At 39.8% G+C, this 461,373-nt stretch carries 418 protein-coding genes, 5 tRNA genes, 1 pseudogene and 1 riboswitch (1 of these 425 running past the window's edge); of the genes and pseudogenes, 172 read left to right on the top strand and 252 right to left on the bottom strand.

The features are described 5' to 3' along the window. The 11 genes from lysA to B9A58_RS15875 all read right to left on the bottom strand — a co-directional run. Nucleotides 1-894, bottom strand: the 5' portion of a protein-coding gene (gene lysA, locus B9A58_RS15925) for a diaminopimelate decarboxylase (RefSeq protein WP_084373861.1). 339 nt of this gene lie to the left of the window's left edge; the window shows 894 of its 1,233 coding nt (coding positions 1-894); it begins with the start codon at nucleotides 892-894; the stop codon falls past the left edge of the window. 16 nt (nucleotides 895-910) lie between these two features. Beyond that, on the bottom strand, nucleotides 911-1,831 hold the full coding sequence (locus tag B9A58_RS15920; RefSeq protein WP_084373860.1) for a homoserine kinase: 921 nt from the start codon (nucleotides 1,829-1,831) through the stop codon (nucleotides 911-913). A 167-nt stretch (nucleotides 1,832-1,998) separates the two neighbouring features. After that, the gene (locus B9A58_RS15915; protein ID WP_176214813.1) at nucleotides 1,999-5,079 is read right to left on the bottom strand and encodes a beta-galactosidase, LacZ type; all 3,081 of its coding nucleotides are present in this window, start codon (nucleotides 5,077-5,079) and stop codon (nucleotides 1,999-2,001) included. A gap of 17 nt (nucleotides 5,080-5,096) precedes the next feature. After that, complete coding sequence (locus B9A58_RS15910) at nucleotides 5,097-7,103, bottom strand: MGH1-like glycoside hydrolase domain-containing protein (RefSeq protein ID WP_176214812.1); 2,007 nt, start codon at nucleotides 7,101-7,103, stop codon at nucleotides 5,097-5,099. Between the two features lie 19 nt (nucleotides 7,104-7,122). After that, nucleotides 7,123-8,820, bottom strand: coding sequence for a CRTAC1 family protein (locus B9A58_RS15905; RefSeq protein WP_176214811.1), 1,698 nt, complete (start codon nucleotides 8,818-8,820; stop codon nucleotides 7,123-7,125). Nucleotides 8,821-8,963: 143 nt separating this feature from the next. Beyond that, entirely contained in the window at nucleotides 8,964-12,305 is a 3,342-nt protein-coding gene (locus tag B9A58_RS15900) for a VCBS repeat-containing protein (RefSeq protein WP_084373856.1), read from the bottom strand. An 85-nt stretch (nucleotides 12,306-12,390) separates the two neighbouring features. Continuing rightward, a complete protein-coding gene (locus B9A58_RS15895; protein ID WP_084373855.1) occupies nucleotides 12,391-13,908 on the bottom strand; it encodes a RagB/SusD family nutrient uptake outer membrane protein in 1,518 nt (505 codons plus the stop codon). Nucleotides 13,909-13,919: 11 nt separating this feature from the next. Beyond that, on the bottom strand, nucleotides 13,920-17,042 hold the full coding sequence (locus tag B9A58_RS15890) for a SusC/RagA family TonB-linked outer membrane protein (protein ID WP_084373854.1): 3,123 nt from the start codon (nucleotides 17,040-17,042) through the stop codon (nucleotides 13,920-13,922). Between the two features lie 299 nt (nucleotides 17,043-17,341). After that, nucleotides 17,342-18,997 (bottom strand): tetratricopeptide repeat protein, encoded by a 1,656-nt coding sequence (locus B9A58_RS15885; protein WP_084373853.1) that lies wholly within the window; start codon nucleotides 18,995-18,997, stop codon nucleotides 17,342-17,344. 135 nt (nucleotides 18,998-19,132) lie between these two features. Next, on the bottom strand, nucleotides 19,133-20,008 hold the full coding sequence (locus B9A58_RS15880) for a DMT family transporter (protein ID WP_221407870.1): 876 nt from the start codon (nucleotides 20,006-20,008) through the stop codon (nucleotides 19,133-19,135). Between the two features lie 117 nt (nucleotides 20,009-20,125). Then, nucleotides 20,126-21,370, bottom strand: coding sequence for a tetratricopeptide repeat protein (locus tag B9A58_RS15875; RefSeq protein WP_221407869.1), 1,245 nt, complete (start codon nucleotides 21,368-21,370; stop codon nucleotides 20,126-20,128). Between the two features lie 234 nt (nucleotides 21,371-21,604). On the opposite strand from B9A58_RS15875, the gene tyrS reads away from it, so the two are divergent. The 4 genes from tyrS (at nucleotide 21,605) to B9A58_RS15855 (ending at nucleotide 26,320) form a co-directional block, all read left to right on the top strand. Then, entirely contained in the window at nucleotides 21,605-22,894 is a 1,290-nt protein-coding gene (tyrS, locus tag B9A58_RS15870; RefSeq protein WP_084373851.1) for a tyrosine--tRNA ligase, read from the top strand. Between the two features lies 1 nt (nucleotide 22,895). Further along, the gene (locus B9A58_RS15865; RefSeq protein ID WP_084373850.1) at nucleotides 22,896-24,992 is read left to right on the top strand and encodes a thioredoxin domain-containing protein; all 2,097 of its coding nucleotides are present in this window, start codon (nucleotides 22,896-22,898) and stop codon (nucleotides 24,990-24,992) included. Between the two features lie 39 nt (nucleotides 24,993-25,031). Then, on the top strand, nucleotides 25,032-25,598 hold the full coding sequence (locus tag B9A58_RS15860; protein WP_084373849.1) for a porin family protein: 567 nt from the start codon (nucleotides 25,032-25,034) through the stop codon (nucleotides 25,596-25,598). 134 nt (nucleotides 25,599-25,732) lie between these two features. Then, the gene (locus B9A58_RS15855; RefSeq protein ID WP_139793931.1) at nucleotides 25,733-26,320 is read left to right on the top strand and encodes a hypothetical protein; all 588 of its coding nucleotides are present in this window, start codon (nucleotides 25,733-25,735) and stop codon (nucleotides 26,318-26,320) included. A 101-nt stretch (nucleotides 26,321-26,421) separates the two neighbouring features. Here B9A58_RS15855 and B9A58_RS15850 read toward each other — a convergent pair whose 3' ends face one another. Both B9A58_RS15850 and B9A58_RS15845 read right to left on the bottom strand, forming a co-directional pair. Further along, the gene (locus B9A58_RS15850) at nucleotides 26,422-26,949 is read right to left on the bottom strand and encodes a ferritin (RefSeq protein ID WP_084373847.1); all 528 of its coding nucleotides are present in this window, start codon (nucleotides 26,947-26,949) and stop codon (nucleotides 26,422-26,424) included. Nucleotides 26,950-27,107: 158 nt separating this feature from the next. Further along, on the bottom strand, nucleotides 27,108-27,443 hold the full coding sequence (locus B9A58_RS15845) for a hypothetical protein (RefSeq protein ID WP_139793930.1): 336 nt from the start codon (nucleotides 27,441-27,443) through the stop codon (nucleotides 27,108-27,110). Nucleotides 27,444-27,533: 90 nt separating this feature from the next. Between B9A58_RS15845 and B9A58_RS15840 the strand changes: the two genes are divergently transcribed. Both B9A58_RS15840 and B9A58_RS15835 read left to right on the top strand, forming a co-directional pair. Then, nucleotides 27,534-28,325 (top strand): MBL fold metallo-hydrolase, encoded by a 792-nt coding sequence (locus B9A58_RS15840; RefSeq protein WP_084373845.1) that lies wholly within the window; start codon nucleotides 27,534-27,536, stop codon nucleotides 28,323-28,325. A gap of 90 nt (nucleotides 28,326-28,415) precedes the next feature. Next, nucleotides 28,416-29,210, top strand: coding sequence for an MBL fold metallo-hydrolase (locus tag B9A58_RS15835; protein ID WP_084373844.1), 795 nt, complete (start codon nucleotides 28,416-28,418; stop codon nucleotides 29,208-29,210). Here B9A58_RS15835 and B9A58_RS15830 read toward each other — a convergent pair. Beyond that, nucleotides 29,207-29,575 carry a hypothetical protein gene (locus tag B9A58_RS15830; protein ID WP_084373843.1) on the bottom strand — a complete coding sequence of 123 codons (369 nt, stop codon included), beginning with the start codon at nucleotides 29,573-29,575 and terminating at the stop codon, nucleotides 29,207-29,209. The genes B9A58_RS15835 and B9A58_RS15830 overlap by 4 nt on opposite strands. A 169-nt stretch (nucleotides 29,576-29,744) precedes the next feature. Between B9A58_RS15830 and B9A58_RS15825 the strand changes: the two genes are divergently transcribed. Then, complete coding sequence (locus B9A58_RS15825) at nucleotides 29,745-30,086, top strand: single-stranded DNA-binding protein (RefSeq protein WP_084373842.1); 342 nt, start codon at nucleotides 29,745-29,747, stop codon at nucleotides 30,084-30,086. Nucleotides 30,087-30,142: 56 nt separating this feature from the next. Here the strand turns inward: B9A58_RS15825 and B9A58_RS15820 are convergent, their stop codons facing one another. Together B9A58_RS15820 and B9A58_RS15815 are read right to left on the bottom strand one after the other, a co-directional pair. Next, on the bottom strand, nucleotides 30,143-32,230 hold the full coding sequence (locus B9A58_RS15820; protein WP_084373841.1) for an ATP-binding protein: 2,088 nt from the start codon (nucleotides 32,228-32,230) through the stop codon (nucleotides 30,143-30,145). Nucleotides 32,231-32,313: 83 nt separating this feature from the next. After that, a complete protein-coding gene (locus tag B9A58_RS15815) occupies nucleotides 32,314-33,621 on the bottom strand; it encodes a glycosyltransferase family 4 protein (RefSeq protein WP_084373840.1) in 1,308 nt (435 codons plus the stop codon). A gap of 277 nt (nucleotides 33,622-33,898) precedes the next feature. On the opposite strand from B9A58_RS15815, the gene pfkA reads away from it, so the two are divergent. After that, entirely contained in the window at nucleotides 33,899-34,870 is a 972-nt protein-coding gene (gene pfkA / locus B9A58_RS15810; protein WP_084373839.1) for a 6-phosphofructokinase, read from the top strand. A gap of 61 nt (nucleotides 34,871-34,931) precedes the next feature. Here the strand turns inward: pfkA and B9A58_RS15805 are convergent, their stop codons facing one another. Then, a complete protein-coding gene (locus tag B9A58_RS15805) occupies nucleotides 34,932-35,594 on the bottom strand; it encodes a porin family protein (RefSeq protein ID WP_084373838.1) in 663 nt (220 codons plus the stop codon). Nucleotides 35,595-35,804: 210 nt separating this feature from the next. Here B9A58_RS15805 and B9A58_RS15800 point away from each other — a divergent pair, with 210 nt between their 5' ends. After that, nucleotides 35,805-37,781 (top strand): SpoIIE family protein phosphatase, encoded by a 1,977-nt coding sequence (locus B9A58_RS15800; protein WP_084373837.1) that lies wholly within the window; start codon nucleotides 35,805-35,807, stop codon nucleotides 37,779-37,781. A 3-nt stretch (nucleotides 37,782-37,784) separates the two neighbouring features. Continuing rightward, complete coding sequence (locus B9A58_RS15795; RefSeq protein ID WP_084373836.1) at nucleotides 37,785-38,159, top strand: DUF1987 domain-containing protein; 375 nt, start codon at nucleotides 37,785-37,787, stop codon at nucleotides 38,157-38,159. Nucleotides 38,160-38,163: 4 nt separating this feature from the next. On the opposite strand, the gene B9A58_RS15790 is transcribed toward B9A58_RS15795, so the two are convergent. After that, complete coding sequence (locus B9A58_RS15790; RefSeq protein ID WP_139793929.1) at nucleotides 38,164-38,781, bottom strand: hypothetical protein; 618 nt, start codon at nucleotides 38,779-38,781, stop codon at nucleotides 38,164-38,166. 152 nt (nucleotides 38,782-38,933) lie between these two features. On the opposite strand from B9A58_RS15790, the gene B9A58_RS15785 reads away from it, so the two are divergent. Then, a complete protein-coding gene (locus B9A58_RS15785) occupies nucleotides 38,934-39,851 on the top strand; it encodes a YitT family protein (RefSeq protein WP_245827094.1) in 918 nt (305 codons plus the stop codon). A 37-nt stretch (nucleotides 39,852-39,888) separates the two neighbouring features. Here B9A58_RS15785 and B9A58_RS15780 read toward each other — a convergent pair whose 3' ends face one another. Continuing rightward, complete coding sequence (locus B9A58_RS15780; protein WP_084373834.1) at nucleotides 39,889-40,446, bottom strand: porin family protein; 558 nt, start codon at nucleotides 40,444-40,446, stop codon at nucleotides 39,889-39,891. Between the two features lie 186 nt (nucleotides 40,447-40,632). Between B9A58_RS15780 and B9A58_RS15775 the strand changes: the two genes are divergently transcribed. Genes B9A58_RS15775 through bioA form a run of 3 tightly spaced genes read left to right on the top strand, consistent with a single transcriptional unit; the run spans nucleotide 40,633 to nucleotide 43,663 of the window. After that, nucleotides 40,633-41,787, top strand: coding sequence for an aminotransferase class I/II-fold pyridoxal phosphate-dependent enzyme (locus tag B9A58_RS15775; protein ID WP_245827093.1), 1,155 nt, complete (start codon nucleotides 40,633-40,635; stop codon nucleotides 41,785-41,787). Continuing rightward, nucleotides 41,784-42,383 carry a dethiobiotin synthase gene (bioD, locus tag B9A58_RS15770; RefSeq protein ID WP_084373833.1) on the top strand — a complete coding sequence of 200 codons (600 nt, stop codon included), beginning with the start codon at nucleotides 41,784-41,786 and terminating at the stop codon, nucleotides 42,381-42,383. Before B9A58_RS15775 ends, bioD begins: the two co-directional genes overlap by 4 nt. Next, nucleotides 42,380-43,663 carry an adenosylmethionine--8-amino-7-oxononanoate transaminase gene (gene bioA, locus B9A58_RS15765; RefSeq protein WP_084373832.1) on the top strand — a complete coding sequence of 428 codons (1,284 nt, stop codon included), beginning with the start codon at nucleotides 42,380-42,382 and terminating at the stop codon, nucleotides 43,661-43,663. Before bioD ends, bioA begins: the two co-directional genes overlap by 4 nt. Before the next feature lies 1 nt (nucleotide 43,664). Here bioA and B9A58_RS15760 read toward each other — a convergent pair whose 3' ends face one another. The 22 genes from B9A58_RS15760 to B9A58_RS15640 all read right to left on the bottom strand — a co-directional run bounded on the left by B9A58_RS15760 (nucleotide 43,665) and on the right by B9A58_RS15640 (nucleotide 69,867). Continuing rightward, on the bottom strand, nucleotides 43,665-44,501 hold the full coding sequence (locus B9A58_RS15760) for a peptidylprolyl isomerase (protein WP_221407868.1): 837 nt from the start codon (nucleotides 44,499-44,501) through the stop codon (nucleotides 43,665-43,667). Nucleotides 44,502-44,739: 238 nt separating this feature from the next. After that, nucleotides 44,740-45,042, bottom strand: coding sequence for a type II toxin-antitoxin system RelE/ParE family toxin (locus B9A58_RS20815; protein WP_176214809.1), 303 nt, complete (start codon nucleotides 45,040-45,042; stop codon nucleotides 44,740-44,742). A gap of 438 nt (nucleotides 45,043-45,480) precedes the next feature. After that, the gene (locus B9A58_RS20230; RefSeq protein WP_139793927.1) at nucleotides 45,481-46,137 is read right to left on the bottom strand and encodes a hypothetical protein; all 657 of its coding nucleotides are present in this window, start codon (nucleotides 46,135-46,137) and stop codon (nucleotides 45,481-45,483) included. A 569-nt stretch (nucleotides 46,138-46,706) separates the two neighbouring features. Beyond that, nucleotides 46,707-47,300, bottom strand: a complete 594-nt coding sequence (locus B9A58_RS15735) for a hypothetical protein (protein ID WP_139793926.1) — start codon at nucleotides 47,298-47,300, stop codon at nucleotides 46,707-46,709. A gap of 510 nt (nucleotides 47,301-47,810) precedes the next feature. Continuing rightward, entirely contained in the window at nucleotides 47,811-48,896 is a 1,086-nt protein-coding gene (locus B9A58_RS15725) for a YARHG domain-containing protein (protein WP_084373824.1), read from the bottom strand. Between the two features lie 150 nt (nucleotides 48,897-49,046). After that, on the bottom strand, nucleotides 49,047-49,502 hold the full coding sequence (locus B9A58_RS20540) for a hypothetical protein (RefSeq protein ID WP_221407867.1): 456 nt from the start codon (nucleotides 49,500-49,502) through the stop codon (nucleotides 49,047-49,049). A 4-nt stretch (nucleotides 49,503-49,506) separates the two neighbouring features. Next, a complete protein-coding gene (locus B9A58_RS15715) occupies nucleotides 49,507-49,941 on the bottom strand; it encodes an InlB B-repeat-containing protein (RefSeq protein ID WP_084373823.1) in 435 nt (144 codons plus the stop codon). A gap of 268 nt (nucleotides 49,942-50,209) precedes the next feature. Further along, the gene (locus B9A58_RS15710) at nucleotides 50,210-50,968 is read right to left on the bottom strand and encodes a hypothetical protein (protein WP_139793925.1); all 759 of its coding nucleotides are present in this window, start codon (nucleotides 50,966-50,968) and stop codon (nucleotides 50,210-50,212) included. Between the two features lie 130 nt (nucleotides 50,969-51,098). Beyond that, nucleotides 51,099-52,181 carry a TMF family protein gene (locus B9A58_RS15705; protein WP_139793924.1) on the bottom strand — a complete coding sequence of 361 codons (1,083 nt, stop codon included), beginning with the start codon at nucleotides 52,179-52,181 and terminating at the stop codon, nucleotides 51,099-51,101. A 191-nt stretch (nucleotides 52,182-52,372) separates the two neighbouring features. Then, nucleotides 52,373-53,419: a DUF6414 family protein gene (locus B9A58_RS15700; RefSeq protein WP_084373820.1), complete on the bottom strand. Its 1,047-nt coding sequence runs from the start codon at nucleotides 53,417-53,419 to the stop codon at nucleotides 52,373-52,375. Nucleotides 53,420-53,674: 255 nt separating this feature from the next. Then, complete coding sequence (locus tag B9A58_RS15695) at nucleotides 53,675-54,229, bottom strand: HEAT repeat domain-containing protein (protein WP_084373819.1); 555 nt, start codon at nucleotides 54,227-54,229, stop codon at nucleotides 53,675-53,677. Between the two features lie 138 nt (nucleotides 54,230-54,367). Further along, nucleotides 54,368-55,210, bottom strand: a complete 843-nt coding sequence (locus B9A58_RS15690; RefSeq protein ID WP_084373818.1) for a hypothetical protein — start codon at nucleotides 55,208-55,210, stop codon at nucleotides 54,368-54,370. A gap of 279 nt (nucleotides 55,211-55,489) precedes the next feature. Then, nucleotides 55,490-55,987: a hypothetical protein gene (locus tag B9A58_RS15685; protein ID WP_139793923.1), complete on the bottom strand. Its 498-nt coding sequence runs from the start codon at nucleotides 55,985-55,987 to the stop codon at nucleotides 55,490-55,492. A gap of 64 nt (nucleotides 55,988-56,051) precedes the next feature. After that, nucleotides 56,052-57,203, bottom strand: a complete 1,152-nt coding sequence (locus B9A58_RS15680) for a tyrosine-type recombinase/integrase (RefSeq protein WP_084373816.1) — start codon at nucleotides 57,201-57,203, stop codon at nucleotides 56,052-56,054. A 157-nt stretch (nucleotides 57,204-57,360) separates the two neighbouring features. After that, a complete protein-coding gene (locus B9A58_RS15675) occupies nucleotides 57,361-58,782 on the bottom strand; it encodes a rubredoxin domain-containing protein (RefSeq protein ID WP_084373815.1) in 1,422 nt (473 codons plus the stop codon). A gap of 30 nt (nucleotides 58,783-58,812) precedes the next feature. Then, the gene (locus B9A58_RS15670) at nucleotides 58,813-62,346 is read right to left on the bottom strand and encodes a nitrate reductase (RefSeq protein WP_084374012.1); all 3,534 of its coding nucleotides are present in this window, start codon (nucleotides 62,344-62,346) and stop codon (nucleotides 58,813-58,815) included. A 404-nt stretch (nucleotides 62,347-62,750) separates the two neighbouring features. Beyond that, nucleotides 62,751-63,428 carry a response regulator transcription factor gene (locus tag B9A58_RS15665; RefSeq protein ID WP_084373814.1) on the bottom strand — a complete coding sequence of 226 codons (678 nt, stop codon included), beginning with the start codon at nucleotides 63,426-63,428 and terminating at the stop codon, nucleotides 62,751-62,753. A 4-nt stretch (nucleotides 63,429-63,432) separates the two neighbouring features. Next, nucleotides 63,433-64,806: a PAS domain-containing sensor histidine kinase gene (locus tag B9A58_RS15660; protein WP_084373813.1), complete on the bottom strand. Its 1,374-nt coding sequence runs from the start codon at nucleotides 64,804-64,806 to the stop codon at nucleotides 63,433-63,435. Nucleotides 64,807-64,846: 40 nt separating this feature from the next. Then, nucleotides 64,847-65,221 carry a nitrite reductase small subunit NirD gene (gene nirD, locus B9A58_RS15655; RefSeq protein WP_084373812.1) on the bottom strand — a complete coding sequence of 125 codons (375 nt, stop codon included), beginning with the start codon at nucleotides 65,219-65,221 and terminating at the stop codon, nucleotides 64,847-64,849. Nucleotides 65,222-65,228: 7 nt separating this feature from the next. Beyond that, complete coding sequence (gene nirB, locus B9A58_RS15650) at nucleotides 65,229-67,733, bottom strand: nitrite reductase large subunit NirB (RefSeq protein ID WP_084373811.1); 2,505 nt, start codon at nucleotides 67,731-67,733, stop codon at nucleotides 65,229-65,231. Between the two features lie 113 nt (nucleotides 67,734-67,846). After that, nucleotides 67,847-69,142, bottom strand: coding sequence for a kynureninase (gene kynU, locus B9A58_RS15645; RefSeq protein WP_084373810.1), 1,296 nt, complete (start codon nucleotides 69,140-69,142; stop codon nucleotides 67,847-67,849). A 197-nt stretch (nucleotides 69,143-69,339) separates the two neighbouring features. Further along, nucleotides 69,340-69,867, bottom strand: a complete 528-nt coding sequence (locus B9A58_RS15640) for a 3-hydroxyanthranilate 3,4-dioxygenase (RefSeq protein ID WP_084373809.1) — start codon at nucleotides 69,865-69,867, stop codon at nucleotides 69,340-69,342. 113 nt (nucleotides 69,868-69,980) lie between these two features. Between B9A58_RS15640 and B9A58_RS15635 the strand changes: the two genes are divergently transcribed. Then, on the top strand, nucleotides 69,981-70,487 hold the full coding sequence (locus B9A58_RS15635; RefSeq protein ID WP_084373808.1) for a metallophosphoesterase family protein: 507 nt from the start codon (nucleotides 69,981-69,983) through the stop codon (nucleotides 70,485-70,487). A 3-nt stretch (nucleotides 70,488-70,490) separates the two neighbouring features. Here B9A58_RS15635 and B9A58_RS15630 read toward each other — a convergent pair whose 3' ends face one another. From B9A58_RS15630 to B9A58_RS15605, 6 genes are all read right to left on the bottom strand, one after another. Beyond that, the gene (locus B9A58_RS15630; protein WP_084373807.1) at nucleotides 70,491-70,736 is read right to left on the bottom strand and encodes a hypothetical protein; all 246 of its coding nucleotides are present in this window, start codon (nucleotides 70,734-70,736) and stop codon (nucleotides 70,491-70,493) included. A gap of 6 nt (nucleotides 70,737-70,742) precedes the next feature. Then, a complete protein-coding gene (locus tag B9A58_RS15625) occupies nucleotides 70,743-70,991 on the bottom strand; it encodes a FeoB-associated Cys-rich membrane protein (RefSeq protein ID WP_084373806.1) in 249 nt (82 codons plus the stop codon). 63 nt (nucleotides 70,992-71,054) lie between these two features. Further along, on the bottom strand, nucleotides 71,055-71,375 hold the full coding sequence (locus B9A58_RS15620; RefSeq protein ID WP_084373805.1) for a cupin domain-containing protein: 321 nt from the start codon (nucleotides 71,373-71,375) through the stop codon (nucleotides 71,055-71,057). Next, nucleotides 71,372-72,184 (bottom strand): DUF1684 domain-containing protein, encoded by an 813-nt coding sequence (locus B9A58_RS15615; protein ID WP_176214808.1) that lies wholly within the window; start codon nucleotides 72,182-72,184, stop codon nucleotides 71,372-71,374. Before B9A58_RS15615 ends, B9A58_RS15620 begins: the two co-directional genes overlap by 4 nt. Nucleotides 72,185-72,239: 55 nt before the next feature. Next, on the bottom strand, nucleotides 72,240-73,121 hold the full coding sequence (locus B9A58_RS15610; protein ID WP_084373803.1) for an aldose 1-epimerase family protein: 882 nt from the start codon (nucleotides 73,119-73,121) through the stop codon (nucleotides 72,240-72,242). A 618-nt stretch (nucleotides 73,122-73,739) separates the two neighbouring features. Then, on the bottom strand, nucleotides 73,740-82,583 hold the full coding sequence (locus B9A58_RS15605; protein WP_084373802.1) for a T9SS type A sorting domain-containing protein: 8,844 nt from the start codon (nucleotides 82,581-82,583) through the stop codon (nucleotides 73,740-73,742). 146 nt (nucleotides 82,584-82,729) lie between these two features. Here B9A58_RS15605 and B9A58_RS15600 point away from each other — a divergent pair, with 146 nt between their 5' ends. Genes B9A58_RS15600 through B9A58_RS20420 form a run of 3 tightly spaced genes read left to right on the top strand, consistent with a single transcriptional unit; the run spans nucleotide 82,730 to nucleotide 84,225 of the window. Then, nucleotides 82,730-83,284, top strand: coding sequence for an RNA polymerase sigma factor (locus B9A58_RS15600; protein ID WP_084373801.1), 555 nt, complete (start codon nucleotides 82,730-82,732; stop codon nucleotides 83,282-83,284). Between the two features lie 5 nt (nucleotides 83,285-83,289). Beyond that, the gene (locus B9A58_RS15595; protein WP_139793922.1) at nucleotides 83,290-84,018 is read left to right on the top strand and encodes a tetratricopeptide repeat protein; all 729 of its coding nucleotides are present in this window, start codon (nucleotides 83,290-83,292) and stop codon (nucleotides 84,016-84,018) included. Between the two features lie 36 nt (nucleotides 84,019-84,054). Continuing rightward, nucleotides 84,055-84,225, top strand: coding sequence for a hypothetical protein (locus tag B9A58_RS20420; protein WP_176214807.1), 171 nt, complete (start codon nucleotides 84,055-84,057; stop codon nucleotides 84,223-84,225). Between the two features lie 63 nt (nucleotides 84,226-84,288). Here B9A58_RS20420 and B9A58_RS15590 read toward each other — a convergent pair whose 3' ends face one another. Next, on the bottom strand, nucleotides 84,289-87,342 hold the full coding sequence (locus B9A58_RS15590; RefSeq protein WP_084373799.1) for a CHAT domain-containing protein: 3,054 nt from the start codon (nucleotides 87,340-87,342) through the stop codon (nucleotides 84,289-84,291). Between the two features lie 168 nt (nucleotides 87,343-87,510). After that, the gene (locus tag B9A58_RS15585) at nucleotides 87,511-90,003 is read right to left on the bottom strand and encodes a hybrid sensor histidine kinase/response regulator (protein WP_084373798.1); all 2,493 of its coding nucleotides are present in this window, start codon (nucleotides 90,001-90,003) and stop codon (nucleotides 87,511-87,513) included. A gap of 108 nt (nucleotides 90,004-90,111) precedes the next feature. Here B9A58_RS15585 and B9A58_RS15580 point away from each other — a divergent pair, with 108 nt between their 5' ends. From B9A58_RS15580 to rmuC, 3 genes are read left to right on the top strand one after another with little or no spacing between them, the layout of a single operon-like run. Then, complete coding sequence (locus B9A58_RS15580; protein WP_139793921.1) at nucleotides 90,112-90,606, top strand: hypothetical protein; 495 nt, start codon at nucleotides 90,112-90,114, stop codon at nucleotides 90,604-90,606. Beyond that, entirely contained in the window at nucleotides 90,607-91,563 is a 957-nt protein-coding gene (locus B9A58_RS15575; RefSeq protein ID WP_084373796.1) for a CPBP family intramembrane glutamic endopeptidase, read from the top strand. 54 nt (nucleotides 91,564-91,617) lie between these two features. Further along, nucleotides 91,618-92,955 (top strand): DNA recombination protein RmuC, encoded by a 1,338-nt coding sequence (gene rmuC / locus B9A58_RS15570; RefSeq protein ID WP_084373795.1) that lies wholly within the window; start codon nucleotides 91,618-91,620, stop codon nucleotides 92,953-92,955. A 240-nt stretch (nucleotides 92,956-93,195) separates the two neighbouring features. Here rmuC and B9A58_RS15565 read toward each other — a convergent pair whose 3' ends face one another. The 19 genes from B9A58_RS15565 to B9A58_RS15475 form a co-directional block, all read right to left on the bottom strand. Further along, a complete protein-coding gene (locus tag B9A58_RS15565; RefSeq protein ID WP_084373794.1) occupies nucleotides 93,196-94,071 on the bottom strand; it encodes a hypothetical protein in 876 nt (291 codons plus the stop codon). Between the two features lie 3 nt (nucleotides 94,072-94,074). Then, the gene (locus B9A58_RS15560; protein ID WP_084373793.1) at nucleotides 94,075-94,842 is read right to left on the bottom strand and encodes a hypothetical protein; all 768 of its coding nucleotides are present in this window, start codon (nucleotides 94,840-94,842) and stop codon (nucleotides 94,075-94,077) included. Between the two features lie 216 nt (nucleotides 94,843-95,058). Beyond that, a complete protein-coding gene (locus B9A58_RS15555) occupies nucleotides 95,059-95,862 on the bottom strand; it encodes a hypothetical protein (protein ID WP_084373792.1) in 804 nt (267 codons plus the stop codon). A gap of 128 nt (nucleotides 95,863-95,990) precedes the next feature. Beyond that, nucleotides 95,991-96,893 carry a PorP/SprF family type IX secretion system membrane protein gene (locus B9A58_RS15550; protein ID WP_084373791.1) on the bottom strand — a complete coding sequence of 301 codons (903 nt, stop codon included), beginning with the start codon at nucleotides 96,891-96,893 and terminating at the stop codon, nucleotides 95,991-95,993. A gap of 5 nt (nucleotides 96,894-96,898) precedes the next feature. Continuing rightward, entirely contained in the window at nucleotides 96,899-98,041 is a 1,143-nt protein-coding gene (locus tag B9A58_RS15545; protein WP_176214806.1) for a T9SS type B sorting domain-containing protein, read from the bottom strand. 20 nt (nucleotides 98,042-98,061) lie between these two features. After that, complete coding sequence (locus B9A58_RS15540) at nucleotides 98,062-100,794, bottom strand: beta strand repeat-containing protein (protein WP_084373789.1); 2,733 nt, start codon at nucleotides 100,792-100,794, stop codon at nucleotides 98,062-98,064. 101 nt (nucleotides 100,795-100,895) lie between these two features. Beyond that, nucleotides 100,896-101,588: a LytR/AlgR family response regulator transcription factor gene (locus B9A58_RS15535; protein ID WP_084373788.1), complete on the bottom strand. Its 693-nt coding sequence runs from the start codon at nucleotides 101,586-101,588 to the stop codon at nucleotides 100,896-100,898. Then, the gene (locus tag B9A58_RS15530; protein ID WP_084373787.1) at nucleotides 101,589-103,493 is read right to left on the bottom strand and encodes a tetratricopeptide repeat-containing sensor histidine kinase; all 1,905 of its coding nucleotides are present in this window, start codon (nucleotides 103,491-103,493) and stop codon (nucleotides 101,589-101,591) included. Between the two features lie 352 nt (nucleotides 103,494-103,845). Beyond that, nucleotides 103,846-104,514: a hypothetical protein gene (locus B9A58_RS15525; protein ID WP_139793920.1), complete on the bottom strand. Its 669-nt coding sequence runs from the start codon at nucleotides 104,512-104,514 to the stop codon at nucleotides 103,846-103,848. Nucleotides 104,515-104,804: 290 nt separating this feature from the next. After that, complete coding sequence (locus tag B9A58_RS15520; RefSeq protein WP_084373785.1) at nucleotides 104,805-107,210, bottom strand: TonB-dependent receptor plug domain-containing protein; 2,406 nt, start codon at nucleotides 107,208-107,210, stop codon at nucleotides 104,805-104,807. Between the two features lie 93 nt (nucleotides 107,211-107,303). Continuing rightward, a complete protein-coding gene (locus tag B9A58_RS15515) occupies nucleotides 107,304-107,837 on the bottom strand; it encodes a hypothetical protein (RefSeq protein WP_139793919.1) in 534 nt (177 codons plus the stop codon). 98 nt (nucleotides 107,838-107,935) lie between these two features. Next, complete coding sequence (locus B9A58_RS15510) at nucleotides 107,936-108,331, bottom strand: hypothetical protein (protein WP_139793918.1); 396 nt, start codon at nucleotides 108,329-108,331, stop codon at nucleotides 107,936-107,938. A 79-nt stretch (nucleotides 108,332-108,410) separates the two neighbouring features. Further along, nucleotides 108,411-109,904 carry a ribonuclease Y gene (gene rny, locus B9A58_RS15505; protein ID WP_394334434.1) on the bottom strand — a complete coding sequence of 498 codons (1,494 nt, stop codon included), beginning with the start codon at nucleotides 109,902-109,904 and terminating at the stop codon, nucleotides 108,411-108,413. A 126-nt stretch (nucleotides 109,905-110,030) separates the two neighbouring features. Next, the gene (locus tag B9A58_RS15500) at nucleotides 110,031-110,315 is read right to left on the bottom strand and encodes a cell division protein ZapA (RefSeq protein ID WP_084373781.1); all 285 of its coding nucleotides are present in this window, start codon (nucleotides 110,313-110,315) and stop codon (nucleotides 110,031-110,033) included. A 10-nt stretch (nucleotides 110,316-110,325) separates the two neighbouring features. Next, nucleotides 110,326-110,625, bottom strand: a complete 300-nt coding sequence (locus tag B9A58_RS15495; RefSeq protein WP_084373780.1) for a hypothetical protein — start codon at nucleotides 110,623-110,625, stop codon at nucleotides 110,326-110,328. Between the two features lie 2 nt (nucleotides 110,626-110,627). Next, the gene (gene pheT / locus B9A58_RS15490; protein WP_084373779.1) at nucleotides 110,628-113,042 is read right to left on the bottom strand and encodes a phenylalanine--tRNA ligase subunit beta; all 2,415 of its coding nucleotides are present in this window, start codon (nucleotides 113,040-113,042) and stop codon (nucleotides 110,628-110,630) included. Nucleotides 113,043-113,330: 288 nt separating this feature from the next. Beyond that, nucleotides 113,331-113,519 carry a hypothetical protein gene (locus tag B9A58_RS20535; RefSeq protein WP_084373778.1) on the bottom strand — a complete coding sequence of 63 codons (189 nt, stop codon included), beginning with the start codon at nucleotides 113,517-113,519 and terminating at the stop codon, nucleotides 113,331-113,333. Continuing rightward, entirely contained in the window at nucleotides 113,516-113,914 is a 399-nt protein-coding gene (locus tag B9A58_RS15480; protein WP_176214805.1) for a YkvA family protein, read from the bottom strand. The genes B9A58_RS20535 and B9A58_RS15480 overlap by 4 nt, the downstream gene beginning before the upstream one ends. Before the next feature lie 9 nt (nucleotides 113,915-113,923). Then, nucleotides 113,924-114,445, bottom strand: a complete 522-nt coding sequence (locus B9A58_RS15475; RefSeq protein WP_084373776.1) for a DUF7935 family protein — start codon at nucleotides 114,443-114,445, stop codon at nucleotides 113,924-113,926. Between the two features lie 68 nt (nucleotides 114,446-114,513). Here B9A58_RS15475 and B9A58_RS15470 point away from each other — a divergent pair, with 68 nt between their 5' ends. The 5 genes from B9A58_RS15470 (at nucleotide 114,514) to B9A58_RS15450 (ending at nucleotide 121,172) form a co-directional block, all read left to right on the top strand. Next, entirely contained in the window at nucleotides 114,514-114,810 is a 297-nt protein-coding gene (locus B9A58_RS15470) for a HesB/IscA family protein (protein WP_084373775.1), read from the top strand. A 303-nt stretch (nucleotides 114,811-115,113) separates the two neighbouring features. Continuing rightward, nucleotides 115,114-117,444, top strand: a complete 2,331-nt coding sequence (locus B9A58_RS15465; RefSeq protein ID WP_176214804.1) for a TonB-dependent receptor — start codon at nucleotides 115,114-115,116, stop codon at nucleotides 117,442-117,444. A 10-nt stretch (nucleotides 117,445-117,454) separates the two neighbouring features. After that, entirely contained in the window at nucleotides 117,455-118,570 is a 1,116-nt protein-coding gene (locus B9A58_RS15460) for a DUF4249 domain-containing protein (RefSeq protein WP_084373773.1), read from the top strand. Then, nucleotides 118,571-119,662, top strand: a complete 1,092-nt coding sequence (locus tag B9A58_RS15455; RefSeq protein ID WP_084373772.1) for a DUF4249 domain-containing protein — start codon at nucleotides 118,571-118,573, stop codon at nucleotides 119,660-119,662. Nucleotides 119,663-119,879: 217 nt separating this feature from the next. Continuing rightward, complete coding sequence (locus B9A58_RS15450; RefSeq protein ID WP_176214803.1) at nucleotides 119,880-121,172, top strand: dienelactone hydrolase family protein; 1,293 nt, start codon at nucleotides 119,880-119,882, stop codon at nucleotides 121,170-121,172. Between the two features lie 280 nt (nucleotides 121,173-121,452). On the opposite strand, the gene B9A58_RS15445 is transcribed toward B9A58_RS15450, so the two are convergent. From B9A58_RS15445 to lepA, 8 genes are all read right to left on the bottom strand, one after another. Further along, on the bottom strand, nucleotides 121,453-122,298 hold the full coding sequence (locus B9A58_RS15445; RefSeq protein ID WP_084373770.1) for a DUF4397 domain-containing protein: 846 nt from the start codon (nucleotides 122,296-122,298) through the stop codon (nucleotides 121,453-121,455). Between the two features lie 18 nt (nucleotides 122,299-122,316). Beyond that, nucleotides 122,317-123,039 (bottom strand): immunoglobulin-like domain-containing protein, encoded by a 723-nt coding sequence (locus B9A58_RS15440; RefSeq protein ID WP_084373769.1) that lies wholly within the window; start codon nucleotides 123,037-123,039, stop codon nucleotides 122,317-122,319. Between the two features lie 29 nt (nucleotides 123,040-123,068). Then, nucleotides 123,069-124,562, bottom strand: coding sequence for a SusD/RagB family nutrient-binding outer membrane lipoprotein (locus B9A58_RS15435; protein ID WP_084373768.1), 1,494 nt, complete (start codon nucleotides 124,560-124,562; stop codon nucleotides 123,069-123,071). Nucleotides 124,563-124,574: 12 nt separating this feature from the next. Next, complete coding sequence (locus tag B9A58_RS15430; protein ID WP_084373767.1) at nucleotides 124,575-127,772, bottom strand: SusC/RagA family TonB-linked outer membrane protein; 3,198 nt, start codon at nucleotides 127,770-127,772, stop codon at nucleotides 124,575-124,577. Between the two features lie 170 nt (nucleotides 127,773-127,942). Beyond that, the gene (locus tag B9A58_RS15425) at nucleotides 127,943-129,871 is read right to left on the bottom strand and encodes an OmpA family protein (protein ID WP_084373766.1); all 1,929 of its coding nucleotides are present in this window, start codon (nucleotides 129,869-129,871) and stop codon (nucleotides 127,943-127,945) included. A gap of 107 nt (nucleotides 129,872-129,978) precedes the next feature. After that, nucleotides 129,979-130,560 carry a 7-carboxy-7-deazaguanine synthase QueE gene (locus B9A58_RS15420; protein ID WP_084373765.1) on the bottom strand — a complete coding sequence of 194 codons (582 nt, stop codon included), beginning with the start codon at nucleotides 130,558-130,560 and terminating at the stop codon, nucleotides 129,979-129,981. 41 nt (nucleotides 130,561-130,601) lie between these two features. Beyond that, nucleotides 130,602-131,474 (bottom strand): bifunctional 5,10-methylenetetrahydrofolate dehydrogenase/5,10-methenyltetrahydrofolate cyclohydrolase, encoded by an 873-nt coding sequence (locus tag B9A58_RS15415; protein WP_084373764.1) that lies wholly within the window; start codon nucleotides 131,472-131,474, stop codon nucleotides 130,602-130,604. Nucleotides 131,475-131,590: 116 nt separating this feature from the next. After that, nucleotides 131,591-133,378: a translation elongation factor 4 gene (lepA, locus tag B9A58_RS15410; protein WP_084373763.1), complete on the bottom strand. Its 1,788-nt coding sequence runs from the start codon at nucleotides 133,376-133,378 to the stop codon at nucleotides 131,591-131,593. Nucleotides 133,379-133,605: 227 nt separating this feature from the next. Between lepA and B9A58_RS15405 the strand changes: the two genes are divergently transcribed. From B9A58_RS15405 to hutI, 9 genes and pseudogenes are all read left to right on the top strand, one after another. Then, on the top strand, nucleotides 133,606-134,121 hold the full coding sequence (locus B9A58_RS15405; protein ID WP_084373762.1) for a DUF4924 family protein: 516 nt from the start codon (nucleotides 133,606-133,608) through the stop codon (nucleotides 134,119-134,121). A gap of 352 nt (nucleotides 134,122-134,473) precedes the next feature. After that, on the top strand, nucleotides 134,474-134,809 hold the full coding sequence (locus B9A58_RS15400; protein ID WP_084373761.1) for an arsenosugar biosynthesis-associated peroxidase-like protein: 336 nt from the start codon (nucleotides 134,474-134,476) through the stop codon (nucleotides 134,807-134,809). A 196-nt stretch (nucleotides 134,810-135,005) separates the two neighbouring features. After that, nucleotides 135,006-136,055, top strand: a complete 1,050-nt coding sequence (gene arsS, locus B9A58_RS15395) for an arsenosugar biosynthesis radical SAM (seleno)protein ArsS (RefSeq protein ID WP_084373760.1) — start codon at nucleotides 135,006-135,008, stop codon at nucleotides 136,053-136,055. A gap of 215 nt (nucleotides 136,056-136,270) precedes the next feature. Next, complete coding sequence (gene arsM, locus B9A58_RS15390) at nucleotides 136,271-137,239, top strand: arsenosugar biosynthesis arsenite methyltransferase ArsM (RefSeq protein ID WP_084373759.1); 969 nt, start codon at nucleotides 136,271-136,273, stop codon at nucleotides 137,237-137,239. A 48-nt stretch (nucleotides 137,240-137,287) separates the two neighbouring features. Beyond that, a complete protein-coding gene (locus tag B9A58_RS20745; protein WP_317042070.1) occupies nucleotides 137,288-137,410 on the top strand; it encodes a DUF433 domain-containing protein in 123 nt (40 codons plus the stop codon). A gap of 96 nt (nucleotides 137,411-137,506) precedes the next feature. Next, nucleotides 137,507-137,842, top strand: a pseudogene (locus B9A58_RS20660) (DUF5615 family PIN-like protein). Between the two features lie 105 nt (nucleotides 137,843-137,947). After that, nucleotides 137,948-138,235, top strand: coding sequence for an Asp-tRNA(Asn)/Glu-tRNA(Gln) amidotransferase subunit GatC (gatC, locus tag B9A58_RS15375; protein ID WP_084373758.1), 288 nt, complete (start codon nucleotides 137,948-137,950; stop codon nucleotides 138,233-138,235). 3 nt (nucleotides 138,236-138,238) lie between these two features. Next, nucleotides 138,239-140,929: a tetratricopeptide repeat protein gene (locus tag B9A58_RS15370; protein ID WP_084373757.1), complete on the top strand. Its 2,691-nt coding sequence runs from the start codon at nucleotides 138,239-138,241 to the stop codon at nucleotides 140,927-140,929. Between the two features lie 19 nt (nucleotides 140,930-140,948). Continuing rightward, a complete protein-coding gene (hutI, locus tag B9A58_RS15365; protein WP_084373756.1) occupies nucleotides 140,949-142,172 on the top strand; it encodes an imidazolonepropionase in 1,224 nt (407 codons plus the stop codon). Nucleotides 142,173-142,174: 2 nt separating this feature from the next. On the opposite strand, the gene B9A58_RS15360 is transcribed toward hutI, so the two are convergent. The 3 genes from B9A58_RS15360 to rpsT form a co-directional block, all read right to left on the bottom strand. After that, nucleotides 142,175-142,762 carry a DUF1684 domain-containing protein gene (locus B9A58_RS15360; RefSeq protein WP_084373755.1) on the bottom strand — a complete coding sequence of 196 codons (588 nt, stop codon included), beginning with the start codon at nucleotides 142,760-142,762 and terminating at the stop codon, nucleotides 142,175-142,177. After that, nucleotides 142,762-143,457, bottom strand: a complete 696-nt coding sequence (gene radC, locus B9A58_RS15355) for a RadC family protein (protein ID WP_084373754.1) — start codon at nucleotides 143,455-143,457, stop codon at nucleotides 142,762-142,764. Before radC ends, B9A58_RS15360 begins: the two co-directional genes overlap by 1 nt. Nucleotides 143,458-143,575: 118 nt before the next feature. Beyond that, on the bottom strand, nucleotides 143,576-143,827 hold the full coding sequence (rpsT, locus tag B9A58_RS15350; RefSeq protein ID WP_084373753.1) for a 30S ribosomal protein S20: 252 nt from the start codon (nucleotides 143,825-143,827) through the stop codon (nucleotides 143,576-143,578). Nucleotides 143,828-143,996: 169 nt separating this feature from the next. On the opposite strand from rpsT, the gene B9A58_RS15345 reads away from it, so the two are divergent. Both B9A58_RS15345 and B9A58_RS15340 read left to right on the top strand, forming a co-directional pair. Continuing rightward, on the top strand, nucleotides 143,997-145,313 hold the full coding sequence (locus B9A58_RS15345) for a serine hydrolase domain-containing protein (RefSeq protein ID WP_176214802.1): 1,317 nt from the start codon (nucleotides 143,997-143,999) through the stop codon (nucleotides 145,311-145,313). A 193-nt stretch (nucleotides 145,314-145,506) separates the two neighbouring features. Beyond that, on the top strand, nucleotides 145,507-147,090 hold the full coding sequence (locus B9A58_RS15340; RefSeq protein WP_084373751.1) for an OmpA family protein: 1,584 nt from the start codon (nucleotides 145,507-145,509) through the stop codon (nucleotides 147,088-147,090). A gap of 45 nt (nucleotides 147,091-147,135) precedes the next feature. Here the strand turns inward: B9A58_RS15340 and B9A58_RS15335 are convergent, their stop codons facing one another. Next, complete coding sequence (locus tag B9A58_RS15335; RefSeq protein WP_084373750.1) at nucleotides 147,136-149,043, bottom strand: M61 family metallopeptidase; 1,908 nt, start codon at nucleotides 149,041-149,043, stop codon at nucleotides 147,136-147,138. A gap of 266 nt (nucleotides 149,044-149,309) precedes the next feature. On the opposite strand from B9A58_RS15335, the gene B9A58_RS15330 reads away from it, so the two are divergent. Together B9A58_RS15330 and B9A58_RS15325 are read left to right on the top strand one after the other, a co-directional pair. Further along, the gene (locus B9A58_RS15330) at nucleotides 149,310-149,846 is read left to right on the top strand and encodes a YceI family protein (protein WP_084373749.1); all 537 of its coding nucleotides are present in this window, start codon (nucleotides 149,310-149,312) and stop codon (nucleotides 149,844-149,846) included. 12 nt (nucleotides 149,847-149,858) lie between these two features. Next, a complete protein-coding gene (locus tag B9A58_RS15325; protein WP_084373748.1) occupies nucleotides 149,859-151,145 on the top strand; it encodes a hypothetical protein in 1,287 nt (428 codons plus the stop codon). Nucleotides 151,146-151,196: 51 nt separating this feature from the next. Here B9A58_RS15325 and B9A58_RS15320 read toward each other — a convergent pair whose 3' ends face one another. Next, nucleotides 151,197-151,730: a hypothetical protein gene (locus B9A58_RS15320; RefSeq protein WP_084373747.1), complete on the bottom strand. Its 534-nt coding sequence runs from the start codon at nucleotides 151,728-151,730 to the stop codon at nucleotides 151,197-151,199. Nucleotides 151,731-151,792: 62 nt separating this feature from the next. After that, complete coding sequence (locus B9A58_RS15315) at nucleotides 151,793-152,155, bottom strand: hypothetical protein (protein WP_084373746.1); 363 nt, start codon at nucleotides 152,153-152,155, stop codon at nucleotides 151,793-151,795. Nucleotides 152,156-152,427: 272 nt separating this feature from the next. On the opposite strand from B9A58_RS15315, the gene B9A58_RS15310 reads away from it, so the two are divergent. Together B9A58_RS15310 and B9A58_RS15305 are read left to right on the top strand one after the other, a co-directional pair. Next, nucleotides 152,428-153,495 carry a VOC family protein gene (locus B9A58_RS15310; RefSeq protein WP_084374011.1) on the top strand — a complete coding sequence of 356 codons (1,068 nt, stop codon included), beginning with the start codon at nucleotides 152,428-152,430 and terminating at the stop codon, nucleotides 153,493-153,495. Between the two features lie 10 nt (nucleotides 153,496-153,505). After that, complete coding sequence (locus tag B9A58_RS15305) at nucleotides 153,506-154,081, top strand: PhnA domain-containing protein (protein ID WP_084373745.1); 576 nt, start codon at nucleotides 153,506-153,508, stop codon at nucleotides 154,079-154,081. Here B9A58_RS15305 and B9A58_RS15300 read toward each other — a convergent pair whose 3' ends face one another. Continuing rightward, nucleotides 154,082-154,474 (bottom strand): acyl-CoA thioesterase, encoded by a 393-nt coding sequence (locus B9A58_RS15300; protein ID WP_084373744.1) that lies wholly within the window; start codon nucleotides 154,472-154,474, stop codon nucleotides 154,082-154,084. It lies immediately after the preceding gene. A gap of 209 nt (nucleotides 154,475-154,683) precedes the next feature. On the opposite strand from B9A58_RS15300, the gene B9A58_RS15295 reads away from it, so the two are divergent. From B9A58_RS15295 to B9A58_RS15255, 9 genes are all read left to right on the top strand, one after another. Next, the gene (locus tag B9A58_RS15295) at nucleotides 154,684-155,109 is read left to right on the top strand and encodes a CsgE family curli-type amyloid fiber assembly protein (protein ID WP_084373743.1); all 426 of its coding nucleotides are present in this window, start codon (nucleotides 154,684-154,686) and stop codon (nucleotides 155,107-155,109) included. Nucleotides 155,110-155,122: 13 nt separating this feature from the next. Continuing rightward, a complete protein-coding gene (locus tag B9A58_RS15290) occupies nucleotides 155,123-155,533 on the top strand; it encodes a curli production assembly/transport component CsgF (RefSeq protein WP_084373742.1) in 411 nt (136 codons plus the stop codon). Between the two features lie 123 nt (nucleotides 155,534-155,656). Further along, nucleotides 155,657-157,012, top strand: a complete 1,356-nt coding sequence (locus tag B9A58_RS15285; RefSeq protein WP_176214801.1) for a CsgG/HfaB family protein — start codon at nucleotides 155,657-155,659, stop codon at nucleotides 157,010-157,012. Between the two features lie 66 nt (nucleotides 157,013-157,078). Next, the gene (locus tag B9A58_RS15280; RefSeq protein WP_176214800.1) at nucleotides 157,079-158,158 is read left to right on the top strand and encodes a hypothetical protein; all 1,080 of its coding nucleotides are present in this window, start codon (nucleotides 157,079-157,081) and stop codon (nucleotides 158,156-158,158) included. Nucleotides 158,159-158,187: 29 nt separating this feature from the next. Further along, entirely contained in the window at nucleotides 158,188-159,522 is a 1,335-nt protein-coding gene (locus B9A58_RS15275; RefSeq protein WP_084373739.1) for a hypothetical protein, read from the top strand. A 33-nt stretch (nucleotides 159,523-159,555) separates the two neighbouring features. Continuing rightward, nucleotides 159,556-160,749, top strand: a complete 1,194-nt coding sequence (locus B9A58_RS15270) for a hypothetical protein (protein ID WP_084373738.1) — start codon at nucleotides 159,556-159,558, stop codon at nucleotides 160,747-160,749. A 63-nt stretch (nucleotides 160,750-160,812) separates the two neighbouring features. Then, nucleotides 160,813-161,331, top strand: a complete 519-nt coding sequence (locus tag B9A58_RS15265; protein ID WP_084373737.1) for a hypothetical protein — start codon at nucleotides 160,813-160,815, stop codon at nucleotides 161,329-161,331. A gap of 54 nt (nucleotides 161,332-161,385) precedes the next feature. After that, nucleotides 161,386-162,876, top strand: a complete 1,491-nt coding sequence (locus B9A58_RS15260; protein WP_084373736.1) for a carboxypeptidase-like regulatory domain-containing protein — start codon at nucleotides 161,386-161,388, stop codon at nucleotides 162,874-162,876. Nucleotides 162,877-163,187: 311 nt separating this feature from the next. Continuing rightward, nucleotides 163,188-163,658, top strand: coding sequence for a hypothetical protein (locus B9A58_RS15255; protein WP_084373735.1), 471 nt, complete (start codon nucleotides 163,188-163,190; stop codon nucleotides 163,656-163,658). A gap of 67 nt (nucleotides 163,659-163,725) precedes the next feature. On the opposite strand, the gene B9A58_RS15250 is transcribed toward B9A58_RS15255, so the two are convergent. The 5 genes from B9A58_RS15250 to aspS all read right to left on the bottom strand — a co-directional run bounded on the left by B9A58_RS15250 (nucleotide 163,726) and on the right by aspS (nucleotide 168,405). Then, complete coding sequence (locus tag B9A58_RS15250) at nucleotides 163,726-164,502, bottom strand: SGNH/GDSL hydrolase family protein (protein WP_084373734.1); 777 nt, start codon at nucleotides 164,500-164,502, stop codon at nucleotides 163,726-163,728. 206 nt (nucleotides 164,503-164,708) lie between these two features. Then, nucleotides 164,709-165,104 (bottom strand): DUF2721 domain-containing protein, encoded by a 396-nt coding sequence (locus B9A58_RS15245; protein WP_084373733.1) that lies wholly within the window; start codon nucleotides 165,102-165,104, stop codon nucleotides 164,709-164,711. A gap of 9 nt (nucleotides 165,105-165,113) precedes the next feature. Next, complete coding sequence (locus B9A58_RS15240; RefSeq protein ID WP_084373732.1) at nucleotides 165,114-165,473, bottom strand: response regulator; 360 nt, start codon at nucleotides 165,471-165,473, stop codon at nucleotides 165,114-165,116. Nucleotides 165,474-165,548: 75 nt separating this feature from the next. Then, nucleotides 165,549-166,613, bottom strand: a complete 1,065-nt coding sequence (locus B9A58_RS15235; RefSeq protein ID WP_176214799.1) for a BamA/TamA family outer membrane protein — start codon at nucleotides 166,611-166,613, stop codon at nucleotides 165,549-165,551. 37 nt (nucleotides 166,614-166,650) lie between these two features. Then, nucleotides 166,651-168,405, bottom strand: coding sequence for an aspartate--tRNA ligase (aspS, locus tag B9A58_RS15230; RefSeq protein ID WP_084373730.1), 1,755 nt, complete (start codon nucleotides 168,403-168,405; stop codon nucleotides 166,651-166,653). Between the two features lie 111 nt (nucleotides 168,406-168,516). Here aspS and B9A58_RS15225 point away from each other — a divergent pair, with 111 nt between their 5' ends. The 4 genes from B9A58_RS15225 to B9A58_RS15210 all read left to right on the top strand — a co-directional run bounded on the left by B9A58_RS15225 (nucleotide 168,517) and on the right by B9A58_RS15210 (nucleotide 174,842). Then, nucleotides 168,517-169,074: a hypothetical protein gene (locus tag B9A58_RS15225; RefSeq protein WP_084373729.1), complete on the top strand. Its 558-nt coding sequence runs from the start codon at nucleotides 168,517-168,519 to the stop codon at nucleotides 169,072-169,074. After that, entirely contained in the window at nucleotides 169,071-169,520 is a 450-nt protein-coding gene (locus B9A58_RS15220; protein ID WP_084373728.1) for a nucleoside deaminase, read from the top strand. The genes B9A58_RS15225 and B9A58_RS15220 overlap by 4 nt, the downstream gene beginning before the upstream one ends. 213 nt (nucleotides 169,521-169,733) lie before the next feature. Further along, nucleotides 169,734-170,336: a superoxide dismutase gene (locus tag B9A58_RS15215; protein ID WP_084373727.1), complete on the top strand. Its 603-nt coding sequence runs from the start codon at nucleotides 169,734-169,736 to the stop codon at nucleotides 170,334-170,336. Nucleotides 170,337-170,495: 159 nt separating this feature from the next. Then, entirely contained in the window at nucleotides 170,496-174,842 is a 4,347-nt protein-coding gene (locus B9A58_RS15210) for a T9SS type A sorting domain-containing protein (protein WP_084373726.1), read from the top strand. Nucleotides 174,843-174,997: 155 nt separating this feature from the next. Here the strand turns inward: B9A58_RS15210 and B9A58_RS15205 are convergent, their stop codons facing one another. From B9A58_RS15205 to B9A58_RS15190, 4 genes are all read right to left on the bottom strand, one after another. Further along, nucleotides 174,998-175,420, bottom strand: a complete 423-nt coding sequence (locus tag B9A58_RS15205; protein ID WP_084373725.1) for a hypothetical protein — start codon at nucleotides 175,418-175,420, stop codon at nucleotides 174,998-175,000. A gap of 80 nt (nucleotides 175,421-175,500) precedes the next feature. Continuing rightward, nucleotides 175,501-177,027, bottom strand: coding sequence for a carbon-nitrogen hydrolase family protein (locus B9A58_RS15200; protein WP_084373724.1), 1,527 nt, complete (start codon nucleotides 177,025-177,027; stop codon nucleotides 175,501-175,503). A 71-nt stretch (nucleotides 177,028-177,098) separates the two neighbouring features. Next, nucleotides 177,099-177,839 (bottom strand): MbnP family protein, encoded by a 741-nt coding sequence (locus B9A58_RS15195; RefSeq protein ID WP_084373723.1) that lies wholly within the window; start codon nucleotides 177,837-177,839, stop codon nucleotides 177,099-177,101. After that, nucleotides 177,805-178,911 carry a cytochrome-c peroxidase gene (locus B9A58_RS15190; RefSeq protein ID WP_084373722.1) on the bottom strand — a complete coding sequence of 369 codons (1,107 nt, stop codon included), beginning with the start codon at nucleotides 178,909-178,911 and terminating at the stop codon, nucleotides 177,805-177,807. The genes B9A58_RS15195 and B9A58_RS15190 overlap by 35 nt, the downstream gene beginning before the upstream one ends. A 62-nt stretch (nucleotides 178,912-178,973) precedes the next feature. Here B9A58_RS15190 and B9A58_RS15185 point away from each other — a divergent pair, with 62 nt between their 5' ends. The 12 genes from B9A58_RS15185 to B9A58_RS15130 all read left to right on the top strand — a co-directional run bounded on the left by B9A58_RS15185 (nucleotide 178,974) and on the right by B9A58_RS15130 (nucleotide 191,290). Further along, on the top strand, nucleotides 178,974-179,978 hold the full coding sequence (locus B9A58_RS15185) for a cytochrome-c peroxidase (RefSeq protein WP_084373721.1): 1,005 nt from the start codon (nucleotides 178,974-178,976) through the stop codon (nucleotides 179,976-179,978). A 79-nt stretch (nucleotides 179,979-180,057) separates the two neighbouring features. Continuing rightward, nucleotides 180,058-181,344 (top strand): ergothioneine biosynthesis protein EgtB, encoded by a 1,287-nt coding sequence (egtB, locus tag B9A58_RS15180; protein WP_317042074.1) that lies wholly within the window; start codon nucleotides 180,058-180,060, stop codon nucleotides 181,342-181,344. Next, nucleotides 181,337-182,314: an L-histidine N(alpha)-methyltransferase gene (gene egtD / locus B9A58_RS15175; RefSeq protein ID WP_084373719.1), complete on the top strand. Its 978-nt coding sequence runs from the start codon at nucleotides 181,337-181,339 to the stop codon at nucleotides 182,312-182,314. The genes egtB and egtD overlap by 8 nt, the downstream gene beginning before the upstream one ends. A gap of 90 nt (nucleotides 182,315-182,404) precedes the next feature. Beyond that, nucleotides 182,405-182,488 (top strand) — tRNA-Leu (locus B9A58_RS15170). 467 nt (nucleotides 182,489-182,955) lie between these two features. Next, nucleotides 182,956-184,008 (top strand): M42 family metallopeptidase, encoded by a 1,053-nt coding sequence (locus tag B9A58_RS15165; RefSeq protein WP_084373718.1) that lies wholly within the window; start codon nucleotides 182,956-182,958, stop codon nucleotides 184,006-184,008. Between the two features lie 62 nt (nucleotides 184,009-184,070). Beyond that, complete coding sequence (locus tag B9A58_RS15160) at nucleotides 184,071-184,589, top strand: DUF6624 domain-containing protein (RefSeq protein ID WP_139793916.1); 519 nt, start codon at nucleotides 184,071-184,073, stop codon at nucleotides 184,587-184,589. 2 nt (nucleotides 184,590-184,591) lie between these two features. Continuing rightward, nucleotides 184,592-186,088 carry a GH3 auxin-responsive promoter family protein gene (locus B9A58_RS15155; protein ID WP_084373716.1) on the top strand — a complete coding sequence of 499 codons (1,497 nt, stop codon included), beginning with the start codon at nucleotides 184,592-184,594 and terminating at the stop codon, nucleotides 186,086-186,088. 190 nt (nucleotides 186,089-186,278) lie between these two features. Next, entirely contained in the window at nucleotides 186,279-187,553 is a 1,275-nt protein-coding gene (locus B9A58_RS15150) for a 1-deoxy-D-xylulose-5-phosphate reductoisomerase (protein ID WP_084373715.1), read from the top strand. Beyond that, nucleotides 187,553-188,872: an RIP metalloprotease RseP gene (gene rseP, locus B9A58_RS15145; RefSeq protein ID WP_084373714.1), complete on the top strand. Its 1,320-nt coding sequence runs from the start codon at nucleotides 187,553-187,555 to the stop codon at nucleotides 188,870-188,872. Before B9A58_RS15150 ends, rseP begins: the two co-directional genes overlap by 1 nt. Before the next feature lie 118 nt (nucleotides 188,873-188,990). Further along, nucleotides 188,991-189,236 carry a hypothetical protein gene (locus B9A58_RS15140; RefSeq protein ID WP_084373713.1) on the top strand — a complete coding sequence of 82 codons (246 nt, stop codon included), beginning with the start codon at nucleotides 188,991-188,993 and terminating at the stop codon, nucleotides 189,234-189,236. A 3-nt stretch (nucleotides 189,237-189,239) separates the two neighbouring features. Beyond that, nucleotides 189,240-189,551 (top strand): type II toxin-antitoxin system RelE/ParE family toxin, encoded by a 312-nt coding sequence (locus tag B9A58_RS15135; protein ID WP_084373712.1) that lies wholly within the window; start codon nucleotides 189,240-189,242, stop codon nucleotides 189,549-189,551. Nucleotides 189,552-189,595: 44 nt separating this feature from the next. Continuing rightward, a complete protein-coding gene (locus B9A58_RS15130; RefSeq protein ID WP_084373711.1) occupies nucleotides 189,596-191,290 on the top strand; it encodes a transglutaminase-like domain-containing protein in 1,695 nt (564 codons plus the stop codon). On the opposite strand, the gene B9A58_RS15125 is transcribed toward B9A58_RS15130, so the two are convergent. Further along, a complete protein-coding gene (locus B9A58_RS15125) occupies nucleotides 191,287-191,841 on the bottom strand; it encodes a hypothetical protein (RefSeq protein WP_084373710.1) in 555 nt (184 codons plus the stop codon). The genes B9A58_RS15130 and B9A58_RS15125 overlap by 4 nt on opposite strands. Nucleotides 191,842-191,945: 104 nt before the next feature. On the opposite strand from B9A58_RS15125, the gene metG reads away from it, so the two are divergent. The 5 genes from metG to B9A58_RS15100 all read left to right on the top strand — a co-directional run bounded on the left by metG (nucleotide 191,946) and on the right by B9A58_RS15100 (nucleotide 197,689). After that, nucleotides 191,946-194,036, top strand: a complete 2,091-nt coding sequence (gene metG, locus B9A58_RS15120) for a methionine--tRNA ligase (protein ID WP_139793915.1) — start codon at nucleotides 191,946-191,948, stop codon at nucleotides 194,034-194,036. A 77-nt stretch (nucleotides 194,037-194,113) separates the two neighbouring features. Next, nucleotides 194,114-194,353 (top strand): hypothetical protein, encoded by a 240-nt coding sequence (locus B9A58_RS15115; RefSeq protein ID WP_084373708.1) that lies wholly within the window; start codon nucleotides 194,114-194,116, stop codon nucleotides 194,351-194,353. Beyond that, nucleotides 194,338-194,634 (top strand): type II toxin-antitoxin system RelE/ParE family toxin, encoded by a 297-nt coding sequence (locus tag B9A58_RS20810; RefSeq protein WP_084373707.1) that lies wholly within the window; start codon nucleotides 194,338-194,340, stop codon nucleotides 194,632-194,634. The genes B9A58_RS15115 and B9A58_RS20810 overlap by 16 nt, the downstream gene beginning before the upstream one ends. Nucleotides 194,635-194,712: 78 nt before the next feature. Then, on the top strand, nucleotides 194,713-195,516 hold the full coding sequence (locus tag B9A58_RS15105) for a hypothetical protein (RefSeq protein ID WP_139793914.1): 804 nt from the start codon (nucleotides 194,713-194,715) through the stop codon (nucleotides 195,514-195,516). Nucleotides 195,517-195,583: 67 nt separating this feature from the next. After that, nucleotides 195,584-197,689 (top strand): molybdopterin-dependent oxidoreductase, encoded by a 2,106-nt coding sequence (locus B9A58_RS15100; protein ID WP_084373705.1) that lies wholly within the window; start codon nucleotides 195,584-195,586, stop codon nucleotides 197,687-197,689. Between the two features lie 7 nt (nucleotides 197,690-197,696). Here the strand turns inward: B9A58_RS15100 and B9A58_RS15095 are convergent, their stop codons facing one another. Beyond that, complete coding sequence (locus B9A58_RS15095; RefSeq protein WP_084373704.1) at nucleotides 197,697-200,477, bottom strand: S8 family peptidase; 2,781 nt, start codon at nucleotides 200,475-200,477, stop codon at nucleotides 197,697-197,699. 195 nt (nucleotides 200,478-200,672) lie between these two features. Here B9A58_RS15095 and B9A58_RS15090 point away from each other — a divergent pair, with 195 nt between their 5' ends. Further along, nucleotides 200,673-201,515 carry a M57 family metalloprotease gene (locus B9A58_RS15090; RefSeq protein ID WP_084373703.1) on the top strand — a complete coding sequence of 281 codons (843 nt, stop codon included), beginning with the start codon at nucleotides 200,673-200,675 and terminating at the stop codon, nucleotides 201,513-201,515. Between the two features lie 49 nt (nucleotides 201,516-201,564). Here B9A58_RS15090 and B9A58_RS15085 read toward each other — a convergent pair whose 3' ends face one another. Continuing rightward, entirely contained in the window at nucleotides 201,565-203,502 is a 1,938-nt protein-coding gene (locus B9A58_RS15085; RefSeq protein WP_084373702.1) for a YgiQ family radical SAM protein, read from the bottom strand. 437 nt (nucleotides 203,503-203,939) lie between these two features. Between B9A58_RS15085 and aroB the strand changes: the two genes are divergently transcribed. Beyond that, on the top strand, nucleotides 203,940-204,986 hold the full coding sequence (aroB, locus tag B9A58_RS15080; protein ID WP_084373701.1) for a 3-dehydroquinate synthase: 1,047 nt from the start codon (nucleotides 203,940-203,942) through the stop codon (nucleotides 204,984-204,986). Nucleotides 204,987-205,025: 39 nt separating this feature from the next. Here the strand turns inward: aroB and B9A58_RS15075 are convergent, their stop codons facing one another. Then, nucleotides 205,026-205,205 (bottom strand): hypothetical protein, encoded by a 180-nt coding sequence (locus B9A58_RS15075; protein ID WP_084373700.1) that lies wholly within the window; start codon nucleotides 205,203-205,205, stop codon nucleotides 205,026-205,028. 276 nt (nucleotides 205,206-205,481) lie between these two features. Between B9A58_RS15075 and B9A58_RS15070 the strand changes: the two genes are divergently transcribed. Beyond that, on the top strand, nucleotides 205,482-206,708 hold the full coding sequence (locus B9A58_RS15070; RefSeq protein ID WP_084373699.1) for a 3-phosphoshikimate 1-carboxyvinyltransferase: 1,227 nt from the start codon (nucleotides 205,482-205,484) through the stop codon (nucleotides 206,706-206,708). Between the two features lie 28 nt (nucleotides 206,709-206,736). Here the strand turns inward: B9A58_RS15070 and B9A58_RS15065 are convergent, their stop codons facing one another. From B9A58_RS15065 to B9A58_RS15055, 3 genes are read right to left on the bottom strand one after another with little or no spacing between them, the layout of a single operon-like run. Then, nucleotides 206,737-208,494 (bottom strand): peptidase associated/transthyretin-like domain-containing protein, encoded by a 1,758-nt coding sequence (locus B9A58_RS15065; protein ID WP_084373698.1) that lies wholly within the window; start codon nucleotides 208,492-208,494, stop codon nucleotides 206,737-206,739. Then, complete coding sequence (locus B9A58_RS15060) at nucleotides 208,478-209,473, bottom strand: FecR family protein (protein ID WP_084373697.1); 996 nt, start codon at nucleotides 209,471-209,473, stop codon at nucleotides 208,478-208,480. The genes B9A58_RS15065 and B9A58_RS15060 overlap by 17 nt, the downstream gene beginning before the upstream one ends. 33 nt (nucleotides 209,474-209,506) lie before the next feature. Further along, nucleotides 209,507-210,079 carry an RNA polymerase sigma-70 factor gene (locus B9A58_RS15055; RefSeq protein WP_245827092.1) on the bottom strand — a complete coding sequence of 191 codons (573 nt, stop codon included), beginning with the start codon at nucleotides 210,077-210,079 and terminating at the stop codon, nucleotides 209,507-209,509. A 217-nt stretch (nucleotides 210,080-210,296) separates the two neighbouring features. Between B9A58_RS15055 and B9A58_RS15050 the strand changes: the two genes are divergently transcribed. The 3 genes from B9A58_RS15050 to B9A58_RS15040 all read left to right on the top strand — a co-directional run bounded on the left by B9A58_RS15050 (nucleotide 210,297) and on the right by B9A58_RS15040 (nucleotide 214,299). Then, nucleotides 210,297-212,672: an ATP-binding protein gene (locus tag B9A58_RS15050; RefSeq protein ID WP_084373695.1), complete on the top strand. Its 2,376-nt coding sequence runs from the start codon at nucleotides 210,297-210,299 to the stop codon at nucleotides 212,670-212,672. A 161-nt stretch (nucleotides 212,673-212,833) separates the two neighbouring features. Then, the gene (locus B9A58_RS15045) at nucleotides 212,834-213,952 is read left to right on the top strand and encodes a fatty acid desaturase family protein (RefSeq protein ID WP_084373694.1); all 1,119 of its coding nucleotides are present in this window, start codon (nucleotides 212,834-212,836) and stop codon (nucleotides 213,950-213,952) included. Nucleotides 213,953-214,092: 140 nt separating this feature from the next. Further along, the gene (locus tag B9A58_RS15040) at nucleotides 214,093-214,299 is read left to right on the top strand and encodes a Kazal-type serine protease inhibitor domain-containing protein (protein ID WP_084373693.1); all 207 of its coding nucleotides are present in this window, start codon (nucleotides 214,093-214,095) and stop codon (nucleotides 214,297-214,299) included. A gap of 84 nt (nucleotides 214,300-214,383) precedes the next feature. Here the strand turns inward: B9A58_RS15040 and thrC are convergent, their stop codons facing one another. The 16 genes from thrC to B9A58_RS14965 all read right to left on the bottom strand — a co-directional run bounded on the left by thrC (nucleotide 214,384) and on the right by B9A58_RS14965 (nucleotide 233,886). Further along, entirely contained in the window at nucleotides 214,384-215,676 is a 1,293-nt protein-coding gene (thrC, locus tag B9A58_RS15035) for a threonine synthase (protein WP_084373692.1), read from the bottom strand. 60 nt (nucleotides 215,677-215,736) lie between these two features. Next, nucleotides 215,737-216,039 carry a putative antibiotic biosynthesis monooxygenase gene (locus tag B9A58_RS15030; RefSeq protein ID WP_084373691.1) on the bottom strand — a complete coding sequence of 101 codons (303 nt, stop codon included), beginning with the start codon at nucleotides 216,037-216,039 and terminating at the stop codon, nucleotides 215,737-215,739. Nucleotides 216,040-216,043: 4 nt separating this feature from the next. Continuing rightward, nucleotides 216,044-216,967 (bottom strand): homoserine kinase, encoded by a 924-nt coding sequence (locus B9A58_RS15025; protein ID WP_084373690.1) that lies wholly within the window; start codon nucleotides 216,965-216,967, stop codon nucleotides 216,044-216,046. 3 nt (nucleotides 216,968-216,970) lie between these two features. After that, nucleotides 216,971-219,415: a bifunctional aspartate kinase/homoserine dehydrogenase I gene (gene thrA, locus B9A58_RS15020; protein ID WP_084373689.1), complete on the bottom strand. Its 2,445-nt coding sequence runs from the start codon at nucleotides 219,413-219,415 to the stop codon at nucleotides 216,971-216,973. A 200-nt stretch (nucleotides 219,416-219,615) separates the two neighbouring features. After that, a complete protein-coding gene (gene ilvA, locus B9A58_RS15015) occupies nucleotides 219,616-220,884 on the bottom strand; it encodes a threonine ammonia-lyase IlvA (RefSeq protein WP_084373688.1) in 1,269 nt (422 codons plus the stop codon). 9 nt (nucleotides 220,885-220,893) lie between these two features. After that, complete coding sequence (locus B9A58_RS15010) at nucleotides 220,894-222,219, bottom strand: pyridoxal phosphate-dependent aminotransferase (protein WP_084373687.1); 1,326 nt, start codon at nucleotides 222,217-222,219, stop codon at nucleotides 220,894-220,896. 97 nt (nucleotides 222,220-222,316) lie between these two features. Further along, on the bottom strand, nucleotides 222,317-222,877 hold the full coding sequence (gene ilvN / locus B9A58_RS15005) for an acetolactate synthase small subunit (protein ID WP_245827091.1): 561 nt from the start codon (nucleotides 222,875-222,877) through the stop codon (nucleotides 222,317-222,319). Between the two features lie 5 nt (nucleotides 222,878-222,882). After that, the gene (gene ilvB, locus B9A58_RS15000; protein WP_084373686.1) at nucleotides 222,883-224,622 is read right to left on the bottom strand and encodes a biosynthetic-type acetolactate synthase large subunit; all 1,740 of its coding nucleotides are present in this window, start codon (nucleotides 224,620-224,622) and stop codon (nucleotides 222,883-222,885) included. Nucleotides 224,623-224,742: 120 nt separating this feature from the next. Then, nucleotides 224,743-226,413, bottom strand: a complete 1,671-nt coding sequence (gene ilvD / locus B9A58_RS14995) for a dihydroxy-acid dehydratase (protein WP_084373685.1) — start codon at nucleotides 226,411-226,413, stop codon at nucleotides 224,743-224,745. Between the two features lie 112 nt (nucleotides 226,414-226,525). Beyond that, entirely contained in the window at nucleotides 226,526-227,416 is an 891-nt protein-coding gene (locus B9A58_RS14990) for a branched-chain amino acid transaminase (RefSeq protein ID WP_084373684.1), read from the bottom strand. Nucleotides 227,417-227,861: 445 nt separating this feature from the next. Continuing rightward, a complete protein-coding gene (gene leuB / locus B9A58_RS14985) occupies nucleotides 227,862-228,944 on the bottom strand; it encodes a 3-isopropylmalate dehydrogenase (RefSeq protein WP_084373683.1) in 1,083 nt (360 codons plus the stop codon). Continuing rightward, nucleotides 228,934-230,469 carry an alpha-isopropylmalate synthase regulatory domain-containing protein gene (locus B9A58_RS14980; RefSeq protein ID WP_084373682.1) on the bottom strand — a complete coding sequence of 512 codons (1,536 nt, stop codon included), beginning with the start codon at nucleotides 230,467-230,469 and terminating at the stop codon, nucleotides 228,934-228,936. The genes leuB and B9A58_RS14980 overlap by 11 nt, the downstream gene beginning before the upstream one ends. Further along, entirely contained in the window at nucleotides 230,469-231,062 is a 594-nt protein-coding gene (gene leuD, locus B9A58_RS14975; protein ID WP_084373681.1) for a 3-isopropylmalate dehydratase small subunit, read from the bottom strand. The genes B9A58_RS14980 and leuD overlap by 1 nt, the downstream gene beginning before the upstream one ends. A 4-nt stretch (nucleotides 231,063-231,066) precedes the next feature. Continuing rightward, a complete protein-coding gene (gene leuC, locus B9A58_RS14970) occupies nucleotides 231,067-232,473 on the bottom strand; it encodes a 3-isopropylmalate dehydratase large subunit (RefSeq protein WP_084373680.1) in 1,407 nt (468 codons plus the stop codon). A gap of 72 nt (nucleotides 232,474-232,545) precedes the next feature. Continuing rightward, entirely contained in the window at nucleotides 232,546-232,716 is a 171-nt protein-coding gene (locus tag B9A58_RS20415) for a hypothetical protein (protein WP_176214798.1), read from the bottom strand. Nucleotides 232,717-232,719: 3 nt separating this feature from the next. Further along, on the bottom strand, nucleotides 232,720-233,886 hold the full coding sequence (locus B9A58_RS14965) for a 2-isopropylmalate synthase (protein ID WP_084373679.1): 1,167 nt from the start codon (nucleotides 233,884-233,886) through the stop codon (nucleotides 232,720-232,722). 143 nt (nucleotides 233,887-234,029) lie between these two features. On the opposite strand from B9A58_RS14965, the gene B9A58_RS14960 reads away from it, so the two are divergent. From B9A58_RS14960 to B9A58_RS14895, 13 genes are all read left to right on the top strand, one after another. Then, nucleotides 234,030-235,577, top strand: a complete 1,548-nt coding sequence (locus tag B9A58_RS14960) for a hypothetical protein (protein WP_084373678.1) — start codon at nucleotides 234,030-234,032, stop codon at nucleotides 235,575-235,577. Between the two features lie 49 nt (nucleotides 235,578-235,626). Beyond that, nucleotides 235,627-236,430: a helix-turn-helix transcriptional regulator gene (locus B9A58_RS14955; protein WP_084373677.1), complete on the top strand. Its 804-nt coding sequence runs from the start codon at nucleotides 235,627-235,629 to the stop codon at nucleotides 236,428-236,430. A 78-nt stretch (nucleotides 236,431-236,508) separates the two neighbouring features. Continuing rightward, nucleotides 236,509-237,642: a DJ-1/PfpI family protein gene (locus tag B9A58_RS14950; protein ID WP_084373676.1), complete on the top strand. Its 1,134-nt coding sequence runs from the start codon at nucleotides 236,509-236,511 to the stop codon at nucleotides 237,640-237,642. Nucleotides 237,643-237,651: 9 nt separating this feature from the next. Next, a complete protein-coding gene (locus tag B9A58_RS14945; protein WP_139793913.1) occupies nucleotides 237,652-238,941 on the top strand; it encodes a sialidase family protein in 1,290 nt (429 codons plus the stop codon). Nucleotides 238,942-239,485: 544 nt separating this feature from the next. Continuing rightward, nucleotides 239,486-239,719: a hypothetical protein gene (locus tag B9A58_RS20225; protein WP_139793912.1), complete on the top strand. Its 234-nt coding sequence runs from the start codon at nucleotides 239,486-239,488 to the stop codon at nucleotides 239,717-239,719. Nucleotides 239,720-239,790: 71 nt separating this feature from the next. Further along, nucleotides 239,791-240,675, top strand: coding sequence for a sulfotransferase domain-containing protein (locus tag B9A58_RS14935; protein WP_084373673.1), 885 nt, complete (start codon nucleotides 239,791-239,793; stop codon nucleotides 240,673-240,675). Then, nucleotides 240,672-241,304, top strand: coding sequence for a hypothetical protein (locus B9A58_RS14930; RefSeq protein WP_084373672.1), 633 nt, complete (start codon nucleotides 240,672-240,674; stop codon nucleotides 241,302-241,304). The genes B9A58_RS14935 and B9A58_RS14930 overlap by 4 nt, the downstream gene beginning before the upstream one ends. After that, nucleotides 241,294-241,968 carry a thioredoxin domain-containing protein gene (locus B9A58_RS14925; protein ID WP_084373671.1) on the top strand — a complete coding sequence of 225 codons (675 nt, stop codon included), beginning with the start codon at nucleotides 241,294-241,296 and terminating at the stop codon, nucleotides 241,966-241,968. Before B9A58_RS14930 ends, B9A58_RS14925 begins: the two co-directional genes overlap by 11 nt. Before the next feature lie 406 nt (nucleotides 241,969-242,374). Then, a complete protein-coding gene (locus B9A58_RS14920; RefSeq protein ID WP_084373670.1) occupies nucleotides 242,375-243,553 on the top strand; it encodes an acetyl-CoA C-acyltransferase in 1,179 nt (392 codons plus the stop codon). Between the two features lie 106 nt (nucleotides 243,554-243,659). Further along, entirely contained in the window at nucleotides 243,660-244,970 is a 1,311-nt protein-coding gene (locus B9A58_RS14915) for a toxin-antitoxin system YwqK family antitoxin (protein ID WP_084373669.1), read from the top strand. 150 nt (nucleotides 244,971-245,120) lie between these two features. Continuing rightward, the gene (locus B9A58_RS14905; protein WP_084373667.1) at nucleotides 245,121-246,065 is read left to right on the top strand and encodes a phosphoribosylaminoimidazolesuccinocarboxamide synthase; all 945 of its coding nucleotides are present in this window, start codon (nucleotides 245,121-245,123) and stop codon (nucleotides 246,063-246,065) included. Between the two features lie 16 nt (nucleotides 246,066-246,081). Further along, a complete protein-coding gene (locus tag B9A58_RS14900; RefSeq protein WP_084373666.1) occupies nucleotides 246,082-246,459 on the top strand; it encodes an STAS domain-containing protein in 378 nt (125 codons plus the stop codon). Nucleotides 246,460-246,501: 42 nt separating this feature from the next. Next, nucleotides 246,502-247,416 carry a ribonuclease Z gene (locus tag B9A58_RS14895; protein WP_084373665.1) on the top strand — a complete coding sequence of 305 codons (915 nt, stop codon included), beginning with the start codon at nucleotides 246,502-246,504 and terminating at the stop codon, nucleotides 247,414-247,416. A 137-nt stretch (nucleotides 247,417-247,553) separates the two neighbouring features. Here B9A58_RS14895 and B9A58_RS14890 read toward each other — a convergent pair whose 3' ends face one another. After that, nucleotides 247,554-247,856 carry a GIY-YIG nuclease family protein gene (locus B9A58_RS14890; protein WP_139793911.1) on the bottom strand — a complete coding sequence of 101 codons (303 nt, stop codon included), beginning with the start codon at nucleotides 247,854-247,856 and terminating at the stop codon, nucleotides 247,554-247,556. Between the two features lie 254 nt (nucleotides 247,857-248,110). On the opposite strand from B9A58_RS14890, the gene B9A58_RS14885 reads away from it, so the two are divergent. Continuing rightward, complete coding sequence (locus B9A58_RS14885) at nucleotides 248,111-248,926, top strand: queuosine precursor transporter (protein WP_084373664.1); 816 nt, start codon at nucleotides 248,111-248,113, stop codon at nucleotides 248,924-248,926. Nucleotides 248,927-249,052: 126 nt separating this feature from the next. Here B9A58_RS14885 and B9A58_RS14880 read toward each other — a convergent pair whose 3' ends face one another. Further along, entirely contained in the window at nucleotides 249,053-250,144 is a 1,092-nt protein-coding gene (locus tag B9A58_RS14880; RefSeq protein ID WP_084373663.1) for an o-succinylbenzoate synthase, read from the bottom strand. Between the two features lie 141 nt (nucleotides 250,145-250,285). Between B9A58_RS14880 and B9A58_RS14875 the strand changes: the two genes are divergently transcribed. Then, on the top strand, nucleotides 250,286-251,488 hold the full coding sequence (locus B9A58_RS14875) for an S-adenosylmethionine:tRNA ribosyltransferase-isomerase (protein ID WP_084373662.1): 1,203 nt from the start codon (nucleotides 250,286-250,288) through the stop codon (nucleotides 251,486-251,488). 84 nt (nucleotides 251,489-251,572) lie between these two features. Here the strand turns inward: B9A58_RS14875 and B9A58_RS14870 are convergent, their stop codons facing one another. Then, on the bottom strand, nucleotides 251,573-252,385 hold the full coding sequence (locus B9A58_RS14870) for an ion transporter (RefSeq protein ID WP_084373661.1): 813 nt from the start codon (nucleotides 252,383-252,385) through the stop codon (nucleotides 251,573-251,575). A gap of 222 nt (nucleotides 252,386-252,607) precedes the next feature. Here B9A58_RS14870 and B9A58_RS14865 point away from each other — a divergent pair, with 222 nt between their 5' ends. Next, nucleotides 252,608-255,346 (top strand): triple tyrosine motif-containing protein, encoded by a 2,739-nt coding sequence (locus B9A58_RS14865; protein ID WP_084373660.1) that lies wholly within the window; start codon nucleotides 252,608-252,610, stop codon nucleotides 255,344-255,346. A gap of 374 nt (nucleotides 255,347-255,720) precedes the next feature. On the opposite strand, the gene B9A58_RS14855 is transcribed toward B9A58_RS14865, so the two are convergent. From B9A58_RS14855 to B9A58_RS14835, 5 genes are all read right to left on the bottom strand, one after another. Beyond that, nucleotides 255,721-257,070, bottom strand: coding sequence for a PhoH family protein (locus tag B9A58_RS14855; protein ID WP_394334433.1), 1,350 nt, complete (start codon nucleotides 257,068-257,070; stop codon nucleotides 255,721-255,723). 144 nt (nucleotides 257,071-257,214) lie between these two features. Beyond that, entirely contained in the window at nucleotides 257,215-259,053 is a 1,839-nt protein-coding gene (locus B9A58_RS14850; RefSeq protein ID WP_084373657.1) for a M61 family metallopeptidase, read from the bottom strand. A gap of 148 nt (nucleotides 259,054-259,201) precedes the next feature. After that, on the bottom strand, nucleotides 259,202-259,654 hold the full coding sequence (locus tag B9A58_RS14845; RefSeq protein WP_084373656.1) for a GNAT family N-acetyltransferase: 453 nt from the start codon (nucleotides 259,652-259,654) through the stop codon (nucleotides 259,202-259,204). Continuing rightward, entirely contained in the window at nucleotides 259,651-261,189 is a 1,539-nt protein-coding gene (locus B9A58_RS14840) for a M1 family metallopeptidase (protein ID WP_176214797.1), read from the bottom strand. Before B9A58_RS14840 ends, B9A58_RS14845 begins: the two co-directional genes overlap by 4 nt. 129 nt (nucleotides 261,190-261,318) lie before the next feature. Continuing rightward, nucleotides 261,319-262,467: a J domain-containing protein gene (locus B9A58_RS14835; protein ID WP_084373654.1), complete on the bottom strand. Its 1,149-nt coding sequence runs from the start codon at nucleotides 262,465-262,467 to the stop codon at nucleotides 261,319-261,321. Nucleotides 262,468-262,519: 52 nt separating this feature from the next. Between B9A58_RS14835 and B9A58_RS14830 the strand changes: the two genes are divergently transcribed. Next, nucleotides 262,520-264,193, top strand: coding sequence for a VRR-NUC domain-containing protein (locus B9A58_RS14830; RefSeq protein WP_139793910.1), 1,674 nt, complete (start codon nucleotides 262,520-262,522; stop codon nucleotides 264,191-264,193). On the opposite strand, the gene B9A58_RS14825 is transcribed toward B9A58_RS14830, so the two are convergent. Continuing rightward, the gene (locus B9A58_RS14825; RefSeq protein ID WP_084373652.1) at nucleotides 264,190-264,732 is read right to left on the bottom strand and encodes a DUF1697 domain-containing protein; all 543 of its coding nucleotides are present in this window, start codon (nucleotides 264,730-264,732) and stop codon (nucleotides 264,190-264,192) included. The two genes, B9A58_RS14830 and B9A58_RS14825, sit on opposite strands and share 4 nt — an antisense overlap. 82 nt (nucleotides 264,733-264,814) lie before the next feature. On the opposite strand from B9A58_RS14825, the gene B9A58_RS14820 reads away from it, so the two are divergent. Then, the gene (locus B9A58_RS14820) at nucleotides 264,815-265,345 is read left to right on the top strand and encodes a DinB family protein (protein ID WP_176214796.1); all 531 of its coding nucleotides are present in this window, start codon (nucleotides 264,815-264,817) and stop codon (nucleotides 265,343-265,345) included. Nucleotides 265,346-265,384: 39 nt separating this feature from the next. On the opposite strand, the gene B9A58_RS14815 is transcribed toward B9A58_RS14820, so the two are convergent. From B9A58_RS14815 to B9A58_RS14805, 3 genes are all read right to left on the bottom strand, one after another. Then, nucleotides 265,385-265,867, bottom strand: a complete 483-nt coding sequence (locus B9A58_RS14815; RefSeq protein WP_084373650.1) for an Mpo1 family 2-hydroxy fatty acid dioxygenase — start codon at nucleotides 265,865-265,867, stop codon at nucleotides 265,385-265,387. A gap of 128 nt (nucleotides 265,868-265,995) precedes the next feature. Beyond that, nucleotides 265,996-266,985, bottom strand: a complete 990-nt coding sequence (locus tag B9A58_RS14810) for a vacuolar protein sorting family 37 protein (RefSeq protein ID WP_084373649.1) — start codon at nucleotides 266,983-266,985, stop codon at nucleotides 265,996-265,998. A 6-nt stretch (nucleotides 266,986-266,991) separates the two neighbouring features. Then, complete coding sequence (locus tag B9A58_RS14805; protein ID WP_084373648.1) at nucleotides 266,992-269,052, bottom strand: Vps62-related protein; 2,061 nt, start codon at nucleotides 269,050-269,052, stop codon at nucleotides 266,992-266,994. Nucleotides 269,053-269,375: 323 nt separating this feature from the next. Here B9A58_RS14805 and lysS point away from each other — a divergent pair, with 323 nt between their 5' ends. Both lysS and B9A58_RS14795 read left to right on the top strand, forming a co-directional pair. Further along, the gene (lysS, locus tag B9A58_RS14800; RefSeq protein ID WP_084373647.1) at nucleotides 269,376-271,115 is read left to right on the top strand and encodes a lysine--tRNA ligase; all 1,740 of its coding nucleotides are present in this window, start codon (nucleotides 269,376-269,378) and stop codon (nucleotides 271,113-271,115) included. 212 nt (nucleotides 271,116-271,327) lie between these two features. Continuing rightward, on the top strand, nucleotides 271,328-272,350 hold the full coding sequence (locus B9A58_RS14795) for a lipase/acyltransferase domain-containing protein (RefSeq protein WP_084373646.1): 1,023 nt from the start codon (nucleotides 271,328-271,330) through the stop codon (nucleotides 272,348-272,350). A 127-nt stretch (nucleotides 272,351-272,477) separates the two neighbouring features. Here the strand turns inward: B9A58_RS14795 and B9A58_RS14790 are convergent, their stop codons facing one another. From B9A58_RS14790 to B9A58_RS14540, 51 genes are all read right to left on the bottom strand, one after another. Continuing rightward, nucleotides 272,478-272,837, bottom strand: coding sequence for a hypothetical protein (locus B9A58_RS14790; RefSeq protein WP_084373645.1), 360 nt, complete (start codon nucleotides 272,835-272,837; stop codon nucleotides 272,478-272,480). Then, nucleotides 272,838-273,314, bottom strand: coding sequence for a hypothetical protein (locus B9A58_RS14785; protein WP_084373644.1), 477 nt, complete (start codon nucleotides 273,312-273,314; stop codon nucleotides 272,838-272,840). Continuing rightward, nucleotides 273,295-274,041: a TIGR04255 family protein gene (locus B9A58_RS14780; protein WP_084373643.1), complete on the bottom strand. Its 747-nt coding sequence runs from the start codon at nucleotides 274,039-274,041 to the stop codon at nucleotides 273,295-273,297. Before B9A58_RS14780 ends, B9A58_RS14785 begins: the two co-directional genes overlap by 20 nt. Nucleotides 274,042-274,294: 253 nt before the next feature. Continuing rightward, the gene (gene eno / locus B9A58_RS14775) at nucleotides 274,295-275,575 is read right to left on the bottom strand and encodes a phosphopyruvate hydratase (RefSeq protein ID WP_084373642.1); all 1,281 of its coding nucleotides are present in this window, start codon (nucleotides 275,573-275,575) and stop codon (nucleotides 274,295-274,297) included. Next, nucleotides 275,572-276,684: a glutamine-hydrolyzing carbamoyl-phosphate synthase small subunit gene (gene carA / locus B9A58_RS14770; protein WP_084373641.1), complete on the bottom strand. Its 1,113-nt coding sequence runs from the start codon at nucleotides 276,682-276,684 to the stop codon at nucleotides 275,572-275,574. Before carA ends, eno begins: the two co-directional genes overlap by 4 nt. A 119-nt stretch (nucleotides 276,685-276,803) precedes the next feature. Next, nucleotides 276,804-277,415 (bottom strand): 50S ribosomal protein L17, encoded by a 612-nt coding sequence (rplQ, locus tag B9A58_RS14765; protein ID WP_084373640.1) that lies wholly within the window; start codon nucleotides 277,413-277,415, stop codon nucleotides 276,804-276,806. 2 nt (nucleotides 277,416-277,417) lie between these two features. Then, nucleotides 277,418-278,407: a DNA-directed RNA polymerase subunit alpha gene (locus B9A58_RS14760; protein ID WP_084373639.1), complete on the bottom strand. Its 990-nt coding sequence runs from the start codon at nucleotides 278,405-278,407 to the stop codon at nucleotides 277,418-277,420. A 35-nt stretch (nucleotides 278,408-278,442) separates the two neighbouring features. After that, nucleotides 278,443-279,048: a 30S ribosomal protein S4 gene (gene rpsD, locus B9A58_RS14755; RefSeq protein ID WP_084373638.1), complete on the bottom strand. Its 606-nt coding sequence runs from the start codon at nucleotides 279,046-279,048 to the stop codon at nucleotides 278,443-278,445. A 23-nt stretch (nucleotides 279,049-279,071) separates the two neighbouring features. Continuing rightward, a complete protein-coding gene (rpsK, locus tag B9A58_RS14750; RefSeq protein WP_084373637.1) occupies nucleotides 279,072-279,464 on the bottom strand; it encodes a 30S ribosomal protein S11 in 393 nt (130 codons plus the stop codon). Nucleotides 279,465-279,473: 9 nt separating this feature from the next. After that, the gene (gene rpsM / locus B9A58_RS14745) at nucleotides 279,474-279,851 is read right to left on the bottom strand and encodes a 30S ribosomal protein S13 (RefSeq protein ID WP_084373636.1); all 378 of its coding nucleotides are present in this window, start codon (nucleotides 279,849-279,851) and stop codon (nucleotides 279,474-279,476) included. Nucleotides 279,852-279,853: 2 nt separating this feature from the next. Further along, a complete protein-coding gene (gene ykgO, locus B9A58_RS14740) occupies nucleotides 279,854-279,970 on the bottom strand; it encodes a type B 50S ribosomal protein L36 (protein WP_073122828.1) in 117 nt (38 codons plus the stop codon). A gap of 55 nt (nucleotides 279,971-280,025) precedes the next feature. Beyond that, on the bottom strand, nucleotides 280,026-280,244 hold the full coding sequence (gene infA / locus B9A58_RS14735; protein ID WP_073122829.1) for a translation initiation factor IF-1: 219 nt from the start codon (nucleotides 280,242-280,244) through the stop codon (nucleotides 280,026-280,028). A 13-nt stretch (nucleotides 280,245-280,257) separates the two neighbouring features. Beyond that, entirely contained in the window at nucleotides 280,258-281,577 is a 1,320-nt protein-coding gene (gene secY / locus B9A58_RS14730) for a preprotein translocase subunit SecY (protein ID WP_084373635.1), read from the bottom strand. 3 nt (nucleotides 281,578-281,580) lie between these two features. Next, nucleotides 281,581-282,027: a 50S ribosomal protein L15 gene (rplO, locus tag B9A58_RS14725; protein ID WP_084373634.1), complete on the bottom strand. Its 447-nt coding sequence runs from the start codon at nucleotides 282,025-282,027 to the stop codon at nucleotides 281,581-281,583. 28 nt (nucleotides 282,028-282,055) lie between these two features. Next, entirely contained in the window at nucleotides 282,056-282,235 is a 180-nt protein-coding gene (gene rpmD, locus B9A58_RS14720; protein WP_221407865.1) for a 50S ribosomal protein L30, read from the bottom strand. Nucleotides 282,236-282,239: 4 nt separating this feature from the next. Continuing rightward, nucleotides 282,240-282,758: a 30S ribosomal protein S5 gene (gene rpsE / locus B9A58_RS14715; RefSeq protein ID WP_084373632.1), complete on the bottom strand. Its 519-nt coding sequence runs from the start codon at nucleotides 282,756-282,758 to the stop codon at nucleotides 282,240-282,242. A 7-nt stretch (nucleotides 282,759-282,765) separates the two neighbouring features. Then, nucleotides 282,766-283,113, bottom strand: coding sequence for a 50S ribosomal protein L18 (gene rplR, locus B9A58_RS14710; protein WP_084373631.1), 348 nt, complete (start codon nucleotides 283,111-283,113; stop codon nucleotides 282,766-282,768). An 8-nt stretch (nucleotides 283,114-283,121) separates the two neighbouring features. Continuing rightward, a complete protein-coding gene (gene rplF, locus B9A58_RS14705; protein WP_084373630.1) occupies nucleotides 283,122-283,673 on the bottom strand; it encodes a 50S ribosomal protein L6 in 552 nt (183 codons plus the stop codon). Between the two features lie 10 nt (nucleotides 283,674-283,683). Further along, on the bottom strand, nucleotides 283,684-284,079 hold the full coding sequence (gene rpsH / locus B9A58_RS14700; protein ID WP_084373629.1) for a 30S ribosomal protein S8: 396 nt from the start codon (nucleotides 284,077-284,079) through the stop codon (nucleotides 283,684-283,686). 74 nt (nucleotides 284,080-284,153) lie between these two features. Then, a complete protein-coding gene (gene rpsN / locus B9A58_RS14695) occupies nucleotides 284,154-284,423 on the bottom strand; it encodes a 30S ribosomal protein S14 (RefSeq protein ID WP_084373628.1) in 270 nt (89 codons plus the stop codon). 1 nt (nucleotide 284,424) lies between these two features. Further along, the gene (gene rplE / locus B9A58_RS14690) at nucleotides 284,425-284,982 is read right to left on the bottom strand and encodes a 50S ribosomal protein L5 (RefSeq protein ID WP_084373627.1); all 558 of its coding nucleotides are present in this window, start codon (nucleotides 284,980-284,982) and stop codon (nucleotides 284,425-284,427) included. Continuing rightward, nucleotides 284,975-285,298 (bottom strand): 50S ribosomal protein L24, encoded by a 324-nt coding sequence (rplX, locus tag B9A58_RS14685; protein WP_084373626.1) that lies wholly within the window; start codon nucleotides 285,296-285,298, stop codon nucleotides 284,975-284,977. Before rplX ends, rplE begins: the two co-directional genes overlap by 8 nt. 29 nt (nucleotides 285,299-285,327) lie before the next feature. Beyond that, nucleotides 285,328-285,696, bottom strand: a complete 369-nt coding sequence (gene rplN / locus B9A58_RS14680) for a 50S ribosomal protein L14 (RefSeq protein ID WP_084373625.1) — start codon at nucleotides 285,694-285,696, stop codon at nucleotides 285,328-285,330. Between the two features lie 3 nt (nucleotides 285,697-285,699). Then, the gene (gene rpsQ / locus B9A58_RS14675) at nucleotides 285,700-285,957 is read right to left on the bottom strand and encodes a 30S ribosomal protein S17 (protein WP_084373624.1); all 258 of its coding nucleotides are present in this window, start codon (nucleotides 285,955-285,957) and stop codon (nucleotides 285,700-285,702) included. A gap of 11 nt (nucleotides 285,958-285,968) precedes the next feature. Next, nucleotides 285,969-286,166 carry a 50S ribosomal protein L29 gene (rpmC, locus tag B9A58_RS14670; RefSeq protein ID WP_084374008.1) on the bottom strand — a complete coding sequence of 66 codons (198 nt, stop codon included), beginning with the start codon at nucleotides 286,164-286,166 and terminating at the stop codon, nucleotides 285,969-285,971. Nucleotides 286,167-286,187: 21 nt separating this feature from the next. Further along, entirely contained in the window at nucleotides 286,188-286,613 is a 426-nt protein-coding gene (gene rplP / locus B9A58_RS14665; protein WP_084373623.1) for a 50S ribosomal protein L16, read from the bottom strand. Between the two features lie 33 nt (nucleotides 286,614-286,646). Next, a complete protein-coding gene (gene rpsC, locus B9A58_RS14660) occupies nucleotides 286,647-287,378 on the bottom strand; it encodes a 30S ribosomal protein S3 (RefSeq protein ID WP_084373622.1) in 732 nt (243 codons plus the stop codon). A gap of 1 nt (nucleotide 287,379) precedes the next feature. Next, a complete protein-coding gene (rplV, locus tag B9A58_RS14655; RefSeq protein ID WP_084373621.1) occupies nucleotides 287,380-287,766 on the bottom strand; it encodes a 50S ribosomal protein L22 in 387 nt (128 codons plus the stop codon). Nucleotides 287,767-287,777: 11 nt separating this feature from the next. Further along, nucleotides 287,778-288,053, bottom strand: coding sequence for a 30S ribosomal protein S19 (gene rpsS / locus B9A58_RS14650; protein ID WP_084373620.1), 276 nt, complete (start codon nucleotides 288,051-288,053; stop codon nucleotides 287,778-287,780). Between the two features lie 3 nt (nucleotides 288,054-288,056). Then, a complete protein-coding gene (gene rplB / locus B9A58_RS14645) occupies nucleotides 288,057-288,881 on the bottom strand; it encodes a 50S ribosomal protein L2 (protein WP_084373619.1) in 825 nt (274 codons plus the stop codon). Between the two features lie 11 nt (nucleotides 288,882-288,892). Further along, nucleotides 288,893-289,180 carry a 50S ribosomal protein L23 gene (gene rplW / locus B9A58_RS14640; protein WP_084373618.1) on the bottom strand — a complete coding sequence of 96 codons (288 nt, stop codon included), beginning with the start codon at nucleotides 289,178-289,180 and terminating at the stop codon, nucleotides 288,893-288,895. A gap of 4 nt (nucleotides 289,181-289,184) precedes the next feature. Further along, nucleotides 289,185-289,814, bottom strand: coding sequence for a 50S ribosomal protein L4 (gene rplD, locus B9A58_RS14635; RefSeq protein ID WP_084373617.1), 630 nt, complete (start codon nucleotides 289,812-289,814; stop codon nucleotides 289,185-289,187). A gap of 2 nt (nucleotides 289,815-289,816) precedes the next feature. Further along, on the bottom strand, nucleotides 289,817-290,449 hold the full coding sequence (rplC, locus tag B9A58_RS14630) for a 50S ribosomal protein L3 (RefSeq protein ID WP_084373616.1): 633 nt from the start codon (nucleotides 290,447-290,449) through the stop codon (nucleotides 289,817-289,819). A gap of 181 nt (nucleotides 290,450-290,630) precedes the next feature. Further along, nucleotides 290,631-290,936, bottom strand: a complete 306-nt coding sequence (gene rpsJ / locus B9A58_RS14625; protein WP_084373615.1) for a 30S ribosomal protein S10 — start codon at nucleotides 290,934-290,936, stop codon at nucleotides 290,631-290,633. 12 nt (nucleotides 290,937-290,948) lie between these two features. Next, the gene (gene fusA / locus B9A58_RS14620) at nucleotides 290,949-293,054 is read right to left on the bottom strand and encodes an elongation factor G (RefSeq protein WP_084373614.1); all 2,106 of its coding nucleotides are present in this window, start codon (nucleotides 293,052-293,054) and stop codon (nucleotides 290,949-290,951) included. Between the two features lie 12 nt (nucleotides 293,055-293,066). Continuing rightward, nucleotides 293,067-293,534 carry a 30S ribosomal protein S7 gene (rpsG, locus tag B9A58_RS14615; RefSeq protein ID WP_084373613.1) on the bottom strand — a complete coding sequence of 156 codons (468 nt, stop codon included), beginning with the start codon at nucleotides 293,532-293,534 and terminating at the stop codon, nucleotides 293,067-293,069. 15 nt (nucleotides 293,535-293,549) lie between these two features. Next, nucleotides 293,550-293,930, bottom strand: a complete 381-nt coding sequence (gene rpsL / locus B9A58_RS14610; protein WP_084373612.1) for a 30S ribosomal protein S12 — start codon at nucleotides 293,928-293,930, stop codon at nucleotides 293,550-293,552. Nucleotides 293,931-294,050: 120 nt separating this feature from the next. Continuing rightward, nucleotides 294,051-294,389 carry a DUF3467 domain-containing protein gene (locus B9A58_RS14605; RefSeq protein WP_084373611.1) on the bottom strand — a complete coding sequence of 113 codons (339 nt, stop codon included), beginning with the start codon at nucleotides 294,387-294,389 and terminating at the stop codon, nucleotides 294,051-294,053. Beyond that, nucleotides 294,379-298,692 carry a DNA-directed RNA polymerase subunit beta' gene (rpoC, locus tag B9A58_RS14600; RefSeq protein ID WP_084373610.1) on the bottom strand — a complete coding sequence of 1,438 codons (4,314 nt, stop codon included), beginning with the start codon at nucleotides 298,690-298,692 and terminating at the stop codon, nucleotides 294,379-294,381. Before rpoC ends, B9A58_RS14605 begins: the two co-directional genes overlap by 11 nt. Before the next feature lie 47 nt (nucleotides 298,693-298,739). Further along, nucleotides 298,740-302,612: a DNA-directed RNA polymerase subunit beta gene (rpoB, locus tag B9A58_RS14595; RefSeq protein ID WP_084373609.1), complete on the bottom strand. Its 3,873-nt coding sequence runs from the start codon at nucleotides 302,610-302,612 to the stop codon at nucleotides 298,740-298,742. A 145-nt stretch (nucleotides 302,613-302,757) separates the two neighbouring features. Beyond that, entirely contained in the window at nucleotides 302,758-303,135 is a 378-nt protein-coding gene (gene rplL, locus B9A58_RS14590; protein ID WP_084373608.1) for a 50S ribosomal protein L7/L12, read from the bottom strand. 40 nt (nucleotides 303,136-303,175) lie between these two features. Continuing rightward, nucleotides 303,176-303,706, bottom strand: a complete 531-nt coding sequence (rplJ, locus tag B9A58_RS14585) for a 50S ribosomal protein L10 (protein WP_084373607.1) — start codon at nucleotides 303,704-303,706, stop codon at nucleotides 303,176-303,178. A gap of 51 nt (nucleotides 303,707-303,757) precedes the next feature. Then, nucleotides 303,758-304,453 (bottom strand): 50S ribosomal protein L1, encoded by a 696-nt coding sequence (rplA, locus tag B9A58_RS14580; RefSeq protein WP_084373606.1) that lies wholly within the window; start codon nucleotides 304,451-304,453, stop codon nucleotides 303,758-303,760. 17 nt (nucleotides 304,454-304,470) lie between these two features. Beyond that, nucleotides 304,471-304,911 carry a 50S ribosomal protein L11 gene (gene rplK, locus B9A58_RS14575; protein ID WP_084373605.1) on the bottom strand — a complete coding sequence of 147 codons (441 nt, stop codon included), beginning with the start codon at nucleotides 304,909-304,911 and terminating at the stop codon, nucleotides 304,471-304,473. A 2-nt stretch (nucleotides 304,912-304,913) separates the two neighbouring features. Next, the gene (gene nusG, locus B9A58_RS14570) at nucleotides 304,914-305,471 is read right to left on the bottom strand and encodes a transcription termination/antitermination protein NusG (protein WP_084373604.1); all 558 of its coding nucleotides are present in this window, start codon (nucleotides 305,469-305,471) and stop codon (nucleotides 304,914-304,916) included. 22 nt (nucleotides 305,472-305,493) lie between these two features. Then, entirely contained in the window at nucleotides 305,494-305,682 is a 189-nt protein-coding gene (gene secE, locus B9A58_RS14565; RefSeq protein WP_084373603.1) for a preprotein translocase subunit SecE, read from the bottom strand. A 27-nt stretch (nucleotides 305,683-305,709) separates the two neighbouring features. Continuing rightward, nucleotides 305,710-305,782 (bottom strand) — tRNA-Trp (locus tag B9A58_RS14560). Between the two features lie 113 nt (nucleotides 305,783-305,895). After that, a complete protein-coding gene (tuf, locus tag B9A58_RS14555; RefSeq protein ID WP_084373602.1) occupies nucleotides 305,896-307,083 on the bottom strand; it encodes an elongation factor Tu in 1,188 nt (395 codons plus the stop codon). 128 nt (nucleotides 307,084-307,211) lie between these two features. Continuing rightward, nucleotides 307,212-307,283: transfer RNA gene (locus B9A58_RS14550), tRNA-Thr, on the bottom strand. A gap of 13 nt (nucleotides 307,284-307,296) precedes the next feature. Beyond that, nucleotides 307,297-307,369, bottom strand: a tRNA-Gly gene (locus B9A58_RS14545). Nucleotides 307,370-307,413: 44 nt separating this feature from the next. After that, a tRNA-Tyr gene (locus B9A58_RS14540) sits at nucleotides 307,414-307,496 on the bottom strand. A 258-nt stretch (nucleotides 307,497-307,754) separates the two neighbouring features. On the opposite strand from B9A58_RS14540, the gene B9A58_RS14535 reads away from it, so the two are divergent. Continuing rightward, complete coding sequence (locus B9A58_RS14535) at nucleotides 307,755-309,647, top strand: M1 family metallopeptidase (RefSeq protein WP_084373601.1); 1,893 nt, start codon at nucleotides 307,755-307,757, stop codon at nucleotides 309,645-309,647. A gap of 54 nt (nucleotides 309,648-309,701) precedes the next feature. Here the strand turns inward: B9A58_RS14535 and B9A58_RS14530 are convergent, their stop codons facing one another. Continuing rightward, on the bottom strand, nucleotides 309,702-312,191 hold the full coding sequence (locus B9A58_RS14530) for a M1 family metallopeptidase (protein WP_084373600.1): 2,490 nt from the start codon (nucleotides 312,189-312,191) through the stop codon (nucleotides 309,702-309,704). 105 nt (nucleotides 312,192-312,296) lie between these two features. On the opposite strand from B9A58_RS14530, the gene B9A58_RS14525 reads away from it, so the two are divergent. Further along, the gene (locus B9A58_RS14525) at nucleotides 312,297-315,242 is read left to right on the top strand and encodes a glycosyltransferase family 117 protein (RefSeq protein ID WP_084373599.1); all 2,946 of its coding nucleotides are present in this window, start codon (nucleotides 312,297-312,299) and stop codon (nucleotides 315,240-315,242) included. A 75-nt stretch (nucleotides 315,243-315,317) separates the two neighbouring features. Here the strand turns inward: B9A58_RS14525 and B9A58_RS14520 are convergent, their stop codons facing one another. From B9A58_RS14520 to sufB, 18 genes are all read right to left on the bottom strand, one after another. After that, the gene (locus tag B9A58_RS14520) at nucleotides 315,318-315,701 is read right to left on the bottom strand and encodes a T9SS type A sorting domain-containing protein (RefSeq protein ID WP_084373598.1); all 384 of its coding nucleotides are present in this window, start codon (nucleotides 315,699-315,701) and stop codon (nucleotides 315,318-315,320) included. A gap of 144 nt (nucleotides 315,702-315,845) precedes the next feature. Continuing rightward, nucleotides 315,846-317,405 carry an NAD(P)H-hydrate dehydratase gene (locus B9A58_RS14515; protein ID WP_084373597.1) on the bottom strand — a complete coding sequence of 520 codons (1,560 nt, stop codon included), beginning with the start codon at nucleotides 317,403-317,405 and terminating at the stop codon, nucleotides 315,846-315,848. A 54-nt stretch (nucleotides 317,406-317,459) separates the two neighbouring features. Then, nucleotides 317,460-318,677 carry an NADH-quinone oxidoreductase subunit D gene (locus B9A58_RS14510; protein ID WP_084373596.1) on the bottom strand — a complete coding sequence of 406 codons (1,218 nt, stop codon included), beginning with the start codon at nucleotides 318,675-318,677 and terminating at the stop codon, nucleotides 317,460-317,462. Beyond that, nucleotides 318,674-319,171: an NADH-quinone oxidoreductase subunit C gene (locus tag B9A58_RS14505; RefSeq protein ID WP_139793909.1), complete on the bottom strand. Its 498-nt coding sequence runs from the start codon at nucleotides 319,169-319,171 to the stop codon at nucleotides 318,674-318,676. Before B9A58_RS14505 ends, B9A58_RS14510 begins: the two co-directional genes overlap by 4 nt. Before the next feature lie 8 nt (nucleotides 319,172-319,179). Then, complete coding sequence (locus B9A58_RS14500) at nucleotides 319,180-319,701, bottom strand: NADH-quinone oxidoreductase subunit B (protein ID WP_084373594.1); 522 nt, start codon at nucleotides 319,699-319,701, stop codon at nucleotides 319,180-319,182. Between the two features lie 31 nt (nucleotides 319,702-319,732). Next, entirely contained in the window at nucleotides 319,733-320,206 is a 474-nt protein-coding gene (locus tag B9A58_RS14495) for an NADH-quinone oxidoreductase subunit A (protein ID WP_084373593.1), read from the bottom strand. 301 nt (nucleotides 320,207-320,507) lie between these two features. Further along, nucleotides 320,508-322,730, bottom strand: coding sequence for an NADP-dependent isocitrate dehydrogenase (locus tag B9A58_RS14490; RefSeq protein ID WP_084373592.1), 2,223 nt, complete (start codon nucleotides 322,728-322,730; stop codon nucleotides 320,508-320,510). A gap of 266 nt (nucleotides 322,731-322,996) precedes the next feature. Continuing rightward, complete coding sequence (locus B9A58_RS14485; protein ID WP_139793908.1) at nucleotides 322,997-323,689, bottom strand: hypothetical protein; 693 nt, start codon at nucleotides 323,687-323,689, stop codon at nucleotides 322,997-322,999. 235 nt (nucleotides 323,690-323,924) lie between these two features. Further along, nucleotides 323,925-324,743 (bottom strand): 3-methyl-2-oxobutanoate hydroxymethyltransferase, encoded by an 819-nt coding sequence (gene panB / locus B9A58_RS14480; protein ID WP_084373590.1) that lies wholly within the window; start codon nucleotides 324,741-324,743, stop codon nucleotides 323,925-323,927. Nucleotides 324,744-324,821: 78 nt separating this feature from the next. Then, nucleotides 324,822-325,379: a thioredoxin family protein gene (locus tag B9A58_RS14475; protein WP_084373589.1), complete on the bottom strand. Its 558-nt coding sequence runs from the start codon at nucleotides 325,377-325,379 to the stop codon at nucleotides 324,822-324,824. Between the two features lie 160 nt (nucleotides 325,380-325,539). Continuing rightward, a complete protein-coding gene (locus tag B9A58_RS14470; RefSeq protein ID WP_084373588.1) occupies nucleotides 325,540-325,956 on the bottom strand; it encodes a BrxA/BrxB family bacilliredoxin in 417 nt (138 codons plus the stop codon). A gap of 98 nt (nucleotides 325,957-326,054) precedes the next feature. After that, a complete protein-coding gene (locus B9A58_RS14465) occupies nucleotides 326,055-326,369 on the bottom strand; it encodes an iron-sulfur cluster assembly protein (protein WP_084373587.1) in 315 nt (104 codons plus the stop codon). 1 nt (nucleotide 326,370) lies between these two features. Further along, nucleotides 326,371-326,799, bottom strand: coding sequence for a SufE family protein (locus tag B9A58_RS14460; protein ID WP_084373586.1), 429 nt, complete (start codon nucleotides 326,797-326,799; stop codon nucleotides 326,371-326,373). Nucleotides 326,800-326,871: 72 nt separating this feature from the next. Then, nucleotides 326,872-328,101 carry a cysteine desulfurase gene (locus B9A58_RS14455; RefSeq protein ID WP_084373585.1) on the bottom strand — a complete coding sequence of 410 codons (1,230 nt, stop codon included), beginning with the start codon at nucleotides 328,099-328,101 and terminating at the stop codon, nucleotides 326,872-326,874. A 5-nt stretch (nucleotides 328,102-328,106) separates the two neighbouring features. After that, entirely contained in the window at nucleotides 328,107-329,408 is a 1,302-nt protein-coding gene (gene sufD / locus B9A58_RS14450; protein WP_221407864.1) for a Fe-S cluster assembly protein SufD, read from the bottom strand. Between the two features lie 11 nt (nucleotides 329,409-329,419). Further along, the gene (gene sufC, locus B9A58_RS14445; RefSeq protein ID WP_084373583.1) at nucleotides 329,420-330,175 is read right to left on the bottom strand and encodes a Fe-S cluster assembly ATPase SufC; all 756 of its coding nucleotides are present in this window, start codon (nucleotides 330,173-330,175) and stop codon (nucleotides 329,420-329,422) included. Between the two features lie 30 nt (nucleotides 330,176-330,205). Beyond that, nucleotides 330,206-330,604 (bottom strand): four helix bundle protein, encoded by a 399-nt coding sequence (locus B9A58_RS14440; RefSeq protein WP_221407863.1) that lies wholly within the window; start codon nucleotides 330,602-330,604, stop codon nucleotides 330,206-330,208. A 32-nt stretch (nucleotides 330,605-330,636) separates the two neighbouring features. Beyond that, the gene (gene sufB, locus B9A58_RS14435) at nucleotides 330,637-332,082 is read right to left on the bottom strand and encodes a Fe-S cluster assembly protein SufB (protein ID WP_084373581.1); all 1,446 of its coding nucleotides are present in this window, start codon (nucleotides 332,080-332,082) and stop codon (nucleotides 330,637-330,639) included. Between the two features lie 140 nt (nucleotides 332,083-332,222). Between sufB and B9A58_RS14430 the strand changes: the two genes are divergently transcribed. The 5 genes from B9A58_RS14430 (at nucleotide 332,223) to B9A58_RS14410 (ending at nucleotide 337,811) form a co-directional block, all read left to right on the top strand. Continuing rightward, on the top strand, nucleotides 332,223-333,050 hold the full coding sequence (locus B9A58_RS14430; protein WP_139793907.1) for a VOC family protein: 828 nt from the start codon (nucleotides 332,223-332,225) through the stop codon (nucleotides 333,048-333,050). 87 nt (nucleotides 333,051-333,137) lie between these two features. Continuing rightward, a riboswitch (SAM riboswitch) is annotated at nucleotides 333,138-333,249 on the top strand. Nucleotides 333,250-333,378: 129 nt separating this feature from the next. Further along, on the top strand, nucleotides 333,379-334,554 hold the full coding sequence (locus B9A58_RS14425) for a trans-sulfuration enzyme family protein (RefSeq protein ID WP_084373579.1): 1,176 nt from the start codon (nucleotides 333,379-333,381) through the stop codon (nucleotides 334,552-334,554). After that, nucleotides 334,554-335,729: a homoserine dehydrogenase gene (locus B9A58_RS14420; RefSeq protein WP_176214795.1), complete on the top strand. Its 1,176-nt coding sequence runs from the start codon at nucleotides 334,554-334,556 to the stop codon at nucleotides 335,727-335,729. Before B9A58_RS14425 ends, B9A58_RS14420 begins: the two co-directional genes overlap by 1 nt. 222 nt (nucleotides 335,730-335,951) lie before the next feature. After that, on the top strand, nucleotides 335,952-336,572 hold the full coding sequence (locus B9A58_RS14415) for a PAS domain-containing protein (protein WP_084373577.1): 621 nt from the start codon (nucleotides 335,952-335,954) through the stop codon (nucleotides 336,570-336,572). Nucleotides 336,573-336,650: 78 nt separating this feature from the next. Next, nucleotides 336,651-337,811 (top strand): tetratricopeptide repeat protein, encoded by a 1,161-nt coding sequence (locus tag B9A58_RS14410; RefSeq protein WP_084373576.1) that lies wholly within the window; start codon nucleotides 336,651-336,653, stop codon nucleotides 337,809-337,811. A 2-nt stretch (nucleotides 337,812-337,813) separates the two neighbouring features. Here B9A58_RS14410 and B9A58_RS14405 read toward each other — a convergent pair whose 3' ends face one another. Together B9A58_RS14405 and B9A58_RS14400 are read right to left on the bottom strand one after the other, a co-directional pair. Further along, nucleotides 337,814-338,887, bottom strand: a complete 1,074-nt coding sequence (locus tag B9A58_RS14405; RefSeq protein WP_084373575.1) for a glycosyltransferase family 4 protein — start codon at nucleotides 338,885-338,887, stop codon at nucleotides 337,814-337,816. A 19-nt stretch (nucleotides 338,888-338,906) separates the two neighbouring features. Further along, nucleotides 338,907-339,896 carry an NAD-dependent epimerase/dehydratase family protein gene (locus B9A58_RS14400; protein ID WP_084373574.1) on the bottom strand — a complete coding sequence of 330 codons (990 nt, stop codon included), beginning with the start codon at nucleotides 339,894-339,896 and terminating at the stop codon, nucleotides 338,907-338,909. Between the two features lie 110 nt (nucleotides 339,897-340,006). Here B9A58_RS14400 and B9A58_RS14395 point away from each other — a divergent pair, with 110 nt between their 5' ends. The 9 genes from B9A58_RS14395 to B9A58_RS14355 all read left to right on the top strand — a co-directional run bounded on the left by B9A58_RS14395 (nucleotide 340,007) and on the right by B9A58_RS14355 (nucleotide 348,500). Further along, entirely contained in the window at nucleotides 340,007-340,921 is a 915-nt protein-coding gene (locus tag B9A58_RS14395; protein WP_084373573.1) for a polysaccharide biosynthesis protein, read from the top strand. Between the two features lie 500 nt (nucleotides 340,922-341,421). Then, nucleotides 341,422-342,234, top strand: a complete 813-nt coding sequence (locus B9A58_RS20220; RefSeq protein ID WP_139793906.1) for a hypothetical protein — start codon at nucleotides 341,422-341,424, stop codon at nucleotides 342,232-342,234. Further along, a complete protein-coding gene (locus B9A58_RS14385) occupies nucleotides 342,231-343,943 on the top strand; it encodes an ABC transporter ATP-binding protein (RefSeq protein ID WP_084373571.1) in 1,713 nt (570 codons plus the stop codon). Before B9A58_RS20220 ends, B9A58_RS14385 begins: the two co-directional genes overlap by 4 nt. A 1-nt stretch (nucleotide 343,944) precedes the next feature. Then, nucleotides 343,945-344,697 carry a class I SAM-dependent methyltransferase gene (locus B9A58_RS14380; protein WP_084373570.1) on the top strand — a complete coding sequence of 251 codons (753 nt, stop codon included), beginning with the start codon at nucleotides 343,945-343,947 and terminating at the stop codon, nucleotides 344,695-344,697. Continuing rightward, nucleotides 344,684-345,388: an FkbM family methyltransferase gene (locus tag B9A58_RS14375; RefSeq protein ID WP_139793905.1), complete on the top strand. Its 705-nt coding sequence runs from the start codon at nucleotides 344,684-344,686 to the stop codon at nucleotides 345,386-345,388. The genes B9A58_RS14380 and B9A58_RS14375 overlap by 14 nt, the downstream gene beginning before the upstream one ends. Beyond that, entirely contained in the window at nucleotides 345,381-346,304 is a 924-nt protein-coding gene (locus B9A58_RS14370) for a glycosyltransferase family 2 protein (protein ID WP_084373568.1), read from the top strand. The genes B9A58_RS14375 and B9A58_RS14370 overlap by 8 nt, the downstream gene beginning before the upstream one ends. After that, on the top strand, nucleotides 346,286-347,257 hold the full coding sequence (locus B9A58_RS14365; protein ID WP_084373567.1) for a glycosyltransferase family 2 protein: 972 nt from the start codon (nucleotides 346,286-346,288) through the stop codon (nucleotides 347,255-347,257). The genes B9A58_RS14370 and B9A58_RS14365 overlap by 19 nt, the downstream gene beginning before the upstream one ends. After that, on the top strand, nucleotides 347,254-347,766 hold the full coding sequence (locus B9A58_RS20740; RefSeq protein WP_084373566.1) for an acyltransferase: 513 nt from the start codon (nucleotides 347,254-347,256) through the stop codon (nucleotides 347,764-347,766). The genes B9A58_RS14365 and B9A58_RS20740 overlap by 4 nt, the downstream gene beginning before the upstream one ends. Next, on the top strand, nucleotides 347,763-348,500 hold the full coding sequence (locus B9A58_RS14355; protein WP_084373565.1) for a methyltransferase domain-containing protein: 738 nt from the start codon (nucleotides 347,763-347,765) through the stop codon (nucleotides 348,498-348,500). The genes B9A58_RS20740 and B9A58_RS14355 overlap by 4 nt, the downstream gene beginning before the upstream one ends. Here B9A58_RS14355 and B9A58_RS14350 read toward each other — a convergent pair. Next, nucleotides 348,486-348,995: a methyltransferase domain-containing protein gene (locus B9A58_RS14350; RefSeq protein ID WP_139793904.1), complete on the bottom strand. Its 510-nt coding sequence runs from the start codon at nucleotides 348,993-348,995 to the stop codon at nucleotides 348,486-348,488. The genes B9A58_RS14355 and B9A58_RS14350 overlap by 15 nt on opposite strands. Before the next feature lie 131 nt (nucleotides 348,996-349,126). Here B9A58_RS14350 and B9A58_RS14345 point away from each other — a divergent pair, with 131 nt between their 5' ends. The 11 genes from B9A58_RS14345 (at nucleotide 349,127) to B9A58_RS14295 (ending at nucleotide 361,660) form a co-directional block, all read left to right on the top strand. After that, complete coding sequence (locus B9A58_RS14345) at nucleotides 349,127-350,260, top strand: glycosyltransferase family 4 protein (RefSeq protein ID WP_084373563.1); 1,134 nt, start codon at nucleotides 349,127-349,129, stop codon at nucleotides 350,258-350,260. Beyond that, the gene (locus B9A58_RS14340; protein WP_084373562.1) at nucleotides 350,253-351,197 is read left to right on the top strand and encodes a glycosyltransferase; all 945 of its coding nucleotides are present in this window, start codon (nucleotides 350,253-350,255) and stop codon (nucleotides 351,195-351,197) included. The genes B9A58_RS14345 and B9A58_RS14340 overlap by 8 nt, the downstream gene beginning before the upstream one ends. Further along, a complete protein-coding gene (locus B9A58_RS14335; protein WP_084373561.1) occupies nucleotides 351,187-351,951 on the top strand; it encodes a glycosyltransferase family 32 protein in 765 nt (254 codons plus the stop codon). The genes B9A58_RS14340 and B9A58_RS14335 overlap by 11 nt, the downstream gene beginning before the upstream one ends. Beyond that, on the top strand, nucleotides 351,935-353,011 hold the full coding sequence (locus B9A58_RS14330; protein WP_084373560.1) for a glycosyltransferase: 1,077 nt from the start codon (nucleotides 351,935-351,937) through the stop codon (nucleotides 353,009-353,011). The genes B9A58_RS14335 and B9A58_RS14330 overlap by 17 nt, the downstream gene beginning before the upstream one ends. A 5-nt stretch (nucleotides 353,012-353,016) precedes the next feature. Continuing rightward, nucleotides 353,017-354,075 carry a glycosyltransferase family protein gene (locus tag B9A58_RS14325; RefSeq protein WP_084373559.1) on the top strand — a complete coding sequence of 353 codons (1,059 nt, stop codon included), beginning with the start codon at nucleotides 353,017-353,019 and terminating at the stop codon, nucleotides 354,073-354,075. Beyond that, nucleotides 354,068-354,889, top strand: a complete 822-nt coding sequence (locus tag B9A58_RS14320) for a glycosyltransferase family A protein (protein WP_084373558.1) — start codon at nucleotides 354,068-354,070, stop codon at nucleotides 354,887-354,889. Before B9A58_RS14325 ends, B9A58_RS14320 begins: the two co-directional genes overlap by 8 nt. Before the next feature lie 4 nt (nucleotides 354,890-354,893). Continuing rightward, complete coding sequence (locus tag B9A58_RS14315) at nucleotides 354,894-355,529, top strand: sulfotransferase family 2 domain-containing protein (protein ID WP_084373557.1); 636 nt, start codon at nucleotides 354,894-354,896, stop codon at nucleotides 355,527-355,529. Nucleotide 355,530: 1 nt separating this feature from the next. Further along, entirely contained in the window at nucleotides 355,531-356,718 is a 1,188-nt protein-coding gene (locus B9A58_RS14310) for a glycosyltransferase family protein (RefSeq protein ID WP_084373556.1), read from the top strand. 283 nt (nucleotides 356,719-357,001) lie between these two features. Then, on the top strand, nucleotides 357,002-360,382 hold the full coding sequence (locus B9A58_RS14305; RefSeq protein WP_139793903.1) for a T9SS type A sorting domain-containing protein: 3,381 nt from the start codon (nucleotides 357,002-357,004) through the stop codon (nucleotides 360,380-360,382). Nucleotides 360,383-360,655: 273 nt separating this feature from the next. Continuing rightward, nucleotides 360,656-361,144, top strand: coding sequence for an Lrp/AsnC family transcriptional regulator (locus B9A58_RS14300; RefSeq protein WP_394334429.1), 489 nt, complete (start codon nucleotides 360,656-360,658; stop codon nucleotides 361,142-361,144). Nucleotides 361,145-361,150: 6 nt separating this feature from the next. After that, nucleotides 361,151-361,660 (top strand): phosphoribosyltransferase family protein, encoded by a 510-nt coding sequence (locus B9A58_RS14295; protein WP_084373554.1) that lies wholly within the window; start codon nucleotides 361,151-361,153, stop codon nucleotides 361,658-361,660. Nucleotides 361,661-361,666: 6 nt separating this feature from the next. Here B9A58_RS14295 and B9A58_RS14290 read toward each other — a convergent pair whose 3' ends face one another. Together B9A58_RS14290 and B9A58_RS14285 are read right to left on the bottom strand one after the other, a co-directional pair. Next, nucleotides 361,667-364,474 carry a M16 family metallopeptidase gene (locus B9A58_RS14290; protein WP_176214793.1) on the bottom strand — a complete coding sequence of 936 codons (2,808 nt, stop codon included), beginning with the start codon at nucleotides 364,472-364,474 and terminating at the stop codon, nucleotides 361,667-361,669. A 94-nt stretch (nucleotides 364,475-364,568) separates the two neighbouring features. Beyond that, a complete protein-coding gene (locus B9A58_RS14285) occupies nucleotides 364,569-365,177 on the bottom strand; it encodes a DUF6134 family protein (RefSeq protein ID WP_084373552.1) in 609 nt (202 codons plus the stop codon). Between the two features lie 116 nt (nucleotides 365,178-365,293). On the opposite strand from B9A58_RS14285, the gene B9A58_RS14280 reads away from it, so the two are divergent. Both B9A58_RS14280 and rlmN read left to right on the top strand, forming a co-directional pair. Beyond that, nucleotides 365,294-365,704, top strand: coding sequence for a (4Fe-4S)-binding protein (locus B9A58_RS14280; RefSeq protein ID WP_176214792.1), 411 nt, complete (start codon nucleotides 365,294-365,296; stop codon nucleotides 365,702-365,704). Between the two features lie 22 nt (nucleotides 365,705-365,726). Further along, entirely contained in the window at nucleotides 365,727-366,773 is a 1,047-nt protein-coding gene (gene rlmN, locus B9A58_RS14275) for a dual-specificity RNA methyltransferase RlmN (protein ID WP_084373550.1), read from the top strand. Here the strand turns inward: rlmN and B9A58_RS14270 are convergent. Continuing rightward, nucleotides 366,770-367,369 (bottom strand): IMPACT family protein, encoded by a 600-nt coding sequence (locus tag B9A58_RS14270; protein ID WP_084373549.1) that lies wholly within the window; start codon nucleotides 367,367-367,369, stop codon nucleotides 366,770-366,772. The two genes, rlmN and B9A58_RS14270, sit on opposite strands and share 4 nt — an antisense overlap. Before the next feature lie 3 nt (nucleotides 367,370-367,372). Further along, nucleotides 367,373-368,407 carry a tetratricopeptide repeat protein gene (locus B9A58_RS14265; RefSeq protein WP_084373548.1) on the bottom strand — a complete coding sequence of 345 codons (1,035 nt, stop codon included), beginning with the start codon at nucleotides 368,405-368,407 and terminating at the stop codon, nucleotides 367,373-367,375. Nucleotides 368,408-368,599: 192 nt separating this feature from the next. Here B9A58_RS14265 and B9A58_RS14260 point away from each other — a divergent pair, with 192 nt between their 5' ends. The 3 genes from B9A58_RS14260 to B9A58_RS14250 all read left to right on the top strand — a co-directional run bounded on the left by B9A58_RS14260 (nucleotide 368,600) and on the right by B9A58_RS14250 (nucleotide 370,352). Beyond that, complete coding sequence (locus B9A58_RS14260; RefSeq protein WP_084373547.1) at nucleotides 368,600-369,007, top strand: sugar 3,4-ketoisomerase; 408 nt, start codon at nucleotides 368,600-368,602, stop codon at nucleotides 369,005-369,007. After that, complete coding sequence (locus B9A58_RS14255; protein ID WP_084373546.1) at nucleotides 369,000-369,950, top strand: hypothetical protein; 951 nt, start codon at nucleotides 369,000-369,002, stop codon at nucleotides 369,948-369,950. Before B9A58_RS14260 ends, B9A58_RS14255 begins: the two co-directional genes overlap by 8 nt. A gap of 105 nt (nucleotides 369,951-370,055) precedes the next feature. Then, entirely contained in the window at nucleotides 370,056-370,352 is a 297-nt protein-coding gene (locus tag B9A58_RS14250; RefSeq protein WP_139793902.1) for a hypothetical protein, read from the top strand. On the opposite strand, the gene porT is transcribed toward B9A58_RS14250, so the two are convergent. Together porT and ubiE are read right to left on the bottom strand one after the other, a co-directional pair. After that, the gene (gene porT, locus B9A58_RS14245) at nucleotides 370,349-371,125 is read right to left on the bottom strand and encodes a type IX secretion/gliding motility protein PorT/SprT (RefSeq protein ID WP_084373544.1); all 777 of its coding nucleotides are present in this window, start codon (nucleotides 371,123-371,125) and stop codon (nucleotides 370,349-370,351) included. The two genes, B9A58_RS14250 and porT, sit on opposite strands and share 4 nt — an antisense overlap. Then, a complete protein-coding gene (gene ubiE / locus B9A58_RS14240) occupies nucleotides 371,074-371,796 on the bottom strand; it encodes a bifunctional demethylmenaquinone methyltransferase/2-methoxy-6-polyprenyl-1,4-benzoquinol methylase UbiE (RefSeq protein WP_084374006.1) in 723 nt (240 codons plus the stop codon). Before ubiE ends, porT begins: the two co-directional genes overlap by 52 nt. Nucleotides 371,797-372,106: 310 nt before the next feature. On the opposite strand from ubiE, the gene yihA reads away from it, so the two are divergent. Genes yihA through B9A58_RS14225 form a run of 3 tightly spaced genes read left to right on the top strand, consistent with a single transcriptional unit; the run spans nucleotide 372,107 to nucleotide 373,491 of the window. Next, nucleotides 372,107-372,703 carry a ribosome biogenesis GTP-binding protein YihA/YsxC gene (yihA, locus tag B9A58_RS14235; protein ID WP_084373543.1) on the top strand — a complete coding sequence of 199 codons (597 nt, stop codon included), beginning with the start codon at nucleotides 372,107-372,109 and terminating at the stop codon, nucleotides 372,701-372,703. 37 nt (nucleotides 372,704-372,740) lie between these two features. Beyond that, nucleotides 372,741-373,172 carry a DUF5606 family protein gene (locus tag B9A58_RS14230; RefSeq protein WP_084373542.1) on the top strand — a complete coding sequence of 144 codons (432 nt, stop codon included), beginning with the start codon at nucleotides 372,741-372,743 and terminating at the stop codon, nucleotides 373,170-373,172. A 7-nt stretch (nucleotides 373,173-373,179) separates the two neighbouring features. Then, on the top strand, nucleotides 373,180-373,491 hold the full coding sequence (locus tag B9A58_RS14225; protein ID WP_084373541.1) for a hypothetical protein: 312 nt from the start codon (nucleotides 373,180-373,182) through the stop codon (nucleotides 373,489-373,491). Here B9A58_RS14225 and fbp read toward each other — a convergent pair. Beyond that, nucleotides 373,488-374,501 (bottom strand): class 1 fructose-bisphosphatase, encoded by a 1,014-nt coding sequence (gene fbp / locus B9A58_RS14220; RefSeq protein ID WP_084373540.1) that lies wholly within the window; start codon nucleotides 374,499-374,501, stop codon nucleotides 373,488-373,490. The two genes, B9A58_RS14225 and fbp, sit on opposite strands and share 4 nt — an antisense overlap. A 142-nt stretch (nucleotides 374,502-374,643) precedes the next feature. On the opposite strand from fbp, the gene B9A58_RS14215 reads away from it, so the two are divergent. Then, complete coding sequence (locus B9A58_RS14215) at nucleotides 374,644-375,936, top strand: aspartate kinase (protein ID WP_084373539.1); 1,293 nt, start codon at nucleotides 374,644-374,646, stop codon at nucleotides 375,934-375,936. 70 nt (nucleotides 375,937-376,006) lie between these two features. Further along, nucleotides 376,007-377,302 (top strand): hypothetical protein, encoded by a 1,296-nt coding sequence (locus B9A58_RS14210; RefSeq protein ID WP_084373538.1) that lies wholly within the window; start codon nucleotides 376,007-376,009, stop codon nucleotides 377,300-377,302. Nucleotides 377,303-377,315: 13 nt separating this feature from the next. On the opposite strand, the gene B9A58_RS14205 is transcribed toward B9A58_RS14210, so the two are convergent. Both B9A58_RS14205 and B9A58_RS14200 read right to left on the bottom strand, forming a co-directional pair. Beyond that, nucleotides 377,316-378,170, bottom strand: a complete 855-nt coding sequence (locus B9A58_RS14205; protein ID WP_084373537.1) for a fructosamine kinase family protein — start codon at nucleotides 378,168-378,170, stop codon at nucleotides 377,316-377,318. Next, nucleotides 378,167-378,622, bottom strand: coding sequence for a low molecular weight protein-tyrosine-phosphatase (locus B9A58_RS14200; RefSeq protein WP_084373536.1), 456 nt, complete (start codon nucleotides 378,620-378,622; stop codon nucleotides 378,167-378,169). Before B9A58_RS14200 ends, B9A58_RS14205 begins: the two co-directional genes overlap by 4 nt. A 150-nt stretch (nucleotides 378,623-378,772) precedes the next feature. On the opposite strand from B9A58_RS14200, the gene B9A58_RS20410 reads away from it, so the two are divergent. Next, a complete protein-coding gene (locus tag B9A58_RS20410) occupies nucleotides 378,773-378,943 on the top strand; it encodes a hypothetical protein (RefSeq protein WP_176214791.1) in 171 nt (56 codons plus the stop codon). Nucleotides 378,944-379,133: 190 nt separating this feature from the next. Here B9A58_RS20410 and B9A58_RS14195 read toward each other — a convergent pair whose 3' ends face one another. After that, entirely contained in the window at nucleotides 379,134-380,240 is a 1,107-nt protein-coding gene (locus tag B9A58_RS14195) for a DUF6588 family protein (protein WP_139793901.1), read from the bottom strand. A gap of 213 nt (nucleotides 380,241-380,453) precedes the next feature. Here B9A58_RS14195 and B9A58_RS14190 point away from each other — a divergent pair, with 213 nt between their 5' ends. The 3 genes from B9A58_RS14190 to B9A58_RS14180 all read left to right on the top strand — a co-directional run bounded on the left by B9A58_RS14190 (nucleotide 380,454) and on the right by B9A58_RS14180 (nucleotide 382,889). After that, on the top strand, nucleotides 380,454-381,083 hold the full coding sequence (locus B9A58_RS14190) for a peroxiredoxin (RefSeq protein ID WP_084373534.1): 630 nt from the start codon (nucleotides 380,454-380,456) through the stop codon (nucleotides 381,081-381,083). Nucleotides 381,084-381,159: 76 nt separating this feature from the next. After that, nucleotides 381,160-382,083, top strand: a complete 924-nt coding sequence (gene rsgA / locus B9A58_RS14185) for a ribosome small subunit-dependent GTPase A (RefSeq protein ID WP_084373533.1) — start codon at nucleotides 381,160-381,162, stop codon at nucleotides 382,081-382,083. Next, the gene (locus B9A58_RS14180; protein WP_084373532.1) at nucleotides 382,083-382,889 is read left to right on the top strand and encodes a hypothetical protein; all 807 of its coding nucleotides are present in this window, start codon (nucleotides 382,083-382,085) and stop codon (nucleotides 382,887-382,889) included. Before rsgA ends, B9A58_RS14180 begins: the two co-directional genes overlap by 1 nt. Here the strand turns inward: B9A58_RS14180 and B9A58_RS14175 are convergent. After that, nucleotides 382,886-383,827: a glycosyltransferase family 2 protein gene (locus B9A58_RS14175; RefSeq protein ID WP_084373531.1), complete on the bottom strand. Its 942-nt coding sequence runs from the start codon at nucleotides 383,825-383,827 to the stop codon at nucleotides 382,886-382,888. The genes B9A58_RS14180 and B9A58_RS14175 overlap by 4 nt on opposite strands. 77 nt (nucleotides 383,828-383,904) lie before the next feature. On the opposite strand from B9A58_RS14175, the gene B9A58_RS14170 reads away from it, so the two are divergent. Both B9A58_RS14170 and secDF read left to right on the top strand, forming a co-directional pair. Next, nucleotides 383,905-384,279, top strand: coding sequence for a hypothetical protein (locus B9A58_RS14170; protein WP_084373530.1), 375 nt, complete (start codon nucleotides 383,905-383,907; stop codon nucleotides 384,277-384,279). Between the two features lie 100 nt (nucleotides 384,280-384,379). Continuing rightward, entirely contained in the window at nucleotides 384,380-387,364 is a 2,985-nt protein-coding gene (gene secDF / locus B9A58_RS14165) for a protein translocase subunit SecDF (RefSeq protein ID WP_084373529.1), read from the top strand. Nucleotides 387,365-387,422: 58 nt separating this feature from the next. Here secDF and B9A58_RS14160 read toward each other — a convergent pair whose 3' ends face one another. Next, complete coding sequence (locus B9A58_RS14160) at nucleotides 387,423-388,289, bottom strand: alpha/beta fold hydrolase (protein ID WP_084373528.1); 867 nt, start codon at nucleotides 388,287-388,289, stop codon at nucleotides 387,423-387,425. Nucleotides 388,290-388,328: 39 nt separating this feature from the next. Here B9A58_RS14160 and B9A58_RS14155 point away from each other — a divergent pair, with 39 nt between their 5' ends. From B9A58_RS14155 to B9A58_RS14140, 3 genes are all read left to right on the top strand, one after another. Beyond that, nucleotides 388,329-389,120, top strand: a complete 792-nt coding sequence (locus B9A58_RS14155; protein WP_084373527.1) for a Rossmann-like and DUF2520 domain-containing protein — start codon at nucleotides 388,329-388,331, stop codon at nucleotides 389,118-389,120. A gap of 369 nt (nucleotides 389,121-389,489) precedes the next feature. Next, nucleotides 389,490-392,099 carry an ABC transporter permease gene (locus B9A58_RS14145; protein ID WP_084373525.1) on the top strand — a complete coding sequence of 870 codons (2,610 nt, stop codon included), beginning with the start codon at nucleotides 389,490-389,492 and terminating at the stop codon, nucleotides 392,097-392,099. 73 nt (nucleotides 392,100-392,172) lie between these two features. After that, complete coding sequence (locus B9A58_RS14140; protein ID WP_084373524.1) at nucleotides 392,173-392,508, top strand: PadR family transcriptional regulator; 336 nt, start codon at nucleotides 392,173-392,175, stop codon at nucleotides 392,506-392,508. On the opposite strand, the gene B9A58_RS14135 is transcribed toward B9A58_RS14140, so the two are convergent. The 4 genes from B9A58_RS14135 to B9A58_RS14120 all read right to left on the bottom strand — a co-directional run bounded on the left by B9A58_RS14135 (nucleotide 392,505) and on the right by B9A58_RS14120 (nucleotide 394,943). Then, a complete protein-coding gene (locus B9A58_RS14135; protein ID WP_084373523.1) occupies nucleotides 392,505-392,954 on the bottom strand; it encodes a GNAT family N-acetyltransferase in 450 nt (149 codons plus the stop codon). The two genes, B9A58_RS14140 and B9A58_RS14135, sit on opposite strands and share 4 nt — an antisense overlap. Before the next feature lie 10 nt (nucleotides 392,955-392,964). Further along, the gene (locus B9A58_RS14130; RefSeq protein ID WP_084373522.1) at nucleotides 392,965-394,278 is read right to left on the bottom strand and encodes a Na+/H+ antiporter NhaC family protein; all 1,314 of its coding nucleotides are present in this window, start codon (nucleotides 394,276-394,278) and stop codon (nucleotides 392,965-392,967) included. A gap of 71 nt (nucleotides 394,279-394,349) precedes the next feature. Continuing rightward, nucleotides 394,350-394,694: a DUF5615 family PIN-like protein gene (locus tag B9A58_RS14125; protein WP_084373521.1), complete on the bottom strand. Its 345-nt coding sequence runs from the start codon at nucleotides 394,692-394,694 to the stop codon at nucleotides 394,350-394,352. 12 nt (nucleotides 394,695-394,706) lie between these two features. Beyond that, nucleotides 394,707-394,943, bottom strand: coding sequence for a DUF433 domain-containing protein (locus tag B9A58_RS14120; RefSeq protein ID WP_084373520.1), 237 nt, complete (start codon nucleotides 394,941-394,943; stop codon nucleotides 394,707-394,709). A gap of 109 nt (nucleotides 394,944-395,052) precedes the next feature. Between B9A58_RS14120 and B9A58_RS14115 the strand changes: the two genes are divergently transcribed. Beyond that, the gene (locus B9A58_RS14115) at nucleotides 395,053-397,317 is read left to right on the top strand and encodes an ATP-dependent helicase (protein WP_084373519.1); all 2,265 of its coding nucleotides are present in this window, start codon (nucleotides 395,053-395,055) and stop codon (nucleotides 397,315-397,317) included. On the opposite strand, the gene B9A58_RS14110 is transcribed toward B9A58_RS14115, so the two are convergent. From B9A58_RS14110 to B9A58_RS20650, 7 genes are all read right to left on the bottom strand, one after another. Then, the gene (locus B9A58_RS14110; protein ID WP_084373518.1) at nucleotides 397,314-397,883 is read right to left on the bottom strand and encodes a hypothetical protein; all 570 of its coding nucleotides are present in this window, start codon (nucleotides 397,881-397,883) and stop codon (nucleotides 397,314-397,316) included. The two genes, B9A58_RS14115 and B9A58_RS14110, sit on opposite strands and share 4 nt — an antisense overlap. 166 nt (nucleotides 397,884-398,049) lie before the next feature. Next, entirely contained in the window at nucleotides 398,050-399,513 is a 1,464-nt protein-coding gene (locus tag B9A58_RS14105) for an aminoacyl-histidine dipeptidase (RefSeq protein WP_084373517.1), read from the bottom strand. Nucleotides 399,514-399,688: 175 nt separating this feature from the next. Then, on the bottom strand, nucleotides 399,689-402,739 hold the full coding sequence (locus B9A58_RS14100) for a T9SS type A sorting domain-containing protein (protein WP_084373516.1): 3,051 nt from the start codon (nucleotides 402,737-402,739) through the stop codon (nucleotides 399,689-399,691). A gap of 92 nt (nucleotides 402,740-402,831) precedes the next feature. Beyond that, a complete protein-coding gene (locus tag B9A58_RS14095; RefSeq protein ID WP_084373515.1) occupies nucleotides 402,832-405,759 on the bottom strand; it encodes a G8 domain-containing protein in 2,928 nt (975 codons plus the stop codon). Continuing rightward, on the bottom strand, nucleotides 405,756-406,112 hold the full coding sequence (locus tag B9A58_RS14090; protein ID WP_084373514.1) for a T9SS type A sorting domain-containing protein: 357 nt from the start codon (nucleotides 406,110-406,112) through the stop codon (nucleotides 405,756-405,758). Before B9A58_RS14090 ends, B9A58_RS14095 begins: the two co-directional genes overlap by 4 nt. Nucleotides 406,113-406,277: 165 nt before the next feature. After that, nucleotides 406,278-408,068, bottom strand: coding sequence for a tetratricopeptide repeat protein (locus tag B9A58_RS14085; protein ID WP_084373513.1), 1,791 nt, complete (start codon nucleotides 408,066-408,068; stop codon nucleotides 406,278-406,280). A 107-nt stretch (nucleotides 408,069-408,175) separates the two neighbouring features. Next, nucleotides 408,176-408,316 (bottom strand): C1orf53 family protein, encoded by a 141-nt coding sequence (locus B9A58_RS20650; RefSeq protein WP_394334432.1) that lies wholly within the window; start codon nucleotides 408,314-408,316, stop codon nucleotides 408,176-408,178. Between the two features lie 136 nt (nucleotides 408,317-408,452). Between B9A58_RS20650 and rocD the strand changes: the two genes are divergently transcribed. Beyond that, a complete protein-coding gene (rocD, locus tag B9A58_RS14080; protein WP_084374005.1) occupies nucleotides 408,453-409,688 on the top strand; it encodes an ornithine--oxo-acid transaminase in 1,236 nt (411 codons plus the stop codon). Between the two features lie 97 nt (nucleotides 409,689-409,785). Here the strand turns inward: rocD and B9A58_RS14075 are convergent, their stop codons facing one another. After that, a complete protein-coding gene (locus B9A58_RS14075; RefSeq protein WP_084373512.1) occupies nucleotides 409,786-410,406 on the bottom strand; it encodes a uridine kinase family protein in 621 nt (206 codons plus the stop codon). A 127-nt stretch (nucleotides 410,407-410,533) separates the two neighbouring features. On the opposite strand from B9A58_RS14075, the gene B9A58_RS14070 reads away from it, so the two are divergent. Continuing rightward, a complete protein-coding gene (locus B9A58_RS14070; protein WP_084373511.1) occupies nucleotides 410,534-410,815 on the top strand; it encodes a sll1863 family stress response protein in 282 nt (93 codons plus the stop codon). A 68-nt stretch (nucleotides 410,816-410,883) separates the two neighbouring features. Here B9A58_RS14070 and B9A58_RS14065 read toward each other — a convergent pair whose 3' ends face one another. Continuing rightward, complete coding sequence (locus B9A58_RS14065; RefSeq protein ID WP_084373510.1) at nucleotides 410,884-411,426, bottom strand: outer membrane beta-barrel protein; 543 nt, start codon at nucleotides 411,424-411,426, stop codon at nucleotides 410,884-410,886. A 184-nt stretch (nucleotides 411,427-411,610) separates the two neighbouring features. On the opposite strand from B9A58_RS14065, the gene B9A58_RS14060 reads away from it, so the two are divergent. From B9A58_RS14060 to B9A58_RS14040, 5 genes are all read left to right on the top strand, one after another. Beyond that, the gene (locus tag B9A58_RS14060; protein WP_084373509.1) at nucleotides 411,611-413,488 is read left to right on the top strand and encodes an ABC-F family ATP-binding cassette domain-containing protein; all 1,878 of its coding nucleotides are present in this window, start codon (nucleotides 411,611-411,613) and stop codon (nucleotides 413,486-413,488) included. Nucleotides 413,489-413,581: 93 nt separating this feature from the next. After that, entirely contained in the window at nucleotides 413,582-414,820 is a 1,239-nt protein-coding gene (locus B9A58_RS14055) for a dipeptidase (RefSeq protein WP_084373508.1), read from the top strand. Nucleotides 414,821-414,898: 78 nt separating this feature from the next. After that, nucleotides 414,899-415,255, top strand: coding sequence for a hypothetical protein (locus tag B9A58_RS14050; protein ID WP_084373507.1), 357 nt, complete (start codon nucleotides 414,899-414,901; stop codon nucleotides 415,253-415,255). 181 nt (nucleotides 415,256-415,436) lie between these two features. Next, a complete protein-coding gene (locus B9A58_RS14045) occupies nucleotides 415,437-415,637 on the top strand; it encodes a hypothetical protein (RefSeq protein ID WP_084373506.1) in 201 nt (66 codons plus the stop codon). A 74-nt stretch (nucleotides 415,638-415,711) separates the two neighbouring features. Then, nucleotides 415,712-415,897, top strand: a complete 186-nt coding sequence (locus tag B9A58_RS14040; RefSeq protein WP_084373505.1) for a PspC domain-containing protein — start codon at nucleotides 415,712-415,714, stop codon at nucleotides 415,895-415,897. On the opposite strand, the gene B9A58_RS14035 is transcribed toward B9A58_RS14040, so the two are convergent. Next, entirely contained in the window at nucleotides 415,894-417,048 is a 1,155-nt protein-coding gene (locus tag B9A58_RS14035) for a formimidoylglutamase (RefSeq protein ID WP_084373504.1), read from the bottom strand. The two genes, B9A58_RS14040 and B9A58_RS14035, sit on opposite strands and share 4 nt — an antisense overlap. Before the next feature lie 179 nt (nucleotides 417,049-417,227). After that, entirely contained in the window at nucleotides 417,228-418,532 is a 1,305-nt protein-coding gene (gene nqrF / locus B9A58_RS14030; protein WP_084373503.1) for an NADH:ubiquinone reductase (Na(+)-transporting) subunit F, read from the bottom strand. Nucleotides 418,533-418,748: 216 nt separating this feature from the next. Between nqrF and B9A58_RS14025 the strand changes: the two genes are divergently transcribed. Genes B9A58_RS14025 through B9A58_RS14015 form a run of 3 tightly spaced genes read left to right on the top strand, consistent with a single transcriptional unit; the run spans nucleotide 418,749 to nucleotide 420,196 of the window. Next, nucleotides 418,749-419,165 carry a VOC family protein gene (locus tag B9A58_RS14025; RefSeq protein ID WP_084373502.1) on the top strand — a complete coding sequence of 139 codons (417 nt, stop codon included), beginning with the start codon at nucleotides 418,749-418,751 and terminating at the stop codon, nucleotides 419,163-419,165. Between the two features lie 36 nt (nucleotides 419,166-419,201). After that, nucleotides 419,202-419,609 (top strand): hypothetical protein, encoded by a 408-nt coding sequence (locus tag B9A58_RS14020; protein ID WP_084373501.1) that lies wholly within the window; start codon nucleotides 419,202-419,204, stop codon nucleotides 419,607-419,609. A 44-nt stretch (nucleotides 419,610-419,653) separates the two neighbouring features. Beyond that, nucleotides 419,654-420,196 (top strand): hypothetical protein, encoded by a 543-nt coding sequence (locus tag B9A58_RS14015; RefSeq protein WP_084373500.1) that lies wholly within the window; start codon nucleotides 419,654-419,656, stop codon nucleotides 420,194-420,196. 6 nt (nucleotides 420,197-420,202) lie between these two features. Here B9A58_RS14015 and B9A58_RS14010 read toward each other — a convergent pair whose 3' ends face one another. The 3 genes from B9A58_RS14010 to B9A58_RS14000 are packed head-to-tail and all read right to left on the bottom strand — an operon-like array spanning nucleotide 420,203 to nucleotide 421,746. Next, the gene (locus B9A58_RS14010; RefSeq protein WP_084373499.1) at nucleotides 420,203-421,174 is read right to left on the bottom strand and encodes a radical SAM protein; all 972 of its coding nucleotides are present in this window, start codon (nucleotides 421,172-421,174) and stop codon (nucleotides 420,203-420,205) included. 9 nt (nucleotides 421,175-421,183) lie between these two features. Next, nucleotides 421,184-421,462 (bottom strand): type II toxin-antitoxin system RelE/ParE family toxin, encoded by a 279-nt coding sequence (locus B9A58_RS14005; protein ID WP_084373498.1) that lies wholly within the window; start codon nucleotides 421,460-421,462, stop codon nucleotides 421,184-421,186. Next, nucleotides 421,447-421,746 carry a hypothetical protein gene (locus B9A58_RS14000; protein ID WP_084373497.1) on the bottom strand — a complete coding sequence of 100 codons (300 nt, stop codon included), beginning with the start codon at nucleotides 421,744-421,746 and terminating at the stop codon, nucleotides 421,447-421,449. Before B9A58_RS14000 ends, B9A58_RS14005 begins: the two co-directional genes overlap by 16 nt. A gap of 130 nt (nucleotides 421,747-421,876) precedes the next feature. Between B9A58_RS14000 and pyrF the strand changes: the two genes are divergently transcribed. The 5 genes from pyrF to B9A58_RS13975 all read left to right on the top strand — a co-directional run bounded on the left by pyrF (nucleotide 421,877) and on the right by B9A58_RS13975 (nucleotide 430,472). After that, nucleotides 421,877-422,677 (top strand): orotidine-5'-phosphate decarboxylase, encoded by an 801-nt coding sequence (gene pyrF, locus B9A58_RS13995; protein ID WP_084373496.1) that lies wholly within the window; start codon nucleotides 421,877-421,879, stop codon nucleotides 422,675-422,677. 27 nt (nucleotides 422,678-422,704) lie between these two features. After that, on the top strand, nucleotides 422,705-424,066 hold the full coding sequence (locus B9A58_RS13990) for a dipeptidase (protein ID WP_084373495.1): 1,362 nt from the start codon (nucleotides 422,705-422,707) through the stop codon (nucleotides 424,064-424,066). A gap of 108 nt (nucleotides 424,067-424,174) precedes the next feature. Further along, nucleotides 424,175-425,317 (top strand): THUMP domain-containing class I SAM-dependent RNA methyltransferase, encoded by a 1,143-nt coding sequence (locus B9A58_RS13985; protein WP_084373494.1) that lies wholly within the window; start codon nucleotides 424,175-424,177, stop codon nucleotides 425,315-425,317. A 202-nt stretch (nucleotides 425,318-425,519) separates the two neighbouring features. Then, a complete protein-coding gene (locus tag B9A58_RS13980; protein WP_139793900.1) occupies nucleotides 425,520-428,246 on the top strand; it encodes a hypothetical protein in 2,727 nt (908 codons plus the stop codon). A gap of 3 nt (nucleotides 428,247-428,249) precedes the next feature. Continuing rightward, nucleotides 428,250-430,472, top strand: a complete 2,223-nt coding sequence (locus tag B9A58_RS13975) for an APC family permease (protein ID WP_084373492.1) — start codon at nucleotides 428,250-428,252, stop codon at nucleotides 430,470-430,472. Between the two features lie 51 nt (nucleotides 430,473-430,523). On the opposite strand, the gene B9A58_RS20400 is transcribed toward B9A58_RS13975, so the two are convergent. From B9A58_RS20400 to B9A58_RS13945, 7 genes are all read right to left on the bottom strand, one after another. After that, the gene (locus tag B9A58_RS20400; protein ID WP_176214790.1) at nucleotides 430,524-430,685 is read right to left on the bottom strand and encodes a hypothetical protein; all 162 of its coding nucleotides are present in this window, start codon (nucleotides 430,683-430,685) and stop codon (nucleotides 430,524-430,526) included. Between the two features lie 88 nt (nucleotides 430,686-430,773). Beyond that, nucleotides 430,774-431,049, bottom strand: a complete 276-nt coding sequence (locus B9A58_RS13970) for a hypothetical protein (RefSeq protein ID WP_084373491.1) — start codon at nucleotides 431,047-431,049, stop codon at nucleotides 430,774-430,776. A 49-nt stretch (nucleotides 431,050-431,098) separates the two neighbouring features. After that, entirely contained in the window at nucleotides 431,099-431,818 is a 720-nt protein-coding gene (locus tag B9A58_RS13965; protein ID WP_084373490.1) for an ABC transporter permease, read from the bottom strand. Nucleotides 431,819-431,930: 112 nt separating this feature from the next. After that, nucleotides 431,931-432,536 carry an START domain-containing protein gene (locus B9A58_RS13960; protein WP_084373489.1) on the bottom strand — a complete coding sequence of 202 codons (606 nt, stop codon included), beginning with the start codon at nucleotides 432,534-432,536 and terminating at the stop codon, nucleotides 431,931-431,933. A 13-nt stretch (nucleotides 432,537-432,549) separates the two neighbouring features. Beyond that, nucleotides 432,550-432,960: a hypothetical protein gene (locus B9A58_RS13955; RefSeq protein ID WP_139793899.1), complete on the bottom strand. Its 411-nt coding sequence runs from the start codon at nucleotides 432,958-432,960 to the stop codon at nucleotides 432,550-432,552. A 97-nt stretch (nucleotides 432,961-433,057) separates the two neighbouring features. Then, nucleotides 433,058-433,633: a Crp/Fnr family transcriptional regulator gene (locus B9A58_RS13950; RefSeq protein ID WP_245827089.1), complete on the bottom strand. Its 576-nt coding sequence runs from the start codon at nucleotides 433,631-433,633 to the stop codon at nucleotides 433,058-433,060. Nucleotides 433,634-434,013: 380 nt separating this feature from the next. Beyond that, nucleotides 434,014-434,367: a hypothetical protein gene (locus tag B9A58_RS13945; RefSeq protein WP_139793898.1), complete on the bottom strand. Its 354-nt coding sequence runs from the start codon at nucleotides 434,365-434,367 to the stop codon at nucleotides 434,014-434,016. 175 nt (nucleotides 434,368-434,542) lie between these two features. On the opposite strand from B9A58_RS13945, the gene B9A58_RS13940 reads away from it, so the two are divergent. Beyond that, nucleotides 434,543-435,610: a PA0069 family radical SAM protein gene (locus tag B9A58_RS13940; protein WP_084373486.1), complete on the top strand. Its 1,068-nt coding sequence runs from the start codon at nucleotides 434,543-434,545 to the stop codon at nucleotides 435,608-435,610. Nucleotides 435,611-435,681: 71 nt separating this feature from the next. After that, nucleotides 435,682-436,434 carry an MBL fold metallo-hydrolase gene (locus B9A58_RS13935; RefSeq protein WP_084373485.1) on the top strand — a complete coding sequence of 251 codons (753 nt, stop codon included), beginning with the start codon at nucleotides 435,682-435,684 and terminating at the stop codon, nucleotides 436,432-436,434. A 9-nt stretch (nucleotides 436,435-436,443) separates the two neighbouring features. Here B9A58_RS13935 and B9A58_RS13930 read toward each other — a convergent pair whose 3' ends face one another. The 3 genes from B9A58_RS13930 to B9A58_RS13920 are packed head-to-tail and all read right to left on the bottom strand — an operon-like array spanning nucleotide 436,444 to nucleotide 440,522. Beyond that, entirely contained in the window at nucleotides 436,444-437,526 is a 1,083-nt protein-coding gene (locus B9A58_RS13930) for a metallophosphoesterase (protein WP_084373484.1), read from the bottom strand. Between the two features lie 60 nt (nucleotides 437,527-437,586). Continuing rightward, nucleotides 437,587-440,190: an ABC transporter permease gene (locus B9A58_RS13925; RefSeq protein ID WP_084373483.1), complete on the bottom strand. Its 2,604-nt coding sequence runs from the start codon at nucleotides 440,188-440,190 to the stop codon at nucleotides 437,587-437,589. Beyond that, nucleotides 440,190-440,522: a PadR family transcriptional regulator gene (locus B9A58_RS13920; protein ID WP_084373482.1), complete on the bottom strand. Its 333-nt coding sequence runs from the start codon at nucleotides 440,520-440,522 to the stop codon at nucleotides 440,190-440,192. Before B9A58_RS13920 ends, B9A58_RS13925 begins: the two co-directional genes overlap by 1 nt. Nucleotides 440,523-440,636: 114 nt before the next feature. On the opposite strand from B9A58_RS13920, the gene B9A58_RS13915 reads away from it, so the two are divergent. The 3 genes from B9A58_RS13915 to B9A58_RS13905 all read left to right on the top strand — a co-directional run bounded on the left by B9A58_RS13915 (nucleotide 440,637) and on the right by B9A58_RS13905 (nucleotide 442,614). Further along, the gene (locus B9A58_RS13915) at nucleotides 440,637-441,443 is read left to right on the top strand and encodes a LytTR family DNA-binding domain-containing protein (RefSeq protein ID WP_084373481.1); all 807 of its coding nucleotides are present in this window, start codon (nucleotides 440,637-440,639) and stop codon (nucleotides 441,441-441,443) included. Nucleotides 441,444-441,550: 107 nt separating this feature from the next. Next, nucleotides 441,551-442,162, top strand: a complete 612-nt coding sequence (locus tag B9A58_RS13910) for a DinB family protein (RefSeq protein WP_084373480.1) — start codon at nucleotides 441,551-441,553, stop codon at nucleotides 442,160-442,162. Further along, on the top strand, nucleotides 442,162-442,614 hold the full coding sequence (locus tag B9A58_RS13905; protein ID WP_084373479.1) for a hypothetical protein: 453 nt from the start codon (nucleotides 442,162-442,164) through the stop codon (nucleotides 442,612-442,614). The genes B9A58_RS13910 and B9A58_RS13905 overlap by 1 nt, the downstream gene beginning before the upstream one ends. A 95-nt stretch (nucleotides 442,615-442,709) precedes the next feature. Here the strand turns inward: B9A58_RS13905 and B9A58_RS13900 are convergent, their stop codons facing one another. From B9A58_RS13900 to B9A58_RS13880, 5 genes are all read right to left on the bottom strand, one after another. Then, a complete protein-coding gene (locus B9A58_RS13900; RefSeq protein ID WP_084373478.1) occupies nucleotides 442,710-443,039 on the bottom strand; it encodes an ArsR/SmtB family transcription factor in 330 nt (109 codons plus the stop codon). Between the two features lie 2 nt (nucleotides 443,040-443,041). Next, on the bottom strand, nucleotides 443,042-443,446 hold the full coding sequence (locus B9A58_RS13895) for an SRPBCC family protein (protein WP_084373477.1): 405 nt from the start codon (nucleotides 443,444-443,446) through the stop codon (nucleotides 443,042-443,044). 88 nt (nucleotides 443,447-443,534) lie between these two features. Continuing rightward, the gene (locus B9A58_RS13890; protein WP_084373476.1) at nucleotides 443,535-444,098 is read right to left on the bottom strand and encodes a DinB family protein; all 564 of its coding nucleotides are present in this window, start codon (nucleotides 444,096-444,098) and stop codon (nucleotides 443,535-443,537) included. 30 nt (nucleotides 444,099-444,128) lie between these two features. Then, nucleotides 444,129-444,617 (bottom strand): DinB family protein, encoded by a 489-nt coding sequence (locus B9A58_RS13885; RefSeq protein WP_176214789.1) that lies wholly within the window; start codon nucleotides 444,615-444,617, stop codon nucleotides 444,129-444,131. A gap of 241 nt (nucleotides 444,618-444,858) precedes the next feature. Further along, nucleotides 444,859-445,305 carry a hypothetical protein gene (locus B9A58_RS13880; RefSeq protein ID WP_084373474.1) on the bottom strand — a complete coding sequence of 149 codons (447 nt, stop codon included), beginning with the start codon at nucleotides 445,303-445,305 and terminating at the stop codon, nucleotides 444,859-444,861. A gap of 594 nt (nucleotides 445,306-445,899) precedes the next feature. Here B9A58_RS13880 and B9A58_RS20520 point away from each other — a divergent pair. From B9A58_RS20520 to B9A58_RS13860, 4 genes are all read left to right on the top strand, one after another. After that, nucleotides 445,900-446,301 (top strand): LytR/AlgR family response regulator transcription factor, encoded by a 402-nt coding sequence (locus B9A58_RS20520; RefSeq protein ID WP_221407861.1) that lies wholly within the window; start codon nucleotides 445,900-445,902, stop codon nucleotides 446,299-446,301. A 171-nt stretch (nucleotides 446,302-446,472) separates the two neighbouring features. Further along, nucleotides 446,473-447,357, top strand: a complete 885-nt coding sequence (locus tag B9A58_RS13870; protein ID WP_084373472.1) for an MBL fold metallo-hydrolase — start codon at nucleotides 446,473-446,475, stop codon at nucleotides 447,355-447,357. 43 nt (nucleotides 447,358-447,400) lie between these two features. Continuing rightward, nucleotides 447,401-447,943: a DinB family protein gene (locus B9A58_RS13865; protein WP_084373471.1), complete on the top strand. Its 543-nt coding sequence runs from the start codon at nucleotides 447,401-447,403 to the stop codon at nucleotides 447,941-447,943. Nucleotides 447,944-448,018: 75 nt separating this feature from the next. Further along, entirely contained in the window at nucleotides 448,019-448,447 is a 429-nt protein-coding gene (locus B9A58_RS13860; protein ID WP_084373470.1) for a YybH family protein, read from the top strand. Between the two features lie 139 nt (nucleotides 448,448-448,586). Here the strand turns inward: B9A58_RS13860 and B9A58_RS20735 are convergent, their stop codons facing one another. From B9A58_RS20735 to B9A58_RS13830, 6 genes are all read right to left on the bottom strand, one after another. Beyond that, nucleotides 448,587-449,384, bottom strand: coding sequence for a J domain-containing protein (locus B9A58_RS20735; protein ID WP_084373469.1), 798 nt, complete (start codon nucleotides 449,382-449,384; stop codon nucleotides 448,587-448,589). A 23-nt stretch (nucleotides 449,385-449,407) separates the two neighbouring features. Continuing rightward, nucleotides 449,408-450,151: a serine aminopeptidase domain-containing protein gene (locus B9A58_RS13850; RefSeq protein ID WP_176214788.1), complete on the bottom strand. Its 744-nt coding sequence runs from the start codon at nucleotides 450,149-450,151 to the stop codon at nucleotides 449,408-449,410. 153 nt (nucleotides 450,152-450,304) lie between these two features. Next, nucleotides 450,305-450,604 carry a ribosome hibernation-promoting factor, HPF/YfiA family gene (gene hpf / locus B9A58_RS13845; protein WP_084373467.1) on the bottom strand — a complete coding sequence of 100 codons (300 nt, stop codon included), beginning with the start codon at nucleotides 450,602-450,604 and terminating at the stop codon, nucleotides 450,305-450,307. Between the two features lie 31 nt (nucleotides 450,605-450,635). Further along, nucleotides 450,636-451,511 (bottom strand): tyrosine-type recombinase/integrase, encoded by an 876-nt coding sequence (locus B9A58_RS13840; protein ID WP_084373466.1) that lies wholly within the window; start codon nucleotides 451,509-451,511, stop codon nucleotides 450,636-450,638. Nucleotides 451,512-451,573: 62 nt separating this feature from the next. Next, nucleotides 451,574-451,768, bottom strand: a complete 195-nt coding sequence (gene rpsU / locus B9A58_RS13835) for a 30S ribosomal protein S21 (RefSeq protein WP_084373465.1) — start codon at nucleotides 451,766-451,768, stop codon at nucleotides 451,574-451,576. A gap of 89 nt (nucleotides 451,769-451,857) precedes the next feature. After that, nucleotides 451,858-453,021 (bottom strand): acyl-CoA dehydrogenase, encoded by a 1,164-nt coding sequence (locus B9A58_RS13830; RefSeq protein ID WP_084373464.1) that lies wholly within the window; start codon nucleotides 453,019-453,021, stop codon nucleotides 451,858-451,860. A gap of 225 nt (nucleotides 453,022-453,246) precedes the next feature. On the opposite strand from B9A58_RS13830, the gene B9A58_RS13825 reads away from it, so the two are divergent. The 4 genes from B9A58_RS13825 to B9A58_RS13810 all read left to right on the top strand — a co-directional run bounded on the left by B9A58_RS13825 (nucleotide 453,247) and on the right by B9A58_RS13810 (nucleotide 457,700). After that, nucleotides 453,247-454,560 carry a UDP-glucose dehydrogenase family protein gene (locus tag B9A58_RS13825; protein ID WP_084373463.1) on the top strand — a complete coding sequence of 438 codons (1,314 nt, stop codon included), beginning with the start codon at nucleotides 453,247-453,249 and terminating at the stop codon, nucleotides 454,558-454,560. Between the two features lie 2 nt (nucleotides 454,561-454,562). Then, nucleotides 454,563-455,579, top strand: a complete 1,017-nt coding sequence (gene galE / locus B9A58_RS13820; protein ID WP_084373462.1) for a UDP-glucose 4-epimerase GalE — start codon at nucleotides 454,563-454,565, stop codon at nucleotides 455,577-455,579. Beyond that, nucleotides 455,579-456,607, top strand: coding sequence for a dTDP-glucose 4,6-dehydratase (gene rfbB / locus B9A58_RS13815; RefSeq protein ID WP_084373461.1), 1,029 nt, complete (start codon nucleotides 455,579-455,581; stop codon nucleotides 456,605-456,607). The genes galE and rfbB overlap by 1 nt, the downstream gene beginning before the upstream one ends. Before the next feature lie 64 nt (nucleotides 456,608-456,671). Continuing rightward, nucleotides 456,672-457,700: a nucleoid-associated protein gene (locus B9A58_RS13810; protein WP_084373460.1), complete on the top strand. Its 1,029-nt coding sequence runs from the start codon at nucleotides 456,672-456,674 to the stop codon at nucleotides 457,698-457,700. Between the two features lie 31 nt (nucleotides 457,701-457,731). On the opposite strand, the gene B9A58_RS13805 is transcribed toward B9A58_RS13810, so the two are convergent. Continuing rightward, nucleotides 457,732-461,355, bottom strand: coding sequence for an ABC transporter permease/M1 family aminopeptidase (locus tag B9A58_RS13805; RefSeq protein ID WP_084373459.1), 3,624 nt, complete (start codon nucleotides 461,353-461,355; stop codon nucleotides 457,732-457,734). Between the last annotated feature and the right edge of the window lie 18 nt (nucleotides 461,356-461,373).

Below are 461,373 nucleotides of genomic sequence, written 5' to 3'. Positions count from 1 at the left end.
CCCTATGAACTCCGTTCCGCCATTGCGTTTGCGCAAAACACATGTTGTGATAAGTGAACCCGCGTTGCCTACTAAAAATCGCCCAGGTTCAAACCAGAGTTGGAGCCTTCGTCCATATTTTTTGCAGAACGATGAAAACTCTACATCGAGTTGTTTGCCCAGTTCTAGCACATCTATCACTTCATTGCCATCGCCCACATCTACTTTGATTCCACCACCAAAATCGATGAAATCGAGTTGCTCAAACTGCATGGCAATGTCGAAAACAGCTTTTGCTCCATTGATAAAAATCTCTGGACTCATAATGACCGAGCTAGAATGAATGTGTATGCCATCAATCGTCAAACCATATTTTGCTTCCAATGCTTTCACGTTTTCGATTTGATCCAGTGAAATACCAAACTTAGATTGTTTGTGCCACCAGTCTACCTTTTCGTTGTTGGACTGTGCTGCGATTTGTGGATTGAGTCTGATACAGACTGGCACACTTCCACCATATTTTTTTCCGAACTTCTCAAGATTGGAAAGATTCTCTATGTTGATTTTCACCCCCAGTTCTACCGCTTCTATGATTTCCGAAAAATCAACACAATTGGGTGTAAATACCATGTCATTAGGTTCAAAGCCCACGGTCATTCCCATCTGAATTTCGGCTAGTGAAACTGTATCAAGACCAGTCCCTTGTTTGAGTAGATATTTCATTATACTCATGTTCGTGAGGGCCTTACAGGCATATTTCACTTTGAGATCTACACTACTAAAACCAGCCCTAAAGCGATCCAAGTGCTCCTGAATCACACTCGCATCATACACGTACAATGGCGTACCAAATTCACGTGCTAGCTCATCTATCTTAATTCCCTGAATGTTGTATGTATTGTTTTCTAATTTCATAGCAGTCTTCTTGTGGTTAGCAAACCATGTCCATTATTTCCTTTTCGTTTGATCTCATCCACTGGGTACGTTGCATCAATTCCAAAACGCGTTCATATTGTGTCTGATTGGGTACATTGATCAGCTCATTTCGCAAGTGCCAGCTCAGCATACCATGGCTGCCCCATTGCATGTAAATGGGTAAGGCCAGCCATTCTGCTTCTGTCATTTTCCTTTGAGTATTGTAGCCGGCTAAGAACGCCTGTAGCAATTCAGGAATCAAAAAGTTTTTGCGAAAGCAAAAACCATTGATGGTCATGCCTACATCAAACATAAGCTGATCACTGCATGCCTCTTCAAAGTCTATAATGGCCGTCAGGTTTTCTCCTTCAAAAATGGTATTGTTTGGAAAGATATCGCCATGTACGATACCTTTTGGCAATGAAGAATCAAGTTTTTTTGTAAGGTATTCTGTTTGCTCACAGAAGTATCCAAAAACCTCCAGCATTTGGTTTTTACTTTGCACAAATGCTGCCACCAGCTGGTGACAATTGTCGATATGGACGGCATTCTTTTTTTCTAAGGATTCAGACCATTGGATTTGACTGAGCTTACCTACTTCCATCCCCATTTGATGCGCTACTCCTGCATTCAATTCAGGTTCTTTTCCCGTTTTAAACTCATAAAGCATCACAAAATCCTCATCACTTTTTTGAATATACACACCCTGCTTGTCTGCAATGGGAAAAGCCGTTTTGATATTCGCCTTTTTCATTACCTCCATCAAACCCACCTCGTATTCTAACAAATGAAGTGGCTGCTGTTTACAAATCCGATACAATACTGCCCCCTGACCAGTGATCACTTTTAGGTTTTCATTGGCGTAGCCTTGGGTGAGGGATTCTACACTTTTAGTTTCTCCTAAGTTGTATTTTTCTAATAGTTGTTCCTTTATCATACTACTGAAGTCAAACCATGAAAAATTTCATGATATTAGCTCATGTCCTCTAGCCGGACAGGCTTCTACTTTTTCAGCGGTACGCCGCCACGAGCCAAAAAGTAGACAAAAGGCTAAAAAAAATTCCCTAACTATAAATTCCAAAAAATGCATTTTCTTCATTCACTTTATAGCCCTACTGGCACTAAAGTAAAACCATAACTGTATTTTTTGGCCAGGATGGTGTACGCTTTGTGCACTCGTCTGCCCCAGCTCGTGTCGCCGCCTACTCCCATTTGCAGGTGGTCGATATTCCAGGTCACCAATTTCTTTTTCTTGACATCAATGGTATGCCTATTTGGGCTAGGACGTGGTGTATGATCAATGTCTTCTAATTCTAAATTCATGACACGAATATTGAGCAGGGAATCACCTATTACTTTCAGTCCTGAGCCGTTCTCATTGGTTATGCTGGCCCAGCGCACTTCTGTCTTGTTTCCAAACTCCTGTGGTCGGACATAAGGATGATACTGATCCCAAACCGTGCCATTATACGTGTCGATTTTCGCGCCTGTATTTTTGTCCCAATAGGTTTCCTGAGGCCCTTTGCCAAACCACTCCACCTGATCAAATTCTGGCTGAAGCACCATGAACATGCCAAATTTCGGCAAATTGGGCAGGTCGCCTACTGGCTCGAATTTGTTGGCTACATGTACGCTACCATCTGCATGAATGGTGTACGTGGTGCTGTACGTAGAATTATTGGCATCAGGAAGTCTATAGTCAACCTGATAAGTGATTACTCCACCCTCTTCTTCCATTTGATGGCCTAGCCAAATTCGATTTTGCCCAGCATAATGCCAAATTCCATTTCTTTTTGGCATGCCATTGCCCAAGTCATTGTCTACTGGTGCTCTCCAAAAATCAGGTGCTAATCCATTGATCAAAAGCTCTTTGTCTCCAAGTGTCCAACTCAGCATGTCACCAGTAATTCTCGAAAATTGAATCTCAAATTGATCGCCAGATACAATCATCAAACTATCCGTCGTATCTGATTTAATTGAATTTGGTTTTTCTGGATTTAATGCTGGTTGCGTTTTTACATTTCCAATTGAGAATTGATCCCAGGCTACTTCGTGGCCTGCTGGTACAAGTGCTGTGGCTGTCTTGGTTTTAGCAGAGATAGTCAGGATTTGTTCTTTCTCAGAAATTAGAGGTTTGAGATTTGAGATTTTAAATTCTTGATCTGTATGTGGCTCAATTGACAATACTGGCAATAATCCTTCAGCAATCAACCTCTCATCATCTTTCAATTGCCACACAAAATTGAATTGACTCAAATTGGTGAAATCATATTTATTCTGTACCAAAAACTCGCCTCTCTTCAAATCGACAGCTTTGATCTTAATGTTTTGGTACACCTTCTTTACCTCCCAAATATGCGGGTTGATTTCTCGGTTGGCTTGTACCAATCCATTGATGCAGAAGTTGGAATCACTCTTGACTGGAGCATGTGGATAGTCTCCACCATAAGCAAAATACTGCTCTCCCTCATCAGAGGTTTCTAACAATCCCTGATCTACCCAATCCCATATAAAGCCGCCTTGCAACTCTTTGTAGTTTTCAATTGCATCCCAATAGTCTTGCAAGTTCCCCACACTATTACCCATAGCATGCGCATATTCACATAAAATCAGTGGCTTATCTGTATGCCTTTCTGCATACTCCACGATTCTTTCAATGGAGTGATACATGGGTGCCTGTATATCAGAATAATTCGTATTTTGGGCCATTTCATATTGTACAGGTCTGCTGCTATCCTGCAATTTCAACCAGTCATAAGTGGCCTGGAAGTTCACACCAAAGCCTGCTTCATTGCCTAAAGACCAGGTCACTATGCTCGTGAAATTTTTGTCGCGCTCGTACATTCTTTGTACCCTATCCAGGTGCGCCTTTTGCCAGGACGGCTGGTTGGCCAGGGTCACTTCAGGGTTTTGTATTTCCATGCCATGGGATTCAATATTGGCTTCGTCTATGACATACAAGCCATACTCATCACACAGTTCGTACCAGCGTGTAGCATTGGGATAGTGACTAGCGCGCACAGCATTGATGTTGAATTGCTTCATGAGCTGGATGTCTTTGATCATGCTGGCTTCGTCTACCACATGGCCTGTCACGGGATCATGTTCATGACGATTAACCCCTTTGATCATGACGGTCTGACCATTGATTTTGAAGTTGCCGTCTTTGATTTCGGCTGTTCGGAAGCCGATTTTCTGAGCATACGCTTCTGTAGTGTTTCCTAAACTGTCTTTGAGTTCCAGGGTCAATGTGTACAGGTTTGGATATTCTGCAGACCATTTAGCTGGATTCAAGATTTGAGATTTGAAATTCAAGATTTGTCGACTAGCATTTGGAATTTGGGATTTGAGATTTGAGATTTCATTTTCTCCATCCATCAGCTTCACCTCCAAAGACCCTTTGTCTCCAACTACCTCTACAGTGATGGTCAATAGACCATTTTCGTGATTTTCATCCAGACTCGCCCGGACGGTGTGATCAGCCAAATGAAGCTTGGGTTGAGCATAGACGAATACAGATCTGTCTATTCCACTCAAACGCCACATGTCCTGATCTTCTAAATAGCTACCATCACTCCAGCGATAAACTTCGATCGCCACCAAATTCTCGCCTGATTGAACAAAAGGTGTGATGTCAAATTCTGCTGGGAGTTTTGATCCCTGACTATAACCTACCTTCTGACCATTGATCCACAAGTAAAAAGCAGATCGTACGGCTCCAAATTGGATAATCACATGGTCTCCATTCCACGAAAGTGGCAAATCGAAAGTCTTGCGATAAGAACCCACTGGATTGTAATCATTAGGAATGTAGGGCGGATTGGCCGGAAATGGATAATCAACGTCCAGATAATGAGGCACGCCATACCCCAGACGCTCCCAATTACCTGGCACGTCGATCATATTCCATTCCCTATCACTAAAACCCAATTCGTAAAAATTTTCTGGTCGATCTGCTGGCTTTCGCACCCAATTGAATTTCCACTTTCCATCGAGTGACAGGTATCGCTCCGAGGTTTCCTTGTTTTTGGCCCTGGCCAAATCCATAGATTCATAGGGAAAATAATCTGACCTTGCTGGCAATTTATTTATTTCAGTAACTGATTCATCTTCCCAGTCGTGATGCGGTTTTTGTGTTGTACAACCCAAGGCTAGCACGCAAACCAACCATCCTATTTTATTCATTCCTTTCTTCATTTCGATTATTCTCTGATCAACATCAATAGGTGAGCGGCCGACCAACTAAAGTGTTTGGCATTGAGTCCTTCGCCAGTGATGGGGTGATAATTTTCGCGAATAGGCCCATCTGCCAATAGGCCTTCTGCATGGTTAAATAATTTATGTTTTAGTTCATCTGCCTCTGTTTGATAGCCGTATGTTTCCAAACCGCAAATGGCGAAATACGCTTGATCCAGCCACACAGGGCCCCGCCAGTAGCCATTTTTAGGATTGAATTCGGGATGTGAGGCATCCAGTGTCGGGAATGGTACTTTCGTGTTGAATCTGGATTTGTCCATGATATGAGTCAATACTGCTGCTGCTTGATCTTCAGTGGCTATTCCCGCCCAAAGTGGAATCCATCCTTCTGGACCATAAACTGCTACCTCTTTGCCATCAAGCCTAACGTCAAAGAAAAACCCTTCACTCGCATTGAAATATTTTTCTTTGACCTGATCAGCCAATTGCTTGGCTTCTTGCTGGTACCGTTCAGTCTCTGATGGTTTTCCTAACACTCTGGACAACTCTGACAGGTAAAATTTCTCAGCATATAAATAAGCATTGAGATCTACAGATTCCTGATCAAGGGAATACCCTCCTCTCTCATTGGTGCGCATGGTGGCTTCATCGAATCTCACTGCATTGTCCATCCCACTTTCCCAGGCGGCAGCTACTCTGGTACCATCTGTAGAGCCATATTCGCAAAGTCCATTTTGGTCATGATCCCTGAAGTCATACCACCATTGATGATATTTTTTAAGTTTTGGATAGAGAGATTTTACAAATGCAGTATCTCCAGTCGCCTCAAACACTTTGGCAATTGCCCAGCCAGACAATGGTGGTTTGGTATCTCTCCAATTGTGCTTTTCGATCAATGTATCCCTAAAAATGCAGTCGGCAATCATGCCATCAATATCCTGATAGTCATACATGGTACTTATTTGATCTTTGGCTAATTCTGGTACGATATCCGCCAATCCCACGGCGTGCTTCCAAGAATCCCAAGCCCAAAAGCCATGAAATCCGCTGTAAGCATAAGATGGAAACAAACCATCGTGTTTGAGTTCGCCTGCTGCGCTTCGCCAGTTGTTGATCAGGGTATTGAGCGACTTGACAGCTACGATTTGATATGTGGAGTCAATCTTTCCGCCATTTGTTTTGGCCAACACCTTATTCAAATAGCCATTCCATCTTTTTTCATTGTTGGCAAACGCCCATTTGGCATTGGCTAATGCTTTGTCTACCACTATCTGATCTTCTACGCTCTCCTCTTCCGTGAAATAAGCTGACTGTACATAACTGATTTTGACAGGGAAACTTGGATTAAGGTCAAATTCTTGCGCCTGACCTTCAAATGAATTGGAAACTATGGTACCATTAGTAGGCTGATCAAAAGTGATGACAACCTTGGTTTGGCTACTGTCAGACTGTAAAAGCAATCGGCTGTTTTCAACACTGAAATTCCAGCCGGGAAGCCAAGTCGTGGTTTTCAAACCAGCCCTTACTTTAGGCTGTTTGGTGTTGCTTTCAATGTTGTACTGAATTAAGGTCGATCTATTGGATATGAAGATCAGTTCCTGTTGAACTTTCACTCCTTCCAGTTCATAGGTTTGTACTAATCGTCCAGGCAAGTATTGACTGCTTAGCATTTTGGCAAAAGTCCAATCAAGATCGCGTTCTCCAAGCGAAAGCTGAAGAGTCACTAGCTGCTCTGATGCCCATACGCCATTGTCATCTGTCATCAGATAAGGCCCTACAAAACCACCAGAAGGGTTTGGGCTTAGCGCATAGCTATGCCAGACTCCTAAGTCCGATAGACTATATACTGATCGATCCTTGAGATGAGCGGGTTGGCCAGTCAAATTCAGCGTATTTCGAAATCTGGATTGCAGATTTACGATTTGAGAATCTGGCTGCGGCTTGCAGGCTACCACGCCCAACATGATCCATAAGATCCAAAACTTATTCATCACTGTATCTCTATTTTTCATGCTCATTTGTTCAATTTACTTATCCCTTCTTTATTTCTTTTGATCGGTTAGAAGTGGCTTTCGCGTAATCAAAAGTAACTACCTGATTGGCTTTCCTACCTGTCTTCATCTCTTGTTTTCCACCTGGCCAATAGACCACAATCGAGTCAGCTTTCGTCGCCGACCCCAAGCCAAAATTCATCAAGTAGCCAACTGATGACTGATACCCTCTTGTCGGGAACTGCTCTTGCCATTGGAACCCATGAGCAGTGATTACCTTTACTTTAGTTCCTATCCCAAATGGATTGCCTTCAGGCCCATTCAGTCTGATTTGCAAATAATGAAATCCAGGCCTAGTCGCCGAATTATTCCTCAAAATCATCGCTTTCATATCTATATTGTTTAGTACCAAGTCCATGTCTCCATCCAAGTCCAGATCGGCATAAGCCGCTCCATTTGAAAAGGTGGGTTGGCTATTTTCAATGCCCATACTGTCCATAAACTGTAAGTTGCCCAGATTCAAATACAACTTATTCGTCACCAAACGCTGGGGGGTTTTCGCGATGAGTTCATTCATCAAATCTCTGTAAGACTCACCCTTGGCGTGTGCTTCTTCTACTCGTTTTTTCTTATAAATCCTGTAGTCATTGTTTCTGAAGTCGCGCTTCAGACCATTGGTAACAAACACGTCCTTCAACCCATCTCCATTCAAGTCTACAAGCAGTGGTGCCCAACTCCAATCTGTAGAAGCCAGTCCTGACAACTGGGCGATTTCGCTAAAAAAGGGTTCTCCATTTTGAATCCCTTGGTTGAGTTGCAGCGAATTGAACATATACTGATAGTGAAATCCATGGTCCACTGCGAAAATGAATTTGGCCGGATCCATGCCGCTCATGCTGGTTTTAATGGCATAGTTGTCCTGAGCAGACATATCCAACACCAGCATGTCCTGCAGTCCGTCATTGTTAATGTCAGCCATATCCGTACCCATAGAGAAGTTGGACGTGTGAGCTGTAGCGGACTTTGATACTTCTTCAAAGCCCTTGTGTTTGCCATTTTTTGCACCTTTATTCAAATACAAATAGTCGTGCTCCATGTAGTCATTGCCTACATGGATATCTGGCCAACCGTCATTGTTCAAATCCCCAATGGACACACCCAATCCATACCCAAACTGATTGGAAATGATACCTGCAGTCTGTGTAACATTTTGGTATTTACCGTTTATATTTTCGAATAGCTTATCACCTGCAAACTCATTAGGTATTCGTCTGGCCAGCTCGATATGGTTGAGCTTGGACTTATCTATGTTGTGATTGAGCAAGTACATATCCAGATCGCCATCTAAATCAAAATCGAAGAAAGAAGCCTGCGTACTATACCCAGCATGATTCAAACCATAATATGCAGCCTGCTCGGAAAAAGTCTGATCTCTATTGTTGATGTATAACAGGTTTTGCCTCTTCTCAGTACCAAATCGGCCAGACCTACAAACGTAAATATCCAGCCAGCCATCAGCATTGACATCGACCATGCAAGTGCCTGTGGTCCAGCCTTTCGTACCTGCCACTCCTGCTCGAGTCGTAATATCGTCGAACTCCAAATCACCTTTGTTTAAGTACAGCTTATTCTCATAAATATTGGAGGTGAAATATAAATCAGTAAGTCCATCGTTATTGATGTCGCCCACAGCTACACCCCCACCATTATAGAAATACTCGTATACGTGACTATTCATGTCTGGCCCTTCAGGAATTTTGTTTATGAAGTCAACCCTTGTCTTTTCGGCTGACAAGATTGTAAACAAAAAACTGCTCGGCTGCTCTTTAGTGCATGCCATTATGCCCAAGACAATCAAAGTTCGATATGTCCAATGCCATTTCACCATTGAATCAGCTGAAGGAAGTCTTGGTTTTTTCCAATCAAAAAAGCTTCACTATGGCCGATTTGTACTGCCTCAATGGTTTTCGTGTCACCTTTTATGAATAGCCCGCTTTCGCTGAATGGAGATGCTTTGAAATTGCCGTTCCCAATACCCAAAAGCAGTAACCCATAGCTGGCATCATTGCGAGGTGTTTCTACCTCAGACTGATAAAGGTTTCCTACTAACACCACATCCAAATGTCCATCTTCATTGAAGTCTTGAATAACAAAATCATTGACTGAAGAGAATTGTGCTTCTATGGGCAATACATTTATGACAAACTGGCCATTACCTAAGTTTTCTATATAAGAACTGGCAAAATTTGTAGCTGAATAACGGGTAGCCCCTTCCAGAGATTCGCTTCCATAGACCTCATCTATCGTAGCCGATCCAAAATCGTGATAGGTCGGAAATTTCTTTTTTATAAAGGGCATTTGGTTGGAAGAGCATTGTCTTCCACGAAGCGGGAATTCTTCCCCATTATTGTAATAACCCAAAACGATGTCGAGGTTCCCGCTTTCGTCGAAGTCCTTGGTGTACACACTAAATGGTGCCTCATCTGAGGCTTTGTATTTGTAATTGAGGCCCAAGTTGCCGACCACGTAATCCATGTCTCCGTCCTGGTCGAAATCTGCCTGCTCAATACTAAACCACCAACCCACTTGATCCTGAAGTCCTGAGTTTTCAATTTCAACCCATTGCCCATTTTCTCCAGCAAAAAATCTGGGTGCCATCCATTCGCCAACAATAACTAAATCTGGTTTGTTGTCACCATTAAAATCTGTCCAAATGGCATCAGTTACCATTCCGATTTCTAAAAGCTGTGGGCAAGCACTTGCCGTAATGTCTGTGAATTTGCCCTCCTCATTTTGGAGTAGCATACTCTTTGTTGGTAAAGGGTATTGGCCAGGAACCAGACGGCCTCCAACAAACAAATCCAAGTCACCATCTTTATCAAAATCAAAAGGTCGGACTTTGCTGCCAGAAATAAAATTTTCAGGAAGTGCACTTGATTTTGAGAAGTTTCCTTTTCCATCATTGATATACAATCTGTCTTGCAGCCATGGCGAACCTGCTGCAAACTCACTGCCTCCACTCACCACATAAAGATCTAAATCCTGATCGCCATCTACATCAAAAAATGAGGCATCCAGGTCTTCATAGTCTTTTTCATCCTTCCAGAATGGTGAGTGCTGCTTTTCGAAAGTCCCATCTGATTGTTGCGCGTATACACTCCCTTCAAAACCCTTTGCGCCTCCTACATAAAAGTCTTCCCTGCCGTCCCCATTGATATCTCCAGTGGCTAAAGCTGGACCAAACTGGCTCATTCTATGAGGAAGCAAGCTTTCCTTTTCAAAATCGTCATAGGAGTTTTCAGCATGAAGATGGACGATTTTGGATTGTGCAGTGATGTCTTTGAACTTCAAAGATTTTGGACGGGAAGTCTTGTTGGAAGCCAAGGTGACCAAATTTTCATCATAGGCTTCAGTGTAATTGATAATTAGGGTTTGATTGGCCTTTACATTTTCCATCTGGCTGGTTTTACCGTCCGACCAAATGACTCTAATTTGATCTACCCGACCCATATTGCTCAATCCAAATACCAATTCTTGAGACACAGACGATTGATAGCCACGTGTCAGGTATTGCTCTTGATATTGTAATAAATCACCTGCGGTCACCTCTACCTTTGTGCCAATACCCAAAGGATTGCTTTTACTTCCTTCTAGTCTGATTTTTAGATAGTTGTTTTGCTCAGACTGATTTTCATAAATCTGCGACGGTTCATCCACATTGTTGATCACCAAATCCAAATCGCCATCATTATCCAAGTCTGCGTAAGCCGCGCCAGTGGAGTAAGACGCTTTGGCCAGTCCCCATTTTTCTGTACTATTTTCAAATTGATGGTTTTGAGTATTCTGGAATCCATAATTAGGAATGTGTACAGCAGGAATTCTTTTGACCACCTCAGTCATAAATGCAACTGTATCTCCAGTAACTCTTGCTTCAAACTCCTTTAAGGCCTTTTTGTACCAGATTTTAAAATCATTATTTGAATTATCCGCTCTATAACCATTGCTGATAAAGAGGTCTTTGTATCCATCCAAATCGAAGTCTGCAAACAATGTGGCCCAGCTCCAGCCCGTATTGGCTATCTGTGCCAGTTGCCCAATTTCACTGAAGTGGCCATTACCAGCATTCACCTGAAGTGTATTGTACATGTATTGGTGATGCATGCCATTGCTGACGAGTCTGTAAAACTGCTCAGGATTCATCCCGCTCATGCTGGTTTTGATACTGTAATTATCTTCAGGAGACATCTCAGCAGTGACCATGTCCAAATAACCGTCATTGTTGAAATCGGCGATGTCGTTGCCCATGGAGAAGTTAGAGATTTGGTTGATTTTTTTCTTTATCTCCTCCTTGAAAGTTCCATCCAGCTGGTTGTAATACAGATAATCTGGCTCGGAGTAATCATTGGTCACAAAGATATCAGGCCAGCCATCAGCATTGAGGTCACCTATGGCTACACCCAGGCCAAAAGAAAGTGGGTTTCCTATAATTCCTGCCTTTTGACTGATATCCACATATTTTCCTTCGCGATTTTCAAAAAACTGATCACCTCCTAGTGCATGAGGTGTTTGTCTGATTTGAGCAAAGTCCTGAACGACAGTTTTTTCAATGGGATGATTGAGTAAATAGGCATCCAGATCTCCATCCAAATCAAAATCCAGGAAGGCCATTTGTGTGGAGTAACTGGATGAATTGAGACCATAAGATGCGGCCAGTTCTTTGAATGTCCCGTCTTGCTGATTGACAAATAATTGGTTGGCTCTTTTGTCTTCTGACAGGCGACCCGATTTACACACATAGATGTCGAGCCAGCCATCCGCATTGATATCAATCATGGTGACACCTGTGCTCCAGGATTTGGTATGAACGATCCCTGCCTGTTCAGTTATATCTTCAAATTGTAGACCTCCTTTATTGAGATAGAGTCGATCAGGCAAAAGATTGGCAGTAAAGAAAAGGTCAGGCAGGCCGTCATTGTTGATATCTCCAATGGCTACACCACCACCATTGTAATAATAGTCATACACCATATTGTTCATGATATGGTTGGATGGCAATTGATTGGTAAAATCAACACCAGATTGTTGGGATGTTATTTCTCGAAAGAGACTTTTGGTAGTTGCATCTTTGGTTTGGCATTGGCTCAAGCCAAATACCAGACAAACCAACAAAAGTGAATGACTGAAACGTATGACTTTCTGATATGGGGTATGTATCGGAATCATTGTTTTTGGGGGTTTAAAGGGTGGGGTGGGAATACCCACCCCTAACCCCTCCCTTGGGAGGGGAATAGCTTATTCAACTAATGATTTAATCAATCAGTGGGTTACTTAGCTTTTCTCCAGCCGGAACTGGGAGGTAGCTGTCGCTTTCAACATTAAAATTGCCCACTCCATCTTTTCCGCTATTGGTGATGGCATCTTCGAGCACGTCGTTGCCCCATCGTCGGAGGTCGTAGAACCTGCTGCCTTCCAAGGCAAATTCTACAGCACGTTCATGTCGGATCGCATCGCGTACCTCTGTTTGTGAACTCGCACCCGTATTCGGCATCAAGGCTCTTGCTCTGACCTGATTGATCAGTGGAATAGCAGCTGATGTACTTCCCGATTCGTTTAAAGCTTCAGCTCTCATCAAAAGCACATCTGCATAACGTAACAAGGGTGTATTGATATCTGAAGCCTCGAATCTTGTCGCATCCCAAGGCGCTACATCTCTAAATAGGAATTTTTTCCATCCCAATTTAGTGGCACCTGCTCCAAATACTTCAGCGTAGGTATAACCATAGATATCTACATCTGGGTCATCAAAGAAAATAGAACCATACAACCTGGCATCATACTTTCCAGCGTCCGTGGAAGTTCTGCCTTCTGCCTGCATCTCATCCAACAATGCTTGAGTAGGCAACATGGCTTCCCAACCGCCCATTTCGGCCGCGGCTACATTGTAAATACCCGCGTACTCTACTGACGTGCCTCCGACTTCATTGCTGGTAAAGGCCAACTCGAAGAGTGTTTCATTATTCAACTCATTTGAACCGTCGAATAATGATGCATAATCAGCTTCCAAGTTGTACACATTCAAGTCCATCACTTGCTTGAGTGTGGCAGCTGCTTCGTCATACTTGTGCTGTTCCAGCTGCGCTTTGCCTAAGAATCCTAGAGCTGCACCTTGTGTGGCTCTTCCTTTATTATTGTCATCATAGCTTTCTGGCAAACCTGCTGCAGCCTCTCTCAAGTCTGTTTCTATCACAGCCCAGGCCTCTTCTCGTGAAGAGAGTCCTTTGAACAATTCCTCTCCTGACTGCGCCAGAAAATCAAACACCACTATCTCCTCCCAATTCATGAGCAATCTCATGTGGAATAGTCCACGCAGGAACTTGGCTTCCGCCAATAGCTCTGCCCTGCGCGCAGCAGGTACTTGATCGTCTGTCATCAGAGGCACGTTGTGAATCACCTGATTGGCAGTGGAAATGGCTATGTATTGCTGTCCCCAGTAGGTAGACATTCTACCATTATCATCTGTCACTCGATAAGAAGAGAAAGCTTCCTGATCTGGATAATTGGCGACTACATCCGCCCCAGCCTGACAAAAATCAGATCTGAAGTTGTCGATCACATAGACTACTTCTGTATGGCTCCAATAGCCAGCATTCAACTGACGATATGCGGCAGTCAATGCGTCATTGGCATTTGTTTCATTTTCCCAAAAGGTCTCAGAGCTGGTCTGATCCAATGGCACTTTTTCAAGGTCAGATTCATCACATCCAAAAGCCAAAAATGCCAATGATGCCAATAGTAACCCGTACCAGTTTTTATTATACAATTTCATATTTGTCTTGTTTAGAAGTTTACTTGAAGTCCAACCAACATGGTCTTGATATTAGGATACGTCGCATAGTCCGTACCTATATTGAGCGCAGCATTTGCATTGTCAGAGTCCTCATAATTCGAATAAGAAGTGGAAATTTCAGGGTCAATACCCGAGTAATTCGTGAAGGTGAACAAGTTCTGACCACTCACATATACTCTCACTTTAGATATGCCAATTTTGTCAGTCAATAAACTTGGAATGGTATAGCCCAATTGGATATTTCTCACGCGTACGTAATTTCCATTTTCGATAAACCGTGTGGAGTTTCTACTGGCGTTCTGGTTTGGATCACCATAAACTGCTCTTGGTATATCAGTGTTTGTGTTACTTGGTGTCCAAGCATTCACCCCTGTTGCGAGGTGGTTTCGGTAGTTGTCAAAACCTTCATAGTTCTGTCTGACGGCATTGTATAGTTTGTGACCACTTGCTCCATAAAGAGAGACCGTGAAGTCGAAACCTTTATACTCGGCCGTAAGATTTAATCCAAAATTGAATTTTGGCATACCAGAACCCGCATAAACCAAATCTTCATTGTTGAGCACGCCATCACCATTTACGTCTGTAAATCGAACGTCACCTGGTGCAGCATCTGGCTGTACGACTACAGTGTTTCCTTCGGCATCAGTCCCTGTATGCGCATCTACCTCTGTTTGATCCTGAAAAATACCATCTGTTTGATACACGAAGAACGCACCAATTGGGTATCCCAGCTTACTGATGTTAGCTGATGTCCCATCTAAGGTCGTGGGGCCACCAAAATACTCGTCTCCTTCACTTACGACCTTTGTGATTTCGTTGGAGTTGTGAGAAATATTACCACTAATTGAATATTGGAAATCACCCGTATTTTTTCTGTAGGTCAATTCCAGTTCAATTCCTTTATTGACTGCATCTCCAGCATTGACGAACGGATCCCAGAAACCTGATGAGGCGGGTAAAACCTGAGGAATAATCATATCCTCTGTGTTTCTCTTGTAGTAATTCAATTCACCAATTAGACGATCAGCAAACAAACCAAAATTTACGCCCACGTTGATAGTAGTAGCTGCTTCCCATCTTAAGGAAGGGTTAGGAAATGCCCGAAATGTTCGGCCAAAACCTTGCGTCTCACTCACACCAAATGGGTATCTGTATGGGCCAGAAGTAAATACTGCAAAGTCATAAGCACCAAGCGCGGCTTCACTGCCGAGTTTACCCCAACTGACTTTCAATTTCAAAAAACTAATCGTCTCTATGTTGAAGAATGACTCATTAGACAATTTCCAACCAATAGCAGCTGATGGGAAAGTCCCATATCTGTTGCTTGCTCCAAATCGTGAAGAACCATCTCTACGTACAGAAGCCTGTACGAAATATCTGTCGGCAAATGCATAATTCACTCGGCCATATTGAGACATTCTGGTTACTTCATACCCTGAACCAGAAGCATTAAACACACCTCCAGCTCCAGCATCAAAAGTATTGAAATCATCCTCATTGAATCCGATAGGTTCTTCCGTACCGTCGTCCAAAATCTGCTTGCCTTCTACTGATGTAGACATCCAGTCTTCTTCTATATCCTGTCGAGAAGCTCCCACCATCAAACCAAAAGTATGATCCCCAAAGGTCTTGTCGTAGTTCATGAATCCTTCGACATTTCTATTGAGTTCATGATTGTTACTTTCTTCCAAATAGTGGAATCTTGTTTGTCTTTTGTTTGCCACTTGATGTGGTCTAAACCTGGTGTAGTTGTCTGTATCTCTATTGTCGATACCAATTCTACCAGTGGCCTTCAATCCGTCTATGATGTCTACTGTCGCGCTGAAGTTAGTGACCAGATTTTTTATTTTTCTCGTGGCGTCCTTGTAAGCATTTTCGCCAATTGGGTTTTCATGATCTGGCTGATCCGCATAATCATCGTCTGAAATATATCCGTATCCATACGCTTTGGAGGCATCCAAAACTGGAACGATTGGCATGATTTCATAGCCGTTATTGATATTTCCTGTAAAGAAGTTATCGTCCATTTGGCTATAGAAAATATTGGCATCTAGCGACAGTCTTCCAACAGTGGTTCCAAGTTTGGTTCTCACCTGCTTTTTGTCGCGCTGCTCGTCAAGCAAAATTCCTTCTCGCTTGTTGTAACTACCAGATAGCATGTATTTGGTTTTTTCACTTCCTCCCTTTACGGTAATGTTGTAATTGCTAAATGCGGCATCACTAAACATTTCGTCCATCCAGTTGGTATTGGCTGCCCAGCCTTGATTGATAAAGTCTGGCTCTGATCTCCCTCCATTGTCTGCTACCGCCTGAACGATCTGCGTGTATTGAGATGCATTGGCGAAATTCAAAGTATTCTGAATCTTGTCCACTCCAAAATAAGAACTGAATTCCAACTGAGGCACACCAGACTCTCCAGATTTGGTAGTCACTATGATTACCCCATTGGCAGCAAGAGAACCATAAATTGAAGCAGCAGCAGCATCTTTCAATACTTCTACACTGGCAATGTCATCTGGATTTATTGCATTGATATCACCTTGAAGTCCATCTACAATCACTAATGGGTTGGTACCATTTACAGAACGAAGTCCACGTATGGTAATTCTCGTGTTGGCCGTAGGTCCTCCACTGCCTTTGATGATATTGACACCAGCCATCTGACCTTGCAAAGCATCCACTGGTGAATTGGAACTGAACTTGCGGATTTCATCACCTTTCACAGAAGAAATAGCACCAGTCAAATCGCTTTTCTTCTGTGTACCATAGCCAATGACTACGACTTCTCCCAATTGCTGAATATCTTCAGCCAAAGAGACATCAATGGCACTTCTCGATCCCACTGGTATTTCCTGAGTTACAAATCCAATAGAACTAAAAACCAGAATCGCACCCGATTCCACTTCTACTCTATATGCACCATCTAAATCTGTGATGGTTCCTTCTGTGGTACCTTTTACTACCACATTCACTCCAGGCAATCCCTGTCCATCCGAAGAGGAAGTGATTGTTCCAGATACACTAGCTGTCTGCGCAAGCGTGCTAAAGCTCAAAAAGCTCAAGCCCAACAGAAGCATCAGTAGCCTTTGATTCTTTTGTAAACAATTCATCATACTTTTTTAATTATGTTTTTAAATGGGTACTTAAAAATGAAAGCCGACGGCCTCATTATTCTTAACTAACATGAACCAAAAGTATGATTATTAAACGTCCATTTGACATTTATTACCCCTACACAGCCCCTACACAGTTGGGAATACGCCCCTACAAATGGAGTTGCCGACCAATAAAATATGTCTTGGAGCTAATAAAGTATCAGGTAGATGAAATTCATTTCTTCTTTAGAACCAGCGCGAGATTATATAATCGCTTGGTGAATTGTACAAACTAACTTCTAGTCGTCATTTCCTGTCTAAATATTCTGAAGGAATTCAGAAAAGTTGACTGTGCTGTCAATGTCCATTTTCTTGCGCAACCTTGAGCGCCCAACTTCTACTGATTTGAGAGACACATTATTAAGCGCTGCGATTTCTTTGTTGGACAAATTCAATCTAATTTGAGAAGACAGCTTTTTGTCATGGTCTGTTAGATCTGGAAATTTCTCCGAGAGCTTAAAGAGAAAATCTTGATGTACGAGTTCGGTATGTGTATAAAATTCCTCTAAATCTTGATTGATGTCCAATCTATGCTTGAATGACTTGACAGCTGCATCTACATGTGACTTATCAAAGTCAGCCTTTTCGATTTGTGCCAAGGACTGAATAAACTCATTGAACAGTTCGTTTTTTTGTGCAATGTGCATACCAAATGTGGTGAGTTCTTTGTTTTTGAATTCTAGCTCATTTTTTAGCTGCTCTTGAGTCAATTTGCTTTTTTCCAATTCAGCATCTGTCAATGCTTGCTTGGTTTCCAATATCAACTTGTTTTTGCGATATGAACTCCTCAACCTGCCCACTATCAGTAATACTACTAGTAAAAGGCCCACAAGACCACCTATAAGCATATTCCTACGGATATTGGATAATTGTTTTTCTTGCTCAAGCAGTTGAATTTCGGCTTCTCTTCTTTGTTTTTCATACCCTACCCGAAGTTCCATAAGTGCATAACTTTTCTCTTCAGATAGAATGCTTTCTCTCAAATCAGTATACTCTTGTATGGCATCAAGGGATTTTTTGTAATTCTGCTGGGCTGCATATAGAATAGATTGAGCTTGCAAATTCTCCATCATAAGTACCTTTTTATCAGCCAATGTTGCACTATTTATAATTCGTGACGCGCTGTCAAGTAGAATCTGTGCCTCTTCGTAATTTTTCAAGTCCAGAAAGGCATTCGCCATTCGATTCAGGCTTTCAGAGAATAAATCCATATCATCAAATCTCTGATTCAACACTAAGGATCTTCTTAAGTAATCTATGGCTTGTTGATTGCTACCCAATTTCTGATAGCAGGCTCCCATGTTACTTAATACTACACTTACCCTATGGTCATTTTTAGATGATTCTTCAATTTCTAACGCGCGTTCTAGATAAGACAAAGCCGTCTGATAGTTTTCCTTTTGCATATAGACCAGCCCTAATCCATTAAGTGCATTGCCTATTCGATCGATCTCTTCTAATTGTTCGTACAACTTCAACGACTCTTTATGGTATTTGAGCGATAGGTCAGAATTTTCCATGTCATAATAGAGCCAACCAATGGTACGGAGAATAAAAGCCAAGGCTGGCAAATCGTCTGATTGTTGTCTCAACTCCAAACATTTCAGGCCAAAATCCAAAGCTTCTGCATAATCATCCTTGTATAGATAGCCCTGACATAGGTTGAGATAGGCATAGCTCAGCTGTTCGTTATTTTGCTGTTTCTGAGCCATTTCTAGAGCCTTTTCTCCAAACATCAAGGTTTGATTTGGGTCTTTCCCCCAGTACAATTGAGCCAGATAGTTACTAGCCATCAACTTCATCTCGGGGTTTGAAGTCGATTCAAGGATGTGCCTGGTGCTATCTATTTCATTTTGGCAAAAGCCATTAGTAATCTGAAATAAGAAGAGTATAGAAAATAAGTATTTTCTCATGTGAGTATAATGCTGCCAACAAAGCTGACGATAATTGGGAAGTAATACAAAAATTGTCACACACTCTCTTCGAATCCGAATCTAGACAATCAAATCAGTGAATATTGTATCAGTACGTGGATTGAATAAAGAAAATTAAGCCTGTCTTTTTGCCGATTTTACAGATTCTACCAAAACGGCCACTGAAATTAGAAACCCACCAATCCATACATTGCCCTGTGGCAATTCATCCAAAAACAGAAAGCCTAGTCCAATGCCAATGAGTGGTGTGAGGGTGCTTAATATGCTAATTACAGTAATTGAGAAATTCTTAAAAGACACAACGAATAATGTGTGACCAATCGCAGTTGTCAATAATCCAAGGGTCAGTAACTTCCACCAATCTATGGCGATCATATCCAATTGCACCCCCATATCTCCCAAAAAAAAAATAGGACTAAGCAATACGGATAGGCCAATCACCTGCATGAACATCAACGTGATTCCTGAGTGATGTTGAACGTGCAGTTTGAGCATGATATTGCGCAAAGAGTAGGTAAGCGCAGAGCACACACCTATGACCACCCCAAGCGTTACATCATTGGTCAGATCGAAATCAGGGACTAAGAAAAACACACCAAAAAATGCCACAAAAGAAAGCGCTATATCAATTAATTTAGGTTTGGATTTCACAATGATAGGCTCCAAAATGGCCGTAAAAACGGGATATGTAAAAAGAGACAACATTCCAATCGCCACACTAGAATAATACAAAGCGTAGAAATAACTAACCCAATGCAATCCAAAAAGTATCGTACTGAAAACAACTACAGTAAGGGCCTTTGCTTCCTTAATCCAGAGTGGTAATTTCATGAATTTCAGTACCAGCCCAAGTGCCATGGCGGCTATTACACTTCTCAGCCAAATGGCCAACTCAGGCGATATATCCATAGCTCGTGCGAGTACTCCTGAAGTACTCATCACAACAATGGCTACTATTAGTTTGGGGAAATGGCTGGTAGTGGAATTCACTATATGCAAAATTTATTTCAGACAGTGAACATAATCAACCCCAGCCTAATTCATGAGAAATTTTTAGACTTTTGGAAATTCTATCTCTTGAACTTGAGTTACTTTTAAAAAAAGGGCTTACTCCAACTTAAAACAAACCTGCTCTAACGCTGGCTCTGCTCGCTCCTCACCCAGATCATAGGCGGTACGAAGCGACTCACAAGCTTCATCATCCTTATGGGCTTTCATATAGGCCAGTCCCATATTGTAATAGACCACGCCATCTCCCTTTTCTGACCTTAGGTATCTCTGGTAGTAAGTCACGGCTTGAGGGTAATTATTTAACTCTTGATAGGAATTGCCAATGAGCACGAAGTTTCTGACGAGCGTGTTGTCCGTATACACTGAGTTTTCAAAATCTTTTATAGCCGCCTTATGTCTATCAAGCTTGGCTTTGACCATACCTCTATTCATCAAATCATTAGCGTTGTCTCCTTTGATCATCAAAGCAGAATCGTAGTCCAAAAGAGCCTCCTCAAATTTACCCTTCTGATAATTTTCAAAGGCTCGTCTGGAAAAAGCCATAGCAAAATCACCTACGCCATAAAGAATTTTATTGATTTCATCTTTTTCTTTATCATCCACCAAAAAGCTCAAATTGTAAAGAGCCAGGCGATGATATTGATCTATTTCCAAGGCACTCCTAAAATCCTTTTCTGCACCCTCTGCATCCTCTTTGCTCAGCTTGAAAAGCCCTCTTTGCACATAATAATTCGGCTCATGATTATTGAGTTCAATGGCCTTGTCGAAATCGAGTATCGTAGGCGTATTGAATCCCATTTGCTCATAAGTCATCGCTCGTGCCAAATACACGTCTGCTTTCATGTCTTCCAAAGTCGCTATACCTGAGAATATCATTTCTCCTTTCTCATCATAAGAAGCTCCTTTGAACACAATGGCTTTGGTTTCGAAAGTCTCCACATTGTTGATCAAAAAAGTGAAATCAGTAGCCGCCTGCTTGTAGTTCTTTTGTTTGTGATAGATAAGTGCTCGCTTAAACAAAGCCGTATAGTTTTCAGGATTTACACGGAGTGCGGCTTCGAAATCTGTCAATGCACCTATGTTGTTATCCGCCAGTTCTTTGGCTTGCCCACGAGCAAAGAAGTATTCCGAAGAACCTCCAAACAACCTAACAGCACTGTCATAATACAATACAGCTAAAGGAAACTGTCCACGTCTTCCAGCTACATTTCCTTTTTGATAGTAATCTTCCGCTATTCTTTTTCTTTCTGCCGGACTGGCATTCAAGTCAGCCCGCTGGGCAAAACCTTCTATAGTGAAAGCAACAATAAACATCCATAGCCATAGGTGTGTTTTTTGCATTCTCATCGTAATAGTGTCAATCTTTCAAACTTGCTTCAAAATTTATCTGAAGATCAATAACAAACAATCACTTCAGACGACAGAATGTATTGTGAAATTAACCACATTAATTCTTCTGGTCAATTTACTCATTTTGTGTCAAAAATTTATTTTTTGGGATTATTATAAGAAGCATATTCAAAAATCCTTGAACCCTCTATCTTTGTCAACTTATTGAAAAACAATCAGATTACAATGACTAAGGATTTTGTTGAAGAATTGAAATGGAGGGGCATGATACACGACATGATGCCCGGTGTACAAGACCAACTAAATAAAGAGATGACTGCTGCCTATATCGGTTTTGATCCGACTGCAGATTCCCTTCATATTGGTAGTTTAGTTCAGATCATGACTTTAGTCCATTTTCAAAAAGCAGGACATAAACCCTATGCCCTGGTAGGTGGTGCTACTGGCATGGTAGGAGACCCTTCCGGGAAATCAGCAGAAAGAAATTTATTATCTGAAGATATTCTGAATCACAATTTGGAATGCGTCAGAAAACAATTGGAGCAATTTCTTGATTTCGACTGTGGAGACAACTCAGCCGAAATGGTCAATAATTACGACTGGTTCAAAAATTTTAATTTCCTTGATTTCATTAGAGATGTGGGAAAGCACATTTCCGTCAACTATATGATGGCTAAAGATTCGGTCAAAAGCCGCTTGGAATCAGGTATGTCTTTCACAGAATTTAGTTACCAATTGGTACAAGGCTATGACTTCTGGTGGTTGTACAACAACAAAAACTGCAAGGTGCAGTTAGGTGGCTCCGACCAGTGGGGAAATATTGTAACTGGAACAGAACTGATTAGAAGAAAAGGACAAGGTGAAGCCTGGGCGATCACCACGCCATTGATCAAAAAAGCGGATGGAACCAAATTCGGAAAAACTGAAGGGGGCAATGTTTGGTTAGACAAGAAACTGACCTCACCCTACAAATTCTATCAATACTGGTTGAATTCATCTGATGAAGATGCTTCGAATTATATCAAAATCTTCACTTTGAAAAATAAGGAAGAAATAGATGCATTGATTGCTGAGCACAAAGAAGCACCTCACATGAGAAAGCTGCAGCAAGAACTTGGGAAGGATATTACTACTCGCGTACACTCTGAAGAAGATTACAACATGGCTATCAAAGCCTCTGGGATACTATTTGGTAAGTCCACTACTGAGGATTTGGAATCTTTGGATGAAGACACCTTCCTTTCTGTGTTTGAAGGCGTGCCACAGACATCAATTTCTAAAAGCACTTTTGCTCATTCACAAAATGTAACTGATTTGCTTTCAGAAGAAAGTAATGGTATTGTTTTCACTTCAAAAGGTGAAGCACGTAGAATGATAAAGGGTGGAGGTGTAAGCATCAATAAGACGAAGCTGGAAAGTGAAAACCAAGCCGCAGATTTCAAATTGCTTAATGACAAATACTTGCTTGCTCAGAAGGGCAAGAAAAACTACTTCCTGATCACGGTAGAAGACTGATATGCACAAAGGACTCGTTTTATTATTGATGGTGGTACTATCCACCTACGCTTGCACGCAAAACATGGGACAAGAACACAAACACACCAATCATTTAATATCAGAAACGAGTCCTTACCTTCTCCAGCATGCGCACAATCCAGTCGATTGGTTTCCTTGGGGTGAAGTGGCACTCGATCTGGCTAAGCGCGAGGACAAACTGATGATCATTAGTATTGGCTATGCAGCCTGTCATTGGTGTCATGTGATGGAGCATGAATCGTTTGAAGATTCAACTATTGCCGCCAAGATGAATGCCCATTATATCTCTATCAAAGTAGACCGTGAAGAGCGGCCAGACATTGATCAGATTTATATGGATGCCGCTCAGTTGATGACTGGTCGTGGCGGCTGGCCACTCAATGTGATCACGCTGCCCGACGGAAGGCCAGTTTTTGCAGGCACCTATTTCCCAAAAGAAAACTGGGGAAAGGTGGTGGACTACTTTGCAGAAATGTATCGCACACAGCCTGGAAAAATGCTGGAACAAGCAGAAAAGATTACTGAGGGTATCAGTCAGTTAGAAGTGCCCGAACTAAATGAGTCTGGAACACCATTTGACTCTACATTTTATGCGCTAGCAGGACAAAAAGTAATTTCATCAATTGACCAGAAATATGGCGGACGACAAGGAGCCCCTAAGTTCCCCATGCCAGTCATCTACGAGTTCTTGCTCGCACAAGACTACTATCAACCCAATGAAGATATTAAAGCAGCTCTCAAAACAACTTTAGACGGCATGGCTGATGGCGGTATCTATGATCATCTGGGAGGTGGATTTGCACGCTACTCCGTGGATGAAACATGGACGGTGCCTCATTTCGAAAAAATGCTCTATGACAATGCTCAATTGATCAGCTTATATAGCCATGCCTATCAGGTCTTTGGAGATGAAAAGTATGAGCAAGCCGTCAGAGAGACCATAGCGTTTTGTAATCGTGAATTATCTGATCAATCTGGTGGATTTTACTCTTCACTGGATGCTGATAGCGAGGGTGAAGAAGGGAAGTTCTACGTGTGGTCTGAGAAAGAGATTGATCAAATTTTAGGTAGTGATTCTGAATTATTTAAAACCTATTATGGGGTTTCCAAAAAAGGGAATTTTGAGGGGCAAAATATCCTAGAGCGAAAAAAATCAATAAAAGCACTGTCCGACGAATTCAGCCTTTCCGAGTCTGAGGTTAAAATTCAAATAGAGGCTACTAAGACTAAAATGATGAGCGCTCGGAATGGCCGTATTCGCCCGGGACTTGATGACAAAACACTAACCTCCTGGAATGGGTTGATGATCATTGGACTGGTGGACGCGTACTTTGCTTTACAAAATGAGGACTATTTAGAAAGAGCCTTGAAAGCTGGCAAATTTGTCGGAACTAGCCAAATTCAAGAAGATGGTCAGTTGCTTAGAAACTACAAAGGTGGACAATCAACCATCAGTGGATTCTTAGATGATTATGCATTTACTATACTAGCTTTTACCAAATTGTATGAGGCGACTTTTGATGAATTATGGCTGGCAGAAGCCAAAAAATTAAAGGAATACGTGAATCTACATTTCTCAGATGAAAAAACTCAAATGTACTTTTACACCTCAGATCAAGACGAGAAATTGATCGCAAGAAAAATGGAATTGTCGGATAATGTGATCCCGGCTTCCAACTCAGCCATGGCAGAAGCGCTTTATCTGTTGGGCCAGTTTTATTACAACCCAAACGACCTGAATAGAGCCATTCAGATGGTTGCCAATATGGAAAGGGAGTTTGCCGAACAGCCATCGTTCTATAGCAACTGGGCTCGTTTGTATGGACTCATGGGGCAGCAGCATTTCGAAATTGCTGTGGTAGGAAAAGAAGCCCAAACGAAAAAATTGGCACTAGCTAAACCGTTCGTTCCTAACAAAATTCTTCTTGGTGGTGCCACGGAAGGGACTCTTGAACTACTAGATGGAAAGTTATCTGAGGGGCAGACGCTCATTTACGTTTGTGAAAACAAATCGTGCCTACTTCCAGTTGGTGAGGCTCAAAAGGCCATGGAACAAATTTTAAAACCAATAAATTGATCAATCAAATTCCTAACACAAGAACAAAAATCAACCAATATGAAATTCAAAAGATACACCCTCATAAGCTTAGTGCTTATCACAATCTCACTAGAAACAGTTGAGGCACAAGAAAAAGGAACCTTTAGAGTCAACGGAGGCCTTACCTACGGTTCAAAATTTGGTGTCGAAGAAGACTTTAGCGATTCTAAAGGTGCATTGGGGTTCAATCTCGGCGCCGAATATTTAGTCGGTGAAGATATTGGACTGGCGTTGGGCTATTCTCAGTATGCTAAGCAAAATGCCACATTCTCTGAGGATGGATTTACTATTGACGCTGAAGTTTGGGTCAGTACCATTGATTTTGATTTAAGGTATTATTTTCTATCTGACGCCGTCCAAGTTTATGGACTTCTTGGTTATTCAAATGTAAAGGTTACTGCCGAAATTTCTTTATTTGGATTTACTGAAAAAGATTCTGAAACTGACAATGCTTTCAATCTAGGAATGGGAGCAATGTTTCCTTTAAGTGAAAAAGTTGCCATCAACACCCAAGCTAAATGGCACAAAATGTCTGAAGAAGGACATTTTGTGGCCAACTTAGGCATCATGTTTCAACTTAATTAAAAGAAACTTAGCCACTCTAAAGTTACTTCCTGGTTAAACCATTGTAACGCCAAGGTAAACGGGCTACGCCGCCCGTTTATTAAATCATTAAGTCTATTAGTTGATGTAGAACTGCAAGAATAAAATACGTTATTTTGAGCACAACACTATTCGACCAGCTCATGAAATCAGTTACTCTTATTCTTACCTTACTATCCTTTCAGATGGCTAAGGGTGATTCAAACAAAATGGTACGTGACAAAGATGAGTATATCATCAGTCATGGTAAAACAATTTTTGGTGATACAGACATCAACCTTGTCTATGAAGATGCCATCATCAGATCGGGGAATGACATTATGCATTACCCTTCTAGTCAAATCGACAAAGTTGCTGTAATAGACCATGCTACGGGTGATGTAGAATTGTACCACTCTGGATCATTCGGACTCAATCAAAAACAATATTTATTTAAAATATTGGCAGAAGGACAAGCTACATTGCTTTATCGCGAGGGTTTGAACTTCAGCGCTTATGAAGAGATGGAATATCCTCCATTCTTTATTCTTATCGACAATCAGGTCTATTCTCTTAGCGCGGAGAAGAATGAGATGCTTAGGCAGCTTGACAATGGCTTCCAAAGGGAAATATCTCGTTATATCAAAGAGCATAAACTGGTACTCACTAATGAAGAGGATATGATCAAGTTGTTCAATTACTATAATTTGATGACTTTGGAGTAGGAGAAAAAATCACCATCAGTTTTTACTATTTAAGGTTTAATAAAAATAAAACCCAGCCTGGATTTCCAAGCTGGGTTTACCTTTATTAAGGGGAATATCTTTTACTCCTCTGTGTATTTTATTTTCAAAATTCGCTCGTCGATGAGCAACAATGACGCAGGGTCTTCTCCTAACATGTCGAAGAACTCTAACGCTCTTCTAGCCACAAATTCCTCCTCTACTTGCTCCTTCACAAACCATTGCATGAAGTTTTCAGTGGCAAAATCATTCGCTTTTCTGCAAGCAGCTACGATTTGATTTATGGATTCTGTTACGTTGATTTCGCTTTCTAATGCCAACTCAAAAACTTCTCTCAATGAGCTGAATTCATTCTGTGGTGCATCTACTGTTGCCACCATGGGCTGTCCTCCCATATCACTGACATAGTGAAACAACTTGAGCATGTGGCCTCTCTCTTCATTGCTTTGTTCGTAAAAAAACTGAGCACTATGATCATACCCATGCTGGTCACACCATGCCGCCATGGCCAAATAGGCTGCAGATGATTGTGCTTCCAACTTCACTTGCTTATTGAGCATACTCATGACACTGTCTTGAATAGCTACTTTTTGTCTCATTAGATCTTTCATGTCCACGTATTTTATGTTTATAAGGGTTGAACTTGAAATGCCAATTTCTACCCTTATTCAATATAAATATATACTATAGGTAACTAAATGAAGTGAAAATAGTTCTGACAAATCGGAATTTAGAACTAGTCTAATTTAGACTTACAGAAGATATTTGGCTAAACCAACGCTCGAACGAGGCGTTGTTGTACGATACTGTTGAGTTCCAGCATCACTAAAGTGCCTGGGATAAGGTCTTTCATTTCAATGATTTCATCCAAGGTCAATACCAAAAGATGCTCCTTGTTGCAAAGTGGGATGATTTCAATGGCGCTGAAGGAGGCATCACTTAGGAGCATTTCTTCCACATTCAACTGATCCAACTTGGCCTTGAAAGCAATCAATGCACAAACTGCCATACGATATTCCTTCCCCTTGTACTCAAGGTAAAAACGATTGTCTCTATCGTTTTGAAGAATTTTACCGTTTGTTGTATGATATATCTCGTGGATCACGATGCAAAGCTAGTTCTTATTTAGACTTATTACAAATAATACTTTGCGCAGTTTAACTAAATTACTTTTTCAATTATCAAACCCAATACTATGAATCGTATCATTTTTCTGATCATTCTTCTTGGAAAGTTTATTCCTGCCTTCGCACAGCACACTATCAATTATATCGCCAACGAAGGAATTCTTATTCAGTCCACGAGTAAAAGTATTTTGATTGATGCCATTTTTGATGATTACTATAAAGACTACAGTTCGCCCAGCGAACAAACAATCAGGCAGTTGAATGCCAAAGAGTCTCCTTTTCAAGTAGTGGATCTTCTCTTGGTCACTCACGCACATTTGGATCATTTCAATCCTGAAATGGTCTATAGATTTTTAAAGTCTCACAGTGAGACTGAACTCATCTGCCCTAATCAAGCCATAGATTCAATAGCTAAAAGCAACAGAAATATTGAAACATTGAACCCAAGACTAAATGGTATAATATCAAAAATGGGATGGCAATCATTGTTCTTAAAAGGTGTCAGCATCCAGACTGCTTATGTACGCCATGGTGGCCAACAAAACTATAAAGTCGACAATCAAATCTATCTCATCCATGTAGATGGCAAAAAAATATTGCACTTAGGGGATTCGGAAATGGACCCATCTCACTTTTCACAATTACAGATGTCTAAGCCTCCAATTGATGTTGCCTTAATTCCCTATTGGTATTTGGCCTACTCCCCTGGGATCGACATTATCAAAAACCAAATCAAGCCAAATAAACTGATTGCTATTCACTATCCAAAAGTGGGAGATCCAAAATCTTTGCAAAAAATTAGGGAAAACTTCCCTAACGCCGTTGTATTCATGGAAGAAGGCGAAAGTGTAGAATTTTAACGTATCTGATACTCACTGGAGTTTTTAAGATTCTGAATTCTATTAAATTTGTCATACTAACAACTAATGTTAAATAAACTTAATTAGTGCATGCGGTATTTGAGAAGCACATTCCTAGCATTTCTTTTCATTTTTTCATTTTCAGTCTTCAGTCAAAAAGCTACATATATTGCCAACAGTGGCGTGCTGATTCAGTCCGGTAGTAGCAAGATATTGATTGATGCTTTTTTTACTGATGGCAAAGGAAGATTTCTAACTCCTGAAAGTGCCCAGTTGGATGCCATGGTTGCAGAAAGGCCTCCATACAACAATCTTTCACTAGCACTGGCCACACATGCTCATCCTGATCACTTTAGCCCACAACAAATTGGAAAACTGCTGTTTACCAATAAGAAATTGAATTGTCTGGCTACGCCTCAGGTCGTGGACTCCATTGAAGCCGTGATGGTCAATTTCGAAAGTATTCATGATCGTACATTAACCTTTCCACTGTCTAGATCGTGGAAAACTTATACTCAAGAAGGGCTCACTGTAAAGGCAGCTTATTCAAGGCATGCGGGCAAGAGCAATGCTAAAGTGCAGGACTTGATTTATCTGATTGAAATCAATGGTAAAAAAATATTGCACCTTGGAGATGCAGATATGGATACAGATAGATTTGAAGAATTGAAATTAGATTTTGAAGAGATAGATATTGCTTTTGTTCCGTTTTGGTATATGACCAATTTTTATGGTGCTGAATTTGTAAAACAACACATAGCCGCCAAAAAAGTAGTAGCCGTACATGTGCCAGACAACTATAATCCACAGTCGCTAGCTAAGATCAAAAACTTCCTGCCAAATGCAATTATTTTTGATCAACCTGGACAGTCTGTTACTTTTTAATCCTCTGGCTTAACAAGCAAAAGCACGTGGCCATCTTCTAGTACCTGATACCCCTGATCATAGCAGTAATAAAACATTTCGCCCGATTTTGTCTCACGTGTATTGGTATGATAATCAAAATCGAAACCAGCACGGAGGAGTTGGTCGCGATGCACGCTTGCATGGTCGCCTACATTCAACTCTAAAAGAATTCTACGATTCTTTCGCAATGCGTTATTTACATTTCTTACAAAATTGGTAGCGTCTGCATTGACTCTATTATTGTAAGCATTTCGACAGGCATCCGAACAAAATTTCTTATCTGTCCTGCCAAAAAGTGGGCGCTCACATTCTGCACAAAGGCGTTGGTCGGTATTTTCCTTCATTTTTTTAAAGTACTGAAATACTGAAAGATATCCAATAATAAACGACTACAAACGGTTACAAGCACTTATTAACCGACTTCTGTGGTTCGCCATTTTCATATTTGCCATGTCAATCGACAAATTCATCTGCCATCAGGTGAAACATTATTAAAACTTAACTTTTAAAATTATGACTACTTTAAAAAACAACGTGCAATTAATTGGCAGATTAGGCAACGATCCAGAACTGAGGACTTTCGACAGTGGTAAGAAAATGACTGCTTTCTCTATGGCCACCAATGAAACCTATTACAATAATAAAGGTGAGAAAGTGACTGATACGCAATGGCACAACATTGTGGCCTGGGGGAAGAAAGCTGAGGTGATCGAAGGCTATCTGAAAAAAGGAAGCGAAATCGCCATTCAAGGCAAGCTGGTAAACAGAAAGTATGAAAAAGATGGGGTAACCAAATACATCACAGAAATCAACTTAGGTGAAATGCTTATGCTGAACAAAAAAGAGGAAGTATAAGTGATATTGAACCTCGAAGAAAGGTCAGCTCAAAAATTGGGCTGACCTTTCTTCATTTATGCCTTGGGCAGGTCAATGAAAAAAGTACTCCCAACTCCTACCTCACTTTCACACCATACTTTTCCCTTCATGGCTTCTACATATTTTTTTACGATTGGCAATCCCAGTCCAGTGGATGTTTCATTTTCAGTTGGCCGAATTGAAATCTTAGCGTATCTGGCGAATAGCTCTTTAATCTCAGATTTAGGGATGCCTTGTCCCTGATCCTGAACAGAAAACCTTAAATGGTTTCCTTGTTCAATTACCTTCACAAAAATCTCTGAATGCTGCTTGGAGAACTTTATGGCGTTGGTGCAGAGGTTTTCAAGCACCTGAAGTAAGTAATTTTCGTCGGCCTTGCAGTACAAGTCTTTGCTGGAATTGGCAAAGAATGATATCTGCTTGTTCTCCGCTTCAGGCGTGATATGATGAACCAATTTGGTTAAAATCTCTGACACATTTACATTGGTTACTTTCAGATTGATTTTTCCAACGTTGATCGCCTCAACATCTAAAATTTGATTGATTCTTTCTCTCAGCACATCAGTGGACTGATTGGCTAGCTCAATCATGCGCTCTTGTTCGCTCACCTCTGCCCCTTTTATGATGGCCAGCAATCCTTTGATGTTATTCAAAGGGCTACGCAAGTCATGCGCCACCATCGCGATAAGATCGTCTTTTTCCTTATTAAGTCCCGTCAACTGAGTTTTTTGATCTGAGAGGATCATAGAGAAATCCTTCTGTCTTCTGTAGAGATAGAAGAACAAGGCAACGACAAGTAGTGAAAGAAATATCCCAACAGTCAGGAATTGACTAATCTTATGCTCCTTCTCAGCCAGAGAGCGTTGATAATTATTGATCGTCTCAAGATCTTTGATATCTTCTTCTTTTTGCTCCAAATCATATTCTGTGCGCAATCGATTGATTTGTTCTTGAGATTCGTTGCTCAATATACTGTCCTTGAGTAGTTTATGCTCCTTATAATATCGGAGTGCTAATTCGTGATTATTGAGGGTTTCATAGTTCTGAGCCAATAAGTCTGTTAGTTCTTCTAACTTTTCTAGGAAGCCATGATTTGAAGCTAGCTCATACGCTCTCAAAGCGGACTTGTTAGAAATATCGGCACGTCCCATACTTTTAAGTGCTTTGGCCAAAACAATCTGATTACTCACCACAACGCCCCAATACTGCAAATCAATTGCTATGACGTCTGATTGATCCACATGATACAAGACCGAATCCAAATTGTTTATATTCAAATGAATTTCAGATAAATTATGATGAGCAATAGCTATGGCATAACTCATTTTATTTTTTTCGAACGCTCGCAAACCTGCTCTCACCCCTTGCAATGCCTCATCATATCGCTTCAAATCCTTATACAACATCCCCCTGTTTAATAATGCAATGGCCATACCTACCTCATCATCAAGACTAGCATTCCAGTCTATACTACGGTCATAATACTCCAAAGCTCCTTCAATATCTCCAAGCTTTTTGTACACAATAGCCACATTGTTTATCACTCCCGCATAAAGGCTACTATCATTGGTGGACTCATAAATCTTGGACGCTTTCAAATACATTCTAAGCGCCTTGCCTAGATTTCCATTATTATCGTGTAATGCACCCTGAAGAGAACACATATCAGCGTATGAGCTTGAATCAGATTCTCCCAAGTACAATTGACCAGCTGAATCCAGATGGCTCAATGCTTTAAAGTACTCATTTTGATTCCCAATGTAGTTGCCATATTGATGGTGAAGTTTAGCGCGTATTTTATTGGATAAGTCGGGGGACTCTCCTGCTTTGATAGCCGCTTTAAAATAATATGCACTACTATCACCATGCTGTCTGCGTACAAACTCTAATCCCTTTTCGATCAAAGATTCAACAAGCGCATCCGTGTTTTGTTCTTGTTGTGCATGGAAGACAGCTAAATCGAGAAAAAACAGAATAGAGTCTGAATCATTAGTCAGAAAAGATTGATCTAAGTATTGATCCGCCTGACTCGAAGTCTGAGTTTTCACTTCTTCACTAGCAAGAATGGGCCATCCTGCTAGCATAAGGCAAATGAAACAATAAAATCTTACGACATTTCTCATAATCCTCAGTTCACCTTTCGGTAAAAGCTTACAATTTAAGTCAATCACTAAAAATTTTGGTTAGGTGGTGTAATTATATTAGTTCAACCAATCAATTCATTGAGCTTCTCAGACAATTGATTGGTTAAGTGTTTTCTCGAAAACTGATCGGTTTGTTTGGTTTTCACTTCTGAAATCCCTGATTGGAATCGAGTATAATTCTCGAATATCATACCTTTGATTTGTTGCCTCTCCTCCATTTCAAAAACTTCACCTGCTTCAGTGGACTGTAATATATCATTCACTTCGCTTTTCTTTTTACCAATAGCCAATATTGGTTTTTTAATAAGGAGATATTCAAAAAGTTTACCTGGAATAATCAACTGCTCTTCATCCTTGGGGTTGAGTAAAAGTAAGAGGATATTGGAATCCCTGTAATAATTAAACACTTCTCGATGTGAGATATAATCCAAATGAGTAAATCTGGCGCTAAGTACTGCTGACGATTGAAGCCGCACCAAAATTGATTCGCTTACCATACCAGCCAACAGAAGTTCTAAATCATCTTGAAAGTGTGGGATTTCCACGCACAATTCTTCAAGGCAGTCCCAAAGAACTGCAGGATTTCTCAGCTCATTAAGTAGGCCTAAATGGGTGATTCTAAATTTAGTCTGTGTGTTGTCTGACGTTGCGCTTACATAATCATCTGGATCAAATCCATTGGTAATTACGGAAATAGTACTTTTACTATTCTTTTCTAATAAAGATTTTTTGATTCCCTGACTTGCTGTAAGTACATGATCTGCATTTGCCAAAACCTTCCTTTCCAGTTTTTGATGCATTCGTCTGGCGATACCCTTCACACCCAGTTTATCCAATAAATCCCAGTCAGACCAAGGGTCTCTGAAATCGGCCACCCATTTCACTTTACATTTATTTTTCAAACCCAGCCCAATCAAATGCATGCTATGAGGTGGCCCTGTAGTGACTACCACGTCGATGTTTTGTTCTTCTATATAAGAAGATAGAAATTTGACAGACGGCTTCACCCAAAAACGGCGCGGATCAGGAATAAACAAATTTGCCCGTATCCAAACACTCAGTTTATCTACCAAAGACATTTTTGCCTTTTCAATCACAATACCCTGCTTGAGTTTCTCTTTCTTTTTAAAAAGTTTCTTGTATAAACCAAATGGCTCCCAAATGGGAAACTTGAGTACTTCCAAGTCTGGGCTAATATCCTTGTCCAAAGAATCATCTTTCAAATCAAACTCTGGGCTCTCAGGAGTAAATACGATAGGTTCCCATCCGAATTGTGGTAGGTACTTCACAAACTTGAGCCAACGCTGAACACCACCACCACCGCTAGGCGGCCAATAATAGGTGACAACAAGGATTTTCTTTCTGGTCATATTTCATCCACTAGGATTGGCTAAATAAATCAAAAATGAACGGTAAGTGATTAAAATATGAAATTTTAAAAGATTAGACACATTGAGTAGATGAAATCACAGAATTCAAGCATATTATTAATGAAATTTTAGTTTTTTATGACTTACTTTGAATCCCCAAAACATTACAACACCCAAAAACGGTATAAAGGTTAAGCCCGCCCTATGCACTAGAACAATGTCATAGTTTATTATAGTACACCTGGCGGATGAAGTATAAAATTTTAGTAAATACCTTATGAAAAAAATCGCATTATTTACCTCTGGGGGCGATGCACCAGGCATGAATGCCTGCATTCGATCTGTAGTGAGAAGTGCCATTTACCTAGACCTAGAAGTCTATGGTATTAAATATGGGTACGATGGGATGATCCGCGGCGAAATTTCAAAAATGGAGTCTTACTCTGTAAGTAATATCGTGCAGACTGGCGGCACCATTCTCAAATCAGCAAGAAGTGAAGATTTCCGAACCAAGGAGGGAAGAGAAAAAGCTTACAAAAATCTCAAGAAACATGGCATTGAAGGCTTAGTGGCCATTGGTGGTGACGGCACATTTACAGGAGCCAACTTGTTTTATGATGAATTTGGCATTCCGGTAGTTGGTGCGCCAGGAACAATCGACAATGATTTGTATGGATCAGATTATACGATCGGATTCGATACTGCTGTAAACACGGCTCTTGATGCTATTGACAAAATTAGAGACACAGCGGCCTCGCACGACAGAGTATTCTTTATTGAGGTAATGGGACGTCACAGCGGTTATATCGCCATCCAATCAGGTATTGGTGGTGGAGCCGAGATGGTGATGGTACCTGAGACTTCTACTACAATTGATGATGTCATCAAGAAACTCAGAGAAGGCAGAGACAATAAAAAGACGTCTTCCATCATCGTGGTAGCTGAAGGTGATGAACAGGGCAGTGCGCTGCAAATCGCGGAAAGAGTGAAATTAGAAACACCTAAGATGGATATACGGGTGACCAGTTTAGGTCATATCCAAAGAGGTGGTGGGCCTACAGCTTTTGATAGGATTCTTGCTTCGCGACTTGGGCTAGCCGCAGTAGAAGGCTTGATGAATGGCCAGAAAAATGTAATGGTAGGTGTAATCGACAACAAGATCACATACACTAATTTGAAACTCGCGATATCTAAGTCAAAGCCACTCAACGAAGAACTGATCAGATTGACTAAAATCTTGAGTATCTAAAAAGTAATATAAACACACACAAGATATTACGAAGAGAGGTTTCAAAATGAAACCTCTCTTTTTATTTATCCCCAAAAGCGTAGGAAGCTGAGATTTGAATCATTGAGTTTTTCATTGAAGTAACGCTTCCAGCACTTGTTCCTGCTTCTTCTATCATTTCAGAAAATCCTTTCGACCACCTGAGCGAACCACTCACATTATATTCTGGAATAGTAAGCCCAATGCCAATAACTGCCGCAACATCCAATCCTTTGATCTGATCTTTCACATCTACGCCTGAACCACCAGAAAAAGATACTTCTGCCTGGATAGGAATACCGAATTGGGGGCCAGCTAGGGCATGGAAATATTCAAGGAAATTGTATCGGCCAAGCACAGGAATTTGAATCATATTCAATTTGAATTCATGTTCTTGCGTATTATTGATCTTATACTTCCCACCTTGCATGGAGTAGTATATTTCTGGCTGAATGGCAAAAAGTTCAGCGTCTATGGTCGCATATATTCCTACATGAAAACCAATATTACCAGTCCCTACATCAGACAATTCACTCCCCCCAGTATTCAAAGCGTTGATTTTAGGTGAATTGAAGTTGACACCTCCCATCACCCCAAACTCTGTTTGAACTTGAGTTCTAGACCGAGACCGGGATCTAGACCGAGATTGCGCGTACATCAACTGACTGACTAACAACAAGGCGATTATGAATAGTGACTTCTTCATGGTTCTAGGTTTTGAATTTCGATACTAATGACCACTAAGATTCGTAAAACCCCAATCAAATGCAAAATTCTATTTGGCTCACTGCAGCTGGATATTAAGTTTTAATTACCAATTCTAATTCTTCCTTTTTCTAATTAACAATTCCTTTATACCACTTTTCCTGCTTCTCAAACCTTCCTATCTAGTTTTGTTCAACCTTAATAAAAAGCTATGAATCTTTATTTGAAGTTTGTCCTCCTCGGACTATCCCTCGTTATTTTCACTTCTGTTACTATCTTCCTCTTTGTCAACAACACAGTTGAGAAAAACCTCAGTGAAAGTATCCTTTCTGAGCATTCGCAGAAAGCAGAGATCAGTATCAACAACATAGATCGCTTCATCTATGAGCGGCTGAATGATGTGAAGAATTTCGCCAAGCTGCCTGCCTTCAGGGACGAAAATCCAAATTTAGACGAAGTCAACAGAATGCTTAGCGAAATCTCGCATGCGAATGAGTTGTACTACAGCTTTTCGTTTTTTGATATGAACAGATTTCGTCTGGCAGATAGCAAAGGACTTTCAGTCGGCAAGCAGCACGGACTGCGTCTATATTGGACACATATCAATGACAACACAGAGGCAATCATGGACATTTCTAAATCAGAATCTGTGGGACGCGTGGTGCTTCATTTTGCCTCTGTAGTAAGGAATAACGCGAATCAACCCATTGGTGTATTTGTAGGCCGAGTTTTGATTGAAAATCTATATGCAGTAATCAGCAACCAATCTCAAGGGGAGGAATCCAACAAACACGTACAAATGGACTTACTAGATGAGAACCTGAATATTCTTTATTCTAATCACGAGCCAGAAAAAGTATTGATAGCAAAGTACCCTGATGTGATCCCAGAACAAGTATTGGAACTTAAGAAAAAGGAAGGCAGGTTCTCTACTGATGATAATCTCTATTTCTATCATCGTCAAGAGGGATACTTAAGCTTCCCTGGCAAGGGTTGGCTATTTATCATTAATACTTCAAAAGAAAACGCATTCGCTTCTCTTTCAGAAATGCGTACTACGATTTTGATGGTGGGCATTGTGATTCTACTGCTGTCCTCAGGGCTTACCATCTATTTGGCCAGGGTGATTTCTAAACCCCTCAAAAAACTGCGCTCTGCGGCCGTAGAGATATCAAAAGGAAATTATGACGTACAGATTGAAGGGAGCAACAAGGACGAAATAGGTTATCTCATCCGTCAGTTCAACGTAACCTCTCAAAAATTAAAAACCAAAGAAAATAACGAAAAGAAAATCACCAAACAGCTGATGGAAAAGAATCAGGAGATTCAGCAGCATCAAAATAAAATCATTACACAAGCCAAGGCAATCAACCGCGCGTACAAGGAAATCAAAACACAGCACACGATGGTGCATTCCAGTCTGAGCTATGCAGAGAAAATACAAAACGCAATTTTGCCAGATGAGAAGCTGTTATCAGATTTCTTCCAGGATTATTTTGTGTATTACAAACCAAAGGACATTGTGAGTGGTGACTTCTACTGGTTCAAACATGTAAAAAACAATACAGGCAACCATTTGATCATTGCTTGTGCAGATTGCTCTGGGCACGGGGTTCCTGGTGCCTTTCTGTCCATGCTTGGTATCAATGCACTCAATAATGCCATCCAGTATACGACGGACTACAATCCTTCTGCATTATTGGCCAAAGTGAATAATGATATTATCAGTACACTGAGCCAGAATTTTTCGGAAAATGAAGCCGTTCAAGAAGGAATGGAAATGGCCATTTGCACCATTGATCTTACCTACAATATTATGAAGTATGCGGGAGCAGGCATTCCGCTTCTCCTATTCAAGGACGGAGAATGGAACCTGACCAAAGGCAACAAACTGCTTCTAGGCAGAAACTTCAGCAACGACAAACTGCAAGAGCAGGAAATAGAACAGCATTCTTTCAACCTTTCTAGCCATGATACTTTTTATCTTTATTCTGATGGGTTCAAAGACCAAATTGGAGGCAAAGAGCACAAAAAATACTTACCTAAAAGATTCAGAATGTATCTGGGCATGATCGTGCAGAAAGCCATGATGATTCAAAAGAATCTTCTGGACAAAGAACTACAGGACTGGAAACAGAGCACACCACAAACAGATGATATGCTAGTGATGGGTTTTAGAATAAAATAGGTCATGGAAAAATTTCTTTCTACCCCCTCCCACACCACGCCTTACATATATTTCAACCCTGAAGATGAACTTCTTGAAATGAAAGGTAATTCCACATTAGTTAATGCCAGAGAAGTTTTTGGTGAGTTGTATCAGGCCTTAGGCAATTTCAAAAAAAGCATCTACCCAAAGCTACAGGTAAACATCCAATTGGACTACTTCAATACCTCCACCTATAAGTGTTTGCTTGAGACCATGATCTACTTGAAAGAAATGAAATCAGCAGGTAAAAGCATAGTGGTAAACTGGTACTATAGTATGGAAGATGAAGATGCCCTAGAGCAGGGAGAAGACATTGCACAACTTTCTGGGATGCACTTGAATTTAGTTGGTGTTTGACTCTCTAATTCTGTGCTATAACTTCTTCTTTTAGTAATTCTTTGAATAGGCTCTTAGCAAAAGCAGGGGAAAAGTGCTCTAATTCGCCATAATCGAAAATTTCTGATCGGCCAGACCAAACCAGTGTACCCCCTTTTAGTTCATAAAAATTCGTTTCAATGAAATATTTTGAATAGGCTGAATAGTAGCCTGGCCTATAAACTAAATCATAGGTTCTATAGTAGTAATTTCTAAAGCGATCGTAATAAACCAACGGCTCATAAGACACCTGGGATGCTCTGTAGCGCTCTGCACGTATATCTATCAACGCTACAGTAATTATACCATCAAAGCCCTTCTCCCTCAATCTTGCCTTGACTCGTTCAATGTCTTCAAACGGCTTTCCTAGCTCTGGTGGAAACAATGACATACCATTGGCTGCCTTTAGATTGATTTTTCCTGCAGCAAAAACAAGTTCGGATTCAACGTCACTCCTTAGCGTCACGTCATTGACTAATCCCATGACCAGGACTTTCTCAAACTTCCGATCATAATCTTGTGACGAACTCCACGTACGCATACCTTCTGGCGTACAACTGAACAATACTATTATTGATATAAATGCAGGGAATAATCTTTTCATTGATGAAGAATATGTGAAGGTTCAAGGTACAAGCTAGGGGAAATAATATAAAAGCACTTACTATCTATATGCTGCAATTCAAGATGTCCAGATAATAAGATTTAATTTCCTATGAAACTTCATTCCCAACCCAAAAAGTGTATTTTAGACTCATGCAATTCATTGAAAACACTGAAATGTCTGAAGCAGCCCAAGTGGCACTTGCAAAACGAATCATACTTCGCAGTAAGATCAAAGACTTTTTCTTCATTGCCACAGGCGTTTGCATGGCCAGCATTGGCTTGAAAGGTTTTTTACTCCCCAATAACTTTCTGGATGGAGGAGCTATGGGTGTAGCCTTGCTTTTCGATTTGATCACTCCTTTGAATTTATCCCTTCTTATCCTGTTGGTCAATGCCCCATTTATTGCCATGGGATACAAACAGATTTCACCGCAATTTGCCGTGAAAAGCACGTTGGCTATTATCGCTTTGTCCTCACTCGTGCATTTTATAGAAGTATCATCTTTTACTGATGATAAGTTACTCATTGCTGTATTTGGTGGTTTCTTTTTGGGCAGTGGCATCGGACTCTCCATTCGAGGTGGTGCAGTAATAGATGGCACGGAAGTATTGGCTGTATCTGTGAGTCGAAAGTCAAGTCTGACTGTGGGAGATGCCATCGCTTTATTCAACATTTTACTTTTCATTGTTGCCATTCTTCTGGTGAGTCTGGAAACTGCCATGTACTCCATGCTCACCTATTTGTCCGCTTCTAAGACCGTAGACTTTATCATCAATGGTATTGAAGAATATATAGGCGTCATGATTATATCAGATGAAGCTGAGCAAGTAAAAGCGACAATCGCTAATGATCTGGGAAGAGGGGTTACTGCTTTTAGAGCAGATGGTGGATATGGAAAAAAGGGAAACAATTTACCCGATAGAAAAATACTTTTCTGTGCGATCACCAGAATGGAAATTTCCAAAATATTGTTGGAAGTAGAGAAAATCGATCCCAAAGCCTTTGTGATACAATACCCGATCAAGGATACCAAAGGGGGTATGATCAAAAAAAGGCCATTGCACTAGGTGCAATGGCCTTTCAAGAATTCATTTTTTTTAAAACTTAGTTCTTGCCAATCAGAGCATAAGTAACAGATAGCTGAACCATAGAGTTCTTCCAGTCCGTATCACCATCTTCAGCAATACTGCTCAACGACTTCGTCCACCTCAGTTGTGCACCTAACCCCAAAGGCAAATCTAATCCCGCGCCAAGAGCAATGGAAGTATCTAATCCTTTGATGTCATCTTTCAAATCTACATCACCATATTTTGCTTTGGTGTTGATTCCGAACTGAGGGCCAGCGTTTAAGTACAATACTTTCAATAGACCTAATCTCAACAAAATTGGCACTTGGATGTATGACAAATCATAATCATCCGCATCAGTACTAACACTTTGTACAGAGAAATAAGCTTCTGGCTGAATACCTATTGGCCCCGCTTTGATCACGGCATAGGCACCAAAGTGATAACCTGTTTTATTGTCTACATCAGTTGCAAGTCCATCAACGTCAGCTGAATTGAAATTCAAACCGCCTTTCAGTCCAACTGTAAGCTGTGCTTGAGACGCAGTAGTCATGAACAATGCTCCAATAACGAGTAGTAATGTAATTTTTTTCATGTTTTTTTAATTTTTGTTGATAATTGGTAACATGGAACCTTCATGGATATGCACAAACACAAGATTTATAGCAATAGTCAGCACAAAGGTTTCATAAGTCTTTCATTAGATGTTTTTGATAAGACCGCTAATATAATGTCTTCCCCCAAAAGAAACTTGATTTTCCTTTGGCTGACTTAGTAGAAAATGAAAGATTTGCACACCTGTATGACTAATCACATTTCACAAAAACTTCACGAAAGAGACCTGGCCGGAAGTACACGAAAACTACTTACCACAAAAGACCTGGTAGATTTTGTTTCCAATGACTATTTGGGACTTAGCCGTTCCAAAGGGCTTTTCGAACGTATCCAGTCTTATGACTACAGCAGAGAGGTGAATCTGAATGGATCCACAGGCTCCCGCCTGCTGGCTGGCAATTCGGCTACTGCCCAGCAATTAGAAATCAAATTGGCTGGCATTTTTAATAGTGAAGCTACCCTTCTTTTCAATTCTGGCTATGTAGCCAACCTGGCACTCATATCCTGCGTGCCACAGCGTGGCGATACTATTCTTTACGACAGTCTCTCCCATGTTTGTCTCAAGGAAGGTGCTTTCTTGAGCAAAGCTCAGCGATTTCCATTCCGACACAACGACTGTGAAGACCTGGAAGCCAAGCTCAAACTGGCCACTGGCCATATTTACATCATCATCGAATCTGTTTATTCTATGGACGGAGATTTGGCTCCGTTCGGCGATATGATTGCCTTGGCAGAAAAATATGGTGCCAAGATCATTGTAGACGAGGCGCACAGTACAGGGTTATATGGGAATTCAGGTTCTGGAAAATTATGCGCGCTGGGTCTGGAAGAACATATATTTGCCAGAGTACATACCTTTGGCAAAGCGATGGGTGTACATGGTGCAGTCATTTGTGGTTCACAAGAATTAATCGATTATTTGATCAACTTTGCCAGACCATTTATTTATACCACAGCTTTACCCTTGCACAGTCTGATCTCCATAGATGCAGCTTTCGATTATCTTTCAAAAAACATCCAACTCCAAAAAGACAGCCAGGACAAAATCTTTCATTTCAACTCGCTTTTCAATCAAAAAATTGGCAAAAATGACAACATGCTGAAATTGGAAAGCCACACCCCCATCCAGCCCATAGTAGTCCCTGGAAACAAAAGAGTGAGGCACATTGCGGAATCCTTGCAGAAAAATGGATTTGATGTTCGCCCAATTCTGGCACCCACAGTAAAAGAAGGGTCTGAACGGTTGAGAATTTCCATCCACACGCACAACACTGAAAGCGAAATTGCTGAATTAATCAATCAACTAGCCAAACACGTATGAAAAAATATTTTGTAACAGGTATAGATACTGATAGTGGAAAAACTGTAGCCAGTGCCATTTTGGTAGAAAAACTAAAAGCAGACTACTGGAAACCCATTCAGGCTGGAGAGCCTACGGATTCGGATGCCGTTCGACGTATGGTAGGCTCAGATAAAGTCATTCACCCAGAAGGTATTGTACTGGCAGCACCTATGTCGCCACATGCTGCGGCCAAGCTAGAAAATATTGATTTACGAGCAGATCAGCTCAAGGTGCCTGTTACCGAAAACACACTCATCATAGAAGGTGCAGGTGGGCTTTTGGTGCCAATCAATGATGATGAATTTGTCATCAACCTAGCCAGACAATTTGATGCAGAGGTGATATTGGTTTCTAGAAATTATCTGGGCAGTATCAACCACACCATGCTGTCTATTAGCTATCTGAAAGACAAAGGCTTTAATATAGCAGGTATCATTTTTAATGACACGCCTAATCCCGAAACCGAACGTTTCATTCTTCAGTATTCGCAACTACCCTGCTTGGGAAGGATCGAGCCATTGACGACAGTCGATCCATCTACTATTCAATCACAACTAAAAAACATCAACCTATGAACAGCGCCGAAATCAAGCAAGCTGACAAAGACCTGATCTGGCATCCTTTCACTCCTTTGGTCAACCCATTTGGACACATCCCTATCAAATCTGCCAAAAGAGCCAGACTATTCACACATGGGGGAAAAACCATCATAGATGCCGTATCCTCCTGGTGGGTAAACATCCATGGCCACGCCAACGAGCACATTGCCAATGCCATTCACAAGCAAGCTCTTGAATTGGAACATGTGATTTTTGCAGGCTTTACTCACGAACCAGCTGTGCGCCTGGCCAAAAACCTGATGACCATTCTACCCGCTAACTACTCCAAAGTTTTCTTTTCAGATAATGGAAGTACGTCCATAGAAGTGGCTTTGAAAATGGCTTTTCAGTATTGGTATAACCAAGGACAAGAACACAAAACCAAAATCATCTCACTAGATGGTGCTTATCATGGAGATACTTTTGGGTCTATGTCTGTCAGTGAACGAAGTGGATTCACACGCCCTTTTTTTCCCTTCCTGTTTGACATAGATACTCTTGAGTTTCCCACTGAAGAGAACTTCGAAAAGGTATTCGCTCATTTTGATGAATTAACAAAGGACAACGCTTGTGCCGCATTTATCTTCGAACCTTTGGTGCAGGGTGCAGGTGGCATGCGCATGTACACACCAGAAATGCTCCAAAAATTGATCGCACTGGCTCAATCGAGAGGGATCATCTGTATCGCGGATGAGGTGATGACTGGTTGGGGACGCACAGGCACTAACTTCGCCTGCGATCAAATAGCGGCTGATCCTGATATCACCTGTATTTCAAAAGGGATCACTGGAGGTGCTTTACCTCTGGGGATTACGGCGTGCAATAAGAAGATAGAATCTGCCTTTCAAAGTGAAGAAATTTCCAAGGCACTTTTGCATGGTCATTCTTATACAGGCAATCCCATGATTTGTGCTGCAGCAAATGCCAGTTTTGAACTGTTCGAGGCTCAAGAGTGCAAAGACAATATTATGCGCATTCACAACAAGCACAAAGCATTTGTAGAGCAGCTCAAGTCGTTCGACCACATAGAGAACATACGATTGACTGGAACAATCGTAGCTTTTGACTTGAAGGGATTCGGCGAGACTGGCTATGACAGCGAAGCTAGAAAAAAGATTTATCCCTATTTCCTCGAAAGAGGCGTACTCATCCGTCCATTGGGCAATGTGATTTACTTACTTCCTCCTTATGTGATTACGGACGAGGAACTGGAATTGGTCTATGAGACGCTGATAGAATTTTTGAATGAGAATTAAGCTATTTTTTTTCCTTGTCTATGACGCGTACGGTCAATATCCTTACATCCTTTACAGGTCTATCAAACGCCCCTGTCTGAACGGCTGCAATAGAATCTACCACGGCTAGGCCTTTGATCACTTCACCAAACACGGTGTAGTTTTGGTCAAGATGTGGCGTGCCGCCTACGGATTTGTATACCTCTCGCTGTGCTTCAGGAATTGAATAAGTTTCACTCCCTTGATAGTCCTCGGCGAGCGTTTTGATACTGTCATTGATTTGAGTATACAGCTCCCAGTTTTCTTCTTCCTCTGCCCTAACCAACTCATCAACTATGGGTTGATTGGCACTGTCCTTTTTAAATGCATTTTCTTTCAGCCAGCCATTGATTCTTCCTTCAGCAACTTCAAGCAGGCTATCATTAAAAACTTTCCCCTGGACAATATAGAATTGGGTACTACTGGATGCCCTTGCCAGATTACCATCTCTCGCCGCTCCCAGCGCACCTTTCTTATGAAAAAGTGTTGGATTGAATTCTGCATCTACACGATAGCCTAATCCTCCATTACCCAGTGTATCACCAGGCTCTGCATTTTTACTATCAGGATCTCCTCCCTGAATCATAAAGTTCTCAATCACCCGATGAAAAAGCACACTATCAAAAACACCATCCTTAGCTAGTTTAACGAAGTTATCTCTATGCTTTGGCGTCTCATTGTACAATTCCAAGACTATGACTCCATAGTCGGTCACCATTTCAATAGTAGCTCTGGATTCCGCTACAGATTCCATGGATTCTGGCTTTTTGGTGCAGCTGAAAAAAGTGGCTACTGCCAAAAGGATGATGATATTTTTCATTGGATTATTCATGTTTGTCACGTCCGTATATGGCGAGTGCCCTCACAGCTTGATTAAGGCAGAAAGATAGCCGATCCGCGCACAACCACAAAAAGTCCGTTTGGCCATTGCTCTAGAATTACACTGCTGCGGAACGTTCGAATGCTTTCTCGGTATTCTAGAGATTCCACGAGGAACGGTGGTGCTGATTCTGGCATTGATTCGAAAAGCTCGCAAGGGCATTCGCGATACGCCATGTTCACATCCGTTTTAATTCTTCCCGTAGTTCATCTGGGTCTTTCTTGTTAGCCCAAACGAGAGTTAGGCTGATATAGTCAGTTTTGAGTTCGTAGTAGAGCGTTACCAGAGGATGTATAAGAAGTTGCCGAAATTCTGTCTGGCCATACGTCGGCCCAATTCGAGGATTTCTCTTAAGTTGTTCAATGCGTTCGTCTAGTTGATCGAGAAAGTTGTCAACAACATCCTCGTTCCACTGTTCCTCAATGAAGTTGGTTGTCTTGTCAAGAGATTTAAGACCCAGAGGTGTCCAAACTGTTTTCAATTGCGCCCTAAAAGTTCGCGAGCACTTGTGTGTTCGATACAGTCCTCCAGTTTCGCTGAGCTTGATTCTCGTAGGAGTTCTAAGATAGCATCTGGAATTTCAGGCCGGGGGTTATGACGAAAATCCTCAATGCGTTCGAGCAAATCTTCATCCTGAATAGCAGTTATCCAGGTTATGAGTTCCAGTTTTCGTTGTTCAATCGTCATAGTGTAAAGGTAGGGAATTTCGTAACATTTTCGCACTGTAGTCCAATGGATGTGAACGCCTCTGTATCAAGCGTGGCGCTTGGTTTAGTTTAAGTTTCGAATACAAGATAGCCAAATCTCTGATTTGCGCTATCCCTTTTTGATTCCATAGTGCTAATCTGAGATATGGCGGGGCTTCCAAAAGCTCAACCGCTTCTTTTACCTCTGAACCGCCCTGCTGTCATATCGATTGTTACCTATCTTTTTTCTTCCTCTTTATAAGTTCGCCGAAAATGTTATAGCCTTTATTACCTGCGTTAACAGCTTTATTAACCTGTTCGAGTGCCATTTCATATTTACCTTGAAGGGTGAAAATATATGTTCTTATCAGGTACGTTTCAGATTCAGAATAGTCGTTAGAGATACTATCAGCAAGGTTTAATGCTTCTTCTAATTGTCTTGATTTAGTCAAAAGAGCAAGCTTTTTGTGCAATAAATTCAGTTTAATGGAATCAGCAAGTTGTATATCGTTAATTGAGTCTTGAAGAGCTTGAATATCTAAAATGACATCTGAATCTGGCGTTTCGGGATACATGTTTGTGAACATTCCGTCGAGTTCATCAAAATACTTGTCGCAGCTTTGAATCATAACAACGGTAACCTTCATCATGTGAGTTGTCAATGCATCTTGAAGTGTTAAGTTCGAATAGTACTTGTCAAGAATCTCTTCTTGGTTGTCGTTAATTGGTGTTGAAAGGCATGGAGTCGAACGTTCGTCAATAGATCCAGAATTAAGTTGCGAGAAACATTCACAGGCATTTTTCGCAAGTTTTTCAGGACTTATGTTGGATGTTGGAGAACAGCTAAATGAAATTATAGCAGTACAGAAAATAATTAGTAAGTTTCGCATGGCATGATAGGTAACGTCACTGTATAAATCGTGCGTTTTTGTGAAGTTAATGTTTCGTCTACTAAATAGCCAACTCTGCGAAATGGGCTATTACATTTGTTGTTTTTTATAGACTAATTCGCAGAATTGGTGGGGTTGCCAGAATGCAGGAAAATTTCGTCTAGCATTGTCCAAGCATGATTTTATCACAGCATGTTATCTGTATTTTCAGTAGACAGCTTCATTTCTGACACTTATTTTATGCTTCTTTAGTTTCTCTATAAATTTTATCCAGTTTTTAGTTCTTATGCTGCCACCAGGAAAGAGCTTAGAAGTAAAGTCTGTATTGACTATTCTAAATGAAGTTGACATTTTATGTGGCATTTCAAATACGCCTTGTTTAATTTGATTCAGAGGATATCTCTTAGTTCGCCAAATCCATACGTAATTCTTAACTACTAAATTCTTGTCGTCTATATAGAAATAGTGCAGTTGATACCCAAGCCAGTAGAAGAAAAGTAGCCCAGCAAAACCTAACCCAATACATTGATTTAGAAAGTTTTCTGATGGGTTGAATACTATCTGGTATATTACAAAACCCAAAACTGTATAAAAAAAATACCATTAAATGAAAAAACTGGATTACCACCAATTTTTTTCATTCCTGAGTAATCAATTTTTTGTAGGCTTCTAGAGTTTCGGTTTTTCAGTGTCTCAAAATCTATTGAGTTGGTAGTTAAAGACAAGTTAACTTTACTTAAACACCTCCTTAAATAGTCAGCATTGCTATAATAAAACGGCATGAAGTGATAAACTTTACCATTTTTGAATTTTATAGTGGTAGCTTCCATTGCAGAACCATATAAATAGTGCTTATCAAGTAACGATACAAATTTGACTTCTGACCATAGATAAAATGTAGATCCCATTACTGATTTGATATGCAATCCTTTATTTGATAAGATAACAGTTTTGCAATTATTCAAGTAAATCCAGATTACCCAAATCAAAAGCCCTACAAAAACAATAGCAGCATATATAGGAGTTTTAAACAGAGTGTCTGATTTTCCGTCTTCAACCATCTTTAAGGATACCAGTATCATCATGGTAGAAAGTCCACCCATAATTATGGTAAGTAAAGAAGCAGTTAAGATGCTTGTAAAGAAATTTAATTTACTTCGCATAGATTAGTTACTTAATATTCAAGTACACTAAGGCAATCAAGGTAAGTAAACCAATCGCTATTACATAGTTTAGGTAAAGCCTTTCGGTATAAACCAACCAGAAACTACGTTTTTCTTTTATGAAAATAAATCTTATCAATGCTCCAATAAAACCAAAAACAAGGATTACAATAATGAGTGATAAAATTTTAACAAGATATTCCATTCGTTAAATATGTTAATAAATATTGCCTATATCAGTGCATAGTAAAAATAGTGGCTGAAAATATCTTATGCCAACTCCAACTACCTGTGTTTGAAAATTGAGTTAATTCGGGAATAATGGAGTGTTGAATATTTCCTTGCTCATCGATCAGCTATGATGAGTGGGGATTAGATAGCACTAACCTCTCGTCTCGCACATAGCCACGCCTTGATTTAAATTTAAAACTTGTGGCGGACTTTCCAATCCCCACGAAAATATCCTGACCGATGAAACCCCATTCATTCATAGCATATGTTAGCATCTTTTCATTCTAAATTCACAGTGATTTTTGTGTTCAGTTCGTTCGCTCCGTAAAATCTACCATTGGTTATTGGAATGTTAAATTGAGCCTTTTCACCTGTTCCCTCACTCCAAAATTCAATAAAGACTGAGAAATCATTAATATTACTTAAGGACTTTGCAAAATTGCTCCCCCATAATCTAATTTCCTGACCATCTCTGATAATCTTGTTCTCTTCATTCTCAGTTCGGAGTTCAATTTTTGGTGTCCAATACCAAGGAAGGTCTTCTTTGCTTTGTTGAGTAGTTGCAACAAACGTAATTGAACTAACTACTCCATCTAAAGTCGACAGATAGAGAGTTGATATTGTAGTCCCGTCACGTCCTGAATGTTCATGGCAATAACCTAAGAACATATGGATTTTGCTGTTTGGAATGTCAACGGTATAGTAGTTTTTATTGAATTTCAAGAAAGGCTCATCTGAATCGTAGCTAAAGAGTTCTCCGTAGTTTTCAGCCCCGCAACAACCATATTCAATTGCTTGAAAGTAGTTTGACTCAAACTCCAAGTCATCATAATATTTAGTTGTTTCCCAAAAAGGTTTTGACGAATCAGTAGTCTCGGCATATATAACTGTTGGAAGTTTTTCTGCCCCGGTGAAAGTTCGTTCAACGACCTTTCTTATCATACCGTATTTATAATGTCGATGGAAGGTTACGTTTCTAGAGGTTTCTAATCTGTCACCAGATATTGGATCCTCGTAGACTCTGAAATATGCCTCGGTTTCAGTTGCAACTGAAGGATTAAATGAGTCTTTTGCGAGATTTTCAAATTTCAAAATTCGATCGATATTGGACTTATCAATATCAGTAAGTTTATCATCGACATTTGAGCTCGTTGGGTTATACCATAGTTTGGTTTCAAAGTATTCGGATAAGTCTTGAGAGTTAAAGATGTAACCATATCTAGCGAAGATTTCATTTCTCATTATTCTGAGTTCGTTCATTGACTTACCTTTTAGGACAAATTCAGGAATTGGCTGTTGGTCTGGTACTTGCGCAAATGCTGCGAATTGAGAGATGACAAAGATTAAAAGTAGTAATTTCTTCATGCAGTAAATTGATGCTAACGGTCTCGGCTATGAGTAGTTGCGTGGTTTAGCACTTAACTTAGCAAGTACACACCAAACTGAAAATCCGCGAGGATTTTCAGAAGTAGGCGAGAAAAAGCAATTACTTATAGCCATTGTTGTAAACTGGCTTTATTTAATTCTTTTGACGCCAACACTATTTCCTTCTACAAGAATTTTGTAATCGTAGCCATTCGAATATATTATTGCATCAGGTCTGTACGAATAATTATAGTCATAATCATACTCGCTTTGTTTCCATATTTGTCCATTATCAAGTTCAAAAATTGTGTCTCCTGACCATCCATTAAAATCGTTAACTATCGTTGCTTTAATGACATCATCTATTAATTCAACTTCTACGAATTGTTTTTGTCCGTCAACAGTCAAAAAGTAACTGTTCCGGTATTCATAAATAGTTACATTAGCCATATAAGAATAATGATACCAATATTTATAATTTTTTTGAATCCAAAATTGACCATTGTAAAGAGGAAAGAGGATCTCGTCATCAAAACCTTCAAAATCGCCATCAATTCTTGATTTTATTTTCGGCTTTCCATTTGATATTAATTCATTATAATCCATTTTCTTAAAGCTTTTTAGCAACTATTCGTCCACTCTTATTTTCCTTGTATGTGTATCCTGATGATGGAAATGCAACCACTCTGCCATCTTTTCCTTCACGATATGTATATCCACTTGAAGGAAATGCGACAACTCTACCATCTTTTCCCTCTCTATATGTATGTCCGCTAGATGGAAATGCTATAACTCTACCGTCTTTTCCCTCTCGATAAGTATAACCACTTGAAGGAAAGGCAACAACCTTTCCATCTTTCCCTTCACGATATGTGTAACCGCTAGAAGGGAATGCTACAACTCTTCCATTTTTTCCTTCTCGATAAGTATATCCACTTGATGGAAAAGCAACTACTCGTCCGTCCTTTCCTTCGCGATATGTATATCCACTTGATGGAAAAGTCACTTTTACTCCATCTTTTCCAATTCTATATGTGTCTGCCATAATCTTTTAAGTTACGATGTTTGTTCAGCTTGTTTACAACGCCTGTGTAGGACGATGTGCCCTCACAGCTTGATTAAAGCAGAAAGATAGCCGATCCGCGCACAACCACAAAAGTCTGTTTAGCCATTAGCCTAGATTTGGACTGCTGCGGAAACCACGAATGCGTTATCGGTATTCTAGAGATTCCGCGAGGATCGGTGGTGCTGATTCTGGCATTGATTCGAAAAGCTCGCAAGGGCATTCGTGCCTACACCTTGTTACCCACATTTCATTTCCACCATTCTTCAGCTTCCTTCTTCTTGGCTTCTTCAATTTGTCGTCGATGTTCGTCCGAGTTGGCTATCGGGAATGTTGCAAGTTCGAAGTTCTCCCAACCGTTCTTCTCATAATCTGGATGAACTCCCATCTGTCCGGCACCAATATCAAAGCCCTGTCTGTTCGGAATACGATTATCACCCCAGTTACAGATATATGATTTTCCACTTGAGAAACTTGTCCAAGTCCCTTCGAATTGGTTGTTCATAAAGCCGTCAGCGTACCAATAAAGAGTGCTGTATTGTATGTTGTTGTCACTGATCATTACATATGTCTCGAATGTTCCAGTGAATTTTCCTGTTCCAGACTTTTTTCGGTCTTCGTTGAGTTGATAGGTTCCTTTGATGATTCCTTCTCGAATACCTTCCGAGAATTCCTCTTCATATACTTCGGCAGATTCAATTTTTAGTGTTCCTTGAATTTCACTGATATTACCTTTAAGCCTGTTCTTACCATAAACAAAGTATTCGTTCGGGTTCTCTGGGTTTTGGATAATGGAAATAAAGTGGATGTAAAATCTCCAGTAGTTTTGACCGAAATACCCAACAGGTTCAGTCTTCCGAATTTCTTTCCCCTCGTTAAATCTTGGATACTCCGTTAGCCAAACTGTGCTGAGGTCTTTACCGTTGATGTTCAAAGGTTGCGTCTTAGGTTGTTGGGCAAGTATGCTGTGAGCTAGTAGAAGTAGGAAGTAGAAGAATATCTGTCTCATGAGAGTATTGTGGGTAACGCTTATGTATGGTGAGTGCGCTTGCACTCTCCAATATCACTGCAGTATCGAATTGCAGAGACAGTCGAAAAGAGCTCAAAAGCGCATTCACTATACATTTTGTTATGATCTTTTATTCGTTCTCTAGTTGAGAAATTTTCTGTTCCAGTTGTTCGATTCGTTGGTTCGCAGTTTTCAGCTCCTTGTTTTGCTCGATTAGATAGAGGGTTAGTTCCTCAATTTTCTGAAGCAATTTAGCATCCATCTCCCCCAAGTTGACTCCATTCTCCGTTACTTCTGCTTCACTTGGGATTTCAGGAAGATGTCCTTTCTCATTTATATGTTCTTCGACTTCTTCAAGGGATCGTAGTTTATAGCTATCATAGAAAACGAAGTCTGACCACCCACTTGCCTCTACTTTGATTTCTCTTGCTCCGATAGAGCCTTCTACGGCTAGCTTGTGAGTTCCGGTTGTAGATGTTCCAATTCCAACGCTCCCATTTTGTAAAATCCTAAGTCTTTCTACATCTGCGGTCAAAATTTTTATGAATGTAGATGCGGAAAAGTTTAGGTCTTGTCCAGCGTAAATTTGGTTAGGATCAATTCCCATCTTTTGAGAACCATCTGTCAAATAAACCGATGAATTTTGATAATCTCCAGAGCCAATTGTTCCCGAGCTTTGTATTGATAATTTAGCCAATGGATTATTTACTCCTATACCAACATTTCCGCCTAAATCATTTATAATCAAATCTCCATCAATATCACCCGCTTCAATGCTTCGAATAATTAAGTTCCCCTCATCTGCAATATGTTCAAGCACAAAATTATTGGATACAGATGACGTCCTTAATCTAAATTCAGAATTGAGATTAATTCCATCATTGGTCAGGTTTGCTAGATGTAAAGCATTAATAGGGTTTGTTACTCCAATTCCTATATTCCCATTTTGTGAAATTCTAAGTCTTTCTACATCTTCAGTCAAAAATTTTATAAACGTAGATGCGGAAAAGTTTAGGTCCTGTCCAGCGTAAATTTGGTTAGGATCAATTCCCATCTTTTGGGAACCATCCGATACGTATATGTAAGAATTAGAAAAATTACCACTACCTATAGTTCCCGTTGAAGTTGTTGAAATTTTTCCAACTTCGTTCCATTGCGCATAGGATATAAAATGCATCAGATACGCTAAGGAGAGAAGAATTAGTTTTTTCATATTGTTCTATTTAGAATTGATCATAACGTCCAGCTATGATGAGTGGGGATTAGAAAGCACTAACCTCTCGTCTCGCACATAGCCACGCCTTAATTTAAATTTAAAACTTGTGGCGGACTTTCCAACCCCCCACAAAAATATCCTGACCGATGAAACCCCATTCATTCATAGCGTTTGTTGTGCTTTCGTGTTTATTGTTTTTCGAACTTTACTTCCCTGTAAATAGCTATTGGGCTAATTGCTATTTTAGGAAAGCTTGGAACAAAGAAGAATTTCTCAAATGCCTCAAAGGAATCAAACACTCTTCTAAATGCCTTGTCAAACTGGCCTTCATCAGAGAGTTCATCATCTGAATAGGCTAGATATTCATCACTTGGGTGAACCCTTGGGTCATCTTTTCTTGGGCATGATGTAATAATTCCTATTACGCTTAATTTGATATTCGGCCGTGATCCATAAGTGAAAATGGTGTTTTCAAAGTTGCCGTCAAGCATAAATTTAGCCTTGAGGTTAGATAAAATCTGAAAGTCTCCAAAATGATCTAATGGAAGTAGTCTAAAGTTTAATCTTTCAGGAGAAAATGTGTCTAAGAATGTCCTAACTCTTTCAACCCAATCTTCATCAAACAGATGAATGCTACTTTGTTCTTTTAGAATATCATCTATTTTCTTTTCGAGGGCTTTTATTTTGTTAAGGTCCTTTGCTTTTAGATTTCTGTCTGAGTTCTGATTAGCTGTTTTTTTTGCCTGTTCAATTTGATCTTGAAGTGAACGATACTCAGGTGTTTCTAGTAGTTGTGATGTAAATATTAATCTTTGGATTTCGTTGAAATTAGAAAGTATTCTTTTGAATCTCTCAAAATCCTCAAAACTTGCCCACCCTGTTGCTTTGATATAGTTGAAGTTAGGAATCTCATCCATGAAATCATTGAATGAGCCCTTCCAATTATCAAAGGTTTGATTTATCGGAGTTAGTAAGTTTTTCTCCAACAAATCATGCTCAATTGTATTAAGCATTTCGTGATAAAGCTCAATTTTTTCAGTTCTTAAGGAACGTTCCTTTGTTTTATCACCTAGGCTTCCTTTTACTATCTTAACATCAAAACCAAGTCCTGCCGACTCTTCAGTTTCATCTTCGATTGCTCTTGAGATTTCACTTATAAGTCCATCGTTCAATTGGCTTATTAATGACTTGGCCTTATCTGTATCGAAGTATATTAAGTCTTTAATTGATTTCATAGGCGGTTACTAGCATGAAGCACAACGTCCATGTATGAGGCGTGTGCTCTTACTTTATGGATAGCTCTAAAGTAGTGAAGACTGCCAGTGCTTCCAAAGTTTTTAGAAAGCAGTGCGTCCTGAAGTGAAAAATTCCCGCGAGCTGAAGTTGCAAACAAACTCAAAAAATTCTCGGTGGCAGACTTCACGGTCAAGTCCAGATGCAGATTGTGGAAAGCACGTAAGCACATGCCGCATACAGTCTGTTAGGTGTTTTTAGTTGTTCCAGGGTGATGTTATCCTGTTCCAAAAGGATGTTGGTTTATGATCTCTGAATTTATCAACCACAGGTTCAGTTGGAAGTCCTAGCGCTTGGGTTGCATTGTATGCTACAAGGTATTTAGTGTGATTTCTATAGTCGTTCAGCAAATTCTTAACTCTGCCATCTTGAAATTTTGACAAAGTATACATCACATCAATAAGAGCAAATTCATTTGAGATTTTCGGGGTTTCAGTTAGAGCGATGTTAATCATTTGTTCGTCCCCACAGATCTGATAAATTGCTTCCGCAATTGTTACCTTCATCAGTTTCTTACTTCTCTTTAGAAGTTCATAAAGCTTAGGAAGTGATTTTTCTGATTTGATGTGGCCGAGACCTTTAATGGGCCAATCATCTTTTGTATCCGCAATAGCAATAAGTTCGTTTTCAGCAACCCTAAGTTCATCTGAGTTCAGGTTGTCCAATAAATCAAGAGGTACTCCATCCTTCCGTTGCGGCCATGTGTTGGCGTTAAGAAAATCTTCTCTAAATATTTTTAGTCCAGATGACATTTGAATTTTCTGATATTACACCTAACGCCAATGTATGGTGAGTGCGCTCACACTTTCCAGTAGCAGGAAAGTATCGAGTTGCAGAAAAGTTGAAAAATAGCTCGAAAGCGCATTCACTATACATTTTGTTATGATCTTTTATTCGTTCTTCAGGGCAGAAACCTCTTTTTTCAGTTCGGAGTTCTCTTGTTCAAGTTGCCCCATACGTTTGTTCATCTCGATCATGTAGAGAGTTAGTTCCTCAATCTTCTGAAGCAGCTTGGCATCCATCTCTCCAAGGTTGATTCCGTTCTCAGTTATTTCTGCTTCGCTTGGGATTTCTGGGAGATGTCCCTTTTCATTGATATGTTGCTCTACTTCTTCAAGCGTTCGAAGTTCATAATTATCGTAGAAGACAAAATCAGACCAATTGGCCTCAACTTTTACTTCTTTAGATCTAATTGATCCATTTACTGCTAATTTATATGAACCAGTATTGATTGTCCCAATTCCTACGCTACCATTATTTTCAACTGTAAATCTTACGTTTTGATTAGGGTCAGAAGTTCCGCTTGATAACCTTAGAATTGGATAGGTGGAATTCGATTGTACTTGATTTATGTATAAAGCTGCTCCACCACCGTCTCTGGTCAAATGGTGATAATTGGTATTATTCAGAGTGGATCTAAAAGTTGTTGATAGGGTGGTGCCATTTACTTCTAATCTTTGTGATGGATCAATCACCCCTATTCCAACAAATCCATTGTTTTCAACTGTAAACCTGACGTTCTGGTTAGGGGTTGCCGTACCGCTAGAAAGTCTTAAGATGGCCTTTGAAGCGTCAGTTGATATTTGATTTATATAAACAGCAGTTCCACCACCGTCTCTGGTGAGAAAATGATAGTCTGTATTCCCTGTTGTTGTTCTCCAAGTTCCAAATTGGATTTGAGCATGGGTAAGAAAACTGATGAATACAATGGGTATTAAGAATAGTTTTTTCATTTCTATAATTTTTTAGGTGGTCTTTTTGAGTTCCGAAATTGATCATAACGACCAGCTATCGGGCGTATGTCCACAGCTGGGGAATAGCACTAAAGTAGTGAAATCTGCCGAAGCTCACAACGGTTCCAAATGGCACTGCGCTCTGAAAGACTAAAAATCCTGCGAGCAGAAGTAAGTAGAAAGCACTGCCGATTCTCAGCGGCAGATTCACGGTCGAATTGCACTGAAACCAGTCAGAAAGCACTGAGACATATGCCCGATCAGCGTCTGTTATGCGCTTTAATTCTTCCATCTTGTATATGTCGCTTCGTAATCGTACTCTTTAATATATGTTCGCAACGAGTCGTTTTTAGTTGAAAGAATTTCTAAGTCTTGTTTAAATTCTTCGTTGAAAAGTGTCAGGGTTTTTCCGTCTAAGATGAAAGGAACGGTTCCCCCTCCGTCAGAGTCTACAACGTAGTAGCCCTCTTTCGATAGCACAAAATCCGCATGCGGGCCAGTTGGGTCTACAGTCCAAATGCCAAAGAGTTCAGAGGTGTCAACTTGAACGTTCTTGAAAACTGGTCGGCTTGGTCTTCCAGTTGAGTCAAATGTTACAGGTAGTTCCTCTTCAATTTCTTGTTCGGATGCCATATCGGATTCCAATGTTGGTTCAGTTAGAATTGCTTGTTCGACCGTTACTGAATCCATTGGAGTTTCATCGTTGGCAGTTTTGGAGTTCGGGGTACTGCAAGAGTTCAGAATCCAAAGAATCGCAATAATGTTCAAGTACCTCATAGTTTTCTGATTAGCACATTTGCGCATAACATCCGTATATCACGCACTAGTGCGTGATATACCTTCAGTGTTTTTTCAAATCTAAGGGATTTTTTATTGTGTTCATCCCTTTTATAGCCACATGAGTGTACAGTTCTGTTGTTTTTAGAGAATTATGCCCCAGCAATGTTTGGATTTGTCGCAGATCTGTTCCATTCTCCAGCAAATGAGTGGCAAAGGAATGACGTAACATATGCGGGGTGACACGTTCTAAAATTCGGGCTTTTTCGGCAGCTTTGGCTACTACTTTACCTACACTGCTGGCCGAATACTGAATCCCTGGCTTACATTCAAACAAATATTTTTGTGGGCGGTATTGCCTAAAGTAAATTCTCAAGTCATTCAGAATGGTCTCACTTAGTAAAGTATACCTATCCTTTCGCCCTTTTCCTCTATTTACTCGGATGAGCATACGATCGCTTATGATATCTCCCAATTTCAAGGCTACCAACTCACCCCTCCTTATGCCGGAAGAATAAAGCAAACTTACTATACAGCGATGTTTTAGGTTGGTGGTATTTTCAATGATATTAAGTACCTGCTGTTGGCTCAATATTTTGGGCAGGGTTTCAGATTTGATAGGTCGCTCCACATCATAGAATCTATTTGGCATCCCTTTGACTACCTCATAGTAAAACTTTATGGCATTTAGTGCTTGATTGATATAGCTGTCAGATTTGCTCTGCTGCACCAGATGTTGGATGTATTTTTTTATATCCAGTTCGTCTAGTGACATCAAATCCTGAGACTTGGAGAAGTGGTTGATGTACTTTTCGAACATCCCTATGTATGACCTAGCGGTATGGATTGAATATTTTCTGATCTCCAGTTTTTGATAATACTCTTCAGGACAGTAGCGCCACCCATTTTTTGGCGGTCTTTTCCTATAGGCGTCCACTGAAAGTTTTTCATTACCGTGATTGACGGGTCTATTTATGAAAAAATGTTGTGTATTGATCCAGGCCACACCTTTAAATTTTTCACAAATCAGATGCAAGTTTTCTTTATTATTGGGTAACACTGTCATTTGGAATTTGTTGCTCCAACCAATTTGTGATAAGTCTTTTACTAATGCCTGTAGCACCTTATCAGGATAAAATTTGATACCAATATAGCGCTTGCCCCCAATGGCTAAATGCTTAAGCGTAATAGACTTGTTCGAGTTGTGCTGAACCATAAGGCAAATACTGCAAAATGATTAACTTAAGTATTGAAATAAACATTTATATACGTTTATAAGCATTTAAAAAAATGGATAACTGACCCACCTGCCTCCGTAGACGAAACCTGCAAGGTTTTTAAAACCTTACAGGTTTATTTACCCAAGAACTGCCTTAAACCACCACAAACTCTTGCTTCTTGGCCTCGCAAGTCGGGCAGATATAAGAATCTGGGAGCTTGTCGAACAAGGTACCAGGAGCGATATCAGCAGCTTCGTCGCCATACTGCGCATCGTAGATGGTCAGGCAGTGCTTGCACTGATAGCGCTCTGAAACTTGCGCAGCTTTTGGTGCTACTTCTTTTTTGGTAGCTGCTTTTGGTTGGTCGTCTATCTGATCGAAATACATCACACTCAGCTCCATCAACAAGGCCGGCAGTACATTTTTTGTCACGTTTTTCACGTAAGTGACGTACTCAGCAGAGTTTGGATTGAAGCTCTTGGCATACAGGATATTGTACGTATTGCTTCCATCTCCCTCTGCTGTATTGATCTCAATCACTACGGACGTAAAAAGGTAAATGTCGTCGTTTGGCTTTATGGTAAAGGTCAAGCCAGAAGTACTGATATCCTGCTGATCCAGGGCACGAACCAGATAGTTTTTGAGTTCCAGAGCTTCGTCGCTCAATACTGGCAAGTGCCAGTTGAGCTCCAGCGACGAGTGCCTCATGTTGATACCAAACCGTCCCATGAGTTTTTCCCAGCCCACCAAATAGTTCTCTTCTATACCTTTGACAATCAAAGATTTCCACGGCGTCAAACTGATCTTACCCACGTTGGTTTCCATGCATCTTTTGCATAGGGCTATAAGAAAGTTGATCGAGAACTTATTGTTTCTCCAGTATATCCCCAGCCAATAATTACCTCCCGGCTCACGATTTAAGCCCTCATAATATGGGAATGCGGGTTCGGGAAAATTCAAATCTTCGACTGGATTGAGCGTATTGATTTCCAATTGGTCTACGGCCGAAAAAATATCCTCAGCTGAAAGTGATTCGTCATTGAGCTCCAATTCATTTAGCGCTAATGCTGCTTTGGCCAAATCATAGCCATGAATGATTTTTGCGTAGGGAATGGGCAAGTTATTGAATTGCTTCAAGCGCAAGTACATGTACCAATAATTATCCGTGCTCGTCGCGATAAAGTTGATATTGCCTGTAAACAATGGCACCATACTCTGCGAAGGATCTACCAGATTGATACGGTATTTGGCTCTAAAGTCGAAACTGTCAAGTATGTAGTGGTAGACATGCGGCACGAGCCATTTTTTGTTGGGCATCACATCCAACGCCACGTACGAACTCACAATGTTTTGGTGGGTAAATTCATTGATCTCGTACTCGGTATTGATGGACTTGAATATATTTTGAAGCAGTGCCTTACTCTGGTCTTTCGCCGGAAAAAGAATGTCCTGACGTGAACCCAGATGGATAAATTCTGTCCCCAGCTCTTTAGCTGTTGTCAAAATCTGCAAAAAGTCACCAGGAGAAAGTATACCACCCTTCACAAATACCCTGACCAAATTTTTTTTCTCCATGTTTAATACTTTGCTTCAAATATAAATGAATCAGGAAACGAGCTCAACTTCTTTTTGCTCCAAATGCTTCTTGAGCATCTGCTGTACCTCTCCTTTGCAACTGCCACAGCCCAGCCCAGCGCCAGTGGCCTGGCAGGCTTCTGCCAAAGTACCACACCCGCCATCAAAGGCTTTTTCCAGATTGCCCGTGCCTACATTGCTGCAAGAGCATACCAGACGACCCAGCATGGGTTCCACTGCTTGCCCAGAGCGCAACAGTTCTTTTCTCTTTTCTGACAGCTCTACTTCATTCTCGATCAGTTCCTTGAATTCGGCAAACTCAGCTTTGTCTCCCATAAGTACTGCCCCAATCAATCGATCCTGATGAATGATGCATTTTTTGTAATACTTCATGGACTTATCAATGAAGATAATTTCATCATAATCCGTCATACTCAGTGGCGCATCCGGCATCCCAATTGAGCAAAGGTCCAGATCTGGAAACTTGAGGATATTCATGGGTACTGTACCCGAGTATAAGGCGCTTAAATCTCCCGCCAGGTGCCTGCCAGCAATGTCGGCTTGATCCTCAGCTGCAGCAGTCGTACCATTGAGTTTTTGGTTGTGCTCCGCGATTTCGCCAATGGCATAGATCGCTTCATCACTGGTCTGCATGTAGTCGTTTACGATAATACCACGTCCACATTTCAAGTTGGCGATTCTGGCCAGTTGGTCGTTGGGTCTGGTACCTATAGCAAATACGGCTGCCTGACAGTCGATTTTCTTTCCACTTTTCAGGTCAATTTTGATATCTCTTTCGCCCCGTACGTTGATATTGTGCACTTCGTCATTGGTGTACACATGTACGCCCATTTCTTCGATCATTTGGCGAAGCAAAGTACTTGCCATGGTATCGAGCTGGCGTTCCATCAGACGGGTGGACAACTGCACAATAGACACTTCCACGTCTATCTCTCTCAGTGCAGAAGCCAGTTCCAGTCCCAGTAGGCCACCCCCCACGATCAACACGTGGCCTTTGTTGTCAATATATTTTTTTAATCCGTCCGCACTGTGTCGATCTCGCATGGTAAACAAACCTGGCAATTCCATTGGAATGTTGTTTGGCACAAAAGCCCTGGATCCCGTACCCAAAATCAGCTTGTCATAACTATGCGTTAGCCCATTGGAGTCTGTGACTGTTTGCTTCACTTTATCTACATTGTCTATACTAGTAGCATGGTGTAATACCACATTGAGCTCCTCAAACTCACCATATTTGAATTTCAAAAGATCCTCCCATTCCTTATGCTCGTTCACATATTCCGGCAAAAGCACGCGATTGTAGAATGGGTATTCCTCCTTCGAGAAAACATGGATTTCGTCCACTGTATTGAGTGCGCGATAAGAATTGATAAAGCGATAAGCGGCAGCGCCTGCTCCTACGATCACGATCTTTTCTTTTGGCTTGGTGTACTTTTCTACACTCACAGCCGAGTATTTGAATCCTGGCTGCTTTGATGTAGGATCAAAAACCTTACTGGTCATGTTATTAGCTCTGCCGAAGGTGTTTTGAAGTATTTTGCCCCAGTGCATAGGAAGGAATACCACTCCTTTTTTAATCTTTTCTGTAATCTGAGCATTCACACGCACTTCGCCCCGATCGTTTTTCACTACTACAGGCATACCCTCTTCTATGCCCTTGGCCTTGGCATCTTCTGGGTTTATTTCCAAAAATGGCTTTGGAATATGCTTGTTCAGTTTATTCACCTTGCCTGTGCGAGTCATCGTGTGCCACTGATCGCGGATACGACCAGTGGTCAAGATCAATGGATATTCTTCTGAAAGCTGATCTCCATCATTTTTATTGCCTCCAGGCAAAATCTGTGCTTTACCAGATGGTGTATAAAATTTCTTGTCCTCAAACAGGCGAGGTGTGCCAGGGTGATCTACAGATGGCACTGGCCACTGCATGGTGCCAGCAGCTTTTAGCCTTGTATATGTCAACCCTGAGATATCAATATTAGTCCCTTTGGTCAGTAGACAATGCTCTGCATATATTTCTTCTATAGAATGGAAATTGAATCCTTCATAACCCATGCGACGTGCGAAACGGATCAGAATTTCATTGTCTGACAAGGCTTCGCCAGGTGCGCTCACTACTTTGGGCAAGTAGCTGATTCTACGTTCCGAATTGGTCATCGTGCCTTCCTTTTCGAGCCATCCGGCAGCAGGCAATAGCAGATCCGCATATTTCGCAGTATCAGATCTTGAAGAGATATCTTGTACCACCACAAACTTGGCTTTTTTCAAAGCTCGATCTACTAAATCCGCGTTTGGCATACTGACAGAAGGATTGGTACAGATGATCCAAATAGCCTTCATTTCACCAGAATCAAGTGCGTCAAACATCTGTGTGGCTGTCAATCCAGGCTGATCTGGCATAGATTCGACTCCCCAAAAGTCCGCGACCTCTTTTCTGTGATCAGCATTGCCTTGCACGCGATGAGCCGCAAGTAAAGAAGCCATACCTCCTACCTCTCTTCCCCCCATGGCATTAGGTTGACCTGTCAAAGAGAAGGGTCCTGAACCCGGTTTGCCAATATGACCAGTGATCAGGTTCAAATTGATCAAAGCCAAATTATTGTTGACCCCTTGTGTACTTTGGTTCAAGCCCATTGTCCAGAGGGACAAAAAACCTTTGGCATCACCAATATACTGAGCAGCTAGCTGGATTTGATCTACGGGCACATCACAAATCGCAGCCGCTTCCTCCAAGGTGGTCTTGAATACTTTTTCTTTATAATCTTCGAAACCGTCGGTATAGCTCTGGATGAATTTCAAATCGAAATTACCATTTTCAATCAAAACACGACCAATGGCATGAAGCAAGGTCTCATCAGTGCCAGGAGTCAGTTGCAAATGCAAATCAGCTAAGGCACAAGAATCGGTCACTCGCGGATCGATTACTACGATCTTGGTATCAGGATTTTGCTCTTTGTGCTGCTCGATTCTTCTAAATAGAATTGGGTGACACCAGGCTGGATTTGCACCAGCAATAAGAAAACAGTCTGCCAGCTCAATGTCTTCATAAGCAATGGGCACGGCATCTTCACCTAAAGTCTTGGTATAGCCTACCACTGCCGAACTCATGCAAAGCCTGGAATTGGTGTCGATATTATTGGTGCCTATATAACCTTTCGTCAATTTGTTGACTAAGTAATACTCCTCAGTCAGGCACTGACCTGAGATGTAAAATCCCACAGAATTTGGCCCGTGCTTTTCTATAAAGGTCTTGAATACGGCTGCTGCACGGTCTATGGCCGCATCCCAGCGCACCCTTTCTAAGGGGTGATGCTTCGACCCTCTCATCTGAGGATAAAGCAGGCGGTCACTTTGATCCTGAACTACGTAGTTTAGGCTACGCCCTTTCGAACAAAGCATGCCTCGATTCACTGGATGGTCAGGTGTACCTTCAAGTTCAATGATTCCCTTTTTATTGACTTCTACATCAATACCACAGCCTACACCACAATAGGAGCAGGTTGTCTTAGCTTTTACCAGAAGGTTCTTTTGTGACGCACTCATATCCATTGGTTTTGAACCAAACTCCGATTGTTTTCAGAGTCATGAACAAAAGTACGTATTTCTCAAGAATTAATTACGTATAAATACGTAATTAATTTGATTGATAATTCACAATTTCTACTGCTCTATAACGACTCTGAGCTTGTAGTCTTTTTTTGTCATTTCGCAATGGAGCCGAAGCGGAGTAGAGAAATCTTCTCACTTTGGTATAGTAAGCTTACCATTCAGATTTCTTTTGAGAGTTGTTGGTGACAACACCAACAAAGGCGAAAAATGGTATCCCAATATAAATTCGGGCTATCTGCCTGAATTATGTAAGCTGATCAGCAACTACAGCTGTTTGTACTTACGGATCATCCGAATAAATCGGATGATGACGCCCCAAAAGATTCAAAGAGAAATAATTAACTGATAATATAAGGTTCGCTGTCGATTTTTCGGATGAGCTCTGTGATATTGCCTACTCCCAGTTTTTTCATAATGTTGAATCTGTGAGTTTCGATGGTACGGATGCTCTTGCCGAGTTCATCTGCAATTTCTTTGTTGCTGTGTCCTTCGTAGACAAGCTGTAGAATCTGTTTTTCTCTTTTGGTGATATGATAATCTGTTTTCACCATGGTACCAGAGTCGCTAGAAGAGGCACTCCCTCCTGTATTTTTATTCAAATAACCATTGACCAAGACGTCAGAAATATCGCCACTGAAATACTTATGTCCTTCCAAAATACTCCTGAGTGCTTTGACGAATTCCTCCTTGGTGGTGTCTTTGAGCAAATAACCAGAAGCCCCACACTCCACACTTTTGATAATGTATTCTTCATCATCATGCATGGAAAGAATTAAGGTCTTGGTATCTGGAGATACCTTTTTCAATTCGGCAGTAGCCTCTAGTCCATTCATGATCGGCATGCGAATGTCAGAAATCAAAATATCTGGCTTCAGCTGCTTCACTTTATCAACGGCTTCTTGTCCATTGGAGGCCTCCGCGATCACCTCTACTTCACCCTCACTTTCGAGCAAAATTTTGATTCCGTTTCGAACTATGACATGATCGTCAGCTAAGATTACTTTTATCGTATCCATAAGTCTAGCTTAAAGGTAGTTTGATAATAATTTTTGTACCTACCCCGAGTTTTGTTTGAATATCGAAAGAACCATTAATAAAGGCCGCTCTTTCTTTCATATTAAAAATACCATGTCCGGACGCACCAAAGTGCCCGGTTTTCTCTAGCCTTTCAAACTCAAAGCCCTTTCCATTGTCTTCGACGACCACAATGAGGTGCGATGGGTTGTGCTCAAAGCTAATCACAATTTTGTCGGCTTGTGCATATTTAATGCCGTTGTTTACTGCCTCCTGCACGATGCGGTAGAGATTAGTTTCAACGTTTTTATCAAGTCTATTGATGAAGTTGGTTTTGTTGTCGAATTCAACTACCGTTTTTGAGAGAGCTGTGACTTCTTGACTGATTTTTTTCATAGCTGGCGTGATGCCAAAATCCACCAAACTACTTGGTGTCAAGTTGAAAGACACCCGGCGAACTTCCTTGATCACACTCTTCATCAAGTCTTTGGTATCCCTGATTCTTTTCTTCATGTGCGGAGAATCAGAGGGTGTGATGCCTTCCAGGTTCAACTTCAATCCAGTCAACATCTGACCAATGCCATCGTGTATTTCTTGCGAGATTCTCTTTCTTTCTTCTTCTTGTCCTTCCAGAATCAACACGGATCGATACTGCTGTTCTTTCACGCGTTTTTCAATGGCTTCGCGGTTGATTTCTCTTGAGCGTTGCTTGGCTTCTTTTACTTCAGTGACATCTCGCCCAATGGCCAATATTTTTGTTTCTCCAGAATTCCCGTTGGTGACTGGCTGCATAGATAGGTCCAACCAAATCAAATCACCATCTAAATCTGTGACATTTATTTCACCATTCCAAGCCTCTCCTCTGGAGAGTATGTTTCGCAAGCTGGTGATAAAGTCATCATTCAGATTTTCTTCCTTGAACCAATCGAACAGATTGCTGGCAAATCCTTCTCCATTGACTGACATGATCTGTTTAAAGTGATCGGATAGATAAACGATTTCACCGTCAGGATTTAGCTTCATCAGGATAGTTGGGTCTGCCGACACGAGGTTGACTGCCTCCAGATCTTGATAGGACTTTCCTAGTTCATTATACAATTTATTCAACTCCTGAGTCATACGTTTGGCAGACTCTTCTGACTCAATTAGCGCTGCGTAGATGGACTTAAATTCTAAATAAGCGGGCCTCATAGCTACTGAAAAAACCATTATTATCAGTAGCACTACTGCCCCAATAAGTAATAGCTGTGGTTGTTGGATGGCTTTAGCCTCTAGGTAATCCAAAAGTAAAAACTGGCCAATAACGGCAAAAAAGGCAACTCCTACTGAAGCTGCCATAAATATTCTAACCAGTTTACTTAGTGCTTGCGTCTTTTTCAAGTGTTATTACTTTGATGCAAAAATTATCAATTCTACTGACTTAGTTTTTAAATCCTACGTAAACATACCCATTTTCTATTTTAACAGGATACGTAGCCAAGGCACAATGATCGCCATTTAGGTTTTTGCCATTCTTGAGCGAGAAGGTTTGCTTGTGAAATGGGCAGGCCACCTTAGGTTCTTCACCTTCAGAACCCAGCATGCCTCTGCTAAGAATCATTTGCTGCTTGTGCGGACAAAGGTTTTGCGTGGCATACCATTCATTTCTCCTAGAGAAGTTGAAAACTGCTACTTGCAATCCTTTATGCTCTGCACAAACACCTCCATTGGATGGAAAGTCTTTTTCGACTGCCACTTGAACCCAAGTCCCTACTTCTTGAACTGTTACCGTTTTATATTCTAATGTTTCAGTCATTGCCTAATTATTTGCTTTCTACCAATGCTTTGTCCCAGTCCACTGGTTTCTTTTGTCCTCTAAAATCTTCGAATTTCATGGTAGGGTCGAGAATATCCGCATTTACGAAATGGGTGAATTTCTTTCTTAATTCAGGATTGTTTACGACTTCTTTCCACTCGCACTTGTAAGTGTCTACCATGAAATCCATTTCTCTTTCAAGATCAACTCCAATGCCTAATGAATCCTCAACCACGACCTGTTTCAAATACTCTATACCCCCTTCCAACTTGTTCAACCAAGTAGCTGTTCTGTTCAGTGGTTCTGCCGTTTTGATGTAGAACATCAAGAATCTATCTATGTACTTGAGGCAGGTTTCTGAGTCTATATCTCCTGCAAGCAGAAGTGCATGCTGTGGGTTGGCGCCACCATTTCCACATACGTAGAGGTTCCATCCTAAATCTGTCGCAATAATTCCGAAATCTTTGCTCAATGCCTCTGCGCACTCTCTTCTACATCCTGATACTGCACTTTTCAGTTTGTGTGGAGACCTCAGTCCTCTGTATCTTTCTTCTACTTGGATGGCAAATGAAACCGAATCATGCAAACCATATCTACACCAGGACGAACCTACACAGCTTTTTACAGTTCTTAATGACTTACCATAGGCATGTCCACTTTCGAAGCCCGCCTCTATCAACTCTTCCCATATATCTGGCAACTGGTTCACTGATGCTCCAAACAAATCAATGCGCTGACCGCCCGTTATTTTGGTGTAGAGGTCGTATTTCTTAGCCACTTGGCCAATCACAATCAATTTGTCCGGTGTGATTTCTCCGCCTGGGATTCTAGGTACCACAGAGTACGACCCTCCCTTTTGGATATTGGCTAAGAATCTGTCATTCGTATCTTGAATCGTATCTTGATTCAGAATCAACTCATTCCAAATACTCGCCATCAAAGAAGCCACTGCTGGCTTACAAACTTCACAACCATCGCCCGATCCATGTGCATCCAGGAGGTCATCGTAGCTCTTGATTCCCTTTACTTTGATCAAATCGAACAACTCCTGACGAGAATAATCGAAATGTTCGCATAGCACCTTTTTGACCGTCTTGCCCATGGATTTCAACTGGTCGTTGAAAATGTCCGTTACCATAGGCGTACAGGCACCACAGCCAGTCCCCGCTTTGGTGCAAGTCTTTACGTCTGCGATGTTTTCGAGATTCTGCTCCACAACTGCTTTGCAGATGTCCCCTTTAGTTACGTTCTCACAGGAACAGATTTGAGCGGTATCTGGCAGTTCCATTTCGGCTGCTTCGCCTCCTCTGCTCCCCAGTATCAAATCTTCTGGATTTGGAGGCAAGGCCATACCGTTTAGCGTGACTTGTAGCAACATGCCATACGCCTCTGCATCTCCAACCAATATACCTCCTAGCAATGACTTGCCATCTTCAGAGATGTTGATTCTTTTGTATATACCTTCTAATTTGTCTTCAAAGACGATGGGCTTGTGTGGTGTATTTTCACAAAGGGCGTCACCAAAACTTGCCACATCCACGCCTATCAACTTCAACTTTGTAGACATGTCATAGCTTTCGAAAACCTTCTCTTCTCCACCTAACAATTGATCCACCACTACATCAGCCATTTCATATCCAGGAGCTACCAAACCGTAGATAAAATTCTTGTGCAAGGCACATTCACCAATGGCATAAATAGCTTTATCAGTAGTTTCCAGGAGGTCATTAACTACTATTCCTCCTCTTTGCCCTACTTCAAGTCCACATTGCATAGCCAGCTCATCTCTTGGTTTGATTCCACATGAGATCACGAGCATATCTGCCGCCATCAGTTGACCGTCCGTAAATTCCAGGCCCGTCATCTTATCCTCTCCTAGAATACTGGCAGTGTTTCTATTCATGTGAATATTCACACCAAGATCTTCCATTTTCGACTTCAATGAATCCGACCCAGCCTGATCAAGCTGACGAGGCATCAATCTAGAAGCAAATTCTATGACATGAGTTTCCTGCTTCAGATCCAGCATGGCTTTGGCTGCTTCAAGGCCTAATAATCCCCCACCTAATACAGCCGCCTTTTTGGAGGTCTTGCCATATTCAATAATGGCTTCCAAATCTTCAATGGTTCTGTAGACAAAAACCCCTTGCATCTCCGAACCTTTGATAGGCGGTACAAATGCGCTAGATCCTGTGGCTAAAACCAATTTATCATAAGAAGCCTCTAGCCCAGTATGGCTGGTTACTTTTTTATTCTGGCGGTCTATATTGATAATGAGCTCACCTGTAATCAGCTCGACGTCATTTTCTACGTACCAACTTCGAGGTGCCATCTCCAAATCAGAGACAGATTGGTTAGAAAAGTACTCGCTGAGATGTACTCTATCATAGGCCACATTGGGCTCTTCGCCAAATACTTTTATTGAAAATTGCTCTTTGGGAGCCTTGGTACGCAGTTTTTCACAAAACTTGTACCCTACCATTCCATTGCCAATAACTATGATCTTTTCCATATCTTAGAATTAATACGTAATATTACGTAGTTTATCTAAGTAATGACAAATATTTACGTAGTTAATTTAATAATTCATACAAATTCTACGTATTTATGTGCTCTGCTATTTCTTCAGGAAAGTAGTTTTTTAAGTTTCTCTACAAATTTCCAAACGTCTTCAAAGGAATTGTACATCGGGACGGCAGCCACACGGATCACATTAGGTTCTCGCCAATCCGCTATAATCCCATTTTCACCCAATTGGTTAAACAAGTCTTTTCCCCCAGTAGATAAACAAAGTGAAAGCTGTGCACCTCGTTGATCAGGGTCTCTAGGTGTTATGATTTTAATTTTCTCTCCGCCACGGTTTAGGTCGTTCAATAAGAATTCCATGAATCCTGTAAGAAGGATGCTTTTTTGTCGAAGATTTTCAATACCCGCTTCAGAGAAGATTTCCAGTGAGGCTAAATGGGCAGCACTTGGCAATACATTCACATTGCTCAACTGCCAGGCATCAGCCCCAGCCATTGGGATAAAGCCTTTTTTCATTTGAAATCTTTTGGACTCATCATGACCCCACCAGCCAGCAAAACGAGGCAAATCAGGATTGCTGCCATGCCGCTCATGTACGAAAACCCCTGACACACTTCCTGGTCCTGAATTCAAATACTTGTAAGAGCACCAGACAGCAAAGTCTACGCCATCACCATGCAAGTTAAGTGGTATATTGCCAAAGGCATGGGCCAAATCAAACCCCACCAAAGCGCCACATTCGTGCCCCTTTTTAGTAATCTCTTGGATGTTGAATAATTGGCCCGTATAGTACTGTACACCTGCCATCATGACCAAGGCCAATTGATCTTTATGCTCATCAATAGCTGCTAGGATATCTTCAGTTCTGAGTGTTTCTTCTCCAGTTCTGGGCTTTAATTCTACTAATGCCTCCTCTGGCTCAAAAAGCCGTTCTCCACCCTTATTTGCATGAAAATGCAATTGGGTTTCTAAGGCGTATTGATCGGATGGAAAAGCACCTGCTTCAGTGATAATCTTAAATCGTTTGGCTGTAGGTCTATAGAAAGACACCATCATCAAATGCAAATTGGTCGTGAGACTATTCATAGACACCACTTCCATTTCTTTTGCACCCGCCAGTTTGGCCAAATGACTTTTTAGGAATTTGTGATAATGAAACCATGGACGTGTGGCCCTTTCATCAAAATGCCCCTCTACGCCTAAGTCTTGCCAGTCTTTTAGTTCTTGTTCGATATAGCTTCGAGTTGACTTTGGCTGCAGGCCAAGGGAGTTTCCTACGAGGTAAATACAGTCTTGCCCATTATGCTGGGGGATGTGAAATTGATCTCTATAAGATTTTAGAGGGTCGTTTTTGTCGCAGTTGAGGGCGAAGGATATGGTGTTTTGGTATTGCATATATGGCAAAAAATATGTTAATGAAAACCTTGAATAAATAGAAGATACAGAAGTTTATTTTATTGCAGAGCCCCTCCTCAGGCCGAAGAGGCCTCTACTTTTTCTTAATAAAAAGTAGATAAAAATCAAGAAAAATTTAAAGGCGCAAGGCCAAACCCACATCGCCACCAATTTTTCACCTACCCAGCTTTTATAGATTAAACGAAACGAGGGTCGGTTTCCATCACGTGGCCGCATTTTTTGCAGGTACGCAAATCTTCAGAAGCATAAAATTCTTTGAATCTAGGCTGAAAGTCCTTTTCTACATTGGTGAGGTAGAAATAGGTGTCATGTAGCTTGGTGTTGCACTTGTCGCAAAACCACATCAACCCATCGTCCATTTTTCGATTTCGCTTACGCTCAATCACCAACCCCACTGTATTTTCGCCACGAATGGGGGAGTGTGGTACCTTCGCAGGATGGAGATACATTTCTCCCTCTTTGATATCTATGTCAACCGCCTGACCGTCTTCTTGAATTCTTACTGTAATATCTCCTTGCAGTTGATAAAAGAGTTCTTCGGTTTCGTTGTAGTGATAATCTTTTCTGGCATTAGGTCCACCCACGATCATGACGATATAATCTTCGGCTTCTACATACAAATTTTTGTTGCTTACAGGCGGTTTGAGCAGGTCTCGATTGTCATCGATCCATTTTTGTAAATTGAAAGGTCTACGTATGGGCATAGTGTCGTTGTTTAATTAGAAAAAAGTGCCAACTTCGAGTTTTGATATCTGGCGGGTTAGACCATCTCATCGGATCTCTACAGGAAATTGTTCACCATCAAAACTAATAAAAATTGCGCATAGGACTGATCTCTGATACTCATGGATTTTTAGATCCAAAAGTCTTTGAATACTTCAAAGAAGTAGATCAGATATGGCATGCTGGAGATGTGGGAACTGTGGAGATTATTGAGCAATTAGGAGCGTTTAAGCCCACCCTAGGCGTATATGGCAATATTGACGGCCAGGACGTACGACAGCTGTTTCCTGAAGATCAAAAATTTGAATGCGAAGGTGTGCGTGTATGGATGACTCATATCGGTGGCAAACCTCCTCGATACAATCCAAGAGTTCGACCACTTATTAACAAATGGATGCCTCAGCTTTTCATTTGTGGGCATTCTCATATCCTCACGGTGATGCATGACCCTAAACGGCCGGGTGTATTGTTTATGAATCCTGGTGCTGCTGGCAGACATGGTTTCCATAAAGAGCGCACCCTGCTAAGGTTCACACTTCAAGCTGGAAAACCCAAAGACTTAGAAGTTATAAAACTAGGCAGCAGAGCACAGAAAGCTTAGTTCCTATTCACAGATTTCAAGCTCATAAGTCAGTTCGTCAGCTCTTCGCTGATGGATTCTAGCCATAGCTGCAGCTTTGGCAGCCTTTTGTTCTTCCTTTTTAGCCTTTTCGTAGTTCTCCAGCACAAGGATTTTGTTTTCCAAGGCCATAATTTTTTGCTTGTCGGCATCATTCGATTTGATATTAGCAAAGGTTCCCAGGAAGGCCACCAGGAGTACTAAGAAGATTATTAATAGGTTCTTTTTCATTTTCAGCTACTTTTTACAATCTTCCAATTGCTCTCTTAATTTTTGCACTTTTTGCTGTTCAACTAAAGCCATAGCAGCCGCTTCCGTAGCTTTTTTCTCCTCTGCCTTAGCTAAAGCTGCGTTCTCTTCTGCCAATTCTAGATTTGATTGAGCCATTGCTACTTGTTTTTCAGCCTCTTTGGCTTTGATGTTGGCATAGACAACAAAGAATACAATGAATAAGGAAAGAACTCCTATTATGATGTTTTTGATCATGTTGATTGGTTTTGTTCAGTTATCAATATAGGATAATATCAATACTTGACCAAAGCATTCAGTCTACTTATAATCCTCTCTCACTGGATTGAAAACATCAATCACTTTACAGTCAGTGAGCGCCAATGCAGCATGCACAGCATGTGGTGGAATGGTAGCTACATGCCCAGCCTTCATTATTTTGGATTCGCCATTTACCGTCATTTCTAGTTCTCCTGCTAATAGGCTTGTCACCTGCTCATGCACATGAGAATGCTCTGGGAGTATTGCTCCCTTCTCTATATCAAAGTACCCGATAGACATGGTTTCAGTATGAATAAGCTCGCCACTAATACCGGGCACGAGCTCTTTTCGGATTAAACTGTCACGTTCATGAAAAATCATAGTTGTGCATATTTTTCGCCAGCCAATATTTCCAATGGCAGCACATTTTGTACAGGAGGCAATGGACAGGTAGTAAACTCTGAATACACACAAGGAGGATTGTATAAACGGTTAAAATCTATAGTGACCTTTTCGGCAGAATCAGGAAGTTCCACATATACGTAGCGCCCACCACCATAGGTAGTTTCATCGTTCGTCATATCACCAACAATAAGGAACCCTCCATCTCCAACAGATAACTCAAGAGTTTGTCCCTTCAATTCAAAAGACAATATACCTGCAAAATCCATTTGTTGATTGGTGCCTAGTTGTGTATTGACTTCCTCTGTACGGAATTCAGCAAATGGCCGATAATCAGCCTCCACCACATAACTACTTTGTAATGGATAGGCTTCAAATCCCTTAAAAGCTTTGGCCAAGGCGCTGTTTTGATCTTTTACTCTTAGAAAATATTCATCCACTCTTTTGATTACTTGCCACTCCAAATGCTGATGTTTGAGCATGGCTCCGTTTTCCGAAGATTGAGTAAACTCATCTGTCCAAATCGCGACCAGAGAATCATTCTTTAGAAGACGGACTTCCAAGCTGTCTGAAGCTGTAAATACTGCGTTGCTCTCAGCCAGTTCAACTGCCCCAATAGTAGCTGGAAGCCCCTCACTAGACAATTGAATATTGTTCGCGTCAGAATCACCAAATAGATTGGTGCCCAAGACTAATTTGTGCAAGCCTACTAGCTTCAGGTAATGGTCGCGCCCCTTGGATAAACGCTCCCTAAATGCTGCATCAGCCTTCAGGTATTCCTCCGACAACGGGGGCTCTTTTTGCTGACAAGCATTTATTGAAATACAAAAGAATAGCGCGAAGCTAAGCTTCAAAAATTTGAATGGTGTATGACGCATAATGAATATTGCCTTGTCCTAATTTGATAATTCCTGGTTTACGGGTTAGTTCCTGATCTGAATCTTCAAAGTCTGGCAACCCATCCCAAGGTTCTATACATAAAAAGTCCGCATTGGGTTTTGACCAGAGCCCAAGAAATGGGAAATCGTCAAAGTTAACACTGATTTTACCTTTTGAGCCTTTGGCTTTCATGCTGATTTCAGAAGAGTTCAACTCGGTAAAGATCAAAGCATCGTTATCGAACATGCCATTTTCCAATGGCAGACGATTGGTGTCTTCCATCAAGGGGCTTTCTTTTTTGGTCAATAAACCACCCTTCCCTAGTACGAAAATGGAGTTATTTTCTTTCCTTTCAAATTCCAGATAATAGTCGTCTTTGCTTTCGTCTTCTTTCCATGGATAATTAAAAGCTGGGTGCCCTCCTAGTGAAAAATACATGGAGCTATCACCTGTATTGATCAACTCATGAAATACTTGAAGTCTGCTTTCAAAAAGGAAAAAACTAATCTTCAAATCAAATTTAAAAGGATACATGGCCAAAGTTTCCTCATCGCTCGATAAGGTAAAAGAAAGTCTTGAACTCGTACGATTGATCAGCCTTACCTTTTTATTATTTCTAACAAAGCCGTGTTTGGGTAGTTGATAGGATTTGCCCTCAAAGGAATAACTTCCCGATTTGAGCGCACCAATAATAGGAAATAGCACAGGAGCAGCACCTTTCCACACTTCAGGGTCTGCCTGCCAAATGTATTCAAAGCCTGAGCTTTTAGACAAAATACTGCAAAGTTCTGCGCCACATTCATCAACTTCTACTTTGAACAGGTCGTTTTCGATCGAGTATTTCACTTTAGTTTTGTTTAAGATGGTTATGCAAAATAATCAATATCCAAGACTGTCTGGAGTCTATTAATGGATCATAAAAAAATTGTTGTAAAAAAATTACTTCATGACCCAGAAGATTCCCAAGAATCCATCTAATTTCTTATTTCCCGAAGTGAAAAAATCTAGTCAAACGGAGATGCGTTCCGTTTTCCTTTAAAGTGGCGCACTCGAAGTGATTTATCAAAAAAAGAATGGTTTCAGCTTTTTTTAAGCATTCATTTTGATGCTAAAAGAGAAGAGAGGTTTTTCATTTCTTATTTTTAACTTATTAGAGAGGTAGCTAATACGTTCATGCCTGGGGTGGATCTAAACATCAATCGCATAATCCAGTCCTTAATTATCATTTTGATTGCTGAAGACTTTGCTTCCAACATCATTTCGGAATGGTCATTTTTCTTAATTCTCCTCATTTATTTATAGCTGATTGAAACTTATCTGTAAATGTAAAATCACTTTTGAATTCTTCTTTGAATAAATCGTTGAACCATGCATTTCATTCGATAAATAGCTTGACATATTAAATTGAAAAAAGAGCAGCCGAAGCTGCTCTTTTATGTGCAAGTGCCATGAAACTACGCTTGCTTATTTCCGAATAAGAAGTCTGGTTGTTGTGGAAATCTTATCGTTTGTAAATCGGACATGGTATAGACCAGATTTTAAATTCGTCAAATTGATGTATTCCATATTTTTAATGCTTCGATAGAGCACGGTCTGCCCTCTTAAGTCTATGACCTCCACCTTTGTATCGTTCGTCAACCCTTCCACTAAAATTTGATCTGTGGCTGGGTTTGGATAGACCTTTAGCTTAAAATCTAACTCAGACGCTGCCAATACTTCTTGGTCTTCCTCAGTAACTGTAACCACCCATTCCTGTGAAGTGCTTTCATCCTCTGCAATAACTGTATAGGTGAACGAATTGGTGAAGTTCTGTGCTCCTGATGGCGATAATGTCGCGCCATCAGAAACGGTTATGGCAGGCTCCAGACTCGTCAAATCTGTACCAAATTCCACCTCAACGCCAATGGTATGATTGGTGATGTCTATAGTCGCTGCTCCTGTTTGTGCTGCTAGCTCAAAAGTTAAAATATCCGTCGCACTACTAGGTGCTTCGGTCACAGTTACTGACCAGGTTTGTGTGGTAATTTCGTTTTCGGCCGTCACTGTATAGCTTACAGTCTGGCTAAAGTCCTGAACACCAGATGGTGAAATAGTAGCCCCTGCGGATACTGTGAGCGCTGGCTCTAGGCTACTTAGATCTGTACCATTGGCTACCTCAATAGCCACTGTGTGATTATCAGCATTTATGCTGGCCTCCTCAGTTTGCTCATCCAAAACGAAAGTCAAAATATCTGTTTCGTTACTTGGTGCTTCTGTAACCGTCACTGTCCATGCTTCCGTGATCGTAGTTTCTTCTGCTGTAACCGTATAGATCACCGCTTCACTAAAATCCTGAGCACCCAGAGGCGAGATACTGGCTCCGGCCGAAACAGTAATCGTTGGGCTCAAATTGGTTAAATCAGTGCCATAGGCCACTTCAATTTCAACCGTATTATTGATGTTGTCTATTTCAGCAGATTGGGTTTGTTCGCCTAGAACAAAAGAAAGTATCTCTGTACCTGTAAATAGTTCTACTTCTACAGTCACCGTCCATTCTTGCTCGGTTATCCCGTCTTGGCCAGTTACTGTATATACTATAGGATCGGTGAAATCCTGGGCCGTTCCGCTACTGGGAACAACAGTACCTCCAGGCGAAACCGTAAAGCTCGGGGAGAGGCTGCTTACGTCCGTACCAGCCACCACGGTAATGTCTACCGTATGGTTCGAATCGTCTATTGCCGCCTCCGCGCTCTGTTCGGCTAGTGTAAAACTCAAAATATCCGTAGCGTCATTTGGTGCAATAGTTACAGTTACTGTCCAATCTTGCGTGGTAGTTGCGTCCTCGGCAGTCACGGTGTAAACAACCGGATCATTAAAATCCCTGCTCACTTCACTATTCGGTGAAATACTACCACCTGGCGACACGGTAATGGTCGGAGCCAAGTTGGCCACCTCAGTTCCAAATAGCACCTCCATTTCGACCGTATGATTGATGGCATCTACAATTGCAGGACCCGTCTGACCTTCCGCAATAAAAGAGATGATATCAGTAGCCATACTCAGTGGTGCTTTTGTAACAGTAACTAACCAATCCTGTGGGGTACCGTCCTCTGCAGTTACGGTAATCGTCGTTGGATCTGTGAAATTTGTAGCACCATTCGGCGAATAATCTGCACCATCGGATACTGTAACATCAGGTATCAGGTTCGTAATATCGGACGTAAACGTAATCTCAATATCCACTGAATGATTCTCAGCATCTATGGTCGCTGGGCCTGTCTCCGTAGCAAATGAAAAGGTGAGTATATCATTGCCAGTATTGGCAAGAAAATCTATACCAATCTTGCTATCCGAATTTTCTGCATTCGCTACATCCGAAGCGCTGCTATTGGTAAAGGCTGAATTCATAAAATTGAATACCAAACCACTGATGTCGTTGGCGTTTGCATTACTTACTGCATTTCCACTCAATGTTAACGTAGCCGAATAACCGTCCTCAGCCACCGTAAGTGTAGGTATGAGCCCTGTGGGCAAGTTAGTAATTGTATAATCACTACCCGAGGCAAACGTTCCTCCCATGCTACTAAATGTATCATCGAAAATAGCTATCTCCATCGAACCTGTCACAGTGCCATCATTGGCACCTGTTTCGATAAAGCCCCCAACGTCAATAGTAAATCCTTCAATGGTAGCATCGTCACCGTTTGTAACAAATACATGTGAACCATCAGCGCTTAGAGCAATGCCTGATCCCCAGATACTATGCTGATCTAAATCATAAACATTCAAATCTCTCAAAGCACCCTGAGTCACATCAAACGGAACATTGAGAATATAACGCATGATATTGTAGTCATCCCCATCTTGGGTCATCATCAGATAGCGCCCGTCTGCTGAAAAGACAATTCCCGTAGGAGATGCGTAAAATTCAGTCGATTCATCCGCGGTAATGAGCGGATCACCATCGTCGGTTATGGTAGAACCAAGGTCATAAGGTGATGACAACGAGAATTGAAAAATTTCATAGTCGCTGGTGGAGGCAATGTACATTTTTGTACCGTCAGCATTGAAGGTAAAGGCATAAGTATCTTGTCCATATACTTCAAAATTAAAGGCATTGCCACTAAACGTAACGCCGTCAGTAATGTCGAACGCTGTGGTTAGATTGTATTGATAGACGTTATAGTTATCTCCTCCTAATAAGAACATGCGCATACCATCCGCAGAAAAAGCAAGATCTTCTACTGATTCATCCTGAGCCGAATTGTCGAAGCCGCCATCATAGGATGCAATATTTGTAGCATTGAACGGGGAAGTTAGACTGTACTGATGGATCATGTCGCTATTATTGCCCGAAACAAATAGTTTGGAGCCGTCTGTACTAAACGAAAGGTCGGTGGGGTCGCTATCCTGACCCGACATGTCGTAAGGTGAGGCATCATGACTTGCCATACCCAAATCATAAACATCGCCATAAGTTAGTCCTGGCACATTATCTCTGAAATCAATACTTCTATTAGAAGCAGAAGCAATGGCATTGGCCACAGCAGACACGTCACCATTGACAAAGGCGGAATTGCTGAAAGTGAAACTCAAATTCCCTACATCATTGATATCCTGATGTGCATTGGCCTTGCCTTCAAATGTCAAAGTCGCTGAGTATCCATCTGCTGCAACAGCAAGCTGAGGGTTGAGCCCGGCAGGCAGGTTCGTAATTGAGTAATCAGATCCGTGTGTTAAATGGCCATCGGCGTTTGTGAAAGGCTCATCTACTATTCTAATCTCCAATGCCCCTTCGACACTGCCATCATTTAAGTTTCCTTCGGCAAAATCATCGATTTCTAAATCAAATTCAAACACCGAATCATCCGTAGATCCCAACACATAGAATTTAGTTTCATCCTGGTTTAGAAATATACCCTGAGGAGATCCCGTGATATCGTGTACATTAAAACCACGAATATACTCCGTCCCACCAGTCAGATCAAATGGTACATTGAGCCCATACTGTGTGATACCAGCTGAGCCAGGATAGGGGCCATTGCCGATGAATAGGCTTTTGCCGTCACTAGAAAAAATCAAGCTGGTGTAGTTTCGGGTAGTCACACTTAGCGAATAACCATCGTAGGACACGCCTGCAGTAATGTCAAATGGGGTCTCCAGGCTGTATTGGTTCACCTCATTATCTGCCGAGCTTGTAATCCACATCTTGGTACCGTCCGGTTTGAACCAAAAGCCGGAAGACTGCAACCCTTGGGAGGAAGAAGTAAATGTGCCTGCTAGTGTAGCTCCGGCACTCACGTCATAGGCCGTGTTCATTGTATATTGATAATGAATGTTGTTAAATGATTGAATAAACATTTTTTGGCCATTGCTACTAAAACAAATGGCAGCCGGAGCGCTGATCTCAGCAGATAGATCCAGAGAATTATCAAAAGACATGCTGGTTAAATCAAATGGTATGGTCAAAATGTATTGCGATATGGTCTCGCTATTATAGTCTATCACGTACATCTTTGTTCCCTCAGGGTTCATCGTCATCGCATTGGGCTGATCGCTCTGCGTAGCCACACTATAGGTAGTCTTAAGCTTAGGAAGTGATTCATCAAAGTTCAAAGCCTTTCCATAGATGATATGAGCGTTGTTGTCCTGAAAGTCGATTCCAAAACCAGTATCGTAGTTGATAGCGTTGATGACTGCTGCTGCGCTCGTTGAAGTAAAAGCTGCATCTGTAAAACTGATCTGTATATTGCTAACATCGTCACTGTCTTGATGACTGCTCACGGCGCCTTCCAATCTCAAACTGACCGATTTTCCATCTGTGGCTACGGTCATTGTGGGTGTCAGTCCAGTAGGAATTCCGGTCAATGTAAAATGTGTAGTAGGAGCCAGCGTTGCGCCTGCATTCACAAACGTGTCATATCCCAGTTGAATACCTATCAACCCGTCCAACGTGCCGTCATTGTTCGCCGACTCCACAAACCCGTCAGCTTCGAAGTTGTATTGGTAAATATTATTGGCATTGACTACTATCATTTTATTTCCGCCATCCACAAGTTCAAACCCAAAACCTGCTCCTTCAGAAGGCGTATAGTTGTTTCCTGTATAAGTTATCCCAGTACTAATATCAAACGGATTGCTGAGGTGATATTCAAAAATACCATTGGAACCATGCATAAACAATCTCGAACCATCAGCATTAAAATCAAGGCTTCTAGGAAATGTAGCTTGGGCCGAAATGTCATATGAAACATTATCATAAGAAACTCCAGTAGAAAGATCGAAAGGCTTATCCAAGGAGTATTGATGTATCGCATCACTCACGAACCCAATCATATACATTTTGGTGCCATCATCGTTGAATGTAACATCGGAAGCCCCAGTGTCTTGTGATGAAAAATCGAATGTTCCTACCGATGTTCTGTCAGATAATATATCCCAAGGAGTCGATAGGCTTACTTGTGCCACATAGTCTGCACCAGAAAGATAATAGTAGCTCGTACCATCATTATTGAATGTAATAGCTTCTTGTGAGCTACCAGGCAAAGTGAATGACCCATTCAAATTATAACCTTTTCCCGGCTCGAAGGGATGTAATAAGGTATACTGATGAATTATTTCATTATTGTCACCAACTACATACATTTTATATCCATCTGCACTGAGGGCCACACTTTTAGAACCTGTATCATAAGAAGGCACAGACGCAAAGAAAACTGGGTCATTTACAAGCGTATAGCCGTTGGAGTAAACCAATGTAGCATCATTGGCAAAGTTGATATTGGCACCAGTATTAATATCTGCATTGAGTGTTCCGGATGCATCCCCTGAGTCAAAGGCACCATCTTCGAACGTAACCACAAGATCGCTTATGCCATCATTATTTTGGTGACTTTCTGCTGAACCTGTGAACGTCAGGGTCGCTGTCAATCCATCCTCAGAAATAGTCATATTGGGTACCAAGCCTGTAGGTAAGCCGGGCACTAAGAAATCATCTGGATTTGATAATGACCCTCCCGCATTACTGAATTGATCACCTACTATACTCAAACTTATGGCCCCTTCCACTGCTCCCGGTGTGGATGCAGACTCCTGAAAGTCATCAGTATCGATTTCCCATTGGTCTACATTGTCATAGTTGGACCCAATAATAATCACACGACTCCCATCGCTACTGAAGGTGAGATCTGCAGGTGAATTAGACTTACTTCTAACATTCAAAATCTTTAAAGCATATACCGCGCTACTGACATCATGTGGCACGGACATGTTGTATTGATAAATCAGGTCGCCACCAGTACCGATCGCCTGAAGTGTAAGGCCATCAGGAGAAACAAACACGCCTGTTGGTATGGATACAAATGACACTTCTACTTCCCCAACTAATGAAATCTCTGATGACAAATCATACGGCTGTGATAACCTGTACTGATGCACCATATTGCCGCTGCCATTGCCAATGACATACAGTCTTCTTCCATTTTTACTGAAACACATCCCATCTGGTGTAGTCTCTTCATTAGTTACGATTAAATGAGTATCACCGTAACTGGCAGTAGACAAATCGAAGGGGGTAGATAGGGTATGCTGATATATCCGGTTGTTTCCATCGCCCACGATATACATTTTGGTACCATCTTCACTGAATTCTACATCTTTAGGAGCAGTATCCTGTCCCACAGCATAGGTCACCTCATCGTAACTCATGCCAGGGTAGGTCACAAACGGAGCACTAAGGCTATACTGAAAAACAGTACGTGAAGTTTGATCTACTACATACATCTTCATACCATCCGTACTAAAAGCAAACCCGCTCGGATTGCTGGCTTGTGATCTTACAGACATAGAAAATCCTGTGTAGTTCACTGTACCATCGATTTTAAATCCATTAGCATGAAATACCGAAGCATTCGCATCTATAAATTCCATACTATAATGGCTGCTTGAACCTACGGCATAAAGCACATCATTCGCATCACTATCAACAAATGCGGAATTACTGAAAGTAAAAACTATATCCTCAATATTAGCTGCTGGTCCATGAGATGTAGCCTGACCCGAAAATGTTAAATCAGCGGATAGTCCATCAGACGCCACAGTCAGTACTGGTGAAAGTCCGGCAGGAACACCTGTAGTTGTGAAATCCACTCCTGCCGTCAGGGTGGAACCAGCTTTGGTGAATTTGTCATCCGCAATACGAATTGTCCTAGATCCTTCTAAAGTCCCATTGTTAGTAATGGACTCTTCCAAGGGTAAAATAGGTAGCATAAACTGATTCAGGTCATCACCTGTAGTACCCGCTACGAATAATTTCTGTCTATCAGGACCGAATTCAATACTCATAATGCTCGTTTCGTACGAACTGAAAGAAGTTGACACACTCTTCCCAACCTGTTGATTTAATGAATAAGGGGCTTCTAATTGGAATGTCACTACAGAAGATCCCGAAGAGGCATATAAAGTCATACCGTCAGGACTAAATTCTACGTCAGTAGCGAAAGCAGCTATGCCATGATCGAGTTCTCCAACCAATGTACCACCCGTCGTGATATCAAACGGTGTATTGAGCGCATAGGCAAATATTTGTTCGCCAGGAATGAACATAAGCAGTCCATCATGGCTAAATGTAATGTCCATTCGATACGTTTGAGCGGCTAGGCTGAATGGACTACCTTCATTTTCCACCGTACTACTTAGGTCGAATGGGGACGAAAGTGAATATTGCATCACTTCATCGCCTAAGGCGCCAACTACAAACATTTTAGTACCTGTAGGGTTGAATGCCAAACCAAGCGGAGCGGTATCATCTCCTGAAATATCTACTGAGTTGTTGCTATAAGAAACCCCTTGAGTAATGTCGAAGGGACTGGAAAGATTGTATTGGTATATGGCATCATGTTGAGAACCAGTGATGAATACCTTCATTCCATCAGAACTAAAAGCCATACCAGTCAATTGATTGTCTTCTGTGGCTAATGAAGAAGTAACTCCCTCATGTGTTGCTTTGGAAAGGTCTGCATAACCACCAAAAGAAATGAATGGGCTTCCGTTGTTTCTAAAGTCAATATTTATACCTGAGTTATGACCGACTGCATTCGCTACAGCAGAAGCATCATCACCAGCAAAAGCGGAGTTTTCGAAAGTAAAAACGAGTCCACTGATGTTGTTGTCGATTTGGTGGAGAGCTGTACTACCAGAGAAAGTCAGCGTTCCAAAGGTACCTTCTGGTTCTACAGAAAATATGGCCGAAAAACCAGCAGGCAAATTAGCTATGCTAAAATCCGATCCATAAGTTAAATTTCCTCCCGGATTGTTGAAAGTTTCTCCATCTAATGCGAAAGATGTGACCGCAGTCTCAATTGATCCGTCATTAGCTAGAGATTCATAAAATGTAGGATTATTGAAATTATATTGATTGACTCTATCATCTGATATTTCAGATGTCAACAAGCGACTGCCATTTAGGCCAAAAGCCATGGACCAGGTTTCGGTTTCATTGTCAGACGTATTGAAAACAGATCCGTATTCGGTATATCCTTCATAAAGGTCAAAGGCGACATTCAATTCTACTTTCAAAATATCATTAAATTCATCCAATAAATACATCGTTCTACCATCTGGACTGAATCGAATATCGCGTAAGTCACCTGCACTCAAATCTTCTGTATATGTCCAAACCCCTGCACTACCAGTAGCAACATCGAACGGAGTTGACATGCGGGTTTCATACACTTTGCTCTGAGCACCTACAAAAAAAGCCTTCAAACCATCTGCAGAAAATTCTACAGCCAGTGGTAAAGATTCCCACCCTGAAATTGATCGAGTATTAGTTGTATAAGTGACTGTTGAAGTAATATCATAGGCCGCACTTAACGTATATTCATGCATCTGCCTTGTATCTGTTCCCAGTATATACATGCGCATACCATCATCTGAAAAATCAACATCCCTTGGCGTATTTGTCTCAGCAGACACGTTATATGAGCCCTCATGTTCTACCGTAGAGGTTATGTCGTATGGAGATGACAAACTATACTGCTGAACAGCATCAGAGCCATAACCAATAATGAACATTCGGGTGCCATCATCATTAAAGCTGATTCCATTCGGAGCTCCTTCTTCTGTACCTACCGCATAAAAATCTTCATGCGTAAGGCCTACTGAAAAATCATAAAATGGCTTATAGCTGATAGATTGGGCTTTTGCCCCTATCCAAGTACATAAACAAAGGATAAAAATCAATAAAGCTTTTGATAGTTGAATCCAAAATTTTGGATCGTAAAAAAATCTAACAGAGAGTGCAAGCTTATCAGACAGTAAAGTTTTCATGGCAATAAGGTTTTAAAGTTTCGTGTCCCTTAATTGCACAGAAGACCAGAGGTATACAGGGAAGAGAAAAAAACTTTCCACTGAGCCTAAGAAGATGTTTGGGCTTATTTAGATTTGATGTATACCTTTTGCAACGAAAACTATTAATGACTAAGAATTTGGATCAGGACATTGTTGATCAGCTAAAAGAAGGAAAGGAGGCTCTGTTTAGAACCTTTTATCTCAAAGAGCAAGAGAAGTTTATTGCCTGGTGCCAAAAAGAGCTTTCGCTGACTGAAGAAGAAGCTCGTGATGCCTATCAAGAAGCCCAGATGTATCTGTATGAAAATATAGTACAAGGCAGATTGGATCAGCTGACGAGCCAATTGAGCACTTATTTGTATAGTGTAGCAAAGAATCAGGTGCTGATGAAGTTTAGAAAGCAAAATACAGTGCTCAAACACGAAGACCGATTGAACGAGCATTTGGTTTTCCTGAAGGGCACTGAAGAACTTGGAAGCGATAAAGCCGCTGCTGCAGCACAGATCAAGAGAGAAATAGATCATATGCTGGAGCCTTGTAAGTCTTTGTTGAAACTGTTTTACTACGAAAGTCTGTCATTTAAAGACATCGCCCAGCGGCTGGGTTATAAAAATGATGGGGTAGCTAAAAATCAGAAAAAAAGATGTCTGGATAGGTTGAGAAAAAGTACCCAAAAATGAGGAAAATGGAAGAGGTTGACATTTTTATCAGAGACTATTTCAATGGAAAATTGAGTGAGGAAGAAGCACAACAATTTCAGGAGAAATATGACCAAGATCTAGCATTCAGGGCTGAGGCTGACCAAATAGAAATAGAGATATTAGGCATTCGACAACATGCTCGTGAGTCTATCAAAAAAAACTTCGATCAATGGGAATCGAACGCCATGGTTGAAAAACCGAATTCGTTTCCTTTTCTAAAAATGGCCATAGCTGCGTCCGTTCTGGTGGGCATGATGCTGATTGGTAAATGGGTACTTGAACCCAGTCGAGAGGAGTTATTTCTCGCCTATTACGAGCCGTACGAAAATTTTGAATATACATCCACTAGAGATGAAAATAGCGAATCAGCTGGCAACAAAGAAAAGGCGTTCATCCAATATGACGCCACAAATTATGACAGGGCCTCCTTGTATTTCAGTCAATATCTGGAAGAATCTCCGACAGATTCTTCGGCATTATTTTTCAAGGCCATCTGTGAAATGGAATTGGGCTATATAGAAAAGGCCAAAGAGAATTTCAAACAACTTGAGAATCAAAATATCCTCTACTACTCAGAGGCCTCCCTTTGGTACCTTTCTCTGATAGATTTGAGACAGAACAAGCCTGATCTAGCTATCAAGCGATTGGGGAGACTCAAAACTTCAAAAGATTACGCAGAACGAGTCTCAGAATTACTTGAAAAATTAAATTAATTTTGAAAATGACTTTATCACAATTGTATAAGAAATATGAAAAAGAACAGAATTTTATTTGCGCTTAACCTTATCGCCCTTTTCGTTTTAACTTCTTGCCATGAAGATCCAGTTTTAGAGAAATTTGAACAAATTCATAACACTCCTTCTACCATGATTGAAGGTTCGTCTGACTCAATACTAGACGGAGGTGAGGATATTGAATAATTGTATATGAAACATTTGGAAAAGAAATCCACTTAATGAAAATAAGTAGTTCTAAGGACTCAATTAGTCGATACTGAGATATTTGTTTTTGATGACGAGTACGATCGGTACTGCAGTGAGTAAAAACAAAATCGATAGGATCATTGCGATATTCGAGTTTTCTGAGGTGATCGGACTGTCGTCTCCTATTACCACAAATCCAGCCCAATAAAAAGGATGCCGCGCTTTGCCAGTGGCAGTAGTTAAATATTGCTTTCTGGCATTATTGAGCGCTACGCTTTTTCGCTGTCCTGCCTTCAAGTTTTGGTAAAAGTACTTCATTAGCTCAGGCGTGGACTTGTCAGATGCTGGCCAGAGGCTCATCGCCACGCTGTGCACTCCTGCTGATCTGAATGATCTTGCCATACTCATTATACCTTCGCCATCTTCGAGCTTTCCTACTCCAGTGTTGCAGGCACTAAGTGTAACAAGGTTTGCCTCCATATCCATATTGGCAAGTTCAAATGCATGCAAGTAATTGTCCTCATCTGTACCACTGCCGCTAAAAATGAGTTTTGAATACTGATCACTGGATTGATCAATAATCGAGTGAGTGGCCAAATGTATAATACTGTATCCTGAAGCTTCGTTTTTAAAATTGAATTCAGAAGCTTCATCACCAATTCGAATGGTGCCATTCATAATTTCTCCTGTCATCTTGACTTCATCAATTGCTCCTGGAAGATTGACCAAAGCATCTGAGCGCAACACTAGTCCGCCCAGTTCTATGCTTGATTGATCCTGATCATCAAAAACAGGTGCATAAGCCAAAAACCCGTCTAACCTCTTGCTAGATGGCTTACGACTCAAAAGCAATGTTGCGGATAGATCATAGCTAATCACGTAAGGCAACATTTCGATATTATTATTGTCACAAATCACATCAAAAGGTATCAAACTAATCACTCCATCTGGTATGATCACCATGCGGTCTACAGAATCCAGATAATTTTTCACAGGTGCTATTAAGATTGAGTTAAGGAGATCAGCACTTTTTTCAAATGATTCCTTATCGAATGTTTCAATAGACTTTCGACACCTTTCTACATGACTATTTAGTCCCAAACTATCGTCAATAAAAACGACCTCATAGATATCTTTTGTGATGAGCATAATCATCAATTGTTCTCTATCTGTGTACAAATATTGCATCAAAGCCACATTGTCCTCCTGCTCCTTCAAATAGGATTTTACATTTGATACGCTCACGGGTCGTTGCCCATATTTTAGTTCTGAATACTTTGGATATTTTTCTTCAATCTCCAAGATGAGTTTTTCTTGTTGTCTATTCAGCTCAAACAATTCTTTCTTGACTGGTTGAATATTAGCGAGGTCTTCATCATCTCTCATCATCGATACCAGAAGTGAGTTCAACGAATCTTTCTTCGCTCTTATCTGCTCATCTTTATTGGTCATTTCGACCGAAATTCCAGTATTAGCTCTAGCTTTTTGTTCATTGATTTGTGTATTTAGTGCGGATCCTCTGGCTTGCTCACTCAACCTGAAAATTTCCTCCAAGTATTCCTTTTTATTTTCTCGTTGAGCCAACTTATAAAGAATAACATTGGCGTTTTCTGCTATGAATTTGTAGCTCTGAGAAATACTCGTCAGATCAGTATTGTTATAGAATCTCAGTTTGTGCTTGTTCAAATATTCTTCAGCTTTCTTTATAAACGGGACGGCCAATCGAAGAGAGTCTATATTATTTGAGTTGCCATATACACCAGCCAGGCCGAGTAGTGATCGATTGCATTCTCTAAATGTCAAATAATAATCCGAGTCAGGCATAGAAGCGTAGTGGCCATCAAATTTATATTCTGGAAAATTATGCTCTAATGCTCTTTGGTAGGTCTTTTTAGCCTCAATATCGTACCCAAGGTACCAATACATTCTCGCCAGTCTATTCAAATTATCTGCTTGATCTGCATTGTTCTCTCCATAGATTTTATTCCCCATTTCGACCACTCGCTTGAAGTAAACAAGAGCCTTTTCGTACTGCAAGACTTCTTCGGCCAATGCACCCAAATTGTATAAGGAATAAGAAACATAGTGGTTGTTTTCGCCCAAGTCTTTTACGCGCGTTTCATAAACCTCCAGAAATAGTTTCTCTGCTTTAGCAAAAGAATCAGCTTTGGCATAAGATATGCCGAGCATCTCCTTTGATTGTTTGATCCTATAGTTGGACGCTTGCAGTTTCTCCTTCCTGATAGATAACGCTTTACGATGAAATTCTAGAGATTCAATAGCTAATGCTTTTTTGTAAAGCACAAAGCCAATGGCGTTGTAAGTATCGGAAACAGATAAATGCCTTTGTCCAAAATATTTCAATTTGATATCCAGTGCTATGCTAAAATACTCCAATGCCTTATCATATTGCAGCAGTCCTTGATGCTGCAATCCAAGGGATTGATAATAAATCGCCAAATCAGGATGACCATCACTGACGCTTTTTTTCTTTAGTTCTAAGGCCTGGTTGAGCACTTTGATTGCACGGTTAAACTCTCCTTTGTGCCCCAGCAATCTACCTTCTGCCAAAAGAATGTCTCCTGCATACGGTTCAGTAGATGTGACTTGATTCGAAAGTTCTTTTATTTCATCTAGCACTTGGGTAGCTGAGATTAGATCGCGATTCAATGCATAAACATCCATCAGGCGTAATTCGATTTCAATTAGCTGAAGAGCATCATTAGTTACCATTTTTGCCGAATCCAGCATTTCTATTGCTTTTGTATCATTATCTAGAGCCAGCTCTAAGTTGCCTGCATGAAGGAAATATGCTGGGTAGAGCTCCTGGTGTTGACCACGCCATAATTCTAACCTCAGGTCTTTGAGCGTAGTAGAGGCTTCCTTATTTCTTTCAAGCTTGATCAAACAATCCACTAGTTTGAATTGCATTCGAAAGATATCTGTAGTCTTATTGTCTGATTGATTCGACTCTATGATCTTGGCGTACATTTCTAAAGCACCTGAATAATCAGCTTCCTGATAAGACTTTTGAGCAGCGTTTACCATTCTATTGTTATCTACACTCAAGGAATCTTGAAATACAACCAAGGTGAGTAAAAGAATAAGTTTCATATCAGATTAGAGGTTTTCGGGTGTAATAGTAGTGATAATATCATTGTTGATCAAAAACCATTCTTAATGAGTTACTTAAACAGACGCAAAAAACTCATTAAACAAGTCATTAATAATTATAATATATATTCTAAAAATACTAAATAGAATTGAAAAGATTGGGAAAGGTTACAAATTGGTAGGCTCTATTTCCTGACTTGCTCCTCTCGTGTATGTGTGCACAACTGTAAGCAGTTCCATAGGGTTGAAGGGTTTGGAAAGAAAATCATTCATGCCTACTTCAGCAATTTTTATTTTTACATTTTCATAGGTATCAGCAGACACAGCTACAATCGGAATATTTTTTAAATCTGTGTTATCCAAAGACCGAATGGTTGCTGTCACTTCATAACCGTCCATTTCAGGCATTTGTAAGTCCATCAGTATCAAATCGTAATCTGTATCAAAAACCTTGATCAATGCATCTTGTCCTGACGATACGACTTCACAAATCAATCCCCACTTGTCTAAGAACTTCTTAGCCATCATCAGGTTAATTTCATTATCATCTACCACCAATACCCGCTTACCTTTCACCTCTTCTTTCATCAAGACGTCGTCTTGCTCTATGGCTGCATTGGCATGGGCAGCTTCTTCCATGTACAAAGAGAAGTAAAATTTGGAGCCTCTATTGACCTTGCTTTTCACGAAAATCTGACTGTCAAATAGCTTGATTAGTTTTTTTGTAATTGCCAGTCCAAGACCTGTTCCCCCATATTTTCTAGTGGTATCCGCATGTGCTTGTGTGAAACTCTCAAAAATCAGCTTCAATTTGTCTTTTGAAATACCTATACCCGTATCCTCAACGGCAAACTCAAGTTTCACTCTCCCATTACTTCTAGCCAAAAGATGAATCAATAATTTGATTTCGCCTCCAGGGGTGAACTTCAGGGCATTACTGATCAGGTTATTCAATATCTGAGTAAGCCTGGCTGGATCACCCTTGAGCATGGACGGGATATTGTGATCAATCAGAATATTGAACTTGACGCCATTTTCAGCAGCTTTCTGTTCGTAGGTATTTCCCAGTCCTTTGGTCAACTCCCTGAGGTGAAAATCAATATGTTCTAGCTGAACATTGCCAGATTCTACCTTGCTATAATCCAAAATGTCATTGATCAATATCAAGAGATTTTCAGAAGAGAACTTCAAGGTCTTGAGGTGTTCTAGCTGTCCTCTTTTGGGATTTTCATCAAGCAGCAAATGAATAGTTCCAATCACTGCATTCATTGGCGTTCGAATTTCGTGGCTCATTACTGAGAGGAAATCAGATTTTACTCGTGCTGCTGTTTCGGCTTTTTTGATTGCGCGTTTCAGCTTTTTATTTTTCTTCTTTATTTTTTTGGTTCTGTGATCAATGATTTTTTCGAGCTCTTCTTTCTGCCATTGTGCCAAACTTTCATTGACTCTCAACTGATCTATTTGCTTATTGAGTGCCTTTCTTCTCTCCTTTTCTCGTATTTTTTTTCTCTGTGCCAGGCCAATAGAAAAGACCACTATCTCAGCTATCAATCCATACTTCATCAAATTCGCCTGCGAGGTCGAAGGATTCCAAAGTATAGTATCAATAACCGCCATAATAACCATAGCGCCTGTTCCATACATATAGTACTTGACCATCTCGTATTTCGAATCATAAATCCGGTAGATCAAACCAAATATCAGTAGGGCGTTGAGTAGTGCTACGGCTCTGAGACCATCTGTAACAATATATATCTCTTTAGTAAAGTGAATGACAAGTACACTTACAAAAAATATCCCTATATCAATATAGGATACTACTCTTATCCATTTATAATAAAGAAAGAAGTACTTTTTCGCACTTATGAAATCGTTGACAAAAATCCAATAAGCGCCAACTACAAGAATGGTTGTTGGAATAAAATAGATAGTGAGCCACGGCACTTCGTTCAAAACATATTCTCTCAGAATATCAGTTAGAAAAAGATAGTTGATCGCAACACAGCCTAAATAAAATGCATAATATAAGTAGGCCTTTGTTCTTGTAGTGGCAAATAAGAACAAGTTGTATATCATGATGATCCAAAAAAGTCCTTGGAAAATAAAGTCTACGATATGCTTGTCTAATATTTCATAAACCCAGTTGGTTCCACTACTCAAACGAAGATCGAATTCGGGATCATTGTGGATTTTTTCTTCTATTCTGATGTACAACTCTTGGGTAGAATTGGCATTCATCAGTAGCGGAATATAGTAGCTGCCTTTAGGCACAGACTTCAAGTGTTGTGGGTACATATACCCACTTTGTTCGTGCTGTACTATGGAGTCGTTTTGCACAAAATAGCAATCAATAAAATCATTCTTCCCTACATGCAGTAGATAAAGTTTAATGACTTCTTGATTATTTTCGACCAGTAGCTTGCCCCAATAGATATTTTCTTTGCTGAGCTCACCTTTGAGTTGAGAAAAAACAGGTTCGTCTCTTAATATGTCATTTATAGAAGCATTGCCAGTAGGATCTGTGTATACCCTTAGATATGGTTTTAGCGATTTATTGTTATTAAGGAAATTTTCAGGATTGATCACAGGCTGATTAGAGCAGAAAGCCTGAATACCACAAAACAGGATCAGAAGACTCAAACAAGATTTGATGCTTACCACAATCAGAAAATTTTTCTAAAAGTTAATCAATTTATTATTGATCCCAACGGCAATTTCCGTTGTCTATTGAATGATAATGTATTTATATTTATTCTAAAATATAAAATTATGACCCGCCGTAAATCTGCTTCCTTTCCGTTTGTTCTTGTTTTTATTCTTTTTCCAGTTATGGTGCAGGCTCAGGTCTGGCAGTCTTACGAATGGGCGTATTACCATCTACAATTTGAATTGCCTCAAGAATTTGCTGTTACCACAAATACAGAAGAGGCACTAGAAGCCAGTAAGGAAGGTATTGAATTCGGACTATATCCTTTGAAAGATAGCGCACTGGAAGGTCTTGATTTGGCTGGTTTTGTTATCAAAATGGCAGAGGACGATCTCAATTTGAGTGAGATAGACGAAATGGAGTTGCTGGAGTTTGAAAGTATGTCTGGTGGCTTTGTCTCAGGGACCAAAGATGGACGGATCTATCTTGTTTTAGGTCTTATGGACAAAGAGAACAAAAACAATTACTACGCCTACGTTGCCTTTGAGAAAGAAATGGAAATGGAAGTGGCTGAAGACGCCATGGAAATCTTACTCAGTTTTGATCTTCTTGACTAGATGAAACAAATCTGGAAGTACCTGAACAAGTATCTTCAGGAACATTATCACCTAGGGTTATACCTCTGTACAGCCCTTTTCCTTGCCCTTTGCACTTATCTCAATTATACGTTTGACTTTGAGGATGGTATTGTAGATTCATACCAGGGAACATTGTGGCATTGGTTCTACATGACGCTATTTATGGGATTTCCATTTTTAGTCATTTGTAGTCTTTTGTACGTTTTCGATGCAAACAAAGCATGGGTAAGGTCTAAAGAATTTTGGCTGTTATTTATTTTTGGCTTCGTGCTTTTAGGCTTTAGCAGAACGCTGTACTTCCACTACGGCTTGATCGAACATTTAGATGTAATCGACTATCGCTTTGTGCGAAAAGTGATGTGGCGTGGCAAAACCTTTTTCACCCTACTCCTACCTCTGATCCTATTTTATTATTGGTATGAACGAAAAAAGGACGAGTCTCAGAGTTGGTATGGTTTGACCGTGCGCAACACTGACTTTAAGCCCTATGGTGTCTTACTTTTATTGGTAGTGGTCGGCATTGGATTGGCTTCATTCCTGTCTGATCTTACGAATTACTACCCTCGCTACTTACCTAGTGGTGGCGATAAATTTGCTGTCGAACATGACATTTCGGGTTGGGTTCCCATGCTCATCTATGAGGGGGTTTATGGAGCCAATTTCCTTAATGTTGAGCTTTTTTTCAGGGGGTTTCTGGTCATTGGGTTTACTCGTGTGCTTGGTGGTCATGCCGTGTTGGCTATGGTAGGGGCTTACATGTTTCTACACTTTGGCAAACCAATGGCAGAAGCCATCAGCTCGGCTTTTGGTGGTTACCTCATTGGCATTCTGGCTTTATATTCCAAAAGAATTTGGGGTGGTGTTATTCTCCATATTGCGCTGGCATGGAGCATGGAGTTTTTTGCCTGGCTACAAAGGCTTTATGGAGATTATTAGAAAAATAGATTCAAGCAGTAATTAAAATCTATCTACACTTTATAGATTTGTTTTATGGAAGTTTATCATTTCGTTTACCTGTTTACTGGTCTCGTCTTAGGTGCTGGAGCAGCATGGCTTGTAGCCAAATCAAAATTTCAAAACCCGCAAAATGCTGATGCCCAACTGAAAACTAAAGAATTGGAACTGCAGGTGAAAATGGAGATAGAACGATCTGAATCGCTGACTGCAAACCTCAAAGAAATGAATGATGAACTGCGTGGTGAACGAGAGAAAATCATGCAGCTCAGCAATCAACATTCACGATTAGAGTCTGACTATAAAAATATTCAGGAAACGCTAAAAACTCAGAAAGAAGAGCTCAACCAAATTCGTGAAAAGTTCTCGGCTGAATTCAAAAATATGGCCAACGAGATACTGGAAGAAAACAGCAAGAAATTCACCACACACAACAAAGAGCAAGTAGATCAACTCCTAAAACCACTAGGTGAGAAAATAGTAGCCTTCGAGAAAAAGGTAGAAGAAACCAACAAAGAAAATATTGCGCGTAACTCTGCGCTGAAAGAACAAATTGCCGGGTTCAAAGAGCTGAACCAAAAAATTACTAAAGAAGCTGAAAATCTAGTGAAAGCACTTAAAGGCGACACCAAAGCACAAGGCAACTGGGGAGAGTTTATCTTGGAAAGTATACTGGAAAAATCTGGCCTTGAAAAGCAACGAGAATATTTCGTGCAGCAGTCTTACGCTGATGACGAAGGCAACAGATACCAGCCTGATGTGGTCGTGAAATTGCCTGATGACAAAAGTATCATTGTGGATTCTAAAGTCTCACTGATCGCCTATGAGCGATATACCAATACAGATGATAAGGAAGAAAAAGAGAAGCAAATCAAAGCACATTTGCTTTCACTCAGGGCTCACATCAAAGGACTGAGTGAAAAGAACTACCAAAGCCTGTATGGTGTAGAAGGGCTAGATTTCGTTTTGTTGTTCATTCCAATAGAACCTGCATTCTCCTTGGCCGTGCAAAAAGATGCTGAGCTCTTTAATGACGCCTATAGCAAAAATATTGTCATCGTGAGTCCTGCTACTTTGATCGCTACGTTGCGAACGATCGCCAGTATCTGGAAGCAAGAATATCAGAACAGAAATGCCATTGAAATAGCCAAAGAAGGAGGGAATTTATACGACAAATTCGTGGCGTTCACTGAAGATGTGAAAGGCATTGGCCGCCAGCTCGACCTTACCCAAAAAGTCTATGTGGAAGCCGCCAAAAAACTCTATGAGGGCAAGGGGAACCTCATCAATCGAGCAGAAAAAATGAAAAAACTTGGTGCTAAAGCAACTAAGAACATGGATCAGAAGCTGCTTGAGAGGTCTGGGGAGGATTGAGGTTGTCTAAATTTACTACTCCGTTTGACGAACAGCTGGCAATGATGAGCAAGGATTCGAAAATGCCGTCCTTTTCGCGGCCACAAAGCTGCTATTGTTTAAATTTATTAAATGAGGCAAACTTTCTAATCTCACGAAAATATCCTGACCAATAAAACCCTGTTTATAGCCAATGTTACTGTCCGTTTAGCACTTTAATTTCAGTAGCAACTTTTTCCTTAAGAATTTTTGTAATGGCGTTTAAAAAATCAAATCTAAAATAAATACGATCAATCCAAGCAAGATAATCACAATGACGCTGATTGTTTTGAGGGATTCGATTGGCTTGTTCACGAAATCAATCCACTTCTTGATAAAATAACTGAATTCAAAAAACTTTTTACTGTTGTTAGCTAGAAAAGAGGAGAGTATATAAAACCATGGAAAAACAGAGAAGAATAGGCTAGAGTAAATAAAAACTCCTGGAACCGCATTCAAATATGTGACTCCAGTTCCATCAAAGTTAGAAACAGATAATGTGAGTGCGTTCCACCCAGAGACGAACATCTCATCATTCCTAAATTCAAAAATGGTTGAAAGTACATACGTTATAAGTAAAAATTTAGTAATCCCGAAAACTAGAGTCACCAATAAATCTATTATTAATACTCTGGTATAATTATGGTTTCCATCAGCGAGTAAGTGGAGCACATATCGAGTCTTTACATAGATGAAATAATCGGGAATTAGGTTAAAGATCGTGAAGTTTATCGTCATATGAATTAGCCAAAAAAACCAATCTTTCCAAATAAGACCTTCCCAAGAAATTTCGTGCAGTGATAATGCTAAGAAGTAAAAAACTATAACCGATATAAACGAAAAAATAGTAGCCTTTTTGAATGATTTGACAGATAAGTACTTTTCTCCGAAAATATTGTCGAAGGATGCAGATAAGGCATTAGATACTTCATTGACGAGATTTGTAAGATTAAAAGAAGCGAGTTTATCTGCAAGTTCATCATGACGTTCTTTGGGTATCGATTTACTGATCGTTTCAAAGGCATAGGAAATTACCATGATAAGAGATCCCAGTGTCAAAGGCTTGAAAATAAAATCCTTAATAATAGTTGAATCCATTTTCTACTTACATACGATTTCACAGTCTTCAATGTATTCCTCACCGATCTTGAAATTGCCTATTTCCAATAAAGGTCGTTTGAAAGTATGGATGATTTCAGCCTTTTTAGGTGGATCTTGATCTTCGCACACTCTCTTGTACTTGTTGTATCTATCCCTACATAAATTAAAGAAATGATCCCATTTGCTGGAGATTGACGAAGAATAATTTACTACAGCAAATAGAGCTAAGGTAGCGAGTGGGTCTGTTTGGAGTACAAAGCTCACTTCTGTGCCTTCTTGATCAATTAACTTCCCAGTGTACAAGTAAATCTGACCATTATCAATGGATATAATTTCTAAATTGTAAATTAGATTTTGTATGGATTTTTCGCCGAAATTACTCTTATAAGTTATTTGATATTTTCCATCCTCTAGCTTTTTTGCTTCACTTTGTGATAGAATTGATGTCGGGAATTCATAATTAACCACCATTCGCTCTCTGGTTCGGTTATTTTTTAATGCTGAAGATATTACAAGTGTATCTCCTCTAACGTCAGATAAGTATGAACTTACACTTGTTTTATTTTTTAGATTGGATACTGTTACAAACAAGGAATTTGCACTTGATAGATTCTTTTTCAACAATGGAAATTTGGCTTTTACAATATCAAAATCAACAGAATTCGTGTTTTGATTCTTAGCTATGGTGTTACAAGGATGATGCTGAACAACACAAGAGTTAAGAATAATTAGGCTAAGAATACCACATGTTGTCTTTTTCAATTTCATTTTCTGTCGAAATCTGTTCTTATATATGACAGTGATCTGGCTATGTATGATCAGTGGGGATTAGGAAACACTGACCTGTTCGTTGCCACCAAACCACTCCATTGTTTAAATTTATTAAATGAGACGGACTTTCCAAGTCCCACCAAAGTATCTAAACCAATGAAACCTCATTCTTTCCTAGCAATTGCCCGTTTTAACAGATGCAAGAATCCCCTGCTACTCCGTCAACTTATTAATTAGTTCTGCATAGTCTTTCAGCAATTTTTCTTGATCCACATGTGGAAAATCCTTTTGCTCGAAGACGGCACCAAGGTTTTCAAATTTTCTAACCCAGATCAAAAGAGTAACAGGATATTCTTTGAACTGTCTTTTTTGGGATTCATTGTTTATTTCAAAATATGAGACTTTTGCTATTCCTGGAATAGATGACTTTGGATTGTTTAGGTAAAAACTATTTTCGGTTGATGTAGGTCTAATTTTGAAGAAAAATGATAGGTCTTCTGGTTGTACTCCAGCGTCAATAAAAGACTCAAGAATCTCTCTTGAAGCAGGCTGATAACTAAGATGTATTGCCGTTGGATTTATTTTTATGCTCGCAATATCTTTTGACTTAAAGCCCCTTCCAACTAAAATATCCATGTGAAGCTGGGAACTATATTTGTCAGACCCATAAAATTGAAGTTTTTCCAGCATAATGGATCCACCACTCTTAATTCCTAAAGTAAAATTATCAGTTATAAGTCTGTTTGTGCCTGTTGCACTTCCAATACCCAAAAAAACAAATTCTGTTGGCCTCAACCTATCGAATATTTGAGTACTTTGATTAATTACAACCACCAGTAAGCCAATAAATAGTGAAACGGTGGACGCTATGTTCACTGTACGCTTCCATGCTCTCCTAGTTTTTGAAAAAGAAAATGAACACGAACCACAGACTATGGCTTCATTAGAACATTCATTAGCGCATCTTGGGCACTTTTTGGAAATTGGCAACTTTTCTATTGAGTCTTCCGCAGTCATAATAAATCGTAAACACCACTATAGTGTTTACGTCGGTTATATCTGTCACTAATATAATAGATCTATACGTCCTAAAAACAATGGAAAGCTACTTTCACTAAAGATTCAGCCAACTAAAAACCTACCGTCTAAAAATACTTCTGCTGAAAAAGGGTGATTGGAGAAGTTTTGAAAGTGAATTGCAGTGAGATTTCGTGAGTGCCATAGTTGCCATAGACCAGAGAGTTGGAAGGCATCTCAAAGGAGTAGCCCACATTGAGATTATCACCTAAGCTGAAAATGGCCATGGCTCCAAAATGCTTGAAGTCGCGAACTGTCAGGCCAGCCCACACGATGGCATCCAAAAATACACTAGCTGTGATATCTACTGATACGTCTTCGCCATTCATCGAACGTACCAAGGTCATCAGCTTGACGGGTGTTCTGTCGATTTCGGCAACAAAACCAGAGGTAAAATAATAATGTCGTTTGTACCGCTCTGAAGTAGTCATCCCATCAGTAATCGACACATTGAGGATTCTGGGAACAGAGGCTCCTACAAAAAAACGCTCGCTCATATACATCAATCCTAGACCCACATTGGGTTTGGAAATGGTTTCGTGGCCATTTAGGATTTCAGGATCGTCTAGGTAATCAAAGTTTACCTTGGAGAAATCATACCCATATTGAATATAGCCACCCTGAATGCCCATTCCCAAACGAGCATGCTCAAAATTAATATTGTAAGATCCCGCCAACTGCACTTCATAATTGTTACTCACACCAAACTGATCATTGAGCACCAAACCTCCTACTCCCATCCGCCCTTCCAACAAGCCCGATTGAATAATGACCGTATTGGTGCGTGGTGCTCCATCTATACCCGCCCACTGAAATCGGCTGATCGCCCCAGCTGACAAACTATTGTACATGCCAGCATAGGCAGGATTGATCATAAGCTGATTGAACTGATACTGACTGTACAATGGATCCTGCTGTGCAAAAAGAGAGCAGGAGATCATGAAAAACAATAGGGAGAAGTGTATTTTCATGTCATTCAGTTTTTGATGTAGACAAAGCCTGACTCTCTTTTGGATCCATCTAGGTTGACGGTATAGAAATAGTTGCCCGTAGGCAATAACTCACCATTACCCACATTGGCATCCCCTCTGAACACTCGATCCAGATTGTTATATCCCAGCATGGAGAAAACCATTTTGCCTTGGCGATTAAAAATCTCTACTACATTTTCTTCATAGAACTCAATATTTTCTATCCTGAGAAAATCGTGTTTTCCATCTTGTAATGGGGTAACTATATTGATTACTTTCACAGGTGGCAGAGCCAAACCTTTGTCTCCCAACAAGTAATAGCCTGACAGAATCGGGGTATTTGAGGTAATACTGCCCGAAGTAGTTGATCCTGTGAATTCTGATTGTCCCAAAATCGTCAGTGGGCTTCCCAGGTTTTCGGTATAGGCTATGACTGCTTCTGACTCTGACGATATAAAATGCTCATTCGTCACGGGCAATACCAGACCATCCACACTGAAGTCCGCATTCTTCATGATTTGCCAATAACGATTGGGAGATATAGATTCCAATGCTTGAGAAAGGGTGACGTCTAATTCTTCTCCCATGGCAACTATCCCTACTGGCACGGAACTCTGCACGTTGAGTAATTCCACTGGCAGATAGCTTTGGTCTGTACCAATGGGATAATGGACTTCGCCCTGCTGGGCAGAATAGAGCAAGCCATTCACATACGAACTTTCGTCTCCTCCCAGGATCACTGCGTCTTCTTCGATAGTGAGAGAGGCGTCACCTAAGAAATTCATCACGCCAGAAATCAGCTCCAGCGTACCAGAGATAGTCAAATCTGACGCTAGACTTAGGTTACCCATTGTGCTTATACCTAAATGCTGATAAGTGGAACTGCCCGATTCGAAGAGGGGATCACTCCCTAATAAATAGAAGGTGCCGGAGACTGAACTATAGTTACCAACGTTTGTCCAGTCTCCGAGTAGTCTCAGGTCACCTTCGTTAAGCATCATACCTTGGTTAGATAGGTTTCCTTGCACAGTAAATGGCACGTCATTGCCTATGGCTACTAGTGCGTGATCATTGGTCATTAGGTTTTGTGCCTTTACCTGTGAAGTACTTACTATTCCTAAAATCAAGAAGTAACTAAATCTTTTCATGGTTTTCATTGATCTAGTCTTTAGTCTACTTGAAGTACTGTGTAAGTGATTCTAACACCATGAAGCTGCAGATCAGAAGCATCATCATTTGATGTATACAGTATTCGATAGGTGTAGTTATCGTTGTCTATCGTTCCGAAGAATATCGTATTATCATTGAGCTCCTGTACAGAAGCACTTTCTGCTGTCGTCTCTACTTGAGCCATGTTTGAATTGGTTGCGATTACCCCGATGTCACTTCTATAAAGATTCACTCGGGCAAATCGGCTGGCTGTGGCATTGTTATCAAAAAGCCAAGCTTCTAACTCAGTGACTATGGCGCCATCAGGAAGTTTGATGGGAGCGGTAGCATACGCTAGTCCCGAACCACCTCCACCAGAAAAATAGACATAAGGGGTAGTAAAAAGAGGTGAAACCAAATCTTCCGTATCTCCATCTAGTCGCATTACTTGAAATTCTGTAGGGTGATAACTTGCTTGCCGTGTTTGAGCGCTGGCATAGGTGTAGGCATTGGTTTCTGGAATTTCAATATCATTGGTCACGGTCAACTGGCCAGTGACATCCAAAGAACTTTGAATGTCCACTGTCCCATTGAATTCTGAAGTTCCGACCACATCCAATTTGGCACTGGGTGCTGATTGGTTGACACCCACATTGCCTGAATTGTCTATGGTGAATCTTTCTCCACTGCCTGCTGCGGCTCCGTCACTGATTTTAAAATAGTCATCAGTAGCGTCTACTCCTACTATGTATTCATTACCTCCTGTCACGCTAAAACTAATACCTGCATCACTGGTATTGGCACCTGAGTTTAACCTAACCAAAGGCAAAGTAGAATTGAGATCAAAAGACTTAATAGTTAATTCTACATCAGAATCTTGATCCCCAATACCCACATGTCCTGAAAAATAATTTTGATCTTCACCATCCGTAAAAACGCCGTATCTGGTACCAGTGGTAGATCCACTCATTTGTGCATACAAACCATAACTGTCGCCAGTGCCATCATGATCCATATTGGCTCTAAAGCCATAAATCAAGGAACTGCTAGTTCCTGCTGCTCTCACATCAGAAAATGCTCCCATACGAATACCAGTTCCTGTTGCATTGATCTGGGTATGCATCCCATAGGTAGTACCATCTGTTGGGTTGATCAGATTGTATATGCCTCTGACCTGCTGCGTACTAGAAGCTGTACCATCTATGTTGTTGTATACTCCTGTTTTGATCGCGCTACCTTGATCGTCTAGCTCAATGAGCGTACCTATTTTAGATCCAGCTCCGTCGTGGTTGTTGGTCACACGAACTGTGGTAGATTCGGACGATCCTGACTCCACATGAAACTGTGCATTGGGAGTAACCCCAACGCCTACAGAACCCAGATTATCAATAATAACCCTGTCATTCGAACCCAATGAAGTGGCGTCACTGATTTTGAAATAATCGTCTGTACCATCTACACCCAAGGTGAAGGCATTTCCAGCATTGTTCATCGTGAAGGATGCATCTGAGGTGGTATTTGATTCGGAAATCGTCAGTTGGGGTGTCGTGCTGCTGGCATTGCTCGTGGATAACTGTAAAGGTGACGTAGGAATTGTCCCAGATCCAATATTCACATTTCCAGTGGCATAGTTGATGCTGGTGCCATTGGTATTCCATTGTGTTTCAGCAATGGCTGTCCAGGCAGGATCACTACCATCAGTGGTTAAAAAATTTCCACCTTGGCTCGTTTGATCTGGGAGTTCGATTTCATTAATTGGACTATTATCCAGATTGTCTGGCACATCAATAGTCAAATTGGGATAAGTACCGCCAATAGTAACATTGCCACTGCCACCATCTGACAGGGCTACCGTCTGATCAGGAGAGGTGTTGGTCACCTCAAAGTCATCGCCTACTTGATTTACTGAAATACCCGTACCTGCTGAAACTGTTTGATCTTCGTTTGATGGGTCAGCATCTGCATCATCTACATTCAAGGTCAATGTAGAACCATCTGATAGGGTAATGTCCCCTGCCGTCCCGTCTGTACTGATATCCTGAATTTCATTGGTGTCGCTATTATCTAGATTGTCCGGCACATCAATAGTCAAATTGGGATAAGTACCGCCAATAGTTACGTTGCCACTGCCACCATCAGATAGCACGACGGTTTGATCTGGTGAAGTATTGGTTACTTCAAAATCTTCATCAGTCTGCGTCACAGATATACCCGTACCTGCAGAGACTGTCTGATTTTCATTGGTTGGGTCTATGTCTGCATCATCTGCACTTTTGATATATCCTAAGGCTGCGATATCTGCGTCCGTCAACTGCGTATCATCATCGCCGTCCAGCAAATCGGAAGGGACATTGATTAGATCACTAAAGTCAATATCATTCCATAAGGAAGAAGAGCCATCAGTAGTCAAATACTTACCACCATGACCCACTTGGTCTGGCAACCCATTGAGATTACCAGTCGCTAGTTCAGTCCATTGATCATTGATCCAAAAGAAGAACTTGTTCAAATCTTCGTCATATACCATCAAGCCATTTTCTACAGTAGAAAGATTGCTTGTGAAAGTTGAGGCTGTTCGTTGGACAGTAGTCATCCTTGGCACCAGCAAACCTTGATTATTGTTGGGAGCTACGAGTTCTAGAATGGCATTGGCATTAGGTGTTTCTGTTCCGACACCTACTGATTGAGCTATAGCCGAAAATGAAAATAATAGGACGCTTGCAAGCAAGCTTAAGGCGACTGATCCTTTCATGGTTTTTAAGAACTGTTTTGAGACTACATCCTTAAATTATCCAATAAAAAATCAGGTAAGTAATATTCTAAGTAAACGACAAAAGTTTTGAGTAAACGACACTAAAGGATTGCAATACGGGCCTGAAAGTCGGATTTGTATGATCGGCCAATCGGCACTTTATCGTCCTCTATATAAACAAATCCTCCTTTGATCATACTGATGTGATCCACACGTACGGCAAATGATTTATGTGTTCGTACAAAATTTGACTCTGGCAGTTTGGCCAACATGGACTTGAGCGTCTGACTGGCTATGATCTCCCGAGTCTGACAAACAATCTTGGTATAGTTGTCCTGTGCCTCCAGGTACTTTATTTCATCTAACTCTAGATGAATCGTTCCTGATTGTTCTCTCAGATAAATCGCTGTGTTTTCTTTGGCATGATCAGATTTGTAGAGAGCCATTTCCACATTGATGCGGATATCATTGGCATTAAATGGCTTTAATAAATAACCTAATGGCTGTGTCACCTTGGCTCTTGAAACTGTAGAAGCATTGTAGTATGAAGTAATGAAAATAAATGGCGTTTGAACAGTATTGTTGATATGGCGTGCCAGATCCACCCCATCCTGTTCGCTCGAAAGATTGATATCGAGTAAGATTAGATCAAAGGTTTCTCTTTTCAATTCATCCAGTGCGTCTTCGTAGCTCATGGCCATGCGAATGTGTTTGATCCCAATATCCTCTAGGATAAAACTAAGGTCGCGGGCAATTAATGCCTCGTCTTCTACCACCAACACCTTTTTGTTCATCTAAGCCAATTTATATTTTGTAATATGTAAAACAGTGCTGGTACCATGATCCGCAATGACCTCTAGTCTCGCCTTTAGTTTGGATGCTAATGATTCGATCAGCACGATTCCGAACGATTCACTTGACGTTTCCCCATTTGATCCAATGCCATTGTCACTAACTTCTAATACCAATTCCTCGTTTTTTTCTTGAAGTTTGATGGAAACTATTCCTTTACTACCTGGAGTAAATGCATGTTTAAGCGCATTGCAAATCAACTCATTTAATATGAGTCCAATTGGGATGATGGTGTCTACATCAATGGTGAGGTCATCCACTACATATTCGAAATCCACGTCTATACCCGTCTGATAGGACTCCTTTAAAATTTCCGTTAAATCCTCAATATATTCTTTGGCTTTAACGCCAGACAAGTTATTCTCCATATAGAGCTTCTGGTGGATCAATGCCATAGACTGGACTCTCGACTGCCCTTCATTGACTGCACCTAATGCCTCCTCATCTTTGATAAATCTCGACTGCATACTGAGTAGACTAGACACTACTTGAAGATTGTTTTTCACTCGATGATGGATTTCTTTGAGCAGTGTTTCTTTTTCTGCCAATGATTTTGCAATCTGGCCTTCGGATTTCACTTTCACCCGATAGAGACGGTATATCAAAATGGACACCCCAAGGATCAATGCTGAAGCCAGTAGCAATACGTTTTTCTGATTATTCGACTGAGCCAAATTCAAATCCGTTTCTATCTTGTCTCGCTCCAGGGCCAATATCTGACGTTCCTTTTTTTCGCTCTCATACTGGGCGGTCAAATTGGCTATTGTTTCATTAAGTGATTTGTTGAGTAAAGAGTCTTTGGCTGAATATGCTGAAAGCAAAGATTCATAGGCCTCATCCATTTGTCCAAGTCCTTCATAACTTTTGGCCAGACTGAAGTAATAATCCACTTCAAGGTCTGGGTTCCTTTCTTTATTTAATTTCTTAACTTCTAATGCCGCATCTAGCGCTGATTTATATTCCCTATTCTCAAAACGTATAGAAGATGCAGCGATCAAGGCTTTACATAAATTGACCGTATCCGCATTGCTCCTAAAAATCTCAACGGCTTCATCTATATAATAAATGCCACTGTCCAATGCTTCCAAACCCAAAAAAGAATTACTGAGATTGACATAGCTCTCTCCTATGTAGCGGACGGAATTCAATTCTCGTGCAATGTCTAGCGTCTTTCTATTGTAATACAATCCACTGTCGTAATCAAGCTTATAATTGTAAAGCGAGCCTATGTTCAGATAAATGGTAGGCAGGCTCTTTTTCGAATTGAGCTGAAGGAGAATTCTTAGTGCTTTCGAATAATAGGACAATGCTCCCTCATGATTTCCCTGCTTACGCAAAATCAATCCCAAATTGGCATTGCCGGATGCCATGCCAGCAGAGTCTCCAAGATTTTCTTTCAGTTTCAGAGAGGTCAGAAATTGATTGGCAGCAGCTTCTAAATCCCCCTTATCCATATAGAGTACACCAAGATTATTAAGACTTCCAGCAATCCCTACTTCATCACCTATAGCTTCTTTAAAGGATTTAGCCTTTTGATAATTTGCCTCTGCACTATCCCAATTGTTTTTGTAATGATAGGCTACAGCTATAGAGGTGTATGCCTGAGCTATCCCTTTTTCCAAATCTAAGGATTCGAAGGTTTGAAGGGATTTTTTTGCATAGGTCAATGAGCTATCCAGATTGCTATAAAACCAGACATAGGACAGTTCGTCTAGTACATACCCTTTGACAGAATCTCCCAACGGCTGATCCAGCATCCGATACAAGCTATCAAATTCAGATGTTTGTGCCATGGCAATTCTCCAATGAGTCAGGAAAATGATCATCAGCCAAAAGGTTCTATTCATAGGTTACTGGTTATGGTCTTTATCCAGTAATCTAAGTAAATACTTTTCTTATTAAAAAGAAGGATTTTTGCGTTGAAGTCAATCGGTGGGATGGTAGTGGTATGTGCTGTTGATATCGTTTATGTGTGGTAAGTGCGCTCACACTTTCCAATATCACTAAAGTATCGAATTACGGAGATAGTTGAAAATGGCTCGAAAGCGCACTTCGTTCCGAAAACAAATTACCCTGCGAGATGCGGCAAGTAAAAAGCACCTACCTCTCCTAGCGGCAGATTCATGGTCGAGTTCCACAGAAACCAGCCAGAATGCACTAAGACATATGCCCGATCAGCGTTCGTTATCTACCTTTTTTCTACTCAATTGTTAGTTCGAGGAAGTACCAGTTTTCAATGTGTTCCCAGTTGAAATTATATGAGTTACGCAAATTGACCCTAACATCCTCACGCCCTTTACTGTTGTACCAAAATTCTTGGTTAGAAGATGAAAAATGTCCATCGTGGGTTGAAAAGACAGTTCCAACTCCCTTTCTTGATTGATTTACATAAGGAGTGCTATCTGTGATCATGTAAAACTTGCCAAGATCAAATTGAGATTCGGTAACGAGTTCTAGTGCCTCAATGTCAACATAAACATCAATTCTTCCGTGATCTTGTGCTCCCTGTTGGGAAGTTTTAAATTTTAGTTCGATGGCACAGTTGCAGTGTTTTACAAATTTGCAGGAAATGTCTATGTACTTGGACTTTCCCTTTACGTTCTCACATTTGGTTTCCAAATCAACTTTGAAAAGGTCATTCTCACCAATTGAGTAAAGATTACCGACAGATCGTATTATCTGCGCAAAATGATGTTGAAAGGGGGCTTCTTTGTTGATTTCGTGTCTACCATGAATGAATTGCGATTTGAAAATCTTCCAGGATTCACCAAGGATAGCGTTCATACGCTTTCGGTAGTCAAATTCAATGATGTTAGAAGGCTTCATCTGCGAAACGGGAATGGTAGATAACAATCGTATAAAGTGCACAATGCACTTGATTTGCACTCTATCTGTATGGCTAATATAAAAAGAACTATTGCACAAAAAACAACAGCCCCAAGCTTTCACCCGAGGCTGTCTGTTTACCTAACCTAAAAATCTAATTTTAAATTTCCTTTTTGCTGTTTGAAAAACTCTTGTTCAGTAATAGAACGGCTTTATGCCAAAACGCCCTACCCCAGCAATAAGAAATCAGCAATCAAAGAAATCTATTAAAATTTAATAAGATTATCCCTTCGGTCGAAATGACCGTCCTTTGAATAAATTTCTCTTACCTCCTAAAAATTAGCAGCCAAGGAAAAAACAAAATTCCTTCCTGGACCCGACAGTCCAGAGCTGTAGGGTCTATATCGCTGATCTGTAATATTCTCCAAACCTGCACTTACTGTAAAAGCTTCCGAATACTGAAACATGGCTTTAAAATTTAAGGTGTACCAAGAGGGAGAATAGTTATTGCCATCGGCATCTTTTGCATAGATTTCGTCTTTGCCTTGCTCAGATACTGGCAGATCATCAAAACTTTTCTCACCTTGATAGGTGGTGTACAATTGCAGATTGAGTTTGTCTGCCTTAAACCCTAATCTGCTCACTCCAAAAAATGGCGCAGCGTGACGTGAAGCACTGGTGGTACCATCATCCAACTCTTCTTCTCCTTTCTGAAAATTCAGATCTGAGGAGAAATTGAAACCTGCGGGAAGTTTAACCTCCAAGCCTAACTGTACGCCATATACATTGGCTTCAGCAGCATTTTGCATGGCCTGTACCTGACTCAATACTCCATCGTATAGAATGCTATCCTGTCCATTGAGTTGATAATCTCTACGAACCAAAGCGTTTTTCAGGATCGTATAATATCCTGTCACATCAAGTTTCACAAAGTCGCCAAAAACCTTGGCCACACCCAAATCCACATTGTAGGCATATTCCGCATCCAGATCAGGATTAGGGACTGTAACCGCGCCTGGTTCTGAATCGAATACTTTTCCTATATCGTCCACATTGGGAGATCTGAATGCCGTTCCAAAATTGGTACTAATCACCCAGGAATCTGACGGGCGATATACGCCACCCAAGCTCCCCGTCAATGCGCCATTGTTTAGATTGGCTTCCTCGAATGGAAATGGATAAAAGGCATTATCAAATGCTGCATCCAGTTTGAAGTGGTTGTAACGTAAGCCGCCCTGAACCGTGAATTGCTCGGAAACCGAATATTCATCATTGACATACACGGCCATTGACGCCCAAGTAGACTGCGGATATCTTGCCGGACCAATAGTATGAGTATCATTAGATATATCCGTAAGCATTCCTGTAGAGGTCACATCATCCAACACATATTCGGCACCATAAAACAGCTTATGTTTCGTATTCATGACTTTAACAAAATCAAGATTGATAGAATAAGCTGCTACTTCTTCTGAGTTGGTTGTTCGCTCATCACTATTCAATGATCGATCAATCCTACTTTCTTCAAAAGCCTGATGAGCCAATCTGACGGTCATCTGATCGTACAAAGAATTGTTTCCAGAATGAGTTACATTCAGATTGTTCATCATCCATTTTTGTGGCCCATAATTCCACTCTGCATAGCGAGCTGTTCCATTTCGGGTACGATTGTGTCGATCGTACCGTCCATAGTTCGATGTTTCGGAATAGTGAAATCCATATTGAAAGTCCCAATTCTGATTTGGCTTGAACCTTACCTTCTGCATGAAATTGATTTGAGAATAGGCAGACGGCACTTGTAGCAATGGGTCACTTTGACTTATGACGTGATCTACACTATCTGCACGTTCGACATGATAGGTCTTTAGGTAGTCATCAGGCCCATGGCTTCCTTGGCGCAAATCATCGTAGTCCCAGTAACTGATACTAGATACCAAGGCCCACTTTTTGAAACCTACATTCACATCAAAGTGGCCGGTCTTCTCATTGTTTGCAGACGAATAGCGCGTCAGTGCCTTTCCTGAAATCAAAGGTTTATCAGTAAGTGACAGCTGTGGTGTAAGCGTCTGAAAACTCATTACTCCTCCTACAGCATCACTCCCATAAATCACAGAACCTGGCCCGAACAGCACTTCGGTATTTTCAGTAGCAAAGGGGTCCAAGTTGATCACATTCTGAATATTGCCTCCTCTAAAAATAGCCGTATTCATACGAACACCATCTACGGTGTAGAGCAATCGATTGGTAGCAAATCCTCGAATCATAGGACTTCCACCACCCTGCTGACTCTTTTGCACATAAACTTTACCAGACAAACTCAATAGATCTGCTGCAGTTTGTGGGTTTTGCAACTTCAGGGCTTCAGCACCAATCGACACAATTTTAGACGGTACATTCGAGGAAATTTGATTCCATCTGGTTCCTGAAATTACCACTTCATCCAAATTGAGATTAGAGTGCTCTAAAAACACTACCAAATCCCCTGAAACCAGTTCTTCATAAGACTGAGCCACTGGTTTATGACCCAGTGTTCGAATCACAATTTTCTCTGCATTTTTAAATGCTGAAACATCAGCTTGCCCCTTTGCATTGGTAGTTGCATAAGCACTGGGCTTTGTGCTGGACAGGGTCACCAGCTCTATTGGAAGCTGACTTTCCTTGTCCTTTATGGTTATTGTCTGAGCTTTTGCCAATATACAGACACCCAGCAATAACCACAATAAATAAATATTCTTCATTATTTGATTTTTTGAGTTAATAATCAATTCATGCCCGAATGGGCATATCATTTCCGTCTGCCAAATGGCAGCGAGAATGAACACAAAAAAGGATTAACTCAAATTGGGTGGTGGTGTAGGTGGTGAGCTTAGAAAAGAATAGAAAGTTTGACAAAAAGCTGTACAACTATCTACTGTAGATAGGGTAATGCACGCTTCCCATTGCATTTTTTCTTGTGCATAAAGCGACTTGAGAAATGTGATAAGATGCGTTTGTGTTTCTTTTTTATGGGGGTCATTCCCAAAAGCACGATTAGTAATAGACAAGAGCTGTTGGTTAAGTTTGGTCTCCTCATGATCCCACCAACACCAAAACACTGTGCTATCTCCGAGTTCTTTTCTATGCACTACATCGTACATCTGTCCTTGATATTCAAACTCTTTGGCGTGCTCCCAGACCAATTCATTTTCAACCTCCTGATCTGAAAACTTAAATTTTACAAGCTCATTGCGATCTATATAGACCATCAGTTGCCGTTTGATCTGTCGTCGTAGTTGATACTTTTCAAAACGCAACCAACCAATAGTAGCCACTGGAGGCACGATTAGAACAAATAGAAACAATATGGCTACGAATTTTTCTCTCAAAAGCTTTTGGCACTTTGCAAGCAAATATCGCACTTATGCCAATATATTATTGGGATTGATAAAAAAGTTCTTTCATAAAAACGTTGATATCAAGCCAATTAAACCTTTGTGTAAACCCAAATCAACTGACAGCCCTCCCCTTGCTCATTGATAATTTGAAGTTCGCTAGAAGATAGTGTAAACCTATCTGTTGCCTCATTTCCAGTTTCAAGGTTTAAAATCAAAAAATCATCAGAAATAATATAAGTGCCTTCACTCTCAATAATCTCTCCATTGAATTCAATGGCTGTAGCAAAAGTTCCGTCCGACAGAAAGGTAACTTCAAAACCTTCACATTCTAAATCATAAAAAATGGAGGATTCACCACAATTTTCAAGATATCCCTCGCTACACGACCATACGCCAAGGATACTGGGTTGGTCTTCGTCCTGGCAGCCTGAAGTAAGAAAGATGAGAATAAAAAATAGTACAAGAACATGTAATTTGTCTGTCATGATATAAGAGCTTAATGTGAAGCACATTGTCAACTCCGACCATGCACAATAAAAGAAACAACATGTATTACTAATCCACCTACTTGGCGTAGCTGATTGATCTCATTTCTCTAATAACGGTTACTTTGATCTGACCAGGATATTGCATGTCATTTTCGATTTTAGACGAAATCTCAAAAGACAAATCTCCTGCAGACTTATCAGTCACTTTATCAGCATCTACCAATACGCGTAGTTCTCTACCAGCCTGTATCGCATAGCACTTATGTACACCTTCGAATCCCAAAGCAAGTGCTTCCAGATCTTTCAGACGCTTGATATAAGATTCCATGATCTCTCTCCTTGCCCCTGGACGCGAGCCCGAAATCGCATCACAGGTTTGTATGATTGGAGAAATCAACGTGGTCATTTCAATTTCGTCGTGATGCGCACCAATGGCATTGCATACATCCGGGTGCTCTTTGTATTTCTTGGCCAATTCCATGCCCACAATGGCATGTGGCTGTTCGGCTTCCTCAGGCCAAACTTTTCCAATATCGTGAAGTAAGCCCGCACGTTTCGCTTGCTTGGCATTGAGTCCCAGCTCAGAAGCTAGCGTAGCACAAAGCTTGGCAACTTCTCTTGAGTGCTGCAATAAGTTCTGACCATAAGATGATCTGAATCTCATACGACCCACCATTTTGATTAGCTCTGGGTGAAGGCCATGAATACCTAAATCTATGACTGTTCGTTCGCCAATTTCCACAATTTCTTCCTCAATGTTCTTTGTGGTCTTAGCGACAATTTCTTCAATTCGAGCAGGGTGAATTCTTCCATCCGTCACTAGTCTGTGCAGAGACAATCTGGCAATCTCTCTTCTGACAGGGTCAAACCCAGAAATAATAATGGCCTCTGGCGTATCATCCACAATTATCTCCACACCTGTAGCAGCTTCTAAGGCTCTAATATTTCGTCCTTCACGCCCAATAATCTTACCTTTGATATCGTCACTTTCTATATTGAAAATAGACACACAATTTTCAATGGCATGTTCTGTAGCTGTACGCTGAATCGTTTGGATTACGATTTTCTTAGCCTCCTTTGTTGCCGTAAGTTTGGCCTCTTCTATGATGTCTTTGATGTGCGAAGAAGCTTTGGTCCTGGCTTCATCTTTCAGCGTTTCTTTCAGCTGATCGATCGCTTCAGTGGCTGATAGGTTAGATATTTTCTCCAGGATTGCTGTCTGATCTTGCTTGGTTTTTTCAATTTCCTCTTTTCTGCGCTTCACGATTTCCATCTGCGCATCAAGGTTTTCTTTTTGACTCTCAAGCTCTGCTTCTGTTCGTTTGTTTTGCTCTATTTGCTTGGATACCTGACTTTCTCTCTGCTTGACCTTATTCTCATTAGCAATAATGAGGTTCTTTTTACGATTGGCTTCTTCTTCAAATTCAGACTTCTTTTTTAGGAAATGTTCCTTCGCTTCAATGGCCTTTTCTTTTTTGATATTCTCAGCACTAATCGTTGCCTCTTTGATGATCATCTCGGCTTGCCCTCTGGATTCAGACAATCGCTTGCCTTCGGCTCGTTTGGCCATAAACTTGCTAATGCCAAAACCTACGGCTAATCCACCAAGGGATGAAAGTAATATAAGTAGTGTGTTGTCCATGATGTATATATTTATCATGGCACGGGAGCAAAGAATGCTTAGCAGAAATGAATATTATAGTTCAGCAGAGACTAATCGGTTGAGTTTTGAAATTTGATCCATCGCCACTTCATCAGTGGTTTGCCGGAGCTCCATAGCCCTCAGTTTTTCCACGAAACTATCGATGGCCACCATCGCTAAAAGATCCTGTTTATCGTCAATACCAAATTGATCCTGAAAAGACTTTAGCTTCTCATTTATTTTTTTACCCGCTTCACGAATGGTTGCTTCTTCACTAGCCGCCACCTTCATAGGGTATTCTCTATTGCCTATTTTTATTTTTATTGATAATTCTGTCATCTAGACTATTCTATTCGCTCAATTGAGCAATGCATTTATCAACTTCAATTATATATTCATTCAGCATGTCACTCAAATCTGCAGCACTATGGGTACTGTTCACTACCATGCCATTCACAATTTTACTAATTTTATCTTGATTTTGAAAGCTGGAAATTTCTTCCCCCTTTCTGTCGAGTTGCACGCGCAAATCGCTATTTTCTTTTTTCAGCACTTGAATCTCCTCTCTCATTTTTTGATGATCACTGATCAACAAAACTAATTTTCTTTCTAAGTGGCTGAGTTCTGAGCGTAGAGGATTGTCTGACATTATTACTTTCTAATTATTGCGTTTAGGTCTTTTTCAAAACAGGAAATCAACCCGTTCATTGTCTTGTCTATCGCCTTGTCATTGAGTGTTCTATTTTCATCTTGAAGAATAAAACTCAATGCGTAAGACTTCTTACCTTCACCAATACTCTCCCCTTGATAGACGCTAAATACGTTGATCCTTTTGACCAACTTCTTCGATTCTCTTTTGGTCAACTCCAGAATCTGCTGGAAGCTTACCTGCTCATCCAATACCAGCGATAAGTCTCTTCGTACTTCAGGAAACTTTGGTACTGGCTTGTATAGTATCTTTTTACCATACTTTTTTAGCATTTTGGCCCAATTGAACTCAGCATAGAATACATCTTGGGTTACTTCTGCTACTTTCTGAACTTTTCGGTTAACCTTTCCAAGAGACACCAAAAGCTGGCCGTCCTTTGAAATATCTAAACCATAGTCGAAAACCGGATTGTTGGTCGGTATGGAATCGAATTCAGCAATGCTAAATTTATCCAAAATTTTGTGAACTGTAGATGATAAGCTGTAAAAATCAATCGACTTTTTATCCACATTCCAACTTTCGTCTGTCTGATCTCCTGTAAAGAACAAGGCCAGCTGCTCCTGTTCGTTGTATTGCCCTTCTTTACTTGTATAAATTCTGCCGAATTCAAAAAATTTAAGGTTGGTCTGTTTTCTATTAATGTTGTATTTTAAAGACTCAAGTCCAGAGAAGACCATCGTTTGTCTCATCACGCCAAGTTCTTCACTCAGCTTATTCAAAACCTCCACGTTCAGTTTGGCATCCCAAAGGCCAGTTTTAGTCACGTACTCGGGATTAGTCAACGAATTGCTAATGATTTCATTGAAGCCTTGTGCGGCTAAAAAGTCTGTCGTTTTTGATTGAATTTTATCCTTATCCGGGGTTGGGAATGCCGCTAAATAATCTGCCCCATAGTTCTCTTCCAGCTCTACGTTGTTGTAACCGTAGATACGCAGGATCTCCTCAATCACATCTGCTTCTCTGGTTACATCTACGCGATAAGGAGGTACAGTTGCTTTAAAACCTTCTTCAGATTCATTAGACACCTCGATATCCAAATCCTCTAAAATTTCTTTGATACGATCGTGTGGCACCTGCTTGCCTATCAAGCGATCTACATTTTTGTATTTGACCTCAATTTCAAAATCAGCTATTGGCTCTGGATAGATATCAACAACGTCCGAACTAATTTCTCCACCTGCCAATTCCTTGATCAAAATGGCAGCATACTTCAACGCATGTACGGTCATGTTTGGATCAGTCCCTCTTTCAAATCGGAAAGAGGCATCTGTTTTAATTGTATGCCTGGTTGCCGTATTTCTTACCCAATCTGCTGAGAAGTAGGCCGCTTCCAGAAAAATGGCAGTGGTACTGTCCTTTACTCCAGAATTTATACCGCCAAAAACTCCGCCTATGCACATGCCTTTGTTCGCATCACAAACCATCAGGTCTTTATCTGTCAGTTCTCTTTCCTTCTCATCAAGTGTCGTGAATTTGGTACCATTGGGCAATGTCTTCACTATGATTTTATTTCCGTTCACATCGGCCATATCATAAGCGTGAAGGGGCTGACCTAAACCATGAAGTACATAGTTGGTCGCATCTACCACATTATTGATTGGAGCAAGTCCTATACTTTTCAAACGGTTTTTTAACCATTTTGGAGATTCTTTGATTGTAAGGTTGGAGATGGTCAGCCCTGAAAATCTAGGACAAGCTTCCGAATTCTCAACTACCACTTCAACTGGATTTGACTGATTGTCAATTTTGAAGCTACTCAGGTCTGGGAATATGGTTGGTCTTCTAAATGCAGCCTTTAGGTCTCGTGCCACACCAAAGTGAGAAGCGCCATCTGCACGATTTGGAGTCAAGCCAATTTCAATAATAGTATCCGTTTCTGGTTTGAAATAATCCTTGGCTGACGTGCCATTTGGCAAATCTGTATCAAGCACCATGATGCCTTCATGTGATTGACCCAAACCAATTTCATCCTCTGCACAGATCATTCCTAAGGATACTTCACCTCTAATTTTCGCTTTCTTGATTTTGAATGACTCGCCTCCTTCCGGGAATAAAGTTGCTCCAACTGTAGCAACTACTACTTTCTGGCCTTTGGCTACGTTGGGTGCGCCACACACGATTGGCGCAGGTTCTTCTGCACCAATCTCTACCGTAGTCACGCTCAATTTATCCGCATCAGGATGCCTTTCACAGGTCAGAACTTCTCCTATGACAAGTCCTTCAAGCCCACCTTCGATTTCTTCGAATTTCTCTAAGCCTTCTACTTCTAATCCTGTATCTGTTAATATTTCTGAGATGATATTGGAGTCTTCTTTCAACTCAATAAAATCCTTCAACCAATTCAGAGAAACCTTCATTAAACTACGTGCTTTTTAGTCTGGATAAAACAAGCCGTAAAATTATAAAATTAAGGGAGGATGAAGCATGCTAACTCGGTTAATATTTAATTCACGAAATACGATTGTTGAATAACGATTTTGAGACTGCAAGAGCTTTAGAAGCTTGACAAGATGCGCAACCTCGAATTGTAAAGGTCTAATTTTTCGTAACTCGCCATTCAAAAATCAAAAATGAGGAATAGCAGAAAATTCATTTTGGTGATGTTTGGTATTGGATAATGAGCATCTGATTTGATTATTGATAGCTTAAGGCTTTTGCTTTGGCCGTTTGCCGAATAAAGTATTAAACAGAATGAGACCCATCCCGCATGCCATGACTAGATAAAACCATCTGGGAGAACCCGCTTGGTAAGAACGATAAAAATGTAGAGAGGCTAGAAAGATAAGCACGAACCCTCCCAGGATACCATAGCGATTGAGTTTTTTTATATTCATGAAAGCTCAATGGTTTGTTCCCACTCCTCGAATCTTTCAATATCCTCTTGTACACTTTTGTAAATCCAATAAACGATAGAAATATCATCCGTCAAACCCAAAATAGGAATCACATCTGGAATCAAATCCAATGGAGTCACAAAGTAAATCAGGGCACCCACCATCATAGCCAAGGTACGCCAAGGGAACTCTCGATATTCTCCAGAGATTTGCGCTTTCACCATTCGAATCATGACGTAGATTTTGTCAGAAAAATCCTTCAAACGATCATTGTTCTCCAGCACTTCTGTCAGTTTTTCGCGTGTTGAGCCAAGTAAATTCTGGACACGTTTATTGTCCTTTAGCACCTCTGTGGCTTTATTTTGATACTTTTTGAAATTTTCTTTCTTACTCATCATCTCACTTTAAAACACTTGCTGGATTTCATTTTTAACGAATGACAAAGCCACATCAGTGCCCAACTCTTGTTTTTCTATCACCTTCTCAAATACTTTTCGAGCCAAGTCAATGCTCATGGCCTCCTGTTCCAACTCTCCTGATGCTTCATTCACTAGCATAATTATTTCTTCCATGGCATTTTTAACCAGATTCCAGGATTCTTCTGACATATATACTTGCTGTGACAAGTTGTGTCCAAACTCTTCCCTGATTTCATGCAAGAGCACTTGCTGAAATTCGCCAGCAGTCATTTCTCCAATGTTCAGCCGGACAATTAAATTTTTGGGTGCTATGCGTTCTAAGAATAGGCATATTCGCTCATAAGCCTGCAAACGAACGGGTAAGACAGTATCATTATTTTTTATCTTAATATCAATGAGTCTTTTCTCATATTCTTTGTTTAAAAACATACGAGTAGTCAAAAACATAGCATATAAAACAGCTCCTGCTGGTAAGATGATTTTTCCAAAATCTGTTAGTGCCTCCAAGGTTGAAATTTTAAATTGTGTAATTCAAAAATAAGTATTTTTGCCATAGAAAAACGGAAGAGAGAAAAATGAGTCTGGAGCCTGTCAGCATTACCCCTAAAGCGATTGAAGAAGTGAGAAATATCATGACCAACAAAGGTATTCCAGAGGATTATGCCTTGCGCATTGGCATTAAAGGTGGCGGCTGCGGAGCGATGGGCTATATGCTTGGATTCGACAAACCCAAAGATTCCGACATTTCTTACCTACATGATGAAGTACCCATTGTCATAGAAAAAAAACATGTCATGTATCTCATGGGACTTGAAGTGGATTTCTTAGAAGAATCCGACGAACGTGGCTTTTGTTTTAATAAGGGAGAATAGCGACCAAGATTCATTCCTTATGCAAGGATAGGCCTTATCAAAGAAGGGCATCAACAATCCAAAAACCTTTCCCCATTACTCCAAAAGAGCAATTTGTATCTTTGCCGACATTCTTATGAATAGTCTTATAAAATAGATTTTAAACGTGGCGTTATCCTCTAATTTCGTTTCTGCTAACCTCTACATAAACGGTTGTTGGCAGACTCAAAGTATAATAACATTATCCTTTCTAATTAGATGTACGAAACTCTTACTCATCGAAAGCTTAGATGCCTATTTGTGCTATTATTTAGCCTTTCATCATTGACCTATTCCCCCCTTTTTTCTCAATCTTATAAAGCAAAACTAGCCGGGAGAGTTACAAGCAATTGGACTGGAGAAGGCCTAGTTGGTGTGAATGTCTATATTCCAAGTTTAAAAAAAGGAACAATCACTGATGCCAATGGCAACTACGAAATAACTATCCCACTCGGAACATTTGTAATAGAATATAGCAGGGTTGGACTCGGAAAACAAGAAGCCAAAATAGACTTCTTGAAGGATCGAACACTCAATTTGGAAATGTCAGAAAAGACGCTTGAATTAGATGAGTTTGTAATTTACAGTGAGAAGGCAGACGCCAATGTCAAAAGTTTGGATGTTGGTAAAAATTCTTTAAGCATTGAAAAAATAAACTCCTTGCCTTCTTTCATGGGAGAGCCTGATGTCATAAAAAGTTTGATGCTTTTGCCTGGCGTATCAACAGTAGGCGAAGGGTCAAGTGGGTTTAATGTAAGAGGTGGTGGGATTGATCAAAATCTTGTCCTACAGGACGGAGGACTTTTATTCAATTCGTCTCATGTGTTCGGGTTTTTCTCATCCTTTAATCCTCTTGTTGTGAAAAACGCTACACTCTATAAAAGCGGCATACCGTCCAGCTATGGTGGACGACTGTCATCACTTTTAGATGTAGAGCTTAGAGATGGCAGCTACAGGAAATACAATGTCTCTGGTGGTGTAGGTTTGGTGTCAAGCAAGCTGGCTTTAGATGGTCCCATTATCAAGGACAAAATTTCAGTCCTACTAGGAGGCCGTGTGTTCTATACAGACTGGCTACTGAAGCGTGTGAATAATATTGATGTAAAAAACAGTTCAGCCTCCTTTCAAGATTTTAATGCTAAGGTATCCTATCTGGTTAATGACAATTGTCAAATCAGCTATTCAGGATACCTCAGTGGAGATGGATTCAGCTTTGCTTCAGATACCACTTTTAGCTGGCAAACTGCAAATCATGTCCTTAAATGGAATCAAATGTTTTCTGAGAAAATATCTTTGAATACAACTGCACTAATCGGCAAATACTCTTATCAAATAGAAAATGAAAGCACTGTCAATGATTTTAGAATTGAATCAGAAATTGAATATAAAAGCCTAAAATCTAGTCTTGTTTATAAGTTAGGTGAATCAAATACGCTAAACTTTGGATTCGAAACCCTGCTCTATGATTTCTCACCAGGAGAAAGAAAGCCTCTTTCCACAAGCTCACCTGTAGAAGCAAAATCCATAGAAAAAGAAAGATCGTTGGAATCATCCATTTTCTTGGAAGACCAAATCAAAATCAATAACAAACTATCGATCAGACCTGGAATAAGATTTTCCAGATTTGACAATTTTGGCGCTGGCAGCGATTTCATTTATGGAGTGGGTGACTCAAAAAATAATGCGAACATTATTGATACTGTCTATTACGACAAAGGGGAAACTATTGCATCCTATCAAGGTTTTGAGCCTAGGGTGGTTTTGAATTACACGATTGACGACTTCAACTCTATAAAAATGAGTTATAACCGCACTCGACAATACCTACACCTGATTTCAAATACAGCAGCAGCTACACCTACCGACTTTTGGAAAACGAGCAATAAATACATCAAACCGGAAATAGGTGATCAGTACTCAATTGGGTTCTTCAGAAACTGGAGCAACAATGCTATTGAGTCTTCAGTAGAGCTTTATCGAAAGAAGGCAGACAATATTTTAGACTACAAGGATGGTGCTGTTTTATTGATGAATGAAAATATTGAAAGTGAATTGATACCTGGCAGTTCAGAAGCTTATGGTGTAGAAATCTTTGTAAATAAAAAAATTGGACTAACTACAGGCTGGATCAGTTACACCTATTCCAGAACTTACCGGACAGTCAGTGGTGAATATGATGATGAAAAAATCAACCTCGGAAATCGATACCCTGCCAATTATGACAAGCCTCATGATATCACCATGGCCATCAATCATAAATTTAGTCCTATAGTAGAGGTTGGTACGAATTTTACGTATAGTACAGGGAGGCCCCTCACGGTTCCGTTATCAGCTTACAACGTAGCCAACCTAACAGGCGTGGCGAATTTCTCATTGAGAAATCAAGACAGAATCCCAGATTATTATCGACTGGACGTATCAATGACCATCAAAAGCAAGCCTAGAATAAATCGTAAGTGGGATTACAGTTGGACTTTTTCCATTTATAATCTACTCGGACGACGAAATGCGTATTCAGTATTTTTTATTAACAAGCTAGGTGTCCCTCCCAAGGCTTATAAACTATCAGTATTAGGGCACGCCTTTCCTTCTCTTACATTCAATTTCAATTTTTAATAACCTCTGCATGAGATATTTAACAGGCATAATTTCAATTGTATCGTGCTTCCTGATAAGCTGTGTGGATGAAATCGATATTCCTTTATCAAGTGAGGCTATTCTTACCATAGAAGGCTCAATAACTGATGAGACAAAAAATCATAAAATTCAGTTGTCACATTCCTATTCCTTTAATGACAACCCTACATTCGCTCCCATAGACCCATTGGTGTTTGGTGCTCAGGTTGAAATTTCAGACAATGAAGGAAATGTAACTGCCTTGTTTGAAGGAAAAAATGGAGCTTACTATACCCCAGCTGCATTTGCAGGTGAAATAGGTAAAATTTACACCTTGAGAGTCACTTTAAAGACAGGTGAGGTTTATTTCTCAAAACCCGAAAGAATTTTACCAGTTGGAGCGACAATAGAAGAAGTCTGTTTTGAAAACACGGTCAAACAAGTTAGTACCGCCGAATCAACTACTGAAGAAAAAGAAGTTCAATTTACGGCCAAATTCAATGATAATGGAGAAACTAATGACTACTACCGTTGGGGCTACACAGGAGTCTATGAAGTGGAAGCACCTCTAGCAGATACCTCTCCGCCTTGTGATGCAGAAACACAAGCACAACCTGCTGGTAAATGTGGGCCATGTAATATCCCAACTAAAAGATGCTGGGCCAGTGAATTCGATAATGAATTTTTAAAGGTTGAAAGTGATGAACTGTTTAATGGAAAAACAGTAGATAATTATGTAATTTATTCTACATCTGCGAATCGTCAATTCAACTTTTACTATGCTGCACATATTGAAATGTATTCCTTGACTAAAGCAGCATTCGATTATTATGATGCGCTTAGCACCCAACTAACCAATAATGGGACAGTTTTTGAAACACCGAATTTTCAAATCAGAGGGAATGTCTATTCTGAGGAGGATCCTGAACAGTTGGTCTTAGGGTACTTTAGTGCATCTGCCAAAACAACAACAATGTTGCTTGTAGATGGAAATGAAATACCAGATGTGGAATTTCAATCTGGCCCTATAAATTGTAGTCCAAACGCTTCAGGATGCATACCTGCTACTTGTATAGATTGTCGGTCTTGGCCAGCAATTAATGTAAAACCAAGCTACTGGCCCTAGATGAAAAAGAGTTGGCACGTCTTAATTTTGAGCTTAATCCACGTTGAATGTGTGGATGAAATCAAAGTGCCCCTATCTTCTGAAACTGCATTGGTCATTCATGGATGGATAACTAACGAACCCAAAACCCATCAAGTACAAATTGCTCTCTCTTATCCATTCGATGAAAACCCCCTATTTAAGACAATAGACCCAATTGTCCAAAAAGCTCAAGTTGATATATCAGATGATGAAAGTAATATCGTACAATTGATAGAGGGAAAAAATGGCAATTATTATACACCAAATAACTTTGCTGGCATAATTGGTAGAGTTTACACTTTACACGTAGTCCTTAATGATGGAAGAGAATATTACTCCAGACCAGAAAAACTGCTGCCAAATGGTGCAACAATAGATAATGTTTGTTTTGAAAACACCTATAGTGAATCCTTATCATCAAACAATGGTTCAATCGTAAAATCCCCTGAAGTAAGTTTCAGTATCACTTTTACAGATAATTCGGAAACAAAAGATTATTATCGCTGGGGGTACAAAGGTGTTTATGAGGTTTTCGCTCCCTACGCTGAGATTATTAAAGTACCTGATGACTGCGACCCTACTTGTGGGATATGTCCAGATGAGACCATAAAGACTTGCTGGGCCACAGCTTTTGATCTGGAGTTTCTCAAACTTGATGATGATTTGCTTTTTAACGGTAGAACGGTTGAGGATTACTTCATCTATTCTACTCCAGCTGACAGGCGATTCAATATTGGCTACGCCGCCAATATAGAACAGTTCTCTTTGACAAAAACTGCCTTCGAATATTGGAGCTCAATCCAATCACAAAATGAAAATACGGGCACTGTATTCGAAAGCCCTAATTTTCAAATCAGAGGCAATATTGTTTCTAACGAAAATCCTGACGAAACAGTATTAGGGTATTTCGGAGCATCTGCCATGACTAACGCGAGGGTAATATTAGAAGACGTAGATGTTCCTGGGAATTTAGGCCCTATCAATTGTGAGCGGTCGTGTATTCCTTTAGAATGTATTGATTGCAGATATTGGCCTGCCACAAATATAAAGCCCGATTATTGGCCAAATTAAGAAATGGCGTGTCAGCTAGGTTACAATCATTCAATTTATCCCTATGTCAGATAAGTGATAAAAAGTCGATTGATGTTCATTAGCTATGAAAGCACAACAATTCAAAAGACTAGGTACCTTAATCATTTTATGTCAGGTATGCCTGCTGATTTTCACATTTGTAGCCACATGCAAACCAAAAAAAGAAAATCCGACTGAAATAACCCCAGGATCGATCATGGATTCTATTTACTGCAAAAATGATAAGGAGCAATATTATGCAGTTTATATCCCATCTTCTTATGATGATTCCGAATCATGGCCAATCATATATTTTTTTGAGCCTGCAGCCAGGGCCAAGCTTCCATTGAGGCTTTACAAAGACCTTGCAGAAAAATATGGATTACTATTGGCCTGTTCTTACAACTCTAGGAATGGTCCGATAGTTATCAACGAAAAAGCCTATCAAAATATGTCAGAGGATGTCAACATCAGGCTCAAACTTGATGCGAAAAGGCAATTCACCAGTGGATTTTCTGGAGGTGGCAGATTTTCACAGTTAGTTGCTCAAAACGATTCCAGTATCACTGGAGTAATAGCTGTAGCAGGCCCTAGGGGTGATGGTGCATTATTTGATGCACAAACTTATGCGACTCCATACGTTGGAATAGTAGGCAACCAAGACATGAATTATTTAGAGCACACGAGGTTTCAACAAACGCTTGATGAACTGGGAGTCAAGAATGAATTAATTATCTACCATGCGGCACATCAATGGCCACCAAAAGAAATATATGATCAAGCTATCCAATGGCATTTAGGGCTTCTGGAGTATAATATTAAAAAGAATCAATCCACGAAATTGAATTCTTATATGAATCTTAGGACTCAATATTTAGATACCACTCAAGCGATGTCTAACGTAGAAAAACAGAAAAGTTATCAGGCCATTTTGAAGAATTTCAAGGACATCAACAATTCAATTATAAATGAGAAAATCTTAGCTATAGAATCAGAAAAAAAACTCGACAAAGCCATCAAGCAAGAAGAAAAAATATTGCAAAACGAGGAAGAAGAACAAATTGCATTGGTAAAAGCTTTAAACGAATTCAGATCCTACTTTTTTAGACCAGGTTTTGACCCTGACTCCGGGCAATATTCTTTGCGATGGTGGAAAAGTGAAATAGGTCAAATAAGCAATAAAGTGAGCCTAGACAACTCAAAAGGACTTTCGGCGGCTCGACTGATCGATTTCTTAAGAGGTCAAGTACATAATCAAGTGCAAGGAGCTAAGGCCTTTAATAATGTGGAATTGATTCTATCCATGCACGAACTCAATTTATATCTCTATCCAAATTCAATTTGGTTTTTGTGGAATCAGGCCATATACTGTGCACAGTACAATCAAAAGGACAAGGCCATTTCTTATCTCAAGAAGGCCAAGAAAATTAACGATGAATTGTTACTTAAAATTCAGCAATATCCTATGTTCAATGGTCTTCGCGACCAGTACACTTATCTATATGAGTAGGTAACGCTCACTATTTGGCAATGATTTTAAATAATAACAGCGCTAACAAAACCATGAGCGCTATGTTTTTTTTGAGAGCCTAACAACAAAGAAATCTCATTTTCAAAAATGGCAGCGTTCATTTTTTTAGTATTTCACGGTTCGAGGTTTCTCATCTAATACTCAACACCTTCAATTCCAGATAAGCAATCAGAAGCACTTCCATATGATTGGTTATCAAAAATATACACAAAAAAGGCTCGCTGATCAGCGAGCCTTTCATTCATATTAAAATCAATTATTAATGTTGAAGAACTGTATATTTATTTGGTTCTGGTGTCACAGTTGGGCTATCACCATAGCCCTCATTACCAGAAAATACAATGGTATAAACGCCACCAGAAGCAACATTTACTGAACCTGTAAAGTAAGAAGCTCCATCTCCATCAAGCGTTTCAATACTCAATGAACCAGCCGAAACTTCGACAAAATCTGTTAAAGCACCTCCAAATGGCCCCCAAATAGCGGTTCCTAAGTTTGTAGTTCCAAGCATAAAAGTAGTTACACAACTGTTATTCCAACATTCACCACCTGCAGCATTAACGAACCTTATTTTGGCATTACCCCCTGTAGGAGCAGTCAAGTCATCCTCTACCAGCTGAACTGCTGGGTAGTCATGACTCAAACCACCAAAATCAAAGTATATAGCAGTATAAGAAGCCCCATCCTTCAGCTGTCCCTGCAAAGGCACATTGTGATCAGCAGGAAGCATAGCCGAGGCCGTATTAGACGCAAAAATGGTATGATACGAAGTCACTGAGTTAGTAAGGTACGTTGGTGACTGATCACCATGTACAGCTCTAAACATACTTCCCTGAGGAAAATCATGTTCTACAGTAAGAATATCTCCTAACTGCATATTCTGTCCATGTTTCGTCTCATCCACCCATAAGTCTACTCCATTAATTGGAAATCCCTGAGCCTCAAGTTCATCCGCAGATGTTATTGCGTTGATTAAGTTCACAGTAGCTGTACCTAATTTAGGCGTAAACTCTACATCTCGATCATCCCCATCATCTATCTCACATGAAGTGATCAAGAACAAGGCGCAAATAATAGCTAAATTATATTTATATATCGTTTTCATATTAATTGTCCTTTTAAATTATTGTTGAACTGCAACCACGTCCCAAACCGAATTGGCAAAGTTACCTTCACCTGACCAGGTTATGGTTTTGGTAGCTGCATTTACCGTCATGCTAGTGATAGTAAAATTGATTCCGAAGCCTGCAAAAAAACCAGAAGTGAATGTATAATCACCTGGTGCATTAACTGTGATGGTACTTCCAGCACCTAGATAAAGATTATCCGCCGTACCAAATGCACGTCCATCCGCATAGAAATGGCCAATATTACAAGAAATACCAAAAGTATTTCCTCCTTCTGGCCAAATCATCACTTGCATGCCGCTATAGCTTTCACCACCTATTCTGGTAGTTGTTGCTGTGTACATTCCAGAAAGATCAGTCACCATATCACCAGCAATTGGCGGTACGATAACTGTACGTGCAGCGGTACCAACAAAACCATCTGCATTTGTTGCAGTATAATTCACATAGTACACATCAGGATCAGACCCTACCTCAGATCCTGAATACCCTCTGTATCTAGACGTTACAGATGTTTCTAGCGGAAGTACTGCATCACCTTGAAAAGCATCTACACCTGGTTCCACATAAGTCTCTCCTGGAGCCAATGTAACTGTATTCTCCCCCGTAAATACAATGGTAGGGTATGTAATCAGCTCACCGGTTGGCATATCTTCAGCACAACTCGAAAGAAGCACTACTGGAAGAATAGCCAATAATATATATTTCAAATTTTTCATTTTTATTCATTTAAGATTAAAAGTTCACCTTACATGTCCCACCATACTGGCGTTGACAATGAAACCACATCAGGAGTATTTTCATTCAAAGTAGCTTCTGTCAAAGTAGGAGGAAATCTCAACGCAAACTCTCCTGCTGGCAATAGACTTGCTGGACTTGGATCAATATACACTTGACCAGCTACTGGAGTAGCAGGTGTTGTCGAAGGATAACCTGTTCTTTTCCACTCATTCCACATTTCAAGTGGCTGACGGATTAATGCTATCCACTTCGCTGTCATAATCGCCTCTAATTGCGCATCGAACGTTCCACCTGTTGGATATGGTGCTTCTGCCGCTATCCATGCGTCAGCTCCAGAAAGACCAGCACTTGCAAATGAATCCCTGATGCCCTGCTCATAAAATTCCTGAGCAGTACCCGTGGTAATCCATCCTCTCAATGCTGCCTCAGCTTGCAAAAAGCTTGACTCAGTAGCAGTGAAATAAGGAAAAGCTGAACCTGTCCCAATCATATAATCCCCTCTGGCAGAGTAATAGCTCAAACCTGCATCCGGGCCAGTCACATTTGGACCATTCGCCTGATCAATAAATTGATGAGGAATAACAGCAGGTGCTGGATCATCAGTAGTATCTATTGGCCGTCTAAAATAAACGTCTATTCTTGGGTCATTTGTATTTAACATATGATTACCAATAGTCCCACTAGCTGCATTAAAAGACTGAGTGCCAATATCTGCCAATTCTGCAGGATGTCTATTTGAAGGATTTGATTGATCAAATGCCATCAAAGCATCTGAGCTTAAAAATGCCTCTCCATCCAAGGATTCAACACCAGATTGAGCCACACTTGTGCGCGCTTCAGTCTGTCTTAAATAGATTTTGAGCTTCAATGTATTCGCAAATTCCACCCAGCGATTCATGTTACCTCCGAAGATAATATCACCGGTAACAGCTTCAATAGAAAGTGGGTCAATAGCATCTATAGCTGCATCTATCTTGATAATTAAATCATCGTAAATATCCTGACCATCATCATAAACTGGATTAGGAAATTCATCGATTTTATTTGCCTGTGCATAAGGAACCTGATCAAACATGTCTACCAACGAATGAAAGGTGTAGGCTTTTACCAATTCAGCGATAGCTGCGACATTAGTCTGATCCCTTACCAATCCTTCTTCTGATGTGTAAACCAAATCCTGAATAGGACCCGAATACAATCCATTAAAATCTCTCTGATAAGCATTATCCCCTGGCAATACCTGATACTGATCTTGAGCTGTCACGCCTGCCACATTTCCAGCCTGAGTAACGTACTGCACCCAATAACTTGCTGCCAAGCCATAGGCATCCGTATGAAAATATGCTATATCAATGATCCCAGAAGTCAAAGTAAAATTAGGATCCGGATCTACGACCTGTGTAGGGTCATTATTTATATCCAAATAATCATCGCATGCACCTAAGGCCATTAAACCAAAAGTGGCCAAAACGATCATTAGCTTATTTATATATTTCTTCATCTTATTAAAAATTTAAAGTGTAGCTCTCAAAGAAAAACCGTACGATCTTGTAGATGGAATTGGAGCGTATTCAAACCCTGGTACACTTGATGCATTACCAATACCAAATCCTAGCGCTTGCTCAGGATCTGCATATACGTTTTCGCTAGGTGTCCACAAGAATAAATTACTACCTATAGCAGCGACGTTAAGCGATCTGATTGGTGTATTTTCAAACCAACGAGTAGGAAGATCATAGCTCAAAGAAAGCTCTCTCAACTTGATATAACTTGCATCAAGCAAATAGTCTTCAATTGTTCTGTTGTTCCAGTACTGGTTCGCATCAGTAACAAAATTCGTAGTGTTTGGAGAATAAGTACCATCACCATTATCCAAAACAGATCCTGGTACAATCCATGGATGTCTCATGTTATAAGTGGTAGAATGAGATTTTCCTGGAGTTTCAAACTGTGCGAAAGTTGCAGAATAGAAACTACCCCCGCTTTGACCCTGGAAGTTCATAGATAATCTAAGTCCTTTGTAACCAAAAGTATTACTTATCCCAGCTGTAAAATCAGGCTGAATTGATCTACCATCAGACACGTTACCATCATTATCAAACTGAGGACGTCCGTTAGCATCTACAATCAAATTACCATTTGGATCTCTTTGATAAGTTGTATATTCAAACAAGCCGAAAGGTTCTCCTGGAATTGCAACAATATTCATAGCAGCGCCCCCTGAAGTAATACCACCAAGGTTTACTTTATCCAAACCTGGAGCGATCTCCTCTACTATGTTCTTGTTTTTAGTATAGTTCATACTCACTGTCCAGGTAAATTCTCCCTCCACAGGTACAGCAGTTAATACCATTTCAACACCTTTATTTCTGATCGACCCTGCGTTCAAAATTCTAGTAGTAAATCCAGTAGTATTTGGAACAGCAACTGGCTGGATTTGATCTTCAGACAATTGATCATAATAAGCTACATCAAAGCTGATTCTCTCATTTAGGATTCCCATCTCTGCACCTATTTCAAAACCTTTAGTAGTTTCTGGCTTCAGAGTAGGATTCCCTACAGTATTACTAGCTCGAGCTCCTACAAATCCAGTATATGGATATGCTGCAGATCGTTGTGAGTTAATGTTTGGATCTAGACCAACTATGAAGGTTGAACTTGTGTTATAAGGCTGTGCATCATTACCCACTTGAGAGTAAGCACCTCTTAATTTCAATGAATTAATTGGCCCTAAATCAATGAGTTCAGAGACAATCACGTTAGCGGCAGTAGACCAGTAGAAAAATGAGTTAGCATCTACAGGTAAAGTAGAAGACCAGTCATTTCTAGCAGTAAACTCTAAGTGGTAAGTATTTTTGAACCCTAAGGAAGCTTGTCCATAAGCACCAACCAACCTTCTTTGCGCAAAGCCTTGTGCAACAATTGGAGGTGCACTCGCATTATTCAAACTTCTAAAACCAGCAATACCTAAAGCAGGTTGCTGTGCCGTAGTAGTTTCGGCTCTATTGTCTCTCACATTCAATCCAGCAAGAACAGTTAAGCTCAAATCTTCAGTCAAATTCTTATTGAATGTGGTAATCGCATCCAAATTGAACTGTGAAGTTTTACTGTTGGCCACTCTTATAGTACCGGGTCTGTTGATGTTATTAGGTGCACCTGCAAACTCAATAGGTCTCCATTGCTCTAATTCTCTATCACTCAAATCAGCTCCAGCTCTTATTGTGAAATTCAGAACATCAAATGGCTGATAGCCCAATTCTACAAATCCATTCACACGATTCCAATCTGTTAAATCTTCACGCGTAGCAGCTGCTCTAAATGGGTTTGAATTAAATGGCGTAAAATATCCAGCAATGTCATAAAATGGATTGTTGAAATCTTTCGCTTCTTCAGTATTCAAATCCGAAGAGGTTCTTAACAAGTTTGCATAAAAACCAGCATCAGAGTTACCACCAAATCCTTGTGGGCTACCATCCTGATATGTTTTGGTATACTCAACTGACCCTTTGATAGAAATATTATTTTTCATCTTAGAACCACCAGTCAACTTCAAATTGTGTCTTTTAAGTCCTGTGTAAGGCACAATACCTTTTTGATCCAAGAAAGAATAAGACGCAAAGAAATTTGTCATATCATTGCCACCAGAAAAAGTAATTGTGTTTTTGAAGGCACTTCCTAAATCAAATGCATTTCTCATTGATTGAGGAGTCGCCACATAAGGCTTCCACAATTGCTGATCACCCACCACTTGAGAATATGGTCTAGATACACCATCATAAGGCTCACCCCAAGTCTCTTGGTCATTGTTGTAGAATACATTTTCACCCAACTGGCCTAAACCAAATACGGTTTGTACTTTTGGTATCCTTAACGGTGATTCCATCATATATGATGAAGAGAAAGTCACTTGTGATCTTCCTTGTGAAGCAGCGCCTTTACCACTTTTGGTCGTAATAATAATGGCACCATTACCTGCAGCAGAACCATAAAGTGCAGCCGCCGAAATTCCTTTCAAAACACTTACACTTTCAATGTTCTCAGGCTCCAAGGTAGAAATACCATTACCTGCATCCGTAACTTCAGAAAAGGCTCCAGCATCTCCTAATGAGGTTTGTCCATCAAAAGTACCCATCTGACCATTGTTCATCGGAATACCATCGATAATAATAAGTGGCTGACCATCACCATTACCAAGCGTAGAAATACCCCTTAGCAGAATCTTTTGCGAAGAACCTGGAGCTCCAGACGCTGTCTGGATTTGCGCACCTGGCACTTTACCCTGTAATGAGTTCAATAGAGTTGTACTTTTGGTCTTTGTCAACTCTTCATTATTGACAGCAGTTACTGAATAACTCAGTGTTTTAGCACTTCTCTCAATACCCACAGCAGTAACAACCACTTCTGTCAGCTGCTGAGCATCTGGAAGCATAGTAATGTCAATTACACTTCGTTGTCCTATTTCAACCTCTTGTGCGGCCATACCAACAAAGGAATAAACCAGCGTTCCACCTTCACTTGGAATCGATAATTTGTAATTACCATCCAAATCGGTAGTTGTTCCTGTGACCGTTCCTTTTAATACAACAGTCACGCCCGGTAAGGTAGATCCATCCTCCTCGGAGATGACTTTACCAGACACGGTACGATCTTGCGCCCACGACTCACCAATGAGCGCAGACAGCAACATGATACTTAGTAGTAGTTTTCTCATATTGTCTTAGTTTTTAATGATAAAATATGTTTAACTGGCCTTTAAAAAGGTCAGGTCATTTTTACCCTTACGGTACTAAGACAAAAAAATCAAAAGGTTATTTAGCGGACATTTGCTTTAAAAAAAGTAATAATAGGGTGTAAGGGTCTTCTTGTAGATTTTAATTTCTATTAATTCGAAATTTCCGAAATTTTAAACTCAATTCTCCTATTCATGGACTGGTTTTCCAAATTATCATTGGGGGCTACTGGATGAGCATGACCATAGCCTACATAAGAAATCTGCTCAGCTCTGATACGTTTGAAAAGCAAGAAATCATAGACAGATTTGGCTCTTTTAGTAGACAATTCAAGGTTGTATGCGGCAGTTCCTACGTTGTCAGTATGCCCTGAAATTTCAACCTTTACATTGGGGTTTTGTTTCAAAAAATCATACACTTCTTTGAGCTCAGACATAGAAGATCGTTGCAGTGTATACTCGTTGAAGTCGAAAAAGATGTTACCAAGCACAGTGGTCGCTCCTATCTTCACAGGCTCTAGTTTTATATCCAATAAATTAGAATCAAAGACTTTGATCTCATCAAAAGAAAAAGAAAAATCCTGAAATAGATAGCCTTTGGATGACACATAGAGGCCATACTGGTTTTTTTCAGATAGCACAACAGTATATTCTCCTGACTCTTTGTCAGAGCTCAATTCAGAATAAAATTTTTCATTATCAAGCTTATACAACTTTATTTCGGCACTCAGAGGAGATCCAGTTTCCGCATCAGTCACAGTGCCTTTGAGATAGGAGCTTTTACTCGACACCTGAAAGCTATCAGGTAGGTCAAAACTGTACAATTTGCTCTCGAAACTTCCCCTGTCCTTTTTTTCTATCGTGTAGTATCCTTTCTCTCCATCAGACGATATATACAATGAGACCTGGTCATGCGCGTCGTTAAGAGGGTAACCTAAATTGACAGGTTCAGACCAGAGCGAGTCAGTCTTTTCACTCATATAAATATCCAGTCCCCCAAGACCAATATTTCCATTTGAGGAATAGTAAATTGACTCCCCATTCGCATGAATAAAGGGTGAAATTTCGTCTTTATTTGTATTAATTTTTTTTCCAATATTTACGGCTTCCCCCCACTTTCCTTTCTTGTTTTTGGTCGATGACCAAATATCCTTTCGCCCAAATCCTCCTTGCCTATTCGAAACAAAATAAACCGTGCTTCCATCTGCTGACAAAGAAGGCTGTGCTTCCCAGGCTGCCGAATTGATCATATTACCCATGTTCTCAGGCTCAGACCAGTTGTTTCCCTCCTTGTAAGACACATAGATATCACAACTCCCGTATCCTCTTCTCCCATCACATGAGGTAAAAACCAACATTCGTCCGTCAGCCGACAATGAAGCTGCTCCTTCATTATAAACTGAATTGATGTTTTCAGAAATAGACTGAGGCACAGACCAGCCTCCGTCAGCTTGTCTATCGCTAAAGAATATATCCTCATCGTGCTGAACTGAGAGTCCTTCCCTCCTCGTAAAGTATATCTTTTGCTGATCTACCGAAAGAACTGGAAAGTATTGCAAGGCAAACGAATTGGCATGATCTGGCAGTACTTGAATGTTGTAGTCAAATGGAGTCTCCATGGCCATCAGTGCAAACTGACAATTGTCGACCATTACCTCTGCCTGTTTGCGTTTTTGTATCTCAGTATTATCACGAGAAAGGTAATGGCCCAAATATGACTTGGCTTCCTCATAGTTTGCCTGCTTGAAGTAAATCTCACCTATCAAAAAATAGGCATAAATAGATTTGGAATAATCTGGGTCTATTTCCAATGCTTTATGCAAGGCAACTAATGTTTCATCAAGCCTCCCCAGGCGATAATTGGCACTACCTATAGCCAACCACACTTCTATAAAATTAGGATCCTTGTCCAAAGCATCCTGAAGGGGTTCAAACGCTTCCCTAAATTGCGCTCGCTTCAAAAATTGACGAGCCTCTTCGTAGTATTTTTCAGCTCTCTTGTCAGTAGTGTGATACTTCGTGTATTGGCCAAATACAGGGAAGAAGGCAAAGAATAATAAGGAGGTAATGGCAATTCTCATAAGACTTCGTCTTAATAGTTATTAAGTTATAGGTTACTAGTTATTAGGCCCATTATTATGATTCTCTTCATGATTAATGGTACATTAACTAAACACTAACGAAGATATTATGGAATATTGAGGTATTTGTGCGTTTGTAATGAAATATTCCATTGTGGGTGTGCTTTGGCATAGTCAATGATCTTTTCAGTCATCTGATCTGCTTTGCCCCATTCTGGCTGGAGATAAAGCATGCATTTTTCTTCTACATTAGCTGCATGTTCTTCTGCAAATTTAAAATCTGATTTGTTGAAAACAATAGCTTTCAATTCATGTGCTTGAGAGTAGACGGACTTATGAGGTGCTTTGAATTTCTTAGGAGAAAAACATACCCAGTCCCAAGTCCCCGTCATAGGATAAGCACCAGAAGTTTCAATATGCAATTGATACCCTTCAGATTTAAGTTTTTCTGTTAGCTCCTTCAAATCATACATCAAAGGCTCTCCACCAGTGATGATCAAAGTCTTGCACGGGTATTGACTCAGTTCCACCAGGATTTCATCAATAGTGAAAAAAGGATGATCCTCTTCGTTCCAGGATTCTTTCACGTCGCACCAAACGCAGCCCACATCACACCCTCCTAATCGCACAAAAACTGCTGGTTTACCCGAATGAAAACCTTCTCCCTGAATGGAGTAAAAAATCTCCATAATGGGTAGCTTTTCTGATATTTTGGGAACGAAAGCCAAACTTAAAGCAAATTCTTTTTTGCCGCCTGTAGCGTATTAATCATCAAAGATGCAATAGTCATTGGGCCAACGCCACCAGGCACTGGCGTAATGTAGCTTGCTATGGGCTCTACGTTGGCGTAATCCACATCTCCTGATAATCTAAAACCAGTCTTCTTGGTAGCATCCTCTACTCGCGTAGTTCCAACATCAATTACAACTGCTCCTTTTTGTACCATATCCTTGGTGATCAATCCGGGAAGACCAACTGCAGACACAAGAATATCTGCTTGTCGGGTGTGGTTCGCCAAGTCCTTTGTGTATTTATTGCAAAGCGTCACTGTAGCATTACCTTCTTTAGAAAGCATCAAGGCTAATGGAGCACCTACCAAACGGCTCGCCCCCACTATCACACAATTTTTGCCTTCTGTTTCAATTTCGTATCTTTTCAATAGCTCCATGACGCCAAATGGAGTAGCTGGCATAAGTTTCGCGTGGTCAGAAGTTATACTTCCAAAATTTTCGTTTACGAACCCATCCACATCCTTTTCAGATGAGATACTTTCCGTTACTTTATCCACAGAAATATGAGGAGGCAACGGCAACTGAACAATAAATCCATCAATATCCTCATCCGTATTGAGATTGTGCACGTGTTTCAAAAGCTTCTCTTCAGAGATGCTTTCAGCAAACTGCATCAAGGTATATTCGAACCCCACTGCTGCGCAAGCCTTCACCTTTCCTCCTACGTACGTATGACTGGCACCATCATCTCCCACAATAATAATAGCCAAGTGAGGCGCCCGTTTGCCTTTGCTTTTTAGCTCGTCTACCTGCGCTTTGATTTCTGATTTAATATCTGTAGATATCTTCTTACCGTCGATTATAGTAGCCATTTTTTCTTGTTTTTTTCTAGAATATTGGGTTAACGCTAGAATTCAATATCAAAAATCAAATCCCAAGCTCCAAATAAGAATTTGGAATTTGCGATTTTGAAATTGGTTATTGGACTTTAGTCCAACTTCAATACAGCCATAAACGCATCCTGAGGAATCTCTACATTACCCACCTGACGCATACGTTTCTTACCTTTTTTCTGCTTGTCTAGCAATTTACGCTTTCGCGAAATATCACCACCATAGCACTTGGCCAATACGTTCTTACGCATGGCTTTCACGGATTCTCTTGCGATAATCTTCGTCCCTATTGAAGCCTGAACAGCAATCTCAAACATCTGACGAGGCAATAGTTCTTTTAACTTCTCGCAAAGTCTCTTGCCCCAATCGTAAGCCTTATCTCTATGGACGACAGCAGACAAAGCATCCACAGGCTCTCCATTGAGCATAATATCCAACTTTACCATTTTAGATTGGCGCAGACCAATCAATTCATAATCCAATGAAGCATACCCTCTGGAGATCGTCTTGAGTTTATCAAAGAAGTCAAAGACAATCTCGGATAATGGCAACTCGAAAGTCAACTCCACTCTATCAGAGGTCAGATATACTTGATTCTTAATCTCTCCACGCTTGTCAATACAAAGTGAAATGATCGGACCAACGAAATCAGCCTTACTGATAATCTGTGCTCTGATAAATGGCTCTTCGATATGACTGACTCTTGTTGGGTCAGGCATTTCTGAAGGTGCGTTGATCGCTTTTTCCGTACCATCTGACATGACCGCCTTGAACTGTACAGACGGTACAGTCGTAATCACAGTCATGTCAAACTCACGCTCTAGTCTCTCCTGAATAATCTCCATGTGCAACATGCCTAGAAATCCACATCTGAATCCAAAACCAAGTGCTGCAGAGGTTTCAGGCTCCCAAACGAGAGAAGCGTCGTTAAGCTGAAGTTTTTCCATGGAGGCACGAAGTTCTTCATAGTCCGTAGTCTCTACTGGGTAGATACCAGCAAATACCATGGGCTTCACATCTTCGAAGCCTTTGATCATTTCCTGAGTAGGGCGATCTACATGTGTGATCGTATCTCCTACTTTTACTTCTTTCGCTACTTTGATTCCAGAAATCAGGTAGCCTACATTTCCAGCCGAAATTTCCTTTTGTGGCTTTTGTTCCAAGCCTAAGATACCGATCTCATCTGCATCATAAGTTTTGCCTGTTGCCACAAATTTTACTTTGTCACCTTTTTTAACAGAGCCATTAAACACCCTAAAAATAACTTCAATGCCTCTGAATGAGTTGAAAACTGAATCAAAGATCATCGCTTGTAGTGGTTCTTCTACTTTTCCTTTTGGGGCAGGTACTCTATGCACGATAGCCGCCAAGATATCATCTACACCCACCCCAGTTTTTCCACTGGCGTGAATAATGTCTTCTCGTTCACAACCAATCAAATCAATGATCTGATCTGCCACTTCATCTGGCATTGCCCCTGGAAGGTCAATTTTGTTTAAGACAGGAATAATCTCCAAATCGTGCTCCAATGCCAAATAAAGATTAGAAATAGTCTGTGCTTCGATACCTTGAGAAGCGTCTACGATCAACAAAGCTCCTTCACAGGCGGCAATGGATCTTGAGACTTCGTATGAAAAATCTACATGACCTGGAGTGTCTATCAAGTTGAGGGTGTAATCCTTATCTTCAAACTTATAGGCCATTTGGATGGCGTGGCTCTTGATAGTAATGCCTCGCTCGCGCTCCAGATCCATGTCGTCGAGCAATTGTGCTTGCATATCTCGGCCAGTCACAGTGCCAGTTTGCTGTAATAAACGATCCGCCAAGGTGCTCTTGCCGTGATCAATGTGTGCAATGATGCAGAAATTTCTTATGTTCTCCATTTTTTCAAAAAAGAATGCAAAAATAGATAAAGTTTGGTTCAGATTTGCATTCTAATTCAAAGATGAATTGGCGTTTTTTATGTCATTTCGACTAGAGGGAGAAATCTCATCAGCTATTAGTAGAAGAATAGGATTTCTCCTGCCGTCAAAATGACAAGTTATCGTGGTTCTATTTAATTATTTAATAATCGAACTCCGTTTTTAATAATAAGATCTATAATAAAATTATGACCGAACAATCCAACAATATTTCAGAGTACATCATCTCCATTTATCGCAAAGAAGACCTGATGCGGGCCTATCATTTCGATCTGGAAAAATTTGGCACTCAGGTCATTAATTTCTTTCCTATCTCTGACAAAGAAAAACTGGCTGAAGTGAACCACTACGAAGAGTTCATGCAACAAATGAAAGATCAGGGAATCGAAGAAAAAGGTCATTTGGAAGAAGTAAACGAGCTGGTCCGTACACTCAGCAAACTGCACGACCAACTCAAAGCTGATGACGAGAATTACTATGGTGTCTACCAAAAAGCCCTGCCCTTCATAGAAAACAACATGAGCCACGCCAAAGGTGCCATTCGTGACGAAATTCAAATCTGCCTCAACGGCATCTACGGTTTCCTCCTCCTCAAAATCGCCGAGCGCATCATAGAGCCAGAAGACCAAACCATGGTAGATAGATTTGGAGATTTGCTTTCGCTGTTGAGCTTTAAGTATGAGGAGATGAAAGGCGCGAATTGAGAACTCTCAAAACAATTAAACAAAATGAACTTCACTTACTCAGAGTTACTCGCTAGGGAACTCTGATGATTAAGCAGAAACTCAGAGTCTCTATTCAGGTGACTCCGAGTAAGATTATTATTATTTATCATTTCGCAAGGAATTCGACGACAGTCGGATGATTGGAGAAATCTTCTTAACTACAAGTAGTCTGCATGAAACTAACAAGATTCCTCCGCAGGCTACGGAATGACTTTAGTTTATTAATTGGAATTATTTCCTATCACTCATGGTTATTGGAATAGAAATTTTAAATTCAAGATTTTAATTCAAGAACTTAAAATTCACCTACCTACTCATAATCATCAGATACATGGAAAAGACATACTACGATCCTAAAGATCTCAAAAAATTTGGCAATATCTCTGAACTCCAACCTAAACTCGGAGAAAAATTCTTCGATTACTATGGAGAGGTATTTAAAGAAGGTGCACTGACGCAAAGAGAGAAATCTTTGATTGCACTGGCTGTTTCTCATGCCGTGCAGTGTCCTTATTGTATTGATGCTTATACTTCGGATTCACTTGAAAAAGGTGCTGACGAAACGCAAATGATGGAGGCCATACATGTAGCGGCAGCCATCAAGAGTGGGGCTGTACTGGTACACGGGGTGCAAATGATGAATAAGATTGATGATTTGACGATGTGATCTTGAATTCAAGATTTAAAATCTGAAATTCAAAATTGAAGTCAAATTGACAATCATCTGTCTCAAAAGAATCACAAACGCCATCACGAGGAAACGAAGCGATCTTAATAGTATGACCCAACCCGATCATGAGATTGCTTCACACTGTTCGCAATGACGGAACTCTTTTGAAACGTATATACCTTACTAATAAATAATGCTTAAAGAGCGAAAGATATCACTTCAAGGTCAAGACCATCAGCTGAGTCATACAGACAAACAGCTAAGTATTCTGCAAGACATAGATCAAATCAGTTTTGCAGATCAGCTGGAGGTCTTGAACAAATCACCCTTTAAACCAACTGGCATTGACATTTTTCAGGTAAATATGGGCAAAATGTGCAATCAGGTCTGCAAGCATTGCCATGTAGATGCTGGCCCCGACCGTAAAGAGATCATGTCTCGTGACACCATGCAACTGTGCTTGGATGCATTGGATCAATCAGACATTTCCACTGTGGATTTGACAGGTGGTGCACCAGAGATGAATCCAGATTTCAGATGGTTCGTAGAACAACTTTCCAGTCGAGGAAAGCATATCATTGTGCGTTGCAACCTCACCATCATTCTTGCCAATAAAAAGTACAATGACCTGCCTGAATTCTATAAGAAGCATCAAGTAGAAGTAGTCTCTTCTTTGCCTCACTTTTCTGCTCGAAGAACGGATGCCCAACGTGGAGACGGCGTTTTTGAAAAATCTATAGAGGCGCTAAAAATGCTAAATAGTATAGGTTATGGCTTGCCAGATTCTGATCTAAAACTAAATCTGGTATACAATCCATCAGGAGCCTTTCTGCCTGCTGATCAAAACGGGTTAGAAAACGAGTTTAAGCGAAAGCTAAAAGGTGATTTCGATATTGAATTCAATGAGCTGTACGCTATCACGAACTTGCCCATTTCAAGATTTTTGGATTACCTCGTGGCATCTGAAAATTATCAAGACTATATGCAAAAGTTGATTGATGCATTCAATCCAGCTGCCGTAGATGGCGTGATGTGTAGAAATACGATTTCGATTGGTTGGGATGGATTCTTATTCGATTGCGATTTCAACCAAATGTTGGATTTGAAACTTAATCACGGCATTCCGAACCACATCAAAGATTTTGATGTTGACCTACTGACCAAAAGAGAAATCATCCTGAACAATCATTGCTATGGCTGCACGGCTGGTGCGGGGTCTAGTTGTGGGGGTGTTACCACGTAGTGGTATTGCAGCTACAAAATTAATTTGAAAATTTCACTGTCTGAACGGAGTGAGTTTTGAAATTTTCTAGCGTTTTTGCTTACTTTTTCGGCACCGCGGCGGCGGACCGCTGAAAAAAGTAAGAGCCTGTCCGGCTAGAGGACAAACATTTAAACATGTACAAAGTATGGCTTTGGCAACTAAATTATTATTCACCTTTATTTAATCATTAGTCATTGAGTTATTTAGAAACCACCAAAGACGTATATAAAGCCGCAGCATTAACCCCAGATGTTGGCCTCTGCTGCACCACTTCTCCCATTTGGCAATTACCAGGCTTGAGCATGCCCAAAATCATGCAAGAGATGAATTATGGCTGTGGCACTACCGTTCACCCAAGAGATCTGGCCAACAATCCAAACATTCTTTATGTAGGTGTGGGAGGCGGCATGGAGCTACTGCAGTTCTCCTATTTCAGCAGAAAGCCGTCAGGCGTAATTGGTGTGGATGTGGTAGATGAAATGCTGGAAGCCTCTCGACAGAATTTCGTACAAGCAGAGAAAGAAAACGATTGGTTCAATAGTAACTTTGTTGAATTGAAAAAAGGAGATGCTTTGGATTTGCCAGTTGCAGATGAGTCCATTGACGTAGCTGCACAAAATTGCTTGTTCAACATTTTCAAAGCAGACGAACTCAAAAAAGCATTACAGGAAATGTATCGCGTGCTAAAGCCTCATGGTCGACTAGTAATGTCTGATCCCATTTGTGACCAAGCCATGCCCGAGCAGCTCAAGAACGATGAAACGCTTCGTGCCTTATGTCTAAGTGGCTCTATTCCAATGAAAGATTACATTAAAATGTTGACTGATGTAGGCTTTGGAACCATTGAAATCAGGGCCAAGCGCCCTTATCGCATGCTATCTCCTAACCACTATGAGGTGAAAGAAAACATCTTCATTGAAAGTCTGGAAGTATGCGCCATCAAAGACCCTATGCCTGAAGATGGGCCTTGTGTCTTTACAGGCAAGGCAGCCATTTATTATGGCAAAGAAGAATATCTGGATGACAAGAAAGGCCACATATTGATGCAGAATCAACCTTTGGCCGTTTGTGATAAGACAGCTGGAGCCTTGGCCAGTTTAGGCAGAGTGGACATTCACATCACAGATTCCACATATTTCTATGACGGTGGGGGCTGTTGTTAACTGTGTAGATTTAATAGAATTATGACCTTTTTTAGTGATATTTGATGAATGAAGATCGAAGAATATATCGAAATTAATCCTCAAAAACGTTTCGGAAAACCAATAGTAATTGGCACAAGAATAGCTGTTGGAGATGTGCTCAACTGGTTGGCCAAGGGTATGATCCCATGAAGAAATCATATCGGATTTCCCAGAGCTATCCGAACAAATCATTCGAGCTTGTTTGCTTTATGCTGCTTCTCGTGAAAATCATCTTGCCTTTGCTTCGTGAAACTGCCTTTTGATCAAAATATTTCTTTTAGGCCAGTTAACCTGTTAAAACATATCTTCCCTGAAGCACGGCAAGTCCGAGAATTAGGTCTAGAAAACTCAACTGATAAGGAAATTTGGGACTAAGCACATAAAGAGCATTTTTCCATTGTCACATTTGATGCTGATTTCTACGATTTTTCAATTATCTGGGGATATCCACCAAAAATTATATGGATCAGGTCAGGAAATCTTACAACCAAAGCCCTTTCTGAACTACTTCAACAGCATCAAGAAAACATTACAAACTTTATAGCACAAAGAGATTTGGCATGCCTTGAGATCATAAGCTAGATGACCATCATTAGCTTTTAATGATCAATAAATGCCTTTTTGTTCTCAGGACTAGTCGAGCAACACACATCTTTTGTTAAATTTGAAACTTATTAGAAGAATCAAATGGCAATAGATAAAAAGACCGTTCAGAAATTGGCTCACTTATCGAGACTTGAACTCTCCGAAAAGGAGCAGGAAAAGATGCGTGAAGACTTGGGAGATATCTTGGATTGGGTAGAAAAACTGGAAGAAGTTGACACCACGAATGTCGAGCCGCTTGGCAATGTGAATGAAGAAACCATTCACTTCAGAGACGACAAAGCTGACAATTATTTCTCAGGCAATGAAGCCTTAAAAAATGCACCTGAAAGTGATCAAGGTCATTTCATTGTACCTAAGGTTCTCAAATAGGCCATGAACAAACTCGCTTTCTGGAATGAATGGAATACCACATTCAAACTGACTTTTCAAATTTTATCTTCTTTACTTTTAACTTTTGTAGTCGTTTTTCTTGCCATTCAATGGGGAGATTTGAGTCCGTTTTATTATTGGAAACTGACAGGGTATTTAGAGCATTTATCCTTTCCCATCTTCTCCAATCATTCCGAGTTTATAGAAAGCACCATCACCACGGATTTACCCCTGATTTTTCAAAAGGTCTTTGGCGGATCGAAAACACTGTCTGCATCTTACTCCTACATCTATTTAGTCCTTTTATACGGATGCCTCATGGGCTGTCTAACCCTATCTACCTACCTCGAAAAATTCTGGTATTACATTGGTGTTGGATTATGGATTTTATTGGTCGCTCTAAGTGGCATAGGCCATGTAGGATTTTTTGATTTATATAATCAAACCGCCATCATAGTGGTGCTATTGCTGTTTCTTCCTGCTTCCTACTACTTCAATTCCATCAATGAAAATATCGGAATAGGCTCAAGATTTTTAGTTTTTTCAGGCCTTATACTTATTGTGTTTGGTCTGATCTATTTCGGAAGTACTTACGAAAGTCCCCTGCTCTTCTTAGCTAGATTTTCGTATCTACCAGCAGCACTGATTTGTTTAATTTTTATATTGATTATTGGTCATGAAATAATCTATGCCATCCTATCCCTAACCACACCTTATTCGAAGTCTTCTTCCAATAACACCACACATTTCATTGTACTGAGTGTGGCTTACTTGCTGAATTTGGCGGTTTTATATCTATACAGCATCAACTATCTGAATTGGGATATCTATTATATAAACGAATTTTTGCTGATAGCCATTTCAGCCATCTTAGGCATTTGGGGAATTAAGTCCAGACAAAATCGATATGCTGGCATACTACCTTACTACCCATATACAGCCTTTTTATATTTGGGCTTAGGGATTATTACCTTTGTTACTTTGGGCTTTCAAGCCTTTCATGGAAATGATGCCTTCATCACATCTATGCAAAACCTGATTTTGTATAGTCATATCGGATTTGGGTTGATGTTTTTTCTCTATATCATTTTCAATTTCATCACTCAGCTTAAACAAAACCTACCCGTTCATCAGTTTGCCTACGTAGAAGATAATTTTCCATATATATCAGCACGAATAGCAGGGTTGATCGTAGTGGCAGCTCTTTTCTTTAGAGCACATTACGGCAGTTTTTATCAAGGAGTAGCTGGATATTACAATGGGTTAGGTGACTTGAATTTAGCTTTAGACAATGAGTCTATCGCTCAATATTATTACAAAAAGAGCGTCTCCAAAAGCACGAACAACCATCACGGCAATTTCCAATTGGCCTTACTAGAAAAAGAGCCATTGCAACGTTTGCTTTACTTGAAAAACTCGATCAAACAAGAACCAACAGCGTATGCCTATGCCAGTTTAGGAAGAGAATACGAAAATTCCAGTCGATTCTTTGATGCCCTATTTACTTATCAGGATGGACTCAAGGTATTCCCAGATCATTGGGCAATTCAAAACAATATGGCCTTGCTATACAGCAAAACCAATGTTCTGGATTCAGCACTTTACTATTTGGAAAGCAGTACGCCAGGATCATGGAAACAAGCTGTAGTATATGCCAATCGAAATGCAGTGGCCAGCTTGCACGGATTGGAGTTAGAGAATCAAAACAATATAGACCTGGGAAGATTTGATTTGCAAAGCAATACGCTTGCCAATCAGTTGATCAGTAACGACACAACCAGTTTGTCATTTGTAAGTCAACCACAATCTCTGGCGTTAAACTTATTTACATTTGGCTACTTGAAGAATCTTGGATTGTACTGCTATCAAAATCAGTTGCCGGAATTTTTACAATTGATCGATCCGTATCTCGAAGCACCAGAAAATGCAGCTTTCAGAAAGGAGTTGACTCTGGTCAAAGCCTTTAATCTTTATCGAAACGGAAAGGTGTCCAAGGCCATTGAATTGATCTACCAACTCAAAGAAATGTATGAAGATGAGTCTGGAAAATGGAACACCTTATTGGGCAAATGGTGTCTGGAATTGGATGCCCCATTGCAGGCTTCAAAATATCTGGAAGCGGCCAGAGAAGCCTATTATCCAAATGTATCTGCGGATTTGGCACAAGCCTATCACAGGCTGGGAGATCAGTCACTTGCCCTATTCCTTTTAAGTAAAGAAAGCGCAGCCAATGACTCCATCAATCCAAGGCTGGCAGCTGAATGGACAAAACTCTTTGATAAAATGCAAATGAATCAATCCGTTTGGAAGCGTTATTCATTCAAAAAAGAAAGACAGCTTTTAGCACAAGCCAAAAAAGGAGGAGCAGACCAAAGATTGTTATTTGAAAGACTAGGCCTTGATAATCCATTTTTTGAGGAAGGGGTATTGGCAGCCACCAATTATTTTCAAACAGCCGAAGAAAAAGAGATGGCCTATCGCATTTTGCACGAAGCCATTACAGTCAATGAGTTTTCGGAAAACCTAATCAAAGCATATATTGACCAATGTCTAAATAGTGGATTGATAGACTTTTCTGAAGACGCACTCATTAAGCTGATTGACATTCTTCCTAGAGAAGATTATGAGGCTTTCGAAATGGCTTATGAAGCCAAGAAAACGAAAGCACAAACACAATTGGATCAAGATTGGTAACACCCAAAACTAATAACCCATGAAACGACTGATAGGCCCATTCAATGAAATAATCACCATGTCTGCAGCTCCACTGAGAGGAGCATTGACTGAAGATGCACTCGGATTAATACCAAAAGGTGGTGTACTGATAGAAGAAGATCAAATCATAGAAGTAGGTAACTTCAAAAGCTTAAAAGGGAAAGCAGACCACATAGATCTAATAAAAGGTGATCACATACTCATGGCTGGGTTGATTGACAGTCACACCCATATTTGTTTTGGTGGATCACGCGCAGGTGACTACGCCCAGCGAGTAGCTGGCAAAACCTATCAGGAAATTTTAAAAAATGGTGGTGGCATCCATGATTCTGTGAATAAGACCCGAGCAGCTTCGGAATCAGATTTGACAGATTTAGTCAAGATGAGAGCCAAGAGGCATTTGGAAGAAGGTGTAACTACCATAGAGGTAAAAAGTGGCTATGGCCTTTCAGTAGATGAGGAGATCAAAATGCTTAGAGCCATACAGTCAGCTAATGAGCTAGTACCTGCAGATTTGATTTCCACTTGCCTGGCAGCACATGTTTGCCCTAAGGAATTCAACAGTCATGAGGAGTATTTGAATCATATAGTTGAAAATCTCTTTCCAGAATTAAAAAAACAAAACCTGACTAATCGAATTGACATTTTCACTGAAGATGGTGCTTTTGATACCCTGCTTTCTGCTAAGTATTTAGCTCAAGCCAAGGCTGCTGGATTTGAAATCACTGTTCATGCAGATCAGTTTACTTCAGGAGGCACACAAGTGGCCGTAGAAGCTGGAGCATTGAGTGCAGATCATTTGGAAGCTACTTCAGATGCAGATGTGGCCTTATTGGCCAATTCTGAAACGGTTGCCACTGTATTGCCTGGAGCGTCATTAGGATTGGGAATGCATTACTCTCCTGCCAGAAAGTTATTGGACGCTGGATGCTGCTTGGCGATTGCGACAGACTGGAATCCTGGCTCTGCTCCTATGGGTGATCTCTTAATCCAAACAGCATTGATAGGTGCATCTGAGAAGCTTTCCATTCCTGAATGCATGGCTGGCATTACTTTCAGAGCAGCCAAGGCATTGAACCTATCAGATCGCGGAAGAATCAAATCTGGACAATTGGCTGATTTGATATCATTCCCTGTAGGCGATCATCGCGAAATCTTTTATCAACAAGGTAAGATCAAGCCTGATGGTGTTTGGAAATCAGGTACCAGAGTGGTTGGATAAACTTACTTGTACAATTTCTCCCCTGCCGCTATAGCTACCTTCAGATAGTTCTCCAGAGGAGGCAATGGACAAGAATACGTGGCATTGTATTCACAATAGGGATTATATGCCAGATTAAAATCAAGTGTGATTTTTTCAGCCTGATCAGAGAAGTTGAGATTAATATATCGTCCGCCTCCATACGTTGTATTGTCATTGGTCAAATCGGAAAAAGCCAAAAATAACCCTTCACTTTTCTCCCCCTTCAGCACCAATAACTGTAGTGGTTTTTCATTGATTTCAAATTCCAATAAGGCATGTTTATCATATACTCTGGACACACCATCTGATGTTCCTAAAGTCAACTGGCCTCCGTTTTGGATTCTTTTGATGGTTGCGATCACCCTAAACTTTTGGTCAACTGGATAATAATTCAAAGAGATAGTTGAGTCCACTCCTACAAACGGAGAATCATCAGACACATTCATGAATTCATGTGTTTCTTTTCTATGGTTTGCAATATAATCTTCATAAGAAACGGAAGACTGTTTTGGCTCGCAAGCCATCAAAAAAATTATCCAAGTCACACAAAAATAAACTTTGTTATTCATCACATCATAGATTCGTCTGCAAAGCTAAAATAGCCGTCATCAGTGAAAATAATATGATCCAAGACAGGAATATCCAAAGTTTGACCTGCAGCCTTTATCTTTTTGGTTAATTCAATATCCTGGGCACTGGGCTTCAAGTTGCCTGAGGGATGATTGTGAACCAGGATCACATTAGACGCCAATACATCCAATGCCTTTTTGAAAATCAGCTTAGCATCCACCACGGTACCTGATACGCCACCAGCACTGACCATCTCAGGTTTCAGTATTTGATTGGCTCTATTCAAATACAATACCCAAAACTGTTCATGATCTAAGTCCATCAAATAAGGTTTGAGATAATAGTAAGCATCTGATGAAGACTGAACTTTCGGTTTTTTAACGAACTCTGTTTCCCTTCTTCGTCTACCTAATTCTAATGCACTGATGATCGAAATAGCTTTGGCTTCACCAATGCCATTGAACTTCTTCAGGTCAGCTAATGAAAGCTTGGCTAACGCATTGAGGTCATTTCCTGTAGCTGCTAATATAGTCTTGGCCAATTCCACAGCTGATATTTTCGGAGTACCTGACCCTATCAATATGGCAATCAGTTCCGCTTCTGAAAGCGCTGCCTTTCCCTTAATAATTAATTTTTCTCTAGGCCTGTCTTCCTCCGCCCATTGCTTGATGGACAGATTATCTGAACTGTACATAGAGATTCTGTTTGTGCTAGACCGAAAGTAGGGAAAACCAATTAAAACGAGAAGGGCTTAAACAAAAAAAGCTCCCTTGAAAAAGGGAGCGATCTATATCTTAGTAAGAGACTCTGGCTTATAGAGAAGCTACTAACTTAGTCAGTTTTGACTTTTGGTTAGATGCTTTGTTTTTGTGGATGATGTTGTTCTTAGCCAACTTATCGATCATCCCTACTACTTTTTTAAGTAGTTCTTCAGCCTCAGCTTTGTTCGTAGCATCTTTCAATCTCTTGATGAAAGTTCTAGTAGTTTTGTGCTGATACCTGTTTCTTAGCCTTTTAGCCTCGTTTGATCTTATTCTCTTTAAAGCCGATTTATGATTCGCCATTCTCTAAAATGTTATATTCTTTTTTTAGGACTGCAAATTTAGAGCTAAAATGTACAAATACAAACTCTAACGGCTAAATAAATTAAGAAAGCTTTTGATAGGTAAAAAAGCCAGTTTTAATGTAATTATGCCATATTTAAAAGATGTACAACCCTCTCTGAATACGTATATGAGCTTGAATAGAACCTTCTTTGTCTTATTGTTGTCCCTCGTTTCGTCATTCCAGCTATTGGCACTACAGCCTAAAAGTGACACACTGAGCTATGGCTCTCCTGCTCTGCTCAAGATAGATTCTGCACGACTTTTCGCAGGCATTGATTCTATTATCACCCAGGCACTCGATTCTGCAGCATTTCCGGGCTGTCAACTCTTATTAGCTAAGGAAGGAAAAATATTCTACTATCAGTCGTTCGGCTACCATACTTATGACAACATACAAAAGGTTCGAAATTCCGATTTATATGATCTGGCATCTATCACTAAAATTACGGCTACCACGCTGGCATTGATGAAACTGTACGAAGCTGGCAAACTAGACTTGGATCAAACCTTAGGTTTTTATTTTCCTTTTTTGGCCAAATCCAACAAGTCTGATCTAACCGTTCGAAAAGTACTGGCTCATCAGTCTCGACTCAAAAATTGGATTCCTTACTATTCAGAATCTCAACGAAAAAATGGAAAGTACAAACGAAAAACCATTTCAACAGACTCATCAGCCCATTATCCAAATCGGATACCCGGGTCTGACCTATTCCTTCACAAGGACTTTAGAAAAGACAAGATTTATAAAATGATCAAGAAATCAGATTTGTATGAAAATGAAGAGTATGTGTACTCAGGATTGGCTTTTTATCTTTTTCCAGAATTGATAGAAAGGCTCTCGGACACGTCCTATGAGCAATTTTTAAATGGAAAATTCTACACTCCTCTTGGCGCGCAGAGTTTGGGATTCGATCCCCTCCGGAAGTTCAGTTTGAATCAAATTGTACCTTCTGAAGTAGACACTTTTTTCAGAATGAACAAGCTCCATGGGGTCGTGCATGATGAAGGGGCTGCTGTGATGCTAGGTGTTTCTGGAAATGCTGGATTATTCAGCAATGCCTATGACCTTGCTAAGGTGTATCAAATGTTGCTGAATGGAGGTACTTATGGCGATTTTCAATATTTACGACCAGAAACAATAACTGAATTTACAAAGTGTCAATATTGTGAATTCGAAAACCGAAGAGGTCTTGGTTTTGATAAACCACTGATCCAATACGACAGCATCAAAACAAGTGTAGCTAAATCGGCAAGCCCAAACAGCTATGGACATTCTGGCTATACGGGCACATTGGTTTGGGCGGATCCCGACAATCAATTACTGTTCATTTTCTTAGCCAACAGAGTTTACCCTACTCGAAACAATAGAAAAATCTATCAGCTAAACATCAGACCTAGAATTCACGATTTGGTATATGATTTGATAGAAGAGCAAAAAGAATGAAAGCCTCGGGCAGATCCCGAGATCATTTCATTCCATATACACCTGGTTTATTTTTATATTTGATTGATTCAATTTATTGTAAATATAATTATATAAATCGAATTTATTATATGATATATCCTATTTTTTATTATTTATTTTATACTAGTAAAAATTATACCTCAATTAACCAAGTTGCAATTAACCTTGAAGCATGGCAAATTTACGACCTGAATTATCCATCCACATGAACATTAAAAACGCGCTACTTTTCCTTTCCATATTGATCAGCTTCAACACGTTTAGTCAGATTGAAATTTATTCTGAACAGATTTCCCTAGACTCAGTCGTCAACAGCACCTCAGATGAAATAAATGCAGTTCTGAGTCCAGACGGTCAATACCTTTATTTCACAAGAAAAAACCACCCAGAAAACATTGGAGACAGCAAGGATCAAGGTGATATTTGGGTAAGCGAAAAAAATGAAAAAGGCGATTGGACGCCTGCCTACAATCTCAAAGCAGTCAATAATGAGCAAAACAATACCGTTATCGGATTTTTAAATTCAGGCAGATCATTGTTGCTAAGCAGTGATAATCAATTGGCCATTGCTCACAAAAATGGTGGCAAATGGTCGACTCCAAAATCTTTTGAAGTCCCCTATTTGAGCTCAAAGTCCAAAGAACTAAACGCAAGTATATCAGCTGATGGAAGGCACATTCTTTTTGGCATTGAGTCTTTTGGTAACTATGGTGTAGAGGACATTTACATCTCTCGTTTGAAACCAGATGGCTTATGGACAAGCCCTAAAAATCTGGGATCCAGCATTAACACTCAAAATCAGGAAATCACACCTTTTTTGGCAGCAGACAACAAAACACTCTTTTTCGCATCAAATGGTCATGATGGAGCGGGCAGTTTCGACATTTTCATGTCAACCAGACTGGATGACACCTGGCAAAAATGGAGCACGCCAATAAACTTGGGATCAAAAATCAACACCAAAGGAAGGGAACGATCATTTTCATTCCTTTTAGATGATGAATTCGCCTACTTATCGAGCACACAAAACAGTGATGGCTACGGAGATATAAAGAAGGTCAAAATAGCACCAAACATCACTCCAATAGAAGTCATTGCTGATACTGCTGAGGTTATTGATATAGTTGCAGAAGAGAAAGTCATTGCTATCAGCGGCTCTGTAATTGACAAAAAATCTAATCAGACCATTATTGGTGCTGAGATTTATGTGACTACAGAGCCCACAAACAAGGAATTTAAAACACTGACCAATTCTGAGGGTGAATTTAACTTAACCGTGGGCGAGGGAAACAATTACACTGTAAAAGTGAAAGCCTTTCGTTATTTATCTGCCGAAACAGTTGTGACAGATGCGGCTTTGTTAAACAACGAGCAATTGGCCTTCAGTCTGGAACCAGTGATAGAAGGCAACACCGTGACTTTAGATCATGTGCTTTTCGAACAAGGCTCACCTAAGTTAGTAGAAGGATCAGAGAAAGAACTGAATCTTGTGGTGGAAATGATGAAGTACAACCCAGACATTTCTATATTCTTGTCTGGTCATACGGATAATCAAGGTAAATCATCTTTGAATGTTGAATTAAGCGAAGATCGCGTACAAACCGTGATGCGATACCTCACGGCTCAGGGAGTAGACAAAAAGAGAATTGCTGGAAAGGGATATGGAGGAACGAAGCCTATCGCCAGCAATGCCAGTGCAGAAACCCGTAAACTCAATCGCAGAGTTGAGTTTACTGTTCACAAAATTAAGGATTAAAAAAAGCACCGAACTGTGAAGTTCGATGCTTATGGTAAATTGAGGTTATTCGCCTTTGGTTAGCCAGCCATTTCTGACGGCCATTTGTGACTTGGTAGGTTCCTCATTCAATGTGAGCACGTGCATGTACTCAACATCTACTTCAACAATCTCTGTGGTCAGATCTACTTTAGATTCCGAGCCGTCTTCTCCCTGTCTCATCACAGTATAGGTAATCTCATCCCCCACCTTCATTTCTTCTCTCACACCCTGCAAGAATGCCCCTATACCTCTCAAAGGTATCTCATTTCCATTAATACCTACTAACACATCGTTATTTTTTAATCCAAAAGCTCTTCCAAACTCATTCAAGGCTTCTTCATTGGCAATAAATATGCGACTGGTCTCTGGATTATAGCCAATTGTTCCTTGTGGCATGCCCATGCTAATTTCCTTTCTCTGCTCGGAGGGACGGTAGTCTACACCAGCCAAAGCTAAAAATTCGGCATAGGGAAGCGGCATGGTACCTTCCACGTAAGTGGCGAAAAACTCACGTACTTCTGGGTAAGTCATCTCTGTGATAATGTCGAACAAGTCTTCGTCATCGAACGCCTGATCCTTTCCAAACTTCTCAGCCAAATCAAACATCATATTTTGCACACCATACGATCCACCTGACAAGCTCCTTAATTTTAGATCTAAACACATACCTATCAAAGCTCCTTTTTCATAAACATTGCCATATTGATCTGAATATTTATCTAAAGTATATTTACTCAAATCAGTAAAAGCCAGAGAATCATTAAACCTAGTTGATGCATTGACCATCTTACCTTGCAATGCCTGCAGATAATCTTCTGGTGTTAGAATGTCATACTTCACTTGCACATTACCAGCAAAGAACTCAGTAATCCCTTCGTATAGCCAAAGATGTTTTGACATCTTGGGCTCATTAAAATCAAACTGGTGAATCTCCTGAGAATGGATATTAAGTGGCGTTACGATATGAAAAAACTCATGCGCTGCAAAACGATTGAACATACCGATCATGGTCTGTATGGGTTGGTTTCTCATTGAGTAAAGCGAAGAATAGGAATGCTCTAAAGCGCCTATTGACCTAACTGGGCGTTCTGTAAAATAGCAGATGAAAGCATATTTGTCCACGGGCAATTCACCTCCCAAATATTCTTTTTGAGCCATTAGTATTTGCTCAATTGCACCTTTTACCTCTTCAGACTTTACTATCTGACCTGGCGAATAAGTGGATATCAATACTTCCGCTCCTGCCACATTTACTATGCTCGTATCTGGTTCGCAATACATCAAGGGATTATCCACCAAATGATCATAACTCTCGGTCAGATAAGTATCCACTTCTGCCTCAGACGTTTCTAAATTTATCTCACTTAAATCCAGACTAGTGTCCATAGATATTCCTGTGCTCAAAGCAACCAAGCCAGTTGACCCATACATTTTGGAGTCACGAACCACATTAAATTTAAAAGGCAAACGAGTCATATTTTCAAAGTATCCAAAGAATCCTGCTGAGTTTATCACAAAATTCTTCCCTTCTTCAATATTGGTTCCTGCAGGTTCGAAAACACCTGGTCCATCCACATCATTATCATAGGAGTCTTTGACCCAATAAGAGATTTGGCTCAATTTGTTAGCCTTATATATTTTCCAGGAGTTTACTGAAGTCTTTTCTACTTTCAGCTCTTTCCCCTTCTTATCGAGTGCTTTGAAGTCTTCTATAAATCTGCCATAATCAGCCACTGAATAAGTGCCCGGAATGATCTTAGGCATATAAAAAGTAGTTTCTGACTCTTTGATCTTTGGTGGTGTCAAAATCACCTGTACTTTATCGTCTTTTACTACCGTGAGATCCAGGACATATTCATATTGATCTTCTGGAAGTGCTTGTGCTGCTAGGCAAAAAGCCATAGCTATCACACATGTGAGTATTTTTTTCATTCGAGTTTATTTTGAGTTTTCATTACTGTCGTTAAGATAACGCCTCAGAGACCCCATCACCTATCATAAGTACACAGACAACTCTATTTATTACATGGCTGGTCAAATGGTTCCATTAAAAAACTGACATCCCTACACACAAGGCCAACTCAACAAACTGACACAAATCATATTTTGAAATGACCCACTACTGTGGGCATCTAGTCATTGCACACTTGATTTGCTTATTGCAAATGAGATAAATAATCACTCTAACGTAAGAAATTATGAAATATATACTCACCATATTCATTATCAGCAGTTGCACATTTTTCAGTAAAGCACAAACCTTGAAAATTGAAAAAGGTGCAAGCACAATGGAGGTACAAGGCACTTCCTCTTTGCATGACTGGAAGTCGACTGTAGAGGAATTCACTGTTGAGGCAATTTTAAAAGAGGATCAAATCAATAACATCCAGTTTTCCGCCATAGTAAAATCCATAAAGAGCGGGAAATCTGGTATGGATGGCAATACCTACAAGGCCTTGAAAGAAGACAAATATCCTGAAATAAAGTTTGTCTCTAGTCAGCTAAACATACTGAAAGACAGGCTTATTGGTACAGGACAACTGACTATAGCTGGAAAGTCAAAAGACATCCCCATTAATCTAATCATCAAGCAAAATACAACGACGACCGTCAATGGAAATGTAAAAATAAAAATGACAGATTATGATATCACACCCCCCACAGCAGTATTTGGCACTATAAAGACTGGAGACGAAATAACTATTCAATTCAATTTTACTCTAATAAAAAGCTAAACTTTTTCAATCATGAAAACATCTCAAAAATTAAATTTCTTTGTTTTAGCAATAACAATCTTCTTGGTGACACCAAGTTTTGCACAAACATCAATACAGTATTATAGACCTGACGGACAGCTAGGGTTAAACGTATTTGAAACATCAAAAACAGATACCGTAGTATATGAAGGATTAAAAGTAAAAATAGGAGGTGATTTTGCCATGCAATTTCAAAGCATCAACCAATCCAATGACGCAGATAATTTGACAGAGCTTGGTTCTAACCTAAACCTTCCTACTGCCAACTTAAATTTAGATGTGCAATTAGAAGATGGTCTGAGAATACATTTGAGAACTTACCTGTCTGCTAGACACCACGAAGAGTCTTGGGTAAAAGGTGGTTACATGCAAATGGACAACCTAAACTTCATCAGTGATGGCTTTCTTTCTGGTTTGATGGAAATAGCGGCCATCAGAGTAGGTATGGATGAATTCAATTATGGTGACGCTCATTTCAGAAGAACAGATAATGCTCGTGCTACCTACAATCCGTTTGTTGGCAACTACATCATGGATGCCTTTTCTACAGAAGCTTTTTTTGAAGTTAATCTTCAGAAAAATGGCCTGATTGGTGTATTAGGCTTTACTAATGGCAAATTGAACCAAAACGTAACGGTCAATGATAATTCTGATAACAAAGTTTCTTTCTTTGGTAAACTTGGTTACGACAATCAAATCAATGATGATTTAAGGTTACGTTTAACTGGCTCTTGGTATATCAACAAAGGAACCACAACAGGCACTTGGCTTTACGGTGGAGACCGAGCAGGGGCTAGATACTATCACGTCACTGACTATATGTACGACGATGGTACTGGTAACATTGTCACTGCTTCTAGTGATTTTGGAGGCAGATTCAACGCAAGATTCACGAAATTAACCGCTATTCAAATCAATCCATTCGTTAAATACAAAGGTCTGGAGTTCTTTGGTATTTATGAAATAGCAAGTGGTAGCGCCACAGGTGAAGGATCTATGACTCAAGTAGCAGGAGAAGCCATCTATCGGCTAGGACAAAATGATCAGTTCTACCTTGGTGGTCGTTATAACATGGTCAAAGGAAATACTATTGATGGAGCTCCAGATTTAGAAATCAAAAGATTCAATATTGGAGGTGGATGGTTCCTAACTAAAAATGTAATCACCAAACTAGAATACGTAAATCAAACTTATGGTGGTGAAGGTTATGAAGGCAACACACAATTTGACGGATTTGAGTTCAAAGGATTCGTGATCGAAGCGGCAATAAGCTTCTAATCGTTAGATAGCAGTTGGGTGACAAGAGTCTCAATATGTATGTGGCTCTTGTCATTTTTGCTTCTCCAAAATCACTTCAAATGAAATGTCTAGCTCATTTCTTACTACAACTGCACCAAGAAACTTCCTTGGTGGTTCCAAATTGTAAGATTCCAAATACACACGATGCATGCCACCCAAAACCAATTCCTTTCCGGATACGTCAATAAAGCAATCCTGAATGAGTTCATTATTCCGGGTATCAGACACTGTTAGGTCGGCCACCATTCGCAACTTATTGCGGTCAATATGCTCAGCTTGTTCAATATTCAAATTGAGATAGGGATGCACTTCTGATCTGAGCAATTCTCTAAACTCAGCTGTCATTATTCGATTGTTGCAAGCAAAATCATCTATCGGAATGTTCAATGTCAACCCAGAAAAATTGAAATTTCCATTGAATTCTATGACTTCTACTTGAAATGTGTCTATCACTTCATTCAAGTCCAGTTTGCATTCGAATCTGTTGATATTTGTACTCCCATGGATAATTATTTGCTCTTGACGGATCAGGTATTGACTAATTTCAATTTCTTGAGCACACATATTTTGAATTTGCCAAAAGCATAGCGTGAAACAAAAAAAATATCTATTCACTCTTTTTTATTTTATTCTTGAGTAAGAAGCCACGCTTTTGCTTCGTCAAACTGGTCAAACAAAACCGTGTTTCGTCCTGTTAATTTGATTACCGACTTGGCAATAAGTTTGGCTACAGAATTCAATCCTACAATAGCAGTAACCTTGACATAGGGTTCATTTTTGCGAGCTATCTCCGTCACTTTTTCGATCACTCCTTTATTAAATCTCATACCAGTCATATCCACCAATGACAGGACAGATTTGTGCGGAAACTTCGAAATGACCCTTACAGCCTCATCCATCACCTCAGGTGCTTCTTCCGTATTCAAATTTGCCAAATCTGTAAATACTACTGTTTTATCTTTTTCATTAATAACGCTTATTCTAGGCATATCAGTCAGGTTTAGTATGCGCTAAATATAATACACCTAGTCCTACATTAACAAAAAATAGGCTTTATTCAAGGTATAAAGCGATTCTTATGAAATTCAACTAACGTATTAATCGCTAGGAAGCAGACAGAATTGAGTTGACAAATAATTGATCGTTCGGATAAAAACAAAAATATGTTCAACCCGACAGAATGATGAAAATCAAGACAGACTAAACAGAAATTTTGCCTAATTTGCCTTTTCTTTTTTTGTTAATTGTTAATGCTATGGGCATGGATGGTAAATTAATATATGGGATTCAGCAAATTGGTGTAGGAGTAGATGATGCCGAAAAGGGATTCGAATGGTATGCCAAAACTCTAGGGGCAGATTTGTGCATTTTCGATGACAACAATGAAGCCACTTTTATGGCCAAATACATGGGCGGTGAGCCACGTGCCAAAAGAGCCATTCTCGCCATGAATGCACAAGGGGGTAGCGGATATGAAATCTGGCAACATACCGGGCGTACACCACTTACTATAGAGGAACCGGTACAACTTGGTGATTTAGGAATCAATATTGCCAAAATTAAATCCCAAAATATTCAAGCGAGTTACGATCGACTAAAAGGCAAAGGAGTAACAATTTGCACTCCAATTAATGAAGAAGCTGACGGCTCCAAAGGATTTTACATCAAAGATCCTTGGGACAATATTCTACAAATAAAGGAATTTGATTCATGGCTCAAGAAATCCAAGTTTGATGTCGGAGGTATATGTGGGGCTACGCTTGGCGTTTCGGATATAGATCAATCTTTGAAACTCTACTCAGATATCTTGGGTTACGATCAAATAGTATATGATGAAACTGGGACATTTGAGGACCTCAAAGGACTAAACAACGGCGAAGGCAAATTCAGAAGAATCTTACTGACTCACAAAAAGGATCGCACAGGGGGGTTTTACCCTTTGCTTGGAGATGGGCAAATTGAACTCATCCAAGCACTAGACCGAACCCCTAAGACGCTTTTTGAAGGACGGTTCTGGGGCGATGTGGGTTTCATACATCTCTGCTTCGACATCCGCAATATGAATGCGTTGGTAGAAGAATGTAAAGAAAAAAATTACCCATTTCAAGTACTCAGTTCAGAGCACTTCGACATGGGAGATGCCAATGGACACTGGGGCTACATTGAAGACAATGATGGAACACTGATAGAATTTGTGGAGACGCATAAAGTACCGCTGATTAAAAAAATCAATTGGAGCATCAAACTCAAAAACCGCGACCCGCACAAACCTTTGCCAGGATTTATCCTAAAGGCAATGGCGATTACAAAAAGAAAGAAATTCGATTAACTCAACTACCGTGAGTATAGAAAAAGAACTTCAGCAAAGAAGTGAATCCAAATGCGAGCTTTGCACCTCACCGGATGAATTGTTGGTTTATACTGTTGCTCCAAAACCTGGTGATTCATCTGATCAGTGTACGTACCTGTGCGTCACCTGCCAAACTCAAATAGATTATCCAGATCAAACTGATACCAATCACTGGCGTTGCCTTAATGACAGCATGTGGAATACTAATCCTGCAGTTCAGGTTTTAGCTTGGCGTATGCTGAACAGGCTTCGAGCAGAAGGTTGGCCACAGGATTTACTGGATATGCTCTATTTGGATGATGACACATTAGCATGGGCCAGAGCCACAGATCAAGGCGAAAATGAAGCCGACAAAATAGTCCACAAAGATAGTAACGGCGCAATCTTAACAGCTGGCGACAGCGTGGTGCTTATCAAAGACCTAAATGTGAAAGGTGCAAACTTCATAGCCAAACGTGGTACAGCCGTTAGAAACATAACGCTCACCCATGACAACCCTGAACATATAGAAGGCAAGGTCAATGGTCAGCACATAATTATTTTAACAAAGTTTGTAAAGAAGTAATTAATTATTCTCTAGTCGATCTTTGACGTATTCAATCTGAGTCTTTCCATGAGGGGCTGGTTTTCCATTTTCTCCTATGTTGACCAAGACAATTCTTTCAACTGTAATGATAGTTTCATGCGTCATTTTATTTCTCACTTCACAATTTAGCACTAACGAAGTACGGCCAAACTTGATTGGTTCTATGCCTATTTCAACAATATCACCCTGACGAGCTGAGCTCAAAAAATTAATCTCTGACATAAACTTGGTCACTACCTTTTTGTTTTCCAATTGGATTGCACCATATAAGGCAGCCTCTTCATCAATCCATGCGAGTAGTTTACCCCCAAATAGGGTTTGATTGGGATTAAGATCTTCAGGTTTTACCCATTTTCTTGTGTGAAATTTCATAACATCTATTTACTATAATTTAACACAAAAGCATCACAATTAGTTTTGCTAAATAATGGCGTTATAATCATTCGATTTTTTTTTAAATTGAACTATCAGCTGAATGAATATAATAAATTTTATATATCCATTTTTTTAATATAAACTATCTATTAATTAATCCTTAGGGCGTTGGAAATCTAATTTTTTGTTCATAACATTAACTACTCATGTCAATCCACTTACTAATTGGCACGCTTACATTTAGTCTACTTTCTTTTCAGACTTTAGCTCAGATTGAAGATGAACTAGATGGCAATTTATTAGTGGAAATTGATGAATTGATCGTAGATCAGTCACTTTCAAAAAGTGGTCATGATTTTTACGAAATATTTTATTCACAATGGATTTGGCCTGAGGTGGATGGATTCTTTACCATCTATATAAAAGAGCGGCCAGCACGAGCGAATAGCACGCAAGTTCAGGTTTATGTAAATGAACTACTTGTTTTTGAGAACATTTTACAGCCCAGCTATGAAAGTTTGGTAAGTCTTTCGGACTATGCCAGCAGATATGTCAGGCGCCATATTGTAAGTTATGAAGAGGTTCTTCGTGAATTACAAGGTGAAGACATGTCGGGAACAGGGATTTATTAAAATGGCTTGAAACATGAACCTATTTAAACTTTTCTATGCACTGTGTCTTGTGTATTGTTCTACACAACTATATGCCCAAGACTTTGTCTACAAACCCATCAACCCAGCTTTTGGAGGAGATACATTTAATTACAATTGGCTGCTTAGCTCAGCACAGGAGCAGAATCAATACGATGAGGCTAATGCTAACGACCCATTCGGAACTGGGATCGATAATTTTGAAGAGAACCTCAATCGGCAAGTATTAAGTTTGTTGTCTAGACAATTAGTCAGTGACGCTTTTGGGGAGGGTACTCTTCAAGATGGCGTATATAGTATTGGATCTTATGAAATTGAAGTATCGTCCAATACCTCCGGAATCAACATTTATCTATTCAATACAGACGACGGCAGTGAAACGACAGTTGCTGTTCCTTTTTATTGATCAAATAGCGCCTAACGAAATTATCTAAACTACTTAACGCTCCCATCACCAATGAATCCCTTAAAAACAACCTTATATTGGTTTGTTTTTCTCACGGCCTGCACTCCTATGGTGCATCAGCCAATGAAAACTTCAGTAGCCCAACTAGGTACTGAAACACGAAAATATAATGCGCTCAAAAACCTCCCAGCCCCAAAAGAAAAAATTATCTCAGCAGTCTATAAATTTAGAGATCAGACCGGTCAGTATAAATCTACTGAGCTTGGATCTAGCTGGTCTACGGCAGTAACTCAAGGTGCCACATCCATACTCATACGTACAATGGAAGAATCAGGATGGTTTATTCCAATAGAACGAGAAGGTCTGCCGAACTTGTTAAACGAAAGAAAAATCATTCGATCAAGCAGAGCTACCTATGGCGGAAATGAATCATCTGCAGATCTCTTACCTCCTTTGCTCTATGCTGGGGTTTTATTAGAAGGGGGGATTATTTCTTTTGATAGCAACGTACTCACTGGAGGGGCAGGTGCAAGATATTTAGGCATAAGCTCCTCAGGCCAATATCGTGAAGATCGCGTAACCATCTACCTTAGAGCAGTATCTACCGTGAATGGGAAGATTTTAAAAACCATCTATACATCCAAAACCATTTTATCACAAAAGGTAGATGTAGGCGTTTTCAAATTTGTTGCTCCCAATAAAATCCTTGAAGCAGAAGTCGGATTTACATACAACGAGCCTGCTGAGATGGCGGTCAGAGAGGCTATTGAAAAAGCCGTAATTGGGCTCATAATTGAAGGGATAGACGAGGGACTATGGACAGCCAATAGTTTAACTCCTCAAGACAGCCTCACAATCCAAAGCTACAAACAAGAAAGAGCCTCAAAACAACTCACAGATCCTTTTGGCTCGGCATTGAATACAAGAAGGGGACTGATAGGCATTCATGCTTCAGGAGGAGTCAGTCTTCTTAAAGGAGACTATAATCAGCAAGAAGTAAACCCAGGCGCACAAATAGGCATGGAGTGGTTTGCCCAACATCCAGTAAGCGTTGGAATCAATTTTTTCTACGCAAAAATTGGAACTAAAAATGTTTATGAAGCGGATGTACTGGGATCCAATTTTTCTGTAAACTATCGGATGCTCAACAGCTACAGAACAACTCCCTTTGTCAATTTTGGATTTGGCTTTCTGGACGACTTTAGAAATAACTCAGAAATAGATAATTCATTTGACCCTTTTTCAAACTTCAGTTTACATGGGAGCTTGGGGGTAGAATATTTAATAACAGATCAAATTGGTGTATCGAGTCAAGCCACTTATACAAGCCTGTTACACGACAAATTGGATGGCATAGAGCAAGGTAGTTATAATGATTATTTACTGAGCTTCAATCTGGGTTTGAATTATTATTTCAGACCAAAAAAAGAAAACAAGATTTTTAACAAAAAAAGGAAAAAATCAATGAAGAAAAAGTAGTGATTGAGAAAAATTCAACCTGCAATGGAAGAAGGAAAGTTGAATTTTAATCATAACTATTTTATAATGAAAACAATCAAATTGATAATGCCTATTGTCTTTTGCGCTAGTGTATTTTCAGCACTTGCGCAATCGAACAATTCGAATGTCGTACAAAACGGGAACGACAATTCATCAACAGTCGAGCAGCAAGGACAATCCAATGTTGCGGCTGTGTCTGTAAATGGAGATAACAATATCTCAACTGCCTTTCAGGAAGGTTCCAATAATGGAACTTATCAAAGCCAACAGGGCGACGCCAATAGCACAGATGCTTATCAGTCAGGTACTGGCAATTATTCAAATCAGTATTCTTACGGGAGCAACAATACTGCATCTATTGTATCAGAGGGGAGTAATAATTATGCCTATCAGGATATTTATGGAAATATAAATGAGGCAGAAATTATCCAAATGGGAGAAAACAATAACGCCTCCCAATACCTACATTCTGGAGTAGAGAGCAACTATGCCATCATAAACCAGATTGGTAGCAACAACTCCGCTTATCAACATCAGCATGATGTAGATGGTAGCTTTGCGTCTGCTTATCAAGACGGTGCTGGTAATTATATTGCTCAGGATCAATACTATGGCGTGGCTAATGGTGCCTCTGCAAGTCAAGAAGGACAAAACTTAAGGTCTTATCAAGTTCAACAAGGATCATGGAATGAAGCAACATTGATTCAGATTGGGACTGGTAGTTTCTCTTCTCAATCTCAAATCGGAAATGGTAACATCTCTACTGCTTTTCAGGATGGATCAAATCATTTGACTGAGCAGAATATCCTTGGTGACAACAATAGGACGTCTCTGGATCAATATGGAGGGCAAAACGTCTCAAGACAGGGACAAGGTCGCTCTTGGGACGGAAGCTCATGGGACTACTCCTTGTCCGCCACCTATGATAATTATGCCTATACCAATCAAAACGGTACGGGAAATGAATCATATCAAGGACAGCAGGGCCACGGCGGACATCATGCTGATACTTATCAGTATGGCAATAACAATAGTGCCGTCTCACTTCAATATGGCATGGGTCACAGTAGCTATATCAATCAAAATGGAACTGGAAACAGCGCCATAGTAATTCAAAACAATTAAATCAATCCTTTTATTCTAAACACATAATCATGAAAATTCTTAAATCAATATTAACATTAACGCTAAGTGTATGCGTTACTGCGTTATTCGCACAAGGCAACTCTTCTAATGCAGAACAAACAGGAATGGAGAATTCTATTACTGTAAATCAAACTGGAACTGGTAACGGATCAGACGCTTATCAAAACGGTGATTATAATAGCACCACAATAGACCAAACTGGATCTGGTAACTTCTCACATACCTATCAATATAACTTTATTGGAAATGTAGAAAATAATGTAGTAGATCTGGATCAAGTGGGTGATAACAATACAGCTTGGAATCATCAATACGATGATAGCTACTTCAATTATCAATCTGCCAGACAAGAAGGCACTGGAAACTTTTCTCATATAGACCAATATGATGGGTCTTACAATAATGCCTATTTGTTTCAAAGTGGTGACGATAATAGCAACTACCAAATACAGGTAGGTATGTACAATTATGCTAATGTAAATACTCAGGGGTCTGGTAACAATACCTACCAATACCAAGATGGTGAATCAAACAGTGCATACATCACTCAGTACAGTACAAATAGTTCTGCAAGCCAAGAGCAGATGGGAAGTGGCAATTACGCATACTCTTATCAAGATGGTGACAGCAACACCTCTTCCCAATATCAGGATGGGATGGGGAACAATGCTAACAACACGCAAGATGCAAATGGCTCAGGAAACAACAGTACAGCTTCTCAAGTTGGGGATTACAACTATGTTTCTCAACATCAGCATGGTTCAACTAATGGAAATGTTGATAGTTATCAAAATGGCACGTCAAATTATTCATATCAAACCCAAGCCTATGGCGATGGCGGTACTGCTTCATCAACACAGGACGGGGTGAGCAATAGTTCGGATCAGCTTCAGATTAATGGTGATAACAATGCTGCATCTTCCTCTCAGGAAGGCGAATATAACCGAAATTGGCAGAGACAAGATGGTTCTTCCAACTATACAACTACGGCTCAATCAGGATCTGATAACATAGCCGAAAATCTCTCTTATGGAGACAACAACGGAAGCTCTATTTCCCAAAGTGGGACTAATAACGAAGGCCGTCAGGCACAAGGCATGATTTACAATGGATCCTATTGGGATTATGGCGCTGCATCTAGCGACAACTATGCAGAATTGACTCAGGATGGTGAGGGCAATATCTCTTACCAAGAGCAATCAGGAATGGGTGGACATCACTCTGTAGTAAGTCAGTTTGGCACTACCAACAATTCTGATTCATTCCAAAGTGGAAATGGACACAGTAATACTGTAATGCAGTCTGGCTCAAACAATGTGAGTCTTGTAAATCAAAGTAACTAATTGAGTTTTAACCATTGATTAAACACTAAAAAAATGAAATCCATAAGAGTATTATTCTCATTAATTCTATGTGTGTGTGTAACCACAACTATCGCACAGAACAACTGGTCAAATACGAACCAGGCAGGAATGGGTAATTCCGCGACAGTGAATCAAACTGGAAATGACAATGGCTCTGATTTAGAACAAATTGGAGACTACAACAATGCTACTGTAGATCAGACTGGATCTGGCAACTATTCTTGGACATTCCAAGGGTTCTTTTCTACAGGGGCTGCCGACAATAATAACATTGATCTAGATCAGGTAGGAGATAACAATACGGCATGGAATCATCAGTATGACAATAGCTTTTTCAATTATCAGTCTATCAGCCAAAACGGCTCTGGTAACTTCTCGCATATTGATCAATATGATGGTTCTAACAACAATGCCTATTTGACTCAAAACGGTGACAACAACACCAATAATCAAACGCAAGTTGGAACATATAACTATGGCAGTGTATATACCCAGGGTTCGGGAAATAACTCTGAGCAGAACCAGAATGGCGACAACAATAACGCGCACATCAATCAGTATGGTAGCAATAGTTCTGCATCACAGTACCAAACAGGTCTTTCAAACTATGCAAGTGCCTACCAGTCTGGTGATGATCATTCTTCGTCTGCTACACAAGATGGCTCTTTCAACAATGCTTATCAGTTCCAAAATGGCTCTGGTCATTCAGCAGATGCAAGTCAAGCAGGCAGTAGCAATAACTCTTCACAAGATCAGTGGACGGGTAGCGGAAGTTCTGCTTCATCTACACAAAATGGTACATCAAATGAAAATTGGCAATGGCAAGGTGGGTCTAACAACTACGCAACCACTTCGCAAAATGGCTCATCTAATCTAGCTCATAATTTGGCTTATGGAGACAACAACGGAAGCTCTATTTCTCAAAGCGGGACTAATAACGAAGGTCGTCAGGCACAAGGCATGATTTACAACGGGTCTTATTGGGATTATGGCGCTGGATCTAGCGACAACTATGCAGAATTGACTCAGGATGGTGATGGCAACATCTCTTACCAAGAGCAATCAGGAATGGGTGGGCACAGCTCTATAGTGAGTCAGTTTGGCACTACCAACAATTCTGACTCATTCCAAAGTGGGAATGGACACAGTAATACTGTGATACAATCTGGTTCTAACAACGTAAGTCTGGTGAATCAAAGCAACTAATTAAAAAGCAGGCAAGGCACATTCCTTGCCTGCTTTTTATTAAATTACTAAGAGCACGAAAGCATGTACAAAACAATTAAAAACTCAATACTCATGGTTATTTTGAGTCTGTGGAGCACTCAGCTCATAGGTCAAAACATTTCTGCCGCTCAAGAGGAAGAACTCTTAAACCCAAACCTAGAAGAAAATCAAGGGGTCAATTTGATTCAGTTCGGCAATCAAAACACAGCACAAATCATTCAATTTCAAGACTTCGAAGCACAGCTTTCATTATATCAACAAGGACAATCAAACTATTCAAGAGTTATTCAGATGGGATCAGGAAGATTAAATGTTGCTCAACAAGGCCGTACAAATCATATTGAAAGTTATGTCCTAGGCGAGGACATGGACATTGATTTGAACCAAACGGGTCAAGACAATGCAATCAAGCAATTATCTATAGGGAATAACTCGAACTATCAGTTTATGCAGTATGGAATAGACAATACCATCGAACATTTTAATTTTGGTAAAGATGATGCGAGTATGCAAATTTTCCAGCGAGGAAATGATATGAACTTGTTTATTTATTCTCATTAATTAATATTATCTGCACACGCAATTCCAACTAAACTCTTTACCTAATTACAATTGATGAATAGAAATCTCTCACCTCTCGTAATCCACTGCCTTGCTCTATTTTTAATGCTCTCCTGCGCCGAGGACACCATAGATTTTGTGCCTAAGGGCAGTATCAGTGGGACTGTGATCCAAGCCAATACTAGCGAGCCATTGGAAGGAGTAGAAATGACAACTGTGCCAGCCACCAGCATCGTTTTGACTGATTCAACTGGAGCATTCCACTTTGAGCAAATCGCTGCAAACGACTATAAGCTGCGCGCCAGATTAGACAACTATCAAATAGAAACAGTAAGTATTTCAGTAGTTGGTGATAGCGAAACTCAATCCACTCTTTTTTTACTACCAGAAAAAGGTCTTTTGCAAAGTGCGAAAAGCCCTATTCCATCTGACGGTTCTTCCGACTTAGGCACTGAAGTACAACTCAATTGGACAAACACAAACGAATCAACTGTTGAGGTAACTTATACTGTCAAAGTATTCGAGGCTAATGCAACAGATACATTTCAATCATTTGAAAACATAGAAGACACACTAGTTGTTCTTCAAAATTTGAAATTTAACACCCAATACTTTTGGCAAGTAAGTACCATCAACAATCAAGACGAAATTGAATATAGTGAAATGTGGAGATTCACCACTTCCTCATTTGTGGATAACAGAATTCTCTTTACTGCCGAAACTGATGAAGGATTTACTCAAATTTTTTCTATAGACGAATCAGGTGAAGAGGTGATTCAGCTTACTTATTCTACGCACAACAAATTCAGTCCACTCTACAACAGTGATAGGTCTGCAATTGCATACATTGGTAATGATGGAATAGAACAACATATTTATACCATGAGCAATACGGGAGAAAACCTTAAAAAAGTCACTTCAGTCACCCTGGCGTCTTATCACCAGCAGGGAAGAGGATTTGCGTGGTCGCCCGATGACTCCAAATTTATATACTGTCATTACGACAAATTATATAGCATTGGAGTAGATGGAAGCAATTTAACTGAAATCGCAACAGCACCCACAGATCGACATTTTAGAAGTTGCGATTGGAGCGAAGCAAATAATCTGATCATAGCTGAAACTGTGGGTGTAAGTATTTATGATGGCGAAATTATTATAATGGATGCAGATGGAACCAATCAATCCGAACTCGTGGCAGACGTAGCGGGCATCATGGAAAACCCCTCGTTTGCGATAGATGGTCTATCATTCATGTACACCAGAGACATATCTGGAAGCGAATCTTTGAATGGCCGACAGCTAAACAGTCATCTCTTTTATGCACCAATTGCCGACCCTACAAACACAGTAGATTTATCAGACCAGAAAGCCAATGGCAACAATGATCTCTTCCCAAAGCCATCCTCTGATGGCTCAAAGATCATTTTTGTAAACAGGAAGAATGATGGCAGCAATGTGGGTAATGTTTTGACTGTAGATATTGATGACCCGTCTACAAGAACTGTGTTAGTCAAAGATGCTCATTTCCCCTCGTGGAGGTGAGTAATTGAATCAACAATTTGTGCTAAAAAAAGTATCTAAAACCATTTCTTCAAAATTTAAACTCCTATCTAATTTAAAAGTTACTTAAACCAACTCCTTTTAAAATCGCACGCGAAGATTTCAATTACCTTCTCTTTTGAATGACGCATGCTTGACTAAAATTAAATTGCGGATTTGCAGATTTCAAACTGGCAAAACAAAGGTTGATGCTTGTCAAATACCAGTGTAAAAATCAATCTCATACTCTATCTATGCATGGGTGAAATACCTAACCGTTATTTATATTTTATTAGGCCAAAAAGCATAATGTCATGAAAAAAATCGTCCTTTTTTTATCCGCTATTTTCTTAATAACCTTCCATAGCAGCACTAAAGCACAAGAGTTTGTTTTTGACTACAACCAGGTTGAAACGACACAGTCTACCTCCTATATATCCACAACTAAACACCCTTTTGGAGCTGAATTCACTTCAATGATGCAACTACTAAGAGAGAGTTACACACATGCTGAAGAAAATTCTTTATCCCTCACTACATCAACAGTAGTGGACAAGCCATCCATTTTCTATTCCGTAAAAAGAACAAGTAAGCACCTAGTTAAAGCAGTAAAGAAGAGACAAGTGTCATTGGAGGAGGCAAAAAAAGAGCTCGAAGATATTTTAGTAAAAGCACTTAATATCAGACATCAAAACACACAGGTCTTAGAGAAAAAGCTCTTTAAGCTCAAGAATCCAGAAAACATCATCGCATTTTACAACCATGACGTCAGCCTTAACATCTAACCTACTTTATTTAACTAATCAGATGAAGTCAAACCTTGGGGCTTACTAAAGCGCTGCTTTCTGTAGATTATGCAGGTGACAAATTGATCTGCTTTATAATGAATTTGGACAGTTGTTTAGCCAAAGTCTGATAGGTCAATTTGGATGGGTGTACGCCATCACTGAAATAAAGGGCAATGTCCGACTCAAGCTTAAGCTCCTCTACCCAATCCGAAATACTGATGACCTCGGAAGAATAATAAACATGATCAAACTCTCTCACCACTTCACCCAAAGCTTCACCAAGCAGCTCTACCAAATTTCCTATGACCCATTTCATTAATGGCGTAAAAGCTGGAAATTCCTTAATAGGAGGCATATTCGTAAACACCACGGGTACACAGCCGAATACATTCCTTATTTCCGTAATCAAACACCTTACTTGCTCTTTCCATTTCCTTGGGCTATTGAGTTTAAAAGCATCATTCCCCCCTATGCCAACAACAATCAAATCCCAATCCTTATCTTCGATCTTTGGCAATACTTCGTCACGGACACGAACTACTGTAATACCACTTTTAGCATACACATGCCAATGCACATACAAGTCGAGTTTCTCGGCCAGTTCGTCGCCCAAAGTACCTGCAAAGCCTTCCTGATGCGTCTCCACACCTACACCTGCCATGGTACTTTCCCCAATCACAAGTGTTTTCAGTCGTGGATTCGTCACCAATCCGCTAACCCCAGTAGTACCTGTAGCTTCAGGCAAATCAGGCATGGCATTCTTAACCTTACGTCCTTGAAAGTACAAAAGCGGTAAAAGTGGAGCGGTAATAGCAGCTCCAATTGAATACTTTAGGCTCATATAGGATAAATTAAGTAGAAGGATAAAAGATAATAAACTCTTTGTGGTTGACTTTAGTAAATTGTTAAATATAAACTTGATCTATTTTGGTTCATGATTGTTTTCACTATTTAAAGAATTAAATCGAATCACGCCTGGGTTGAAACGGTAGGTAAGACGGACATGCCTGATGCGCTTGAACTAGAGAGATTCTATTTGATGCAATATCAAATCTCCTCCATATCACTCAATTCAATATTGAGCGCTTTGGTAGACATTTGGATTTCAATAAGTGAAAAGATCAAAGAAGTAATAAGAGAAAGGAGACTACTTCCGAATAGGTAATTGGCCATAACAAAGCCTTCTTGAAAAAGCGCAAACATACAGCCAACCGTCAATAGAAAACTGAGCACCCCAAATGCCTGCATTCTGCGCACCATATTCAGTCGTTTTCTAAGATTATTGATCTGACCTACCAGTATGTGTTGCGTTTCAGCTTGTTGGTATTTTGCATGTAGATTTCTTATCAAAGTAGCCAACGCCAAAAAACGATTGGTATAGGCCAACAGCAATAGGGTAATTGCCGGAAACAAAAGAGCCGGTGTAGAAATTTCTAACTGCAAAATGTTGAGTTATTTATTTTCGATCAGTGCGATCAACTCATCAGCATCCCAAGGTTTGCCAACGCTTCCGTTAAATCCGAAATTTTTAATTGCGTTTCTAATAATTTCGTCATTCACGTATTCTGAGATAATAATTCTTATCATGGCAGGATAAAGATTTCCCACCTTTTCCAGTAACTCTACCCCAGTCATTTCGGGCATGCGATGGTCTGAAATAATTACATCGTACTTATTCGCCTCCATGAGCTTGAGCCCTTCTATTGCACTTTCGCATGTGGTTACATCGTACTTTCTTTTGAAAGCAATTCTGAAAACATTTAGGTTGGCTGCTTCATCATCCACATACAGCAATTTGATCTTTTCTGCCATAATTAATCGTTCTTTCTCTTTTTCCTTAACTGGTTATGCAAAATACAAAAATATAATAACAAATTGAGAGGTCTTTCAAAAGGCCTCTCTTACCGAAAGATAAAAGGCATGTTGCCCATTGTCAGTAAAGCCCATATCCATGCGAAAGTTGAGTTTTTCATCTTTAAGCGCTCTAAATCTACCCCCCAGACCATAGATCGCTCTCAATTTATGACTGCTAAAATCGCCAAAACCATCAAACACTTCTCCTACCCCAGCGAAAATCACTCCCCCAAATCGCCAGAATAATTCTTGCCTCGCTTCTATCTGAAAATAAACAGATTGTCGATCTCGATATAAATTTCGATGTTCAACACCTCGAAGTCTGCCTCCACCTCCAATTTTATTTAGCTTATAAAATGGGATATCATCTCCAGAAGTCATATCCATTCTAAACTGAATAGCTAAGACACTCTTAGGTCCCAAAAACTTAAAATATTGACGGTAATCAGCCAGAAAATTCACATAGTTATATTCACCACCAAAAGCCTTTCCATAAAAAGTGGCTCCAACATTAATAAACCGTCCGTGAGTTGGCCACAGGGTACTATTTCGTGTATCATTTCTGAATCCAGGACCTAACCCCATGTTTCTTCCACCAACAAGGCCTACTGGGCGATCTACTTCTAAAAGCCCCTCGTCTACTACGCCATCAATCTTATTATACTGAAAATCAAAATTCAAACCACCAAACCACTGTGGTGTAACTGGTTTGTATAAACTTCCCTTGAATTGGATGTACTTGTCTGTATAAATTTCTGAAATATTTGGATCAGTATCTGGCCCAATACCATAAAAGTTGTCAGGAAAATCAAATCCACGAGCCTCCATATTGAGGTTCATCCCATTGCCAAAAAACAAGTCGAAATCCGACTTCACCAAAATCTGCTTATTGGTGGTAAAGACTACATAAGGTGTAACAGATGAAGGTCGATGAAAGTTAGGGTTTTTAGATTTCGTGTTGAATACAAAAAAGGCAATGGTTCCAATATTAACCTTAGTTTCTGGCGAGTAGCCAACAGCCGGGTAAATAGCAAACTTGATTCGTTTTTCCTTCACGCTATCTTCCCCTTGCGCCCATCCGACAAAGGAAATGCACATTAGATAAAAACAGCAAATGAAGGTTATCCTCATGTAGTTATTCAGCAGGCAATAAATCAAGTCCCAACTCGTCCAATTGATCCTTAGCAATAGGAGAAGGTGATTCTATCATTACATCTCGCGCAGAGGTATTTTTAGGGAAGGCTATAAAATCTCTAATAGAATCTGAGCCTCCAAACATAGAACATAATCTATCAAATCCAAAAGCAATTCCGCCGTGAGGAGGTGCCCCATACTCGAAAGCGTCCATCAAGAAGCCAAACTGCTCTTTCGCCTCTTCATCAGAAAACCCAAGGTGTTTGAACATCATTGCCTGAGTAGCTCTATCATGAATCCTGATAGATCCACCTCCTATTTCTACTCCATTGATTACCAAATCGTAGGCATTGGCATGAACTTTTCCAGGATCAGTATCCAACAAGGGAATTTCGTCAGGTTTAGGAGATGTAAATGGATGGTGCATGGCATGATAACGCTCAGTTTCTTCATCCCACTCCAATAGTGGAAAATCCAACACCCAAAGTGGTTTGAAGTTCATAGGATCCTTCAACTCCAACAAATCCCCCATGTGCAACCTCAATTCACACATTTGCTTTCTTGTAGCATTCAAATCACCTGACAATACCAAAATCAAATCTCCTGGCTTAGCTTCAGCTTGACTCGCCCAAGTTTTCAAATCCTCTTGCGAGTAAAATTTATCCACAGACGATTTAAAGGTACCATCAGCATTGCATTTCACATATACGAGGCCCTTTGCTCCTACTTGGGGGCGTTTCACAAAGTCAGTCAAGGCGTCTAGTTGCTTACGCGTCCAATCAGCACACCCCTCTGCACAAATTCCCACGACTAATTCCGCCTGATCAAATACGTTAAAGCCTTTGTTTTGGACTACTGCATTAAGTTCTACGAATGGCATTCCAAACCTCACATCTGGCTTATCAGACCCATAGAGTCGCATGGCATCATCATACTGCATCTGTACAAATTCACCCACCTCCACATCAAGTGCTTGCTTGAACAGGTGACGAGTCAATCCTTCGAACGTATTCAATATATCTTCTTGTGTCACAAATGACATCTCACAGTCTATTTGAGTAAACTCTGGCTGACGATCTGCTCTTAAATCTTCATCTCTAAAGCACTTCACTATCTGGAAGTATCTATCAAAGCCCGATACCATCAACAATTGTTTAAAAGTCTGTGGCGACTGAGGCAAAGCATAAAATTCGCCTTTATTCACCCTGGAAGGGACTACAAAGTCTCTTGCTCCTTCAGGTGTAGATTTGATCAAGACTGGCGTTTCCACTTCCATGAAGCTTTGATCTGACAAATAAGATCGAGTCGCCTGAAGCATCTTATGACGAAGCATCAATTTTTCTCGCACTTCCTCCCTTCTCAAGTCGAGGTATCTATATTTCATTCTGAGTTCTTCGCCGCCATCCGTATCATTGTCAATGATAAATGGAGGCACTTTGGATGCATTCAGCACTTCCAATTCGCTCACTTTTATTTCTATTTCTCCTGTCGGTATTTTGTCATTTTTAGCATATCGCTCTACTACCTCACCTGTCGCTTTCAATACATACTCACGACCCACAGTCTTTGCTTGCTCAACTAACTCAGTAGCAATTTGGCCTTCTTCAAAAATGAGCTGAGTGATTCCATAGCGATCTCGTAAATCGATCCAAACCATTCCTCCTTTGTCTCGCACTTTCTGCACCCATCCACAAAGTGTCACTTCTTTTCCGGCATCCGCCAATCTCAATTCGCCACAAGTCTGCGTTCTCAGCATAATAATCGTATTATAAAAAATGAAGCCGCAAATTTAATCATTGTCTTGTTTTGGGCTTCATCGCGAGGTAGTTTAATTTTGATTTTTCACAAGCTTTAAAAAATTCGCAATATGATGGGTGTCTTTTTATTTCTATGCTTACTCTTCCCCAGTTTTTCAGCTCAGGATTTGACTAAAGTCAATGTCACGGAAGAGATTACAATGATGATTCCATCTAATTTCAGGCTGATGACTGATGACGAAGTAGCCAGCCGTTATTTTACTACTAAACGCCCAATTGCCATTTATACAAATGAGACTGTCGTTATAGATTTAGGCATCAACAAAACGGTGACAGAATGGATCGCAGATGACCTTGAGATTATGGTCAGTTTCCAAAAATCCAATATTTACAACTTCTATGACAAAATAGAAATGATAAGTCAGGGCATCAAAGAGATAAATGGACGAAAAGCAGCCTACTTCGAATTTATTTCAACCATTAAACCAGATACCCAGTCTTTTAGGGCTCAAAGCCCTGTCAAAAAATATACCTACATCCAATACATGATTGTGGGCAGCCACTCTTGGGTATTCAACTTTACCAGCCCAGTTCAATTGCAAAACGAATGGCAGCCACAGCTAGCTGATATTATGAATAGCGTAGAATTCATCAAAAAGAAAAAATGATTCCTGGACTACATAGTGACGAGGCTTTCATGAAGGAAGCGCTCAAGCAAGCACAATATGCGTTTGAAGAGAATGAGGTACCAGTAGGCGCTGTAGTCGTGTGTGAAAATAAGATTATATCCCGAGCTTACAACCAGGTAGAAAAACTGAATGATGTCACCGCACATGCAGAGATTCTGGCGATCACAGCTGCGGAAAATTACCTTGGCACTAAATATCTCGCGGGCTGCAAGCTATATGTAACACTCGAACCATGCGCCATGTGCGCAGGAGCCACATACTGGTCGCAACTAGATGAAATTATTTTTGGAGCAAGTGATGATAAAAGAGGCTATTCAAAAATGGCACCCAATGCCACACACCCAAAAGCCATAGTAACGCCTGGTATTCTAGCCAATGAGTGCCGTGAGTTAATCACTAACTTCTTCAAACAAATGAGAGGATAAAGTTGACAGACCTTATCAACCCTGTTATAATTTTCTTCTTCTCATGTTCAGTTCAAAAAAACTGTACCTCTAGTATCTCTTTAGTCTTGAATCTTGGTGCTTATATCTTGATTCTATTATCACATAGAATAGAATGATCAATTGCTTACTTTTATTTTAGATTTACAATTAACTTTACTGAACAGTTTTTTTTAACATAAATATAGATTTATCATGGCTTTTGAATTACCATCATTACCCTATGCACACGATGCATTGGAACCACATATCGACGCACGCACAATGGAAATCCATCACGGAAAACACCACAATGCGTATGTTACTAATTTGAATGGAGCGATTGCCGGTACTGAAATGGAAGGCAAATCTATTGAAGCACTTTGCTCAGAGCATTCAGATGTTCCTGCTGTAAGAAACAATGGTGGTGGACACTTCAACCACTCCTTGTTCTGGACAGTGATGAGCCCTAATGGTGGAGGAAACCCTACGGGTGATATAGCTGACGCTATTGATTCTGCTTTCGGTTCGTTCGACGCTTTCAAAGACGCATTTGCTAAAGCAGGTGCAACTAGATTTGGATCAGGATGGGCTTGGCTTTGCGTAAAAGATGGAAAATTAGAAGTTTGTTCTTCTGCCAACCAAGATAATCCATTGATGCCAGGCGTAGGCTGTGGCGGCACACCGATCTTAGGACTTGATGTTTGGGAACACGCTTATTACCTAAACTACCAAAACAGACGCCCAGATTACATCAACGCATTTTTTAATGTGATAAACTGGGAAGAAGTGAACAAAAGATTCGCTGCTGCAAAATAAAAAGAACAAAACGAATAATATTTTGTCTAAAAGGGGTTTGATGAAATATCAAACCCCTTTTTTTTTGAAGAAATTTCAAAAAAGAACAATATACTTCAAAAATGCCTGCTAGATTGCAGATTACATTCAACCAATGTTTGATTCAAACTTGATATTATTATGAGAAAACCTATACTAGCAACCACACTTGTGGCTCTTCTAGTATCCGTATTTTTAATTAAATATGGGAACAAAAAAACAGAAGAGAGAAACCCATATATTTCCCAAATTGAGAAATATGAAAAAGTAAAGAACTTGTCTTATGAAGAAATAAAAAATCTTCCAAAAAGAGACCGACCAGATTTAGCCTTGCTTCAGGAATTTGAAACAACCAAGGATTTAAGTCTAGGTTACCCCCCTGTACAGAAAAAAATAAAAGCTTTTGATTTAGCAAAAGAAAAATTAGCAAAAAAAGCAAGCACCAGAGCTATAGCTGGCGTTGAATGGGCCGAAAGAGGCCCGAATAATGTTGGTGGAAGAACCCGAGCCCTTATGTTTGACCCAAATGATGACACAAATAAAAAAGTGTGGGCTGGTGGTGTTTCAGGGGGTATATGGTATATAGATGATATCACTGACGAAGACGCAGCATGGACGAATGTTGATGATTTTATGGCAAATTTGTCAATTTCTTCTTTAGCCCATGACCCCAACGCAACCGCTACCTTTTATGCTGGAACTGGTGAAAGATGGACTCGTGACTTTAGAGGTACTGGCATTTGGAAGTCCACCGACTCTGGAGCATCGTGGAATCAACTAAGTAATACCGAAGATTTTGGATATACTTCCAAAATTGTAATAACATCAAATTCTGTTATAGTAGCTGCAACCAGTACTGGAATCAAAATTTCAGATGATGGAGGAGACACTTGGGACTCGCCAAGTGACGTAAATGTAGATATGTCCGATGTTGAAGTTGGAAACGATGATATTTTGTATTGCGCTGGATTTGTTGGAAACATTTTCAAATCGTCTAATGAAGGCAGTAGCTGGACTTCCGTTTCTCCTGATTTAGGGGGAGATAGAGTAGAGGTGGCAATTGCTCCCTCCAACTCAAATAAAATTTACGCAGCCTCTGAAATCAACGATAATGTAGGATGGATGGCATCATCTAGTGATGGGGGATCCAGTTGGACACAAATTACAATTCCGATGTATCTTGAACAAGGCACTTGTGAAAGTGATGCTGACGATTTCTCTAGAGGACAAGCATGGTACGATTTGATTCTGGCGGTGAACCCCTCAGATGAAAGTGAAGTTATTGTAGGAGGAATAGATTTACACAAATCTTCAGATGGCGGATCTACCTGGACGGCAATTTCTTATTGGACAGGAGCTTGTGCTCCCTTCGTTCATGCTGATCAGCATGCAATTACATTCAAACCAGGTTCTTCTAGTGAAGCTATATTCGGAAATGATGGAGGTGTATTTTATTCTTCAAATATTGATCAGTCAGAACCAACTTTTGCAGCCAGAAATAACAACTATAACGTAACACAATTTTATGCTGTTGCTCTAAATAACTCGGTTAACTCAAACGACATGCTTGCTGGTTCGCAAGACAATGGCTCGCAAAAATTTAGCGACTTTGGTGTAAATTCTACTATTGAAGCCACAGGAGGTGATGGTGCCTATTGTTTTATTGATCAAGACGATCCGTCCATCCAGATTACGAGTTACGTTTTTAACAATTATTACCTTTCTCGTGATGGAGGAACAACATTTGAAGCATTTGGCACTGGCAACACTGGCGGCTTTATTAATCAAGGTGATTATGATAGTGAAGCAAATATTCTTTATGCCAGATCTTCTGGTGGCAATTCATATAATAAATATACCATTACAGAAACAGGAATTGAAAGTTCAACTGTGAACATTAGCATAGGAGGTACTCCAAGCCATTTCATGGCCTCTCCTTATGAGGATAATGTTTTGTACATAGGAACATCGTCAGGGACAGTTAATAAAATCGAAGATGCTAATGCGAGTACTCCAAGTGTTACCGAAATATTGGCAATATCAGGAACGATAACAAGTATTGATCTAGCTGATAACGGCTCGAAAATATTAGTAACTGTCGGAAATTACGGTGCAAATTCTTCTTGGTATTCCGAAGATAGCGGAGAAAACTGGATAGATATAGAAGGAGATCTTCCAGATATGCCTGTTTGGTGGGGAATGTTTAATCCTTTGGATAACAACCAAGTCATACTCGCAACTGAAGTGGGCGTGTGGACTTCTGACGACATCACCCTTGAAGACGTAATTTGGGAACCTTCTAATGAAGGTCTAGCAAATGTGAGTAGTAGAATGCTACAATATCGAGAATCTGACGGCGCAGTAGCCGTAGCAACTCACGGTCGTGGAGTATTTACTTCATTCTCTTTTTCAAATGTTAAGTTTGCGGACTTTACTGCAGATCTCTATGTTGCCTATGAGGGCAATGAAATAGACTTCACAAATAAATCAAATGGAACTATTACTGACTATGCCTGGTCAACTTCAGATGGAGGTAACTATACAACAGAAGATATTACTCATAGCTTTAGTGAATCTGGTTGGCAAACTGTGACTCTACAAATTGACGATAGTGAGTCTATAACTAAAAACGTATTTGTAATTCCCAATAGGCCCGTCAATTACCTGATTGAACTAGAAAATGAACCAGGAGACACGTATGTTGATAATGTAAGAGGTCTAGGTTTCGAGTTGGGAAATTCAAACATAGATGGCAAAGATGGAGTTACAAGTGGTGAATACGCATGGGTGGTTGGTCCCGACGAAGAAAATTATGCAAATAGATCAAGAGCATATATATATACACCTTGGTTTGACTTTACTTCTGATGGTACTTATGAGTTCTCTTTCAATGCAAACTATACTGTAGAAGAGGCATGGGATGGATTTATCGTAGAATACACCACAGATGGTGAATCTTGGGAACAATTATCGCCGACAGTTGCAACTGATTGGTATGACATTGAGGCGGTAGTGAATGACAACTATCCAGATGAAGGTTGGCCAGTAATTCCATTATTTAGTGGGACAACAGATGGTGATTATGTAACTAAAACTAGAGACATTTCTGATTTATCAGGAAATTCGTTTATAGCATTCAGATTTCACTGGGTAGCCGATGCTGCAGCTGTCGAAGTTGGAGTAGCAATTGATGATATTCAAATTACTGGACCAGACAATGAAGTTGTACCAAACTTCACAATATCTTATGAAGAAGAATATTGCAACGGGACTCCTCTTTACTATTATAGTAACTCATCCATAGCAGCGGCATCATACTCTTGGGATTTTGGTTCTGATGCATCACCTGCAACAGCATCAGGTAAAGGACCACATGAAGTAAATTATTCCACTACTGGCAGCAAAACGGCAAGTCTTACTATCACTGATAGTGATGAAAATAGCTTTATTGAAACGAAGACAGACTTTTTACAGATACTTGAAACCATGACAAATACGGCTACTATTGCATTAGCAGAACCCAAACTATGTCCAGGAGAAACAACAACTGTACAAGTCACAAACTCTGAAGTAGGTAAAAACTATACCTTGTATACAGTTGGTTCAAATAATTCACTAGGAGATAGTCAAGAAGGAAATGGTGCTACTCTTAATTTTGACCTCGGATCCAATTTGAAATCAGAGGAGTACTTCATTGAAATATACCAAGACGATTCACATTGTACATCATACTCGGAAGAATTGAATCTAGAAGTATCAGAAATAGCTGAGACGTCAATCAGTTCTACAGAATTTGAACTTTGTGCGGGTGAGGTGGTAAGTATTAATATCTCAAATTCAATTGAAGGCTTGATTTATCAATTTATAGATGAAACATTGGAACAACCTTCTGGTTCTAATGTAACTGGTAATGGTGACTTGATTGTGCTATCCAGTGCTGAATTGACAAGCGGAACAGAGCTTAGCATTTTAGTAACAGATTCTGATTGTGAATTGACTTTTGAAAGCACAGTAAACGTGACAGTCAATTCTTACCCTGACGTTACAATAACTGAGTCAGATTTCGAGCTGAGCGTTGCCGATGGAGCAGAAAACTATGAATGGTTTAAAGATGGTGCACCAATAAGTGGGGCAACGTTAAATACATATGAAGTAACACTAAACGGCAGCTACCACGTCATTGCATCAAACGGTGAGTGTGAATCTACCTCTGATGTCATGACAGTCATAGTAGCAGATGTTGCGGATGATTTGTTTAGCTATGATATTTATCCAAACCCATCTAAAGGGATGCTTAATTTCGCAGGAAAAGGACATTTGGAAATGGTGAAAATATATTCGCTTTCAGGAAATCTGGTCATGCTAAAGGAGTCAAATTCAGAACCTATATCACAACTGGACGTGGCACAATTAGAACGAGGAATTTATATCTTAGAAACTGTGAGCAACAGCAAGTCTAGCAGGCAAAAGATAATTCTGGAAAAATAAGCAATCACTAACCCACAACACATAAAAAAGGCAATCCCTCTCAAGGATTGCCTTTTTTAATTGTCCCGTCTTGTCCTGAAAATACTTTTAGTATATAATCTGAGGATTCTTACTTCTCTATACCACAATAATTTGACTTCGAGAATTCAAATAATTCATTCTGACCCTTTTAGATACTCCTTCTTTGGAACGGTTTTGCCATTCGTAAGATCATGAATCTTTGCAAAATCATCATTTGTTTGATCAGATCTCACATACCCTGGAGTAGAAAAAATTTCAATCCTATCCTCATCATACCAAGACACAGAACCTCCATCAACGCTTGATTCATATACTATTTCGGACTTTTCCATATCATACACTAAAAAGGAAACCGTATTTCTAGGCTGTTCTGGCTTTTTCTCTGATTCATAAATGCACAACACACGCGTATTTGACTCATTGGCCTCATAAGTTACTGGTGTACCTAGTTTCTTTTCAACGGCCTTCTTATAATCTGACTGATTCACAGCATTTCCTGTAACTTTTGGAGCATTACAAGAGGCTAGAATAAGCAGTGGTATGATATATTTTTTCATAGTTTGTTTGTTGGGTTAATAAATGACTAAATCCAAATATAGAGGATTGTATCAATTAGAAGATACTTTTGCGCATCCACTCATTGATTTGTTTTCTTTTTCACATCAAAAAGGTCCTTTCTTCTATCTCTAAGATTCTGCACACTACCGAATTGGTTCAACTCTCTTAGCAAATCAATATCCACATCAGCGATCAAAATCATCTCAGTATTTGGAGTTGCTTCTGCTTTGATTCCATTAGCTGGAAAGGAAAAATCGCAGGGCGTGAATACCATGGATTGGGCAAACTGAATATCCATGTTATGAACTTTTGGAAGATTGCCTACACTACCCGCAATGGCCACATAGCATTCGTTCTCAATAGCTCTGGCTTGAGAGCAGTTTCTTACTCTAGAGTAGCCATTTTGTGTGTCTGTCAAAAAAGGTACAAACAGGATATCCATACCCTCATCAGCCAGCAAACGGCTCAATTCTGGAAACTCCGAGTCATAACAAATCAGCACACCGATCTTGCCACAGTCCGTATCAAATGCTTTGATCTTGTGACCACCTTGCATGCCCCACACTTTAGACTCATCTGGAGTCACATGTATTTTTTCGTAACGCTCGGTAGTACCATCCCTTCTGCATAAATAGCCTACATTATAAAGTAAATCATCCTTGATTTCAGGCATGCTACCTGTGATAATATTGATATTATAAGAGATAGCCAGTTCCGAAAACCGCCTAACAATTTCATCTGTATGAGTTGCCAACTCACGAATGGCATCAGGTTCAGACAAGTGATTGTTTTCCGCCATGAGCGGCGCATTAAAAAACTCAGGAAACAAAGCAAAATCGCAACGATACCCAGACACGGCATCTACAAAATATTCCGCTTGCTGCATCAACTCTTCCATACCTTTGTACAAGCGCATCTGCCATTGCACTAAGCCTAGCCGAACAATTTTCTTTTTGGTTTCAGCTTTTTTAGTTGGCTTTTGGTAATAGATATTGTCCCACTCTAAGAGCACAGCATATTCACTAGAGGCATCATCCCCTTCTAAATAACCAGTGAGCACTTTTGATGGATGAAAATCATTAGATATCTGAAAATTCAAAACTGGATCATCAATCTCTTTTCGTTTTACCCTTTCTATATACTCCTTTGGAGACACCTCCTTAGCATATTTGTGATAATTTGGAATTCGTCCACCAAATGCAATCATCCGCAGATTCATGCGCTCACATAACTCCTTTCGATAATCATATAAGCGCCTGCCCAAACGTAATCCCCTGAATTCAGATTTGATAAAAACATCTATGCCATATAGCACATCTCCATGATCTGTATGTGTGTCGAACGTGTAATTGCCCGTGATTTCCTTGTAAGTATGATGTTCGTCGAACTGGTTGTATTTCACAATAATAGACAAAGCACATCCAGCCAGCTGGCCATTGACTTTGATCACGACCTGTCCGTCTGGGAATTTATCTATCAGGGATTTGATTTCGTCTGCCTTCCAGTATGCGTCTTGAATACTGCTGTAAGCCTCTATCATGGCCTTTTTCAACTCCTTGTAGTCCCCAAGGGTCAAATAGGTCAATTCTATGTTTTCAATTTCCATTAATTACTCCCAATTGGATTATGGAAATAAAGCTAGTGGAATAGTGAAGAAAATAAGCGCAGATTTATTTTTTATTGAAGTATGATCAACCCATCCCTATAATTTTGAGCCACTTCATCCCCCCGCTCATCATTCATGAAGACTGTCCCCTCAGATAAATCAATATGTTCAAATGGCGCTTTTCCATCTACTAAAAAATGGAATGTGTCCTTTTCTTTCAAATTCACTGGTTCTCCAACATTAAAAATTCTACTATAATAATTTTTATCTGTACCAATGTGCATTTTTATTTCCTCGCCTAGCGGTTCGTCTCCGTCAAAATACCGCCCTTCTAAGGACAAAAACTTATACCCTGTATTCCAGTCCCACGCCATGCCATTGGTAGGATCCAAATCGCCTACATGATCGATCGAGGTATTAGCATCCGTATCCACACCTATACTTAAGATAATTTCATGTACTTTGAGAGTAGCTGGAACATTCGTTATTTCAAAGTTCGCGGTGCCATTTTCAGCATCAAAACTAATCAAGTGGTAGCTATCAGTCTCAATGAATAGGTCTCCCGAACTAGATCCTTTCAATTGAACATTGCTCACATAAATATTGATTCGTTCAAACGAAATCAATTGATTTAAAGGGGTGAGATACTTTTTGTCATCAAAAACAAGTGGTTGATCGTCTGCTTGCACTTCAAAACTGAAGGTAACTGTCTTTGTCTCCTCAGTATTGTTATCACTAGAACATGCACCTAAAACCAGTGCCACACTCAGAAAAACGCTAATTTTCGAAAGGGTCAGAAAATGCTTCATCATTTATAAAAATCTCGTCAGTTAAAGTATGTAAAAAAGCGATAATCGCCTGTTTTTCTTCTTCAGTCAAACCCAGCATTACTGGTAACACACTTTCGGGATTATTAGTTGCGTTTGTGATCAGTACATCGAGGGTTGTGCTTGTTTGGATGTTTTCATTGTAATGGTCTAAAACCTCTTCCAAAGTAGCCATTCGTCCATCATGCATATATGGTGCTGTCAGCGCAATATTTCTTAAGCTTGGTGCTTTAAATTTGCCCTTATCAGTCGCTTTTCCAGTAACAATCATCAGCCCGTCTTCCAAACTTTCTTCTGAATCTATTCCATTGTTATGAAATCCCTGATACCCTTCTCTATTTCCCGCAGTCAAAATATTCAAGTGACAATCTCCACAATTCCCACCTCTCAACCCCGTATTTGGTTCAGGATGTGTGAAAAATAAATCCATTCCCAACTTCTCTTGGTCGGTCAGCACATCTTCCCCTTGCAAATGTTGATCGTATTTCGAATTAGACGAAACCAAAGTTCTCATAAACTGCCCTAGTGCTTTTGCGATTAAGTCCGAAGTAATTTCCTCCGTTTCGAAAGCCTCCAAGAATTGTTGGGGATAGACGTCAGAATCAGATAGTCGCTCTACAGCCTCTTCCAATGTCAAATCCATTTCAATGTGATCCTGTATGGGTTGTAGTGCTTGCTCTTCCAAGCTTTGCACCCGCCCGTCCCAGAAAAATTTAGTCTGCCAAAGCAAATTCACAAGAGACATAGAACTTCTACCAGTCAATTCTCCGTTCAAGCCAATACTAAATTTAGCACCATCTGTAAAAGCCTTAGACTGCTGATGACATGAGCCACACGAAACTTGACTGTTGCGCGAAAGCTGCTTTTCATAAAATAGATTTCGACCTAGAGCAATACCTTCCACTGTAAATGAATTATCTGCTGGAATTTCATACCTATCTCCGAAAAATTCAGGAGGTATAAATTCATAAGGCGTAGGCTTGTTTATCTGCGTGTCTTCCGAGCACGACAACAGCAAATTCAACCCTATCAATAGTATTCCAAACCTCAAAATCATCACTTACTCAACACACTAATTTTATAATTTCACTATCTTAATCCTCAAGTTCAAAAGACAAACTGCTGAAAAGATTTCTTCTCATATTATTTATAGTTCTGTCCTCTGTATTATGGGGTTGTAATACTAACTCAAATTCGACAAATAAATTACAAATAAACTCCCCATCCCATTTTCCAAAACCGATCCCTTCCCCCAACAGAAATGAGTTAACGCAAGAAGGCATTGCATTAGGCCGAAGGCTGTTTTTTGATACCACATTATCAGCAAACAATCAAATTTCCTGCGCCAGTTGCCACCAACCTGAGTTGGCCTTTTCTGACAACAAGCCCTTCAGCTCAGGTCATAGCGGTCGATTCCTCAAAAGGAATACTCCTCCACTTTTCAACATGGCCTGGGCGGAAAGCTTCTTTTGGGATGGAGGAGTAAAAAACCTGGAGTCTTTGTCCTTTGCTGCTCTAAGTAGTCCAGACGAAATGGGAGTTGATTTAGAAGAACTTTGCCTAGGGCTCAACCAGGATAAAACTTATACCTCAGCATTCAAACAAGCCTTTGATGTTGATTCTATTTCGTCTGCCTACATCAGCCGTGCACTCGCCCAATATATGCGAACTTTGGTCTCTTATGATTCAAGGTATGACAGCGTTCAGCTAGGGTTGTCTCAATTTTCAGACCGTCAATTGCATGGACACAACGTTTTTGTTAAAAACTGTGCCTCTTGCCACCCCCCTCCACTTTTTACAGACAATGGTTTTCATCACAATGGAATTAGCCAAAAATACACGGCTCATCATCTATATTTGACAACTGGTCGATTTCGTATTACTAGAGATTCAATAGATTTAGGAAAATATAAAACACCCTCTCTACGCAATCTTTCACGAACCGCTCCCTATATGCATGATGGACGATTTGAAGATTTGGATGAGGTGCTCAATCATTATCAAAATTTGGATTTAAAGAACCAAAATCAAGATATACTTGTTACCCATATTGAATTTTCAGATGTGGATAAAAATGCATTAAAGGCATTTTTGAAAACATTGGAAGGTGGCACGATTGACTGAACTGAAATCCAAATAGTTCAACTTTCGTACTATATGTGCGTAAGAAATTTTAAATTTAAGTTAACTATTAACTCAAAGTATTATCTCGACCAGTTCCCAAACGACATCTCCTCCCTCTTCACTGTCCTATTTCAAGGAAAAGTACAGGAGTGTTAGAAATCAATCGCTCCATCTCTGTGCTCCTCTCGAAAAAGAGGATATGGTCGTGCAGCCCATGGTAGATGTGAGCCCACCCAAATGGCACTTGGGTCATACCACATGGTTTTTTGAAAAGATGATTCTTGAAGAACATTTCAAAGGGTATCAAGTTTTTCATCCCGAATACAATTATGTTTTTAATAGCTACTATGAAAGTATTGGCAAACGAGTACTGAGAACAGATAGAGGAAATCTAACCAGACCTACTACAGAAGAAGTATACAAGTATAGAGCTTATGTAGACGAGCAAATGGCTCATTTTCTAGATACGATGACAGAAGTGTCTTCTAAAGTATCTGAACTTTTGGAACTTGGGCTTCAGCACGAACAGCAGCACCAGGAACTTTTGGTATACGACATCAAATACATTTTGGGAAACAACCCACTTTTCCCTGCTTACACCAGAAAAGAAATTGTCCCGTCAATAGGAAGCAGAGCACTTAAGTTTTTACCCATGTCAGAAGCAAACTACAAAATAGGCCATCAGCAAGAAGGTTTTTGTTTCGACAATGAATTAGGTGTACATCAGGTGTATTTGCATGATTTCGAAATAGGTGATCGTTTGATTACCAATGGAGAATATCTGGAATTCATGGAAGCTGGAGGTTATCAAAATTTCAAATACTGGTACATGGAAGCCTGGGCATGGGTAGAAGAAAATAAAGAAACAGCTCCTATGCATTGGCATCAAATTGATGGCGAATGGTATCAGTACACTTTCTTTGGATTGCAAAAATTAAATCCCCACGAACCCGTGACGCACGTTAGTCAATATGAAGCAGCAGCTTATGCGCAATGGCGAGGCATGAGGCTCGCTACAGAATTTGAATGGGAAGCAGCTTGTCACAGGTATGAACCTTCTATCCATCAAAAGGCGAATTTCATTGAAGATGCGTCGCTTTCAACTCAAACTGCAGAACAAGATCATTTTCAATTTTACGGAGACACTTGGGAATGGACAAACTCAGCTTACCTACCCTATCCCTATTTTAAAACTGAAACAGGAGCAGTAGGAGAATACAATGGCAAATTCATGATAAACCAAATGGTATTACGTGGTGGCTCTTTTGCTACTGCAAGAGATCACATCCGATCGTCCTATAGAAATTTTTTTCATCCTCATTTAAAGTGGCATTTCACAGGAATCCGCCTCGCACGATATGTTTGAAACCTTAGAAAAAGAAATAGTAAAGCAAAAACAGTTTTTGACTGACGTTTTGGAAGGCTTATCGTCAGAGACCAAGCACATCTCATCCAAATACTTCTATGACAAAAAAGGAGATGCCATCTTTCAGCAGATCATGCACATGGATGAATACTATCTTACTGATGCCGAACTCAATATATTTGAAACTCACAAGTGCGAAATCGCTAAAATATTCTCCCCTGAAAAAGAACCATTTAATCTTATTGAATTTGGTGCGGGAGACGGATTGAAAACCAAAATCTTACTAAATGAACTGTTGAGTCATGATATTCCATTTGACTATGTACCTATAGACATTTCACAAAATGCTTTGGATCAGTTAAATAAATCATTGACCAAAGGAATGCCGAATTTGTCGTTCAAGGGCATTCAAGGCGATTATTTTGAAGTCTTGAACCGACTCAAAGAAGACAATGGGAGAAGAAATGTAGTCCTATTTTTGGGTTCCAATATCGGCAACTTCACCAATGAAGAGGCGCTGTCTTTCACTTCAGAAATAGCGGAAAAATTGAATGCAGGCGATCTATTTTTCATAGGAGTAGATTTGAAAAAAAATCCAAGAAAGATTCTTTTGGCCTATAACGACCCAACTGGAATTACGGCAGAGTTCAATTATAACTTACTCAGACGAATCAATCGAGAACTTGGTGGAAATTTTAATCCAGATCAATTTGAACATCACCCGACCTATGATCCCGTGACTGGAGAATGTAAAAGTGCACTCCTAAGCAAAATAGAACAAGAAGTAGAAATAGATGGGCACACCTTTCACTTCGCCCAGTGGGAACCTATTCATACAGAGATATCGAGAAAATACTCTGTGAAGCAATTGCACACACTTGCAGAAAAATCAGGATTCAAAGTAAAAACTGATTTGTTTGATTCGAATAAATATTTCGTTGATTCTATTTGGGAGATTACAAGTCAATAGTTTTCAAACTTTAAAAAGGAATGTAATGATTTTTCAACAATCCTTCTATTTTTGCAATCCCAAATCAATTGGGCTCATCACACTAGAAATGCGCACGTGGTGAAATTGGTAGACACGCCAGCTTGAGGGGCTGGTGGGAGCAATCCCGTGGAAGTTCGAATCTTCTCGTGCGCACTTTATTCCAACATAACAGACTTGAGTACTGGGAGCAATCCCATAGAAGCAGTATGTCTGCCTGGTTGAATCTTGTTGTGCGCACATTTATTAATCTTACTCCAATTCCTGATTCAAGTTGTCTGACGAATGGACTTAGAGCCAGAAGCTGGCGAATAGACAGATGACCTCGTAGAACCATCGCATGAGCTACTACTATTCGTCTGACAACTAACTGCCGATTTGAAAGTCGCATGAATTGAATAATTCTGTAGCTGTCTTATATAACTCCACCGAAAAACGGTAACCACTGCCAAGAGAGCAAAGCAATTCCACTTTTACAGGCATTGTGATAAACAAACCATCAGTAGCTAGTCCTTGTGCAAGAGCCTTAACAACCACAATTTTTCCTATTACGTCCCTATTTAGTTAAATACCCCATCAATAATTAAATTCGCACTTTAATCAAGAATTCTTAATCAAAACGTATGTCTCTCAATATCCCACTACTAAAAAACATTTGTGAAATCGCTGGTGCGCCGGGCTTCGAGTCTCGCATTAGAAATCTAGTGATTGAAGAAGTAAAAAAGCATGTAGACGAGTATCACATCGACAACATGGGCAATTTGATCACTATCAAAAGAGGTAATGGAGACGATCCTAAAAAAGTGATGCTGGCCGCACACATGGACGAAATTGGATTCATCGTCAACCACATTGATGACAATGGATTTCTAAGATTTCAGACGCTTGGTGGATTCGACCCCAAAACTTTTACCGCACAGCGAGTGGTCGTGCATGGCAAAAAGGACATTATGGGAGTAATGAGTAGCAAACCCATCCATGTCATGTCTCCGGCAGAACGAGAAAAACCAGCCAAAAAAGAAGATTATTTCATTGACTTGGGTATGCCCAAAGAAGAGGTGGAAAAAATCGTGGCTGTTGGTGATCCTGTGACCAGAGAAAGAGATTTGATCGAAATGGGCAATTGTGTAAACTGCAAGTCTATCGACAACAGAGTTTCTGTTTTCATTCTGATAGAGGCTGTGAAGCAATTGAAAAACAATGCACATGATGTATATGCTGTCTTTTCCGTACAAGAAGAAGTAGGCATTCGAGGAGCCAATGTAGCTGCGCATAGCATCAATCCAGATTTTGGCATTGCCCTAGATACAACCATTGCCTACGATCTACCAGGTGCTCAACCGCACGAATACGTAACAGAATTGGGCAAGGGAACAGCCATTAAAATTTTAGACGCCATGACCATCTGTGACACGCGCATGGTCAACTTCCTAAGAAAAACAGCTGATGATCACAAAATAAAATGGCAGAACGAAATCCTTGTAGCAGGTGGAACTGATACTTCTGGCATTCAACAAAAAGGAAAGAATGGGGCTATATCAGGTGCAATTTCAATTCCTACTCGCCATCTCCATCAAGTGATCGAAATGGCGGAGAAGGACGATATTCAGGCTTCAATTGATTTGACAGTTGCTGCACTTGAGAATATTCATACCTATAACTGGAGCTGGACTTGAAAAAAATAATCTTTATTCTTTGCTTAATTTCTTACAGTACTTTCGCACAAGATTATACAAGCTTGCGCAAAAACTTAGAGCATTTTGTTGACCAAAGTATTGAAGTCAGAGCGACTGTGATGCCTACTGCTCAAGAATTTGGGTTCGAATCTTATCAGATGGATTCACTCAATCAGTTGATCAACTTCCGTGATTCTATGCATCTTAGATATGTCGTGGCAGTGCTAGCCGAACATGGCTGGTTAGGTACGTCTGTAATTGGTAAGAAAGCCAATATTTCATTGTTTCTGGCGATCCAACATGCACCTAGTGATCAAGTGCGGGAAAGATACTATCCCATGCTGGAGGCTTCCGCCAAAAGAGGAGAATCAAGTCGGTCGCAAATGGCTACTATGAAAGACAGAATATTAGTCAACAAAAAACAGCCTCAAGTCTATGGTACGCAGTGGAATTATGTTGACGACAAACAAGTATTGTTTCCACTGGAAGATGTAAATTCGGTGAATGAAAAAAGAGTTGAAGTGGGTTTAGAACCACTTTCTGAACAAGAGTTAAAAACTGCACAAAGCAAATATCAATAAACATGGGCATCCGATCGGTACTCAGCAAGCCATACGCCAAATACATCATCAACCAACAACGCAAATGGGCATCCAATCCAAAAGAAGCTCAAAACAAGATCCTTGCAGAAATAACTAAAAAAGCAGCCAACACTTCTTTTGGCAAAGACCATAAATTTAAGGATGTCGGCAGCTATCAGGAATTCAAAGAGGCAGTACCAATAGGAGATTATGAAGTGTTGCGCGCCTATGTGGATCGCATCAAAACAGGCGAACCAGATGTACTCTGGCCTGGACTCCCAGCATATTTTGCAAAGACTTCAGGTACCACCTCTGGTACAAAGTATATTCCAATCACCAAAGATTCGATCCCTAATCATATCAATAGCGCCAAAAATGCACTTTTAAACTACGTGCACAACTCTGGCAATAGTAAGTTTTTAGATGGCAATCTGATCTTCCTATCAGGAAGTCCTATCATGACCAAAACCAGCGGCATTCATACAGGGAGACTTTCAGGAATTGTCAATCATCACGTGCCTGGTTATTTGCGATCAAATCAGATGCCCTCATACGAAACCAACTGCATTGAGGATTGGGAGCAAAAGGTAGATCAAATCGTAGAAGAAACTTATCAGAAAAACATGACCCTTATTTCGGGGATTCCACCTTGGGTGCAGATGTATTTTGATCGATTGACTGCCAAGACAGGAAAGGCTATCAAAGATCTATTCCCAGACTTTTCTTTATTCGTTTATGGTGGTGTTAATTTTGAACCCTACAAAGCCAAACTTTTTGAGAGTATTGGCCAAACGATAGACTCTGTAGAGACTTATCCTGCTTCTGAAGGCTTCATAGCCTATCAAGACACGATGGATCAAGAAGGCCTTCTATTATTACTTGACTCAGGTATATTCTTCGAATTCATTCCTGCGGAAGAATATTTTGATGAAAATCCAACAAGACTCAGCATCAGCGAAGTCAAAACTGGCGTCAATTATGCACTGATTATCAACAGTAATGCGGGCTTGTGGGGATACTCCATTGGAGACACTATTGCTTTTGTATCTACTGCTCCTTACCGGGTGGTTGTCACAGGTCGAATCAAACATTTCATTTCTGCATTTGGTGAGCACGTAATTGGTCAAGAAGTAGAAAAAGCCATACATGCCGCTGTGCAGGAACAAAGTCAGACAGAAATCATAGAGTTTACTGTAGCACCTCAGGTCACGCCTGATTCAGGATTGCCCAAGCATCAATGGTTTGTGGAGTTTGGCCATCAACCCGAGGATGTGGAGCGATTCGCCAATACCATTGACGTAAAATTGAGACAACTCAACTCCTACTATGATGATTTAATCACTGGAAATATCCTAGAAAGACTAGAAATCATTCCACTTAAAAAAAATGCTTTCATTGACTACATGAAGTCGCAGGGTAAGCTCGGCGGGCAAAACAAAGTTCCCCGTTTGTCCAATGACCGAAAGATTGCGGACCAGTTGATAATGCATAGGTTGTAGCTGTTTTATAGTTCAAGTTTTGAATTAAATGGGAAATAATAGCATTTCTTGTCATTTCGACGCCAGGAGAAATCTAAAACATCCTACTCATTTCCGATGAGATTTCTCCCGCTTCGGCGGACCGCTCCGGTCGAAATGACAAAGGGGTAGATTGTTCACCCATTAGAGTTACTCGGAGAGAACTCTGAGTATGACACGAAGCCCTCAGACTAGAACTTTCCAAAAGTTTGAAACTTTTGGAAAGTTCGGTTCGGCTAATCTTTATAGCTTTGCAGCTGCTTTTTACTTTTTGAAAGAGGAAACACACCCAATATTGAAAAAGAAAATATCCATTCTAGGTTCTACCGGCTCTATTGGCACACAAGCCCTGGAGGTCATAGAGGCCAATCCAGATCATTTCGAGTTGGAAGCCATCACAGCCAATGAAAACGCTGATTTGTTGATCAAACAGGCAATTCAGTTTAAGCCCAACCTGGTAGTAATCGCCAATGAAGACAAATACCAAAAAGTATTTGATGCATTAGATCTTTTAGATATTAAAGTTTACGCTGGTGAAAATGCGCTTTGTCATGCTGCAGAACTAGAGGAAGTAGATGTAGTCTTGACCGCGCTGGTCGGCTATGCAGGATTGAAGCCTACACTAAGAGCTATTGAAGCTGGGAAAGCCATTGCCTTGGCCAATAAAGAAACTTTAGTGGTAGCGGGTGAGCTTGTCACCACATTGGCAAAGAAGAAAAGAGTTCCCATTCTACCCGTAGATTCTGAGCATTCTGCTATTTTCCAATGTCTGGCTGGTGAATATAGCAATCCAATTGAAAAAATTATCCTGACCGCTTCAGGCGGCCCTTTTAGAGGTAAGGACAAAGGCTTTTTGACGGATGTCAAAAAAGAGCAAGCCCTCAAACACCCCAACTGGGACATGGGAGCAAAGATTACGATTGATTCAGCCAGCCTGATGAATAAGGGACTGGAAGTGATTGAAGCTAAATGGCTTTTTGACTTAACAAATGATCAAATTGAAGTGGTCGTGCATCCACAGTCGATTATCCATTCAATGGTACAATTTGAAGATGGGTCGATCAAAGCACAAATGGGATTGCCAGACATGAAATTGCCCATACAGTATGCCCTCACCTATCCTGGGCGACTAAAAAATAATTTTCCTAGGTTCAACTTTATGGATTACCCAGAGCTGACTTTTGAAAAACCAGACCTGAATACCTTCAAAAATCTTGCTTTGTCTTTTGAAGCACTAAAAAAAGGCGGGAATCAGCCTTGTATATTGAATGCGGCTAACGAAATTGCGGTATCAAAATTTTTGGAGGATCGTATAGGCTTCTTGGAGATGTCTGATGTAGTGGAATCTTGTCTGAATAAAATCTCGTTTATCTCCACTCCTAATTTTGACGATTACGTAGAGACTGATAAAGAAACTCGAATATTAGCAACAGAATTAATTAATTGATGGAAGGACTAATAATGACAGCCCAACTTTTGTTGGGATTATCCATTTTGGTGGGTGTGCACGAATTTGGGCATTTGATTGCCGCAAAAGCTTTCGGCATGAGGGTAGAAAAATATTCGATTGGGTTTCCTCCAAAAATCTGGGGATTTCAATATGGTGAAACTGAATACTCCTTTGGAGCTATACCATTGGGTGGATTTGTGAAAATCTCAGGAATGATTGACGAATCCCTAGATACTGAAGCCTTATCACAAGAGCCAGAAGAATGGGAATTTAGAGCAAAACCTGCCTGGCAACGACTGATTGTGATGATGGGTGGTATAATTGTAAATGTAATCACGGGCATCATCATCTTTGTTTTTCTGGTCTATAGCAATGGAAGCTCCTATGTCCCAAAGGAAGAGCTCAATAAACACGGTATCGTGGCCTATGAATTAGGCCAGGAAATTGGCTTAAAATCAGGCGATGTTATCCTCAAAGTAAATGGCAAAGATTACAATCGCTTTAATGACCTAAGAAGTATGGAAGTACTTTTCGCTGATCAACCGACTTACAAAGTGCAGCGAGGAGACTCAGTTTTTGATTTGGCATTTCCTGAAGGTTTCCTAAACAAGCTCACGGATAAAAAATACAAAGATCGTTTCATTGCCTTTAGGTTTCCGTATGACGTAGGGCAGGTAATAGCAGGCAGCGAAGCAGCCAAGGGTGGTTTACTGGCAGGTGACAAAATTTTGACTGTAAATAACGAACCTGCAATTTATTTTGACCAGTTGAAGGCACTTTTGACATCCCATGCAGACTCTAACGTAGTGGCTACTGTAAAGCGTTTGGATAACAGTACTGCGACCTTGACTTTCAAAGTTTCGCCAGAAGGCACTATCGGTTTTCAACCAAACCCCTTGATCAATTATATGCATGATGAATATTCGTTTGGGCAAGCCATTCCGATCGGAACAGCTCAGGCATTCAATGTGGTGTGGGCCAATGTTAAAGGATTTGGGAAGATTTTCTCTGGCGAAATAGCCGTCACCAAAAGTGTAGGCGGGCCATTCAAAATCGCTCAAATGTACGGCGGTACCTGGGACTGGATGAAGTTCTGGAATATGACTGGCCTGCTGTCAATGATTTTAGCCTTTATGAACTTCTTACCAATTCCTGCATTGGATGGCGGACATGTTGTGTTCTTAACGTATGAAATTGTATCAGGCCAAAAGCCATCTGATAAGTTTCTGGAAAATGCTCAAAAAGTTGGAATGGTACTATTGCTTGGCATCATGGGCTTTGCCATCTTCAATGATATCTTTCAGATCTTTTTCTAGCAGACAAAAAATATTTTAATTGAAGAGCACTGAAATCATCAGTGCTCTTTTTTTGTCCCTCTTTTGAAAATGATATGTGAGAATGAATCGTTAACTTTATATCAGCAATTGATCTCCCATGGATATACAAACCGAAAAGCTCTTTCTAATCGAACAACTAGCTAAATTGGATGATGTGGACATTTTAAACCAGATCAAACAAATTTTACAAAACGTAAAATCTGCTAAGATAGGCTCTGAACCAAACGGCCAGACCATTACTCAAGCTGACCTCATTCAAAGAGCCGAAATTTCCAATCGCGCCATCTTAGACGGAGATATCACAAGTGTTGAAGATCTAGAGAAGGAGTCCAAAAACTGGTAATAAATGAAGGTTTTCATTACCAACCCTGCAAAAGAGGCCTTAAAAAATATATATGCATATTATCAGCAAGAAGGATATAAAGCTTATGCTCAAAAGCTGAAAAAAGGAATCCTAAGTAAAGTAAAAAGCTTATCCAATCATCACCTTCGTGGTCAACTAGAAGAGTCTCTCAGATTACTAAATCAAGACCACAGGTACTTGCTGGCAGAGCAGCATTATAAGATTATTTATTTCATTCATGAAAATGGCGTCATGATTACAGATGTATTTGATACACGTCAGCAACCAAAAAAATTGATCAAAAGAAACAGGTAATTGAAAATAATTATATTACTCTAGACTGCTCCAATCCAACATTAATGAAGATCATTCTCCTCTGCTTGTTATTTCTATCCAATTTCATCAAGGCTCAATCTTTGGAGTATCAAATAGAAATCGACAACCACCGTGCAGGCAGTTTCAAGCAAAGCACTGAGGTAGATCTGGATACTCATACATTCACTTCACTTCAGTTTCAACTACTTACTTTATCTGATACACTTCAGTATAAATCAGATGTGCATTTTGTCGAGTCTGAAGCTGGATTTTTAAAGTCTATTTCTTGGACTCACATTTTTCAAGACACATTGAGCCGTGAAGTTAGATTCGACAATGGTACCACAACACCCCTTAATCTATCTGATAGTATGGTTGTATACGGCCCAGAAAAGATAAGAACATTGAGCTTGAGGCGGCTCGATACCCTTGGTGCTCAAATCTGCTATCAGACTTTCTCACCAGAGTTGAATCAAGTAGTTGAAGTAAAAAGGGAACTCATTGATTTTTCTGTTGAAAAAGCTCAAAAATTGAAATTGGTGAAAGAATCTATAGGTTCACAATTCACACTCAGCAAGTATGACAAAAATTTCTACTTAGTTCAAACGAGCTATCCATCACCATTTGGAGCAATCAAACTGACTAGAACCACGCAAGTTCGACCATCTCAATTTTTTGAGCCAGATGGTTTTGATCAAGGACGCTTGCTTTCGAATATCCGGTTTCCTGACCCCAACCAGATCTCTTTGGTTAAATTAAAAATAGCTGGATTAGATAGTCTGGCACGTTCTGGTCTCACCCACGGCAATCAAAAAATCAATTCTCAAGACAGCAGTTCTGTCATTTTAATTAATTCTAACGAAAAACAATCGTGGATACAATCTGACACCTTGGCATCTTCTATGCCTGAAATTCTTTGGCAAAACTCAAACACTCAAACCATTCTTGACTCATTGATCCAAGACTCACTAAATCAAACTGAAAAACTAAAAGCATTAAAATCCTATGCACGAGCTCAATCTTATCCCCATCTCACCTATTATCAACTTGTTTTGGCTTTGCAAATACCTGCAAGACTGGTTTATGGCTATACCTATAACCAGTGGTTTTGGTCTCCAAAATTATGGGTAGAAGTTGCTCTTGATGGTGTTTGGGTTACTCAAGACCTCACCTCAGAAATAGAAACCAATTCTGCGTTAAAAATTGCATTGTACAAAAGCGGAATTGGTGCAGTTCTCAACAGTTCATACCTCAAATACATGTCGCAGATTACACACATCCAAGTGCAATCTTTCACCCTGAACGGGAAAAAGCATGCTGCATCAAGTCAAGCCCTACCCTACTACTTCGAAAATCCGGTTTATGAAAATGAAGGTCTTGGCATTCGATTTAATGTCCCAGATGGATTTAGCATTTCAGATGACGGTACAAAATTTCCATCTCCTGTTTTCCTGCTATTAAAAAATAGCTATGGAGAGCAGATCAAGTTTTTTCAGCACACGTCTGACCAAAACATGACTGAATCAAGAGCTAAGCGTCTAATCACAGAGCATTTGAATGATTCTGAAATCGAAATCAATAAGGGCAAAAAGCTTAACCTTTGGTATGGATTCAAAGACCAGAAGGGTATTGTTATGGTTCCTCAGGGCAAAAGTGCAATCACGATCACCATTCAACACGAAGATCCCGAATTCACCATCTTTGTGCTGACCAGAAAAAATCTACACCTAAAATACTAACCAGAATAAGTCAGCAAGGTTTGGAAATAATCCTTGAGATCGAACATGTGGCGTTCGCTCTCTTCATCCCTAAATTTTAAAACCAGCAACTCCTCCTGATGCCCCCTTTCCATATAGGCTGTAATGGTGTAATGAAATTCTTTATTTGACTTAGAAAAAGGATCTGTTCCCGCTTGTTTGGCATGCACTTCAAGTTTTATGTCCTTCACTTCTGTAAATAGATACGCCCTAGAATATCCTGCTCTAAAAAGTATGGTTTGGTGATGGAGATCAATCACCAAACTCCTATAGGCGGCAGTCAGGTAGTTGAAAAATGGTGCAACGAGTAAAACCACGCCAATAGCTAGAAAAAATACGCTCATAGACAATTTAGCGCCACCAGTCCCAAGCAAAATCATTGTTCCGGCCGCAAAGAAGATAAGCCCAATGGATAAAAAAAGCAGTAATAGCCACCAGGAACTAAACACCTGCTTCCTGACGATAAAATACTCTTTAGTTCGATAAATAGCATATCCATTTCTGTCCAATAAAGAAATTAAGTCTGCAGTCATCAAAATGATTTACGGATCAGCATAAGTTACCCATTATTCGAATGAATAGAATATTAGGTCGTTAAATAAGTATTAAATCCATCCCTGAGCTTTCGAATATTTCTATCTTTGCCGAAAAAAAATCCGTGCAAAAAGAGTTCAAAAGATACACCGTTACCTCTGCCCTTCCTTATGCGAATGGCCCTTTACACATTGGTCATATCGCTGGTGCTTACTTGCCAGCTGACACCTATGTGCGCTACCTCAGAGGTAAAGGCAAAGAAGTAGCCTACGTTTGTGGAAGTGACGAGCACGGTGCCGCCATTACCCTCAGGGCAAAAAAAGAAAATACTACACCACAGGCCATTATTGACAAGTATCATCAGATCAATAAAGATACATTCAAGAGATTCGGCATCTCGTTCGATATGTATCATCGTACGTCAAAGAAAATTCACCACAAAACGTCTCAGGAGTTCTTCTTGAATTTGTATGAGAAGGGTGAATTCACTGAAAAAGAGTCTGAACAGTTTTACGACGAAGAATACAAGCAGTTTCTGGCTGACAGATATGTAACGGGTACCTGCCCAAAGTGTAGTCATCCTGCTGCATACGGAGACCAGTGCGAAAAATGTGGTACTTCCTTAAATGCCACAGATCTAATCAACCCTATTTCCACTTTAAGTGGGAAAACTCCAGTTTTGAAAACCACCAAGCATTGGTATCTACCATTGGATAAATATCAGCCCTGGCTGGAAAAATGGTTGATTGAAGGAAAAAAAGGCGAGTGGAAATCTAACGTATTTGGACAATGTAGCTCATGGCTCAAAGAAGGGTTGCAACCTCGTGCCATGACCAGAGATTTGGACTGGGGGGTGGACGTACCACTACCTCACGCTGAAGGCAAGAAATTATACGTCTGGCTGGATGCCCCTATTGGGTATATCTCAGCCACAAAAGATTGGGCTAAAGACAATGATAAAAACTGGGAAGAATACTGGAAAAAACAAGACAACCCAGCAGATGACTCCTGCTTGATTCATTTTATTGGGAAAGACAATATTGTTTTCCACTGTATTATTTTTCCCGCGATTCTTCATGCCCATGGAGAGTATATTTTGCCAGAGAATGTGCCTGCCAACGAATTTCTAAATCTGGAAGGTGAGAAAATATCTACATCTAGAAACTGGGCGGTTTGGCTTCATGAATACCTGGATGAATTCCCAGGAAAAGAAGACGAATTGAGGTATGTCTTGACCTCGATCGCACCAGAAACGAAAGACAGCGAATTTACCTGGAAAGACTATCAAGCCAGAGTCAACAATGAGCTTGTAGCCATCTTCGGAAACTTCGTCAATCGCGCGGTAGTACTTACACACAAGTATTTTGGAGGCCATTTGCCTGCAGCTACGCTACAAGGAGAAGATGAAGCTGTAATCAAAGAATTGGCGGCTTTCCCAGCTAAAATCGCTGAGAGTATCGAAAAATACAGATTCAGAGAAGCCTTGGCTCACTTGATGGATTTGGCTCGATTGGGCAATAAATATCTAGCGGACACGGAACCGTGGAAGCTGATCAAAACAGATGAGAAGCGAACTGCTACCATCCTAAACGTAGCGTTACAAATAGCCGCCAACCTATCTATTCTTTGTGAACCTTTCTTGCCAAGAACAGCAGAAAAAATCGCCACCATGCTCAACATGGATGGTGAGAAGTGGGACGAGGCTGGTTCAGCCAATATCCTTTTGGCCGGACAAAACATAGAGAAGCCAGCCTTATTGTTTGAAAAAATAGAAGACAAATTAGTGGAAGAACAAGTAGAGAAATTGAAGGCAACAGAAGCCAACAAGCCAGTGAAAGTAGAAGACGTGGAAATCTCCCCTCAAAAAGCAGAAGTAACCTTTGATGACTTTATGAAAATGGATATCCGCACGGGTACCATTTTGGAGGCAGAAGCTGTACCAAAATCAAACAAACTACTGAAATTCAAAGTAGATACTGGCGTAGACACACGTACGATACTCAGTGGCATTGCCAAACATTATTCGCCAGAAGAAATGATTGGCAAGCAAGTAACTGTTTTGATGAACCTTGCCCCAAGAGCGATCATGGGCATTGAATCTCAAGGTATGATCCTCATGGCAGAAGATCATGATGGCAAGCTTCGCCTGATCCAACCCAATGAGGTGACCCAAAATGGGATGGGGATAAGCTAATTTGGCATATCCCGTACAATTTAAAAAAAAACAGCTCAGGGTTTAAACCCTGAGCTGTTTTTTTTTAAATTGATTACATGAAAACACGTCAGCAATTTCACCACCTTATCGATGGTATAAAAGATGAAGAGAAATTGGAAGCCTATTTTGATTTGATTCAATCTTTGAATAATAGGACAAATGGAGAATTGTGGAATACACTTTCTAAATTTGAACAAGAAGAATTATTGATTTCATATGACGAAAGTAATTCCCCCGAAAATTTAGTTCCTCATAGCTTAGTGAAAGAACAGCATGGCAAATGGCTAAAGAAATAATCTGGACAAAAAGAGCCATTTCCAAATTTGAACGAATAGCAACTTACTTAGAAGATCATTGGAGTTTTAATACTGCCCGTGAATTCGCAATTCGTACTCATCAAATCATAGAGATAATATCTGAACACCCAGAAATAGGCACCCTCGAACATGCCCAGAACAACATCAGGGGATTCAAACTAACTAAACATAATCGGTTATTCTACAGAGTGTCGCAGAAGCAAATCATCATTCTCAATCTCTTTGATAATCGTAGAAATCCATCAAATAAAAGTTTTTAGAACATTCGGTTCAATCAGATTTCGACCCTATTTCTTTTTATTTTAGATTGGCGGTTTAAAAACTAAACTTTTGACAAATTGAAATTGCTCTTCACCTTTGCCCTGTGCATGATAGTTTCCTTCTCGGCATATTCTCAAAATAAAAGATTCGCTGAAAAACCTGACATCTGGATGGATGGATACGCGTACTTAACTTCAGGAGAGAAGAAAGAAGGAAAGATTATTTACAGTTTTAATTCGCAAAGCATTCAAATAAAAATTGGAAAAGCTATCAAGACCTACCCTGCAAAGGACATTAATAGATTTATTGTACAAAATTCCAAAGGAGAAAAATTGGAATACGTTTCTATGTTTATTGCTCATATTACTAAAGGGGATATTGAAAGATTTCAATTTAGGAAGCAAGTAATTAAAGAAAGCGACCAGTTTTTGCTTGTAAAACATAAGAATACAAAAGCAGCTATACTCGCTAATTTAAGTTTCGATATAGAAAATTATTATTACGAAGATGCCGTCGTCAATGAAAACGGTTATCATTATAGTGGTAAAAGAGAAATACTTGTTGAAAGAATATGCATATTAGACAAGAGAGCAATACCATATCCAATTCTTTATAGACCAGTTGATAAAATCCACAAATACAAGGCAAACAGTTCGGAATACAACATATCGTACAACGAAAAAACAAACCAATACTCGAGTAAAAAACCCACGAAAATCGATAAAGAAAACCCCAAATACAAACTTATTAATAAAGACTTCCTCGAAGAACTCGACCCAAAAAATTACAGAAAACTTGAAGCCTACGTTGAAAAGAATGAGATCGACATCAAAACCATAGAAGGACTCACTCAATTGATTGACTATTGGGCTGAGATTTGATTCTACCCATTTTGCAATAATTGTTCTATAATCCAAAATGTCTTATCTTATTAAAAAAAGATAAGGCATGCCTCAGACCCACTACCGTACCTGCAACCTATGTGAAGCCATGTGTGGCCTGGTCATCGAACATGACGGAAAAGCTGTGATCTCTATCAAGGGTGATATGGATGACGAGTTCAGTCAAGGACATATATGCCCTAAAGCACTTGCTTTAAAAGACATCTACGAGGACCCTAACAGACTGAAAAAGCCTGTCAAAAAAACCGAAAGTGGTTGGATGGAAATTCCTTGGGATCAAGCGATCAAAGACGTAACAGATGCACTCGTCTCTACTAGGAAAAAATATGGATCAGATGCCGTAGGAGTATATAGCGGCAACCCCAATGTACATAACTCGGGCGCTATATTATCTGCCCCAGAATTCATCAAAGAACTTAGAACCAAGAACAAATTCTCTGCAACTAGTGTAGACCAGTTACCTCACCAGTATATGGCTTATTTGATGTATGGTCATCAGCTCCAAATCCCAATTCCTGATATTGACCGAACAGATTTTTTGATTATACTAGGTGCCAACCCAATCATCTCTAATGGCAGTTTACTCTCCGCTCCCAATATCAAAAAAAGATTGAAAAACATTCAAGAGAGAGGAGGCAAAATTGTGAATATAGATCCGCGCTACACAGAAACATCCGCCAAATCTGATCAGCATCTATTCATCCGGCCAGGTTCAGATGTATTTATGCTTTTGAGTATGCTTCATGTTCTATTTGATGAGAACTTAGTGAAATTGGGAAGGTTTGAGCCGCACCAGAAAGGCTTTGAAGAGTTGCACCAGGTGGCCGACAACTACTCACCAGATAAGACTGCTACCATCACTGGAATTGAACCAGAGGTCCTCAAGGCTTTAACCAAAGAATTTGCTAACACGCAAAAAGCGGTTCTATATGGACGAATGGGCGTCTGTACTCAGGAGTTTGGTGGCATGTGCATGTGGCTGGTCAATGTGCTCAATATCCTCACAGGTCATTTTGACGAACCAGGTGGCTATATGTTTACTACACCTGCTATAGACTTAAAGCCACAAATTTCGAAAGGGCATATAGGAAAATGGAAAAGCAGAGTGAGGGGACTTCCTGAAGTAGGTGGAGAGCTTCCGTCTTCAGTCATGGCTGAAGAGATGATGACCCCAGGTGAGGGGCAAATCAAAGCCATGGTCATCAGTGCAGGCAACCCTGTGCTTTCAACACCTAATGGAGCGCAATTAGAAAAAGCCTTTGAGTCGCTCGACTTTATGGTGTCTATTGACATTTACATCAATGAGACTTCTAAGCTAGCCAATATCATTTTACCACCTGCTACAGGGCTGGAAACGGAACTTTATGATGTCATATTTCATACATTGGCGGTAAGAAATACCTCCAAATATTCGACTGCTCTTTTTGAGAAATCGGACGGTGCCAAATATGACTGGGAGGTTTTCAGAGGACTGAAAATGGCTTATCTGAAGTCAATGAACAAAATGACTTTGACCAAACGATTGCAACTTTCAATAGCCCATCTGTTTTCTCCAGAAAAAATGCTCAACATTTTACTCAAAAAAGGACCGTATGATTTGAGCATTAAGAAATTAAAACAAAAGCCTCATGGCATAGATTTGGGTGCGTTAAAATCTCAGATGCCTGCATCATTGTATAGCAAAGACAAAAAAATCAACCTCTTTCCAAATGAAATCAAAATAGACCTGGAGCGAGTTAAAAACAAATTTGAAACATATAAACCAGAAAGGGATTTTCTATTGATTGGCAGGCGCCAATTGAGAACTTGTAACTCCTGGCTTCACAATAGCCAAAGACTGCTTAAAAACAACTCTTGCCATCTGTACTTACATCCCGAAGACGCACAACAATTAGGTCTTTCTGATAACGGCAACATTAGAGTTTCTTCCAGAGTTGGGCAAATTGTAGTTCCATTTGAAACTACTGAAGAGATCATGCCAGGCGTGGTGAGCTTACCTCACGGCTGGGGGCACAAAGGTGCTATCAAATTGGATGTAGCTTCCACCTCTCCAGGCACCAATATCAATGAGCTCACGGATGACCACTTTGTTGATCAGCTGACTGGCAATGCGGCCATCAATGGTGTGCCTGTGAATCTAGAGGCTTGTTAAGCTCAATCTAATCTGTCACCATCAACTTCGCATGCGATATATTGTTGTTGTTGCCATGGTAAAGACGAAGGATATAAATGCCCTCAGAGAGGTCAGCAATAGGTATTTGGACAAAATCAAAAAACACCTCCTCTTCGTACAACAAGTCTCCGCGTGTATTGAGCAGTTGCAACGTAGCTCCAGGCTTTCCAGTGAGTACGTTCAGAAAATTGCTTTTTGCAATGGGGTTCGGAAAGATGATAAGCGTGTGCTCCCTTGTGAAATAAATACTGGTAGTATCTGTCTGAATATTAGCCCCGTCCTTCAGGTTGATTTGAGCAAAATAGTTATTAACACCTTCACTTGGATTTACATCTTCAATCAAAAGTTCAGCCTCTAACCCTTCTTTCACTGCCATAATCTTTTGCGGAATCCCATCCTTCCAATTATAAAAATCAACACTGGCAATATCTGAAATGCTGGTCAAACTCAAATTGTTTTCCACGTAGGTATCGTCAATCAGCTCTGCCGTAAAATTTTTATAATAACAGTTAACACCCTGCTGCGTGTAGTCTATAGTTCGTGAATTATATTCAGATGAATTTACATAAAGTGGACGAACAGCATAATTGAGTGCTGGGTTTGATGATTTTGAAAAAATCAAAAAAGTATCTGCAGTAACTTGATTAAGCGCTAACTCCTCATCAGACAGATCGTACAGTTCATATCCCACAGCCTCTTCGTCCTTCTCCCAAATCAGTTTAAACTTATCCGTACAATTGTAATCTACTGTCAATTCAGTTTCACCTACAATATTGAACTCATCAGACAGATAGCTATTTGCCCCAACCGTCATTCGCAACTGTGTTTGGATAAAAGGCTCATCTGAAATCCAGGCAAACTGTGAATCGCTTAGATCCATGCCTTCAGACAGCATCATCCAATCTCCCTCTCCATTTCTCAATTCTAGTTTTCCAGTCCCTGCCAAATTACTATCCCATCTAAAAATCAACTCTTTACCTGTCAGGCAAATGTCTGTACGTTTTGGAAATGTCCAATCAAAGGTGTTTTCTTCTTCCAGTTGATAGGCCAAAGAGAAATTCTGAGGGAAGCTCATGAGAGTTTCCGTAGAAACCTGAATGGTATAAGTCCCTGCTTCAGGATTGTCAATGGTGATGAGTTCTGTATTGTTTATGGAGTCTATACCCCTTATTGGTGCGTTCATCAACGACTCAGTATTAGGGCTGTGATCCAGCACCCAGGGCAACCACATTTGGTCGTTTGGATTAATGATTTTCATATCCAGGTCATTGGTCAAAGCTTGATCTGCGCCAGCAACCCCAGCAGGATCAGTCCAACAAAGCACTACCCTCACCTTGTGAGTTTTTTCTGGAATAATCAATTCAAACACGGAAGGCAAATTTTTCTGAACTGCCCCTGTTATATACTGACTGGCACGTTGAATATCCACAGCAGTTAAGCTATTGAGCTGTCCATAACCTGTCTTGAAACTAATTGGGTCATCATAGGCACTAGCCCCTGCAATCAATAGGGCTTTCACCAAACTAGAAGGTGGCAATTCACCATGGGTTAGCCAATATGAATCCTGAACAAGCACAGAAGCACCACTTACCAATGCGGCAGCATCTGAAGATCCTTCCTGTCCGTAAGCCATTAGATCAGGTTTTATTCTGCCATCGAAAGTTGGTCCTGCAGAACTTCTGCTGTCCCTTACCCCAAAGCGATCAGTGGCTCCAACTACCACGGCGTTTTTTGCCATTTTTTGGCTGCCTGTTAGATTGGCAAATCCTTCAATATTAGCATACACACCTTCTTCACTGACCTCGTTCCCTTTGTTTCCAGCTGAAAATACATGCAACAATTCAGACATTTGATATGACTGATGATCATAGGCCTGAGTCTCTGGGCTATACCTATTATCAATTTCAAAACCATAGGAGTGATTTTGAATGGATATATCATAGGATTCCAGTAGGTCATTTTCATCAGGAAAAATAGAGGTGAAATCTGAAGAGGTAATAGAGGCAGATGAAGCCACACCTTTGCCCAAATGATAGGTATTGCCTGCTCCTGCTATCATAGTCGCCATGAAATTCGCATGTTGAGAGATGATCTCACTTTCCAGACCTGACGAAAAATACCTCCCTTTTAGGTCTATATCAGTGGTGTCTACAAACTGCTCCTTGATAGATACCTTAATAGTCTCGCCTTTTAATTCAGGATATGCCGAATGAACGACATTGATTCTATTGACGGATAAGTCCATATAGTTGATACTACTTTCCAATTTCGGAGTCATTGGACTCAGCCCTACGTAGGACAATGCCATATAGTCTTTAACTATCCGCTCCATTAGAGATCCCTGGCATTGAATGGAAAGAGCATTTGTAGACTCATGGACAGCAATTATTTTCAATTCCAATGCTAATGAATTCAGATATTCAATGAATTCATTTAGATTTCCAGCAATGACTGAATAGGTCTCGGTTTTTTTAGATTCAAAAGTTTGATAGGCTTGAGCGTCAATTTCTATTAAGGAATCTCTTCCGTTCTTGGAATGACCATTGTTGAATTGTGGAATGAATTTCACAGCCTGTTCAACAGCAATATTCAGCCCTTTGACCTTCTTCAATGCGCTCGAATCTTGTGCTAACAAACTTGACTTTTCAGATGAATCAATGGATAAATAAAACCAACCATATTTCTCCATGGATGTCGCATACCCAACAGAAATTCGAATACTCGTTGTAATTACCAACAAAAAAATCAACCACCTTGACCTTAGCATTTCATCTATCCAATTATTGGTTTTATTGTTAAAATTTGAAACATTATAGCTTATTTGGTTAAATATTTAACATATAAATCAATTAATGTTAATAATTACCAATAGAATATTTTGTTTGACAAATAAATAAAGTTCGAAAGTTATGATATATATTACTGGATTAACTAATTATTTAAACTAAACTCTATAACAAAAATGAAACAATTCGCTTCATTATCTTTAGTAGCTGCCATGGCAGTTACCACTGTTTTCACATCTTGTGAAAAAGCTTCTGTAGAAGCATCACAAGCTGTTCCATCTAACACCTTGGCTAAAATTGAAGCCTTAGGATTCAATGTAGAAAACGCCCACAAATTTACTGATCCATCTGGTGAGGCTGGCTACATAGTAGAAGGCGACATCTTCTTGACTGAAGAGTACCTTGCAAATGAAATGTCAGCACGAGAAATCGTTCCTGGCATTGAAGAAGAACACTACTCTACCAACAACCTAGTGACTGGGCTTCCAAGGTCAATAAAGGTTTACGTTGATCCAAACTTCTCTAATTTCTATGTTCAAGCTACTGACATCGCTATTGCCAGATACAATGCAGAAAACCTTGATCTTCAGTTTACCAGAGTGACTGGCAACGGAAAAAGAAAAGTAAAAGCTGACATCAGTATTGTGGCTTTCTACGAAGGTCCAAGTGGAGGCTACATCACTTTAGGGTCTGCTGGTTTCCCAACCAGAAGAGGAAAACCTTACAACAAAATCAACTTGAATACTTATTACTATGACACCTTTGATGATGTAGACGCCTTGGCAACTACTATCGCTCACGAAATGGGTCACTGTATTGGTTTTAGACACACTGATTATATGGACAGAAGCTTCAGCTGTGGTGGAGATTACGCTAACGAAGGTTCAGCTGGCATTGGCGCAAACCATATCCCAGGTACTCCAACAGGTCCTGAAAATGGATCTTGGATGCTTTCTTGTTCAGGTGGAGACACTCCATTCTCTAACAATGACAAAACTGCTTTGGATTATCTTTACTAAGATTTTCTGAAAATTAAAGAAAAGGCTCTCGATGAATTGAGAGCCTTTTTTATTTCCTTCTGCTCTTCCCTGATCGCTTTCCTGAGAAGGATTTCTTTTTACCAAAGACTTTACTCTTTCCTTCTTCTTTTTGCGCAAACTGTTTTTTTTCAGGTTTGCTAAACAAGAGCCTTTCTATTAGATCTTCACGACCCTTGCTTTGCAATTTGTCTTTGATTCGTTGACGATATTCATTCTTGTGCCAAAAGAAGAACATGTGCTGATTGCGTTTTTCCTTTTCTGACTTAGGCGTAAACAGCTTCTGCATGGTGTATGGATGAAAACCAGAATAATAGATCACTGTGGCAACAGTCATAGGAGTAGGTGTAAAATCCTGCACCTGTTCCAATCTGAATCCCATATCCTTGGTTTCAGCAGCTAAATTGGCCATGTCCTCCTCTTTGCATCCTGGGTGACTAGATATAAAATAAGGAATCAACTGCTGATTGAGCTGATGCTTTTCGTTGATTTGATCGTATTTCTTTTTGAATTCATGGAAATGCTTAAAAGAAGGCTTTCTCATGATTTTCAATGTATCATCAGCTGTATGTTCAGGAGCCACTTTCAATCTACCAGACACATGCCTAGTGATCAGCTGCTCCATGTATTCATCAATGCTGTCATTCGCATCTTTGTTATAGCTCTTGGTAAGCAGATCATATCTGATGCCACTACCTACAAAAGCTTTTTTCACCTTTGGGTGTTTGTCCACCTTGCGATAAATATCAGTCATCTGACTGTGATCAGTATCCAAATTGCTACAGATCACTGGATGAATACAAGAAGGACTCACACAGCGATCACAAATTTCTTGCACCTTTCCCTTCAATCCATACATATTGGCTGATGGGCCACCAAGATCGGAGATATATCCTTTAAAATCAGGCATGCTTGTTACTTGATCTACCTCCTTCATAATCGACTCCTGACTACGACTTGCGATAAACTTTCCTTGATGCGCAGATATGGTACAAAAACTACAGCCACCAAAACAACCACGGTGCATATTGATGGAGAATTTGATCATTTCATAAGCTGGAATGGGTCCTCGCTTATTGTATTTAGGATGCGGCAATCGAGTGTATGGCAAATCAAATGACTGATCGATCTCTTGCTCTGTCATGGTGTAGTATGGCGGGTTAATCACCACATTAAAATCACCAGCAGCTTGAATAATTCTATCTGCTTGAAGCCTATTAGATTCCTGTTCTACAAACTTGAAATTAGAAGCATAGGATTTCTTATCTCTCAAACACTTCTCGTGAGTATTCAGGACAATATCTTTCCAGTCTTTGTGTTTTGCTACCTCTTCATTTCTTGGCGCTTTATAGCTAGTCTGTGGAATATTTGTGAGTTGATGAAACGGCACACCTTTGCCCAACAAACTCATGATTTCCCTAAGTGGTTGTTCTCCCATGCCATACACCAACAAATCTGCTCCACTATCAATCAAAATAGAGGGCATTAATTGATCTGACCAATAGTCGTAATGGGTCACTCTTCGTAGACTAGCTTCCACTCCACCCACAACTACTGGCACATCTGGATAGAGCTCTTTTAATATTTTGGTATAGGTAATGGTCGCATAGTCAGGTCTGAATCCTGCATCTCCACCTGGGGTATAGGCATCATTCGAGCGCTTTCTTTTGTTAGCTGTATAATGATTCACCATGGAATCCATACATCCTGAAGTCACGCCAAAAAACAACCTAGGTTTACCAAATTTCTTGAAATCGCGAAGATCATCTTGCCAGTTGGGCTGGGGTATGATACCCACACGATAGCCAGCAGACTCAATAATTCGACCAATGACAGCACCTCCAAAAGCAGGGTGATCCACGTAGGCATCTCCAGATATAATAATTACATCCAATTCATCCCATCCATGTGCTTCCAGTTCCTTCTTAGTGATTGGAAGCCAGTTCTTTAGTTCGTGCTTCACTGCCATTTTGCAAAGCTAGCGAAAAAAGTAAGGAAACGTGTATGAGTCGTTTGTGACTCGGAAGACCTTTTAAGCCTAGCAGTTTCATTGATCTATCTGATTTCTTCATTTCTACCAGAGAGGAGAAATCTTATCATTCTGCCATACACTAATGAGATTTCTCCGCTGCGCTACGAAATGACAAACAATGATAAAATTGCATTACTAAGGACTCTGAGGCCTAGACGAATTACTCAGAGTTCTCTACGAGTAACTCTGAGTGTATTCCTGCCAATACGTAGCAATCTTCATGATTAGGTTTTAGCAGCTTCCAGAAGCTGGAATCATCCAAAGCTTTTAACCTTTGGATGAGCTGCTATTGAATAACTGCGTCCGTTTTTGACAAGCATTTAAAAGGAATTTAAAAGCGACCCGACTACATTTGCCGCTTACAAGCTAAACTCATGGAAAATCACCGCACAGAAATCACGAACGACATTACCCAAAGCATACGTAATTTCCTTGACGGCAAAAAATATAGCCAAATCGCTGTAATTTGTGACGAAAACACAGAAGAGCATTGCCTACCAGTGATTTTGGATGGCCTGCCTGAGCATTATCTCCTCAGAATTGATAGTGGAGAAGAAAACAAACACTTGGGCACCTGTGAGCAACTTTGGATGGCTCTCACTGATGCAGGTTTTGACCGCAAAGGGTTGGTTATCAATCTTGGAGGAGGTGTCATTGGTGATATGGGGGGATTTGTGGCCAGTACCTATAAACGAGGCATGGACTTTCTGAATATCCCGACCACTCTATTATCCCAAGTGGATGCAAGTGTAGGTGGTAAGCTAGGTGTGGATTTCCATGGATTCAAAAATCACATTGGCCTCTTTGCTGAGCCTCAAAATGTTTTGATCGACACTTGTTTCTATGCTACTTTACCCCAAAGGGAACTTCGTTCTGGATTTGCTGAAGTGATCAAACATGGGTTGATTTATGACAAGTCCTATTGGCAGAAAGTGAAGACCATTGATTTAGATGATGCCAACTGGTCTGAACTGGTCAGCCGATCCATTGACATCAAAAAGGAAGTGGTGAAAGCAGATCCATTCGAATCTGGTTTACGGAAGATTTTAAATTTTGGACATACCATAGGTCACGCGGTAGAATCTTATTTTCTGGACAAAGGAGATCAAAGATTGCTTCATGGTGAAGCCATAGCAGTAGGGATGATTTGCGAAGCTTATCTTTCTCATAAGTTCACGGGACTTTCTATTGAAGAATTGGATGAAATTGTTGCATACCTGATAGGCATTTACCATCCAGTGAAGATTGACAAATCCCTGTTTGATGAAATCATTGGCCTGACACTTCAGGACAAGAAAAATGAAGGGGGTGCCGTTCAGTTTAGTCTACTGACTGGCATGGGTGCCTGTAAAGTGAATATTCCAATAGCTACACCAGACATGCTGGATAGTTTGTTCTATTTCAATCAACAATTGGGGTAATCCGGGTGTTATAAATAATGGAACTGACCTTTTTGCCTCTTAGACAAAAAGGTCAGCTTTGGAATCTTCAGCCACGATCAAATCTTCAACCTTTTTATGGGTCTCCACTTTGTCGTTTTTGAGGTATAAATAAGTCGCCAACCCAACGGTGGCTCCTGCGGTTGCCCCCGCAACCAGTTTACCCAAAATTCCTTTTCTTTTTTTGTTTGTTTGCTTCATTGTATTATTCTCTGACCTATATATAAAACAACTTTTGGGGTGTCAGCCCTCAAGTTTTTATTCGATTTATTTAACGTATAAATCGAACAATAGATTTACTAAATTGAGATCAACAATAGACTTGTTTAAGTCTGTGGTTTAGGGGAAAATCTATTGCTAATCCTCAATCAAGTCAAAGGCAAGTAAGACACTATTCAAATTAAAATCCTGTCTAATGACTTCATTTTCCTGCCTAGACTTTAATATTGCAACTTCAAAAAAATTCAATTCAAGAACATGAGTGGATCGATCAAATTAAGCAGACCTACAACAACATTATCCCTCAATGTTCCCTTGACCTCATCAAAAAGTGAGAGCAATCGTGCTTTACTTCTAAATGAACTGGGAGGTGGTAATTCTGAACTCAAGAACCTTTCATCGGCAAGAGACACAGATACCATGACTAAATTACTGGCAGCGGAAGCGTACACTCTAGATGTGCTGGATGCCGGTACTGTGATGAGGTTTATGACTGCCTATTTGGCCGTTGGCAAAAAAGAAAGACGTATTACTGGGACTCCTCGTATGTGCAAGAGACCAATCAAACTTTTGGTAGATGCACTCAATGACTTAGGGGCGGAAATAACTTATGAAAATGAAGAAGGTTTCCCACCACTTTTGTTCAAACCATTTACAACTCAAAAAACTAGCCAACTGACAATACCAGGCAATATCAGCAGTCAATATATTTCTGCCTTACTGATGATTGCACCTACGCTTCCCAAGGGGCTGACCATTACGCTTGAAGGAGAGATTTATAGTCGTCCTTATATTGAAATGACGCTGAACCTGATGAAACACTTTGGCGTTTCAGGGAAATTTGAGGGCAGCCAGATTACCGTGGCGTCTCAAGATTACCAATCCAATAGCTATACTATAGAATCTGACTGGTCTGGTGCCAGTTATTGGTACAGCCTATTTGCCCTAGCAGATGACGCACAAATCAAACTTCAGGGTTTGCGATCAATCTCCAATCAAGGTGATCATGCCATTGCTTCAATTATGGAAGGGCTAGGAGTTCAATCAACTTTTGATAACGAAACGGTCACTTTGAGTAAAACCGAAATCAAGCAGAAATTGGTCATTGACTTCAAGTCTTGTCCAGATTTGGCGCAAACCGTCATGGCTTGTGCAGCTGCATTGGGTGTAGATCTGGAGATGTCTGGACTGGAAAGTCTCAGAATCAAAGAGTCTGATCGAACGGCTGCTATGGCGACAGAGCTTTCAAAAATAGGTGCGAAACTGGAAGAACATGCAGATGGACTTTGGATACTCACTTCCCCAAAAAAATTGGATGTAACTGAAGTTATTGAATTCGATACCTATGACGATCACAGAATGGCAATGGCTTTGGCACCATTGGCCATGAAGTTTGATTGCATCATTCATGAGCCAGAAGTGGTAGTAAAATCTTACCCTGAGTACTGGGAGCACTTGGAGATGGCTGGGGTTATTATAGAATAAGTAACCCAGGGGTACCTCACGCAATATTTTAAAACCTCAAGGAAACTGCATATCCCACCCAAGCAGAAAGATGCAGGTCGTCAGAGGTGGACTCATAAAAACCAGATTGGTCCAAGTCACCATAAGTGTCAGTCACAGGATCATACACCTTGGTAAGGTATAGATTTAGTGAAGGCCCAGCATTGATGGAAAGATGTTTGCCCATTTGATAGCCAACATTCAGATTTAATCTATTGAGCAAATTGAAATCATCTTCCTCTTGATCACGTTGGGGATTTTGAATGCTGTGCGCTACAAGCTCAAGGTTCCCATACCATTTTTTCTTTAAACTAAACTGTGAGCCAAACCCTAAACCATAGCTCCAAAGATTATCCTTTGATGGGTCTATACTTACTGACAGGACACTATAGAACTGGTGCAGGCCAGATCTGAAAGAAACCTGATAAGGCATGAATTCATTATGTTCTACACCAAATTGGTGCAAGCCACTTTTCACAAAGCTGAACAAACCTATGGGAACGCCTCTTTCTACTGTGTCAGCAATATTTACAATTCCGAGTTGAACCCCTTTTAGCTTTTTGGTCACATTCAAAAAACCAGCTATTTGAACTCCTTCCACTTTCTTGGTTACATTGACGAATCCAGTGGCTTGTGTGCCATTGATGCTTTTAGCCAAATTGACAAAGCCAGAGGCTTGTACTCCTCTGAGCTCCTGCGTCGCCAAATTAACATAGCCTGCAGCCTGTACACCTTCTACTTTCTTGGAGATATTTACAAATCCAGCCGCTTGAACACCTTTGACATCATCTGTGACCACGTTGAGAAACCCGGCTGCCTGTACACCATTTGTATAACCTTTTGTGGTATTGAGAAACCCTGCAAGTTGAACGCCATGTGATTCTTCTCCTACAGCGTTGCCAAATCCACCCATTTGCAAACCTGTCATTCCTCTACGGTCAATGTTGTAGAATCCACCCAATTCAACTCCTTTGACGCCGTGAGCATAACCTGCCAATAAATTCACAGAAAGCTTATTGGTGACCTGGCCACTCAGTTTTCCATTGGTACCAATCATAGGCACCAATGAAAATTGAAAAAATCGTTCCTCGTCCATTTTTACATTTCTGGCGTTTTTTCTGGATTCCTTTGGTGCAAAAAATTGAACCAACTTTTTTGTTTCTATTTCGAAGCGGTCGACAATTGAAGTTTTTTCTTTCTTTTCAGGTTTCAGAGATACGGACATTTCCGAGGCATCACGCACTTGAATAATCGTATCCTGATAGTGTTCTCTACTTACTGCAAAAGTCAAATATTCCGTTTTGGCTTGGACAACTAAATCAAACTGCCCGCGATCATTCGTTAAAGTTGCATCCAGTTTATTGACTTCATAAATAGTTACGTCCTTGATTACTTCTCCCGTTTCCGCATCAGTTACTTGTCCTGATAGCTTAATCGGGTGCTTTTTTTTTACTTCTTCCTTTTTGGGCTGAATGATGATATAACTACCCCTGTATTTGATCTCGAATTCCGAACCAAGTAAGGTTTTTAGGATGGCATCCAAAGATTTGTTTTCAAAAGACTCGTCAATCCATTTCTCTTTTGAGATATGATCAGGGTTATAGGAGAGCCTTACCTGATCCAATGCATTGATTTGGATCAACGCCTCATTCAACGTAACATGCTCAAATTCGATAGTGATAAGTTGCTTAGATAGCTCCTGTGCACTAAGCGTATTCCAGCAAATGAACAGGAGTAAGACCAGTCTCAGCTTATTGAGGACATCCATAACCAGCTAACAGATAGGATTCGCCTTGATTCGACCAAACCAGATTGAGTGTTTCACCCATGATCTCAAGTACATGCTCAATTTTTTCATCTTCAAAATCAACATTGATTTTACAGTTAGCTATATCAGGATTTGAAAGATTGACCTTCACCTTATAAATACTCTCTATGGCACTGACAGCCTGTGCTACGGTAGCACCATTAAATGAGAGTGTTTTGGTACGCCAGTAGTTGTGCATGCCCGTACGTTCAGATTTGATCTTCACCAAAAGTTGACTGCTTCTGTAATACACCCCCGTATATCCAGCTAGTAATGTTTCTTTATTCGCGCCTACAGTCATAAGCACCTTTCCTGTATCTACAGTAACAATAATGCTATCAGCATTTGCATTGTTCACATTGAAAGTCGTTCCCAACACTTGTACCAGCACTTCATCGGTTTGAATCAAAAATGGCTGCTTAGGATTATGAGCCACTTCAAAATAGGCCTCCCCCTTCAGTTCAACTTTTCTTTTGTCTCCATTAAATTTATCTGGGTAGGTCAAGCTACTTCCTTCATTCAAAGAAACCTGGGACCCATCAGCCAACTGCACGGATTGTTGAGCGTCCAGAGCGACCAATTCCAAAGTTTCTACCTGACGGGAAACATAAGTAAACCATCCCGTACCTATCAGCACTAAGACAGCTGCTGCCATTTTCCACCATCCGCGTGTTGATCTGGTTTCATTACTGCCGATCTTTCTTAATTGTACTATTTTCTGCCAGGCACCATTCACATCATACGCTTTCCCACTCTTTCCAATGCTATTGACGGCCTTTAGGTCAAGAAATAGCAGATTGATCCGCTCAAATTCTTGTAGGTTTTCTTCATTTTCAGATTTCCAGGACAATACCGTTTCTTGCTCATCAGGGCTCACCTCATTTGCGAAATATCTGAACAATAATTGTTCTGAAACGCTATGTCTGTTTTTCTCACTCATTTTCTGCTATAATGTGGACAACTACCTCTCATTTTACCCCCACAAGTTTTTTTGAAGTGCTGAAATTATCCAAAAGATAAAGCTTGGTAGATATCTACTCAAAGCCGTTCGCATTACTTTCAAGGCTCTACCCATTTGATTCTCTACGGTCTTGATAGACAGCCCGAGTTCTTCAGCTATTTCTTTATATTTTTTTTCTTCAAATCGGCTCATTTCAAAGATTTGGCGACACTTTTCTGGCAATTGATCTAGTGCCGCATCTATCTCTTTTTGTAGTTCATCTAGCTCTAGAAAATCAGTTTCGTAGCCATCCGCTTTCAGCAGTTCCTGTTCTTCGTATCGACGTTCTATTTTTTTGTGCTTAATGAAATTTAGACAGGCATTTCGAACAGCACCATAGAGGTATGATTTTACAGCAGTTCTGATTTCGATCTGATCAGATTTTGTCCAAACATTTGTAAATACATCCTGAACAATTTCCTCTGCCGTTTCGTGACTCTCCACATACTGGTAGGCAAAAGCCGCCAATTGTTGATAATAGGTTCTAAACACCTTCTCAAAGGTGTTCTTGTTTGATAGATCAGTAATGTTTTTGACGATTTCCAAATCAATATTCAACAACTCGACGAAACTATCAAGATTTGAGAATAAACACAGCGATTATCGTCACTTTTAGAGCTGTTCATTCCCAATAGACGAATATTCTATTCTTTTCACATATTTTTTTTGGCGAATTGGATGATTTCTGTAGCTTAGTTTGAACAGAATAGTCTGATGTAACTGATTTTTGTACAAATCAAATATTCTACTTATTTAACCTTCTATGAAATTATTGCTTTCCAAATCAAGATATTCTCTCCTTCTGTTTTTGGTACTCCTATCAGTGGGAACAGCAAGTCTTGCTCAAAATGGAAGTAAGCAAGACAAACAAAGAATAGACAATTTACTCTCAGGTGCAAAAAATAGCATCAATCGCTATAATCTGTCTAATGCATTAAATCAAGCTCAGTCAGCACTAGAACTGGCTGAAAGCATTAATAATGTACAGAAGTCCTGGGAAGCCAAAAATCTTGTGGGCGAAATTTATTTGACCCAAAATGATTTTCAGAAAGCCATTCACATTTTTTTGGAAATGAGCATGGAAGCCGAAAAGGTAAACAACTATAGTGTTTCGGCAAACGGCTACCTATCACTTGCCAACATCTACTCTCATATGGGAGCATTCAACAAGGCCAATGAAACCTATGAATTGGCTTATGATCAGTTTAACCAAATTGATTATGAACTGGGAATGATAGAAGTGAAAGCCGCAGCTAGCCTCAACCACTTGACAGGCAACAATCTTGACAAAGCGCTTTCTTCTTACCAAAAACTGCTGGCATTGGCCACTGAGGATAATTTGGCGTATTTCAAACTGATCGCTCATGATGGCTTACTGGAAGTTTACCAAAAATCTAAAGAAACAAAAAAAGGCATTGAAATAGGCAAGTCCTATCTATCTCTAATAGAAACAGAAGGTGGAAGTGAGCAGATGGCAGCGAATGCTTATAACAGAATGGCTGCTTTGTACCTAGCCAATAGCGACAATCCATTAGCGCAAGAGTCGTTGAAGAAAGCTGAGGACATAGGTCGACGAGGGGCCGCAGGAAACAAAATACTCTCTCAAACCTACCAATTGCTCTCCCAAGCCTATGATGCACTTGGCAATTCAGATCAATCGAACCAATACAGGAATAGATTCGAATCACTGAAAAGACAGCTACCAGCAGAAACCAGCTATCACCCTGATGATCTTGAAGAAGCCGAACTACTGGCAAGAGAGTTGGAAAAAACGTCCAGGGCAATCATAACAGAACAGCAACTCATCAAAGAAGAAGCTGATAAGAACAAGCGTAAGGAAATCCTGAGTGACGAAATCAACAGGCTGAAATTATTGGAGCATGAAGCACTTGTTGGCGACAGAAATCTTGGGCATACTGCTCTGGAAGCAGAATATATTCATCAGGATTTGATGGTGGCGCAGCACGAATTTGAAAGTACTGAACGTCAGGCAGAAATCCTCAGATATAAAGAAAGCCTATTGAGACATCAACTGGAACTAAAAGTAGCAGAAGAGGAAAAACTGATACTACTACAGCAAGCAGAGATCAGTGAAAAGCGTCAGCAGATTTACATTATAGTAGGTGGAGCATTTTTACTCATTGCCATCATACTGGGTGTGGAATACGTAAGAATCAGAAAGCTGAACAAATTGCTTAAGACTCAGCAGGCAACCATCCATCAGCGGAATGTAGAACTTGAGATCAGCAATGGTACAATTATGGAAAAGAATGCCAAGCTGCATAAGGCTCATAATGAACTCAAACGGACTCAGGCCAATTTGATTCAAGCTGAGAAAATGTCAGCGTTGGGGATGCTCACGGCTGGAATTGCGCACGAGGTAAACAACCCAATCAGTTTTGTAAGCAATGGACTTCAAATATTAGAAGAGAATATTTCGGAAGCCTTTGATTCTTTAACCACTTTTGAGCAAATCATTCAACTCAATGACATTGATGAGATCAAAAGCAACTACAACATTCACAAAGCTGAAAATCAAAGTGTATCTGTACTCAAAAAAGACACAGCTGACTTACTTGGAGATGTGACCTTTGGTGCTACTAGAATTACCGAAATAGTAGATGGTCTTCGTATCTTCTCCAGAAAGGACGAAAAGAAATTTAAAAAATCTCAACTCAGTGAAATCATTGAATCAGCCTTATTGATCTCAAAGTCTAAATACAAAGGCAGAATTCAAATTATAAAAGAATATGGTGAGAACATGCCATCCATAGATTGTTTTCCTGGTCAGCTGAATCAGATTTTCATCAACCTGATTGGCAATGCATCTGATGCCATAGAGGGCGAAGGCTGGATAAAAATTATCCTCCAAAATATTGACAATAAATATGTTCGTGCCATTGTTCAGGATAGTGGCAGTGGAATGTCGGAAGATGTTAAAAAGAAAATATTCGAACCCCTATACACGACTAAGGAATCTGGAAAAGGCACAGGTTTAGGTTTATCTATCACTACAGATATTGTCAAAACACATCGTGGCCATATTGATGTCAGAAGTAAGATAGGTGTTGGTACTGCTTTTATTCTCACCCTTCAAGTGGACTTGATCAATGGCCAGAAAAAAGAAGATGCTGATTAGTATCTGAATGGCTGCTACTGACTCAAGAGGCCTGGCAGACCTTGCAAATTAGGTATGTCCCCTTATTCTCATTAAATTTGCGGATTGACTACGGAAGAAAAAAATCGAAGTTTCAAAAAAAGGCAAGGTTTTTACACCACAATTGAGAAAAATAAGCAGCTATGATCAGATATAAATTCTCCAAAAAACAGGATCAAGAATTTACCGCCACTTTGCGTTCTAGGGTCAATGCCTATTTTCAAGAGAATAACCTAAACAGAGATGCAAACTCGACCATGGTCATCAAATCCATTTGTCTATTCACCTGGTATCTTGCTCCCTTTTTCGTTCTGATTTTTTCTGGGATCACTAGCTTGCCCATTCTTATGGCTCTATGGGTAGTGATGGGACTTGGCAAAGCATTTATCGGAACAGCCGTGATGCATGATTCCTTACATGGTTCTTATTCCAATAGTAAAAAAGTGAACTTCTGGATGGGTTTATCTGCCATGATTATTGGTGTGGATTCTCTAATCTGGAAGATCCAGCATAATGTCATTCACCATACCTACACCAATATAGAACACACGGACGAAGATATTTTGCCTCGTTTTGTATTTCGATTTTCGAATAATCAACCAAAAATGTGGTTTCATAGATTTCAACATCTCTATGCACCAATTTTCTACTGCGTACCACTTTTAGAATGGCTGACGACCAAAGACTTTCTGAAAGCATTTGACTATAAAAAAATGCGATTGATCAAGCCTGGAGCAGAATTCAGAAAAGAACTAGCTGCTATTATCGCACGAAAATTCTTTTACTATATCTTCTTTGTAGCCGTACCCATGCTTGTGATTCCAATACCAGCTTGGATTACTTTGGTAATGATTTTAGTGTCTAGTGGCGTTACAGGGATTATGTTGGCTATGATTTTCCAGACGGCTCATGTGGTGCCTTCTGCAGCTTTCTATGAAATAGAAGGTGAAGAGGTAGACCACAGCTGGTCTGCCCATCAGCTATTGACAACTTGCAACTATGGTATGAATGATAAAATTTTGAGCTGGCTTGTAGGAGGTTTGAATTATCAGGTGGAGCACCATCTTTTTCCAGACATTTGCCATGTGCATTATCCTGCCATTGCGCCTATTGTGCAGCAAACCACGAAAGAATATGGGCTGCCGTACTATGCAGTAGACACTTTTGGAGATGCAGTTGCCAGCCATTTCCACATGCTCAAACAATTAGGTAAGCAAGAGGTGTATGAAGGACAACCCGCTTATTTTGTTGCAAAAGCTTAGTTGAATATATTGGTCTGTAGACCTTCACGAGCTATAAGCATGGAATCATTTCATCCTCTTTGCTTCCAGTCCATCCTTTTCCATACTTTCAGTGTCTAGTTATCAAGAACTAAATAAGTCTTGATAAATAAAATCGAAGTATGAAACTATTCCTATTAATCCTATTCATTAGCCTGGCCTCTTGTTCTGAAGATGAAAAGGAATGCATTGAAAAATTAAAAGCAAACTGCACCTGTAGCACAAATTATGACCCAGTTTGCGGATGCAATGGCATCACCTACGGAAATTCGTGCATGGCCGAATGTGCTAGTATTACTGAATATGAGAAGGGGGAATGCTTGAATTGACTTAATTGATCAAATTTAAAAGTAAATAAGTCCGTCATCACGAGTGAAGCGAGGTTCGGAATGACGTGATACTTTTAAATAAGGCTACAGTGTTTTCAGCACCTCTTCCAACTGCCCTAAATCAGCCTGCATCTCAATAGCCACTTTTTTTCTATCAATATAATCTTGTAGTCTTTGAGGAATTTCCACTTTCTCATTGATGATTGGCTCCACTACATCCAAAAACTTGGCTGGATGGGCTGTTTCTAAGAAAACACCCACAGCGTCATGGTCTTTCAAATATGCTTTTAGACCCAAATACCCAACAGCTCCATGTGGATCTAACAAGTAGCCAGTATCTCCATACACTTGCCTAATTGTTTTGCTGGTTTCCTCATCTGAATATGTGCAACCGACCAATTCCTTCCTGAAGACTTCTACATCTGCTCCAAACAAATCATTCATTCGATAGAAGTTGCTTGGATTTCCTACATCCATGGCATTGGAAATAGTCTCTATGGATCTTCTAGGCTCAAAATTTCCAGACTTCAGATAAGCGGGCACAATGTCGTTGGCATTCGCAGATGCGATGAATTGTTTGATTGGCAAACCCATTTTTTTTGCTAACAGCCCAGCCGTTAGATTTCCATAATTACCACTAGGGACAGAGATCACTAGATCATTTTCTTCTCCCAGCATAGCATAAGTCCAGAAGTAGTAAAACGACTGTGGTACCAGACGCGCCATATTGATAGAATTGGCAGAGGTCAGATTGTACTTTTCTTTTAGCTCAAGATTAAGAAAAGCATCTTTGACCATCTTCTGACAATCATCAAAAGTACCTTCTATTTCACAAGCTGTGATATTTTCGCCAAGTGTCGTGAGTTGCTGCTCTTGAATCTTGCTAATCTTACCTTTTGGGTAAAGAATCACCACGTTGATGTTTTTCATACCCAAAAAGCCACTGGCCACTGCACTGCCAGTATCTCCTGAAGTAGCTACCAAAATCGTAGCTTTCTTATGACTCTGACGAGAAAAATAGCTCAAACATCTGGCTAGAAATCTAGCGCCTACATCCTTGAATGCACAGGTAGGCCCATGGTACAATTCCAAAGCGTATACTTGATCTTCTACCTCTACCAATGGCAATTCAAAATTCAACGTTTCCGCTACTATTTTTCTTAGCTCCTTTTCAGGAATCTCATCTTCAATAAAACATTTTGCCACTTCAAAAGCGATGTCATGCAAGGGCATATCATGAATATTTTTGAAAAATTCGGATGGCAATTGCTTGATCTTTTTTGGCATATATAAGCCATTATCGTCTGGCAATCCCTGAAAAATGGCCTTCTCAAAACTTACTTCTGGTACCTGTTTGTTCGTGCTATAATATTTCACTTCTGATTCAAAATTTTAAATTCAATGATCAAGATTTTACATTGCTGGGCTATCTGATACTTACATTTTCTCTCCTCTAAACATCAAGATTGATTTGACTGAATCATCTTTGAGATGTTTGAATTGCAAACGAGTTTCATCCTGAAAAAATTCTTGCAATTTTTCTTCTGATTCAAAACTCACTATATGAATTTCATAAGGTTTTTGTTCTTCTCCAGCTACATACGCAGCATCATCTGGCCTCAGACGTTGAACCAATTTTCCCGTGTATTTTTCCATCAATGGAATTGCATGGTTCTCAAACTCGTGGAAAACCTTTTCCTTGCCAGGTTTGATATAAATGAGCTGTGTGATATACAACATGACATTAAATGATTCTTACGCCTTCCTTTCCAATCTTGGACATGTAGGTGTAGGCTAAAATGCCAACCTCGTCATACTTGACTTGCATCATGTTTTTGATTTTCAAAGCCGTTTCTTCGCCTTTGCTAAACGCAAAAATTGAAGGCCCAGACCCTGCAATACTACAACCCAGTGCACCTTCTTCTAATGCCTTGGCTTTCACATCATCATAGAGCGGAATTAAAATCTTCCTAATAGGCTCTACAATCACATCTACCATGGATCGACCAATTAAATCATAATCTGACTCATACAGTCCCGAGACTAACCCCCCAACATTGCCCCACTGCTGAACTGCCACTGACAGGTCAACTTGCTTTTTCAGAATCTTCTTGGCGTCAGTCGTTTTTACCTCTACCTGTGGATGCACCACAGTCACGTACAATTCTTCTGGCACTGGCAAAGTCAATATATCCAATGGATCATAGCTCCTCACTAGGGTGAACCCACCAAGTAAATTGGGCGCCACGTTATCAGCATGTGCCTTTTTTGACACGGCCTTTTCTCCTTCCATGGCGAATTCCACTAGCTGTGAGGGTGTGAATGGACGACCCAATAATTCATTCAATGCGAAGACTCCGCCAGCAGAGCTTGAAGCGCTAGTTCCCATGCCACTACCTGGATTAATGGTTTTCTTGATTGTAAATGAAAAACCCTGCTTACTCCCTGCGGCATCAAGCAAGGCTTGAGCAGCCACAGTAGCAGTATTCACCAACGGATCTTTGGGTAGATCGAAGCCAATGATCTCGTCAATCACAAGCTTTCCATCATTTCTTTTCGAAACTTCCATTTCCTCCCCAATACCATCTAATGCAAAGCCGAGTACATCGTACCCACAGCCTACATTGGCCACAGTAGCTGGAGAAAATATTTTTATTTTGTCAAACATAGTTTAGCTATTTGCAATTCGCATGATGTCAGCAAATATACCCATGGCTGTCACAGCAGCCCCTGCTCCAGCACCTTTAATCACCAAGGGTTGATCAGCATATCTATTGGTATTGAACAATACAATATTGTCACTTCCTTCTAGTATATAAAATGGGTGGGATTTGGTGATTTCCTTTAGTCCTACAGATGCTTTACCATCGTCATAAGTAGCCACCACCTTCAATCGCGCATTGTTGTCTTCAGCCTGTTTTACTAATGACTGAAAATGCTCTTCATGCGCTTCTAATTTGGCGTAGAACTCTTCATTGGTTTTGGTCTTCATGCAATCCGCTGGAATGAATGAGTCAGCAGTGATATCAGAAAGTTCTGCTTCAACACCACACTCGCGAATGAGAATCAAAATCTTCCGCATCACATCCACACCACTCAAGTCAATTTTTGGATCTGGTTCGGTATAACCCTCTTCTCCAGCCTGCTTAACTATGTCTACGAATTTCACACCTGGCTTGAAGTTGTTGAAAATAAAATTTAAACTTCCAGAAAGTACTGCTTCAATTTTTTTGACTCGATCTCCACTTTTAATCAGATCGTTGAGGGTAGTGATCACTGGCAAACCAGCACCCACGTTCGTCTCATAATAAAACTTAGACTTGTATTCGCGAGCTGTATTTTTCAGTTCCTGATAATTTTCATAAGAAGAAGCACAGGCAATTTTATTTGGTGTAACTACAGAAATATTTTTACTCAAAATGCCATTGTACAACCCTGCTATCTCTGCACTTGCGGTATTATCCACAAACACACTGTTGCGCAGGTTCATATTCTGAATGGATTGAATGAAGGCCGCATTCTCCATCTTTAAAGTACCATTCAAAAGCAAGTCTTTCCACTTCGACAAGTCAATACCTTCCTCATCAAAGTACATTTTTTTGCTATTGGCCAAGCCTACAATTCGTAAATCCACATGCTCGTTTTCACTCAAATATTCTTGCTGCTTGGCTATCTGCTGGATCAGTGTACCACCTACATTACCTATTCCCACTAGGAATAAGTTGATCCGTTTTTTCTCTGACAAGAAGAAACTCTCGTGCAACACGTTGAGTGATTTCTTCAAATGACGCTCCTGAATCACTACCGTAATATTCCGTTCGGAAGAGCCTTGAGCTATGGCTTTGATATTTACGCCATTTTCACCCAATGCAGCAAACATCTGACCACTGATTCCGACGTGATCACGCATCTTGTCGCCTACCAGTGCGACAATGGCCAAATGTTCTTCCACCTCTAGTGGATTGACCTTATTCAAGCTCAATTCAAATTGAAATTCTTCGGCAATGGCAGCTCTGCTAGCCTCCACATCATTGCCATCAATACCCACACAGATGGAGTGTTCGGAAGATGCCTGAGTGATTATAATCACATTCACTTTGGCTTCAGATAAAGCCTTGAACAAACGGAAAGAGAATTTTGGAATACCAATCATACCACTGCCGGACAAGTTGAGCAATGCAATATTTTTGACACTCGACAGGCCTTTTACAAACTGCTTGGAGCCGTTTGAGTCAGCACTAATAGTAGTACCTGCATCCTGAGGCCTAAAAGTATTTTTGATCTTAATCGGAATGTTCTTGTCCAATGCCGGCTGTATGGTGGGCGGATAAATGACCTTAGCCCCAAAGTGTGACAGCTCCATGGCTTCCTGATAGGAAATTTTTTCGATTGGGTGAGCAGAGGAAACTGCTCGTGGATCGGAAGTCATCATGCCACTCACATCTGTCCAGATTTCGAATGTATCTACCTCCAAAGCTGCCGCTAAAATCGCTGCCGTATAATCAGACCCGCCACGTCCTAAAGTGGTATTTACATTATCCTGATTGGAAGAAACGAATCCTGGACATATCACTAAGTCAGCTGAAGACTTGAAGAAGTCTTTTATGTTTTGGTTGGTACTGGAAAAGTCAACAATCGCATTATTGAAAGTGCTATCTGTTTTGATCATCGCACCAGTATTTCCCCAATCTGTGGTCAATCCTTCAGAATTCAGAAAGTCGACAATGATATTAGATGATAAGATCTCTCCCATCCCTAATACGCGATCCAGAGATCTTGGCGAAAGTTCACCAATCAGAAAGATACCTTTCATGATATCTTCCAGATCATTAAGTAAGATTTTGGTTTTGCTAAGTGTACCAGATTGGCTTTTCACTGGCAGCAACTCTTTGACAGTATCCAGATGTCTGGCCTCTATTTTAGCGAATAGCCCCTGGTAGGATTCGTCGCCTGCAGCTGCCAAATCACTACACTCATGGAGCAGGTTGGTCACACCTCCAAAGGCTGATACGACGCACACTTGTTTTTCTTCCTTTCCAGCCGATAAGATGTCCTTTACCACTCTCAGATTATCCGGGGTACCTACGGATGTACCTCCAAATTTCAACACTTTCATTATATAAGATTTTAGACGTTAGACTCAGGAAATTAGACCAGAGTCTTTATTTATTTAAGTTTTGAACCTTCGCTTACAACAAACTAAGCTGGGGCTCGAATTATTTATTTCTTCGTCGTTACCCGGTTTTATCCGGGTAATCCGCTTCGGCGCCATCTTCTGTCAGATCACCCGGATAAACACGGGTGATGACGGTGGGATTAAACCAAATACTGCATCAAATCTGGTTTTTCATTCAGATATTCAAATGCAAAACTTTTGGCTTCTAGTTTTTCGAATAGCTCCTTCAAACTATCCTTATTTTGTAATTCCAATCCTATCAATGCAGGGCCTTTTTCCCTGCTGTTCTTTTTCGAGTATTCGAAATGAACAATATCATCTCCAGGGCCAAGCACTTCAGTTAAAAACTCCCTTAGAGCTCCTGCCCTTTGGGGAAAGCGAATAATAAAATAGTGCTTGATACCTTCGTACAATAAGGATCGTTCTTTAATTTCTTCTGTTCGGGTAATGTCATTATTGCTACCACTGATGACGCAGACTACGTTTTTGCCTTTGATCTTCTCCTTATACAAATCCAAAGCTGCCAAGCTTAAAGCACCTGCTGGCTCCACGACAATGGCCTCCTGATTATACAATTGTAAAATCATAGAACACACCTTGCCTTCTGGTACCAGAATGATATCATCCAAACCTTCTTTGCAAATATCCAACGTCTTTGCTCCCACCTGTCTCACGGCTGCTCCATCAATGAAAGTATCTATTTTGGGCAAAACGATATTGGTTCCCTGAGTGATGGATTCCTTCATGGCTGGTGCGCCCGTTGGCTCTACACCAATGACCTTGGTATTGGGAGACAAGGTTTTCAGTACAGTAATGGCTCCTGCTGCCAAGCCTCCTCCGCCAATTGGAACAAATAAATAATCTATAGGCCCATCAGCATCTTCTAATATTTCAAGAGCTACAGTACCCTGTCCTTCAATCACTTTTTCGTCATCAAATGGGTGCACGAACGTAGCCTTGTGCTTGTCACAGTATGTCATGGCTTCATTATAGGCATCATCAAAAGTGTCTCCAATCAATACCACTTCCACCATGTCTTTGCCAAACATTCTAACCTGACCAATCTTTTGTTTGGGCGTGACGCTTGGCATGAAGATCGTCCCTTTGATACCTAGTTTCTGACAAGAGTAAGCCACCCCTTGGGCGTGATTGCCAGCACTGGCACAAACGATTCCGTTTTGACGCTCGATTTCGTTGAGACTAGAAATTTTGTTGTATGCCCCTCTGATCTTATAAGATCGAACCGCTTGAAGATCCTCTCTTTTGAAAGAAACTTCTGCTTGAAATCGCTCAGAAAAATTGAGATTTTTCATGAGTGGTGTGCGCACAACTACATGGTTGAGCTTCACCTTGGCGGCTTGTATCCCATCGTAAGTCGGTATCATCAATTCTAATTCTGCTACTTCCATTTTCTATGCTTAAGCTACCACTTCTTCCTTTACATCTGAGGTGCAAAATTCATTGATCGCAGCAGCGATCTTGCTAAAAGTCTCGTGCAAGACTTCTTTATTTTCTTCGAGTAGGGTGATTCTAAATCCTCTCAATTCAGACTGAAAAGAAGATAATGGTACCACACAGACGCCCTTGGCGGCTAGTAAGTAATAAACAAATCTTTTATCTGGTTCTCCTACACGCTCCACCCATGATTCTGCTAGTTGTTTGATTTCAAGATTACTTATTTGCAACACTTGATTATTATTCAATACGCCGTCCTTAAAAACAATAGTATTGTAGAAAGCTCCATTCGTCTTGTTGAAGGTGACATAAGGCAGGTCTTTCAAATACTGCGAAATGATCTCACTTCGTTCTGCGATTTCGGTTCTACGCTGAGCCAGATACTTCTGATAGTTAGGATGTTCCTGAATCAATGGTAGAGCCTTTTGTGGTAACGTAGTGGAGCATACCTCTACCATCTTGGCATTTTCTAATGTTGCGCAATACTTATTGAATTCCTCGTCTGCCTCTCGGTTATAAAATTCCATCCACCCACAACGGCTACCTGGCCAAGGACAGTCCTTAGAAATACCCTTTAAGGCAATGCCAGGCACATCTCCCAAGACTTCAGCCAAAGCTTTGGTCTTTGTATCATTGTAAATGATGTTCGTATAAATTTCATCACTGGCTATGAATAAATTGAACTCTTTGGCGATCTCAACGATTTTTATCAAATACTCCTCTGGATATACCATGCCTGTAGGATTATCCGGATTGATGATCAATATGCCAACAATATTCGGATTGTATTTGACTTTTAGACGCAAGTCGTCCAAATCTGGGTACCAGTTGTTTTCTGGATCGAGATTGTAAGTCAGCGGCTCCTTATTGGAGTGTGCAGCTTCCAGTGCCGAATGCGTAGAGTAGGCAGGTGAAGGTCCAATCACACGCGAATAAGGATTGAGGAATTGATACAATTTACCAATCGCATCACCTAATCCATTGAAAAACAAGACATCATCAGATGTGATTTGCACGCCACCCCTTTTGTTGTTTTTCTCAGCTAAATATTGTCTCGTCTCCAACACACCTTTGGAATGGCAATAGCCATAAGTGGAATTCTGATTGACCAAATTGGTCAAAATTTCTTTGATCCACGCAGGCACTACGGCGTGCTTGAGAATGGGGTCTCCTATATTTTCCCAATAGATCCGCTGACCCAGTGCTTGCAAAGCCTCAGCTTTCTTGACTATGTCTCTGATTTCATAGTCTAGCTGATTGGATCCTTCATGTAGTAGTACTTGGCGCATTGTTGTCTTATTTTACGTCATTGCGAGCTTTAGCGAAGTAATCTCATCAATTATTAAGATTGCTTCGTCGTCCCTCCTCGCAATGACGTTTTAAATTTTAATAGTCTTTTATACTCAATAGATTCGACTTGGTCTCTTCCAATTCTTTGATGTACGCTTCTGTTTTGCGTTTAGATTTGGAAATCGCTACTCGACCTGACCTTACAAATTCCAGTAGGCCTAATGGCTCTAGTTTTTTGTAAAGATCGTGGGTATCAGCTATATGGCCAGTCTTCTCAATGATAATATGGTCTTCTTCGATCACTAAGATTCTTGCGCCATTGTTTCTCACGAGTGTTTCGATTTTATTTCCATTGAGGAATACGGAAGTAGGCACCTTATACAAGGCGATCTCCTGGTAATAAATCTCGTTTTCTTCGTAGACAAAAGCACCCAATACTTCTATGAGTTTTCTGAATTGTTTACAACAATTGTCCGCACTGTCGCGTGTGGTGGTAATCACAATAGTAAACCTACTGATCCCAGCCACCTCAGTCGTAGATACATTGAGTGAATCAATATTGATCTTTCTTCTGTTTAGAATAACAGTCAAGTGGTTGAGTAAACCCGCTCTGTCTTCGGTCAAGACCGATATGGTATATTGTTTTTCTGCTTCCATGATTACTATCTTTCCAATTTTACTTCTGCTACAGATGCTCCAGTAGGAACCATCGGGAATACATTCCCTTCCTGCTCTACACACACCTCCAGTAAATAAGGCCCTTCGTGCTCCAAGAATACATCCACTGCCACTGCCAATTCATCTCTGCTTGTTACTTTGTTGCAAGGAATGCCATAACCCTTTGATATCAATTGAAAATCAGGGTTTATCATTTCGGTATGGGCGTATCTCTTGTCAAAAAACATTTCTTGCCATTGGCGCACCATGCCCAAGAATTGGTTATTCAAAATCAATATTTTCACTCCAATGTTGCTTTGAAAGATAGTACCAAGCTCTTGGATAGTCATTTGAAAACCACCATCACCTATCACAGCAATCACCTGCTTTTCTGGGCGAGCCACTTTAGCTCCCATAGCGGCTGGTAATGAGAATCCCATGGTACCCAATCCACCAGAGGTCACATTGCATCTGGTATCATCAAATGCATAGTATCTACTGGCAATCATTTGATGTTGTCCAACGTCAGTCACCACAATGGCTTTTCCTTCAGACTGGTCAGAAATCAACTTGATTACTTCAGCCATTTTGATCTCGTCCTTTTCAGAATGAAGATCTAGTTTCCCTACTTTCTCAAATTCCTTGGCATCACAATCTGCAAATTCCTGAAGCCAATCTTTATGGCTATTTGAAGCAATTTCTTTTTCCAGTTGAATCAAAGCCGCTTTTGCATCACAAACGATAGCCACGTCTGTTTTCACATTTTTATCTACCTCAGCAGGGTCAATTTCGATATGAATAATCTTGGCTTGTTTGGCGTATCTGCTCAAGTCGCCTGTCACTCGATCATCGAATCGCATACCAACAGCAATGATCACATCAGCTTCGTTGGTCTTCAAATTAGGACCATAGTTTCCATGCATGCCCAACATACCTACGTATAGTGGATGTTTGTTGGGTACAGCAGATAAGCCTAATAGTGTAGATGCCATAGGAATTTCTGCCTTTTCAGCGAAAGCCAAAAGCTCACTTTGCGCTTGTGAGATCAAGACACCATGTCCCACAAGCATCAATGGTTTTTTTGCTTGATTGATCAGTGCTGCGGCCTCCGTCACTTTAGATCGCTCTAAAATGGGGAATGGATGGTAGCTCCTGATTTTTGTACACTTCTCATATACTGGAAAATCAAATTCCGTTACTTGTGCATCCTTTGTGATATCAATCAAAACTGGCCCTGGTCTACCCGTGTTAGCGATGTAAAATGCCTTAGCAATAGCTTGAGGTATTTCTTCAGCTTTAGTTACCTGAAAATTCCACTTAGTCACTGGCATAGAAATCCCAATTACATCTGTCTCCTGAAAGGCATCCGTACCCAAAAGATGAGAAAACACCTGACCTGTGATGGCAACCATAGGCGTAGAATCAATTTGAGCATCTGCTATGCCTGTGATCAAATTGGTAGCGCCTGGCCCTGAAGTAGCCATACAAACTCCCGTTTTCCCGTTGACCCTTGCAAATCCTTGCGCGGCATGTGCAGCACCTTGCTCATGACGAACCAAGATATGATTGAGTCGGTCTGCGTACTTATATAATTCATCATAGACTGGCATGATGGCTCCACCTGGATATCCAAAAAGCGTTTCCACGCCTTCGGCAAGCAAGCACTCAAGCAATGCCTGAGACCCTGTCAATCGTTTCGTGCCTTGTTTTGGTTTTTCTTCCAATTCTAGTGTCGATGTGTTCATTTTGATAGATTCAAGATTTTAGATTCAAGACTTTTTATCAACTTGGTTCAAGAATCTAGTATTACTTTATTGTCAATAGTCTATAGTCCACAGACCATAGACTATTGACTGTCGTCTAAATTATTCGTCAGTTACACAGCCCTCTGAAGCTGATGCTACTTGATTGATATATTTTTTTAATATTCCTTTTTTGGCTTTGTATGCTGGTTGCTTCCAAGCGGCTTTTCTTGCTGCCATTTCTTCATCAGATATTTTAAGGTTCATTTCGTTTTTCACCGCATCTATGCTAATGATGTCACCATCTTTCACCAACGCCAATGGGCCTCCTTCTTGAGATTCTGGCGTGACGTGACCTACCACAAAACCGTGAGACCCACCTGAGAATCGGCCATCCGTAATCAATGCCACATCTTTACCTAGTCCTGCGCCCATTACCGCACTGGTTGGCTTCAACATTTCTGGCATACCCGGAGCCCCTTTAGGTCCAGATTGTCTGATCACGATCACTTCTCCTTTCTTCACCTCTTTACCAATCCCAATGATGGCTTCGAATTCATCATCATAACATCTCGCTGGTCCTTCGAAATACTCACCTTCCTTACCAGTAATTTTTGCCACTGACCCCTCAGGTGCCAGATTGCCATACAAGATTTGTAGATGACCAGATGGTTTAATCGGATCAGAGAAAGAGTGAATGATCTTTTGTCCTTCTTTCAATGACGGTCCTTCTTCAATATTTTCCGCCAAGGTCTTGCCAGTCACAGTCATACAGTCGCCGTGCAAGTATCCTTCGTGCAATAAAGCTTTCATCACAGCTGGAACACCGCCCACAAAATGAAGATCTTCCATCAAATATTTACCACTAGGTTTCAAGTCAGCAATAAACGGCGTACTGTCAGAGATTCTTTGGAAATCGTCTAGACCAATCGGTACATCTACAGATTTCGCCATGGCGATCAAATGAAGCACAGCATTGGTAGACCCACCCAAAATCATTATGATCCGAATGGCATTTTCGAATGCATCTTTAGTCATGATATCTCTCGGACGCAAGTCTTGCTCAAGCAAGTGCCTTACGGCTTGTCCTACTCTATAGGTCTCTTGTTTTTTGTCTTCACTTTCCGCAGGATTAGAAGAAGAAGACGGTAAACTCATACCCATGGCTTCGATAGCCGAAGACATCGTATTGGCCGTATACATTCCACCACAAGCTCCAGGGCCAGGAATAGAGTTTTTGATGATGCCATTATAATCTTCATCCGAGATATTGTTGGCTAATTTTTGGCCATAAGCCTCAAATGCCGAAACGATATTCAAGTCTTCACCCTTCCATTTACCTGGTCTTACTGTACCGCCATATACCATCAGTCCTGGTCGATTCAATCGACCCAAAGCCATGATAGAACCAGGCATATTTTTATCACATCCGACTACAGGAACCACTGCATCATAAAACTGTGCATTAACTACAGTTTCGATAGAATCAGCAATGATATCTCTAGAGATCAAAGAGTATTTCATCCCAGTTGTACCATTGGATATCCCATCGCTTACACCTATGGTGTGAAAGATCAATCCTACCAGATCAGCTTCACGAACACCTTTTTTCACTTGGTGTGAAAGAATGTTGAGGTGCATGTTGCAAGGGTTGCCTTCAAATCCTGTACTCACGATCCCAACTTGTGCTTTTTTCATGTCCTCCTCAGTCAAGCCAGTGGCGTACAACTGCGCCTGTGATGCCGGCTGTGAAGGGTCTTGAGTGATCGTTTTGCTGTATTTATTTAAACTCATACTATTTTGATACTAGAGACAAGAATCATAACTTGATTGCTTGCCTTTTGATATTCTCTTTTTTCTAATTGATATTTTTTCTTCGCTCTTATATCTTGGCTCTTGGTTCCAATCAAACCAAAGTGAATTCACTCAGTTCGGCATTGCTGACACGCTGACGATACATCAAGAACAAATCATAAGCGACAGTTTCTTTCCAATCTGCAGCAAATTCCATATCGTCAATCGATTTGATACTTGCCACTTCTGTTGCCGTACCCGTGAAGAAGGCTACTTCAGCACCTTTCATTTCTTCAGGCTTGAATAGCTTTTCTACTACTGGGTATCCCAATTCCATGGCATACTCAATGATGGTCGCCCTGGTGATTCCAGGTAGGATGTTTCCAAGTGGTGGCGTATAGATCACATCGTCCTTCACAAAGAAGAAGTTCTGACCAGAGCCTTCAGCAACATACCCTTCTGAATCCAACAACAAGGCTTCGTCATAACCATTTCGCTTGGCTTCGTTAGATGCCATGATCGAATTGGTGTAGTTGCCAGTTACCTTGGCGTCTACAGGAATGGATTTTGGATTTGGTCTTTCCACGGAGGAAATCATTACTTTCAAGGCTTCGTCACCTAGGTATGGAGGCCAATCCCAAGCGGCCATCATCACATGAACTTCTCCACAAGAAAGCAATTTCATATTGGCTCCGAGGTAAACCATTGGGCGGATGTAAGCATTGCTCAATCCATTTCTATCCAATAACTCATAAGAGACTTTGACCAACTCATCGACGGACTGGCTGATTTTGATACCCATTTTTTCTGCTGAGTATTTTAGTCTTTCGAAATGTTCCTTGGCCTTGAAGACATTGGGTCCGGCTGCACCAGCGTACGAGCGGATACCTTCAAAGGCGCCATTGCCATAGTGCATGGTCTGGCTAAACAAGTCAACTTTTGCTTCTGATGCTTTTACCCACTGTCCGTCTAGGAAAAGGATCGAGTTTTCGTTGTAATACATAGTCTATCTCTTTAGTTAATAATTTCTTTTGTTCGATTCTTGTCATAAAAAAAACCTTTCTCATTGGAGAAAGGCTTTAGAATCATTTAGTTCTTATATACCTCTCTCACGTATCACCAATAATGGTAATAATCACGATGGCTAATACTGTGACAATAGTCGTTATCATTTTTTGGGTCAACATTTGGGTATAATCCTCCGTGAATTTCTCAATTCACTTCGGCGCACACATAAAAAAAGCGCCATCCTGTTGGGAATGACGCTTTAGAATATCGTTTTATACTATTGCATATCATTCCCGACCTGAGGTGACTGTGACCTCAGTAATAATCGCTAATGCTATGACAATAATGTTCTTCATTTTTGTTGTTCTTTCGAATTCCAAAGGTAGAACATTTCATTTTCATCATCCTAGCATTTTAGTCAATTTTTGATACTATTTTATCTAACCTTCTAATACTGTGCTATTTGCACGAATCAGTTCGGCTATTTTATCTCCTACCTCTGTAGTAGATTTTGCATTGTCACTATTCAAATCTTCTGTCAAGTAGCTCTCTTCGATTACTTGATTTACTGCATTTCTTATCGCTTCTGCTTCCTTCATCAGATCCAATGATTCTAACAACATAGCCGCTGAAAGAATAGTAGCAATAGGATTCGCGATGTTCTTTCCAGTGGCCTGAGGATATGATCCGTGGATCGGCTCAAACACTGAAGTATGCACCCCTACTGAAGCCGATGGCAACAAGCCCATAGAGCCTGTAATCACACTTGCTTCATCAGAAAGAATATCACCAAACATATTCTCAGTGACCATCACGTCAAATTTCTTTGGCCATTGAATCAACTGCATGGCTGCGTTATCCACGAACATATATTCTGTCTGGATATCCGCGTGTTCTTTCTCCATTTTCTGAGCTACTTCTCTCCACAACCTTGAGGTTCCCAAAACATTAGCTTTGTCAACTACCGTCAAATGTTTTCTTCTCTTAGCCGCATATTCGTACGCCAATTCCAAGATTCTTTCGACCTCTTCTCTTTTGTAAACACAAGTATCAAAAGCAGTATTTCCATCTTCAGATCTACCTCTTGGCTCTCCAAAGTAGATGCCACCAGTCAACTCACGAATTACAACAAAATCAGAACCTTCAACAATTTCTTCTTTCAACGGAGACTTGTAGTTCAAGGAAGGAAAAGTCACTACCGGACGGATGTTGGCATACAAGCCCAACAATTTTCTCATTTTCAACAAACCTTGTTCTGGACGAACTTTAGCAGATGGATCGTTGTCATATTTAGGGTCGCCTATAGCACCAAATAGCACGGCATCTGACTCCATACATAGATTGTGTGTAGCTTCTGGATACGGCTCTCCTACTTTATCAATCGCTGAAGCACCTACTTCTGCGTACTGAAAATCAAACTCATGGTTGAATACCTCTCCCACTGATTTCATGGCTTTGACTGCCTGTTCTACTATTTCAGGTCCGATTCCGTCTCCAGGAAGGGTAGCTATTTTAAACTGCATATTCTTTTACTTCTTTACTTTCTACTATGTTCAACATTCGTGTGGTCGCCTTAATAGCCGCCACGGTTTGGTCAGGGTCTAGCCCTTTGGTTTTCAATATTTTTCCATTCCAATTCCATGAAATAGTCGTCATCACCAATGCGTCAGTATTGCCTCCAGGTGGTATTCTTACTTCGTAATCCACCAACTTCGGGAAGGTTCTTCCTACTGTAGCGTAGATCTTCAATAACGCATTCATGAATGCATCATATTGCCCGTCACCAGGTGCTGTTTCTTCTTGCACAATACCGTCAAGACTTACCGAAATGGTGGCCGAGGGCTTCAATCCTTTTGCCACTGACAGTGAATAATTTAAAATCTCAACTGTAGGATCAGAAACTGAATTGCCCAACACGTCATTGACAATAAATGGCAAATCCTCCTGCGTGATGCTTTCCTTTTTGTCGCCCAACTCAATGATTCGCTCAGTGACTTTTTTTGTCTCATCATTGGACAATTGGATACCTAACTCTTCCAAATTTTTTAGAATGTTGGACTTGCCCGAAAGTTTGCCCAAGGCATAAGTGTATGACCTTCCAAATCGAGTGGGCTCTAAGGCCGTCTGGTATAAATTGTCTTTGCTGTCTCCATCTGCGTGCACGCCAGAAGTTTGTGTAAAAACAAATTCACCAATTAATGGTTTGTTGGCTGGAATTCGCACGCCAGAAAAGGCTTCCACTACCTTACTTACTTTGTATAGCTTGGTTTCATCCAGATTCACTTCTAAGTGGAGGTGATCTTTCATGATACCCACTACACTTGATAGCGGCACATTTCCAGCTCTTTCTCCCAATCCATTCAATGTCGTATGAATGCCTCTCATTCCAGCTTTCAATGCTTCAAATACATTGGCTACAGAAAGATCATAATCATTGTGGGCATGAAAGTCGAAATGAACATTTGGGAAACGTTTCACCATTTCTGAACAATACTTCCTGACATCTTGATGATTGAGTACGCCCAACGTATCTGGTAGCATGATTCTTTTCGCACTGGTTTTTTGCAGACCTTCTACCATTTGGTAGACATACTCTGGAGAATCGATCATGCCATTAGACCAATCTTCGAGATAGACATTGACGGCTATTCCTAATTCGTCTGCGTAGGCTATAGTTTCAGCAATATTTGCCAAGTGCTCTTCAGGTGTCTTCCTCAATTGCGCCTGGCAATGCTTCAAAGAGCCTTTGGTCAACAGGTTCATCACCTGCCCGTTGGCTTCTTTAATCCAGTCCAATGATTTGCCATCATCTACAAAACCAAGAATTTCGATTTTGTGACCGTGTCCATGGCTATTCGCCCAATCCAATATATGTTGAGCTCCACGATATTCACCTTCTGACACACGTGCAGAGGCAATCTCCAAACGATCCACGCCCAGCTCATCTATGATAAGTTGGGCGAGGGTTAGCTTTTCACTTTCAGTAAAAGCTACACCAGACGTTTGTTCGCCATCTCGAAGGGTAGTATCTAGGATTTCTACTTTCATTAAGCTCGCGCTACTTCGTATGCTTCTATTTTATCTCTTAGAGAGATTAGATAATCAATATCGTCGTATCCATTTTGCAAACACTCTTTCTTGTATGGACTGATTTCGAACGAAGTCGAATCACCTGTAGAAGAAATAGTGAATGTCTGTGTATCTAGATCTGCTTCAAATTGTGTCTTAGGATCGGCTGCAATTGCAGCAAATACTTTTTCTGCAAATTCAGTTGAAACTTGAACTGGCAACACGCCATTGTTCAGGCAGTTGTTTCTAAAAATATCTGCGAAGAAGCTAGATACTACTACTTTGAATCCATAATCATGAACTGCCCAAGCAGCGTGCTCACGACTCGATCCGCAACCAAAGTTTTTTCCAGCGACCAAGATGGTACCTGAGTATTTCTTGTCATTCAATGGAAAGTCTGGAATTTCATTTCCATCTCCATCGTATCTCCAATCACGGAAAAGGTTTTCACCAAAACCCTCTCTGGTCGTTGCCTTCAAGAATCTTGCTGGTATGATTTGATCTGTATCTACATTTTCGGTAGCTACTGGAACTGCCGATGAATTTATTTTTTCGAATTTTTCTAATGCCATCTGATTAAACGTTTACAGGTTCACGAGGATCTACAATTTTCCCGGCAACAGCTACTGCTGCTGCAGTCAATGGGCTAGCCAATAAGGTTCGAGAGCCTGGCCCTTGTCGACCTTCAAAGTTTCTGTTTGAGGTAGAAACTGCGTATTTCCCTTTTGGCACCTTATCATCATTCATGGCCAAACAAGCCGAACAACCTGGCTGTCTCAATTTGAAACCTGCCTCTTCTAGTACTTCTACCAAACCTTCTTCCTGTGCTTGTTTCTCCACTTGTTTAGAACCTGGCACAATCCAAGCCGTAATGTTTTCAGCTTTTTGCTTGCCTTTCACAAAGGCCGCAACTTCTCTTAAATCCTCAATACGTCCATTTGTACAGCTACCAACGAAGACATAGTCTATTGGCTTGCCTACCAATACATCTCCATCAGAGAATCCCATATAGTTCATAGACTTTTGGAATGACTCCTGTTCAGACTTTTCAATCTCAGACAATGCTGGAATAGAAGATTTGATCTTCGTGCCCATACCTGGGTTAGTCCCATACGTGATCATAGGCTCGATGTCTGCTGCATCGAATTCCAATTCCTTATCGAATACAGCACCATCATCAGTTTTCAATTTTCTCCATTCTTCAACAGCCCTGTCGAAATCAGCACCCTTAGGTGCATTTTCTCTTCCTCTGACATATTCGAAGGTAGTTTCGTCTGGAGCAATCAATCCGCCTCTGGCGCCCATTTCAATACTCATGTTACAAACCGTCATTCTGCCTTCCATAGAAAGCTTTTCGAAGGCTGAGCCTGCATACTCAATGAAGTAGCCTGTTCCGCCACCAGCAGTCACTTTTGAAATGATGTAAAGCACTAAATCTTTGGCTGTAACACCCGCTCCCAAATCACCATTTACGGTGATTCTCATTTTCTTAGGCTTAGGCTGCATGATACACTGAGAAGCCAGAACCATTTCTACCTCGCTGGTTCCAATACCAAAAGCAATCGCACCAAAAGCGCCATGCGTAGAAGTGTGGCTATCACCACATACGATCGTCATGCCTGGCTGAGTCAATCCCAATTGCGGCCCTACCACGTGCACCACACCCTGGTAAGGGTGATTCAATCCATATAGTGACACGCCATGCTTTTCACAATTTTCAGTCAGTTTATCTACCTGAAATTTTGATAAAGCATCTTGAATTGGTAGGTGTTGATTTTCAGTTGGCACGTTGTGATCAGGTGTCGCGAATGTTTGATCTGGTCTAAACACTGGCACACCTCTTTTCTCAATTCCTGCAAAAGCCTGTGGACTCGTCACTTCGTGAATCAAATGACAATCAATATATATGGCACTTGGCCCCCCCTCGATCTCGCTCACCACATGAGCATCCCAGATTTTATCAAATAATGTTTTTGCTTCCACGTTTAATCTAATTCTCTAATTAATTACTTATTAAAAAAGCCATTCATTGCTGAATGACGTTTACCCTAATTTTTATTCGCAGCCAAAGGCATACAAAAAGTTCTCGTTGGTTCCCCTACATTGTGATGAAGCCAAAAAGACTCTGGCATTCAATGCCTTTTTGTCCATTTCAAACTCCTCTTGTAAGGCTTCCAACTGTTGATTTTCTTTTTCTGGGTTATTTTTATTGTTGTAATTATCCATCTGCTACATTTCTACATTAGTCATCAAATACTCGCTCAACATGCTTTTAAGCAATTTGTCATCCACTACATCATGTTTGTCTGCCACCTTCAAGAATTCGTGATAGACTTTTTCTAGTTCTTCTTTGGTAAGATTTACATTGAGTTTTTCCACTCTGTAGTTCAATGCAGCCCTTCCACTTCTTGCCGTCAACACAATGGAAGACTCATCTACACCCACTTCTGCAGGGTCAATGATTTCGTAATTGTCTCTATTTTTGATCACTCCATCTTGGTGAATACCCGAAGAGTGAGCAAAGGCATTGCTGCCCACAATTGCCTTGTTAGGCTGCACAGGCATTCTCATGGTTTCTGAAACCAATCTTGACATTGCATTCAAACGTGTTGCATCTATCTCTGTATCAGATTTCATCCAGTTGTGCTTGCGCATGATCATCACTACTTCTTCGAGTGAAGTGTTGCCTGCCCTCTCTCCTATGCCATTGATGGTACATTCAATCTGACGCGCACCGTTTTGGATACCTGCTATCGAATTGGCTGTAGCCAAACCCAGATCATTGTGACAGTGGGTAGAAATGATCGCATTTTCAATTCCTTTTACATTGTCTATCAAGTACTTGATCTTAGCACCATATTCCTCTGGCAGACAATATCCTGTAGTATCAGGAATATTGACCACAGTAGCACCTTCAGAAATAGCAGCTTCAATGACTTGAGCCAAAAAGGCATTTTCCGTTCTTCCGGCGTCCTCTGCATAGAACTCCACATCATCTACAAAATTTTTAGCCCACTTGACTGCTTGCTTACTTCTGGCAATGATATCTTCTCTAGTGGTTTTGATTTTGGTGAACACGTGCTGATCAGAAGTACCAATACCCGTATGGATTCTTGGTCGCTTGGCATGTTTCAGTGCTTCAGCTGCGCACTCTATATCTTTTTGTACTGCTCGGGTCAAACCACAAACGGTTGTATCTTTTACTAATTTTGAAATCTCTGAAACAGATTCGAAATCACCTGGGCTGGAAATAGGAAATCCAGCTTCTATGATGTCTACTCCAAGATGCTCTAATTGCTCGGCAATCAAGAGTTTGCCTTTGGTGTCTAGTCTGCAACCTGGCACTTGTTCCCCATCACGTAGTGTTGTATCGAATATGTGTATGCGATTGTCCATAGTTCTCATTTAATTCTGGTTACAAAACTAAATAGCGACAATTCGCTAAAAAATGCCTATTATTTATTTAATTACGATTTCTAAAAATTGTATTTTTACTCATTAATTGACTTAATTGCTCATTAAACATAATTTTAATTACAATGTCTAAAGAGAGGTCAGACGCATTATTCCATTTGATCAAATCACTAAAGAAAAGTGAAAAGCGCTATTTTAAGCTCTCAATGGTAAATGCTGAAGAAAAAAAATTCTCTAGGCTATTTAATATCATAGAAAGTCAGTCGGTTTTTGATGATGATGAAGTACTAAAAAAGGATGCCACAATTAAGCCTTCTCAGCTTTCAAATATGAAAGCCCATTTGTACACCAAAATTCTAAATGCGCTCAGAGATTATAATTCCAACACCCTGCCCAACATCAAAATTCGAGACATGATCGACCATGCAGAAATTTTGTTTAACAAGGGGCTCTACAAACAATGCGCTGAGGTAATCAAAAAGGTGAAAAAAATAGCAGTCAAGGGTGGTAATTTAGAAATGCAGTTGGAAATACTAAAGTGGGAAAAACAAGTGCTTTTCCATACTTCAGGAAAAGAAAATGTAGCAAGAACCAATGATATTATTGCGGATGTACAACGAGTCAACAATCGGATCAATAACATCAATTCCTTTTCTAACCTGCAAGTAAAACTTCATTCATTATACCAAAAAATTGGCTTTATAAGGAGCGAAAGTGATTATAACAAAATTCAAAATGTATTTGCAGCTTCCTTGCCCGTATTTGTAGAAGAAGAACTGTCCAACAGTGAAAAAATCAGCTTGTACAATTTGTATACAGGCTACTACTTCTTCTTACAAGATTTTGAGAAGGGATTTCAATATGCCAATAAATTGGTGAATCTCTTCAACAAAAATAAAGCCCTGATCAACTCCATGCTAGAAGCCTACATCAATAGCCTGAACAACCTATTGATAGCTCAAAACAAACTTTTGAAATATAGAGAGTTTCAAGCGACCACCCGCGAGCTTAGAGCACTCAATAATTTACCTTCTGCACAGCTGAACGAGAACATCAGAATGAAGCTTTTGAAGTATACGTTCGTGCATGAGTTTAATCGCTTGTTTTTAATGGGGGATTTCGAACGAGGTGTCAAATTAATGGAGCGCATCAAGCCTGGTATGGAGCAGTTTATCAGTCAGATCGACATGCACTCCAAAGTGATTCTATTCTACAAAACGGCTTGTCTTTATTTTGGTAATGACAATTATCAAACGGCCATTTATTGGCTTAATCAAATCATAAATTCAAAGGAGGTGGATTTGAGGGAGGACATTCATGGCTTTGCGCGAATACTCAATTTGATTGCTCACTACGAACTGAACAATATGGAATTGATCGAATATTACGTGCGATCTACCTACCGTTTTTTGTTGAAAAAAGAAGACCTGCACCTATATCAAAAATACATCCTCAATTTCCTGGTACGATTGAAAACCAATATCACGCAAGAAGAATTGGTCAAGCGCTTTCGTGCCTTGCGTGAAAATCTCATACCTCTTGCAAAAGACCCATACGAACGACGCGCATTTATCTACTTCGACATTATCTCTTGGCTAGAGTCCAAAATAGAAAGGCGTCCCGTTCAAAGCATTATTAAAGATAAGGCATTGCTTAGATTGAGTGAGATTTGACAATTACATGAGCGGTCAAACTTGACATGATATCACACGTTTGAGAGATATGGCTCAAATCATTCACACCCAGTACTTTCAAAAACAACTACCTAAGGGTGTATCTATCAGTACTACCTCCTATCGAGACCATCAATTTCCCAAACATTTCCATGATCACTATACGATCCAGCTGATCGAGGAGGGAGTAAATGAAGGTTTCACAGAATCAGTAAAATACAAAGTAGGTCAAAATGGCTTACTGGTGATCAATCCAGGTGAATTGCATGCGGGCAATTCATTGAACCATGAGTATTTGAAATTTCATACGATTCGCTTGGATCAAAGCTTTATTCATTCATTTCATGAGAAAAATGAAATCCCTCGTAAAGGTGATTTTCATTTTGACATACAGCCTATTTATTGCGCTCAAATTACGCACATGATGAATTCATTAATTGCTAGCCTTAGGCACAATAATCATTTGCGTTTTGAAAGTAACCTTACCGGAATCTTGATTACGTTGACAAGTAACCACCAGAAATCGCCTGGGACGCAATCAAAAATTCCCTTGAGATTGGCTCAAGATTTTTTGCATGAGCATTACAACAAAAATCTAACGCTCAATCAAATTGCAGAAGTATGTCACTTAAGCCCTTATCATTTTTTACGCCAGTTTAAAAAACAATTTGGCATCGCACCCTTCCAGTATCTCAGGAATATACGAGTAGAAAAGGCCAAAGCATTACTACCTCACCATCCCATTTCTCAAGCTGCACATCAGGTAGGATTCTATGACCACAGTCATTTTCTTAAATCTTTTAAAAAAATAGAAGGCGTAGCACCTTCAAAGCAAATCACCAAACAAGCCTAAACCGTTCATCAAAACAGCAATATTGTACAAGTAATTGATCACAAACCATTGCTTCTTGTAGCCTAAAACTTAAAGGTTATGAAAAGCTTAAAATACATGCTATTACTCCTCATTTGGCACCACTCAACTTTAGCTCAAAAGGCCATTGAAGGCGACCTGCCCCAAGACCAAATCATTTACTTCTGTAGCCCCTGTGGTTGCTCTGAGGATGGAAAATACTTCGCCAACTCTAGCATTTGCAGCGCCTGTCAAATGGAATTTAGACCCACCATGCCGAGTCTAGAGAGGGCAAACCAGCCAACGCCAAGACCATCAGTTGGTATCTTTTTATTTCATGGCGCAGACGTCATGGATGTATCTGGACCACTTTCAGTGTTTGAGCATGCTGGATTCAATATCATCACTTTTGGAAAACAAAAGGAGATGACTCGAATAGGAATGAACGTAGAATTGATGCCCGACCACAGTATTAAAACCCTGCCTGCTGTTGACATATTAGTACTCCCTGGAGGTGGACTAGCTGAGAGCAATCCTGCTGACCAAGAAGTAGTCAATTTTTTAAAAGAAAGAAAAGATTCAACCAAAGTAATTCTTTCCGTCTGCAGTGGCTCATTCTTTTTAGGTGAAGCCGGATTATTGAATGATAAGAAGTCCACTACTTTCGCTGGACTCATCCCAAGACTTGCATCTCAATATCCAAAGTCTGAAGTGCTAAACAATGTAAAATATACGGACAATGGGCAGATTGTCACCTCTGCAGGTCTATCCTCAGGTATTGATGCTTCGTTTCAAGTAGTTTCGAAGTTTTATGGAGTGGGTAGAGCACAAGAAATCGCCAATCACATGGAATATCCCTGGAAGCGTGAACATGACTATGCCAGAAGCCAACTGGCTATTAACTACATGAGTCATATTCAAACACTGACACAGCTCTTTGCCATCGACTTTTTTTATTCGCAAGGCAATCAAGATGAATGGGAATGCAGATACCATTTAACTGAGCAAATGAGCGCTGAAAAGATCAAGCTGCTGGTTCAGAAGGAATTAGAAAAATCAGGCAATTGGGTAATTAAAAAATCAAATAAATCATTTCTCAAGGGCACGGTCAATCATCCAATGATAGGCCAAGGTGAAGTAAGTTTTGCTATTGAAAATAAACCTAACCCAATAGCCGTCATCAAAGCCAGAAGGTTGCAAAAAGAATCGTTTTAATCCATTGTTATGCAAAAGATTTTTCATACTCAAATGGTTCTATTGGTAGTTTGTTTTTTCACAAATAGGCTTTGCTTTTCGCAAGCAGAACTTAAGACCGTTTCCTCGGTTATGGTTGGGGAGACGGTCACTATTCATTCGCAATTCAAAGGCCTTCCTATAGTAGAACCACATTTGTCAGCACACCCCAGTGACAGTTTGCATTTGTTGGCGGCAGCCATGATCATTACCAATATCAATCAGCCATACCAAAGTGCGAGACTGTCTAGTTTTGTATCCAAAGATGGTGGTCAGACATGGAAAGAAACTCCACATGACTACTGGGGGTATGATCCATGGACAGCCATATTACCTGATGGGCAAACGGCCATGAGTTGGCTGGGCACTTCTGGCAGTTTCAAACACCAATTCCCCATTCAGTTTTTTAGTTCTGACAACGGCGGAGAAAGCTGGAAAGATGAGGTTCAAACTTTTAAGTCTAACCATGGGCACGACGGCACCAAAATCACAGGGTTCAAAAACAACTTCTTCTTCACCACAGTGAGATTCAAAGATGACATGAGTGCTGATGTGATCCTTTATCAAAGAACAGGGAATGGTTCTTTTAATGAAATTACCCTTGTTCCGAGTCAAGGTGTTCGACTCAATTTTTGTGAACCAGTTATACTCTCAGACGACACTATTCTAATACCCTCTTCACATTATTTACGAAAGGCATGGGTGCAATCTTATGACCTTAGAGCCAAAGTTCTCTCTCCCAAACATTTGATTACCACTCGTCCAGGAGGGAGCAGAGGCTATATGAGAATGACAGCAGATACGAGTCCGCTGTCAAAATTTAGAAATCAGATATATTTTTTGAGAGCTGCAGATGGCGTTTGGCTCAATTATTCTATAGATAAAGGTGAAACCTGGAGCACAGATGTTCGAGTGGATCAATTTGAAAATGGTTTACCTTCAAAAGCCATGGTTGCTTCGATTGTCACGAATAAGGAAGGGGTAGTTGGTATATCCTGGGTGGATAGTCAACACAATCCAAATCAAGAAAAGTACGATGTCTATTTCAGCTACTCGATAGACGGTGGGATGAGTTTTTCAAAACCTGCACGAATCACCAAAATCAGCACCAGCCCCAGAAGTGAATCCAATGGTGATGTGGCTAATAAATTTCCTGGAGGTGGGCATTATCTAAATATTGTAGCCAAAGCGAACGGGAAATTTCAACTGATATGGAGCGATAGTCGTAACGGATTTTTTGAATTGCAAACCTGTGAGGTTCTTTTTAGATGGAGCCCATAAGCTCTTCTGCTTGCATCCAGATCGTGGACTCTGATAAAAAAAGGAAGCCTGCAAACCTCTTTCCGCGTGCGTACTCGATGCTTACAGGCTTTAACCAACCTAACCTGAAGGCAAGATAGGGTTATTCATTTTCTTCCCATCAGCAACTCGGCGAATAGGAGCATTTTCTCGGTGACTGATTCCAAAGACTCACTTTGTAGAGAAACAAACTTCCGAAAAGCATCTCGCTGAGACCAGATAGGCAATATTCAGTCCTGATCCATTGTGTCGTGGTTCGACTCAAAAGCTCATAAGGTGATGTTCTATAATAATACTGCTTGTCAAGGATTTGATAATACCTAATATTAGGTATTTTTGATTAATACAGAACGTAATCATGGAAGTGAAATAAAAAATTAATTAAATTGAATGTGGCATTCAAAATAAAATTCATTAAACCCAATCTTAACTGGATTTATGATGAAAAACCTTGACAATTCATCTCAATAAAAGCAAGGCGAGGTACTGAAAATCGATAAGAGTAGGCGAACTAAACTTATTAATTATGAAATTATTAATCAGATTAACTGCTATTATTCTAGGCGCTGTAGTCACCACTGGAGGCTTGAGTTCTTGCAAAAAAGACAATGAGGAGTGCTGCTCGTGGAGGTATGATGGAGAACGGTACAGCTATTGTGAGGATGATGGTTCCACCAAAAGGTTACTTGACGAGTATGATGCGTCATGGAATGAATTCAAGGACTATGTACAAGATGAATACGACGCTGACTGTGGATAAAACTTGTTCAACTGAATCAGTAAGCGCTTCTAGCCTGAAACAATTCCTGATTCAGTTGGATTACATCACCAATGAACATTAAAGATTCTACTGAGTATAAAGGGTTGGGTGTCCTTTTTGAAATCCTATTAAGAATCAGCAGACCGTTTCGAGTCGTTAGTAAAAAAATCTCCAGAGCTGCAGACCGTCTGAAGTTTATGCAGTACAAGATGATTTTTGGTGAAAGAGATGAGGATATTTACGTAGTGACACACCCAAAATCAGGAACTACGCTGACTCAAATGATTCTCTATCAATTAACTACCGAAGGAGGACTGGATTTTGATCATATATATGATGTCTCACCTTGGATTAGGAATGCTTCATTTAGAAGACAAGACCCAATAGACCTACCTTCTCCTCGAATTATCAAATCCCATGATAATTATGAGGAATTTGATAAAAAAACGAAGGGACGTTTCATTTTTGTATATCGGGATGGCATGGACGTTTCGGTATCTCTCTATCACCAAAATAAAAACTACAACAATAAGGATCTGAAATTCGATAAATTTGTAGACTCATTTATCAAATCCAAAAGTTGGTTCAAATACTCAAAGTCTTGGCTCAAAAACAAAAATAAATTCCCTATTCTCTATATAAGATATGAGGACTTAATTGAAAAGAAGGAAAATGAAATTCAGCGAATCATAGAATTCTGCAATATAAAATCAAGCGAGGATCAAATTCAAAGGGCTCTGCACTTGAGTAGTTTTGAAACGATGAAAATGCATGAAGATAAATTTGGCAACCAGCCAAAAGAAAAACATCAGGTGTTCAATCAGTTTATACGAGAAGGCAAGTCTGGCGAAGGCAAAGTGGCACTTTCGGACAATCAACAAAATCTGTATAAAAAACATCACAAAAAGATTCTTGAACCCATAGAATCAACCGTTTTTGGAAATTGTACTCGATGAAAAATAGATCTCCTTTCATTGTAGTGTCTAGTATATCAATAATGCTGCTTGTGGTCGGCATATATGCTTTTCGAACCGATAAAATTCCAAATGCCGATGATGTCAGAAAAAAAAAGGAACCTCATAGCTCTTCTTTTTTTGAAATAGTAAATCAAGCTTTTACGAAGTTCGAAGACACATCAAAACTGGGCCAACAAATCACAGCTGTTCTATTTGAATATCAAGACAATTGTTGCAAAAACATTGTCATTATAAGAATAGATAGTGTGCTGTATCTCTTGGCAACAAATAGTGCTCAATCAGTTAATCGGATGAGTTCCGAGAAACAAAAGACTATGTCGTTTGGTCTCCTTGCCTATATAATGGAAAATCAATCTACTTTGCCTTTAGAGGCTATTAAAAGGATTGGTATGTTTAAATTAAACTCAGAAAATAACCCAAAATTGTATGTCAAAAACGGCGATGGGGAGCTCTTTAAACTCACTTTAGATTCCGACAACATGAGCCTCCCTACTTGTATGAATATTGCAAAAAAAGTAACTGATTTACTCTTAGAAACAACCGGCTATCACCCATCCATTTCGGGATTTGAAAAATACCACTTAAATCAAAGTAGCAATGAAAATTAAACCTTGGATTCTTGCCATTCTTCAAATTCAAATATTGATCCTCATAGCACTAGCCATCTTTGGCATCAATAGATTGGATGAAATTTCCGAAAAACTGTTTAATACCAATAAATTACTATACAGCCAAAGAATCGATTCTGGACTTCAGAAAATTTCGCAACTAGCTGCAAATGATATCACCTTAGGGAACAAAGACGCCCCCATCTCGATCATCATGTACTCAAAATTTGATTGCCCTTATTGTCATGAATTTTTCACTTCCACATTCCATGAATTAGACAGTCTTTATATTCAAAAAAACGTACTGAAATTCACCATCCGATTTCTTAGTTCCTCAAAGTCAGAGGACGAGTCTTTGATCAAATTGGCATATTTAAGTCATGAGCAAGGCAATTTTAATAACTTTTTGAAACTGGTAATCACTGACCGCCTTTTTAGTGCTGGAGAATTGGCAGATCGGCTACACTTAAAATTAGATGAAACTGAAATTAATATTTCACAAACGAGTAAAGAGGCATTGGCAGCTGGCGTACATCGAACTCCGTCATTCATTATCAATGGAGAATTATTTGTTGGCAATCGAAAAATGAAGTTGTTTGATCGGAAAATAAAAGAGTTACTCAACCATTCGAATAAATCAGCACGCCCGGCAATCCTTCAATGAGATAAAAAAAGAAGCCTGCAAACAACTATCCGCGAACGAACTCATTGTCTACAGGCCTTAACCAACCTAACCTGAAGGCAAGCTAAAACAATTTGATTCCACAATAGATATAGCTCGGTGATAGTCTCATTTTTCTCGTTGAACCAATGAAATGGCTCGATTTCGATTGAGCCTTTAACATTAAAGGCTTAGCTAATACCAGCTCAATTGGAAATACATTATTTCGTTTTTTAGCATAATAAGACTCAATATACCTATTAGCATTTTCCAATATTTAGTGATTATTCTTCAGGGTGGACTTTTGTCAGGAGAGGATTCTTATTTATCCAAATAATGCTGCTTATTGTCCTTGGAATCACCTGTCCTTTTTATTTTTACAAGTATAAAATATTAACCCAGTAAGCATATGCAAGAAGTATATATAGTATCGGCGGTAAGAACGCCCATTGGAAGTTTTGGCGGAAGCCTTTCCAGCCTAACTGCCACCAAACTCGGATCCATTGCGATCACAGGCGCACTAGAAAAAGCAGGTGTAAAAGCCGAATCTGTAGATGAAGTATTTATGGGCAATGTAGTGTCTGCCGGTCTTGGTCAGGCACCTGCAAGACAAGCAGCTATAGGAGCTGGCATTGGATACAATGTGCCTTGTACTACTATCAACAAAGTATGTGCTTCAGGAATGAAGTCTGTGATGCTTGGAGCACAAAGCATTATGCTTGGGCATGCTGACGTAATCGTAGCGGGCGGTATGGAAAGCATGTCGAATGTGCCGTATTATGTACCTAAAGCAAGATACGGCCACGGCTACGGTCACGGGCAACTGCTTGACGGCTTGATGCACGATGGCCTTTGGGAACCCTATCACCAGTTTCCAATGGGTAGCTGTGCTGACAATACAGCCAAGGAAATGAACATTTCGCGTGAAGCACAAGACGAATATGCGATCAACTCTTACAAGAAAATCGCTGACTCTGTCGCTAATGGTCTTTTCAAAAATGAAATTGTACCAGTAGAAATTCCCCAAAGAAAAGGCGACCCTATCGTGATGTCTGAGGATGAAGAATATAAGAATGTGAAATTTGAAAAGATTCCTTCCCTTCGTCCAGTATTCAATAAAGACGGCTCGGTTACTGCCGCCAACGCATCTACCATCAATGATGGAGCCTCCGCATTGATCCTGATGAGCAAGACAAAAATGGAAGAACTAGGATTGACGCCAGTTGCTAAAATCAGAGGATTTGCTGATGCAGCACAAGAACCGCTGTGGTTTACTACAGCTCCTTCATTGGCGATCCCTAAGGCAATCAAAAATGCCGGCATTGAAAAATCTGACGTTGACTTTTATGAAATCAACGAGGCATTCTCAGCTGTGGCTTTGGCCAATATGAAAGAATTGGACTTAAACCCTGAAAGTGTGAATGCTTTTGGTGGAGCTGTAGCCTTAGGTCATCCCCTCGGATGCTCTGGCGCTAGAATCATCACCACGCTGAATTCCGTGCTACATGAGAAAGGTGGCAACATTGGTGTAGCCGGAATTTGTAATGGTGGCGGGGGTGCTTCTGCTATCGTGATAGAAAAAGCATAATAAAATAAGTAATTCGGCGTAAGAGACTTTAGATTTGAGGAAACTCAGGTTTGAAGTCTTTTTTATTTATACCCCTTGAGTTCCAATTAATCAGCTTGAAAAGTTAATGAGGTACCCGATTTGTTTTTTGATTTTAGTAGCGCCCTTCTCCTTTCTTTCCGCACAGGAAAAAATAAGAACCTATTATGATAATGAACAATCCGCATTAATGGAGGAGTATTTCGTGGTTCAAAAAGACACTGTCGTACTTGAGGGGCCTTATAAGAAGTTTAGCCCATCTGGTCAAGTGATCGTAACAGGCACATATCTAGATGGTATGCGCGAAGGTGAATTTTTGAATCTTTATGAAAACGGCATTACTCAGCGAAAGACTAACTATCAAAGTGGCTTGAGACAAGGTACCACTGAAGTCTTTGATCAGAAAGGAAACTTGATCCAAGAAGTTCAATTCAGAAATGATTCTCTTATTGGAGAATTGGTCACTTACTTCCCATCAGGAAAAATCAAAAACACGTCTGCTTTCAAAAACGGTAAACCGGATGGTTTAGTCAAAGAATATTTCCCCTCAGGTGTTCTGAAAGAAGAAGTCAACTACAAAAATGGCAAACAACACGGGCTAAATATTACCTACTACGAATCTGGTTTGCCCAAATCAAAAATCAACTACACGTATGGTGTGATTGATGGGATTATGATTAGCTACTACCCAAATGGGCAGATGGACACCAAAGCCACTCAATCCAATCACTCTTTGCATGGAGACTATGTCAAATACTACAGCAATGGCCAAATCAAAATGCAAGGCCAATACGAAAATGGCATGCGCAATGGTGAGTTTAAATCATACTACGAAGATGGGAGTCTTGAGAAAAAACTCAACATTGTAGATGATAAAATGAGTGGCGCCAATTTTACTTACTACCCAGATGGGGAATTGAAAATCAAGGCCAATTATTCTAATGAAGAAAAAAACTGGACGGCAGAAGAATACAATAGATCAGGTAAACTCATTGCTACCAGACAGTATAAGAATGACTTTAAAGAAGGTACCTGGAGGTATTTCAATTCTAAGGGAGATCTCGTGATTAAAGAAAATTACGAATTGGGTAAGTTGGAAGGTAAACGCACTGAGTACGATGAGAAAGGACATATCACTAAAGAGGAGAATTACCAAAAAGACAAAAAACATGGAGTAGCCACTGTTTATTTCAGCAATGGCAAGAAAGCAGAAGAGATAAACTATAAGTTCGATCGTCTGGATGGTGAATATAAGAAGTATCACAAATCTCAAGACTCTGAAATCACTGGACACTACACCCGCAATGAGAAAAATGGTGAGTGGATTTACTATGATAAGAAAGGTGAGATTATGAAAAAGGAGATTTATAAGTTTGGGCGGTTGGTTTCTATTAAATAATTCGATTCATTATCAAATCCCTCTCGCCCCTTTTTCCTAAGGGGGAATAACCCTCTCTTGGGGAAAAGAGTTCCTAGAATGACACTAAACACAAACAACTTTTCTAAAGTTTGAAACTTTAGAAAAGTTTCTATTATGTACTTTTGCGCCATGACAAAAGGGCTAAAATCTACCAACTACAAATTCGAAGGACAGACCAAAAAATACACGGGCAAAGTGCGCGATGTATATGAGTTTGAAAATCAACTCGTCATGGTAGCTTCTGACAGAATTTCTGCATTCGATGTGGTACTTCCAGAACCAATTCCTTACAAAGGACAGGTACTCAATCAGATCGCCGCACGCTTTCTGGAAGCCACAGCTGACATTGTACCTAACTGGGTAGAGGCTGTGCCAGATCCAAACGTAACCATAGGCAAAAGATGTGAACCTTTTCAAGTAGAAATGGTGATTAGAGGCTACCTCGCTGGACATGCTGCCAGAGAATATAAAGCTGGCAAAAGACAGCTTTGTGGTGTGGCTTTACCTGAGGGCTTGAAAGAAAATGACAAACTGCCAGAGCCAATCATCACACCTACTACGAAAGCTCACGAAGGACACGATGAAGACATTTCAAGAGAAGAAATTTTAGCTCAAGGGGTTGTAGAAGAGAGCCTATATGTGCAGCTGGAAAACTATACCAAAAAACTATTTCAACGCGGAACAGAAATGGCTGCCGACAGAGGTCTGATTTTGGTGGACACCAAATACGAATTTGGGATGTATGACGGCAAAATCATTTTGATAGATGAAATTCATACGCCAGACTCCTCACGCTACTTTTATCAGGACACTTATCAAGAACTACAGGACAAAAACGAACCACAAAGACAACTTTCGAAGGAGTTTGTTCGTCAATGGTTAATCTCCGAGGGATTTCAAGGCAAAGATGGACAAACCGTACCTGACATGTCTGAAGAAAAAATCAACTCCATTTCAGAACGTTACATTGAGCTTTTTGAAAAAATAACTGGAGATACATTCGACCGCGTGCCAACTAAAGATATCGAAGCACGCATTCAGTCGAACATTGAAAAATCGATTAAATTACAGTGAGTTTAAATCAAAGACTATGAAGTTTACACTAGACAGACAAGAAAAATACAATACGCTAAAAGTAGATGAGGAAAAATTGGATTCTACCATTTCTCCAGACCTCAAATCAGAATTCTTGACCATTCAGGGTCAGGGCATCAAAAACATCATTGTAGATCTGTCTGACGTAAAGTACATTGACTCTTCTGGGTTAAGTGCCATTTTGGTGGGCAACCGTGTATTCACGGAGGCCGAGGGTTCTTTCATTCTCTCAGGCGTCTCTGATCATGCCATGAAATTGATTAAAATCTCTCAATTGGATGGTGTATTGGATATTCTCCCAACTATAGAAGAAGCAGTAGATGCTGTCTTTATGAATGAGCTTGAGCAAGGATTGGGCAGCGAGGAAGACTAGGTCTTTCTTTACCAACCTACCTATCAACTAAACCAACTCTTATTGTCATTTACCTTACAAATACTAGGCTCCAATGCCGCCATAGCAGCGCATCATAGACATCAGACTTCACAGTTGCTCACTATGATGCAGGTGCCTTTCCTGATCGACTGCGGCGAAGGCACGCAAGCCAGACTCAAGAAATTCAAAATTAAATCTCAAAGAATTGATCATATTTTTATCAGCCATTTGCATGGTGATCACTATTATGGTTTGATGGGACTGATTTCTTCTCTTCACCTATACGGAAGAAAAAAGGAACTGAATATCTATGCGCCTCCAGGGCTCAAAGAGATCATTTCTATTCAGCTCAAGTACTCTCAGTCTTCGTTGAATTATAAAATCAATTTTAAAGAATGGACACCAGGAGAAAGTCAGCTCTTGTTTGAAAACGTAAATCTTACCGTACATTCGTTTCCGCTGAATCACAGGATTGACTGCTCTGGATTCCTTTTTCGAGAGAAACCCAAAAAGAGAAGAATCAAAAAAGGGCTACTGGAAAAGGACATTTCTCCACTCAAAATCATATCACTCAAAGATGGCAAAGATGTGCTGGATGACGACGGCAATGTGCTTCTAGCCAACAAGAAATATACCATGGAACCCGCCCGATCCTGCTCCTATGCCTTTTGTTCGGACACGAAGTACAGTGAAGCAATTCTTCCTCATATCATGGGAGTAGACTTACTCTATCACGAAGCTACTTTCATGGAAGACATGCGAGACCGTGCAGCCACCACCTATCATACCACCACCAAACAAGCTGGCGAAATCGCCAAAAAAGCCAAGGTAAGCAAACTACTGATCGGCCACTTCTCTACCAGATACAAAGAGCTCGAACCCATGCTGGAGGAAACCAGGAGTATTTTTGAAAATGCCGAATTGGCGATAGAGGGAGAGACTTTTAGTGTGGAGTGAGTTCACGTAAAGAATTTCGATGAGATCTCTCCTATCGTCGAGATGACAAAAGATACCATTCTCTAAATTATTTTGTCATTTCGAACGATCCAACCGACAGGTAGGGGCAGAGAGAAATCTCATCGAACTAAGATGCACTAATCCCTAACCTTTTCATTCAAAAAATTCCACTCTGGATTCATTGCATTTATCAAAGCTTCCTTTTTCTCCCTTCTCCATTTTTTGATTTCCTTTTCTCGCTCGATAGCGTGATCAATATACTGGTGCCGTTCCCAATAGATTAGATTGAAACAGAAATACCTGCCTGCGTACGTTTTAAATTTACCTCGATTTTCAAAATGTTGATCCAATCGAGTAGGAAGGTCATTTGTCAATCCTACATAGAGTGTGGTTTTGTTGGGGTTGGTGGTGATATAGACGAAATAATTGTGTTGCTTCACTGGTTTAAAAATAGAAAACAATCTTATAAATAGAGATACGATCTCTCCTTCCAGTCGAGATGACAAAAAAGAAAAATTACCATTACTTGTCATTTCGAACAATCCAACCAACAAGAAAAGAGAGAAATCTTATCAATCTTTCAAGATGCTAATCCAACTCAAGTTAATGACCCAATTGTGCTCATAAGATATGACAATGTATGATTTGGCTTCAATACAAATGATTTTATATTGCACAATTAAAATTAATATAAATGAACAGCCCTACTGCCTCCTTCCAAAACAAAAAAACAAACCTCTTTCTAGTACTGGCTGGTATATTTATCACCAGTGCGCTGTTAGCAGAATTGGTAGGTGTAAAGATATTTTCGGCAGAAAAAACCATTGGGGTCAATCCAGCTCAGATCAAACTGTTCGGAGACTTTGTGTTGGATTTTAATCTCACAGCGGGTGTGATCCTCTGGCCAGTAGTATTCCTGACTACAGACATTATCAATGAGTACTTTGGCAAGGCGGGTGTAAAAAAGATCAGTTACCTCACGGCAGGGCTCATCTCTTTTGCTTTTTTGGTCATCTACGTTATTACGATCCTTCCTCCTGCAGATTTTTGGGTGGACGTGAATGGTACTGCCCCTGATGGAAATGCCTTTGATATCAATTATGCTTTCAAAGCAATCTTCAGACAAGGATTGGGCATCATTGTAGGGTCTCTGATTGCCTTTTTGATAGGGCAGCTCTTGGATGTATATATATTCCAAAAACTCAGAAAATTTACTGGGTCGAAAATGATTTGGCTACGAGCAACAGGGTCAACTTTGATTTCTCAATTGATCGACAGTTTTGTGGTGCTGTTTATTGCCTTTTATTTATTAGCACCTGAAAATACCCAGTGGTCTATTTCGCAAGTGATGGCTGTGGGAACGATCAATTACATTTACAAGTTTGCAGTAGCCGTGTTGCTTACTCCCTTGATCTATTTGGGGCATCATCTGATCGACAGGTATTTGGGAAAAGAAAATGCTGAACGCTTGACTGACGAAGCAGCAGCATCCAGCAAATCCTTAATATAGAATGCAAATTCTTCCTTAGGTGGTTGTTCTCTGTTAATAAACGAACCTTGTTGCATTAGGCCATAGAAGTTGATTCATTCTAACCTCAAAATCAAATAATTTCGATCAACTCAAGAATTTAAGGTATCAATTGAATTCGAGATCGGCATAATCCCAGCTTAAAGTCTGATTATAGACAATCTCTTCTCCTTGAATGGCAAGTGGTGAATGGATGTTGTTTTCAAATAGCTGCCCCGTCCCAAGTCCTTGATGACCTACATAATTGTAACCAGCTGTGAATTGACATATCGCATTGAGACCTATGTTGGATTCCAGAGCAGACGTAATCCACCAGCCCATGTGCTGAGATTCGGCTATTTCAATCCACTCTGCTGTGGCTGCAAACCCTCCTACCAAAGACGGCTTGAGAATGATGTATTTGGGTTTAATATCTTTCAGCAATTCAGTTTTATCGCGTTTGCTAAAAACCCCAATCAGCTCTTCATCTAGTGCTATAGGTACTTGGGATTTCTCACAGACCAACTGCATGGCTTCAGGTTGCTTAGGCATGATGGGCTGCTCGATAGAGTGCAAATCAAAGTCAATCAATCGTTCCAGCTTCTTGAGCACATCTTGTGTAATAAAGGCGCCATTGGCATCTACCCGTAGAATAAGTTGGTCGGCTGGATACTGAGACCTAATGTATTTGAGCAACTCACATTCTGCATCAAAATCAATCGCTCCTATCTTTAGTTTGATGCATTTAAAACCCAGTTTGAGTTTTTCATCAATCTGCTGTTTCATAAAATCCCTTTCGCCCATCCAGATCAGACCATTGATAGGAATACCTTTTTCAGAATGATAAAAATCATTATTGAAAATTTTGAATTCTCCGCCATGAAGCAAATCCAAAAGTGCCGTTTCCAACCCAAAACGGATTGCAGGGCGATATTCAGAAACTACATTTTTGACCAATTTATAAATATCATTTTCGTACTGGGGCAACTCCATTTGTGCCAATTCCTTTTTTAACTCTTCCAACTCGCTCTCAAAATCCACGCTATAGTCGAAACTCAATCTTTCGATAGTACTCACCTCCCCTAAACCGTATATTTTCGGATTGCCTGCTTGATAGACTTTTAAGATCCAAGCCTCCTTGGTTTTGAGGACACCTCTGGAGGTACCTGCATCAAATTTGAAGTTGAGTACGTGTTTGGTGAATTTTAGAATTAATCCCATGTATATAAAAATATTATTACCACAAGGTGAGGAATTAAACCCTTACCTGTGAAGAATGAACCATAAGGCAGAATAAAAATAGCCATTCATTCTACATTATGTGGAGAATATAAGAATTTTGAATCTTTAAATATTTATTCTATGTCATCAGATTCTGCGTCTCTAGAAAAATACCTGTACGAACTTCCCGACCATCGCATTGCCAAGCATCCACTAGCACATAGGGATGATTCCAAATTGCTTCTTTATCGAGCTGGAGAAATCGAACATCAGACCTTCAAAGATGTAGTTGATTTGGTACCTGACGATTCGCTTTTGTTTTTGAATAATACCAAGGTGATTGCGGCCCGTCTATTTTTTCACAAATCTACAGGTGCTCAAATTGAGGTTTTTCTTACAGAGCCCATTTTACCACACACTGAATTTCAGAACGCACTGAAAGTCAAAAACAAGTGCACTTGGAAATGCATGATAGGCAATCTGAAAAAATGGAAAGATGAGAACGTGCTTTCGCTAAAGCTAAATGATGAATTGACGATAGAAGCCAGATTGGTGGATCGCAAAAAAAACCTGGTTGAATTCACTTGGGAGGGAAATCATGAGTTTCTTTCCATTGTGGAAGCTGCAGGCCATGTTCCCCTTCCTCCCTACCTCAATCGAGAAGAAGAAGCCGAAGACAAAGATCGTTACCAAACCGTATTTTCCGAATTAGAGGGTGCAGTGGCTGCTCCCACAGCTGGATTGCACTTTACGGATGACATTTTAAAAAAACTCGCCAAAAAAGGTATAAAACAAGATCGCCTAACCTTGCATGTAAGTGCAGGCACTTTTCGTCCAATCAAAGATGCTGACTTCAAAAATCACGACATGCACAATGAGCGCATCATTGTAAATCGACAGAATATTGCAAATATTTTAGCTGCTACAGGGTCAATTATTCCTGTGGGGACTACTGCCCTACGCACACTTGAAAGTCTTTATTGGTATGGCGTCAAACTAGCCAAAGATCGTAAAACGAAATTCTTCGTAGAGAAAAATGATCCCTATGAAAAGCATTTGCAAGGGATATCATTGGAGCATGCCATGACAGCAATTTTGAATAAAATGGATTCGGAAAATATCGATCAACTTAAAGGAGAAACTGAAATCTTCATCTATCCAGGTTATGAGTTTAAAGTGGCCAATGGCCTGTTTACCAACTTTCATATGCCAGCTTCTACATTGGTTTTATTGGTCGCGGCTTTCGTAGGGGATGACTGGAAAAAAATATATCAGGAAGCACTGGACAAGGATTACAGATTCCTAAGTTATGGAGACACCTCGTTACTTTTGCCGCACGGCTAAACCTTGGCACTGAGTCAACCGTATAAATACTTGATTTTCCTAGTTTGATTTTAAGGTCCCATTACAGATGATGTAGTGGGACTTTTATTTGTCCAGTTGCTTGATTAGTTTGTCAATTTTACGATTCAATAGTTCTATCTGGTGCTGGGATTTTCGGTGTTCTGCCAGTGTGATTTCAGACTTCAAATCCTCCTCATCTTTCACATCCTGCATGTGCATTTCATTCATGGTATTCACCACAATAGCGATAAAGATGTTGAGTGTGGTATAAGTTGCGATTAGAATAAATGGAATAAAGAAAATGTATGCATGTGGCGTCTGTTCCATCATGGGTCGGGCAATTCCCGAAGACCAGCTTTCCAAAGTCATAATCTGGAATAGCGTAAACATGGATTCCCCAATATCCCCAAACCACTGTGGAAAATCCTGACTATATAAGTTCGTAGCCAGTACCGCAAAAATGTAAAACACCATAATCAGGAGAACCATAATCCAGCCAATACTTGGAATGGATTTGATCAGTGCCTCTATGATCATCCTCAGCTTAGGTATATTTTTGATCAGCCTCAGCGTCCTTAAGATACGGATCGTACGAAAAACTGAGAATGAGCCAGCTGCTGGTACTGCCGCAATGGCTACAATGAGAAAATCAAAAATATTCCAGGCACTCTTGAAAAATCGAAAACCGAATGCATATAGTTTTAACGCTATCTCAACTACAAATATGGCTAAGATGGTATCATCTATCCATTCGAAAAAAGAACCAAAGCTGTTCACCCATGACTTGGAAGTCTCCATGCCTATGGTGATGCTATTGAGTATGATTAGTCCAACAATGAAGTTTTGGAATTTTGAGCTCTCCAGAATTTTGCCCAGCTTTTCTCTATGATTTGCCATTTTCAAGTAAGAATAGAGTGTTTTTTAAAAGTTAGACAAATATAGAAGACTACCCAAAGAGCTTGTGTGCTTAAATTAAAATAATTAATAATTTAAGATTATGGGCTTTCCAAAAAAGAAGTATCTGGCGTATTCATTTTTTTATAAAAAATACCGGAAGGTTAATATTCTGAACCTTGTTATATTTGACTAGAAAGTACTTCTATACTAAATCAATTTTCAATGCCTACTTCTACTTTGAAAAATTACTTGCTCATTTTCTTGCTCCTTACATTTAGTTATGTAAATGGCCAAAAAGGAGATTTTTTGTTGTCTCACTATTCTTTGGATGTAGATGGGCTTGACAATCTCAACTTTGAGCTGAAAGTAAACGATGATGGGCAACTGTGTATAGCTAACCGTTCGGGCGTACTGCTCTATGAAGGTCATGATTGGGTATTTCAAGCTACGCCGAGTGCGGCACTTTCACTCGACTTTGATTCAATAGGGCATATATATGTAGGATGCGCAGGTGACTTTGGCAAGTTTGGTTTTATTGACGGTAAGTATCAGTTTATCTCATTAAATCCCAATCGGTCAGATGAAAGTCTCTATTTCAAAACTATAGTTGCCGATACTTTAGCTTTCTTTATTAGTGAAAGTAATTTGATTCGCTATCACCTCGGACAGGAAAAATCATACATTACCTATTTACAAGATCCTGATGAATATTTCACTTATTTATTTGAAGTGAATGGCAACATCATGGTGCAGACCAATAAAAAAATCTATAGGTACCATGAGGATCAACTTTTGGATGACTTCGATTGGAAGCTACCCGAAAACGCACAATTTCTCTTCTTTGACAAGCATCCTACTAGGGATCAATATGTAGCTGGCACTACAGACAACAAAGTTTATATCTACAGACAGAAGAATTTTTACGAATGTAAGATGTCCAAGTTCTTGACAGAGCATGAGTCTTTTGTCAACAATGGCGTATGGGTAGACGACAATCATTTCGCACTCAGTACGCTTGAAGATGGAATCATTTTGTACAGCAATCGTCATTCAAAAATCGTAGATGTTATCAATCATGACAAGGGATTGCCTGATAATGAAATCTATACCATAGGTCGTGATCATGAAGGAGGGCTTTGGATCTCTCATGAATTTGGACTTTCCCGATTGGAAATTGGTGTACCCTTCAGAAGCTTCACAAACTATCATGGTCTAGAGGGCAATTTGAAAGATATTTTCTGGTTCAGTGGCCATCTCTATGTTTCTACTAGTAAAGGGGTGTTCTTCCTAGAGAAAAATCTAAACTACAAAAACACTGTGTACTATGTGCCTGTGAAAGGTGGAGCAGCAACACCAACTACAGCCACTACTTCTAAAAAAATGAAAAAGGCGCAGCGGTCGCGCGGAAAGAAAAAAGGACCTACCTCAGGAGGCAACACAAAAGCAACCACCACCAAATATGAGAGAAGGGTAAAAAAACATTTGGTAAGTTCAGGCTATGAATTTACCAAAGTAGAGGGAATAGAAGCCAAGTGTGAGAAATTCATTCGATACAAGAAAAAACTTCTAGTGGCCTCATCCAATGGTCTATATGAGATAAAAAAAGAGTACAACAAAAAAGAAAAGGAATGGGAACACATTGCAGAGCTCGTCGTTCATGAGCCCATCAGGTTTACTTTTATAGAGAACCATGAGGGTCGATTGGTTATTGCCAACCACTACAATGAAATCAAGCTCTACAAGCACGAGGATGAGATATGGGTGCAAGAAGATCAGATAGACTTCCATGGAGAAATGGTATTGAGTGCGCTGCATCAGTACAATGGAATCACGTGGTTTGCTACACCAAGTCACTTATACAGATATGACTCCTTGTCGTCCACTTACCATGATTTCAAAGAATACAAATACCACAACCAATTCATTGATGAGGTTCGAATTGCAGCCATAGACAATCAGCTGTATTTGATTAATTCCATTGGCTATTTTTATCTGGATGGGGCTAAAGACACCATCTTAGAGGATACCACGCTAATGCAAGTCATTGGCAAACCCATAAAACACTTACAAGAGCATGGAGGTAAGGTATGGGTAAACAATGGAGACGCCTGGTTCCAAATCAATCGCAACAAATCAGTCATTAAACGGGAAATATTTGGGCTGTTTCCAGATATGACATTCATTACCAACTATAGAGACAACATCTGGTTGATTGACCAATCTCACGAATTACTCAAGTACTACCCAAGTGAGGATGATTCACTCGTATGGAGAAATCACATGTACCTTAGAGAAGCTAAAAGCAACAAAGGGGATGTGAATGTAAATGTTCATGGCCCAATTGCTTTTGAGCATGACGAAAACTCATTCTACTTCGAGCTGGCGCGCCCTGATTATCGCGGATTGCTCCAAATAGAATATCAATACAAACTCAGTGGCCTGAACGATGACTGGTCTGAATGGTCCTCCAACAATCACATCAGCTTCAATTACCTACCACCCACTAATTATAAGTTAAGCATTCGATCGAAAGATCACTTCGGTAAAATACAAGAACTACAACCAGTCAAGTTTACAATCAAACCACCCTACTGGCAAACCCTTTGGTTTTATGGATTACAAATTCTGTTTATGACGGGTCTTGTCATTGGGTCTGTGATCATGAATAGACAGGCGCAACAGAAATATGTGATTGTCACAGAAGGATTGACTATTCTGACCATTGTCATGGTCATTGAATTTTTGCAAACTGTCGCAGGAGGCACTTTAGGCATAGAGAGTACGCCAGTAATTGACTTTATTATTGACGTGATGATCGCACTTTGCGTATTCCCACTTGAGCAATTCTTGAAGAAACTCATGAAAGTGAGCAAGGAAGGCCCAGGCTTGAATGGCAAAGCATTCCTTGATCTATTTAAGTTTTCAAAGCCAGCTCCACAGACGGTAAAGGCAAAGTCTTAGGAGTACTTGGCACTTACCCAAGCATTCACATTCCGTTTCTAAGGGGGAGACTTTACTCCCTCTTAAAAAAATAGTAAGGAAAAATGAATGTCATTCCGCTTTTATTCACCAATTCAATATCCAAATGATCAAAATTACAATTGCCAGAAGCACAAAAAAAACACCTATTTTGTTTCGAACGGCTTGTTTGGTTTTGGCTTTTTTAACCATTATCAAATAATGTATATCCTCTTTGGTAACTTTAAATTTTACATTCTTTTTAGAGAAAAACTTATCCTTTTTTGATCTATAATATGGCTGGGTAGCTTTTAAAATTTTTCGGTTGTCATCGAAACTTTGCCTACCCTGCTTAGAAAATCCAATCCCTCCACTCATTACAACAACTCATTCGCCAGATTTGCCAATTCAGACCGCTCACCTTTTTCGAGATTGATATTGGCAAAAAGCTCCTGACCTTGCAGTCGATCTACCAGATATGACAAGCCATTACTTTGTGAGTCCAAATAAGGGGTATCAATCTGATGAATATCTCCAGTGAACACAATTTTGGTGTTTTCTCCAGCACGAGTAATAATCGTTTTTACCTCGTGTGGCGTTAAGTTTTGTGCCTCGTCCACAATGAAGTAGATATTGGACAAACTTCTGCCTCTGATATAAGCCAATGGCGTAATTAATAGCTTTTCCTGATTCACCATATCTGTCAACCGTTTGTATTCCTTATCTGTCTCTTTATAGTGATTTTGGATGAATTTTAAGTTGTCCCAAAGTGGCTCCATATATGGATTGAGTTTGGACTTGATATCCCCTGGCAAATAGCCAATGTCTTTGTTGCTCAATGGTACAATGGGTCTGGCCAGATAGATTTGTTTGAACTCTCGCTTCTGCTCCAAAGCACAGGCCAATGCCAATAAAGTTTTACCCGTACCAGCCATGCCAGTAATAGCAGCTAACCTCACGTCAGGATTCATCATGCAATGAATGGCAAAAGCCTGTTCTGCATTTCTGGGTTTGATATTGTATACCGTTTTCTTTTCTACGTGACCCATCATTTCAGTCACTGGATTGTAAAAACTCAGGGCCGAATTCTTGGGACTTTTCAGGATGTAGTAGCCATTGTTTTGAAACTCGTAGGTCTTCGATATTTTTTTGGGTTCTACTTCTCCCTTTTTATACAAGGTATCTATGGTGGTAGCAGGCACTTTGTTGATTTCATATTTGCCTGTGACCAGTTCAGAGGCATCTTTGATTTTGCCCGTTTCGTAGTCTTCAGCTGTGAGATCCAAAGATTTGGCCTTCAATCTCAAATTGATGTCTTTCGATACTAAAATGACTTTACGCCCTTTCTCTTCTTTCTTGAGTCTGAGTGCGGCATTGAGAATCTTATGATCGTTTTTCCTTTCGCCAAAAACTTTGACTGCGTCAAACTCAGGCTCAGCTTCTGAGTGCATCAGCACCTTGAACTTTCCTCTCGTATTGCCATTCAATGGGATCCAATCCTGAAGCATATGATCCTTGGCCAAGCCATCCAATAAGCGTGCAAATTCACGTGCTTCAAAATTGATGGTATCATTACCTTTTTTGAAATTATCCAGTTCTTCAAGAACAGTAATTGGAATCCCCACATCATGCTCTGCAAAGTTCATTATAGAGTCATGTGAAAAGAGAATTACGGATGTATCAAGGACAAATATTTTTTTCTCACTACCTTTCTTCGCCATATCAATGTAGGAATTAGTTCTATAGTAAAATGGAAAATTTTACTTTAATCTACAAGCGAACCGAGCGAATATCAGCGATTTAATATGAAGAAATTTTTAACCTTTTTCGTGTACGCAGACATCATGTGATTTCGATTCTCTTTCTTCATATTATTTGTTTATCCATGCCTTTCGTAAGGCAAGTTGGGCATTCGTAGGATTTTCCATGACTGAGATGGAAGACTCGATTTTCACGTCTACGAACATGGCCTCAGCTTTTAGTTTTATTTTTTTCTGCTTGCCTTTTTCGTCCGTTCTCAAAACGACAGCCCTAATTTTATCCCCCACTTGATGACGATTATTGAAGGCTAAAAATTCCTCTTCATAGTTTTCTATATCAATCTCTACATCATCAAATTTGTAGATGATATCCTTCTCCAAATAGCCCATTTCCTGACCAAAAAAATTCATCTGATCAATGGATTGTATGACCAGCCTGTTGTCTGATTCATTTACTGAAAAGCTAATATGGCCTAGTGACAATTCCTTTTCCGTTCGAGCAGGCTCGTATAGCACACCTGCTTTTGCTAAATACTCTTCATAGGGAATTGGGGTGGAGCCCTCTACATGCGTGGAAAAAAACTCCCGTACTTCTGGATACGTCATTTTGGTAATGGTATCAAACAGCTCACTGTCTTTAAACGACAATGTTTTCCCGTATTTCTTAGCCAGATCATGCATGAGATTCTGAACGCCATATTCTCCTTCAGACAATTCTCTCAACAGCAAATCCAAAGACATACCAATCAAGGCACCCTTTTGGTATACGTTTCCATATTCAGCTGCTGTGCTATCTAAGCAATGAAGGCTAAGTTTGGTAAATGGCAATTGATCATTAAATCTTTCACGCGAATTGTTGATCTTGCCATCTATCACAGCCAGATAATCGGCCAAAGCCATCTCTCCATATTTCACTTGCGCTAAGCCGGCTGCATATTCTGTTACACCTTCGTACATCCAGAGGTGCTTGGACATTTTTGGATTGATAAAATCAAAATTGCCAATTTCTTCAGAGTGGATATTCAAAGGAGTCAGAATATGAAAAAATTCGTGTGCAGCCACGTCGCGAACCACCTGACCCAGCCGGTAAGGATCTATTTCCGGCAAGCTATAAAAAGAGGAATAAGAGTGCTCTAAAGCACCCAGCTTTCCAGATAGTGGATTGTTATCAAATAGGTAGATAATAAACGCATATCTATCTACTGGCAATTCTCCCAGGTATTGATATTGCGCTTTGAGCGTTGGCTCCACTTGCTCCTTTACGAAAAGTGGATCAAGTGCCTGATTAGGTGAGTAAATAGAAATCAAAATTTCAGCACCCCCTACCTCAAATGTAGTCGTATCAGGTTCGGCATACATAATCGGACTATCAGCCAAATCAAAATAATTGGTGGCTAAAAAAACATCAGACGAGTCACTGATAGATACTTTGTCTAACGAAGACGCTCCATACATACCTTTAGGATAATCAACATGTAATTCGTACAAATGGTCTTTTTGCCCTTGTAGATAACCTACAAAACCAAAAGTATTGATTACGTAATTCTTTCCTTCTTCAATGTTAGTTCCAGCTGGTTCAAATATGAAATTGTCCTTTTCTGAATCAAATGTATCTTCTATCCAATAAGAGATATCGCTCAGTTTTGAGCTGTTTTTTATCAAAATTCGATTGTCAGTGATGCGCTCGGTCTCTAACTCGTTGCCTTCCATGTCGTACGCTTTGAAATCTGTAAAAAACCTCCCAAAGTCATACACGGAATAAGTACCTGGCACTATTTTGGGAACTCTGAATTCGATCTCATCAACTTCCACTTTGGGTAGCGTACAACTGACTTTCACTTTATCATCCACCACAGTTTTCAAATCTATAGTCACAATATATTTTTCTTGTGCTACTAGTAGACTATACATGCCCAAGAGGACAGCCAACAGGCTCATTTTTAATTTCATGCGTAATAAATTATTGTTAGATCACCTAGCTTTCATCAAAGACAGCACTTCAAAAAGCAAGGCCTACTGCGTCATCTGATATTTTCATTCAATATATGTGATTCAAAAAGAAATGCCAGATGAAATGGTACAAGCGGCAATCCTATTGCTAATTATTTAATTTTTTTCTTAAAATTATTCGATTTTCTAAAGTGTCTGATTTGACTTCCACTTCAATGATGTCGAATCCAGAACTTAAGGCGAAGTGGAGCATGTTTTTATGCTTGTTTCTGGTTTTGAGCACTATAGTTTCAAATCCATGCATCAATGCAAATTCCTCTTGGAATTGAGCCAAGGCTTTGGCTACTCCAGATTTTCTAAACTGCGGCAGTACGCCACCCATCCATGTATAAAAAGATTTGTCATTGAATTTGTCATAGCCCACCTTAAATCCTGCCAATTCCCTGTCCAATTCTGCTATGGCAATAAGATGTTGGTTTTCGTTCAGCCGTTGCTCGTAAACTTTGGCCTTATGGGGGTTATCAAATTCTGGAATCTGCCGACTTAGGGTGACCACTTCCTCAATCGTTCCTTTCCTAATTATCAATCTACTGGTACTCATTTTTCATGAAATCTGCCTAAAACTATATTCAAAGGATCAACCACGATTTCCGAAGGTTCATCACAGGAAAATTCTATGGTTTGCTCTCTTTCCCAAAGCTTAACCTGCTTGATTTCGAAATTCATGTTTTGATATTTCACTTGAATATCTACATCCAATTGGTACACATAATTAGTCAACTGCTCAAACTCCAAAACCAGCTTTTTCTTTCTGTACTTCCAATTATACGCTACTTTAGGTGCTCCAGGCATGTAATACCACTGTTGGAAAAAATTTGACAAATCAAGCAATGAAACCTCATTGGCTACATCAATAAAATCCTGCGTACTCGCCGCACTAAACTTGAATCGCTCGTAGAATGTAAAAATGATTTGACGAAACTTTTCCTTCCCTACTTTATGTTGAAGCATTCGCAATACCCAAGCCGCCTGATCATAGGTCAGGGCATTCATAAGATTATCCAGATGATCAAAGTTTTGCTGAATGACTGTTTGTTTTGGGTTTTTCTTCTGATAGTTTAAAATTTTAGCTTCTTCCTTTTCAAGCTTGGCCTGCAATTTTTCTTTTCCAAGCACTTCTTCTACCCAGTAGTTTTCCAGAAAGGAAGCAAAACCTTCGCTAATCCAAATGTCAGCCCAATCCTTCTCAGTCACGGCATTCCCAAACCACTGATGCCCTATTTCATGCGCTATGGTCGCATTTATTTTTTGCTTTCCTTCTAGTGATTTCTCAGGATAAAAAATGTTTCCGGCATTTTCCATACCTCCAAATCTGGTTGTAGATTCCACTTGATCACATTTAGAAAAAGGATATTCACCCATCAAATTTTCTAGGGCTTTGAATATTGCAGGCGCTTCTGCAAAATCATTCAAAGCTTTCTCAGCTGATTTCTTATAAACCCAGGCCGTGATCATACCCTTGTCGTCTAACTTTTTTGTGGTAAACTCGGCTACACCAATAACCATCACTTTCGCGGAAATTGGTTGACTCATTTTCCACACTGTTCTTTTCCATCCTGGATTTATTTCATTTTCATTTTGCAAATCTCCATTCGCTACCACTTTATATTTTGATGGTGTGTTTACAATAAATTCGCAGGTGGCTTTTTCGGATGGATGATCTACCACTGGCAGCCATCTATGTGCTCGATTTGGCCAGTGCTCAGCAAAGAATGTTCGATCTCCATGGGCATTTTTAGAAATTATCAACCCATTATCAGGCAGGCCAGTATACGAAACATAAACCTCTGATGTATCTCCTCTATGAATGGAAGGTGGGGTTGATATTTTCAATTGATCAGATCTGTGCTCAAATGGAACACTGGTATCATTGATAGTTAGCGCTGTTACTTTCATCCCTGTTTCGCCGGATGGACTCGCTAAGTCAAGAATGGTGTATTCGGGTACTTTGTCAGAATAAGAAATGATTATCCTTGCCTTCACGAACACCACATTGGAGGTATCATTTAGACTAATATCAAATTGGTAATGGAGTATGTCGAATGGTTCCAGCGCTCGACGTTGGCCCAATGCCATAGTACAAATGCATAAGCAAAAGGCTACAAGCAAATAACGAAATTGAGGTTGGGGCATATACGGTAATGGTTTTTATCAAAAATAAAATTAAATCACCATTACACGAAAAAGATTTGATTAACGGTATGCTTAGTCTAATGAGAATTCAGGGTCGATAGATTTTGCATGAGTAATTGTTTGTCTCATAGCGGATAACCTCCCCATGCCTTGAAAACTCCGAGCTTCAATTTCATATTGTAGCAAACTATCAGGCCAGATCTCTTTCGTCCAGGATATTGCATCCACTGCTTCTTGGTATTGATTCAAATTCAAGTGAGTTTGCGCCACCTTCATATAGATGTCATAATGAGAGGCAGGCACCATATTGGCATTGATCACAATTGGGTAAGCACTTCCTATGGTCACCTCGTATTCTGAAGAAGCCATTTCTGCACCTATCTGATAATAATTTAAAGCTTGACCCAAATCTTGCATGCCGTTTTCATACAGCGATCCCATTTCCAAATAAAAACTGGCTGTCCGATACCCATACAAATGCATCATCTGATAGACCTCCAATGCCTTGCCCACTTCACCCATTCCTTGATAGGCGGTTGCAATTTTTTTCATGTAAGAAATGGTATTACTCACTGAATAGTCTTTGAGCATATCATAATGTGAGATGGCCAATTGATAATTGCCATCAGCCAAATAATTATCTCCTTTATTCTTAATTTCTACCAGTAGCAAATCTTTGAAGTCTCTCATGTCTTGCTCTTCAGTCCAGAAATGTCCCAAGCCACTCAAGAGTTGTAGACTTTGCTTCAGATCTCCTTGCACATGCGCTGACTTTACTTGCTCGAATGTGCTTCTTCTACCTGCTAGGAGTTCAGCTTTCACACGTGCTTTATACTGTTCATTGATATACATACCTGTGGTCATAATCAGAGCAATCGTAAAAGCAAACAGAAAGGCATAAGCTGTCGCCTTCCAATTGCTCATTTGAGGAGCATAATATCTTGGGCGCCCAGGCTGAGGCTGACGATGACCCTGATACGTATGAGTAACTGTGGTACGAGTGACTCGCCCATACCTTAGCATCATGTCATGCTTTGATCTTTTATATGAATTGGATAGCACCTGATAAGCTTCATTCACCTGCTTAAACAGTTCTTCCATATCCTTATCTCCATCATGCTTGTCTGGATGATAACTCAACGCCTTTCGCTTAAAGGCTGCTTTTAACTCAGCATCAGTGGCATTGGAAGGCACACCCAATATGTGATAGTAATTAGTCATTTCACAGATTCGTGTGTCAAATAAAACGCAGGAATCTCAAAAAAGGTACTTGTTGCTTCTATTTTTGCTCTGGATGGTCAATCAGGACAAAATCATATTACCAGAGAAGTATTATTTGGACAATTTCAGATATGTCCTCAATTTCGTTCTTGGTAAATATGAGCCCTTACTCTCCAGTCTTGAATTAGATTTCATTTCAACCTTTATGTCGCTTTCTGAGGACGCGCAATGCCTCTATGTGAGAATGAGTAATCGCAAGGGTCAATTTTTTCGTAAGGAAAAACTCATCTATCAGGAGATTATAAATCTGGACGAAGCTCATGAAGAATTGCTTGAAAACAACTTGCTAACCAAAAAAACAATTCTGGAAATAGAAGAGTGCTTTCAGTTAATCAACATTTACACCAAGCCTGAGATCATCCAACGCTTAAAGGCTCTGGACTTTCAGATAGACAAGAAACTCAAAAAAGACCAGTTGATTCTTGAGCTGTTAGAGACCTGCGATCTTGATCTGCTGACAGAAACATTTTACTCAAACTCCATAATTACGCAAAGTGCAAAGGAAGAATTGGATATGATCAAACTTTTCTTCTTTGGACATAATCATGGGGACATGTCTGATTTTGTGATTCGAGATGTGGGGCATGCCAAATTTATGGAAGTGGATGAATCCAAATTGGGCACATCATTCGACTCTAGAGAAGAGGCAGAAGCAGTCATGCATCTTTCACAACTCAGCAAGGAATTCTATCTTTTGGAAGAAGCTGTTTCTCCATTGTCTGTGTATGAGTGGTTTAAGGAAATAGAAATTGGCTACTTCCTAAATATGGAAAAGGCCAAACGACGCGCTGATAAGTTATTGCATAAAGTGGGCTACCACTTAGAAAAACATAAGCATTTTGATCAGGCACTTGAACTCTATCACTTGTCTTCTGCGGCTCCACTGAGAGAACGAAGAATTAGAATCTACAACAAACAAAAGGACTTTGATAAGTCCTTAGCCCTGGCACAGCAAATACTAGAAAACCCTAACGACAACAAAGAATATTACATCGCACTGGATGTCATCAACAAGCTGGAAAAGAAACTAAAAACGACCACCATTAGACAGAAGGAAGGCATGGTAATACCAGTTGATTCAAGCTATCAATACCGTGTGGAGCAAGGGGCATTGGCTTATTTTGAATCTTTGGGATATCAAGGTTATCACGCTGAAAATTCGATTGGCAGAAATGTCTTTGGGTTGTTCTTTTGGGAAGAAATATTCGACCCACAATACAACAGCCTGCACCAACCACTTCAGCGTAATCCTTCTGACATTTATGGAAAGGACTTTTATGAAAAACGCAAGAAAGCCATCACTGACAAACTTCAAACTACAAAGTCCAAAAAACAATTAGCCAAAGTCTTAAAACAGAGCTTTAAATCCTATGACGGAGTGGCAAACCCATTCGTTCACTGGGAGGTGAGCATGATGGACGCCATGTGGCAGTTTCTAGCTTTTGCCAAATTGAAGCAGATCAAAGCCCTATTGGCTGAGATGGCTATTGATCCAAAAAACCGATCTACTGGCTTTCCTGATTTGTTCGTTTGGAGAGAAAAAACATACTCCTTTTATGAAGTCAAATCACCTAACGATCACTTATCCGAAAAACAGCTTTTTTGGTTAGAACGATTTGATGAATGGGGTATCCACTCAGAAATTGCCCTGGTGGAGTGGCATTAGTCATCAAGCATTTGCATCAGCTTGGTAGTGGTCTTCCAATTTCTTGACGTACCTTGTACTTTTAGTTTTCGCTCTATAGTATTGAGATCCAATTTTGACGTTCCGGCCCCCATCGTATAGAATATGTACAGGTTTTGTCCTTTCAAAATCATCTCCTCAGGCCAATCACGGAAATTTAATAACACTTCAAAATTCTCTGATTTTGGTTCATCAGACAACAATGTGACATACAGTTTAGTAATATCCTCATTGCGATCATTGACAAAGGGATTATTATTGAAAGTAGTCCTCCATTCTGCTTGTGACCGAACAATGACTGGCACATCAAACCCAAAACTGTCTTGAATATTTTGGTGTATTTGATCTTCTAATTTTCTTTGATCTGTTTCTGAGGACTCAAAGATGATATTCCCACTCTGTATGTAAGTTTGGATATTTTCATATTTGAGTTTACTCAAGGAGGTTCTCAATGCATCCATTTTTATCAGCTTCTGTCCGCTGACATTTATACCTCGTAGCAATGCTATGTATTTCGCCATAAGCCAAAGTTAAAAAAAAGACAAACCAAAGCTAACTCTAGTTAATACCAGCCGTTTCATGACCATAACTAAAACAAATACCATGAAAAACTTACTTTACATTTTACTTATTGCTCCTTTCTTGGCTACAGCGCAAGATGCCACTCAACCAACCACTTACCAGCAAGAGTTTGCAGGTAGCATGAGCTATAGTCAAGGCCAGATCGTCAAACTAATCGAAGCCATTCCTCAAGACAAATACGCATGGAGACCAGCTGAAGGTGTTCGGAGTGTTTCTGAAGTGATTTTGCACATTGCTGCTTCTACTTACAATCTATCAAGTGCCTTGGGCACTCCGCTACCAGAAGGATTGGATGCGAATGGTCTAGAAAAGTCTACAACCAGCAAGGACGAAATACTGAAGGCTATCAATGAAGCTTATGCATTTTCTACTGCTGCAGTGGCCAATGTAAAAGATGACCAAATGAATGAGATGGTCACATTACCTTTTGGAACATTTACCAAGCGCTCGTTGATTATGATTATTGCAACTCATAGTTATGAGCATAAAGGGCAACTTATCGCCTACACCAGAGTAAATGGCATTACTCCTCCTTGGAGTGGGAGTAACTAAAGCATAAAGCACAGAATGGTTTAAAAATCGGGGTTGACCTTAATAAGGCAACCCTATTTTTTTGTAAAGGAAATGCATCAGCCAAGCTGGGCCGATCATTAGAAACTGAACATCCTTGAAGAAGGAGGGTTTTTTACCCTCTACATTATGCCCGTAAAACTGTCCAATCCAGGCGATCACAAAAACACCAATACTGATTTGCCATACTGGTGCCATGCCTAATTGCTCCACAAACAAAGTGAGGTACAGAAAACCCATGACAGCTACAGCCATGCCTACAAACAACCAAAAAGAGAGCGTGAAGTAATATAATAAAACAGCCACCAAAGCGATCGTGGCCCAATTGAGAAAAGGGCTACTCACATTCGGGAAAGCAGAAATCAAAAAGCCATTAGGAATAGACCAAAACAAGCCCACAATACTCCAAAAAATAGCTGGCACACATATCCAGTGAATGAGTTTGTTGGTTGGGTTTTGATGGCTCTCGCCATATTCAGATAGGAGCTGGTCAATTTTTCTCATAGGTGTGTTGTTAAATTGATTATAATATTAGCCAATTTTCAGAGATGACCGAGCCTTGTGATAAAATTAAATTGATAAAATGTCATTTCTCACATGCTCATTGCAAGGTGAGAAATGACAGAATTGATTTATTTAGACATTAATGAGCTAACCTGCTCTTTCATAATACTAATTTCATTTTTTTGCTCTTGCAACTGTTTATTCTGCTCAATCAAATGAAGTGTTAACTCCTCAATTTTTTGTAACAGCTTGATATTCGTTTCCGCCAATAGTATTCCCTCTGATTCCATTTCTTTGGCAGACGCAATTTCTGGAAGATGTTTATTTGCTTTCACGTACTGATCCAATTCTTCGAGTGGTGTTAGATCATAATTTTCTTCAAACACAAAATCGGCACCTGCATTAACTGTCACTTTGATTTCTTGAGCGTGGACTTTTCCCGCTACCGTAAGTTTCGAGTCTGGATTTATTGTACCTATCCCTACATAACCATTTGAATCAATTTTCATCTTAGTGTCAGGCCCTACTCTAAAATTGATAGGGGCAGCGTCTATCGTACTAATAACCAACCCTGCTGGCAATGAACTATCATCGGCTCGCATGATACTCCAACCAATAGATTCGTCAGAAGAATATCCTTTAAGCGCTCCCGTTCGTTGGGGCCTTTGACCTCGTAAATCGAGAGTTGGAATATCCGTTCCTGTATATGATGGAGTAAGTGTCCCAACACCTATGTCGCCATTTTCCCTGATACTAAAGCGAAGATCTGTTCCTCCTGTTCTAAAGTTTATGGGAGCAGCATCTTTGGTACTAATATTTAAGCCATCTGGTGCAGAACTATCATCCGCTCGCATAATAGTCCAACCAATAGATTCGTCAGAAGAATATCCTTTAAGCGCTCCCGTTCGTTGGGGCCTTTGACCTCGTAAATCGAGAGTAGGAATATCCGTTCCTAATTGGGAAGGACTTGTAGTTCCAATTCCAACATCACCGCCATTATAATGAATGGCACCATTGCTATTAGGTGTACTGAATTGGGCTAAAGCCCTTGTTGTACATAAAGTGGTCAGCGATAAAATAAAGACTGATGATTTAATGAGATTAGTTATCGAAGTCATACTGAATTATTTTTTTACGATTTTACTTTCAAATACTGGAGCTTCTTCCTGAAATACCCGAACCATATAAAGCCCTTTTTCTTGAGCCGAAAGATCAAGGTTAAAAATTGATCCCTCTAGTTCGTCCACAATAAAAACTTCTACTACTTTTCCTGAAAAATCAAATACTTCTGCTCGGATATTGGTAAATTCTTCTCCATTAGATACCAATCCGATCCTCACTTCGCCTGTCGTAGGATTAGGATAGAGTTGATAGTTGGTGAGGAGTTGGGCGTTTAACAAACCAGACTCAGACTCTTCACTTTCTCTGATTCGAGCCATCAACGGCTCTTCTTCACCACAAAAATAATTTATATACCATCCTGTAGAATAGGAACCACCACAAACATTGAACACGGTGACATTTAAACTTCCTGCAATTTCTCCAGCCTCATTTGCAATTAGACTTACCGAACTCAGGCTTTCATTATTTAATGTAAAATTCCCAGTATTACTCCATATCACAGAAGTTGGGGTAAACCCTCCTGCATAGGATAAAGAAATAATCGTATTTCCACAATTCGGAGTTGGATCAGTCGTACTCATTTGATCCTCTTGAGTCAAATGGTCTTCATTAGCACTACCTTCACTACTTTGAGGGTAGTGCTCGCTCATATTAAAAGCTCCACCTGTAGGCTCTCCGAGCCATACATATTTGGTTATAGCCCCATAATTAATGTCGTATCCCTTCGGATATTGGACAGTAATATCGGCACTTATTGTACCACTTCCTGAGTTAATAGAAGAAGCCATTTGTGTGGTAAAACTTGAACCCAACCCAGATCTAGTACTCATCCTGTCTGTCGCAGACCATTTCGCCGTATAGGGTTTATTTACGTCAATTGCATAACTCTTATCGCTTCCATAACACAGAGTCGATGAACCTGTTACCAAATTTAGAGGAAGAATGCCTTTTTTTGTATAATCAAAAGGAATCCATCTAAACCCAAGTCCTTCATCAATGACATACACCAGAGGTTTTTTCCCTAACCATTGATCATAATTTTTACGTGGGGTTATGGGACTTTGTGAAGCCAAACTCGTTCCTGAAAATGTCCCCCCCCATCGCCCCATAAAGTACATCCAATCTGGATTACTTGCTTCAATTGCGTGATTTCTTAATTGGTCATCTATTTCAATTATTTCATATCGGCCAATTTCCCATGTATCCAAATTTGGTCCACCTCCACAATGATCCTTCCTTGGTACAACTGGATGATTATAGCCCCCATTACTATAAAATGCATGTGATTCATTAGCCGCGTACAATATTGGATGATCTCCCTCAAAACCGAGCTCATTCTTGTAATACATGTGCCAATTACCGTGTGCCGATGCAAAAATCCATTTTAATTTCCCTTCATTGCTAATAATTACCTTCACTGCTTCCCAATCTCCTTGATGTGATGCCAATTCAAAAGAACCTTGATCTCCATTCCATGGATTAAAAAACCAATACTGAATTTCAATATCGTCTTCCAAATATGGTTCAGACTGATAGTAGGCCATTTGAACGTTAACGTAAATTTTGGCATTGTCAAAAGCCCCATACTTTGTACTACCATTTCCTATTAACCTATAATTTTCACTGTTTCCGTTTTTTAAGTCACAATTGGATGCATCTGGACATACAATATCATAATCAGTAATTGATCTAAAATAGCCCAAATAAGATCGCTCCAGATACCAATCAACACTAGAAATATGATAATCTTCCTTCGAACTATAGATAACTCTTGGCGCATACTTCCTGACCAACTCCTCCAAAGCAGGCCTAGTCTGGCTACAGTCCAAGCTGGGTTTTATACTAAAACCAGGCTTAGCCACAAATCCATCCTTCATGGTAATTGAACCATCCTCAATATAGTGATAGGCAGCATCGTAGGTAGAGGTTAGTTCTGTTCCATCTTTGAACAAACGACGCTGCCCACAGGGGAGTTCATTGGCAAATACTACACATGAAAAAAGAATACAGACAAGACACACCAGTCCTTGGGTGCTAAGGGTTGGTCGATAAAATAAATGCATAATGGAAATGTTTCGTGGTTATTGGCTACAGATTAATTCTCAAATTAATCGCTCTTAAAATGCTGGATGGCTAAAATAGATATTTTTTGTTCTGATTACAATTTTCTATCTCGCCTAACCATTTTGACCAAACGGATCCGAGGGCGGTAAGGAGAGAAATCTTATCATATAACTTATATAAATACCATTCAGGGAATTATGTTAAGATTTCTTCGTTTCACTCCGAAATGACCTGGAAGAAGATATCAATAAAAACATCCCCTCCCAATCCTTCACCAATCGTCTATTTTACCTTAATTTTGCGGCTTCTAAAAAATTACAAAATGATTCTAAGCGAACAGGAAATTAATAGACGCCAGATCAGAGAAAAATTGATCGAATCTGGTATTGACCCTTATCCATCTGACACCTTTGAAGTAAACGTGACCACTAAGGACATTCACGAAAATTACGAAAAACGAAAGACGGACTATAAGGCTATTTCTATCGCAGGACGATTGATGTCACGAAGAATCATGGGATCTGCTTCCTTTGCCGAAATTCAAGACTCAACTGGCAGAATCCAAATCTATCTGAGAAGAGATGACCTGTGCCCTGGGGAGGACAAAAGTCATTACAACAATGTCTTCAAAAAAATGATGGACATTGGCGATATCATTGGCATCAAAGGATATGTTTTCACAACAGAAGTAGGTGAAATTTCTATTCATGTGACGGAGTTGAAATTATTAACCAAATCACTAAAACCCCTTCCGATTGTAAAAGAAGCCAAAGATGAAGATGGCAACACAAAGACTTATGACGCTTTCACGGATCCTGAGTTGAGATATCGTCAGCGATATGTAGACTTGATCGTGAATCCAGAAGTGCGAGATACGTTCGTAAAGCGTACGCAGTTGGTCAACTCTATGAGAAACTTCCTGGCTGAAAAAGGTTATTTGGAAGTAGAAACACCAATCCTACAGCCCTTGTATGGTGGAGCTGCAGCACGTCCATTCAAAACGCATCACAATACACTGGACATGACCTTATACTTGCGTATTGCCAATGAATTGTATCTAAAGCGTTTGATCGTGGGCGGCTATGATGGCGTTTTTGAGTTCTCTAAGGATTTCAGAAACGAAGGCATGTCAAGATTTCACAACCCTGAATTCACGCAAGTGGAGCTTTATGTAGCCTACAAAGATTACGAATGGATGATGGACTTAACTGAAGCTATGGTGGAAAAAGTAGCTTTGGATCTACACGGCACCACTGAAGTACAAGTGGGCGAGAACGTGATCAACTTCCAGAGACCTTGGAAACGATATACCATGTTTGAGGCTATTGAGCACTTCACTGGCGTGGACATTTCAGAAATGGGAGAAGATGAACTAAGAGCTACTGCAAAGAAGCTGGACGTGCCGACTGACGAGTCTATGGGTAAGGCCAAATTGATTGATGAAATTTTTGGCGAGAAATGCGAAGGACAGCTGATCCAGCCTACCTTCATTACAGACTACCCAGTAGAAATGTCACCTTTGGCCAAAAAACATAAAAGTAAGCCCGGTTTGGTGGAAAGGTTTGAAGCCGTAGCCAATGGCAAAGAAATTTGCAATGCCTTCTCTGAACTGAACGATCCAATTGATCAAAGAAAGCGTTTTGAAGAGCAATTAGAACTTGGCAAACGTGGTGACGATGAAGCCATGGTGTTGGACGAAGATTTCTTGAGAGCGCTAGAATATGGCATGCCTCCTACTGCAGGACTTGGCGTAGGTATAGATCGCTTATCCATGATGATGACGAATTCAAACTCTATCCAAGATGTATTGTTCTTCCCTCAGATGAAGCCTGAGAAGAAAATTGAAGCTTTGACTTCAAGGCAATACGAAGAATTGGGAGTAGTGAAAGAATTGATTCCAATCCTTCAGAAACTAGGTATGGTGACCAAAGAACAGTTCGCAGAAGCCAAAGACAGTAAGCTATTCAACGACGTTTGTGGTACACGTAAAAAACTGAAGCTGAAAGAAGTGAAGAACCCTTCATTGGAAGACGTACAAGGGTGGATTGAGAAGGCAGGATAATTTTCGTTTTTGACTAATCCATTTCAAAAAACGAAAACTGATGTCTTTTCGACGCAGGGAGAAATCTTATTGAAATTAAATGCAGTTGCAAATCCTAATGAGATTTCTCTCCCGATTATCATTGGAATCGAAATGATAAGTTTTTGAGATGGCTTCATCATAATATCTTATTTTAGTGACGCGTTAAATTCTATTACAGACGTGTCTAGTGTATGGCTCAGAAATCATTGCTCAGAAATTTATTTAAAGTAAAAAAACGAACCCTCGTCATAGGCATTCATGGTCTGAGCAACAAGCCTCCCAAAAGGCTATTGACTCACTGGTGGCGAAGGTCTATTGAAGAGGGGCTGTCTAAAATTGACAAAAGTCCTACTCAATTTGATTTTAAAATGCTGTATTGGGCAGATCTCTTGTATCCGACTCCATTGAGTTTGAAGTGCAAAGATGAAGACGATCCTTTGTTTATAGAAGAACCTTATATTTCAGAAAAACAGTTGCAAGTCCATGCCAGAAAAGGGCTGATTCAAATTTTCAGAAATCTGATTCAATATATAAAGGAGATCATCTTCTTGAGTAGAATAGGATTGAATAAGTTTAGAAAACCTTTTGACGCTATTGTGAAAATTGGCTTTAAAGATTTGGATATCTACTACAACGAGGAGGCTCCTAAAAACGAGCAGATGTTTGAGGACTACTTCCGAAACAAGGTAAGAAGTCGATTGATCAAACTCCTATTGAAGAATAAAAGAAAGGACATTCTGCTTGTGGCGCATTCTATGGGTTCAATTATTGCCTATGATGTTTTGTTGTCACTAAAACATAGGGTAAAAGTAAAATACTTTGTGGCACTGGGATCTCCCATGGGGCTGCCCTTGATCCGTGAGAATATCATGAAGGATCATCACTTGCCCTTTGTGGAGGAGGAGGAAGCCTACCCACCTACGCCTGAAGGCGTAGAAAACTGGTACAGCTTCTGCGACAGAGAAGACAATATAGGTGCCCACTACAACCTAGCTGATTATTATGTAGAGAATGTACGAGGCGTAAAGCCCATTGGCAAATATGTGGAAAACAACTACAAAGAATGGAAGACTGACAATGCGCACAAGTCATTTGGCTACTTGAGATGCATTGAGATGGCTGAAGTGGTCAATGAGTTTCTATTAGGCGGCCGCTCTTCTTTGCTGGCTAAAGGCAAGCAGTTGTTTATGCGTAAAGGCAGGGAGCAAACATAATTACTTCGTCACTTCGAACACATGTGAGAAGTCCCCTTGAGAATAGCACTTATGCTAGGTAGCCTGCTTGATCACATTATAAATGCTCAGATTTTTCACGTTTTAGTGAAGCGTACCAGTGAAAAAACTATGGGTATAAAATTTTCTCACAATTCGCAGCAAGCTTTCTGGATATTGAACGATTAAAATTACCTTTTATTAAAGCATGCGCTGAATTCCCTTCTATAGGATCTAAGACATTGTCCAATCCCAATTCTTGAGTATAAGATGCCTTTAAGGCATATAATCGGAATCTTGAAGAATCTTGGATAGATTTGTCATAGTCAGTCAAACGCTCAACATCAACCGATAATCCATTTTCTCCTTTTTTCAAAGTAAAACTCGAAGATGCAGGTGTACCATCTTCCTTTATGAAAGAAGGATGTAAAAACTGAACTCGCCTAAGGAGCCTATCATCAATGCTAATTTTCTCTTCACTTGAACTCAATTAGTTGAAAAATTTAATTAATTGAGACATTCCCATTTCTACATTGGACTCGAAAATAGTTTCATGCTTTTCAAATATCAAAAGCTCATTAGAACCATCTCCGTTAAAGTAAATTTCCGCACCCTTATTACCTTCCTTGAATTCAATCATCACCTCCCCATTGACTCCGGGAGCAGCAAAATAAAATGGAAGTGAGAGAAAACTATTATCTTTTAAAAAACTTAATGCATTATTTATTGAAACCTTTGAAATCTCTGAGGCCCCATATGTATCCCAATTCTCTTCAAAATTAGAGAACTTATTAACTTTAGCCATTAATTCCATCACTTGATTTGGATAGCTATCAAACGAATTTTTAAATATTGTACTACTTATTACAACATAATATGGAGGATTAATTCTTGTCTCTTCTGACCTATAAACAGTAGAGACATCCATTCCTCCATTTTCTACCGGACTAATTAATAAAGCTTCCATAAAATTTAGGCTTGCATATATCTTTAAACGTGTTTGAAGCACAAGTATGTGCTTCATCTATCCAATTTAACAAATCTGATTGATTTATCCCTTGTCTCCTTGAAACAGTAGTTTGCCAAACGAAAACTTCTTCGTTCTTATTATTCCTACCGCTTGAGAAAGAAATATGTAGCAAACTATTATCTTTCAATTCGAAAGACTGGTTAAACTGAAAATCTTTTAGCTCTCCTTTAGTATTAAAGGAATTCTTGAAACTGAAATTGAAGTTTGTCTCCAAAAACAACTTCCAATCACTAAAATCATAGTCGTTCACATTAACTACATCTATATAACGTAATGAATATTCCTTAAATTTAATATCATTTTCATACGCCGATACTAATTTTTCAATTACGCTTTCAGCCAATGGGTGAAATTTTTCTTCCCACACATAGTTTTTTTCCGTATCATTTATTGAAATAATACCTGGCCCAATCTGGACTACAGGCCAAACGTTTTTACTAGACCAAAACTGGTGTAATACCTGATGTGGTATCATCTGTAATGGAATATCGTTAGGTATCTTTTGATTCTTAACCGGAAAATCATTGACAATTGACTGGTGAAATTTTCCCAAGGCAAAGTTAAAGTTTGGGTCTACAAAGCTTTTAGACTGAGAATCTAGGGAGAGTTCCCACTTTATTTCAAGAATTACTTCTTGTAACGGTGCCTTAGGCAATTTTTTCATACTTCGTAAAAATAAGTAAAGTGATCTATGTACTAACAATATCTATAGTCCAACATTAAGGGTTTTAACATTTTTTTACAAAAAATATTCCATTATAGGTACAAATAGGAATTATGAGTTTTTTTTAATATGTAATTAGATTTAATATCAAATAAAAAACCACAAGGATGACTCCCTGCGGTTTTTGATGTTTTTCCAAACGGATAACCAGGATCCCGATAGGTATCGGGACGGGTAATGATGGTTGAAGATATTATTTAGCCTGTGGGAAACGCGCAGTTTCGCCTAGCTCTTCTTCGATTCTCAACAATTGGTTGTACTTCGCCATTCTGTCCGAACGAGACAAAGAACCAGTTTTGATCTGACCAGCGTTAGTCGCTACAGCGATGTCTGCGATAGTCGAATCTTCAGTTTCACCAGATCTGTGAGAGATCACAGCAGTGAAGCCTGCTTTGTGCGCCAATTCGATAGCATCCAAAGTCTCAGACAAAGTACCGATTTGGTTTACTTTGATCAAAATAGAGTTAGCAGACTTTTCGTTGATTCCTCTTTGCAAGAATTTCACGTTGGTCACGAAAAGGTCATCACCTACTAGCTGACACTTGTCACCGATTTTCTCAGTCAACAACGCCCAAGTAGACCAATCCTCTTCAGCACAACCATCCTCGATAGAATCAATAGGGTATTTCTCTACCAACTCAGCCAAGTAAGCTACTTGCTCTTCAGCATTTCTCTTCTTACCGTTAGGTCCTTCGAATTTAGAGTAGTCGTACTTACCGTCTACAAAAAACTCAGAAGAAGCACAGTCTAGTGCTATAGTGATATCTTTGCCAGGCTCATATCCTGCAGCTTTCACTGCGCTCAATACGCTCTCCAAAGCTTCCTCTGTACCGCCAGTGAAAGCAGGAGCAAATCCTCCTTCGTCACCTACTGCAGTACTCAAACCTTTGTCATGCAAAATTTTCTTCAATGCGTGGAAAGTCTCCGCACCCATTCTCATAGCCTCAGAGAAAGTCTCTGCGCCTACCGGACGGATCATGAACTCCTGGAATGCTATCGTAGCATCAGAGTGAGATCCACCGTTGATGATATTCATCATAGGTACTGGCAACGTATGCGCGTTAGTACCACCAATGTATCTGAACAATGGCAAGCCAAGCTCTTCAGCAGCTGCTCTAGCTACTGCTAGAGAAACACCCAAGATGGCATTAGCTCCTAGCTTAGATTTAGTCTCCGTACCGTCCAATTGAATCATCAACTGATCGATATACTTTTGATCAAATACAGACAACCCGATCAATTCCTCTTGAATGATATCGTTTACATTGTCCACAGCCTTCAACACACCTTTACCTAGGTATTTGCCTTTGTCGCCGTCTCTTAATTCTACCGCTTCGTTTACACCAGTAGAAGCCCCTGATGGAACCGCCGCTCTACCCAATACGCCACTTTCAGTAACTACATCTACCTCAATGGTTGGGTTTCCTCTTGAATCAAGTATTTGTCTAGCAAATACACTTTCTATCAAACTCATTTTTTCTTGTGTTTATTTATTAATTGAATGAAGTCATCGAATAAGTATCTGGAATCGTGAGGCCCCGGAGAAGCCTCTGGGTGGTGCTGCACAGAAAATGCAGGCTTGCCTTTGATACGAATACCAGCTACTGTATTATCATTCAAGTTAATGTGTGTCAATTCCAAATTTTCAGACTGCTCGACAGAGTCTCTGTCTACAGCAAATCCGTGGTTTTGTGAAGTCACTTCACTCAAACCAGTTATCAAATTCTTTACGGGATGATTTAATCCTCTATGCCCGTGGTGCATTTTGAAAGTGGTGGCTCCATTGGCCAGTGCAATCACCTGATGTCCAAGACAAATACCGAATAACGGTTTTTCCTCTTTCATGATGTGTTTTACAGTTTCGATTGCATATCCCATTTCTGCAGGATCTCCAGGTCCGTTGGACAAAAAGTACCCATCAGGATTATACGCCTTCAACTCTTCAAATGGAGTCTCTGCAGGAAACACCTTGCACTGACATCCACGATCAGTCAAGTTGGTGAGGATTGATTTCTTCACACCAATATCCAATACAGCTACTTTGAACTCAGCATTATCATCTCCAAGTATATATGGCTCTTTTGTAGTGACCTGAGTAGATAGCTCCAGGTGGTTCATACTTGGCACCTTCGCCAATTCTTCCTTTAGCTTTTCTACTTCGGCAATATCAGATGAAATTATGGCATTCATCGCTCCTTGGCTACGAATACTTTTCACAACCTTTCTGGTATCCAAATCTGCAATACCAACTATGTTGTGCTTTTTTAAATACTCATCAAGCGTATAGTCTGCCTGATATCTACTATGAATATCTGAGAAATCATTGATCACAAGACCTTTTATTTTTGGCCCGTCAGATTCTTCTTCTCTGTCTACAGTACCGTAGTTGCCAATATGTGAATTGGTATTTACAACGATCTGCCCATAATACGAGGGATCTGTATACACTTCTTGGTAACCAGTCATACCCGTATTGAAGCATATTTCACCTCCGCTTGTGCCCTCGCTTCCAATTGATGAACCTTCAAAACATTGGCCGTCTGCCAGTAATAAATAAGCTTTCTTCTTTTTCTGTATTTTCATATTTCGTTTGGTGCAAACTCTGGGCTAAAATCACCGCAAATTTTATGAATTTTTAGACATAAAAAAAGCCATCCCGAAACTAATCGAGATGGCTTATATTTTATTGGAACAAGATCAACTTATTCCTTTTCTTCTTTCTTTTCAGAATTATCTGCTGACTCCTCTTTAGTATCTGCTTCAGGTACCTCTTCGGCAGCCTCAGCCTTTACTTCTTCAGTAGTCTCTGCAACTGGCGCTTCTTCTACAACCTCAGCTTCAACAACCGCTTCAGTAGCTTCTACAGCAGGAGCAGCTTCTTTTTCAGCACTTCCTTTACCTCTTCTACTTCTTCTTGTCTTAGCTTTAGCTGGTGCTGCATCCTTCAACATCAATTCGTTGTAATCAACCAACTCCATGATGCACATTTCTGCGTTGTCACCTAATCTAGCACCTGTTTTCAAGATTCTAGTATATCCTCCCGGTCTGTTAGCTACTTTTTCCGCTACTTCACCGAAAAGGGTAGTTACAGATTCTTTGTTTTGCAAGTAAGAGAAAGCCACTCTTCTAGAGTGCGTGCTATCATCCTTTGCTCTAGTGATCAAAGGCTCAACATATTTTCTCAAAGCTTTTGCTTTAGCTACAGTAGTAGTAATTCTTTTATGCAAAATCAAAGAAGAAGCCATATTGGACAACATTGCATTTCTGTGCGATGCTGTTCTGCTCAAATGATTAAATTTCTTCCCGTGTCTCATTTTTACTCTTCGTCTAATTTATACTTTGACAAATCCATGCCAAAAGTAAGGTTCTTGTCTGCTACCAATTGCTCCAGCTCCGCCAAAGACTTCTTTCCGAAGTTTCTAAACTTCATCATGTCTGAAATCTCCAATCTCACCAAGTCACCTAGTGATCTCACGTCAGCAGCTTTCAAACAGTTGTAAGCTCTTACGGAAAGATCGAGATCGTTAAGATTAGTCTTAAGCAATTTTCTCATGTGTAGTAATTCCTCATCTACAGCTTCTGGCTCGCCCGCATCATGCGTATCGAGAATCATGGTCTGATCTGAGAATAACATAAAGTGCTGTATCAAAATATTAGCCGCACCTTTCAAAGCATTCTCTGGGTGGATAGATCCGTCTGTTTCTATGTCCAATATCAATTGTTCATAATCGGTCTTTTGCTCTACCCTTGTGTTCTCAACAGAATACTTGACATTCTTGATCGGAGTAAAGATGGCATCAATCGGAATAAATCCGAAGATTTGCTCAGCTGGTTTGTTGTCCTCAGCAGTCACATAACCTCTACCTTTCTCAATAGTCAATTCTATTTCGAATTTCACTTTTTCGTCCAAGTGAGCAATCACGTGATCTGGATTCAATACTTCAAATGCTGAAGTTGCTCCTCCAATATCACTACCCTTGAATTCTTTTTGTCCTGATATGCTAACAACAATTTTGCTTTCAGCCACATCAGCAATCTTCTTGAATCTCACCATTTTGAGGTTCAAGATGATTTCTGACAAATCTTCTACAATACCTTCCATTGTAGAAAACTCATGCAATACTCCAGGGACTTTGATACCAGTGATGGCGTATCCCTCTAGTGAAGACAATAAAATTCTTCTCAATGCATTACCTACGGTAACACCGTAGCCTTGCTCTAGTGGTTTGAAAGTAAATAAGCCATGAAAGTCATCAGCCTTCTCCATCACCACCTTTTCAGGCATTTGAAATGCTAGTATTGACATAGTTAATTCTTTAATATAAAATTTATGGAAATTTATTATTTAGAGTACAATTCAACGATCAATTGCTCTTTGACAGTTTCAGGAATTTCTTCCCTTGTTGGCAATACAGCGAATTTTCCCGTCAATTGGCTAGAATCCCATTCCAACCATGGATATTTGCTCACTACTCCTCTTGACAAACTCTCAGTAATCGACTGAAGTGATTTTGACTTCTCTCTCACAGCAACCAAATCTCCTATTTTCAATGAAAAAGATGGAATATTTACCAACTCACCATTGACCAATACGTGCTTGTGTAGTACAAGTTGTCTTGCCGCACTTCTCGTAGGCGCTAGGCCTAGTCTGAATACTACGTTATCCAATCTTGATTCCAATAGCTGAAGTAATACTTCACCAGTAATACCACCTCTCTTAGAAGCTTTTTCGAACAAGTTAGAGAATTGCTTTTCTAGCAACCCGTAAGTGTACTTAGCTTTTTGCTTCTCAGCAAGCTGGATAGCGTATTCAGAAGGCTTTCTTCTTCTACCACGGCCATGCTGTCCCGGAGGATACGCCTTTTTTTGCAAAGTCTTGTCTGGGCCGAAGATAGGGTCGTTAAACCTTCTAGCTATTTTCGTCTTGGGTCCGGTATATCTTGCCATTTTATATTAATTCTATAATATTATTAAACTCTTCTTCTCTTAGGTGGTCGACATCCGTTATGAGGAAGTGGAGTAACATCTTTTATCATTGTCACTTCGATACCTACATTTTGGATGGTTCTAATGGCAGACTCTCTACCCGCACCTGGTCCTTTTACAAAAACCTCCACTTTTCTCAAGCCCTGATCATAAGCGGCTTGCGCACAATCCTGAGCTGCTACCTGAGCTGCATACGGTGTGTTCTTTTTAGAACCCTTGAATCCCATTTTACCTGCAGATGCCCAAGACACTACCTGACCAGTCAAATTGGTCATAGATATAATTATATTGTTAAACGAAGCTTTGATGTGTGCCTGGCCTATTGGCTCAACCACTACTACTCTTTTTCTTCCTTTATCTTTTCTTTTTTGTGCCATCGTCAATTATTATTTAGTAGCCTTCTTTTTGTTGGCAACAGTCTTTCTCTTTCCTTTTCTAGTTCTAGCGTTGTTTTTAGTATGCTGACCTCTAACTGGAAGACCTTTTCTATGTCTCAACCCTCGGTAACATCCAATATCCAATAATCGCTTGATGTTCAATTGAACTTCAGACTTTAGTACACCTTCTACTTTGAAGTTTTCGCTGATAAGCGTTCTTACTGCACCCGCTTCTTCATCACTCCAATCATCAACTTTCTTGCTCCAGTCTATGCCTGCTTCAGACAAAATCTTTTGTGCCGAACTACGACCCAAACCAAAAATATAGGTAAGAGAAATCTCACCTCTTTTGTTTCCTGGAATATCTACTCCTGCAATTCTAGCCATAATTATCCTTGTCTTTGCTTGAACCTAGGGTTCTTCTTGTTGATTACGTAAACTTTACCGTTTCTGCGGATGACTTTGCAGTCTGCGCTTCTCTTCTTTACGGATGCTTTAACTTTCATTTTTCTACTATTTAAACCTACACATCCCGATAATATCGGGACATATCAGCGATTTTTATTTATAACGATAAACGATTCTTCCTTTAGACAAGTCGTAAGGAGACATTTCCATTTTCACTTTATCACCAGGTAAGATTTTAATGTAGTGCATTCTCATCTTGCCTGAGATATGAGCGATTACTTCGTGCCCATTTTCCAATTCTACCCGAAACATTGCGTTAGACAATGCTTCTTTGATGGTACCGTCTTGTTCTATTGAAGCCTGTTTTGCCATTCTTAATTTAAAATTATGCTACTGCTATATTTTGAGATCTACCTTTCAACTTACCAGACTTCATCATGCCTTCGTAGTGTCTCATCAATAAGTAACTCTCAATTTGCTGTAGAGTATCTAAAATTACACCTACCATAATAAGTAGTGAAGTACCTCCAAAAAACTGAGCAAAATTTGTATTAACTCCAGCCATCTGAGCAAATGCCGGCATAATGGCCACCACTGCTAAGAATAAAGATCCTGGGAATGTAACTCTAGTTAATACAGTATCAATAAATTCAGAAGTTGCTTTCCCTGGCTTAACACCTGGAATGAAACCTCCGTTTCTTTTCATATCATCAGCTATCTGATTTGGATTAACCGAAATAGCTGTATAAAAGAAAGTAAACAACATGATCATAATTGCGAAAGTCAAGTTGTATTCCCAAGACTGAAAGTTTGAGAATGTAGTAGCCACATACTGTGCTACATCACTTGACTCAGCGAAGTATCCTCCTACCATGGATGGTAAGAACATCAACGACTGTGCAAAAATGATTGGCATTACGCCTGCTGAATTAACTTTCAAAGGAATGTACTGTCTTTGACCACCGTACACTTTATTGCCTACTACTTGTTTAGCATACTGTACCGGTATTCTTCTTACCGCTTGTGTTAATAACACCACTGCCATTACAACAAAGAACAATGCTAAAATCTCAAGCAAGAAGAAAAGCGCTTCGCTCATTCCTCTAGTCACTGCTTCCTGCATCAAACTACCTGGGAATCTCGAAATGATACCAATCATAATCAACATGGAGATACCGTTACCAATTCCTTTATCAGTAATTCTCTCTCCCAACCACATACAGAAGATAGTACCTGCTGTAAGGATGGTCAATGAAGAAAGTGTGAACAAAAATTTATTTTCTAATACAATCGCATCCGCCGGAATAGCTCCGGCTAAATAAGCACTACCCTGAGCGAAGGTGATCGCAATAGTAAGTACTCTAGTGATTTGATTGATTTTCTTTCTACCGCTGTCTCCTTCTTTCTGTAACTTCTGGAAATATGGAACAGCCATAGTTAATAGCTGGATGACAATAGAAGCCGAGATATAAGGCATAATACCTAAACCAAAGATAGACGCATTACTAAATGCGCCTCCTAGCATGGTATCTAATATACCTAATATACCTGCAACGTTGTCGTCTAATTTAGAAGGATCTATACCAGGAAGAACAACAAATGAACCCAGTCTAAAGATGATTAAAAAACCGACTGTATTCAGTATTCTGACCCTTAGATCTTCAATGGTGAATATGTTCCGTATGGTACTAAAAAACTTCTTCATAGATTACAATGCTGTTGCTTTGCCCCCTGCTTTTTCGATAGCAGCGATAGCGGTTTTAGAGAAGTGATGAACTGTAACGTCCAATTTAGCTTTAAGCTCTCCTCTACCCAATACTTTAACTATATCGTTTTTAGCTGCTAAGCCATTCTCTACCAATGTATCCACAGTGATAGCAGAAGCTTTTGTTTTATCAGCTAGTGCCTGAAGTGTATCCAAGTTGATTGGTTTAGTCTCCACTCTATTAGGACTAGTAAAACCAAATTTTGGCACACGTCTGTATAGAGGCATCTGACCGCCTTCAAAACCACCTTTTCTAGAATATCCTGATCTAGACTTGGCACCTTTGTGACCTCTTGTAGATGTCCCACCTCTTCCAGATCCTTGACCTCTACCAATTCTCTTGTCAGATTTAATTGATCCTTCTGCAGGTTGTAATGTATTTAATTTCATCTTTCTATGATTTCAGAAAATTCTAAAATTATTTATTCTCAACAGAAACCAAGTGACTGACCTTTCTGATCATTCCTTCTATCTGTGGCGTCAATTCTTTTTCAACAGATCTGTTGATTCTACCCAATCCCAAAGCTTTGATTGTTAACTTCTGATTGTTAGGTCTTTTTATGACGCTTCTTTTTTGTGTAATAACTACCTTGGCCATCTTCTTATCCGTTAAATACTTTTGACAATTCAACTCCTCTTTGACGAGCAACAGCATAAGGATCTCTCATTTGACTCAATGCATCAAAAGTAGCTTTCACCACGTTGTGAGGGTTTGACGAACCTTTAGATTTGGCCAGTACATCATGTACACCAGCACTCTCTAACACTGCGCGCATGGCACCACCAGCAATTACTCCAGTACCCGTAGCGGCAGGCTTCAACAATACATGTCCACCACCAAATTTACCAATGGCATCATGAGGAACAGTACCTTTGAAAACAGGGACTCTTACCAAATTTTTCTTAGCGTCGTCGATACCTTTTGTGATAGAGTCAGTTACTTCATTGGCTTTGCCCAATCCGTATCCTACCACACCATTTCCGTCACCCACAACTACGATAGCAGAGAAACTGAATCTTCTACCACCCTTTACTACTTTAGCAACTCTTTTGATAGCAACTACTTTCTCTTGTAGTTCGATTTCGCTTGCTTTGATTGCTCTTATATTTTGCTTAGACATAATTCAATTAAAATTTAAGGCCTCCTTCTCTAGCACCTTCAGCTAAAGCTTTTACTTTTCCATGGTAAGGATAACCACCTCTATCAAATACTACTGATGAGATACCTGTCCCGCTAGCTTTTTCTGCTAGTTTCTTCCCTACTTCTTTGGAAACCTCAATGTTGACATTGTTTTTCCCAATCTCAGCAGATGACGTAGCTGTCAATGTGTGACCAGTCACATCATCAATCAATTGAACGTATATGCCTTTGTTGCTTTTGAAAACAGACAATCTTGGTCTTTCAGCCGTACCAGTAATCTTATTTCTGATACCTCTTCTGATTCTTAGCCTTCTTTGTTCTTTAGTAATCGCCATGTCTCCTATTATTTAGCAGCAGTTTTACCAGCTTTTCTTCTAATAATTTCACCAACAAATCTGATACCTTTTCCTTTGTAAGGCTCGATTTTTCTTAGGGATCTAATCTTTGCACTAACTTCCCCGATCAACTCTTTGTCCGCAGACTCTAAAGTGACGATTGGATTTTTACCTTTTTGAGTTTCCGCTGATGCTTTCACTTCTTTTGGCACTTCCATAAAGATGTTGTGCGAGTATCCTAGGTTTAATTCTAGAATTTGACCTTGTACAGCGGCCTTATAACCTACCCCCACAAGTTCCAATTCTTTCTTATAACCTTCACTCACGCCCTCTACCATATTGTTCAACAAAGAACGGTACAAGCCGTGAAGTGCTTTATGTCTTTTCTGTTCGGTTGGTCTCTGTACGGTCAGTACACCATCCTCTAAGGCCAGCGTGAAATCTGTGTCAATTTCCCTAGCTAAAGTTCCTTTTGATCCTTTTACTGTAACTGATCCGCCGTTGATGTTTACTTCAACGCCTGATGGTATAGTAATCGGCTTTTTTCCTATTCTTGACATCTTATTCTAATTAATAAACGTAACACAATACTTCGCCGCCCACATTGTGTTGTCTGGCTTCTTTGTCAGTAATAACGCCTTTGGATGTAGACAAAATGGCTACTCCAAGACCGTTCAATACCCTGGGTAATGCGTCAGACTTGGCATATTTTCTTAGACCGGGTTTACTAACCCTTTCTAAACTTACAATCGCAGACTCTTTCGTCTCTGGATTGTACTTCAATGCAATTCTGATTTTCCCCTGGACACCATCCTCATCGAATTTAAAATTCTTAATGAATCCCTTGTCTTTCAACACTTTAGTAAGCTCCTTCTTCATGTTAGAAGCAGGAACCTCTACGATTCGATGATTTGCCTTGATGGCATTCCTCAATCTTGTTAAATAATCTGCTATCGGATCTGTCATTACAGTATACTTTTAACCCCCATTTCTTTACGGGGGTGCAAAGTTAGTTAATATTTTATATTTTAAAAACTCTTTTACCAGCTTGCTTTAGTAACACCTGGAATTTTTCCATCACTAGCCATCTCTCTGAATGTAACCCTAGAAATACCGAACTTTCTCATGTATCCCTTTGGTCTGCCTGTAAGCTTACATCTGTTGTGAAGTCTAACTTTAGAAGAGTTTCGAGGAAGTTTGTCTAGCCCTTCGTAGTCGCCAGCTGCTTTTAGTTCAGCTCTTTTCGCGGCATACTTGGCTACCAATTTCTCTCTCTTTCTTTCTCTGGCTTTTATTGCTTCTCTTGCCATATCAATTATTATTTTTCTTTACGAAAGGCATTCCAAATGCCTTAAGTAGTTCATAACTTTCTTCGTCAGTCTGAGCAGATGTCACGAAAGTGATATCCATTCCAGAAATCTTGTTTATTTTGTCGATACTAATTTCAGGGAAGATGATTTGCTCTTTTACACCTAAAGTGTAATTGCCACGTCCATCAAATCCTTTGTCTTTGATACCTCTAAAGTCTCTTACTCTTGGAAGTGCAACAGTCATCAAACGATCCAAGAATTCATACATCTTGTCTCCTCTGAGTGTTACTCTTGCTCCGATTGGCATTCCTTCTCTCAACTTGAAGTTAGAGATAGAAGTCTTTGCCAAGGTTGGTACCGCTTGCTGTCCAGTAATTTGAGTCAATTCCTCAACACCTGCGTCAACCAATTTTTTGTCAGATACAGCTGCTCCGATACCTTTGTTCACAGAGATTTTCTCTATTTTAGGTACCATCATCACAGATTTGTACTGGAATTTTTCTTTAAGAGCAGGTACTACGTCCTTCTCATAAATATCTTTTAGTCTTGGATTAGCCATTTTTGATTACCTCCCCTGTTTTCTTTGAAAATCTTTGCAATTTGCCATTTTCGTCTGGCTTTCTTCCAATCTTGGTCGCTTCGCCAGTCGCAGCATCCACGAGCATTAAATTGCTCATATGTATAGAAGCTTCTACTTTTTTAATACCGCCTTCTGGGCTTTCAGCAGATGGCTTGGTGTGCTTAGTCACCATATTTAAGCCTTCTACGATTGCTCTATATTTTGTAGGAAATACCTCAAGAACAGCTCCTGTTTTTCCTTTCGAGTTTCCTGAAAGTACTTTAACGGTGTCTCCTTTTTTGATGTGAAATTTCATGATCTAAATTTTTCTACGCTATGATAAAATTACAGCACCTCTGGAGCCAATGAAACAATTTTCATAAACTGCTTTTCTCTAAGCTCTCTAGCTACAGGTCCGAAGATACGAGTACCTCTAGGCTCACCACTTTCTGCCAACAATACAGCTGCATTGTCTTCGAATCTGATGTAAGATCCATCTTTTCTTCTTACCTCTTTCTTAGTTCTTACTACTACTGCTTTTGAAACAGTACCTTTTTTAAGGTTACTAGAAGAAATAGCTGACTTTACTGTTACAACAATTTTGTCACCTACAGAAGCATATCGCTTGCCGGTTCCTCCTAATACACGGATGCAGAGTACTTCTTTAGCACCACTATTATCCGCTACGCTTAGTCTTGATTCTTGCTGTACCATCTCTTATTTAGCTCTTTCAATTATTTCAACCAATCTCCACCTTTTGTTCTTAGACAAAGGTCTTGTTTCCATGATCTTTACGGTATCTCCGATACCACAATCATTGTTTTCATCATGAGCAGCAAATTTCTTTGTCTTGATCATGAATTTTCCGTACATCGGGTGCTTCACTTTACGCAACACCTCTACAGTGATAGTTTTCGACATTTTGTCGCTTACCACTTTTCCGACACGTTCTTTTCTTAAATTTCTGGCTTCCATCTCGAACTAACTTATTGTTGGGCGATTTGTTTAGCCCTGATTTCAGTACTTAACCTTGCTACCAATTTCTTAGCCTCTTTCAATCTCATCGGATTTTCGATTGGCGTGATAGCATGCGCAAATTTCAACTTTGCGTAATTTTCTTTCTCAGCTACAAGCTTGCCTTTCAATTCATCAAGCGATAAGCCTTTGATTTCAGAATTTTTCATCATTTCCTCTATTTATAGGTATTACCCTTGTGCTTGAAAATCTCTTCTAACAACAAACTTTGTTCTCAACGGCAATTTCTGCTGCGCTAATCTCAAAGCTTCTTGAGCTAACTCTTTGCTTACTCCCGCAGCTTCGAATAAGATAGTTCCAGGCTTAACGACTGCTACCCAATATTCTGGTGCACCCTTACCTTTACCCATTCTTACCTCTGCAGGTTTCTTTGTTACTGGTTTGTCTGGAAATATTCTAATCCAAACCTGTCCTTCCCTTTTCATCGCTCTGGTCATGGCAATCCTGGCAGCCTCAATCTGGCGACTAGTAATCCAACCTGGCTCTAGGGACTTAATTCCAAAAGTACCGAAGGCTAAAGTGTGTCCTCGCTGTGCGAGTCCTTTTACTCTACCTTTTTGCTTTTTTCTGAACTTCGTTCTTTTCGGTTGTAACATCTCTTAAATATTTTGTTCCTCTAGAGTGAGGGATTATTGTCTTCTTTTTCTTCTAGGACCTTCATTGCCACCTCTCGGGCCACGATTTCCACCGCTAGCACCTTGGTTACTCATGCCTACATTTGGAGAAAGGTCTCTCTTGCCGTAAACTTCACCTTTGAAGATCCACACTTTGATACCAATTTTACCATAAATCGTATGCGCTTCAGAAATCGCATAATCGATGTCAGCTCTCAAAGTATGCAAAGGAATTCTACCTTCTTTGTACTGCTCAGTTCTCGCCATCTCAGCACCACCCAATCGGCCAGCCACTTTGATTTTGATTCCCTGTGCTCCTACTCGCATAGAAGAAGCGATGGCTTGCTTCATTGCTCTTCTGTAAGAGATTCTTGCTTTCAATTGCTGAGCTATTGACTCACCAACTAATGCAGCATCCAATTCAGGTCTTTTGATTTCGAAAATATTGATCTGCAAATCCTTTCCAGTAAATGCTTTCAATTCTTCTTTAATCTTATCAACTTCAGATCCTCCTTTTCCAATCACCACACCTGGTCTAGCTGTGTGAATTGTCAAAGTGATTCTTTTGATGGTTCTTTCTACTACAATTTTAGAAATACCTCCTTTAGGAATTCTGGCCTTGATATACTTTCTGATTTTGGTGTCTTCTACCAATTTGTCAGGAAAGGTCTTGCCACCGTACCAGTTGGAATCCCAACCTTTAACAATTCCTAATCTTAGTCCTGTAGGGTTTACCTTCTGTCCCATCTTATTTGTTTTCTGAAGTTTCAGTATTCTTTTCTGCGCTCTCTGCGTTGTGGCTATCCACAACCAATGTCACGTGATTAGATCTCTTTCTAATTCTGTGTGCTCTCCCTTGCGGAGCAGGTCTCAGCCTTTTCAAAATTCTTGCGCTATCTACAAAAATTTCTTTCACGTATAGATCTGCTTCTTCAAGCTTCACATCCTCGTTTTTAGCTTCCCAATTAGAGATGGCAGATAATAATAATTTATCTAATCTAGCAGCACCTTGCTTTGCTTCAAACTTCAGTACGTTTAATGCATGGTTTACTCTTTGGCCTCTTACCAAATCAGCAACCACTCTCATCTTACGAGGAGAGGTAGGTACGTTTTTTAGTTTTGCTACAGCTTCCATAGTTCAGCTAATTATTTTCTTTTGTCTTTTTTATTAATATGACCTCTGAAGTTTCTCGTAGGAGAGAATTCGCCAAGCTTGTGCCCAACCATGTTTTCAGTTACAAACACAGGGATAAACTTGTTTCCGTTGTGTACTGCAAATGTGTGTCCTACGAAATCCGGAGATATCATTGACCTTCTTGACCAAGTTTTGATCACTGATTTCTTGCCTGAATCATTCATGGCATCGACTTTATTTTCAAGTCTGAAATCTATATAAGGTCCTTTTTTTAAAGATCTTCCCATTGCTTATTTCTTCTTTTTACCAATGATCAACTTGTTCGAATATTTCTTAGGCGTTCTGGTCTTTTGACCTTTCGCAAAGATGCCGTTACGAGATCTAGGGTGACCTCCAGACGACTTACCTTCACCACCACCCATTGGGTGATCGACAGGGTTCATTGCTACACCTCTTACTCTAGGTCTTCTACCCAACCATCTGTTTCGACCGGCTTTACCCAATCTCACGTTCATGTGGTCACCGTTTGATACGGTTCCGATAGTAGCTAGACAAGTAACAAGTACTAATCTCATTTCACCAGAAGGTAATTTCACAGTTGCGTACTTACCTTCTCTTGCCATCAATTGCACGTATGCTCCAGCACTTCTTGCCATAGATGCTCCCTTGCCAGGCTTCAACTCCACATTGTGAATGATTGTACCTAAAGGAATTTCAGACAACAAGAGCGTGTTACCCACTTCTGGTGCTACACCTGGCCCTGATACCAAAGTATCTCCAACCTTCACTCCTTCAGGAGCAATGATGTATCTCTTTTCACCATCCGCATAGAATAACAAGGCAATTCTTGCAGTTCTCATTGGATCATACTCAATAGTCTTCACAGTAGCTGGAATTCCAAACTTATCTCTTTTGAAGTCTATTGCTCTATATTTTCTTTTATGACCGCCACCTACATTTCTGATAGTCATTCTACCAGAATTGTTACGCCCACCATTTCGGTGAACTGCTTTAGTCAAAGATTTTTCCGGAGTAGAGCTAGTGATCTCATCAAATACAGGTGCAACCCTATATCTGGTACCCGGCGTCATCGGTTTTAATTTTCTTACAGCCATTTTCTAACTATTTATACTCCTCCGTAAAAATCAATTATATCTCCTTCGGCCACTTGCACGATCGCTTTCTTGAAAGAAGCAGTTCTTCCAGATACCACTTTCGATTTAGTGTACTTAGTTTTTGCGTTGCCTTGATAAACCATTGTGTTTACCTTTTCAACCGTTACTCCGTAGGTTTTCTCTACTGCCTTTTTGATCTCAACTTTATTAGCATCTTGATCTACTATAAAGCCGTATTTTCCACTTTCATTAAGCGCAGATACTTTCTCGGTAACTAGTGGTTTTCTTAGTATACTCATCTTCTTATTTCGTTAATAAGTTCTGAATCTTTTCAATTGAACCCTCACAAAGTATCAAGTTGTCTGCGTTTAATAGATCATAAGTATTGATCTGTTCAGCAGTTGTTACTTTCGTTTTTTGAAGGTTGTTCGACGACAACACAATGTTCTTATTGTCTTCAGCTAATACTAGCAACGTCTTCTTGTTGTTTAAAGAAAGACTTGTCAATAAGTTTTGGTATTCCTTCGTCTTTGGTGCTTCGAAGCTAATGTCTTCCAAAACTGAAATGCTTTTACCAGAAGCTTTGTAAGTCAAAGCAGATTTTCTAGCCAAAGTTTTCAACTTCTTATTTAGCTTGAAAGAATAGTCTCTTGGTTCTGGACCAAAAACTCTTCCTCCACCTCTAAACAAAGGCGATTTGATACTACCCGCACGTGCGGTACCAGTACCTTTTTGTTTCTTTATTTTTCTAGTCGATCCTGAGATCTCAGCTCTTTCTTTCGACTTGTGAGTACCTTGTCTCTGATTCGCTAGGAATTGCTTTACATCTAAATAGATAGCATGATCGTTTGGCTCGATGCCAAAAACGTCCTTAGCCAAATCAACTTTTCTCCCGGTATCCTCACCGTTTCTGTTTACTACGGATACTTTCATGACTATTTCTCTAGAATTACAGTTCCATTCTTAGGCCCTGGTATAGACCCACTAACCAAAATCAGATTCTTCTCAGGAATAATCTTCATGACTTGAAGATTAGTTACTTTGACTCTGTCGTTACCAGTTCGGCCAGCCATTCTCATCCCTTTGAATACTCTCGCAGGATAAGATGCCCCACCAATAGATCCAGGTGCTCTCAGTCTGTTGTGCTGACCGTGAGTGGCCTGACCAACACCACCGAAGTTGTGTCTTTTAACCACGCCTTGAAAACCTTTACCTTTTGAGTTGGCAATTACATCAACAAAATCTTCCTCTTGGAAAATATCTGCTACACTTAGTTCTTGTCCAAGTTCTACACCTCCCTCAAACTCAACTCGGAAATTTCTAAATTCCACTAAGTGTTGCTTAGGAGTAGTTTTCGCTTTTGCGAAATGACCCTTCAAGGCTCTAGTCGTACGCTTTTCTTTACGTTCACCGTAACCAAGCTGCACAGCTGTATACCCGTCAGTGTCTTCGTTCTTAACTTGCGTTACTACGCAAGGACCAGCTTCTATCAATGTGCATGCGACGTTACGTCCATCGGCCCCAAAGATGCTAGTCATCCCAATTTTTTTTCCTATTATACCTGACATTTCAGTATTAAATTTCTTTAATAATTTTCGCCTTTTCGTCCACTTGTTCGGAAAAGGAGTGCAAAGATAGCAATTAATAAATTGCAGTCAAACAATTCCTAAACAAAAAAGTAACAATTCCGTAAGGCACAAAAAAAGAACCACGCTCACACGTGGTTCTCATATTTTCAAAGTCTAATTATTAGACTTTAATCTCTACATCTACACCACTTGGCAATTCAAGCTTCATCAATGCATCTACAGTTTTTGCACTGTTAGAGAAGATATCTACTAATCTCTTATAAGTACAAAGCTGAAATTGCTCACGAGCTTTCTTGTTTACGTGGGGTGACTTCAATACAGTAAACTTTTCCTTTACTGTAGGAAGTGGAATAGGTCCGCTCACTACAGCACCAGTAGATTTTACCGCTCTTACGATCTTCTCAGAAGACTTATCTACCAAATTATGGTCGTAAGATTTTAGTTTAATTCTAATTTTCTGATTCATAACTAATATGCTTTAAACGGCCTCGCCTTTTACCTTTTTAATTACTACATCTGCGATGTTCTTTGGAACTGGATCGTAGTGAGAGAATGTCAATGAAGCAGTAGCTCTACCAGAAGTCATTGTTCTAAGGTCAGTGATATAACCAAACAACTCAGACAATGGAACGTCAGCCTTTACTACTTGAGAATTTCCTTTTACGTCCATTCCTTTCATCAGTCCTCTACGTCTGTTCAAGTCACCTGTTACGCTACCTGTATACTCATCTGGCGTAACAACTTCAACACCCATAATTGGCTCTAGCAATACTGGACTAGCTTTCTTAGCGGCTTCTTTGAAACCAATCTTAGCAGCCAATTCAAACGAAAGTGCATCTGAATCCACGTCGTGGAAAGAACCATGATACAATTTCACTTTCATGCTATCCAAAGGATATCCAGCCAAAGGCCCATTGTCCATGGCCGCTTTAAATCCTTTCTCAATTGCTGGAATAAATTCTTTTGGAATTACACCACCAACAATCTTATTATCAAACTGCAAACCAGTTTTATCGAAATCCTCATCTACTGGAGACAACTCAAATACGATATCGGCAAATTTACCTTTACCACCTGATTGCTTTTTGTAAACCTCTTTATGATCCACCAATGATTGAATAGCTTCTTTGTAAGCCACTTCAGGAGCACCCTGGTTGATTTCAACCTTGAATTCTCTCTTCAATCGATCAATGATAATATCCAAATGAAGCTCACCCATACCTCTCAAAATGGTCTGACCAGTTTCATGATCAGTCTCAACTTGAAGTGTTGGATCTTCTTCAACCAATTTAGCGATGGCCATTCCCAATTTGTCTACATCTGCTTGAGTTTTAGGCTCAATAGCGTATCCAATTACAGGATCAGGAAATACCATAGACTCAAGAACTATTTTGTGCTTTTCATCACAAAGTGTGTCTCCAGTTTTGATATCCTTAAATCCTACTACTGCAGCAATATCTCCAGCGTGGAATTGATCAATCTGATTTTGCTTGTTCGCATGCATTTGGAAGATACGAGAGATTCTCTCTTTCTTCATAGTCCTTGTGTTGAACACGTAAGAACCAGAATCCAAAGTACCTGAGTAAGATCTTGCAAAACACAATCGCCCCACGAATGGGTCAGTTGCAATTTTAAATGCCAACGCTGCGAAAGGCTCGCTTGCTGAAGGCTTTCTCAAGGTAGGCTCTTCTGTATCAGGATTAGTTCCTTCGATTCCCTCTCTGTCAAGAGGAGATGGAAGTAATTCCATCACGTAATCCAACATCGTCTGCACACCTTTATTCTTAAAGGCAGAACCACAGAACATTGGAACGAAGTCCATATTGATTGTTGCTTGTCTAGAAGCAGCAATAATCTCATCTTTAGTAATTGAATTAGGATCCTCGAAGTATTTCTCCATTAAGGATTCATCGTATTCAGCTACTGCTTCCAACAACTCTTCTCTATATTGATCTACATCATCGACCATATCAGCAGGAATTTCGATTTCATCGAAAGTCATACCCATATCATCTTCATTCCAGATCATGGCCTTTCTTTCTACTAAGTCAACCACGCCTCTGAATCCTTCTTCAGCTCCAATTGGTAATTGGAAAGGAACAGCTTTAGTTCCTAATCTTTCCTTCACCTGATTACAGACCATCAAAAAGTCCGCTCCAGCTCTGTCCATCTTATTGACAAAACCTAAACGGGCTACATTGTAGTTGTCTGCTAGTCTCCAGTTAGTTTCAGACTGAGGCTCAACACCATCAACTGCACTAAACAAAAAGACCAAACCATCCAATACTCTCAATGATCTGTTTACCTCTACGGTAAAATCCACGTGACCTGGAGTATCAATGATGTTGATATGATATTTTTTATCTTTATAAGGCCAGAATACAGTAGTAGCAGCAGAAGTAATTGTAATACCTCTTTCTTGCTCTTGCTCCATCCAGTCCATAGTAGCGGCACCATCATGTACCTCTCCTATTTTATGACTTACGCCTGTGTAATACAGGATACGCTCGGTAGTGGTAGTTTTACCAGCATCAATATGTGCTGCGATACCAATATTTCGAGTCAAACTAAGATCTCTTGCCATCGTTTCCTGTTATTAAAATCTAAAATGTGAAAATGCCTTGTTCGCTTCAGCCATTCTGTGAACGTCGTCTTTCTTCTTCACAGCAGCTCCTTCACCCTTAGCAGCAGCAATAATTTCACCAGCCAATCTTTCTTTCATGGTCTTCTCTCCTCTTGATCGAGAGTATGAAATCATCCACTTGATTCCTAGGGAAGTTTTCCTGTTCGGTCTTACTTCAATAGGAACCTGAAAAGTTGCACCACCTACACGTCTACTTTTCACCTCTACTGAGGGCATGATGTTGTTAAGCGCTTTTTTCCAAGTTTCAAGACCATTCTCACTGGTTCTTTCTTCTACCAATGCTACTGCATCGTAAAAGATAGAATAAGCAATACTCTTCTTTCCGTCCACCATCAGGTAGTTCACGAATTTAGATACTAGCGTATCTTGAAATTTCGGATCCGGAAGAATATATCTCTTCTTTGGTTTCGATTTTCTCATCTTTCTTTTAAATTATTATTTTTTGTCTTTTGGCTTCTTGGCTCCATACTTCGATCTTCTCTGAAGTCGGCCACTAACACCGGCAGTGTCTAAAGCTCCTCTAATGATGTGGTATCTTACACCTGGTAAATCTTTTACCCTTCCACCTCTGATCAATACAATCGAGTGTTCTTGAAGGTTATGACCTTCACCTGGAATGTAAGCATTCACTTCCTTGCCATTGGTTAACCTTACCCTAGCAACTTTTCTCATCGCAGAGTTAGGTTTCTTAGGCGTGGTCGTATATACCCTGGTACATACACCTCGTCTTTGCGGGCAAGAATCCAATGCAGGAGACTTTGACTTTGACACCAATGTCTTTCTGCCTTTTCTTACTAATTGTTGTATAGTAGGCATTTACTTAAAAATTTATATATTTCAATTCTTCCGAAAATTTTCGGAACGCAAAAATAGGGATTAAGTATTTCTCAACAAAATATCCTAACCCCTAATTATCTTATTTATCAATCTGTACCCCTAAGCTTCGCCTACTGCTCCTCCAAAATTCATTGGGAATTTCGGAGAATCGTCTACGTGTTTTATTGGTCCAAATGTTTGTTCGTACTTATTGATGTTGTCCTGAAGTGCCGTAAAGAGCCTTTTTGCGTGTTCTGGAGTAACTACTACTCTAGATTTTACTTTAGCTTTTGGCACACCTGGCATCAATCGAATAAAATCAATCACAAACTCAGAATTGGAGTGGGCTATCATAGCCAAATTGGCATAAACTCCCTCTGCAATTTCCTCAGACAATTCAATGTTTATTTGGTTGCCTGGCTGCGTCTTTTCTTGATTTTCTTCTTTCTTATTGCTCATCTTCTTGGTATTCTTTTGATTTTTCGAATGCCTCCTTAGAAGAAACCAACGAATCATATTCTTCTTGAGAACCTACGATCAAATCCTGGAATTGTCTCTGTCCTGTGCCTGCTGGAATTAAGTGCCCAACAATTACATTCTCCTTCAATCCATTCAATGTATCTCGCTTACCTCTGATAGATGCTTCACTCAATACTTTGGTAGTTTCCTGGAAGGAAGCTGCTGAGATAAAACTCTGTGTACCCAAAGATGCTTGTGTAATTCCCTGAAGTGTAGGTTTAGAAACGGCAGGTTCAGCATTTCTTACTTGTGCGAGTTTCATATCCTTACGTCTCAAACTAGAATTTTCATCTCTCAATTGTCTTGAAGTAATGATTTGCCCTTGCTTCAAGTTTGCAGATTCTCCTGGTTCAATTACTACCTTCATGTCAAGAATAGAATCATTCTCTTCCATAAACATCAATTTATCAACAATCTGACCAGGTAAGAAGCTCGTATCACCAGCATCAAGGATGTTGACTTTCTGCATCATCTGTCTTACGATCGTTTCAATGTGCTTATCATTGATTTTCACACCTTGCAAGCGATATACTTCCTGAATCTCGTTGACCAAATACTCCTGAACTGCAGTTGGGCCTTTAATCGCCAAGATATCTGCTGGAGTAATCGCTCCATCAGAAAGTGCGTATCCAGCTTTCACAAAGTCATTGTCCTGAACCAGAATGTGTTTAGAAAGAGAAACTAAGTATCTCTTTTTCACGCCATCTTTAGATTCGATGAAAATTTCTCTGTTACCTCTTTTTATACCACCGTATGTTACCACACCGTCGATCTCAGAAACTACAGCAGGATTCGAAGGATTTCTTGCTTCGAACAATTCTGTTACCCTAGGAAGACCCCCAGTAATATCTCTAGACTTACCCATTGTTCTTGGGATTTTTACCAAGATCTGACCAGCCTTAATTTTATCTCCTTCATCCACTGCCAAGTGAGCGCCTACAGGAATGTTGAATGTGTATTCCTCATCCTTAGATTCTACCAAAATGGCAGGGTTTTTAGTTTTATCCTTGGTATCGATAATTACTTTCTCTCTGTGACCAGTTTGCTCATCAGATTCTTCTTTGTAAGTAATACCTTCTACGATCGAATCAAATTGAACAGTACCATCAGCAGCAGAAAGAATCACTGCATTGTATGGATCCCAATGACAAAGCTTGTCTCCCTTCTTTACTTTCTTCTTGTTTTTCACATCTAAGAAAGCACCATAAGGCACGTGATTAGTGATTAAGGTTTTCCCAGACTCAGGATCAACAATTCTGATCTCACCCGTTCTACCCATTACCACTTCTACAACGTCTCCATCAGCATTGGCTGTTTTAATCGCTCTCAAACCTTCCATTTCAACGACTCCGTCGAATTTAGCAGGGATGGTTGCGTCAACCGCAATGTTAGATGCAGTACCCCCAACGTGGAATGTTCTCAATGTCAACTGTGTACCAGGCTCTCCAATGGATTGTGCAGCAATTACACCAACAGCCTCTCCACTTTGTGCCATGGCACCAGTGGCAAGGTTACGTCCGTAACACAACGCACACACACCTTTCTTAGATTCACAAGTCAGAACAGATCTGATTTCTACAGTTTCAATTGCTGTATCATCAACTTTATCAGCCAACTCTTCAGTAATTTCAATACCCGCAGGAATCAACAATTCTTCAGTAATAGGATCATATACATCATGTACAGATACTCTACCTAATATTCTTTCAGATAGTGGTTCAACAATATCTTCATTGTCTTTCAAGGCTGAAACGTCCAAACCTCTCAATGTTCCACAATCTTCTTCGTTTACTACTACATCCTGAGATACATCAACCAAACGTCTTGTCAGGTAACCAGCATCTGCAGTTTTCAATGCTGTATCGGCCAAACCTTTACGAGCACCGTGAGTAGAAATAAAGTATTCGATTACATCTAATCCTTCTTTAAAGTTGGATAGAATTGGGTTTTCAATGATTTCACCTACTGAACCTTGCAAGTTCTTTTGTGGCTTAGCCATCAATCCCCTCATTCCGCCCAACTGACGAATTTGCTCTCTAGAACCCCTTGCACCTGAGTGCATCATCATATAGATCGAGTTAAACCCTTGATCTTCTTCTTCGAGCTGCTTCATCAATGTACCAGTCAACAAAGAGTTGATTCTGGTCCAGATATCGATCACTTGGTTGTATCTCTCATTATCAGTGATCAGACCCATTTGGTAGTTTTGCCATACAGCACTCACTTCCTCTTTAGCCTGAGCTACTAACTCATCTTTTTCTGCAGGAATGTTGATATCACCAAGTCCCATGGACAATCCGCCTTTATAAGCAGACTGGAATCCGAGGTGCTTAATATCATCAAGGAACTGAGCTGTTCTTGCCATTCCCGAGATTTTAAATACATTAGAAATGATTTGTTGCAATTTCTTCTTAGAGAGCAACTCATCTACAAAACCAACTTCTTCTGGCACTAACTGATTGAAAATAACTCTACCAGCTACAGTTTCGATAATCTTAGTTTCCAATTCACCAGCAGCTGTACGAACCTGAGTTCTAACTTTGATGTAGGCATGTTTAGATAATCTACCTTCGTTGATCGCAATCTCTACTTCTTCGGCACTGTAGAAAGTCATCCCTTCTCCAGCTACCACTTCTTTATCTGTACTTCTCTTTCCTTTAGTCACATAATAAAGGCCCAAAACCATATCCTGAGAAGGTACTGTAATAGGTGCTCCATTAGCAGGGTTCAAGATATTATGAGAAGCCAACATCAATACTGATGCTTCCAAGATTGCTTCATGGCCTAAAGGCACGTGAACCGCCATCTGGTCACCATCAAAATCGGCGTTGAATGCTGTACAGGCTAGTGGGTGCAATTGAATTGCTTTGCCTTCAATCATCTTAGGCTGAAATGCCTGTATACCCAATCTGTGAAGCGTAGGAGCACGGTTAAGCAGTACAGGGTGTCCTTTCAAGACATTCTCTAGAATATCCCAAATCACTGGATCCTTACGGTCAACAATTTTCTTCGCTGACTTTACTGTCTTAACTATTCCTCTTTCTATCAGTTTTCTGATAACGAATGGTTTGAAAAGCTCAGCAGCCATTCCCTTAGGAAGACCACATTCGTGCATTTTCAATTCTGGTCCTACTACAATTACAGAACGACCAGAGTAATCCACCCTTTTCCCCAACAAGTTTTGACGGAATCTACCTTGCTTACCTTTGAGCATATCACTCAAAGATTTCAAAGCTCTGTTTCCGTCAGATCTTACTGCGTTTACTTTTCTTGAGTTATCGAAAAGTGAATCAACTGCCTCCTGAAGCATACGTTTCTCATTTCTAAGAATTACTTCTGGTGCTTTGATATCTATCAATCGTTTCAAACGATTGTTTCTAATAATCACTCTTCTGTATAGATCATTCAAATCAGAGGTAGCGAATCTACCTCCATCTAGTGGCACCAACGGTCTCAACTCTGGAGGAATTACTGGTACCATTTTGATGATCATCCACTCAGGTCTATTCTCGATACGAGTTTTGGCATCTCTAAATGCCTCAACCACTTTCAATCTTTTAAGCGCTTCTGCTTTTCTCTGCTGAGAAGTATCAGTAGCTGCCTGATGTCTTAATTCGTATGATAATTCATCTAGCTTGATTCTAGACAAAGACATTTCTAATGCCTCCGCTCCCATCTTAGCTATGAATTTGTTTGGATCGTCATCATCCAACAATTGGTTTTCTCTTGGCAATTTATCCAAGATATCCAAGTACTCATCCTCAGTTAAGAAATCGTGTCTTGCAATACCATCTTCTTCTTTGGCTCCTGGCTGAATGACCAGGTAACGCTCGTAGTAGATGATTTGATCCAACTTCTTTGTAGGAATTCCGAGGAGATAACCAATTTTGTTAGGCAGAGATTTGAAATACCAGATATGTGCTACAGGTACTACCAACTCAATGTGTCCCATGCGCTCACGTCTTACCTTCTTCTCGGTAACTTCAACACCACATCTATCACAGATAATACCTTTATATCTGATTCTCTTATATTTCCCGCAATGACATTCCCAATCTTTTACTGGTCCGAAAATTCGCTCACAGAACAAACCACCCATTTCAGGCTTATATGTTCTATAATTGATAGTTTCAGGCTGTGTAACCTCACCATGTGAGCTTTCCAGAATAGATTCGGGAGAAGCTAAACTTACTGTAACTCTCGAGAAGTTGCTGCTTAGCTTTTTGCTTTTTCTGAATGCCATAATTAAATCTTATATGTTAATGACCCGAAGGTCTTATGATCAATTAATTAGTCTAAAGTAATTTCAAGAGCCAAACCTCTCAATTCGTGAACGAGTACGTTGAACGACTCTGGAATATTTGGTTTGTTCATATTCTCGCCTTTTACAATGGCTTCATACGCTTTTGCTCTTCCGATGACATCATCAGATTTGATAGTCAGGATTTCCTGAAGTACATTGGCTGCACCAAATGCCTCCAAGGCCCAAACTTCCATCTCACCAAAACGCTGTCCACCAAACTGTGCCTTACCACCCAACGGCTGCTGAGTAATCAATGAGTAAGGTCCGATTGATCTTGCGTGCATCTTATCATCTACCAAGTGACCCAGTTTGAGCATGTAAATCACACCAACTGTAACTGGCTGATCGAATCTATTACCAGACAATCCATCGTATAGGTAAGTTCTACCATACTCAGGCAATCCAGCCTCTTTTAATTCTGCGGCTACTTGATCCATACTAGCTCCATCAAAGATTGGTGTAGCATATTTTCTACCCAACTTCAATCCAGCCCAACCTAAAACGGTTTCATAAATCTGGCCAATGTTCATCCTTGATGGTACACCAAGTGGGTTCAGACAGATATCAACTGGTGTTCCATCTTCTAAGAAAGGCATATCTTCCTCTCTTACGATTCTGGCTACTACCCCTTTGTTACCGTGACGACCCGCCATCTTATCACCTACTTTCAATTTACGCTTCTTAGCTACGTAAACTTTAGCCAGTTGAACAATGCCTGCTGGTAGTTCATCTCCAACTTCTAAAGTGAATTTCTCACGCTTGAAGATACCACCAATATCGTGTCTCTTCTTGCCAAAGTTTTTGACTAATTCAAAAACCATTTTGTTCACTTTTTCATCGGCTGTCCAATTATCCAACAACAAGTCACCAATAAGGTTCACCTCTTCTTGAACATTGTAATTAGACTCATCTCTATAGATATTCTTTTCAGGGAAAAGATTCTCTTCAATATTTTTAGCATTGAACTTCACGCCCTTAGACATGATTTCATCACCAAATTTATGTTTTACTCCCTGACAAGTTTTTCCACCTATCAGCTCAACTAATTTAGCGACCATGACTGCTCTCAATTCTTTCAATTCTTGAGAGTAGTTGTTTTTCAGGATTTCAACTTCTCTTTTAGTCTTCGCTCTAAGGTCTTTGTCCTTCTTAGGTCTAGAGAACAATTTAGTATCGATAACTACGCCTCTAAGTGAAGGAGAAGCTTTCAACGAAGCATCTTTCACATCACCCGCTTTGTCTCCAAAGATGGCTCTCAATAGTTTCTCTTCAGGTGTTGGATCGGTTTCTCCCTTAGGAGTAATCTTACCAATAAGAATATCACCTTCTTTGATCTCAGCTCCGATTCTGATGATACCGTTTTCATCCAGATTCTTCACTGCTTCCTCACTTACGTTTGGAATTTCAGATGTCAATTCTTCTTCACCTCTTTTTGTATCCCTAACTTCTAGTTCAAATTCGTCGATATGAATGGAAGTAAACACGTCATCTCTTACTACTTTCTCTGAGATTACAATCGCATCCTCAAAGTTGTATCCTTGCCAAGGCATAAAGGCCACTGTCAAGTTTCGGCCCAATGCCAATTCACCATCTTCAGTGGCAAAACCTTCACAAAGGGCCTGTCCCTCTTCCACCTTGTCGCCTTTGTAAACGATCGGCTTCAAGTTGATACAAGTATCTTGGTTTGTTCTTCTGAATTTGATCAAATCATAAGTGATATGCTCTTCATCAAATGAAACTAATCTTTCGTCATCAGACACGTCATATTTCACTATAATCCTATTAGCATCTACATCAACTACTTCACCTTTTCCTCTTGCGAGGATCAATGAGCGAGAATCCAGTGCCACTCTTTTCTCCAATCCAGTACCCACAATTGGAGCCTGAGGCTTCAACAAAGGAACTGCTTGGCGCTGCATGTTAGATCCCATCAAGGCTCTGTTTGCATCATCATGCTCCAAGAAAGGAATCATTGATGCTGCCACAGACACAATCTGGTTGGGGGCAACGTCCATATATTTTAGATCCTTAGGTCCTACCACAGGGAAGTCACCTTCAAATCTTGCTTTTACTGTATCATTCAGGAAGTTTCCATTGTCTTCCAATGGAGCGTTCGCCTGTGCAATGTTGTAGGTATCTTCCTCTTCTGCCGTTAGATACTTTACATTACTGGTCATATTTACCACACCATTCTCTACTTCTCTATAAGGAGTTTCGATGAATCCCATGCTATTAACTTTAGCATGTACACAAAGTGAAGAAATCAAACCAATGTTTGGTCCTTCTGGTGTTTCAATTGTACATAGGCGACCATAGTGTGTATAGTGAACATCTCGAACCTCAAACCCTGCTCTTTCTCGAGAAAGACCACCTGGTCCAAGTGCCGACATTCTTCTTTTGTGGGTAACCTCTGCTAGTGGATTCGTTTGATCCATAAACTGAGATAACTGGTTCGTTCCAAAGAACGAGTTGATCACAGAAGAAAGTGTTCTTGCATTGATCAAGTCAATTGGCTTGAACTCTTCGTTGTCACGAACGTTCATTCTTTCTTTGATAGTACGAGCCATTCTAGAAAGACCCACGCCAAACTGAGCATATAACTGCTCTCCCACGGTTCTTACTCTTCTATTACTCAAGTGATCGATGTCATCGACAACTGCTTTTGAGTTGATCAATCCGATCAAGTATTTTACGATAAGGATGATATCCTCTGTCGTCAATACTCTTGAGTCGTTGCTTAGGTCAAGCTGAAGTTTACGGTTGATTCTGTATCGGCCAACTTCTCCTAAGTCATATCTCTTATCACTGAAAAACAAGTTGTTGATGATGTCCCTTGCAGTCTGCTCATCAGGTGCTTCAGTGTTTCTTAATTGTCTATAAATTTGCTCTACAGCCTCTTTTTCAGAGTTGGAATTATCCTTTTGAAGTGTATTGTAAATAATAGAGTAATCTGTAATATTTACGTCCTTCTTGTGTAGGATAATAGATTTGGATCCTGAATCAACGATAGTTTCGATATCATCTTCAGAGATTACAGAATCTCTCTCTAGCACGACCTCGTTTCTATCGATAGACACCACTTCTCCAGTATCCTCATCCACGAAATCTTCTGTCCAAGTTCTAAGAACTCTTGCTGCTAGTTTTCTACCAATAACTTTCTTCAATTCCTTAGCATTCGCTGGAATCTCTTCAGACAATCCAAACAAATCCAAGATGTCCTTATCAGATCCGTATCCGATAGATCTTAATAGAGTCGTTACTGGGAATTTTTTCTTTCGGTCAATGTAAGCGTACATGACGTTGTTCACGTCAGTCGCAAATTCTATCCAAGAACCCTTAAAAGGGATAATTCTTGCAGAATACAATTTAGTACCGTTGGTGTGCTTGCTTTGCGCAAAGAATACACCAGGTGATCTGTGTAGCTGAGAAACAATTACTCTCTCTGCTCCATTGATTACGAACGAACCTTTGGCAGTCATGTATGGGATGTTACCCAAGAACACTTCTTGCTCGATGGTTTCAAAATCATCGTTGTCCTCATCGTTACAAGACAATTTCAATTTTGCCTTCAAAGGAACAGAATATGTCAACCCTCTATCGATACACTCATCCACGTTATATTTTGGTGGATCTACCAAGTAATCGATAAATTCAAGTACAAAATTCTCTCTTGAGTCAGAAATAGGAAAGTTTTCTGAGAAAACTTTGAATAGTCCTTCCTGAATTCTTTTTTCAGCGGGCGTTTCCAACTGAAAAAAATCTTCAAAAGATTGTAATTGAACCTTCAAGAAATCAGGATAATCAATCACTGATTTTATCGAAGAAAAATTAATTCTTTCGGATTTATTTTTACTAGCCAAGGCCGTACAATTTTATGTGATAATAATGTAAGTAATTGTTTCTTTTTTACAGAAACAGGAAAAGACCTGATCCCGATACTGAAATTTTCAGTATCGGGACAGGCCTAATATTTTAGACGTTTTTAAAACTAAAAACAGTCAAATTTTACTTAAGCTCTACTTCAGCTCCAGCTTCTTCAAGCTGCTTTTTAAGCCCTTCAGCTTCGTCCTTAGCCACACCTTCTTTCAATGCTTTAGGTGCACCATCAACTAGTTCTTTAGCTTCTTTCAATCCAAGTCCAGTCAATTCTTTAACCAACTTAACGATAGCCAATTTAGCTCCTCCTGGAGCTTTTAAGATAACGTCGAAAGAATCCTTTTCAGCAGCTTCTTCTCCACCACCAGCAGCACCAGCTACCATTACTGGAGCAGCAGCAGCAGCAGGCTCGATGCCATGCTCTTCTTTCAAAATTTCAGCTAATTCATTTACTTCCTTAACAGTAAGTCCTACCAACTGATCAGCGAATGCTTTTAAATCTGCCATTTTATTTTAGTATTTAATATTTAATAATTTGAAACCAATTTTAACGTTCTGACAACGTCTTAACCAACCCTGATAAAGTCTGTCCTCCACTCTGTAGAGCAGAAACAACATTCTTCGCAGGAGATTGCAACAATCCAATAACCTCGCCAATAAGTTCGTTTTTCGACTTAAGTGTGGCAAGCATACTTAGATGTTCCTCACCAATAAAGAGATCGTAATCGATGGAAGCTCCCTTTAATTTTGGTCTATCTGCACTGTCAGCTTTTTTAAATTCTTTGATGATCTTAGCAGGGACATTCGCATTTTCTGCTCCTGTAAACATTACCCCTGAAAATCCTGTCAATACTTCATCGTTCAATGAAGAAAAATCTGCATCAACAGTTTCCAAAGCTTTTCTAATAAGTGTATTTTTCACCACTTTGTACTCTACACCGTTATCAAAACATTTCTGTCTGAAATTATTTACTTCTGCGACAGTTAAACCTGAAGCGTCAGTAAAATAGAAATTACTTGTTTCCTTGAATTTCTCAGAAAGTTCCTTGATAACGACTGCTTTTTCTGCTTTAGTCATTTTGTTCTTTATTTAGAATCCTGCCGCAAGCGACATTGATTATAAAAGCTTTTAAATTCCAGCTGAGGCTTTATCAATTGAAATACCAGAACTCATTGTACTTGAAAGACTAATGTTTTTCATATAAGTACCTTTTGCACTAGCAGGCTTCAATTTATTTACCACATTGATCAATTCCATTGCGTTGTCTTTGATTTGTTCAGCTGTGAAGGAAGCTTTCCCAACACTTGCGTGAATAATACCAAATTTGTCAACTTTGAAATCAATCTTACCAGATTTCACTTCTTGTACCGCTTTAGCTACGTCTAAGGTCACTGTACCAGACTTAGGGTTTGGCATCAATCCTCTTGGGCCTAACACTCTACCTATTCTACCTACTTTGGCCATTACTGTTGGCATTGTAACGATTACGTCGATATCAGTCCAACCTTTCTCGATTTTCGCGATATAGTCGTCTAATCCTACGTGATCTGCACCAGCATCTTTAGCTTCTTGCTCCTTATCTGGAGTACATAGTACAAGAACTCTTACTTCTTTACCAGTTCCGTGTGGAAGTGTTGCCACTCCTCTCACCATTTGGTCTGCCTTTCTTGGATCAACTCCTAGCCTAATATCAACGTCCACTGAGGCGTCGAATTTAGTTGTAGTGATGTCCTTTACTATCTGCGATGCTTCGTCGATGCTATAAGCTTTCGTCTTGTCATACCTCTCAGCAGCTAGTTTTTGACTTTTCGTTAATTTTGCCATGTTAATTTTTTAATTAATTAGGCCCAAGGGGCTTTACCACTTACTTTTATACCCATGCTTCGAGCTGTACCAGCTACCTGCTTCATTGCTGACTCTACTGTAAATGCATTCAAATCAGGCATTTTAGTTTCAGCAATTTCTTTCACTTGATCCCAAGTTACGCTACCCACCTTATCGCGATTAGGCTCAGAAGAAGCCTTTTTCAGCTTTGCTGCATTTAGCAACAATACTGGCGCAGGAGGAGTTTTAATAACAAAATCAAACGACTTATCGGTATATATTGTAACAAGCACAGGCAATACCTGTCCCGCTTTTTCCTGGGTTCTGGCATTAAATTGCTTACAGAAGTCCATAATGTTAAGACCTTTACTACCTAGTGCAGGTCCTACAGGAGGAGAAGGATTGGCTGCGCCACCCTTTATCTGTAATTTTAAGTAACCACTAATTTCCTTAGCCATTTTTACTCTGTTTTTTCTACTTGTATATAATTAAGTTCTACAGGTGTGTTTCGACCAAAGATTTTCACCATTACATTTAGCTTCTTTCTTTCTTCGAATACCTCTTCTACATTACCTGTAAATCCACTGAACGGACCATCCATAACTTTCACAGTTTCTCCTACTATAAAAGGAGTATCCAATTTCTCTTCGAATTCGTCTACTTCTTCTACTTTACCCAAAATTCGGTTTACCTCATTTTGTCTCAAAGGAACTGGTGTCTTGGCAGGACCGCCATCGTCGGCACCTAAAAAGCCAATTACACCCGGTATTTTAGTGATTGTATGTTGTACTTCGCCGTAGTTTAGGTCTGCAGAAATAAGGATATAGCCCGGAAAGAAATTTCTTTCTCTCACGCGTTTTTTCCCATTTCTCATTTCATATACCTTCTCTGCAGGTATCATGACTTGAGGAATGTATTCTTCAAGACCCATTCTTGTGATTTCAGTTTCCAAGTAGGTTTTCACCTTTTTCTCTTGTCCACTGACCGCACGTACTACGTACCACTTAAATTCACTCATAATAGCGGGACTATTTGACTATTTATAGATTATAAAACCACTTCAATAGATTATCGAAACCGAAATCTATTATTCCAATGAATATTGCGAAGATCAGGGAAGCGACCAATACCAAAATTGAACTACTCTGAAGCTCACTGTATTTAGACCATGTAACTTTATGGACCATTTCGTCATAAGACTCTTTAAAAAAGTTGATCAATTTTGTCATTACTCAAATCTTTGCTTTAAACATTTGCACGGGTGGAGAGACTCGAACTCCCAGCCGCTGGTTTTGGAGACCAGTGCTCTACCAATTGAGCTACACCCGTAAAACCTTCAGCCCAAAAGGACTGCAAAATTAGAATTAATTTTGATTATAAACAAATGCGCTTCATTAAATAATGAAACGCATCTGATAATCTTATTATATCTGTATTAGACCTTAGTCTAAAATCTCAGTTACCTGACCAGATCCAACAGTTCTACCACCTTCTCTGATTGCAAATCTCAATCCTTTTTCCATTGCGATTTTGTTAATCAAAGTAACTTCGATAGTCACGTTGTCACCAGGCATAACCATCTCTACTCCTTCAGGAAGCATGATTTCGCCAGTAACGTCAGTTGTTCTTACATAGAACTGAGGTCTGTACTTGTTGAAGAATGGAGTATGACGTCCACCTTCTTCTTTAGACAATACATAAACTTCAGCTTTGAAGTGCTGGTGAGGAGTTACAGAACCAGGCTTACAGATAATCATACCTCTTTTGATGTCGGCTTTCTCAACACCTCTAAGAAGGATACCTACGTTATCACCGGCTTCACCTCTATCCAATATTTTTCTGAACATCTCAACTCCAGTTACTGTAGACTTCATATCTTCAGCTCCCATACCGATGATGTCAACTGCGTCACCAGTGTTGGTAACACCTCTTTCGATTCTACCAGTTGCAACAGTACCTCTACCAGTAATAGAGAATACATCCTCAACAGGCATCAAGAAATCCTTATCTACAGCTCTTTCTGGAAGTGGGATATAGTTATCAACTGCTTCCATCAACTCTTCGATTTTAGCAACCCACTCAGGCTCGCCATTCAATCCACCAAGTGCAGATCCAGCGATTACTGGTATGTCATCACCTGGGAAGTCGTACTCGGAAAGCAATTCTCTTACTTCCATTTCAACTAGCTCAAGTAATTCAGCATCGTCTACCAAATCTACTTTGTTCATAAATACAACCAAAGCAGGAACGCCTACCTGACGAGAAAGCAAGATATGCTCTCTAGTTTGTGGCATTGGTCCATCTGTAGCAGCAACCACGATGATTGCGCCGTCCATTTGAGCAGCACCAGTAATCATGTTTTTCACATAATCGGCGTGACCAGGACAATCTACGTGAGCGTAGTGTCTGTTTTCAGTTTGATATTCGATGTGTGAAGTATTAATAGTAATACCTCTTTCCTTTTCTTCTGGAGCGTTGTCGATAGAAGAGAAGTCTTTCATTTCTGCTAGACCCTTGTTCGCAAGAACTGAAGAGATCGCAGCAGTCAAAGTTGTCTTTCCGTGATCCACGTGACCAATTGTACCAATATTCACGTGAGGTTTCGAACGGTCAAAGGTTTCTTTAGCCATGTTTGAAAAATCCTATTGTTAGTTAAATATTTAATTATATAAAAAAAGGCTATACATATTATAATATATAGCACAATTACTCAAACCAATATCGCCCCTCTTCTTAAGGAAAGGCATTCAGAAATAAGAGCCAATGACGGGATTTGAACCCGTGACCTCTTCCTTACCAAGGAAGCACTCTACCCCTGAGCTACATCGGCTTGAAAAATTAAGAGCGGGAGACGAGGCTCGAACCCGCGACCTACAGCTTGGAAGGCTGTCGCTCTACCAACTGAGCTACTCCCGCTTAATTATTTCACTGATTTAACTTCCAATTAAATCAGGCCAATGTGGGGGGAACAGGATTCGAACCTGTGAAGACATAAGTCAACGGAGTTACAGTCCGTCCCAGTTGGCCGCTTTGGTATCCCCCCTTGTTCAATAAAATTGAGAACATTCCTCATTCAAATTGAAGCGCAAATCGCTCCCGTTTTTCTTAAGGAAGTGCAAAATTATATGGTTTTGATTCTTATTCAAATTTTTACAAACTTATTTTCAGCAATATTTATTTTTTTTGGTTTGCATACTTTTAAACCCGTTTAAACGTCTTTTTTCGTCTATAATCAAACAATAATTTTATTACTTCACGAGATCATTAGATTTGCCAAATATATAAACATTAGATACCTAAGATGAAAAAGATAACTAGCATACTCCTTCTCGCTTGTAGCTGTCAGTTTTTGATCAGCTGCGCTCCAAATCAAGAATCAGAAGACACCAAAAACAATTATATGAAAGCTTCCGACACTCATTCCTTTGCCAAACCCGAAGAAGCTGTAGTATCTCATTTGAGCTGGGATGCCAATGTAAACTTTGAATTAAATAAGATTCTGGCGACTGCCACACTAACAATCAAAACTTCTTCAGAAGCAAAGCAGCTCGTGCTAGACACTAAGGATCTTAAGATCAATTCGGTAATGAATGGCAACAATGAAGTATTGAATTTTGTGGTGGGGAAGGCTCAACCACACCTGGGCGCTCCTCTGACCATTGATATTACTCCCAAGACAAAAAATATTGTCATCACTTATGAAACCTCTGAAGAGGCGGAAGCACTCCAGTGGCTGGAACCAAGCCAAACTACAGACAAGAGTTATCCATTTTTATTTACTCAGTCACAAGCGATCTTAGCTCGCTCATGGATTCCAATCCAGGATTCTCCAGGTATCAGATTCACTTATGATGCTCAAGTGAAAGTGCCATCAGAGCTATTGGCTTTGATGAGTGCATCTAATCCTACTGAGAAAAACGAAAGTGGTATTTACAACTTTGAAATGAAGCAGGCCATCCCTGCCTACTTAATGGCTCTTGCCGTAGGCGATATCCAATTCAGTTCGCTTGGTGAGAGAAGTGGTGTATACGCAGAACCTTCTGTATTAGAAAAATCTGCTGCTGAGTTTGAAGATTTAGAAAAAATGATCAGTGCGGCTGAAGAACTATATGGCCCTTACAGATGGGATAGATATGATATTATAGTATTGCCTTCAAGTTTTCCATTCGGAGGAATGGAAAACCCAAGATTGACGTTTGCCACTCCAACTATTCTGGCTGGGGACAAGTCACTGACTTCCTTAGTTGCTCATGAACTGGCACACTCTTGGTCAGGCAATCTGGTAACTAACGCCAACTGGAATGACTTCTGGCTTAACGAAGGTTTTACGGTTTATTTCGAGTATCGAATTATGGAAGCTGTATATGGTAGAGGTTATTCAGAAATGCTTGCTCTTCTTTCTCTTCAAGACCTGAAGACAGAAATCGCTGATATGAAAGCCGCTGGAAATTTCAAAGACACCAGTTTAAAACTTGATCTGACAGGAAGGAACCCAGATGACGGCATGACTTCAATTGCGTATGATAAGGGTTATTTCTTTTTGCGGCTGATGGAAGAAACTGTAGGCAGAGAAAAGTGGGATGCGTTCTTGAAAAATTACTTTACCAGTAACTCATTCAAGACTATGACCACAGAGCAGTTTATTGAAAACCTTCAAACCAATCTGTTTGATGCGTATCAATTAGAAATCGCACCCACTTTTTATGAAGCGTGGATATATACGCCTGGATTACCTGACAACTGCCCAGTTCCAGTTTCTGATAAATTCGAGAATGTAGATCAGGCCGCGGTCACCTGGGCGGCCAATCAGAGCAAAGAAGAATTACAAGCTGCTTATGGTAGCGACGATTGGACGACGCACGAGTGGTTAAGGTTTGTAAAAGGTTTGCCAGACTCTTTGTCCACAGAGCAAATGACCAATCTAGATCAAGCATTTGGATTTACTACTACAGGGAACAGTGAGATTTTTGATCTATGGGGCGTCCATGTCATTGCCAACCAATACGAACCAGCCTATGAACAGCTTGAATCATTCTTGGTAAACACTGGTAGAAGAAAATTCTTAATGCCTTTGTACAAAGCGTTCGTTAAAACTCCTGAGGGCACGGAAATGGCAAAAGAGATTTACACAAAGGCCAGACCCAATTATCACTTTGTAGCTAGTAGTTCGATTGATGAATTATTGGGATTGTAAAAGACATTTGAATTAATTGAACAAAGGGATTGAAAATTTTCAATCCCTTTGTTGTCATATCCCTTCATACAATTCGATCAATCGCTCATCTTTTTCGTTTTCTCGAATGTCTTTCAGTTTGGCTTCTATACCTTCCATATCCGACATCAACACCAACGCTTGATAAGCAGAAAATCTGGCCATATAATTAGCGTTTTTTCTGGCCACCTCTTCGAACTGAAGAACAGCCGCTTTTCTATATTGATCTGGAGCGTCCAAAAGTTTTTCGGCATAAGCCTGAATAAAGTAAAATAAAGTATTGCCATCCAGCCCTGTCATTCGGTTTTGATACCAATCGAAGGAGTCTTTATGCTCTTGATAGAGATAATACTCAGCCAGCATGATCACGACATTCAAATTGGTTACATCCTTCTGATTAACTAAAAAACTAGCTGGCAATTCTACTTCATTCGCAGTAAACTGAGATATGCCGGACGCCACAACTATATATGAAGAATCATTTAATGCTTTGTCAAATTCCGATCTATACTTTTCAAATCCGTCTATTCCTAAGTAGGCCAAAGCATAGCTTCTTACGCGTGAACTAGAGTCCTTTAGCAAAGGAATTATCTCTATTTCGTATTTCTTGAGCTTAACTTCTTCGTCCATTAAATACTCTAGTGCATATTGACGAACCATATAAAATGGGTCTTTGATAGCCTCTCTCAAAATTTGATCAATCAACTTCTTGTCCTTGAATGAATACAAACTATCCAATGTTTCTATTCGACTATAAAGACTCCCGTCCTTCACAAATTGAGTGTAGTACTCTTGTTCTGTTTTGGGGTGATCAATAATGCCAAGCAATTGACGTTCACTATCAAAGATGACCACGTCAGGTTTTTCATCCATTGGAAATTGATAAGTCTCATAAGCCTCATTGACTACTATTGGAAAACTGGCCAGTTTATCACCTTGCCAGATATCTACAAAAACTGGCAATTGAAATATGGGCATCTCATCGTGTGATTGAGTTTGCTCGACCGTCAATGTCAAGGTGTCATTCTCATACTTATGCCTTACCTCCAGCTCAGGATGACCTGCAAAAAAGAACCATTGATCAAAGAACCAATTCAAATCCTCCCCAGTCACCTTCTCAAATGCCAGTCTCAATTGCGCCACTTCCACTGACTCAAATGCATGGTCTTCCAAATAATTATTCAAACCCAAGAAGAAGGCATCATCACCCAAATAACTTCTTAGCATGTGCAAAACAGCTGCTCCCTTATTATAAGAATGAGAGTCGAACATATCCTCCTGATCGTCATAGTAATACCTGATCAGATTTTTCGGCGTTTCTGCGGCTTCAATAAAATAGATTTCCTGCTCCACCAGAAAAGTGTAATCTGCTTCATCCTGACCGTACTTGTATTGGTTCCATAAGTATTCTGCGTAACTCGCAAATCCTTCATTCAGCGCAAGGTTTGACCAAGACTCACAGGTGACCAAATCTCCAAACCACTGATGCATCAACTCATGTGCAATAATTGCATCCCAGTTATCATCAATCAAATATCGGCTGTCCACATTGAGTTGCTCATAAAACAATGAGGCAGAAGTGTTTTCCATGGCGCCAGAGACATAGTCACGAACTACAATTTGGTCATACTTTTTCCATGGATAAGGATAGCCCAATATCTCAGAAAAAAACGTCATCATTTCAGGTGTGTTTCTGAATATATCTTTCCCATACTCTCCAAAATCGTTTTCCATCCAATAAGCCAAAGGCACACCATTCCACTCATCTTTAGTGACACTAAAGTCACCCACAGCCATCATAAATAAATATGGGGGATGCGCCTGATCCATTACCCAGATGTCCGTTCGTTTTCCGTTCGATTCTTTGATCTGCTCAGTAAGTAATCCATTAGATAATGTTTTGAATTTGTCCTGAACGGTAATTTTCATTTTCTGAGTGCTGCGCTCGTTCGGAATATCAATCGTTGGGAACCAGCCAGAGTTTGCTTCAGTTTCGCCTTGCGTCCAGATCTGTTGTGGTTTATTTGGATCAGATCCATCTGCATTGATAAAGTAAAGTCCTCGATTCTCTTCAATAGCCTCACTTCCACCAACTTCGCGCTCGTAGGGCTTTGCAGTGTACGCTATACTCACCTGGATGGTATCCTTGCGGGAATAGGCTTGATTGAATGTAATCCATATTTTCCATCCATCATATTCAAAGTCAGTAGGTGCTCCATTAACGCTCAAGGTCTTTATATCCATACCTTTGGCATCCAACACCAAAGACTCTTGCTCATAGAATAAAGGCTTTAGATCCAAGGTGGCTATACCATAGAGATAGCGTCTTTCCCAATCAAATGACACTGCCAATTCTGTATGCAGCAAATCCCAGGTTCGTGAAACCGACCCACGATAAGTCAATAGCTCTACCCCCATCAATTCTTCCGAAACTGTAGCCACTTCCGAATTGGACTGAGCCGTTACATTTCCCTGTATTAAAATTAAAAGTCCCGTAATCAAGGAAAGGCAATTTGTATACTTCATACTACTCGAATTAAGTGTTCTATTTTCAGCGCCCCAAGTTAACCTTTATTAACCTTTTGGTTTGATCAAATATGACTATTTTCGCCAGTTAAATTTCCTTTTTTTATGAGCGATTACAATAAATTAAACAATATAACTGGTTGGATTATTTTCATTCTAGCCACTACTGTGTACGCCCTTACAGTAGAACCCACAGCTAGTTTTTGGGACTGTGGCGAATTCATTGCTGTCTCTTACAAGCTAGAAGTCCCTCATCCTCCAGGCGCGCCTTTCTTTTTGTTGCTTGGAAGATTGTTCTCATTTCTTGCCATGGGGGACGTCACTCAAGTGGCTTATTGGATCAATATGCTTAGTGTATTGAGTAGCGGATTTACTGTGCTTTTCTTGTTCTGGTCTATTACTCATATAGCAAAGAAATTAGTTGCTACAGATGCTGATTATACCAACCTTGTGATTATTGGTAGTGGACTGATAGGAGCCTTGGCTTATACATTTTCAGATTCATTCTGGTTTTCAGCAGTCGAAGCTGAAGTATATGGCATGTCGTCATTCTTTACTGCTTTTGTGGTTTGGGCCATGTTCAAATGGGAGAACATCAAAGATCCGTCAGACGAAAACAGATGGATGATATTGATCGCTTACATGGTTGGTCTTTCGATAGGAGTTCACTTATTGAACTTGGTGACTGTGCCTGCCCTAGCACTCATTTATTACTTTAAGAAAAGAGAAAAACTCAGCACGCGAGGCATCATCACTACGATGATTGCCAGTGGTGCGATAGTTCTCATTATCATGGAGGGGGTTATCCCAGGACTTCCAAGCTTTGCGGGTAAAATGGAGATTTTCTTTGTGAATAATCTTGGTCTTCCATTTGGGTCAGGTATCATATTTTTTGCTGCACTATTCCTAGGAGGTTTGGTTTATGGAATATACTATTCCATCAAATCGAGTAACGCTACACTCAATACCATTCTGGTAAGTTTTGCCTTCATCGTCATTGGATATTCGTCTTACTCTATTGTATTGATTAGATCAGAATACAACCCTCCGATTGATGAAAATAATCCTGAAGATGTGATCAGCTTTGTTTCTTATTTGAAAAGAGAGCAATATGGAAGCAGACCCTTGCTTCATGGACAGGTATTTACTGCAGACATAGTAGATCAGAAAAAAGGAGCACCTGTCTATACCAAAGGAGAGGACAAATATGAAATCACAGATTACAAATTAGAGTATATCTATGATCCTGAGCACACCACTATTCTACCACGTGCGTATAGCAACCAACCAGGACATGTACAACGCTATCGCGAAATTTTAGACCTGAAGAATGGGGAGAAACCAAGCTTTGGAGATAATCTGGAATATATGTTCAAGCACCAGCTGGGCACCATGTATTTCCGCTATTTCATGTGGAATTTTGCTGGACGTGCTTCTGACATTCAAGGTGCAGACTGGGTAGGACTGAATGACGCATTTGAGAAAGTGCCTCCAATGCTCGAAGAGAATAAAGGAAGAAATATCTTCTTTATGATTCCGCTCATACTTGGGATCATTGGTTTGACCTTTCAATATTATAAGGATCCAAGAAATTTTGCTTTTGTAGGTATGCTGTTCTTTTTGACAGGCGCGGCTATTGTGCTCTACCTAAACTCACCACCTACAGAACCACGAGAAAGAGATTATATCTATGCGGGTTCATATTATGCGTATGCATTTTGGATAGGTCTGGGTTTTATTGCCATATTTAACGGGATTATGGCTGTAATCAAAAAAGGAATTCCTTCTGCTGCCATTGCGTTAGTCATTTGTCTGTCAGCTCCAATCATTATGGCCTCAGAAGGCTGGGATGATCATGATCGTTCTAACAGATACTTCTCGGTAGATTCTGCCAAAAACTTCCTAGCTTCATGTGCACCAAACGCCATCATTTTCACGGGTGGTGACAATGACACCTTCCCTCTTTGGTATGTTCAAGAGGTAGAGGGATTCAGAACTGACGTAAGAGTGATTGTACTGAGTTACTTCAATACAGATTGGTATATCGCTCAAATGATGCGTGATGCCTATGAGTCAAAGCCTTTACCATTTGGCTTAACCCTTGAAAACTACAAGCAGGGCGGATTGAATGACTACTTGCCATTGGTAGAAAGACAAAACATCAAAGGTGGCACAATGAATGCCGCTCAGTTTATCAAATTGATCAAGGAAGAACATCCAGCACTTGCGGTTCCAACTTCTATCAGTAGTTATAATTCGGTTCCAGCCAAGAATTTTTACTTACCAGTTGATTCTGCCAAAGTGATGAACATGGGTATTATTCCAGCGAAATTTGCCTCAAGACTTTCTGATCGAATGACCTGGAGTATGAAAGGTAGAGGACTAGAAAAGAAAGATCTGGCTATTCTTGATTTGATTGTCAACAATAACTGGGAACGACCTATTTATTTCAACAATACCTCAGCATCCAGCGTCAATTTCAACCTGAAGGATTATATGGTTCAGGAAGGAAATGCCTTTAGACTACTGCCAATCAAAAATTTAAACTCAGGTGAAATGTTCGTAGATACGAACATGATGTTTGATAACATGATGAACAATTTCTACTGGAGAGAGTTGGATAATCCTTCGGTCTATTATTCTGAAGATTACAGGAACTTTGTTTTAAATCATAGAGCCAGCTTCAATACGCTTATTGAAAACCTGTTGGCTGAAGGAGAAATTGACAAGGCCAGAGAGGCAGTGTTGAAATGTTTGGAGATCATGCCAGACAGCGTAATCAGATACGATCATTTCAGTGTTCAACAGGTGGGCTATTTGATACTTGTGGGTGAGGAAGAAAAAGCTACTGAAATTGCTGAATTGATTTCTCAGCGTTCCGATGAAATGCTCACGTATTTGTACAGTACAGGTAAATTAGACAGGTTTGAATTACAAAAGAATCTGATCTCACTTAGTGAGTTGGCCAGAACATTCCGAGGTACAGAAAATATGGAGCTAGCTAGCAAGTATGAAGAGTTGTTCAGAAAACACTACGATTTGGCACAATAAGGTTGGATCAAAGCGTAAAAAAGGAAAGGCCTCGGATAACCGAGGCCTTTCCTTTTTTACGCTCCTTGCTGCTTACTACTTCTTTAAAAATTTATAGGCTTCCTTAAACTGTGAAAAGTCATCTTTGACAATCACAAAATAATAGCCAGGGTTAAAGTTCTTGATATTAATACGATACTTGTCTCTCCCTATATTTTCCGCATCTACCAGTACAGTATTTCCAATAATACTATGTAATTCAAAAGAGGTTTCTCTCAAGTTTGAATTTTTGATATTGACAACAATGTAATCGACAGAAGGGTTAGGGTAAACTTCAATTTGATTGGTAAGATCGAGAGATTCGTTTTCGAAAATGAGTGATTCGGCAGTAAAAGTCGTAGTGCTGGTGCTATCTTGAGCCCAAGCAGATGTGGCTGCTAGCAGCAAGACCACTGATCCTATGACTTTTAAAAATTGCATATCGTTTAGTTTCCAAATTCACTACTCTACAAAATACGCGAATAGCGGATTTATAGTTTCTATGAATATAATTATTTTTTTGTTAAGTCTGACGGAAGAATCTGTCTTTTCGATAAGCGCCTGGTAAATTCTCGACGAGTATGTCTAATGACGACGTCGCTTCTCTGGTTTTATCACCTTATGTTGGTGAACTACTTTACGCATGGCTCTAGGCAAATACTCCAGTAAGTCGGAAGCAATTAGAGATTCTTCAGCATTTTTCCTGACAAATAAATCACCAGCTAGGCCATGCAAATGTGCACCCAAGAGGGCTGCTTCAAATCCACTGTACCCTTGGCCCAACAGTGCCGTGATAATTCCAGTCAACACATCTCCACTCCCTGCAGTGGCCATTCCTGGATTTCCTGTAGAATTAAAAACCACAATACCCTCTGGGTTACTAATACTTGTGTTTGCACCTTTGAGTAAAACCACCACTTTGTGTTTTGTACAAAACTCGATTTGCCTGTTCAAGCGATCATAATCATCGCTCCAGTCCCCAACCAATCTTTTAAACTCCCCTGGATGTGGAGTTAGAACTGATCCTTGAGGTATTTTTTCTACCCAGTTATTATTCTCAGAGAGTATGTTTAAGGCATCCGCATCAATAACCATAGGTTTGTCAAATTGATCAAGAATTTGATTTACTGCGCTGGCAGTCAATTTATCAGTGCCTATGCCAGGGCCTATACCAATCACATCAAACGCTGATATCGACTCCATGTTAGAAATCAACTTATCATGTTCGTCGACAACTATCATAGCCTCTGGTACACTGTTTTGTAGGACATTCTGACCACAGCCAGGTGTGTGAATAGTCAGCAAGCCAGCGCCAGATCTAAGGCACGCTTTCCCTGCTAATATGGCCGCACCCAATTTTCCATGACTTCCAGCTACCAATAGGTTTTTGCCCGCTCTTCCCTTGTGAGAAAACTTTGACCTGTGTTTTACAAACGATCGAACAAAAGCGGGTGTTGAGAAATAGTAGTTGGAAGAAAGTGATTGAATGTACTCTTCTACTAATCCAATGCTTTTGATGATCAACTCACCACTCTGATTCTCATTTTGAGGCAAAAACAAAGACAACTTTGGTACTTGAAAACTTACTGTATGAGAGGCGTTCATGATTGCACCACCCTCAAACCTATGATTGCAACCTAGACCAGAAGCGATATCAACAGCCACTCTATATTCGCAAGGCTCAGCATTTAGATGATTGATCAAATCTGCAATTAATCCTGTGATTGGACGACTTATACCTGATCCAAAAATGGCATCTATGATAACTGTGTCTTTGCCTAAGGTAGGGAAGTTCGATTTATCAATAACCGTCTGAGGGATGTCATAATTTTGAATAATATCGTAGTTGATTTTGAAATCTCGTGAGCCAGAATCAGGGTCGCCTACACAAAAAAGAGAGACAGTATAACCAGCATCGTTGAGTAATCTACAAATCACCAGGCCATCTCCACCATTGTTGCCTGTACCACAAAATATGACCACAGGCATATTTTTATCAAATAGGGCTGTAAACCATCGAGCAAACTCTTCGGATGCCCGCTCCATCAAATCTATAGAGTGTATAGGTTCATTCTTGATGGTAAATTGATCCGCTTGGCGGATTTGCTCCGCATCCAGTACTTTGAGGCAAAAATTGAAATCCATATCCAAAAACCATTAGTAAATTCAATTTAACGAATTTTGAACAGGAAATAGAGATTATCGATCGACTTCTCCCATCACAAAATCCAACGATCCAACGATAGCAATTAGGTCTGCCACCATGTAACCTTTTGATATGGCAGGCAAGATAGAAAGATTGGAAAAACTACAACCTCGTGCTTTGCATCTAACCGCGACATCAGAACGACCATCCGTACGGAAAAAGAAGCCCAATTCTCCTTTAGGGTTTTCAGCTCTTACATAAAGATCTTGAGCCTTTGGCCTTATTTTTTTAGGGACAAGTTCACGTGGATCAAATTCACGTGTCCGTTTCAAATCACCTGTGAGCTGCGTCAAACACTGTTCAATGATTTTTACGGACTGCTTGACCTCCTCCACACGCACCCAAGTCCGATCCCAACAATCTCCAGTCTGTCCCATTTGGCCGTTACCAATTGGTACTTCGAAATCGATCTCTGGATACACTGAATAACCATCTACTTTTCTGTAATCCATTCTCAGACCAGAGCCTCTTAAGATTGGCCCAGTGACTCCGTAATTGATGGCTAGGTTTCTTGGAATAACCCCAACGTTGGCAGTACGTTCAATGAAGATTTTATTATTCACTAAGACCTCGTCTAACTCGACCAATTTTGGTTTCAAATAGTTGATAAACTCAGTACATTTTTCTTCAAAACCTACGGGCAGATCGTAAAATAATCCACCAACCCAAATGTAGTTGTAGAGCATACGTGCCCCACTCACCCATTCCAGTAACCTCAGTATATGCTCACGATCACGCATCACCCAGAGAAAAGGTGTGAACGCTCCTATATCGAGCCCATACGTTCCAATAGCTACAAAATGTGAGGCAATCCTATTCAGTTCAGCCACTAGCACACGAATGTATTCTACCCGTTTTGGGATTTTATCTTCAATACCCAGCATTCGCTCCACACCCATTGCATACGCATGCTCGGAATTCATTGCTCCCACATAGTCCATACGATCTACGAAAGGAATGACACCATTCATAGCAACAGACTCTGCATGTTTTTCGAAACAACGATGTAAGTAACCCAAATGTGGTACTACATCCACTACTATCTCACCATCAGTAACTACTTCTAGCCTGAGTACACCGTGAGTAGACGGATGCTGTGGCCCAATATTGATGACCATTTCCTCACGTGTAAGTTTGGACTCATCATACACATTGGGTGCTGATTCATTGAGATTTTCTGGTCGGTATTTGTATTCTATGGCTTGGCTCATGTTGGATCTTCCTCCTCTCTAATCGTTTTCATTCCACGATAAGTGGCTGGCTCCTCATAGTCCTTTCTCATAGGATAGCCTTCCCAGTCTGCTGGCATTAAGATTCTTCTTAAGTCTGGATGGTTATTGAATCTAATTCCAAAAAGGTCAAAAGCTTCGCGCTCATGCCAGTCAGCCGTCTTCCACAAATGACTTACAGATTCAATAGCTGGCTTCTCTCTTGAAATCGTAGTTTTGACCATGAGTGAATGCTCTAACGGAATGGAATACAAATTGTAAATCACTTCCATTGTATTGACCTCTGGGCCATTGTCAATCGCCGTCAGACAAGAAAGCAAATCAAAATAAGTGCTTTCATCATCCTTCAACAATGCCAAAACAGGTTCGACTTGATCGGGTTCAATCACTATCGCTTTTGGCGTAGCATTTTCGTCAACAGACCACACTGTACCCTCACCTATTTTTTTGTCGATCAGACTTTTAAATTCTTCCATTTCCATACTTAGGCTTGTTTGTCTAAGATTTCTTTGAATCCTTCAGGCGCTACCAAGGTTTCATTTTCTATTTTTTCTCGGAGTTTGATGATACCACCAATCAGTGCTTCTGGTCTTGGCGGACAGCCTGGTACGTATACGTCTACTGGAATAATTTTGTCCACGCCTTTGACCACATGATAGCCATGCTCCCAATACGGCCCACCACAATTGGCACAGCTGCCCATGGATATCACATATCTTGGTTCAGCCATTTGCTCATAAAGTCTTCTTACACGATCCGCCATTTTGTAGGTCACTGTCCCTGCCACAATCATCACATCCGACATCCTAGGACTTGCTCTTGGCACTACCCCAAATCTGTCTAAATCGTATCCTGAGGCCATCGACCCCATCATCTCGATCGCACAACAGGCCAACCCAAATCCCATCGGCCAGATGCTGGACATCCGTGCCCAGTTTGTTAAATCCTCGAGGTTGCTCAGGATGACTCCGCCATTGTTGAATTGTTGATCGAGTAGGCCTTTCATATTTGCAGATTCAAAATTTGAAATTCAAGGTTCAATATAATTTGTATTTGGTATTGAGTTGCTCGTATAATTCTTCGGGCACAGAACTTGCTGAGTCCAAAATAGTGACATCTGGCTTTTCCCATTCTAAATAGCCTTTGCCCCAAACGTAGACCAGCCCTAAAGCAAGAATAAGAATAAACAAACCCATTTCTACCATGGCAAGTATGCCCCAATTGCCCCCTGTTTCTGTATTCAACTGTTCATTGCCAAAGACGATGGCCCATGGAAAGAGGAACAAAAGTTCGGTTTCGAAAAGGACGAAAATAAGCGCCACTACATAAAATCGAATATTGAACTTTCCCCAAGCAGTGCCTGTTGGGTCTTCTCCGCATTCGTATGTAGTCAGCTTCTCTTCATTAGGTCTATTTGGCCTTAGTAATCTACTAATCACCAAAGGTCCAATGACAGCCACCAGACCGCCAATAGCAAATAAGAGTAAGATTTGATAATTGGTTAGTTCCATGTTTTTTTATCAGAACTTGCCTCAATAAAATATCTGTCATTTCGAGGAATCGAGAAATTAATTCTACATTCCATCATCTGAACATTGATAAGATTTCTCCCTACTGGTCGAAATGACAAAATATTGAAGCAATCATATAAATACTAAGTTACCACAAACAAAAAAACCTCGCCATAAGACGAGGTTTATAATTTCTATATTAAACGTCTTACACTATCACATATACCGGAAACAACAGCAAATGGCATTTGTTGATATTGAATCAGGGTTTGGGGTGTTGTAAGTTATATTCATTTGCAAATTACACAATAGACGCCAAAAGACCGTTCAAAGTTGCGCTTGGCCGCATAGCTTCAGCAGCAAGTTTTTCATTGGGGTAGTAATATCCGCCAATGTTAACTTCAGCTCCTTGGGCTGCCAACAGCTCTTCATTGATTTTGTCTTCATTGGCAGCTAATGCCTTAGACACTTCCGTAAATTTGGCTTTCAAATCAGCGTCCTTATCTTGCGCAGCCAAAGCCTCTGCCCAATAGGTCATCAAGTAGAAGTGAGAACCTCTATTGTCGATTTCATTTACTTTTCTTGAAGGAGATTTACCCAATTCCAGGAATTTACCAGTGGCTTCATCCAAAGCATCCGCAAGTACTTGCGCTTTAGCATTGTCAGTCGATTGGCTCAAGTGCTCCAATGAAACTGCTAGTGCCAAGAACTCACCCAAAGAATCCCATCTCAAATGACCTTCTTCGTTGAACTGCTGCACGTGCTTTGGGGCTGATCCGCCAGCACCTGTCTCGAACAATCCACCACCATTCATCAACGGCACAATAGAAAGCATTTTTGCACTGGTACCCAATTCCAAAATCGGGAACAAGTCAGTCAAATAATCTCTCAATACGTTACCCGTTACAGAAATGGTATCCAGTCCGTCTTTGATTCTTTCCAATGAATATTTAGTCGCCTCTACCGGATCTTTGATCAAAATTTCCAATCCATTAGTGTCATGATCTTTCAAGTATTTGTTCACTTTAGTGATCAACTGAGCATCATGCGCTCTATTTTCGTCCAACCAGAATACGGCAGGATTGCCAGTGGCTTTTGCTCTTGACACGGCTAGTTTCACCCAATCTTGGATTGGCGCATCTTTCACCTGACACATTCTAAAAACATCACCTTCGTCTACAGGCTGCTCAATTAATACGTTTCCAGCAGCATCTGTTACTTTCACAGTACCCGCACCTGACATTTGGAATGTCTTGTCATGAGAACCGTACTCCTCAGCCTTTTGAGCCATCAAGCCTACATTAGGCACACTTCCCATGGTGGTTGGATCAAAAGCGCCGTGTTTCTTACAGAAGTCGATGGTTTCTTGGTAGATGCCAGCATAACATCTATCTGGAATTACTGCTTTGGTGTCTTGTTGGTTGCCTGCCGCATTCCACATTTGACCTGATGTACGGATCATGGCTGGCATAGATGCATCAATGATCACATCACTTGGTACATGAAGGTTAGTAATTCCTTTGTCAGAATTCACCATCGCCAAATCTGGACGATCTTTGTAAACTGCTTCTATAGCTGCTTTTACTTCTGCTTCTTTGGCGTGACCTGCAATTTTGGCATAAACGTCTCCCACACCATTGGTAGCCGTCACGCCTAATTCTGCAAATAGATCTGCGTATTTTTCAAAAACCTCTGCATAAAATACTTCTACTGCCGCTCCAAAAATGATAGGGTCAGAAACCTTCATCATAGTCGCTTTCATGTGAAGCGAAAACAATACGTCATTTGCTTTGGCGTCTTCTATTTCTTTGGCAATAAATGCTTTCAAAGCTGCCATGTTCATTACTGAAGCATCAATGATCTCACCAGCCAATAATGAAGTCTTTTCTTTCAATACTTTCGAAGTACCGTCTGCACCTACAAATTCAATTTTCACATCTGTAGCATCAGTTACAGTCACTGATTTCTCACTTCCATAAAAATCTCCTGCATCCATGCTGGCCACATGCGACTTTGAGTCTGCCGACCAAGAGCCCATTGAATGTGGGTTCTTCTTGGCGAAGTTTTTTACTGCTTTGGGTGCTCTTCTATCAGAGTTGCCTTCTCTCAAAACTGGGTTTACTGCGCTACCCAATACTTTGGCGTAAGCCGCCTTGATTTTCTTTTCTTCGTCATTCGACGGGTTGGCCGGATAGTTTGGCAACTTGTATCCTTTGGCTTGAAGCTCCTTGATCGCTTCTTGAAGTTGTGGAATTGAAGCACTGATATTGGGCAATTTGATGATGTTGGCCTCTGGTGTTTTAGCCAAATCTCCAAGTTCAGCTAATGCATCTCCGATTTTTTGATCGTTCGTCAAATATTCAGAAAGGTTTGCAATGATCCTTCCTGCCAAAGAGATGTCTCTGGTTTCTACTTCTACTCCTGCAGCCTTGGTGAATGCCTGTACGATAGGCAAAAATGAATAGGTGGCGAGTGCTGGCGCTTCGTCCGTTTTCGTGTAAATGATTTTAGCTGTTTGTGCCATTTTTCTTTTCCTTCAATTAATTAAATACCCAACAAATTTGTTTTATAAATCAGCCCGAAGACTGGCAGGGTCAGGAGTCGTAGATTGCCCGGATCGGCGACTCTGTTGCTTCAAGGTGGCGAATTTAATAAATCTTTGCAGAAAGGGGTATGGATTGGTTGGTTAATAGCTGGAGGGGGTGGTTTTTTATCTTAACCCTAATTAAAACAATAACACAAACATATGTTTTTCAAAAAAAACTATCCCAAATAATTACAAGCAAAAACCTAAAATTGTACTATAAATCCTAAATCTAAAGCCAGTCTAAATGTTGAAACACTAGCATCAATGTCATGGGAAGCATAGTTGATAATATAGGAAACGCCTGTACCAATATTTAAACCATATTTAATTTTTTCTCCCCAGGCCCAATCACTACCGATCATTAAAGACGGTCCATAAAGTATTTCCTTTTGGTATGTCCCTGAAGATCCACTCAAGTCTGAAATAACATCAATCATTCCAATTTGTGTGTTAATATAAAACTCTTTATAGGGGAAAATTTTAAACCCAGCTGATGCTAAAATTGATAAAGGGTTCTCTCCGTAATACCCTTCTTCCTTGATAAAACCTACTCCAACATGTGTCCCAAATCCTACCCAACCACCAGTTCGGTATTGAAATCGAACGCCTGTCTTCCCATAACTATTCCCATACCCTACAGCAATAGACCAATTGAGCCCATCATAGCTTTCATTTGATTGTTCTTTTTGTTCAATCTCTTGCTTAATTAATTCTCTTCTCCCATTTTCATATATTATCATAAACACTTTTGACCGTTCAATATTCCGAAGCGGCCCTTCTTGGAATTCAAATTCATAGTACTTTATATAATCACTACCTATTTCAACAATTTTTGAATTTATTTCATCACCCTTGTGCGTCACAATTACGTCCTGAGCAATTAAATTCGATTTCAATAGAATAACTATCAATAATAGAATTATACACTTTGCCATATCCGAAAAAAGAATTGATTTAATTGAATTTAGGAATTTAATTAGATAATACCAACCTAGTAGAATTGAACCTTGCACCAATTAACTCCTCTCAATAGCAATAATCCACTCTCTGCAAGAAGGATACTTTATTACAATTAGAAGCTGCTGATTAACTTTAATCTAAGAAATGACTCGTAGAAAATTGTGAGTATACTCAATAACTCTCCTTATCGCTAGGGAAGTCTTTGGCTTTGACGTCTTTGATGTAGCCTTGTACGGCTTCTGTCATGATCTGGCTCATGTCCGTGTATTGACGTAAGAATCTGGGTTGGAATTCTTGGGTGATGCCCAACATATCATGAGTTACCAATACCTGACCATCTACATGAGGACCCGCTCCGATTCCAATGATAGGTATGTTGACCGTTTCTGCTACTCGTTTGGCAAGTTTGCTTGGTATTTTTTCTAGCACGATGGCATAGCATCCAGTTTCTTCTAGCAGCTTGGCGTCGGAGATCAGCTTATCTGCTTCTGCTTCCTCCCTTGCTCTTACTGTGTAGGTTCCGAATTTATAAATCGACTGAGGTGTCAGTCCCAAATGTCCCATTACAGGCACGCCAGCACTCAAAATCCTAACAATACTTTCTTGAATTTCTGATCCACCTTCCAGCTTCACTGAATGCGCACCAGACTCTTTCATGATCCGAATGGCTGACTTCAATGCCTGAGTAGAATTGCCCTGATAGCTACCAAATGGTAAATCCACCACTACAAAGGCTCTACTGATTGCTCTCACTACACCCTGTGCGTGATAGATCATTTGATCCAGTGTGATCGGCAGCGTCGTTTCATTACCAGCCATAACGTTGGAAGCCGAATCTCCCACAAGCAATACATCTATCCCAGCCTGATCCAGAATTCTAGCCATAGAAAAATCATAGGCAGTCAGCATGGAGATTTTCTCTCCACGGTTTTTCATTTCCTGGAGCTGGTGAGTGGTTACTCTTTTGATATTGGATTGGTGAACAGACATATCGGATTCAAGGTTCAATGTTGAAAATTCAAAGGTATGTCAAAAACTTTGAACCTTAAATCTAAAATTTTGAACCTGTCAATTCTTCCATTTGATACCACAGCCAACGCTTGGATGTTGCTCACTATCTATTGGGAGTCCAGCTACTAGACTACTTAGCACCATGCTCAAGTCGTCACCAGTCACAGGCACGTTATTGCCTGGTGTTGCTCCATCCATACGGCCACGATAAACACATTCATCTTTACTATTGAAAACAAAGAAATCTGGCGTGCATGCCGCTTGGTAAGCTTGGGCAATATCCTGAGATTCGTCATATAAATAAGGGAATGAGAATCCGTATTTTTCAGCATGAGCATTCATTAACTCTGGAGAATCATCTGGATAATTCTTCACATCATTTGAACTAATCGCTACAAAACCCACACCCTGATTCTGGTATTCTTTGGCTAATTCTACCACCTTCTCTTGTACATGAATCACATAAGGACAGTGATTGCAGATAAACATCACGACCGTTCCTTTGTCAGCTTTGATGTCTGCAAAACTTTTATTCTTTCCAGATATGGTATCAGGAAGGGAAAATGCTGGAGCGACAGTGCCCAAGGGCATCATAGTAGATTCGGTTTTAGCCATGGTATTGGGTTTAACGAAAAGGCTCTCTCAAAAGAAAAAAATCCGTCATCACGAGTGAAACGAAGTGATCTCAATCTCGATTACGGATCTAACCCTAAGATTGCTTCACTCTGTTCGCAATGACGAACCTCTTTTGAGAGAGCCTTTAATTTCTAATTTCTTAACAAAATTCGTCGAACACCTGCACCAAGTGATCAGCGATCATTTCTGCACTTCGGCCTTCAATGTGGTGTCTTTCTACAAAGTGCGCCAACTCACCGTCTTTGAACAAAGCAATAGAGGGAGATGATGGAGGGTAAGGCAATGTAAATTCTCTTGCTTTCTGAACTGCCTCGGCATCTACTCCTGCAAATACAGTTGCCAAATGAGATGGCTTTTTTTCACTCTTGTCAACAGCCATTTTCACACCTGGACGAGCCGCTCCTGCCGCACATCCACACACAGAGTTTACCACCAATAGTGTAGTTCCACTGTGATCAGTTAAATGTTGCTCTACTGCTTCAGCCGTTTTCAATTCCTCAAAGCCCACAGAAGTCAAATCTTCTCGCATTGGGGCTACTAATTCTTCTGGATACATATTTGTTCTTATTAAAGTATTCTAATTTCTATTTGTTAATAGTCGATAGTCAACTGTCCATTGTTTTCGTCTATGGACTGAATGCTATTGACATTCAATTACATAAAGCCTAATTCCAATTTCGCAGTTTCTGACATCATGTCTGTTTCGTAAGGCGGATCGAAGGTCACTTCCACATCTACTTTACCCACTCCTTCTATTTCCTCAATCTTCTGCTTGATTTCATCTGGAATAGCTTCCGCTGACGGACAAGCAGGTGATGTCAATGTCATCAACACATAGACGTTGTTTACTGGAAAAATGTTGATCTCATAGATCAATCCCAATTCATATACATCCACAGGAATCTCTGGGTCATAGACCATCTTGATTGCTGCGAGTACTTTTTCCTTCAAATCTTTTTCTTCTGCCATTTTAATTAATTTTTGCTTTCATTGCCAAGGCATAAATCTGCATTTGTTTAATCATGGCCTTGAAACCATTAGAACGTTGCGTGCCTATAAAACGGTTCATTCCTATTCTTTCGTGAAAAAATAAATCTGCATTTAAAATATCATCTGGCGATTGGTTAGACAATATTCTTACCAACAAACTCACCAAACCTTTGGTGATCGCGGTATTGCTATCCGCTTCGTAGACTACTTTGTCATCTTCCATTTTGGCATGAAGCCAAACTTTAGACTGACAGCCCTTCACTATATTTTCGTCTGTTTGATATGCTGCTGGTAGTTCAGGTAATTTTTCACCCAACTCCATCACGTAGCCTATGGTCATTTCCATATCACCATCGAGCATACCAAAATCTTCTATTATTTCTTCCTGAATGGAACTAATTGTAGCCATGCTTGGTGCCCAAGGGGCATTTACTTTGCAGCCTGCCTAACAAGACCTCTGCGTAAGGTTCTATATTCAACTTTACTTAAACATTTTGATGACCGCCTTGAGCGAGTCCACAAAATATTTGATTTCTTCTTTTGTATTGTAAACGGAAAAAGAGGCTCTCACCGTTCCTTCAATATTGAAAAACTCCATCAAAGGCTGTGCGCAGTGATGGCCAGTTCGTACTGCAATGCCTCTAGCATCCAACAATTGACCTAAGTCGAATGGATGAACGCCATCTATTAAAAACGAGATAACACTCGCCTTTTTGCCGGCTGTTCCTACTGGTGTGAACCCATCTACATCTTTCAGTAAATCATTGGCATAAGCCATCAGTTCGTCTTCATGCTGAGCAATATTTTCCTGACCTAAATTTTCCACAAAATCAATCGCAGATTTGAAAGCAATAACTTCTCCAATGTTGGGCGTACCAGCTTCAAATTTGTAAGGAATGTCGTTATATGTGGTTCCTGAGAAACTTACGTCCTTGATCATTTCTCCTCCCCCTTGGTATGGCGGCATAGCTTCAAGTAAAGCACGTTTGCCATACAAAGCACCAACGCCTGTTGGCCCATATACCTTGTGTGCGGAAAAAGCCAAGAAGTCACAATCCAATGCTTTTACGTCCATTTTGACATGAGGGGCCGCTTGTGCCGCGTCTATCAATACTTTCGCTCCAAATTTATGCGCTTCTGAAATGATTTCCTTTACGGGATTGATTGTTCCTAGGGCGTTGGAGATATAATTGACAGACACCAGTTTGGTCTTGTCAGACAATAGTTTGACATATTCGTCAAATATCAATTCCCCTTTTTCATTGACTGGAATCACCTTCAACACTGCCCCTTTTTCTTCACAAAGCATTTGCCAAGGCACGATGTTGGAATGGTGCTCCAATCCTGAGACTATAATTTCGTCTCCAGTATTGATGAATTTTCTGCCAAAAGTAGATGCTACAAGATTGATACCTTCTGTAGTCCCTTTGGTGAAAATGATTTCTTCCGTTTCATTGGCATTCAGAAATTTAGCAACAGTTTTACGCGTGTCTTCAAAAGCCGAAGTGGCTCTTTCAGCCAAGGTGTGTATGCCTCTGTGGATGTTAGCATTGTCTGTATTGTAATAGTGAGTCAGCGCATCTATCACGCACTGAGGTTTTTGAGACGTAGCGGCATTGTCGAAATACACCAGGGGCTTACCATTGACTTGCTGATGAAGAATGGGGAACTGTTTTCTGATTTCTTTTATATCAATAGCTGTGTCTACCATATCACTTAAATGTTCAATCTTGCAATTACCTTGTCCGTAATTTCCATCTTCAACCAACCCAGATTCACCTTTTCAATGACTTCAGCCACATTGGCCAACAAGACCATTGATCTGGCTTTGTCCTTGTCAATTCCTCTAGATCTAAGATAGAAAATCGCCTCTTCGTCCAACTGACCTGTGGTACATCCATGTGAACACTTCACATCGTCTGCCCAAATTTCCAATTGAGGCTTGGTATTTACTACGGCATCGTCTGACAAAAGGATGTTACCATTTGACTGAAATGCGTTAGTTTTTTGCGCTTCTTGCTGAACAAATATTTTTCCATTGAAAACACCACGGGATTGATCGTCCATCACACCCTTGTAAAGCTCATTGCTATTACAGTTTGGTTTTCTGTGATCGACTGTGGTATGGTTGTCTACATGGGATTTTCCTTTAGTCAGGTACAAACCATACATATTGCTTTCACAGCCTTCGCCATCCACCTCAATGTGCAGGTTATTTCTAACTACTTCACCATCTAGTGTAAATACATAAGAAGAGAATGTGCTGTCTCTTTCCTGATAAACTTTGGTATTGCCAATGTAAACTGCCTTTGGAGACTCTTCCTGAATCTTGTATAGGCTTACGCGTGCATTTTGCTTTACGATGTAGTTTTTAGACTCATTAATAAAAGTACTTTCGTTGCCAAATGACAAGTGGAAATGCACAAAGTCTGCTTGGCTATTTTCGTTGGCCACATAAATATTTTTAATGAAGCCATGATTGGCATTGCCGTCATTCACAGAAATGTAATAGCAAATCACTGGAGCTGCGACTACTTTTCCTTTGGCAATCTGAGCCACCACACCATCATTGGCATATACATTATTCTGTGCAGCAAATGGGTCAGAATCGTCTTTGAACAATTCATTGACGTCATTTTCAGCCGCGTAGTCTTTCAAAGACTCAATTTTCAATTGTTCCGTAGGAGAAACAACTATTGAATTCTCAGTATCATATTTCCCATTCACGAAGAAAAGGACATTTGCTCCTTCATGCTTGGCCTTGATGTCATTGATCAGCTCCTGTGGCAACTCGTTGATATCAGTGTATTTCGACAGATCAAAATTCTTGCTGATTGCCTTTGTCAGTTTCGTGAATTTGTATTCTTCTGCACGTGGCCCAGGAAAGCCATGGTCTTTCAGGAAATTAAGCGCCTTTTTACGATTCTCACCCAATTGTGGAATCGCGCTGCCATTCATATTAGCTACGAATTGCGCTGCCTGATCTACCAATTCCTGACCAAATATTTTCTTATCCAAATCGCTCATACTTAAGCTTCTTCTAATTCTTTGATGATCCAGTCGTATCCCCTTTTCTCTAATTCTAGCGCTAATTCTTTAGTCCCAGATTTCACAATTCTTCCTTGATACAATACATGTACAAAATCTGGAACAATGTAATCCAGAAGTCTTTGATAGTGTGTCACCACTACGGTTGCGTTATCAGCAGATTTTAGTGCATTCACTCCATTGGCCACAATTCTCAACGCATCAATATCCAAACCTGAATCCGTTTCGTCCAACAAGGCCAACTTTGGCTCTAGCATGGCCATTTGAAAGATTTCGTTTCTTTTCTTTTCTCCTCCAGAGAATCCTTCATTCAATGAGCGGCTCAATAAGGACTGATCGATCTCAACCAAAGCCATTTTTTCTTTCATTCGCTTCAAGAAAGCCACTGCATCCAAAGGTTCAAGCCCTTTATGCTCTCTGATTTGGTTCAGTGCAGTTTTCATGAAGTTGGTGGTAGTTACACCTGGGATTTCTACAGGATACTGGAATGCCAAGAAGATGCCTTCTCTAGCTCTTTCTTCAGCCGCCAAATCCAACAAGTCCTGACCCATGTATTCTACCTCTCCGCCTGTCACTTCGTAATCATCACGACCCGCCAACACTGAAGCCAAAGTGCTCTTCCCAGAACCATTCGGTCCCATGATGGCATGTACTTCGCCAGCTTTAACTTCAAGGTTAATCCCTTTCAGAATTTCCTTTTCTTCTACTCGTGCCTGTAAATTTTTTATTTTTAACATGTCTTATGTTCAAAATTTAATGTTCAAAATTCAAGATTCACCACTGTGATATTTTGTCCCCTTGAATTCTGAATTTTTTAAATATTTAATAAATCCTGAAATCTTCTTACTTATCATTAAGCACTCTTCTTTCAGTTGATCAAAATCATCCTTAGATATATATTTTAAATCCAGCGCTCTAGATAATTGCGACCTAGTTTCTCCTATTGATCCCTTCGCAATAAACAAGAACTGGATCAGTTCCTTATTTCCTCCCCTCTCAAAGCCTTCAGCGATGTTGTCCATACATGAACCTGAAGATCTTCTAATTTGCCTTACCAAGTCAAAGTCCTTTTTGAACGAATCTTCTGAAGATTTTAAATAAATCAGTTTGCATACTGATCTGGCAGCCTGCCATATTTCTAAATCCTCAAAAGATTCAATTTTCATCAACATTGAACTTTAAACTATGAATCTTGAATCTATCCAACCGATCCTTCTAATGTAAGCGCCAGAAGCTTCTGAGCCTCGACCGCAAATTCCATTGGCAATTGATTGAGCACTTCTTTGGCATAGCCATTCACGATCAATGCTACTGCATTCTCTTCGTCGATACCGCGCTGGGTACAGTAGAAGATTTGATCTTCACCAATCTTGGAAGTAGTGGCCTCATGCTCTACATGAGCAGAAGAATTCTCAATATCTATGTATGGGAAAGTATGTGCTCCACATTTGTTGCCTACTAATAAAGAATCACATTGTGAGTGATTTCTTGCATTAGCTGCACGCTTCGAAACTTGCACTTGTCCTCTATAGCTGTTTTGCGAATGCCCTGCAGAAATACCTTTGGACACGATTCTAGACTTGGTGTTTTTACCCAAGTGAATCATTTTGGTTCCTGTATCTGCTTGCTGATAGTTGTTAGTTACGGCTACAGAATAGAATTCACCTACAGAATAGTCACCTTTCAAAATACAAGAAGGGTACTTCCAAGTAACAGCAGAACCTGTTTCTACTTGAGTCCATGAGATTTTAGAATGATCACCAGCGCAAATACCACGCTTGGTTACAAAATTGTAAATACCTCCTTTGCCATTTTTATCCCCTGGATACCAGTTTTGAACTGTTGAATATTTTACTTCCGCATCTTTGTGTGCTACGATTTCCACTACTGCCGCATGCAACTGATTTTCATCACGCATTGGTGCCGTGCAGCCTTCGAGGTAACTCACATAAGACCCTTCATCTGCCACGATCAAAGTTCTTTCGAACTGGCCTGTATTGGCCGCGTTGATTCGGAAATACGTGGATAATTCCATTGGACATCTTACACCCTTAGGGATATAACAAAAAGATCCATCAGAAAACACTGCTGAGTTCAGCGCTGAAAAGTAATTGTCTGACACTGGTACAACTGACCCAAGATATTTTTTAACCAACTCAGGATGTTCTTTTACGGCTTCGCTAAACGAACAGAAAATAATCCCAAGCTTACCTAAAGTATCTTTGAAAGTGGTCGCTACAGAAACAGAATCAATGACTGCATCTACTGCCACACCCGTTAATCTTTTTTGCTCTGTAAGTGATATTCCAAGTTTTTCGAAAGTTTCAAGCAATTCTGGATCTACATCATCCAAACTCTCAGGCGTCTTTTTCTGCTTAGGTGCAGAAAAATAGATAATATCCTGATAGTCGATTTTCGGGTAATTGACGTTTGCCCAACTAGGTTCTTTCATCGCTTGCCATTTGGCAAACGCATCCAATCTCCACTCCAGCAACCACTCCGGCTCGTTTTTCTTTTTTGAAATAAATCGAACAGTGCCCTCATTCAACCCCTTAGGTGCTTCATCAGCTTCTAAGTCTACCGACCAGCCATGTTCGTATTCTTTTGAGGTAAATTCCTCTAATATTTGATCATCTTTACTCATTCGAAAATGGAATAATTTAGATTCATTTTAAATAGGCTCAAAATTACTACGATTAATCGAGGATGTCGATTCGAACCCATAATTTTTTTTGAAACCAAGATAGACTGAGCCTATATCAAGAGATTTAATTTACTTTGGTCATGATGTTTCAAAAAGCTATGATTCAAGATTTAAAAAAAAACCTCTTCTTTACACTGGCCATCTTTGCCAGTACTACTTCATACGAACTCTTTGCACAAACAGATGCCAGTGATTTTATGTTGAGTGGAACCACCATTGTTGCCAAAGACGTAAAACTTTCAGCCACCTGGTATCGGAAGTATTTGGATATAGCAATCAAAGAATACAAACCACACCAACATGTAAAGATGAAAACGGGAGAGTTTAGTCTGTATATCAAGCAAGGAAAAAACATTATGCTAAAAAGTCAGATTCAATTCCCAAAAGGAAAAAAGTACATCAATGGCATTACAAAAATTGGGTTTTCCAGTAACAAATTTGAGGAAGTAAAGGCAAATCTGATAGCCTCCAATCAAAAGATTTTAGAAGATATTACTGAAGACAAAAATCTTGAAATGCGTTATTTTCTGACGACAGATCCTGACGGAAATCAAGTGCAAATATTTGATGAGCCCAACCCAGTTGATAGTACCATAACCAAAGCCATGTTTTTCTCGATCACTTCTTCAGATTATATCAATACCATGAAATGGTATGAAGAAAATATCGATTTTACAGAAATACAAATTGTGGACGAATCAAAAATTCATTACCAAAATTTACTACACAAAGGCCATGTGATTTTTGAAATCATCCATCTGCCCTATGAGTCTCTGGAGACTACTGAATTTATGCCTCTGGGTAGAGAATTGGCAAGTTTTGACGAAATAAAATTCAAAAGTGGGGCAGGCAAAGCAGGCACTTTTGAGATGGACAATAATGCGAATAAAGTACAGTGGCTACGCTAGCCTTAAAAAAAATAATTCGAGAAATTTCTTGCACAAGAAAAAATATAGCCCATATCTTTGTGGCTCGTTCTAATTAATTTATTGGATGACTTATCAAGAAAGGTGGAGGGATTTGGCCCTGAGAAACCTTAGCAACCCTTGTCGGAAACGACGTAGAAGGTGCTAACTCCAATCCCGATAATATCGGGACAGATAAGCGGAATGGATAGACTCAATATCACAAAATATACGATGTCCTTTCTAGCTTGTCTGGAAAGGACATTTTTTTTGTCCAATCCAGACAATGGATCCTTGAAAAGTCTCCTTGTAAACTTTTAAAAATAAAGACATGCAAGAGACAACAGAAATTTTACACAGCATCCTATCAGATCCTTTGACAGGTGCGCTCTCTACTCCAATTTATCAGACCTCCACGTTTGTGCAAGATGCACCTGGGGTAAACAAAGGCTTCGACTACAGTCGATCCAATAATCCAACGCGACAAGTATTGGAGGAAACTATCGCCAAACTCGAAAACGGTGCTGGTGGCTTTGCTTTTGCGAGCGGACTAGCTGCTGTGGATGCAGTGATCAAATTGTGTCAATCTGGAGATGAGATCGTGGCTGTAGATGATATCTATGGCGGCACCTTCCGTTCATTCGAAAAGCTGTACAAAAAATTCGGGATCACCGTACATTACACAGACACAACCGATCCAGAAAACATTATTGACAACATTACACCTAATACCAAACTAATATGGTTGGAAACTCCAACCAACCCCACCCTAAAAATCACTGACATCGCTACTATTTCTAAGATCGCAAAGGCGAATAATTGCTTGGTCGTAGTAGACAATACCTTTGCCTCGCCCATTCTTCAAAAACCGCTAGACTTGGGAGCAGATATCGTCCTCCATAGTGCCACCAAATATATTGCTGGACATTCTGATGTCATAGCAGGCTTGATTGCCGTGAAGACAAAAGCATTGGCAGAGGAAATCAAATTCATTCAGAATGCAACTGGTAGTATTCTCGGCCCTTGGGACAGCTGGCTAACAATTCGCGGTATTCAGACGCTAGGACTTCGAGTAGAAAAACAGTGCAGAAATGCCGAAATCATTGCTGAATATCTAGCCAACAAAACTGAGTTGCAAATCGTCAACTACCCTGGGCTCAAGCAACATCCAAATCACGCCTTGGCCAGCAGGCAACAAAAATATTTCGGAGCAGTGGTGTCTTTCACGTTCAAAGAAGACACGCTAGAAAAGGCAACTGATTTCGTTACAAATACTAATCTATTCAAATTGGCTGAAAGCCTTGGTGGTGTAAAAAGCCTTTGCTGTCACCCAGCTACCATGACCCATAAGGGAACACCTGACAAAACCCGTAGAGCTGCTGGCATCAATGATTCTCTGGTCAGATTATCTGTGGGCACAGAAGACCCTTCTGATTTAGTCCAGGATTTGGAAGAGGCATTTGAAAAAATTAAATCCATACAAAAAACTGCTGTATTAGCATCATAATGAAGAACCTCAAACTAGGCATTTTCGGTTTTGGCTGCGTTGGTCAAGGCTTGTACCACGTACTCCAACAATCGAATTCCATTAATTCGGAAATAGTAAAAATCTGCATCAAGGATCTGAATAAACCCAGATCCCTGGAGGCCGCCTATTTCACGGACAAAAAAGACGACTTACTTCAAAATGAAGGAATTGATGTCATTGTGGAATTGATTGATGATGCAGAAGCGGCATTTGAGATTGTTAGTACAGCGATGAACAATGGCAAATCCGTAGTATCTGCCAATAAGAAAATGATAGCTGAACACCTAGAGGAGCTACTAGAACTGCAAGAAAAAAACAACGTATCCTTATTGTATGAAGCTTCTTGCTGCGCAAGTATTCCGATCATTCGAAATCTGGAAGAGTATTATGACAATGATTTACTTTCTTCACTAGAAGGCATATTCAATGGCTCTACCAATTTTATTTTATCCAAACTGATAGCTGGGGGTCAAACGTATGACGAAGTATTAAAAGAAGCTCAAGATTTAGGCTTTGCAGAAAGCGATCCTACCCTCGACGTAGAAGGTATTGACCCCAAATATAAGTTATGCATACTCCTCTTTCATGCGTTTGGTTTGGTGGCGAAACCTGACGATGTATTCAATTATGGCATTTCCAAAATCAACGATTTTGACATTGACTATGCCAAGAAAAGAGGACTGACTATCAAATTGATTTCCAAATGCCGAAGAGAGGGAGATAAAATTGAAGCTTATTGTCTCCCCACATTCATTCCCATAGGGTCAGTACTTTCTCAAACCAGCAATGAATACAATGCCGTGGTGCTGGAAAGCGCTTTCTCTGAAAGCCAGCTGCTATATGGAAAAGGTGCTGGAGACAAACCAACTGGATCCGCTGTATTGTCTGACATTTCTGCGCTCAATCACGATTATAAATACGAGTACAAAAAGAAAGCTAAAAATGAAGGCAAATTTGAACTTTGCGAAAATTTTGACATGAGGCTGTATGTGAGATATAACGGCTCGTCCCCAGATTTTAACGATTTTGAAAGCATTGAAGAAAAATATCAAAGCGACAGGGGCAATTTCCTAGTTGGCACAATCAAGCTTAAAAAGCTGAAAAATTCGCGCTGGCTCAAAGACTCAACCATCAACACAATAGTATTGAATTAATTCAACCCAAAGATTTCATAATTGAGAACCTGAACCCTATTGGCAGTCGGCTGATAGGGTTCTCCTTTTTCTCCCTCTTCTATCTACCTATGGCATTATCTCTTTTCAAGGAAGGAATTAATTGGAACTGTAGAGAAAATTTCGATTCGGATAAAAAATATTCCCTGATGACGCTACTAAATTCCGATCATATTGATAAATTTTCAATCCTAACCATCAGCAATGAGAGAGAAAAATTCAAAAAACCTGCAAGAAACCCTTCAGTTACTAGAAGCGATTCAGGATAGTACCACTGTGGCCAATCTGGTGGTGGGAACAGATTTTAGTATTATCTCTTACAATCGAAGATTTAGGGAATTTTTGCTTAAGTATTGGTCTCACGAAGTATCTGTGGGAGAAATCAGCACCAATTTTGTTCACCCAGACAATCTAGAAGACTTCAAAAGGGAATTTGCCATGGCTCTAGATGGAAAAATCATTAGATCAGAGCATAATTTCACTACGCAAAATGGTAAGACCATGTGGATTGCGGTAGAATACCACCCAGTCAAGGATCTTCGTAATACCGGTAATAAAGTCGCGCTCTCATTTAGAAATGTGACTCGCGAGAGACTTTATGAGAAAAAAATTACTGCACAAAACAAAAAACTGAAAGAAGTAGCTTTTGTTTCCGCTCATCAATTGAGGGGGCCGATCACCTCATTATTGGGATTAACCAATCTGCTCTCAGAACGGCCTGATGATTGGTCCGACACTGAATTATATATCAAAAAAATCAAAGAGCTGTCAAGTAAAATAGATGGCGAAATTCGGAGTCTGGTGGACAAAACAGAAGAAATCTAAATCCGACCTTAAAGACCTTACGTATTTGTATAGCTTGTATTAGCTTTATGCTCAAAGAAATTTTCTTAGCAATATTTGATGCGAACACTCATTTTTTTAGCTGTCCTTTCCTTCTTCTTTTCAGCAAGAGCTGAAGCAAACCCTACAGACAGCATTCCTGTGCTCCTCACGGATACTGAAATTCAAATCGAGTGTACTGCCGGCATCAACAGCATGTACAACTTTGAGTTCAAACGCGCTGATTCTCAGTTCCGCTGGCTCAAAGGCAAGTATGGCTGGCATCCACTGCCTTACTTCTTGCTGGGCCTAAGTCAATGGTGGCGCATTGTCCCTAACATCCAAGATGAACAATATGACTCCGCCATGCTTGTCTATATGGACAGCACCATTCTAATAGCTGAAAATATTTTTGACCATGGAAGTACGGTGGAGGGAGGATTTTTCCTATCTGCAGCTTACGCATTTAAGGGACGACTTTATGCTGAAAGACACGCCTGGCGCAAAGCTGCTACTGCAGGCAAAAACGCCATGAAATACCTAGATTACTGTAGAGATCATGAAGAATTCGGCCCTGAGATCCTCTTTGGTGATGCTTTATACAATTACTACTCGGTTTGGATACCTGAGAACTACCCTATCCTAAAACCCATCATGATGTTTTTTAGAGATGGAGACAAAGCATTGGGTTTGAGCCAGTTGAGAGAAGTGGCAAACAACGCTTTTTTCACCCGGACAGAAGCGCAATATTTTTTGATGCGAATATTAGCCGACGAAGAGCATGACAAAAAATCGGCTCTGTTCATAGCTGAGTATCTCAACCAAACCTTTCCGAACAACGCTTACTTTCAGAGGTATTATGCTCGGATGCTATATACCTCGGGCAGATACGCCAAAGCTGAAAACATTGCCAAATCAATCATTTCCAAGATCGATAGTAGTTATGTCGGCTACGAACAAAATAGTGGTCGTTATGCTGCTTTCTTTTTGGGCGAGATCAATTCGCACAGAGATGAACCTGAAGAAGCTGAGAAATATTACCAACTATGTGTGAAATATGGCAATGAAATAGGTGCCCAAGAAAAAGGGTACTACCTCTACTCCATGTTGAATTTGGGACGATATGCCGCAGATAGAGGGGACAAAGAGGAAGCCAAGGAAAAATTTAAACTAGTAAAAAAATTGTCTAACAAGAAGGCACGCACCTATGATTTGGCTAAGGAGTATTTGAAGAGTCTCTAATGTCATGTAAATAACTGAAGGAAGTTTTTTGAATTTGACTGAACAGAATACCTTTCGATTACTTTTTGTCTCCCTGCTTTTCCCAGTTGATTTCTAAGCGATTCATCCTCCATCAATATTTTTAGCTTTTCGATCCAATCATCAATAAACTCACAATGGTAACCATTGAACTGAGGTTCTACCATCTCGCGATTGACGCCCACTGGCGAAACCAAAACTGGTTTTTCTAATGCCATAAATTGCAGGGCTTTAAATCCACACTTTCCTCTCGACCATTTGTCATCAACTAATGGCATAATGCCTATGTCTATTTGATTCAAATCTGCTATTTCAGTTTCTTTATTCCATGGAAAAAACCTTTGGTTTGGAAATGCCCGATCAGGCTCCTTGTCAGCAATAACAATAAAATCAAATGCATAGATGTTGGAAAGCTTATCCAAAGGGTCTCTCAATACTTCAAGATATTTCAAAGTAGAGTGCGTACCTGTCCATCCTATAGTCAACCTTTTTGTCTCTTTGCTCTGAGGAAGGTGTCTATTTGCTGTATCAATGGTCGTAGGATTACAAATCACCTCTGTGTTGAACTGAGAGGCAAAGTCACTCAAATATTGGTTGCCTGCACTGACTTTATAACTCCATGAGATGATTCGTTTGACCTTCTCTGGAAATTTCAACCAAGCCACTAAACCATTTTCTGAAGAAGTATTTGGCAGCCAGATGGCGTCATCAAAATCATAGATCAACCTCTTCTTCCAAACCTTCGTAATCAACCACTCAATAAAAGGAATCCCTAATGGAGAAGCTTCTCTATGCACAAACACAAAATCAAACCTATGCAACCTGGTGAACAGCAATAATCTTCTAACGAAGCCACTTGCTATACCCCATGCCTTCCTTAATACTTTACCTTCCTGATAAAGAATTGACCAAGTAGAGTCGTCAATAAAGGACTGACAGTCATATTCAAATCCCTTTTCGCCAAGAAAAGTCAAATATTGCTCAAAACGAAAACGCTGAGAACCAGCCGTATCCATTGGGTATGGTGTAAGGAAGAGTATTCTTTTTGGCCTGCTCATAATCAATCAGCAATTTATGCTATTTCCAAAAAGGAGGCAGGTTTTTAGTCAGCTCTAAAGATTCAAATTTTTTGGATGGTTGATGCGAAGATTTTTTTGCCCAATCAGCCATCTTTTGTAATCCAAGCTCAAGAGATGTTTCCTGCAAACCTCCAAAGTATCTTTTAACCTTGTCATGGTTAGCATAAGCATGTTTGACCTCATTTCTTGCTTCCAAATAATTGATATGAGATGCTAATTTCATGGCTTTCATCACTTGTTTGGCTAATGCCTTAACAGAAATTTCCGTTTCTGAACCAATATTAAAGGTTTCTCCATAAACCTCCTGGTTCATAGCACTTTCGGCAATCAAAGGCACTATCTCGCCAACATAGCTAAAGGCTCGAGTTTGGCTCCCATCTCCAAAAATGGAAAGAGATTCCCCATGCAGCAATTGATTCATGAAAATACCTATTACATTCCGATAAGGATCAGATATATGCTGTCGTTCACCATATACGTTGTGCGGACGCCAAATCACATAGTCTAACCCAAACATTTCCTTGCTGGCCTTCAATTCTAGCTCTACTGCATACTTGGCAATACCATAGGAATCTTCTGGCTGGGGAACCATACTTTCTGACATGGGAGGCGTTTGATTGCCATAAACTGCAATAGAAGAGGTGAAAACAAAACACTTGATATTATGTTTTACTGATTCATTGATCAGATTGACACTTCCTGTCAGATTGTTTTGATAATTGAATCTTTTGATGAAATGACTCAATCCTTCTGCAGCATAGGCTGCCAAATGATAGACATAATCAATTTCATGCGTTTCAAATAGCTCTGAAAGTAAATCATGATCCAAAATTGACCCTTTTACAAATTTTGCGTCAGTGGAGACATTCTCCAACCTACCTCCACTCAGGTCATCAAATACAATGACTTTGTGACCGATAGTCAATAATTGATCTACTATGTGACTCCCAATAAACCCGGCTCCGCCCGTGACTAGTGATGTTGGCATTCTTTTTTGTTAGCTAATTAAGTTTATCTTTTTAAAATTCAGTCCATCAATTTTCTTAATTCATCGAAATTATAGAATCCTCATTTAATCAAATCGCTTAACTTCGAACCATGCTGAATAATCAGTCCATATTTATTACAGGAGGTACAGGTACGCTAGGTCAGGCTTTTATCAAAAAAGCACTAACCGAGTTTCCCAAAATCAAAGAAATAACTATTTACTCCCGTGATGAGATGAAGCAGTATGATTTGCGCCGTGAGTATCCTTCAGGCTCATTTCCTCGAATGAATTGGGTCATTGGTGACATTAGGGATGCAGAAAGACTCAATGACAAAATGAAGAAGACGGATATCGTAATTCATGCAGCAGCCATGAAACATATTCCGATATGCGAAGAAAATCCGGAAGAATGCCTGAAGACTAATGTGGAGGGTACAAAAAATGTGATTCATGCTGCTATAGAAAATAAAGTCAAAAAAATCGTTCTTGCTTCGACTGATAAAGCGGTAGATCCCATTTCCATCTATGGAAACTCCAAGCAGGCTGCAGAGAAACTATTTCTAAATGCAAGTAATGAAGTGAGCAAGTTTGCTATCGTTCGCCTAGGAAATATCTGGGGCTCCAGAGGATCTGTGGTACCTTTGTTCAAGGAATTGGCAAAAACGGGAATTATTCCAATTACACATCCTGATATGACTCGATTTTTTTGTACTGAAGACCAATCTGCTGACGCTGTACACTATACGCTGAAAAACATGAAGGGCGGGGAAATAATTATCCCTAAAATGAAAGCACGCAAAATCTCTGACCTTGCCAAAGAACTTGCTCCTGAATGTGCATATAAGATTATTGGCTTGAGAGGATTTGAAAAAATAGGAGAAAAATTAGCATCAGATATTGAGCTGGAAAGATTGCATGAAAGCAAACATTTTTGGATGATCAACAAAACCGTTCCATCTAAAGATGCTCCATGCATAAGTCATCAATTGGATAGCAGCCTTCTTTTAAAATATCAATTGAATTAATGGGAATTCAGGATCTGATAATTACTCCAATTTACTTTTTCTTGCTGCTAATAGTAGCATACATAATCCGTCCTTTAGTCACTAATCAAGACACTAAGCCTTATTTCATACCTGGGCTGTTAGTTAAGTTTGTGGGGGCAACAGCCCTTGGTCTCATTTATCAATTTTATTATGGAGGCGGCGACACATTCACCTTTCATACTCACGGGAGTCGATGGATTTGGGAAGCATTTATGAACAATCCATTAATAGGAGTAAAAATGCTACTAAGTGGTGGAGGACAATACGATGGGTCATTTTTCACCTACAGTTCAAGAATTTGGATGTATCGAGATGAAAGTTCTTACTTTTTAATAAAAATTATAGCCATTTTCGACATCCTAACATTTTCCACTTATTCAGCTACAAGCCTATTTTTTGCATCGTTCGCTTTTAGTGGTCTATGGGCACTGTTTTCAGCATTCCAAAAACTGTACCCAAAACAAACCTATAAATTTTCATTGGCGTGCCTTTTTATTCCTTCCGTAATATTTTGGGGATCAGGAATATTAAAAGATAGTGTCACCTTAGGAGCACTATGCTGGATGACCTTTTTTTTATTTCAAATTACTATTTTCAAGCAAAACCAATTGATTAGTTTAGTTTTCCTACTTTTTTTTGGATGGATAATATTCTCAATAAAAATCTATATTTTACTTTGTTTCCTTGTATCTACCATCTCCTATCTATACCTCCAAAATTTATCCCGGATCAAGAATTCAATTGTCAAAATAATCCTTGCCCCACTTTTTCTAGTAATTTTTGTAGGTGCTGGATACCTGATATTAAATAAAGTCACAGAAGGAAATTCACGTTATACTATTGACCGAATTGCAGAAACGGCAAAAATTACTGCATATGACATTCGATATGGCTGGGGAGCCAGACAGGGTGACAATTCTGGGTATACTCTTGGAGAATTAGATGGTTCCTTTGGGAGTTTTATTTCATTAGCACCCAAAGGAATAATTGTTACCTTATTTAGGCCCTGGCCATGGGAAGTAAAAAACCCTTTAATGTTATTGGCAGCTATTGAGAGTTTATTCTTCCTTTGTGCCACTATTTATTGTATATACACTATTCGATTCTCTTACATTTTAAAATCTTCAAGTTTACCACTTGTTTTATTCTGCCTGAGTTTTTCTCTCCTGTTTGCTTTTGCTATTGGCGTCAGTACTTATAATTTTGGGACTTTAATGAGATACAAAATACCAATAATGCCATTCTACTCTTCTTTGCTAATCTTAATTCTAGATTTAAGGCAGAACTCATGAATAAAAACATTGTTGTTAATACCTTAATAAGGATCAAAAATATTCTTCCTAGAAAGTTTCGAAAAACTTCCATTTGGCTCCTAATAGGAATTTTTGCAAATTCTATATTTGAAATAATTGGTCTTGCTGCACTCTTACCATTGTTGGCTGCCATACTTAAAGACAATTTTATCCATACAAATCCCATTCTGGGACATCTCTACGCATTTTTTAAATTTGAATCAGACAAAAGTTTCATCCTGGTTTTATGCCTTTTTATTTTCTTGTTCATAGTCTTTAAAAATGGTTTTGGGATATGGATACAAAAGCAACAAGCATTGTTTAGCTGGGTAGTTCATGAATCAATTTCTTCAAAAATTTTAAAAAATACTTTTGATCGTGGATTTACATATTTCACTGGAAATAATTCCAACAAAATTCTCAATCGTATTCAGACAATTCCGATGCAATTTGCACAACAGATGTTGGCAAGTGTATTTCTGGTAACTAATGAAATTATAGTGCTAACTATGATTTTAGCCTCACTACTTGCCTTTGATCCAAAAATTTTGCTTTTACTCATTGGAATAGTAATTCCAGTATTTACAGTATTCTACAAAAAAAACAAAACTGCAATTTCATCTCTTGGTGAAGACCTCAATGAATTAGGTCCAAAAATTGCCAAACCAATTTTCGAAATTGTTTTTGGATATGTTGATGTCTTAATAAATGGTTCTTTCAAAAATTTCCTAAATGAGTATATAGTTCAAACTCGACTTGCCAAATCACTTAGAATTAAGCTGTTAGTTATTCAAAATGTACCGAACCGGCTAATTGAAATTTGTGTTGTTCTTGCCGTTATGATTATGCTCCTTTATGGTTTGTTCTTTCTACATGGAACAGAAAAAATATTAATATTAATGAGCGTTTTTGGACTAGCCGCGTATCGAACTATTCCTTCGATCAATAGATTAATGTTATCAGTTGTCAACATCCAAAATCAACAGTACATTCTCAATTTTTTGGAAGAATATTTAGAAAAAGAGAAATTTCAATCAGAAAACAATAAGGCTTTAAAATTTGAAGATTCTATCCAACTCCAAAACATACATTACAAATATTCAGAATCTCAAAAAAATGTCATCAGTGATTTTTCGTTAAGTATTAAAAAAGGTGAAGCAATTGGGGTAGTGGGCAAGTCTGGATCAGGAAAAACAACTTTGATGAATCTCCTTTTAGGGTTTATAGAACCTACATCAGGAGAAATACTAATTGATGGAGAAAAGTTGAATGAAACGAACATTTCAAAATGGCAAGAAAGATGTGGCTACGTCCGACAGGATGTGTTTTTAATTGATGGAAGTGTAATTGAAAACGTAGCTTTTGGCATATCAAAAGAGAAGGTAAATCATAATAAATTTGATGAAGTAATAAAAAAGGCCCAACTTTTAGAATTTGTACATGATCTACCTAATGGCAAACATAGCAACATTGGTGAAAGAGGTGCCAAAATATCAGGTGGTCAACGACAACGTATCGGAATTGCTCGTGCGCTATATCATGGTGCAGACTTATTATGCTTTGACGAGGCAACTTCTGCTTTAGACACTGAAACCGAGAACGAGATTACTGAAGCTATTAAAGCTATTCAAGATGAATCATTGACTATGGTTATTATAGCCCATAGAGAAAGTACTCTGAAGTATTGCGATAAAATAATAAAACTATAGTATGCTGATCAAAAAGACCAAAAAGCTAATTGCTCGTCTCGGAAGAATCTTTAATAAGCACATAAGAACAGAGTTCAAAAACCAACTCTATGATATGCAGGCTCAACAATTTCTAAATATTTTATGTCCAACAGATATTTTTATTCCAATTACTGACAGAAGTATGAGGCCTGTACTACTTCAGCACATTTTAAATGATATAATTATAAATAATAGGACCTGTATCTTAGAATTTGGAAGCGGTTCATCAACGATAATGATTTGTAGGCTGATAAAAACCCATAACCTAGATTTAAAATTTGTAAGTATCGATTCAAACAAGGATTGGATAACTATTTTAAACAAACAATTGGCCAATGAAAACCTCGCCCATTATGTAGATATTTTATATGCCCCAGTAGATAACCTTGAGTCTTCCAATAGAAAATGGTATAGTGGTCAGGAATTAGAAAAGCTCACCGATTACAAATTTGATTTGGTTATTGTCGATGGCCCAGTTGGAAATATTTGCAAAAATGCAAGAGAGCCAGCAATTCCACTTGTACAAAATAATTTATCCGATACGTTTACTATATTCTTAGATGATGTACACAGAACAGACGAATCAGAAATATTGGACTCTTGGGCAAGGGAGTTAAATTTATTACCCAATAAGACTGACACCTATGGTTGGATAAGCACTACTTCAAATTTTTCAAGTGCTCCTATATCTCAAGCGTATGAAATAATCGCAACTTATATTGAAAGAAAATAATATGTCTTTCTTAAAAAGAATAAAAAACATAATTTCAAAAGCCTTTTTTAATAAATATCAGGCTGATTTTTACTTCTCTCAAGCCGGTGAAGACATAATTTTAAGGAGGATATTTCTTGAAAAGAAAAATGGTTTTTACATTGACATTGGAGCCTTTCATCCGTTTACCGCTTCCAACACACAACATTTTTACCTGAACAACTGGAGTGGAATTAATATAGAACCCAGGCCAAATTCAAAATTAATTTTTGATAAGTACCGCCCTCGTGATAAAAATCTGGAATTAGGGATTGGCGTTGAACAAACGGAAATGAACTATTATGAAGACCCTATTCATCCAACCAACAATACGTTTAGTGAAAAAATTGCCACCTCCTTTAGTTCACCACTTTTAAATCCAAAAAAAATATCTGTTTGGCCCCTGAGCAAAGTCTTAGATACCTATTTACCTAAAGATCAAACTATAGATTTTTTAACTTGCGACTGCGAAGGCTATGATTTCGAGGTGTTAAAATCAAATGATTGGAAAAAGTACAAACCAACCGTAATCCTTGTTGAAAGGAATTTTTCTAATGATCAATTTGAACAAATTGACACCTTGCTTTCTTCAGTGGGTTACAGTATAAAGTACAAAATTCCAGTAAATGAAGGTGCAGAGAGTCTATTTTATATAATAGAAAGTCATGTGTAATCTCTCCATTCTAATGCCTGTTTATAATGCAGGAAATTATGTTCAGCAGGCCATTGAAAGCATTTTATGTCAATCCTATACAAACTGGGAGCTGCTAGTTTGCGATGACAATTCACAAGACAATTCTCTCTCTATACTAGAGTCGTTTCGTGACCCACGCATAAAAATTTACAGCAATAAGACAAACCTAAAAAAGCCAAAAACTGTGAACAAGCTTTTTGGTTTCGCTAAAGGACAATACATTACAATTCATGACGCAGATGACATTTCAGACCCTTTAAGGTTTGAAAAACAAATTAACCAGCTTGAGTCAAGTAGTGCCATATTTTGTGGCTGCAACATCGAATACATCTCTGAGGGTGGCAAAAGACTAAATATTATAATTGATAAAAAAAAATATGAGCAGGATGACTTTCCAAGGTATGGAGATGCTACCATTATTGTTAAAAAACCGTACATAGAAAACGAACCAATCTTCAGAGACTATTTCAAAAACAACATGGACTATGACCTTGGGCTTAGATTATTAGATAAAGGTGAATATACTAACGTTGATGAAAGTCTTTACTTTTATAGAAATGTGTTTGGCTCGGTGAGTAAATCCTACCAAAACCCAAAAAATTTGGTCTATAAATGGATGGCCTTTCATTTTGCAAGTCAACGGCGCTCAGGAATTAAAGATGATTTGGAACTGGGCGCAGTAAAAAAAATTAATGATAGCGAAAATGAAATAATTAAAAACCTAACAACAAACCCTTACCAATATGAAATAGAGATAATATATTTTCTAGTTTCGATTAAGATGTATCAGGAGGCACTTAAAATAAATCTAATCGCAATAAAACGTTATCCATTTTTCATCCCTCTATATAAGTCCATTTTTAAAATATTTCTGAAATGGATACTACAGCGCTAAGCTTTTCGAACCGTCCAGTATTATCCGTTATTTTACCCGCGTATAATGCTCAGCATTATATTCGTGAGGCTATTGACTCTATTCTTGATCAGAGTTTTCAAAATTTTGAACTAATTGTATCTGATGATGGATCTTCGGATCAAACCCGTTCAATTATTGAATCTTATGATGATCCCAGAATTGTTGTAAGCCACAACAATAAAAATATTGGCAAAACAGAGACGGTAAATCGACTATTTGGCATGGTCAAAGGTGAATTTCTCACCATTCATGATGCGGATGATTTTTCAAATAGAGAAAGGTTCAAAAAACAAATTGACTTTTTGAAATCAAACCCAGAATACGGAGTTTGTGGTACTGGGTTCAAGACTATTACAGAAAAAGGGGAAGAGTTTGATAAAGTGTTGATGAATCAAACTGATCAAGAAATTCGGGAAAATATCGATAAGCATAGTCAAATCCACGGTCCTACTGCTGTAGTTAGGACAAGACTCATAGATCCTAAACTTAGGATTTACAGAGCCTACTTCGAAAACAACTATGAAGACATTGATTTTGTTTACAGAATATTAAGTATTTCCAAGGCTTATAATCTAAGAGAATACCTTTATTACTATAGAATACTTCCTAATTCCTTATGTAGGAAGAAAATAACAATTAAAAATAGAAATCTATATAAAATAGTTTTACACTTAACCCATCAAAGGAATCAGAAAGGTATTGACGACCTAATGGAAAATAATCTCTACGAATTAAATGCAAAATTCCAAAAAATTACAAACCACTATCATCTTGATCCATCACTCATAAATAGAGAGGCCGCTGCCTATTATATGTACTGGAATTTGAAGGATAAAGCAATCATTGAATCAATAAAAGCTATATATAAGAAGCCACTATTAGGTAAAAATTACCGTACTTTAATTTATTGTTTAAGGAAATTTTTCACATGAAAAAAGGTTTTAAATGGCTTCTATATCGCATTGTTAATAAATTGCTTTCTATTCATAGGCAATATACTAATGAGAATATTTACCGAGCATTTGATATTCATCCAAGTGTTCAATTTTGGAATGTTTCATTTGAAGGCAATATCATAATCGCTGAAAAAACATACATCAATGAGGGCTCTCGAATAGATTCAGGGTCATCATCGACAGTTAAAATAGGCAGTCATTGCGCTATCGGGAGATATGTTCATATCACATCAAAGACTCACAGCTTAGATCAGCCAACGACTTCCCGCACTAATTCGGAAATTAAAATAATTGAGAAGAATACTACCATAGGAAACCACGTTTGGATCGGAGACAAATCATTTATAAACTTAGGTGTTAGCATTGGAGATAATGCTATTATAGGTGCTAACTCTGTTGTACTAAAAGATGTTTTACCCTACGAAGTAGTAGCTGGCGTGCCTGCGAAACATATAAAATTTAACAGACCAACAGGATCAAAATGACGGTAGATAATCCGAATTTCATATATGATAATTGGGCTTACAATAACTCTTCTGCAAGCCAGATAGTTCCCTATGTTATTGACCGATTCAAGCCTAAATCGGTTATAGACATTGGATGTGGAACTGGTAGTTGGCTGAGTGTTTTTAAATCTAAAGGTGTCAAGTCAATACTGGGAGTAGATAGCTCTATTTTTAATCAGAGTTGCTTTTCAATTGAAGAATCAGAATATCAAAAGATAGATTTGTCAACAAATGTAGAACTAGATAAAAAATACGACCTTGCTATTTCACTTGAAGTCGGCGAACACATAGAAGAATCCTGCTCTGACACTTTTATTGATAACTTGTGTAATGCTAGTGATCTCATTCTCTTCTCTGCCGCTATACCTGGACAAGGAGGACAAATGCATATCAACGAACAATGGCCAGACTACTGGATTAACAAATTTTTTCAACGAGGTTTTGAAGTAGACGACAGCATAAAAAAAGTTTTTTGGACAAATAAGAAAATTCATTGGTGGTACCGCCAAAATGTTTTGATCTTCAAGCGAACAACAACCTCTGGGCTATCGACCAATTTACCAACAAACCTAGTTCACCCCGAATTGTTTGAATATCGAAATTCAGAAATTGCACTTTATAAAAGCGGAATAATTGGAGTTAAAAGTGCGTTTAAAATGTTAATCAACGCAGTGATATATAAAATATTTAAGAAATCATCATTTCTTAGCTAGTGCCCAAACTACTATTGGGAACTGAGGCTCATTTCTCAAAGAGTGTCTTTTCTCATTGTAAGGAAACCATTCTTTGAAATTTGCAACAACGCATTCCCTATTACCCCACCCAAAGGTTTGTATTTTATCTTTTGAAAAACCGCACTCTTCCAAAAAATAAAGCATCCCTTCTGGAGTCCAGCGAGTGCAATCTACAGGAGAAGGATGTATTTTCAACAAAAAAGGAGTTGTAATTAACAAAAAACCATCTGCCTTTAACATTTTAAATGCATTAAGACCTGCTTTGTAAGGATATTTTAGATGTTCAAAAACCTGTTCAGCAATTATGATGTCAAATTGCTCTTCTAAAGTCTCAAAGCAAATATCAAAATTAGGATATGAAACATTTTGATATTCGGAAAAACCAAAAGTACTCCAATCTGTCCCTGAAATCTCGAGAGCAGAAAAAGTATTATAATCCAGGTTTTGAACCATGTTTTTAGTTTCTCTATTCATCACTATTCTACACCATTGATCATTATCTGGATAATACCCGATCAGATTCTGATAGATCTTTAAGAGCCTCTCTGAGCTTTTTATACGGTTTTTAATAAAATTTATCATAATATCGCTTGCTAATAGAATAAATGAAGAAGATAAATATCCTGCATATCACCAACTGGTACCCTCACAAAAGTAATCCCTATGAAGCACTTTGGGTTAAGAGGCACATAGATACTATTTCACCGTATTGCAACAATCATGTAGTCCATATCGATATTCGAAAAGGCCGCCTAAAGCTAGAGCAAAATTGGTCCTGTTCTGAAAATAATTATATTCACTTCTGGCTGCCTTTCAAAATATTTCGAATATGGGAGTTGATGTATGCGTTACTTTTACTTTACACTTTTGCTCGACTAAAAATTTCAAATTACTCATTAATAAATTTCCATATTGCCTACCCTATTTGTACGTATATCCATTGGGTAAAATTAATAGTTAGAAAACCAATGCTTATAAATGAACATTGGAGCGAATACAGAAATAATTTTGGTATAAAAAAAGCAAATAAGACAAGCCGCATAAGAAGAATATTTAAAAATAATATTCCAATTGCGGTAGTAAGTAAGTCCTTGTATAAGGACATCTACAACTTTAGCCTAAAGGCAAATTTTCCTCACTACATTTTACCAAATGTTGTAGAATTCGATGAATCATTTCCAATTGATAGCTCAATTGATACAAAAACATTTTTCATGATGAGCCAGTGGAAATACCCCAAAGATCCCATTCTTGCTCTTAAAGGATTCAAATTATTTCTTGTTAAATACCCTAATGCGAAGCTGACCATAGCCGGGTATGGGCCACAGAAAAACCTGATTATCGATTTTATAAAAAAAAACAGGCTTGAAAAAAACATTAGTTTTATTGGTGTAATTAATTCTACTGTAGCCAAAAAATATTTTGCCAACTCTAGTGCTTTTATTCACTCTTCTTCGTACGAAACATTCTCAGTTGTTTGTGCTGAAGCATTGTCATATGGATGCCCAGTAATCGCTTCTAAAGTAGGAGGTATTTCAGAATATGTAAATGAAAAAAACGGTGTACTTGTTGAACATGATAGTTTTGAGGAAGAATTATTTCTTGCACTTGACAAGGTAACAGCCCTGCAATCAAAAAGGAATGACATAGCCAAAGAAATCCGTTTGAAATTTGGCCCAAAAACAATAGGGAGCACGTATTTCGGTATTATTAAAAATATTATAGGACATAATGAATGATAGACCACTAGTTTCAATTATTACACCAGCTTATAATGCAGGAAAGTACATACATGAAACCATCAATTCTGTACTTTCACAAACTTATTCAGCCTGGGAGCATATAATAGTTGACGACGGCTCTTCAGATAATACCGAAGCCGTAGTTAAAAAATTTGAAGACGACCGGATTATCTTAATAAGTCAATGCAACTCTGGTATGGGTGCGGCCAGAAACAAAGCAATTTCCGCATCTAAAGGTGTATACTTGACCTTCATAGATGCTGATGACTGCTGGCTTCCTAATAAACTAAATGAGCAGGTACAATTACTTGAAAATTCTGATATTGGATTAACATTTTCAGGTGGCTACTATTTTGATCTGATAGAGCGGCCTATTACTATTCCTAAGATAGATGATCTAGGACATAATTTAACTTCATCCTTAGTACTCAAAAACATAATTTCTATTCCTTCAGTAATGTTACGAACCAACCTCCTAAGGAAAATAGGAGGGTTTGACTCAGATCCTTCCTTAGGTATTGTGGCGGACTACGAACTGTGGATTAGAATCTGCCAGCTTAATGTTCGAATAGTTTCCACACCTGAACTGAATTTATTCAAATACAGAATTCATGAAGGACAATCCACCTATGAGGACAAATTATTGAATACTACTTTAAGTGTCGTTAGAATGCTGGATAAACTCAAAAAAGAAAAACTCATTTCCGAAAATCAGTTTGTAGCTGGGTGCTGCTCTCATTTCAGAATGTTATTAGATCAAGAGCTTTTAAGGACAAAAGACCAAGATCTTGAAATGGTATTTTCAGCCCTAGAAAGCTATACCTTTGTAAAAAGAAAAATAACAATTATTCATACATTGAGTAGACTAAACAGAAGATTAGCTCATTTCCTTTCTTGGAGGTTACTAAAAGTTTCATCAGCTTATGATTCCTAAAATATTACATTATTGCTGGTACGGCCCAAACGAATTATCTGAACTCAATAAAAGATGTATTGAGAGCTGGAAGACTATAATGCCAGAATACGAAATTATGAAATGGGATGAAACCAATTCTAAGATGGATCTCCCGTTCATGAAAGGTGCTTACAAAAAAAAAAGGTTCGGCTATCTCATTGATCATACGAGACTCTATGCTCTCTCCAAGCATGGTGGAATATTTTTGGACCTAGACTTTATGGCCCTACAATCTTTCAACCGTTTATTAGATCATACTTTTTTTTTAGGCATGATCAAAGAAGAAGAGGTAGGGATGGGGATTATTGGTTGTGAAACCAATAATCCCCATATACTCCAAATTATGAAGGTGTATGAAGATCTGGATAAATTTCAAGATATTCCAAGTACTGCCATTGCAACAAACTATTTTAAAAGTCAAAATTTACATGCCAACTTTAACTCCGTAGAAAACGATGTAGCCTTTTACCCGAAAGAATTTTTTTATAATTACACTTTATCCCATGCCTTTCACGGGGAAAACTACAAAAAATATATTCATCCAGATAGTATAGCAATCCATTTATGGGAAAATACTTGGATCAAGCCCGAATTCAGAGATTTCTGGTTTGGTGAAGTTAGACGTGGATACACAAGAGCAATAAAGAGAATCATTCGACAACCATTTCAGGGAGTTGGATACTACAAAGATTTAACTTATCATGTATTAAGGCACCTTGGATTTAGAAAATAAAATATCAGCAAGAGAAATACTAGGTAGGATACGAAATTTAGTACTATTCCTTTTTGTTCATTACAAAAAACTAAGGAAAACAAAACCTACCAAACCTGTAATTTTCTTCGAACTAGAAGACAACTATTGGCATCGTTATCTACTTATTTTATGCCATTTTTTTGAAAACAAAGGGTTTCAAATTATCATCATGCCTAAATTAAAATTCATGTCCAATTGGGCAACTTTGGCGTTAGCCGATCAACTGCCAGATGTGAAATTTCAATCTACTACACACTTTGAATTATGTATCTCTTCCAAGCTTAAAAAAAGAAAAAACACGAAACATCTTTTTACCGATTACTTCCAACCACAAATTTCCTCTGATGCTTTCAAAATTCCGATGCCAATGGTAGATACCATGTACAAACTTGGATACTATAAGAAAAGTAAAGCTTTGTCCACACAAGAAAAACGGAATATAAAAATATTCTATGTTGGGAATATTAACAAAGGACATAATACGCCTACTATTCTAGAGTGTTTTAATATTTTAGATAGAAATCAAATTATTGATATAATTACAAGGAACTTTGCAGATTCAATAGCAAAACCTCCTGGTTCGGATATTGAAATGCTAAACATGAAAGCAGAGATTGTAATTTTTGACCGTAAAGAATTAAATATAAGACCTGAAATGCTTCTTGAGGCACTAGCGAATTGCCAATTCATATTAGGCCCTCCAGGGGTTGTAATGCCTCAAACACATTTTATTGTTGAAGCTATGTCCGTTGGTTGTATACCTATTATTGAATTTCCGGAAATATTTGACACTCCGCTTGACGATTCCAATTCTGTTATTTTCGATGGTGAAACTGATCTGAAAGAAAAAATAAAGTATGTGTTATCACTGCCCGATGATAGAATCAGAGAAATGCACACTAACGTGATACAGTTCTATGACGATCATTTATCAATCGACGCAGTAGTTGGTAATATTCTCAACCCAAGATACCAATCCCTTTTCTTAAACTGTGAAAACTACAGCGTACAACAGATGAATAATGTTAGAAGAGATTAACGTGAATGAAACTAAAAAATCAAAATATTCTACTTATTTCTCCTGAACCCTGGGATCATCCTTGGGTTTCTAAACATCATTATGCTTATTCCATGAGTCAAGCTGGTGCAAAAATATTTTTTGTCAACCCTCCAGGGAAAATCTGGAAAATCTCAAATACTATTTATCCTAATCTTAAGGTACTTGACTATACAAAATTTACAGCCGGACTCAGGAAATTTCCACGGCGCATCTCACAATATTTGATAAAAAAAAAATTGGATAAAATTGAGGCATTTTGTAAAACTCAATTTGACATCATCTGGTCATTTGACAACTCTGTATTTTTTGATTTCACACCTTTAAAACAGTCTATAAACATATCTCATATCGTCGATCTCAATCAAGATTTTGAAACTGAAAAAGCTACAAAAACAGCTGACATATGCTTTTATTGCTCAAACCCCATTGGAAATAGGTTAAAAAAATTCAATTTGAACAGCCATTTTATCAATCACGGTTTTGGTACTTTTATTAAACTTCATACAGAAAAACCACTAAGCAGTAATAAGCTTAAAATTGGATATGCTGGAAACTTAAACCTTAAATATTTGGACTGGAATACATTATTGAAAACTATCCGTCAATTACCAGAACATCAATTTTTATTTGCTGGCCCCAATCATGACCCTTCTAAATTTCAGCTACCTAACATGAGCCATGTTGGCTCTCTGTCCAAACAAGAGTTAGCAGATTTTTATCAAGAAATGGATCTGTTAATTCTTTGCTACAATTCCGACCGTTACGAAGAGCAATTAAGTAATCCGCACAAAATGATGGAATACCTTGGTACAGGCAAACCTATTGTAGCCTCATTTACAAGCACCTATGAATCATTCCCCTTCATCAATATGAGTAATGTTCAATCAGAATGGCCCATCAAACTACAAGAAACAATTAATAATCTGGCTTATTGGTCATCAAACAAAATGCAAAAAAAACGAATTGAATATGCCGTATCTAATAGTTATGAGAATCAAATTAAGAGAATAGAGGATTTGATTAATCAAAGTCTACATGGATAATTTAGTTTCTATCATAATGGCTGCATATAATGCTGAATTATATATTGACCAGGCGATCCAGTCAGTTTTGTGTCAGACATATAATAATTGGGAACTAATAATTATTAATGATGGAAGTCAAGACAATACACCTCTTATCCTTTCAAAATATTCCGATGAACCAAGAATAAAAATTTATCATCAGAACAACAAAGGTGTAAGCGCTGCGAGAAACAAAGCTCTGCAAAATATGAAAGGACATTATTTCTGTTTTCTAGATGCTGATGATAAATTAACTCCAGAAAGTGTATCAGTCAGAGTTACGGCGTTTCAAGAAAACCCACAAGTGAGTTTTGTTGATGGAACAATATCTTTAATGAATAGTACAATGTCCAAAGAATTATGGGAAAAAAAGCACTCAGTTGCCGGAAGTCCCTATAATTCATTGATCCGCCTAGAAGAATCCTATTTTTTTGGTCCTACTTGGATGATAAAGAAAGAGAAAAATACTACTTACCAGTTAAGAGAAGATCTATCCCATGGTGAAGATTTATTTTTCTATATCGAGATTTGCAAAGGAGGGGGACAATATATGAGTATACCCCATAAAACCTATTTATACAGAACGGGAAATAATTCTGCTATGGGAAACCTCGAAGGATTAGCTGATGGCTACTTTAAGATTTACAGTTTATTAAAGTCTATGAATCTAACCACTAAAGAATTAAAATATTTCAAAAAAAGAGTTTGTTCTATTCTATTTAAATCCGCGATTCGAAAAACTAATATTTTAATTCTTAGACAAACAATTCAATTCTATTTTAGAAAAAACTGACTTTATGCTCTTTTCAAAGAAATATAGATTTATCTTTTTCCATACCCCAAAAGTTGCAGGTTCGAGCATTACCAAAGCATTACGAAAATATTCGAACTACCCGAACGAGCGCATATATAATTATATGATCGATTATTTAGGTGAGATCCCGGCAATTGGCCTTTACCCTTTGCATATATCGCCAATAGATCTGTACAAAAAATTAAAAAATAAAAATACGTTTGATACTTTTTTAAAAATAGCTTTTGTTAGAAATCCATGGGATTGGCATGTTTCACAATTCAATTATCATAAACAAAATCGTAATGCCTTTTTTTTTAAAACTTTTCAAAAGTTTAGCTTTAGAGAATACATTGATTGGGCAACTGATCCTGAAAACATAAAAAAAGCCCGTTCCTCGCAATTTGACTTTCTTTCTAATAATCAAGGAGAATTAATGGTAGATTTCATAGGACGCTACGAAAATTTGCAAGAAGATTTTAATAAAATCTGTGATAAGCTTCAAATTGATGAAAAAATACCAATTGTCAATACAAGTAAAAGGAATAAGAACTATCGTGAGTATTACGACGATTACACAAAAAATAAAATTGAAGATACATTTAAAAAAGATTTAGAAAAGTTTAACTACAACTTTTAGCATGAAGATATTATTCCTTGGATACTGGGGTGCCAATGAAGGCTTAAGTCAGGCAACAATCAACCCACATTTAGAGATTTTATCCAAGATAAACAAGGTGCACAAGATCATTTATGTGTCGATTGAAAGAAACAGAGATGTCAAATTTAATATCCCAGTAAATTCTAAAATTGAACATGTGCCATTTAATTCCATCCATCAACTGCGAGTTTTTCAAAAATTTTATGACTTTCTTTCACTCCCAATATTAATCTACAAGCTTACAAAAAAACACAAGATCCAACTTGTCATATGTAGAAGCTCTTTAGCAGGAGGAATTGGCTATCTCGCAAGCAAATTAACACGGAAACCATTTACTGTTGAGTCCTTCGAACCTCATGCAGATTATATGAGATCACTTTCCATTTGGAATAAGTATGGATTAAGTTATCTAATCCAAAAATATCTCGAGCTTAAACAAAAAAAAACAGCACTATTTCTAATGCCTGTATCATATCAGGAAAAATTAAATCTTCTTGAAAGTCACATTAAGGAGGAGCGAATTTTTGTAATGCCATGTGCTGTTCAGGTTTCTAAGTTCGAATACTCCTCCTCAGCAAGGAATGAGGTAAGGGTCGATTTGAACCTTCTTCCAAAACATACAGTGGGGGTTTATAGCGGTAAATTTGGAGGTTTGTATCTAGATAGCGATGCTTATCTAATATTTAAAAAAATGTTCTCGAACATTCCTAATTTCTTTCTTATCATTCTCACATCAGAAAATAAACACTCGATTATATCTCAGCTTAATAAAGTTGGAATTCAAGAAGATTCGGTATTAATAAAATTTGTGCCTCATAACCAAGTTTCCAATTATTTGAGCGCTGCCGATTTCGCATTTTCTTTACATCGACCCACTTCTTTTTCTCATGCTTTTTCTCCTATTAAAAATGGAGAATATTGGGCGAATGGTCTTCCAATACTCTCTACACCCCAAATTGGGGATGATTCTAAACTAATTGAGGACAATAACGTCGGTGTAATATTAAATAATCAAAATGAAGTCAATTTAGAAGAACTAAGACGACTCATCAATAAAAGGAAAAAACATCCAACAGAATTAAGCGTAGTCACAAAAAAAATATGCGCTACTCATAGAGATTTTCGATTAATTGAAGGTGTTTATCGAAAAATATTGAAATCATTATAACAAACGCTTATTCTCGCATGGTTTTGGTTCATAAGCATCACTTAATACAATATTTTTGTATACAACAAAATTTAGAGATTTGAGAGTTTATTCAATCATAATTGGCCTTGTTTTTTGTGCTCTAAGAAGTATTGCACAGTGCCCAACCTCTGCATTTTCTATACCGTCTCCAACTTGCCTTGAACAAACCTTAAAGATTGAAAATACAAGCACTGATGCATCTTCATTCAAATGGTACTTTTGTGGCGGTGCTTTAAAAGACGATAGCCCAAAAGCTCAAGATGTGGCAACTATTTCCGGAAATACTCCAACCGGATTATCTATAGTAGAAGATAATGGCAACTACTACATATACATTGCTAACAGAATTTCAGATGATATTGTTAAAGTTTATCTAGGTGACAACTTAAATAACGATCCCATATCGGTTGAAAATTTAGGAAATATTGACAATCTACTGGATGGTCCTGAGCACATCCAACTAGTCAAAAGTGGGAATGAATGGATTGCTTTTGTGGCCAATTTCTCTTCCAACAGCATAGTTAGATTAAATATGGGAGAATCTCTTTCAAGCAATCCCGCTGACTATGATTCAGAACAGATAAGTATTCCTGATGGAGTTTCAATAAATTCCCCTTCGGAAATTGAAATAATTGAAGACCAAGACAACTACTACCTTTTTGTGAGCAGCAGAAGTGGGAGTACAATAAACCGCTTGGATTTTGGGTCAAGTTTACTGAACAACCCTTTTTCAGGAGATGATATTCTAGTTAACGGAAGTAGTCAACCCAGAAGTTTTTCGTTTGATAAAGATTGCGATACATGGTTTGGCATTGTTTCTTCAGAAGGAACAGGTAAAATTCATCAAATGACCTTTAATTCAGGCATATCAAATACTCCAGACGTATCCGAAATAGCCCTTTCTGGTGATGCAATGAGTCAACCCTTGAGACTGAGAATGACTAATGATTCAAACGAATTCGAAGGTTTAATAGCCACCAGATCTGGCGTCATCTTCAGATTTTCACTTGGCGAAAATCTATCATCACTCAATATGTCAGTTGAAGATTTAGGGGATCAATCTTTATTTTCGAATACATTTGGTTTTGACCTCTACTTTGATGGAGACGAATATCACGGTTTTGGAATCAAAAGTAGTTCTCCACGAAATCTAACAAGAATTGACTTTTCATCTACTTGCGGGGCATCAACTAAGACAAGCAATGATAAAATTCCAGCTAATATCCGGTACAATCAAGAAGGAAGCCATACTATCACACTAAGGACTACCAATAATGTTGGCAATATTGATTACTTCACACAATCTATTGTTGTCTCTGCTGACATCTCCCCATCCATCTCTTTCTCTGACAATGCAAACGAATGCATCTCTCAACCCAACACCTTCACCCCAAGCAATACGGGGCTGATATCCTACGAATGGAGTTTTGATGATGGAACTACCATAGGCAGTACTGACATAAGTCCATCACATACTTTTTCGCAAACAGGAGATAGTATAGTTCATCTTACTGTCTACGACGGAACTTGTTATAACTTTGTGAAGGACACCATCTCAATCTTCCCAGAACCCGTCACTCCCACCTTTTTCACCTCAGGTTCACCCTATTGTACAGGAGCAGATATCACCTTTACCAATCTCTTTGATGAATCAGATTATAATGGAGCTACTTTGACCTATGAGTGGGATTATAATGGTGAAGGCACAAGCACTGAACGAAATGGTGCATACAACTTTGATACAGAAAGTGTAAAGACCGTGACACTGACTGCAAGTATTCCTGGATGCACTACACCAAGTGCTGAACCTGACCTTGACCTGATTGCAGGACCCGCAGTTGACTTCTCTGTTTCAGACAGATGCTTGGGTGATGATACTCAGTTTACTAATCTGACTGAAGGCAATCTTATTACAGGACAAACCTGGCAATTTGGAGATACTGAAACTTCTACCAGTTCTTCTCCAACACATGCATACGCGGATGCTGGTGATTATAGCGTGACACTGACTGTAACCAATAGTGGCGGCTGCAATAATGTATTGACCCTTCCTCTGACAATAAATGACAAACCTGTGGCCAGTTTTGACATGGGCGTAGGATGTGAGGGGCAAGAAGTGGCATTCGAAGACCAATCAACCATCAATGACGCTAATATTGAATCCTACACCTGGGACTTTGATGGGCTTGGCAACTCCACAGCACAAGATCCTTCATTTGCCTTTGATACACAGGGTATTCATCCTGTCACTTTGACTGTGGAGAGCACCTTCGGATGCATAGATGAGATCACTCAAAATGTAAGCGTACAGAGTACCCCAACGGCTGATTTTAGTGTAGATATAGGATGTCTGGATGCCAGCACACAATTTATTGACCAAAGCCAGACCGAAGATGAAAACCCTATTAATACCTGGTATTGGGATATCAATGGAGACATAAAACCGAATACCGAAAACCCCTCTCAAATTTTTAACAACACTGGAACCTATACTGCTACACTTATTGTAACGCCTAATAACCTATGTGTGAGCACTGTGTCTAAGGAATTTACGATTCATGAATTACCAATCGCCAATTTTACTTCTGACAACACGTGTGATAACGAAAACACTGTATTCACTGACGCCTCCACTTCTACTTCCACGTCCATTGAAGCGTACAGCTGGCAATTCGATGAGATGGGAACTGGTACTGGAGATAATGAAGAATTTCATTTCAACCAAGCTGGCGATTATGAAGTAACTCTAACGATCACTGATGACATTGGCTGTGAAAGCGTCAATCAACAGACCATTACCATCCACGCTGCACCAGTTGCTGCATTTGATGCAAATAGAGACATTGGCCCTGCGCCGTTGACCATAAGCTTCACCAATGAATCCGCTGAAGCCGAAAGCTATCTGTGGGATTTTAACGATACTGACCAATCTACAAGTACAGAAACCAACCCCCAGTTTACCTACACTGAATTAGGGGATTATGAAGTAGCACTCGTTTCAATTAATGAATTGGGCTGTAGTGATAGTGCTACGCTGGCTGTCACGGTTGCCGAGCCTGTGAAAGATTTGGAGTTGGTTCAGATTAGTAAAGAAGCATCCGACGACAGAACGAACCTATCCCTGACAGTAAGAAATAATGGCAACGTAGCCATTAGAAATTTTGATATTAGAATTGATCTTGATCATAATTCGTCAGTTTTCGAGAAGTATAATGGTACGTTGTACAAGAATCAAACAGTAACATTTCCATTGAATTTCTCATTCTCTAATGAGAGTAATAATATTGGATATACTTGTATTACCCTTATTGACTTGGATGAGAATTATGAGGATATCAATTTGGTCAACAACGAAGGATGTATAGACTTTGACCAAAAAGTAATAGTTGAAAACTCATACCCAAATCCTGTAAGTAGTCAGGATACACAGATCCGACTCAACATGATTTTACCTACAAAAGCTCCTGTACAAATTTTTCTGCTGGATGCAACTGGAGCGGTCTTATATCAGGACATTTACACCAGTACAAATGATGGACTCAATAGTTTTTTTATTGATGTCTTTTCTTATAAACAAGGCATGTATTTTATCAAAGTGGTTTATGACCAAACTGAATCTACGCAGCGATTCGTGAAGATATGACTTGTTCAGACCATACCATAAGACAGAAACGCTGACCTCTTCCCGACATTACAATAAAAAAAGCCTGAAATTAATTACAAATGTCTTGAATGGGCATTTATGCATTAAGGGTCAAATTTTCATAAGGTAGCTTCTCATTAGGCTTGTTCTCACAAAGTCAACCAAACACCCGTTAACTCAAATTAAAAACATTCTATTGAAATAATAATATTTCATTATTGATATAGAATAAATTCTAATCTTACTAATTTTGAACCGAAGAATATTTTGCAAATGCTAATGATCGGCAACACGAAAATTGACAAAACAGACCGAAAAATCTTAAAGATTTTACAGGCTAATGGTAAAATTACCAATGCTAAGCTATCCGAGGAGATCGGATTGTCTCCTGCTCCTACTTTGGAACGGGTGAAAAAACTCGAAAATTCAGGGATTATTAAGAGCTATCATGCAGAGCTGGACTCTGCCATGTTAGGGTTGGGTGTTAATACATTTGTTCAAGTCTCTCTCAAGGGACACAACAAACCTAATATCGAGACCTTTCTCAGTAGAATCTCTGATATTGAAGAAATCATTGAATGCCATCACATCACAGGGTCGGGTGACTTTATACTGAGAATTGTGGCTAAGGACATTGCCTCCTATCAGCAACTCATGCTTGAGAAAGTAAGTGACATTGATATCGTTGATAGCTTGCAGTCTATGGTGATACTTTCTACCTTTAAAAATAGCAAGGAAGTACCTGTGCCAGCGGATAATTAAGTCTGTATGACAAAAGAAAAAAACCTGATTTTGAATGCCATTCAAATAGATCAAAGGATCGTGCGAATGGCATACGAAATCTATGAAAACAACCTCGACGAAAAACACCTCATCATGGCCGGCGTCTCTGACAACGGCTTTGTATTTGCCTCTATGATGAGCAAGGAGCTTGAAAAAATTTCACCTCTCAAAACTTCTGTAGTTAGAGTAGATATCAATAAAGAAGCACCTTTTATGGAAGAGGTTCACATTGATAATCTAGAAGAAAAACAATTGACCAAAAAATCTATTGTACTTTTTGATGATGTACTCAACTCTGGGAAAACGGCAGCATTCGCTCTAAAAGCTTTTTTGAATACCAATATTAAAAAAATAGAGGTCTGCGTAATGGTAAACAGGAGCCATAAGTCCTTTCCTATCTATCCCAAATACAAGGGATATGAATTGGCTACTAGCATCAATGAGCATGTAGAAGTGGTGCTAAAAGGAAATGACAAAGGCGTATATCTTTTCTAACCCTACTTACTCCTCAGGATACAGAACTACCTGAATGTACTCCTCAGGATTCAGGTATTTTTTGGCTACCTGCTGAATATCTTCAGCAGTTAAGTCTTCAATTCTCTGGTTCAACCAATTGACGTCCTCATAGTCATAGCCGTTGACATGATAAGTTTTTAAGACATTCATCCAATAGCCATTGGTTTTCCAATGAAGCTCCTGATCTCTTCTTTGTGCTTCTTTTATCTTATTAAGATTTTCGTCGGACACGCCATCATTTTGTATCTCACGTATGGCAGCAATGGCAGCAGCAACCAAATCATCTACATTGTCTGGCCCACATGGAAAACTAATCGTAAATTCAAAATTTTCATAAGGTGATCTACTTCCATATCCTGAAGCTCCCACCCCATAGACACCACCCTTTTCCTCTCTCAGAATTTCAACCAGACGTATATCAAGTATTTCGCTCAGACAACGCAGGTGATAGGACTCTTCTCTGCTGTATTCCATCTCTCCTGTAAAGATCATACTCACGGAGCTTTTTGGCTCTGATCCTTTATAAATTTTCTTGCTTACCATGCCTGATGGTGGCCTCACGCCACGATCTACCCAAGTTTCAGCCTGAGTGCTTGATATAGATCCCAGATATTTCTCGATCATAGGTATCAAGACATTCTCATCAATGTTGCCAATGAACCAAAAAGTAAAATCTCCAGGGCTTGAAAACCTTTCTTTATAAAACTTTAATGCCTGATCATGATCTACCTTTTGCAAATCGTCTATGGTAGGAATTCCTCCTCCTCGCATTTCCCCTTGCGACAAAATTTTCGCCATTTGGTCCTGATAAAAATAATTTGGGTCAGACATGACATTTGTCAAAAAGGCCATGTTACGTTGCATCAAAGATTGATAAGCCGACTCATCCCTTCTGATTTCAGTAAAGTACAAGTAGGTTAATTTCAATAGCGTTTCCAGATCTTTGGGAGTTGTACTTCCTCTAAACCCTTCCTCTAAATCGCTCAAATATGGCTGCAAACCTACTGATTTGCCAGCCAGCACTTTCTGCAAGTCAGTATAAGAATACGCTCCCACACCGCTGAGAGCTACTATATTTGTAGAGAAAGATGCTGACCAATAATTTTCATCCTCAGCCAAAGAAATACCACCTTCTCGATAAGCCATAAACTGAATTTCATCATTTTTATAATCAGTAGATTTAATAAAAACCTGAGCCCCATTTGAGAGTTTTAGCGAAGTAACTTCCAAGGATTCAATACTTGTCTCTTCTACAACACGACCAGGGATTGGTTCCGTTTTAATGAGCTGATCACTCAAAATTGATTCCTTAAGTGGTTCTGGAATGCTCTCGTCCGAAGCCTTCACCCATGCCAATAAATCTTCATTTGTTGGAAGGGTGATTTCTTCATTGTCTGGAGCAGTAAGATACACTACACGGTTTTCTTCAGTTATTTGGTTTCCAATGATAGCATTTACTTCTTCCAAACTAATTTCCTCCAAATAGTTTTTTACAAACTCATATTCGTATTCGATACCTGGAACGGGCTCCTTTTCCAGAAAATGGCTAACCAATTCATTGACTAGTGCTTCTGATTCTGTCTTATCCCTTTCTTTATAGGCTCTGTCATAAGCTTCCATCAAATTCAGTTTTTCCGTTTTCAGTTCAGATGCCATAAATCCATGTAGTTCCACACGTTTAATCTCATTCATTAGTGTGCGTACTCCACCTTCAATATCATCTGGTTTAGGAACAGCAAAACAAGAAAAAGCACTTTTGCTCCTAGCCAAGAATGATCCAATAGAAGTAGACGCATATAAATAGGGTGGATTGGCTTCTTGAAGCAAATCTCTCAGTCTCTGATTAATCATTGAGGTAAATAGGCTTTGGATAAGTGCGCTTCTATAATCTTCGCCTGTTGTCATTTCCTCAGGGTCTGACTTGTACATGATTTTGAAGATGGTGTTGGTTGCTTCCTTGTCTGATGCGACTGCTACTAATGGCTCTGCATTATCTGGAATACCAAATTCTTCACGAGAACGCTCATTTTTTGGATTCTTGAAAGAAGAAAACTGTTTTTTTATTTTGGCTTCCATCCTATCTACATCAATATCCCCAACGGCAATTATCGCCATCAAATTTGGTCTATACCAATCCTTATAAAATCTCTTAATAGTTTCGGGGTCAAAAGTCTCTAGAGTTTCTTTGGTACCTATGGGCAATCGCTCGGCATACTTGGATTCCTTGAATATGATGGGCAGATAGGCTTGAACCATACGCATCTGTGCGCCTTGTCCTAGCCGCCACTCCTCAATGACAACGCCTCTTTCCTTTTCGATTTCTTCTGGTTCAAACAATAGGTTACCTCCCCAGTCTTGGAGAATAGTCAGTCCTTTGTCAATGATCTCTTCATCATCTGAGGGAATAGGGAGGATATATACCGTCTCGTCAAAGGAAGTGTAGGCATTCAGATGGGCACCAAATTTCACCCCTACGGATTGTAGATAGTCGACCAACTCGTTTTTGGCAAAATGTTCAGATCCATTGAAAGCCATGTGCTCTGTAAAGTGAGCCAATCCTCGCTGATCATCGTCTTCTAAAACTGAACCTGCATTGACCACAAGTCGCAATTCAACTCTATCCTCAGGTTTGATGTTTTTCTTTATGAAATACTTAAGTCCATTATCTAGTGTACCCGTTCTGATTGAAGAATCAAAAGGAATTTTATCCTCAAGTGTCAGTTCTTGCCCGCTAACCTGCAGTGAGCATACAAAGACGAGAACAATGAAAAAATGCTTTTGTAGGATATTCATAAAGTACATTTTGATATTTATTAAAAATAGGTCAGAATCAACACAGTTGGTAGCAGACTTTGACTGAAGGCTACAACGAGATATCAGCTGTCAATTATTGTTTCAATTGGAAATAAAAAGAAGCATAGGTACGATTTAGTTTCACATGCGTGCAAACACCGTCTTCATAAGTGTGCGTATTTCTCCCATCTTCTGAATACAACGTAAAGAGGTGTTCTTCATCTTTTTTTACAATCAGATATTCAGCAAACTGTTGAGAAAACGTCTCTTCCTTTTTTCCTGGCTCAGAAAAGTAAAGCTCTGGAACTGAATAAGAGATAGGATCTGAACTCCTCATTTCTTCATATCCATTTACCTCTACGACATACTCTTTCCCTTCCATCCATACCTTAGACTTAGTTCTGGAATTGCCATTCAATGTGCTTTCTGCAGACCCACTAACCAGAACACCAGCTACATACAACTCTTCTAAGGTATAATGAACCGTAAATGTGAGTAGCATCTTAATGTTGGTCTCACTTTCAATGTAATAGAAAACAGAATCTCCTTTTATCTTCTTCTCAGCCAGCATATATCCTACTGTTTTATCTCCTTTGATGACATCATACTCCAGCCGTTGCGCCTCTGACTTGTTAGCGTAGAGCAAACTCAACAAAAAGATAAAAGAAAGCGAACGATACCAAGGAGATGAAAGTCCCGTCATAGGAGAAATTAATGGGTTTGGTTATAGGAATTAATCGCGACGGAAGATAACCCAGTTTTAGTAAAAGCGGAATCTTAAATTCATTAAATTTATAGAGAAACCAAATATCTAAAGTCATGGCTATCAAACACTATTCGAACGATAAAGTCACCGTGAAATGGCAATCAGACCTTTGTATTCATTCTGAAAAGTGTTTTCATGGGCTCCCAAAGGTATTCAATCCCAAACAAAGACCATGGATCAATATCGAAGGAGCTCTATCAGAAGATATCATTGCACAGGTAGCTAAATGCCCCTCAGGTGCTTTGTCCATTGTCCATGAGGATCAAAAGACTGCAGTAAGCCAGGAAACCATTGTAGAAACAATGCCGAACGGCCCTCTGATGGTGTATGGCAATATGAAAATCAAGCACGCAGGAGGAGAAACCACCAAAGACAGCAAGGCCACTGCTTTTTGCAGATGCGGCGCATCCGAAAACAAACCCTACTGTGATGGTTCTCACAAAAAAATTGATTTCGTAGGCTGATTTTTAGCGGTATCTTTGCACCATGAGTGAGGCAGCAGCGCTAATAGATTTAAGAAAATCATCCAAAGAAGACATTTCACAATTCCTATCTGGAATTGGGGAAAAACCCTTTCGTGCAAAACAGATCCACGAGTGGATCTGGAAGAAGTCTGCAACGTCCATAGATGATATGACAAACTTGTCCTTATCTACTAGAGACCAATTAAAGGCTCACTTTACTATTCGCCCAGCCCTAGTCGACAAAGAACAGAAAAGTACTGATGGCACGATCAAATCTGCACTCAAACTTCACGATAATCATTTGATTGAGAGTGTCCTTATTCCACAAGATGAACGAATGACCGCCTGTGTGTCATCTCAAGTGGGTTGCTCACTCAGTTGTAAGTTTTGTGCGACAGGCTATATGGATCGTGAGCGTAATCTGGATGCCTCCGAAATCTATGACCAAGTAGTGGCTGTGGCGCGCCAAGCTGAGCAAAACTATGAAAAACCACTATCTAACATTGTGTACATGGGTATGGGCGAACCCCTGCTCAACTACAAAAATGTATTGGAATCCATAGATCGAATCACAGCACCTGATGGGCTCAACATGTCTCCTAAGCGCATCACGGTTTCCACTGCTGGAATTGCCAAGATGATAAAAAAACTTGCTGATGATCAGGTAAAATTTAACCTTGCGCTCTCACTTCATGCGGCCAATGACGAGAAGCGTAACAAAATCATGCCTATCAATGAATCCAATACCTTGGAAGCGTTGAGAGAAGCACTCAATTACTTCTACAAGAAAACAGGAAACAAAATTACGTTTGAGTACATTCTCTTCTATGATTTTAATGATTCATTGCAAGACGCCAAGGAGCTTTATGAATTTTGGAAACGTGTACCTGCAAGAATTAACATTATTGAATACAACCCCATCGCCGAGGCTAACTACAGAAATGCAGATGCAGATACCCTGAATAACTTCACCAAGTTTTTGACCAATAAAGGTGTAAATGTACATGTGAGAAGAAGCCGAGGGAAAGACATTGATGCGGCATGTGGGCAACTCGCCAATAAGAATTAAAGTTTTCGCGCGATGAGCTGAATAAGGCTCAGTTTATCCTTCAGAGCTTCGAATTTTTCAGGTTCAATCCTGCCAAACAAAGTACAGATTTCCATGAATTCCTGATTTTTGATTTCTACACCAAAATCATTGATGATGCGCATAACGTCACTGGTTTTTTCATAACCATATTCCACCCTAAAGTCCTGCTTGATTTCCACTACCTCTATTGCTGCCTTTTGCAGGGCTTCTTCTGCAGCCGTTTTATAAGCGTGAATCAAACCACTGACCCCAAGTTTGGTTCCACCAAAGTAGCGAACCACTACTACTAGCGTATTTGTGAGTTCAAAGGATCTGATTTGTCCCAGAATAGGGTCTCCTGCTGAATGGTTAGGTTCCCCATCGTCATTGGCGCGAATGAGCTGATGCTGATCATCTTCTATCACGTGGGCATAGCAGTGATGACGCGCATCGTAGTATTCTTTTTTGAGTCCTTCGAGTGTTTCCTTGACTTCTTCCAATGAATTGACTGGATAGGCAAAACCCAAGAATTTACTCCCTTTCTCCTTGTAAAAGCCCTCAGTAGGCGATTTTATGATGCGATAAGATTCGGCCATTCTCTAATCTATCTTTTCAAGTCGCGCTTCACCCTCGGCTGTCATCCAATCCGTTTCATCTAGATCAATGGTTTTCTCATAGTACTCAGCAGCTAAGCCCATGTCACCATTAGATTCAGCCAAACGCCCAAGTCCCAAATAAGCAATACTTCTATAGTACTCGCCGCGATCTGGAGATTTAGCTCCTGTAGCCAATCCCTTTTCGTAAAGTAATTTTGCATGGGCCAATGAGTGATCGACTTTTTCTAAATACACCCCATGAAATATTTCTCCACACATCTTAAAATAAGGTTTTTGATGCTTTTCTAAAGATTGAATCAGTGGCAAAGCATTTGAATAATCCTTCTGACGCATCAAACATTCTAGATACTTCGCTTTGAAATAGTCATTGGCTGGATACATTTTGTGCAACCTTTCTAAATAATATCTCGCCTTGTCTGCACGGTTTTCATATCGCAGCCAGATGTATGAGAGATACAAGCCTGCTTCTATTTTCACTATTTTACTGTGGTGCACTGCACTGTCTAGTTGAATAAGCCCTCTTTTGATATCTCCAGATTTGAAAATCCAAACAAAAGATTTGTACATGGGATGGCGTTCGGGATATTTTTCCCGAAAGTAATTATACAAACCAGATAAAAAGAGTAATTCAGGGCTTTTGGCAGTATGTTCCATTGTCCTTTTTATGAGATTATAGGTTTGCTTAGCTTGGGATATTGCCTTGAAACTACTTCCTTCCTGTGCATAATATTCGGCCAACAAGCCGTGAGCAGACATCTCAAAAAACATAGCTTCCAGATTATTGGAATCTTTGGCACTTATTTTTTCTGATTTAGCAATTGTTTCCATCAAATATTTTTCATGCTGAGAATAAACAGGGCTGGACATGCGTATAGGTTGATCTCGCCACGCCCAGCTCATGGCTCGCATCATAGGGACAATTGGATGTTCTGGCAATTTTCTTTCAAGAGAGTCTATCACTTTTTCAGCAAAACTGAATTCCTGATTATATATATAATCCCCCCCACGATCTACCATTTCTAACAACTCGGGGTTATTAAATAATGGTAAATTTTGTGCAAATCCGCCACTGTTTACAACTAAACAGAAAAAACATACAAGGATTAGATTTCTATAAGAGGGTTGAATAATCTTAGGATTTGGGTGTAAAGAACTATTTCCGTTTTTTTTACGCGTAATAATCGGCAAATTTGAAACTAAATTTAAGATATGACAATTCCTCGATTATATAATCTTCCTACTGTAGATATAAATTCGATAATGACTATTGCAGAGAGAGATGATCTTCCGTTTCCAGTCAAACGTGTTTATTGGATCACTTCCAATCACGAGGATGAAATTCGAGGAGAGCATGCGCACAAGTCGTGCCAACAATTGCTCGTTTGCTTACATGGAGAACTAAATATCCAACTCGAAGATAATCATGGCAACAAGTCCTCTTTTTGTCTCAAACACCCCAACGAGATGGTTCTGATCCCGTCACAATATTGGTGCAAAATAGCATATAAAAAAGACGCCATAGTGCTTGTAATGGCTTCTCATGAGTACGACCCTGAAGATTATATTAGAGTATATGATGAGTTTAAATCACAGGAATTAAAATACCATCTTGGGTAATCTAGTGTACTATACTCAGATTCCAGATTATTTGGAACTTGGAGATATTCCAATTTATTATTCTAAAAAATACCTCAGTCAACTTAAACCAGAGGTTAGAAGTTTTTGTGCCTTAGAAAATGAAACAAAAAAACTTCTTCTAGTCCTTCATTTTCAAATTGACAATGACAAAGCCATCAGTTTAAAAGATGCACCCTTTGGTGGTATTTATAGGTACCAATCTATTGATCAAACTGTAATAGAAGAGTTTTTGAAATATGTGGTCGAAGAACTTAAACAAATTGGCATTCGCCAAATAACCATTAAAACAGCCCCATCGTTTTACTCTTCAATGAGTACGCTAGACCCATTCAGCTGCGGGTCGCAAATCTCTTCGAAACGCTCGACAGACATCAATCACCATATCTCTATTGATCAAAGTCAACTGATCGATCGCCTCTCTCCAATGCAAAAAAGGCGATTAAAAAAATGTACGGATGCACAATTCACTTTTAAGCAGGAAGAACCATCCAAGCTTGAGCCCATATTCCAATTTATTAACGAATGCAGAAAGGATAAGAATCATTCCATTTCTGTGACATTTGATAAGATGAAATCAACCTTGGACTTATTTCCTGAAAATTATTTGATTTTCAGTTGTTATGATGGCCATACTTTAGTGGCTGCCACTATTTGTGTGATTGTGAACTCGAAGATGCTATACCATTTCTTACCTGCCAGTGCTGTGACTTATAATAGATACAGTCCCATGGTTTTTTTGATTTCAAACATTTATCAATTTTGCCAAAAGAATCATTTTGACATATTGGATCTGGGCACTTCTATGTTGAATAATCAACCCAATGAAAATCTAATCGCTTTCAAAACTCGGATTGGTGGTGTGCAAACAGAAAGATACTCCTATGAGATGAATCTTCTAGCTGGGTCAGAATCAGCTAAGTAAATCACCTAATTTTCACCCAATACTAATAGAAAATTGGCTGAACACATCTGTTGTAACAATATTCTCTATAAATTCGTTGCGTTCATTAACATAATCCAAAAATTGTTGAAGAAAACTGTTTCCATATTCTTTTGTTTGCTATTTAGTTTGTCGCTATCGGCCAACACTGAAAAAAACACTGCTGGAAATACTGGCGGATCAAGCTATGGGACGGAAAAGACTGAAGAGGCTAAAGAGTTGGAGAGCAACAATGAGGCTGAATCAGCAGAAAAATCTGAAGAATTGGATGCTGAACCTGATTCTAGTTACTACTCAGTAAACAAGTTCAATTTTTTGTTCTACTTCGTGTATAAAATGAAATACATGGATACTGAGCCAGAAGCAGAAACTCCTACAAATTAATACTTCCTTGCTTTTCGTCTAAAGGTAGACGGTCCACCCTCGAATGTCACGTATATCGTAAAACTGTGAATGTTAAGGTTTTCTATTCCTACACTAAAGTCATTTTCTTCACTATCCAATACATTCAATAAACCGAACGAATACCTTACTTCAGGCGAAAATTTGAATAATGGCTGAAACAAATCTAATCCCACACCTACATCTACCGACAAATTAAATTTTTCAATCAACAGGCGTTCTGACGAATCCAAATCCTGCTTATTTCCTGAAACCTTCACAGCTGGAGTCAATCCGGCCAATAAGTAAATCGCTCTGTTTACTCTCCTTACAGATTTATACTTGAATAATATTGGAAGTTCAAAGTAGGTTGGATCTCGCAATTCATTCAACGTTTCACCATGGGTATATCGATAATCCAGGCCTAATTGATAAAAGCTAAAAGTAGGTGCCACTCGAACATCCAAATATTGAAAAAAGTGGAAGTTGACTATGAATCCAATCTTAAAACCAAACTTGTGTGTAGGGAGAATAGAGTGTACTGTATCAAAATCATGAGTTATATATTCATCAGAATATTTTAACCTAAACCTTGAGGAATGCCCTCCGATCAAAAATCCGAAATGAATTTTTTGTTCGTCAAAATTGGGTAGGTTGAGAGTGCCTGGAAGTTGCGCCTTAGACTCAGTAGATATTAGACAAACTCCAATGACAAAACCTATTACTATTTTGAGGCTGTGTATATAGAACTTATGCCAAAAGTTAGTGATTTGCATTGAGTGTCTTTGTATCCTGTTTTTTCTAAAATATCCAGAAATTGTTGACCATACGGAAATTCTGCCACTGATTCAGGCAAATAAGTGTAAGCTGCATTATCGCTTGACACCACTTTTCCAACCAGAGGCAATATAGCCTTAAAATAAAAACCATAGAGCTGTTTCATTGGAAACTTAGTAGGCTTCGAAAATTCGAGCACTACTAATTTACCCCCATCTTTTAGCACCCGTCGCATGTCAGCCAATCCCTTCTCCAGATTTTCGAAATTCCTTACGCCAAAGGCAACGATTACGGCATCAAACTTATTGTCTTCGAACAAGAGTTGCTCAGAATCTCCCAGCCTCAGTTCTATTTGATCCTCTACCCCCAGTTCGATCATCTTCTTGCGACCTACATCAAGCATGCCTTCTGAGATATCTACGCCAATGATTTTGTCTGGATTCAACTTCAAAGCTTCAATAGCCAGATCACCCGTACCAGTAGCAATATCCAATATCAATTTAGGCTGGTGCGATTTCAACTGACGTATAGCCTTTTTTCTCCACAGAATATCGATTCCCATGCTAAGGAAGTGATTGAGGAAATCGTAGCGTTTACTGATATTGTTAAACATATCAGCTACTTGCTGCTTCTTCGATTGTTCCTGATTTTTATAAGGTAATACTGCCAATTGACTCAGATTTTTATTGTGCTGCAATATTACATGGATTCGCTGAATTATTTACCAATCCTGACTCCCATATCAGGCCAATCTTCTATCTCTCTCCAACTATTCCCAAATTGAGTTACTGAATGACCATAAATTTTAGAACTCGGGGATTTGAGAAAAACTACGGAAACTGCTATGCGCCATCGTAATCGGACTGTTTCGAACTATTTTCCCAATTAAAGACATAGCCCACGTGTCGATCTTAGAAATAAACTCTTGAGGCATCGCGTTAAAGTCAAGTTTTGAGCATTTTTGCAAAAAATTAATCCCAATGAAAATAACTAGCTCTGAGTTCGTCATTAGCAATACGGACTATAAACAATGCCCAGCACCTGATAAGCCAGAATATGCTTTCATTGGGAGGTCTAATGTAGGCAAGTCGTCTTTGATTAATATGCTCACGGACAAAACAAAGCTGGCCAAAACCTCTGGCAAACCCGGTAAGACACAATTGATCAATCACTTTCTGATCAATAAGGCTTGGTTTTTAGTGGATTTGCCAGGTTACGGATGGGCACAGGTGAGCAAGGAAATGAAAGAGAAATGGGATATCATGACCAAGAATTATTTAGGTCAGAGAGAAAACCTATACAACGTCTTTGTTTTGATTGATTCTAGAATCCCTCCTCAAAAAATTGACATTGAATTTCTGAATTGGTTAGGAGAGTACCAGATACCATTCTCAATAATTTTCACCAAAGCAGACAAGCCCAATAATTCTATAATTCAATCCAACATAGCCACTTTCAAAGCTGAATTGAAAAAAGGATGGGAAGAATTGCCCCCCACATTTATTACTTCCTCGGCCAAAAAAGTAGGACAAAAGGAAATATTGGAATACATCGGTCAAATCAATGAGAGTGTATAAGAAAATATTAATTTTGCGACCGATTTAATAACTAACTATGGATTTCAACGAAATAGCAACAGTATCAGGGAAAGGCGGATTATTTAGCGTAGTAGCTCCTACTCGTGGTGGAATGATTCTAGAATCAATGGATGAACAGAAAAAGAAATTGGTGGTCAACGTCAATTCTAAAGTATCTGTTCTTGGTGAAATATCGATTTATACGACCGACAAGGAAGGTTCGTGCCCGCTGGAGGAAGTGATGAAAAAAATTCATGCGGAATTCAATGGTGATACTGGTCTAGCTGGCAGCTCTGACAACGAAGAACTGAAGGCTTTCCTAAAACACATTCTGCCCAATTATGACGAAGATCGTGTCTATACCTCTGACATTAAGAAATTGGTAAAATGGTACCACTTATTAAGCAGTGGGTTTCCAGAGTTATTCGAGGAAAAGAAAGATACCAAGGAGGACACTGAAAAGCAGTAAGCTTCTGATGAGCGACTCACTCGCATCTTGTACTACCCTTATCACCAAACATTTTCAGCTCCCAGATGAGGAGCTGGCACCTCATCAATCTTCCGAACAAGCCTTGGAAGACGCTCTGGCCTCTATCATCAATAACCTAATCAATCAGGACATGACCCGATTGATGAATGCATTTTATAAGATAGATTTGGACGAAGTCAAGTTTAAAAAAATCCTCACCACAGCTGCTCCAGATCAAATAGGAATAACACTGGCGCGTGAAGTGATCAAACGTGAAATGCAAAAAGTAAAAACCAGAGAGCAGTATAGAAATTTTTAATTTTTCTGTACAATAGCTTCTTCTCCTCTAAAGGCATGTGCTTTATTCACCATGTCTGGAGACCCTATGAATAATGGCACTCTTTGATGTAGCTCGGTTGGCTCTATTTCCATTACTCTTCGTTGACCATCTGTTGCCATTCCTCCAGCTTGTTCTATTATGAAAGCCAAACAATTGCATTCATACATCAAACGAAGTTTTCCATTAGGCGCTTTTTCTGTACTTGGGTAAATGTAAATACCCCCTTTCAAAAGATTGCGATGAAAATCAGCAACTAACGACCCAATGTATCTGGCACTATAATTCTCTGACTTACAATATTGCAGATAATCTTTAACAGATGGTTCAAAACTCTGATATGACCCTTCGTTGATAGAGTAAATTGACCCATCCTTTGGGCATTTCATGTTTTGATGAGAAAGTAAGAATTCGCCCAACGTAGGTTCGAAAGTAAATCCATTCACGCCATGACCTGTAGTATAAACTAGCATAGTAGAAGATCCATAAAGAATATAGCCAGCTGCTACCTGATTATCCCCTTTCTGCAACACATCCTCCATTTGGACAGGTGTTCCGATAGGTGTTACTCTTCTGTAGATAGAAAATATAGTTCCAATGGAAACATTCACATCAATATTCGAAGATCCATCCAATGGATCCATGGCCACTACATAGCGACTATTGTTATTCAAACGAATGAGATCATCCTCTTCCTCAGAAATAATGGCACAAACTTCACCACCATTTTTCAATGCACGGGTAAAGCGAATATCTGCAATAACGTCCAACTTTTGCTGTTCCTCTCCCTGCACATTGGTAGCACCATAGGCTCCAGCAATGTCCAATAAACCAGACTTATTTACTTCTCTATTGATAATTTTACCGGCAAGGGCAATGTCTCTGAGCAATTGAGATAACTCGCCTGTGGCAAATGGAAATTCGCCTTGTTTGTCATTGATGAATCTATCTAAAGTAGTTCCAATAGTAGATCCGAGTGATTGCTTGTCCATTAAAAGTGTTTTGGGTGGTTGCAAAAATAGAAATAATCCGCTTAATGTTAAGTCACGGTTAAGAGATTCTACCCTCAATAGTTTCTCTTTTATTTTTTTATTCTACCTCCATAGGTAATTTTGCCTCCCTAATTTATTCAAGATGAAAGTATTCAAATTTGGTGGAGCGTCTGTAAAAGACGCCCCATCTGTAAAAAACGTAGCTGAAGTAATCAAGCAATTCTGTAATGATGAATTGGTCGTGATCGTATCTGCCATGGGCAAAACCACGAACGCATTAGAAGAATTGGTGAGTGTATTTTTCAAAAAAGGCAATTGGCAAGCAGAATTGAAGGAGATTAAGCGCTTTCACCTTGAGATTTCAAACGGATTGTTTGACCCAGGTCATCAAGTATTTGAAAGACTGGAATCTATTTTCGAAGGTATAGCCAAATATCTAAATTTCGCAGAGGGCAAAGCCTACATGGAGGTCTATAGTGAAATGGTGAGCCAGGGAGAATTGCTCTCTACCAGAATTATACGGAATTATCTCAATCAGAACATCCATAAAACCATCTGGATAGATGCCCGAAATTATGTCAAAACAGACTACAACTACATTGACGCTCGTGTAGATTGGGACATGACCAAACGTAATATCAGTGAAAAAATTCCTGCCTTCGCCAAAGATGCGATTGTAATCACGCAAGGTTTTATAGGGTCTAATGGTGAAGGAAAAACGACAACACTTGGTAGAGAAGGGTCGGATTTTAGTGCAGCCATTTTTGCCACTGGGTTAAACGCAGAGTCCGTGACAGTATGGAAAGACGTACCAGGCGTGATGACCGCTGATCCCAGCAAAATGCCAGATGCTGTGATTATCCCCAAGCTGAGTTACACGGACGCTTCTGAAATGACATATTATGGTGCTTCAATTATTCACCCAAGAACCATTAAACCTTTAGCTCAGAATGGGATCAAGCTATATGTCCGACCATTTAACGCGCCGCAAGAATTAGGTACAGTAATTGGTGCTGACTCAGCTGAGAAGCATCCTGCATCTTTTATTCTAAAAACCAAACAGGTTTTCATTGATTTTAAGGTCACTGACTTCACCTTCATAGACGAGAAAAAACTGAGCCTAATCTTCAATTCTCTTGATCAACTGAATATCAAAATCAATTTGATGCAAAACTCTGCCGTAAGTTTCTCTATTTGTATAGATAAGAAATTTGACAAGGTTGAAAAATTAGTTGAACGATTAAGCGACACCTTTAACATTGAAATGAGAGACAATCTTGAAATGCTAACTGTAAAAGGCTATGATCAGCAGGCATTGGATAAGATTTACGATAGAAAAGAGGTTTTGCTAGAGCAAAAATCGAAAGATGTATATCACTTGCTTTATGTTCCTGAGGAAAAGCATACTGAAATGTCTCGCAATTCGCTCGGATAAGGAGAATTAAACAATTTGTAATTGTTTGCTGCAATCTGTATTTTGTGTTTTTTACTAACATAAACTTATCATGAAAAACACCCTAACCGCTAGTCTAATTATTGCTGGACTAGTGTTCAACAGTTGCTCTCAAATAGACGAGCCTACACCTAGCAAAGAAGAATTCGCTTACAGTTCTGACATGAAAGTAAGGTATAACGGAAAATACCTTGAATTTGCATCCACGGAAGCACTGGATGAAACCATCGAATTTTTTGAAACGGCAGATCAAGCAGAAATAGATGCTTGGAAAAACCAATTTGATTTCGAATCATTTGAGGATATTTATCGTGCTGCCCAATACGAGCAATATCTTTATGAAGAAATGCTCATTTCAAAACTTAAAAATGAACTTTCGGAAGAAGAATTATCAAAAACCCCACTGCCAACTTTCGACCTTCAACCAATGGTTGCTCAAAACATGAGATTATTTGAATTTGATGAATCGAATAGAATCATGGGGATGAATCTGTTTCGACCTAATTTAGCCCCAATCTTAAACAGCCAAGGGATTCTAAAAGTAAACGGACACTTGTTCCAGTATAATGGTGACAACTCAAAAATTATCCTTGAAGGTGATGCATCACTGATTAGCCAGCTGGACAATATTACCCAATCAACCGCACAAGTAATCGTTGATTACGTACTTCCTGGCATAGGAGATGGAGAGTCAAATTCAAGACGTAATTTTAACCAAACCGGCCATGGGAAAAACGCTGGTTATGAAATTTATCTAACCGCAAAAATTCACACCTATACAAGACCCATTTATGGCCCAGAAGTCTGTAGGCTGGATTGTCCTGGTGAAGAAAAATTGAAACGCATAGCTCCGTCAAATGAGACGGCTATAAACCAGCCAATTAAACAGGTAGTAGATCCGTCTGATTGTTTTGAATATTGCTACCGACCCATCATTGGCACGCAGTACACAAGAACTGTTTATAGTGCAAGCACAAACTGCAACAGACTGATCATCAACTGGTTCAATACAGGTTGGAAAACCTGGGTTCCAGAGGAATATGTAGTCAACGTCAGATACAAAGTAAATGGGGTAAAGCAAAGAGCCTTTTCTTCACTATGTAGTAATAGTGGAACTGCTCGTTCAAGTACTCCTGGAAGTGACGTTAACTTTGTCATCTATGATGGGCCTGCTATTAACGTAACCTATGGACATCATCAGGCTACAGCAGTTACCAGTTCATTAGGTATTGGGACTGAAGAACTACATTGTGAACCAGCTCCTTATGGTTATCCTGGGTATCGTGGGTGGATTTCTCATTTGTCTTCTCAGGCAAGTCCAGATGCTTATGTGGAATTTAGCGATTGATGAAATTGTCCCTTTAGAGTTTTGCCAAAATTTGCTTAACCTGAGATAAATAAGCCAATCCAAAAAGATTAACATGAACAAGGAGTGGGTATAAATTAAAAATACCCACTCTTTCTTTATAACCTGGCTGCAAAGGATAAGCCGTCTCATAGTTTTCATAAAACCTATCATCAAATCCTCCAAACAATCCTGTAAAAGCAATTTCTGCTTCGCGATGACCATAATAAGCAGCTGGATCGAAAATCACTGGTTGCCCCTGGTCTCCAACTAAAAAGTTACCAGACCACAAGTCTCCATGTAATAGGGAAGGTCGCTCATTTGGAATCAGGTGCGGCAATTTTTTAAATAGTAGGTCAAATTTGGCATTTACCTGATCATCAATAAATCCCTTGTCTCTAGCCATTTTTAATTGAGGGATGAGACGCTCATTGATAAAAAAATCAGTCCAGTCAAGATGTTTTTTATTTATCTGACGAAGGCTGCCTATAAAATTATCGTGCCCCAACCCAAAGGAATTAGCCGTATGCTTATGAAGTTCAGCCAAACCCTGTCCAAAACTCTCCCAAAAGTCTGGACTTGTTTGCCGTGATTCTATATATTCTAAGCATAAATAGTCAATATTCCCTACTGCTCCTTGGCCAATTACTTCAGGTACGTCAATTGAATTTGTATTTTTTAATAGCACCAGACCTTTGGTCTCAGCCTCGAACATTTCTGATGCATTGCTATTCCATTTGATAAAATAATTTTGATGATTGTGCTGAAATACCCCTGCCTGATGAATGCATCCTCCACCAATTGGCTTAATTGTATTAGCATCAGTTTCGGTTTGAAACAATTGCCTTACCGCCTCATTCAGAAATTTCATTTCTGTGATTCAATGTATTTGATTAGCTCATCTACGGATCGTGACACCATCTGAAAAACATTTTCAAAGCCTTCTGGCCCACCATAATAGGGATCTGGTACGTTTAAATCACCATTCGATTTTGGATCAAAGGCTCTTAACAAGAATAAATGCTCAGTGCTTCCAGCAGTCAAGGCCTTCATGTCTTCGAAATTGTGTTCATCCATGGCCAACACATAGTCAAATCGATTAAAATCCTCTGCGATAAATTTTCTGGCTTTATGCTTTATAGGCACTCCGTGCTTTCTAGCTACTTCTATGCTGCGATGATCTGGCTTTTCTCCAACATGGTAAGCTGCGGTGCCTGCAGAATCAGCTATCATCGCTAAGCTATCAGCCTTGTGGTTGAAAATCGCCTCACCAAGTGGAGACCTGCAAATATTCCCAAGACACACAAACAATACTTTTTTCATACTACTCAAGATATTAATTGTAAGCAGAAAATTAATAAAACTATACACATTGTAGTGTTTGTCTATTAATTCGGTGAATTCATCGAAATGAAATTTACTCAGTCTTATTATTGTATAATTTTACCTTCGAGAAATTAAACCACTCCAAGTATGTCGAGAAAAACAAAGTCGGAACTAACCTTTATCCTCAAGTTATCCCTCTTGTTTCTGATTCTATTAGCGAGTAAAGTGAACAGATCTAGTGATATGCTTACTGCTGCCAAGCAGGCCCTTTCTCCTAAGGATAGTATTTCGGTGATTACTGCATCCATTAGAGATTAATCGTCTCCAATTTTGATCCCAAAAAAATATTTTAAAAAAAATTACTACAGGTGGTTACTTTGTTTATGTATCTAGTATAAAGAGGTACATAACACAAATTTTATTCATACACCTGTTTAACATTTTTATCAAAAATGAAAAGCCCCGAGATCACAATCGGGGCTTTTCGTTTTTATATGGTTTTGTGTTTTTATCTAAAGCTGAAGCCTAAACCAGCAGTCAACGTATTATACTTCTGGAAGGTGTAGTCAGTGTGAAGGGTAATAAAGGCCAGTTTCAATCTCAACCCTACAGTACCACGGAATGTACTTCCTCCATCATAAGTAAAATCAACAGGGTCATCTACTTCATAATTCTCTCCAGTAATACTATTCTGCAATTCTTTATTTTCAATATGTCCCTTAACTTTCAATCCACTAGAAACTGCATTATATCCAATGCCGCCATATAGGGTAAGAATAGAAAGTTTCTTAGAGACTAAAGCTTGAATGGTTGTATTATTAGCAATCATCTCTGTTGTCCCCTCGGCTGAAAATGAAGAGTTATCCTCATCAAAATCCACTGTAGATTTAAACCTCATGTAACCTACGAAGATGGACATATCCAATGGCAAATGTTTGATTCCTGGAATCCATTGTTTGAAATCATGCATTATACCAACTCCGAATAAATTTACGCCGTATTTGAGATCATTGCTCAATCCAGAACTCGCATCTACTGTCGCCTCGTACTTACCATATCTGATTTTAATATCTGTGTTTTTAATCAACCCAACACCCAATTGAATCATTGGCACAGGAACCCCTACTATTGGCAAATTCAAATCAGAGGGGTCAAACCCTTCAGGTGCATCAAATGTAGTAGCCGTATACTCGTAAGACTCACCATCTGGAGCTGTATAAGTACCTTGCAACTCTAAGCGCTCATTTGTATCTCCACCTACCAAAGTGGGTAAATCTGTAGTTCCACTAGGAGACCCTTCAAGTCTAAGATTAGAATAATTATTCGGGTTAAACAAAAATTGACGCTGGTCATTTGGGATGTTGGCCACGTTCACAGTCAAAGTAAGGTCAAAACCAAGTGGTTTATGGGTTTTAGCAGTGTTGTACCATCCGCCTGCCATACCGTTGGCAAAAGAAAACATTCCAGGTTTGATGTAACTGTTTAGATATTCTGTCACATCCTCTTCAGGGGCTCTAAATATATCAACAAAATCCTGTGCAAAGGATTTTGTCATTGGGGAAAGGCAAAAGATGATCCCCAGTATAAATATTGATTTAGTAAAGTTCAATCTCATGATTATCAGTTTTTATTTCGTAGTTTAAAAATAAAGCTAATTACAGTAATAATACAAATTAAGGTCTTTTCTTAGTTGAACTAGTCCATTTTGTCTAGTAAGAAAAGAATTCTATCGACCGATAAATAAAATTGATTTAATCTTTCGGTCTGGCAATATTGAAAGAGTAATTTTGGGGCATTAAGATTTACAACATAAATATTTACACGTAATATGTCATTAGTAGGAAAAAAAGCACCCTTATTTACTGCGCCTGCAGTTGTTAACGGCGACGAAATAGTTGAATCATTTTCATTGGATCAATATTTAGGTCAGAAAGAAGTGGTATTCTTCTTCTACCCAAAGGATTTCACTTTCGTTTGTCCAACTGAAATCTTGGCTTTCCAAGAAAAGTTAGCTGAATTCGAAAAAAGAGGGGTTGCTGTAGTTGGTGCTTCTACAGACACTGAAGAGACTCACCTGGCATGGTTGATGACCGACAAAAACAAAGGAGGAATTGAAGGTGTTACTTATCCATTGGTAGCTGATACTAGCAAAACTATCGCAAACAACTATGGGGTACTAGCTGGAGACTGGGATTATGATGAAGAAGGTCAACTCTCTTTCAAAGGTTTGCCAATCGCATTTAGAGGAACTTTCTTGATCGACAAAGAAGGAACTGTAAGACATGAGACTATCAATGACCTTCCTCTTGGAAGAAACATTGACGAAATGATCAGATTGGTAGACGCCCTTCAGTATGTGGAGAAACATGGTGAAGTTTGCCCTGCAAACTGGGAAGAGGGCAAAGATGCCATGCAAGCCACTAGAGAAGGTGTAGCTGACTATCTTTCTAAGCACTAAGAAATACGATTATATCGCTTTGAAAAGTCCTCCTTGATGGAGGACTTTTTTATTTTAGCCCTACCAAAAAAGACAGATGCAAGGAACGGTAACAAAATCGATGGGATTGTGGTATTTGGTAGAAGGACAAGATGGTACCAACTACCAATGCAGGCTCAAGGGTAAATTCAAACTTGAAGACAAAAAGATTTCCAATCCGGTTGCCGTGGGAGACAAGGTAGAACTCCTTGAAGATGAAGGCAATGCTGAGGCTTGGATTATATCAGATATTTTACCCAGAGAAAATTACATCATTAGAACCTCTCCAAAGAAAAAAGGTCATGGCCATATCATTGCCAGTAATATTGACCTGGCAGTAATTGTAGCCACTGTTGCGAATCCAAAAACATCACTAGGTTTTATTGATCGATTTTTAGTGACAGCTGAAGCCTTTCGTATTCCTGGCATGATTTTGTGCAACAAGATCGACTTGCTTTCTGGAGAAGAACTAGAAGCATTAAAAGAAAAAATGAAGGAGTATGAAGTTTTGGGGTATAAAACAGCATTCATTTCTGCACTTGATGCTAAGGACATAGCTTCTTTCAAAAAGTCCCTATCTGATCAAACCACACTTATTTCAGGGCACTCAGGGGTAGGAAAATCCACTTTGGTCAACCAACTGATACCTGAAGCAGATCAAAAAACTTCTGAAATTTCAGAATTCTCTGAAAAGGGAATCCATACGACCACTTTTGCCGAAAGGTTTAAAGTAGCAGAAAACTCCTACATCATAGATACACCTGGTATCAAAGAATTGGGTTTGGCAGAAATCGAAAAAGACGAGCTCAGTCATTACTTTCCGGAGTTGAGAGAGCTACTCGGTCAGTGCAAGTTCAATAACTGTACGCATACGCACGAGCCAGGATGTGCTATTGCTACAGCATACGAACAAGGTGAAATATCCCAAAGCAGATATGACAGCTATTTGAGCATGCTGATAGGTGATGACAATAGAAGATAATGAATATCACAGTCGGTCAAGATCAATACGAATACAGCGTTGAAGGGGAATCAATTATCGCCAAACAGGACAGATTGATTGATCGAGAAGATGACCTTACAAAAACAACCACCTGGCATAGGCAAGGATATACTGTACAGAACCTTTTTGATAACAGCACCTACCATTCATTCATTCAAGTCCTTACAGGCATTCTGCTAAACAAATTCCTAGAAAGTGGTATTCACCTAGACCCCAACAAAATCTCTGAGTATCACACCAGAGTTGAGAATTACGAGCAGCACTTGGCGATAGTTGACAAAACGAAACTTATACAAGGCTATGAATTAGATCCTTATTTTGAAAAACTTGAAAAAGCAGTTTCTGAAATATGTGGTATCCCCGTGTATAGCATCAAACCTATGAATGGCGAACGTGTTTTTCACTTTCGAATCATTCGGCCCAATCGCAAGGACTTCAACCCTTTGCACAAGGACGGATGGATGGAAGAGCTCAAGGATTGCATCAATCTGTATATTCCGATCTGTGGGAGCAATGAAAAGTCATCATTAATTCTGGCGGAAGGTTCTCATTTACTGAATGAGGATACATTTGTTAGAACTAAAGCTGGTGCCAAAATGAACGACGTTCAATTCAATGTGCCTGGCTTGATCGACTCAAAAGAGTCTTTGAACTTTGTCAGACCAAACCCTGGTTCAAATGAAATTCTTGTCTTCTCTCCCTACTTAATTCATGGTGGATCTTTGAATCTAAACACCAACCAAACCCGGATTTCGCTTGAAATGAGATTTTGGCGCAAGCCCTAGCCAAATCTGAACTTATGATACACCCTTCTGACAAATGATAAATCCAGTTTCATTTTATTTAGGGCGTTCAACAATCGATAAAACCCAGATGGCTGTTTGAGTCGCTTGTACAGATGATAAAAACAATCAAATTCTTTATGATTTCCAGAAAAAGCAGATTGTCTGAGCTCAAACTGAAGGCGCCTTATCAATGCCATTTGCTCGGACTCACTTTTGTTTATCGATCTGATTTTTTCACAAACCAGATAAGTAGAATGTAATTGAGCATCCCCCTGCTTATACCAACTGGTAGAATAGGATTGGTCACTTTTTCTAATCAAAGTAAGTACCTCTGGCTGATAGGCATAGTTCCAATTTCTTGAAGATCTCACCCAAAAATCAAAATCTTCATAGGCCAGTGATTCATCATACCCATTCAGCTCATCCAAAACATCCTTCCTCATCATCATGGTGGGTGTAGGAATAAAATAGGTGTCAATGACGTTTTCATAGATATTTCCTTCATAAGGCATCAATCTATCCTTGTCGAAATGGGTTTGAAGTTTTTCTCCAACCTCGCTGATGTATGTCCCATTGGAATAAATCACGCCAACTTTTTTAGCCTGTTTTTCGAAAAATCGGACCTGTTTTTCAATTCGATCAGCAAGCAAAATATCATCAGCAGCCAAATCAATGATATACTTACCTGTGGCCAATTTTAGCCCTTGATTAAAGGCCACTGTACTGCCCAAATTTTCCTTTATGGGCAGAAATGAAATTCCAGTGTGCTTACTGAGCCAGTTGTCTATTTCGTTTTGACTCCCATCCGAACTTGCATCATCTACTATAATTAGTTCTATGGAATCATAACTTTGGGTCATTACAGAATCTAAAGCCTCTTGAACGAATCTCGCCTGATTGTAACAAAGACAAATGACCGATACCAAAGGATTTTCCATGGCTTCAAAACTAAATATTTGTTGGGTTCTTCCATCTAATTAATATTTATATACTTTTGCGGCAGATGCTGTGTGGAATGAATTTCATCAATAACATATCGAAGTACAAAATGCTCATTCTTGTGATAGGAATGGTGGCTGCGTTGGGCATTGTGGCTCAGCCGGTATTGAAGGTATATGCTGATTGTGAATTCATTTGCCAATTGGATAAAGATATTGCTGACGAAAAGGGAGATTCCGAAAAGGAGATACCTAATGAGTCACAACTATCTACTTTGGAAGCAGTAGCTCCTACTGCTCAGATTCATTTCGCTCCTTTGGATTTTGTTTTGAATGATCAACCCGAGGTTGAGACTTCTGAAATGCAGACTTTGGATCGACTGGCAGTCCGTCTACCCGAAAAGCTCCTCAAGGTACTTTTCAATATTATCATTGCCCCTAACGCACCCTAAGCACATTCTTTTGCCTTCCGGCAAACTAAACCTGGTCACTCACGACCACTCATTCAATAAAAATTTTACTTAGTAATTACTTTTTTAAACATTTATAGAAATGAAAAATAAAGGCGGAGTAGTACTACTCACGATTGTAGTCTCCTTACTTTGTGTTTATTACCTGTCGTTCACTTTTGTGGCGCAGCGAGTAAACCAGCAAGCAATTGATGCAGCAACTGTAGAAAACACTACAGATTACCAAAAGAAACAACAATACCTCGATTCTGTATGGAACGAGCCTGTTTACAATCTCTTTGGTGTGGATTTTACATATAAAGAAATCAAAGAAACAGAATTGAACCTTGGACTTGACCTTCAGGGTGGTATGCATGTGACTTTGGAGGTTTCTCCAGTAGAAATCGTCAAAGGAATCAGTGGCAATAGTACGGATCCAAATTTCTTGAAAGCCTTAGATATGGCTAAGAAAAATGTGAAAGGCACGCAGCTAGATTTTGTGTCTGAATTCTACAATTCATACAAAGAGATCGCTCCAGACCAATCTTTGGCCAGTGTATTCGCTACAGCAGCCAATAGAGGGAGAATCAGTTTAAGCACTTCTGACGACGAAGTAATGGACTTGATCAACACGGAAGTAGACGGAGCAATCGAAAGATCATTCAATATCTTGAGAACCAGAATTGACAGATTCGGTACGTCTCAGCCAAACATTCAGAGATTGCAAGGGACAGGTAGAATCCAGATCGAACTACCAGGTGTTGACAACCCTGAAAGAGTTAGAAAACTTTTGCAAGGTGTAGCCAAGCTAGAATTCTGGGAGGTGCACGAAATGCAAGAAATTTTCCCAACACTTCAGGCTATGAATGATGTGATGGTGAAAGAAATGAAAGCGGAATTGCCTGAAATTTCTGGTGAAGATGCAACTGAAACCACAGCATCTGAAGATTTAGGTGATTTATTGTCTGATGATTCTGAAACTGATTCTTTGGATACCGATGATTTAGAAGCACAGTTGGCTAGCGACAGCACGGCAGTTGATTCTACTTTCAACTCACAAGTATCTCCATTGTTTAGCTTGTTGAAAGCACAGTATGGACTGGTGTATGATTTGAAAGACACTGCACAGGTCAACAGAATGTTGAAGAACCCTAAAGTTCAGCAGGTCATTCCTTCTACGATTAAATTCATGTGGCTGGTGAAGCCAATCAAAAATCAAGACGAATTGAGCCAGGATGAATTCTTGGAATTGTATGCAATCAAAACTAATCGTGGTGGAAAAGCACCATTGAGTGGAGAAGTAATTGTAGACGCACGTCAAGACTTAGATCAAAGAACTGCTCCAGCTATCAGCATGAATATGAATGCAACTGGTGCCAAAAAATGGAAAAAATTGACAGGTGACAACGTGAACAGACGTATCGCGATTGTACTGGACAACTATGTATACTCTGCACCAAATGTACAAGGTGAGATTCCTAATGGAAGCTCTCAAATCACTGGTAACTTCACGCTAGAAGAAGCAAAAGATTTAGCAAACATTTTGAAAGCAGGATCACTTCCTGCTCCTACTACTATTGTAGAAGATGTGGTAATCGGACCAACTTTGGGTAAAGTAGCGCAGGATCAAGGAATGCTTTCCATCTTCGCTGGTTTGGCTATTGTGATCGTATTCATGATCGCTTACTATTCAGGTGGTGGTATGATTGCTAACTTGGCTTTGTTCTTCAACGTATTCTTCATTTTAGGAATCTTGGCTCAATTGAGTGCAGCATTGACACTTCCTGGTATTGCAGGTATTGTGCTGACCATTGGTATGTCTATTGATGCCAACGTACTGATTTTCGAAAGAATTAAAGAGGAATTGAAAAATGGTGCTGGACTGAAGCAATCCATTTCTTCTGGTTATAAAAAGGCATATTCTTCTATCGTAGATGCGAACGTCACTACTTTCTTAGTTGGTATTATTCTTTACACTTTGGGTCAAGGACCAGTGAAAGGATTTGCTATCACGCTAATGGTAGGTATTGCATGTTCATTCTTCTCTGCGGTGTTCATTACCAGAGTATTTGTAGAATGGTTTAGCAAAAAAGGAGATCAGAGCAAAATTTCATTCGTTACAGGTCTTTCTAAAAACGCCTTGTCAGGTATGAACTTCGACTTTATCTCTAAGAGAAAATTTGCTTACTTGTTTTCTACAATATTTATCACCATTGGTATCATCGCCATGTTGATCAAAGGATTGACTTATGGTGTGGATTTTACAGGAGGTAGATCTTATGTGGTGTCCTTCGACAATCCAGTAGAATCCTCTGCATTGAAAGTAGCACTAGGGTCATCTTTCGACAATCAGGGTGTAGAAGTAAAAACTTATGGTGCCAACAATGTACTCAAAGTAACCACCAGTTACTTGATCAATGATGAGTCTGATGAAGCAGATGCAAACGTGAAAGCCGCATTAGTGAGTGGCGTTTCTGAATTCACGGGATTGACTTATGTGCTAGACGACACCAAAGCTGAAGCTGGCAATTTCACAATTGCAAGCTCTTCTAAAGTAGGCGCCACTATCGCAGATGATATCAAAAAAGCATCTACAGAATCTGTAGTTTTCGCTTTGATTGTCATCTTCCTTTACATCCTCGTAAGATTTAGAAAATGGCAATTTGGATTAGGTGCAATCATTGCACTTTTCCACGATACACTGTTCGTACTATCAGCTTTCGCTATTGCCAATATGTTCGGCATTTCATTCGAAGTTGATCAGGTTTTCATCGCGGCCATGTTGACCATCATTGGTTATTCTATCAATGATACTGTGGTAGTATTTGATAGAGTTAGAGAAAATCTTGATATCAAAGCAGGTGGCAATATGAAAGCGATTTTCAATGAGTCACTGAACAGTACGATCAACAGAACAATGATCACGTCTGTCACTACTTTGATTGTGGTTATTGTATTGTTCTTATTTGGTGGGGCTGTATTGAAAGGCTTCTCATTCGCTTTGATTGTAGGTATTTTAATTGGTACTTACTCTTCATTGTTCATTGCTACACCAATAGTCATCGACTTCAACAAGGAGAAGGAGTAAAACTCAATTAATCAAACTAACGAACCCTTCCAAAGTTTAAACTTTGGAAGGGTTTTTTTTATTGATCAATAAACTGGAAGTAAGATTCCAACGTTCCTTTCGGATCTTCTACTTGCGGGTAATGACCAATATTTTCTAGCAACCAGATGTTTTCTTCTGATATGATCTCTTGAAATCGTTCAACCATCACCTTTCCTGAAATAGGATCTTCAGGGCCATTGATCAACCCTAGTTTGTTTGGGTAATCCTGCAAGGCCCTCACCCATCGTTCGCGATTCTCCACTCGTTCCCTCATATATCGAATGATTTTGTGTGCTATTCTGTGCCCATTGGCCCTAGAAACCAGCTGCCAATAAATGCTCAGTTCTCCTGCTGTCAGCTGTGTATGTTTTCCAAAAATCTTAGAAAATGATTTTTCAAACTTCTTTTGGTTCAACAGACGGCTGAGAACAAATCCAATCGGACTCATTAATAACTTTTGAATTAAAATCGGATGATGCGCTTCGGGAAATATGCCACCATTGAGCAGGCAAGTTGATTTCACGATGAAATTTTGGTTTTCATTGGCACGAGCCAAAATCTCTTGAGCCACTGTATCTCCATAGTCATGAGCCAGAATATGAAATGCTTTGATTTCTTTTTCTTTGAGTAAATCCAGTATAAGATCTGCCTGTTTCATGATAGCATAAGGAAAATCGTAGGGCTTATCTGAATAACCAAATCCAATCATATCTGGAGCAATGACTGAAAAACGCTCGGTAAGTGGCTTCCATATCTTCCACCAATCATACGATGCAGTAGGGAATCCGTGGATCAACAACAGTATTTCCTTTTCAGCCTGCTGTTCTTTATAAACTATGGAATGTCCATTCCATTCAAATGTTTGGGCCGTATCATACCACTGATCTAGTGAACAATTTTCCATAGATTCGCCTTGTAGTTTGTTAAAGTTAAGCAAATCAACATGGATGATTTTATAGATCAAAAAGTAAGCATCATTGGTTCTGGAAGAGTAGCTACCAGTTTAGCTCATGCTTTCAAAGCGCAGGGCATTTTTATCAATGAAATATATAGCCGTTCTATCACTCATGCTGAAAAATTGAGTAGAGCGTTGCCAGGATCGAGCGCCACTGACTCACTTGACTTATCCCATAGTGAATCAAAGCTATTTGTTGTGGCCGTATCTGACGACACCATTCATGAAGTAGTTGGTCAATTTCAACCACCAAAAGGTGCTCTGCTCTTTCACACCTCTGGAACAGTGCCTATTGAAATCTTGGATACCAATGCTGGAGGTATATTCTATCCTCTTCAAACATTCACTCTGAATAAGGTAGTTGATTTCAAAACAGTCCCAATTTTGATTGAAGGTACTGATACCCATGCCGAAGACGTACTGTTGTCTCTGGGGTCGACCATCAGTAATCACGTGAAATTGGTATCTGGAGAAGAGCGGAAAAAGCTGCATATCGCAGCCGTTTTTGCCAGTAATTTTACAAACCGCATGCTAGCAGCTGCCGAGGAAATTCTACAAGACACTTCGCTTGATTTGAAAATTTTAGAGCCTTTGGTTTTTGAATCCATTCAAAACGCTTTTGATTTTGGCACGGACAAAGCATTGACTGGGCCAGCAAAAAGAGGGGACAGCAAGACCATTGAAAGTCACTTGAAATCGTTAGACCAAAATCCAGCACTCAAATCTATCTACGATAGACTGACAGCAATGATTACCTCAAAATTCTCACGCCCAAATTGAAAGCGTGCCCTGCCCCATCTCGTTTGGACAGAATGAAATTAGCATAGGACAACTCCATTTCAAGATTGTTGAGGATAAGATATTTTGCACCAAGCCCCAGCTGGGTGTACCCTCTCATTCTGCCAAACTCAATATCTTGCACACCAGGCAATTTGCCATAGGCTGGAGCGTATTGCGCATGGCTGTAAAGTGTTAGTCCGGAGGTAGGAAAATAACTGCGATCAGGCTCAGTGGCACTCTAAAGAAATCATTTTGCAAATCATCTGCTTCAAATCATTAAATAATATTTTACATACAAATAGTGAATAAATGTAACCGAGTGAATTCACGTTGCGTCTAATATTTCATACATTTAATGAATAAATAGTATTGGCAACAAATCGTAATCATAATCATCCCCCCAAATGGGCCATCAAACTTCTCGAATGGTATTGCAGAGAAGACTTACTCGAAGACCTTCTGGGCGACTTGTATGAGTACTACGCTCGGAACCTTGAACGAGGCCAGAGACTGGCTAATTTTATTTTCATCATTGATGTACTCAAATTTTTTAGGTCATACACTTTCAAAAAACTCAAAAACAAGTCCAAGATGAACAGTTACATGTTATTCAAAAATTACTTCAAGACTTCGATTCGAAGCTTGGCTAGAAATAGACTTTTTTCATTTATCAATATCATAGGACTCGCTATCAGCATGTCCGTTGGCCTTTTGGTCATCACTCTGATTGTAGAGGTTCAGCTCTTTGACAATTTTCATAAAAATGGCGATCATATATACCGAGTTGTAAATACTAGAGTAAGAGCCACTGGAGAAGTGATGAACATGGCCTCTACGTCATATTTCCTAAGCGAAAAATTGGATGAGTATAACTATTATCAATCCAAGACCACTCTATATAAAGGTTTTGGTGGAGATGCGGATGCTGATGGCAAAAAACTTGTCCTTTCAGGTATATGGGCCTCGAAGGACTTTTTTAAGGTCTTTTCCTTTCCTATGGTGGAAGGAGATCCAAGTTCTGCACTTGCAGAACCAAACAGTTTGGTACTCACGGAAACTTCAGCCAAAAAAATATATGGAGATACGCCCGCCATGGGCAAAATACTGCGTGTGAATGAAGTCGAGTATCTGATAAAAGGCATAATGAAAGACCCTCCAATCAATTCGCACATCAAATTCGAATCATTGGCATCAATTGGCACATTGATCAATCTCTCCAGAGACGATCCTGACTGGGCAAAATCTACTACGATGTGGAGAACCTACATCTATCTGACCGTGGCTACCGACTCAGCCTATCACCAGATGACACAAACCCTAAACCAGATATGTGAAACTGAAAATAAATTGATCGCACCAGAAAAAATTACAGCTGCTCTGCAGCCATTAGCCGATATTTTTACTGGCGCTCCCTTGGGAAATCAGCTTGGACCTACAGTACCCACAGCAGCCACCTTAATATTCGCCATACTGCCATTGATTATCCTTCTTACAGCCTGTTTCAATTACACCAATCTATCCATTGCCAGATCACTCAGACGTTCCACTGAAGTGGGGATCAGAAGAGTCATTGGTGCCACGCGAGGAAATATATTTGCCCAGTTTGTGGTAGAGTCTGTGATTTTAGCATTGATGGCACTAGTGGTTGCCATTATTCTATTTATTCCACTAAGAGAGCAATTTTTGGTAATGTTGGATGGAGATGGAGTTAGTTTGCCCATCAATGGACTCCTCATTCTCTGGTTTGTTGGCTTTGCCATATTTGCTGGAATTCTTGCGAGTTTGATACCTGCCACCACACTATCCAAATTTCAGGCTGTAACGGTACTCAGAAGCAAGGCCAGCGTCAAAATATTCGCTGGAATGACGCTCAGAAAAGTGCTTTTGGTTGCACAGTTTTCTATTTCTACCCTACTCATTTTGATGACTATTATTTTAAACAAGCAGTATCACCATGCCATGAATTACGATCTTGGTTTTTCCACTGCTCAAATCCTAAATGTCGAACTTCAGGGCAATAATCATCGAGTAATGAAAAGTGCATTGGCACAGGTAGCAGATGTGAAATCCATCTCAAAATGCCACAGTATTGTGCACGGCCATCGGATGACCATTGTTGATGGGAAATACAAAAACCCAGGAGACTCGGCGCAAATTCATATCAATTTCGTTGATGAAAATTATTTGACCAATCATAAATTCAATTTGATTGCAGGTGAAAATTTTAAAAGCAGACCTGACAGTGCTCAAGAGCAATATACCATAGTAAATCAAAAATTATTAGAGCGCTTTGAAATAGGTGGCGAATTAGAAGCACTCGGCGAAAAAATAGAATTGGATGGTCATTGGCTTTCAATTATAGGCGTGGTAGAAGATTTCAATCATTCTATGTTGAATTCACCAATTGAACCCTATGCGTTCAGGTACAATCCCTTCGAATATGAATATTTGAATTTATTGGTGGAAACAAATGACTATATAGCCACTATAGATAAGTTAGAAGCTGAATGGAGCAAGGTAGATGAACTGCACCCGTTTACAGCCAGTTATTATGACGAGCACATTGAGAACACTTATGTCATGTTTGAGATGTTGATCAAAATTGTAGGGTTTCTTGCGCTACTGGCCATTTCCATTGCAGCCATGGGACTGTTTGGCATGAGTGTATATGCCGTAGAGACAAAAATTAAAGAAATCAGCATCAGAAAGGTAATGGGAGCCTCATCGTTTAAGCTGGTCTATTTGCTGTCCAGAAGTTATGTTTGGTTACTGGTAATTTCGAGCTTGATAGCTGCACCATTTACCTATTTTTTAACCAATGAAATCATACTCACTGAATTCGTTTACTTCTCCCCTATGAGCATCTGGGATGTTTTAGGAGGACTATTGGTGGTGTTTTCTATTGGATTGGTAATGATTGGCTTTCAAACATACAGAGCAGCTCAAATGAATCCTGCAGATACATTGAGAAATGAATAGTGATGGTTTTGGTCAGTGGCAGTTGTCGCTGACCAAAACTTAATTTTTAAATATTGAACCTAGAATTAATATCATGAAAGGAACCAACATTGGAGAATTTGAAGAATTGGTACTACTTACCATTGCTTCCCAAATTGATCAGGCCTATAGCGTTTTTATTTGTGATGAGATTGAACGAGTGACAGGCCGAAAGGTCAAACTAGGCGTCGTTCATGCTGTCTTGAATAGACTGGAAGAGAAAGAACTCATCAATTCCAAACTGGGTGAAGCCACCAAGGCTCGTGGCGGTCGTCGCAAAAGGTTTTTTGAAGTATCCCAATCTGGGAAAGCTGCATTAATCAAAGCCAAAGAACAAAGAGACCAACTTTGGGGCAATATTCCAGATGTAGTTTTTGATGGAATCAGCTAAGGCTTAATCCACTCACACATCCCGTAGTGCTGACTATCCATGCCCAGTTTTTCATACACTTGTAGTGCATTGGTATTAGTTTTATCTACATATAGTCGAATACCGGCATAATCATTCGACTCACTCACTATCTGCTGAATATGTTTATATAGTGCCTTGTATACACCTCTGCCACGAAACTCTTTTGCCACAAATACAGACTGAATCCAGAGAATCATCGAATTTCTCCAGTCGCTCCATTCGAAGGTTATCATCAGGCTACCTGCGATTTTTCCATCAACTTCAGCCACAAAATACCAGCCCTTTGATTCGTCATCAAATACCGCTTGTACACCAGGGGTAATGATATTCCTGTCCAGAGTCACATCCTCGGTCTCACGAGCCATGTCAATTTGAAAATCTACAATATGCTGAGCTTCTGCAGCTTGTGCGCGTCTTACATTCATATCTTCATCTTTACTCGGCCATAGCCGAAATTTTCCTGTCCCAGGGTTTGATCAAAATTGCCAAAACAGCAAATACCAAGAGTAAATACAAGTACCAAACATTGCCTGCCAGATCAAAGAAGTTCAATCTACCATCCGTGAATTTTAGTAGAATCAATACTTGAGCTCCATAAGGAAGCAAACCCTGGACAATACAAGAAAAGGTATCAATCAAGGCAGCAGCTTTTCTCTTATCTACACCATAGCTTTCGCTAATTTCTCTTGAAATATCTCCCGTGATCAGTAGTGTCACGGTATTATTGGCTATAGCCAAATTGGTAATTCCGATCAAAGCACCCAATCCAAACTGGGCAGATTTCTTGCCTTTCACCCATTCTTTTACTTTACGTAAAGTATAGTTGATTCCTCCATCATGAGCAGTCAACGTAGCCAACCCACCACTAAAAATCGCTAAAAGAAACACCTCCGTCATCCCCTCAAAACCTTTGTATGTGGTCTTGGCAAATCCCATCATGGTAAAATTATCAAACGAAATTCCCATCAATCCGCTCACTATGATTCCTATTATGAGCACATGAAAGACTGGAACGCCCATCACTGCTAGAACGATCACTAATAGATAGGGAATGATTTTGACCAATTCATATTCGCCTGTTTCGGCCAGTGCTTCTATACCTGTCAGGTCTTTGGTGAAACCAAAAACCAATAACAGCACTACAGTGACTATGGCAGCAGGGAGTGCGATATACACATTCGCTCTAAACTTATCTTTCATCTTCACACCCAGAGACTGCGTGGCAGCAATGGTAGTGTCAGAAATAATGGAAAGATTGTCTCCAAACATGGCTCCTCCTAACAGAGTGGCCGACATTAGTGCCAATGAAGTACCAGAGCGATCTGCCAAGCCAACAACGATTGGCCCTAGTGCTACAATGGATCCTACGGAAGTACCCGTAGCAATAGACAAAAAGCTGGCAATCAAAAACACGCCTACAGGCAAATACTGCACAGAGATAAAATCCAAACCAAAATTGACAACGGAATCAACTGCACCCATCTGCTTGGAAACAGTGGCAAAAGCCCCTGCCAACAAATAGATGATCCCCATGGTCATCACTTTAGAATCTCCACAGCCATCTACCAATTGCTTGGTTTTTTCTTCCAGGCTATCACCAAATAGTGCAAATGCTACCATAATTCCTAAAATCACGGCTATAGGGGCAGGCAACGCATAAAAATCATCCAGCAATATGCCTATACCTAAAAAGGAGAAAATAAATACCATCAAAGGTATCAGTGACTTAAAACTTCCTTGCTTTTCCATAATCTGCGGCTTTTTGTTAGGTCAATTTGCTAGCCGCTAAGCTATTGAGATTCGAATGAAAAATAAAAAGATTAGCCATGTTCAATTAACCCGTCATTAGTCAATTCTACAAAATGGTTAGCAGACAGTGCTTCAAAAATAAGTACAGCATTGGCTCGAATGAGATCAAAGAGTTGTCGGTTTTTAAGATTTCCAGTAGATATAAGAAATAGGCGATTAGGTTTCTTATTGGCCATGTGGGAGTGATAAAAATCATAGTCCTTGGTCACTACAGTGAGGTCGTTCTGATCAGCAAACTTTGTGATTTCTAAATCAGTAGATTGATCTCCGTCTGGTAGATCGTCAACGTGAAAAGCTTTGATATTAATATGATCAATGATCAAATATTTCACAAATTTTAGTGGGCAATTGAGCATCAATCAGCAATTTCACATTGATATTTTTGTATAGCGGTTATACTTTGTAAGCCTGGCAGCGTAAGCCAAACAGGCCAAAATATCTTCATTTTCAAGCTGAGGATAATCACTGAGTATCTCTTCGTGTGTAGCTCCTGCCGAAAGTAAATCGAGAATCAGATCGACTGTATATCTTTTATTTCTCACAGTTGGTTTACCATGACAAACTTCAGAATTGATAGTAATTCGGTCTAAATATTGATTTTCCATTAATCTAAAATACGCAAAGCTGAATGAATCTGTTCATCCATATCTATAAACGTATTTTTTTGGCGCATACAATCGAAACATTTTATCTACAAGACTGTAAATTGCAGCCATGTTGGAAAATGCGGATTTAGACTATTTGAACGGACTGAACCCTCCACAGCGAGAGGCAGTAGAAAATGTACAAGGACCTTCTATGATCATTGCGGGTGCCGGTTCTGGCAAGACTCGCGTATTGACCTATCGCATTGCACACTTGATCAAAAAGCATAACGTTGACCCGTTCAATATTTTGTCTTTGACCTTTACCAACAAGGCGGCCAAAGAAATGAGAAATCGGGTGGAAGATGTGGTAGGAACTGATGCTCGAAATCTTTGGATGGGTACCTTTCACTCTGTGTTTTCAAGAATATTGAGATCTGAAGCAGATAAACTAGGCTACCCGAGTCACTTTACCATATACGATGCGGACGACTCTAAATCTTTGATCAAGCAGATTGTCAAATCTTTCGGCCTGGACGATAAAGTCTACAAACCCAATGTGGTATTCAATCGCATCTCAAGCGCTAAAAATAGGCTGGTTTCCTGGCAGGAATACACCAACAACCCAGTCTATCTGGCTGACGATACTGAAAACGGCAAACCCGAAATGGGCAAAATCTATCGTGAATATGCCACACGCTGCTTCAAAGCAGATGCGATGGACTTCGACGATTTGCTCTTCAATACCAATGTGCTCTTTCGAGATCACATTGATGTACTCAATAAGTATCAACAGCGCTTTCACTATGTGATGGTGGATGAGTTTCAGGATACCAACATTTCACAGTATGTGATCACTAAAAAGTTGGCAGCCGTTCGCCGAAATATCTGTATTGTGGGTGATGATGCGCAAAGTATCTACGCCTTCCGTGGGGCGGATATTCAAAACATCTTGAATTTCGAAAAGGACTATCCTGAGTTGAAAATAATCAAACTGGAGCAAAATTATAGATCGTCTAAAACGATCGTGAATGCCGCCAACTCAGTCATTACCAAAAACAAAAATCAGCTCCGCAAAAGCGTCTGGACTGATAATAATGAAGGCGATCTGATTGAGCTGATCAAAGCCACCACTGATAATGAAGAAGGCAAACTAGTCGCCTCTGCCATCTTCGAATCCAAAGCCAACAACCAATACAAAAACGCTGACTTTGCCATTCTCTATAGAACCAATAGCCAGTCACGGGCAATGGAAGAAGCATTGCGAAGAAACAATATCAAATACCAGATTGTGGGTGGATTGTCTTTCTATCAAAGAAAAGAAATCAAAGACCTTCTGGGTTACATTCGGTATTCTGTCAATCAAAATGACGAGCAGGCGCTTCGTAGAATTATCAACTTGCCCAAACGAGGGATAGGTGGTACTTCAGTTGATAAACTCTTTGTGGTTGCCAATGAGCAGAACTTAGATCTTTGGACTATACTTGAAAATGCAAAGAATGTTATAGGCGGACGAACAGCAACTGCTATAGATGGTTTTGTGACAACCATAAAGAGCTTCAAACTGGCAGTGGAAAAGAAAGATGCCTTTGAAGCCGCTTCTCAGATTGCCAAGAATTCTGGGTTGATGAAGGAGCTTTACGACGACAAAACCATAGAAGGTAGAAACCGCTACGAAAACGTTCAAGAACTCTTGAACGGCATCAAAGAATTTGTTGATAATCCTGAAAATGAAGACAAATCTATGTCTGCCTTTCTTCAGGAGATTGCATTGCTGACAGATGCTGATAATAAGGACAAAGATGAAGACAAGGATGTAGTCACCATGATGACCATCCACATGGCGAAAGGTCTGGAGTTTAAAAATGTTTTTGTTGTAGGCATGGAGGAAGATCTTTTTCCTTCTCAAATGATGATTAGTTCAAGGCAGGATCTGGAAGAAGAACGAAGGCTCTTCTATGTGGCAATAACACGTGCTGAAACCAAGTTGTATCTCAGTTATGCACTGACTAGGTATCGTTTTGGTAGATTGAAAACTTGTGAACCTAGTAGATTCTTAGAAGAGATTGACAAGGACTTTCTGAAGTTTAATGCCAAAATGAGCAGCACACCATCTCCAGGAGACCAATATGCGAAAACGTTCATCAGTACGGTACAGCGAACGGTTCCAAAGCCTCCGCCTAATCAATTGTTTCATAAACCATCTGCGGATTTCAGGCCAAGTGATACCTCTAAATTAGCCATTGGAAATAAAGTGGAACATCCCAAATTCGGATTTGGCCAGGTGACTGAAATAGATATCCAAGGGGCCAACAAAAAAGCTCACATCAGCTTTGAAAAAGCAGGCGACAAGACTTTATTGCTCAGTTTTGCAAAGCTGAGAATCCTAGACTAATTCAACATCCCATTATCTACTCCTGCAAAGAAATAAATCCACAACAAGAGTTGTGCGATTTGAAAAGCATTGTGGTACTTCTGATTCTGCACATTTAGAGATATAAAGACCACATACCACATAAAATAAAGCATGAGAGGAATTTGCTCCACGAACGAATAGTCTGAAATCGTGATGTTTTGAATAATGCTGATCAATATAGTAAAAGAGAAAATACCATAGAGCCACCTCCAGTTTTCACAAAAATAGGCATTTAGATCCGTCTCCTGACTTCGAGAACCAGTGGGGAACATAAACCTTGCTAGCAAGAACAATACAATTGGAAAGCTCATTAAAGCCAATACAATTGGTTCAGTCCATTGATCAATTTGTTTCGAATACTGATAAGTGTACCACCATTCCTGAAAGAAAACCAGAAAAAGCACTACTATAAAAATGCTATGAGCAACACTAAATTTGGTCTTTTTAAACTGAGCCAGCATATCTGCTACCCCATTCAATAATTGGGCAACTCCTAAACCCAGAATCAATGATATTAAAACAACGACGTACTCAAATGGCTCCATAGGATAATCTTTTGTTCACTCTAAAATAGTCAAAGTGTTTAACAGGAAGGGTGTTGAGAAAGTTCATACTGAATCATAACGTCATCACCCGATTTATTCGGGTGATCCGCTAGTAGAGGATACAGATTGCCCGGACTACCGCCGGGCAATGACGGATAATCGATCATTACTTCCTTTCCGGAATATGCTTCAGTGTCTCCAACAAGAACGGCCAATATTTTTGCACTGAACTGATCTGAACTCTTTCATCTGGCGAGTGAGCCCCTCGGATATTAGGCCCGAAACTGATCATTTCCATATCAGGATAGTTAGTCCCAAGAATCCCGCATTCCAATCCTGCATGACAGGCACTTACATCTGCCTTATGCCCAAATGTTTTTTGGTACAACTCATCCATTAATTTCACTATATCCGCGTCAGGTTTTGGTGTCCAGCCTGGGTAGTCTCCATCCATGGTTGACTCTGCCCCTAATAATTCGAAGATCGCCTGAATGTTCAAAGCCAAATCCACTTTTTCCGTGTCTACAGAACTTCTGGTCAAACACTGGATGCTGTATTTCCCACCTGCAACTGAAACTCGTGCCACATTATTGGAAGTCTGAACCAAGCCTGCCATATCTGGACTCATGCGATAAATCCCATTGGGCAAGGCATAGACTGCTCGTAATAATTTCCGTTGAAAATCTTTGGCTATGACTTGAGTGGGCGCATTTACTTCACTGATATCCACTTCCATTTCTGGATCAGTAGTATCATGCTCTTCGATCATCATTTCGGCCAAACCAATGACCTCATTTTCTAATTCTTCTCTTTCCGATTTTAAAACAGAAAGCACAGCCACTGACTCTCTAGGGATCGCATTTCTTAATCCTCCTCCATCTATACTGGCTATTCGAATGTCAAATTCTGAGTCCAACGCATAAAGCAAACGATTCATCAGTTTATTGGCATTACCCAGCCCTTCATGAATCTGCATCCCTGAGTGGCCACCTGAAAGCCCTCTCATTTTCAGTTCAAGTCCCATTCGATCCCCAGAAACAGATTCTTCAGCATAAGAACCCTCGCCCGTTACATCTACACCACCTGCACAGCCAATCGTCAATTCGTGATCGTCCTCTGTATCCAGATTGAGCATGATTTCTGCATCTAGCAAACCACCTTTCAAACCCATAGCACCTGTCATTCCTGTTTCTTCATCTATGGTAAATAATCCCTCAATCGCTGGATGAGCAATATCTTTGGAAGCTAATAATGCCATAATTGAAGCTGCACCAATCCCATTGTCAGCACCCAGTGTGGTGCCTTTGGCCTTTACCCAGTCCCCTTCTACAAACATCTCAATGCCTTGGGTATCAAAGTCAAAAACGGTATCAGCATTCTTCTGATGCACCATATCAATGTGACTTTGAATGCATACCGTCTTACGGTTTTCCATGCCGGGTGTAGCGGGCTTTTTGATGATGATATTACCTACTTCATCCACATAGGTATCCAAGTTGAGGCTTTCGCCAAATTTCTTCACAAACGCGATGACGCGCTCTTCTTTTTTGGAAGGTCTAGGTACTGCGTTCAGATCGGCAAAGCAGTTCCACATGTCATTGGGTTCAAGATTTCTTACTTCGTTGCTCATTGGGTAATGGTCTAAATTTAATGATCTCGCTAAATTAGGCATTCAGAAAACATAATACCATGATTTGAAAACCAATTGAACTGAGTATTACTCAATATTCAAACTCAAAATTCAATCATAAAAAAAGCGGCATCAGCCGCTCCTTTCTTCAATCAGTAGTAACGATAACCACAGATCACCTTGATATAAGGATTTTCGTTGTTGTGACCGTTTTTTCTTCAATTATCCTTAGAAAATAGATCCCATTAGGCAATGAGTGGACATCTACTGTTCCTTCTCCGTTAATTTTTTCAGCTAGCGAAAGTGCTCCATTCACTTGATAAATTTCAATATGAGCAGATTGGCCATATTCACGTCTGATCTGAAGCTGGTTTTGCACAGGATTAGGATAAATATTCCAACACTGTGTCATTGGATCAGCACTCAATACATACATAGATTCAAATGATTGTTGAACTGATACACCATGAAAGTTTTCGTTTCCGCCCTGTGAAGCCGTCACTGTCACCGTGCCAGGTATCCTGTCCAATATCAATTCTATGCCTGACAGATTTGCGGGGCCATCCACTGAAAATATAACTTCAAGGCCTGTACTTGTCTTGGCCTCCAAAGTGATTGGATCAGCAGTCATAGGTACATCTTCCAGCGGAGAGAATTCAATGGTTTGATTAGCCTTGGATACTGTTATAGTTTGCTCTTCAGTATCTGCTGGGTTGTAATTATCATCTCCTGATTGGCTGGCCTGCACAACTATGGTGCCTGCTCCAGTGATGGTAAGTACTGATCCATCAAGGGTACCTGGTCCATTGACATATTCAAAACTGACTTCCAATTCTGATGTGGACGTAGCTGATAGTTCTATCGAGCTAGCTCCATAAGTTTGATCCTCAATTTCAGTAAATGTAATTTCTTGATTAGCCTTGGATACTATTATAGTTTGCTCTTCAGTATCTGCTGGATTATAGTCATCATTTCCTGATTGACTGGCCTCCACAACTATGGCGCCCGCTCCTGTGATGGTAAGTACTGATCCATCTAGCGTACCTGGCCCACTGACATATTCAAAACTGACTTCCAATTCTGATGTGGAGGTGGCTGATAAATTGATGGGTTCATTACCAAATATTTGATCTTCAACTGCTAGGAATGTTATCTCTTGATCAAGTTTGGACGGATCGTACACAACAAAACTAATGGTCTCTGTAGCAGCCAGATAATCCCCATTCCCTTCTTGCGATATTTCAATCTCCACTTCACCTGCCACTCCAGTCAGAGTCACTAGATTGCCCTCATTGGTTGCAGGGCCATAAATTACTTCGTAGGCCAATGTTAATTCACTAGATACACTTGCGGAAATTTCAAATGGATCATCCGTTATCAATTTATCACTGATACTGGCTACCTCAATAGTCTGCTCCCATTTTTCAGCCTCCGGAGCTGACCAGACCACAGCATTTCTTATCATTTGACCATAAGTACTGGCTGCATCTACATTTATCGTCCGTTCTCCTGGGGCCATATAAGCCACTTTTCCAATTTTTCCATCTCCATCCAAATCCACAAGCCTTGTAAATCCGGTTTGTCGAGTTTGTGTTAAACTAGCATTAGGAGGAAGGGCATCATTAGAAAACAAAGGCGTTATTTCATTAATCTCACGACCCAATGCGATATCTCCAGTGTAATTGAAATTGACATAAAGCTCATCATACATACTTATAAATGGCAGGGTCGAAAATGAAGTATTCGCAGTAGCAGATAATGGATCTGATTCCCATGAGGCGACCGTCGGATGATCAGCTACGTTATCATATTCAATGAGGTAACTTGATATAAAATGCCCATGATTGGTAGCATACATGTTGAACGTAGTCAAATTAGCTGCCCAACCTGACGGAGATGACTCCGCTCCAAAAAGCTGGGTAACCAGCACATCCTTATTTTGACTACCCTCCTGGTCATTGTAAAGTGCATGATGCAATCCCACAACACCTCCTCCATTATCGGCAAATGTCACAATAGCTTGCTGCATTTCATCAGTAATGACTGTAGACCAATGTTTGAAAAAGACAATCACATCGTAATCAGCAAAATAAGTCAGCACTTCTGCTTCGTTAGAAAGATCTAATTCAGTAGTGCTTAAATCCAAATGATCGTTCACCAAATTGAAATCATCGTTATTTTCATTCGCATTTAGCACGTTCATCAAGTCAGTATAGTCGGCTGGTAGACTTTCACCTCCTCCATGATTGCAGGGCACATCATTGTCCTTATTTTCAGGCCCACAGTTCTCTGGATCCAATGCTCCTCCATGAATCACGAGGGCATTGATCTCAGATGTCTTAGTCCTATCCAGTGGAAAAGTTTCTAGAACATTCAAAAACGTTCTTGCTGCATGAGCAACGGTTTGAGGATACCAGTCTCTTGTGGTTATAATCTTGGCAGTGGCCGAATAAGAGGTGGTCAATGCGCTGTGTGCATTTGAGATTGTAACTCGATCATTTGGTCGATATATCACATCCAAGGCCTGAAGCGTACCCAAAGTGGCAGACTCAGGATAGCCCGCTGAATTTTGATCTTTCAGCAGACTATACCCTAAAGCCTCTTCTCCCGGACCACTGGTATCCGGTATTCTCCAAAATGCGGGGATGCTGGCCCCATGACACTGAGCCATTACAGGTTTACCCTGCAATAAGGCTTCAATAGCTAAATCGTTCAAATATTCTGCCGTTTGCTCAACCATGCTTGCCGATACTTCCCTTTCTTCTTCGCCTTGAGCATAATAAGTTCCGTCTACCCGATAGGCTAAAGAACCTATCCCTCCAACTACAACAATTCCAACGTATTGATCAATATTCATCACGTTTGTCAAAATGCCATCTGTGGATACTGAAGTCGGAATACTATTTAAGGATTCGTCCCACTCCATTCCAAAAAGATTGAGAAACTGATTTTGAAACTCTGAGTAACTACTTCCAGATAGATCATTGGCCACCGCCGAAATATCACTGTATGGAGACATATAGGTTGAAAAGTTCAAGTCTGATGCGCTTCGCACCTCTACAGTATATCCAGCTGCCTCAAGTGCCTTTTTCATTACAATGTATTCGGAGTAATAAGTTTGCTCGTGTGATACGAACATAAGTATGGTATCTGCATTCGCAGAAAAAGACATGAAGGAAAGAATAATGAAAGCACAGATCTGTAAAATTCCTTTTAGATAATTCATTTGAATGATTAATTAAATTTTGTTAGAGATTGTTTTTCAGGTAGTAATTACTTTTCTAAGTCAAGTCTCATCTAAATTCTAGAATTGAGTGATTAATCTGCAGGCCTAATTTTCAACTGCATGGTCTCATTGGTGACTCGCTCGAAACCAGTGTCGAATTCATTTTCTTCCCAGCGACCACCTTGTATTTTGACCCAGACCCTGTTATTGGTCTTGTCCTGCCACCAAGTTTCTCCTTCTGAATCGATAACTTGGGTCAAAGATTCCAGTTGTTCGTACCCTTCAAAATTGTTCGGATTGCGTTCTTGCTGTATGTAAACGACAGGATCTATATTTCCGTCATATTGAATCCCAATCACCTGTGTATCTGTAGTTTCAATCATACTTTCTACTTCTACCAAAAAATCTGTAGGGTCATCTTCTCCTGGGAAAGTCAGCACATAGAGACCATCAGGAGTAGTGGCAAAATCTCGCATGTGCTGTAGCGTCCAGTTGGATTCTGCAGCATCCACTTCCCAAGTGCCTACCACTGTACTTAATTCTAAATCGTCTAGCTCGTACCTATCTACGTGCAAGGCCATGATATCCGCATCAGGTGAAGTCTGAGGTGGCGTATTTCCCACACCATGGAGAACGAATGCTGCAAATCCATAAAACGGACCTGCAACACTCACTCCTCCAGCAACCTCAGTCCCCAGCTCTACCAGATGGATCTCTTTTCCATAAGTAAGAAAAGGCACATCATAAACAAAATAGTTCTCTTCTGGCCCCCAAAAACCATAAGGATCCCAAAGCGCACTGGCCAGCGTGAAGTAGGTGCCTGTAGATTGAAGCTTGACGCCAGGATGAGAATTGATCATTAGGTTATTGGTATTTCTTACCATGCCTTTATCAACTGCTCGCAGATAATAATCATCTGAAGCAAATACGCCAGCTCTGTCATGTTCTGTTACCTCAAAATTGACCAGGATATTATTTTTCATGCTGAAGGCACTGTGATAGGTAGCAAATGCAGTGGGTGCTGATGAGGCATTGAATTGGAAATCGGCAATCTCTGGTCTGCCTGTTCCGTTCATCATGAAATTGAGGCTGGTGCCAACAATAAGGCCTCTTTCTATCACACCCTCGGCTCCAGATCCAGCAAAGAATCTTCCGCAATTATCTGCTGATACAAATTCAATCATATCTGTCCAGACACCTCTATCCCAAGAGCCATTATCCATATTTTTCCAGGTCTTGAACCTCGCCAAAGTAAACCTACTCAAGCCCTCAGTATCATTGATATCCGCTCTTCCTGTAGTACTGGACCAATATTGAAGAGGAAAAGTATTGCCTTCGTCGTCAGATTGTGGATCATCCAGATGCAAGCCATCATTCTTGTTGGAATGGGCTGTATTGTTATCAAAAACTCCAAATAGCAGTCTATTGGGTCTGAGCAATAGCCCATCGTCTGCGAGAACCTGAGCGCCCAATCCGAACGGCTGCAAAGGAAAGGCTAACCAGAAACCAAAAGTTTGGCAATCCGCTGCGATATTATTGGTTACTGTATTATCGGGGTTAGCTATCCAAAATCCTGAAGAACCAAAACTCCCGACCTCATGTTGCATCAGTTGTGAACCAGTAGCTGGGTTTCTAACATGTAAGACCAAATTACCATCAATGATATTTCTTCGCTCAATGGCATCTTCTGTAAATACCCCATGTCCACGCACGTCATAGACAATATTGTCTCTTACTTCTACACCATTAGTTCCATGAATGACGATACCTCTATTGGCAGAAGAGTTGATAGTATTGCCATTAAAGTACTGACCATTGGCATCTGCAAAAGTCTCAGTTCCCTCATAGCTCAACATGTGCCAGTGAAATGGGTATCTTCTTAATCGACCAGCTTGCCCTGCTCGCTTGAACTCTACCCCTTCTACATGTGCTGTCCCGTTGGGCATGATCATGGTGTGCACACCAAACCCTTCTGATTGCCATCGATCGTCATCTGGTGATTGGATTACAATATTTCTCGTCAGATGACCCACTTCTGCTCTTTCATCCAGCACCAAGGGAGTAGCTGTGCTTTCCGTATCGGCCACTGGTGGGCTCACCATACCAGCTGAAGACAGGCTCATCCCGTCATCTACGGGATATTGTAACAGCCCCCATCTATGCGCATTCAGAGGGTCTGCTAGATTCAGTTGATCTTCATTCACACCAGAGAGGCTCACCCGCTGTGTCACAGATGCACCAAAGCCAGCTTCGTAGTAATCAGTTGGTGCAATCACAATTTCGTCTCCTACATTCCAATCCACCTCTTCTATCAGAGAGAGGACAGTCGCACCAGATTCGGCATGTGCATTGATTTTTGTCCATATCACATCTGGTGTGGCACCATGCAACTCTAAAACACCATTCATAACCATGATGCCACGAGTACCCATGCCCATGATATCAGATTCTGTGTCCTGATCGTTTAGTGTGATAGTAGCTTTTTGCCGGAAAGGATTATCTGAAGTGCCTACTTGCAGGATGCCATTCACAACAATCCATTTGCTGGTGAGAGAAAGATCTTGTCGGTCGAAGGTGAGCAGCCCCTCTATGGTCAGGCCGCCTAATTCTGGGGTGTTTTCATCCAATAGAATCAATTTTTCTTTTGGAATTACAACTTCATCCCCAGCCACTGGTTTACCTTCCTCACCCCATGTATTTGGGTCGGACCACAGCTCTAAGTCTTCTGTACCATAGACTTGTATGACCTCTGTATAATGTGAGCCATCACAAGCTTCTTCATCCACTTTCCCTCTAAAAAAGACAGGAAGTACAGTAACCGTGACTTGAAAAGGACTGACATTTCCATTAGTGATATCAGTCCAATTGATTTGATCGCTTGATTGCTGCCAGTGAAGTTCACCTCGAAATGCGTCCGCCTCCAGTTCAACGATATCGTCAATTTCCACAAGAATGGATTGTTGCGCATAGATGGACTCAGCAAAGACGAGTACAAGGAATATCTGTAGAGTGATCTTCATTGCACTATAATTTTAATGGTACGATTTTGACGATCATTAAATACCTGAAGGATGTAGACTCCTTCAGGTACATGGCTGATGTCGACAGACACATTGTTTTTCAAAAAACTTTGGTCTTTGATGATTTTGCCATGGACATTTAAAAGTCTGAAACTGGCATTTTGTATAGCTGAATGAATAGATAATGTGGAAGTTGCTGGATTCGGGAATACTTGAACGGCCAATAAAGGTTCAATACCTGTAACCACAGGACAATCTTCTCCTTGACCCACAGCTACTTTTACCGCATGTACGGTTTGTCCAAGACATATCTCACCTGCCAGCACGAATAGAATAGTAATATACCTTTTCATATTTGTATTATTTAATGAATCAAATATGACATGAAAGGTCGCCTAATTACTAATCTTGTAGGGCTACAATTGGTCTACAGCATCTAATCGTTCGACAAAAAGACATCAATAGGCTATGAGTGGTGAAAATTTATTGATGAAAAAATGATCTCTGGCAAATAAAAATCACCCCTGACGCATTCTAGATCCTGCCAGTTCCAATTTTTGGATGTATGAATTCAAATCCTGCTCTTCTTCAAGTGTCAATTTTTTCTTGAGTCTATATCGTGCCATTTTCACACTCTTAGGCTCTATATTCAGGAGAGTTGCAATTTCGTTATTCGCCAAATTCATTCTGACTAATGCACAAAGTCTAATTTCGCTTTGTGTCAGGTCTTGATGATGGGATTTTAAAATGTCAAAAAATTGAGCATGTACATCACTAAAGTAATTATTGAAATTATCCCAATCTTTTTCTTGTGCTTTGTTGATTGATATTACGTTTTTAATCTTTTGCTTTCCTACTCCATCCAATTCGACCAGATGCTGTTCTATTTCTTCTAGTCCATTTTTATGATGGATCATGTGAAGTGTATGTGCGGACAACTGGGCTTGCCTTTTTTCTAATTCCAGTTGTAGCACAGCTTTTTCCTCCTCTAATTTGGCTTGCTTCAGGTTTGTTCTTGATCTTAAATTAAAAAATGCGAGTACACCAATTAGCGTAAGAGACACCCCACCAATAATTAGCAAAAGTTGCTTGTATTGATGGATTTGATTTTCTGCATGGAGCGCATCAATTTCATGTTGCTTTTTCAGCGTTTCAAGTTTAACTCTCTGATCTGTAATGGCATCATCTCTTCTTTCACGATTAATCGAATCTGCGTAAGTCATAGACATCATGGCATAGTCATAGGCTTCTTCAAACTTTTCCTGCTCAGCCAGGATCATACTTAAAAATTCGCTTGTTTCAGCTTTGTATTGTCTATTGTTGACCACAAATGACTCTTCCAATCCCAACATCAGAAAATATTTCGCACTATCAAGCATTTTTAACCCAAAATAATTCTTACCCATTTCACCATATACAGATGGCACTGATCGAGCGGATACCGCACCAGTGGCGCTAGCAATTTGAAGATAATCTATGGCGGATCTGTGTTCTTTTTTTTGAAAGTAAATGTTACTTATGTTTATCGCTGCAGACACTACCCCACCAAGTGCTTTTTCAGCACTTGCCATGCCATAAGCTTTTTTATAATAGAACAAAGCACTATCTGGTATGCCTTGAAGATTAAAAGCACCTCCTATTCCTATATAAGGACTATAATCTCCTTCACCATCTTTCAGTTCAATAGACTTTCGAAAGAATTCTATAGCCTTATCATAACTTCCCTGCCGCATGTAGACGGTGGCAATGTTGTGCAAATCATCATCCGTCTCAGCTTCTAGTCCATTTTTGAGTTTATTCTCATAACTCTGAGTAAACCACTTCAAAGCCTCAGAGTAATTCCCCTGCATGCCCTGGGTCAGGCCTATCTCAGCCAGGCAGTTACTTACAAAAAGTACTGAATCAAGTTGCGCAAATATCTCTTTGGCCTGTAGGTAATATTGTTTGGCAGAATCATACTTGGCACTCCTCAAGCAAACCTTGCCCGAATACCAGGTAGCCATTCCATGTTCAAACGAACCTTTTTTCAGGCTTGGTCGTGCCTTGTTCAGAATGAACCTGGCCGTATCAGTTTCTCTCCTATTGTAATAGGCAGCTCCAATATAGGTCAGTGCCTTATTTATTGATTCTTCGGAATTTTCTTTTTGTGCCAATTCAAAAGCACGATTCGCTTTTAATAAAGCACTATCTCGATTGGTTCTACCCAAATGAGCTTTTGAAAGTGCCTCTTCAAATTGAAGAGATTGAGCGCCAGAATAGATAGAAATAGAAAATGCACAGAATAGTAAGAATACATTCTTAATCATCATAACAGGTGGTCAAATAGTAAGTGGATTTACTTTTTTTAAGAATGCGCGATTCGAAGATAGTAAATTATTTACAGGTGTATGTAGCCCTATAAAACATATACAATTGATTATTTCTTTTGATACCCATACGGACAATGTTTGCATCCATTTTTACAACAATATCCCCGTTTAAGATGATAGGTGGCAGTAAAGACCATCAGGCCTTGCTCATTGAAGTAATAATCTGGTGAATCGTTCGATTCTGACAGCTGACCGTTGTTTTTATCGCTCAAAGCAAAAGGGTTTCTGTTGTGTTATTCGAAATGCTTTTCGTAATTTTGAGTGAAATTAATGAGTTCTGCACAAAGAACTCATTTTTGTTTGAACAACCCAAAATATACAATCATGGTCAGAGAACTAACTAGCGAGCAGGCAATAGCCTTAGAAGATAAGTACGGCGCGCACAACTACCACCCATTACCAGTGGTTTTGTCACGTGGAGAAGGCGTACATGTGTGGGATTTGGAAGGAAAGAAATACTATGATTTTCTTTCAGCTTATTCAGCTGTCAACCAGGGGCATTGTCATCCTAAAATTGTTGGGGCATTGACTGAGCAAGCTAAAACCTTGACCTTGACCTCCAGAGCCTTTTATAATGACGCACTGGGTGAATACGAGAAGTATATGTCTGAATTTTTCGGTTTCGACAAGATTCTGCCTATGAACACTGGCGCTGAGGCAGTAGAGACTGCTATCAAGCTTTGCAGAAAATGGGCTTATGAAGTAAAGGGCACCCCAGAAAACGAAGCTAAGATCATTGTATGTGAAGATAATTTTCATGGACGAACTACCACAATCATTTCGTTTTCAAACGATCCAGACGCACAGAAAAACTTTGGCCCATATACTGGTGGATTTATCAAAATCCCTCATAATGACATAGATGCATTGAAAGAAGCATTACAAGATCCCAACGTGGCTGGTTTCTTAGTAGAGCCTATCCAGGGAGAAGCTGGTGTATTTGTGCCAGATGAAGGATACTTAACTGCTGCCAAGGAAGCCTGTACGGCTGCCAATGCTTTGTTTATTGCGGATGAAGTACAAACAGGGATTGCCAGAACAGGAAAAATATTAGCTGTAGATCACGAAAACGTGAAGCCTGACATGGTAATCATGGGCAAGGCACTTTCTGGTGGAGTATATCCTGTATCTGCTGTAATGGCTGATAATCGCATCATGGATGTGATCAAGCCTGGTCAGCACGGATCTACTTTTGGAGGTAATCCAATCGCAGCTAAAGTAGCCATGGCTGCTCTTGATGTGGTGAAAGAAGAAAAATTGGCAGAGAACTCTCAGAAATTAGGGGAGCTGTTTAGAGAAAGGATGAACAAGTTCATCGAGTCTACAGATATGGTGACACTAGTGAGAGGCAAAGGATTATTGAATGCCATCATCATCAATGATACGCCTGACAGCTCTACGGCTTGGGATATCTGTGTGGCTCTGAAAGAAAATGGCTTATTGGCTAAGCCTACTCATGGAAACATCATCCGATTCGCGCCTCCATTGGTGATGACAGAAGAGCAGCTTCATGATTGCTGTGATATTATCGAAAGGACGATCAGAACATTTGAGAAGTAATTTGTCTCCTCAGAGTCCTACTTGAGTGACCCTGATGGATTACCTGAAAGATCAACCCTTCCAGAGTTTAAACTTTGGAAGGGTTTTTTAATTCGCATCAGCTAATCTTCCCTTTCAAAAAACCAGTCAATACTCCCAACCCATTTTTCAACGAGTCATTATTGTTTGGAATAATAATGTCTGCATCCTGCTTGTAGGGCTTGATGTATTTTTTGTAGGTTGGCATCACGTGCTTGTCGAATCGATAAAGTACGTCGTCCAGGTCATAACCACGCTCTTTGGCATCTCTTAGGATTCTACGTTTGAGCATGAGGAAGTCCTTGGCATCCACAAACACTTTCAGGTCTAACTGCTCCATCACTTCTTTGAGGTAAAACACAAAAATACCTTCTACCACAATGATAGCTGATGGCTTGAAGGTCAGCATTTGGGGTGTTACTTTCGGGTTATTGAAAGTGTACTCCTGACGGGTTACTGTTTCCCCTCTCTTCAATTTAGCCACATCTTCAGCAAAGGCCTGTTGATCTATTGATTCTGGTTTATCGAAATTTTGGATCCCTTTTTTATCCCTTGGCTGCTCTTCTCTAGGGCGATAATAATTGTCTTGCGAGACAATACATAACTCATCCTCTCTAAATGATTTTTTTAGCTCGTTGAGCAATAATGTTTTTCCTGAAGCACTTCCGCCTGTAATCCCGACGATATAAGGTGTGGTCATGGGTATAGCAATTAATCCTAGTTCAAAAAGATATGCAATTTTAGATAAAATTTAAGTTGGCAACATTCAAAACCTAAGATTCAATATTGAGTATTATTGGTTAATTTTATTTAAAACAATAGTTATCATGAGCACAGACCACCAAGGACAAGTAGAAAAAATATTAAAAGAACTGGGCAAAAAAATAGATGAATTGATTGTGGAAGCAAAAGGTGCCAAAGATGATATTCGTGATGAAGTAGAGGATAAAATAAAAGACCTCAAAAAGAAAAAGATCAAACTAGATGACGAGTATCAGTCCTTTAAAGAAAAAAATGAAGGGAAGTGGGATGAGATCAAATCTCATCTAAGTTCAGCAGCTGAAGAAATAAAAAGAGCAGCTGAGGCGGCTTTTAAAAAGAAGAACTAATTGGATCTAAAACAAGAAAAATGGTTGGCAGCTAGCTGCCAACCATTTTTCTTGTTTTTTTAAGAAGCTTAATTCTTACCTCCAAAAAGGAACGCTCCTACTCTAATACCAATGTAGCTATTCTTAACCTCAGCACCATTCTCTTCATACTTTGGCACAATATTGTAATCCAAGTTCACGTTGAAGTGCCCAACATCAAACCCAATTCTTGGGTAAAAACCAAACTTAGACCCAAAATCAGCTGAAGCTCCTCCTGATGATGCTTCTACTGTCCCCATCGTGTATATACCAAGACCTGCACCTATATAAGGTCGAAAGCTACTCGTTCCTAAATAGTATTTAGCATTCAAGGTATATGAACTTACTCCTGATGCGCTAGCTTCAACGCCACCTCCTAAATTTTTTGCCATTACAGCAGCTTCATATCTCAATCCCACAGCTATCTGATCATTAATACGGTATGCGGGCTCTATATCAAAAAGAATTCCTCCACCTCCATCAGGAATTGCATAACCTAGACCAATATACAATTGAAATGGTTTGTAATCTTGCGCATATCCAACAGTGGATATGACTAGTGCAAATAAGAAAATAAATAAAGATTTTTTCATGATCGTTTTGTTATTAAGTTTAATTCAAATTTTGAAATTGTAACACCTCAAATGGCAATTTTGCCCGCTCAATATAGCACATTACAATAAATCATTTACAATACTTCTTACTTATACATTTTTTCAACATATCATCACTATAGCTTCTATATTTGCTGCTCAAATACATTCAAGCAAATAATATATGCCTCCAATTGCACTTTCTGTAGAAAGACTCACTAAGAGTTTTAATGACAAACAACTTTTTGAAAATATCACTTTTGGCATAGAGCAAGGTCAAAAAGTGGCACTGGTTGGGGTGAACGGCTGTGGCAAATCAACCTTGCTCAATATCGTAGCCAAAAAAATGAACCCTGACGAAGGGGTAGTCTCATTTTCCAGAGACCTCAAAGTAGCTATACTGGATCAAGCACCTGATTTAGGTGCATTTGATACTGTACTGGATTCGATCACTGGTGGCGATCACCCAGAAGCAAAAGTACTGAGTGAATATTGGCAACTGATTGAAAAGCCTGAGCCTACTGATAAAGATCAGGAGCGCATGCAGGAGCTCATAGAAAAAATCGACAGCCTCAATGCCTGGGACTATGAACATCGTCTGAAAGAAGTGTTGGGCAAATTGGGCATCAATGACCTTAATCAGTCTATCCAAGACATGTCAGGAGGTCAGCAAAAAAGAATTGCACTGGCCAAAGCACTACTAGACGAACCAGATTTTTTAATTCTGGATGAGCCAACCAACCACCTCGATTTGGACATTATCGAATGGATGGAAGAATTCCTTTCTTCTCAAAACCTAGCCATTCTGATGGTGACACACGACCGTTACTTTTTAGACAAAGTTTGCAATCAAATTTTAGAGATAGATCAAGGACAAATTTTTAAATACAATGGCAACTACAGCGACTTTCTTGAGAAAAAATCAGAACGCGAAGAGTGGCAACAGCAAGCTAAGGACAAGGCTAAAAATCTGCTGTCCAAAGAGCTAGAATGGATGCGTCGTCAGCCTAAAGCCAGAGGAACCAAAGCTAAATATAGAATTGACGCTTTTTACGATACCAAAGAAAAAGCCAATGTTGACTTGCGCAAGTCTGAAATGGAGATCAAAATTAGCGGCAAACGACAAGGGAAGAAAATTCTTGAATTGGATAAAGTTTCAAAGTCCTTTGGTGATAAAGCCATCTTTTCGGGCTTCTCTCACATTTTCACCAGAGGTGAAAAAGTTGGAGTGGTAGGAAAAAATGGCACAGGAAAGTCCACTTTTCTCAATGTCTTGACTGGCGTACTCGAACCCGATTCTGGCACGATAGAAAAGGGCCTCAATACATCATTTGGCTATTATACACAGGACACCATTCAAGAAGACGGAAGAAAAACTGTGATTGAAGCGATTCAAGAAATTGCAGAAGTAATCACGCTAGAAGATGGTAGCACGGTCACTGCCTCTCAGTTGCTCAATCAGTTCTTATTTCCTCCTAAGTCTCAATATTCACATATTGCTAAATTGAGTGGTGGAGAAAAAAGAAGATTGCAACTACTCAAGGTACTGATGGCCAATCCAAACTTCCTGATCCTTGATGAGCCTACCAATGACTTAGATATTGTAACGCTTAATATTCTGGAGGATTATCTACAGAATTTTGGTGGTTGTCTGCTCATTGTATCTCATGACAGATACTTCATGGACAAATTGGTGGATCACTTATTTGTGCTGGATGAAAGCACATCCATTAGTGATTTCCATGGCAACTACACTGATTTTCGACTAGAGCCTGCCAAGCCTAAGTCTGTTCCCAAATCCGCTCCAGGGTCAAACAAGGAAGAGCCAAAACATAAAATCGAGAACAAAAGAAAACTCACCTATAAAGAAAAGCAAGAGTTTGAATCCATAGAAAAAGAAATGCCCAAACTGGAGGCGCGTAAAGAAGAGCTGGCTGGCTTGCTCAACTCTGGTGAAATTGATCACGTGCAGCTGACGGAATGGTCCACTGAAGTGGAGCAAATAGTAACTAAACTGGATGAGTTAGAATTGCGCTGGCTGGAATTGTCTGAATTGAGCTAAACCAACCATTGACTGCAATTGCCGCTAAACAAGAATATTTTCTTTCTTGTTTATAATTATCTAATTTCCGGCTCAGATATTAAATAACATCAAATGAGAAAATTACTAGTTGCTATTTTGTTAGCATCAGCTGTCTTCTATAGCTGCAACAAACCAAAAGAAACTACCCAAGAAGAAATTCAGGTAGATCTAAAGACTCAAGCAGAAACGCTTGCGAAAAAATTCATCATTACAGATGGGCACATAGATTTGCCGTACAAATTGGCCGAAGAGGGCTATATGGCTAAAGGCGAAATTCCGAATTTGTCAGGCGAAATTGAGGGCAATTTTGATTTTGAAAAATCTAAAAAGGGAGGATTGGATGTGCCTTTCATGTCGATCTATCTGCCAGCTTCACTTCAGAAAACATCTGGCGCATCAAAAGCTTTGGCAGACTCTCTGATCAACATGGTCGAGCAAATTGTTTCTACCTACCCCAATCATTTTGCACTGGCAGGAACTCCAACAGAAGCTATTCAAAATTTTGAAAAAGGACTAGTTTCACTACCCATGGGCATGGAAAATGGATCTGGAATAGAGGATAATATTGAGAACGTAAAATATTTCTACGACCGTGGCATCAGGTACGTGACTTTGACTCATTCAAAAAACAACTTAATCTGTGATTCTTCCTATGACCCCACACGGCAATGGAATGGACTGAGTCCATTCGGCAGAGAAGTAGTAAAAGAAATGAACGCACAAGGCATCATGGTTGATATAGCCCATGTTTCTGACAGCACGTTCTATCAGGTGCTGGAAATGACTGATGTGCCGTGTATTGCTTCTCATTCTTCTGTTAGAAATTTTACTCCGGGCTTTGAAAGAAACATGAGCGATGACATGATCAAGCTATTAGCCAAGAAAAATGGAGTCATTCAAATCAATTTTGGATCAACATTTCTTCTTGATAAATCAAGAAAAAAATATGATACACTAAAATTAGTGAAAAAAGAATTTCAGGCTCAAAATCCAAACGCTTCAGACTCTGCCTGGTCAATCTACGAAAATGAATGGATGGAAGCCCATGACTTTTTTGCTGATGTGAAGGATGCAGCCGACCATATCGACTATGTGGTCAAATTAGTTGGAGTAGATTATGTAGGACTAGGATCAGATTTTGATGGCGTAGGCAATTCGCTTCCCACAAGATTGAAAACAGCCGCTGATTATCCAAAATTGATAGAAGAATTACTCGAAAGAGGATACGCTGAAGAAGACATAGAAAAAATCTGCTACAAGAATGTATTCAGAGTATGGGACGCTGTGCTGACAGCAGCAAGCAAACAATAGCCAACAATATGAGACTGTTTTTTTTTCGAATAAACAAAAAAGCAGTCTCATTTTCAAACAGCTAAACTAAACTTCATCATGATAGATATCCGAGCGGACGTCAGTCGAAATATTTTGATTCTACATCTCGAAGGTTTTCTGACGGATGACGAACTTATGCATGGGGTTAATTTGTGCATTTCAGAGTCCAATAAATTAAAAGATGGTTACACGATCATTAATGATATTTCCAAAATGAAGCCAGCTTCACCAGCAGGGGCAGCAGAAATCAAGCGCGCGCAAGCGCATGTCATCAATAATGGTGTGAGCCGAGTTATCAGGATCACCCAAAACCCTATCACAAAAATCCAACTAAACCGAACCAGTGGAGAAGTAGGCTACCAAGCCTATGAAGTGAGCACCAGAGCAGAGGCTTATGCACTCATTGAAAGCTGACCAAACCGATCACAAACACACCAGATAGTGTCCGAATTCGCAACACTAATATTCGAAAGTTAGCTCATTATTATTATATCTAATTGTATTACAGTTAGTTGCGAATTTTGGCACAGGTATTGCCAAAATCCGAGTAAGGTCAAAAACTCAAACTTTTACTCAAGAATTTAAACCTACTGTAATGAAGAAATTGAATGGCAGATATTCCAAGATACTCTTGATCTTATTGGGTGTATTGGTGGCTATCGTCATTGGGTTTCAATCCAGTGCAGTAGGTTTCGATTCTGAGGCTGATTTAGAAAATCAAGAATCCGTTGAGCAGACTCCAACATTCGACCCTTCCGGAAAACTTCACCTCAAACTGTTGAGTTTACTTAAATAGCAGTTCAAAATAATATTGAAGTATCATTCCAGATATTTAAAAGCATTTTAAATTACTAATCAAACACCAAGATTATGACTAGACGACTCACAAGATCATCAGACCGAATGCTTGCCGGCGTATGTGGCGGAATTGCCAACTATTTTGATTTGGATCCTACGCTGGTAAGAATAGCCTATGTTGTGCTTTCTATCTGCTCAATAGGCTTTCCTGGCATGTTGGTTTACGCCATTCTTTGGTTGATTATGCCTGATTATTAAGTCATTTTTGAATAGGTACTGATCCAGCGTTCTGGCACTTCTCCTTTGGTCGCCATTTCGTAATCTGAATAATCACAAGGTACAATGTGGTGTCGATCATAGATCCCAATATGTGTAGCATTGGGAACCTCCATCCACCATTTATCGGACAATCTACTCTTATAAAAAACTATTGATTCTGGCTCTGCATCCATCGCTACTACATATTTCATGTAGTCATTGGTTTGGAAGCCTTTCTCTCCTTTTCTGTTTTTAAATCCCTCTATAAAGTACCATAGCATAGTGGCGACCACCATGGCTGTTGGGTTTTCAGCTGTTTCTTTTTCAGGGTTGTATTCATAGATACCTACCGAACTGAGCTTATCATTCATCCCAGCATACCACATAATCTGACAAGCCTCTTCTCCGGTCAGTCCAAATATTTCACTTCGATTGCCTCCAGGGCAATAAATGGATTGAATGGCTGACAGATCAAAACTCAACATATCTGCTTCTCTAATCAAAGGCTCCATTCTTTTGATATCATCTCTCAATGCACCTAATCTGATCGGGTTAAAGCTCAGCTGCTGAAGCACTTTAGTCGCTGAGGCATTTACTAAATATGACTGATGTGCGAGCTGGCTGTAGTTAAATAGATAGTTAGGTTCATGCGTGAATATCCTATGAATATGGTTTTCGTTGGGGTCTGATTCTGTTTTGTCATTGAGATCAAAACGTGAATCCACATTCAGAATACTCACCATTTTCTCCTCTTCCTGATAGGATAGATATTGACCCAAGTCCAAATCATGTGATCCTCCAATAAGAATGGGTAAAACATCCTGAGACATGAGGTAATGACAAACAGATTGAATGCGCTTATACGTTTCATCCAAATCAGGCCCATTCCTAAGATTTCCCAAGTCTACCACATTGCACGAACCCTCTCCTTTTTTCAGTCCATAAAGCCTGTCTCTAATTAGTTTGACACCCGTTTGATTAAGTGAGGTACTGCCTCGTGTTTCCAAAAGTCCCACAATAGCCACGTCCATCAGTTCCAAACCTGGCATTTTATCTTCATTGAGATAAACAGATTGGATAAAGGAGTCTGTGGAAAATCTACGATTTGAAAGGCTTTGATCTACGGGATCGAAATAGAGTTTCAAGTCCATGCTTCAGGCATTGTTAAGGTGATGTCTTTGTCAAAACTACATAAATCCTTCATGAACATTTAGGATTTATTGTACAACTATTTGCCCACAAGGTAAATGTTCATTTCGGACTTGACACAAAAAAACCCTGACGATACCGACAGGGTTTTTTGTTTATTTTTTGCTGAATCGCTTTCGAATTATCCGCCGAAATCATCAAATGAGACGTTCTCATCAGGTACGCCCCAATCATCGCACATCTTCAATACAGCCTGGTTCATCATAGGAGGTCCACAGAAGTAGAATTCGATGTCCTCTGGTGACTCATGTGCTTTCAGCTGATGGTTGATTACGGCATCGTGAACAAAACCTAAAAAGCCGTCTCCCTCTTTGTCATCTATCGATTTTTTCTCTGTCCAGTTGTCTTCTGGAAGTGGCTCTGACAATACAATCTCGAATTGGAAGTTAGGGAATTCCTTTTCAATTTGTCTAAAATCCTCTTCGTAGAACAATTCTCTCTTAGACCTGCCACCATACCAGTAAGTTACTTTTCTACCAGTTTTTAACGTGTGAAATAGATGGAAAAGATGCGATCTCATAGGTGCCATACCAGCACCACCACCTACATAGATCATTTCTGATTGGGTTTCTTTGATAAAGAATTCACCATAAGGCCCAGAGATCGTTACTTTATCGCCTGGCTTCCTAGAGAATACATAAGAAGAACAAATACCAGGATTTACATCCATCCAAGCGTTCTTAGCTCTGTCCCAGGGTGGAGTGGCTATTCTGATAGTCAGCATCACAATATTACCTTCTGCAGGATGGTTGGCCATGGAGTAGGCTCTGAAAATCTCCTCGTCATTTTTCATTTTCAAATCCCAAAGACCGAATTTATCCCAGTCTTCTTTGAATTTGTCTGGCCCAGCTGGATCATTAGGGTCTGGCGCAATATCAATGTCTTTAAAATCAACTTCTACCTTTGGCACATCAATTTGGATGTATCCACCCGCCTCAAAGTCTAAGTTCTCACCTTCTGGAAGTCGTACAATAAATGCCTTAATAAAAGTGGCTACGTTGTAGTTGGAAATTACTTCACATTCCCACTTCTTGATACCAAAGATTTCCTCAGGAATTTCGATATCCATGTCTTGCTTCACTTTTACCTGACAAGCCAAACGAACATTCTCTTTTTGTTCTGTTCTGCTTAGGTGACCAACTTCTGTTGGTAGTACATCTCCACCACCGTCTGTCACTGTACACTTGCACATGGCACAAGTACCACCCCCACCACAAGCTGATGGCAAAAATATTTTTTGCGCACTTAGAGTAGTCAACAAAGTAGAGCCTGCAGCCGCTACCACAGGATTTGCAGAATCACCATTGATAATAAGGTTTACATCCCCGGATTGTACCAATTTAGACTGTGCAAAAAGCAGGATAAATACCAATAGAAGGATTACGAGCGTAAAGGCTACTATTGATGTAAATATGATAAAGGACATCTTTCTTTAATTAAATTTTTCCGTCTCCAATTTTCAGGCACAAATATAAAAGAATAAATAGTAAAAAATCCCTGTGCCTTCCTCAATTAAATACCTGCTAATCTCAATTATTTCTACCAAAAATGGCTTTGGGGCTAAATCCCATTAAATCATACTTTCGGGTGAACAAGAAAAAGGCTTCTAAGGCTATATTTGACCAAATCAAAACCAATAATTATGAAAAGAGTAACAGGCGTGGGTGGCATATTTTATAAAAGTAAAGACCCACAAAAAGCAAGAGAATGGTATGGTAAACATTTAGGGCTGGTCACTAATCAGTACGGTTCTTTGTTTGAATTCCGGCAAGGGGCAGATCCTGAGAAAATCGGTTATTTACAATGGAGTCCGATGGGTGCAGACACCAATTATTATGCCCCGTCCAAAAACGAGTTCATGATCAACTATCGTGTGGAGAATCTGGTTGAGCTACTCAAAGTGCTCAAGGAAGAAGGTGTAGAAATTGTGGGCAAGATGGAGGAATACGAATATGGCAAGTTTGCCTGGATCATGGATCCAGAAGGCCATAAGATAGAACTCTGGGAACCCATTGATGCAGTATTCACCAAAGAATATGATGGACAGACCACGATGTAAAAATCAGTATCTTGTAGTATCCAAAAACAACAAAACATGAATCCAATACTTAAAAACATATTGGCACTTATTGCTGGAATCGTCATAGGCAGCTTAGTCAATATTGGTTTGATTATGCTCGGCCATGCGCTTGTACCTCCTCCAGAAGGTATGAACCCTATGGATCTGGAGAGCCTGAAGGAGTTTATGCCCATGTTTGAGACCAAACATTTCATTGGGCCGTTTTTAGCACATGGGTTGGGTACTTTGGCAGGTGCTTTTGCTACAGCCAAGATTGCTGCCAATCACCAACTCAAATTTGCCCTGGCCATAGGCGTATGGTTTCTGTATGGAGGGATATCTATGGTTTTAGATTTCCCAAGTCCAATGTGGTTCAATGTATTGGACTTGAGTATGGCCTATTTGCCAATGGCATGGATGGGTTGGCAGATCAGCAGTAGCTGAGAAAGTAGATTGTCGTTATATTTGGAAAATATTGATTCAAAATCATGAAAAGGCTAACCATCCTAACACTCACCTTCTCGTTAATTTTTCTTTTTCCAATCTTGGAAAGTTGCGATGATGAAGGCTGTGGCAGCAGTACTATTTATTATGACTACTCTTCGGTTGAATTTGAGGTGTCTAAATCGTACGGCAATGAAGAAGATTATTTCTACTTTATGGTAAGTACTATAATTGACCCTCAAAGCCAATTGCCTTTTTTTTCCTTTGGTTCTTCGTTATTGGCGGAAGCACTTACATTTCTACCCAAATACAAAATCGAAAAAATTGAAATTCTATCAAACAAATCTTTTGATTCGTCTAATTCTAACACATTGAATATAACCACCCACTTTGAAGTTTATAGTCAACGAGAACAAGAGTGGGTATCTATAAATCAGGCTAGCTTCCAAGAAGGGGAAGTTTTATTTATACGATGCCCAATAAGGTCTGAAAATATGGATCAAACGTACGACTTGAAAATAGAAATCACCAAATCTAATAAGCAGGTAGCAAGCGGTCTACTGACCAATTTTGCTTTCAACAAATGAGCTATTTTAAACCAGTTGCCTCCAAGTCCCCTTCACCCAATTGTATTTGAAGGTACTTGGCAAAGATTTCCAGAAATATTTACTGGTTTCAACAGAGAAGGATGGCTGCATGTAGCAGTTGATCGTACAGCCTTCGCAAGCCTGTAATTTGCCTTCAGTAGCGATTTGATTTTGGACATCTGTAGAATGATACAGTGAGGCTAAGTTTCCATTGATTGGAAACGACCTTTCACCCAAGTGATAGCACGGCAATACCAGTTCGTTCTCTGGGCTAATTACCAGTGTGGTGCTGGCCGCTTTGCAAACTGGATCACTGATATGATTGCCACCATCTCGTCTCAGTTCAATGAAGGCTTGATTGAGAAATACATTTTTCTTTTTTCCCCATCTTTCCAATTCATCAAGCGTTTTGCTTGACAAGCTGTCTCCCACCTGATTGTACTCAAAGGCCGGATTGAGAATCAGCATCAAATCATTAGGCAAACAGATTTTTTCGTAGACGGCTTGTATGTCTTCTTTGTTGTCCTCAAATACAGTAAACAATATATCTGGCCGCTCACCTAATGACTTCGCCATTTCAATAGATTCCATTACAAAATCAAAGCATGCTACACCTCTCATGGCATCATGTTTTTCTTTGTCTGCAGTGTCCAAACTGAAGTGCAGCATGTCCACCATACCTTTGAGTCTTTCGGCAAACTTGGGATATAACAGCGCATTAGTGGTAAGTGTGGTAATAAAGCCCATCTCTTTAGCCAGTGCACAAAACTGATCGATCTGCTGATGGAGTAGTGGTTCGCCGCCCGTAAAGTCGATGACTTTTACCCCCAATTTTTTTAACGCCAGAAGATTTTCTTGCACATTTTTCAATGTCACATAAGGCGAAGGTTTTTCCCATATATCACAAAAACTGCATTTGGCATTGCAGCGATACGTCACATAATAATTGCAGAGGACGGGATGTTTGATCAGTCTCATCCCTGTCGGTTATTTCTTTGATCTATTCTCGAAAATACCTGTAATCGTCAGTGAAGAATTTCGGATTTTATAGAAAAGCGTACAGCTGCCACAGGTAGTTTCTCGCATACCAGAATAGCTAGATTCTATACCAGCAAAATTGTAGTTAGAAAGAAATTTGACATTGGATCGAATCAAGAAGGCCAACTTCTTGCACTCGTTTTTGTGGCCATCTCTTTTGAAATATTTCTCCAAAATTTTCTGCCTTTCCTCCCGAGCCGTATTTGTCCAAATTACTTGTTTAGCCATTCGTCCTCCTCTACTTGAATTGCTTTTTCTGGCACTACAGTCTTACCTGCCATTTCTTCTTCACTTAGCTCTAGTAATTTTCTCTGAGCGTCTGTCAGGTTAATCGCCTGGGTTTCTTCTCTGACAATACCAGAGGCATCCACATTCTTGAGCAATTGAGCCAATTCAAAATCATCGCGATCCTTTTCGCTGATTTTCTTTGCCTCAATCTCCAACGAATGCAAAAGCTCAAGTACGTACTTAAGCTCCTTGTCTGTTTTGGGACTGATAAGAATAGAATCCATTAAGTCAAAATTATGGATTTTTATTTGAAACAAAATAACCTATTGGTATCCATTCGGATATTCAATTGAATTAATCAAATCTCCAGTTACTTCAAAGGGTTAATTCTCTGCTTTAACCTATTTTTGCGGCATGACAAAAGAGGCGCTATTTGAACAAATCCAGCAGAAGCAATCCTTTCTCTGCGTGGGTTTGGATACTGATATTAAAAAAATCCCAACTCACCTTTTAGATACTGAAGATCCCATCTTCGAATTCAACAAGCAGATCATTGATGCGACCAAAGAATTCGCTGTGGCCTACAAACCCAATATAGCGTTCTACGAAGCCATGGGAGCTGCTGGCTGGGCTTCTTTGGAAAAAACCGTGAATTACATTCCTAAGGACATTTTCACGATAGCAGATGCCAAGCGTGGTGATATTGGAAACACTTCTTCGCTGTATGCCAGAGCCTTTTTCGACAACATGAATTTTGATTCTGTGACCGTAGCGCCTTATATGGGATCAGATTCTGTGAAACCATTTTTAGAATTTAAAGACAAATGGGTCATCTTATTAGGAGTGACTTCCAATGAAGGAGGAAAAGATTTTCAATTTTTGAAGGCTGATGGCAAACCACTTTATCAGCAGGTAATGGAAACTTCATCACGATGGGGGAGTGACCAAAACATGATGTATGTGGTAGGAGCCACCCGCCCAGAATATTTGAAAGACATTCGAAGGATCATTCCAAATCATTTCCTCTTGGTGCCTGGTGTTGGAGCTCAAGGTGGTGATTTGAAAGCCGTTTGTGAAAACGGCATGAACGATCAATGCGGGTTACTTATTAACTCTACCAGAGGAATTATTTATGCCTCTTCGGGCAAAGACTTTGTAGAAGCAGCACATCAAGAAGCACGTAAATTGCAAACCGAAATGGCCTCATTTTTATAAATAAAATACAACTCAAAAAAGATACACATGAAATCAATAGACTACATATTAGCTAATAAGCAAAGGTTCCTAGATGAACTGTTCGACTTGCTCAGGATTCCTTCAGTAAGTGCCGACTCTAAGTTCGATAGTGACGTTCGAAGAGCCGCCGAATTTATCAAAGAAAAATTTGAATCTGCTGGTGTAGACAAAGCAGAAATCTGTGAAACCAAGGGGCACCCTGTGGTTTATGCCGAGAAGCATGTAGGTGACCATCTACCAACCGTATTGGTCTATGGACACTATGACGTGCAACCAGCAGACCCTTACGAATTGTGGGATTCGCCTCCGTTCGAGCCTGTGATCAAAAATGACAAAATCTATGCCCGTGGTGCTTGTGACGATAAGGGTCAAATGTACATGCACGTGAAGGCTTTCGAAGCCATGATGGCCAATGACGAATTGCCATGTAATGTCAAATTCATGATCGAGGGAGAAGAGGAAGTAGGCTCTGAAAACCTTGGCGAATTTGTAAAAGCAAATAAAGAAAAGTTGAAGGCTGATGTGATTGTCATATCAGACACAGGTATCATCAGCAACGATTGCCCCTCCATGACAGTTGGTTTGAGGGGACTGAGCTATCTGGAAGTGGAAGTGGTAGGCCCCAATAGAGATTTGCACTCTGGCATGTATGGTGGTGCAGTAGGCAATCCGATCAATACGCTTTGCGATATGATCTCCTCTCTGATTGATGACAAAGGGCATATCACTATTCCAGGGTTTTATGATAAAGTATTGGAGCTTACTACAGTCGAAAGAGAAGCCATGGCCAAAGCTCCATTCGATTTAGAAGAATATAAAAAGGAACTAGACATAGCTGATGTAAAGGGAGAAGATGGATTCAGCACTTTAGAAAGAATTGGCATCCGTCCCACTTTAGATGTCAATGGTATCTGGGGTGGCTATACAGGAGAAGGGGCTAAGACCGTATTGCCTTCTAAGGCTTACGCCAAAATATCTACCCGATTGGTACCTAACCAAAACAGCGACGAGATTACAGCATTAGTGAAAAATCATATAGAAAGCATTGCCCCAGCACACGTGAAAGTAAAAGTAACTCCCCACCATGGAGGTGAGGCGGCAGTAATCCCAACAGATTCTGACGGATTTAGAGCGGCCAGCAAAGCATTCGTTCAGGCCTGGGGCAAAGAACCCATCCCAATGAGAGATGGGGGCAGTATACCAATCGTGGCCCTGTTTCAAGATGTTTTAGAATTAGATTCTGTGATGCTAGGCTTTGGTTTGGATGAAGATGCGATCCATTCTCCCAATGAGAGCTATGGTGTATTCAATTACATGAAAGGCATAGAGACCATCACTTGGTTCTATAAATATTTTGCAGAGAAATAAGGAGATTAAAGTCGAGGGTGAATTAAAGTAAGAATCCATTTTTAGCTCCTTACTTTAATTCACCTTCGACTTTTTCACTTTTAACTATTAACTTTTAACTCATACATTGTGCGTCAATCCAAACTAGTCATCAACTGTCAGCCTTCGCTATCTCCATTTCTAAAAAAAGAAGTGCAGGATTTAGGCTATAGAATTTTACGAGCTGAAAAAAGCGGTGTGACAGTAGAAGGTGGTTGGAAAGAAGTGATGCATTTGAACCTAAATCTTCGAACGGCATCGCGAGTACTTTGGCTGATCAAATCATTTGAAGCCAATCATCCAGACAAGATGTATGAAGAAGCCAAAAAAATCCCTTGGCATAAGCTTTTGCCAAAAAATACAAAAATCTCTGTCCAGAGTTATGTGAAAAACGACTTCATTAGGGACGGACGATTTGCTAATCTGAAATTGAAGGATGCCATTGTAGATCGAATGCAAGAAGAGACTGGTACACGCCCAGACTCTGGCAATGAAAAGGATCAGACGGTTATTTATATGTTTTGGCATTTGAATAAGGTGCATGTCTATTTTGACACCTCTGGTGAAACAATTACCAAGCACGGATACAGGAAGCTGCCTTTCAAAGCACCCATACTCGAATCATTGGCTTCAGCATGTTTGATCTCAGCTGGCTGGAACGACCACAAAGGTGCCTTTATCAATCCCATGTGTGGTAGTGGAACGTTGGCCATTGAGGCTGCACTGATGGCAGCTGGTATTCCTCCTGGCCTACACAGAGACAATTTTGGCTTCATGCACATAGATGGATACGACCCTTCACGTTGGAATGAAACATTAGCGAAAGCTGAATACAAGGATAGGATCAAATCTAGTATCATTGCCACTGACTGGAATGGCGATGCCATAGACGCAGCCCAAGCCAATGCGAGAACTGCTGGCGTAGAAAAGATGATCGATTTCGATAAAGTACCGTTCGAGAAAACTTTTGTGCCTACTGGCCCCGGCATAGTGATGCTCAATCCCGAATATGGTGAAAGGCTTGGTGAAGAGTCTATGCTAAAGTCCGTGTACAAAGACATAGGGGATTTCTTCAAACAATCCTGTGGCGGCAAGATGGGCTATATCTTCACTGGCAATTCTAATCTCGCTAAGTCTATTGGTCTACGCACCAAAACCCGTACTGAATTTATGAATGCCAGAATCGAATGCAGATTGTTGGAGTATGAGTTGTATGAAGGGAGCAGGAGATAGGTAGGTGTTATTCATCAGAATGTACGATCGTAGAAATCTCTCATACAAAATGTAGTAAGGTCAGTATGATGTTTACGCCAACTGTCATTCATTGAGAGAATCTCTCCACTGCACTAAGGGATGACTCGATTTAATCTACAATTGCTACTTGCTCACTTGCATTCTAACACTCCCCTCCATAATTTGCATCAAAAGAGCAAGATTGAAAAAAGTACTAATTGTTATCGTTATTGGAGCTCTTCTAGCAGGAGCAGCAATGGGTGGCTACCACCTCTGGAAACAAAGCAGAATCACCATTTGGTCATTCGTACCAGACAATTCTATTCTCGTATTCGAGCCCAACGATTTCACTTACCTCTGGCGCACAGACGACAAAAGAAAAATTGTTAAAAACCTCAAGTCATTACCTGAGTTAGATTCCGTTCAGCAAGTGATCAGTCGACTGGATTCGGCTACCAATCATCAGTTTTCGAAGGTGGTGGATCAGGGGCATTTGTTGATTTCCTTTCACCAAAATACCAATGAGTCATTGGCTGCTTTGTATATTCTGGAGGTTCAAGAACTTCAGCAGCATAGTTTGCTTAGTGAATTACAGCAATATTTAAAAGACAGTCTCCTTTTTGAGCGAAAAGAGAGAAATTATCAGGACTATATCGTTACTGAATTCAAAAAGGGGAAAACCACGCTCACCTATATTTTTCACAAAAATTATTTGATCGCCAGCTTCTCTCCTTTTTTGGTGGAAGATGCCATACGCATGATTGCAGATAGTAGGGTAAACACCTATCAGGAAACAGAAAGGCGGGTAGCTAAGGTCGCACAGGGCAATTCTGGCGCTGGCAGGTGCTACATCAACACCAACTACCTCAACAAATTAGCTGGAATTTTCGCAGATCCTGTACAAATCGATACTACGCCATTAAAATGGCTGACCCATTTGATGTATCTCGATTTGAATATTGAAAATGATAAAATTCATCTGTCTGGCTTTGCCGTCAATGACACGTCCAAAATCAATTACCTAAGTGCATTCGACGGTATTCGAGGTGTTGGCTTTGATATGAAAAATATCGTGCCTGCCAGTACGTCTTATGTTTTGCACGCTTCAGTTGAAGATGTGAGTCAATGGCATGTCGGATTGAAAAACTATTGGCGAAAGCATGAACCAGCTCAGTTGACTCAAATTGGAGAACTCGAAAATCGATTTGATTTTAACATTCGTGACTTTTACGAATTCATGGCCAATGAAGTGGGATATTTTGTACTGGAATCCAGTCGTTCATTCCATTCAGATTTGATTTTTTGTATAGAGCACAAAAGTCAGGAGTTGGCTTCTCAATTTTTTGAATCACTAGCTCAAAAAGCCAATGTCGACTCCGCCTTATACCTTGAGCAATATGCCGATCGACAAATCAAACATATCAATATTGATGAAATTCCTTCTCGCCTGTTTGGATCCATGTACAGTGGGTTTCCATCTGCTTACTATTTTATAGATGGGAGCTATGTCTATTTTGGCAATAGCCAACAGGTACTGGAGATTTTGATTGACGACATTGACAACGAAAATACTTGGAGACGTTCGGTACGCACAAATGCATTCTTAGAGTCTACACATGAGGATGGCAATTTTAGCATGTTTGTAAAATCTAGTGGAGCACTCAATCTGGTAGGCAAAGTACTTAATGACAACTGGGCCGAATATCTGGAGGAGAACAAAACCATTCTTTCACAAATCGAATATGGAGCAGTTCAGTTTACTCATGTGGATGGGGAGTATTATACCAGTTTGTTACTTCAGCATCCTGGCGACTTGATCAAGCAAATCAAACCACAGTCATTTGAAATTCAAAAGCTTCAGGGTTTTGCCAACAATCTAATTTCCAAGCCATTTGCCGTACGCAATCACAACGACCGTACACTCGAAATGATGGTGCAAGATGAGGCCTTCACCTTGCACCTTTTGGATGTCAATCTCAAACCTGTCCGTCAAATTCCGTTGAAAGGAAAATTGAAAAGCAAGATCTATCAGGTGGATTATTACAAAAATGGAAAGCTCCAATATTTGTTTGCTCTGGACAAAACAATACACATGATCGATAGAAATGGTACTTATATTCCAGGTTATCCATTGACACTCAAGTCTGACAACAAGATCCGTGAACTGTCTCTCATAGACTACGACAAGTCTAGAAACTACCGCATCATGGTGGCCGACAGCAAGGGAAACTACTACCTATACAACAAAGCTGGCAAATTGCTTGACGGTTGGAATCCTAAGAAAATGGGAAGTAGCCCGGCTACACTTGGCAGACACGTGCGTGTACAGAAAAACGACTATATGCTACTGGTTCAGCAAAATGGCATTTTCCAAAATTTAACCAGACGAGGAGATGTCAGGGATGGTTTTCCAATTGACCTAAAAGGAAAGATCTCCCAAGATTATTTTATCAGTAAAGGAAGTAAGCCAGCCAATACTGAAATCTCAGCGTTGACAGATTTAGGTGAATTGGTATCGTTTAATTTAGCTGGAGTGGTAACGAATAGAGGGCAGCTGGTAAGAGAAAACGATCAAGCGAGCTTCCATCTGGTGAATTCAGGTACTGAAAAAGAATTCATTGTTATCAAGAAAAATGAAAACGAGCTGACTGTATTCAATGAAGCACTAGTCGAGCAATTCAAGGTTGAAATAAATGCGAAAAAATTAATTTTTCAATACTACTATTTCGGAATTGACAACCAGCTGATCATTGTCATTGATCAAGAAAAGAGACTGGGGTATCTGTACAATCAAGATGGTAGGTTGCTGCATGAATCTCCTTTGGAAGTGGGGCACGAGCTGGCTGTATTATTTCAGGAGAGCAAAGGCCAATTTGATCTATATTGCAGTATTGGCAACCAACTCAATATTGTGTCTTTGAAAAAATAACCTATGAACGACCTGATATCCAAAAAGGCAAATTTTGGTACTTTGCCAGTTTTCCTGACGGCCATCTCAACCATACTGGGAGCAGTCATGTTCCTACGTTTTGGATTTGCTGTGGGAAGTGTCGGCTTCTTAGGTACAGTCGCTATAGTAATTATTGGTCACATGGTGACTATCCCTACTGCCATGTCGATTGCGGAAATTGCTACCAATCAAAAAGTAGAAGGTGGTGGAGAATACTACATCATTTCGAGGTCATTTGGCATCAACATAGGCGCCTCTATAGGAATTGCTTTGTATCTCTCTCAAGCCATCAGTGTGGCTTTTTATGTGATCGCCTTTGGAGAAGCCTTTGATCCGGTCATCGCGTGGGTCAATGAAGTCTACAACTTAGGCATTGGAGACAAACGCTGGATTACCATTCCAGCTGTACTTCTGCTGAGTATTTTGATGCTCACCAAAGGGGCAGACCTGGGCATGAAAGCCTTGTACATTGTGGTAGCAACCTTGTTCGTGTCACTGACTTTCTTCTTTCTGGGAAGTACGGATTACAATGCAAGTTTAGAAAAATTCGATATCATGGCCAGAGTGACTGAAAGTCAGGATTTCTTTATTGTCTTTGCCATTATCTTCCCTGCCTTTACTGGCATGACTGCGGGTGTTGGGTTGTCAGGAGATTTAAAAGACCCCAAAAAATCTATCCCTTGGGGAACACTGTCCGCCACTTTGATAGGCATGGTTATTTACGTTTTCATTGGATACAAGCTGGCCGTAAACGCTAGCCCTGATGACTTAGTCAATGATCAACTGATCATGTCTAAAATCGCGCTTTGGGGACCAATCATCCCCATAGGTCTGGCGGCCGCCACGATCTCCTCTGCCTTAGGTTCCATTATGGTAGCCCCTAGAACATTGCAAGCACTTGCTGCAGACAATATATTCCCAACTCAAGCCATCAATATTTTTCTATCCAGAGGCAAGGCCAATACCAATGAACCTGTGAATGCCACCGTGGTTACGGTCGGATTGGCGCTGTTCTTTGTGAGTCTTGGAAGTATAGACACTGTAGCGAAAGTGATTTCTATGTTCTTTATGGTGACCTATGGCGCTATTTGTACAATATCATTTTTTCAGCATTTTGCCGCTGACCCATCTTACCGACCTGCCTTTAGATCCAAGTGGTACATCTCACTACTGGGAGCAATCATGTGTCTCTTTTTAATTTTCAAAATGGATGCTGCCTACGCAGTTGCTTCTATTACGATTATGATTTTGATCTATTTTGGTCTTTCCAAATTCAATGAAGATAAGGCAGGGATGGCCAATATTTTCCAAGGAGTGATCTTTCAATTGATACGACAGATTCAAGTATTTATTCAGAAAGCAGACAAAGACGATGACAACTGGCGACCTTCTGTGATTTGTATTTCAGGTTCTTCTTTCGAACGGCCAACAGCATTTGAAATGATGAGTTGGATCTCACATCGTTATGGTTTTGGCACCTATCTACACTATATCAAAGGTTATTATTCTAACGAAACCAATTTAGAGTCCAAGGAGGAATTGGCAAGACTGATTCGCGTGGCAGACATTTCTGAGAGCAATGTGTATGTGGACACCATGGTTTCGCCTTCATATACCACGGCAGTAGCTCAGGCACTTCAGCTGCCGAGTGTTTCGGGCAAGGATATTAATATGATGCTGTTTGAATTCTCAAAACATCAAACTGAGGGAATTGAGGACATAATGAGTAATTATCCCATGGTGAGGGCCTCTGGGTTTGACACTTGTATATTGGCTAGCAGTGATCGAGGCCTTGAGTCCAAAGCTGAAATTCACATCTGGATCAAACCATCAGACTACAACAATGCCAACTTAATGATCTTATTGGGCTTCGTAATTTTAGGTCACCCGCAATGGAAAAAAGCTGAAATCAAAATATCAGCCATCGTGCATGACGAAGAATTAGAAGAGCAAAAAGAAGAACTGCTGCAACTTATAAAAACTGGAAGACTTCCTATTTCGGCTAACAACGTCCGAATTATTGAAAGGTCAGAAGGTGTAGACAACCGCCAGATTATCAATGCGCACTCGAAGGATGCTGACTTGACTATATTGGGGTTCCGTTCTGAGGCCGTCAAGCAACTAGGCGAAGAAATCTTCCAGGGCTATGACTCCATTGGTGATGTACTTTTTGTAAATAGTACAAAGTCCAAGGAAATCAAATAACTCCTTGTGCAATAGCGTATGGCTGCTAAATATTTTAGTCTATTTAGGGGGTCAAGCTAATGCTAAAACCAATAGAGTCACTAGTCCTAATAGGGCAAGACTGGTCAATCCTATATAAAAACGATCGTCGTTTTTTTCTATTTTCTGGTTTGCAATATCTGTTGCTTCTGTAATTAAATTTTCTACTGAAGGGTTTGAATTTGTAGTAGACATGGTACTAGTATTTATTTGATTTAAAACTTTTCTCTGACTGTAAAAAGATCAAAACAAATAATACCCTACTATAGCAGAAATGCTGTCCTTATGAATAGGATGGAAGGAAGTAAATGAGAGGAAGCCAAATCAGCAAAATAACAATGGCACTGTGTATGAAATGTCGACCCATTCTTGGGTCATCTTCTTTCATTACTCGCGCCAAAAAGTAATTGATCAGACCCAAAACCGGGATAGCCACCCAAAGGAATAAAGCCGATTGTTCGTGATCAGACTGGTACTTCCAAGCCATATTATAGACCAACCAGGCATTGGTTAAATAGATGATGGTTTGTATGACAAATGTTTGAAATAACTGAATCATGTGGCAATGATAAGCCGAAACGGTGGATTTGTCATCTTAAATTCGCGATCTATTCTCCTGCTTTGACAAAATTGGCTCTTACTAAAATCAGAAAAAGTGCCACTGAAATGCCCGCTGAACCAAAAGCCATGCACATCACCATGATCTGATAGCGCACTGCAATCAAAGGAGAAACACCAGACAATATCTGCCCCGTCATCATACCTGGTAGAGAAACCAGCCCTACCGCAAACAGAGCATTAGTAATAGGAATCAAGGCAGCTTGAAGTGCCGTATTTCTGGCCTCAGTGTAGTCCACTCCTCTATCCAACTCTGCAGTCAGTCGCTCCCCAGCCAAACTCACACAGTTCATTGCATTAGCGAATATCATTCCAGCCAAAGGGATCAGATACTGTGGCATATACCACGGGTCTAGCATCAATACACCCTGTGAAATAAGCAACAAAACAAGCACTCCACCAACAACAATCGCCACCAGTGCTTTCATCAACAACTCGCTCCTCCGATCACTCAATGTTCGTAGCGCGATCCAGCTTGAAGAGAACAACATGACCGCCAGCACCCCAATCACAATCCATGCATTGTCAGACTCGAAAATGTAGGTGAGTACATAGCCCACCATCACCAGCTGGATGACCATACGCACTACTGCCCAGAGTGAGGTATGGATACCCTGCTGCCATTTCCACAATACAAACAACACAGCCACTACAGGTACAAAAGCCACCAGCAGATTAGGAATGGAAATGATTTGAAGGGAGTTGTCCATGGGACTGTTGCGTCAATTAGTTGAAACAAAGATAAGATACCCTAAGAAACTCAAACCAAACCTGTCCATGTGAAAAAGCCTCACGACACTGAGGGAATGTTTCTAATACAGCTCAATCTCCACCCAGCATTTCCCTAAGTCCAATTAGCGTCTTGAAGGGCAACTCGGCGATAGACTTGTTGGCCAGCCAGGCTGGAACCTGATCACCTGGTTCTGAATGAAATATGTAAATTACTTCTGTTTTGTCATCAGATGGCTGCAACAGCATGTACCCTTCTGCCTTTTTCATCCTCACGATGCCCTTTTTCTCTGGTATATAATCTGGGATTCCTTCCAGTGATATTTTTACCGCGCCATGTTCTGTTGTATGAATTGACATTCGATAAACCATATCTCTATTGCTATAAGGCCATGGAAATATGGTTTCTACATAATTGTACTGTACCTCCTCTTTTTGCTTGAGGAGTTTTGCTGCTTTGGTGAAGCCATACCATCTAGCATAACCATCTACATCAGTTAATATTTCCAGTATTTCAGGCACGGAAGCACTGACCTGCATCTGAGCTTTGAAAGACTTGAATCCTGAGTCTTTTTCCACTTTGGTATAAACCTTTATTCCATCTTTGTCTTTTTCAATTTCCCATGACGTTTGAGAAAAAGATTGAAATAGCGGGAAGGTCAGTAGATTCAAGAACAGTGCTACGCGCCTATAATTCATCCTTTTTTGCAGATTAGACAATGCTTTGTTTTGCCATGAACAACTTTATAAAGTAGTATAAGAAGAGCAGGACAAATATAAAATCACCAATGATCACTATTAGAACAACTGATCCAGCTATCCCTGACAAATAAAATTTCAACAATGAAATGGCAAAGCCAATTTTGCCAATCCCCCCAACGATCACAATTCCAGTATGTTTCAAAGGATTATAGGCAACTATGGAATACCCAATAAAATATACCAGTGTGGTACCCCAGGCACCTTGATAGATAGCGTAATAAAGTGGGTCTGTGAGCTGTCTATTGAATAAACCATTGAAGGTATAGGCTGTATTAAAATAGCCAAAAATTGCTCCAATAAGATTCCACAGGGCGGATAGGATAAAAAGAACTCTGAAGAAAGTGATTGCTGTATTTTTCATAATCATAAAATTTGTTTGCTACCAGATAGAAATCATTCCATGGCAAAGAAATTTTATTTGAAAACCCTATGCATTTACATAGGTAAAGAAATGTCGATTAACGTGACATTTTGTTTCTTATCCGGCTGAGTTGCGTGGCACTGATTCCCAGATAGTAGGCAATGTGGTATTGTGGTATTTTGAGTTCTATTCCTGGATATTCCTCTTGAAGGATCAAATAACGCTCCTCAGCGTCCAACAATGCCATTTCAATTTCTTTCTTTTCATTACTCAAAAAGTAATTTTCGGCAATAATTCTTCTCAACCTTTCTATCTCAAAATTTCCTTCTGACAATTTTTCAATTTCATGGAAGGAAGCTTTCCAGATTTTACAATCTGTTAGCGCCTGTTGAGCCACGGCGTTCTTACTCTTGCTGATGAGCGAGGCGTATGAACCAATAATAGCTGGAGCAGAAAAAAAGGTTTTGTTATATTCCTTTCCTTCATTGTTGATATAATAAGCTCTTACAATACCAGCTTCCAAAAAAGCTATTTCTTTTGCAAATTGCCCTTTTCTAATAAAATATTCTCCTTTCTTCAATTCTGCAGAAATAAAAACCTTACTCATCAAACCTAAGGTCTTTTCAGAAAGGGGAATAATATTATTGAAGAATGAAATTATATTTTCCATCATATATTGAGAGCATTTAACCTGGCTGTAACTAGCAGATGATGCCAACTATTGTCTCTAAGCTAGACTTTATAATATCTATAAAAGTATCTGATTCAAATACTCTTTGCAAACAGCTCATCAGGCTTATGGATGCTAGTGCCTGTCATCCTCATATTGAGTTTAGAAGCTACTAGCACCCATAATCCCTGAATATGTTTTAACTGTTGTTTTCTCAATAAAAGGATCAAAGTTTATTTCCAAACTAATAGTATCAAATAGATACCTAATACGGTTCGTTGCATCCCACACTCCTGCGATTTCATTAGTTCGTTCAGTGGAACAACCATTGATTCAAATGAATAAAAGCAAAAAAAATGAAGTCTTGATGTTATGGTCACAAACTATATCACCAACCAATCCTTCGCGTCATCTACAGAATCGAAGGCTCTGGTGTTGTTGCCTGAGAATCTGTTGAAGGCATTGAAAAGTACTTTTTTTGCTCCAGTGATACCTACAGCAGCTCTTTTAATGGTCAAGTGATTGGTGGTTTTCCCACTCTCCTTGGCCTTCTCTACTACTTCCTTTACCGCAAAAACGTCTGTCATATTGGATAGCCTAAGCATTGGTCTGTTCAACTCTAAAGCATAAGCTGTAGCATCATCCATAACCTTCAGAATTTCATCCTTGCCCATACCCGTGTAGTCGACGTAAAGTATTTCTTTTCCTTTGTGATTGATGAGACTGTATCCTGCCATTTTGTAAAAAAATTTAATTGAGCAATATGATGAATTTTGGTTGTTCGGCAAAGTGTTTCTCCAAAAGCTTTCCATGCTTTTGCCTAAAGAAAATCACGGGTCTAAAAGACTAAATTACTAATTATTTTAGTAATTTAGTAGGCTCGTTTTCAGGACTCTTTTATACTATTTATTCATGGACTATATCAAAGGCAGGGGTGCTCAAATCAACCCTGACAATCGTTTTTTAGAACACAGCTACGAAAAGGATTTATCCTTTTTGCAACACCTCTATCAAGCTGGGGAAAAAGAACGAAAACCCAAAACAGAATACATCACTGTCCACCCCAAAACCATTGTAAACAAAGTAGATAGCCCTGACATTGGATTTTCATATTCGCTCAATCCTTATCAGGGCTGTGAACATGGATGCATTTATTGCTATGCTCGCAACTCTCATGAATACTGGGGCTACAGTGCCGGCACAGATTTCGAAACCAAAATTCTAATCAAGGAAAACGCTGCTGAGTTGCTCAAAGAAAAGTTTAAATCCAAAACATGGAAACCTGTACCCATTATGTTGTCTGGGAATACGGATTGCTATCAGCCTATAGAACGCGAACTAAAAATCACACGATCCATCCTTGAAGTCTGTCTGAAATATAGACACCCTGTAGGCGTTATTACCAAAAATGCCATGGTGGTCAGAGATATTGATCTCCTCAGTGAATTGGCCAAAATGAAATTAGCCAAGGTGGTCATATCCTTGACATCTCTGAAGGACAAAACCAGGAGTCTGTTAGAACCTAGAACCAGTGCGGTAGGTGTTCGCCTCAATGCCATTCGGAGTTTGTCTGAGGCTGGTATACCTACCATGGTCATGATGGCTCCAATCATTCCGTCCATCAACAGTATGGAGATCATGAAACTGGCAGAAAAAATAGCTGAAAACGGAGCCACAGATTTGGCTTATACCATTGTGAGACTCAATGGCATTATTCCAGAAATATTTAGCGACTGGATAGAAAAGAATTTTCCTGACCGAGCCGAAAAAGTACTGAATCAGATCAAAGAATTACATGGTGGTTCGCTCAATGACAGTCGTTTCAAAACCAGGATGAGGGGAGAAGGAGAATTGTCGAACCAAATTCATCAGATGTTTGCCTTAGCCAAGCGCAAATACAAACTAGGACTTGAAAAACACCCTTATGACTTAAGTCTATTTAGAAGAATAAAGGATGATAAACAGATGGAATTGTTTTAATGATTTCATCTGGAGCTTTTTCAAATTGATTGAAAAAGTTAAATTGTAGGCACACCAGTAAATTACGTTTCATGAAGCATCTCATCTGTACTATCCTCCTATCCATTTTTATTCAGCCAGCATTTTGCCAATCCTCAACACCAGAAATCATCTCAGCGTCTGAAGGTGAAATTAAAATCTACCCTATCCTTCATGCCACCATGGCTATTGAGTATCAGGACATGATGATCTATGTGGATCCTTATGGTGGCAAAAAAGGATTTGAAGGACTTGCAGCACCCAGCGCCATATTGATCACTGACATACATGGCGATCACATGAACACAGAGACCTTGCAGCAATTGGAAGCACAATCCACCCAAATCATAGCTCCACAAGCTGTAGTTGAAAAATTGACCCCAGAGTTCACAAAACTTACTCCTCTGGCCAATGGTAAAAACATGACACTTCAAAACATCACAATAGAAGCCGTGCCTATGTACAATCTCCCAGAAGACTCAACGTCTAGACATCCAAAGGGAAGAGGCAATGGCTATGTATTAACTATTGGTGGCAAACGCATCTATATATCTGGAGACACTGAAGATATTATGGAAATGAGAGCTTTGAAAAAAATTGATGTTGCCTTCGTCTGTATGAATTTACCTTACACAATGACTGTAGAGGCGGCTGCTGATGCCGTATTAGAGTTCACACCCAAAGTAGTCTACCCCTTCCACTATAGAGGAAAAGGTGGATTTAGTGATGTGGAAACTTTCAGACGATTGATTCACGTAAGCTCTGACCAAACAGAAGTAAGATTGGTCAATTGGTATCCTGAATGATCAGGTGAATTAAAGCTTTCGCCTAACTCCGTCCATATTACCAACAAAAAATTCTCCATTTTCAACAAGGAGAATTTCACCCGCCTCACCTACCTTGATACTGGAATCCACAAGAATGACCTTATTGCTAAAGTCAGATGCTACACGATACTGAGAAGTATGTCCAACAACAACATGGTTTTTATCAAAATAATCGAGCACCCCATCCAGCTTTGACTCCGTGAAAGTAGAATCCCTAAAATATCCTCTGTACCAAATAGGACCCTGAGACCCATCTAGCAATTTGACCTTGGGGTCTTTAAAAATCGAATCTTCTGGCATTGCGTCTATGATCTGATTGCTAAATGTACTGTTAATCTCAGCAACGCTGATCTTGCTCATTGCCAAGGCAGGAGAAAGGCCCCCATGAACAAACTGAATATCATTAATACTCATGGTGACTGGTTTGGTTCTGAGCCAAGCTCCAAGTACGGATTCAGAACCAAAAATTTGCCAATAAGGCATCTGAAGCAACTGCTCCGTTTGGCGATATTTGTCATGAATGTATCTCAGATCCCCTGTCAATACCATGACCTCATGATTACCAAGCAAATAATGAACCTTTCCGCCAGATTTCTCGGCCTGCTGCTCCAGCTGATAAATAAACCAAAGACATTCCTGCACCTTGTCCCCTCGATCAAAAACGTCTCCCACAATCACAAAATGGCCATCACCAAAAACCCATTGATTTTGGTCATCTATGACGCCATTGTTTTTAAGGATTTTAATGAACAAATCATACTGGCCATGGATATCACTTAGCGCTGCTATTTTTTTAACGCCTGAGAAATCGAAGGTTTTCGCTGCCTCATTTTTATAATCAGTAAATAAATATTTTGGATTGAAATACCTTGCATCCTCACTTTTAAACTTGTCGTAATTTTGGGATGAAAGGGTTTTCTTTTTAACTACTCCATGTTCCACCCATTTCACAAGTCTTTTCTTGCCCTGTTCAAAAACATAGGGTCCATCATTAAAGGGTCTTTCTGATACAAATGCTCCATACATAACTAAAAAACTGCTCATCAAGAGCAGGGCGAACAATTTTTTCATAGATAAATATATCCATTACTTATTCAATGGAGCACACAGCATATTGTTTTCTTGGCTCAATCACTCATACCTCAAACTCTCCGTAGGATTGGCGTTGGCTGTACCCAGCGAACGCATGAAAATGGTTACTAGGGCCAACAGCAAGGCGAGTACAGCCCCAATAAGGAAAATTCCCCAAAAGTCTACCAGATCAATTCGATAGGCAAAATTCTCCAACCAGCGCTGAATAGCATACCAGGCTAAAGGAATTGAAATCAGGCTAGCCACGCCTATCATCCCTACAAATTCTTTGGAAATAATCTGCAACAAAGAAACCACGCTTGCACCTAAGGCTTTTCTAATTCCAAACTCTTTCCGTCTTCGCTCAACCACAAATGACACCAATCCAAAGATGCCTAAACAAGCCAAGAAAATGGATACACCCGAAAACATTTGAAAAATTTGACTTTGCTGTTTTTCTTCAGCGTACAGCCGTTCTAGGGAATCATCCATAAATTCATAAGAAATCGGATAACTGGGAGCCAAATCTGCATAAATTTCCTCCACTTCTCTGAGTCCTTCAAAAAGATGATTAGCATCCAACCTGATCCCCATTCTACGATGATAGTGGCCGGGCACGATCATCAACGGCTCTATCTCTTCTCGCAGCGAATTGAAATGATAGTCTTTTGTAACCCCTACTACCACATGCTCCAGCGTATCCCACATAGGGATTCGGAACCTGACACCCAAGGCTTCATCAGCAGAAAGTCCCAAATCCTGAAGTGCTTTTTCATTAACCAGTGCCGCGTGTGCATCATCGAGCCTGTATTCATTGGAGAAATCTCTGCCCGTAGCTAATTCGATATTAAACGTACTCAAATAATTTTCATCTACGAACGCCGTTCGCATCCGAATATCTTCCACATCCCCTAAAAAATCTACCGTTGTAGCATCGTGATACCCACCTGGTTCGCCAGACATGGAGGTAGCGGTTTTTATTTTCGAACTCTGCAATAGCCGTTCTCTAAATACATCGCGGTGCTCACCTATTTCGTCATTGTCGAAGTCCACCATCACTATGGCTTCACGATCAAATCCAAGGCTTTTGTTGTTTACAAAATCTAGCTGTTCTTTAATAATCAAGGTAGAAATAATCATAAATATGGAAATAGAAAACTGAGCAATCACCAAGCCTTTTCTTAACCATAAATTGTTTTTCCTAAGATGGGCTTGCCCTTTAAAAACCTCAAGAGGCTTGAGCATGGAAAGCAATATGGCCGGGTACAGTCCTGAAAGTAAAATCGTAACTAAAATTAAAACAGCAAAGAATATTAAGACCAAAGGATCGTACCATGAAGTAGTGATGGCGAGGTCAAACAGGCTGTTGAATGTTGGAAGAACCACTTCCGTGAGGCCAATAGCCAGCGTAATGGCTATGATACAAACCATGGCCGATTCTCCAAGAAATTGCAAAACAAGTCTAAGTTTATTGCCACCCAGTACTTTTCTCATACCTATTTCTTTGGCTCGTCTGAAAGATAAAGCAATGGCTAGATTCAGATAATTGAAACAGGCAATGAACAGAATGGCCATGGCCACACCCGTCAATAAAATAACTGCCTCCCTATTGCCGTGTCTTGCCCAGTCGTATCGTACTCGATCAAAATAAATGTCTTTTAATGCTTCCAGTCCAATGTCGATTCGTTTGCCTGATCTTTTAAAGTCCTCTACAAAATATTTGTCCATAAATTGAGGAAACTTGGCATTCAGCCCTTCTGCAACTAATGGCGATTCCACTTGTACATAGGTGAAGAGTCCATTGTTCCACCAGCCTTTCATAAAACTGAAGTCCTCTATGTACTTCAGAGAACCTAAAAAATCAAAGTCCAAATGCGAATCAGCTGGCCATTCACCCATCACCCCAGCCACAACAAAAGGTTCTTCCTTATCTAATATCAGCGTTTTTCCAAGCGGATTCTCTTCTCCAAAGTATTTTTTAGCCGCCTGCTTGGTCAACACAATAGCATTGGGCTGATCAAGCACGGTAGCCGGATCCCCCACTGCCAAGGGAAAGGAGAAGAATTGAAAAAAATTCGGGTCAGCGAATAAAAGTTTGTCTTCTTTGAAAACTTTATCCTCATATTCGAAAAGCGCCTCAGTCGTATAAATTCTGAGTGTACTTTTAATATCTATCGGAAAATCCAATGCCAGATGAGGGGCAAAAGGCCCAGACGTCACACCAATCTTATACTTCTCCCCATTCATTTCGCTCAGTCGAATAACCCGGTAAATTTCATTTTTGTTTACATGAAAGTTGTCATAGGCTAATTCCCCCTTGATATAAAAAAACAGAACAGACACACAGAGCATCCCAAGCGCATAGCCACTGATATTGAGCAATGTAGTGGAGCGATGCATCCATAATCCTCTAATGGTCTGCAGGATATTGAAATTGAACATAATATAGAATTTTGAGTTTTGACTAAAAGATTTGAGTGTGGATGGTCGTAGATAGGTGAGGACTTGATAGAAAAATTTCCAGCTTTCACGTTGAGAATCATTCTTGAGCCTTTCTCTATACTCTATCAGGTTGCCTTCTATTTCTTCATGCAGCTCCTCTCTGCAGAGTCTATGAATCAGCCAAAGTGCCCAACGAGGTATATGGTAATTTTTAGCTGGCATCAACCAAATTTTAAAGCAAACTGTGGCACCTGATCCCAGAGAGATTTACGCATTTCTTTGATGGTATTAAGTTCCGATTTTCCCGCAGCCGATACCTGATAGATGCGTTTTCTTCTGCCACCTCTTTCTTTGGTGGGTTCTCCCATTTCAGAGGACAGCAGTCCTTTCTTCTCTAAACGAGACAAGGTCGTATGCAACGCTCCCATAGTGATGGAGCGATTGGCCTTCTCCAACAATTCATTTTGCAAGCTGATCATATAGGCTTCATCCTGCAGGATCAAGACCATCAGCAACACCATTTCTTCGAATTCGCCAATTGCAGTTCTTTTCATCTTATATACTATTACTTTGCAGAGGTAATATACGAACACGAACCCAATTAGTTCTGCAAAATGAAAGGAAATACAATTTAACCTGAAGTCCATTTTTTGCGTAAGCTAAAAACCATGCTCACAAAACTCTATCACACCAATACACGGCTGTTGCGTTATTTGATTTTGCCAGTTCTGGCATTGGTCTTGACACATCTCGTTGCTTACAAAAAACTACCCTTCGACCCAAATTATCAATTTCCGCTGCTCACATTTTCGTTTATATTATTAATCTGTGCCATTTGTTGTGAAACCAATTATACCTGCTATAGTCTACTTAAAAAACGACACTTCGGCCATTTGACCAATGAACCCAGCATTGCCCGCCAACTGCTCATATCTAGCCTATTGACTGCTGCAGTTTTTGGTACTTTGGTCTACAGCATCAACTATTTTGTGTTTGGGATAGTTACCCCAATTACTCGATTCTTGTCTTCTCTACTCGTTGCTGAGTTGATCATTCTATTGGAGACCTTGTATTTCATAACGCGAGATTTATACTTATCTCAGAAGCAAACGGAAACTATCGCATCCGTGCAGATTTGGCAAATAGCCAGTGGAAGGAAAACACAGTTGGTTGACGAAACTGATATTGCCTACCTCTACTCACAGGCAGGGATGGTCTATCTCATCACCAATGAAGGCAAAAAAATATTGACCCAATTCAGTTCTTTCAATGACGTAAAAGACACCCACAACCTAGATGCTTTCTTTCAGGTAAATCGCCAATATTTAGTAAAACTGCATGCCATAGATACAGTGATGAAAGAGGTAAATCAAAAACTTCAAATCAAACTATCGCCTTCAGCACCCGAAATCCCTGCAGCCGCTATGATTAGCAGGTATCGCAGCGTAGATTTCAAAAAATGGCTGGCGCAATAAGACCATTCATCCTAAAATCACCCACCATTCATTTGAGTATTTAATGTTTTTTCCGCTTCAGTTGCCTACCCTCCGTAACTATGGCCAGAACAAAAATTTAAAATACTATGAAAACTATTTCACTTATGATGTTGGCTCTGATACTCACGAGCGCAGGGTCAAATCGTTCATTATCAAAAAAAGAAATCAAATACACGACTAACTATCTTGATTCATCCATGTCATTGGCGTTTAGTGCCGTAGAAAATCTCTCGTTGGAGCAATGGAACTATCAACCAGATTCGGAAACCTGGTCTATTGCCGGTGTCTGTGAACACATGCTCATTGCAGAGAAAAACATTCTGATACTGATTCAAAATAAGATCATTACAGATGAAGCCAATCGACAGGTGGATGACAATGATTTAATTACTAATGAAGAAATTATCGTAGGGCTAAAAGATCGAGGCGAAGGCAAACGCAGAAAGACCAATGAGCGGTTTGAGCCTACGGGTGCTTTAAAGTCTCCTGCGCAATTTATAGCAGAGTATAAGGCAGCCCGAAAGGCCACCATGGACTTCGTAAAGAATACAGAAGCAGATCTCAATGCCTATTATTGGGCGAGTCCTCTGGGCAACAAATTGTCTGCCTACCAATGGACAATTCTACTCAGCGCACATGCTGAAAGACACACGGCTCAAATAATAGAAGTGCAGTCTTCGAGCAACTACCCAATGTAATGATGAAATATGTATTATGTCTACTTGGCTTAGGCCTGGTGGCCTGCTCTTCTGCTGACATTAACAAAGAGCTCCTTATTGGCACCTGGAAGAACACGGCACTCAAGGTGAAAATGAATACTTTTCAAAATCAAGAGGCCACCAAATGGCTAACTGCCCAAAGAGGACAATGGGAAGCAGTATTGCAAATCAAACCCATAGAAACCACGTACTTCTCGGATGGTCGTTTCCAATCCACTTATACTGGACTGGATAATAAGAGGCTTGGTACAGAAGAAGGATATTGGAAGCTGAATGGTGATTCTCTAATTCTAAGTTCAGATAATTACAATAACAGTTACAAACTTGAATGGACGGGAAATGAACTTCGGTTTGTTGCTTGGCTCGACTGGGATCAAGACGGAAACAAAGACGACTTATATGATGGCTGGCAGGTTAAAGTCGAACCTTAATGCCGCAGAAGAGCCTTGGTTTTTGAGTTTACTGGCCACGCAATCCGTGGTCAGTTTTTCTTTTGGGGGTATGTAAGTGGCTGAAATAGACTTTCTTATTTTTTCTTCAGGTATTTATCCAGTGCACTGATTTTATTATCCCAGAATTTTTCATAATAGCTAACCCAATCACGTATTTCTCTGAGTGGTTTGGGATCTGCATAACAATAACGCTCCCTACCCTTTGGTACAATGTCGACAAGACCCGCTTTATTCAGTACATGGATATGTCTGGTAACTGCCTGCCGACTCATCTTAAATTTATCAGCAATCTGATTGATCGACAGAGCCACAGAGGCCATGATCAAAATATGAAATATTTCTCGCCGGGTAGGATCAGAAATAGCTTTGAATATGCTATGTTTTTTCTTAGATGCTAATGGCATATTTAGTTCTTTATATATTCCTTCAACCAATTGCTCACTGCATCCCATCCTTCGACTGACGAGTCAAACATGGCCACGGCAGAATCCTTAGGGTAATTGCTAAAACCCCAGTGATTAATCTTTAACATGGTACCGTCTGCTTTGCTTTCAAGTGACCACCTGACAGTGGTGACCTCAGTGGTACCACCTACGATCCACGTATAAACCAAATCGTAAACAGGATTGACTTCTAATACCTCTCCAGTCACTCGCGTACTCTCATGTGTAAATGTATACTGATAGCCTACTTCTGCCTTAAAGTCGGCTTGAATAAACCACTCGTTAATTTCCTTTTCCAAGGAAATCGCATTCCAGACTTTATGGATAGGTGCATTTAGAAAGTACTCCTTTTCGATTCTATCATTCATACTGCTAAGATAATCCTCTCCATATTAATTCGCAACCAAAATATTACCTAACCCAAATGTTGGGTTAGGTAATAACCATTAACCAACACTAATATCTTTGATAGGCAACAGGTGCTATATTATTTTCTCTAAGATAAATTAAGGTCTGAGCGCGATGGTGATAGATATGATCTCTTAAGGCTTGAATGATAAGTCTCCTCGTTCGGGTGGCAGGCTCCTTTTCAAAGAAAAAATAGTAGGTGCCAGTCATTTCCTTATCGTCTGTGTTCTTCAAAAAGTCGATTACGTGATCAAATTCTTTAGAAAGATCCTTAATCACCCTAGCCTTTGAAATCACCGTCTTCTCATAGGCCGTATTTTTTGGAACAATCGTCTGCAAATCAGGGCGTATATCATTCAAAAACATCAGTTGTACACTCATGAAATTTCTCACATGCTTATAATGTTCTGCAAACGTTCTTAACTCATCAGATTCAGAGGGTTTATACTCGAATTTGTCTTCGGGCATTTGGTTCGCGATGTCCAATGTGTACTGCTTCATACTGATCATCAGATTTACCATTTCATCTGCATAAGACTTTTTCATTTGACCAAATGAACTTTGAGACAGGCTAAATATCAGAATAATAGCCAGATAATTGATTTTACTCATAATCATTGTTGTTTTAAGTTTTGATCTTATTTAGTTATGCTTGAGCGCGTTGTATCCAAAATATTTTCTTAAAAAGCCCATCTGACCAATATGATAGGCCTCGTGATAAGCGAAAAATTCAACGATATCAATAAGTCTTCCGCCCATTGGGCTATCAGCAGTCAGTTCATGATCTTTCATTTCACCCAGCTTAGTGATTAGTTTTTCTGAGACTAGTGGCCAGTCCAGTTTTAACTCTTCCAGAGAGGGATAATCTGCATTTTCTGATAAGCCGTTGAGGTTGCCAAACAACTCAGGATATGGTTCAGTTAATTTTAGGCCCAGCATGCCTGCCAACATATATCTACACGAAACCAAATGACCTGTGAGCCACGTGAGATGATTAGTGTTTTGACTGATCCTACTTTGAGCATGTTCAGTCGATATGCCATCAATGGCATTGGTGAAAAACTCTGTTTGCATCTGAAATAGGCCTATTAGAGGCATTCCCAATGTCGTTTTTGTTTGTGTGTCTTCCATTATCATGATTTTTTTAGTGATTAATAAGCAACATTTTTGTTGCTAATAAAGCTCTGTAACGATCATGCAATTTTTTTGTTGCATTTTACTCAAATGAACTGACTCGTTGGCTAGAAGTTAGGTTTCTTTTGGAACCAACAGGTCAATTCATTTGACCAGCATACTGTCAATTAGCAATCATTCAGATCATTGAGTGGTCAACCATTTTGGTCAGTAAAGGCAAGCAGCTATATACTAAGCTTTAATTTCGTTTTATTCGCAATCCAATATGTGTAAATACCAGACCAACAAGCCACAATAGTGGGATCAGCATGCCACTCGTTATGGGCATTTTATCTGGTAAGAATAAAAACAAACTAAAGCCTAACACTGTGAACCCTCCTAAAATTAAGTTTATCCAAAAGCCGACCCGCTCATTTTTCCAATTGAACCTAACCGCAACAAATAAACTCACCAATCCTATCCAAACCAGATTATAGGCATGAAACTGAGCCACAGCACCCACAGCGTCATACCCATTAATAAGACTATCTGTGTTGATATTTGGCGCCACGTTGTAAAAATAATCTTTGAGCTCTCCCGCCCTTGCCTGTCCTAACAGCATAACACCAGCTAAAATATTGAGCCCTCCCCAAAGTGCATAAGACGAGGCTCCTACTTTGGCAAAAGCATTTGATGTACTTTTCATTTTATTATCGTTTAGTTTAAAATATTATATGCAATTATAAATTTGCATATAATATTTTACTTATCTCTATAATTATATAATAAACGTGTCTTTATTTCTACTATTGAATGCATATGTAAAAAAATACTATTTATATCATTTTTATGAAATAAATTTAGGCAACATTTTTATTTCATTACGTTTAACAGAAAAAACATTACCTTGAACTTGGAGAAATCTCCTTTCATATTTCGTCTTATACTAAGACTTTTACTAGCAACTTCAGTCTCACAAGAATTAGTGACAGAAGAAATTCTGTCCACAGAAATTCACCACGTATTTAACCTTTCGAAATTCTCACTCCTGTTTGCAACTGGTCTGCTACTGTCGGAGCTGATCCATAGCTATTCAAAACGCTTTGTCCATATCACATTGGATTTTAATAGTACAATGAAAAAGGGTAGCCTCGTTATTTTCACTTGCACTATCCCTCCTTTTACTGCACTATATTATTTATTTACCTACTCTCTTGCTGGCTGGAGCGCAAGTACCAATGAATACCTTTTGCTAATAATTATGCAGTTGTGCATTGGATTTATTGAGTTTTTGCTATTCATGAGTTTACACTATCAAATCCCTACAAGTAGACCCGCCAATAAAACCTACATCTACTTCAAATCTGGATCAAAGCACATCACCCTGCATCTTGAGGACTTGGCGTACATTCAATCTAAAGGCGGTCTAGTCATTCTGATGGACATGGATCTTAATTCTTATACCACGCAATTCAGCTCTATGAATGAGATCGATTTTAATCTCCACGAATCGTTGTTCTTGAGGGTGAATAGACAGTACATCATAAATCGTTCAATTATTAAATCTGTGCATGAAACTAAGAATCGAAAATTATTACTGTATTTGGACAAAGGCTTTAGTCCTACAGCAATGCCCATTTTGGTGAGTCGGCACAAGCGGAAAGATGTCATCAAATGGTTTGCTGTTTACTCAAAAAAATAGGCTTTTACAGCAAAGCAAAACAACCTACTTACTTCCTCGCTTCCAATACCACTCATTCCTAAAACATGGCCTATTCATTGCAAAATAGAGACCACTCGTTTCATTTTCATTCAATTGTCTCATTGGATCATATTCGATTGCGTTAGTTCTGCTAAATAATCACTTCATGCTATGTTCAGATTTCTCCTTACTGTCTTTCTTATCTGTACCTACTTTTCATGTATAGGCCAAACAGACTTTCAAGTTCACAGGTATCATGATCCAAATATTGGATTCATTAATATCTACCTAGTCGAAACTAGCAACCACTTGGTCTTGATTGACGCTGGCTTGACCAACTATCATGCTGAGGCCATCAACCAATTGATCGATTCACTTGACAAACCACTCCATTCCATCTTACTGACGCACGGCCATATTGACCATTATGCTGGATTATCTGTTATTGAGTCAAAAGCACCAATTCTGTCCTCAAAGGGCGTGGCACAGGAAATAGAACAAAACGACACCTACTACATGTCCAGATTCACGAATCCGCAACTCTCAAGCTTAATACCTAAAACAAGAATTGGCCCTACAAAAATTGTGGATGACAACTACAGTTTCAAAATTGACCATGTCAGGTTCAACAGCCATAATATGGGCGCTGGCGAATCACTAGACGACATCTACTGGGAGGTGACTCACAAGAAAACCAAGCATGCATTTGTAGGCGATTTGGTTTTAAACCAGATGCATGCCTTTTTTCAATCGGGATATAGTGAAAATTGGAAGAAAAGCCTGATTCGACTGGCTAAGACGTTACACCCAAAAACAACCATTTATCCAGGGCATGGTGAAATTGGCGGCAAGGATATTCTTCATTGGCAAATCAAATATATAGATACCTACAAGGCCACAGTGGCTGAACTTCTTAAGAAGGGTAATGAATTTGGTGAAAAAGAAAGGGCTTATCTCATCGATCAAATGACAGATTTCCTTCCAGGCGAAAGAGCCAATTTTTTAATCAGTTGGAGTTTGCCAACAATAATTGACGAATTGAGCCATACAAATTGAACAGATCAACACATTTGAAATTTTGACTTTAACACTACATCACATGAAAATTAAAAAACTTGTAATTCTACTTTTTCTAATTCCTGAATTGGCAAATGCACAATCAAAATTCGGAACCGAAATGGCAATTATCCTATCCAATATGAAAACTTATACCTTGGAAGTTGTGGAGCTCATGCCGCCCGAAAAATACATGTTTAAACCGTACGATAGTGCCAGGACATTCATGGAAGAAGTAGATCATATGAGCAAAATCCTAGAATTTCAAACCAAGTATATTCTTGGCGGTCAGGGAGAATTTAAAGAGCAAAGAGAACTAATCATACTGGCTCCAGTACCAAAAACAAAGTCAGAGGCACTATCAGCGTTTGAAACTCGCTTTGATGAATCAATCGCACTTATGAACTCCCTTGATGAGTCTGAATTTGATGAAGAATTCACTTTCTTTTTCTTTAGAGGACAACCCGTCAAAACCAAAAGAACCATCGCTATGGGACTGCGGGATCATGTCACTCATCATCGCTCCAAGTTGGTATTATACCTTAGAATGAACGGAATCGAACCTCCATTTTATCAAATTTTTTAATCTGTTATGGTTATTACTATTAGAATATTAACTTTTACAATTGCAATATGTACGCTGAGTTGCGGGGACTCTTATATGACTCAAATTCATACTAGTGCCGCAGATTCTGTTGAAATCAAACAGGCGGTCTATCAATTTATTAGATCAATAGATAGGATGAATGTGGATTCAGTGGTCGCTTGTTATACCTACGAGGCCAAAGTATTCTACCCATTCACCTTTACGCCTAAGTTATTAATTGGTAAGAAAGAAATCGGAATTGCTCAAAACCAGGGCTTTAAACTAATGGCCAAACTTTTCAAACAACAGGGCATTGAACAATCCACTTTGGGACTTAAACCCAACTCCTTGAGTATAGAATTGCTTTCAGAAAATTTTGCACTAGCTATATGGCACTCTCCACGAGGTAGCAGCATGGGGCGAAGAAGTGCACTGTTGAAAAAGGTTAACAATAGTTGGTTGATTCATTATCATCACGCCTCTAACGTCGTGTCCACAGATTAGAAATATATGCTCATCAAGCCCCATTTGTATTAAAAATAAACATGGTGCATCTCCTATGAACTCGGATAATGAATCAACCCTTGTCATTGGTTTTTGAGTTTACTGGCCACGTAATCCGTGGTCAGTTTTATTTTATCTATCAATATTTTAGAAAGAGATATAATTGAAAAATAGACAGGAACAAAAGCAGGATGGCTATACTCAGCTGACTATCAAGTGACCTGACAAATACTTTGTAAAGCAGGGCTAACAAAAGTATGAATTTGATAAAAAAAGAAAAGAAGCCAAATATTCCAGCATACTGCTCAAATCTATATTCCCTTCCATGGATTTTCAAATCCAAAAAAATAGGCTTGTTGAACCATGGCGTTGCATATACAACTGCACGCTCATATTTTCCCTGTCTTACATCTTCCAACTCCCCTCCTCGCAAATACAAGACATAATTATTTACTTTTAAAATGTCATAGTACGGAGATCTTGATCTAAGAATGGTTTGCTCCTTTGCCCCTTCATTGCTGAATGCTACTAGGGGAAGGTGACTATCTACAATCAACAACAGGTTGAAAATTACTACGACAACCAATACCACTTCAAAGCCCCTAAGCAATGACTTGGTCAGTATGTGTTGTCTTCTAGCCACTTCTTTCGCCTGCTGTTGCGCATAGGCTTTTGCCCTTCTCCTCCATTCGTCAAATGCATGATTTCGAATATCATAATCATAGGCTGGAGCACTAGACAGTATAGTAGCTGGTCGAGGGCCTACCCCTGTTAGAAATTTATAGGCTTCATTAATTTCAATAAATTTTGCTTTAGCATTTTCATCCTTGCTTACATCTGGATGATATGCTTTAGACAATCGTCTGTAAGCCAATTTAATTTCACTCTTAGTTGCGCCTGGAGTCAGGTGCAGCACGTTGAGATAATGGTTATTCATTAACCAAATGTAGAAAAGGTGTACTAAAGATGAGCCATAAAATCCAAGACTACTTTCCAAATTTCCTCAGTTGACCCCTCCACTTTTTCTGTATTCATCATCGAGGCGCCATGAACCCCATTCTTTGAAACATAGGTGGAAAGTCCTGCGCTTTTTGCAAGCTCAAATTGTGATTGTACGGACGGAATCCCCATTTCTTCATGCGGACGAAGTATAAGCGCCTTGCCATTCAACATTAGAAACTTATCATTTGGACTGCATGACTTCATTGATCCGCCAGACGCAGGCGAAAAAGCCAAAACTCCCGATATTTTATCCGGATAATTCGCTAGCAAATGAATCACCATTGCTGCACTGTAGCTGCTCCCCCAAGCTATGATCTTATCCGAATGATTCAGTTCAGATCGCACGAAACTCAACGTTGCTTCAAAATCTGGGAAAGTATCACAATATTCATATTCTTTCCCATCTAATTGATCAACTGTTCGATTAACACCTCCAAGCTTACTTCCTCCACTTCGCTGATCTACGGCAATTATATTGTAACCGCCCTCAAGCAAAATTGGAATAATATTTTCGTATTCCCCCCTCGCACATGAGCCAGCTTGATGAAATAACATGACCATTGGACTGCCCTTTTGATTTATATAGAGATCTCCATACAGAGCCAAGCCATCTTTGGTTTTAAATTGGACTTCCTTTGCCGATTGACCTTGGACACCCATGGTCACCATGATGATTATAATAGTTAGTAATGATGCTCTCATAGGCATTACACGGACACTAAACTTCAGTAAAAAAACAACAGGTCAAACAACCTATTTTGGGTATCAAACTACAATTTGTATGAATATCAATCTTATCTAAACAAAAAAACCCGATTCAATGAATCAGGTTTTTTTGTTTTATTCTTGACACTACTAATGTGCTAACATTTTTTCCTTTTTCTTTTTTAGTTGCCTTCTGAGGGCCTCTACGGCCTCATCAGCACCAGCTTCAAATGACTTTGCCTGCTCTTTAGAAAACACCTGTCCGCCAGGTATATTCAATTTAATCTCTACGATCTTATTATCTCTTGATTCATCTTTTTCAACTTTCAAGATCACCTCTCCGTCAATGATCCTATCATAAAACGTCTCTAATTTGTCAACTTTCTTCTGAATGAAATCAACCAATTTTTGATCTACGTCAAAATGAAGGGAATGAAACTGTAACTTCATAAGATTAATATTTATAATGTTAGAAAATAATTTAAGCCTTTGGATGCGCCTGGTCAAAAACTGACTTAAGCTTATCCAAAGAATTGTGCGTATAGACCTGAGTGGCAGCCAAACTGGAATGACCCAGCAAATCTTTAACTGCATTGAGGTCAGCACCATTGTTCAATAAATGTGTGGCATAGGTATGCCTTAGCACATGAGGACTCTTCTTATACACTTTAGAAATGTATCCCAAATACTTCTGTACGATTCTATACACCATCATTGGGTAGCACTTTTTTCCTTTGTCAGTTGTGAGCAACCAATCCTCTCTTGTTGTCACTTGCTCCTTTATTTTTCCATACGCTTCTATCAGTCGTATGTTGTCTAAAGTCAAGGGAATAATTCTTTCTTTATTTCTTTTGCCTAATACCTTAATGCTTTGATTAAAATGATCGACGTCTTGATCTTTGAGATGGATCAATTCTGACAATCGCATACCTGTCCCATAGAGTAATTCTACGATTAGTTTATCACGAGTTCCTTCAAAGTCATTTGAAAACTCAACTCGATCCAAAAGATTATCCATTTCGTCTTTGAGGACAAATTCTGGCAATGCCTTAGCTGTCTTCAATGGACGAAGCTTGGTCGCCGGATTTTCTGAGATAGCCTCTCGCTTAAGTAGAAATTTATAATAAGATCGCAAGGAGGCAATCTTCCTATTGACAGATCGTGGATTTATATCTGCCTCAATTAATGAAACTACCCAAGCGCGAAGCATTTTATGATTTGCCTCTTCAGGGGTAAGTTCTATATCAATACATTCCAAATAGTCTTGAAACTGAAGGAGATCAGTTTCATAAGCTTGTACAGTGTGCGTACTGTATCTTTTTTCCTGTAAAAGGTATTTGAGGAATGGTTTTATCATTAGTATAACCTTGGTTAAGGCTATACTAACTTATAAAAAACCAAGCACAAAAACTACTTAAATTAGTAGTTTTCTTTGGCGTACATTTTTTGCTTGTAAGCTGCTTTAATCAACTCTTCTCTTCTTGCGACAGAAGGTTTTTTGAAGGCTGTTCTAGATCTCAATTGCTTCAAAACACCAGTTTTTTCAAACTTCTTTTTGAACCTTTTTAGTGCTCTATCAACCGACTCGTTTTCCTTTACGTTAATAATTAACATTATCTTCTATTTTTTTAAACGGGCTGCAAATTTATGATACTTGTCATTAATTCACAACCTGTTTCTATAATTATCTTAATTTATTTATTCTACTTCTCAAACAAGGTTCTAGCAATCACCAATTTTTGTATCTCAGAAGTACCTTCTCCAATCGTACAAAGCTTAGAATCCCTATAGAATTTCTCAACTGGAAAATCTTTCACATAACCGTACCCTCCAAACACCTGTACTGCGTCATTGGATACGCTCACAGCTGTTTCTGATGAATGTAATTTTGCCATAGCTGATTCTCTATTGACACTTTTACCTTGATTTTTTAGTTCTGCAGCCTCCTTGATCAACAACCTTGAAGCCATAACCTGAGTAGCCATATCTGCGATTTTAAATGAGATACCCTGAAACTTGGAAATGGACTGATTGAACTGATGTCTTTCTTGAGAGTAAGCTACAGCAGCATCCAAAGCTCCTTGTGCTATACCTAAGCCCAAGGCAGCAATTGAGATTCTACCCCCATCTAATATTTTCAATGCTTGAACAAACCCTTCTCCTACCTCGCCCAGTAGGTTTTCAGCAGGCACTCTACAATCATCAAATATCATCTCTGCGGTTTCCGAAGCCCTCATCCCGAGCTTGTCTTCTTTCTTGCCTCCAGAAAAACCAGGAGTTCCACGTTCGACTACAAAAGCAGTCATTCCATGAGAATCACCAGGCTCCCCAGTTCGAGTCATTACAACCGCCACATCTCCTGAGATCCCATGCGTGATGAAGTTCTTGGTTCCATTAATCACCCAATGGTCACCATCTTTCACTGCAGTTGTTTTCATGTTTCCAGCATCTGAACCTGTGTTAGGCTCGGTAAGACCCCAAGCTCCAATCCACTCACCACTCGCCAATTTTGGCAACCACCTTTTCTTCTGCTCTTCATTGCCGAACTGCATGATGTGTCCTGTACACAATGAATTATGAGCGGCAACAGACAATCCTATAGAACCACACACTTTAGCAATTTCAGAAACAACAGTTACATATTCGTGATAACCAAATCCCGACCCACCATATTCTTGAGGTACCAAAACTCCCATTAATCCCAGTTCTCCAAGCTTTTTAAAAAGTTGAATTGGGAATTCCTGACTTTCATCCCATTTCATGATATTGGGTCTGATTTCCTTTTCACAGAAATCATGAACCATATCCTTGATCATTTGGCAGTTTTCAGCAACCAATTCCGGCGTATTTTCGCTAATATTATTCATCTTATCTTGTTGGTTATCAATTGTTAAAGGCAATAATAGAAAATATTTTCGCTATATATAATGGTTGACTGAAATAATGTTTGATTACCGGGAAAAATACCCCTTCAAAACGGTCTCACAACTTGCCAAAAAAGAAAACCACAATTCAACCATTAATATCTCAATGAATCTGGATTTTAATCTCATTCACTTTAGATTTGCGCCTTTAAAAAAATAACTTAAAATATGAAGATTGCTGTAGTAGGAACCGGATATGTTGGCTTGGTTACTGGGACATGTTTTGCGGAAACAGGAAATCATGTGACTTGTATAGATATTGACGAAAAGAAAGTTGAAAAACTTAAAAACAAAGTCATGCCTATTTATGAGCCTGGTCTGGACTTACTTTTCGAAAGAAATATCAAACAAGGAAGACTTGAGTTCACAACAAGTCTGTCGGAAGGAATTAAAGGAGCAAAAATTATTTTCCTTGCTCTGCCAACGCCTCCAGGTGAGGATGGATCAGCAGATCTAAAATATATATTAGGAGTAGCTAATGATCTAGGTCCATTACTCGAAGAGTATACTGTAATCGTGGATAAAAGCACAGTGCCAGTAGGAACCGCGGAAAAAGTAACTGCTAACATTAAAAAGGGTGCTAACGTAGATTTTGACGTTGTGTCAAATCCAGAGTTTCTCAGAGAAGGAGTTGCTCTAGATGATTTTATGAAACCTGACAGAGTGGTTATAGGCACATCATCAGATCGTGCTAAAAAAATCATGGATGACTTGTACGCCCCTTTGGTGAGACAGGGAAATCCAATCATTGTAATGGATGAAAAATCTGCTGAATTAACCAAGTACGCAGCCAATTCATTTCTTGCAACTAAAATCACATTCATGAATGAAATCGCCAATATGTGCGAACTGGTAGGCGCTGATGTTGATGCGGTAAGAAAAGGAGTGGGAACAGATTCTAGAATTGGCAAACGTTTCTTATTCGCCGGAATTGGTTACGGAGGAAGTTGCTTCCCAAAGGATGTTCAGGCCTTGGCCAAATCTGCCAAAGAAGTGAATTATGACTTCGAAATTCTAACGGCCGTAATGAACAAGAATGAATCTCAAAAAATGAAATTGATCGATAGAATCAAAACGCATTACAATGGGGATTTGTCAGGAAAGACATTCGCTGTTTGGGGATTGGCCTTCAAACCTTATACTGATGATATTAGAGAAGCGCCTTCATTGCTAAATATCCAAGAACTATTAGCAGCTGGAGCAAAAATCAAAACATACGATCCGGAAGCCATGGAGAATGTAAAGGAGGTATTTGGTGACCAAATTGAGTTTTGCAATGACGAATACGATGCAGCCCAGAATGCTGATGCATTGCTTATCATGACTGAATGGCCAGTATTCCGCACGCCAGACTTCGCCAAACTAGATGGTGCATTGAAAAGTAAATTAATTTTTGATGGTAGAAATCTTTATAACACGGAAACCATGGCTGAATTAGGTTATACCTATCACAGCATTGGTCGAGCTACTATCAACGGCTAGGAATGAAAAACGTACTTGTAACAGGTGGACTTGGGTTTATTGGTTCTCACACTTGCGTGGAACTAATAAACTCAGGTTTTCACCCAATAGTTCTTGACAACCTTAGTAATTCTGAGATGTGGATCAAGGATAGAATTGAGAAAATAACCAATCAGACCCTCACATTCTATCATGGAGATTGCCGAGATGCTCAACTCTTAGACACCATCTTTTCAGAAGATCAAATTGACGGAATCATCCACTTTGCAGCTAGCAAAGCAGTAGGGGAGTCTGTAGCAGAACCTCTCAAATATTACAACAATAATCTAGGAGGTTTGACCTCAATACTTGAAGCTTCAACAAAGCACAAGTGCTCAAATTTGGTGTTTTCTTCCTCTTGCACTGTGTATGGCACACCTGATTCGCTGCCAGTTGATGAATCGGCCATGATCAAAAATGCTGAATCTCCATACGGCACAACAAAAATTGTTTGTGAAAGAATCATTCAGGATCTATCAAAAGCTGACCCATCATACAAATCAATACTACTCAGGTATTTTAATCCTATTGGAGCGCATGAATCTTCATTAATTGGTGAACTGCCAGTAGGAGTTCCTAGCAACTTGGTACCATTCATTACTCAAGCTGCAGCTGGCCTGAGAGATGGTCTAACTGTATTTGGGGACGATTACAATACCAAGGATGGGAGTTGTGTAAGAGACTTCATTCATGTGACAGATTTAGCCAAAGCACATATAAAAGCCTTAGCGTTTTTACTAAACGAGAACGAAGGCACTTGCGAAGCCGTAAACATTGGCACTGGCCATGGAAACACAGTTTTGGAATTAATTACTGCATTCGAAAAAGTAAGTGCTCAAAAACTCAATTACACGATTGGCAAAAGAAGAAATGGCGACGTGGAAGCTGTTTATGCGGACGCCACTAAATCAAAGAAACTGCTCGGTTGGGAAGCAACAATCAGTCTGGAACAAGCATTATTAGATGCCTGGAATTGGCAAAAAACTTTAGCAAACAATTGATGGACAAGAAGATATTAATCACTGGTGGCGCTGGATTTATAGGATCACATGTAGTGAAATATTTTGTTGACCAATATCCAAATTATGAGATTGTCAATCTGGACAAACTCACCTACGCTGGCAATCCAAACAATCTATCTGAGATCAGAGAGGCGAAAAATTACAGCTTTGTGAAAGGAGACATTTGTGACGCTCAATTAATAGATAACCTCTTCAAAAAACATCAATTTGATAGCGTAATTCACCTGGCTGCTGAATCTCATGTTGATCGGTCTATTGAGAATCCGCTAGCCTTTGTCAATACAAATATTATAGGAACTGTCAATCTTCTTAATGCTTGTTGTGAATGTTGGGCCAATGATTTTTCTAACAAACTATTTTATCATATCTCTACAGATGAGGTTTATGGTTCACTCAGTGATGGAGAGTTTTTCTATGAGACGACTGCTTACGACCCTCAGTCACCCTATTCAGCCTCTAAAGCCAGTTCTGATCACTTTGTAAGGGCTTATAGCAATACATATAAGCTGCCCATTGTAATCTCTAATTGCTCCAACAACTATGGCCCCAATCAGTTTCCTGAAAAACTGATCCCCCTTTGCATTCAAAATATTATGGATGAAAAGTCTTTACCCGTTTATGGCAAAGGTGAGAATATTCGAGACTGGCTTTTTGTACACGACCACGTCACGGCGATTGATGTTGTTTTCCATCAAGGAAGATCAGGAGATACCTACAACATAGGTGGGTTTAACGAATGGAAAAACATAGATTTGGTAAAACTACTTTGTCAAATCATGGACAAGAAATTGGGTCGTGCAACTGGCAGCTGTGAATCGCTCATTACCTTTGTGACAGATCGTGCAGGACATGACCATAGGTATGCCATTGATTCTACCAAAATATCTAAAGAGCTCAACTGGAAACCTTCTTTACAATTCGAAGAAGGTTTGGAGAAAACAGTTGACTGGTATTTGGAAAATCAGCAATGGCTGGCTGACATTAGGTCTGGTGCCTATCTAAGGTAATCTTCCATTTGGAATTACACCTGATTACATAGTATTTTGAGTTTCCTTATTTTATCTAAAACCTATGGATATATCCACTGAAGTTGTACTCAAGTCGTTGGCTATTCACAAAATTACAGAAGATGACGGCCTGATCAATTCTACACAAGCATTGAACATTGCCGACAGAGATCTCAATCAGCTATTGGTCAAATACTTTTTTAAATCATTTAAGGCTGAAGAGCGATTTAGATTTGCTCATGAGACGTCTTTGGAATACAATGAGGTTTATAATTTTGTGAAGGCCATATTCGATTCTCCCAATCATTTGCACGAAAAATCTATAGCAATTGCCAAGCATCTTTACGCCCATTCCAGAAATCAAAACATAAAAGATGGCGACGTGATGGTGACTTATTTTGAAGACTGTGTCTTGGGAGATGAAGTCACTGACGCAGTGGGTATTTTCAAAGTAGAAAATAAAGATACTTATATCAAAATCATGGGGCATGGTGGCGTATTTGATATCAGTAGTGAAGAAGGTATCAGTATCAATAAATTGGACAAGGGGCTGATCATTTTCAATACTGACGAAGACACTGGGTATCAAACCATGATGGTGGACAAAACCAATAAATCTGGCAATGCGCAATATTGGCAAAAAGACTTTTTGGGTGTAGAGCCCTTCAATGATGAGTACTTCCACACACAAAGCATCATCAACAACATGCAAGAGTTTGCCCAAGAAGCTTTTGCAGGGCAGACCAAAACAGAGAAAATCGCATTTGTAAATGAATCCATTGATTACATCAAAGCCAATGACCAGTTTGATCAATCAGACTATCAGGAAACTATACTTCAGGCACCTGAGCTTATAGAACATTTCGAAAATTTTCAAGAAAAGAAGCAAGTCGAACAGCCAGAACTCAATCTGGGGCATTTCGACATTTCTAAGCCCGCCATCAAAAACACGAAGCGGTTTATCCGTTCTGTAATCAAACTAGACAAGAGTTTTCATGTCTATGTACATGGCAACCGGAAAAATATAGAGCGTGGCTTTGATGAAAACAGAAAGCAGAATTTTTATACGCTTTACTTCGAAAGGGAGGAATGAAAAAGGAGCCTTTCGGCTCCTTTAATCTTTTCTAACTTTCGACACTTTCATTAGCTGACTTCACATTGTCATCTGGATTTCGATCTATCAATTTGTTGATAGGGTCTATTCCAGCCTTTATTGGCTCTTCATCCAATATTATTTGAATGGAGCTTTCTCCTGCCGTGACTTTGTGCTTCTTCAAGTAAATCAATCGATCCTTTTCACCATCTGTGGGCTTCCCAAAAACACCAATATCTACCCAGTCCTCCATGACAATTTCAGATGTATTGCCCAGACTATCTGCTCTGAGCTTCTTGGCTTCATAGGTCATATTCAATTCAAATTGATCATCACTTACCTTTTTGTAATTCACTGTTTTAGCCTTGTTTTCAAACAATGTGATGTTTTCAAACATATCGTCAATGATATATTGGAGGCTGTCTGGTGTCACTTCCCTGAAATAGCTGACAAGCATATCTGAGGTTACATAAGGATTTTCCTGATAAGCATAATCGGCTATAAATCTCTTCAACGCAGCATTCACGCTATCCTCAGAGATATAATCCTGGAAGGCATACATGATTACAGAACCCTTTCGGTAATGAATGTAACCCTGACCTTCCACCATATCTAGTGGCCGCTCTTGCAAAGTTTCTGATCTTCTCCCACTTAAGTATCTGTCTAATTCATGCTTCAAAAATTTCTGCATCATTTCGGGTGGATACTCCTGCTTCATCACCATCAGTGCCGAATATTGTGACATCGTTTCAGACAACATGGCATTGCCCTGCACTCTGGCCTCAGTCACTTGATGTGCCCACCATTGATGCGCTAATTCATGAGATGTCACATAGTAGGCCATGTCTACATCGTCTTCCTCTATTTTCAGATTAAACCCTATGCCTTCAGAGAATGGAACTGTATTGGCAAATGATTGAGCAAAAGATGAATATCTTGGAAACTCCATGATTCGCATTTGACTGTATTGATAAGGACTATAATGAGTAGAAAAATAATCGAAAGACTTCTTCATTGCTTTCATCATTCGATCCAAATTGTATTCATGACCTTTGTGATAGTAAATTTCCAAATTGACTGAATCACCCTCTGCACTTACCCAAATATCCCTTTTTACCTCATAGCGTGCTGATATCATTGAAAAGAAAGGAAGAATGGGTTTGTCCATTTTGTAATGGAAATACTTTCTTCCGTCCTTGATCCATTGATCCTGTAGATAACCTGGAGCAATTGCTATTTGATCAGGAGTAGTACTCATCACAATCTCAAAACTTACTCTGTCAGCATCGTCTGTAAGCAATGACATAGCCAATCCCCTTGGGTCATCTCTTTCGAGCATTTTCTCCTTCTCAGGTAGGTCTTGCTCCTTTCTTTTGTCAATATCCGTCAACTCAAAACGCTCATTGTATCCAAAGGAAGGGAACATGGTGTTGTTGAAAAAGGTGCCATTGTAAACTACATTGGTATTGGAACCACTTTCCACAAAACCTACAGTCTTAAATTCGACAGTCCAATCCATTTGAATCGAATCACCAGGATTCATAGGTTTGTTCAAGGAATAAATGGTGTATTTAAACTCATCGAATGACTCCTTAACCTCTGCTCCTCCTTCAAAATCGAGTTCGGTTATTTTCAAACTCGCATCATTACCCCCCTGGATATGAATATCTGATATGGTTTCTTCTGACTTGTTGGTTATTATATAATAGCCTTTGGTTACAAAATCTCTTGTCTCAGGATAAATATCAACACTCAGATTAACGTCCACAATTTTTGGTTGGACAAGGGTAACATACTGCTTCAATTGCTTCTCATAAGCAGCCTGTTGTTCCTCTTGATCATCACTGTTCTGATATTCGTTCAGCACGTTCGTATTGTAATAGATGTAACAACCAGATAGGCCAAAAATCATCAACGAACTTAGAATAAATGTGACTACTGGCTTCGTCAATCGAAGTTTGCCAATTTTAAATCTTGTACTCAACAAGGACTCAGAACCCCGAACAGCAAAGAATATAGCCAAAGCCATCAGCAGACATGAAAATCCAAACCAATACAAATCCATCCAAGAAAATGAAGTCACATAATGGCCATAGCCATTCATATCTGAATAAGTACCCAAGTCAGCAGAACCAAACTGGAACAAGCTATGCTCTAACCCAATAGATGATAAAATACCAGTAGTGATGAAGAATAGAATAATTATGGCATGCCCCAAAAACTTATTATTCACCATCACATGAATAAAAAAGGACAACATGGTAAATATGGTCAGAAATGAAAGTGTGGAAGAAAACAGATCAGAAAAGTAAAGACCTATTTCATAATCATAATACCCCTTGGCAGTCTGGATAATAACACCAGACAATATCAAAGTCAAAATCAAAACGATATAGACCATCAGCATTCCAAAGAACTTGCTCAGTAAGTTGATGGCATCTGTCACAGGCATGGAATCATAAATCAAATCCATTTTTACTGCGCGCTCCTTCCAGATTAGCTCGCCAGAAAAGAATACCCCTATAATGACAAAGAAGATATTAAAAGACCCACTGATCAGCTCAAGTATAGCATAGGTGCTCGCATAGGTATTGGCACCATACATCCTATTCATATTCGTAGAACTGATAAAAATCAGTGCCAATCCACTAAGTACGATACCCAAAAAAGTAACTTCTTTCGTTACCACTTTGAAATAGAATATCGTTTGTTTGAATAATTGCTTTAGGACTGCTCCAAAGCCAAATTGCCGTGATACAGTAGGAATATTCACGTGAACGGTTTGCTCCTCTTTCTCAATCTCCGCTTTTCTCTTTCTTGCAAACCATGGCGTTCGGACAACATTGAAATTAAAACCATAATAGGTCACTATCAGTCCTATGACACCAAGTGAAACCCACAGTATTCGATTCCATAAGAATGCACCTTCTAGTGGAATTAGCAATGAATTTTGCTCGGAAACTGTCCAATACTGTGTCATGTATCGAACAGTACTGGAGGCCATTGGATCTACTATAGCTGCAGTTAGTTTATTATCAAGATCACCAGTAAAATTTCTCGCAATTCTATAGAGGACAAAAAAACCAATGCCTTGCGTATAGACTGCCAACATATTTCTACTCAGTGAACCACTGGCAAAGAAAAGTACCCCAGTAAAAAATAAATTTGGAACAATGACAACAAAAAATGGTTGCCAATAATACCAAGCATTAAAGGGCAAAAGCTTATCAGCTTCTCGTGCTGGCCACCAAGTACCTATCCCTGGCCAAAACTCACCCAGTACAAATCCTACAGTCACCCCGCTGGCGATCAAAACCATGACCACAAATGATCCTGCAAATCTTCCAAATAAATAGTCTCGCTTCTTGATTGGATTGCTAAACATAAGGGACTCCGTCCTGTGCTCAAAGTCTCTCAACACTGCTACACCCATTACGGCGGAGGCCATGAACATCACGATCAAAAACATATTCATCGTCATGGTAGCCAAAACAGCTGGTGCATTTTCTTTTACCATAGCATTTGCACCACCAACTTGTACAATATCTGTGGTCATAGCCAGGAATCCCATCAGGAAAAGAATTCCAAAATAGATATAAGTTGCAGGTCGCTTCGACCTGTACTTCAATTCGAATTTGAATATTTCAAAAAACATGGCTTAAAAATTTTAATT

This window comes from Reichenbachiella faecimaris, from assembly GCF_900176375.1.
GTDB classification, from domain to species: Bacteria; Bacteroidota; Bacteroidia; order Cytophagales; family Cyclobacteriaceae; genus Reichenbachiella; species Reichenbachiella faecimaris.
This window is presented reverse-complemented; position numbering and strand designations above follow the sequence as displayed.

Coding starts and splice junctions, on each gene's coding strand:
- B9A58_RS15920 (WP_084373860.1), bottom strand. CDS start 1,831: ATGATAAAGGAACAACTATTAGAAAAATACAACTTAGGAGAAACTAAA.
- B9A58_RS15915 (WP_176214813.1), bottom strand. CDS start 5,079: ATGAATAAAATAGGATGGTTGGTTTGCGTGCTAGCCTTGGGTTGTACA.
- B9A58_RS15910 (WP_176214812.1), bottom strand. CDS start 7,103: ATGAAAAATAGAGATACAGTGATGAATAAGTTTTGGATCTTATGGATC.
- B9A58_RS15905 (WP_176214811.1), bottom strand. CDS start 8,820: ATGAATAGTCACGTATACGAGTATTTCTATAATGGTGGGGGTGTAGCT.
- B9A58_RS15900 (WP_084373856.1), bottom strand. CDS start 12,305: ATGATTCCGATACATACCCCATATCAGAAAGTCATACGTTTCAGTCAT.
- B9A58_RS15895 (WP_084373855.1), bottom strand. CDS start 13,908: ATGAAATTGTATAATAAAAACTGGTACGGGTTACTATTGGCATCATTG.
- B9A58_RS15890 (WP_084373854.1), bottom strand. CDS start 17,042: ATGATGAATTGTTTACAAAAGAATCAAAGGCTACTGATGCTTCTGTTG.
- B9A58_RS15885 (WP_084373853.1), bottom strand. CDS start 18,997: ATGAGAAAATACTTATTTTCTATACTCTTCTTATTTCAGATTACTAAT.
- B9A58_RS15875 (WP_221407869.1), bottom strand. CDS start 21,370: ATGCAAAAAACACACCTATGGCTATGGATGTTTATTGTTGCTTTCACT.
- tyrS (WP_084373851.1), top strand. CDS start 21,605: ATGACTAAGGATTTTGTTGAAGAATTGAAATGGAGGGGCATGATACAC.
- B9A58_RS15865 (WP_084373850.1), top strand. CDS start 22,896: ATGCACAAAGGACTCGTTTTATTATTGATGGTGGTACTATCCACCTAC.
- B9A58_RS15860 (WP_084373849.1), top strand. CDS start 25,032: ATGAAATTCAAAAGATACACCCTCATAAGCTTAGTGCTTATCACAATC.
- B9A58_RS15850 (WP_084373847.1), bottom strand. CDS start 26,949: ATGAAAGATCTAATGAGACAAAAAGTAGCTATTCAAGACAGTGTCATG.
- B9A58_RS15840 (WP_084373845.1), top strand. CDS start 27,534: ATGAATCGTATCATTTTTCTGATCATTCTTCTTGGAAAGTTTATTCCT.
- B9A58_RS15835 (WP_084373844.1), top strand. CDS start 28,416: ATGCGGTATTTGAGAAGCACATTCCTAGCATTTCTTTTCATTTTTTCA.
- B9A58_RS15830 (WP_084373843.1), bottom strand. CDS start 29,575: ATGAAGGAAAATACCGACCAACGCCTTTGTGCAGAATGTGAGCGCCCA.
- B9A58_RS15825 (WP_084373842.1), top strand. CDS start 29,745: ATGACTACTTTAAAAAACAACGTGCAATTAATTGGCAGATTAGGCAAC.
- B9A58_RS15820 (WP_084373841.1), bottom strand. CDS start 32,230: ATGAGAAATGTCGTAAGATTTTATTGTTTCATTTGCCTTATGCTAGCA.
- B9A58_RS15815 (WP_084373840.1), bottom strand. CDS start 33,621: ATGACCAGAAAGAAAATCCTTGTTGTCACCTATTATTGGCCGCCTAGC.
- pfkA (WP_084373839.1), top strand. CDS start 33,899: ATGAAAAAAATCGCATTATTTACCTCTGGGGGCGATGCACCAGGCATG.
- B9A58_RS15805 (WP_084373838.1), bottom strand. CDS start 35,594: ATGAAGAAGTCACTATTCATAATCGCCTTGTTGTTAGTCAGTCAGTTG.
- B9A58_RS15800 (WP_084373837.1), top strand. CDS start 35,805: ATGAATCTTTATTTGAAGTTTGTCCTCCTCGGACTATCCCTCGTTATT.
- B9A58_RS15795 (WP_084373836.1), top strand. CDS start 37,785: ATGGAAAAATTTCTTTCTACCCCCTCCCACACCACGCCTTACATATAT.
- B9A58_RS15790 (WP_139793929.1), bottom strand. CDS start 38,781: ATGAAAAGATTATTCCCTGCATTTATATCAATAATAGTATTGTTCAGT.
- B9A58_RS15785 (WP_245827094.1), top strand. CDS start 38,934: ATGCAATTCATTGAAAACACTGAAATGTCTGAAGCAGCCCAAGTGGCA.
- B9A58_RS15780 (WP_084373834.1), bottom strand. CDS start 40,446: ATGAAAAAAATTACATTACTACTCGTTATTGGAGCATTGTTCATGACT.
- B9A58_RS15775 (WP_245827093.1), top strand. CDS start 40,633: ATGAAAGATTTGCACACCTGTATGACTAATCACATTTCACAAAAACTT.
- bioD (WP_084373833.1), top strand. CDS start 41,784: ATGAAAAAATATTTTGTAACAGGTATAGATACTGATAGTGGAAAAACT.
- bioA (WP_084373832.1), top strand. CDS start 42,380: ATGAACAGCGCCGAAATCAAGCAAGCTGACAAAGACCTGATCTGGCAT.
- B9A58_RS15760 (WP_221407868.1), bottom strand. CDS start 44,501: ATGAAAAATATCATCATCCTTTTGGCAGTAGCCACTTTTTTCAGCTGC.
- B9A58_RS20230 (WP_139793927.1), bottom strand. CDS start 46,137: ATGCGAAACTTACTAATTATTTTCTGTACTGCTATAATTTCATTTAGC.
- B9A58_RS15735 (WP_139793926.1), bottom strand. CDS start 47,300: ATGCGAAGTAAATTAAATTTCTTTACAAGCATCTTAACTGCTTCTTTA.
- B9A58_RS15725 (WP_084373824.1), bottom strand. CDS start 48,896: ATGAAGAAATTACTACTTTTAATCTTTGTCATCTCTCAATTCGCAGCA.
- B9A58_RS20540 (WP_221407867.1), bottom strand. CDS start 49,502: ATGGATTATAATGAATTAATATCAAATGGAAAGCCGAAAATAAAATCA.
- B9A58_RS15715 (WP_084373823.1), bottom strand. CDS start 49,941: ATGGCAGACACATATAGAATTGGAAAAGATGGAGTAAAAGTGACTTTT.
- B9A58_RS15710 (WP_139793925.1), bottom strand. CDS start 50,968: ATGAGACAGATATTCTTCTACTTCCTACTTCTACTAGCTCACAGCATA.
- B9A58_RS15705 (WP_139793924.1), bottom strand. CDS start 52,181: ATGAAAAAACTAATTCTTCTCTCCTTAGCGTATCTGATGCATTTTATA.
- B9A58_RS15700 (WP_084373820.1), bottom strand. CDS start 53,419: ATGAAATCAATTAAAGACTTAATATACTTCGATACAGATAAGGCCAAG.
- B9A58_RS15695 (WP_084373819.1), bottom strand. CDS start 54,229: ATGTCATCTGGACTAAAAATATTTAGAGAAGATTTTCTTAACGCCAAC.
- B9A58_RS15690 (WP_084373818.1), bottom strand. CDS start 55,210: ATGAAAAAACTATTCTTAATACCCATTGTATTCATCAGTTTTCTTACC.
- B9A58_RS15685 (WP_139793923.1), bottom strand. CDS start 55,987: ATGAGGTACTTGAACATTATTGCGATTCTTTGGATTCTGAACTCTTGC.
- B9A58_RS15680 (WP_084373816.1), bottom strand. CDS start 57,203: ATGGTTCAGCACAACTCGAACAAGTCTATTACGCTTAAGCATTTAGCC.
- B9A58_RS15675 (WP_084373815.1), bottom strand. CDS start 58,782: ATGGAGAAAAAAAATTTGGTCAGGGTATTTGTGAAGGGTGGTATACTT.
- B9A58_RS15670 (WP_084374012.1), bottom strand. CDS start 62,346: ATGAGTGCGTCACAAAAGAACCTTCTGGTAAAAGCTAAGACAACCTGC.
- B9A58_RS15665 (WP_084373814.1), bottom strand. CDS start 63,428: ATGGATACGATAAAAGTAATCTTAGCTGACGATCATGTCATAGTTCGA.
- nirD (WP_084373812.1), bottom strand. CDS start 65,221: ATGACTGAAACATTAGAATATAAAACGGTAACAGTTCAAGAAGTAGGG.
- nirB (WP_084373811.1), bottom strand. CDS start 67,733: ATGGAAAAGATCATAGTTATTGGCAATGGAATGGTAGGGTACAAGTTT.
- kynU (WP_084373810.1), bottom strand. CDS start 69,142: ATGCAATACCAAAACACCATATCCTTCGCCCTCAACTGCGACAAAAAC.
- B9A58_RS15640 (WP_084373809.1), bottom strand. CDS start 69,867: ATGCCCATACGTAGACCTTTCAATTTACAAAAATGGATCGATGACAAT.
- B9A58_RS15630 (WP_084373807.1), bottom strand. CDS start 70,736: ATGAAAAAGAACCTATTAATAATCTTCTTAGTACTCCTGGTGGCCTTC.
- B9A58_RS15625 (WP_084373806.1), bottom strand. CDS start 70,991: ATGATCAAAAACATCATAATAGGAGTTCTTTCCTTATTCATTGTATTC.
- B9A58_RS15620 (WP_084373805.1), bottom strand. CDS start 71,375: ATGATTTTTCATGAACGTGACAGTTTAATCCGAAAAGAGCTCGTGCCC.
- B9A58_RS15605 (WP_084373802.1), bottom strand. CDS start 82,583: ATGAAAACTTTACTGTCTGATAAGCTTGCACTCTCTGTTAGATTTTTT.
- B9A58_RS15600 (WP_084373801.1), top strand. CDS start 82,730: ATGACTAAGAATTTGGATCAGGACATTGTTGATCAGCTAAAAGAAGGA.
- B9A58_RS15595 (WP_139793922.1), top strand. CDS start 83,290: ATGGAAGAGGTTGACATTTTTATCAGAGACTATTTCAATGGAAAATTG.
- B9A58_RS20420 (WP_176214807.1), top strand. CDS start 84,055: ATGAAAAAGAACAGAATTTTATTTGCGCTTAACCTTATCGCCCTTTTC.
- B9A58_RS15590 (WP_084373799.1), bottom strand. CDS start 87,342: ATGAAACTTATTCTTTTACTCACCTTGGTTGTATTTCAAGATTCCTTG.
- B9A58_RS15580 (WP_139793921.1), top strand. CDS start 90,112: ATGACCCGCCGTAAATCTGCTTCCTTTCCGTTTGTTCTTGTTTTTATT.
- B9A58_RS15575 (WP_084373796.1), top strand. CDS start 90,607: ATGAAACAAATCTGGAAGTACCTGAACAAGTATCTTCAGGAACATTAT.
- rmuC (WP_084373795.1), top strand. CDS start 91,618: ATGGAAGTTTATCATTTCGTTTACCTGTTTACTGGTCTCGTCTTAGGT.
- B9A58_RS15565 (WP_084373794.1), bottom strand. CDS start 94,071: ATGGATTCAACTATTATTAAGGATTTTATTTTCAAGCCTTTGACACTG.
- B9A58_RS15560 (WP_084373793.1), bottom strand. CDS start 94,842: ATGAAATTGAAAAAGACAACATGTGGTATTCTTAGCCTAATTATTCTT.
- B9A58_RS15555 (WP_084373792.1), bottom strand. CDS start 95,862: ATGACTGCGGAAGACTCAATAGAAAAGTTGCCAATTTCCAAAAAGTGC.
- B9A58_RS15550 (WP_084373791.1), bottom strand. CDS start 96,893: ATGAAAATACACTTCTCCCTATTGTTTTTCATGATCTCCTGCTCTCTT.
- B9A58_RS15545 (WP_176214806.1), bottom strand. CDS start 98,041: ATGAAAAGATTTAGTTACTTCTTGATTTTAGGAATAGTAAGTACTTCA.
- B9A58_RS15540 (WP_084373789.1), bottom strand. CDS start 100,794: ATGAAAGGATCAGTCGCCTTAAGCTTGCTTGCAAGCGTCCTATTATTT.
- B9A58_RS15535 (WP_084373788.1), bottom strand. CDS start 101,588: ATGAACAAAAAGGTGTTGGTGGTAGAAGACGAGGCATTAATTGCCCGC.
- B9A58_RS15530 (WP_084373787.1), bottom strand. CDS start 103,493: ATGAATAGAACCTTTTGGCTGATGATCATTTTCCTGACTCATTGGAGA.
- B9A58_RS15520 (WP_084373785.1), bottom strand. CDS start 107,210: ATGAAGAATATTTATTTATTGTGGTTATTGCTGGGTGTCTGTATATTG.
- B9A58_RS15510 (WP_139793918.1), bottom strand. CDS start 108,331: ATGACAGACAAATTACATGTTCTTGTACTATTTTTTATTCTCATCTTT.
- rny (WP_394334434.1), bottom strand. CDS start 109,904: ATGGCCAAACGAGCCGAAGGCAAGCGATTGTCTGAATCCAGAGGGCAA.
- B9A58_RS15500 (WP_084373781.1), bottom strand. CDS start 110,315: ATGACAGAATTATCAATAAAAATAAAAATAGGCAATAGAGAATACCCT.
- B9A58_RS15495 (WP_084373780.1), bottom strand. CDS start 110,625: ATGTCAGACAATCCTCTACGCTCAGAACTCAGCCACTTAGAAAGAAAA.
- pheT (WP_084373779.1), bottom strand. CDS start 113,042: ATGAAGGTTTCTCTGAATTGGTTGAAGGATTTTATTGAGTTGAAAGAA.
- B9A58_RS20535 (WP_084373778.1), bottom strand. CDS start 113,519: ATGAATATAAAAAAACTCAATCGCTATGGTATCCTGGGAGGGTTCGTG.
- B9A58_RS15480 (WP_176214805.1), bottom strand. CDS start 113,914: ATGAGTAAGAAAGAAAATTTCAAAAAGTATCAAAATAAAGCCACAGAG.
- B9A58_RS15470 (WP_084373775.1), top strand. CDS start 114,514: ATGAGTCTGGAGCCTGTCAGCATTACCCCTAAAGCGATTGAAGAAGTG.
- B9A58_RS15460 (WP_084373773.1), top strand. CDS start 117,455: ATGAGATATTTAACAGGCATAATTTCAATTGTATCGTGCTTCCTGATA.
- B9A58_RS15455 (WP_084373772.1), top strand. CDS start 118,571: ATGAAAAAGAGTTGGCACGTCTTAATTTTGAGCTTAATCCACGTTGAA.
- B9A58_RS15450 (WP_176214803.1), top strand. CDS start 119,880: ATGGATTCTATTTACTGCAAAAATGATAAGGAGCAATATTATGCAGTT.
- B9A58_RS15445 (WP_084373770.1), bottom strand. CDS start 122,298: ATGAAAACGATATATAAATATAATTTAGCTATTATTTGCGCCTTGTTC.
- B9A58_RS15440 (WP_084373769.1), bottom strand. CDS start 123,039: ATGAAAAATTTGAAATATATATTATTGGCTATTCTTCCAGTAGTGCTT.
- B9A58_RS15435 (WP_084373768.1), bottom strand. CDS start 124,562: ATGAAGAAATATATAAATAAGCTAATGATCGTTTTGGCCACTTTTGGT.
- B9A58_RS15430 (WP_084373767.1), bottom strand. CDS start 127,772: ATGAGAAAACTACTACTAAGTATCATGTTGCTGTCTGCGCTCATTGGT.
- B9A58_RS15425 (WP_084373766.1), bottom strand. CDS start 129,871: ATGAGAATTGCCATTACCTCCTTATTATTCTTTGCCTTCTTCCCTGTA.
- B9A58_RS15420 (WP_084373765.1), bottom strand. CDS start 130,560: ATGGAGATTTTTTACTCCATTCAGGGAGAAGGTTTTCATTCGGGTAAA.
- B9A58_RS15415 (WP_084373764.1), bottom strand. CDS start 131,474: ATGGCTACTATAATCGACGGTAAGAAGATATCTACAGATATTAAATCA.
- lepA (WP_084373763.1), bottom strand. CDS start 133,378: ATGGAGAACATAAGAAATTTCTGCATCATTGCACACATTGATCACGGC.
- B9A58_RS15405 (WP_084373762.1), top strand. CDS start 133,606: ATGACCGAACAATCCAACAATATTTCAGAGTACATCATCTCCATTTAT.
- B9A58_RS15400 (WP_084373761.1), top strand. CDS start 134,474: ATGGAAAAGACATACTACGATCCTAAAGATCTCAAAAAATTTGGCAAT.
- arsS (WP_084373760.1), top strand. CDS start 135,006: ATGCTTAAAGAGCGAAAGATATCACTTCAAGGTCAAGACCATCAGCTG.
- B9A58_RS20745 (WP_317042070.1), top strand. CDS start 137,288: ATGAAGATCGAAGAATATATCGAAATTAATCCTCAAAAACGTTTCGGA.
- gatC (WP_084373758.1), top strand. CDS start 137,948: ATGGCAATAGATAAAAAGACCGTTCAGAAATTGGCTCACTTATCGAGA.
- B9A58_RS15370 (WP_084373757.1), top strand. CDS start 138,239: ATGAACAAACTCGCTTTCTGGAATGAATGGAATACCACATTCAAACTG.
- hutI (WP_084373756.1), top strand. CDS start 140,949: ATGAAACGACTGATAGGCCCATTCAATGAAATAATCACCATGTCTGCA.
- B9A58_RS15360 (WP_084373755.1), bottom strand. CDS start 142,762: ATGAATAACAAAGTTTATTTTTGTGTGACTTGGATAATTTTTTTGATG.
- radC (WP_084373754.1), bottom strand. CDS start 143,457: ATGTACAGTTCAGATAATCTGTCCATCAAGCAATGGGCGGAGGAAGAC.
- rpsT (WP_084373753.1), bottom strand. CDS start 143,827: ATGGCGAATCATAAATCGGCTTTAAAGAGAATAAGATCAAACGAGGCT.
- B9A58_RS15345 (WP_176214802.1), top strand. CDS start 143,997: ATGAGCTTGAATAGAACCTTCTTTGTCTTATTGTTGTCCCTCGTTTCG.
- B9A58_RS15340 (WP_084373751.1), top strand. CDS start 145,507: ATGGCAAATTTACGACCTGAATTATCCATCCACATGAACATTAAAAAC.
- B9A58_RS15335 (WP_084373750.1), bottom strand. CDS start 149,043: ATGAAAAAAATACTCACATGTGTGATAGCTATGGCTTTTTGCCTAGCA.
- B9A58_RS15330 (WP_084373749.1), top strand. CDS start 149,310: ATGAAATATATACTCACCATATTCATTATCAGCAGTTGCACATTTTTC.
- B9A58_RS15325 (WP_084373748.1), top strand. CDS start 149,859: ATGAAAACATCTCAAAAATTAAATTTCTTTGTTTTAGCAATAACAATC.
- B9A58_RS15320 (WP_084373747.1), bottom strand. CDS start 151,730: ATGTGTGCTCAAGAAATTGAAATTAGTCAATACCTGATCCGTCAAGAG.
- B9A58_RS15315 (WP_084373746.1), bottom strand. CDS start 152,155: ATGCCTAGAATAAGCGTTATTAATGAAAAAGATAAAACAGTAGTATTT.
- B9A58_RS15310 (WP_084374011.1), top strand. CDS start 152,428: ATGGATGGTAAATTAATATATGGGATTCAGCAAATTGGTGTAGGAGTA.
- B9A58_RS15300 (WP_084373744.1), bottom strand. CDS start 154,474: ATGAAATTTCACACAAGAAAATGGGTAAAACCTGAAGATCTTAATCCC.
- B9A58_RS15295 (WP_084373743.1), top strand. CDS start 154,684: ATGTCAATCCACTTACTAATTGGCACGCTTACATTTAGTCTACTTTCT.
- B9A58_RS15290 (WP_084373742.1), top strand. CDS start 155,123: ATGAACCTATTTAAACTTTTCTATGCACTGTGTCTTGTGTATTGTTCT.
- B9A58_RS15285 (WP_176214801.1), top strand. CDS start 155,657: ATGAAAACTTCAGTAGCCCAACTAGGTACTGAAACACGAAAATATAAT.
- B9A58_RS15280 (WP_176214800.1), top strand. CDS start 157,079: ATGAAAACAATCAAATTGATAATGCCTATTGTCTTTTGCGCTAGTGTA.
- B9A58_RS15275 (WP_084373739.1), top strand. CDS start 158,188: ATGAAAATTCTTAAATCAATATTAACATTAACGCTAAGTGTATGCGTT.
- B9A58_RS15270 (WP_084373738.1), top strand. CDS start 159,556: ATGAAATCCATAAGAGTATTATTCTCATTAATTCTATGTGTGTGTGTA.
- B9A58_RS15265 (WP_084373737.1), top strand. CDS start 160,813: ATGTACAAAACAATTAAAAACTCAATACTCATGGTTATTTTGAGTCTG.
- B9A58_RS15260 (WP_084373736.1), top strand. CDS start 161,386: ATGAATAGAAATCTCTCACCTCTCGTAATCCACTGCCTTGCTCTATTT.
- B9A58_RS15255 (WP_084373735.1), top strand. CDS start 163,188: ATGAAAAAAATCGTCCTTTTTTTATCCGCTATTTTCTTAATAACCTTC.
- B9A58_RS15250 (WP_084373734.1), bottom strand. CDS start 164,502: ATGAGCCTAAAGTATTCAATTGGAGCTGCTATTACCGCTCCACTTTTA.
- B9A58_RS15240 (WP_084373732.1), bottom strand. CDS start 165,473: ATGGCAGAAAAGATCAAATTGCTGTATGTGGATGATGAAGCAGCCAAC.
- B9A58_RS15235 (WP_176214799.1), bottom strand. CDS start 166,613: ATGTGCATTTCCTTTGTCGGATGGGCGCAAGGGGAAGATAGCGTGAAG.
- aspS (WP_084373730.1), bottom strand. CDS start 168,405: ATGCTGAGAACGCAGACTTGTGGCGAATTGAGATTGGCGGATGCCGGA.
- B9A58_RS15225 (WP_084373729.1), top strand. CDS start 168,517: ATGATGGGTGTCTTTTTATTTCTATGCTTACTCTTCCCCAGTTTTTCA.
- B9A58_RS15220 (WP_084373728.1), top strand. CDS start 169,071: ATGATTCCTGGACTACATAGTGACGAGGCTTTCATGAAGGAAGCGCTC.
- B9A58_RS15215 (WP_084373727.1), top strand. CDS start 169,734: ATGGCTTTTGAATTACCATCATTACCCTATGCACACGATGCATTGGAA.
- B9A58_RS15210 (WP_084373726.1), top strand. CDS start 170,496: ATGAGAAAACCTATACTAGCAACCACACTTGTGGCTCTTCTAGTATCC.
- B9A58_RS15205 (WP_084373725.1), bottom strand. CDS start 175,420: ATGAAAAAATATATCATACCACTGCTTATTCTAGCCTCTTGTAATGCT.
- B9A58_RS15200 (WP_084373724.1), bottom strand. CDS start 177,027: ATGGAAATTGAAAACATAGAATTGACCTATTTGACCCTTGGGGACTAC.
- B9A58_RS15195 (WP_084373723.1), bottom strand. CDS start 177,839: ATGATGAAGCATTTTCTGACCCTTTCGAAAATTAGCGTTTTTCTGAGT.
- B9A58_RS15190 (WP_084373722.1), bottom strand. CDS start 178,911: ATGATTTTGAGGTTTGGAATACTATTGATAGGGTTGAATTTGCTGTTG.
- egtD (WP_084373719.1), top strand. CDS start 181,337: ATGTTTGAAACCTTAGAAAAAGAAATAGTAAAGCAAAAACAGTTTTTG.
- B9A58_RS15165 (WP_084373718.1), top strand. CDS start 182,956: ATGTCTCTCAATATCCCACTACTAAAAAACATTTGTGAAATCGCTGGT.
- B9A58_RS15155 (WP_084373716.1), top strand. CDS start 184,592: ATGGGCATCCGATCGGTACTCAGCAAGCCATACGCCAAATACATCATC.
- B9A58_RS15150 (WP_084373715.1), top strand. CDS start 186,279: ATGACACGAAGCCCTCAGACTAGAACTTTCCAAAAGTTTGAAACTTTT.
- rseP (WP_084373714.1), top strand. CDS start 187,553: ATGGAAGGACTAATAATGACAGCCCAACTTTTGTTGGGATTATCCATT.
- B9A58_RS15140 (WP_084373713.1), top strand. CDS start 188,991: ATGGATATACAAACCGAAAAGCTCTTTCTAATCGAACAACTAGCTAAA.
- B9A58_RS15135 (WP_084373712.1), top strand. CDS start 189,240: ATGAAGGTTTTCATTACCAACCCTGCAAAAGAGGCCTTAAAAAATATA.
- B9A58_RS15130 (WP_084373711.1), top strand. CDS start 189,596: ATGAAGATCATTCTCCTCTGCTTGTTATTTCTATCCAATTTCATCAAG.
- B9A58_RS15125 (WP_084373710.1), bottom strand. CDS start 191,841: ATGACTGCAGACTTAATTTCTTTATTGGACAGAAATGGATATGCTATT.
- B9A58_RS15115 (WP_084373708.1), top strand. CDS start 194,114: ATGAAAACACGTCAGCAATTTCACCACCTTATCGATGGTATAAAAGAT.
- B9A58_RS20810 (WP_084373707.1), top strand. CDS start 194,338: ATGGCTAAAGAAATAATCTGGACAAAAAGAGCCATTTCCAAATTTGAA.
- B9A58_RS15100 (WP_084373705.1), top strand. CDS start 195,584: ATGCCTCAGACCCACTACCGTACCTGCAACCTATGTGAAGCCATGTGT.
- B9A58_RS15095 (WP_084373704.1), bottom strand. CDS start 200,477: ATGCTAAGGTCAAGGTGGTTGATTTTTTTGTTGGTAATTACAACGAGT.
- B9A58_RS15090 (WP_084373703.1), top strand. CDS start 200,673: ATGAAACAATTCGCTTCATTATCTTTAGTAGCTGCCATGGCAGTTACC.
- B9A58_RS15085 (WP_084373702.1), bottom strand. CDS start 203,502: ATGGCAGTGAAGCACGAACTAAAGAACTGGCTTCCAATCACTAAGAAG.
- aroB (WP_084373701.1), top strand. CDS start 203,940: ATGGAAAATCACCGCACAGAAATCACGAACGACATTACCCAAAGCATA.
- B9A58_RS15075 (WP_084373700.1), bottom strand. CDS start 205,205: ATGAAGCAAACAAACAAAAAAAGAAAAGGAATTTTGGGTAAACTGGTT.
- B9A58_RS15070 (WP_084373699.1), top strand. CDS start 205,482: ATGAGTGGATCGATCAAATTAAGCAGACCTACAACAACATTATCCCTC.
- B9A58_RS15065 (WP_084373698.1), bottom strand. CDS start 208,494: ATGGATGTCCTCAATAAGCTGAGACTGGTCTTACTCCTGTTCATTTGC.
- B9A58_RS15060 (WP_084373697.1), bottom strand. CDS start 209,473: ATGAGTGAGAAAAACAGACATAGCGTTTCAGAACAATTATTGTTCAGA.
- B9A58_RS15050 (WP_084373695.1), top strand. CDS start 210,297: ATGAAATTATTGCTTTCCAAATCAAGATATTCTCTCCTTCTGTTTTTG.
- B9A58_RS15045 (WP_084373694.1), top strand. CDS start 212,834: ATGATCAGATATAAATTCTCCAAAAAACAGGATCAAGAATTTACCGCC.
- B9A58_RS15040 (WP_084373693.1), top strand. CDS start 214,093: ATGAAACTATTCCTATTAATCCTATTCATTAGCCTGGCCTCTTGTTCT.
- B9A58_RS15030 (WP_084373691.1), bottom strand. CDS start 216,039: ATGTTGTATATCACACAGCTCATTTATATCAAACCTGGCAAGGAAAAG.
- B9A58_RS15025 (WP_084373690.1), bottom strand. CDS start 216,967: ATGTTTGACAAAATAAAAATATTTTCTCCAGCTACTGTGGCCAATGTA.
- thrA (WP_084373689.1), bottom strand. CDS start 219,415: ATGAAAGTGTTGAAATTTGGAGGTACATCCGTAGGTACCCCGGATAAT.
- ilvA (WP_084373688.1), bottom strand. CDS start 220,884: ATGGAAGTAGCAGAATTAGAATTGATGATACCGACTTACGATGGGATA.
- B9A58_RS15010 (WP_084373687.1), bottom strand. CDS start 222,219: ATGCGCCAAGTACTACTACATGAAGGATCCAATCAGCTAGACTATGAA.
- ilvN (WP_245827091.1), bottom strand. CDS start 222,877: ATGGAAGCAGAAAAACAATATACCATATCGGTCTTGACCGAAGACAGA.
- ilvB (WP_084373686.1), bottom strand. CDS start 224,622: ATGAACACATCGACACTAGAATTGGAAGAAAAACCAAAACAAGGCACG.
- ilvD (WP_084373685.1), bottom strand. CDS start 226,413: ATGAGTTTAAATAAATACAGCAAAACGATCACTCAAGACCCTTCACAG.
- B9A58_RS14990 (WP_084373684.1), bottom strand. CDS start 227,416: ATGTATTACAACGAAAACTCGATCCTTTTCCTAGACGGACAGTGGGTA.
- leuB (WP_084373683.1), bottom strand. CDS start 228,944: ATGCAGTTTAAAATAGCTACCCTTCCTGGAGACGGAATCGGACCTGAA.
- B9A58_RS14980 (WP_084373682.1), bottom strand. CDS start 230,469: ATGAAAGTAGAAATCCTAGATACTACCCTTCGAGATGGCGAACAAACG.
- leuD (WP_084373681.1), bottom strand. CDS start 231,062: ATGGCATTAGAAAAATTCGAAAAAATAAATTCATCGGCAGTTCCAGTA.
- B9A58_RS20415 (WP_176214798.1), bottom strand. CDS start 232,716: ATGGATAATTACAACAATAAAAATAACCCAGAAAAAGAAAATCAACAG.
- B9A58_RS14965 (WP_084373679.1), bottom strand. CDS start 233,886: ATGGACAATCGCATACACATATTCGATACAACACTACGTGATGGGGAA.
- B9A58_RS14960 (WP_084373678.1), top strand. CDS start 234,030: ATGTCTAAAGAGAGGTCAGACGCATTATTCCATTTGATCAAATCACTA.
- B9A58_RS14955 (WP_084373677.1), top strand. CDS start 235,627: ATGGCTCAAATCATTCACACCCAGTACTTTCAAAAACAACTACCTAAG.
- B9A58_RS14950 (WP_084373676.1), top strand. CDS start 236,509: ATGAAAAGCTTAAAATACATGCTATTACTCCTCATTTGGCACCACTCA.
- B9A58_RS14945 (WP_139793913.1), top strand. CDS start 237,652: ATGCAAAAGATTTTTCATACTCAAATGGTTCTATTGGTAGTTTGTTTT.
- B9A58_RS20225 (WP_139793912.1), top strand. CDS start 239,486: ATGAAATTATTAATCAGATTAACTGCTATTATTCTAGGCGCTGTAGTC.
- B9A58_RS14935 (WP_084373673.1), top strand. CDS start 239,791: ATGAACATTAAAGATTCTACTGAGTATAAAGGGTTGGGTGTCCTTTTT.
- B9A58_RS14930 (WP_084373672.1), top strand. CDS start 240,672: ATGAAAAATAGATCTCCTTTCATTGTAGTGTCTAGTATATCAATAATG.
- B9A58_RS14925 (WP_084373671.1), top strand. CDS start 241,294: ATGAAAATTAAACCTTGGATTCTTGCCATTCTTCAAATTCAAATATTG.
- B9A58_RS14920 (WP_084373670.1), top strand. CDS start 242,375: ATGCAAGAAGTATATATAGTATCGGCGGTAAGAACGCCCATTGGAAGT.
- B9A58_RS14915 (WP_084373669.1), top strand. CDS start 243,660: ATGAGGTACCCGATTTGTTTTTTGATTTTAGTAGCGCCCTTCTCCTTT.
- B9A58_RS14905 (WP_084373667.1), top strand. CDS start 245,121: ATGACAAAAGGGCTAAAATCTACCAACTACAAATTCGAAGGACAGACC.
- B9A58_RS14900 (WP_084373666.1), top strand. CDS start 246,082: ATGAAGTTTACACTAGACAGACAAGAAAAATACAATACGCTAAAAGTA.
- B9A58_RS14885 (WP_084373664.1), top strand. CDS start 248,111: ATGAACAGCCCTACTGCCTCCTTCCAAAACAAAAAAACAAACCTCTTT.
- B9A58_RS14880 (WP_084373663.1), bottom strand. CDS start 250,144: ATGGGATTAATTCTAAAATTCACCAAACACGTACTCAACTTCAAATTT.
- B9A58_RS14875 (WP_084373662.1), top strand. CDS start 250,286: ATGTCATCAGATTCTGCGTCTCTAGAAAAATACCTGTACGAACTTCCC.
- B9A58_RS14870 (WP_084373661.1), bottom strand. CDS start 252,385: ATGGCAAATCATAGAGAAAAGCTGGGCAAAATTCTGGAGAGCTCAAAA.
- B9A58_RS14865 (WP_084373660.1), top strand. CDS start 252,608: ATGCCTACTTCTACTTTGAAAAATTACTTGCTCATTTTCTTGCTCCTT.
- B9A58_RS14850 (WP_084373657.1), bottom strand. CDS start 259,053: ATGAAATTAAAAATGAGCCTGTTGGCTGTCCTCTTGGGCATGTATAGT.
- B9A58_RS14845 (WP_084373656.1), bottom strand. CDS start 259,654: ATGAGTACCAGTAGATTGATAATTAGGAAAGGAACGATTGAGGAAGTG.
- B9A58_RS14840 (WP_176214797.1), bottom strand. CDS start 261,189: ATGGCATTGGGCCAACGTCGAGCGCTGGAACCATTCGACATACTCCAT.
- B9A58_RS14835 (WP_084373654.1), bottom strand. CDS start 262,467: ATGACTAATTACTATCACATATTGGGTGTGCCTTCCAATGCCACTGAT.
- B9A58_RS14825 (WP_084373652.1), bottom strand. CDS start 264,732: ATGGCGAAATACATAGCATTGCTACGAGGTATAAATGTCAGCGGACAG.
- B9A58_RS14820 (WP_176214796.1), top strand. CDS start 264,815: ATGAAAAACTTACTTTACATTTTACTTATTGCTCCTTTCTTGGCTACA.
- B9A58_RS14815 (WP_084373650.1), bottom strand. CDS start 265,867: ATGAGAAAAATTGACCAGCTCCTATCTGAATATGGCGAGAGCCATCAA.
- B9A58_RS14810 (WP_084373649.1), bottom strand. CDS start 266,985: ATGACTTCGATAACTAATCTCATTAAATCATCAGTCTTTATTTTATCG.
- B9A58_RS14805 (WP_084373648.1), bottom strand. CDS start 269,052: ATGCATTTATTTTATCGACCAACCCTTAGCACCCAAGGACTGGTGTGT.
- lysS (WP_084373647.1), top strand. CDS start 269,376: ATGATTCTAAGCGAACAGGAAATTAATAGACGCCAGATCAGAGAAAAA.
- B9A58_RS14795 (WP_084373646.1), top strand. CDS start 271,328: ATGGCTCAGAAATCATTGCTCAGAAATTTATTTAAAGTAAAAAAACGA.
- B9A58_RS14785 (WP_084373644.1), bottom strand. CDS start 273,314: ATGGAAGCTTTATTAATTAGTCCGGTAGAAAATGGAGGAATGGATGTC.
- B9A58_RS14780 (WP_084373643.1), bottom strand. CDS start 274,041: ATGAAAAAATTGCCTAAGGCACCGTTACAAGAAGTAATTCTTGAAATA.
- eno (WP_084373642.1), bottom strand. CDS start 275,575: ATGAGTTTGATAGAAAGTGTATTTGCTAGACAAATACTTGATTCAAGA.
- carA (WP_084373641.1), bottom strand. CDS start 276,684: ATGAAAATACAGAAAAAGAAGAAAGCTTATTTATTACTGGCAGACGGC.
- rplQ (WP_084373640.1), bottom strand. CDS start 277,415: ATGAGACACGGGAAGAAATTTAATCATTTGAGCAGAACAGCATCGCAC.
- B9A58_RS14760 (WP_084373639.1), bottom strand. CDS start 278,407: ATGTCAATACTAGCATTTCAAATGCCTGAAAAGGTGGTGATGGAGAAG.
- rpsD (WP_084373638.1), bottom strand. CDS start 279,048: ATGGCAAGATATACCGGACCCAAGACGAAAATAGCTAGAAGGTTTAAC.
- rpsK (WP_084373637.1), bottom strand. CDS start 279,464: ATGGCACAAAAAAGAAAAGATAAAGGAAGAAAAAGAGTAGTAGTGGTT.
- rpsM (WP_084373636.1), bottom strand. CDS start 279,851: ATGGCTAGAATTGCAGGAGTAGATATTCCAGGAAACAAAAGAGGTGAG.
- ykgO (WP_073122828.1), bottom strand. CDS start 279,970: ATGAAAGTTAAAGCATCCGTAAAGAAGAGAAGCGCAGACTGCAAAGTC.
- infA (WP_073122829.1), bottom strand. CDS start 280,244: ATGGCAAAACAGGCTTCAATAGAACAAGACGGTACCATCAAAGAAGCA.
- secY (WP_084373635.1), bottom strand. CDS start 281,577: ATGAAGAAGTTTTTTAGTACCATACGGAACATATTCACCATTGAAGAT.
- rplO (WP_084373634.1), bottom strand. CDS start 282,027: ATGAAATTAAATACATTACAACCTGCAGAAGGATCAATTAAATCTGAC.
- rpmD (WP_221407865.1), bottom strand. CDS start 282,235: ATGGCCAAGGTAGTTATTACACAAAAAAGAAGCGTCATAAAAAGACCT.
- rpsE (WP_084373632.1), bottom strand. CDS start 282,758: ATGTCTAAGCAAAATATAAGAGCAATCAAAGCAAGCGAAATCGAACTA.
- rplR (WP_084373631.1), bottom strand. CDS start 283,113: ATGGCGATTACTAAAGAACAAAGAAGGCTAAGAATCAGAAGAGGTATC.
- rplF (WP_084373630.1), bottom strand. CDS start 283,673: ATGTCAAGAATAGGAAAAAAGCCGATTACTATACCATCAGGCGTTGAA.
- rpsH (WP_084373629.1), bottom strand. CDS start 284,079: ATGACAGATCCGATAGCAGATTATTTAACAAGATTGAGGAATGCCATC.
- rpsN (WP_084373628.1), bottom strand. CDS start 284,423: ATGGCAAGAGAAGCAATAAAAGCCAGAGAAAGAAAGAGAGAGAAATTG.
- rplE (WP_084373627.1), bottom strand. CDS start 284,982: ATGGCTAATCCAAGACTAAAAGATATTTATGAGAAGGACGTAGTACCT.
- rplX (WP_084373626.1), bottom strand. CDS start 285,298: ATGAAATTTCACATCAAAAAAGGAGACACCGTTAAAGTACTTTCAGGA.
- rplN (WP_084373625.1), bottom strand. CDS start 285,696: ATGGTACAGCAAGAATCAAGACTAAGCGTAGCGGATAATAGTGGTGCT.
- rpsQ (WP_084373624.1), bottom strand. CDS start 285,957: ATGGAAGCCAGAAATTTAAGAAAAGAACGTGTCGGAAAAGTGGTAAGC.
- rpmC (WP_084374008.1), bottom strand. CDS start 286,166: ATGAAAAATTCTGAAATCAAAGGCTTATCGCTTGATGAATTGAAAGGC.
- rplP (WP_084373623.1), bottom strand. CDS start 286,613: ATGTTACAACCGAAAAGAACGAAGTTCAGAAAAAAGCAAAAAGGTAGA.
- rpsC (WP_084373622.1), bottom strand. CDS start 287,378: ATGGGACAGAAGGTAAACCCTACAGGACTAAGATTAGGAATTGTTAAA.
- rplV (WP_084373621.1), bottom strand. CDS start 287,766: ATGGAAGCTGTAGCAAAACTAAAAAACGTACCTACCTCTCCTCGTAAG.
- rpsS (WP_084373620.1), bottom strand. CDS start 288,053: ATGGGAAGATCTTTAAAAAAAGGACCTTATATAGATTTCAGACTTGAA.
- rplB (WP_084373619.1), bottom strand. CDS start 288,881: ATGGCTGTAAGAAAATTAAAACCGATGACGCCGGGTACCAGATATAGG.
- rplW (WP_084373618.1), bottom strand. CDS start 289,180: ATGAGTATACTAAGAAAACCACTAGTTACCGAGAAAGTATCTGCGCTT.
- rplD (WP_084373617.1), bottom strand. CDS start 289,814: ATGAAAGTATCCGTAGTAAACAGAAACGGTGAGGATACCGGGAGAAAA.
- rplC (WP_084373616.1), bottom strand. CDS start 290,449: ATGTCAGGTATAATAGGAAAAAAAATTGGGATGACTAGCATCTTTGGG.
- rpsJ (WP_084373615.1), bottom strand. CDS start 290,936: ATGAATCAGAAAATTAGAATTAAACTAAAATCTTACGACCATAATTTG.
- fusA (WP_084373614.1), bottom strand. CDS start 293,054: ATGGCAAGAGATCTTAGTTTGACTCGAAATATTGGTATCGCAGCACAT.
- rpsG (WP_084373613.1), bottom strand. CDS start 293,534: ATGAGAAAATCGAAACCAAAGAAGAGATATATTCTTCCGGATCCGAAA.
- rpsL (WP_084373612.1), bottom strand. CDS start 293,930: ATGCCTACTATACAACAATTAGTAAGAAAAGGCAGAAAGACATTGGTG.
- B9A58_RS14605 (WP_084373611.1), bottom strand. CDS start 294,389: ATGAGCAATAAGAAAGAAGAAAATCAAGAAAAGACGCAGCCAGGCAAC.
- rpoC (WP_084373610.1), bottom strand. CDS start 298,692: ATGGCATTCAGAAAAAGCAAAAAGCTAAGCAGCAACTTCTCGAGAGTT.
- rplL (WP_084373608.1), bottom strand. CDS start 303,135: ATGGCAGATTTAAAAGCATTCGCTGATCAGTTGGTAGGACTTACTGTT.
- rplJ (WP_084373607.1), bottom strand. CDS start 303,706: ATGACTAAAGCAGAAAAAGCAGTCGTTATCAAGGAACTTTCTGAGAAA.
- rplA (WP_084373606.1), bottom strand. CDS start 304,453: ATGGCAAAATTAACGAAAAGTCAAAAACTAGCTGCTGAGAGGTATGAC.
- rplK (WP_084373605.1), bottom strand. CDS start 304,911: ATGGCTAAGGAAATTAGTGGTTACTTAAAATTACAGATAAAGGGTGGC.
- nusG (WP_084373604.1), bottom strand. CDS start 305,471: ATGAGTGAATTTAAGTGGTACGTAGTACGTGCGGTCAGTGGACAAGAG.
- secE (WP_084373603.1), bottom strand. CDS start 305,682: ATGACAAAATTGATCAACTTTTTTAAAGAGTCTTATGACGAAATGGTC.
- tuf (WP_084373602.1), bottom strand. CDS start 307,083: ATGGCTAAAGAAACCTTTGACCGTTCGAAACCTCACGTGAATATTGGT.
- B9A58_RS14535 (WP_084373601.1), top strand. CDS start 307,755: ATGAAAAAGATAACTAGCATACTCCTTCTCGCTTGTAGCTGTCAGTTT.
- B9A58_RS14530 (WP_084373600.1), bottom strand. CDS start 312,191: ATGAAGTATACAAATTGCCTTTCCTTGATTACGGGACTTTTAATTTTA.
- B9A58_RS14525 (WP_084373599.1), top strand. CDS start 312,297: ATGAGCGATTACAATAAATTAAACAATATAACTGGTTGGATTATTTTC.
- B9A58_RS14520 (WP_084373598.1), bottom strand. CDS start 315,701: ATGCAATTTTTAAAAGTCATAGGATCAGTGGTCTTGCTGCTAGCAGCC.
- B9A58_RS14515 (WP_084373597.1), bottom strand. CDS start 317,405: ATGGATTTCAATTTTTGCCTCAAAGTACTGGATGCGGAGCAAATCCGC.
- B9A58_RS14510 (WP_084373596.1), bottom strand. CDS start 318,677: ATGAGCCAAGCCATAGAATACAAATACCGACCAGAAAATCTCAATGAA.
- B9A58_RS14505 (WP_139793909.1), bottom strand. CDS start 319,171: ATGGAAGAATTTAAAAGTCTGATCGACAAAAAAATAGGTGAGGGTACA.
- B9A58_RS14500 (WP_084373594.1), bottom strand. CDS start 319,701: ATGAAAGGCCTACTCGATCAACAATTCAACAATGGCGGAGTCATCCTG.
- B9A58_RS14495 (WP_084373593.1), bottom strand. CDS start 320,206: ATGGAACTAACCAATTATCAAATCTTACTCTTATTTGCTATTGGCGGT.
- B9A58_RS14490 (WP_084373592.1), bottom strand. CDS start 322,730: ATGGCACAAACAGCTAAAATCATTTACACGAAAACGGACGAAGCGCCA.
- panB (WP_084373590.1), bottom strand. CDS start 324,743: ATGTCTGTTCACCAATCCAATATCAAAAGAGTAACCACTCACCAGCTC.
- B9A58_RS14475 (WP_084373589.1), bottom strand. CDS start 325,379: ATGGCTAAAACCGAATCTACTATGATGCCCTTGGGCACTGTCGCTCCA.
- B9A58_RS14470 (WP_084373588.1), bottom strand. CDS start 325,956: ATGTATCCAGAAGAATTAGTAGCCCCAATGCGAGAAGATTTGACTTCT.
- B9A58_RS14465 (WP_084373587.1), bottom strand. CDS start 326,369: ATGGCAGAAGAAAAAGATTTGAAGGAAAAAGTACTCGCAGCAATCAAG.
- B9A58_RS14460 (WP_084373586.1), bottom strand. CDS start 326,799: ATGGCTACAATTAGTTCCATTCAGGAAGAAATAATAGAAGATTTTGGT.
- B9A58_RS14455 (WP_084373585.1), bottom strand. CDS start 328,101: ATGGTAGACACAGCTATTGATATAAAAGAAATCAGAAAACAGTTCCCC.
- sufC (WP_084373583.1), bottom strand. CDS start 330,175: ATGTTAAAAATAAAAAATTTACAGGCACGAGTAGAAGAAAAGGAAATT.
- B9A58_RS14440 (WP_221407863.1), bottom strand. CDS start 330,604: ATGAAAATTGAATCTTTTGAGGATTTAGAAATATGGCAGGCTGCCAGA.
- sufB (WP_084373581.1), bottom strand. CDS start 332,082: ATGAGTAAAGATGATCAAATATTAGAGGAATTTACCTCAAAAGAATAC.
- B9A58_RS14430 (WP_139793907.1), top strand. CDS start 332,223: ATGATGTTTCAAAAAGCTATGATTCAAGATTTAAAAAAAAACCTCTTC.
- B9A58_RS14425 (WP_084373579.1), top strand. CDS start 333,379: ATGCAAGAGACAACAGAAATTTTACACAGCATCCTATCAGATCCTTTG.
- B9A58_RS14420 (WP_176214795.1), top strand. CDS start 334,554: ATGAAGAACCTCAAACTAGGCATTTTCGGTTTTGGCTGCGTTGGTCAA.
- B9A58_RS14415 (WP_084373577.1), top strand. CDS start 335,952: ATGAGAGAGAAAAATTCAAAAAACCTGCAAGAAACCCTTCAGTTACTA.
- B9A58_RS14410 (WP_084373576.1), top strand. CDS start 336,651: ATGCGAACACTCATTTTTTTAGCTGTCCTTTCCTTCTTCTTTTCAGCA.
- B9A58_RS14405 (WP_084373575.1), bottom strand. CDS start 338,887: ATGAGCAGGCCAAAAAGAATACTCTTCCTTACACCATACCCAATGGAT.
- B9A58_RS14400 (WP_084373574.1), bottom strand. CDS start 339,896: ATGCCAACATCACTAGTCACGGGCGGAGCCGGGTTTATTGGGAGTCAC.
- B9A58_RS14395 (WP_084373573.1), top strand. CDS start 340,007: ATGCTGAATAATCAGTCCATATTTATTACAGGAGGTACAGGTACGCTA.
- B9A58_RS14385 (WP_084373571.1), top strand. CDS start 342,231: ATGAATAAAAACATTGTTGTTAATACCTTAATAAGGATCAAAAATATT.
- B9A58_RS14380 (WP_084373570.1), top strand. CDS start 343,945: ATGCTGATCAAAAAGACCAAAAAGCTAATTGCTCGTCTCGGAAGAATC.
- B9A58_RS14370 (WP_084373568.1), top strand. CDS start 345,381: ATGTGTAATCTCTCCATTCTAATGCCTGTTTATAATGCAGGAAATTAT.
- B9A58_RS14365 (WP_084373567.1), top strand. CDS start 346,286: ATGGATACTACAGCGCTAAGCTTTTCGAACCGTCCAGTATTATCCGTT.
- B9A58_RS20740 (WP_084373566.1), top strand. CDS start 347,254: ATGAAAAAAGGTTTTAAATGGCTTCTATATCGCATTGTTAATAAATTG.
- B9A58_RS14355 (WP_084373565.1), top strand. CDS start 347,763: ATGACGGTAGATAATCCGAATTTCATATATGATAATTGGGCTTACAAT.
- B9A58_RS14350 (WP_139793904.1), bottom strand. CDS start 348,995: ATGAATAGAGAAACTAAAAACATGGTTCAAAACCTGGATTATAATACT.
- B9A58_RS14345 (WP_084373563.1), top strand. CDS start 349,127: ATGAAGAAGATAAATATCCTGCATATCACCAACTGGTACCCTCACAAA.
- B9A58_RS14340 (WP_084373562.1), top strand. CDS start 350,253: ATGAATGATAGACCACTAGTTTCAATTATTACACCAGCTTATAATGCA.
- B9A58_RS14335 (WP_084373561.1), top strand. CDS start 351,187: ATGATTCCTAAAATATTACATTATTGCTGGTACGGCCCAAACGAATTA.
- B9A58_RS14325 (WP_084373559.1), top strand. CDS start 353,017: ATGAAACTAAAAAATCAAAATATTCTACTTATTTCTCCTGAACCCTGG.
- B9A58_RS14320 (WP_084373558.1), top strand. CDS start 354,068: ATGGATAATTTAGTTTCTATCATAATGGCTGCATATAATGCTGAATTA.
- B9A58_RS14315 (WP_084373557.1), top strand. CDS start 354,894: ATGCTCTTTTCAAAGAAATATAGATTTATCTTTTTCCATACCCCAAAA.
- B9A58_RS14310 (WP_084373556.1), top strand. CDS start 355,531: ATGAAGATATTATTCCTTGGATACTGGGGTGCCAATGAAGGCTTAAGT.
- B9A58_RS14300 (WP_394334429.1), top strand. CDS start 360,656: ATGCTAATGATCGGCAACACGAAAATTGACAAAACAGACCGAAAAATC.
- B9A58_RS14295 (WP_084373554.1), top strand. CDS start 361,151: ATGACAAAAGAAAAAAACCTGATTTTGAATGCCATTCAAATAGATCAA.
- B9A58_RS14290 (WP_176214793.1), bottom strand. CDS start 364,474: ATGAATATCCTACAAAAGCATTTTTTCATTGTTCTCGTCTTTGTATGC.
- B9A58_RS14285 (WP_084373552.1), bottom strand. CDS start 365,177: ATGACGGGACTTTCATCTCCTTGGTATCGTTCGCTTTCTTTTATCTTT.
- B9A58_RS14280 (WP_176214792.1), top strand. CDS start 365,294: ATGGCTATCAAACACTATTCGAACGATAAAGTCACCGTGAAATGGCAA.
- rlmN (WP_084373550.1), top strand. CDS start 365,727: ATGAGTGAGGCAGCAGCGCTAATAGATTTAAGAAAATCATCCAAAGAA.
- B9A58_RS14270 (WP_084373549.1), bottom strand. CDS start 367,369: ATGGCCGAATCTTATCGCATCATAAAATCGCCTACTGAGGGCTTTTAC.
- B9A58_RS14265 (WP_084373548.1), bottom strand. CDS start 368,407: ATGGTAGATCGTGGGGGGGATTATATATATAATCAGGAATTCAGTTTT.
- B9A58_RS14260 (WP_084373547.1), top strand. CDS start 368,600: ATGACAATTCCTCGATTATATAATCTTCCTACTGTAGATATAAATTCG.
- porT (WP_084373544.1), bottom strand. CDS start 371,125: ATGCAAATCACTAACTTTTGGCATAAGTTCTATATACACAGCCTCAAA.
- yihA (WP_084373543.1), top strand. CDS start 372,107: ATGAAAATAACTAGCTCTGAGTTCGTCATTAGCAATACGGACTATAAA.
- B9A58_RS14230 (WP_084373542.1), top strand. CDS start 372,741: ATGGATTTCAACGAAATAGCAACAGTATCAGGGAAAGGCGGATTATTT.
- B9A58_RS14225 (WP_084373541.1), top strand. CDS start 373,180: ATGAGCGACTCACTCGCATCTTGTACTACCCTTATCACCAAACATTTT.
- fbp (WP_084373540.1), bottom strand. CDS start 374,501: ATGGACAAGCAATCACTCGGATCTACTATTGGAACTACTTTAGATAGA.
- B9A58_RS14215 (WP_084373539.1), top strand. CDS start 374,644: ATGAAAGTATTCAAATTTGGTGGAGCGTCTGTAAAAGACGCCCCATCT.
- B9A58_RS14210 (WP_084373538.1), top strand. CDS start 376,007: ATGAAAAACACCCTAACCGCTAGTCTAATTATTGCTGGACTAGTGTTC.
- B9A58_RS14205 (WP_084373537.1), bottom strand. CDS start 378,170: ATGAAATTTCTGAATGAGGCGGTAAGGCAATTGTTTCAAACCGAAACT.
- B9A58_RS14200 (WP_084373536.1), bottom strand. CDS start 378,622: ATGAAAAAAGTATTGTTTGTGTGTCTTGGGAATATTTGCAGGTCTCCA.
- B9A58_RS20410 (WP_176214791.1), top strand. CDS start 378,773: ATGTCGAGAAAAACAAAGTCGGAACTAACCTTTATCCTCAAGTTATCC.
- B9A58_RS14195 (WP_139793901.1), bottom strand. CDS start 380,240: ATGAGATTGAACTTTACTAAATCAATATTTATACTGGGGATCATCTTT.
- B9A58_RS14190 (WP_084373534.1), top strand. CDS start 380,454: ATGTCATTAGTAGGAAAAAAAGCACCCTTATTTACTGCGCCTGCAGTT.
- rsgA (WP_084373533.1), top strand. CDS start 381,160: ATGCAAGGAACGGTAACAAAATCGATGGGATTGTGGTATTTGGTAGAA.
- B9A58_RS14180 (WP_084373532.1), top strand. CDS start 382,083: ATGAATATCACAGTCGGTCAAGATCAATACGAATACAGCGTTGAAGGG.
- B9A58_RS14175 (WP_084373531.1), bottom strand. CDS start 383,827: ATGGAAAATCCTTTGGTATCGGTCATTTGTCTTTGTTACAATCAGGCG.
- B9A58_RS14170 (WP_084373530.1), top strand. CDS start 383,905: ATGAATTTCATCAATAACATATCGAAGTACAAAATGCTCATTCTTGTG.
- secDF (WP_084373529.1), top strand. CDS start 384,380: ATGAAAAATAAAGGCGGAGTAGTACTACTCACGATTGTAGTCTCCTTA.
- B9A58_RS14160 (WP_084373528.1), bottom strand. CDS start 388,289: ATGGAAAATTGTTCACTAGATCAGTGGTATGATACGGCCCAAACATTT.
- B9A58_RS14155 (WP_084373527.1), top strand. CDS start 388,329: ATGGATGATTTTATAGATCAAAAAGTAAGCATCATTGGTTCTGGAAGA.
- B9A58_RS14140 (WP_084373524.1), top strand. CDS start 392,173: ATGAAAGGAACCAACATTGGAGAATTTGAAGAATTGGTACTACTTACC.
- B9A58_RS14135 (WP_084373523.1), bottom strand. CDS start 392,954: ATGAATGTAAGACGCGCACAAGCTGCAGAAGCTCAGCATATTGTAGAT.
- B9A58_RS14130 (WP_084373522.1), bottom strand. CDS start 394,278: ATGGAAAAGCAAGGAAGTTTTAAGTCACTGATACCTTTGATGGTATTT.
- B9A58_RS14125 (WP_084373521.1), bottom strand. CDS start 394,694: ATGCTCAATTGCCCACTAAAATTTGTGAAATATTTGATCATTGATCAT.
- B9A58_RS14120 (WP_084373520.1), bottom strand. CDS start 394,943: ATGGAAAATCAATATTTAGACCGAATTACTATCAATTCTGAAGTTTGT.
- B9A58_RS14115 (WP_084373519.1), top strand. CDS start 395,053: ATGTTGGAAAATGCGGATTTAGACTATTTGAACGGACTGAACCCTCCA.
- B9A58_RS14110 (WP_084373518.1), bottom strand. CDS start 397,883: ATGGAGCCATTTGAGTACGTCGTTGTTTTAATATCATTGATTCTGGGT.
- B9A58_RS14105 (WP_084373517.1), bottom strand. CDS start 399,513: ATGAGCAACGAAGTAAGAAATCTTGAACCCAATGACATGTGGAACTGC.
- B9A58_RS14100 (WP_084373516.1), bottom strand. CDS start 402,739: ATGAATTATCTAAAAGGAATTTTACAGATCTGTGCTTTCATTATTCTT.
- B9A58_RS14095 (WP_084373515.1), bottom strand. CDS start 405,759: ATGAAGATCACTCTACAGATATTCCTTGTACTCGTCTTTGCTGAGTCC.
- B9A58_RS14090 (WP_084373514.1), bottom strand. CDS start 406,112: ATGAAAAGGTATATTACTATTCTATTCGTGCTGGCAGGTGAGATATGT.
- B9A58_RS14085 (WP_084373513.1), bottom strand. CDS start 408,068: ATGATGATTAAGAATGTATTCTTACTATTCTGTGCATTTTCTATTTCT.
- rocD (WP_084374005.1), top strand. CDS start 408,453: ATGGTCAGAGAACTAACTAGCGAGCAGGCAATAGCCTTAGAAGATAAG.
- B9A58_RS14075 (WP_084373512.1), bottom strand. CDS start 410,406: ATGACCACACCTTATATCGTCGGGATTACAGGCGGAAGTGCTTCAGGA.
- B9A58_RS14070 (WP_084373511.1), top strand. CDS start 410,534: ATGAGCACAGACCACCAAGGACAAGTAGAAAAAATATTAAAAGAACTG.
- B9A58_RS14065 (WP_084373510.1), bottom strand. CDS start 411,426: ATGAAAAAATCTTTATTTATTTTCTTATTTGCACTAGTCATATCCACT.
- B9A58_RS14060 (WP_084373509.1), top strand. CDS start 411,611: ATGCCTCCAATTGCACTTTCTGTAGAAAGACTCACTAAGAGTTTTAAT.
- B9A58_RS14055 (WP_084373508.1), top strand. CDS start 413,582: ATGAGAAAATTACTAGTTGCTATTTTGTTAGCATCAGCTGTCTTCTAT.
- B9A58_RS14050 (WP_084373507.1), top strand. CDS start 414,899: ATGATAGATATCCGAGCGGACGTCAGTCGAAATATTTTGATTCTACAT.
- B9A58_RS14045 (WP_084373506.1), top strand. CDS start 415,437: ATGAAGAAATTGAATGGCAGATATTCCAAGATACTCTTGATCTTATTG.
- B9A58_RS14040 (WP_084373505.1), top strand. CDS start 415,712: ATGACTAGACGACTCACAAGATCATCAGACCGAATGCTTGCCGGCGTA.
- B9A58_RS14035 (WP_084373504.1), bottom strand. CDS start 417,048: ATGGACTTGAAACTCTATTTCGATCCCGTAGATCAAAGCCTTTCAAAT.
- nqrF (WP_084373503.1), bottom strand. CDS start 418,532: ATGTCCTTTATCATATTTACATCAATAGTAGCCTTTACGCTCGTAATC.
- B9A58_RS14025 (WP_084373502.1), top strand. CDS start 418,749: ATGAAAAGAGTAACAGGCGTGGGTGGCATATTTTATAAAAGTAAAGAC.
- B9A58_RS14020 (WP_084373501.1), top strand. CDS start 419,202: ATGAATCCAATACTTAAAAACATATTGGCACTTATTGCTGGAATCGTC.
- B9A58_RS14015 (WP_084373500.1), top strand. CDS start 419,654: ATGAAAAGGCTAACCATCCTAACACTCACCTTCTCGTTAATTTTTCTT.
- B9A58_RS14010 (WP_084373499.1), bottom strand. CDS start 421,174: ATGAGACTGATCAAACATCCCGTCCTCTGCAATTATTATGTGACGTAT.
- B9A58_RS14005 (WP_084373498.1), bottom strand. CDS start 421,462: ATGGCTAAACAAGTAATTTGGACAAATACGGCTCGGGAGGAAAGGCAG.
- B9A58_RS14000 (WP_084373497.1), bottom strand. CDS start 421,746: ATGGATTCTATTCTTATCAGTCCCAAAACAGACAAGGAGCTTAAGTAC.
- pyrF (WP_084373496.1), top strand. CDS start 421,877: ATGACAAAAGAGGCGCTATTTGAACAAATCCAGCAGAAGCAATCCTTT.
- B9A58_RS13990 (WP_084373495.1), top strand. CDS start 422,705: ATGAAATCAATAGACTACATATTAGCTAATAAGCAAAGGTTCCTAGAT.
- B9A58_RS13975 (WP_084373492.1), top strand. CDS start 428,250: ATGAACGACCTGATATCCAAAAAGGCAAATTTTGGTACTTTGCCAGTT.
- B9A58_RS20400 (WP_176214790.1), bottom strand. CDS start 430,685: ATGTCTACTACAAATTCAAACCCTTCAGTAGAAAATTTAATTACAGAA.
- B9A58_RS13970 (WP_084373491.1), bottom strand. CDS start 431,049: ATGATTCAGTTATTTCAAACATTTGTCATACAAACCATCATCTATTTA.
- B9A58_RS13965 (WP_084373490.1), bottom strand. CDS start 431,818: ATGGACAACTCCCTTCAAATCATTTCCATTCCTAATCTGCTGGTGGCT.
- B9A58_RS13960 (WP_084373489.1), bottom strand. CDS start 432,536: ATGAATTATAGGCGCGTAGCACTGTTCTTGAATCTACTGACCTTCCCG.
- B9A58_RS13955 (WP_139793899.1), bottom strand. CDS start 432,960: ATGAAAAATACAGCAATCACTTTCTTCAGAGTTCTTTTTATCCTATCC.
- B9A58_RS13950 (WP_245827089.1), bottom strand. CDS start 433,633: ATGATGGAAAATATAATTTCATTCTTCAATAATATTATTCCCCTTTCT.
- B9A58_RS13945 (WP_139793898.1), bottom strand. CDS start 434,367: ATGGCAGGATACAGTCTCATCAATCACAAAGGAAAAGAAATACTTTAC.
- B9A58_RS13940 (WP_084373486.1), top strand. CDS start 434,543: ATGGACTATATCAAAGGCAGGGGTGCTCAAATCAACCCTGACAATCGT.
- B9A58_RS13935 (WP_084373485.1), top strand. CDS start 435,682: ATGAAGCATCTCATCTGTACTATCCTCCTATCCATTTTTATTCAGCCA.
- B9A58_RS13930 (WP_084373484.1), bottom strand. CDS start 437,526: ATGAAAAAATTGTTCGCCCTGCTCTTGATGAGCAGTTTTTTAGTTATG.
- B9A58_RS13925 (WP_084373483.1), bottom strand. CDS start 440,190: ATGCCAGCTAAAAATTACCATATACCTCGTTGGGCACTTTGGCTGATT.
- B9A58_RS13920 (WP_084373482.1), bottom strand. CDS start 440,522: ATGAAAAGAACTGCAATTGGCGAATTCGAAGAAATGGTGTTGCTGATG.
- B9A58_RS13915 (WP_084373481.1), top strand. CDS start 440,637: ATGCTCACAAAACTCTATCACACCAATACACGGCTGTTGCGTTATTTG.
- B9A58_RS13910 (WP_084373480.1), top strand. CDS start 441,551: ATGAAAACTATTTCACTTATGATGTTGGCTCTGATACTCACGAGCGCA.
- B9A58_RS13905 (WP_084373479.1), top strand. CDS start 442,162: ATGATGAAATATGTATTATGTCTACTTGGCTTAGGCCTGGTGGCCTGC.
- B9A58_RS13900 (WP_084373478.1), bottom strand. CDS start 443,039: ATGCCATTAGCATCTAAGAAAAAACATAGCATATTCAAAGCTATTTCT.
- B9A58_RS13895 (WP_084373477.1), bottom strand. CDS start 443,446: ATGAATGATAGAATCGAAAAGGAGTACTTTCTAAATGCACCTATCCAT.
- B9A58_RS13890 (WP_084373476.1), bottom strand. CDS start 444,098: ATGAGTAAAATCAATTATCTGGCTATTATTCTGATATTTAGCCTGTCT.
- B9A58_RS13885 (WP_176214789.1), bottom strand. CDS start 444,617: ATGGAAGACACACAAACAAAAACGACATTGGGAATGCCTCTAATAGGC.
- B9A58_RS13880 (WP_084373474.1), bottom strand. CDS start 445,305: ATGAAAAGTACATCAAATGCTTTTGCCAAAGTAGGAGCCTCGTCTTAT.
- B9A58_RS20520 (WP_221407861.1), top strand. CDS start 445,900: ATGAGTTTACACTATCAAATCCCTACAAGTAGACCCGCCAATAAAACC.
- B9A58_RS13870 (WP_084373472.1), top strand. CDS start 446,473: ATGTTCAGATTTCTCCTTACTGTCTTTCTTATCTGTACCTACTTTTCA.
- B9A58_RS13865 (WP_084373471.1), top strand. CDS start 447,401: ATGAAAATTAAAAAACTTGTAATTCTACTTTTTCTAATTCCTGAATTG.
- B9A58_RS13860 (WP_084373470.1), top strand. CDS start 448,019: ATGACTCAAATTCATACTAGTGCCGCAGATTCTGTTGAAATCAAACAG.
- B9A58_RS20735 (WP_084373469.1), bottom strand. CDS start 449,384: ATGAATAACCATTATCTCAACGTGCTGCACCTGACTCCAGGCGCAACT.
- B9A58_RS13850 (WP_176214788.1), bottom strand. CDS start 450,151: ATGAGAGCATCATTACTAACTATTATAATCATCATGGTGACCATGGGT.
- hpf (WP_084373467.1), bottom strand. CDS start 450,604: ATGAAGTTACAGTTTCATTCCCTTCATTTTGACGTAGATCAAAAATTG.
- B9A58_RS13840 (WP_084373466.1), bottom strand. CDS start 451,511: ATGATAAAACCATTCCTCAAATACCTTTTACAGGAAAAAAGATACAGT.
- rpsU (WP_084373465.1), bottom strand. CDS start 451,768: ATGTTAATTATTAACGTAAAGGAAAACGAGTCGGTTGATAGAGCACTA.
- B9A58_RS13830 (WP_084373464.1), bottom strand. CDS start 453,021: ATGAATAATATTAGCGAAAATACGCCGGAATTGGTTGCTGAAAACTGC.
- B9A58_RS13825 (WP_084373463.1), top strand. CDS start 453,247: ATGAAGATTGCTGTAGTAGGAACCGGATATGTTGGCTTGGTTACTGGG.
- galE (WP_084373462.1), top strand. CDS start 454,563: ATGAAAAACGTACTTGTAACAGGTGGACTTGGGTTTATTGGTTCTCAC.
- rfbB (WP_084373461.1), top strand. CDS start 455,579: ATGGACAAGAAGATATTAATCACTGGTGGCGCTGGATTTATAGGATCA.
- B9A58_RS13810 (WP_084373460.1), top strand. CDS start 456,672: ATGGATATATCCACTGAAGTTGTACTCAAGTCGTTGGCTATTCACAAA.
- B9A58_RS13805 (WP_084373459.1), bottom strand. CDS start 461,355: ATGTTTTTTGAAATATTCAAATTCGAATTGAAGTACAGGTCGAAGCGA.